The organism is Pedobacter sp. Bi27, assembly GCF_918698255.1.
GTDB lineage: Bacteria > Bacteroidota > Bacteroidia > Sphingobacteriales > Sphingobacteriaceae > Pedobacter.
The window spans coordinates 749,728-1,211,100 of the sequence record NZ_CAKKMW010000001.1 but is presented as its reverse complement, the minus strand read 5'-3'; the positions used below and the strand labels follow the sequence as shown (position 1 = coordinate 1,211,100).

414 protein-coding genes and 8 tRNA genes (1 of these 422 only partly in view) are annotated in these 461,373 nt (G+C 38.2%); 215 read left to right on the top strand and 207 right to left on the bottom strand.

Annotated elements, in window-relative coordinates; genetic code table 11:
- Positions 1-416: 416 nt before the first annotated feature.
- The gene (locus LQ227_RS04870) at positions 417-1,754 is read right to left on the bottom strand and encodes a sigma-54 dependent transcriptional regulator (RefSeq protein ID WP_230145636.1); all 1,338 of its coding nucleotides are present in this window, start codon (positions 1,752-1,754) and stop codon (positions 417-419) included.
- Between the two features lie 371 nt (positions 1,755-2,125).
- Here LQ227_RS04870 and LQ227_RS04865 point away from each other — a divergent pair, with 371 nt between their 5' ends.
- The 7 genes from LQ227_RS04865 to LQ227_RS04835 all read left to right on the top strand — a co-directional run bounded on the left by LQ227_RS04865 (position 2,126) and on the right by LQ227_RS04835 (position 12,735).
- Positions 2,126-4,594, top strand: a complete 2,469-nt coding sequence (locus LQ227_RS04865; RefSeq protein WP_230148484.1) for a PIG-L family deacetylase — start codon at positions 2,126-2,128, stop codon at positions 4,592-4,594.
- A gap of 100 nt (positions 4,595-4,694) precedes the next feature.
- Entirely contained in the window at positions 4,695-6,389 is a 1,695-nt protein-coding gene (locus tag LQ227_RS04860; RefSeq protein WP_230148482.1) for a sodium:solute symporter, read from the top strand.
- Between the two features lie 91 nt (positions 6,390-6,480).
- Entirely contained in the window at positions 6,481-7,104 is a 624-nt protein-coding gene (locus LQ227_RS04855) for a bifunctional 2-polyprenyl-6-hydroxyphenol methylase/3-demethylubiquinol 3-O-methyltransferase UbiG (protein ID WP_230148480.1), read from the top strand.
- Positions 7,105-7,248: 144 nt separating this feature from the next.
- Positions 7,249-7,767 carry a DUF2911 domain-containing protein gene (locus LQ227_RS04850; RefSeq protein ID WP_230145629.1) on the top strand — a complete coding sequence of 173 codons (519 nt, stop codon included), beginning with the start codon at positions 7,249-7,251 and terminating at the stop codon, positions 7,765-7,767.
- 1,739 nt (positions 7,768-9,506) lie between these two features.
- Positions 9,507-11,591 carry a glycoside hydrolase domain-containing protein gene (locus LQ227_RS04845; protein ID WP_230148478.1) on the top strand — a complete coding sequence of 695 codons (2,085 nt, stop codon included), beginning with the start codon at positions 9,507-9,509 and terminating at the stop codon, positions 11,589-11,591.
- A 71-nt stretch (positions 11,592-11,662) separates the two neighbouring features.
- On the top strand, positions 11,663-11,854 hold the full coding sequence (locus tag LQ227_RS04840; RefSeq protein ID WP_116249330.1) for a hypothetical protein: 192 nt from the start codon (positions 11,663-11,665) through the stop codon (positions 11,852-11,854).
- A gap of 422 nt (positions 11,855-12,276) precedes the next feature.
- Positions 12,277-12,735: an NUDIX domain-containing protein gene (locus LQ227_RS04835; protein ID WP_230148477.1), complete on the top strand. Its 459-nt coding sequence runs from the start codon at positions 12,277-12,279 to the stop codon at positions 12,733-12,735.
- On the opposite strand, the gene LQ227_RS04830 is transcribed toward LQ227_RS04835, so the two are convergent.
- Positions 12,724-13,827, bottom strand: a complete 1,104-nt coding sequence (locus LQ227_RS04830; protein ID WP_230148476.1) for a DNA alkylation repair protein — start codon at positions 13,825-13,827, stop codon at positions 12,724-12,726. The genes LQ227_RS04835 and LQ227_RS04830 overlap by 12 nt on opposite strands.
- A gap of 172 nt (positions 13,828-13,999) precedes the next feature.
- Between LQ227_RS04830 and LQ227_RS04825 the strand changes: the two genes are divergently transcribed.
- Positions 14,000-14,854: an NAD(P)-dependent oxidoreductase gene (locus tag LQ227_RS04825; protein ID WP_230148475.1), complete on the top strand. Its 855-nt coding sequence runs from the start codon at positions 14,000-14,002 to the stop codon at positions 14,852-14,854.
- A 308-nt stretch (positions 14,855-15,162) separates the two neighbouring features.
- Here the strand turns inward: LQ227_RS04825 and LQ227_RS04820 are convergent, their stop codons facing one another.
- From LQ227_RS04820 to LQ227_RS04810, 3 genes are all read right to left on the bottom strand, one after another.
- Entirely contained in the window at positions 15,163-15,789 is a 627-nt protein-coding gene (locus LQ227_RS04820; RefSeq protein ID WP_230148474.1) for a hypothetical protein, read from the bottom strand.
- 457 nt (positions 15,790-16,246) lie between these two features.
- Positions 16,247-17,311 carry a response regulator gene (locus LQ227_RS04815; protein ID WP_230145608.1) on the bottom strand — a complete coding sequence of 355 codons (1,065 nt, stop codon included), beginning with the start codon at positions 17,309-17,311 and terminating at the stop codon, positions 16,247-16,249.
- A 447-nt stretch (positions 17,312-17,758) separates the two neighbouring features.
- Positions 17,759-18,436 (bottom strand): hypothetical protein, encoded by a 678-nt coding sequence (locus tag LQ227_RS04810; protein WP_230145607.1) that lies wholly within the window; start codon positions 18,434-18,436, stop codon positions 17,759-17,761.
- Positions 18,437-18,779: 343 nt separating this feature from the next.
- Here LQ227_RS04810 and LQ227_RS04805 point away from each other — a divergent pair, with 343 nt between their 5' ends.
- Genes LQ227_RS04805 through LQ227_RS04795 form a run of 3 tightly spaced genes read left to right on the top strand, consistent with a single transcriptional unit; the run spans position 18,780 to position 23,612 of the window.
- On the top strand, positions 18,780-19,169 hold the full coding sequence (locus LQ227_RS04805) for a BlaI/MecI/CopY family transcriptional regulator (RefSeq protein ID WP_029275844.1): 390 nt from the start codon (positions 18,780-18,782) through the stop codon (positions 19,167-19,169).
- A gap of 29 nt (positions 19,170-19,198) precedes the next feature.
- Entirely contained in the window at positions 19,199-21,142 is a 1,944-nt protein-coding gene (locus LQ227_RS04800; protein WP_230148473.1) for a M56 family metallopeptidase, read from the top strand.
- 22 nt (positions 21,143-21,164) lie between these two features.
- Positions 21,165-23,612 carry a TonB-dependent receptor gene (locus LQ227_RS04795; protein WP_230145600.1) on the top strand — a complete coding sequence of 816 codons (2,448 nt, stop codon included), beginning with the start codon at positions 21,165-21,167 and terminating at the stop codon, positions 23,610-23,612.
- 431 nt (positions 23,613-24,043) lie between these two features.
- Here the strand turns inward: LQ227_RS04795 and LQ227_RS04790 are convergent, their stop codons facing one another.
- The 3 genes from LQ227_RS04790 to LQ227_RS04780 form a co-directional block, all read right to left on the bottom strand.
- On the bottom strand, positions 24,044-25,333 hold the full coding sequence (locus LQ227_RS04790; RefSeq protein ID WP_230148471.1) for a gluconate:H+ symporter: 1,290 nt from the start codon (positions 25,331-25,333) through the stop codon (positions 24,044-24,046).
- 138 nt (positions 25,334-25,471) lie between these two features.
- On the bottom strand, positions 25,472-25,654 hold the full coding sequence (locus LQ227_RS04785; RefSeq protein WP_029275851.1) for a hypothetical protein: 183 nt from the start codon (positions 25,652-25,654) through the stop codon (positions 25,472-25,474).
- An 86-nt stretch (positions 25,655-25,740) separates the two neighbouring features.
- Positions 25,741-26,604, bottom strand: a complete 864-nt coding sequence (locus LQ227_RS04780; protein ID WP_230148469.1) for an AraC family transcriptional regulator — start codon at positions 26,602-26,604, stop codon at positions 25,741-25,743.
- 204 nt (positions 26,605-26,808) lie between these two features.
- Between LQ227_RS04780 and hxlB the strand changes: the two genes are divergently transcribed.
- Positions 26,809-27,438 (top strand): 6-phospho-3-hexuloisomerase, encoded by a 630-nt coding sequence (gene hxlB, locus LQ227_RS04775; RefSeq protein ID WP_230145596.1) that lies wholly within the window; start codon positions 26,809-26,811, stop codon positions 27,436-27,438.
- A gap of 31 nt (positions 27,439-27,469) precedes the next feature.
- Positions 27,470-28,102, top strand: coding sequence for a 3-hexulose-6-phosphate synthase (gene hxlA, locus LQ227_RS04770; protein ID WP_230145595.1), 633 nt, complete (start codon positions 27,470-27,472; stop codon positions 28,100-28,102).
- A gap of 103 nt (positions 28,103-28,205) precedes the next feature.
- Here hxlA and LQ227_RS04765 read toward each other — a convergent pair whose 3' ends face one another.
- From LQ227_RS04765 to LQ227_RS04755, 3 genes are all read right to left on the bottom strand, one after another.
- Positions 28,206-28,742: a lipocalin family protein gene (locus LQ227_RS04765; RefSeq protein ID WP_230145594.1), complete on the bottom strand. Its 537-nt coding sequence runs from the start codon at positions 28,740-28,742 to the stop codon at positions 28,206-28,208.
- Positions 28,743-28,879: 137 nt separating this feature from the next.
- Complete coding sequence (locus tag LQ227_RS04760) at positions 28,880-31,414, bottom strand: ABC transporter permease (protein ID WP_230148466.1); 2,535 nt, start codon at positions 31,412-31,414, stop codon at positions 28,880-28,882.
- Positions 31,407-32,096, bottom strand: coding sequence for an ABC transporter ATP-binding protein (locus tag LQ227_RS04755; protein WP_230145592.1), 690 nt, complete (start codon positions 32,094-32,096; stop codon positions 31,407-31,409). Before LQ227_RS04755 ends, LQ227_RS04760 begins: the two co-directional genes overlap by 8 nt.
- A 104-nt stretch (positions 32,097-32,200) precedes the next feature.
- Between LQ227_RS04755 and LQ227_RS04750 the strand changes: the two genes are divergently transcribed.
- Entirely contained in the window at positions 32,201-32,884 is a 684-nt protein-coding gene (locus tag LQ227_RS04750) for an arylesterase (protein WP_230145591.1), read from the top strand.
- A 243-nt stretch (positions 32,885-33,127) separates the two neighbouring features.
- On the opposite strand, the gene LQ227_RS04745 is transcribed toward LQ227_RS04750, so the two are convergent.
- From LQ227_RS04745 to LQ227_RS04720, 6 genes are all read right to left on the bottom strand, one after another.
- Entirely contained in the window at positions 33,128-34,921 is a 1,794-nt protein-coding gene (locus tag LQ227_RS04745; protein ID WP_230148464.1) for a cytochrome-c peroxidase, read from the bottom strand.
- A 75-nt stretch (positions 34,922-34,996) separates the two neighbouring features.
- Positions 34,997-36,481, bottom strand: coding sequence for a hypothetical protein (locus LQ227_RS04740; protein ID WP_230148463.1), 1,485 nt, complete (start codon positions 36,479-36,481; stop codon positions 34,997-34,999).
- A 208-nt stretch (positions 36,482-36,689) separates the two neighbouring features.
- A complete protein-coding gene (locus LQ227_RS04735) occupies positions 36,690-37,577 on the bottom strand; it encodes a hypothetical protein (protein ID WP_230145588.1) in 888 nt (295 codons plus the stop codon).
- The gene (locus LQ227_RS04730) at positions 37,577-38,566 is read right to left on the bottom strand and encodes a hypothetical protein (RefSeq protein WP_230145587.1); all 990 of its coding nucleotides are present in this window, start codon (positions 38,564-38,566) and stop codon (positions 37,577-37,579) included. Before LQ227_RS04730 ends, LQ227_RS04735 begins: the two co-directional genes overlap by 1 nt.
- A gap of 40 nt (positions 38,567-38,606) precedes the next feature.
- Positions 38,607-39,134, bottom strand: coding sequence for a hypothetical protein (locus LQ227_RS04725; protein WP_230145586.1), 528 nt, complete (start codon positions 39,132-39,134; stop codon positions 38,607-38,609).
- 10 nt (positions 39,135-39,144) lie between these two features.
- Positions 39,145-39,474 (bottom strand): DUF4870 domain-containing protein, encoded by a 330-nt coding sequence (locus tag LQ227_RS04720; protein WP_230145585.1) that lies wholly within the window; start codon positions 39,472-39,474, stop codon positions 39,145-39,147.
- A 229-nt stretch (positions 39,475-39,703) separates the two neighbouring features.
- On the opposite strand from LQ227_RS04720, the gene LQ227_RS04715 reads away from it, so the two are divergent.
- Positions 39,704-41,548, top strand: a complete 1,845-nt coding sequence (locus LQ227_RS04715) for a hypothetical protein (protein ID WP_230148462.1) — start codon at positions 39,704-39,706, stop codon at positions 41,546-41,548.
- 40 nt (positions 41,549-41,588) lie between these two features.
- Here the strand turns inward: LQ227_RS04715 and LQ227_RS04710 are convergent, their stop codons facing one another.
- The 3 genes from LQ227_RS04710 to LQ227_RS04700 all read right to left on the bottom strand — a co-directional run bounded on the left by LQ227_RS04710 (position 41,589) and on the right by LQ227_RS04700 (position 43,373).
- The gene (locus LQ227_RS04710) at positions 41,589-42,116 is read right to left on the bottom strand and encodes a hypothetical protein (RefSeq protein WP_230148461.1); all 528 of its coding nucleotides are present in this window, start codon (positions 42,114-42,116) and stop codon (positions 41,589-41,591) included.
- Positions 42,117-42,139: 23 nt separating this feature from the next.
- Positions 42,140-42,796, bottom strand: a complete 657-nt coding sequence (locus LQ227_RS04705) for a suppressor of fused domain protein (protein WP_230148460.1) — start codon at positions 42,794-42,796, stop codon at positions 42,140-42,142.
- Positions 42,797-43,040: 244 nt separating this feature from the next.
- Positions 43,041-43,373, bottom strand: coding sequence for a DUF4870 domain-containing protein (locus LQ227_RS04700; protein ID WP_230148458.1), 333 nt, complete (start codon positions 43,371-43,373; stop codon positions 43,041-43,043).
- Between the two features lie 200 nt (positions 43,374-43,573).
- Between LQ227_RS04700 and LQ227_RS04695 the strand changes: the two genes are divergently transcribed.
- The gene (locus LQ227_RS04695; protein WP_230148456.1) at positions 43,574-45,436 is read left to right on the top strand and encodes a LuxR C-terminal-related transcriptional regulator; all 1,863 of its coding nucleotides are present in this window, start codon (positions 43,574-43,576) and stop codon (positions 45,434-45,436) included.
- A gap of 134 nt (positions 45,437-45,570) precedes the next feature.
- On the top strand, positions 45,571-46,698 hold the full coding sequence (locus LQ227_RS04690) for a hypothetical protein (protein ID WP_230145579.1): 1,128 nt from the start codon (positions 45,571-45,573) through the stop codon (positions 46,696-46,698).
- Between the two features lie 620 nt (positions 46,699-47,318).
- On the opposite strand, the gene LQ227_RS04685 is transcribed toward LQ227_RS04690, so the two are convergent.
- Positions 47,319-49,214 (bottom strand): mechanosensitive ion channel family protein, encoded by a 1,896-nt coding sequence (locus tag LQ227_RS04685; protein WP_230148454.1) that lies wholly within the window; start codon positions 49,212-49,214, stop codon positions 47,319-47,321.
- A gap of 603 nt (positions 49,215-49,817) precedes the next feature.
- Here LQ227_RS04685 and LQ227_RS04680 point away from each other — a divergent pair.
- From LQ227_RS04680 to LQ227_RS04670, 3 genes are all read left to right on the top strand, one after another.
- Positions 49,818-50,069 carry a CPCC family cysteine-rich protein gene (locus tag LQ227_RS04680; protein WP_230148452.1) on the top strand — a complete coding sequence of 84 codons (252 nt, stop codon included), beginning with the start codon at positions 49,818-49,820 and terminating at the stop codon, positions 50,067-50,069.
- Between the two features lie 550 nt (positions 50,070-50,619).
- Complete coding sequence (locus LQ227_RS04675; RefSeq protein WP_230145576.1) at positions 50,620-51,279, top strand: hypothetical protein; 660 nt, start codon at positions 50,620-50,622, stop codon at positions 51,277-51,279.
- Positions 51,280-51,899: 620 nt separating this feature from the next.
- Complete coding sequence (locus LQ227_RS04670) at positions 51,900-53,081, top strand: hypothetical protein (RefSeq protein ID WP_230145575.1); 1,182 nt, start codon at positions 51,900-51,902, stop codon at positions 53,079-53,081.
- A gap of 50 nt (positions 53,082-53,131) precedes the next feature.
- Here LQ227_RS04670 and LQ227_RS04665 read toward each other — a convergent pair.
- The 4 genes from LQ227_RS04665 to LQ227_RS04650 form a co-directional block, all read right to left on the bottom strand.
- Positions 53,132-53,218 (bottom strand) — tRNA-Ser (locus LQ227_RS04665).
- 172 nt (positions 53,219-53,390) lie between these two features.
- Positions 53,391-53,837 (bottom strand): DoxX family protein, encoded by a 447-nt coding sequence (locus LQ227_RS04660; RefSeq protein ID WP_230145574.1) that lies wholly within the window; start codon positions 53,835-53,837, stop codon positions 53,391-53,393.
- Between the two features lie 69 nt (positions 53,838-53,906).
- The gene (locus tag LQ227_RS04655) at positions 53,907-54,731 is read right to left on the bottom strand and encodes a response regulator (RefSeq protein ID WP_230145573.1); all 825 of its coding nucleotides are present in this window, start codon (positions 54,729-54,731) and stop codon (positions 53,907-53,909) included.
- The gene (locus tag LQ227_RS04650; protein ID WP_230148450.1) at positions 54,716-57,886 is read right to left on the bottom strand and encodes a two-component regulator propeller domain-containing protein; all 3,171 of its coding nucleotides are present in this window, start codon (positions 57,884-57,886) and stop codon (positions 54,716-54,718) included. The genes LQ227_RS04655 and LQ227_RS04650 overlap by 16 nt, the downstream gene beginning before the upstream one ends.
- Positions 57,887-59,191: 1,305 nt before the next feature.
- On the opposite strand from LQ227_RS04650, the gene LQ227_RS04645 reads away from it, so the two are divergent.
- The 8 genes from LQ227_RS04645 to LQ227_RS04610 all read left to right on the top strand — a co-directional run bounded on the left by LQ227_RS04645 (position 59,192) and on the right by LQ227_RS04610 (position 71,952).
- On the top strand, positions 59,192-62,395 hold the full coding sequence (locus LQ227_RS04645; RefSeq protein ID WP_230145571.1) for a TonB-dependent receptor: 3,204 nt from the start codon (positions 59,192-59,194) through the stop codon (positions 62,393-62,395).
- 19 nt (positions 62,396-62,414) lie between these two features.
- Positions 62,415-64,319 carry a RagB/SusD family nutrient uptake outer membrane protein gene (locus LQ227_RS04640; RefSeq protein ID WP_230145570.1) on the top strand — a complete coding sequence of 635 codons (1,905 nt, stop codon included), beginning with the start codon at positions 62,415-62,417 and terminating at the stop codon, positions 64,317-64,319.
- Between the two features lie 12 nt (positions 64,320-64,331).
- Positions 64,332-65,033, top strand: a complete 702-nt coding sequence (locus LQ227_RS04635; protein ID WP_230148448.1) for a DUF3823 domain-containing protein — start codon at positions 64,332-64,334, stop codon at positions 65,031-65,033.
- 214 nt (positions 65,034-65,247) lie between these two features.
- Entirely contained in the window at positions 65,248-66,231 is a 984-nt protein-coding gene (locus LQ227_RS04630; RefSeq protein WP_230148446.1) for a glycoside hydrolase family 43 protein, read from the top strand.
- A gap of 121 nt (positions 66,232-66,352) precedes the next feature.
- Complete coding sequence (locus tag LQ227_RS04625; RefSeq protein ID WP_230148444.1) at positions 66,353-67,393, top strand: family 43 glycosylhydrolase; 1,041 nt, start codon at positions 66,353-66,355, stop codon at positions 67,391-67,393.
- A gap of 15 nt (positions 67,394-67,408) precedes the next feature.
- On the top strand, positions 67,409-68,488 hold the full coding sequence (locus LQ227_RS04620) for a cellulase family glycosylhydrolase (RefSeq protein WP_230145566.1): 1,080 nt from the start codon (positions 67,409-67,411) through the stop codon (positions 68,486-68,488).
- 359 nt (positions 68,489-68,847) lie between these two features.
- Positions 68,848-70,701, top strand: coding sequence for a glycoside hydrolase family 2 protein (locus LQ227_RS04615; RefSeq protein ID WP_230145565.1), 1,854 nt, complete (start codon positions 68,848-68,850; stop codon positions 70,699-70,701).
- Positions 70,702-71,406: 705 nt separating this feature from the next.
- A complete protein-coding gene (locus LQ227_RS04610) occupies positions 71,407-71,952 on the top strand; it encodes a GNAT family N-acetyltransferase (protein ID WP_230148442.1) in 546 nt (181 codons plus the stop codon).
- A gap of 73 nt (positions 71,953-72,025) precedes the next feature.
- Here LQ227_RS04610 and LQ227_RS04605 read toward each other — a convergent pair whose 3' ends face one another.
- Together LQ227_RS04605 and LQ227_RS04600 are read right to left on the bottom strand one after the other, a co-directional pair.
- Positions 72,026-72,847 carry an MOSC domain-containing protein gene (locus LQ227_RS04605; protein WP_230148440.1) on the bottom strand — a complete coding sequence of 274 codons (822 nt, stop codon included), beginning with the start codon at positions 72,845-72,847 and terminating at the stop codon, positions 72,026-72,028.
- Positions 72,848-72,858: 11 nt separating this feature from the next.
- The gene (locus tag LQ227_RS04600; protein ID WP_230148437.1) at positions 72,859-75,219 is read right to left on the bottom strand and encodes a mechanosensitive ion channel family protein; all 2,361 of its coding nucleotides are present in this window, start codon (positions 75,217-75,219) and stop codon (positions 72,859-72,861) included.
- A 255-nt stretch (positions 75,220-75,474) separates the two neighbouring features.
- On the opposite strand from LQ227_RS04600, the gene LQ227_RS04595 reads away from it, so the two are divergent.
- Both LQ227_RS04595 and LQ227_RS04590 read left to right on the top strand, forming a co-directional pair.
- Complete coding sequence (locus LQ227_RS04595; protein ID WP_230148435.1) at positions 75,475-76,053, top strand: hypothetical protein; 579 nt, start codon at positions 75,475-75,477, stop codon at positions 76,051-76,053.
- 30 nt (positions 76,054-76,083) lie between these two features.
- Positions 76,084-76,863 carry a hypothetical protein gene (locus tag LQ227_RS04590; RefSeq protein WP_230148433.1) on the top strand — a complete coding sequence of 260 codons (780 nt, stop codon included), beginning with the start codon at positions 76,084-76,086 and terminating at the stop codon, positions 76,861-76,863.
- A gap of 47 nt (positions 76,864-76,910) precedes the next feature.
- Here the strand turns inward: LQ227_RS04590 and LQ227_RS04585 are convergent, their stop codons facing one another.
- Positions 76,911-77,363, bottom strand: a complete 453-nt coding sequence (locus LQ227_RS04585; RefSeq protein WP_230145559.1) for a hypothetical protein — start codon at positions 77,361-77,363, stop codon at positions 76,911-76,913.
- Positions 77,364-77,535: 172 nt separating this feature from the next.
- On the opposite strand from LQ227_RS04585, the gene LQ227_RS04580 reads away from it, so the two are divergent.
- The gene (locus LQ227_RS04580) at positions 77,536-78,204 is read left to right on the top strand and encodes a hypothetical protein (protein WP_230145558.1); all 669 of its coding nucleotides are present in this window, start codon (positions 77,536-77,538) and stop codon (positions 78,202-78,204) included.
- 324 nt (positions 78,205-78,528) lie between these two features.
- On the opposite strand, the gene LQ227_RS04575 is transcribed toward LQ227_RS04580, so the two are convergent.
- Positions 78,529-79,038 carry a PRC-barrel domain-containing protein gene (locus LQ227_RS04575; RefSeq protein WP_230148431.1) on the bottom strand — a complete coding sequence of 170 codons (510 nt, stop codon included), beginning with the start codon at positions 79,036-79,038 and terminating at the stop codon, positions 78,529-78,531.
- A 286-nt stretch (positions 79,039-79,324) separates the two neighbouring features.
- Between LQ227_RS04575 and LQ227_RS04570 the strand changes: the two genes are divergently transcribed.
- Complete coding sequence (locus LQ227_RS04570) at positions 79,325-79,615, top strand: hypothetical protein (RefSeq protein WP_230145556.1); 291 nt, start codon at positions 79,325-79,327, stop codon at positions 79,613-79,615.
- 249 nt (positions 79,616-79,864) lie between these two features.
- Here the strand turns inward: LQ227_RS04570 and LQ227_RS04565 are convergent, their stop codons facing one another.
- Both LQ227_RS04565 and LQ227_RS04560 read right to left on the bottom strand, forming a co-directional pair.
- Entirely contained in the window at positions 79,865-80,464 is a 600-nt protein-coding gene (locus LQ227_RS04565) for a GIN domain-containing protein (protein WP_230145554.1), read from the bottom strand.
- A 474-nt stretch (positions 80,465-80,938) separates the two neighbouring features.
- The gene (locus LQ227_RS04560) at positions 80,939-81,670 is read right to left on the bottom strand and encodes a Crp/Fnr family transcriptional regulator (RefSeq protein ID WP_230145553.1); all 732 of its coding nucleotides are present in this window, start codon (positions 81,668-81,670) and stop codon (positions 80,939-80,941) included.
- Between the two features lie 157 nt (positions 81,671-81,827).
- Between LQ227_RS04560 and LQ227_RS04555 the strand changes: the two genes are divergently transcribed.
- Genes LQ227_RS04555 through LQ227_RS04545 form a run of 3 tightly spaced genes read left to right on the top strand, consistent with a single transcriptional unit; the run spans position 81,828 to position 84,413 of the window.
- Positions 81,828-83,699: a chloride channel protein gene (locus LQ227_RS04555; protein ID WP_230148430.1), complete on the top strand. Its 1,872-nt coding sequence runs from the start codon at positions 81,828-81,830 to the stop codon at positions 83,697-83,699.
- A gap of 24 nt (positions 83,700-83,723) precedes the next feature.
- Entirely contained in the window at positions 83,724-83,957 is a 234-nt protein-coding gene (locus LQ227_RS04550) for a hypothetical protein (RefSeq protein ID WP_230145551.1), read from the top strand.
- Between the two features lie 30 nt (positions 83,958-83,987).
- Positions 83,988-84,413 carry a hypothetical protein gene (locus tag LQ227_RS04545; RefSeq protein ID WP_230148429.1) on the top strand — a complete coding sequence of 142 codons (426 nt, stop codon included), beginning with the start codon at positions 83,988-83,990 and terminating at the stop codon, positions 84,411-84,413.
- Here LQ227_RS04545 and LQ227_RS04540 read toward each other — a convergent pair.
- Positions 84,410-85,159 (bottom strand): hypothetical protein, encoded by a 750-nt coding sequence (locus tag LQ227_RS04540; protein WP_230145549.1) that lies wholly within the window; start codon positions 85,157-85,159, stop codon positions 84,410-84,412. The genes LQ227_RS04545 and LQ227_RS04540 overlap by 4 nt on opposite strands.
- Positions 85,160-85,653: 494 nt before the next feature.
- On the opposite strand from LQ227_RS04540, the gene LQ227_RS04535 reads away from it, so the two are divergent.
- Positions 85,654-86,532 (top strand): class I SAM-dependent methyltransferase, encoded by an 879-nt coding sequence (locus LQ227_RS04535; protein ID WP_230148428.1) that lies wholly within the window; start codon positions 85,654-85,656, stop codon positions 86,530-86,532.
- Between the two features lie 332 nt (positions 86,533-86,864).
- Complete coding sequence (locus tag LQ227_RS04530; RefSeq protein ID WP_230145547.1) at positions 86,865-88,136, top strand: sugar MFS transporter; 1,272 nt, start codon at positions 86,865-86,867, stop codon at positions 88,134-88,136.
- Positions 88,137-88,278: 142 nt separating this feature from the next.
- Here LQ227_RS04530 and pepE read toward each other — a convergent pair whose 3' ends face one another.
- From pepE to LQ227_RS04330, 41 genes are all read right to left on the bottom strand, one after another.
- Entirely contained in the window at positions 88,279-88,974 is a 696-nt protein-coding gene (pepE, locus tag LQ227_RS04525; RefSeq protein WP_230148427.1) for a dipeptidase PepE, read from the bottom strand.
- 114 nt (positions 88,975-89,088) lie between these two features.
- Positions 89,089-89,484: a hypothetical protein gene (locus tag LQ227_RS04520; RefSeq protein WP_230145545.1), complete on the bottom strand. Its 396-nt coding sequence runs from the start codon at positions 89,482-89,484 to the stop codon at positions 89,089-89,091.
- 197 nt (positions 89,485-89,681) lie between these two features.
- Entirely contained in the window at positions 89,682-90,263 is a 582-nt protein-coding gene (locus LQ227_RS04515; protein WP_230145544.1) for a WcaF family extracellular polysaccharide biosynthesis acetyltransferase, read from the bottom strand.
- A complete protein-coding gene (gene xrtY / locus LQ227_RS04510) occupies positions 90,247-90,843 on the bottom strand; it encodes an exosortase Y (RefSeq protein WP_230148426.1) in 597 nt (198 codons plus the stop codon). Before xrtY ends, LQ227_RS04515 begins: the two co-directional genes overlap by 17 nt.
- Before the next feature lie 20 nt (positions 90,844-90,863).
- The gene (locus LQ227_RS04505; protein ID WP_230148424.1) at positions 90,864-91,718 is read right to left on the bottom strand and encodes a glycosyltransferase family 2 protein; all 855 of its coding nucleotides are present in this window, start codon (positions 91,716-91,718) and stop codon (positions 90,864-90,866) included.
- The gene (locus tag LQ227_RS04500; RefSeq protein WP_230148422.1) at positions 91,702-92,958 is read right to left on the bottom strand and encodes an XrtY-associated glycosyltransferase XYAG1; all 1,257 of its coding nucleotides are present in this window, start codon (positions 92,956-92,958) and stop codon (positions 91,702-91,704) included. The genes LQ227_RS04505 and LQ227_RS04500 overlap by 17 nt, the downstream gene beginning before the upstream one ends.
- A gap of 13 nt (positions 92,959-92,971) precedes the next feature.
- Positions 92,972-94,381: an exosortase Y-associated Wzy-like protein gene (locus LQ227_RS04495; protein WP_230148421.1), complete on the bottom strand. Its 1,410-nt coding sequence runs from the start codon at positions 94,379-94,381 to the stop codon at positions 92,972-92,974.
- Entirely contained in the window at positions 94,371-95,525 is a 1,155-nt protein-coding gene (locus LQ227_RS04490; RefSeq protein ID WP_230148420.1) for a glycosyltransferase family 4 protein, read from the bottom strand. The genes LQ227_RS04495 and LQ227_RS04490 overlap by 11 nt, the downstream gene beginning before the upstream one ends.
- A complete protein-coding gene (locus tag LQ227_RS04485) occupies positions 95,518-96,336 on the bottom strand; it encodes an FkbM family methyltransferase (protein ID WP_230148419.1) in 819 nt (272 codons plus the stop codon). The genes LQ227_RS04490 and LQ227_RS04485 overlap by 8 nt, the downstream gene beginning before the upstream one ends.
- Positions 96,337-97,614, bottom strand: coding sequence for a glycosyltransferase (locus tag LQ227_RS04480; protein ID WP_230148418.1), 1,278 nt, complete (start codon positions 97,612-97,614; stop codon positions 96,337-96,339). It abuts the gene before it with no gap.
- Positions 97,611-98,837 (bottom strand): hypothetical protein, encoded by a 1,227-nt coding sequence (locus tag LQ227_RS04475; RefSeq protein ID WP_230148417.1) that lies wholly within the window; start codon positions 98,835-98,837, stop codon positions 97,611-97,613. Before LQ227_RS04475 ends, LQ227_RS04480 begins: the two co-directional genes overlap by 4 nt.
- 4 nt (positions 98,838-98,841) lie before the next feature.
- A complete protein-coding gene (locus tag LQ227_RS04470) occupies positions 98,842-99,780 on the bottom strand; it encodes a glycosyltransferase (protein WP_230148416.1) in 939 nt (312 codons plus the stop codon).
- Positions 99,777-100,793: a glycosyltransferase family 4 protein gene (locus LQ227_RS04465; RefSeq protein WP_230148414.1), complete on the bottom strand. Its 1,017-nt coding sequence runs from the start codon at positions 100,791-100,793 to the stop codon at positions 99,777-99,779. Before LQ227_RS04465 ends, LQ227_RS04470 begins: the two co-directional genes overlap by 4 nt.
- A gap of 4 nt (positions 100,794-100,797) precedes the next feature.
- The gene (locus LQ227_RS04460; protein ID WP_230148412.1) at positions 100,798-101,655 is read right to left on the bottom strand and encodes an FkbM family methyltransferase; all 858 of its coding nucleotides are present in this window, start codon (positions 101,653-101,655) and stop codon (positions 100,798-100,800) included.
- Positions 101,656-101,660: 5 nt separating this feature from the next.
- A complete protein-coding gene (locus LQ227_RS04455; RefSeq protein ID WP_230148410.1) occupies positions 101,661-102,542 on the bottom strand; it encodes a glycosyltransferase family 1 protein in 882 nt (293 codons plus the stop codon).
- Between the two features lie 31 nt (positions 102,543-102,573).
- Positions 102,574-103,620, bottom strand: a complete 1,047-nt coding sequence (locus LQ227_RS04450) for an acyltransferase (RefSeq protein WP_230148408.1) — start codon at positions 103,618-103,620, stop codon at positions 102,574-102,576.
- Positions 103,621-103,648: 28 nt separating this feature from the next.
- Positions 103,649-104,095 (bottom strand): acyltransferase, encoded by a 447-nt coding sequence (locus LQ227_RS04445; RefSeq protein WP_230148406.1) that lies wholly within the window; start codon positions 104,093-104,095, stop codon positions 103,649-103,651.
- Positions 104,092-105,249, bottom strand: coding sequence for a glycosyltransferase (locus LQ227_RS04440; protein ID WP_230148404.1), 1,158 nt, complete (start codon positions 105,247-105,249; stop codon positions 104,092-104,094). The genes LQ227_RS04445 and LQ227_RS04440 overlap by 4 nt, the downstream gene beginning before the upstream one ends.
- Before the next feature lie 8 nt (positions 105,250-105,257).
- Positions 105,258-106,226 carry a glycosyltransferase family A protein gene (locus LQ227_RS04435; RefSeq protein ID WP_230148402.1) on the bottom strand — a complete coding sequence of 323 codons (969 nt, stop codon included), beginning with the start codon at positions 106,224-106,226 and terminating at the stop codon, positions 105,258-105,260.
- Positions 106,216-107,271: a glycosyltransferase family 10 domain-containing protein gene (locus tag LQ227_RS04430; protein WP_230148399.1), complete on the bottom strand. Its 1,056-nt coding sequence runs from the start codon at positions 107,269-107,271 to the stop codon at positions 106,216-106,218. The genes LQ227_RS04435 and LQ227_RS04430 overlap by 11 nt, the downstream gene beginning before the upstream one ends.
- On the bottom strand, positions 107,255-108,007 hold the full coding sequence (locus LQ227_RS04425; RefSeq protein WP_230148397.1) for a glycosyltransferase family 2 protein: 753 nt from the start codon (positions 108,005-108,007) through the stop codon (positions 107,255-107,257). The genes LQ227_RS04430 and LQ227_RS04425 overlap by 17 nt, the downstream gene beginning before the upstream one ends.
- Complete coding sequence (locus LQ227_RS04420) at positions 107,994-108,671, bottom strand: class I SAM-dependent methyltransferase (protein WP_230148395.1); 678 nt, start codon at positions 108,669-108,671, stop codon at positions 107,994-107,996. Before LQ227_RS04420 ends, LQ227_RS04425 begins: the two co-directional genes overlap by 14 nt.
- Complete coding sequence (locus LQ227_RS04415) at positions 108,671-109,552, bottom strand: glycosyltransferase (protein WP_230148393.1); 882 nt, start codon at positions 109,550-109,552, stop codon at positions 108,671-108,673. The genes LQ227_RS04420 and LQ227_RS04415 overlap by 1 nt, the downstream gene beginning before the upstream one ends.
- The gene (locus LQ227_RS04410; protein ID WP_230148391.1) at positions 109,545-110,534 is read right to left on the bottom strand and encodes a glycosyltransferase; all 990 of its coding nucleotides are present in this window, start codon (positions 110,532-110,534) and stop codon (positions 109,545-109,547) included. Before LQ227_RS04410 ends, LQ227_RS04415 begins: the two co-directional genes overlap by 8 nt.
- Positions 110,535-110,563: 29 nt before the next feature.
- On the bottom strand, positions 110,564-111,472 hold the full coding sequence (locus LQ227_RS04405) for a hypothetical protein (RefSeq protein WP_230148389.1): 909 nt from the start codon (positions 111,470-111,472) through the stop codon (positions 110,564-110,566).
- Positions 111,472-112,491, bottom strand: a complete 1,020-nt coding sequence (locus tag LQ227_RS04400; RefSeq protein WP_230148387.1) for an acyltransferase — start codon at positions 112,489-112,491, stop codon at positions 111,472-111,474. Before LQ227_RS04400 ends, LQ227_RS04405 begins: the two co-directional genes overlap by 1 nt.
- Before the next feature lie 4 nt (positions 112,492-112,495).
- Complete coding sequence (locus tag LQ227_RS04395) at positions 112,496-113,374, bottom strand: alpha-1,2-fucosyltransferase (protein WP_230148385.1); 879 nt, start codon at positions 113,372-113,374, stop codon at positions 112,496-112,498.
- A 31-nt stretch (positions 113,375-113,405) separates the two neighbouring features.
- Positions 113,406-113,570 carry a hypothetical protein gene (locus LQ227_RS04390; protein WP_230148383.1) on the bottom strand — a complete coding sequence of 55 codons (165 nt, stop codon included), beginning with the start codon at positions 113,568-113,570 and terminating at the stop codon, positions 113,406-113,408.
- Positions 113,571-113,608: 38 nt separating this feature from the next.
- On the bottom strand, positions 113,609-114,706 hold the full coding sequence (locus tag LQ227_RS04385) for a DegT/DnrJ/EryC1/StrS aminotransferase family protein (RefSeq protein WP_230148381.1): 1,098 nt from the start codon (positions 114,704-114,706) through the stop codon (positions 113,609-113,611).
- A complete protein-coding gene (locus tag LQ227_RS04380; RefSeq protein WP_230148380.1) occupies positions 114,703-115,068 on the bottom strand; it encodes an FdtA/QdtA family cupin domain-containing protein in 366 nt (121 codons plus the stop codon). Before LQ227_RS04380 ends, LQ227_RS04385 begins: the two co-directional genes overlap by 4 nt.
- Positions 115,052-116,095, bottom strand: a complete 1,044-nt coding sequence (locus tag LQ227_RS04375) for a hypothetical protein (RefSeq protein WP_230148378.1) — start codon at positions 116,093-116,095, stop codon at positions 115,052-115,054. Before LQ227_RS04375 ends, LQ227_RS04380 begins: the two co-directional genes overlap by 17 nt.
- Positions 116,092-116,919, bottom strand: coding sequence for a methyltransferase domain-containing protein (locus LQ227_RS04370; RefSeq protein ID WP_230148376.1), 828 nt, complete (start codon positions 116,917-116,919; stop codon positions 116,092-116,094). The genes LQ227_RS04375 and LQ227_RS04370 overlap by 4 nt, the downstream gene beginning before the upstream one ends.
- A complete protein-coding gene (locus tag LQ227_RS04365) occupies positions 116,907-118,667 on the bottom strand; it encodes a methyltransferase, TIGR04325 family (protein WP_230148374.1) in 1,761 nt (586 codons plus the stop codon). The genes LQ227_RS04370 and LQ227_RS04365 overlap by 13 nt, the downstream gene beginning before the upstream one ends.
- A gap of 8 nt (positions 118,668-118,675) precedes the next feature.
- Entirely contained in the window at positions 118,676-119,920 is a 1,245-nt protein-coding gene (locus LQ227_RS04360) for an ABC transporter ATP-binding protein (protein ID WP_230148373.1), read from the bottom strand.
- Between the two features lie 39 nt (positions 119,921-119,959).
- Positions 119,960-120,178 (bottom strand): four helix bundle protein, encoded by a 219-nt coding sequence (locus tag LQ227_RS25615; protein WP_371824737.1) that lies wholly within the window; start codon positions 120,176-120,178, stop codon positions 119,960-119,962.
- A gap of 11 nt (positions 120,179-120,189) precedes the next feature.
- Positions 120,190-121,044 (bottom strand): ABC transporter permease, encoded by an 855-nt coding sequence (locus LQ227_RS04355; RefSeq protein ID WP_230148371.1) that lies wholly within the window; start codon positions 121,042-121,044, stop codon positions 120,190-120,192.
- A 23-nt stretch (positions 121,045-121,067) separates the two neighbouring features.
- Positions 121,068-122,213, bottom strand: a complete 1,146-nt coding sequence (locus LQ227_RS04350; protein WP_230148369.1) for a glycosyltransferase family 4 protein — start codon at positions 122,211-122,213, stop codon at positions 121,068-121,070.
- Positions 122,203-123,990: an asparagine synthase (glutamine-hydrolyzing) gene (asnB, locus tag LQ227_RS04345; protein ID WP_230148367.1), complete on the bottom strand. Its 1,788-nt coding sequence runs from the start codon at positions 123,988-123,990 to the stop codon at positions 122,203-122,205. The genes LQ227_RS04350 and asnB overlap by 11 nt, the downstream gene beginning before the upstream one ends.
- A gap of 162 nt (positions 123,991-124,152) precedes the next feature.
- Complete coding sequence (locus LQ227_RS04340) at positions 124,153-124,656, bottom strand: UpxY family transcription antiterminator (protein WP_230148365.1); 504 nt, start codon at positions 124,654-124,656, stop codon at positions 124,153-124,155.
- A gap of 120 nt (positions 124,657-124,776) precedes the next feature.
- Positions 124,777-127,182 (bottom strand): tyrosine-protein kinase family protein, encoded by a 2,406-nt coding sequence (locus LQ227_RS04335; RefSeq protein WP_230148364.1) that lies wholly within the window; start codon positions 127,180-127,182, stop codon positions 124,777-124,779.
- Positions 127,182-127,997 carry a polysaccharide biosynthesis/export family protein gene (locus tag LQ227_RS04330; protein WP_230148363.1) on the bottom strand — a complete coding sequence of 272 codons (816 nt, stop codon included), beginning with the start codon at positions 127,995-127,997 and terminating at the stop codon, positions 127,182-127,184. The genes LQ227_RS04335 and LQ227_RS04330 overlap by 1 nt, the downstream gene beginning before the upstream one ends.
- 369 nt (positions 127,998-128,366) lie before the next feature.
- Between LQ227_RS04330 and LQ227_RS04325 the strand changes: the two genes are divergently transcribed.
- From LQ227_RS04325 to LQ227_RS04275, 11 genes are all read left to right on the top strand, one after another.
- On the top strand, positions 128,367-128,744 hold the full coding sequence (locus LQ227_RS04325) for a hypothetical protein (RefSeq protein ID WP_230148362.1): 378 nt from the start codon (positions 128,367-128,369) through the stop codon (positions 128,742-128,744).
- A 169-nt stretch (positions 128,745-128,913) separates the two neighbouring features.
- On the top strand, positions 128,914-129,306 hold the full coding sequence (locus LQ227_RS04320; protein ID WP_230148361.1) for a hypothetical protein: 393 nt from the start codon (positions 128,914-128,916) through the stop codon (positions 129,304-129,306).
- Positions 129,307-129,741: 435 nt separating this feature from the next.
- Complete coding sequence (locus LQ227_RS04315) at positions 129,742-130,197, top strand: hypothetical protein (protein ID WP_230148360.1); 456 nt, start codon at positions 129,742-129,744, stop codon at positions 130,195-130,197.
- A 67-nt stretch (positions 130,198-130,264) separates the two neighbouring features.
- Entirely contained in the window at positions 130,265-130,687 is a 423-nt protein-coding gene (locus tag LQ227_RS04310; RefSeq protein WP_230148359.1) for a hypothetical protein, read from the top strand.
- A 148-nt stretch (positions 130,688-130,835) separates the two neighbouring features.
- Positions 130,836-131,210, top strand: coding sequence for a hypothetical protein (locus LQ227_RS04305; protein ID WP_230148358.1), 375 nt, complete (start codon positions 130,836-130,838; stop codon positions 131,208-131,210).
- A gap of 122 nt (positions 131,211-131,332) precedes the next feature.
- Entirely contained in the window at positions 131,333-132,073 is a 741-nt protein-coding gene (locus tag LQ227_RS04300) for a glycosyltransferase family 2 protein (RefSeq protein ID WP_230148355.1), read from the top strand.
- A 178-nt stretch (positions 132,074-132,251) separates the two neighbouring features.
- A complete protein-coding gene (locus tag LQ227_RS04295; RefSeq protein ID WP_230148353.1) occupies positions 132,252-133,331 on the top strand; it encodes an MraY family glycosyltransferase in 1,080 nt (359 codons plus the stop codon).
- An 828-nt stretch (positions 133,332-134,159) separates the two neighbouring features.
- On the top strand, positions 134,160-135,155 hold the full coding sequence (gap, locus tag LQ227_RS04290; protein ID WP_230145505.1) for a type I glyceraldehyde-3-phosphate dehydrogenase: 996 nt from the start codon (positions 134,160-134,162) through the stop codon (positions 135,153-135,155).
- A 524-nt stretch (positions 135,156-135,679) separates the two neighbouring features.
- Positions 135,680-136,117: a GNAT family N-acetyltransferase gene (locus tag LQ227_RS04285; protein WP_230148351.1), complete on the top strand. Its 438-nt coding sequence runs from the start codon at positions 135,680-135,682 to the stop codon at positions 136,115-136,117.
- Between the two features lie 6 nt (positions 136,118-136,123).
- On the top strand, positions 136,124-137,317 hold the full coding sequence (pgk, locus tag LQ227_RS04280) for a phosphoglycerate kinase (protein ID WP_029279640.1): 1,194 nt from the start codon (positions 136,124-136,126) through the stop codon (positions 137,315-137,317).
- A 286-nt stretch (positions 137,318-137,603) separates the two neighbouring features.
- A complete protein-coding gene (locus LQ227_RS04275; RefSeq protein WP_230148349.1) occupies positions 137,604-138,578 on the top strand; it encodes a DUF1080 domain-containing protein in 975 nt (324 codons plus the stop codon).
- Positions 138,579-138,812: 234 nt separating this feature from the next.
- On the opposite strand, the gene LQ227_RS04270 is transcribed toward LQ227_RS04275, so the two are convergent.
- Entirely contained in the window at positions 138,813-140,384 is a 1,572-nt protein-coding gene (locus LQ227_RS04270) for a PepSY domain-containing protein (RefSeq protein ID WP_230148347.1), read from the bottom strand.
- 88 nt (positions 140,385-140,472) lie between these two features.
- On the opposite strand from LQ227_RS04270, the gene LQ227_RS04265 reads away from it, so the two are divergent.
- Positions 140,473-141,270 (top strand): hypothetical protein, encoded by a 798-nt coding sequence (locus LQ227_RS04265; protein WP_230148345.1) that lies wholly within the window; start codon positions 140,473-140,475, stop codon positions 141,268-141,270.
- A 116-nt stretch (positions 141,271-141,386) separates the two neighbouring features.
- Here LQ227_RS04265 and LQ227_RS04260 read toward each other — a convergent pair whose 3' ends face one another.
- Positions 141,387-143,426: a beta-N-acetylhexosaminidase gene (locus tag LQ227_RS04260; protein ID WP_230148343.1), complete on the bottom strand. Its 2,040-nt coding sequence runs from the start codon at positions 143,424-143,426 to the stop codon at positions 141,387-141,389.
- Between the two features lie 453 nt (positions 143,427-143,879).
- Between LQ227_RS04260 and mraZ the strand changes: the two genes are divergently transcribed.
- From mraZ to LQ227_RS04175, 17 genes are all read left to right on the top strand, one after another.
- On the top strand, positions 143,880-144,347 hold the full coding sequence (gene mraZ, locus LQ227_RS04255) for a division/cell wall cluster transcriptional repressor MraZ (RefSeq protein ID WP_230145498.1): 468 nt from the start codon (positions 143,880-143,882) through the stop codon (positions 144,345-144,347).
- Entirely contained in the window at positions 144,337-145,242 is a 906-nt protein-coding gene (gene rsmH, locus LQ227_RS04250; RefSeq protein WP_230148341.1) for a 16S rRNA (cytosine(1402)-N(4))-methyltransferase RsmH, read from the top strand. The genes mraZ and rsmH overlap by 11 nt, the downstream gene beginning before the upstream one ends.
- Positions 145,239-145,661, top strand: a complete 423-nt coding sequence (locus LQ227_RS04245) for an FtsL-like putative cell division protein (RefSeq protein ID WP_108199761.1) — start codon at positions 145,239-145,241, stop codon at positions 145,659-145,661. Before rsmH ends, LQ227_RS04245 begins: the two co-directional genes overlap by 4 nt.
- On the top strand, positions 145,651-147,753 hold the full coding sequence (locus LQ227_RS04240) for a penicillin-binding protein (RefSeq protein ID WP_230145496.1): 2,103 nt from the start codon (positions 145,651-145,653) through the stop codon (positions 147,751-147,753). The genes LQ227_RS04245 and LQ227_RS04240 overlap by 11 nt, the downstream gene beginning before the upstream one ends.
- 82 nt (positions 147,754-147,835) lie before the next feature.
- Positions 147,836-149,293 (top strand): UDP-N-acetylmuramoyl-L-alanyl-D-glutamate--2,6-diaminopimelate ligase, encoded by a 1,458-nt coding sequence (locus LQ227_RS04235; protein ID WP_230148339.1) that lies wholly within the window; start codon positions 147,836-147,838, stop codon positions 149,291-149,293.
- On the top strand, positions 149,293-150,540 hold the full coding sequence (gene mraY, locus LQ227_RS04230) for a phospho-N-acetylmuramoyl-pentapeptide-transferase (protein WP_215131994.1): 1,248 nt from the start codon (positions 149,293-149,295) through the stop codon (positions 150,538-150,540). The genes LQ227_RS04235 and mraY overlap by 1 nt, the downstream gene beginning before the upstream one ends.
- Positions 150,541-150,810: 270 nt before the next feature.
- Positions 150,811-152,199 (top strand): UDP-N-acetylmuramoyl-L-alanine--D-glutamate ligase, encoded by a 1,389-nt coding sequence (murD, locus tag LQ227_RS04225; protein WP_230145494.1) that lies wholly within the window; start codon positions 150,811-150,813, stop codon positions 152,197-152,199.
- Positions 152,200-152,214: 15 nt separating this feature from the next.
- Positions 152,215-153,408: an FtsW/RodA/SpoVE family cell cycle protein gene (locus tag LQ227_RS04220; protein ID WP_230145493.1), complete on the top strand. Its 1,194-nt coding sequence runs from the start codon at positions 152,215-152,217 to the stop codon at positions 153,406-153,408.
- 514 nt (positions 153,409-153,922) lie between these two features.
- Positions 153,923-155,035 (top strand): undecaprenyldiphospho-muramoylpentapeptide beta-N-acetylglucosaminyltransferase, encoded by a 1,113-nt coding sequence (gene murG, locus LQ227_RS04215; protein WP_230145492.1) that lies wholly within the window; start codon positions 153,923-153,925, stop codon positions 155,033-155,035.
- 165 nt (positions 155,036-155,200) lie between these two features.
- Positions 155,201-156,556 carry a UDP-N-acetylmuramate--L-alanine ligase gene (gene murC / locus LQ227_RS04210; RefSeq protein WP_230145491.1) on the top strand — a complete coding sequence of 452 codons (1,356 nt, stop codon included), beginning with the start codon at positions 155,201-155,203 and terminating at the stop codon, positions 156,554-156,556.
- Positions 156,549-157,784, top strand: coding sequence for a cell division protein FtsQ (locus LQ227_RS04205; protein WP_230148337.1), 1,236 nt, complete (start codon positions 156,549-156,551; stop codon positions 157,782-157,784). Before murC ends, LQ227_RS04205 begins: the two co-directional genes overlap by 8 nt.
- 5 nt (positions 157,785-157,789) lie before the next feature.
- Positions 157,790-159,148: a cell division protein FtsA gene (gene ftsA / locus LQ227_RS04200; RefSeq protein WP_055915204.1), complete on the top strand. Its 1,359-nt coding sequence runs from the start codon at positions 157,790-157,792 to the stop codon at positions 159,146-159,148.
- Positions 159,149-159,278: 130 nt separating this feature from the next.
- Positions 159,279-160,904, top strand: coding sequence for a cell division protein FtsZ (ftsZ, locus tag LQ227_RS04195; protein WP_230145743.1), 1,626 nt, complete (start codon positions 159,279-159,281; stop codon positions 160,902-160,904).
- A gap of 167 nt (positions 160,905-161,071) precedes the next feature.
- The gene (locus tag LQ227_RS04190) at positions 161,072-162,313 is read left to right on the top strand and encodes an aminotransferase class I/II-fold pyridoxal phosphate-dependent enzyme (RefSeq protein WP_230145489.1); all 1,242 of its coding nucleotides are present in this window, start codon (positions 161,072-161,074) and stop codon (positions 162,311-162,313) included.
- 262 nt (positions 162,314-162,575) lie between these two features.
- Entirely contained in the window at positions 162,576-162,752 is a 177-nt protein-coding gene (locus LQ227_RS04185; RefSeq protein WP_029278061.1) for a hypothetical protein, read from the top strand.
- 312 nt (positions 162,753-163,064) lie between these two features.
- Positions 163,065-164,039, top strand: a complete 975-nt coding sequence (locus LQ227_RS04180; protein WP_230145488.1) for a helix-turn-helix domain-containing protein — start codon at positions 163,065-163,067, stop codon at positions 164,037-164,039.
- Between the two features lie 181 nt (positions 164,040-164,220).
- A complete protein-coding gene (locus tag LQ227_RS04175) occupies positions 164,221-164,703 on the top strand; it encodes a GNAT family N-acetyltransferase (protein ID WP_230145487.1) in 483 nt (160 codons plus the stop codon).
- Between the two features lie 159 nt (positions 164,704-164,862).
- Here the strand turns inward: LQ227_RS04175 and LQ227_RS04170 are convergent, their stop codons facing one another.
- From LQ227_RS04170 to LQ227_RS04145, 6 genes are all read right to left on the bottom strand, one after another.
- The gene (locus LQ227_RS04170) at positions 164,863-165,183 is read right to left on the bottom strand and encodes a hypothetical protein (RefSeq protein ID WP_230145486.1); all 321 of its coding nucleotides are present in this window, start codon (positions 165,181-165,183) and stop codon (positions 164,863-164,865) included.
- 221 nt (positions 165,184-165,404) lie between these two features.
- Positions 165,405-166,292, bottom strand: coding sequence for a 4-hydroxy-tetrahydrodipicolinate synthase (gene dapA / locus LQ227_RS04165; protein WP_230148335.1), 888 nt, complete (start codon positions 166,290-166,292; stop codon positions 165,405-165,407).
- A 407-nt stretch (positions 166,293-166,699) separates the two neighbouring features.
- Entirely contained in the window at positions 166,700-167,080 is a 381-nt protein-coding gene (locus LQ227_RS04160) for a GxxExxY protein (protein WP_230145484.1), read from the bottom strand.
- A gap of 86 nt (positions 167,081-167,166) precedes the next feature.
- Positions 167,167-169,182, bottom strand: coding sequence for an NAD-dependent DNA ligase LigA (ligA, locus tag LQ227_RS04155; RefSeq protein ID WP_230145483.1), 2,016 nt, complete (start codon positions 169,180-169,182; stop codon positions 167,167-167,169).
- A gap of 30 nt (positions 169,183-169,212) precedes the next feature.
- Positions 169,213-170,712 carry a hypothetical protein gene (locus LQ227_RS04150; RefSeq protein ID WP_230145482.1) on the bottom strand — a complete coding sequence of 500 codons (1,500 nt, stop codon included), beginning with the start codon at positions 170,710-170,712 and terminating at the stop codon, positions 169,213-169,215.
- A gap of 36 nt (positions 170,713-170,748) precedes the next feature.
- Positions 170,749-171,423 (bottom strand): ACP phosphodiesterase, encoded by a 675-nt coding sequence (locus LQ227_RS04145; RefSeq protein WP_230148333.1) that lies wholly within the window; start codon positions 171,421-171,423, stop codon positions 170,749-170,751.
- 171 nt (positions 171,424-171,594) lie between these two features.
- Between LQ227_RS04145 and tyrS the strand changes: the two genes are divergently transcribed.
- Complete coding sequence (tyrS, locus tag LQ227_RS04140) at positions 171,595-172,881, top strand: tyrosine--tRNA ligase (protein ID WP_230148331.1); 1,287 nt, start codon at positions 171,595-171,597, stop codon at positions 172,879-172,881.
- Positions 172,882-173,023: 142 nt separating this feature from the next.
- Here the strand turns inward: tyrS and LQ227_RS04135 are convergent, their stop codons facing one another.
- A complete protein-coding gene (locus LQ227_RS04135) occupies positions 173,024-173,530 on the bottom strand; it encodes a DUF6678 family protein (protein WP_230145479.1) in 507 nt (168 codons plus the stop codon).
- A 540-nt stretch (positions 173,531-174,070) separates the two neighbouring features.
- Complete coding sequence (locus LQ227_RS04130) at positions 174,071-175,273, bottom strand: GTP-binding protein (protein ID WP_230145478.1); 1,203 nt, start codon at positions 175,271-175,273, stop codon at positions 174,071-174,073.
- 86 nt (positions 175,274-175,359) lie between these two features.
- Here LQ227_RS04130 and LQ227_RS04125 point away from each other — a divergent pair, with 86 nt between their 5' ends.
- Genes LQ227_RS04125 through LQ227_RS04090 form a run of 8 tightly spaced genes read left to right on the top strand, consistent with a single transcriptional unit; the run spans position 175,360 to position 179,567 of the window.
- Positions 175,360-175,755: a MerC domain-containing protein gene (locus tag LQ227_RS04125; protein ID WP_230145477.1), complete on the top strand. Its 396-nt coding sequence runs from the start codon at positions 175,360-175,362 to the stop codon at positions 175,753-175,755.
- Positions 175,756-175,777: 22 nt separating this feature from the next.
- Positions 175,778-175,942 (top strand): hypothetical protein, encoded by a 165-nt coding sequence (locus tag LQ227_RS04120; protein ID WP_215132031.1) that lies wholly within the window; start codon positions 175,778-175,780, stop codon positions 175,940-175,942.
- Positions 175,935-176,561 carry an ABC transporter ATP-binding protein gene (locus tag LQ227_RS04115; RefSeq protein WP_230145476.1) on the top strand — a complete coding sequence of 209 codons (627 nt, stop codon included), beginning with the start codon at positions 175,935-175,937 and terminating at the stop codon, positions 176,559-176,561. Before LQ227_RS04120 ends, LQ227_RS04115 begins: the two co-directional genes overlap by 8 nt.
- Positions 176,561-177,772 (top strand): FtsX-like permease family protein, encoded by a 1,212-nt coding sequence (locus LQ227_RS04110; protein ID WP_230148329.1) that lies wholly within the window; start codon positions 176,561-176,563, stop codon positions 177,770-177,772. Before LQ227_RS04115 ends, LQ227_RS04110 begins: the two co-directional genes overlap by 1 nt.
- Positions 177,773-177,791: 19 nt before the next feature.
- Complete coding sequence (locus tag LQ227_RS04105) at positions 177,792-178,229, top strand: hypothetical protein (RefSeq protein ID WP_230145474.1); 438 nt, start codon at positions 177,792-177,794, stop codon at positions 178,227-178,229.
- The gene (locus tag LQ227_RS04100; RefSeq protein WP_230145473.1) at positions 178,226-178,663 is read left to right on the top strand and encodes a DUF3299 domain-containing protein; all 438 of its coding nucleotides are present in this window, start codon (positions 178,226-178,228) and stop codon (positions 178,661-178,663) included. Before LQ227_RS04105 ends, LQ227_RS04100 begins: the two co-directional genes overlap by 4 nt.
- The gene (locus LQ227_RS04095; protein WP_230145472.1) at positions 178,660-179,109 is read left to right on the top strand and encodes a hypothetical protein; all 450 of its coding nucleotides are present in this window, start codon (positions 178,660-178,662) and stop codon (positions 179,107-179,109) included. Before LQ227_RS04100 ends, LQ227_RS04095 begins: the two co-directional genes overlap by 4 nt.
- A gap of 20 nt (positions 179,110-179,129) precedes the next feature.
- A complete protein-coding gene (locus LQ227_RS04090; protein WP_230145471.1) occupies positions 179,130-179,567 on the top strand; it encodes a Fur family transcriptional regulator in 438 nt (145 codons plus the stop codon).
- 3 nt (positions 179,568-179,570) lie between these two features.
- Here LQ227_RS04090 and LQ227_RS04085 read toward each other — a convergent pair whose 3' ends face one another.
- Genes LQ227_RS04085 through LQ227_RS04075 form a run of 3 tightly spaced genes read right to left on the bottom strand, consistent with a single transcriptional unit; the run spans position 179,571 to position 183,369 of the window.
- Positions 179,571-180,554, bottom strand: a complete 984-nt coding sequence (locus LQ227_RS04085; protein ID WP_230145470.1) for an acyl transferase — start codon at positions 180,552-180,554, stop codon at positions 179,571-179,573.
- Positions 180,555-180,573: 19 nt separating this feature from the next.
- Entirely contained in the window at positions 180,574-180,933 is a 360-nt protein-coding gene (locus tag LQ227_RS04080) for a hypothetical protein (protein ID WP_230146602.1), read from the bottom strand.
- Between the two features lie 6 nt (positions 180,934-180,939).
- Entirely contained in the window at positions 180,940-183,369 is a 2,430-nt protein-coding gene (locus LQ227_RS04075; RefSeq protein WP_230148327.1) for a penicillin acylase family protein, read from the bottom strand.
- 196 nt (positions 183,370-183,565) lie between these two features.
- On the opposite strand from LQ227_RS04075, the gene LQ227_RS04070 reads away from it, so the two are divergent.
- The 9 genes from LQ227_RS04070 (at position 183,566) to LQ227_RS04030 (ending at position 199,208) form a co-directional block, all read left to right on the top strand.
- Positions 183,566-186,475 carry a TonB-dependent receptor gene (locus LQ227_RS04070; RefSeq protein WP_230148326.1) on the top strand — a complete coding sequence of 970 codons (2,910 nt, stop codon included), beginning with the start codon at positions 183,566-183,568 and terminating at the stop codon, positions 186,473-186,475.
- A 286-nt stretch (positions 186,476-186,761) separates the two neighbouring features.
- Positions 186,762-189,224, top strand: a complete 2,463-nt coding sequence (locus LQ227_RS04065) for a glycoside hydrolase family 31 protein (protein WP_230145466.1) — start codon at positions 186,762-186,764, stop codon at positions 189,222-189,224.
- A 59-nt stretch (positions 189,225-189,283) separates the two neighbouring features.
- On the top strand, positions 189,284-191,248 hold the full coding sequence (gene glgB / locus LQ227_RS04060) for a 1,4-alpha-glucan branching protein GlgB (protein ID WP_230148324.1): 1,965 nt from the start codon (positions 189,284-189,286) through the stop codon (positions 191,246-191,248).
- Between the two features lie 179 nt (positions 191,249-191,427).
- Positions 191,428-192,864: an ATP-binding protein gene (locus LQ227_RS04055; protein WP_230145464.1), complete on the top strand. Its 1,437-nt coding sequence runs from the start codon at positions 191,428-191,430 to the stop codon at positions 192,862-192,864.
- 485 nt (positions 192,865-193,349) lie between these two features.
- Positions 193,350-195,527, top strand: coding sequence for an Ig-like domain-containing protein (locus tag LQ227_RS04050; protein WP_230148322.1), 2,178 nt, complete (start codon positions 193,350-193,352; stop codon positions 195,525-195,527).
- Between the two features lie 38 nt (positions 195,528-195,565).
- A complete protein-coding gene (locus tag LQ227_RS04045) occupies positions 195,566-196,285 on the top strand; it encodes a hypothetical protein (RefSeq protein ID WP_230148320.1) in 720 nt (239 codons plus the stop codon).
- Between the two features lie 10 nt (positions 196,286-196,295).
- Entirely contained in the window at positions 196,296-197,234 is a 939-nt protein-coding gene (locus tag LQ227_RS04040; protein ID WP_230148318.1) for a gliding motility-associated C-terminal domain-containing protein, read from the top strand.
- A 22-nt stretch (positions 197,235-197,256) separates the two neighbouring features.
- Positions 197,257-198,228, top strand: coding sequence for a type IX secretion system membrane protein PorP/SprF (locus tag LQ227_RS04035; protein WP_230148316.1), 972 nt, complete (start codon positions 197,257-197,259; stop codon positions 198,226-198,228).
- Positions 198,229-198,599: 371 nt separating this feature from the next.
- Complete coding sequence (locus tag LQ227_RS04030; protein ID WP_230145459.1) at positions 198,600-199,208, top strand: Crp/Fnr family transcriptional regulator; 609 nt, start codon at positions 198,600-198,602, stop codon at positions 199,206-199,208.
- Between the two features lie 530 nt (positions 199,209-199,738).
- On the opposite strand, the gene LQ227_RS04025 is transcribed toward LQ227_RS04030, so the two are convergent.
- Positions 199,739-200,290, bottom strand: coding sequence for a 5'(3')-deoxyribonucleotidase (locus LQ227_RS04025; RefSeq protein ID WP_230148315.1), 552 nt, complete (start codon positions 200,288-200,290; stop codon positions 199,739-199,741).
- A gap of 96 nt (positions 200,291-200,386) precedes the next feature.
- Here LQ227_RS04025 and LQ227_RS04020 point away from each other — a divergent pair, with 96 nt between their 5' ends.
- Positions 200,387-201,136, top strand: coding sequence for a DeoR/GlpR family DNA-binding transcription regulator (locus tag LQ227_RS04020; protein WP_230148313.1), 750 nt, complete (start codon positions 200,387-200,389; stop codon positions 201,134-201,136).
- A 635-nt stretch (positions 201,137-201,771) separates the two neighbouring features.
- Positions 201,772-202,518 (top strand): metallophosphoesterase, encoded by a 747-nt coding sequence (locus LQ227_RS04015; RefSeq protein ID WP_230148311.1) that lies wholly within the window; start codon positions 201,772-201,774, stop codon positions 202,516-202,518.
- Positions 202,519-203,209: 691 nt separating this feature from the next.
- Here the strand turns inward: LQ227_RS04015 and gap (LQ227_RS04010) are convergent.
- From gap (LQ227_RS04010) to pfkA, 3 genes are read right to left on the bottom strand one after another with little or no spacing between them, the layout of a single operon-like run.
- The gene (gene gap / locus LQ227_RS04010; RefSeq protein WP_029280245.1) at positions 203,210-204,208 is read right to left on the bottom strand and encodes a type I glyceraldehyde-3-phosphate dehydrogenase; all 999 of its coding nucleotides are present in this window, start codon (positions 204,206-204,208) and stop codon (positions 203,210-203,212) included.
- Positions 204,209-204,215: 7 nt separating this feature from the next.
- Positions 204,216-205,058, bottom strand: a complete 843-nt coding sequence (locus tag LQ227_RS04005; protein ID WP_230145453.1) for a hypothetical protein — start codon at positions 205,056-205,058, stop codon at positions 204,216-204,218.
- A 1-nt stretch (position 205,059) separates the two neighbouring features.
- Complete coding sequence (gene pfkA, locus LQ227_RS04000) at positions 205,060-206,046, bottom strand: 6-phosphofructokinase (protein WP_108200905.1); 987 nt, start codon at positions 206,044-206,046, stop codon at positions 205,060-205,062.
- A 111-nt stretch (positions 206,047-206,157) separates the two neighbouring features.
- Between pfkA and LQ227_RS03995 the strand changes: the two genes are divergently transcribed.
- Complete coding sequence (locus LQ227_RS03995) at positions 206,158-206,847, top strand: NUDIX domain-containing protein (RefSeq protein WP_051692040.1); 690 nt, start codon at positions 206,158-206,160, stop codon at positions 206,845-206,847.
- 156 nt (positions 206,848-207,003) lie between these two features.
- Here the strand turns inward: LQ227_RS03995 and LQ227_RS03990 are convergent, their stop codons facing one another.
- Positions 207,004-207,864 carry an N-acetylglucosamine kinase gene (locus LQ227_RS03990; protein ID WP_029280252.1) on the bottom strand — a complete coding sequence of 287 codons (861 nt, stop codon included), beginning with the start codon at positions 207,862-207,864 and terminating at the stop codon, positions 207,004-207,006.
- A 219-nt stretch (positions 207,865-208,083) separates the two neighbouring features.
- Here LQ227_RS03990 and LQ227_RS03985 point away from each other — a divergent pair, with 219 nt between their 5' ends.
- The 6 genes from LQ227_RS03985 (at position 208,084) to LQ227_RS03960 (ending at position 215,725) form a co-directional block, all read left to right on the top strand.
- Positions 208,084-209,106 (top strand): low specificity L-threonine aldolase, encoded by a 1,023-nt coding sequence (locus LQ227_RS03985; RefSeq protein ID WP_230148309.1) that lies wholly within the window; start codon positions 208,084-208,086, stop codon positions 209,104-209,106.
- 47 nt (positions 209,107-209,153) lie between these two features.
- Entirely contained in the window at positions 209,154-209,936 is a 783-nt protein-coding gene (locus tag LQ227_RS03980; RefSeq protein ID WP_230148307.1) for a hypothetical protein, read from the top strand.
- A gap of 6 nt (positions 209,937-209,942) precedes the next feature.
- Positions 209,943-211,454 (top strand): acetyl-CoA carboxylase biotin carboxylase subunit, encoded by a 1,512-nt coding sequence (gene accC / locus LQ227_RS03975; RefSeq protein ID WP_230148305.1) that lies wholly within the window; start codon positions 209,943-209,945, stop codon positions 211,452-211,454.
- 232 nt (positions 211,455-211,686) lie between these two features.
- Entirely contained in the window at positions 211,687-212,271 is a 585-nt protein-coding gene (locus LQ227_RS03970; protein ID WP_029277465.1) for a riboflavin synthase, read from the top strand.
- Between the two features lie 167 nt (positions 212,272-212,438).
- The gene (locus tag LQ227_RS03965; protein ID WP_230148303.1) at positions 212,439-215,087 is read left to right on the top strand and encodes a glycoside hydrolase family 78 protein; all 2,649 of its coding nucleotides are present in this window, start codon (positions 212,439-212,441) and stop codon (positions 215,085-215,087) included.
- Positions 215,088-215,263: 176 nt separating this feature from the next.
- Positions 215,264-215,725 carry a DUF4268 domain-containing protein gene (locus tag LQ227_RS03960; protein ID WP_230145447.1) on the top strand — a complete coding sequence of 154 codons (462 nt, stop codon included), beginning with the start codon at positions 215,264-215,266 and terminating at the stop codon, positions 215,723-215,725.
- Here LQ227_RS03960 and LQ227_RS03955 read toward each other — a convergent pair.
- A complete protein-coding gene (locus LQ227_RS03955) occupies positions 215,722-216,876 on the bottom strand; it encodes a hypothetical protein (RefSeq protein WP_230145446.1) in 1,155 nt (384 codons plus the stop codon). The two genes, LQ227_RS03960 and LQ227_RS03955, sit on opposite strands and share 4 nt — an antisense overlap.
- A gap of 132 nt (positions 216,877-217,008) precedes the next feature.
- On the opposite strand from LQ227_RS03955, the gene LQ227_RS03950 reads away from it, so the two are divergent.
- Together LQ227_RS03950 and LQ227_RS03945 are read left to right on the top strand one after the other, a co-directional pair.
- Positions 217,009-217,305, top strand: coding sequence for a hypothetical protein (locus tag LQ227_RS03950; protein WP_029277458.1), 297 nt, complete (start codon positions 217,009-217,011; stop codon positions 217,303-217,305).
- Between the two features lie 12 nt (positions 217,306-217,317).
- Entirely contained in the window at positions 217,318-217,908 is a 591-nt protein-coding gene (locus tag LQ227_RS03945) for a porin family protein (protein WP_230145445.1), read from the top strand.
- A 160-nt stretch (positions 217,909-218,068) separates the two neighbouring features.
- Here the strand turns inward: LQ227_RS03945 and LQ227_RS03940 are convergent, their stop codons facing one another.
- From LQ227_RS03940 to LQ227_RS03910, 7 genes are all read right to left on the bottom strand, one after another.
- Entirely contained in the window at positions 218,069-218,992 is a 924-nt protein-coding gene (locus LQ227_RS03940) for a YihY/virulence factor BrkB family protein (RefSeq protein WP_230145444.1), read from the bottom strand.
- 75 nt (positions 218,993-219,067) lie between these two features.
- Positions 219,068-219,466: an META domain-containing protein gene (locus tag LQ227_RS03935; protein WP_230145443.1), complete on the bottom strand. Its 399-nt coding sequence runs from the start codon at positions 219,464-219,466 to the stop codon at positions 219,068-219,070.
- Positions 219,467-219,543: 77 nt separating this feature from the next.
- Complete coding sequence (locus LQ227_RS03930) at positions 219,544-220,068, bottom strand: GNAT family N-acetyltransferase (protein WP_230145442.1); 525 nt, start codon at positions 220,066-220,068, stop codon at positions 219,544-219,546.
- 39 nt (positions 220,069-220,107) lie between these two features.
- Positions 220,108-220,608, bottom strand: a complete 501-nt coding sequence (locus LQ227_RS03925) for a DinB family protein (protein ID WP_230148301.1) — start codon at positions 220,606-220,608, stop codon at positions 220,108-220,110.
- A 52-nt stretch (positions 220,609-220,660) separates the two neighbouring features.
- Entirely contained in the window at positions 220,661-221,011 is a 351-nt protein-coding gene (locus tag LQ227_RS03920; protein ID WP_230148299.1) for a DHCW motif cupin fold protein, read from the bottom strand.
- A 53-nt stretch (positions 221,012-221,064) separates the two neighbouring features.
- The gene (locus LQ227_RS03915) at positions 221,065-221,607 is read right to left on the bottom strand and encodes a DUF4199 domain-containing protein (RefSeq protein ID WP_230148297.1); all 543 of its coding nucleotides are present in this window, start codon (positions 221,605-221,607) and stop codon (positions 221,065-221,067) included.
- A 201-nt stretch (positions 221,608-221,808) separates the two neighbouring features.
- Positions 221,809-222,282: a response regulator transcription factor gene (locus LQ227_RS03910; protein ID WP_230148295.1), complete on the bottom strand. Its 474-nt coding sequence runs from the start codon at positions 222,280-222,282 to the stop codon at positions 221,809-221,811.
- Between the two features lie 260 nt (positions 222,283-222,542).
- Between LQ227_RS03910 and LQ227_RS03905 the strand changes: the two genes are divergently transcribed.
- On the top strand, positions 222,543-223,331 hold the full coding sequence (locus tag LQ227_RS03905; RefSeq protein ID WP_230148293.1) for a hypothetical protein: 789 nt from the start codon (positions 222,543-222,545) through the stop codon (positions 223,329-223,331).
- Between the two features lie 289 nt (positions 223,332-223,620).
- On the opposite strand, the gene LQ227_RS03900 is transcribed toward LQ227_RS03905, so the two are convergent.
- From LQ227_RS03900 to LQ227_RS03875, 6 genes are all read right to left on the bottom strand, one after another.
- Positions 223,621-224,229: an alpha-ketoglutarate-dependent dioxygenase AlkB gene (locus LQ227_RS03900; RefSeq protein WP_230148290.1), complete on the bottom strand. Its 609-nt coding sequence runs from the start codon at positions 224,227-224,229 to the stop codon at positions 223,621-223,623.
- Positions 224,205-224,453, bottom strand: a complete 249-nt coding sequence (locus tag LQ227_RS03895) for an Ada metal-binding domain-containing protein (protein ID WP_230145435.1) — start codon at positions 224,451-224,453, stop codon at positions 224,205-224,207. Before LQ227_RS03895 ends, LQ227_RS03900 begins: the two co-directional genes overlap by 25 nt.
- 6 nt (positions 224,454-224,459) lie before the next feature.
- Entirely contained in the window at positions 224,460-225,299 is an 840-nt protein-coding gene (locus tag LQ227_RS03890; RefSeq protein WP_230145434.1) for a methylated-DNA--[protein]-cysteine S-methyltransferase, read from the bottom strand.
- 80 nt (positions 225,300-225,379) lie between these two features.
- On the bottom strand, positions 225,380-225,928 hold the full coding sequence (locus LQ227_RS03885; protein WP_230148289.1) for a MepB family protein: 549 nt from the start codon (positions 225,926-225,928) through the stop codon (positions 225,380-225,382).
- Positions 225,929-226,008: 80 nt separating this feature from the next.
- Positions 226,009-226,347, bottom strand: a complete 339-nt coding sequence (locus tag LQ227_RS03880) for a n-acetylglutamate synthase (RefSeq protein ID WP_230145432.1) — start codon at positions 226,345-226,347, stop codon at positions 226,009-226,011.
- 234 nt (positions 226,348-226,581) lie between these two features.
- Positions 226,582-226,947: a hypothetical protein gene (locus LQ227_RS03875; protein ID WP_230145431.1), complete on the bottom strand. Its 366-nt coding sequence runs from the start codon at positions 226,945-226,947 to the stop codon at positions 226,582-226,584.
- Between the two features lie 240 nt (positions 226,948-227,187).
- Here LQ227_RS03875 and LQ227_RS03870 point away from each other — a divergent pair, with 240 nt between their 5' ends.
- Positions 227,188-227,535: a single-stranded DNA-binding protein gene (locus LQ227_RS03870; protein WP_230145430.1), complete on the top strand. Its 348-nt coding sequence runs from the start codon at positions 227,188-227,190 to the stop codon at positions 227,533-227,535.
- 55 nt (positions 227,536-227,590) lie between these two features.
- Here LQ227_RS03870 and LQ227_RS03865 read toward each other — a convergent pair whose 3' ends face one another.
- The 7 genes from LQ227_RS03865 to LQ227_RS03835 all read right to left on the bottom strand — a co-directional run bounded on the left by LQ227_RS03865 (position 227,591) and on the right by LQ227_RS03835 (position 237,342).
- Positions 227,591-229,669, bottom strand: coding sequence for a TonB-dependent receptor (locus LQ227_RS03865; protein ID WP_230148286.1), 2,079 nt, complete (start codon positions 229,667-229,669; stop codon positions 227,591-227,593).
- A 54-nt stretch (positions 229,670-229,723) separates the two neighbouring features.
- Entirely contained in the window at positions 229,724-231,043 is a 1,320-nt protein-coding gene (locus LQ227_RS03860) for a sorbosone dehydrogenase family protein (protein ID WP_230145428.1), read from the bottom strand.
- A 526-nt stretch (positions 231,044-231,569) separates the two neighbouring features.
- Positions 231,570-232,130, bottom strand: coding sequence for a hypothetical protein (locus tag LQ227_RS03855; protein ID WP_230148284.1), 561 nt, complete (start codon positions 232,128-232,130; stop codon positions 231,570-231,572).
- 67 nt (positions 232,131-232,197) lie between these two features.
- Complete coding sequence (locus LQ227_RS03850) at positions 232,198-233,793, bottom strand: hypothetical protein (RefSeq protein ID WP_230148282.1); 1,596 nt, start codon at positions 233,791-233,793, stop codon at positions 232,198-232,200.
- A 251-nt stretch (positions 233,794-234,044) separates the two neighbouring features.
- Positions 234,045-234,611, bottom strand: coding sequence for a hypothetical protein (locus LQ227_RS03845; protein WP_230148280.1), 567 nt, complete (start codon positions 234,609-234,611; stop codon positions 234,045-234,047).
- A 172-nt stretch (positions 234,612-234,783) separates the two neighbouring features.
- On the bottom strand, positions 234,784-236,130 hold the full coding sequence (locus LQ227_RS03840) for an ankyrin repeat domain-containing protein (protein ID WP_230148278.1): 1,347 nt from the start codon (positions 236,128-236,130) through the stop codon (positions 234,784-234,786).
- Positions 236,131-236,139: 9 nt separating this feature from the next.
- Positions 236,140-237,342 carry an ankyrin repeat domain-containing protein gene (locus LQ227_RS03835; RefSeq protein WP_230148276.1) on the bottom strand — a complete coding sequence of 401 codons (1,203 nt, stop codon included), beginning with the start codon at positions 237,340-237,342 and terminating at the stop codon, positions 236,140-236,142.
- Positions 237,343-237,893: 551 nt separating this feature from the next.
- Here LQ227_RS03835 and LQ227_RS03830 point away from each other — a divergent pair.
- Positions 237,894-240,113 carry an NADP-dependent isocitrate dehydrogenase gene (locus LQ227_RS03830; protein WP_230145422.1) on the top strand — a complete coding sequence of 740 codons (2,220 nt, stop codon included), beginning with the start codon at positions 237,894-237,896 and terminating at the stop codon, positions 240,111-240,113.
- A gap of 244 nt (positions 240,114-240,357) precedes the next feature.
- On the opposite strand, the gene LQ227_RS03825 is transcribed toward LQ227_RS03830, so the two are convergent.
- Positions 240,358-240,906, bottom strand: a complete 549-nt coding sequence (locus tag LQ227_RS03825; protein WP_230145421.1) for a hypothetical protein — start codon at positions 240,904-240,906, stop codon at positions 240,358-240,360.
- A gap of 266 nt (positions 240,907-241,172) precedes the next feature.
- On the opposite strand from LQ227_RS03825, the gene LQ227_RS03820 reads away from it, so the two are divergent.
- On the top strand, positions 241,173-241,580 hold the full coding sequence (locus tag LQ227_RS03820; RefSeq protein ID WP_230145420.1) for a hypothetical protein: 408 nt from the start codon (positions 241,173-241,175) through the stop codon (positions 241,578-241,580).
- A gap of 148 nt (positions 241,581-241,728) precedes the next feature.
- On the opposite strand, the gene LQ227_RS03815 is transcribed toward LQ227_RS03820, so the two are convergent.
- The 3 genes from LQ227_RS03815 to LQ227_RS03805 all read right to left on the bottom strand — a co-directional run bounded on the left by LQ227_RS03815 (position 241,729) and on the right by LQ227_RS03805 (position 245,284).
- Entirely contained in the window at positions 241,729-243,552 is a 1,824-nt protein-coding gene (locus tag LQ227_RS03815; RefSeq protein ID WP_230148274.1) for a DNA polymerase III subunit gamma/tau, read from the bottom strand.
- Positions 243,553-243,655: 103 nt separating this feature from the next.
- Complete coding sequence (locus LQ227_RS03810; protein WP_230148272.1) at positions 243,656-244,414, bottom strand: DUF1570 domain-containing protein; 759 nt, start codon at positions 244,412-244,414, stop codon at positions 243,656-243,658.
- 6 nt (positions 244,415-244,420) lie between these two features.
- Positions 244,421-245,284 (bottom strand): AraC family transcriptional regulator, encoded by an 864-nt coding sequence (locus LQ227_RS03805; RefSeq protein ID WP_230145417.1) that lies wholly within the window; start codon positions 245,282-245,284, stop codon positions 244,421-244,423.
- Between the two features lie 182 nt (positions 245,285-245,466).
- On the opposite strand from LQ227_RS03805, the gene LQ227_RS03800 reads away from it, so the two are divergent.
- From LQ227_RS03800 to rplI, 4 genes are all read left to right on the top strand, one after another.
- A complete protein-coding gene (locus LQ227_RS03800) occupies positions 245,467-246,060 on the top strand; it encodes a hypothetical protein (protein ID WP_230145416.1) in 594 nt (197 codons plus the stop codon).
- Between the two features lie 291 nt (positions 246,061-246,351).
- On the top strand, positions 246,352-246,708 hold the full coding sequence (gene rpsF, locus LQ227_RS03795) for a 30S ribosomal protein S6 (protein ID WP_029277408.1): 357 nt from the start codon (positions 246,352-246,354) through the stop codon (positions 246,706-246,708).
- Positions 246,708-246,971 carry a 30S ribosomal protein S18 gene (gene rpsR / locus LQ227_RS03790; protein WP_010599582.1) on the top strand — a complete coding sequence of 88 codons (264 nt, stop codon included), beginning with the start codon at positions 246,708-246,710 and terminating at the stop codon, positions 246,969-246,971. The genes rpsF and rpsR overlap by 1 nt, the downstream gene beginning before the upstream one ends.
- 12 nt (positions 246,972-246,983) lie before the next feature.
- On the top strand, positions 246,984-247,427 hold the full coding sequence (gene rplI / locus LQ227_RS03785) for a 50S ribosomal protein L9 (protein WP_029277406.1): 444 nt from the start codon (positions 246,984-246,986) through the stop codon (positions 247,425-247,427).
- A gap of 120 nt (positions 247,428-247,547) precedes the next feature.
- Here rplI and LQ227_RS03780 read toward each other — a convergent pair whose 3' ends face one another.
- Entirely contained in the window at positions 247,548-248,246 is a 699-nt protein-coding gene (locus LQ227_RS03780; RefSeq protein WP_230148270.1) for an SDR family oxidoreductase, read from the bottom strand.
- A gap of 30 nt (positions 248,247-248,276) precedes the next feature.
- A complete protein-coding gene (locus LQ227_RS03775; protein ID WP_230148268.1) occupies positions 248,277-249,086 on the bottom strand; it encodes a DUF1080 domain-containing protein in 810 nt (269 codons plus the stop codon).
- A gap of 190 nt (positions 249,087-249,276) precedes the next feature.
- Here LQ227_RS03775 and mtgA point away from each other — a divergent pair, with 190 nt between their 5' ends.
- On the top strand, positions 249,277-250,005 hold the full coding sequence (gene mtgA, locus LQ227_RS03770) for a monofunctional biosynthetic peptidoglycan transglycosylase (RefSeq protein WP_230145413.1): 729 nt from the start codon (positions 249,277-249,279) through the stop codon (positions 250,003-250,005).
- 74 nt (positions 250,006-250,079) lie between these two features.
- Here mtgA and LQ227_RS03765 read toward each other — a convergent pair whose 3' ends face one another.
- The 3 genes from LQ227_RS03765 to LQ227_RS03755 all read right to left on the bottom strand — a co-directional run bounded on the left by LQ227_RS03765 (position 250,080) and on the right by LQ227_RS03755 (position 253,363).
- A complete protein-coding gene (locus tag LQ227_RS03765; RefSeq protein WP_230148266.1) occupies positions 250,080-252,491 on the bottom strand; it encodes an AsmA family protein in 2,412 nt (803 codons plus the stop codon).
- Between the two features lie 96 nt (positions 252,492-252,587).
- Entirely contained in the window at positions 252,588-252,878 is a 291-nt protein-coding gene (locus LQ227_RS03760; protein ID WP_230145411.1) for a YciI family protein, read from the bottom strand.
- A gap of 5 nt (positions 252,879-252,883) precedes the next feature.
- Positions 252,884-253,363: an ABC transporter ATPase gene (locus LQ227_RS03755; RefSeq protein WP_230145410.1), complete on the bottom strand. Its 480-nt coding sequence runs from the start codon at positions 253,361-253,363 to the stop codon at positions 252,884-252,886.
- 50 nt (positions 253,364-253,413) lie between these two features.
- Here LQ227_RS03755 and LQ227_RS03750 point away from each other — a divergent pair, with 50 nt between their 5' ends.
- The 3 genes from LQ227_RS03750 to LQ227_RS03740 all read left to right on the top strand — a co-directional run bounded on the left by LQ227_RS03750 (position 253,414) and on the right by LQ227_RS03740 (position 257,865).
- Positions 253,414-253,899, top strand: coding sequence for a hypothetical protein (locus LQ227_RS03750; RefSeq protein ID WP_230145409.1), 486 nt, complete (start codon positions 253,414-253,416; stop codon positions 253,897-253,899).
- Positions 253,900-254,881: 982 nt separating this feature from the next.
- A complete protein-coding gene (locus LQ227_RS03745) occupies positions 254,882-256,519 on the top strand; it encodes a TldD/PmbA family protein (protein ID WP_230145408.1) in 1,638 nt (545 codons plus the stop codon).
- An 8-nt stretch (positions 256,520-256,527) separates the two neighbouring features.
- Positions 256,528-257,865 (top strand): TldD/PmbA family protein, encoded by a 1,338-nt coding sequence (locus tag LQ227_RS03740; RefSeq protein ID WP_230145407.1) that lies wholly within the window; start codon positions 256,528-256,530, stop codon positions 257,863-257,865.
- Positions 257,866-257,943: 78 nt separating this feature from the next.
- Here the strand turns inward: LQ227_RS03740 and LQ227_RS03735 are convergent, their stop codons facing one another.
- Together LQ227_RS03735 and LQ227_RS03730 are read right to left on the bottom strand one after the other, a co-directional pair.
- The gene (locus LQ227_RS03735; protein WP_029277013.1) at positions 257,944-258,732 is read right to left on the bottom strand and encodes a (Fe-S)-binding protein; all 789 of its coding nucleotides are present in this window, start codon (positions 258,730-258,732) and stop codon (positions 257,944-257,946) included.
- Positions 258,733-258,812: 80 nt separating this feature from the next.
- Positions 258,813-260,108 carry a (Fe-S)-binding protein gene (locus LQ227_RS03730; RefSeq protein ID WP_230145406.1) on the bottom strand — a complete coding sequence of 432 codons (1,296 nt, stop codon included), beginning with the start codon at positions 260,106-260,108 and terminating at the stop codon, positions 258,813-258,815.
- Positions 260,109-260,336: 228 nt separating this feature from the next.
- Here LQ227_RS03730 and LQ227_RS03725 point away from each other — a divergent pair.
- Positions 260,337-260,409 (top strand) — tRNA-Phe (locus LQ227_RS03725).
- A 215-nt stretch (positions 260,410-260,624) separates the two neighbouring features.
- Positions 260,625-260,697: transfer RNA gene (locus tag LQ227_RS03720), tRNA-Phe, on the top strand.
- 58 nt (positions 260,698-260,755) lie between these two features.
- Here LQ227_RS03720 and LQ227_RS03715 read toward each other — a convergent pair.
- Positions 260,756-261,205 (bottom strand): SRPBCC domain-containing protein, encoded by a 450-nt coding sequence (locus LQ227_RS03715; protein ID WP_230145405.1) that lies wholly within the window; start codon positions 261,203-261,205, stop codon positions 260,756-260,758.
- A gap of 325 nt (positions 261,206-261,530) precedes the next feature.
- On the opposite strand from LQ227_RS03715, the gene LQ227_RS03710 reads away from it, so the two are divergent.
- On the top strand, positions 261,531-263,126 hold the full coding sequence (locus tag LQ227_RS03710) for a S41 family peptidase (protein ID WP_230148264.1): 1,596 nt from the start codon (positions 261,531-261,533) through the stop codon (positions 263,124-263,126).
- 69 nt (positions 263,127-263,195) lie between these two features.
- On the opposite strand, the gene LQ227_RS03705 is transcribed toward LQ227_RS03710, so the two are convergent.
- Both LQ227_RS03705 and LQ227_RS03700 read right to left on the bottom strand, forming a co-directional pair.
- On the bottom strand, positions 263,196-263,798 hold the full coding sequence (locus LQ227_RS03705) for a hypothetical protein (RefSeq protein ID WP_230145403.1): 603 nt from the start codon (positions 263,796-263,798) through the stop codon (positions 263,196-263,198).
- 64 nt (positions 263,799-263,862) lie between these two features.
- Complete coding sequence (locus LQ227_RS03700; RefSeq protein ID WP_230145402.1) at positions 263,863-264,147, bottom strand: hypothetical protein; 285 nt, start codon at positions 264,145-264,147, stop codon at positions 263,863-263,865.
- Between the two features lie 91 nt (positions 264,148-264,238).
- Between LQ227_RS03700 and LQ227_RS03695 the strand changes: the two genes are divergently transcribed.
- Entirely contained in the window at positions 264,239-264,739 is a 501-nt protein-coding gene (locus LQ227_RS03695) for a GNAT family N-acetyltransferase (protein WP_230145401.1), read from the top strand.
- A 92-nt stretch (positions 264,740-264,831) separates the two neighbouring features.
- On the opposite strand, the gene LQ227_RS03690 is transcribed toward LQ227_RS03695, so the two are convergent.
- On the bottom strand, positions 264,832-267,246 hold the full coding sequence (locus tag LQ227_RS03690; protein WP_230148262.1) for an outer membrane beta-barrel family protein: 2,415 nt from the start codon (positions 267,244-267,246) through the stop codon (positions 264,832-264,834).
- A gap of 207 nt (positions 267,247-267,453) precedes the next feature.
- Here LQ227_RS03690 and LQ227_RS03685 point away from each other — a divergent pair, with 207 nt between their 5' ends.
- The 10 genes from LQ227_RS03685 (at position 267,454) to LQ227_RS03640 (ending at position 282,160) form a co-directional block, all read left to right on the top strand.
- The gene (locus tag LQ227_RS03685; protein WP_230145399.1) at positions 267,454-268,461 is read left to right on the top strand and encodes a sensor histidine kinase; all 1,008 of its coding nucleotides are present in this window, start codon (positions 267,454-267,456) and stop codon (positions 268,459-268,461) included.
- Between the two features lie 77 nt (positions 268,462-268,538).
- Positions 268,539-269,273, top strand: coding sequence for a LytTR family DNA-binding domain-containing protein (locus tag LQ227_RS03680; RefSeq protein ID WP_230148260.1), 735 nt, complete (start codon positions 268,539-268,541; stop codon positions 269,271-269,273).
- A gap of 381 nt (positions 269,274-269,654) precedes the next feature.
- Entirely contained in the window at positions 269,655-270,122 is a 468-nt protein-coding gene (locus tag LQ227_RS03675) for a nucleoside triphosphate pyrophosphohydrolase family protein (protein ID WP_230148258.1), read from the top strand.
- An 18-nt stretch (positions 270,123-270,140) separates the two neighbouring features.
- Positions 270,141-270,998: an alpha/beta fold hydrolase gene (locus tag LQ227_RS03670; RefSeq protein WP_230145397.1), complete on the top strand. Its 858-nt coding sequence runs from the start codon at positions 270,141-270,143 to the stop codon at positions 270,996-270,998.
- 331 nt (positions 270,999-271,329) lie between these two features.
- Positions 271,330-272,424 (top strand): L-rhamnose/proton symporter RhaT, encoded by a 1,095-nt coding sequence (gene rhaT, locus LQ227_RS03665; protein ID WP_131030897.1) that lies wholly within the window; start codon positions 271,330-271,332, stop codon positions 272,422-272,424.
- 28 nt (positions 272,425-272,452) lie between these two features.
- Positions 272,453-274,573, top strand: a complete 2,121-nt coding sequence (locus tag LQ227_RS03660) for a bifunctional aldolase/short-chain dehydrogenase (protein WP_230145396.1) — start codon at positions 272,453-272,455, stop codon at positions 274,571-274,573.
- 230 nt (positions 274,574-274,803) lie between these two features.
- Positions 274,804-276,084 (top strand): sugar isomerase, encoded by a 1,281-nt coding sequence (locus tag LQ227_RS03655; RefSeq protein ID WP_230145395.1) that lies wholly within the window; start codon positions 274,804-274,806, stop codon positions 276,082-276,084.
- A 15-nt stretch (positions 276,085-276,099) separates the two neighbouring features.
- Positions 276,100-277,485 carry an FGGY-family carbohydrate kinase gene (locus tag LQ227_RS03650; RefSeq protein ID WP_230145394.1) on the top strand — a complete coding sequence of 462 codons (1,386 nt, stop codon included), beginning with the start codon at positions 276,100-276,102 and terminating at the stop codon, positions 277,483-277,485.
- Between the two features lie 42 nt (positions 277,486-277,527).
- On the top strand, positions 277,528-278,559 hold the full coding sequence (locus LQ227_RS03645; RefSeq protein ID WP_029277046.1) for a GntR family transcriptional regulator: 1,032 nt from the start codon (positions 277,528-277,530) through the stop codon (positions 278,557-278,559).
- Between the two features lie 214 nt (positions 278,560-278,773).
- The gene (locus LQ227_RS03640; protein ID WP_230145393.1) at positions 278,774-282,160 is read left to right on the top strand and encodes a DEAD/DEAH box helicase; all 3,387 of its coding nucleotides are present in this window, start codon (positions 278,774-278,776) and stop codon (positions 282,158-282,160) included.
- Positions 282,161-282,365: 205 nt separating this feature from the next.
- Here LQ227_RS03640 and LQ227_RS03635 read toward each other — a convergent pair whose 3' ends face one another.
- From LQ227_RS03635 to LQ227_RS03620, 4 genes are all read right to left on the bottom strand, one after another.
- Positions 282,366-283,238, bottom strand: a complete 873-nt coding sequence (locus LQ227_RS03635; RefSeq protein WP_230148256.1) for an SDR family oxidoreductase — start codon at positions 283,236-283,238, stop codon at positions 282,366-282,368.
- Positions 283,235-284,167 carry an NAD-dependent epimerase/dehydratase family protein gene (locus LQ227_RS03630; RefSeq protein ID WP_230148254.1) on the bottom strand — a complete coding sequence of 311 codons (933 nt, stop codon included), beginning with the start codon at positions 284,165-284,167 and terminating at the stop codon, positions 283,235-283,237. The genes LQ227_RS03635 and LQ227_RS03630 overlap by 4 nt, the downstream gene beginning before the upstream one ends.
- A 74-nt stretch (positions 284,168-284,241) precedes the next feature.
- Positions 284,242-284,847, bottom strand: a complete 606-nt coding sequence (locus LQ227_RS03625) for a Crp/Fnr family transcriptional regulator (protein ID WP_230148252.1) — start codon at positions 284,845-284,847, stop codon at positions 284,242-284,244.
- 48 nt (positions 284,848-284,895) lie between these two features.
- Positions 284,896-285,477 carry a thymidine kinase gene (locus LQ227_RS03620; protein ID WP_051691820.1) on the bottom strand — a complete coding sequence of 194 codons (582 nt, stop codon included), beginning with the start codon at positions 285,475-285,477 and terminating at the stop codon, positions 284,896-284,898.
- 123 nt (positions 285,478-285,600) lie between these two features.
- Here LQ227_RS03620 and LQ227_RS03615 point away from each other — a divergent pair, with 123 nt between their 5' ends.
- On the top strand, positions 285,601-286,791 hold the full coding sequence (locus LQ227_RS03615; protein WP_230145389.1) for a hypothetical protein: 1,191 nt from the start codon (positions 285,601-285,603) through the stop codon (positions 286,789-286,791).
- Positions 286,792-287,042: 251 nt separating this feature from the next.
- Here the strand turns inward: LQ227_RS03615 and LQ227_RS03610 are convergent, their stop codons facing one another.
- From LQ227_RS03610 to LQ227_RS03575, 8 genes are all read right to left on the bottom strand, one after another.
- Positions 287,043-287,186, bottom strand: a complete 144-nt coding sequence (locus LQ227_RS03610) for a hypothetical protein (RefSeq protein WP_230145388.1) — start codon at positions 287,184-287,186, stop codon at positions 287,043-287,045.
- Between the two features lie 654 nt (positions 287,187-287,840).
- Positions 287,841-289,103, bottom strand: a complete 1,263-nt coding sequence (gene rodA, locus LQ227_RS03605) for a rod shape-determining protein RodA (protein ID WP_230145387.1) — start codon at positions 289,101-289,103, stop codon at positions 287,841-287,843.
- Position 289,104: 1 nt separating this feature from the next.
- Complete coding sequence (mrdA, locus tag LQ227_RS03600) at positions 289,105-291,114, bottom strand: penicillin-binding protein 2 (RefSeq protein WP_230148249.1); 2,010 nt, start codon at positions 291,112-291,114, stop codon at positions 289,105-289,107.
- Positions 291,114-291,629: a hypothetical protein gene (locus LQ227_RS03595; RefSeq protein WP_029277298.1), complete on the bottom strand. Its 516-nt coding sequence runs from the start codon at positions 291,627-291,629 to the stop codon at positions 291,114-291,116. Before LQ227_RS03595 ends, mrdA begins: the two co-directional genes overlap by 1 nt.
- Positions 291,622-292,461: a rod shape-determining protein MreC gene (mreC, locus tag LQ227_RS03590; RefSeq protein ID WP_230148247.1), complete on the bottom strand. Its 840-nt coding sequence runs from the start codon at positions 292,459-292,461 to the stop codon at positions 291,622-291,624. Before mreC ends, LQ227_RS03595 begins: the two co-directional genes overlap by 8 nt.
- Positions 292,462-292,556: 95 nt before the next feature.
- Positions 292,557-293,579: a rod shape-determining protein gene (locus LQ227_RS03585; protein WP_010601761.1), complete on the bottom strand. Its 1,023-nt coding sequence runs from the start codon at positions 293,577-293,579 to the stop codon at positions 292,557-292,559.
- A gap of 231 nt (positions 293,580-293,810) precedes the next feature.
- The gene (gene purH / locus LQ227_RS03580) at positions 293,811-295,337 is read right to left on the bottom strand and encodes a bifunctional phosphoribosylaminoimidazolecarboxamide formyltransferase/IMP cyclohydrolase (RefSeq protein ID WP_230145384.1); all 1,527 of its coding nucleotides are present in this window, start codon (positions 295,335-295,337) and stop codon (positions 293,811-293,813) included.
- Positions 295,338-295,530: 193 nt separating this feature from the next.
- Positions 295,531-295,902, bottom strand: coding sequence for a helix-turn-helix domain-containing protein (locus LQ227_RS03575; RefSeq protein WP_230145383.1), 372 nt, complete (start codon positions 295,900-295,902; stop codon positions 295,531-295,533).
- Between the two features lie 82 nt (positions 295,903-295,984).
- Here LQ227_RS03575 and LQ227_RS03570 point away from each other — a divergent pair, with 82 nt between their 5' ends.
- Positions 295,985-297,388: an MFS transporter gene (locus LQ227_RS03570; protein WP_230148245.1), complete on the top strand. Its 1,404-nt coding sequence runs from the start codon at positions 295,985-295,987 to the stop codon at positions 297,386-297,388.
- Between the two features lie 33 nt (positions 297,389-297,421).
- Here LQ227_RS03570 and purN read toward each other — a convergent pair whose 3' ends face one another.
- Entirely contained in the window at positions 297,422-298,000 is a 579-nt protein-coding gene (gene purN, locus LQ227_RS03565) for a phosphoribosylglycinamide formyltransferase (RefSeq protein ID WP_057932500.1), read from the bottom strand.
- 242 nt (positions 298,001-298,242) lie between these two features.
- Between purN and rpsT the strand changes: the two genes are divergently transcribed.
- The 15 genes from rpsT to LQ227_RS03490 all read left to right on the top strand — a co-directional run bounded on the left by rpsT (position 298,243) and on the right by LQ227_RS03490 (position 314,691).
- Positions 298,243-298,497 carry a 30S ribosomal protein S20 gene (gene rpsT, locus LQ227_RS03560; protein ID WP_029277289.1) on the top strand — a complete coding sequence of 85 codons (255 nt, stop codon included), beginning with the start codon at positions 298,243-298,245 and terminating at the stop codon, positions 298,495-298,497.
- Positions 298,498-298,567: 70 nt separating this feature from the next.
- Positions 298,568-299,266: a DNA repair protein RadC gene (radC, locus tag LQ227_RS03555; protein ID WP_029277287.1), complete on the top strand. Its 699-nt coding sequence runs from the start codon at positions 298,568-298,570 to the stop codon at positions 299,264-299,266.
- 107 nt (positions 299,267-299,373) lie between these two features.
- Positions 299,374-300,210, top strand: a complete 837-nt coding sequence (locus tag LQ227_RS03550) for an endonuclease/exonuclease/phosphatase family protein (protein WP_230148242.1) — start codon at positions 299,374-299,376, stop codon at positions 300,208-300,210.
- A gap of 3 nt (positions 300,211-300,213) precedes the next feature.
- A complete protein-coding gene (locus LQ227_RS03545) occupies positions 300,214-300,972 on the top strand; it encodes a prolipoprotein diacylglyceryl transferase (protein ID WP_230145380.1) in 759 nt (252 codons plus the stop codon).
- Positions 300,973-300,977: 5 nt separating this feature from the next.
- Complete coding sequence (locus LQ227_RS03540; RefSeq protein WP_230145379.1) at positions 300,978-302,372, top strand: radical SAM protein; 1,395 nt, start codon at positions 300,978-300,980, stop codon at positions 302,370-302,372.
- Position 302,373: 1 nt separating this feature from the next.
- Entirely contained in the window at positions 302,374-302,568 is a 195-nt protein-coding gene (locus tag LQ227_RS03535; RefSeq protein WP_215129284.1) for a hypothetical protein, read from the top strand.
- A gap of 9 nt (positions 302,569-302,577) precedes the next feature.
- Positions 302,578-302,772, top strand: coding sequence for a hypothetical protein (locus LQ227_RS03530; protein WP_230145378.1), 195 nt, complete (start codon positions 302,578-302,580; stop codon positions 302,770-302,772).
- A gap of 134 nt (positions 302,773-302,906) precedes the next feature.
- A complete protein-coding gene (gene pheT, locus LQ227_RS03525; protein ID WP_230148241.1) occupies positions 302,907-305,306 on the top strand; it encodes a phenylalanine--tRNA ligase subunit beta in 2,400 nt (799 codons plus the stop codon).
- Between the two features lie 31 nt (positions 305,307-305,337).
- Positions 305,338-305,628, top strand: a complete 291-nt coding sequence (locus LQ227_RS03520) for a hypothetical protein (protein WP_230145376.1) — start codon at positions 305,338-305,340, stop codon at positions 305,626-305,628.
- Positions 305,629-305,661: 33 nt separating this feature from the next.
- A complete protein-coding gene (locus tag LQ227_RS03515) occupies positions 305,662-305,952 on the top strand; it encodes a cell division protein ZapA (protein ID WP_029277272.1) in 291 nt (96 codons plus the stop codon).
- A 294-nt stretch (positions 305,953-306,246) separates the two neighbouring features.
- Positions 306,247-307,818, top strand: a complete 1,572-nt coding sequence (gene rny / locus LQ227_RS03510; protein ID WP_029277270.1) for a ribonuclease Y — start codon at positions 306,247-306,249, stop codon at positions 307,816-307,818.
- Positions 307,819-308,023: 205 nt separating this feature from the next.
- Positions 308,024-308,539, top strand: a complete 516-nt coding sequence (locus LQ227_RS03505; protein ID WP_230148240.1) for a DUF962 domain-containing protein — start codon at positions 308,024-308,026, stop codon at positions 308,537-308,539.
- 111 nt (positions 308,540-308,650) lie between these two features.
- Positions 308,651-311,443 carry a TonB-dependent receptor gene (locus tag LQ227_RS03500; RefSeq protein WP_230148239.1) on the top strand — a complete coding sequence of 931 codons (2,793 nt, stop codon included), beginning with the start codon at positions 308,651-308,653 and terminating at the stop codon, positions 311,441-311,443.
- A 78-nt stretch (positions 311,444-311,521) separates the two neighbouring features.
- Positions 311,522-312,886, top strand: coding sequence for a hypothetical protein (locus LQ227_RS03495; RefSeq protein ID WP_230145373.1), 1,365 nt, complete (start codon positions 311,522-311,524; stop codon positions 312,884-312,886).
- A gap of 173 nt (positions 312,887-313,059) precedes the next feature.
- Entirely contained in the window at positions 313,060-314,691 is a 1,632-nt protein-coding gene (locus LQ227_RS03490) for a hypothetical protein (RefSeq protein WP_230143473.1), read from the top strand.
- Positions 314,692-315,298: 607 nt separating this feature from the next.
- On the opposite strand, the gene LQ227_RS03485 is transcribed toward LQ227_RS03490, so the two are convergent.
- Positions 315,299-315,604 (bottom strand): hypothetical protein, encoded by a 306-nt coding sequence (locus tag LQ227_RS03485; protein ID WP_230143475.1) that lies wholly within the window; start codon positions 315,602-315,604, stop codon positions 315,299-315,301.
- A gap of 148 nt (positions 315,605-315,752) precedes the next feature.
- On the opposite strand from LQ227_RS03485, the gene LQ227_RS03480 reads away from it, so the two are divergent.
- Positions 315,753-315,905, top strand: a complete 153-nt coding sequence (locus LQ227_RS03480) for a hypothetical protein (protein ID WP_230143477.1) — start codon at positions 315,753-315,755, stop codon at positions 315,903-315,905.
- Here the strand turns inward: LQ227_RS03480 and LQ227_RS03475 are convergent.
- The 4 genes from LQ227_RS03475 to LQ227_RS03460 form a co-directional block, all read right to left on the bottom strand.
- On the bottom strand, positions 315,902-316,177 hold the full coding sequence (locus LQ227_RS03475) for a hypothetical protein (RefSeq protein ID WP_230143479.1): 276 nt from the start codon (positions 316,175-316,177) through the stop codon (positions 315,902-315,904). The genes LQ227_RS03480 and LQ227_RS03475 overlap by 4 nt on opposite strands.
- Positions 316,178-316,293: 116 nt before the next feature.
- Entirely contained in the window at positions 316,294-317,472 is a 1,179-nt protein-coding gene (locus tag LQ227_RS03470) for a hypothetical protein (RefSeq protein WP_371823030.1), read from the bottom strand.
- A gap of 154 nt (positions 317,473-317,626) precedes the next feature.
- Positions 317,627-318,433, bottom strand: coding sequence for a lysophospholipid acyltransferase family protein (locus tag LQ227_RS03465; RefSeq protein ID WP_230143483.1), 807 nt, complete (start codon positions 318,431-318,433; stop codon positions 317,627-317,629).
- Positions 318,434-318,772: 339 nt separating this feature from the next.
- A complete protein-coding gene (locus tag LQ227_RS03460; RefSeq protein ID WP_029277253.1) occupies positions 318,773-320,524 on the bottom strand; it encodes a lysophospholipid acyltransferase family protein in 1,752 nt (583 codons plus the stop codon).
- 95 nt (positions 320,525-320,619) lie between these two features.
- Between LQ227_RS03460 and LQ227_RS03455 the strand changes: the two genes are divergently transcribed.
- The 3 genes from LQ227_RS03455 to LQ227_RS03445 all read left to right on the top strand — a co-directional run bounded on the left by LQ227_RS03455 (position 320,620) and on the right by LQ227_RS03445 (position 323,585).
- Positions 320,620-321,519, top strand: coding sequence for a ComEA family DNA-binding protein (locus tag LQ227_RS03455; protein ID WP_230148238.1), 900 nt, complete (start codon positions 320,620-320,622; stop codon positions 321,517-321,519).
- 529 nt (positions 321,520-322,048) lie between these two features.
- Entirely contained in the window at positions 322,049-323,200 is a 1,152-nt protein-coding gene (locus LQ227_RS03450) for an acyl-CoA dehydrogenase family protein (RefSeq protein ID WP_230148237.1), read from the top strand.
- A gap of 208 nt (positions 323,201-323,408) precedes the next feature.
- The gene (locus LQ227_RS03445; protein ID WP_175270383.1) at positions 323,409-323,585 is read left to right on the top strand and encodes a DUF6496 domain-containing protein; all 177 of its coding nucleotides are present in this window, start codon (positions 323,409-323,411) and stop codon (positions 323,583-323,585) included.
- Between the two features lie 85 nt (positions 323,586-323,670).
- Here LQ227_RS03445 and LQ227_RS03440 read toward each other — a convergent pair whose 3' ends face one another.
- The gene (locus LQ227_RS03440; RefSeq protein ID WP_230148236.1) at positions 323,671-324,057 is read right to left on the bottom strand and encodes a hypothetical protein; all 387 of its coding nucleotides are present in this window, start codon (positions 324,055-324,057) and stop codon (positions 323,671-323,673) included.
- 169 nt (positions 324,058-324,226) lie between these two features.
- Between LQ227_RS03440 and rpsU the strand changes: the two genes are divergently transcribed.
- The 21 genes from rpsU to LQ227_RS03335 all read left to right on the top strand — a co-directional run bounded on the left by rpsU (position 324,227) and on the right by LQ227_RS03335 (position 345,101).
- Positions 324,227-324,421, top strand: a complete 195-nt coding sequence (gene rpsU, locus LQ227_RS03435; RefSeq protein WP_086549247.1) for a 30S ribosomal protein S21 — start codon at positions 324,227-324,229, stop codon at positions 324,419-324,421.
- A gap of 163 nt (positions 324,422-324,584) precedes the next feature.
- Positions 324,585-325,469 carry a tyrosine-type recombinase/integrase gene (locus LQ227_RS03430; RefSeq protein ID WP_230148234.1) on the top strand — a complete coding sequence of 295 codons (885 nt, stop codon included), beginning with the start codon at positions 324,585-324,587 and terminating at the stop codon, positions 325,467-325,469.
- Positions 325,470-325,483: 14 nt separating this feature from the next.
- Positions 325,484-325,831, top strand: a complete 348-nt coding sequence (hpf, locus tag LQ227_RS03425) for a ribosome hibernation-promoting factor, HPF/YfiA family (protein ID WP_025143266.1) — start codon at positions 325,484-325,486, stop codon at positions 325,829-325,831.
- 546 nt (positions 325,832-326,377) lie between these two features.
- A tRNA-Thr gene (locus tag LQ227_RS03420) sits at positions 326,378-326,450 on the top strand.
- 39 nt (positions 326,451-326,489) lie between these two features.
- A tRNA-Tyr gene (locus LQ227_RS03415) sits at positions 326,490-326,572 on the top strand.
- Between the two features lie 81 nt (positions 326,573-326,653).
- Positions 326,654-326,729: transfer RNA gene (locus LQ227_RS03410), tRNA-Gly, on the top strand.
- A 79-nt stretch (positions 326,730-326,808) separates the two neighbouring features.
- A tRNA-Thr gene (locus LQ227_RS03405) sits at positions 326,809-326,880 on the top strand.
- 125 nt (positions 326,881-327,005) lie between these two features.
- Positions 327,006-328,193, top strand: coding sequence for an elongation factor Tu (gene tuf / locus LQ227_RS03400; RefSeq protein WP_057932476.1), 1,188 nt, complete (start codon positions 327,006-327,008; stop codon positions 328,191-328,193).
- Between the two features lie 85 nt (positions 328,194-328,278).
- Positions 328,279-328,349 (top strand) — tRNA-Trp (locus LQ227_RS03395).
- 109 nt (positions 328,350-328,458) lie between these two features.
- Entirely contained in the window at positions 328,459-328,656 is a 198-nt protein-coding gene (secE, locus tag LQ227_RS03390; protein ID WP_029279332.1) for a preprotein translocase subunit SecE, read from the top strand.
- Between the two features lie 9 nt (positions 328,657-328,665).
- Entirely contained in the window at positions 328,666-329,205 is a 540-nt protein-coding gene (gene nusG / locus LQ227_RS03385) for a transcription termination/antitermination protein NusG (protein ID WP_025143263.1), read from the top strand.
- Between the two features lie 382 nt (positions 329,206-329,587).
- Positions 329,588-330,031 (top strand): 50S ribosomal protein L11, encoded by a 444-nt coding sequence (rplK, locus tag LQ227_RS03380; RefSeq protein WP_010601094.1) that lies wholly within the window; start codon positions 329,588-329,590, stop codon positions 330,029-330,031.
- A gap of 20 nt (positions 330,032-330,051) precedes the next feature.
- Entirely contained in the window at positions 330,052-330,750 is a 699-nt protein-coding gene (rplA, locus tag LQ227_RS03375; RefSeq protein ID WP_029279316.1) for a 50S ribosomal protein L1, read from the top strand.
- A 2-nt stretch (positions 330,751-330,752) separates the two neighbouring features.
- On the top strand, positions 330,753-331,274 hold the full coding sequence (gene rplJ, locus LQ227_RS03370) for a 50S ribosomal protein L10 (RefSeq protein WP_057932472.1): 522 nt from the start codon (positions 330,753-330,755) through the stop codon (positions 331,272-331,274).
- Between the two features lie 64 nt (positions 331,275-331,338).
- Positions 331,339-331,716 (top strand): 50S ribosomal protein L7/L12, encoded by a 378-nt coding sequence (gene rplL / locus LQ227_RS03365; protein ID WP_029279312.1) that lies wholly within the window; start codon positions 331,339-331,341, stop codon positions 331,714-331,716.
- A gap of 157 nt (positions 331,717-331,873) precedes the next feature.
- Entirely contained in the window at positions 331,874-335,677 is a 3,804-nt protein-coding gene (gene rpoB, locus LQ227_RS03360) for a DNA-directed RNA polymerase subunit beta (RefSeq protein ID WP_029279311.1), read from the top strand.
- An 87-nt stretch (positions 335,678-335,764) separates the two neighbouring features.
- Positions 335,765-340,051 carry a DNA-directed RNA polymerase subunit beta' gene (rpoC, locus tag LQ227_RS03355; protein ID WP_057932470.1) on the top strand — a complete coding sequence of 1,429 codons (4,287 nt, stop codon included), beginning with the start codon at positions 335,765-335,767 and terminating at the stop codon, positions 340,049-340,051.
- Between the two features lie 158 nt (positions 340,052-340,209).
- Positions 340,210-341,943 carry a DUF4091 domain-containing protein gene (locus tag LQ227_RS03350; protein ID WP_230148232.1) on the top strand — a complete coding sequence of 578 codons (1,734 nt, stop codon included), beginning with the start codon at positions 340,210-340,212 and terminating at the stop codon, positions 341,941-341,943.
- A 236-nt stretch (positions 341,944-342,179) separates the two neighbouring features.
- Positions 342,180-342,491, top strand: coding sequence for a DUF3467 domain-containing protein (locus tag LQ227_RS03345; RefSeq protein ID WP_029279713.1), 312 nt, complete (start codon positions 342,180-342,182; stop codon positions 342,489-342,491).
- 76 nt (positions 342,492-342,567) lie between these two features.
- Positions 342,568-343,791, top strand: a complete 1,224-nt coding sequence (locus LQ227_RS03340) for an OmpP1/FadL family transporter (RefSeq protein WP_230148230.1) — start codon at positions 342,568-342,570, stop codon at positions 343,789-343,791.
- Positions 343,792-343,802: 11 nt separating this feature from the next.
- Complete coding sequence (locus tag LQ227_RS03335; protein ID WP_230148228.1) at positions 343,803-345,101, top strand: G-D-S-L family lipolytic protein; 1,299 nt, start codon at positions 343,803-343,805, stop codon at positions 345,099-345,101.
- A gap of 40 nt (positions 345,102-345,141) precedes the next feature.
- Here LQ227_RS03335 and miaA read toward each other — a convergent pair whose 3' ends face one another.
- The 4 genes from miaA to LQ227_RS03315 form a co-directional block, all read right to left on the bottom strand.
- Complete coding sequence (gene miaA / locus LQ227_RS03330; RefSeq protein ID WP_230148226.1) at positions 345,142-346,083, bottom strand: tRNA (adenosine(37)-N6)-dimethylallyltransferase MiaA; 942 nt, start codon at positions 346,081-346,083, stop codon at positions 345,142-345,144.
- 109 nt (positions 346,084-346,192) lie between these two features.
- Positions 346,193-346,840 carry a hypothetical protein gene (locus LQ227_RS03325; protein ID WP_029279704.1) on the bottom strand — a complete coding sequence of 216 codons (648 nt, stop codon included), beginning with the start codon at positions 346,838-346,840 and terminating at the stop codon, positions 346,193-346,195.
- A gap of 99 nt (positions 346,841-346,939) precedes the next feature.
- Entirely contained in the window at positions 346,940-348,346 is a 1,407-nt protein-coding gene (locus tag LQ227_RS03320) for a CCA tRNA nucleotidyltransferase (RefSeq protein WP_230148224.1), read from the bottom strand.
- A 102-nt stretch (positions 348,347-348,448) separates the two neighbouring features.
- Entirely contained in the window at positions 348,449-349,015 is a 567-nt protein-coding gene (locus LQ227_RS03315; RefSeq protein ID WP_230148222.1) for an L-threonylcarbamoyladenylate synthase, read from the bottom strand.
- Positions 349,016-349,317: 302 nt separating this feature from the next.
- Between LQ227_RS03315 and LQ227_RS03310 the strand changes: the two genes are divergently transcribed.
- Positions 349,318-349,875, top strand: a complete 558-nt coding sequence (locus tag LQ227_RS03310; RefSeq protein WP_215129341.1) for a DUF4136 domain-containing protein — start codon at positions 349,318-349,320, stop codon at positions 349,873-349,875.
- Positions 349,876-350,173: 298 nt separating this feature from the next.
- On the opposite strand, the gene LQ227_RS03305 is transcribed toward LQ227_RS03310, so the two are convergent.
- A complete protein-coding gene (locus tag LQ227_RS03305; RefSeq protein WP_230148220.1) occupies positions 350,174-351,373 on the bottom strand; it encodes a glycosyltransferase family 1 protein in 1,200 nt (399 codons plus the stop codon).
- A 15-nt stretch (positions 351,374-351,388) separates the two neighbouring features.
- On the bottom strand, positions 351,389-352,207 hold the full coding sequence (locus LQ227_RS03300) for a 2,3,4,5-tetrahydropyridine-2,6-dicarboxylate N-succinyltransferase (protein ID WP_184469604.1): 819 nt from the start codon (positions 352,205-352,207) through the stop codon (positions 351,389-351,391).
- Between the two features lie 248 nt (positions 352,208-352,455).
- Here LQ227_RS03300 and LQ227_RS03295 point away from each other — a divergent pair, with 248 nt between their 5' ends.
- Complete coding sequence (locus LQ227_RS03295) at positions 352,456-352,857, top strand: RNA-binding S4 domain-containing protein (RefSeq protein ID WP_230143512.1); 402 nt, start codon at positions 352,456-352,458, stop codon at positions 352,855-352,857.
- Here LQ227_RS03295 and LQ227_RS03290 read toward each other — a convergent pair whose 3' ends face one another.
- Positions 352,858-353,628 (bottom strand): EcsC family protein, encoded by a 771-nt coding sequence (locus LQ227_RS03290; protein WP_230148218.1) that lies wholly within the window; start codon positions 353,626-353,628, stop codon positions 352,858-352,860. It lies immediately after the preceding gene.
- 108 nt (positions 353,629-353,736) lie between these two features.
- On the opposite strand from LQ227_RS03290, the gene LQ227_RS03285 reads away from it, so the two are divergent.
- Positions 353,737-355,662 carry a redoxin domain-containing protein gene (locus LQ227_RS03285; RefSeq protein WP_230148216.1) on the top strand — a complete coding sequence of 642 codons (1,926 nt, stop codon included), beginning with the start codon at positions 353,737-353,739 and terminating at the stop codon, positions 355,660-355,662.
- Positions 355,663-355,711: 49 nt separating this feature from the next.
- Here LQ227_RS03285 and LQ227_RS03280 read toward each other — a convergent pair whose 3' ends face one another.
- Both LQ227_RS03280 and LQ227_RS03275 read right to left on the bottom strand, forming a co-directional pair.
- Positions 355,712-356,188, bottom strand: coding sequence for a nucleoside deaminase (locus LQ227_RS03280; protein WP_230143516.1), 477 nt, complete (start codon positions 356,186-356,188; stop codon positions 355,712-355,714).
- An 81-nt stretch (positions 356,189-356,269) separates the two neighbouring features.
- Positions 356,270-356,869 carry an OmpH family outer membrane protein gene (locus tag LQ227_RS03275; RefSeq protein ID WP_029279685.1) on the bottom strand — a complete coding sequence of 200 codons (600 nt, stop codon included), beginning with the start codon at positions 356,867-356,869 and terminating at the stop codon, positions 356,270-356,272.
- 711 nt (positions 356,870-357,580) lie between these two features.
- Here LQ227_RS03275 and gyrB point away from each other — a divergent pair.
- Positions 357,581-359,539, top strand: a complete 1,959-nt coding sequence (gene gyrB, locus LQ227_RS03270; protein ID WP_230143518.1) for a DNA topoisomerase (ATP-hydrolyzing) subunit B — start codon at positions 357,581-357,583, stop codon at positions 359,537-359,539.
- Positions 359,540-359,856: 317 nt separating this feature from the next.
- Here gyrB and LQ227_RS03265 read toward each other — a convergent pair whose 3' ends face one another.
- From LQ227_RS03265 to mdh, 9 genes are all read right to left on the bottom strand, one after another.
- Entirely contained in the window at positions 359,857-360,783 is a 927-nt protein-coding gene (locus LQ227_RS03265) for a bestrophin family protein (protein ID WP_057932456.1), read from the bottom strand.
- A gap of 24 nt (positions 360,784-360,807) precedes the next feature.
- On the bottom strand, positions 360,808-361,305 hold the full coding sequence (locus LQ227_RS03260) for a hypothetical protein (RefSeq protein ID WP_230143520.1): 498 nt from the start codon (positions 361,303-361,305) through the stop codon (positions 360,808-360,810).
- 255 nt (positions 361,306-361,560) lie between these two features.
- Entirely contained in the window at positions 361,561-362,913 is a 1,353-nt protein-coding gene (locus LQ227_RS03255) for a HAMP domain-containing sensor histidine kinase (protein ID WP_230143522.1), read from the bottom strand.
- Entirely contained in the window at positions 362,914-363,591 is a 678-nt protein-coding gene (locus LQ227_RS03250; RefSeq protein WP_230143523.1) for a response regulator transcription factor, read from the bottom strand.
- Positions 363,592-363,935: 344 nt separating this feature from the next.
- Positions 363,936-364,472: an SRPBCC family protein gene (locus tag LQ227_RS03245; RefSeq protein ID WP_230148214.1), complete on the bottom strand. Its 537-nt coding sequence runs from the start codon at positions 364,470-364,472 to the stop codon at positions 363,936-363,938.
- Positions 364,473-364,535: 63 nt separating this feature from the next.
- A complete protein-coding gene (locus LQ227_RS03240) occupies positions 364,536-364,931 on the bottom strand; it encodes a group III truncated hemoglobin (protein ID WP_230148213.1) in 396 nt (131 codons plus the stop codon).
- Positions 364,912-365,355 (bottom strand): hypothetical protein, encoded by a 444-nt coding sequence (locus LQ227_RS03235; protein WP_230143528.1) that lies wholly within the window; start codon positions 365,353-365,355, stop codon positions 364,912-364,914. The genes LQ227_RS03240 and LQ227_RS03235 overlap by 20 nt, the downstream gene beginning before the upstream one ends.
- A 63-nt stretch (positions 365,356-365,418) precedes the next feature.
- Positions 365,419-365,844, bottom strand: a complete 426-nt coding sequence (locus LQ227_RS03230; RefSeq protein WP_230143529.1) for an aspartyl protease family protein — start codon at positions 365,842-365,844, stop codon at positions 365,419-365,421.
- A 331-nt stretch (positions 365,845-366,175) separates the two neighbouring features.
- On the bottom strand, positions 366,176-367,114 hold the full coding sequence (mdh, locus tag LQ227_RS03225; protein ID WP_057932519.1) for a malate dehydrogenase: 939 nt from the start codon (positions 367,112-367,114) through the stop codon (positions 366,176-366,178).
- Between the two features lie 262 nt (positions 367,115-367,376).
- Here mdh and LQ227_RS03220 point away from each other — a divergent pair, with 262 nt between their 5' ends.
- The 8 genes from LQ227_RS03220 (at position 367,377) to LQ227_RS03185 (ending at position 379,165) form a co-directional block, all read left to right on the top strand.
- Positions 367,377-367,718: a hypothetical protein gene (locus LQ227_RS03220; protein ID WP_230146599.1), complete on the top strand. Its 342-nt coding sequence runs from the start codon at positions 367,377-367,379 to the stop codon at positions 367,716-367,718.
- Positions 367,719-368,400: 682 nt separating this feature from the next.
- Positions 368,401-372,834: a DNA polymerase III subunit alpha gene (gene dnaE, locus LQ227_RS03215; RefSeq protein WP_230143531.1), complete on the top strand. Its 4,434-nt coding sequence runs from the start codon at positions 368,401-368,403 to the stop codon at positions 372,832-372,834.
- A 175-nt stretch (positions 372,835-373,009) separates the two neighbouring features.
- Positions 373,010-373,330: a thioredoxin gene (gene trxA, locus LQ227_RS03210; protein ID WP_029275428.1), complete on the top strand. Its 321-nt coding sequence runs from the start codon at positions 373,010-373,012 to the stop codon at positions 373,328-373,330.
- A gap of 127 nt (positions 373,331-373,457) precedes the next feature.
- The gene (locus LQ227_RS03205; protein ID WP_230143532.1) at positions 373,458-374,675 is read left to right on the top strand and encodes a PQQ-dependent sugar dehydrogenase; all 1,218 of its coding nucleotides are present in this window, start codon (positions 373,458-373,460) and stop codon (positions 374,673-374,675) included.
- A gap of 458 nt (positions 374,676-375,133) precedes the next feature.
- The gene (locus LQ227_RS03200; RefSeq protein ID WP_230143533.1) at positions 375,134-376,051 is read left to right on the top strand and encodes a DUF58 domain-containing protein; all 918 of its coding nucleotides are present in this window, start codon (positions 375,134-375,136) and stop codon (positions 376,049-376,051) included.
- A 66-nt stretch (positions 376,052-376,117) separates the two neighbouring features.
- Entirely contained in the window at positions 376,118-376,579 is a 462-nt protein-coding gene (locus tag LQ227_RS03195; protein ID WP_230143534.1) for a redoxin domain-containing protein, read from the top strand.
- A gap of 3 nt (positions 376,580-376,582) precedes the next feature.
- A complete protein-coding gene (locus LQ227_RS03190) occupies positions 376,583-377,101 on the top strand; it encodes a thioredoxin domain-containing protein (RefSeq protein ID WP_230143536.1) in 519 nt (172 codons plus the stop codon).
- Between the two features lie 327 nt (positions 377,102-377,428).
- Entirely contained in the window at positions 377,429-379,165 is a 1,737-nt protein-coding gene (locus LQ227_RS03185) for a thiamine pyrophosphate-dependent enzyme (RefSeq protein ID WP_230143538.1), read from the top strand.
- Between the two features lie 117 nt (positions 379,166-379,282).
- Here the strand turns inward: LQ227_RS03185 and LQ227_RS03180 are convergent, their stop codons facing one another.
- From LQ227_RS03180 to LQ227_RS03170, 3 genes are all read right to left on the bottom strand, one after another.
- Positions 379,283-379,753 carry a hypothetical protein gene (locus LQ227_RS03180; protein ID WP_230143540.1) on the bottom strand — a complete coding sequence of 157 codons (471 nt, stop codon included), beginning with the start codon at positions 379,751-379,753 and terminating at the stop codon, positions 379,283-379,285.
- A 131-nt stretch (positions 379,754-379,884) separates the two neighbouring features.
- Positions 379,885-381,015: a 4-hydroxyphenylpyruvate dioxygenase gene (gene hppD / locus LQ227_RS03175; protein WP_230143542.1), complete on the bottom strand. Its 1,131-nt coding sequence runs from the start codon at positions 381,013-381,015 to the stop codon at positions 379,885-379,887.
- Positions 381,016-381,123: 108 nt separating this feature from the next.
- Positions 381,124-382,290, bottom strand: a complete 1,167-nt coding sequence (locus tag LQ227_RS03170; protein ID WP_230143544.1) for a homogentisate 1,2-dioxygenase — start codon at positions 382,288-382,290, stop codon at positions 381,124-381,126.
- 281 nt (positions 382,291-382,571) lie between these two features.
- Here LQ227_RS03170 and LQ227_RS03165 point away from each other — a divergent pair, with 281 nt between their 5' ends.
- The 4 genes from LQ227_RS03165 to LQ227_RS03150 all read left to right on the top strand — a co-directional run bounded on the left by LQ227_RS03165 (position 382,572) and on the right by LQ227_RS03150 (position 385,868).
- Positions 382,572-383,027 carry a hypothetical protein gene (locus LQ227_RS03165; protein ID WP_215125817.1) on the top strand — a complete coding sequence of 152 codons (456 nt, stop codon included), beginning with the start codon at positions 382,572-382,574 and terminating at the stop codon, positions 383,025-383,027.
- A gap of 67 nt (positions 383,028-383,094) precedes the next feature.
- Positions 383,095-384,090, top strand: a complete 996-nt coding sequence (locus LQ227_RS03160) for a fumarylacetoacetate hydrolase family protein (RefSeq protein ID WP_230148212.1) — start codon at positions 383,095-383,097, stop codon at positions 384,088-384,090.
- A 260-nt stretch (positions 384,091-384,350) separates the two neighbouring features.
- Entirely contained in the window at positions 384,351-385,238 is an 888-nt protein-coding gene (locus tag LQ227_RS03155) for a flavin reductase family protein (protein WP_230148211.1), read from the top strand.
- Positions 385,239-385,262: 24 nt separating this feature from the next.
- Positions 385,263-385,868, top strand: a complete 606-nt coding sequence (locus LQ227_RS03150; protein ID WP_230148210.1) for a YdeI family protein — start codon at positions 385,263-385,265, stop codon at positions 385,866-385,868.
- Position 385,869: 1 nt separating this feature from the next.
- Here LQ227_RS03150 and LQ227_RS03145 read toward each other — a convergent pair whose 3' ends face one another.
- The 6 genes from LQ227_RS03145 to LQ227_RS03120 all read right to left on the bottom strand — a co-directional run bounded on the left by LQ227_RS03145 (position 385,870) and on the right by LQ227_RS03120 (position 391,492).
- Complete coding sequence (locus LQ227_RS03145; protein ID WP_230143553.1) at positions 385,870-386,415, bottom strand: C40 family peptidase; 546 nt, start codon at positions 386,413-386,415, stop codon at positions 385,870-385,872.
- A 116-nt stretch (positions 386,416-386,531) separates the two neighbouring features.
- Positions 386,532-386,906, bottom strand: a complete 375-nt coding sequence (locus tag LQ227_RS03140) for a DUF4870 domain-containing protein (protein WP_230143555.1) — start codon at positions 386,904-386,906, stop codon at positions 386,532-386,534.
- Between the two features lie 51 nt (positions 386,907-386,957).
- A complete protein-coding gene (locus LQ227_RS03135; RefSeq protein WP_215125811.1) occupies positions 386,958-387,659 on the bottom strand; it encodes an SDR family oxidoreductase in 702 nt (233 codons plus the stop codon).
- 358 nt (positions 387,660-388,017) lie between these two features.
- Entirely contained in the window at positions 388,018-389,799 is a 1,782-nt protein-coding gene (locus LQ227_RS03130) for an aromatic amino acid hydroxylase (RefSeq protein WP_230148208.1), read from the bottom strand.
- A 348-nt stretch (positions 389,800-390,147) separates the two neighbouring features.
- Positions 390,148-390,657 carry a GtrA family protein gene (locus LQ227_RS03125; RefSeq protein WP_230143558.1) on the bottom strand — a complete coding sequence of 170 codons (510 nt, stop codon included), beginning with the start codon at positions 390,655-390,657 and terminating at the stop codon, positions 390,148-390,150.
- A 148-nt stretch (positions 390,658-390,805) separates the two neighbouring features.
- Positions 390,806-391,492, bottom strand: coding sequence for a CAP domain-containing protein (locus LQ227_RS03120; RefSeq protein ID WP_230143560.1), 687 nt, complete (start codon positions 391,490-391,492; stop codon positions 390,806-390,808).
- A 135-nt stretch (positions 391,493-391,627) separates the two neighbouring features.
- Between LQ227_RS03120 and LQ227_RS03115 the strand changes: the two genes are divergently transcribed.
- Positions 391,628-392,830, top strand: coding sequence for an SH3 domain-containing C40 family peptidase (locus tag LQ227_RS03115; protein WP_230148206.1), 1,203 nt, complete (start codon positions 391,628-391,630; stop codon positions 392,828-392,830).
- A gap of 287 nt (positions 392,831-393,117) precedes the next feature.
- Here the strand turns inward: LQ227_RS03115 and LQ227_RS03110 are convergent, their stop codons facing one another.
- From LQ227_RS03110 to LQ227_RS03080, 7 genes are all read right to left on the bottom strand, one after another.
- Positions 393,118-393,882, bottom strand: a complete 765-nt coding sequence (locus LQ227_RS03110) for an SDR family oxidoreductase (RefSeq protein ID WP_230148203.1) — start codon at positions 393,880-393,882, stop codon at positions 393,118-393,120.
- Between the two features lie 86 nt (positions 393,883-393,968).
- On the bottom strand, positions 393,969-394,376 hold the full coding sequence (locus tag LQ227_RS03105; RefSeq protein WP_230143568.1) for an AraC family transcriptional regulator: 408 nt from the start codon (positions 394,374-394,376) through the stop codon (positions 393,969-393,971).
- Between the two features lie 141 nt (positions 394,377-394,517).
- The gene (locus LQ227_RS03100) at positions 394,518-395,396 is read right to left on the bottom strand and encodes a DUF6252 family protein (protein WP_230148201.1); all 879 of its coding nucleotides are present in this window, start codon (positions 395,394-395,396) and stop codon (positions 394,518-394,520) included.
- A gap of 30 nt (positions 395,397-395,426) precedes the next feature.
- Positions 395,427-396,107, bottom strand: a complete 681-nt coding sequence (locus tag LQ227_RS03095; RefSeq protein ID WP_230143572.1) for a 2'-5' RNA ligase family protein — start codon at positions 396,105-396,107, stop codon at positions 395,427-395,429.
- A gap of 92 nt (positions 396,108-396,199) precedes the next feature.
- Positions 396,200-397,843, bottom strand: coding sequence for a glycine--tRNA ligase (locus tag LQ227_RS03090; protein WP_230148199.1), 1,644 nt, complete (start codon positions 397,841-397,843; stop codon positions 396,200-396,202).
- A gap of 419 nt (positions 397,844-398,262) precedes the next feature.
- Positions 398,263-398,466: a hypothetical protein gene (locus LQ227_RS03085; protein WP_230146597.1), complete on the bottom strand. Its 204-nt coding sequence runs from the start codon at positions 398,464-398,466 to the stop codon at positions 398,263-398,265.
- Positions 398,463-399,884, bottom strand: a complete 1,422-nt coding sequence (locus LQ227_RS03080) for a S8 family serine peptidase (RefSeq protein ID WP_230143578.1) — start codon at positions 399,882-399,884, stop codon at positions 398,463-398,465. The genes LQ227_RS03085 and LQ227_RS03080 overlap by 4 nt, the downstream gene beginning before the upstream one ends.
- Before the next feature lie 351 nt (positions 399,885-400,235).
- Between LQ227_RS03080 and LQ227_RS03075 the strand changes: the two genes are divergently transcribed.
- From LQ227_RS03075 to LQ227_RS03005, 15 genes are all read left to right on the top strand, one after another.
- Entirely contained in the window at positions 400,236-400,790 is a 555-nt protein-coding gene (locus LQ227_RS03075; RefSeq protein WP_230143579.1) for a hypothetical protein, read from the top strand.
- Positions 400,791-400,802: 12 nt separating this feature from the next.
- Positions 400,803-401,450, top strand: coding sequence for a hypothetical protein (locus LQ227_RS03070; RefSeq protein WP_230148197.1), 648 nt, complete (start codon positions 400,803-400,805; stop codon positions 401,448-401,450).
- Positions 401,429-402,214, top strand: coding sequence for a sensor histidine kinase (locus LQ227_RS03065; RefSeq protein ID WP_230148196.1), 786 nt, complete (start codon positions 401,429-401,431; stop codon positions 402,212-402,214). The genes LQ227_RS03070 and LQ227_RS03065 overlap by 22 nt, the downstream gene beginning before the upstream one ends.
- Complete coding sequence (locus LQ227_RS03060; RefSeq protein WP_230143585.1) at positions 402,211-402,843, top strand: response regulator transcription factor; 633 nt, start codon at positions 402,211-402,213, stop codon at positions 402,841-402,843. Before LQ227_RS03065 ends, LQ227_RS03060 begins: the two co-directional genes overlap by 4 nt.
- A 92-nt stretch (positions 402,844-402,935) precedes the next feature.
- Positions 402,936-403,856: a glycerophosphodiester phosphodiesterase family protein gene (locus LQ227_RS03055; RefSeq protein ID WP_230143587.1), complete on the top strand. Its 921-nt coding sequence runs from the start codon at positions 402,936-402,938 to the stop codon at positions 403,854-403,856.
- Between the two features lie 86 nt (positions 403,857-403,942).
- Entirely contained in the window at positions 403,943-404,650 is a 708-nt protein-coding gene (locus LQ227_RS03050) for an ATP-binding cassette domain-containing protein (RefSeq protein WP_230148195.1), read from the top strand.
- A gap of 60 nt (positions 404,651-404,710) precedes the next feature.
- The gene (locus tag LQ227_RS03045) at positions 404,711-405,196 is read left to right on the top strand and encodes a hypothetical protein (RefSeq protein ID WP_230143590.1); all 486 of its coding nucleotides are present in this window, start codon (positions 404,711-404,713) and stop codon (positions 405,194-405,196) included.
- Positions 405,197-405,430: 234 nt separating this feature from the next.
- Positions 405,431-405,952, top strand: coding sequence for a hypothetical protein (locus LQ227_RS03040; protein ID WP_230143591.1), 522 nt, complete (start codon positions 405,431-405,433; stop codon positions 405,950-405,952).
- Between the two features lie 193 nt (positions 405,953-406,145).
- Positions 406,146-406,802, top strand: coding sequence for a porin family protein (locus LQ227_RS03035; protein WP_230143592.1), 657 nt, complete (start codon positions 406,146-406,148; stop codon positions 406,800-406,802).
- A gap of 517 nt (positions 406,803-407,319) precedes the next feature.
- Positions 407,320-408,045, top strand: coding sequence for a gliding motility-associated ABC transporter permease subunit GldF (gene gldF / locus LQ227_RS03030; protein ID WP_230148194.1), 726 nt, complete (start codon positions 407,320-407,322; stop codon positions 408,043-408,045).
- A complete protein-coding gene (gldG, locus tag LQ227_RS03025) occupies positions 408,045-409,730 on the top strand; it encodes a gliding motility-associated ABC transporter substrate-binding protein GldG (protein WP_230143594.1) in 1,686 nt (561 codons plus the stop codon). Before gldF ends, gldG begins: the two co-directional genes overlap by 1 nt.
- Before the next feature lie 33 nt (positions 409,731-409,763).
- Positions 409,764-410,888, top strand: a complete 1,125-nt coding sequence (gene dnaN / locus LQ227_RS03020) for a DNA polymerase III subunit beta (protein WP_086545224.1) — start codon at positions 409,764-409,766, stop codon at positions 410,886-410,888.
- 86 nt (positions 410,889-410,974) lie between these two features.
- The gene (locus LQ227_RS03015) at positions 410,975-411,652 is read left to right on the top strand and encodes a DUF4397 domain-containing protein (RefSeq protein WP_230143595.1); all 678 of its coding nucleotides are present in this window, start codon (positions 410,975-410,977) and stop codon (positions 411,650-411,652) included.
- A 59-nt stretch (positions 411,653-411,711) separates the two neighbouring features.
- Positions 411,712-412,413 (top strand): DUF4397 domain-containing protein, encoded by a 702-nt coding sequence (locus LQ227_RS03010; protein ID WP_230143596.1) that lies wholly within the window; start codon positions 411,712-411,714, stop codon positions 412,411-412,413.
- 64 nt (positions 412,414-412,477) lie between these two features.
- Entirely contained in the window at positions 412,478-413,164 is a 687-nt protein-coding gene (locus LQ227_RS03005) for a DedA family protein (protein ID WP_057932398.1), read from the top strand.
- On the opposite strand, the gene LQ227_RS03000 is transcribed toward LQ227_RS03005, so the two are convergent.
- The 6 genes from LQ227_RS03000 to LQ227_RS02975 form a co-directional block, all read right to left on the bottom strand.
- Positions 413,165-414,121, bottom strand: coding sequence for a zinc dependent phospholipase C family protein (locus tag LQ227_RS03000; RefSeq protein ID WP_230143598.1), 957 nt, complete (start codon positions 414,119-414,121; stop codon positions 413,165-413,167).
- A gap of 53 nt (positions 414,122-414,174) precedes the next feature.
- Complete coding sequence (locus LQ227_RS02995; protein ID WP_230143600.1) at positions 414,175-414,600, bottom strand: VOC family protein; 426 nt, start codon at positions 414,598-414,600, stop codon at positions 414,175-414,177.
- A 115-nt stretch (positions 414,601-414,715) separates the two neighbouring features.
- Complete coding sequence (locus LQ227_RS02990; protein ID WP_230143601.1) at positions 414,716-415,168, bottom strand: DUF1569 domain-containing protein; 453 nt, start codon at positions 415,166-415,168, stop codon at positions 414,716-414,718.
- Positions 415,169-415,170: 2 nt separating this feature from the next.
- Entirely contained in the window at positions 415,171-416,292 is a 1,122-nt protein-coding gene (locus LQ227_RS02985) for a suppressor of fused domain protein (RefSeq protein ID WP_230143602.1), read from the bottom strand.
- A 15-nt stretch (positions 416,293-416,307) separates the two neighbouring features.
- Positions 416,308-417,540 carry a DUF3999 family protein gene (locus LQ227_RS02980; RefSeq protein ID WP_230148193.1) on the bottom strand — a complete coding sequence of 411 codons (1,233 nt, stop codon included), beginning with the start codon at positions 417,538-417,540 and terminating at the stop codon, positions 416,308-416,310.
- The gene (locus LQ227_RS02975) at positions 417,518-419,896 is read right to left on the bottom strand and encodes a DUF2339 domain-containing protein (RefSeq protein WP_230143604.1); all 2,379 of its coding nucleotides are present in this window, start codon (positions 419,894-419,896) and stop codon (positions 417,518-417,520) included. Before LQ227_RS02975 ends, LQ227_RS02980 begins: the two co-directional genes overlap by 23 nt.
- A gap of 305 nt (positions 419,897-420,201) precedes the next feature.
- On the opposite strand from LQ227_RS02975, the gene LQ227_RS02970 reads away from it, so the two are divergent.
- Positions 420,202-420,645 carry a DUF4395 domain-containing protein gene (locus LQ227_RS02970; protein WP_230143605.1) on the top strand — a complete coding sequence of 148 codons (444 nt, stop codon included), beginning with the start codon at positions 420,202-420,204 and terminating at the stop codon, positions 420,643-420,645.
- 1 nt (position 420,646) lies between these two features.
- Here LQ227_RS02970 and LQ227_RS02965 read toward each other — a convergent pair whose 3' ends face one another.
- The 4 genes from LQ227_RS02965 to LQ227_RS02950 all read right to left on the bottom strand — a co-directional run bounded on the left by LQ227_RS02965 (position 420,647) and on the right by LQ227_RS02950 (position 426,489).
- The gene (locus tag LQ227_RS02965) at positions 420,647-421,678 is read right to left on the bottom strand and encodes an Atu2307/SP_0267 family LLM class monooxygenase (protein ID WP_230143606.1); all 1,032 of its coding nucleotides are present in this window, start codon (positions 421,676-421,678) and stop codon (positions 420,647-420,649) included.
- Between the two features lie 87 nt (positions 421,679-421,765).
- Entirely contained in the window at positions 421,766-421,930 is a 165-nt protein-coding gene (locus LQ227_RS02960) for a hypothetical protein (protein WP_230148192.1), read from the bottom strand.
- 707 nt (positions 421,931-422,637) lie between these two features.
- Positions 422,638-424,494 (bottom strand): molecular chaperone DnaK, encoded by a 1,857-nt coding sequence (gene dnaK / locus LQ227_RS02955; protein ID WP_230148191.1) that lies wholly within the window; start codon positions 424,492-424,494, stop codon positions 422,638-422,640.
- Positions 424,495-425,253: 759 nt separating this feature from the next.
- On the bottom strand, positions 425,254-426,489 hold the full coding sequence (locus tag LQ227_RS02950; protein WP_230148190.1) for a glycosyltransferase: 1,236 nt from the start codon (positions 426,487-426,489) through the stop codon (positions 425,254-425,256).
- A 153-nt stretch (positions 426,490-426,642) separates the two neighbouring features.
- On the opposite strand from LQ227_RS02950, the gene LQ227_RS02945 reads away from it, so the two are divergent.
- Positions 426,643-427,224, top strand: a complete 582-nt coding sequence (locus LQ227_RS02945) for a tRNA-(ms[2]io[6]A)-hydroxylase (protein WP_230143611.1) — start codon at positions 426,643-426,645, stop codon at positions 427,222-427,224.
- 65 nt (positions 427,225-427,289) lie between these two features.
- On the opposite strand, the gene LQ227_RS02940 is transcribed toward LQ227_RS02945, so the two are convergent.
- From LQ227_RS02940 to LQ227_RS02930, 3 genes are all read right to left on the bottom strand, one after another.
- Positions 427,290-428,423, bottom strand: a complete 1,134-nt coding sequence (locus LQ227_RS02940) for a DUF3810 domain-containing protein (protein WP_230143613.1) — start codon at positions 428,421-428,423, stop codon at positions 427,290-427,292.
- A 4-nt stretch (positions 428,424-428,427) separates the two neighbouring features.
- Positions 428,428-428,808 (bottom strand): hypothetical protein, encoded by a 381-nt coding sequence (locus LQ227_RS02935; protein ID WP_230143614.1) that lies wholly within the window; start codon positions 428,806-428,808, stop codon positions 428,428-428,430.
- An 80-nt stretch (positions 428,809-428,888) separates the two neighbouring features.
- Entirely contained in the window at positions 428,889-430,223 is a 1,335-nt protein-coding gene (locus tag LQ227_RS02930) for a dihydroorotase (protein WP_230148189.1), read from the bottom strand.
- Between the two features lie 293 nt (positions 430,224-430,516).
- On the opposite strand from LQ227_RS02930, the gene LQ227_RS02925 reads away from it, so the two are divergent.
- The 4 genes from LQ227_RS02925 (at position 430,517) to LQ227_RS02910 (ending at position 433,255) form a co-directional block, all read left to right on the top strand.
- Positions 430,517-431,863: a DEAD/DEAH box helicase gene (locus LQ227_RS02925; RefSeq protein WP_230143617.1), complete on the top strand. Its 1,347-nt coding sequence runs from the start codon at positions 430,517-430,519 to the stop codon at positions 431,861-431,863.
- A 98-nt stretch (positions 431,864-431,961) separates the two neighbouring features.
- Positions 431,962-432,234: a hypothetical protein gene (locus LQ227_RS02920; protein WP_230148188.1), complete on the top strand. Its 273-nt coding sequence runs from the start codon at positions 431,962-431,964 to the stop codon at positions 432,232-432,234.
- Positions 432,235-432,334: 100 nt separating this feature from the next.
- Complete coding sequence (gene gldC, locus LQ227_RS02915; RefSeq protein WP_057932380.1) at positions 432,335-432,670, top strand: gliding motility protein GldC; 336 nt, start codon at positions 432,335-432,337, stop codon at positions 432,668-432,670.
- A gap of 186 nt (positions 432,671-432,856) precedes the next feature.
- Entirely contained in the window at positions 432,857-433,255 is a 399-nt protein-coding gene (locus tag LQ227_RS02910) for a hypothetical protein (RefSeq protein ID WP_230148187.1), read from the top strand.
- A gap of 224 nt (positions 433,256-433,479) precedes the next feature.
- Here LQ227_RS02910 and LQ227_RS02900 read toward each other — a convergent pair whose 3' ends face one another.
- The 8 genes from LQ227_RS02900 to LQ227_RS02865 form a co-directional block, all read right to left on the bottom strand.
- On the bottom strand, positions 433,480-434,544 hold the full coding sequence (locus LQ227_RS02900; RefSeq protein ID WP_230148186.1) for a hypothetical protein: 1,065 nt from the start codon (positions 434,542-434,544) through the stop codon (positions 433,480-433,482).
- On the bottom strand, positions 434,531-436,123 hold the full coding sequence (locus LQ227_RS02895; protein WP_230148185.1) for an NAD(P)/FAD-dependent oxidoreductase: 1,593 nt from the start codon (positions 436,121-436,123) through the stop codon (positions 434,531-434,533). The genes LQ227_RS02900 and LQ227_RS02895 overlap by 14 nt, the downstream gene beginning before the upstream one ends.
- A 40-nt stretch (positions 436,124-436,163) precedes the next feature.
- Entirely contained in the window at positions 436,164-437,675 is a 1,512-nt protein-coding gene (locus tag LQ227_RS02890; protein ID WP_230143627.1) for a polyamine aminopropyltransferase, read from the bottom strand.
- Between the two features lies 1 nt (position 437,676).
- Positions 437,677-437,901: a DUF350 domain-containing protein gene (locus LQ227_RS02885; RefSeq protein WP_230143628.1), complete on the bottom strand. Its 225-nt coding sequence runs from the start codon at positions 437,899-437,901 to the stop codon at positions 437,677-437,679.
- Between the two features lie 181 nt (positions 437,902-438,082).
- Positions 438,083-439,396, bottom strand: a complete 1,314-nt coding sequence (locus LQ227_RS02880) for a DUF4178 domain-containing protein (protein WP_230148184.1) — start codon at positions 439,394-439,396, stop codon at positions 438,083-438,085.
- Positions 439,396-439,770, bottom strand: coding sequence for an S-adenosylmethionine decarboxylase family protein (locus LQ227_RS02875; protein WP_230146595.1), 375 nt, complete (start codon positions 439,768-439,770; stop codon positions 439,396-439,398). Before LQ227_RS02875 ends, LQ227_RS02880 begins: the two co-directional genes overlap by 1 nt.
- A 45-nt stretch (positions 439,771-439,815) precedes the next feature.
- The gene (locus tag LQ227_RS02870) at positions 439,816-440,214 is read right to left on the bottom strand and encodes a hypothetical protein (RefSeq protein WP_230143631.1); all 399 of its coding nucleotides are present in this window, start codon (positions 440,212-440,214) and stop codon (positions 439,816-439,818) included.
- A gap of 21 nt (positions 440,215-440,235) precedes the next feature.
- Positions 440,236-440,715: a methylated-DNA--[protein]-cysteine S-methyltransferase gene (locus LQ227_RS02865; RefSeq protein ID WP_230143632.1), complete on the bottom strand. Its 480-nt coding sequence runs from the start codon at positions 440,713-440,715 to the stop codon at positions 440,236-440,238.
- 242 nt (positions 440,716-440,957) lie between these two features.
- Here LQ227_RS02865 and LQ227_RS02860 point away from each other — a divergent pair, with 242 nt between their 5' ends.
- The 4 genes from LQ227_RS02860 (at position 440,958) to LQ227_RS02845 (ending at position 444,660) form a co-directional block, all read left to right on the top strand.
- Entirely contained in the window at positions 440,958-441,623 is a 666-nt protein-coding gene (locus tag LQ227_RS02860; RefSeq protein WP_215125769.1) for a heme exporter protein CcmB, read from the top strand.
- Between the two features lie 81 nt (positions 441,624-441,704).
- Positions 441,705-442,367, top strand: coding sequence for a cytochrome c biogenesis protein CcsA (gene ccsA / locus LQ227_RS02855; RefSeq protein WP_230143634.1), 663 nt, complete (start codon positions 441,705-441,707; stop codon positions 442,365-442,367).
- Position 442,368: 1 nt separating this feature from the next.
- Positions 442,369-442,587 carry a CcmD family protein gene (locus LQ227_RS02850; RefSeq protein ID WP_215125768.1) on the top strand — a complete coding sequence of 73 codons (219 nt, stop codon included), beginning with the start codon at positions 442,369-442,371 and terminating at the stop codon, positions 442,585-442,587.
- A gap of 651 nt (positions 442,588-443,238) precedes the next feature.
- Positions 443,239-444,660, top strand: coding sequence for a Glu/Leu/Phe/Val dehydrogenase (locus tag LQ227_RS02845; protein ID WP_057932370.1), 1,422 nt, complete (start codon positions 443,239-443,241; stop codon positions 444,658-444,660).
- A gap of 628 nt (positions 444,661-445,288) precedes the next feature.
- Here LQ227_RS02845 and LQ227_RS02840 read toward each other — a convergent pair.
- From LQ227_RS02840 to LQ227_RS02830, 3 genes are read right to left on the bottom strand one after another with little or no spacing between them, the layout of a single operon-like run.
- Positions 445,289-446,689 (bottom strand): hypothetical protein, encoded by a 1,401-nt coding sequence (locus tag LQ227_RS02840; RefSeq protein ID WP_230148183.1) that lies wholly within the window; start codon positions 446,687-446,689, stop codon positions 445,289-445,291.
- 46 nt (positions 446,690-446,735) lie between these two features.
- On the bottom strand, positions 446,736-448,763 hold the full coding sequence (locus LQ227_RS02835) for a hypothetical protein (RefSeq protein ID WP_230148182.1): 2,028 nt from the start codon (positions 448,761-448,763) through the stop codon (positions 446,736-446,738).
- A 55-nt stretch (positions 448,764-448,818) separates the two neighbouring features.
- Positions 448,819-449,499 (bottom strand): hypothetical protein, encoded by a 681-nt coding sequence (locus LQ227_RS02830; protein ID WP_230148181.1) that lies wholly within the window; start codon positions 449,497-449,499, stop codon positions 448,819-448,821.
- Between the two features lie 255 nt (positions 449,500-449,754).
- Here LQ227_RS02830 and LQ227_RS02825 point away from each other — a divergent pair, with 255 nt between their 5' ends.
- From LQ227_RS02825 to LQ227_RS02785, 9 genes are all read left to right on the top strand, one after another.
- Positions 449,755-450,189: a cytochrome c maturation protein CcmE gene (locus tag LQ227_RS02825; RefSeq protein ID WP_230143640.1), complete on the top strand. Its 435-nt coding sequence runs from the start codon at positions 449,755-449,757 to the stop codon at positions 450,187-450,189.
- Between the two features lie 5 nt (positions 450,190-450,194).
- Positions 450,195-452,660, top strand: a complete 2,466-nt coding sequence (locus LQ227_RS02820; protein ID WP_230143643.1) for a heme lyase CcmF/NrfE family subunit — start codon at positions 450,195-450,197, stop codon at positions 452,658-452,660.
- Positions 452,661-452,664: 4 nt separating this feature from the next.
- Positions 452,665-453,429 carry a Rossmann-like and DUF2520 domain-containing protein gene (locus LQ227_RS02815; RefSeq protein ID WP_230148180.1) on the top strand — a complete coding sequence of 255 codons (765 nt, stop codon included), beginning with the start codon at positions 452,665-452,667 and terminating at the stop codon, positions 453,427-453,429.
- A gap of 40 nt (positions 453,430-453,469) precedes the next feature.
- Positions 453,470-453,802, top strand: a complete 333-nt coding sequence (locus LQ227_RS02810; protein ID WP_029275355.1) for a 2Fe-2S iron-sulfur cluster-binding protein — start codon at positions 453,470-453,472, stop codon at positions 453,800-453,802.
- Positions 453,803-453,900: 98 nt separating this feature from the next.
- Complete coding sequence (gene iscX, locus LQ227_RS02805; RefSeq protein ID WP_057932363.1) at positions 453,901-454,143, top strand: Fe-S cluster assembly protein IscX; 243 nt, start codon at positions 453,901-453,903, stop codon at positions 454,141-454,143.
- A 71-nt stretch (positions 454,144-454,214) separates the two neighbouring features.
- Positions 454,215-454,742 carry an HAD family hydrolase gene (locus tag LQ227_RS02800; RefSeq protein WP_230148179.1) on the top strand — a complete coding sequence of 176 codons (528 nt, stop codon included), beginning with the start codon at positions 454,215-454,217 and terminating at the stop codon, positions 454,740-454,742.
- Positions 454,743-455,008: 266 nt separating this feature from the next.
- Positions 455,009-455,398 (top strand): Spy/CpxP family protein refolding chaperone, encoded by a 390-nt coding sequence (locus LQ227_RS02795; protein WP_086545265.1) that lies wholly within the window; start codon positions 455,009-455,011, stop codon positions 455,396-455,398.
- 69 nt (positions 455,399-455,467) lie between these two features.
- The gene (locus LQ227_RS02790) at positions 455,468-456,034 is read left to right on the top strand and encodes a nucleoside triphosphate pyrophosphatase (RefSeq protein WP_230148178.1); all 567 of its coding nucleotides are present in this window, start codon (positions 455,468-455,470) and stop codon (positions 456,032-456,034) included.
- Positions 456,035-456,086: 52 nt separating this feature from the next.
- Positions 456,087-456,764: a hypothetical protein gene (locus tag LQ227_RS02785; protein ID WP_230148177.1), complete on the top strand. Its 678-nt coding sequence runs from the start codon at positions 456,087-456,089 to the stop codon at positions 456,762-456,764.
- Positions 456,765-456,818: 54 nt separating this feature from the next.
- On the opposite strand, the gene LQ227_RS02780 is transcribed toward LQ227_RS02785, so the two are convergent.
- Both LQ227_RS02780 and LQ227_RS02775 read right to left on the bottom strand, forming a co-directional pair.
- A complete protein-coding gene (locus LQ227_RS02780; protein ID WP_230143650.1) occupies positions 456,819-457,733 on the bottom strand; it encodes an exopolyphosphatase in 915 nt (304 codons plus the stop codon).
- Between the two features lie 258 nt (positions 457,734-457,991).
- Positions 457,992-458,708 (bottom strand): DUF72 domain-containing protein, encoded by a 717-nt coding sequence (locus tag LQ227_RS02775; RefSeq protein WP_230143651.1) that lies wholly within the window; start codon positions 458,706-458,708, stop codon positions 457,992-457,994.
- 499 nt (positions 458,709-459,207) lie between these two features.
- Here LQ227_RS02775 and LQ227_RS02770 point away from each other — a divergent pair, with 499 nt between their 5' ends.
- Complete coding sequence (locus LQ227_RS02770) at positions 459,208-460,158, top strand: DUF3829 domain-containing protein (RefSeq protein WP_230148175.1); 951 nt, start codon at positions 459,208-459,210, stop codon at positions 460,156-460,158.
- Positions 460,159-460,213: 55 nt separating this feature from the next.
- On the opposite strand, the gene dnaJ is transcribed toward LQ227_RS02770, so the two are convergent.
- Positions 460,214-461,373: the 3' portion of a molecular chaperone DnaJ gene (dnaJ, locus tag LQ227_RS02765; protein WP_029278682.1), read on the bottom strand. The gene runs 1 nt beyond the window's last position; only the last 1,160 of its 1,161 coding nucleotides appear in the window; the start codon is cut by the window's right edge — 2 of its three bases fall inside, at positions 461,372-461,373; it ends in the stop codon at positions 460,214-460,216.

The following is a 461,373-nucleotide window of genomic DNA, read 5'->3' as shown; positions in this document are numbered from 1 at the left end:
TGCTTGCTCTCGTTTCCAAACAAGTGAATAAACAGTAATGTGATTTTATCGTTTGACACGATAAGCCATCAACGCTTGTTGGCCTAATCTTATGGGTAGGCTGGTAGCCTTTCAACTAAAAAATCGGTTTTTCTGCCAGATAACAATGTCTGAGAGCACGAGAAAACTTTACAACTTTTACTTTTAACCTTCCGGCCCTCCTATGCTTGCGCTCGTTTCCAAACGAGTGCATAAATAGTAATACGATTTAATCGTTTGAGACGATAAGTAATTCAACGCTTGTTGGCCTAATCTTATGGGTAGGTTGGCAGCCTTTCAACTAAAAAATCGGTTTTTCTGCCAGATAACAATGTCTGAGAGCACGAGAAAACTTTACAACTTTTACTTTTAACCTTCCGGCCCTCTACCTTCAGCCTTTAAATTTCCTTAATTTGGTATTCTTCTATTTTACGGTAAAGTGTGGTTAAACCGATCCCCAGTAATCGCGAGGTTTCTGTTTTATTCCCTTTGGTATGGATAAGTACTTTTTGAATGTGCTGCTTTTCTATCTGTTGTAGATTATAATCGTTTTCCATCGGTGCAAATTCAAAAAATTCGGGAGGTAAGGCGGTAGCGCTTAAGGTATCTCCATCCGAGAGGATTACCAAACGTTCGATCACATTTTTAAGTTCCCGGATATTCCCTTTCCAGCTATGACCGCTCAATAGGGATAAAATTTTATCATCCATTTTTGGTGCTGATCGGTTTACCTTATCTGCAAATTCTTTTAAGTAGTGTTTTGCCAATGCAGGGATGTCGGCTTTCCGATCGCGTAACGGCGGTAAGGTAATGGTGAAAACCGAAAGCCGATAATAAAGATCGGAGCGGAATTTTCCAGAAGTTGCATCGGCTTTTAAATTTTTATTTGTGGCGGCTAATATCCGAACATTTACCTGTTGCGTTTGGGTATCGCCTACTTTTATAAAAGTCTGGCTTTCGAGTACACGCAATAGCTTTGCCTGTAAATCGAGGTTCATCTCGCCGATTTCATCCAGTAATAATGTACCGCCGTTAGCTTCTTCCAACAGGCCTTTCTTATCTTTATTGGCGCCTGTAAAAGCCCCGGCTTTGTACCCAAAAAGTTCGCTTTCCAGTAAATCAGGGCTAAAGCCACTGCAATTTAAGGCCACAAAGGGTTTTGCTGCCCTAGGGCTTTCGTAATGGATAGATTGAGCAAAAACTTCCTTCCCTGTTCCGGTTTCGCCCAATAATAAAACAGTAGTATCAGTTGCACTTACTTTCCTGGCCAGATCAATCGCTTCCTTTAAAGCTTTTGATTGACCGATTATGGTTTCGAAGCTGTGTTTTTTAGCAATTTTGTTTTCCAGATCGGAGACCCTTCGCTGCAGATTTGATTTATCCATCGCCTTGTACAAAAGCGGAATAATTTTGTCGTTATCATCGCCTTTTACCAGATAATCAAATGCCCCGTTTTTGATCGCCAAAACGCCATCGGCAATGGTACCGTAGGCGGTAAGGTTTATAATTTCGACATAAGATTTTATGGCTTTTATATCTTTAACGAGCGCTACTCCATTAACATCAGGTAGTTTAACATCGCTGATTACAATGCTGATATCGTTATTTTTAAGCAATTTAAGGCCTTCTTTTCCAGTATTGGCCTGTAAGGTCTTAAATCCTTCTAATTCTATAATCCTGGAAAGTAAACTGCAGATTTTCTTTTCATCATCGATGATGAGCACCATGCCATTCATAGGTAAAATTTATGCTGCAATATTAAGGATAAAAATATCGAAAGATGATGAGGTGGATAAAATAAACGACTCATGCTGCCGACTCTTCTTCCTCGGTCTGTGTCTTCACAGAACGAAAAGATAAACATTGCAAAAGAAAGCGGGTGGTCTGTGAGGACACAGACCACGGGTTGAGATTAAATGATTTTCGTAAAAACTGAGTAAGGTCTTCGACTACGCTCAGACTGACAAATGCATGGTTATCTTTGGTCTTTAAGCTTTGGTCTCCCTACTCTCGACTCCCTACTCCAAACTAAATTGTACCTTTTTCGTTTCCGAAGCATTAAAGTAAAAGCTTTTTAAGCATATTTGGTTTTTGCAAAACAAATTCTATGTTTAAGAGACTAACCGCAATATTCATATTTTGCTTTCCAGCAGTTTTTTGTGCTGCCCAACAAGTACGCCCAGCCAAATCTTCTGAAATTTATAGAGAGATAAAAACGTTAAAACACCTTCCGAAAGTTTTATATCTGGCTGCTCACCCCGATGATGAGAATACTGGTTTGTTATCTTGGTTAATCAACGATCAAAATGTCGAAACGGCTTATTTGTCGCTTACCAGGGGAGACGGTGGGCAAAACCTTTTGGGCACCGAACAAGGTGCAGCCTTAGGCCTGATCAGAACACACGAACTTTTGGAAGCCCGTAGATTGGACGGTGCACAACAATTTTTCACCAGGGCAATCGACTTCGGCTTCTCTAAAAATACCAACGATACTTTTAAACAGTGGGATGCCGATAGCATTACCGCCGATGTGGTTTGGGTGATCAGAAAATTTAGACCGGATGTAATTATCTGCCGATTCCCGCCTACTGCAGCTGCGGGTCACGGTCAGCATGCCGCTTCTGCTGTTGTTGCGGAGAAGGCTTTTAAGGCTGCTGCTGATAAAAATATGTTTCCAAACCAACTTAAATATGTATCTGTTTGGCAACCAAAAAGACTATTGTGGAACACATTTAGGTTTGGTTCGGTAAATACCACAGCCGAAAATCAGTTAAAGGCAACTGTTGGGCAATACGACGCACAACTGGGAATGGGTTATGGTGAGCTGGCAGGATTAAGCCGAAGTTTACACAAAAGCCAGGGAGCAGGAACACAGTCGGTAGCTGGTGTACGTTCCGATTATTTTACAAACGTTTTAGGCGATCCTGCTAAAAGAACTTTGTTTGATGGCTTAAGCCTTAACTGGTCAGACAAAGGTATAGGCGATATTGATGAGCTGATTGACATTATACTATTATCTTTCAATTATAACCAACCCGATAAGAGCCTGCACGGACTGTTGATGCTGAGAAAGAAAATTGCTGAATTGCAGGATGCAGCCTTGAGAAAAGATAAGCTTGCGGCTATCGATAACATCATTTTAAGCAGTATAGGTTTTATGGGCGAGGTGGTAACCAATCAACCCGAAGCAATTGCTGGCAATAGTTATAATTTTCGTTTAAACTTAATTTCAAGATCGGCCACCCCTGTTATTGTTGAAGGTGTGAACTGGTTAAATCAGACAGATAATTTAAATAGAGCGCTCGCTAACGACTCGCTGATTACCATTGAACGTAAAATCCAGATTCCGGCAGGCGCGGCACTTACTGAACCTTATTGGTTAGCTAAGCCTGCAAAAGATGCGGCAACATTCAGCGTAGCGAATGATACTTTAATCGGGCTTCCGGAAATACAATCGCCAATTAATGTTTTATTGTCGTTAAAAATAGCATCTGAAAAATTTGAAGTCAGATTGCCTTTATCTTATAAAAAATTAGATCCTGTTAAAGGTGATGTTGTAGAAGCCCTGAGGATCATCCCCGCACTTGATTTAAGTTTTAGCGAGCCAGTTTATTTCGCTAAAGAAAAAGAAGCTTTAAATGTTAGCCTTCGTTTGAAGGCCAATAAAAATATCAATTATGGTAAGGTAAGTTTCAAGATCGGCAACCAGGTGGTGAAAACCTTTCAAGGGATTAACCTGGCAGAGCATACCATCAATACGATGAATTTCCTTCTCCCGGTTGAAGATTTGGCCAAAATTAAAACCAGCCAGAATAAATTAGAAGCTGTTTTCTCATCAGAAGCGAATGAATATTCAAAAGGACAGGTATTAATTCAGTATCCTCATTTGCCAACACTACAGTATTTTGTTCCGGCCACAACCTGGTTGATTAAAGGAGACGTAAAGGTACTGGCGAAAAAAGTTGGGTATATTGAGGGAGCTGGAGATCTGATCCCCGAATTTTTAAGACAGGCAGGTTTGCAAGTTGATGTATTAACAGAAGCTGATATTCTTAACCCAACAAAACTGGCCAGTTACGATGCCGTGGTAACAGGAGTAAGGGTAATCAATACCGAAAAAAGAATTAAAAACTGGCAAACTGCTTTGCGCGGTTACGTAGAAAACGGTGGAACCATTGTGATGCAGTACAATACCACACAAGATATGGCGCTACAGGATTTTGGTGTTTATCCGTTTAGCATTAGTGGTAAAAGGGTGACCGAAGAAAATGCAGAAGTTAAATTTTTAAAACCTGAACATAAGCTGTTAAATTACCCCAATAAAATTACTGCTGACGATTTTAAAGGATGGGTGCAGGAGCGCGGTGCTTATTTCCCTGATAAATGGGATACTAAGTACGAACCGCTTTTCGAGATGCACGATACCGATGAAGAACCGCTTCAAGGATCGACGCTGTATGCAAAATATGGCAAAGGGAATTTTATTTATACACCTTTAGCTTTTTTCAGGCAATTGCCTGCCGGAAATGTAGGTGCAGCCAGATTGTTCTTTAACTTTTTATCGGCTGGAAAGTGATGAAAAATCAATTCAAAAACTGGAATACCTGGTATATTTTACTCGCTTTGGCGCTGGTATTTCAGATTGTATTTTATTACCTGTTTACTAAATTCTGGGCATGAGTAATATCGATTGGACGGTACTGACATTTACTTTGCTTGCTGTGGTAACCTATGGTGTTTTTATTGGTCGTGGGCAAAAAAGCAATGCTTCCTATTTAAAGGCCGATAATAAAATGCCCTGGTATATTGTATTATTAGGGATTATGGCTACGCAGGCCAGTGCCATTACTTTTTTATCAGCACCAGGGCAGGCTTATACCGATGGCATGCGCTTCGTGCAGTATTATTTTGGCCTGCCGTTGGCAATGATTGTGATTTGCATTACTTTCATCCCGATTTTTCAAAGGTTGAATGTATACACCGCCTACGAATATTTGGAAAACCGTTTTGATAAAAAAACAAGGGTTTTAACTTCGTTGCTGTTTCTGTTTTCGCGGGGATTATCGACAGGGATCAGCATTTATGCACCAAGTATTATCCTCTCGAGCGTTTTAAACTGGAATATTTATTTAACCAACGTACTTACCGGAGGGATTTTGTTGATTTATACCTATGTTGGTGGTGCAAAAGCAATTGCACACACACAGAAACTGCAGTTTTTGATCATTTTAGGAACAATGGCCTTTGCCGGATATCTTTTGGTGCAGCACATGCCTAATGGAATCGGATTTAAAGACGCCCTTTACCTTGCCGGGAAATCGGGTAAATTAAATGTAATTACCACCGAATTCGATTGGAAGGATAAATACAATATCTGGAGTGGTTTAATCGGAGGTTTTTTCCTTGCGCTTTCTTACTTTGGGACAGATCAGAGCCAGGTAGGAAGATACATTACCGCGAAAGACAATACCAATGCAAAAATGGGATTACTCTTGAATGGACTGGTTAAAATCCCGATGCAGTTCGCTATCCTGTTAATCGGTGCATTATTGTTTGCTTTCTTCTCGTTAAAGCCGGCACCGATTTATTTTAATGAGCGTTCTTATCAGTATTTAAAAGAAACACAGCCACAGCAGGCGGCTGCTTTCGAGAAAGAACATAATGCTTTAGCACAGAAATTTAACCAGCAATCAAAAAATATCCTGATAGAAAAGGAAAAGCAATTACCATCTTTAAATTCTTCAATAGCGGATTTTAAATCAACCCAAAAGCAGGTGAAAGAACTGCACGGCAGGGTAGAAGAGGCAATTAACAAGTCGAATTACAATGCGGAGAAAACCGATACCAATTATATCTTTTTGTACTTTGTAAAGAATACCCTTCCAGTTGGAATGATCGGCCTGCTTTTCGCCGTCATTTTTTTGGCCAGTTGGGGATCTATTTCTGCAGCGCTGAATTCACTTGCTGCCTGTTCGTTAAAAGATGTACACCTCATTTTTGGTAAAAAAGAAGTAGACGACGAGACTGAACTGAAATATAGCCGTTTACATACTTTGGCCTGGGGTGTTTTTTCAATAGCTGTTGCCATGTTTGCTACACAGATGGGCTCGCTAATCGAAGCCGTTAATGTACTGGGCTCGCTCTTTTATGGGCCAATTCTTGGTATTTTTTTAGTGGCATTTTATTTCAAAAAGATAAACGGACCAATCGTATTTATTGCAGCCATCTTATCCGAAATTGCCGTTGTAGCAGTATATGAGTTCGATATTGTTTCATTCCTTTGGCTCAATGTAATCGGTGCAGCAGCAGTAATTATGTTTTCGGTAATTGGCCTCTTGTTTTCTAATCCAAAAACGGTAGTCGACAAATAAACCTAATTTTTACGTGCAGCAGATATTTGCTGCCCGAGCGCAAGGCTAAATTTTAATACCTTTATTTTCGACAAAATAGATAACGCTAAATATGAACGAAGCTTGGCTTGACAGGTGGAATGACCGATACAGTGCCGATGAGTTTGCTTATGGCGAACAACCGAATAACTATTTAAGAGAACAGTTGATGCAGCTCGATACCGGAACAATACTTTTTCCGGCAGAAGGAGAAGGCCGAAATGCCGTTTTTGCAGCTAAACTCGGTTGGAAGGTTTCGGCCTTTGATATCAGTATTGAAGGAAAGAATAAAGCACTTCAACTCGCAGAAAACAATAACGTTAGCATTGATTACCAGGTGGGCGAACTCCAAGAGCTGGACTATAAAGCTGAACAGTTTGATGCCATTGCCTTAATTTATGCACACTTTCCATCGGCGATTAAATCAACTTACCATAAAATACTGAGTAATTATTTACGCAATGGCGGTTTGCTTATTTTCGAAGCTTTTAGCAAGAAACACCTTGATTATCTTGCCAAAAACGAAAAAGTTGGTGGACCTAAAGAAATTGATATGTTATTCTCAATTGAGGAAATAAGAACTGATTTCGAAAATTATGAGGTTCTGGCGCTTGAAGAAAAAGAAATTGAACTGAATGAGGGTTTGTTTCATAACGGCCTGGGCTCAGTAATCAGATTTGTTGGAAGAAAGAAATAAAGCGTTTTGGTCTGTAACTGAGAATGAATTCAAAAACAGTGAAGTTTCGCTCAATTTTTTTCGACACCGGCATTATAGTTTTTATCAACCTAAAGCCATAAATTCGTAAAATCAAAAACAACAAAAACAGATAAATATAATACTATGAAAACGATGATTAAATCAATCGCATTGCTATTTACAGCAATTACTATTTCTGTAAGTGCAATGGCACAAGATGCTCAGCCTAAGCCAAGTCCTGCGGCTACAGCAACGGGAAAAGTTAAAGGTGCAACCATTACCATCACCTACAGCAGCCCTGCTGTAAAAGGACGTAAAATCTGGGGCGGTTTAGAAGCCTTTGATAAAGTATGGCGTGCAGGTGCAAACGAGGCTACTACTTTCGAAACCGATAAAGATATCGTAGTTGAAGGTAAACCTTTAGCAGCAGGAAAATACAGTTTCTTTTTAATCCCTAAAGAAAGCGGAACCTGGACAGCTATTTTTAACAAGGAACCAAAACAATGGGGTGCTTACAAATACGAAGAAGCTAAAGATGCTTTACGTGTTGATGTTAAAACAAAAGCATTAAAAGCTACACAAGAGCGTTTAGTTTATAAAATTACCAAAAGCGGATTCGCTTTAGAATGGGATAAAATTTCTGTTCCGGTTAATATTAAATAATTAGGTAAAATTACTTTAGAGCCGTCCATGTTTTATATTAGGACGGCTTTTTTTTGTATTATTTTTCGAGAATGACTGTGCAAAATCCCTTGAGTCTAAGCCATGCAACCCCAACAAATGAAATACTGCTGTAGCCATCTAACCCCGGTTGAAGCCTTACCCCAATGTCATTAAGTTATGGGATAAATCTCGAAAAAATGTCACCCTGGGCGTAGTCGAAGGGTATTTATTTGCGATTATCCTATCGGTTGGTGTCTCACCGACCGAAATAAAAGATATATCTTATTGGAAAATGAGAGGCTTGTGGTTCTTGGCGGTTTGCAGTCCCGCCATTCGCTATAGTCCCGATGAAGAATCGGGAACTGCCGCTGCTGTCGGGTTTAAAACCAAGGGTTTGTGCACCCTGCAGCCTAACAAATGAAATGCTACCTCCCTCAATAAGCCCGGTTGAAGTATTATCCCAGTGTTATTAAGTTATGAGATAAATCTCGAAAAAATGTCACCCTGAGGGATAATTTATTGTATAAAAATCAATATGAATGACGCATATCTTTTTTTTGCCCAGAGGCTCATCCTTGCCTCGGCTCGCCGCCGCCGATGGGGCTCTTTCTTTTTGCTGTCAAAAAGAAACAAAAAACACCGGCTGAAAATTTTTCTTTCAAAGCTAGTGGGTAGGCTGGGTCGGTGGAGCCCGAAAAATTGGTAAGCCGGATTTAAGTAGAACGGGGATACCGTACTATGGCCTAGCTGGATGGAAATGCGAAATTTGTTAAAATGTTGATTAATAATTATTTGCAAAATAACGTCGATGGTAGCGTAGTCGAAGGGCATTTATTTGCGATTATCCTATCGGTTGGTGTCTCACCGACTGAAATAAAAGATATTCTTATTAGGAAATGAGCGGCTTGTGGTTCTTGGCAGTTTGCAGTCCCGCCATTCGCTATAGTCCCGATGAAGAATCTGGAGCTGCCGCTGCTGTCGGGTTTAAAACCAAGGGTTTGTGCACCCTGCAGCCTAACAAATGAAATGCTGCTGTAGCCACTTAGCCCCGGTTGAAGCGTTATTACCCTGCAGCAACGAGGTACGAGGCAGCGAAGCGTAAAAGCGAAAAACGGGAAGGAACTTTTTATCCTGCACAGGCCTTGCGCTCTAAAAATAAAAAAATCATATTTTGTTAAAGCTTTTTCTAATGTTAGTTGGGATTTGCAATCCTGTCTTAATAGCTTAGGATTTATCCTATCGGTTGGTGTCTCACCGACTGAAATAAAAGATATTCTTATTAGGAAATGAGAGGCTTGTGGTTCTTGGAGGTTTTCAGCCCCGCCATTCGCTATAGTCCCGATGAAGAATCGGGAGCTGCCGCTGCTGTCGGGTTTAAGGACAAGGGTTTGTGCACCCTGCAATCCAACAAATGAAATGCTACCTCCCCCAATAGCCCCGGTCAATGTCATTAAGTGAAGCTGTTCGGCCCAAGCAAATATTTAACCAAAGATGGAAAGGATACACACAGATATAAAAATCCGTGTTTATGCTGTCGTGATGTCCCGGATCAGCATCCATAAATAATTATAAAGACCCTGACCACGAAGTAGCTATTAGACCTTTAAAACAATAAGAACTGCTAATAAAATAAATTCAGGGTGACGATTAGAGAAGGCCCTTTTGTAAAGAACCTAAAACATAATACCTACTTCATGTTAAAATACTATTTTAGGGCGATTTAAAAACAAACACAAATAATGAAGCTTTCCATTAAACTACTGGCAATATTGCCGCTTCTTTCATTAAACGTTTTAGCTCAACAAAAAACGCAGCTTTTTTCTGTTAAAACAGCAAAGCCTGTCGACCAGGTGAACGTTTTTTTAGGATCTTCAGCAGATCATGGGCAGATGTCGCCAGCTGCATCGGCCCCTTTTAGCATGTTGAGTATTGGCCCTCAAACTTATCCTAAAACACATACCGGTTACGAATACCTCGCCAAGAAATTTGAAGGCTTTACCCACAACCGTTTCGAAGGAGTAGGCTGTCAGGGTTCAGGTGGTAATATTTTCATCAAACCATTTTTAGGCAGTGATCCGGCGAAGTCAGAACTGATCAAGATTGCTGAAAAAGCAAGTCCGGGTTACTATGAAGTAGGTTTCGAAAATAAAATTAAAGCCAGTTTTACCGTATTGGGCAAAGCCGGAAAGCATGCCTACCAATTTCCGAAAGGGACCAAAGGTTTTTATCTCGATTTGGGTTATGCTTTTAATGGTGCTTTTGTAGCCGAATCGCACGAGGTAAACGGTAATGCCCTAAGCGGATGGATTACCTCGAAAACAACCTGTGGCGCAGGTAAATACAAATTGTTCTATTACATGGAAATCGGCGATAACGTATCGTGGAAAGTAATAGACGATCATAAAATGATTGCCATGCTTAAAGGAGAATTAACCTCAGTGGGAATCAACATTGCACTTTCGTCGGTAAGTGTCGAAGCCGCAAAAGCTTCTATCAATAAAAATCCTTTCAATACTATAAAAGAACAAAGCAAAGCCGATTGGAATACAAATCTTTCTAAAATTGCCGTAAATGGCGATCTGGAAAGTGCAAAACTATTTTATTCGCTTTTATACCGCACCATGCAATCGCCTTATGTAATTTCTGAAACTGATGGAACATATCGCAATACAAAAGGGGAAATTCAGAAAGATAAAGAAATCCGCTACAATGGCTGGGCCATTTGGGACAATTACCGTACGCAGTTACCTTTGCTTTCGCTAATTGAACAAGATAGGTATGCTGGAATGGTTAATTCTATCGCTGATCTCTATAACTCGGGCAAAAAAGATTATGCCGGGCTAAATGAGCCATCAAATACTGTGCGTTCTGAACATGCCATTGTGGTTTTGCTTGATGCCTACCGCAAGGGTTATCCGGTAGATTTTAACAAGATTGCCGATTCGTTAGTGAAAGAGGTAGATGGCCTGGATTATAAATCTCCGGATAAAGCACTGGAATCGAGTTACGATAACTGGGCATTGGCAGAAATCTTTAAGATTTTAAAGAATAAAGAAAAATCTGATTTTTATCTCAATAAAGCACTTGAATACAAGAAATATTGGAATAAAGATTTTAAAGATATGACCAAAAATGATGTCGACCGCATGCAGGCCCGTGGTTTATACCAAGGTACCATTTGGCAATATCGATGGTTTGTGCCTTATGATTTTAAAGGATTGATTGAACTGGACGGGGGAGAGGAATCTTATCTGGCAAAACTCGACGAATTTTTTGCGCGTGATTTATACAACCATGCCAATGAACCAGATTTGCAGGTACCATTGATGTATAATGTTACCAAGTCTGGTTATAAATCGCAATATTGGATGCATCAATTGGCAGCTGATACGGTAATCCAGAATTATTTTAACGATAACAGCCGCGGAATCGGTAGTTATATCGGTAAAATTTACAGAAACCAGCCACATGCCTATCTGCGTACAATGGACGATGATGCCGGTGCAATGAGTGCCTGGTATGTGTTTGCGGCAAGTGGTTTTTCTCCTGCCTGTGTAGGCTGGCCGATTTATTATTTAAATGTGCCTTTATTTCCATCGCTAAGCTATAACCTGCCAAAAGGAAAAACATTTACCATCGAAACGGAAAATTTCAGCTTTAAAAACAAATATATCAAGGCCGTTTTTCTTAACGGAAAACCTTTCAAAAAGAACTTTATCACGCAAGAAGATATCAATGCTGGGGGAGTACTGAAAATCGTTGCTTCGGCCGTGCCGGTTAAAATTTCGGATACCGAAAACTGGATTTCGAGTCTTGGACAATAATTTTAAAAATTTACAAAAAACTGCAAACTTATTTCAGATAATCCTGTTGTTCTAGTATAAATTTCAAGATCATGGCACCTTTAAAATTAAGCGAAGAACAGCATGCTACATTAAGCAATAGAAACACATTAGAACAAATTAACGAACAACCTTTAGAACTTCATCCAGAAGCGTATAAAGTAAAAGGCCCATCTCCGGATAAGATGAAGACGGTATCCTCTTCATTAAGGAATTACGCTCATGGTTTGTACGGGTTGTTGTAAAACGCCTCCAATTAAATCTCATCATACCAGATTATATAAAAGCGGTTAAGTGTAAAAGCTTAACTGCTTTTTTCATTAAAAAGATTTTCTTGAGTGTTGTTGTCCCCCTTTGAAGGGGGCAGGGAGATGAGAAATAAAAAGAGTTTAAAAGATCACTTTGTTTCTCTCCATGTTATATGCCTCAGTTCGATTAAAAACATTTTTTAAAGCTTTCCTGTAAAGCTAAACTGACGAGCTATAACCTGCATTTGTTTTCAGAGGCTATTGAAGATGCTGAAACAAGTTCAGCATGACGTAACGCGGGATCAGACATGGTGAATTCTAATAAACTATCGTCATCCTGAACTTGTTTCAGGATCTTTGCCGAAAGATGTTAAGACAAACTCAATTCCTTTTCAATTCCAAATCCCTACCTTGCCCTTATGAAACAGAGTGCCGGAATATTGCTCTTCAGAAGAAAAGATCAGCAGGTAGAATTTTTTCTGGTTCATCCGGGCGGGCCGTTCTTTGCCAAAAAAGATTTAGGCTTTTGGACAGTGCCGAAAGGGGAATTAGATGAAGGTGAAGAGCCGTTAAAGGCTGCTATCCGCGAATTTAAAGAGGAAACAGGTAAAAGTTTAACTGGCGATTTCATTGAATTAAGTCCTGTTGTACAAAAGGGAGGTAAAAAAGTATTGTGCTGGGCTGTGGAAGGAGATCTTGATCCTTCTACAATTGTTAGCAATACTTTCGAAATTGAATGGCCGCCGCGATCGGGCAAAAAGAAAAATTTCGCTGAAATAGACAAAGCCGAATGGTTTGCCTACAATAATGCCGTAAAACACATCAACGAAAAGCAGGTCGCTTTGCTTGATGAATTAAAATCCAAACTAAGCCGTTAATTCAAAGTGTGAAATTTCCTTCTCGGCACCGTTAATGATCATCGAAACCTGGTGACCGCCCAGATGAAATTTACGTGTCGTAATCAGTACGAATTTTTGCTTGCGGATAATGTTTACTGCTGCACCTGCAGGATAAGTCCGCTCCGAAATTTTATACACTTTTTTTGTGTTCTGGCCGTTTTGCTTTTTATAGCAAATGGCATATTCCAATCTAACCTTTTGTTCAGTCCGATTTTCGTTCAGAATAGAAAATGAAAACTCCAGACTTTCGCCAATTTTGATCTTGGGCGTCGAGATTTTGAAATCTTTTAATAAAATCCCTGCATCATCTAAGCCATAATGTTTAAGGATATCTGCATGGCCTTGTTTAAGTAATGTACGGCTGCCATGTTTAATAATGGCATCTGTTTCGGCACCCAAACCCGACCAATTTTTAGCAATATTTAAAACAATATGGGGATGATCTTTTGCAATATCGTTCAAACTATTGGCAACGCTCCGCCTTACGTATTCTGATGGATCTGTTTTAAGGTTTTCCAGTATGGGTAAAATGGATGTCGGGTCTTTTTTCAGAAAGGGAATACCCATGGCCCAGGGTAGGCGTGGTCTGCTGCCTTCACTGGCGAGCCTTCTTACTTTATGGTTTTCGTGCAGCGACCATTTTTTCATTTTTAAAATCATCTCGTTTCCGTATTTTAAAATGAAAGGACGAACGGCAAATTCGCAGCTTACAAACTGCGTAACAAATTCGAGTGCCTCAACCGAAGCTTCGAAATCATCTATACCATAGGTTTCGATATAGTCAGGTAAAAACATATAAGCCAAGCTATCTTCTCCAATACCCTGAAGCCTTAATTGTGCGATAGTTTTTTTAATCAACGCTATCGTTTGAGGATAATCTTCGGGTAAAAAATCATGTAATACCTTCGAGGTATGTTTCATCCGCTCTTTTAATTCTTTTGATTTGAAGTCAGCAGTAAAAACCTTTTTAATAAATTTTCCTTTGTCGAAACCTGGAACAGTAACCGTTAATGCATGGGCTAATCTATCGTAAAAGGCTGGAGAATATAAATCTTTAAGCGGGCTGGCCATATGGTATGGTAATTACAAAGTGGGAGATTATTTTAATGCGGTGCTAATTTACTAAAAATATTAGTATATTAAGGCGACTCATTCAAATAATTACTTCATCGTATCATTTTTACATGGGGTTTAAGGATTTCAGCTTTTTCTTTGGCACATTTGCTATTATAAAAATAACAAAATGAATACAACAAAAATAGGTTGGATCGGGTTAGGGAATATGGGGATCCCGATGGCAGGGCAATTGATAAAAGCAGGTTATACAGTTACTGTCTATAACAGGAGCAAGGATAAAGAAGCTTCGTTGAAAGAGATTGGCGCATCAATAGCCGAAACACCTAAAGCGCTGATTGCAGCTACTGATGTGGTAATCGTTATGGTTTCTGATGATGCCGCTATAGAACAGATTTTTAAGGGAGAAGAAGGCCTTTTTAGTATAGAAACATCGGGTAAGACCATCATCAATATGAGCACGGTTTCTCCTTCTATTTCAAAAGAAATGGCCACGCAGTGCAAAGCAAAAGGAAATTTTTATTTAGATGCGCCAGTTTCAGGGAGTGTGAAGCAGGCAGAAACCGGTCAGTTGGTTATCATGGTTGGCGGTGAAGAAGCTGCTTTTAATCAGGTAAAACCGATTCTGGAAAAAATGGGCAAACTTGCCAAACTTGTTGGCGAAAATGGTGCGGGTAATAGCGCAAAGCTGGCCATCAATTCGCTTTTGGCCTTATATGCACAGGGCCTGGCCGAAACCGTTTTGTTTGCGAATGAACAAGGGATTAAAACAGAAGACTTATTAGAATTGATCAATAATGCAGCCATTGGTAATATTTTTACCAAAATTAAAGGTGATGCCATTATTGCTGATCATTACAAAGCTGCTTTTGCACTTAAACATATTGTAAAAGATCTGAACCTGGCTAAAGCCGAAGGAATTTCATCACCATTGGCTAAAACAGCGCTAAATACTTTCGAAGATGCGGCTGCAAAATATGGAGAAGAGGATATTATTGCAGTAATTAAACAGCTTAAGGGATAAAAGCATCCCTTTTAATACTAAAGTTGATAACCATAGGAGATTTTGGCTTTTCCTATGGTTATTTATTTATGGGATATTACAAAGTTTCATGTATACCATATGAAACGAGGCAAGTCATTATTTTTAGACCGCCAAAAGTGCTGCATAAAATAATTGCCAGTACAATTAAACCATAAGGAGATATTATTTTTGATGATTAATTTTTGTTAGACCCGCTGTTGAATAGATGCAGTTTATATCCTGCATTATTCAACAGCATTTTTTTTTGCGATTGCCTAACAGAGAATTGCTCTTTTTAATATGTGCTCTTAGAAATTAGTAAGTATATCCTTGTTATACACACTATTTATTTGCAAGTTTTGCTTAGGTGTTAAGCTTAAATCAATATCAAGATAGGAGAGAAGCAGGTCAGTAGGGATCTGGTCAAATAGTCCAGGATAAATACGTTTAAATAGCGATATTCTGTTTTCAGTATTCTGCAGTCTAAATAAGATGTTTCTATTGTTTACATCAGATATGGCAGTTTGGAGAAGATAAGTATTAAATAATGAGTCAAGAACAGGGTACCATTCGCAGCCATCCTCCAGCTCGGTTTGGTCTATCAAAAAAACGATAGTATCCTTTATGGCAAAAAGATTAAAGTTGCCATCTGCTTGTTTAAAACCATTCGGGATATATACGCTACCTTTCGTGCCCAACCATATATTGGCCTGCCCGGCCTCTTCATTCACTAAATAGCCATTAACCAGGCCATCTGCTACAATTATAATGCTATTGTTAGCAACTGAACTGTTTGGCTTAAAAAGCGTTTTTCCTTTGTGAATCCTGAAAAAGGCTGTATGTCTGTACATAAAGCGAATAGCTGCTCTATCTTTCTTCCGATCTAACAACGGAAGAAATACCTTTAAAAAATATTTGATGTAGCCTACTTCCATGTTGATTTAATTAAGTTTCGTGATTAACATATTGATTTGTTTTTTTTGGTAAATCGCATCTACAAACCGGTCATGCTCAAAGGCTCAGATCCCCACCCGAATTAAAAGGGCATAATTTCTTGTCAGTTATCAATCATCGGCTCTTTCTCTTTCATAGGTTTCAACGGCACTGCAAGGTGCTATGGGGTACGACCAGCCGAAACTCATTCCTCTACCCGAAGCATCAACTTTGGAGCATCTTCGCCCATAGATAAATCGATTTAGTATTTTTGCGCGGCTATCGTTTTTTGGTATTGTGCTAATCTTACTTAAGATCGGCTACAACTAAATTCTGCATTAAAAATTAATTTTCCTCTGATTTTGATCAAGACTTATCTTGATCTTACTCATCGCTAAAACTAGGTAGCAATGTGAGCTAAGCGATAAGTTTTTAAGTGGATATTTCAGTAAGCATATGCTAATTTTTCATCGTTTTCAAAGCGTTCATATCCAGTATAATAATATTATTACCGTCTTTTTCAATTAGCCCCTCTCTTGTGAAATCTCCAAGCACCCTACTCAGTGTTTCGGTTGCAATGCCTATGAAGCATGCCAGATCATATCTGGGGAGTATAAATCTATGATTCTCTGCAGACTCATGGTTTAGTTTAGTCAGTTCAATAATTGCTTTTGCTATCCTCTTCCTTACAGAGTAATAGGCGATGTTCAGTAGCTTTTCATCACGGTTGTTCAAGCCATGAGCAAGCGCTTTAGCAAAAAAGTTGAACATGTCTGGATAGTCTGTAATTAAATTCTGGAGATCGGTATAAGGGATGGTCAGTATTTCAACACTATCGATGGCTTCTGCAATTTCCTTATTTTCAGTGCCCAATAGCGCACTCTGAAGTCCGAAATATTCATGCGGGCCATAAATGCCAGTGATAAATATGTTGCCGGCGGAATCAGCTACATAGGTTTTTATCTTTCCTGATAAAATGTAATGTAATCCGAGCGATCGTCTCTCTCCCTTATGATAAAGAACCTGGTTTTTTTTTAAAGATCTGGGTAAACAACCTTCGAACCTTGATCTTAACCAGGATAACTCATCGCCGCTTTTGTGGATATTCTTTAATTGAGTATGCCTTTTTAAAAATAATTCATGTTGAAGCCTTTTTTTTCTGAGCTTTACCTCTACATGATTAAGCAGCTCGCCATCATCAAAAGGGGCCATCAGGTAGCCATCAGCGCCCAATTCCATCACTCTGCGGGCAAGGTCATAATCCTGATTGTTCAATATCATAATAAAACTGATGCTTGCAGTTTCCATAAATTTATTAACAACACGCAATACCCCGATTCCGTCCATTTCAGCTACATTTACCTCCGAAATAATTACATCTACCGGACTTTTTCTGAGAATGTCGATTGCTTGCTTACCGCTATTTGTTGATTTTACATTGTATTTTCCGATTGTTAGTATTTCGGTGATTTTTATCCTTAGATCGAAATCCTCAAGTATAATCAAGATTTTAGATCCCTCCATTTAAATTTTATGTTTAATCCTGAAGGCTATAGTTTCCTTTAGATTGGCAAAACAGGTGTTAAACCTGATTTCCGGACCTTGTTGTTACGTTATTAAAGCTTTTCGATAGACTAAATTAAGGTCTGCGAGAAAAGAAGATAGACAATTGGAAATAATAGGGGGAGCAAAAAACTTAAGTCGCTGGGTGGAAAAATTATCTTGACGGAAGTGAAGATAATACTGTAGGCTTTATTAAAAAAATGATGCAGTTTTTTAATAAGCATTTTTAGAGAAGGCATTTATTAGGTTTTTATAGGGATTAATAGACAAATATCCAATAAAAATCGTTATTCTGACGGATAAACAGGTTGATAATTATCAATTATATTTTTGATTGTAGTCAAGATGTTAAAAACAACCAATTAAAAAGTCTGCTTAGTACTAAAAATTAACCTAAATAACCGTTTTTTAGTTTGTTTTAGGGAGGATAATACTTCTTTGCTGAGTACGTGAGTAATAAAACTCAAAAGATGTTGTATTGCCAATGAAAATAATACTGTTATCAACCGATGATGTGTTTAAGTTTTTAAGGATGTTTGTGTTTTTTTTGTTGTTTAAACAATTCTGCGCTTCCAGATCGATCCTTGCAAGTACAACAAAGGTTGTGATCAGGCAGCAGGTGATGAACAAATGAAATGATAGATAGCCGAACTGAAACATCCTAACATGGAAAAGAATAATCCATAACAACAATAAAAGAAAAAGGACGATGCCAAGCAGCACCAATAAAAGCTTAGTATCCTGAAAGCTGATGAGGAATGGTAAAAACGTAAATGGCAATATGCCGATCAGGAAGGCAAAATTTCTGGTAAATAGCTGGTTGGTTGTATCGTAAATCCAGTAGTGAATGATAAAACCTATGGTAATGATAAATGGTATAAAGATTAAAAAAGCGCATTTTTCCCAATATGAAAACCCTCTTTGTGATAATAAAAGGTCTGCAAGGCCATCAAGGTTTAGGATTTCGACATTAAACTTGGTAAAAAAATAATATTCACCAAAAATGGCCAGCAGCACGAGGTAAACTACTGTTAATATCAAATATTTGATAAACAGTATATGAAGGGTATTTCCTTTATCTGCCATCTTAATTATTATAAGCGATAAAATGTAACCATAAAACAAAAATGCGCGACATAGGATAGATTTTGATCCCCAAATTTGCTTAAGCGTTACCTTATGTGCATTGATAAGAATTAATGCGATTAATGATTGTTGTCAAAGTACCTTCTGTTCTGGCTTGTTTCAACTTTTTAGGTCTGGTTGGATTAATAAAAAATTGCCTGATTCTAAAGATGCAATACCTACTTGTTGAGACTTTAAATAATAAATAGTTTTTAATTCATTAGAAATCAGTACTTTAATTGTTTTATTGAAAAATAATTAATCTAATATTTGTATCGTACGAAAAACATCGTACCTTTAGAATATGAAAAGTAATCAAACTGAAAATAATCTGCCTGAACCTACTAAAGCTGAATTAGAAATTCTTCAGGTATTATGGGAATTCGGGCCTTCTACAGTTCGGTTTGTAAACGATAAATTGAACGAACAACGGGAGGTGAATTATACCTCAACTTTAAAGCAGATGCAGATCTTAACCGAAAAAGGAATATTAAAACGTGATGAAAGCCAAATGAAGCACATTTATATTCCTGTTGAGGCTGAAGAGAAAACCAAAGTACAGTTGTTAGACCGTTTTGTTAATACCTTATATAAAGGATCTGCCTCACAGTTAATGATGCAGCTTCTGGGTAACGAAAAAACCTCTAAACAGGAAATAGAAGAGATAAAGCGGCTATTGGATAGCATGGAATAATTAATAATAACAGATTCTAAAGAACCACAATGATGGAATTTAAGTTAATTAACCTTTTGCCCGAAAACTGGCTTCATGCCCTTGGCGCTACTTTATTCCACTCGCTATGGCTTGGTGTAATATTGGCCTTGCTTGCTGGTTTGGTTATGTTTACTACCCGAAAAGCTAGCGCGGCAATGCGCTATAACCTCCTCACCATATGTTTGGCCTTGTTTGTTGTGGCCATATTCTTCAGCTTTTACAAAGAACTGCGAAAGCCTATAGGTTCTACAGCTGAGCAGGTTGTAATTAATCTCCCAAGCGGGGCTACCGATCAACCTGTAATTGCAAACGTTCAGCAAGATATGTATTCGGGACTGAACAAAATGCTTTCTTTATGGAATGCATATGCTTATCAGATTGTATTGATCTGGTTTTTAATTATATGTGGGAAGAGTGTTCAGTTAGTGGTGGGTTTAAATGGTGTATATCATTTGCGTAAACATAAAACCTATGCTGCAGGTAAACAGTGGGATGAAAAGTTAGCTATACTGGCCCAAAAATTAGGTCTAAGTCAATCGGTTAAAATCATGCAATCGGGTATTGCGCAGGCGCCAATGGTTGTGGGGCATTTTAAACCCTTAATTCTGATTCCACTAGGTTTGCTTAACGGCCTGTCAAATGCAGAAGTTGAGGCTATTCTTTCTCACGAACTGGCGCACATTAAGCGCAAAGATTACCTGGTAAACCTATTGCAAAGTTTTATCGAAATCGTTTTCTTCTTTAACCCAGCGGTACTTTGGGTATCACAATTAATAAAAACAGAACGCGAGCATTGCTGTGATGATTTGGCCATTGCCTGTGTAAGCGATCGCAAAAACTACGTTCAGGCCCTCATATTCTGTCAAGAGTTTAAGCAGCGTGCACCTGCTTATGCCATGGCGATAACGGGTAAGAAAGGTAGCCTGCTGCATAGAGCAAGCAGGATGTTATTCAACACCAATTCAACTTTAAACAAAATGGAAAAGACAATATTAACCATCGCCTTGGTATCTGTTGTGGTTTGTAGCGCTGCGTTCAAGAGCGTGGGCAATGCAAAAACAGTTACCAGAAATAAAATATCCACTTCAATACAAGTTTTACAGGATACCGCTAAAAAAGCTAAACCTGTTGAAGGGAAATCTGCCGATCAATTGGAAAAGGAAATCAATTCGAAAATGGATCGTCAATTGAAACAGTTAAACGAAAAACGCAAAAACAGCGAAACGGATGAAGATGTAAATGCAAGAATTGCCGATCAGCAAGCCAGAAAAGACGATGCTGGAAAGGCAATAGTGGATGAGCGAATGCGGAAAGAAGATGCCAAAGCAAGAATAGCCGATGAAAAACGCCGTATTGCAGACGAGAAACTGGCAAAAGAAGATGCTAAATTAGCCAAGGAAGACGCCAAATGGGCAAAAGAAGATGCCAAGTGGACAAAAGAGGTTGATAAATGGGCAAAGGAAGACGCTAAATGGACCCAGGATGATAAAGAGGGTAGAGGAAACCGTGTACCAAGAGCGCCACGTCCGCCGCGCCCACCTAGGGCACCAAGAACGCCCCGTGCTGCGTATGCTGTACCGCCGGCACCACCGTTGCCTCCAGTTCCGTCAGCTCCAACCAACCCACCAGCTCCACCTACGCCTCCAACGCCTCCTATGTATAACCCAAAAACTAGTACCAGAACAGGCGTACAGCGTACGGTTACCTCGAAAACCGTAACCGACGGAGATGGTCACGATTATACCAACGAAATCAATCAGCAATTGATGAAAGACGGCATCATTACCAGCACCAATAAATTGTCGTACAAACTTAATAAAGACGATTTAATTGTAAATGGCGTAAAACAAAATGCTGATGTGCAGAAAAAATACAAGCAAAGATTTTTGAAAAATGAAAATCATTCGCTGATGTATAATTTCCTGATCGAAAACAATAAAACTAAGTTCTAAAAGCGCTAATCCAATTCACATCATGAAATTTAAGCTCATGGCTTTTTTAGCCGTATGGATGAATATTGCCCTTACCTTTGCTCAAGCCCAAACTCCTCAATCCAGAATTTATGGTCGCGTATTGGATGCCGATGGAAAAAATATAGAATTTGCCACAGCTGCACTACTTAAAGATTCGGTGTTGGTTAAAACAACCTTCACCGAAAAAGATGGACTGTTTAGTTTTGATAAATTCGGTTATGGAAAATACCTCATCAAGGTATCGGTTGTAGGTTCGCCTATTTATCAAACCGATACCTTGGTTTTAACTGCCGATCACGCTGTGATCAATTTGGCCGACATCAAGATCAAGGCTGGAGCAACCAATTTAAAAGAGGTAAATATTTCGGGGCAAAAGGCTTTTGTAGAACGAAAGATAGACCGTACGGTGGTTAATGTTGATGCTTTGATCTCCAATGCAGGCACAACCGCACTGGATGTGCTGAGTAAATCGCCTGGGGTAAATGTAGATCAGAATGGGGTAATCTCGCTCAAAGGCAAGAGTGGAGTGGCTATTTTCATTGATGATAAACCAACCTATTTATCGGGCGCCGATCTCGATAATTACCTGCGTTCGCTTCCTTCTTCTTCGCTTGACCAGATTGAGCTGATGACCAATCCACCTGCTAAATATGACGCTGCGGGAAATGGAGGGGTAATCAATATCAAAACCAAGAAAACAAAAATCGCTGGGTTTAATGGAGGGATTAACCTGAGTTTAAATCAAGGCGAATTAAGTCGTTCGAACAACAGTTTCAACTTTAATTACCGCAAGGATAAAATCAATGTTTTCGGAAACCTGAGTTATAATTTAAATAACAGTTTTACCGATCTTGATCTGAACCGGAAATATAAAAATGACGATGGTAGTGCCAAATCCTACTTTAATCAGAATTCTTATTTCCGCAGGCACGGCAATACTTTTAATTTAAAAACAGGGCTAGATTATTACGCATCAGACCGCACAACCTGGGGCGTGGTACTTACCGGAATGAACAGGATTTCGAAACAGGTAAACAACAATACCAGTAATCTGTCTAATGCTTCGATGCAGTTAGATTCGGTCATCAGGGCTGAAAATATCGACCAGATCAAATACCAGAATGCCGGTGTAAATTTAAATTACAGGCACAAATTTAAGCAGGTAGGACGAGAATTGACTTTTGATGCCGATTATCTGCTTTACCGGAATCAAACCGATCAAACCTATTACAATTTCAGTTACCTGCCCAGTGGAGCCTTAAAATACCAGGATATTTTAACAGGTAACCTGCCTTCAAATATTGATATCTATACCGCAAAAGCAGATTATTCACATCCACTGGAAAATAAGTGGAAGCTTGATGCGGGTGTTAAAACCGCTTATACCAAAACCGATAACATTGCCGATTACTTTAATACGGCAAACGGGAAAACCAATGCCGATTATGAAAAGAGCAATCACTTTTTATATGAAGAAAACATCAATGCGGTTTACCTAAATATGAGCAGGGAAGGAAAGCGGTTTTCGCTTCAGGCTGGCTTGAGGTATGAAAACACGGTTTCTAACGGGCATCAGTTGGGCAATCTAATTAAACCTGATTCGAGTTTTAAAAGAACCTATAACAGTTTATTTCCAACGCTTTATTTCTCCTATAAACTCGATACTGCCGGTAACAATCAACTGGGACTTAATTATGGAAGAAGGATCGATCGGCCATATTATCAGGATCTTAATCCATTCTTTTCTCCTTTGGATAAGTTTACCTATTATGTTGGCAATCCTTTTTTAAAGCCTTCATTTACCCAAAGTATCGAACTTTCTCATACTTATAAAAGTAAGATTACCACAACATTTGGTTACAGCTGGGTGAGAGATGAGGTGAACGAAACCATCGAAATTTTAAATGGCACCTATTACAGCAGACCAGCAAATGTGGGCAAAACAAGAGTGGCCAATGTTTCGGTAAATGCAGAGATCGATATCACCAAATGGGTTAAGCTGAATGCTTATGTTGAGTATGCAAAAATAGTTTCAAAAACAGATTTCTACACAGGTTTTTTGGTTACCAATGGAAGTTATTTAAGGGCAAATCCGAATTTGCAGTTCAAAATCAGTCCAACCTGGAATGCAGAGGTAAATATGCGTTACCAGAGTAAACTATCTAATGTACAGTTTTTATTGGCCGAAGTACATGAGTTCGGTGCAGCGGTGCAGAAAAAACTTTCAGCAAAAAGTACGTTGAAATTAACTGCTAACGACATTTTCAGAACCCGGATTTATAATGGTATAATCAATAATCTGGCGAACACAGAAGCAAACTGGGTTAACCGTCAGGATTCGAGATCGGTTGTGGTGAGTTATAGTTACCGTTTTGGTAAAGCATTTTCTTCGCCGGCTAAACACGAGTCTTCTGGTGCCGATGCAGAAAAGAACAGGGTAAAGAATTAATGTTTTTAGATAATTTCGTCATTGCGAGGAACGAAGCAATCTTACAACGATGGGTGAAGGAACCATTCAAGTAGGTGCTACATTTTTTGAAAAGCAGTGCCTGTGGTGCTTCGGTTCCGATAGTCCCGCCCTTTGCTTAATCCCGTGAAGGACGGAATAACGCTGTCGGTCGGGTTTATTTTACCTTGGATAGTAGCACTGTTTAAGATCACTAAACCCGATCGGAGCGGGATGCCAATTCCTTCCAATTGGCAGAAGCGGGAGCGGGACTGTTTTACCCTAAAAGCTCCTGTAATTGCTTTCCAAAAAATAATTCAGGTGATAGGTCGTCATCCCGACTGGAGCAAGGCGGAATGGGGGATAAGCGCTTGACAAGCGTTGCCAACTTACTAGCGACATGGCTATTAAAAGTTGACAACGCTATCTTCCCCTTACACAAACTGATTAAGTACCAACACCCCAATAAGCCCTAAAACAGAAACCAGGCTTTCCATCATGGTCCAGGTGCTAAAGGTTTCTTTAAGGCTAAGGTTAAAGTATTCTTTAAACATCCAGAAACCTGTATCATTTACGTGAGAAAACATCAAACTCCCTGCACCGACTGATAATACCATTAACTCTGGTGGTACGCCAGGCCCTATTAAAGGCAATACCATACCCGAAGCGGTTAGTGCGGCCACGGTTGCTGAACCCAGGGTTACCCTAAGCGATGCGGTGATTAGCCATGCAAGTAATAATGGCGATAAATTTAGGCCACCAGTAAGTTGTTTTACGGTTTCGCCAACCCCACTATCAATCAAAATCTGTTTAAAGGCGCCGCCTGCTGCAATAATGAGGATAATCATGGCAATACTCTTAACACCTTCCGCACACGATTCCATTGCTTTTGTAATGGTGGTTTTTTGAACCGCTAAAGCAATAATAACCGAAATTAATAAAGCAGCGGTAGGATCGGCTAAAAATATAAACAGCGGTTTACCGATATAATCTATTTTTAAGCTGCTTCCGATGGTTCCGGCGATGATTAAGAATACCGGCAGCAATGCCGTAATGAAACTCCTTGATGCAGAAGGGAGATTTTCTTCTTCGTTTATGCTGAAGTTTTGAACAGTTACCGATTGATCGCGTTTGAGAATCAACCGTGGGAAATAGATTCCGGCAATAACGGCAATAGGTAGGCTTAAAGTTAAACCGTAAATTAATGTTTTACCAATATCGGCGTGGAAAATACCAGCTAAAGCAACTGGGCCAGGGTGGGGCGGTAAAAAACCATGTGTTACTGAAAGGGCTGTGGCCATCGGGATGCCGATGTATAATTTTGATAGTCCTGTTGTGGCAGAAATGGCAAAAACCAAAGGGATTAACACCACAAAACCAGCATTGTAAAACAAAGGAATTCCCACCAATAAACCGGTTAACAACACGGCCCATTGAATGTTCTTTTTGCCGAAAGCCCCGATCAATATGAAAACGATCTTTTTTGCCGATCCGCTATCTTCAATTAATTTGCCCATCATCGCACCGAGTGCCAAAACCATTACCATGCTGCCCAGCGTGCTGCCTATACCATTGCCAATGGAGCTCATTACCTTTGGGGCAGGCATGCCCAATAAAAGACCTGTAATAATTGCCACAGCAATTAGGGCAATCATTGGGTTGATCTTTTTCAAGATCAGCACGAAAAGCAACAGGATGCCGAAGAGTAGGATAAGTAATGACATTTGGTTAGGGCTTAGGTAATGTGATTAAATATAGCTTTTACCACAGATGAACACTGATTTAATATTAGCTGTGTCTATCCTTTTTATCTCCCGAAAATCGGGAAAGGTCGTGGTAAATTTTTATTTTTTTTGCGCTTTTTACTTTTTAACAGTAATGGTTCTTCCGGTAACGAGATGAAACGCGTAAACCCGGTACAGGCCATCGTCGCTAATTTCTATATTTTCTACAAGGCCGGTTTTGCTAAAAGTATCGGTTACCATATCGCCAATTTTTACATCTTGAAGAATATCGTTGGGCGTATCGTTATTTAATCTGATCATAATGTAAATGTATTATAAATTGCTAAAAACTGTATAAAAGAAAAACTTTAACGGGCCGCCAAGTTAAAATCAAAACAAAAAATCCGTTAAACCAGAGTATTAAATTTTGATTCGATGTGGTTTCTGGCCTCTTTTTGAAACGCTTCGGGCGTTTGGCCTGTCTGTTTTTTAAAGAAACGACTAAAATAAGGTCGGTCTGAAAAACCCAGTTCGTATGCAATTTCTTTAATGGTATGGGCACCATGGATAATTTTCCTTTTTGCCTCCAGGATGATGCGATCGTGGATGATCTGCATTCCTGTTTTATTTAGTTTTTCTTTTAAAATCTGATTTAATCTTTTAGAACTAATGCCGATTTTACCAGCATAGAAATCGGTGTTCCTAACCTGCTGATAATTGCTTTCGAGTAACATCAAAAATTCGTAGACTCTTTTTTGCTGTACATCATGGCTGGTAAATTCATGTTCTTTTACCTGGATCAGTTTTAATAGAAATACTTTTAGCAGTGCCCTGGTAATGATAAAAGTATTTCCTGCCTTCTGGTATTCATCCTCAATTAATTTGTAGATATTACCGAGCTCAGAAGCGGTTTCCTGATTTAGCCTTAAACAGGAAAATTCGCCCTGAACATTAAAGATCTTAAACAGATCGAGGAGGAATTCTTTTTCTTCCCCTTCAAGAACAGATCTTTTAAAGGAGATTAATACACCGTTTTTACCGGCTTTGTTAAGCTGATGCACGCGGTAGGGAGGGATGAGGTAAATCCAGTCTCCTTTACTGTCGAATACTGATTCTTGTAAGGCGTGTAAAGGTTCTTCATTTTTTAACCAAACGATTTCGAAGAACTCTTTTCTGCCAGGGTCATTAAGATAACTGGGTGGGCAATTGCTCAGATCGCGGATATAGATAATCGATTTTTCCAGATGTGTTACTTCGGAGGATAAACTCATAATGTTAAAGTTAAATACTTAATTTTTTAGCGATTGGATTAACTGATAATTATGGTGGACTATTCGGAAACCATGCCTTTAATATGGCTAATGGATGACTTTTGTAGTAATATATTTCCTGATTGTCCCATATAAGTAGCTAAATGTATAACCATACTGCGAAGTGACGCCCATACCTTTGGGCCAATAAACAGCGTGTATAAAATGGACTTAAAAGCCCCAATAGCAATTACCGACAGCCAGTTAGCAATAGATAGCCTTGATAATCAGCAGCTGGCCTGGGATCTGCAAATGAACCTGGATAAGATTATCGAGGAGAATGCCCGATTGGCCAGACAGATGGGATTAGACCAGTTAATCCCTTTTGTATATCACATTCAGCGGGCAAAACGGATTTTTATTACTGCCGCAGGCCGTTCCGGTTTCGCCATGCAATCGGCAGCAATGCGTTTAATGCATCTTGGTCTTACTGTTTACTATGTTGGAGATACCACAAGTCCGGCCATCGAAGCGGGCGATTTATTAATTGCTGCCTCGGGTTCAGGAACAACCGGATCGATTGTAAGGGCGGCAGAAAAATCGAAAGCGGTAGGTGCTGAAGTGGTAGCCATTACAACAAACGCCGGATCGTTACTGGCAAAACTGGCCAGCCACGTGGTATGGGTGCCAGCGGCAGAAAAAGAAGACCACAGCGCAAAAGTATCTACTCAATATGCAGGAAGCCTGTTCGAGCAGTTTTTGCTTTTGCTCAATGATGCCGTTTTTCAATCACTTTGGAAACTGAGCGGACAAGCTGCAGAAACGTTGTGGAAGAGACACGCCAACCTTGAATAACAATTAATTTAATTATAGATAAAATAGAAACATGGCAAAATTACAAGTAGCAATAGATTTATTAACAACTGAAGAAGCCTTAGCTTTGGCAGCAAAAGTAGCTCCATATGTAGATATTATTGAATTGGGCACTCCGCTGATCAAGAATATGGGCGCTACAGTAATTACCGCAATGAAAGCTGCACATCCTGATAAACTGGTTTTTGCAGATTTAAAAACGGCAGATGCGGGTGAACTGGAAGCTGATATTGCTTTTAAAGCAGGAGCTGATTTGGTTACCGTAATGGGGGCTGCAGGAAATGCAACGATTATCGGTGCGGTTAAAGCGGCAAAAGCACATGGAAAAGGCGTAGTGGTTGACACTATTGGTTATCCTGACCGTGTTAAAAGAGCCCAAGAGGTTACTGCATTAGGTGTTGAATTCGTAGAATTACATGCAGGTTTAGATGAGCAGTGGACGGCTGGTTACTCTATTCAGGTGCTTATCGATGAAGCCGCAAGCGCTGGAGTTCCAGTTTCTATTGCTGGTGGGGTAAATATTGATAACGTTACTGCAGTTATACAGGCAGGTGCTATAGTTGCCGTTGCAGGTGCTGCAATTTATGGCGCTGAAGATCCTGCTGCTGCTGCAAAGGCACTTCGCGAAGCAATTGATGCTGCATAACTATTCAGTTATAGTCTGTTACCATAGGTACTTGGTTTATGGTAACAGATTATATTTACTTCTTTAGGTTATGGCTAAGCCAATAGCATGAATAAAATGCCTATTAATCCTGCTTGGTCCAAACCAAAGTGGCGGTATCATAACCTAAGCTTTCTGCCTTTCTCAAATATTGCTGTTTAATGTTTTCCGGAATGCTTTTGTTTCTGGATAAAATCCAGAGGTATTTTAGGTTGTTGCCGGCTACCAAAGCATATTGATAATCTGAGTCGACCTCGATTACATTATAGCCTGCATAAAAAGGGCCAAAGAACGAAACTTTTAATCTTCCTTCGTTGCTTTCATTTACAAATTTTGCTTTACCAATGCTCTGTTTCCATTCCTTTTTAACATAATTATAACCGCGGTTATCTACCTTGATACTGCCGTCATCCTTAAGTGAATAGGTAGCCGTTACATTATTAAGATCTTTTTCGAACTTAAAATCCATTCGTGCAATCTCATACCACTTGCCCAGGTATTTGTCTTTTTTAAATGGCTTAACAGCAGTGGCTCCCTTTGGAATAGACACACAGGAAATTAGGTTTATCGCTATAACACCAACGCCTAAAGCCAGGAATAATATCGGATATCTTTTATTCATCTTTAAATTCTTTTGAAAAGGAACAAAGCTATTATCATATAGTTTGTTTAGGGGAATCAAATTTAAAAGCTCATTTTCCTAAAACCTGCAAGACGTTATTTTAGTTGGTCTATTTATTGGGTTAGCCTTAACATAATCTAACTTTCTGTCCTTAAAATCTTTAACGGTGGTTGGTTCAGGATACTCCTGGTGCTTAATACCCCTGTAATTACGACTAGTAACACAATTGAGCCAAACAACAATAAGGTTGGCACAAATGGAGGCACAAAGGCTGCATCGAAAGTGAATTTAGCTAATGCCCAGCTTCCGCCTATGGCTAAAATCAATCCGGCACCTGCGGCAAAAGCACCTAAAAAGAAATATTCAATCGCATTTATTGCTAAAATCTGCTTTCTACTGGCACCCATTGTCCGCAACAAAATACTTTCTTTTATCCGCTGGTTTTTACTGGTTAATACCGACGATATTAAAACAATCCAACCGGTAACCATGCTAAAGCCGGCCATAAACTGAATCACAAAACCGATTTTGCTTAACAGCTCATCTAAGAGTTTCAATACCAGATCTAAATCGATGACTGAAACATTTGGAAATTTTTGCACCACTTCACCCTGAAAGCGTGCTGAAACTTCGCCCGATGGTATCCTGGTCATCAATACATGAAACTGTGGTGCTTCTTCTAATACCCCTGCCGGAAAAACAACCCTGAAATTGGTCTGCATCCTGCTCCAGTTTACTTCCCTCAAACTTCCAACAACCGTTGGAATCATCATGCCCTGCACATTAAAAAGAATTTTGTCATTCAGCTCAACATGAATCTGCTGGGCATAACGCTGGTCTAATGAAATATAAACCGTTTCATTGGGTTTTATTTTTCCGGTCCATTTGCCCGCTGTAATTTTCTCTGCTGCGGTTAAAGTATCCTGATAGGTAGCCCTGATTTCGTTGCGATAAGCCCTTCTGTTATTGGTATCTGCACTGGCTTTCTTTCCATTAATTTCTTCAATGCGCATGGTAATTACAGGCACCTGGTTCATTAGCGGTAATTTAAAAGCTTTGGTTAAACTGTCCAATCCTTCTTTTTGCGTATTCTGGATATCGAACATCACCATATTGGGCTGATTGGCGCCTGATGAAAGTGTAACGCGGCTCATTAAGATCCCCTGAACAAAAAATAGGGTGCAGATAAATGCGGTTGATAAACCAATAGAAACGGTAAGCATCAGGGTTTGGTTATTCGGCCGGTAAAGGTTGGCAAAGCCCTGCCGCCATAAATAACTGGATGAATTGGGAAAGAGTTTTCTTACCAGGAACATCAATAGTTTAGACAGTATAATCAACAGTACAAAAGCGATGGCAATACTTGCGGTAAAAGCCAGCGTTTGTATCCATGTTTTCATCTGCAAGTTCGTAAAAGCCGTAATAAAAATCGCCATAAGCAGATACACCAACCAGGTTAGCGGATCTCTCTTTCCAGTTGCTTTTTCGAAAGATACCCGGATGGCATTTAATGGCGAAATCCTTCTAACAGACAGAAGCGAGGGAAGGGCAAAGAGGATCGAGATGATCAGCCCCAGTAACAGCCCCTGACCAACAGCGGGCCACGAAACCTGCATGGTGATCTCAACAGGTAAAAAATCTTTTAGTACCAGTGGAAGCAAAAATTGTATACCTGTGCCTAAGGCTGCCCCTAAAACAGAAGCAATTAAGCCAATGAAAAATACCTGGATAAGGTAGATTAAAAAGGCATGACGTGATTTTAAGCCTAAACACCTTAACGTTGCAATCGCACTTAACTTTTCCTGAATGTACACATGGATAGCGCTGCCTACACCAACACAACCCAGCAGCAAAGCGATAAAACCAGATAAAGCCAGAAAACGGTTTACATCCTTAAACGATCTTCCGGTCTGTTCTTTTCTCGATTCAACCGTATCTGCATCGAAACCTTCTTTTTCTAATTTGCTGTCCTGTTTTTTTACCCATTCATCTATTTTGGATGGATCGTTATACCTGAAATAAAATTTATTGTTGATCCGGCTTCCTGTTTTAATCAGATTGGTTTTATCGAGGATTTGTAGTGGAATATAAACGGTAGGTGCTATACTTGCACCAATACCGGTTTGGCCCGGAGCTTTGGTTAAAGTGCCCAGTATATTGAAATATAGATCGCCTATTTTTACCGAATCGCCAACTTTTGCATTAAACTGCAGCATTAGGGTTTGATCTACCAATGCGTTTCTTCCCGATTGAAACTGTTTTGCTGCGGCTAACGGAATGGTTTCTATGGTACCATAGTAGGGATAATTCCCTTCAAGGGCTTTCATCTGTACCAAACGGCTGCCTCCCCCTTTCTGGAAATAGATCATCGAAGCAAAGGTTTTCTCCTGCGATCGTTCATCGCCAAGTGTATCGAGCATTTTTTGCATCGCTTTGCTTACGCCCTTCCGGCTATCTAAAACCAGATCGGCTCCTGTAAGCTCCTTTGCCTGTGCATCGATATCTTTTTGAAGGTTATCTTTAAATGAATAAACTGCAACAAGGGCGGCGATGCCCAAAACAATGGATGAGATAAAGAGCAATAAACGTGCACGGTTTTTCCTGCTATCGCGCCAGGCCATTTTAAACAGCCACGAAAACTTAATAGATTGTTTTGGGAGGCTATTAGGCATAAGTAGGGTTTTCGTCTGAAATGATTACGCCGCCTTTAATTTTAATGCTCCTTGCCGTTCTGGCAGCCAGTTCAAGATCATGTGTTACGATAATCAATGTGGTTCCCGCATCTTTATTTAAATCAAAAAGCAATTTGATCACTTTTTCGCTGGTTTCTGCATCAAGATTTCCGGTAGGTTCATCTGCAAAAAGAATAGCCGGTTGGTTCGAAAATGCCCTTGCCAGCGAAACGCGCTGTTGCTCGCCACCTGATAATTGTACTGGATAGTGATGCGAACGGTCGGCAAGGCCAACTTTATCCAGCAGTTCTAGTGCATGTGCACGGATATTTTTTGCTCCTCTCAATTCTAAAGGTACCATTACATTTTCGAGTGCTGTTAAAGTGGGCAACAGTTGAAAGTTCTGAAAAATGAAACCCACATATTGATTTCTGATCGCCGCCCTTTCATCTTCATTCAGTTGCTCTAAAGCAATGCCATTCAGTTCAACCGTTCCGCTGCTGGCCCTGTCCAATCCGGCACATAAACCAAGTAAGGTTGTTTTTCCGCTTCCCGAAGGACCCGTTATGGCCACAGTTGAGCCAGCTGCTATCGAAAAATTAATGTTATCCAAAACGGTGAGTTCCCGTCCGGCACTTTGGTAAATTTTGCTTACATTTCGGATGTTCAATATGCTTTCCAATAGCTGAATTTTTAGGGTTTGCGTATAGATTGTGGCCAAACATAACCAGGCACTGCCTGTTAAGATAATGGTTTAAACAATAATTAGATATAGATTAATTAGATATGTTACGAAAACGATTAATGGGGCTATTTGTTTTGAGCCTTGTACTGTTGAGCTGCGGAAACCGCGAAAATAAAAGCAATACCGATAAAACTTTAGATTCGACTGACCAAAAAACTGCTTCTGTGGCTACTGAGCAGAAGAATATTCTCTTTTTTGGGACCAGCTTGACGGCAGGTTATGGACTCGACCCAACAGAAGCTTACCCGGCATTGATCCAAAATCGGATCGATTCTTTACAAATGCCTTACAAAGTAATTAATGGTGGTTTAAGTGGCGAGACTTCTGCTGGTGGAAAAGGACGGATTGATTGGCTACTTAAGCAACGAGTGGATATTTTCGTGCTCGAACTTGGTGCCAATGATGGTTTGCGTGGGTTGCCTGTATCGCAAACAATTAAAAACCTTCAGGCGATTATTGATCGGGTAAAAGCTAAATACCCTGATGCTAAAATGGTATTGGCTGGTATGCAGGTTCCACCAAATATGGGTGCCAAATATGCTGCAGACTTTAAAAACATGTTTCCTGATCTGGCAAAGAAAAACCAAATGGCACTGATCCCCTTTTTATTGGATAAGGTAGGTGGTGTTCCGGCATTAAACCAAGCCGATGGTATACATCCAACTGCCGAAGGAGATAAGATTCTTGCCGAAAACGTATGGGTAGTATTGAAGGATTTGTTGTAGTTTATGTGATTTTAACCACAGAGGTCGCGAAGGAAAAGACACCGAGAGACGCAGAGTTGTTATGCGAGGAAGTCGATCGTCATTCCCGCGCAGGCGGGAATCTTATTCCAATGTGGTTTGGATAGATCATCGTCCTCGTTTGTAACGAGGATGGGATGGGAAAGGCGATTTTATCGCCACTAAACTCTTGTTGTGCATTACAAATGCACATCTCGCTAATCCTCGTTGCAAACGAGGACTATTTTATTGAACATCTTCCAGTGTGCCTAAAAATGCAATAATCTGTTTGATCTCCAGTTTGCTTAAGTTCAGCTTATCGGCAGATAAAGTCTGGTTTTCAACATTGATTCCCATACCTGCACCACCACCTCGATTATAAAAATCCATCACCTGTTCTAAAGTTTTATAAACACCATTGTGCATATATGGACCTGTTTTAGTGATGTTTCTTACAGTTGAAGTTTTAAATGCATGTTTATATTGTGGGTAAGCATAAAGAGCATACCGGCCTAAATCAGCATCTATTTTAGGTTTTAAGGTATCTGTAGTAGCGGGCACACCTAAAACTTCTGCTTCACTTTTAATAAAGAGAGGTGCTTGGGTACCATTAAATAAGGGTGCAAAATGACAACTTCCACACTTTGCTTTTCCCATAAAAAGATTAAAACCTTCTTTTTCTTCTTGATTTAACTGTTTTTTATCGCCTTGCATGTAGCGGTCAAATCGGGAGTTAAACGGAGATAACGAACGGATATAAGATGCCAATGCGTGCTGGATTTTCCATGGATCGGCTTTCGCAGTTTTATCCAGATAAGCTTTTTGAAATAAGGTTAGATAATTTTTTGATGAATTGATTCTCGTCGCGGCTTGTGTTAATGAACCATTCATTTCCTGTTTATGATGAACCACATCAAGCGCCTGATCTTCCAGGGTTCCAGCTTTTAAATCATAAAAGAATCCACGCTGTAACCCCGCATAAGCTAAAGTTGGTGTATTTCTCAGTAACGATTGTCCTTTTGAAATCCCTGCTGCTTTGCTTAGACCATCCGTAAAGGCGAGTGATTGCTGATGGCAGCTGGCACAGCTCCGGTTATTTCCATTAGAAAGTACCGCATCATTGAACAATATTTTTCCAAGTGCAATTTTATCGTCGTTGATAAATAAGGTGCTGTTGCCTACAAATTTGTTTACATTAAAAGCGTTTATCTGGAACATACTTGTTGCATCGTCGCGAAGCGCGCCGCCGCTGGCGGCAGTTGGTATTTTTTTTTCTAAACGGAGTAAATTGATGTGTTTGCTGATCGGATCAAGATATTCAGTTATAAAAGTTAAACGATCGAAATGATCAAAATCGGTATTTTTATCCAGGTAGCTTATTGCTGAAGGTATCAATTTACCTGATGCGTCGTTTTCATACTTTGCCAGTACGTTTGCTATTCCCTGTAGTGCCGAAGCCGTTTCGGGTATCGATTGTAAGGCGTTTGGGGTATCAAAACCAGTAATGCCCAAACTGGTAATCCTGAAAATTTCTAAACGGATGGCATCAAATAATTGCGCATCGGTAATCTGGTACTGTTCATTAAAGCGACTAACACGTTGCAGGTTGAGTTGCATTTTTTTTACCTCATTTCCTAATTCCTTTCGGTTTTCTGTTGTTGGGGCTTCATAGATAATTTCTTCCATTACCTGAAAACCTGTTGGATTTTCAATGAGATTTTCGCCCAGTTCAATCTCATCAATCGGCGCACCATTAAGCAGTACAGAAGTTGAAGGGAAAAAATATTCGATATAATACTCCAGCTGTTTGTATTTTATTCTCGCCTGTAGAAAAGATTGTTTAATTGCTTTTTCATCCCTGTTTTGAACGGCTATCGATAATTTTTGGTCAACAATGTTTTGAAGTTCAATAAGCTGTCTATCAAAATCTGCTTTTACCAGTGCTGCATTTGATCTGTTTTCTGTTTTGCAGAAAATAGACAATAGGGTAGTAAGGGTAATCAGTATAAGGAAAAAAACAATTTTTTTAAGGCTAGACATGCTTGGGTAGGCGTTGAAATAAAATAGAAAAATCCCTTCCAGCATTTGCCGAAAGGGATAAAGAAATAAAATAGGTTATTTAGAAACGCCGCGAACGATTACTACTTGTCCGCCTTCGTTATTATTTACCAATCTTGTTGTACCACCATCGGCATTTTTGTATTTATCGCTTGTCCAGGTGTGTGGGTGTAAGTTCAGCACAAATGTATCAGGGATACCAGTCAGTGCAGAGATATCGTACATTGCGCCATATTCCCAGCTACTTAATTGTACACTGTTTGATGGGTTGTATTTAGCGTTAAAGGTTGCATCTGTTCTGCGGTGGTTCATTTGTAACATCGGTTTTAACGATTTTGAAGCCATTGCAAATTGCCAGACGGTTCCATCATGGTCATTGTTTTTGTAGAACGAATCTCCATCTTCCTGGATGTACACATAGTTTTCGGTTACACAAAGGTTATCTGGATTAACAATACTTTTTCCAGGGTTGTCATTTCCGTCAACAACAACTTCTAGCTTACCTTTTAATGGACTGCTTGCGTCCAATACCAGTTTATATACACGGCCCCACATGGTTTTTCCACTTACTGGTGTAAGTTTATCACCCTGGCTAACGCCAGTTGCCGTAAAATATACTTCGCGTCCGTTTGCTGCGCTGCCTTTTCTGTAATCGATATCTTCTACGCGGGCTAACATTAGCGCTTTTTTATCGATTGTTTGTTGCTGTAATTGTGCACCTGTACTGCTTTTTACGTTGTCAAGCTCTACAAATTCCACATCATAGCTTTGTCCTTTGTCCATGTTGGTTTCTATCGGGTCGTTATTGCTGCGTTTCATCACGTATAACTTTCCGTTTTCCAGGTCGCCTTGAGTGTTGGATACGTACATGGCCAATTGCCCATCGGTTTCATCCTCACCAATCATGATAACGGTTTTACCAGCATATGATGCTTTGGGAAGTGGCACTGCGTTTTCTGCGCTCCATCTGCCTAATGCACTAACAGTTCTTTGTTTGTTCTTTTTATCTGCTGCCGCAAGAGGGTCGATAGCATGAATCATCGATTCTGCACCGCTTTCTCCGGCAGTTAAGAAAACTGGTTTAGAAAAGCCATGTTCTTCAGGTGTTACCATTGTAGCAGAACATAAACGGGTCATACCGCCATCAGAATCTACAATATATTCTCCTTTTACAGGTTTGAAATTTTTATCTAAATATACTCTCGATACCGATTGAAGAATTTCATGGTTATTGATCATGATAAAACCTTCTCCGGCTGGATTTTTAATAATTCCGGCGCCATCAGGTTGTGCACCAAATATAAAATTTGGTGATTCTGCCAGTACATCATCTGAGCTGATCAACGTGGTAATATTCAGGGTTTCGAAACCGGGCATGGTTTTTACCAATGAAGGGTTTACCGAATAATCTTTAAGCGTAACTGTGGTTTCTGGGTTTTCTGCCTCATTATTCTTTTTACAGGCACTGATCACAACTGCCGAAGTAACGAATGCGGCAACAGCAAGGGCTAATGCCTTTTGCTTTAGTAATGTTTTGTTCATAAGTTTTGTTTTCCGTTTGAGGCAAAATTACATCGGCTATGTTTCCGGAAATTAAAGTATATGTTAAGCTAAGCTGCATCGCGCTATTTAGAATTGTTCTTTTGATCAACAAATACAACGACCTAATAAAAATTAAAGGGAGGTGATAATCATAGATCGGATCAGGGTGACGACTTTATATAAGATGATAAATGAACAACTACATTTTTCATTCTTGCCTGAAGCTCTTTAGTGTTCCATCACCGTTAAACTGAAGATCGTAGCGTTCACGGCTGCCATTTATTGTAGAAGGGAACCAACGCATACCATTATCCCAAATTGAAATGTAGGCTGTGGTGGTGGGTTTTGCACCATCAACCTGGGCGGCTTTATCGTTATAAATCTGCATGACTTTTTGTGCAGCTGCAAAATTTATTTTACTTAAAGGAAAGGTCCTGCGCTCGATATTCCTGGCCTGTACGGGTTTTGGTTCAGACCAATAACCATCTTTGTATTGGTATGCATCTACATATTTGGGGTTTTCGGGATGCTGTAAGGCCAGTTTAATGGAGCCATCTTCATAAAAGTGCACAGATTCATATACCACAATTTCTCTATCACGGTATTGTGGCAACTGCCTTAGTTTCTCTTCTGCCTGTGCTAATTGTGAAGCACTTAACATTCCTTTCCTGGCTTTTGTTACTGGTTTTTCTGTATTGCTGTTTTTCGCCTCTGGCTGAGGCAGGTTCATATCCTTTAAAAATTCATTTACCCTTTTTTGGATTTCCTTGCTACCTGCTGGTGTTTGCTTTTGTTTTAATAGTTCCAGGTCATGAAAAAGTTCTTTTGCCTTGTCCTGAAGTTCTGGTGTTTTAACCGTATCACCATTTATCACTACAAATTTCTCCTGATGATGCTGTGTAGAAGTTGTCGTTGTTGTTTTAGTGGTTCCGGTATATTCGCCTTCTGATCCGATACGGTTTTCTTTATTGTATTTTTTAGCCAAAGAATCGTTTGGATGAAAGGTTTCGTCTACACTTTTTGTGATTTGTTTGCAGCTCAAACACAGGAAGCAAGACAATATGATCAGCCAGGAAATATGGGTTAAGTTTTTCATCAGAATTCTCCTTTAATTTCGTTCAGGTCTTTTTCAAGGGCAATTTTCTGTGGATTTTCTTTGAGGTAAAAAATAGATACATGTTCCTGTTTGGTTATATCCAGATCGAGCAGATCAACAATCATTTTTAAGTTTGCCCTATGTTTTTGGTTATGTTGATCGGTAAATTCCACCTCAAAATTAATCATTGGCTGTTCGTTTATAAAGGTTCCCGTTTGGCTGGCCTTAATCAACCTGGCGGTTGTCCGGATGCCTTTAAATTTGATCAGGAACAATTCATTTGGCCTACCCAAAAATTTGCTTTGGATAATAGCGCCTAAAAACCGGTAAAAAAGAAGTCCTGCAGGGCAAACCAACAGTGGATGGCCTAAGCTCATAAAACGCCAGCCCATACCTTCGCTTTCTGAATAATAAGAATAAACAAAATAGCCAGCAACGATACAGGTAAAAGCGAGCCAACCCAAGTTAACCAGCACTACTATGGTTTTGTTTATGCTCACTTCCGTACTGGCGATAATGAGATAAGGAACTTTGTTTGCTTCTTTATCCAACAGTATGCCCACGGTTTTACCAGTCTCATAGCGGCGTTCGTAAGGTTTTGAATCATTTATTATGGTTTTTTGCCTGATTTCACTACCTGCCAGATTTTTAAACTGGAGTGTGAGTTCATAGGTATCATAAGCCGCATTTGGTTCTGACATTTTTATAGCCTCTATAATTTTGGCTTCACGTGGCTCACCGGTGTTTTTGAGTTTTTCTATATTGTGCTTTATCGAAAAGGTACGGATTACCCATTTGCGGTAATAGCCTGTTAAAAGAATAATCCACAATAACGCAGCAACTGCTACTAAACTTAACGATAGCCATGGGTCGCGTTCCATCAGGTTCGGCATGTTGTCGCTTTTAATGTTGTAATATAACAACATCGGGAACGGGATGGCAAAAAACAACATGTAAAGTATCCAGAATATCGAAAGTCCTTGTTTCATAGTAATCTGGTTAAGGTATTGAATGACTGAATAATAACGATTATAGAGGTGTCTTTTCTACTGCAATGTTATTGTCCTTAGCATATACATCTGCAAGTTTCCATAGCTTATTGTACTTCTCAATAAATGAGTCATAGGGTTTGGTATCGAGTTCAGTTAAGGCCTTGTTAATGTTTTCCTCGGGCTCATGTTGATCTATCATTTTGGCTATTTTGAGATGCGCTTCCTTGTAGCTTGCTAAAACATAGTTGTATAGTAATATTGAAGCATCCAACATAGGTTTTGTTTCGGGAGTTGGCTGCAGTTTCTTTACTTTCTCCAGATTCTTTTCGGCCCTGGCAATCGAATTTTTTAGGTATTCTTCGCAATTGGTAATTTTCCCCGGACCAGATGCATTTTTAAGATATTCTTGATAGCCATCAAAATAGTAAGTGCCAAAACGCGATATATCGTTGGCATTTAAGGCGGCCTGGTCAAAATATTCTTCAGGGGCATTTACTGTAAGGTTGCATGCGGTGATGGTCGAGACCATCACCATTAGCATGACATTTTTGATGTTGAGGCGCATAAACTTCTTCTTAGTATTTACCAACAAATGAAGACTTGTCTTCGAACATTTTACCTATAAGTGGAACAGGTTTTAATGCACCGTTGGCCGCATTGATAATGCCCATAATCCACAAGACGATAAATACATAGCCAATTAAGCCTAAAAATGATAAACTGGGTACCATACTGGCAATGATGGTAAGAGCCACGCTAAAAATAATATTTACAATAGCCAATCCAAGCGACTGCCTTAAGTGGTATTTAAGTAAAGCATCAGCTTTGTCTTTTCCGCTGAAATAAGCTACAAGCCATCCGATAATGGTAATGTAGGAAATGATTGAAAGGGTTTTGTTGTTCATGATGTCTGATTTTAGATTGAAAAATTATTTAGGTCAAAGTTGAGATTAAAGATTGCCGTTTGAAAGACTTCTCCGCCTACAGAACATCTACTGTGTTTTTTAAAAACGTCTACAATACATCTACAGATGTTATTAAGTTATTGTTAATGAGTATTTTATATTTTTTTGTTGTTTTTAGCTTTTGTCTACAATTTTGCCCAAGCTCCAATCTTTATACTAATTTTACGATATGAAGCATCTGGTTTTTAAAAACATATTACTCTTGATTGGGATCGTTATAGGTTGTTATGCTGCTAAGGCGCAAAGCTTATTGGATAGTACAGCGCTCGATAATTTAAGTGAGAAGGATAAACCAGCCCTGCTTACACAACTGGCAGAAAGATATAGGACTAATGCAAACTATGCAGCCGCAATTGCAAAGGCGCAACAAAGTGTAAGTTTGGCCATAAAACTCAAAAACTTCACCGAAGCCACAAAAGCGTATACCATGCTGGCTAACGTTTATGCAAATATGAAGCAGTTTGCTTTGCTGAAAAAAACAAGCGATACCACTTTAGCTATCGGGCAAAAGGCACAACAGCCTATTGCCTTAGCTTATGCTTATTACGCGCAGGCTTTATTCTACAATGCTATCGATAATAACGAATTGGTAACTAAGTATTGCCAGATGGGGCTTAAAATGTTGGAGAAAAAATACGATCCTTACCTTACTGCCAAAATATATTACCAGCTATATGCACTGAATACCAGGTGGGACGATGTAAAAAATGTAAATAGATATGCTCAAAAGGCCATTGAAAGTGCGCTTAAAACTACCGACTATAACCTATTGAGTAACTGTTATATTGCGCTGTCGGTAGCTGCTGATTACAATTTTGCAGCAACAAAAAGAGAATTACAGCGGGATAGTATTATTTACTACTTAAATAAAGTACAAGATCTTTATAAACAGTACCCTCAATATATTGCCAGAAAAACATACGCTATGGCTTGTATCAATAGTGCAGATTATTATTTGAAATACTTTCCTGATACGGATCAGGCTGCGAAAGCAAATGCCATTCGGTATGCAAGCATGGCCAACGAGGTAATGAAAGGAGTGCTGAATGGGGAAGAGGTTAGGGCAAGCAGTTTGGGTATTTTGAGCGAATACGCCAAAAGAGATAAAAATATGGCCATGACTGAAGGGTATTTACAGGAAGCCTATAGTATGATGAAAGACCAGCAGGCGCCTTATTATTACACGCTGATCAATATTGTAACGGCATTGTCCAGCTTTTATGAGCAAAATGGCCATTACGAAAAGGCACTTGAGTTTCAGAAGAAAGCAACAGCATACAATAGTAAACTTTTTGATCAGAAGCAGGCTTTAAATGCTCAAAAACTAGAAGTACAGTACGAAGCTGAAAAAAAAAACAATGAGGTGAAGCTGTTAAAACAGAGCGAAAAATATGCGCAGCAGCAGAAGTATCTATACATTGGTATTGCAATCGCTTCTTTGCTTGGCCTGATATTTATGTTCCGTTCCTATCATTTCAGGCTTAGGTATTCACTGCAGCGTGAAAAACAGCTGCATCTGGAAAAGCAGGATGCCGAACTGCAGATGAGGCTGGAAAAGGAAGAGCAGGCAAGGTTAAAGGTAGAGCAACTGTTATTGGAAAGCCAGCAACAGCAGTTGCAGAAAGAAGTGATGGCCAATCAATTACAATTGGAGCATAAAAAAGAAATGCTTTTTCAGATCAAAGAAAAGCTCAGCGCCAACGATCAATTGAATATTAATAAAATCTGGAACGAGGAACTGCTTTTGGACAATGACTTTGAGCAAGCTAAATTTCAGATCCAACAGGTGCATCCAGAGTTTTTCGCTCTGTTAAATCAACGGGCACAACAAAAACTCACCTCGCTAGACTTAAAACTCTGTGCTTACCTTCATTTAAAAATGGATACCAAAAAAATTGCCCAGCTGATGCATATCGAAGCCAAAAGTGTGCGCATGAGCCGCTACCGCGTTAAACAAAAACTGGGGCTTGACAAAGAAGAGGATTTGAATTTATTTTTGCAGAAAATGGCTTAAAGCTTTAGTTTTCTAAGTGTTTATTAAGGCGAAAAACAGGTTAGTGCAAACGGTTAAGCAAGTTGAACTGTTTCCGTACTTCGGCCAATACCTGTTCTTTTTTATTGATTATTTTGCGCATTTTCAGCTTGTCTCTTGATAATTGCCCTTGTTGACGTATTGCAGCATCTCGTATTTTTTCAGTATTTGTTTTATTTTGACTGATCTGTTGCTGGGCAATAATTAAGCGGTCAAAAACTTCGAATTCTTTAACAGCTTTATAATATTTGCCTGTTGCCAATTTTAGTTCGTTGCCATATTTAATATCTCCTGTTTCCAGTGTATTTATTTCACTGATGATTTTATCAAATGCCTGTTCCTCTTTGGTTATTGCCTGCTGGGCGCATTTAAAATCACCAGCAATAAGGCACTTCAGTTTCTGTTCATTAGGGCCGTTTTTGCCGAGCATTATATTGAAGGCAACCCGTTCTTTTTGCTCCAGGACTGTTTTTAAATGGACTGCTTTTTCAGACTGGCAAGAGGAAACAATCAAAATCAGCACAAGGAAAAGGATGTTTCTTGGTATCATAACATTTACGCAGGATTTATAAATTATTTTCTGGTCAGGTCTGTGATTAACAGCAGATTATCCTTTTTCAGTTTTTCTATCAGTTCTTGTACAGCACCTATTGTAGGGCTTTTTTTCAAATCTTCTACTTCTGCATTGGTAATGCCAACCAACTGTAAAAAGCTTACTTCGCCATGAGGGGTTTCTATTTTTCCCAGTTCGGGATCTAAGGCAAAAACAAAGCCTGTTATTGCTGTTTCTGTATTTAATCTTATTGGCCCATTTGCTGGGATAAAATGATTTTCTTCAAACCATTTACCGCTCGAAAATACGTACCGGGCCAGATTGTTCATTACGTTTATGGCCCAGATAGGATCACGCTCATCATCTTTAAAAGGCGCCAGTCTAAATGTAAACTCAAAGCCCCATTTGCTAAATTCTCCGCCAGCTTTCTCCTCGTTATAATACAGTTCACTCATGCCATAACTGATCATGTGCCGATGGAAAGTTTGGCGGCTGCTATCATAAATACTGGCGCCATCTATTGGGTCTGTGCCGCCAGCTGCATAATGGATTCCGCACAACGGTGGGTAATGGCGCGCTTCCGTATTGCCATATATCTTCTCCAATTGATCATCTATCGCCTGCCATCCAGGTGTATCTTCTGTGGTAAATTGCTGTTTGTAGATTTCCGGGTTCATTATCGTTTTTGTTGAATGTGATGTGTTAAACCAGCTCAAAGATTTTGCCATTATTCCCATAACAATTGTTAAGGGATTATCATAACACGTTTTCTGCTGTTGGCCGCTGCTTCTATTGGGAAAATATTGTAGTGCCGTCAATAGTCAGCGTTTTTACGTAAAGACTCATCTGCAGAGCGTTGCTGCCGTTGGTCATGTAAACGCTTTCAGACGAAGCTGCAAGCTGTCCGTCTGTAAATTAATGTTAAGAAGCGAAATTGAATTTTCCTTCAAATATTTTTCCGATGAGTGGAACAGGTTTTTCCAGCTCGTTGTTGGCCGCTATGATGCCTAGCAATAACAATACAAACGGAATGAATAAAATGAGGTAAAAAATAGCACCTAAAGATGGAATAACCGCTAAAATAATACTGCTCAAAATGCTTAAAAGAACAGATGTGATGATCAGCCCGAGCGATTGCCCAAGATGATAATTAACCAGTTTACTTTTTTCTGTTGATTTTTTAAACTCCAGGTAAGAAATGATCCAACCGATTATTGTTATGTAGGCCACAATAGCCATTGTTTTTTGTTTCATCTGATTAAATTTTTGGTGAATTGAATAACTCAAAGTTATGGGCGTTAAAACCGTTAGCCAAGAAAAGGCATACTACACAGCGGCTACCTATTTTTTAAATAGTGTCTACAACGAGACTACAAAAGCCGTTTAAACCGCTATATCGCAATTATTTGTTATACTTCTGCTTTTATAAAAGTGTTTCTTTTCTATTTTTGAATATGCAGCTACCACTGAAAACTTTGTTAAGCCTCTTTATCTGTCTTTTCTTTTTTTTTAAAAGTGCAGAAGCCCAAAAAATCTATATCGATTCTTTAAACCATTTACTTGCACAAGAGGGTATAACCAAAGAGCTGCGTGTAAATGTATTGTGCAAGCTGGCGAAAGCCAATTTTGAAAAAAAACTCCCACTATCTTTCAAATTGGCCGATCAGGCCCTTCAGGTTAGTGCGGGGCTAAAGGATGGGGAAAGTAAAGCGATGACCTATGCCACGCTGGTGTATTTATATGTTTGGAAAAAAGACATGAAAAACGCTTATCAAAGCCTTGATAGTGCCATGTACTATGCAAAGAAAACGAAAGACAGGGTTACCTTAGGTTTTGTATGGTTTAGAAATGGCTGGTTAGATCTTGTTAATGATGAGAATGATAAATCTATTACCAAAATGTTTAAAGCACTCGATTTTTTTAAGGGCGAAAATGCTTACGAATATGAGAGTGCCATATATCATTACCTGGCCAGCTTTTATGGTTATGGGAACAACCCATCTAAACAACAAAAATATGCCGATCTATGCTATCTAACGGCAGTAAAAAGCCAGCAAGTGGATCTGTTGAATAATGCTTATTTTACCATAGGACAAGCCTTTTTTGATCGCTTTAAGCTAGATACTACAAAACGTAATCTACTGGATTCGACTTTAAAGGTTTACAAAAAATCGCTTTGGCTCTCTAAAAAACAAGAAGGACGTTTGCTCGTATACAGCAATACCGCCGCAGTAGCACTAAATACAGCCAATACTTATTTTCAATACTTTCCTGCAAGCTATCGCGATAGCGCCGAAAAATATGTTGATGAGGCGATTGAAATTGCCACAAAAACGAATTTATTGGAGGTTTTATTAAATTGTTATGGGCTAAAAAGTGAATATTACGTGCGGGATGGTAATTATGACCAGGCTGAAAAAATATTATTAACCGGTTTGAGCAAAATAGAAAATGGAGTAGTTAAAATGCCGCTCACAAAGTCCAGGATATTTCAGGGACTGTCAAATATCGCTGAGAAAAAGGGCGATAAGGCGGCAGCGCTAAATTATTTAAAAGAATATATCGCGAATTATAAAAAAGCTTTCGATGAACAGAAAATAAATAACACCGTCAGGATTGAGGCACAATATCAGTCTGAAAAAAAAGAACAGGAAATCGCCTATCTTCATCAACAAAGCGCTTACACGAAAAAATTAAATGTTTTCTACATCATTTCGGGACTTGCCGGGATACTAGCCTTACTTTTCCTATTGATCTCCTACAACTACAAACTTAAAGCCTCCGTCAGGAAACAGGAATTAATTGATCAGCAAAAGGATGCGGCAGAACTAAAAGCACAATTAAAAGAAGCCGAAGCTTTACAGTTAAAAGCCGAGCAAGCTTTACTGAAAGAACGGCAGGAGCGGTTGGAAAAAGAGGTATTAGCCGGTAATTTGCAGATTGAAGAAAAAAATGAGCTACTGGAACTCATATCAGACAAGGTAAACAGCGAGAGCCATCTTTCGCTTGATGAACAGATTAAACGGATTGTCAATCAACAGAAAAAGATGGATAAAGAGTTTGAAGAATATAAAATAGACTTTTTTGATACCAATCCTGCTTTTTTTGAACGCCTGCAAGAGAAAGCAAATCCTACACTTACCCGGCTCGATTTAAAATACTGTTCATATATGTTAATGGGGCTAACGAACAAAGAAGTCTCCATTCGTTTAGGTATTGAGCCTAAAAGTGTGCGCATGAGCCGCTACCGGATTAAACAGAAACTAGGGTTGAGCAAAGAAGATGATTTGAATTTATTTTTGCAAAATATAGGTTGAAATCTTAGATAGTTTTTAGTTTTTCATTTTATAAGCTAAGAAATCTTTAAGAATTTTTATAAATTGTGAAACACATGTAACAAGTTTTTCTTAAACAGAAATAACCAAATTATTTAACCTATAAAACTATTTTAATGAAAAAAATATTAACGTTCTTCATCTTAATTTTTACTTTTTCTGAATTCTTGTTTGCTCAAAATACCGCTTGGCCGGAAATGGGTAGTGCTAGTCCTGTTGGTATTGGAACAACTTCGCCTGTTGCAAATGCGAAATTAGATATTCAAGGTAATGGCTTAAACATAGGTAATAATGCAAGCCTAAATGCGACATTGCACATTGGGTCCTCTTATGGTGGTTTCGATCGGCTAACACAAATTCATCCATCACTAGCCAGTAAACCGGCGTTAAATTTAATGGCATCAACGGATGCAAGCAATAACCATCTATGGTGGGCCTGGGGGGTACTGGAAAACACTGGTACGTGGGTGCTACAACCAAATACCGGATTTGGGGGATCGGTTGGAATGTTTTTAACAAGGGCAGGGAATCTAGGTGTTGGTACCGCATTGCCCTCTGCTAAATTAAGTATATCCAGCAATTCGGGCAGTTCTTTAACTGGCTTAGCTTCAGTTGCTGATTTCTCATCAAGCTATGTTATGGATAGGGCCCGTATTTCCATTGGTAATACATCCATCGGATCATCCACAAGCGCTGCTATGGTTTTCTACGGATATAATGACAATAATACTGCGCTTGAAAATAAATGGGAAATTGGAACTGATTTATCTGCTAACCATGGCCGTGATCTGTATTTTTATAATACTAATATTAATAACGCTCAGATGTTTATGCATGGAAATGGAAATATTGGTATAGGAACCAATACACCTGATGCAAAATTAGCAGTAAATGGAGTTATACATTCAAAAGAAGTTAAAGTTGACATGACTGGATGGCCAGATTATGTTTTTATTCCATCATACAAATTAGAGTCATTGCAAAAGCTTAAGTCTTATTTGATTAAAAATCAGCACTTACCAGAGATGCCGACAGAAGCTGAAGTGGCCAGGAATGGTGTTAATTTAGGGGAAATAAATAAGCTTCTAGTAAAGAAGGTTGAAGAATTGACTCTATATTTAATCGAAAAAGATGAAGAAGTAAGGTCTCAAGCAGATAAGATAAAACTTCAGCAGGATCAGATAAATGATCTGTCAGCAAAAACAGATAAAATTTTGGAAAAGTTAAAGATTAACAATAAGTAAAATTTAAATAGCACTTCAGTTATCAAAAACCAATTCATTGAGTCTAGAAGATAAACATTTTATATTGTTTATCTTCTAGACTATTGTAACTAATTTTTAGCCAGTGTTGGGCTTGGCCGGTAATAAAACTCTTCTTCTTCAAAGTATCATCCTCTCTCTTTTCTGTGTGTTTAGCGGGTATTTATTATTTTTTTTCAAAAGCCATTCATGCCTAAATAAAATTTAAGACCCTGCTAAATAAACATCGGTAAGGAGTAATTATTCTAAGTTTTTTAATCGTGGTGTTGAGGAGGATATTCTAATTTCTTTACGCTCTTGGGGAGAAGAGAACTTGTAAAAAAGCAGCCAATAAGTGATGGCCATAATCAACATACCTAAGAGCGCACTGATTATATCATTCCTTTTCATACTGGTTTCGCTACAAAAAAAATGCCGATACGCCGATATTGATCCTAATTTCTTCTTTTTTTTTATCGATTTCTTAATTTTTTAATAACAATTTACAAGTCTGATTTTCGGAAATAACGGGCTTTGGGCACGGTGTAAACAAAAGAAGCCAAAATAATATCGCTTTTTTGTTGCGATAATATATTTCGCTAATACTCGGAGGCAATAAAGTTTTATTTCTTTGGTAGTGCGCTGGAGTTATTGTTGTTTTGATTGATGTTTTCTGTCCTAAATAATGGTGCCTGATAATTTTTAGGTAAGTAATCTGCTGGGATGGTGGTGGCATTTCCATCTCTGAGCGCTTTATAATGTGGCGACATAATTTCTACTCCGGCCTGGTTAAACTGATCCTGTATGTTTGCATGCAAAGCAGAATAGATTACGGCCTGCCGGTTTGGCGATTTTGTAAAGGCATTTAATCTATAACTTACATAATAATCGTCAAGGCTGGTTTGAAGCACATATGGCTTCGGTTCAGCATCAACAAGCTCAGTAGCAAGTGCAGCATTAATGAGCAGTTCATGCACTTGCCTCCAGGGCACATCATAACCAATAGTTACTGTGGTATGAATAATGAGCCCCTTTTCAAGCGCTTCAATACTAAAATTTACCGTATGGTTATTCATCACGGTGGAGTTCGGGATAGAAACCACCTCGTTCTGGATAGTGCGTACCCTGGTAACCAGCAAAGTTTTTTCAATAATATCTCCTGTAACTTCTCCAATCTTTACCCGGTCGCCTATCCTAAAAGCCCGCATATAGGTGAGTACCAGACCAGCAACAACATTTCCGAGCGCACCTGCTGATCCGAAAGTGAAAAGAACACCCATGAAAACCGAAACCCCTTTAAAAACACCCGAATCAGATCCCGGGAGATAAGGAAAAATGACAATAAGCATAAAAGCCAGAATTAACACACGGATAATCTGATAGGTAGGATTGGCCCAATCTTTATAAAAACCGGGTATAGTGAGTTTACCCCGTTCGATCTCCGTTTTGATAAACCTAACAAAGCGGATCACATACCTGAATACCACCAGAAGAACCAAAATAGTCATCAAGTCTGGAATATAGTTCCATACTGCAATACCAATTCTTTTAAGTGGACTGAGGATATAATTCAACAGGTTAACAGAGAGATCACGCGTAAAGGGGAAAATTCCAAACAGCACAGGAAAAGCCAGATAAATTACTGCCAGAATAACCCCATAACGAATGATTTTTAAGAGTATCGTAATTATAGCCAGTTGACGGTTCACATCTAATAACTCATAGTTTTTGATTTTTATACCATCTTTAAAACGTCCTTCTGCGGAGAAAAATTTGGTTGATATTTTTCTGAAGAGCCTGTTAATAAGGTAGATTAAGCCAATTACCACTGCAACAACCAATATTGTCAATAAAATTTCCCTCAATAGCACTTGCCAACTGGTATCGTGAACATACTTATCGAGGGCGGCCACTACCCGTTTTTTGATTTCTGCGGTATAAAGCGTCCGGTCGCTTCTGGCCCATAATGCATCCTGATCGGTTATAGAAAGCAATAAGGTGTTACCATAAAGCAGGTCGGTAGTTTGTTCGGCAGGGATAAGCTTAAGTGAATCGGATGAAAAATTCGCACCATCACCCACTCTTTCTAGCCTGTCAGCCACAGCTTTTGCCCTGTCGGTGGCACTAAAACTGCCCAGTTTGGCATAAATAAAATAAATTGTGTCGCCATTAAATACAACCGGTACGCCTTTTATAATCTTGCGTAAAGAATCTATCTGACTTATCTGGCGGAAACGATGGATGGAATCCCTTTTTTTGAGCGATTTTAATTCAGCCATTAAACTTTCCCGTTGCAATTTGTCTGTTGTTCCCAGTGCGCTTACACGTTGCTCTAGTTCTGCTCGCTTAAGTGAATCAGAAAGCCGCTCCGCAGAGAGTTGATTTACTTTATTGAATTCGTTTTCTAGCTTTCCATTCTTTAGGCTGTCTGATTTTAAGGTTGTGCTGTCCTGTCCAAAGGTGTAAATAGATACAGCAGCATTTAGCAGAAAAATAGATAATGTAAAAAATTTCGTCATGTTATCTTAGGCTAGGTTAGCGAAAATAGCCAAAAATAATGAAGAAATTCAGGCATTTGTTATGGCTTTTTAACCGCATAAGGTTCCTGTTTTAATATGTTAATCTTGGCCAATTGTGTTGGTATAATGTCCCATCCAGCAAGAATATGGGAGTGAATTTAAAGCAGCCATCCTCCACTATCAAACACAGGTAATAGTTAAATTTGAGCTAGTTTATTATGAGCTGTAAATTAGATAAAGAGAACAAAATGAGCAGAAAATATAAGTTCTAACAAAGAGGGGCTATTTTTGGCAGCTTTGCAACTGTGTTTTGGATTGATGTTTTGTTAGGTTACAATATTTTAACATTTTGATAGAGCGTTTAGATTATTGTAGAAAGAATAAAGATATGGAAGTTTATACATTAATATTTAGCGCAAAAAATAATAATCGAGGCGATATGCTACGCGATTTTAAAGTACACATGGAATTTGCCATTTCCTCGCTTGCGCGCCTATGGACATGTGGTGAATAAATAGATTTGTTGCTACCTTTAAGTCCAGGCAAGTAGCCAACTGGTTTGCTGTTAATTGCCGACGACAAGTTGATACATGGAAATAAATAATGGATATAGAAAATAAAATTAAATACGTTTGTTGTGGTTTTTTTACGATCGAAAAGGATGCGATTTCAACGATCTGCCCAGTTTGTTTTTGGCATAAAGATTTTTATCAGGAGGAGCATATTGATGATGATGGAGGACCGAATTCAATCTCTTTGCGAGGGGCAAAAGTGAATTTTAAGTCTTTTGGGGTTATAGAGAGGGAATTTTTAGATTTTGTAAGACCACCTAAAGAAGATGAGATTGAAGGATAAAGTAGCTTTAGTATAGAATACAAGCGGGTATTAATCAATGTGCTGGTGCGAGTTTTTAACTTGTACCAATATAGAAAAGCCATAGTTCTAAAATTTAGAAAGTCGTAATCTTAAACTTTCATAATTTTCGAAGCATAATAATCATAGATTATCTAAATTGCTGTCAAGCCTATTGAGCTGTGGTCAAACGAAGTAATTGATCAAAAAGTCGATTATATTCACAATAATCCAGTTGAGGCAGGCTTTGTAACAGAAGATTACCATTGGAAGTATAGTAGTGCAATAGATTTCTGGAGAAAAGGGTTTGTTAGAAATTGATATGATTTAAGCTAATTTGGATACGAGCTACAAGCTCGCACCTGCTCGGTGAATTTTTTAGAAATTAATGCATTGATTTACCGAAAGCCCAAATCAGGCTTTGCTAAGGCCGTGGGCGCTAAGACTTGTGTTGGATGGAGGAAAAGATTCAATTTTGTGAATTTCAAACACATGGATTTTGTCCAAATTTTAAGGACTTCTCCTTGCTAAATCAATTTGCTATATTTAGCCTATGATGCGCTCTACTACAATTTTCCTTTTATTATTTTCCTTTCACCTTTCGGCAAATGCTCAAAAGAAAATGGTTGTTAAGGAGGATACAGTTTTGGCCTACACTTATCAGGAAGCCTCTATAACAGTCTCTTCTCTAGATAAATTGCCGCCTAATATACAAAAGCAGGTTGAAACGATAATGAAGGACTCTTTTTGGGAATTCAAAGATTCTCTCCATTTTATCAATGCCCAGATTGTTGATGTACTAAAATACCTCGAGGATGGCGATTCCCATAAAAGGCACTGGGTTGTTCCCAAATACGAACTTAACTTTTACTTAAAGGATACCCCTATTGGAATCCAACGGTACAACATCACACTTCACCTGGATGATTATGGACAAATTCTGCAACTCAATTGGCCAAGAGAAGGAGCGGGGAGCAGAAAAATGTTCCTAGCACGCAAAGCTATACAAGAATTCGCATTCAAGGAGGCAAAAAAACGCAGATACAACCTTCACAAGTTTGAAGTACGTTTTGAATATAACGAACAATTTCGCCGGCTTTGCTGGGAATTTTCTTTCTTAGACCACATGGAGATAGGTGCCGCTTATTACAATTTCGTAACAGTGCCCTGGGATGAGTTACTTATAATCGATAGCACTGAAAAAGACAACTAATATGGTTTGTCAACGAATTTAAATAAGATTAGGGCTATTCATATTCCCCTGCTAGTCCGAGCAAATTGCAATTTAGATAAAATGTGCTGGTGCGAGTTTTTAACTCGTACCAATATAGAAAAGCCATAATTCTAAAATTTAGAAAGTCGCAATGACTGCTTTGGATGTTTAAACGAGCAGGAGAAAAAAATAGCAATGTAACAAATGGCCAGTTTTGGCAAGAGCATAACAAGCCTATTGAGCTGTGGTTAAACGAAGTAATTGATCAAAAAGTCGAAGTATAGTAGTGCATTAGATTTTTCTGGAGAAAAAGGTTTGTTAGAAATTGATATGATAAGTTAATTTGGATACGAGCTACAAGCTTGCACCAGCTCGGGCTTTAATGTTGAACTGTTCCAAAATGGTTTTGTACAGCTCAAAGGAAGTATAATGATACTGATGCATTACACCAGTCACAATGTTACGAATCTGTTGTCTGGTCGGTTTCTCTCCGTAAATAGCCCCTGTTTAAAAGGTTGTTATCCAGTAGTATTTAGTTTTTAGGGCTGTACTTGTTTGGAATATGGAGATTGCAGATAAACTATTTTTGTAATTTAGTTCAAAACCTTAAACATAACCAAATGAAATCTGACGGTAAAGTAGGAGATAAATACCCTGATCTTGATTTATTCTTTCTTGAAAGCTTGGGCTTATACCATGCAAAACAGCGGAACGATCAGGAATGTCTCATTGACGACCAGGGTGAGATTGTATATACAACCCGGCAGAATACCAGTCGGGAACACTATTGGACCAATTTTTCTTATAGACATCTGGATAAGCTGGATGATGAGTTTAACAAGAAAATAAGCTACTGGATCCAGTTTGGTTTAACTCATTCTATGTCGGTTTCTGTATTTGGTTTTAAAAATAAGCAGGTATTTCCGCTGCTCGAGCAGGAACAAATTATATGGGCAGAACCGCTAAGTCCTTCAAAGATATTGATTCAGACAGCTGTGGGTAATACGGATCCACATTTCAGGTACCAGATCGGTATTTATGATATTGAAAAAAATGAGCTGAAAAATATCCTCAAAACCCGTTTTGGAAATGGACCAGACGAAAATTCGGTATTGCTGGTTCATAAAATATATGGCACAGAATACCTGTTTTCAGTGCAGACTGATAGGCGTAAAGACAGTGAAGAGGACTTCGATCATGATATCAATCTCCTTTATAACTGTCAGGGCGAAAGACTAACGGATTTTGAAACAACCATAGGTCAAAATGGCGAGAAAACATGGTTTGAGCCGGGTAAACGCAGTTTGGGAATTACCTATAGAATGATGGAAAGTCCTGTCCGTATTTCTTCCAGCTTTTATCACAATCGCTTTCAGGTGTACAATTCTTTAATTGATGCCAAGGGTAATCATTATGGTGATTTTTATTATATATATGGACAAAGCCCTGGTTCTCTAGGTAAAACGTCCACACGATTACCTAAATATATAGATAAAAAATTATTGTGTCTTTCAGTTCCTTTTGAAAATAACCAGTCTCCCTGTCTGGCAATCTTAGATGAAAACCACAATATATTGCAGACCCCTTATGAATGTCCGTGGTTATTTACTTTTATATCCAGGGCTTTAGTGAAGGATAAGAAAATATTTGGTGAAACCTGTATTACTGTGCTTGATTCCGAAAGTTATGTGAGGCTGATTGACTTGAATGGGCAGGAAATATCAGAAACGCGTCCCATAAAATTTGAGGGCCTGATGGTTAATTATCTTAAGCTATTTATGAAACAAATAGACATCAGCTGAAGACCAAACAAAAAGCCTGAAATCTTATGATTTCAGGCTCTAATTTTCAGCGGAGAGTGGGGGATTCGAACCCGCGGACCCTTTAACAAGTCAACAGTTTTCAAGACTGCCGCAATCGACCACTCTGCCAACTCTCCGCTGCAAAAGTACGAACTTGCCGCAAATCTGCAAATGATTTCCATTCAAATATTTGCATAAATATTTTAAGCGTTGCTAATCATTTAGTTAGCTCGCATAAAAACTTTCAAAAAAACAAATAATAGGCCAGTAAAGGCCATTTTAGCTACAATTTTGGGCTTTAGGTTTAAACTAAAGCGCCTCTTTATGGTAAATTTTTTCCCGGTCTACCGATAAAACACCATTTCCCTCAATTGCAAAACAAACGAGTCCGATTAAAACGGAGACCGAAAACCAAAATTCTGAATAGGGTTTAAAAATTCCACCAGAAATATTTACAAAGAATACCGCCCCGATCAGTATTGGTAAATTAACCAGGCAGAATACACGGGTATGTGTGCCCAGGGTGATGGCTAAGCCCCCAATTAGGTGTAACATAATAATCAGGTGCGCCAGTAAGCTAATGCTCACAGCCGTGCCTAAGAAAGCGCCCCTCATTAAATTACTAAAGGCTGGCATATTGATGTAAAAATCAATTCCCTTCCAAATTAAAATAAGGCCTAATAAGATTCTAAAATAGTCTAACCATTTTGGGTGATGGTGATCGCCCCAGATCTGGATTTTCTTAAGCATGTTCATAACTTCTATATTTTGGTTATGACAATTTACGGAAAAATTAAGAAAATAACAATGCTTAACTATTTGATTTTAAGGCTTTTTTTTATCAATAGTTTTACTGTTTACATAATCAGTTGGCGACATGCCGAACTGTTTGGCAAAGTTTCTGCCAAAGTGCGATTGAGAGCTATAACCAACCATTTCTGAGATTTCGTAAATTTTCAGTACCCCTTCATTTAAAAGCTCGGCCGCTTTTTTTAGCCTTGCCAAATTAATCAGTTCATTGGGGCTAAGGTTAGAAATGGATTTAATTTTCCGGTATAAGGTTGGCCGGCTCATATTCATCTTTTCTGCCAGATGTTCGACGTCCAGATCCTGATTGCTGATATTCTTGTTAATGGTATCCTGTAATTTTTCTAAAAACAGTTCGTCTGCCTTTGAATAAGCAATACTTTTAAGGTGGAGCAGGGGAGAGCTCGCGAAATATGCTTTGATTTTGTTCCTGTTTTTAATCAGGCTCGAAATCTGTACCTGTAAAAACTCAGGAGAAAAGGGCTTTTCCACATAGGCATCGGCACCCAGTTCTAAACCTTCAATTTTAGATTGCAATGAATTTTTTGCGGTAAGCAGGATAACGGGGATATGGCTGAATTCTAAGGTAGATTTTACTTTCGCACAAAATTCGAAACCGTCCATTTCGGGCATCATTACATCGCTAATGATGAGCTGAACAATTTCACGCTGTAATATTTCTAATGCTTCTATCCCGTTTCTGGCCTGTAATACATGGTATTTTTCTTCCAGATCATCTGAAATGAAATCAAGGATATCTTCATTATCATCAACCAGCAACACTACAGATCTTTCCATATCTTCAGTATCTTTTATGGCCAGCTTGCCTACAATTTCTTCCATTTTCCGTTCAGGTTAAATTCTATAAGTTGATGGATAGGCAATTCCAATACAAATATATTAAAATCATGGTCATTAAAATCTAAATAAAGCTCCCCGCTATGCAGTTGAGCAAGCGATTTTGAAATCGATAAACCTATTCCGGTTCCTGCCTTAATTTCTGTTTCTTTGCCCCTAAAAAAAGGTTCAAATATCTTGTCCTTAATTTCAATTGGGATGCGATGTCCATCGTTTTTTACCACCACAGCAAACTTATCGCTTTCCTGCAATGATAAATTGATCTGTACCATGGTTTTTCCGTACTTAATGGCATTGTCTACCAAATTGCTGATCATTTTGTAAAAGGCCTCTACGTCGATATAGGCAAGGAGCTTTTTCTCAGGTAAATGAAGGTTGTACTTCATCTCATGCTGTTCTGCAGCAGGTTGAAACTGAAGAAATACGTCTTTCAGGATTTCTGAAATATCGGCTTTTACGAAATTTAATGAAAATTCGCTGGTTTCGGTTTTTCTGAAATCCAGTAACTGATTGGTCAATTTGAGCAACCTATCAGTGTTTCGCTCCATAATCCGTAAATTCTTTTCTATAGTGGGTACGGCATCAGCCTGTTTAATCAGTTTCTCCATCGGTCCGATAATCAGCGTAAGGGGTGTTCTGATTTCGTGGGCAACATTGGTAAAGAATTCGATTTTCGCCTGATACACTTCTTTTTGTTTTTCATGCTCAAAAACTTCCATCCGCCTGCTGTTTTTTAATGCGATTTTTCGGTGGTAGCTTCGCACCAGCAAGAAGATGATTCCACCTGCCGCGATCAGGTAAAACAGATACGCCACAGGGCTAAGGTAAAAAGGAGGACTGATTTTAATCAGTAACTTCGCGTTTTTGGTGCTCCAGCTACTACTTCCTTCAACCAATGCTTTCACTTCAAAAATATAATTCCCAGGGGCAAGTTTGGTAAAATAAACTTTCCTGTTGGTTTTTAAATATTCCCAGTTTTTATAAAGCCCGGTCATTTTATAGGCATACTCTGTCATTTCGGGAGAGAGATAACTTAATGCCGCAAAATCGATACTAAAAGAAGATTGGTTGTAGTTAAGTTCAATGGTATCGGCATAAACGATCGATTGATCAGAAACAGAATCTGCCCCATTTAAACCGATTTCTGAACTATTGATCTGAAAGCCGGTTAAAAATACAGGGGTTTCGTATGATGTTGCTTTTAAGTTGGCCGGATTGAAGCTGACCAGCCCTTTTACACTCCCAAAATAGGTTCGGCCATCCTCATCCTGATAGGCAGAACTGTAGTTGAACTGATCGGTAAGCAATCCATTGGCTTTAGTATAGGTTTTGTTTAAACCCATAGAGGGGTCAAAATGGATAAGTCCCCTGGTACTGCTAATCCAGAACTTATTTGCGGCATCTTCTTCAATGCGGAAAAGGTAATTACTGGGAAAACCATTTTTTATACCGTAACGCTTAAACTGATGTGTTTTCTGATCAAACCTGCAAAGTCCGCCACCGTCTGTGGTTACCCAAATCTGTTGTTTACTATCTTCAAAAACACTATTTACGGTGTTATGACTTAAACTTTTCGCATCCGTCGGATTATTTCGGTAGTTCACATAGCCTGGTTTGGATAAGTTAAACTGAAATAAACCATCATTAAAACTGCCTGCCCAGATATTACCCTTGCTGTCTTCGATAACCGAATAGTAAAAAATAAAGGGGAGGCCGGCAACAGGTTCAAAATCATCACGTTTTCGGTTATAGCGATAAATCCCGTTAATGGTTCCAACTAAAATTTCACCAGACCGTGTTTTACAGAAAGTAACAATAAAATTGGTGCGTAAGGCATTTCCAACGCCTGCCTGGTAATGTTTAATTACCTTTTCTGTTTTCAGGTCTAAAACATCCAGCCCGTGTTCGAAAGTGCCAATCCAGAGTTTGTCGCCATCAACCAATAAACCATGGATATTGGAATAGGCAATGCTTCCGGGTTTTCCATCAGGTAAGAAGTGTTTAAATATTCCTGTTTTTACCTCAAGTTTGTTCAGCCCGGCATCTTCCGTACCAATCCAGAAATTTCCGTTGCCATCCCTTGTAATTTCCCTAACGTCGCTTCCACTGATCGAGTTTGTGCCTTTTTGAGGAAAGTATTTGGTAAAGAGTGAAGTATGGCTCGAATAGTAATTTACACCGCCAAAATAGGTGCCTGTCCAAACGCCTCCTTCGCGGTCAAGACAGATGGTGTAAACGGCATTATCGCTTAAAGAATAATCGTTATTGTACTGTTTTTTAATGTGGATAATCGCTCCGTTTTCGTCATTGTAAATGTAAATGCCCGATTCGGTGGCAATCCAAAACTCATGAGGGCCTGTTTTTTTGATATCCCGTACAAAAATTGGCGTTTTATCATCGTTTAACCGTAATATATTTTTCGATGCTAAAGTAACCGGATTAAAGAGTTTAACACCCTGATTGGTGGTGCCAACCAGTAAATTTCCATTTTCGGTTTCGGCAATTCTGGATACCCAGCCGTATTCGGTTTTTGCATTTTTACCGTTGATGTTAAAACGCTGAAAATTATTCGTCTTGGGGTTATATTTTTCGAGGGTTCCCTTTCCGGTACTGATCCATACGCTGCCATCTTTTAAAACCGTTACCAGTGAGGCATCGAAAGGTGCATTATGGGTAAAAGCCCGTACTTTCTTACTGCGTTTTTGATACAGGTATATTTTGAATGAAGATAAGATCCATAAATTTCCACGCTGATCGCTCGCCAGATCTATAATCCGCATCCCTTTCGTTTCTTTGATGATGCTGAAGCTTTCTTTTGCCGGATCGTATTGATACACGCCGCTGTTGGTACCTACCCAAAGTGTTTGCTGCCGGTCGTGGTGAAGGGCATAGATTAAATCGTTGCCTAAACTGCCAGCCTGCTCTGGCTCGTGCCGATAGGTTTTAAAAGAATAACCATCAAACCGGTTTAAGCCATCTTTCGTGCCGAACCACATAAAACCGTTTCCATCCTGCACACTGCAAAAGGCTGTATTGTTAGAAAGTCCGTTTTCTACCTGATAATGCCTGAAATAATAAGGTTGCCCCCACACGAGGTGCACCGAAAACAAAAGACATAAGAGGATGAAGAGTTTTTTCAAGATATCTTGGTCAGCTGCATCAAATATATTAAAGAAATGCTTTGCTTTCAGGCTAAATTGAATTTGAGCAGATAAGTAGAAAGATTGAGACAGATCGGTCTTGTGCAACGGAGCAAGTTATATTATTTGTGCTTCACCATCCTAAATGTGCCAGCCTCCCATTTCCAAAAAAGAACAGTCGGCTAAGCAACATATCGGTAACGCGATAAAACTATCAATTGCGAATTTCAAATTAATCTGGGCGTTACCTAAGCTGCGCAAAGGTCGGGCTTTTCAGGGCTGCGCTGCGCTTCGGTACCGATGAAGGATCGGTACTGAACCCTTACAATCCCTAACGCAAAAACCCAGCGTACAAAATCTGCAAAGTCTGACTTCTATAGCACTACAGGCCCGTGTTAAATAAACCTGATAAAACGTAAAGCCCGGATCCCGATTTTTTCTATCGGGAGAGGACTTGGAGTGATAGCAGGACTTCCCTAACCGAAATGTGCCAGCCCCATCGTTTCCAAAAAACAATCACCTAAGTCACCTGAGCAATCTATCAGTAGCGCGACAGGCTTGTGTTAAATAAAGATTTTTCTAGATTTGAAAACTGTAAACTGCCAATTTCAAATTAATCTGGGCGTTACCTAAGCTGCGCAAAGGTCGGGCTTTTCAGGGCTGCGCTTCGCTCCGGTACCGATGAAGGATCGGTACTGAACCCTTACAATCCCTAACGCGAAGCTACTGCATTAAGACTTTGCGCGTAATTGCTTGCGCTCGTTTCCTAACGAGTGCTTAAATAGATAAACGATTTTATCGTTTGAAACGACAAACTATTCAACGCTCGTTAGAAACGAGCGTTAGCACAAATGGTGGCCACAGGGAAGAGTCATCATCCGATAGTTATCGGATGCAAGGTTGCTTCCTCGAAAAGTCGTCATCTCGACTGGAGCGCAGTCCCGAACTTTTGGGAGAGAGATCTATCTAGGCAGATTTAGCTTCGCTGAGCCTTCGGGTTCTCGACTGCGTTGCACTTCGCTCGAAATGACGAAAGCTTGAGGGAACAATCTCCTTGAACTTCTATGTCATCTATAGTGATTTTTATAAAATAAATTATTCCTCAGGATGACCCATTGAGCGGCATTTTCCGTATTTCTGAGCCTCCGTGGCTAAATACACTCCTTCAATACAAATCGAGACAAAATGAAGAAAGATTGATACAAATGCGTATCCCTCTGAAAAGCTAAAAACCGAATCTTTGGATAAGAATTAAATAGAACTAAATCCATTTACTTCTATAACTAACCAAATCCCTAACCTAATATGAAAAGAAGTTTATTCTCTTATGGTGGCTTTGTCTGCCTGGATTGGTATCCGCTTCAAAAAATGTTTTTGAAACGCAAAGTCCTCTCCGCTATTTTTACTTCCATCACCTTAATCTTACTTTCCCTTCAGCTCGTTGCCCAGGAGCAAACAGCTGTCACCGGAACAGTAACCGACGAAAAGGGCGAAACGGTTGTTGGTGCCAGCATTAAAGTTAAGGGTACAAACACAGGAGTAACTACCGATGGCAATGGAAAATTCAAAATTCAGGTAAGCGATAAAAATGCAACCCTGATCTTTATTTATGTGGGCTATGCCAATCAGGAAGTTGCATTAGCTGGCCGTACGCAAATTAATGTTAGCCTTAAGCCATCTAATAACGATCTGTCAGAGGTTGTTGTGGTAGGTTACAACACACAGAAAAAGGAAGCCATTACGGGTGCCATTTCATCAATCAGCAGCAAAGATCTCGAAAAAGTTCACGGCGGTTCTACCGTAAGTACAGGCTTGGCCGGAAAGCTGCCAGGTGTATCTTTCAGGATGCCTGACGGCAGACCTGGTGCGAGCGCCAATATCCAGATCCGTAACATGGGTAACCCGCTGTATGTTATCGATGGTATTCAACAGGATGCTGGCCAGTTTAATAATATTTCGCCTAATGATATCGAAAGTATCAGTGTGCTTAAAGATGCATCGGCCGCTATTTATGGTAGCAGGGCATCAAACGGTGTAATATTGGTTACCACTAAAAGAGGAAAAAACAGTACCCGCAATACTTTTAGTGTTGATGCTTACACGGGTTGGCAGAACTGGGTGCGTTTCCCGGAAACAACCAATGCTTACCAATGGAAAGTGGGACAGGCTACTGCAGAAATGAACCAAAACGGCGCAACCAGCATTACCCAGGCCGAACTCGATAAATGGAAAGCAGGAACAGAATATGGCTATCAAAGCCAAAACTGGAAGGATATTATTATTGCACCTAACGCACCCCAAACTTCAGTAAACCTAAGTGCTTCGGGTGGAAGTGACAGGGTAAACTATTACTTTTCTGCTACCCGTTTGGATCAGAAAGGTGTATATGGAACAGCAAGGGAATTCGAATTTAACCGGACCAATATCCAGAGTAATATCGAGGCTAAAATAACCGACCGCTTTAAGGTGGGTATGCTCATCAATGGCCGTATCGAAAGCCGTGATCAGCCAGGTGTACCGGGGGGAGATGATTATTGGGCTGCCCGTTTTGCCTTATTGAGGAACAGACCTACTGAACAGGCTTACGCCAATGGCAATCCGAATTACCCAAATGATATCGGACACAATACCGAGCAGTTCGCTGTACAGAGTAAAGCGCTAAGTGGTTATTGGAAATCAGACTGGAGGGTTTTACAGACAAATTTATCAGCCTCTTACGAAACGCCTATAAAAGGCTTGGAAATTAAAGGTTTATATTCTTATTACATTGCCGATAACGTAATCAACGGGCACGAGTATACCTATAATGTATATACCTACCATCCTGAAACAGGCATTTACGAACAAAAAGTAGGCAGTTCAAACCCTTATAGAGAGCGCAGAAACGAAAAAGTATATACCAATACCTATCAGCTTCAGGCTAATTATAACCGCACTTTTGGTAAACATACCGTAGGTGGGGTATTGGTAGCTGAGCGCTTAGACCGTTTTAGAACCTATACCTTTCAGCACGCTGTACCACAGACTAATATTTTACCTGTGTTGCAGTTTGCCGATATGGATGGGCAGGATTTTTCAGACACACAGAATGAAGAGGCCCGCGTTGGTTATGTGGCCAGGGTAAATTACAACTACGATAACAAATATTATTTAGAGTTATCCGGTCGTAGAGACGCTTCTTGGAAATTTGCACCAGATAGGCGCGTGGGTTATTTCCCTTCGGCATCAATTGGATGGAGAATTACGCAAGAGAAATTTATGAAATCGCTTTTGGGCGAAAGCAATATCCTGAACGATCTGAAACTCCGTGCCTCTTACGGGCAGCTTGGGGATGATAATGTGGATATCGATCCCTTTGCTTATATCCCAGGTTATAACTACAATCAGGGCAGTGTGATATTGGATGGAAAAAACATCACTACTTCGAGGGATAAAGGCCCTATTATCAATAACCTAAGCTGGTTTAAAAGCAAAATAACCGATATCGGTATTGATTTTTTAATGTTCGGTAGTAAACTTTCCGGAACTGCAGATTATTTTTATAGAAAACGCACTGGTTTAAAAGCCATTAAAAACGACGTAATTGTTCCCATTGAACTGGGATACCCGCTAAATGCTGAAAACCTGGAGAGCGATGCACAGTTTGGAGGAGAATTCTCTTTAAACTATAGGGATAAAATCGGTGAGTTTAACTACAATGTTGGTGGAAACATTTCCATTAGCAGAAAAAAACTTTTAGAAAGATATAAACCACGTTTTGGTAACTCGTGGGAGAATTATAGAAGTAATGGTACCAATAGATATGCTGATATTTTTTGGGGTTACGAAGTAATCGGTCAGTTTCAGAGTATCGATGAGATCAATAATTACAAAGTGAATATTGATGAAAAAGGAAATCGTTCTTTACTCCCTGGCGATTTAATTTACAAGGATCAGAATGGCGATGGGATTATTGACGGTTTAGACGAAAGACCGATAGGTTATACCACATCAGGGCAACCGAATGTGGGCTTTGGTTTCACCATCGGTGGCTCTTATAAAAACTTCGATTTTACCGCCGATTTTTCTGGAGGTGCCATGTACTCCTGGAACCAGAATTGGGAGCAGCGCTGGGCATTCCAGAACGGAGGCGCTTTACTGCAGAATTTTGCTGATGACAGTTGGCACCGTACTAATCTTTACGACCTGAACAGTCCATGGGTGGCCGGTAAATATCCTGCAATCCGTTTTAACGACCGCGACCATAGTAACAACACCAAAAACTCTACTTTCTGGTTGCACAATGTGAGGTACCTAAGGGCACGTACACTGGAAATTGGTTATACCTTGCCAAAAAGATGGGCAGAAAAAATCAAGATCCAGAATGCAAGGGTATATGTAAACGGATACAACCTATTTTCTATCGATAACCTGAAAGAATATGGGGTAGATCCTGAAATTGCAGACGATAATGGATTGCAATACCCACAGAACAAGTTCTTTAATATAGGTCTTAAATTATCGCTATAACATGAAAAAGACTAATCAAATGAAAAAATATATATACGCATTTGCTGCCATTGCATGTTTAAGTTTTGCGCAGTCGTGTAAAAAAGATTCCGAATTTTTGGATAAGCAACCTACCAGTACATTGCCAATTGATGCGGTGTGGAAAGACCCTAACCTGGTGCTTACTGTGGTTGGCGATCTGTACGATCGTTTCCCTGATTTTCAGCGTATCGAATCATGGTGGTTATTTGCCGATTTTGATGAGGGTTTTGCTTCAGCAGGCGGCGATTATGGTCGCCACCAGAACCTGGAATATGGATACGACGCATGGAGATACTGGGATATGGGCGTTTACAAGCTGATAAACGACCTGAATCTGTTTATTAAACGTGGGCAGGAAGCTACAGCGCTAAAAGCCGAAGACCGAGACCGTTTTTTAGCTGAAGCGCGTTTTATCAGGGCCGGTGTTTATTTCGAGATGGTAAAAAGAATGGGCGGTGTTCCGCTGATTACTATTCCCCTTGCTTATGATTATAGCGGTGATCCAAGTTACCTGCAATATCCAAGGGCAAAGGAATCTGAAATTTATGATTTTGTGATTGCTGAACTGGAAGCCGTTAAAACCATACTTCCAGATAATGCAACCATACAAAGCAGGGCTACAAAAGCTGCGGCCCTCGCCATGGAATCGAGAGCTGCACTTTATGCAGGTTCAATTGCCAGATATAGCAATGCCCAATTAACCCTTCCAGGTGGAGAGGTTGGCATTCCTGCAGCAATGGCCAATGGTTATTTTACCAAAGCCTTAAATGCCGCAAAAGAAATTATCGATGGTGGTAAATATTCGCTTTACAAAAAGAACCCAAATCTGTCTGAAAATTTTGCGGCCCTTTTTACCGATAAAGGCAGCAATCCAGAGGTAATATTTGCTAAAGATTTTAAATTGAAAACCAATAAAGTTCATGGTTTTACAATCGATAACCAACCGCGCTCTTCTGCCGAAGAAGCACAGGGAGGAAGGTTAAACCCTTCGTTAAATCTGGTGCAATCTTTCGAAAAGCTAGATAATACCTATGCCTCTTTGGCTGCTGTTGATGGTAGCGGGAACCCGGTTTATTACACCAATATCACCGATATTTTTGCTGGCCGCGATGCACGTTTGGCCGGTACTGTAATTCTTCCTGGAACACAGTTTAAAGGTAAAACAGTGGATATATGGGCGGGCTATCAATTGGCCAATGGTACAATTGTAACGGGCGACAATTTTGCGCAGAGTAAAAGCAATGTACTTCCCGGTAACCCAGGTTCGGTGCAGGTAGTGGGTGGTGATGGTCCTGTTGATGGTCTGGAATTCAGCGCACAATCGGGATTTTACGTGCGTAAATATCTAGATCCTGCTACAGGCTCAGGCCAGATTGGCACCCGAAGTGAGGTATGGTGGGTCCGTTACCGTTATGCCGAAGTATTGTTAAATGCTGCCGAGGCTGCTTTTGAATTGGGCGATGCAGCTACTGCAGCCAATTATATTAAACCGGTAAGAGACCGTGCAGGATTAACCACAGCACTAAGTCCGGCCGATATTACTTTCGACCGGATCGTACACGAACGTAAAGTAGAATTCGCTTTTGAAGGACATCAGCTTTGGGATATGAAACGTTGGAGACTGGCCGATAAAGTATGGAACGGCAACAATATGTCGGTTGCTGATTTTACCAATGCCAGCAATATCGGTAGCGCAACACGCACCAGTACACAGGTGTTTGGTTTGTGGCCATATAAATACTATAATCCGGGCAATGCAAATCATTTAAAGTATGTTTTTAAGGTGGTTAAACCCAGCCGTGTAACGGCAGCACACCGTTTCCGTATCGGCAATTATTATTCTTCAATCGGGCAGGACGTACTAAATGGCAACCCAAAAATTATCAGAAACCCTAATCAATAATCAGATACAGACATGAAAAATAGATTTTATTTCATCATAGGGGCAGTTATAGCCGTATTGTTCTCTTCTTGTAAAAAAGATAATTACGAGGCGCCCGAGGCCGATTTTACAGGAAGGATCGTATATAAGGGCGAAGCAATCAATGTGCAGTACCGCCAGGTAAATTTCGAACTTTGGCAATCGGGCTTTGGCAACTACTCCGCATTAAACGTATATGTTAATCAGGATGGTAATTTTTCGGCTAAGTTATTTGATGGCAACTATAAACTGGTTTTCTCTCCGAACCAGGGTCCGTTTTTGTGGAAAAAGAATGCAGCCGGTAAACAAGATACCATAGCGGTAAATATTAGCGGTAACAAAGTGATGGACATTGAAGTAATGCCTTACTACATGATCCGCGGTGCTAGTTTAACCGCTGCATCTGGAAAAGTGAACGGATTCTGCAAACTGGAAAAAGTCATCACTGATGCCAATGCAAAGGATATAGAAAGTGTATCACTGTATATCAATAAAACACAGTTTGTAGATGGAGGTAATAATATCGGGGTACAAGAACTTAAAGGCGCAGCCATAGCTGACCTGAATAACTTAAGTATGAGTGTAAACATCCCTGCAATTGTACCTACGCAAAATTATGTTTTTGCGAGGATAGGGGTTAAAATTGCAGGAGTAGACGACCTGATTTTTACACCTGTAACCAAAGTAAGTTTTTAACCAAGGAAGGTGTTTTAGAAGTTAGATTTATAATTAAATGGATTTTTGAAGTTTCGTCATTCCCGCGCAGGCGGAATCTTAATGCACATGTAACTAATCATTAGGCATTAAGATTCCCAATCAGGTTGTTCCAAAGGAACTCCTTTGGAGGGAATGACGATCAATCGAAGCATTATTAATAATCACTATCTTACCCTTAACAAATCATCGTTATATGAAATATCTTTTCGCCTTTTTTTTATGCTTCTTTGTATTTTCTATAGGTAAAAACGTGTTTGCTAAGCAACTAAACGATACCCTTTACCTGGCCGATCCGACCATTTTCTTAGATAAAGGTGTATACTATTTATATGGCACAAGTAGCGATGAAGGTTTCCTGGTTTATTCTTCCAGCGACCTTAAAAGCTGGACCAAACCGACCGGAAAAAATAAAGGATTTGCATTAAAAAAGGGCGATGCCTTTGGGAGCAAGGGTTTTTGGGCACCTCAGGTATTTAAAAGAGGTAAAACCTATTTTATGGCCTATACTGCTGATGAGCAGATTGCCATTGCGCATAGTAATAGCCCAGGAGGGCCTTTTGTCCAGGAAGAATTAAAAGCAATTTCAGGCACAGGCAAGCAGATCGACCCTTTTGTATTTACCGATAAAGATGGAAAAAACTACCTCTACCATGTAAAGCTCGATCATGGCAACAGGATTTTTGTAACAGAACTGAAGGCTGATTTTTCTGATGTAATCCCTGAAACAACAAAATTTTGTTTATCAGGAACAGCAGCCTGGGAAAATACAGCGAAAACCGATTGGCCGGTAACTGAAGGGCCAACGGTAATCAAAAAGGAAAATCTTTACTATCTTTTTTATTCGGCTAATGATTTCAGAAATCCTGATTATGCCGTGGGTTATGCTACCTCAAACTCAGCTACCGGTCCATGGATAAAGTATCAAGGCAACCCGATTATCAGTAAAAAGGTATTGAAAATAAATGGCACCGGGCATGGCGATTTTTTTATGGATAAAAGCGGGGCATTACAATATGTTTTTCATACCCATCATTCAAATTATAAAGTATCACCAAGAGCTACGGCTATAATCAAAGCTGCCTTTATAAAAGAGAAAAATGGAAGTTTTTGCATGCAGATCGACCCCGAAAGTTTTCGGTTTTTAATGCAAAGTGCGGCAAAACATTTTAAGGATTAATTGATTGCATTTGTAGAAAAATTGAGATAAAAATAGACCGATTTAAGAAAAGAAATCACTTTTTTTAAGAATTAAGGAATGCCGCAGATCAAAAAAATATAAAAGACCTAAGAGTTTAAAAATGAATGCTTTGAAAATAAGATATCTGTTTGTCGCATTGTGCCTGTTAACCGTAGCAGGTTTACATGCACAAACATTTACCAATCCTTTATTGCCATCGGGTGCCGATCCTTATAGCTTTTATAAAGATGGTTTTTATTACTATACACATACTACGGGAAACCGTGTAGACCTTTGGAAAACCAAAACCCTGGATGGTTTAAAAGATGCGGAGCGGAAAACCATTTGGCGTGCACCTGCAGGAACCATGTACAGTAAAGAAATCTGGGCGCCCGAGGTGATGTTTTTAAGGGGCAAATGGTATGCTTATTTTGCAGCCGATGATGGGAGAAACGAAAACCACCGCATGTACGTTTTGGAAAATGCTTCGGCCGATCCGATGAAAGGCGAATGGGTATTTAAGGGCAAAATTACCGATCCGGCTGATAAATGGGCCATTGATGGAGATGTGATCGATTTTAAAGGCCAGTTGTATATGATCTGGTCTGGATGGGAGGGAGATGAAAACGGCAAACAGGAAATTTTCATTGCCAAACTTAAAAACCCCTTTACAGTAGAAGGTAAGCGGGTGAAGATTTCTACACCTAAATTTAGCTGGGAAAGAATCGGAGACCTTGGCGGAGGAGCACATGTGGATGTAAACGAAGGGCCTCAGTTTTTGCCGCACGGCGATAAAATATTTGTCATTTATTCGGCTAGCGGCTGTTGGACAGATTTTTATGCTTTGGGGATGCTTTCCGCCTCGGCTAAAAGCAATCTGCTCGACCCTGCCTCCTGGACAAAATTCGATCAGCCTGTTTTTCAGCAATCGCCAAAAGATGGCGTTTATGCGCCGGGCCATAACTCATTTTTTAAATCGCCAGATGGAAAAGAAGATTGGATCCTATATCACGCCAATGATAAACCGGGCCAGGGCTGCGGAGGTTTCCGCTCGCCCCGTGCCCAAAAGTTTAGCTGGAATGCCGATGGGGCACCAAATTTTGGAACTCCGGTGAAAGCTGGATTGAGTATAACATCACCATCAAACCACAATAAAAACTAAATCAGATATACCGATATGAACTTAAAAAACTACGCGCTACTTGCTGTCTTGAGCTTTAACATTAGCTTGGGTTTTGCACAAAAAACAAAAAAAAGTGCTGAGCCTGCAAAGGTTTGGTCGATAGAAAAAGCCAATGCCTGGTACAAAGAACATAAATGGTTAACAGGTGCCAACTACATTCCTTCCAATGCAATTAACCAGTTGGAAATGTGGCAGGCCGATACTTTTTCACCCGATCTGATCGATAAAGAACTGGGTTGGGCCGAAGGAATCGGTTTTAACACACTGCGTGTATTCCTGTTCAGTAAAGCCTGGAGCCAGGATCCTGAAGGTTTTAAAAAGAGAATGGACCAATTTCTAACCATTACCCAAAAACATGGTATTAAACCGATGTTTGTTTTTTTCGACGATTGCTGGAATAAAACTTCGGCCATTGGTAAACAGCCCGAGCCTAAAACGGGTGTTCACAATTCGGGCTGGTTGCAAGATCCCGGCGATCCGGCTTTTAAAGAAGAAGCCAATTTCCCTGAACTCGAAAAATATGTAAAGGATGTACTTACCCATTTTGCACACGATAAAAGAATTTTACTTTGGGATTTATACAATGAACCAGGAAATAGCGGAAAGTTAGAAGCCACCATACCTTTGTTAACCAAAACCATTAGCTGGGCAAGGTCAGTTAATCCCGATCAGCCGATTTCTATCGGATTGTGGAGCTGGGGTTTCGAGAAGCTTAACGAAATGCAGTTGGCCAACTCAGATATTGTAACCTACCATAACTATGAGGCACCAGACTGGCACCAAAGAACCATCGATCTGTTAAAAGCCAGCGGCCGGCCATTAATCTGTACCGAATATATGGCCAGATCGCGCAACAGCCGTTTCGCTAACATTTTGCCGATGCTAAAAAACGAAAATGTAGGTGCCATTAACTGGGGTTTTGCTGCAGGCAAAACCAACACCAAATATGCCTGGGATACCCCGCTTGCCGATGGATCTGATCCGATAGAGTGGTTTCACGAAATCTTTCAGCCCGATGGTACCCCGTACCGCCTGGATGAAGTTAACCTGATTAAAAAACTTAACAGCAAATAAATTATTGTCAGTAGGGAGATCCGAAAAAGAGCTTAATAAAAATTATTGTCAGTCTGTCCAAAGGACTCCTACGGAGGCGAAGACGAAGACTCTTAGTTGAAACAGAAATATTTGTCTTTCTACAGGCTATCATTGACAGGTTTCAGTAAAGGGGCGTCATTCCCGCGTAGGCGGGAATCTTAAGGCTTATTGCATTAAGATTCCCAATCGGGTTGGGAATGACGACTCCTCACAGCCTATCAATTCAAAAAAAATGTAATTCATATTGACTTTTACGAAACAAATAATCCATCAGGAAACTATTTCTTGCTTAAATTAACAATTTGCAAAATCCAACTTTAACACACAAATTTAAAACAATGAAAAAAAAAGTATCCATCCTTTTCTCGCTGCTGGGGCTCTCACTTTCCCTTTCTGCGCAGCAGCAGGACAAATCGTGGTCGATGGTAAAAGGGAAAATCTCTTCACCATGGGCCCAAGAAGTTAATTCTAAAAATGTGTTGCCAGAATATCCACGGCCGCAGTTTGAGCGTACTGGCAACTGGAAAAACCTCAATGGACTTTGGGATTATGCCATTTCCGCAAAATCACAACAGCCGGCAATTAACCAGGGTAAAATCCTTGTGCCTTTCGCCATAGAATCTTCACTTTCGGGTGTTGGCAAAACAGTAGGTAAAGATAGCTTGCTGTGGTACAAAACCAGCTTTACTGTACCGGCAAACATGAAAGGCAAAGAAATTTTGCTTCATTTCGGCGCGGTTGACTGGAGAAGCACGGTGAGTATCAACGGTAAAGAGGTGGGTAAACATGAAGGCGGTTTCGATCCTTTCAGTTTTAATATTACGCCTTTTTTAAACAAGAGTGGAAACCAGACTTTAACCGTAGAAGTTTGGGATCCGACGGATGAAGGCCCTCAGCCAAGAGGAAAACAGGTTAAAAAACCAGAAGGCATCTGGTATACTCCTGTAACCGGCATCTGGCAAACGGTGTGGATCGAGGCGGTAAACAAAGTGCGTATCGATCACATTAAAATAACGCCTGATATCGATCAGCAAGCGGTAGCAGTTACGCCATTTTTAACGGGTGCCGGTGCCGGAGATCAGGTTAAGGTTTCGGCTTGGGACGGCGCAACCAAAGTGGCTGAGCAGACCGCAGATGGCACTGGCGCAATCAGTTTAAAAATTGCGAACCCTAAACTTTGGAATACTAAAAACCCATTTTTATACGACCTGAAAGTTGAGCTGATCTCTAAAAACAAAAAGGTAGATGAGGTGAAAAGTTATTTTGCCATGCGCAAAACCTCAATGGGCAAAGATCAGAACGGTATTCAGCGTATGCTGTTAAACAATGAATTTGTTTTCCAGTACGGCCCCTTAGATCAGGGCTGGTGGCCTGATGGGCTTTATACCGCCCCAACAGATGCCGCTTTAAAGTTCGATGTAGATAAAACCAAAGAAATGGGTTTTAATATGATCAGAAAGCACATTAAAGTAGAGCCTGCACGTTGGTATTACTACTGCGATAAAGCAGGTATGCTGGTTTGGCAGGATATGCCAAGTGGCGACCTGGGCAACGGCTGGGAAAACCGCCCTGGTGTTTTAGACCATGGATCGGATAAAAACAGAAGTGCCGAATCCGAAGGATATTACAAGAAAGAATGGAATGCCATTATTGATGCACTTTATAATGTGCCTTCTATTGTAGTATGGACACCTTTCAATGAGGCTTGGGGGCAGTTTAAAACAGTAGAAATTGCCAAATGGACAAAAGAGAAAGATCCTTCAAGATTAGTGAATACGGCCAGTGGAGGTAATTTTTATCCGGTTGGCGATATTATCGACCTGCACAATTACCCACATCCGGCTATGCCTAGTCCTGATTATTTTGGAAAAGACTATGCCCTTGTGCTGGGCGAGTTTGGTGGGCTTGGTCTGCCTATTGATGGCCACGTGTGGCAACAGAAAAATAACTGGGGCTATCAGAGTTTTAAAAACAAAACCGATCTGTTTAATAAATACGCCCAGTTTACGAAACGTTTAGCAGAATTAATCCCACTAGGGCTTTCTGCCGGAGTATATACCCAAACTACCGATGTTGAAGTAGAAACCAATGGCTTGATGACCTATGACAGAAAAGATATCAAGTTTTCTGAAGCACAGATGAAAGCTTTGCACGATAAGCTTTATCAGATAAATGTGCCGGTGAAGCAATAGCTTATCATTTAACGCTTTTTGTTTTATCAGCATAATAAGGCGCTGCAATTGTGTCTGTAGATTATTAAATCATTGAGGCTGTATCCTATTTGTAATTTGTTCGATTTATCACGTTGGGCTTGTTGAAACGTCTTGTAAGACATTTTAACAAGCCCTTCGACCCAGCCGCCATTTACAGGTTCCAAAAGAATGGTCGTCATCTCGACTGTAGCGCAGCGAAATGGAGAGATCTTTGTACCAGGTTATTGAAATCAGATTTAAAAGATCTCTCCTCCAAAGGAGTTCCTTTGGAACACTACGATCGAGATGACGATACCTTCATTAGTGATTTTTAAGCAAACTCATATAAATGAGGATTAAGCAGCCCGCAAACCGAAAGGTACTTTGTGTAAGGAAATATGCTAATATTTCTTTACCCCTTTATTACCTGTTGTTTACCCTTTCTCTATACCAAGTTAACCCCAAGTTAACCCTATGGTTACCTTTTCTTTACCTTTTGGTTACCTAAAAGGTAAAGCCAGGCTCTCCTTTGGGGCTTTTTGTGGTGAGTCGATGTCGATGTTCCCCGCCAGCAAGTACCTTTAAGTGGTAATGAGTTATATTCGCCTTGCGCCGATTGAGAAACTTTAATTCATATGGAAAAAATCGTTATCTTTCGCTAGATAATGATCTTTGATTGCAGCAATTCTTCCTTAAGTTAACCAGATGAAACAACCCGATTTTTCCACTTTCCCTGTACTCGAAACCGACAGATTGGTCCTTCGCAGACTTTCGCTGGAAGATGCTCCTGTAATTTATCAATTGCGTTCGGATGTTGAAGTGGCTGCCTTAACGGGTAAGGCGCCCTTTCTTCATATTAACGAAGCCGTTGCGTACATCAATAAAATTGATAACCTGATCAATAATGATGAATCTATATACTGGGTTGCTTCTTATAAGGGTGATACCGCTATGATAGGTGCAGCCTGCCTCTGGAATTTTGATATTCAGAATGAGACCGTGGAACTAGGATATGAGTTGCTTCCGGATTTTCAAGGTAAAGGTATCATGGTAGAGATTATTACCTGCATACTCAGGTATGCATTTGAGGTAATGGGCATTAAAACGCTTGTTGCTTGCCCATCCAGTGATAACCCGCCTTCTGTAAAACTACTTGAAAAAATGGGGTTTGAAATTGTGCAAAGCGATTATCAAAATACACATGTCGGTGTTCCAGGCATGCTCACTTATATTCTTACTTCAAGAGTATAGATTTTGGCTACGGCCATAAAATTGAACATAAATAAATGTAGGCTAAACACAAATAAGAGTTTTAAGGGAAATGTTAACCCTTTTCCTTCCAGTCTTTAACCATCAGCTCATCACCCACACTGATGATTCCTGTTTGTTGATGAAGCAGGTTCTGCCCGAACATGATCTTTTTACCTACCGTACGGTAGCTGGCCAATGTTCTTAATGGTTCCTGCCCTTTTTCACCAGTTTGCTGATCGATGGTAATGAGTACGCATCTGGCACATGGTTTTACTGCCGAAAACAGTACGTCACCAATGTGAAAGGTTTTAAAACTATCTTCAATATGTGGCTCCCCGCCCGTAAAAACAAAATTTGGGCGGAAACGGTCCATTCGGATTGGATCGGCGAGCTTTTCATTTAGCCCATCGAGCGACGATTGGCCGATAAGCAGGCAGGGATAACCATCGGCAAAACTAACCACTTCATCATTCATAGCATAATCCCGATCAACCAATCTTTTCTCGGTTAAAGGCATTTTTACCAATCTAACCTTAAATTTTAGGAAATTGGAGAACCAATCACTTACTGTTTTGTTTACTTCAAGCGCGGTGGCGGTATCGTTCCATATTACAACGGATAACTGTTCGCCGGTATCTTCATCCAAAGAAAATGATATGCTTTGCTCAGGTAATGTTTTATGGGAAACGGTTAATTTACCATCCCCAATATTCACCTGAAGCATTGCCAGTTCAAAATGTTTCCGTTGGGTAATAAACATACCTTCAGCATCAACAAGCATCCATCTTCTGTCATATTGCAGGCCTTTTTCTTCAAGATGTGCTTTTTCAAGCCGGATACCGCCCAAAGATTTGATAGGATAAATATTGATTTCAGAAAGGATAAATTTGCTCATATTATCTGCAATTATAAAATTTCGATGTTCTTCTGTTCAAATGCCTCAAATATCTGTGCATTGATCATACTTCTGGTTAAGTCGGCTTTAGAAATATCCTTGCACCAGAAATAAATATTGATGGTACTGTTCAGCTTACTCACCGGGCTGATCATAATAATAGGTTCTTTGCTGATAAAAACATTGCTGTTCTCTACAATAATTTCCCTGATCAGGTTTACCACTTCAGTAGAATTAAAGGGTTTTGCAATCAATAAAGAAATATCAACCCGCATCTGGTTGTTACTCAGTGTCCAGTTGATGATGTTATTCGATAAAATAGAACCGTTAGGGATAATAATTTCGGCGCCTTCGTCGCTAAGTAAGGTACTGGAGCGTACGCCGATTTCCTTTACTCTTCCTTTTTTATTGCTCAGCTCCACAATGTCGCCAATTCGAATGGTTTTATCAAAAATAAGGATAATCCCCGATACAAAATTGCTTACAATATTCTGTAAGCCCAACCCAATTCCAACACCCAATGCACCAAGAATAACTGTGATTTTATCAATTGGCAGTCCGGAGGCTGCAACAGCGATTAAAAAACCACCAATTAATAATACCAAACGGGTTACGAGTAATTTCGAACGCTCTCCTTTGTTATCATCAAAACTGTCATCGCCTGTATCGCCAAAGAAATAGGCAATATATTTCTGCAAAAAGTTGGCAACCCAGATAATGCCCAAAAACAATACGATGCCGCCAAAGGTAAAAGAGAAATTGCCTATGGTTCTTTTTTGGGTGAGGATTTCCATTACCGATTCGTATAGTCCATTAAAAATATTCAGGTTGGTGGTAAATATTATAAACCAGATAATGGTAGCACCAATGCCGGTTAGCCTTTTAAGTCCGGTAATTACAGGCTGCCAATCAAAATACTCAGGAAATCCTTTACGGATCCTGCTGCTTTTCATCTGTAACAAAAAGGCCTCTACCAATACTTTGGCCAGGATGGTCAGCGATATGGCATTTAAAAGCGAGCTTACCCCGGTAGAATAAAAAATCTGCGTGAGGGTAAAGCGGCCAAATAGATTACAAAAGGTGGCAATGATGGCAAAGCCAACGTAAATAAAACCTGTGGTGAGGATCATTCTGTATCTTTTGGTTTTCTCATCGAGCATTTTCCATACCATAACCCCATAGGCAACAGCGCTGGTGGTTAAGAACAGCAGCAGCCAACGCTGGTATCTTGGTGGCATACCCAAAAGGCGTAAGAAAACAGGAGCAAGAAGAAGTACCACAAATATGCACCAATAGTAAAATAACTTTGAGTCTAGCTTTTTACGGAAAAATACAGTAAGCAAAATGGCCAGTATAATCTCTACAGCTTCTATGTAAAGTGCAGGCGCCCTCAGATCGAATATAGGAGCCAATGCAAACAGCATGATAAAAGTAATTAAATAAGGCTGCGGACTGACCAGTGAAAAACCATCAAGGGTTTCTAAACGGCCCCGCTGTTTTACGCTTCTAAAATTGAAAAATACCCAAAAGAAGAATATGGTACAGGTAAAAAGTAATAACAATCTACTGTTTCTGGTGTACACAAAATAATAGCCCGATATTTCTTGTTCTCCTTTAATAAACCTTCGGAAGCCCATGCTTTTATTGGCCCGTCTGTTTACCGTTTCCCACAAGTAACGGCGCTCTTTACCAAAAGCTTTAATGCTTACGGCATCGAGCTGACTATCGGTAAGGTACATCAACTCTTTAATATTGATGAGGTTGGAAGAGGTTCTGGCCTGCAGGTTGTTGATGGATAAAGTAGTCGTTTTTAGTAGACTATCCATCACTATACGTTTCTTCTTTAATTCTGCAAACTGCTCTTTAAACATAACCTGTATGGCAGGTACCGTAAATACTTTAATCAGTACGGTATCTTTACGCAGGTTAAGAATTTCTGTTTTTAAAGCCCGCAACTCCTTTTCATATTCATCAAGGTCTGACAAACAATCTTTATTATTGCTCTGTAGTTCTTCCAGCAGGGTTTGATCCATCTGCAGGTTTTGCAGGTTAGGGGATCTGTCGCTTTGCGTTAACCTGCTTTTAAGCAATGCCAGTGCAGCTTCATCCTGTGTTAAATGTGCTTCTATAGGCTTAAGTTTCTTAAATGAGCCAACGGTAACCGGAACTTTGTTTACGGTTTCAAATACTTTTTCCAGGTGCGCAAGATAATCGCCTTTGGTCAATGTAGCAGAATCCGAAAGAATAGATACATCCTGCCCCTTATCTACAGGCTTATCTTTCTGCGCAAACACATGGCCAGAAAAAAATAGGATAAGGAATAAAGATATTAAGTTCCGGATGGCTGGGTTAAAAGAATTTTGTGTTATCATTGAGCTTAAGCAGTATTGAATATTATCCTTTATGGGAATATAGGTTTCAAAAATAGGGATTAGGATTGATTTTACAGCCGGTGGTTTTGGCTATTTCATTTACAATAAACCTTAAAAAATGCGAGCGCATTAATGCCAGAGAGAATTTAATGAAATTTTATACTGTTGTTCAATAAAAATTAAATAATTTCAATTCAGCATTTGCTATTTACAAGCTTAAAAGCATTTAAATGACCTATCGTGAATAAATTTTTAATGAGATACATTTTTGCTTTGTTTTTATCAGGCTTTTCCATTTCGGTAACTGCACAAGCCACACGGCGGATTGTGAAAGATTTTGATTTCGACTTGAAAAAAGATACCATTTCCGTCAATAGCGATATGCGCACGCTGGAATGCAGTTTGTCTACGCAGCAGTATAAGAAAATAGTGAGCAAGACCATCACACGTCTTAATTTTGGCAATATGCTGGTGGCTACAAAAAAAGGTTTCGAGTTTTGGAACGATTACGGGCGATCGGGCTTTATAAGCGTGTTTGAATACAATAAAACAGCTAAAAAGATGCGGCTGGTAAAAATGAAAAGAACAGACTACGAGTTAAATGGCACATATTCGGGTGAAAACGGAGGTAACTCGAGTGTAGATCTGTTGACGAACAAATACAGTGCACATTTTAATGTGGTGCGCAACAATAAGATTGTTAAATTGCCCCTCATCACAGGCACAATGGTGTTCCCGAAAACGTATCTGCAAACCTTTGGCGATGATATTAATTTTAGCTACGAGGCGAAGTGTGTAGCCATTTACAACAGTTACCAGCTAAAAGATAAATAAAAACTGCAGGAGATTAACCATAAACAATCGATGAAGAAACAGCATAAAATTATCCTCGGGGTTTTAGCGTGCATGATGTTGGTAGCCATTGCGTTGATGTATAAACTGCATTGGTTTGGCGCAGGTATGAAACCTCAGCATGAAGCAACCCGCAACCCCGATCGTGTTGCTGAGGCTATATCCGATATACACCAAGTAACCCTTAACCCTAAAAAAGAAAGCCCGAAGGAAGCGGTGCAGATCGAATTTCCACTATACGGAAACACTATTGAAGATTTTGTGCCCGGATTGTATAAAATTGCAATGGATACCAAAGGCCTTTTAAATAATGACGAACTGGAAGATGTAGTTTTAGTGCTCCAGAATAAGACAGACAGTACAGATTTGCGCCCGACCTTAATTTTGTTGAAACAGCCGGAAGGTGGGTACCGTTTATACGCCAGCTCCCTGCTGGCCATTGGCGCTGCCTATATTAATGGCGATTACCAGCAATATGACAGCGAAGACATCAGCATAGATCAAAAAAGAAATTTAATTATATCAACTTACGGTAGCGGTCCGGTAGGTAACCGCGAAACCAGGTACCGCTTTATAGATAACGAACTTGTTTTTACTTATATGGAAACGTTTAATGCGGGTGCAGGACAGCAAACCAGGGCAACCTATGATGTTTTAAACCGAAAGGTAACTGTTGAAGATATTAATACCATGAAAGAGGATATGCCTGCTACAGTTAGCCATGGTACTTTGCCACAACATCCACTTTATTTTTTTAAAGAATTGGATCCGACAACGGTTTTCTCTGAATAAGCAACCAAATATTGCTCATCGTTTAACCAGACTGGAGATGATCAGATTTATTCCTTTGTGAGGTAGATATTCATCACGCCTCTTGCAGAAATTTGGTTAGTTCCATAAATAAGCGATTGTTTATCCGTTACCTCAGCACTAATCCGAATATACTGATCAGTCTGTGCTACAATGTTCCAGATGGTCTGTGCGGCAAAATTAGGATTGCTGAAAGTGAGGATACGGTTATCTGCATTTCGTCTCAAAATATAGTCTGAAAACTTTACCGATGTATGAACATCAGTAGAGAATTTTACCTGTTTATCATCGAATGTCCAGTACGATTTTACGGCATCTGCCACGATATGGCTAACTTTGATTCCAGAAGAGTTGTAAAGCTCGAGGTCATACCCACCTGTCGACCATTTGCCATTCAGGGTTTCATTCGTGGTATGATCGGTGTCTTTTTTGCAACCCGATATATTGATTATGATACATAACAGAAATAAAATGCGTTTCATGCCTGGCCTTTAGATGATTGAAGTTAAATAAACCAAAAGGAATTCGCAAATCGAATATACTTAGCCCGGCTATTTGTAGTTTGAGCTGAATTGGCACATTAAGTTATTTACCTCAGCTTGTAGCAAGTAAGGCTATATTTACGTTTATGCTTTAAATTAACACTAAGCATTGATGAAAAAAATCCTACCTATTTTGCTCGTATTATTTTGCATCGCCGGATGTAAAAAGGAGAAACAGGGAAATTATTCTGAAACCATAACAAAGGGCGAAAAATGGGGAATAAAGATCGGCAGTTCACATGCTGAAGTGTACAGCCAACTGCAAAAGGCAGGACCAAGCCTCGACTTTCAGCATGTGGCAATTTTCGGACACAAGCCTTACAGTTCGCCAGAAGGCCTGGGCCAACTTCTTCCTTATTATTATGCGCTCACTATTTATAACAATACCGGAACTTTAGACCGTGTAGTGCTGCTTTTTAGCGGAGATAAAGTGCAGCAGATTGCCACAGGCGGTGGCCTCAGCACACCAGTAAGCAAATGGCCAGAAAATGTAGCTGATGATACCGCAATAAAAGTTGATGACCCTGTTTCAGGTTTAACAGCAAAGCTGATCAAAATCCATCAGATACCAGCCTATGCAGCTTATGGATTTGTACTTTCCGATAAACCATTGAACAAACCGTACGATCCGGATATGAATAATCACGATGACTGGCAGTTTGGTTTTTCAGAATTTGTAAATGCAAGCATCAGCGGATCTTCAACAGTAACTCTTCATTTCAAGGCAGGTAAGCTGGAAAGTATAAGCCACGATTATCGCGAAGGCCAAATATTTAATTGATTCGAAAGTATCGTCATCTCGATCCCGAAGATTCGGGAAGAGATCTTTAAATTTGATTTCAATAACATGGTTCAAAGATCTCTCCTCCAAAGGAGTTCCTTTGGAACACTCCGCAGTGCTTCGGTCGAGATGACGATCATTCCATTGGAGTCTGTCAATGGTAGCTTGTTGAAAGGGCTTAAGGTGTTTCGATAAGCTCTCCTTCGGAGTCCTTTGGACAACATAACATCATGAGGTGAAATCGCCTTTATGATACAACTCGTTTTTTTGAATATAAACTATACCAGCGATGCATGTGCATCATTTATAAATTTAACATATCCATTAAATTAAAGGGTCGGAATCCTGATTGCGGGGATTGTGTTCCGGAAAACTATTCTTATCGAAATGATGGTGACGATAAAAGTTTGCACGATCAATCTCTACAATTTCATCTTCCATCCGTAACGCCGCCGGACTTCCAATTACGCTGCGGATCTGGTTCTCCAATTCAGGGGTAACCTCACCAATAATATATCTCGGCATTGCCCTGAACTGATCCTGGTGGATATCGGGTAAAATAACTTCTTTTTTATCTTCGCCTAAATTTGCGAGCCCGATGGGTATCAGCACAGCCTTTTCCTCCAAATCTTCGCCCATATCGACAAGCTCTACAATAACGTAGCGTATTGCATTTTGCTCGGGATCAAATAGGAGGTCGCGCACCTTTCCAACCGAATCGCCAGCTTCATTTCTTACCGGCCAACCTTTAATGTTTGCCTCGCCGTCTGTTAATTGATAACTACTTTTTGAGAGCTCTTCTAAATTGCTGTATACAATAGTTCCTGAATCCATAATTGCTTTTTTTAAAGGGACCATTAATAACGAGGCCCATTTTTACAACAAGTTTTTTAGAAGATGGTTTTTATGCTATGACGCTTGGGTACAAAAATTGGGCGGCTAAAATAAATACCATAAAGGGGGATAATTAATGGTAAATATTTGTGATCTAGTGTTTTGCGTTAGCATTAAAAGATTTGGAGAGTTACAAAAATATTAATCGAAATATTTTTTTTATCAGGCGGCGTCATGCTGTTTTAACGATTATTTTGTATAATCGTTAAAACAGCATCAGAAGTTAATGAAGAATATAGCTGAATTTAAAATGTCATTAAAAGAAGATAGGCCTGATCGTAACATGTCAGTTCAATTGTGCGCACTCTGGTATGATGCAAAAGGAGACTGGCATACGGCCCATAACCAGGTAGACCATTTAGGGGATGTTGCCTCTGCCCGTATCCACGCCTACCTTCACCGCAAAGAAGGTGATATTTGGAATGCCGATTATTGGTATGCAAAAGCCGGAGAGAAAAGGTCGCAATTAACATTAGACCAGGAGTGGGAAGAATTGGTACAGCGTTTTTTATCATGACGGGTATAAATCCCTATCATTTAGTTCCAGTAATAATTAATGGTATGCTGGAAGATTTGCCGCCAATCATATTTACCAAATCGCCCAGGTTTTGCAGCACATTCCATCGGTAAAGCCAGCCATTGTTTTCGTCGTAAGCTACAATGCCTGGTGTCAAAAAAATGGGTTACGGCTTAAGCTTAAGTGGTGTATAAACAAAAAAGAGCGATGAATAGATTTCATCGCTCTTCGAATGTTAAATTTTACTTATTATTTTGCTAATGAAGCAGTTTGTTCTGTACCGGTTACTGGTGAGCTCATTTGTGTTTTCAATGCTGCAAATCTATCTAGATTCAATTTTGGTGTGCTTCCCATTACTAAGATATGTTCTGCTGTAGCACCGCTTAATTTTAAATCTGCACGGCCTTCAATTACGGTATATAAACTTTCAGTATCTGAATCGATTTCTGCAACTGCATTTCCTTTTAAGAATAACTGAAGATATTTGGTATCCAATTTGCCCGCTGTTTTTACTACGGCATTTTCAGAAGCTTGTACTCTATAAATATTTTTTACATAAATTGTAATCTTAGCCGTATTTCTATCTGCTGAACTGATTTTTAATGCATGTCCGTCTTGGATCACTTTTACTTTACCAGTGTTATCATCATTGTAGCTCACACTTTCTTTTTCTCCTTGTATCAACGTAATTTCTACATTTCCGCTTACAATAACCTGGCTGATGTTTTTAGGTGCCGACATTTTGATTGGCTGTTTTTCGCCTGCCATTACACTTGTTGAGAAAATAGCAGAGGTTAAAACGATAGCTGCTAATACTGATTTTGTTAGGGTTTTGATTGAGGTTTTCATAATGCTGTTATTTATATTTCAAATTAATATTTTGTGATTGTTTTGTAGATAAGACGCCACCATGGCCGAAACGTTGCAGCAGAAAACCCTCAATTATACCAACACAGCTTAATTCTCGACGAACGGGTTTAAAAATCGGGCGAAAAAGAGTTCGTTTTAGGAATGAAAATGAGTCGCCGTCTCCGCTACACATTACTGCGGCTGGAGATGACGACGATTTCAGAATTTCTCAATGATAGAAGTTAGTATTTAGCCAAAAATAAAGTAGCTAGATGATGGGGTTTGGCGGTTCGTCATTCCCTCCAAGGGAGTTCCTTTGGAACGACTTGATTGGGAACCACGGAGTGTTCATGAATGCCTTTGAATAAAAGGAAAACTTATGAATAATCGTAATGCAAGCGCTTTAAGATTCCCGCCTGCGCGGGAAAGACGACTACTCTACTGGAGTCTGTCAATGGAAGACTGTTTTGAGAGTCAATTTTTTTTGTTGTCATCCAACACGATTTCCCGTAGGTATGAAGCGTCTAATATTTCGATTCTTTTTCCCTGGGCACTGATCTTTCCCGCATTTATGAACTCTGTGAAGATTTTAAAAAGCGTTTCGTAGGTGGTTCCTGAATAAGAAGCAATATCCTGACGGGATATATCGAGGTTTATTGCACCATTGTTATCAACGCCGAATTGAGATTGTAAGGAAAGAAGCGCATTAGAAACCCTGCCTTTTACCGACATATGCGCCAGATTGCGCATCCGTTCATGGGATTCCTGAAGCTCGGAAGCGAAAAAGTCCATTAGTTGATAAGTAAGGTCGGGATTTACCTTTAAGCTAGATCTAAAGAATTCCAGGTCGATAAAGCATACGGTTGCCTGTTCAAGTGCAGTTGCAGAAACGGGGTAGATGGGATTTTTTCCCAGACCAAGATGGCCGATAACATCTCCTGGCCTTGCAAATCTTATAATGAGTTCCTTTTCATTGTCCCACTTTTTATGAACTTTGATTGTTCCTGAAAAGACGAAAAATATACCGCCAACAGGTTCGGTTTCAGTGAACAACTGTTCGCCCTTTTTTAACTGAAAATTTTTCTTCTTCTGAGAAACAGCAGGTAGCCAATCTACCATTACACGGCTGCACAGATAGCAGCTTTTTACATCACACACATTGTTGCATTCTTTCATCGGATAGTCTTGCTTGGCGCAAAAATACAACTAATATTTAATTACCATGTTTTGTAGTTAAATATTGTTTATAATATATTAATTGTTTATTAATTTGCTTTTTTTAATTATATTGTATTGTTTAAAATATATATTATGTTTTATTTATTGTTTTTTATTTCTACTTTTGCTGCATTCTAAAAGGAAAATGAGGAGCACAAAAAATGTAATACCAATAGCGCCGGCGCTGGGTGTTTTCGGTAAATTTAAATTAGGAAGGAACAAAGAAAAAAGTTCGAAGAAGCGTCTTTTATTTATTTCTACGTTGTCGGTAGGAGTTGCTATAGGGATTTCCCTCATAGCAAAGGTTCTCGTGTCTCTGATCAATCTGGTAACAAACATTTCTTTCTATCAGCAGTTCGAATTTGGTTTCCGTAGCCCTGCAGATAATCATCTAGGTTTAGTGGTAATTGTTATTCCTATAATCGGCGGTGTTATCGTTGGACTGATGGCGCTTTATGGTTCCAAAGCGATCAGGGGGCATGGGATTCCGGAGGCAATGGAGCAGGTGTTAACCAATCAGAGCAGGATCAAACCTTCAATAGCAATTTTAAAACCCGTTTCTTCAGCGATTGCAATAGGTACCGGCGGTCCTTTTGGGGCAGAAGGACCCATTATTGCAACAGGCGGTGCACTGGGCTCAACCCTTGGGCAGCTATTCACCGTAAGCTCCAATGAACGCAAAATCATCCTTGCTGCAGGGGCAACAGCGGGGATGTCTGCGATATTCGGTACACCTTTGGCAGCGGTTTTTTTGGCCATTGAGCTTTTACTGTTTGAGTTTTCTCCCAAATCGATTATTCCAGTAGCACTGGCCTGTATTACTGGTGCTGCGGGGCATCATCTTCTTTTTGAGCAGGGGCCGGTTTTTCCGATGCCAACACTTTCGGCTCCCTCAAATGCAGCCCTTGGCATATATAGTCTCATCGGTATACTTGTCGGTTTTGCATCACTCGCGCTAACCAAGATTGTGTATTTTATTGAGGATGCTTTTGAGAAACTTCCAGTTCACTGGATGTGGTGGCCGGCAATGGGCGGACTAGCGGTTGGTATTGTCGGTTATTTCGCACCCCGCACCCTCGGAGTAGGATACGATAATATTATTTCGCTTTTAAGCGGACAACTTTCCATTTCGGTAATCCTTTCCTTATGCATCTTTAAATTTATATCCTGGGCCATTGCCCTGGGCAGTGGAACCTCGGGAGGAACATTGGCACCATTGATGACCATTGGCGGAGCCAGCGGTGCTACATTGGGATATCTATTGCATTCCTTTTTTCCGGGGCTGGATATCAGTATACCAATGTCGGCACTGGTAGGAATGTCTGCTATGTTTGCAGGAGCTTCGAGGGCCTATCTTACCAGTATCCTTTTTGCGCTCGAATCTACTCATCAGATTTATGGACTGCTTCCCCTTCTGGGTGCCTGCTCAGGAGCATATCTCATTTCTGTATTTTTTATGAAAAACACCATCATGACAGAAAAAATTGCGCGCAGGGGGGTACATACACCCGATAGTTACGAACCTGACCTATTGTTAAAACTACGGGTTTCAGAGGTAATGGACCGTGATCAGGTCTTTATCAGTCCTTACAATACCATTGCTGAGGTAAGAGAATATTTTGTGAAAAATCCTCCAGGGGAAAACCAGTATGCGGTTAAAGAGCCTAAGGGGGATTGCCTGGGAACGGTTTCTATGCTGGATCTTTTCTTGCCTTCACTAGATACGGCAAAAGAAATCACGGCAATTACCAAGCCGGTAAATGGCCGGGTTAGAACTAACGACTACTTAAAAAAGGTAGTGGAACTGATGTCTCAAAACGGGAACGATTTTCTGATGGTGTTTAGCAGTAAGGCTGAAAACGCTTTTGCAGGCCTGCTCAGCTATAAGGACGTGGTTAAGGCTTATCACGTAAATCACGAAAAGGAAAGTACGGTCGGCAGGAATCTCTCGCTGGACAGGCAAGCGAAAAAAATCATTGTTAGGGGCAAAAGGATAATGGCTGACAGAAGGCTTTAAACATATTTATTAAAAATCAATGTTATGAAAAATGCAAGTTATTGTATGATGATTGCTGGTATAATCGTGCTGGTTGTCGCTTTCTCTACCACCGGACATCTCAATTCGGTAAATCCCGTGGATTCTCACCCCTGGACCATTAATATCAATGGGATCCGTTCATTTGCCTGGCCAGAATTCTGTGGCGGGCTTCTGATTGCCCTGGGCGGAATTTTCAATATTGCCACATGGCACCAAAAGAAATACCGCATGGACTGATATTTCCGTATGGTATCATTAATATAAAACATGAAAGCGGTGAAAATCGATCAAAAGAAAATAAGTATCACGCATGGTATTAATCTTACATCCGGTCAACATGTGAACAAACCTCACAATGTAATGGAGGCAAGGCAAGTTGATGAGGCGATAGCGCGTTTAAAAGCTAAAGGATATACGCTTACGTTTAATCCCGAAGATTCCAGTGCCGCCTCATGGGGTGTATCCGGTCCCTGGCCATCAGATATCGAATTTGAAATAGATGAGGTAATTACCTGTGAAGGTCCTGATAAAACACGGCTTAAGGTTTTGGCAATAACCACAAAGCCTTTCGGTTTAAAAGGAATAAGGATATCATCTGCTGAAGAACAGAAATACTGGACGGTGGAAGAGGTAGTGGCGGGTTTCAAAAAAATAGTTAAGTCCATTTTGTTTTCCCTGTTTAAACGGCATTAGAATTTAATCGATAGTTTTTCAGAAACCAGCACATTGTTTTTGTAGTACTCGAAGAACCAGGTTCCATTCTTTTTTAAAACTACGCCGTTCCCGTTTCCATTGCTGGAAATGTAACAGTCCTCTACAGAGGTTTTGAGTAAGGTCATTACAATTTTAGGTGTTGCATCTATCAGTTGGAAGCCATTGCTTATAGGCTGGGCGTACAATAGCCCCTCTTGTTGTTCTGTTTTCGCGACGATTGGTTGACTAACCGGTACAGGCATTGTTTTAGCCGCTACGTTTGCCGGGGCAGGTGTTGGATTGGTAGCCGCGGTTGGACTGCCTGCTACATACTTAAAATCGTTAAAAGACGTAAATGCGTCTTTCAATGCCAAATTGTAAGAAGTCTCGTATTCTTTCTCTCTGCTTTTACCTGCCTTGCTTTTTATCACTATAGCACCCTTACAATCTTTAAGTAAAAGGGTAAGATTGGTAACGAACATACTATTGTTTTCCTGCACTTCTACTACCAGAGCCTTGCATCTATCTGTTGCAATTTCTTCTGGTATTTCGGAATTATCAAAATACACCGTAAAACCTTTCTCCTCAAAAAAAGCTTTTGTTAGCGTATTTAAACCATATTGATTAATCTGTTTGAGAAAACTAAATTTCTCGGGCACAATGATGTATTTGTAATTGGCGGTATTAGACTGTGCCTGTACAGAGAAAGAGATTGCTAAAAAGAGAATAAAAAGATATCTTTTCATAACGGTTAATGGAGCCTGGATAAGATTCCGCCTCAATTTATAGAATGAAACGGAGAAAATCAAATTCATAGGCAATAAACCGTAAGCTTATTGGGTTATGTAGATCGTGGAAAAGTATATATTTTAATAAATGCCTCCTAGATCAGGTGCTGGCTGATGCAAAGAGCCGGCACCTGATCTTATCGCTCAATTGGAGAACGTAACGGTCAGTTTTATAGAATGACCCTGAAGGACCTAAAAAGAAATGCATTCGAAGCTAGATCACAGATCCTAAAAGTGTGATTTGGTGTACTTCAGTAACAGATTGCAAAAGAAAGGGAAGAGCAATGCTTGTAGGGCTTACTAGGTCAATTAACTGATTGAGTTTAATGCCGTTAAATGCGTATATTTAAATTGATAAACTCTTCTGCTTCAAATTATCATTAACCATGTTTTCCGTTTTTCGGGCAAGGCCAGATCAAGGCACCATTATTCACTTCTAGAATTAAAATTGTATGGATCCAGATATTCCTCAATTTGACCCGGTCGAGTATAAAAAAATGACCCGTCGGCAATGGCAGGCAACAGCGGAAGCCTGGTACCGCTGGAGTCCCACCTTGAATAAGTGGTTGGGCAACACGACTGAAAAGATGCTAGCGCTGGCAGGCATTACCAACGGACAACATATACTTGATATTGCTGCCGGGGCAGGAGAACAATCCATCATGGCAGCTAACAAGGTAGGTGTTAGCGGGTATGTTTTAGCTACTGATATTTCTTCCAATATTCTAGCGTTTGCTAAGCAGATGGCTCAGCAGGCCGGAATAAATAACATAGAGACAAAAGTAATGGATGGTGAAAACCTCACGCTTGAAGATGGAACATTTGATGCTGTGATTTCCAGGGTCGGACTTATTTATTTTCCGGATCAGCAAAAAGCGCTGAAAGAAATGTTGCGGGTGTTAAAGCCTGGCGGGAGAATGGCAGCTATTGTTTACTCTACTCCCGAAAGAAATAAATTCTTTTCGATTCCTGTATCCATAATCCGCAACCGTGCCAAGCTACCACCGCCGTTGCCTGGCCAGCCCGGCCCTTTTAGTTTAGGCACAGAAGGTGTTATTGAAAAAGCATTTTCACAAGCTGGGTTCAAAAACATAAAATCAGAACTTGTTGAGGCTCCTTTGCTGTTTGAGTCTGCAAAAGAGTGTTTGCGGTTCGAAAAAGAATCGTTTGGTGCCTTGCATCAGATGATGAGTGGTTTGTCAGAACAAGAGAAAGAAGCTGTTTGGGAAGAAATTGAAATTGCACTTCAGGAATTTCAAACAGAAGATGGTTTTTTGGGTCCTTGTGAAATGCTCGTAGCTGTTGGAGAAAAACGCGTCCATATGGGATAAATAATAATTGCTGACTTTTCAGCAAGTGCAAAAATTGTAAACATTTTTCAGTACCGGGCAAAATGACAAGTAAGTCCGTAGTGAAACGGTGTGCTATCAACTGATGTCATCGGCCTCTCCAGCTATTATTTCTAAGCAATCGATTGTTTTTTTAGAAAAAATATTTAATTTACCGTATTAAATAACTAATGTACAGTGAAAAACTAATTGCGACTAATACTTTTGTGCAGGTACTGACCAGGATCTTACAAGTAAAAAGCAAAGGGCTGGTAGCAAGTGCATCGGAACAACCGCAGATAACCAAATTTTAAACCAAATATAAACGTAAACATATGCTTAACATTCAAAATACCAAACTATTCTGGGCAAGCTGCCTGGCGTTATTGGTTACCTCTCTTTCCTTCGGCATCCGTGCCGGTATCATGAACCAGCTCGGCATCGATTTTCAATTGACAACCGGTCAGTTGGGAACCATTACTGCTGCTGCCTTCTGGGGATTTCCGCTGGCAATTGTAGTCGGAGGATTTGTGGTCGATATGATCGGCATGAAACGTTTGCTGGTGATGGCTTTTATCTTTCACCTGGCCGGAATTGTACTGACCATTTTTGCTCAGGGCTACTGGAGCCTGTTTTTATCAACGCTATTGATCGGCATTGCCAATGGCACGGTGGAGGCCGCGTGTAATCCCCTTGTAGCCGCTTTATATCCGGAAAATAAAACTACCCGCTTAAATCATTTTCACCTATGGTTTCCTGGAGGTATTGTGATCGGCACCTTGCTGGTTACCTTGTTTGTTCAACTCGGACTGGGCTGGAAGGTACAGGTGGCCATGATGATTATTCCGACTTTAATTTACGGATACCTGTTTTCAAAGCTGGATTTTCCGGTTACCGAAAGGGTATCATCCGGTTACTCCAGCTCAGATATGTATAAAGCAGTACTTTCTCCATTGTTTATCTTTATGTTTATCTGTATGTTCGGTACGGCCATTACTGAGTTATTTACCGGGCAATGGATAGGTTTATTACTGAAAAATGTAACCGATAATGCCATTTTATTGCTCACGCTGACTACCGGAATTATGGTAATTGGCCGGGGTTTTGCCGAACCTGTGGTTCACCGTCTTGCCCCTCAGGGCGTATTGCTCTTATCAGCAATATTTGCCGCATTGGGACTTTACATGCTGGGTACATTTACCGGGAATTCTATTTTTTTCGCAGCAATTATCTTTGGTATAGGCGTTTGTTATTTCTGGCCGACTATGATCGGTTTTGTCGCTGAGAATGTTCCTAAATCCGGAGCATTAGGTCTAAACCTGATGGGAGGTGCAGGAATGTTTGCTGTTTCTATTTATACGATGTTTATGGGTGGTTTTTATGATAACCTGATCGTTAAACATTTACCTGCTGGTGCCTCGTTAGGTGATTATTTAAAAGCTCCGGAAAATTCGGCACCAGCGCAGGCGCTTGCCAATGCCAAAAACCTGGCGGGTCCTGAAATTCTGCAGGCTACACTGATTATCCCTATCATATTGATTGTGGCTTTCGGCGGATTGGTTATATACTTGCGTTCACGAAAAAAGAGCAGGTCTGTAGCTTTGTAACTAAAAGTTGATGACTTTATAGATTATCCGGCCTGATGCATTAGAAGAACAATATCTGCAAGTTTATGATGTTAAATCCATCATAACTTGTAGATATTTAGGGCTTACCTTTTGATCACTGCATTGCGTTTCAATAAATTAATTATAACAAAGAACTGCCTGGAGGGAGCTCGTGTGGGGCTTTGCCTACCTCAAATATCCTGGTATATTCACTTCCCTGTGTAGTGATTTCATCGCCTAGTATCCTAATCCAATTGCCTTCGCGCAGCCCTACTACCTTTATGTTATTCTGCGTTAGAAATTCCATGATCCTGGCTTCCCTTGTTTCTCCATTATGTTTTAACTCCGGATTTGGGTCGAGGTAATGTGGATTAAGGTTGAAAGGAACCAGTTGCATGCAATCAAAAGAGGGCGGATACACAATAGGCATATCATTAGTGGTTTTCATATTCATGCCGGCGATATTGCTTCCGGCGCTACAGCCCAAATAAGCTTTACCCAATTTGATGTTTTCACTTAGATGTTTCATCAGTCCCAGCTCATGAAGTGTTTTTACCAGCAGAAAAGTATTGCCTCCACCGGTAAAAAAACCTTTGGCAGTATGGATCGCCTCAATGGGGTTATTAAATTCGTGCAGGCCTTTAACGCTGATATTTAGCTGTGCGAAAAAATCGCGGGCTTTGGCCGTATATTCTTCATGCGAAATGCCTCCCGGCCTTGCAAAAGGGATAAATATAATTTCATCTATCCCGGCAAAGAGCGTAATGAGCTCATCTTTTAAGTATTCCAGATAATTACCGCCAAACAGCGTCGAAGTAGAGGCCAGGATAACATTCATTTTATTTTGCTTTCGGCAATTATACCGTTTTTCATTGAAATAATTGTTGTGTAGAGCCAGTAGCAAGATCGCCCATTTTCTAGTTAATCCTTTTTTATGCTTTTCAGATAAAAACTAAGGCTGGGCGTTAGACACCCTGGTTGCAGAAAGATATTTTCTTCGCTCGCCTATCCACTCTTTTAACTTTGGGATAATAAACAGGATTGCAAAAGCCAATATGGAAATAATGGCCTGTAAATAGAGGTTTATCTTGGTCACCGAATGAATATCTGCATCACCCATTACTACGTACAGGCGGTAAAAGCTTCTTATAATGATAAGTATCAATAAGTATTTGCTCCATCCGAACCTGCGCCTGATCAGGATAAAAAGCAGGTAGCGCGTGATGAGTATTGATATAAAAATAACCAACTCCTGCGTACTCTCATAATTGTAAAAAAACAGATTTACAATCCCGATTAAAAAAGTAATTAAAATAAGGTTAGAAGATAAGGAGTACTTATTCTTCATTAATTTAAAATTTACCAACTTAAATAGGTTTAAGACGACACACAATACAAATGTCCTGATATTTTTTTAAATAAGATAATTTTGATTGTTAAAGAAACCTTAACTATTGATATTTGTCAATAAATAGTTGAATAGCTATTCAAAAAAAGCGGATTGCCAAACAGCAATCCGCTTTATATTTTAGTCTGAATTTTGTATTATTCTTTTATTAAACGGTCTTTAACCTTTACCGCTGGGTTGCCTTGGTAAATGCTGTAAGGCATTAAGTTTTTGTTCGCCACACTTCCCATTGTTAAAACCGCATGACTATGTAGCGTTACACCAGGGCCAACTGTAGCTGCAGCACCAATCCAGGCTCCATCTTCCAGCACTATGGGGCCAGTCATTAAGTCAAAATTTGTGCGGCTATAATTGTGATTTCCGGTAATGAGAACAGCCTGTTGCGAAATACAGCAGTTTTTTCCAATTTTTACCTGATCCAAATTGTCTATATAACAATCAGCAAGCCAGCTATAATCGCCAATTTCCAGTTTCCATGGATATTTTACGTGAATGCCCGGTTTTATGCGTACTTCTATGCCAATCCTGCTACCAAATAACCGTAACAAAGCAACCAGTACCGAACTAACTGGCATTAAACGGCTCTTAAAAAAGATGACATCGGTAAAGTACCACAAAATCTGCTTGAAGATGGGAGCACCAACCTTAAAATCGCCAGTATCAAAATTCTTGTGTAACTGTGTTTTTAGGAAAATTTCCTCTTTATCTGTTGTTGGCAATGGTTTGATTTTTAACTAATTTATTGCTTCTTTTGATCCAAAAATATAACATTGCAAAAATGCAGATGTACACAATGATATTAAAAATTTCGTGGTGATAGGTAAAATTGTTCCGTTGAGATTTAAAGAATCCCAATAAGATACCCAAACCTGCAATACGCAATACATTCAGAAGGTAGATGGCAATAAAACCGATCACCAGCATTTTAAAAGTCGATTTCCATGGCGCAGGGAATGCCAGTACAAAAGCGGCCAAAAAACTCATTACACCAAGGCCGAGGCATGAATAATTCACACGCAGATAAGGCCCGGCTACTACCATAACGTCCATTTCATTATGAATGGCATAAAAGCCAAAAGCCTTAATAATCCATACCGCAGGTACAATTAATGCTGTTTTTAAACCTTGAATATAGTCAAAGTGATCAGCAATATAGGCATTATAAAATCTGGAACCAGGTGTCATCACACTATTCATAAACAGATTACCCTGGCTAAACAGGATGTATAATATAAGTAGGGCAACCACAAATTTGATGGCCTTTTTATTCGCTTCTTTTTTTGCTTCTTCTGGGGTCATATGTTATCGGCATTATAAATTTAACTTCTGTTTTTTTGCATTACTTTAATTTTTTTATCTACCAGTTTTCTAAACCAGAAACCTTGAAGATAATGGAATTTAATTCCCGTAGGCCCTTCAAATATACCGAGTTTAAAAAACATCCGATAGCCAAAGTAAAGATAGGGGCGAAAGCCTAACGGGAGTTTCCACCATAATTGCTTTAACCATGCACGTTTTTCATCGGGGTTACCCAATAAATCAGGCTTCAGGCTTTGTAATCTAAGCTTTTGCATTCTTTCTATCTCTTCCTGTGCAACCAGATCACTATAGCGTTCATGTTTGGCTTTCCAAAAAGCAATATCATTCTCTTTTAGGTTTTCTTCCAATATCCAGCCTTTCTTCCATATTAAGGTTTTTCCGGGCACTATAAACCGATGGTCCATATTCTCATTCAGATCAGAGAAACCTACACCCGTTCTAAACATCTTTAAAAGATAAAAAGGATAGTAGGTGCCAAATCTGATCCAGTTTCCTTGAAAAAAGTTTTTACGGTTGAAATAAATGCCATTAATACCCTTGTAGTCTTCGTCTTTAAAGTCAGTCAGCATTTGCTGTAACTCAGGCGTAACAATTTGATCAGCATCAAGGCCAATTGTCCAGGGTGTTTCTACCTTAAAGTGTTTTAAGGCAAAATCCCATTGTTTCGGATGGTTTATAAAAGGATTTTGTTTCACGTCAGCACCATAGCGTTTGGCAATTTTCAAGGTTTCGTCGGTACTTCCGCTATCCAAAATAAATGTGCTGGCATTAAGCTTCTTAATAGATTCTAACAACCTGGGTAAATGAATTTCTTCATTAAAGGTTAATATGATAAAACTAAAATTTTGATTCATTTAAGTTATTATGGGCAGCTAGAATTTCTTTGTAAAATTCAACATATTGTTTAGCCAAAATGTCATCATTAAAATCAGTATTGATTTGCGATGGAGCAGTAGCCCTGATTTTTTTTCTTTTTTCAATATCCTGATAAGCTGCAACGATGCCAGCCTTTATCTGTTCAACTTTCAACCCGGTAATCCACCCCAGGTTCTTATCAGCCACATAATCAGCAAGACCAACAAACTTACTGATCAATACAGGTGTACCTATGCTTAAGCTTTCAACCACTATGTTAGCGAAATTTTCATTGTAAGAAGTAAGCACAGCTACATCATGCTCGGCCATTAGGTTAAACTTCTCTTCATTATTTACCTGTCCAAGCCAATTCATTCGCTGGCTAAATTTTAGCTTTTCAGCTTTGTCTTTTAAACTTTGTACATATTCTTCCTTCCCTGTACCGCCGATGGTTAACTGCCAGCGGATATCGACAAGTGCCAAAGCTTCAAAAAGCAATTCAAGTCCTTTCTTTTCTTCAATGCGGGAAAGAAATATCATCTTAAAAACAGGTAATTTCTCATCTTTAACGACTGATGTACGATACTCACTAGCTACCACTCCAGCGCCTAAACTAACCAGATTGGAAATTACCCTGATGCTTTTGGGCTGTACAATTGCTAATATATCGCTTTTTTCTTGTTCGCTGGTTGCGTGAATATGGCAGTATTTTAATAGCTGTTTACCCATTAATTTGTGAATGAATCTCTTTGATAATGAATTCCGGTTACCAAATGAATAAGAGGTAAGCATTCCCCGTGGAGACAAAACAACAGGTATTTTATACCATTTGGCTACTAAACAGCTTAATACCGAAACTAAATTCCACCAGGCATGGATATGGATAACTAGTTTGTTTTCCTTGTCACCTGTCTTGTCATCCTGAATGCAATGAAGGATCTCTTTGCGTAAATTCAACAACAAACCAAGCGAAAAATGACTATGATCTTTTGTCAATCGCTTAAAATAAGTGACCGGCACGGCATCAACTAAAACAGGTACACCAGTTATAACATCTAACTCATTTTTGCCATTTGCTGTAGTAGTCAATACCTCCAGTTTATGTACAGTGGCATTATTAGCGTCAACCGCCAACCGCTTATCAACTGACAGGACTTCGCACAACTTTCCTACACTTTGTATAGGCCCACCATAAATATAGGCAGGTTTGTAAGATGCAGTAATGTGAATGATTTTCAAAGGTTAGATAATGTTAATCAAATGTTGGTTTTAGTACTTTTAAGGTTCTGAGCAAATAAAACAGAACCCACATAATTACGTATCCCCAAAAGATATTGTTGAACATAAACTCAAAGTTATTTCCCCGCCATAAGCCCTGAAAAATACTGTTGAACATAATTACGCAACCAAGCTCGTAACCGCCAAATATCTGTTCAGACTTATCAGAAAGATGTTGCACTAATATTCCATAGAGCAGCATGAAAAGAAATACGCCAACAATACCCCAACTCAAATAAGCATCAACTACTGGCCGTGTTTTGGCAGAAACTGTTGACATTTTATTGGCAACACCTGCATCATAAACCCGCTGCATAGAAACAATTTCCATATTGGGTTTGCCAGACCAAAAAATCCTTGGAACAAGGCCTTCAAAAGAATCTTCAACAATTTCCCAACCGTAATAAGGATGATGACTGGGGACGAAATCTGCAAACTGGGTAAACATTTCTATCTCACTTAGTCTTCTGGTGAGAAACCCCCAGTTTGTATCTTCAATTTCTTCTTCATTATCTGAGTTAAAGGTTTCGAAAGCTTGGTTTTGTGCCTCTTCAGCACTTACCTCTCCTCCCCAGCTTTGTCTGACCGTGTTGTTATAGGTAGGCAAGAAATATAGTAATACGTAAGTAACGGGGATGGCCAGGTAGAGTATCAACTTTTTAAAATAAGGAAAAAATACGCAGGCCAATATGATAACATTGGTAATAATGGGTTCCTTAAAGCCAGAAAGTGATGCATGGATAAAGTTAATGGTAAATATTGTGGCTCCAATGGCTAAATAATTAAAGTTTTTTTTAATAAATCCTTTAACAAATAATACTGCTGCACAGGATATTCCTATAAGCGTTAGTGGAAGGGCAATCTGGTTAAGTCCCGGAAAAAATTGGCAAATAGAGCCTAATCCGAAGACTATAATACTGAGCCAGATCAAAAAATCATCATCGAAAGTTTGGGTACTTTTAAGTTTAATTTTAGGTTTCTGAACAATTAGCATTCCTGTAACCAAAGCTGCATGGGCGAGTAAACTCATCCGCTGGCAGCTGGCAATAAGTATGGTTTGTTCGTTTTCTTTAAACTGGGCACCGTAATTGATTTCTGTAAGGTAGCGATAGCCCAAATGATCCATAAAATAAAATATGGAGGTGGTACACATAAAGCCTGCAAAAATGAGCTGGGTAAGAAAAATTGGCCTCATAATTTGTTTATGGATGGGTAAATCGCGATTAATAATAGCGGCCGGAGATAATATAGTGGTATAAAAGATAAATAATGAGCCAAACCAAGCCACAAAATACGATATAATCGGACTATTGATTAATAAATACGATACCAGAACCGGGAAGTATAAGGTTAAGATGAGTTTGGTAGGATTGTTATTTTGCATGGTTATTATAAAAAGTATCTACCATTACTTTCACCTGGTTTTCGAACGACCAAGCCTGAATAATTTGTTGTGATACTATCCCCATTTGAGTCAGTTTTTCTTTACTATTTGTAAGTTCGGTTAGCTTACGTATAAGATCATCCACATTACCTGATTCAAATATTTGGCCATTAATTGATGGTTTTACTAAATCTGTGGCACAACCAACCCGGGTAGAAATCAAGATGGCTTTTGCGGCAGCCATAGCCTCATTTACAGCTAAGCCCCAGGTTTCACTGATGGATGGTAAACAAAATAGATTGCAGGCTTGATAAATTGCAGGCATTTGGGTTTGATTTTGGAAGTTGATAAAGTGAACATTTTTTAAATCTTTAGATTCGGATTTTAGGTTTTCTTCTAAAATCCCATTTCCAACAAACAACAAATGTATATTAACTTTTTTTATTGATTTAAATGCATCAAGCAATAATAGCGGGTTTTTTACTGGTTCAAGTTTGCCGGCAAAAAGGATTAAAATTTCATCATTTTTAATGCCCAGTTCAATTCTTAATTTTTCTGCTTCCTCATTTTGGATTGCAGCAAACCTTTTATTATCTATGGCATGTGGTGCTACAATTAATTGTGATTGCTCTAAACCATACTTTTCAAAATATGCTTTGCTGGCAGTACCTACACAAAAGGCCACATCAATATTGCGATAGGCCCATTTAAGAAAAGCACTTCTAAAAAAGGCCTTTAATTTTTGTTGATTGTTTAATAGTGTAGAATCGCCCCTGAAATAAACCGGGATTTTTCCTTTAAAAAAACGCATAGCTTTTAAATGGCTATGCCAGGCCCAACCATAAATTAAAATGGCATCGGGGTTATAATCTTTTATTTCTTTATTTAAAGTTGGATTAACAATTCCTTTAAAGTGATGCGTGCCCTTATTGCTTGCTGTATTTTTCAGAAATGAATATTCATACCCCTTTAACAGTGGTAAATCCCATTCAATCTCCTGGCCAAAGCCTTTGTCGAATTTATTAAGCGAATCTTCGCCCCAGGTATAAAAAACCTTAAGTTGTAGTTGCCTGGCTAAAAGCTGAAACACAGGCGCATAATATTGAATAGGATGAGTAGTAATGATGGCCAGTTTTTTACCCATTTGGAAGTGCTAGAATATTGCCCGATACCAGCTTTTGGAAATCGCTGATGGTTTGAAGGCCATCTTTATAAATGTACTGAAAATGATAACCCAATGAAGCTAATAAAGTGAAAATATAATCTTCTGACCGGCCGGTTTTTTGATGATAATGTTTGTCGTATTCGAATATAATTTTTGGTTTATTGTTTTTGATGGTTTGTAATAGGCCATCAATTACAAAACTCTCATATCCTTCTACATCAATTTTAATAAAATCAACACGGTCATTGTTGATAATTTCGTCGCCTACAAAACAATTAACCGATATATCTCCATTTTTATCAAATAAATTATAAGCTCCAGGATTTGGGCTGCTTACATCAGCAGCGATTAAAATCAGCTCGTTTTTATTGCTCAATGCAATATTTTTAGCCGTAATGTGCTTAAAATTATTTATGCTAATGTTGAAATTTAAAGCACTGTAATTATGTGGTACAGGTTCAAAAGCGATTACATTTCCACTGGCGCCGGTTAATTCTGCAAAATAAAGCGTATGAAAACCGATGTTTGCACCAATATCCAAAATACGGTCTCCCTTTTTAATAACTGATTTAAAGATTTTTTTAATAGCAGCTTCGTAATTACCAGTATAAATAACTTTAGCGCCTATCCAAGTTGAAGGATCACAGCAAATCTTGAAATCGCCTTCAATAGGATTTACAATAATGGGCCGTTTATCAAGCTTATTTTGGGTAAATAAATAATTGAACAGTCGGTCCTGACCTTTAAAAAGTGGCCTGTGTAATATAAACTTATAAACTTTCTGCATCATTTAAACCACCTTGTTAAATAATTCTACCTGTCTTTTGGTCATGTAATATGCTGTATAATGTTCAAATTGTTGCCAGTTGGTTGTGGGCGGAATTTGTTTATAAATGCTTTGAAGGTAAGCTAGAATTGTTTCAAAGGCCTTGTCTGTTGGTTCATCAATATTAATTAAATGGCCTGCAGCACAATCTTTTATAATTTTAGCCGCATTACTATCTTGATGTAAAACAGCAAGTAATGGCTTTTTTGCCAATATATAAGGATATAATTTTGAGGCATTATATGCTGCCTGGTTTGATCCTATTATAATTAAACCATCTGCATTTTGTAGATTTTTAATGCTTTGATAGAAACCTATTCTATCAGTGTATTCAGTAAAGTAAGTATCAATGCCTGCTACTTTGGCCACCGGAACAATTGTTGGCACCCCCGTACCTTTTGGTGCATAGCTAGTGCCTATAAAATGCATCTGTATATTGCAAAACAGCTGCGGTTGTGCCGCTAACCCCTTTTTAAAAGCTTCTGTTAAAGTGTTTAGTGCAGGTTTCATATCATTTCCACCTCTTCCTATGTAAACTAAATTAATACGGTTATTTTTTGTATCGAAAACTAAATTGAGTGCTTTGTCGTTTTTTTTAGCAATTTCAAAATCAATATCAAATGCGCCGAAAGTAATAACGGCACTGGGTTTTTCTTTTAGCTGTGGGTACCGCTCTTTAAGTGTATTAATATAACTTGCTGATACACTGATTAATCCGTCGGCTTTTTTCATTGCAATGGGCTCTAAGTATTTATTTAGCCGGTATGAGAACCAGTATTTTTTAGGTTGCTCTATTTTGGGCAAATTCTTGTAATAATCGGTATGCCATGGGTCTTGCATGTCGATTATATAAGGTACACCGAACTTTTTTTTCCAGTAAGGGCCTAAAATGCATAGGGGAAATTCGGTAGTTGAAAAATAGATCAGATCAAACTTATTTTTTTGTAATAATTTATTCACCTCATTTTTATAAAACCACATCGCGCGCAAGGCTACGCTACCTAAACCAAACTTGCTGGTCCATTTTTTATCAAGTGCTTTTATTTTATGAATTTTAACTTCCGCAGGGAGAGATTGTAATAATAACGGATCTTGAACTACATCAAGATAGTCTTCTTTAACAACAACAACTTCTGGTTCCCAATCAAATTTTTTAAAATATGATAAGCTCATTCTAATGCGCTGCATATCGGCTGTATTGGCAGGCGGGAAGTATGGAGATATAATGAGGAGGCGTTTCAATTTAGTTTAAATAGCTGTTGAACGGTAGTTAAAAATTTTTGCCCTTCAATCTCCCAATTTAGCGCTTCATCAGCATATTTTCGTGCTTGTTTTCGATGCCCGGTTAATAGCGTTTTATTTTCGGCGTAGGTTTTTAAAACATCCGCTAAAGATTCAGGATTGTCTTTCTCATAAACTAAACCCATATCTGGGAATGCTTTTAAAAACTTCGTTTGTGCAGTTGTATCTGATGCAATAATAGCTAAGTTAGATTGGATGTAGGTGAATATTTTATTGGTTAAACAAATATCACGGTTTTTAGGCTGGTTGGTTTCTGTTGCCAAACCGATATCAAACTGACCTGAAAATTTATAAATATCATCAGGAGCAATTGGAGGATAAAAAATGATCTTATCAGGGGCGAAATTGTTTTTACTGGCAAGCGCTTTAAATAAGGATATCATTTTTTCGTCGTGCGCACCCAATAAATGGAGTTCAATGTCGATATCCTTTAACAAACCAAGTGCAGCAATTACGGTCTCGAGTCCTCTGTTCTGTCCAATTGTTTGTGAAAACCAAAATAATTTGATTTTATCAGTTAAGCCGTTTCTTTGTTCTAAATTTTGTTTCGGAAAAACGTTTAGAATGGTAGTTGGATTTAACCTTTGGTATATTTGATGATAAGCTTCGCTGATTAAAGGACTGGCTGTAGTAAAATAATCCAGTTTTGGCAGGTATTTATCTTCTATAAATGTTTTTAACTGCACATCATGGTTCTTTTCATTGTTGCTTACCTCGTTGCGATGAAAATCTTCGGCATCAAAACCGCATTTAGCCTTGTTTTTTTTTGCGGCAAGATAAGCAGCAGGAAGAGCGGCCAGGTTGTGTGCAATATATAATTCGGCAGGGATGGTCATCGCTTTTCTTGCCAGTTTATAGGTACACCGTCCAATTGCGCGTTCGGCAATGCCATTTTTAAAACCTATTGCGGTGGCAAGAAAAACAGCAATTTTTTGGATGAACCGTGTTTTCCAATAGTCGTATTTTTGGGTTTTCAGGCTGCCGCCCACTCTTATACTTTTCCATTTCTTGGTTGGAAGCAATAGGCTATCGTATTCAGTTCCCCAATCGTTCCAAAATTGATAAACCACGGTTACTTCAAAACCGGCATCTGTAAGCGTATCAGCCTCTTTTACCAACCTGGGATTTAGCGTGGGTTGACCTGAACTAATTAAGACAATCATTTAACTAAAACTTCTCCTTAATTGTTGGATAAACTTTGTAAATAAAATCTTTATGAAAATCATATCCGGTACTATGTACGTAATGCTCGCTGGTAATTGCATTTCCCTGATTCCGTTCCTTTTTGGCAAGATCATAAGCAATAGGCAATTGTTTATAACCACCTTCATTAGTGGCGTACATTGCAAATAAGGTTTGTTCAATATGCCATGATTGCAATGATTCGGTCTCGGCTGTAAGAATTTCTTCTATGAAATTAAAAAAAGGTAATTTTTCAAATTGATGGAGAAATAAGCCACAGTTAAACATCTTTAACATGGGGTTTTTAATGTACTTGTTAAGCGTTTCTGAAGAAAAGGTGTATGCATCAACAATATCTTTGTTAAAACAGCCTTTAGCATCTTTTTTCTCTATGATGTCTAAAATTTCTTCAGGTTTTTTAAAAAATAGGACATCAGAATCGAATTGAAGTAAAAAAGGCGATTGGTTATCAATAACAGCATCGAATAACCTTAATGCAAACACATATTTTTTTCTTAGTTCGGCTGATTTTACAAGATTGTTCTTCAAAAGGAATTGATCAATTTTATCATTTTGCTCTATTTTTTTGAATATTTTGATGCCTTTAAATTTCTGTTGTAAATATTCAATTTCATTGGCGGTTAAAGTACCATCCTCATGATAATGTAGATTAAAATTGCTTTCCCAGGCGCTGAAGCTATAAATGGCTGCAACTGATTCTAAAAAATGCCGATGCCCTGATAACATGCAAACTGTAAGTTCGGTAGGTTTTGTTTGTAAGTCAATAGGGTTTAACCGCTGAAGCAAACTTTTAAGTTTCTTTTGGTAATATGTTTTTAAAACTTTTTCCGAAATTCTATGGTAATATTGAGGATTGTCAAACCTTAATTCGTAAACAATCTTTTTATATATCTTTTTGATCATATCAGTGACAAGTATCTTTCGGCTATTATTTGGGTATTAAATCTTTCTTCTGCGTAAATTCTACAGGATTTTCGGTTTATCGACTCAACTTTTTCTATTGCGCTTATCATTTCCTCCTTGTTATTAACCACAAAGCCATTTATGCCATCGGCTACAATTTCAGGAACGGAGCCTCTGTTAAAGGCAATTACCGGGGTTCCACAGGCCATGGCTTCAACCATAACCATCCCAAAAGGCTCATCCCACTCAATTGGAAAAAGAAGCGCCTTTGACTTTCCCAGGTAGTGGTTTTTTTCATTATCGTTTAAAGGACCGAGGTAAATAATCTGTTTACCATCAAATTTTGGTTCAATAAACTCTTTGTAGTATAAATAGTTATCAGGAGTGGTTGGAATATTCCCGCCTATATATAACTGGTTACCTGTAGAGCGGCAAATATTAATGGCCGTATGTAAGCCTTTAACTTTATCCATTCTTCCTAAAAACATAAGCGGAGCATCCGCTTTTATCTTTTCTTGTAAGTTGTACTTTTTAAAGTCGATCGCATTATAAACGGTTTTCCAGTAACCTGTTGTATTTCCTGTTGACACACAATAATTACTACAAGCGGTAAAAGTTAAATTTTGATGCGGTAGCCGGGTTATTGCACTGATACCTTTTTTGGAAACAGGTCGGCCATAAGTCATTATTTTTTTTACCTTTTTGCTGATTATTGGAATGAGATAGGCTAACCGACCGAAATTATGAATCGCATCAAAATCATTTCGTTTCTGGTAGAGAAAAATCCAGGCTTGAAGAAGTTCTTTGAGTCTTTGCCATTTAGAACGGTTCAGGTCATTTTTTCCGAAGCTATGCGTAGTTCCAGATATATTGGAGTTTGGTCCGGCAAGCAGGCTTACCGTGTGTCCTTTTTTTGCATATTCTTCTGCAAACATATGTACCAAACGTTCATGTCCGCCATAAAGTGGGGGAGGTACAGGTATTCCAGGATCCATGATCAGTAATATCCTCATATCACTATTCTTTTTGTCCCGGTTTACAAAACCAATGCTCTTCATGATCGATGGCAATTATCTCATAGCTATAAGCTAATGAAAATAAAAAATCTTTGATCATTTTAACCGAATGATTAAAAACGGGAAGAATATCTGGATGGACGCTCAAAAGTAAGTTGGGCTGATGTTTCAATATAAATTCTTTGGCCCCGGTAAGTACATAAAATTCTGCGCCTTCTACATCACACTTAATCAGTACGGTTTGTGTAATTTCTTCCTCCTTAAAAAGAGTATCTATGCTATTGGTTGGGATTTCTTTATCGTGAGTGTGATCTAAATTGATGTATTTTGTTGTTCCGGGTTTACCGCTAAGTTTTGCCGAAGCAAGTAAAGTATTTGTATCTTCAATAGCCGTTTGGACATTAAATCCTGTAGTCGATTCTGCTGAAACGAAACCATATATTAAACTTAACCTGTTTCCTTTGGCAAATTGAGCCATGTTTTTGGTTGATTGTAAACTTTGCAGATCAGAATCAAATGCGATAACGGTTGCCTGTTCTGAAGCAAAAAGGCAAATGGCAGAAAAATATCCCGTAGAGCAACCTAAATCCAGGATGAGTGCTTTTGGATTTGATTTAACCCAATTGATGAGAAAGGCGGTATGCTCGGGTTCATAATCTTGCCATTGGGTAGCGGTGTAAGCAGGCGGTAAATTGATTGTTATTTGCCTGTTGATTTCGAACTTAACACCATTTGTATGATGAAGTAAATTTAAAAATTGATGATAAGGCTTTCTAAGAAAATCCCAAAACCAATTGTATTTCTCCAAAAGTGGAGCATGCCTAATTTTAAATGCAATTTTTCTTAGGGTTTTACTCATTCAAGCTAAATATTGGATAAATTATAATGATAAACTTCGTGAATAATATCAAGCATTCTGCTGGTACTTTTTTCAAGACTTAAATTTTCAATCACGTAATTTCGTGGATGATATTCGTTATTCAATGCCTTAGCATAAAATGATTCAAAGTTATTTTCGAATTCGCTCAGGTTTTGAAATTTGTCGCCACACAAACTATCGAAATATGGTACTGATGAGGCTTCTACAACCTCTTTTTCACCCCATTCGAATCGGCTGGGGTCGAGCCATTTTCCCATATCCCAGGCAAAAATTGGAACATTCATACACATGGCCTCTTGATAAGCTATGCCTTGGCTCTCGTGTTCGCACAGAAAGATCATTCCAACGCTTTCAGCAAGCAGTTCTTTATAATCCTTAAGCTGATAACTGCCATAGGTAATCACCTGATGGTTTATTTGATGTGCGGCTAGATATGCCAAAATTGGATGAAGCAGATTTTCTGTATTCTGCTCCCTATCCCACAGAAACTTAACATAAATGAGCAAATGGCTTTTAGTAACGTTTGGTTTTGGTTTCCAAAAATCGGTATCGATGCCAACAGGCCAAATTTTGCAGTTGTTATTGCCAAAATAACGGTTATAGATTTTCGAAGTCCAGGTGGAGTGCTGTAAATAAGCGGCAACCGGATAATCGTTAAAAAGGGTAGGCCATTGAGCAGGATGTGTCATTAAGCCAATACCTGCAATTATTTTATTCGATTGCTGATAACCTTTAAGCACTTCTTTGCCAGAGCCCAAAACTACAATGTAATCAGTAGGTTTAATTTTGTGAAAAGGTAAATTCTTTTTATACCCAATATTTAATTTTTCAAAACCTTTACACAAGTTGAGAAAGACCAATTCCAAGCTTCCCGTTTTCTGAGGTAGAATATAGTTTCTAAGCTTTTTTAAAAAACGGTCTCCAAAGAAAAAACGATCTTTTAAAGGTTCTTTTTTGAAATAAACCAAAATTCGATTTTTTATCACGATGGTAAGGGATTTTTTTTGAGCACCTGATGAAATATCTTTCTATAAACTGATAATATAATTTTGCAACAAGTATAGATAGTGAGATTTGAATAATAAAGCAGGCAAATGGCGAAATGCCAAGTGCCATTAATGGATTAATTGTTAAACCTGCAACAAGGATATGCGTAAGATAAAGCGAGTAAGAAATTTGACCCAAAAAGAACCCGATTTTTTGCTTAAAAGGTTTAAAAAGTAAAACCAACGCTACTGTTGGGATTGAAATTAAGGTATATCGTATTGCGACCAAAAACGACCATTCAATACACAATACAAATAAAATTGTAATGCCTAGTGTAAAATTAACCAAGCGTTTATACACCATAAACATGATGGTACCAACAATAAAAAAAGTTAAACTTTCAATTATAAAACTTCTACCATAACCAAATTCGATATATATAACAAAATGGAATAATATTACCAATATAATTAAGGTAACTAATGGTGGGATTTGTTTAAACAAAGGAAATACTAGCCCTAGTAGGATATAAAACTGCATTTCTATGCCCAGGGTCCAGAAAAGTGTGTCATACCAATAAGCACCTTTTACAAAAGGAACAAGATAAAGCAGGTTGAATATAAAGTTTTGAATACTGAAGTTTTCGAACTGTAAAATAAAGATGCTTAGTATAAGCACAATAAAATATGGAGGATCTATACGTAGGTTTCTCTTAAACAAAAAGGTAAAAAAGTCCTTTAACCGGTAATTATTCTTGTACAGTGAATAGGGAAGTATGAAGCCCGATACCATAAAGAAAACATAAACCCCCAATTGGCCTCCATTTATTAATTTATCAATAACAGGAAATTGGGTGTAGCCACTAAACATTTGTAAATGAACAACACATACCCCAATTGAAGCAATACCTCTCAACAACTCAATATTCGCTATTCTCTCTTTGCTTTTAACTAACATTATTACTAGGTATCTTTAATTTTACTGCTCAGTATATGTGATGATTTTTTAACCAATAAGTACAAAATCCAAGCTGCAAAAAGGCTAAAGTCCAAAATATTAGGGAGGCAGCTTCGTAACCCAATATGTAATTTAAATAACCCAAATGAGATAGTATAGTTGCCCAATTTGATATGGGTTGCATTGCAGCAATCGTTAACAATATAGAAATGATGATGGTAACAAAATAAGCAGGGTCGATCCGGATGATCCTCTTTGAAATAAATTTAAAAAAGTTTGTAATTTGATATTTCCGTTTATGCATACTATATGGCAGGGTAAAGCCGCTGATTACGAAAAAAATTTCTACGCCCAAATAGCCCCATTTTCCCGTGTTTGCTGTTTGTGCTGATAAACCAGAACTTCCTGAAAGATGGAAATAGGTAACCGAAATGGCTGCAATCCCTCTGAGTATATCGACGTTCTTTAATCTCAAGGGATTATTGTGTTATTTTGACGCTGTATAATTTTGGCTATCGCATTTGGGATGGAATGCTCGTTAAGTGCTACCTGTTGAGCATTTTTTCTGAGTTGAAAACGCGTATTCACATCTTCTTTTAACCAATTTGCTTTTTCTATTAATTCGCTGGTGTTTTTATAAACCAAAATGTCTTTTCCAATATCGTAAAGCTCTTCCAATCCAGCGGTAAATTCTGTTAAGTAACATGCGCCAAGCATTGGTGCCTCAATGTCTCTTAATCTCGAATAAGTATTTGGGTGCCGTAAGGGGAAATTAAAACTAGGGTAGCGGTTTATCCCTAGCGTAATCATACTATCTTGCGTTATGCGGACATAATTTTCAAAATTTATTTTGCCATTAAGGTGGCTTTTGAGGTTATTGCCGCTGGAAGGTTTAAAATTTCTTTGCTGCAATTTTCGTATATACGCGTTTAAACCATACCTGGTTAAGAAACGGTATTGGAAGCGTAGCTTTTGAGCTACCGGATAATAAAGCGGTTGATTCACTGGCTTTTCTTCATCAGACAACCAGCCTGCGCCATATACTTCAAATGGAAAGTTAGTTTGTGCTAATTCCTCTAAGAGTAATAACCGTTGTACATCATATGAGCCAATAAACGAAAGTTGTCCCGTTTCGGTAGTCGTAATGTTTCTGTGGCTAGGTGCTACCCACATGGGCATTGGTAAATAAATATAATCGAAACCAGCTTTCTTATACATGGCAATAGCGGCATATTCTGGTACCCAATTAAGATCGAATATGCCAAAAATTGAGGGGACCGCACTAAACTCCCTTACATGGTCGCAAAAGAAATTTACGCAATAAACCCCTAGTTTTTTAATCTCCAAAATGGCTTGCTCATCTATTTGCTGTGGGTATAAATAACTTAAGAAAATAGCTGGTTTAGTGAGTTTTATTTTATGAAGTGTTTTTTCCCAGCTGGTCGATTTCCACTTGCTCAATTCTTCTTCAGATTGCGGCACAAGCCCCTTGGCCCAATCTACATCCTCACATTCAACCCACTCGTGCGCTCCCTCGGTCAGACCATTTTTTAGATAATATTCCCAAAAACTATAGGCTGGTATAGGATGCTGATGTTTTGATTGCAAAAAAGAAAGGAAAATCTTCACGGTTGCTTTTATCTGAAAAACTTTTGCAAATTCAATGCGGTTTTCCACCCCATATACCTGGCAATTTTTTGAATAACCGGACCACCTATGCTGGGTACATATTTATTGTTTTTTATTGTAGGTAAGGCCTGTAAAGCTGTTTTATAGATATCGGGATATTTTTGATAGCTATTTACTACAATATCTAAAATTATTTTATAAGTGGCCAATTTTGCGGCATTGGATGAATTTACGCTTAATAAATGATCTGTTTTTAGTGTGGCTGACAACAATAAGCTACGCAGTTTTTCTTCAGAATCTAGTCTTGATAGGGAAGGAAGATGTTGTTTGCGGTAATAAACAAAAACATCAGGACAATAAATAATCCCTTTGCAGTTCAATATTATTCTTGCAAAAAACTCTCCATCATCATCAGTGGTCAATGTTGTGTTCCATCCACCTGCAATGGCAATAATTGATTTAGGAATTAACCAGGCATGGGTAGCAACCATCGAACCGAATGCTGAATAGCCCCCCCAAAGTTTAATTAAAAATTCATCTTTTTCAGTAGTGCTCTCGTAAAAACTGTCTTCGTAAGCGCTTGGCTGAAGGTTGGCAATATTGTCTGAATCATAAAAATGTATGGTGCTGCAATTGGCAATATAGCCTGGTTTTTCTAGTAGTACCTGGAGCTGATCTTTCAATTTATGTTCACCAAGAAGGTCATCTGCATCTAAGAACTGGATAAAATCTCCTTTAGAAATCGAGAGTCCTAAATTTCTAGCTGAAGCCGCTCCTTTCCGGTTTTGCGAAATGCTATGTATGCGTTCATTTTCAAATGTCTTTGCCACTTTTAATGAATCATCAGATGAGCCATCATCAACAATAATAATCTCAAGGTTTTGATGAGATTGAGCCAATACCGATTCAATACATGCTGATAGGTAGGATGCACCATTATACACAGGGATAATTACCGAAACTAAATCAGATTTCATCAGTTTGATGACTATTAAAAATTTGAATCCATCTATCCCGGTTCAATGTCTTGGTTGGTATGATATTATTATGGAACCAAGGTTGTTTTAAATATTCAATATAAAGTTCCTGGTTATTATCAATTTCAATGATCCGATCAATCAGATCTGAAAAATCTAGGTTGTTATATTGTAATTTCATTTTCAGTTCTCTTCCAATTGCTTTCACCTTTCTGGTTAGTCGATGAATGGGACTTTTAAAAAATTGCGGTCTGATATCAACAAAACTTTGCTGCGAAGAACGCTCAAGCATCGAAACCAATTTCCCTTTATGGGGTTCAATAAAGTCGCCAACATTGATAAAACTTTTCGGATTGAATACTTGGTTAATGTTTTCATCACCGCAATAAACAGGTAAACTGTTTAAAAGCATAGCATCATAAAGCTTCTCGGTTTGGTACCCTGGATAAGCGTAATTTTCAAAAGCGATTGTAAATTTATATTCGGACAGAAATTGACGTTTTCTTTCCCAAATATTCCCTTTGTACAGCGTATCAATAGAAGCCATATTGTTCATTGATTTGCCAGGAGCATCTATCTTTTTATATTTAGAAAGTTGTTTGTAAAACTGCTCGCGATAGGCTACCGGATTGGAATACAAAAAATTGCAAAATTTATTTTTCTGTTGAAGGATTAAATCTATATCGTTATCTGTTAACGATTTTAATAAAGATTCGGGCGCCAAACCATGCCATTGAATCCGCTTGTATTTGGGGTTTTTTACTTCATTTTCATCCGGAACACCAAAAGCCCACTCACAATGGCTAAAATCTGGTGTAATATTTTCACAAAAATAGCCTACCCTGGTATAATTCCCTTTTTGGGGAATATCATTTCCATATGGACCGAAAATGACAAATTCTGGCTCATCAGACTGTTGAAAATCAAAAAGATCACCAAGTTGCTCAATGTCAAAAACCTCTTTTTTGAAAGTTTCAAAATGCAGACCATTTTGTAGCCTAACCTTGATTGTTTTTTTTAAACCTGGCTCAGCCAAACTTTGCATAAAGAATTTTTAACTTGTATTTAAGCCGTTCAAACAGATAAACCATCAAATTATGATGTTGCCATTTATATTTGTACAGAGCGAAACTGATATATTTGAGGTAGGTTTTTTTATAATCACTTTCGTTGGCCAGGGTCTCGCTTGTTAAATGGGTTACACGGGCATCCCTGATAAGTGCATTCTTGATTTTATGCTTTTGAAGGGTGAGCCTAAAGTCGTCATCGCAAAACCAAAATTTGAATCGTTCGTCGAATAAACCAGTCGATTTAAAAACTTCTCTTTTTACAAGAAAGCACCATCCGGTGAAAAATGTTCCATTTTCGTAGCCATAATTTATAGATTTTTTTTCTACTTCAGTTTTTTCAAAGTGAAACTTTGGACAGAATAATCCAAAACTTTTTATCGTTGGGTCTACACTGATACTTTCTAAAATAGCTGTGGCCCAACCTTTATGGAAAATAAGATCATTGTTGCAAAAACAGATCAATTCGTTTTGCGTTGATGCGATGCCTATATTTAAATATTTATGGAAACCAAACTCTTGGTCTGGGTAGATTGTTTTGCTCTCTGGATATTGAAATGGCGCCAGTAATTTATTGGATTCGATGACAATGATATTGAATTTGACAAGGTCTGGATTTTCACTTGCCAGCAAAGACGCTATGGCCTGAAGCGTTGTATTTTTCAATGCTTCATTTTTGGCATAGCTTAAAATAATAATATCAATATTTGTCATTTACCTTTCTGGCTACCGTGGCATATTGCTGATACTTTGTGTCTTCAAATTTATTGTACGTGACTAGATTTAGTATGCCGACGAGAAATTTGAACTTTGGTGATAATGATTCATTAATACCTACATGCTGTATTACTTCGAAGCCTAAAGATTGGTACATTTTTTTAATACTTTTTTTGGTGAAAAACCTAAGATGGGTTTTATCCATGATCCCTGAATTTTCATACTGAAATTCACCAAGATAGAAAAGGCGGTATAAATAAGGTGCATGCCTTATATTTGGTATTGAACTTACAATTACGCCGTTTTCCTTTAAAAAAGCCTTACAATTGATTAATGTAGCCTGCGGTTCGGCTAAATGCTCCAGCACATCATTAAATACAATGCAATCGAAGTGGTTATGCGGTAATTTACTTTCAGCAGTAAATAAGCTATTATCAAACTGATCTAGTTTTTCAATTGCTGATTGAATAAACCTTCCGTCAGGCTCAATACCGAAATAGGTACAAGGGATGTTTTTTTTAACATAAGCCCCAAAAGAGCCATCTCCACAGCCAACTTCTAAGATGTTTGCAGCATCTTTTGGTATAAACTGCAGCATTTCTTCTCTTGCATGTTGAAAATAGCTATCGTCCTTAGCTTGATAATCAGTTTTACTGTACATTAATAAAAAGTTGCATCTGTCGTAATTTCCTTTTGGTTAATTACCTGATAAAAATTGTTGTAAAGGGCTTGTAAATCCAGATCAGCGGTTTGATCCTTTAACCAGGCATTTTTGCTTTCTTTTTTTAGCAACTTACCTGCAAATATCTTTGTTTTACTCCATAAACTAATATCATTGCTATCGCCTTCATACTGGTATAAAAATGCACCGATCTTTCCTTCATTTTTTAGTGTATCTTTTGAAGTAAGCGATGTGATGTTGGATGGCGTTCCTACACCCATTGCCATATAACCAGTATAATAAGCAATATTACAATTTAAATAACTTATCCGCAGTGCGAACTCCCAATCAAGCATTACAAATTGAGTATTGTACAAACCGGTGTAGGCTAATGCTGATTTTCTGATCATGAGGTAAACATCGCTGAAACTGAAAGATTTTGTAGATCCATTTTTCCATGCAGAAAATTGCTCAAATCTCGAACTTGGTTCAATTAATTCAGGGTTTGATAAATTAACTGAAAGTGCGTTTGAAATACAAAAGTCGATTTCGGGATGGGCAAGCAATTGATTTTTACATTTTCTAATGGCTTCAAAACAAAAAACATCATCATCGATAATTTTTTTGAGTAAAATTCCCTTTGCCATCATCATTGCTTTATTCCAGCCATGTGCTTGGTTTTTATCAGCTTCGATTAAGAGCTGATGGATCTTTCCTTCCTTTAATAGCGCTTTAAGGTATTCTCCGGTACCGTCAGAACTGTGGGCATCAACAACTACAATTTCTTCATCTGGCAAACAATTTTGTATCAAATGCGCCAATGTAATTTTTAGATAAGGCAGTCTGTTTTTAGTAGAAATGAGATAAGAGAGATTAATCATTTTGTTTAATAGACAGGATGGTTTTATAAATCCGGTTAGTTTTGAAATTATTTCTTAAAAAATCGATGCCAAGAATGTACCATCCCCTTAGCCTGATCGCTTCTGTATTTCCTTCATCATTTCCAACAATCTTATTAAAATAAACGATATTGTATTTTATCCATCTGCCAAAGTTTAAAAAGCTTTGTTGTAGCCAATAAAATTTTCCAATTTTTTGGCCGTTCATTACAAGCTCGTAAATATGGAGGGGAATATATGCCTCGGTAAAACCATCATGTAATTTTTTGAGATATGCCCAACGGAGTCTTGAGTGGGTTAAAAAATGCTTAAATGTTAATTCATCAGTATATAATATTTTATAGCCCAACAACCTAACCCTTAAACAGATTTCAGCATCTCCTCCTGAGGATAAGCTAACTCCTTTTCTATCGTTTAAAATAAGTGGTACAACGTTAAATTGATCGCTTATGATCACACTTTTTCTAAGTGCCATGCCTGCTCCATAAACACTATTTAAATATTGCGTTTGAGGTGCTTGTTTGCCCACTGCATAGCCATGGTAAAATTGATCAAACCAGTAAGGTTTCTCTTGCTCAAAAACCGCTGTTCCGGTACCGCCTAATATGGCTAATTCTGGATCCGATTCAAAATAAGTATAAGCAGTTTCACTGTATGTTTTATCCAACCAATTGTCATCATCACAAAAGATCAGGTAATCATATTTGGCATTTTCAATACCTTTTTTTCTGGCATGGGTGAGTCCGGGATTTGGCTCATGCAAAAAAAATGCTTCAAATGGTTGGTTTAACCTATCCCAAATTTCTTGGGCACAGGTTAAGGTCTTATCAGTCGAATTATTATCCACTACGATCAGCTCTATCCCCGGAACATTTGTCGTTATCTGGCCAGCAAGATATGCTAAGGTTTGCTGTAGCCTATTAACACTGTTATAACAACAGACAATGATTGATAGCCCTTTCATTTAATTAACCGGGTGTTCCATTGCAAATGTTAGCTTTTTGCAAGTTTTGATAACTTTTGCTTTATATAACGCATGATGCTGAATGGCATATTTATACCTAGTGCTACAACTAAACTTCCCAATTGAACAGGAATATTCCATTTGTGTAATTTGAGTAGTGTATTTTGAGCAATATATAATGGCGAATACATGTTTTCTCCTCCAAAATGAAAGAGTACGGGTTTGATGGGATGTTCTTTTGTTTTCAACGCAGCCGCAGAATTGTAATTAAAAGTCATAATACCCTTAAGTACATTAAATTTTTTAGGCGGTTTTTCAGTAGAGAAACCGGCTACAAATTGGCCATCATCATCAATAGGCAGCTGCTGGTTGGAAATCATTCCGATTGAAACCATGTCTTCTTCATTTTTCCAATTGTTATGGATTCTACCAAACCCATATTCATCATAACGTTCAGAAATCTTTCTGGCTTTATTAAAGATTTTAGTAGTTAGTTCTGTTTTTTTAAGAAAATACAGACCGCCGTTAAACAGAATAGAATGGTCGATCCCAAACTCTTTTCTGGCAAAATCTGCCTGATCTCCCCAATAATCCTCAATGGGGTGGAGTTTTCCGAGAACGGTTACATCCATTTCTTTACAAGCATCAAAAATTGGGGTCAGATCTCCAAAACAAAGCATGTCCGAATCTATGTATAACGTTTCGTCGGTTTGTAAAAAAGTATCAAGGTAAAGTTTGGTTTCGATAAACAGTTTGGCAATGTGTTCTTCTACCTTAATAAAATGAATGCCTTTATATTTTTTTTGTGGGATAATATTTGTTGCAATAAAAATGGGCAGCTCAGGGTTATGCAGTTGAATAGAGGCTGCGCAACTTAGCGCAAAATTCAAATATTTTTTAGTATTTGTACCAACTAGTATTACGGATCGGCTTGCCATTATCTAAATTTACTTTTCCAGTTAAGAAAAGGTTTTTCTATTAGGTAATAAGATACTGTTGCTACACCCAACAACAACGTAAATCTTAATAGATAATTAAACATAAACGGAATTTTATCGATAACATAAAAAGGAATAAACATATGATATAGGTAGAGACCATAGCTAATCGTTCCAATAAAGAGGATAAATCTCAGTTTTAAAATCTTATTTAACCAAGAATTCGTTTTTGAAATCTTGATTATTAATAATGATGCGAGTAGTGTAAAATTTATTCTCTCAATAATATCTTTTATCACCTGATTTGATATCAAACTGATCAAAAGCACTAACACAATGGAAAAACAAATTAATAAATTAAGATACAGATTTAGTTTTTTTACCTGCGTAGATGTAACCCGGTTTTCATAGTAAGCTAGTAAAGCCCCTGTTCCTAACCCATCCAAACATCCAAATGGTAAATATTTATACATTTCACTGTAACTAGCGGTGGCACATCGAAAAAGGATACCAGTCAAAATTGCAACCAAAATCACAACTTTTATGTTTTTATTCGGAATAAAGAATATGAGCAAAGGCCAAAAAATATAAAATTGCTCCTCTACTGATAACGACCATAAATGCGCCAATTTAGTTTGCCATCCATTTAGTACAAAAGCAAAATAAAAGTTAGATAAATAAGTGAAATGCCATGGAAATGAACCTGCTATTGATATGCGATCAAAAATTAATAAAGTGAATAGCAATAGATAATATATAGGAAAGATTCTCAAAAACCTTCTTGCATAAAAGTTTTTGAAATAACTTTTGGTAGTTACTAAGCCTAAATTAATTTTCTTTTTTTCGTTTAATAGTATTCTTGTAATTAAAAAACCACTCAAAACAAAAAAAATAGTTACTCCGGCATCACCAGTATTAATCCCAAAAGTTAAAAAACCAAACCAGTGCGATAAAATTACTAAGCCGATAGAAAGAGCTCTAATGCCATTAAGTTCATCAATAAACTTTATTCCCATCATAACTTTAATGTGTATCCATTAAGATCCAGTTTGATGGATAAATTTCTGGAGGTACTGTTTTTTGAATGTGGAAACCTAAAAAGTATTTCGGACAATAAACCATTTTGTTTGGGTTTGTGTTTAACCAAGCCGCCCACCAACTAAATGTACTGTTCGAAATAACACATATATCGGCATTTAACATATGTTGAAAATCGGTAATTTCATTAGCCTGCGAGATATATTTGTTTTTTACATAACTAAATTCTTCTGCTACGAATTTTGGATCATCACTAATAAAAACAAACAGTAAGTTGTCTTTTTCAAGTTTGGAAATGATGTTATGATAATAATCTCTGGGAAGTGAAAGATCGGGTTTTCCTAAATTTAATTGCTCAAGTTGTGTATAATCCGTTCTCCTGATATGAAATGTCGCTATTTTCTTGCCGCTGAAAATAGATTTATAAGTTCGTTCATATTTTTTTTGTACCGTTGTTCTAATAGTAAACAGTTTTCTGATCTCTTGTTGATATTCCTGAAAGTAAATTTCTGATTGAAAGTAACCAATATATTGAATATCGTTTTCTAAATTTTCTAATACTTTATACGGATAAACATCGAATCCAAAACGTACTTCTTGCTGTAAAGAAACAGGTTTTAGCGCTTTTGAAAAAAATCGTTTAAGGTGAATACTGAAAATGCTATTAAAACCGGTTATGCTAAAGATATAACGGCTTAGTAAGTTGATTAAAGAGGGCTCAAGTGTGAAATAGGCGGGAATTAAGAATTTTTCCTGACGAAGATCAATGAAATATTCAGTTTTCAGCTTTTTTGCCGTGCTATAAGCGAAAGCGTATTGAAAAAGTTGATTTCCGAGTCTCCCCTGTAATAAAACGCCTATCAAATTTTTGAACTTTTATATGTCGATAGTATCGTTAACGCCATTGCTGATGTTGCCTTAAGAAACCATCCTTTTTAACGAAAACAACATCGCATTGTGCAAGAGCTCCATCATATGGCCTGCGTGAGAACCCTGCGAAATCGTAAATGACATAATTGTTTTTACTCATAAAATCAATCACTTCGTCGAAAATTGGCATACCTTCAAATTTGAAACGCTTTAATTATCCGTTTCACGCTAAGAGATGCTAAAAGCATTTATTTGATCAGAAATTTGAATTACATTTTCTTTTGTTAGCGAATTCGAGATCGGTAAACTTAAGGTAGTTTGATGTATCAACTCTGAAATAGGAAACGATAAACCTTTGAAAAGTTTTTGATATCCTTTTTGATGGTGCGGTGCTACAGGATAATGAATTTCCGTTTTAATTCCATTTTTAAATAAAAATAACTTCAGCTCATCTCTCTGTTTAAGGCGTAGGTTAAAAATGTGGTGGACATCATAAAAACCTTCCTGCCTTACCGGCAATGTTAATTGTTTATTACTTATGGAACTGAAGTAGGCATTGGCCAGTTCTTTTTTATGTTGGTTTGATTGGTCTAAATCTTTCAGCTTAATTCTTAAAAAAGCTGCTTGTAATTCATCTAATCTGCTATTCACACCAAAATAATCATTATAATATTTTTGGTGGGAGCCGTAATTCCTGAGTGCTTTTAATTCTAAAGCCAATTCCTCATCATCAGTAACAATTGCTCCAGCATCTCCCAATGCACCAAGATTTTTGGTTGGATAGAAGCTAAAAGCACCAAATTTGCCCCAGGTACCCACCTTTTTTTGGTTAATATGCGTTCCATGTGCCTGTGCACAATTTTCAATTACAGGGATTTGATAGTGGTTGGCAATTTCCATTATCTTTTCCATTTCACAAGGTTTTCCATACAAATGCACTACCATTAGTGCTCTGGTGTTTTTGGTAATATATTGTGGAAGTAAATCGGGGTTAATGTTGTAAGTTTCTAATCTGGGTTCTACCAATACAGGTTTTAAACCAGCGTTAATAATGCTTAAAATCGTAGCAATATAGGTATTGGAAGGAACAATAACCTCTGCGTTTTTTGGAAGATTTAATGCTATTAACGACAGGTAAAGTGCATCCAAACCTGATGCAAGCCCGATACAGTATTTGCTGCCGCAATAGGACGCAAATTCATCCTCGAAAAGGCTTACCTGCTCGCCCAGTACATACCATCCTTTGTTTAAGAAATTATTAAAAACGGCAGCAAACTTCTCCTGATAAGGCTTATTTACCAATGCCAGATTTTCGTATTCAATCATAAATAAGGTTCGTAAATATAATCAGCTGCGTCGAAATACTCAGAAGCGAGCACCATCAATATTGCATCTTCGCTAAACTGATCCATTTTATGCCAATCTTCTTCTTTAATAATTAAGCATTTATCAGGCGTATCTAATGTAAAGTATTCACTTATATTTCCGTTGTTGTTAAAAATCCGGCAACTTCCCTGGATGCAAATCGCAGCCTGTATAGTTTTATGATGTCGATGTCCGCCCCTTATTGATTTATCAACACTATAAATATAAAAGATCCGCCTGATATCAAAAGGTATATTTTTTTCAATTACGGTGAGGTTTCCCCGCTCATCAGTAAATGTTTTTAAATCAACTAAATAGGCCATTTTTCTTTTTTAAAAGGTATCTGTAGACCCGTTTGATATAAGTTAGGTTAAAAAAAATCACCGTTTGAAGGATATATATTGCACCCAATTCTCTTTGCCACATAGTAGAAAGCAGGGAGCTGGGTTGAGTAGGGGAATTGTACCGGATAACTTGATTGTCGCTCACGGTTTTAATAAGTTTGCTGTTCTTTTTCAGGTTTAAAATATAGGTTCGATAAAGCTTTCTAACCTCCCTGTTAACTTTTGCCGGCCCGTATAAATTAATACCGTGCGCAATAAAATGATCATATATCCTTAAATGATGAAAATGATAATAAATTAGGGGCTGGCCATTTACCAATAACTTTCCCTGTTTTAAGTTTAAAGGGGTTTCGTTTATATTCCAGGGTGCTCTTCCAGCGGTTTTTAAATCAACATCGCAAACGTTTTTAAAATCTATCTTCCATCTGTCCAAATATTTCTGGTCAGCAAAATAACCGGTAACAGGATCAAGAACATCTTTACACCATGTTAAACATTTTTTCATCCAATCCTGGAGCAAGATTTTGGCATCAGCTGTGTTTGGAAAAGACTGGAAACTCACATTATATCGACCATAGTTTTCTAAAAATAAAAGGTTGGAAGAAAAATCGTGCGGTGTGATGAGTATGTCGTCTTTTTGAAAGTGGGTTAAGATTACCGATGGATCGGAAAAAAAGTAAACATCAGCATCTAGTGTTGTTATTCTTGCGCAATCTGGAAAGGTTTCTAATATATAAAATGGTAAAACAGGGCTTAAAGTAAAATAGTATTCAACCTTGTTCCTGTTATTTTTAGCGATTAATAAATCGGGATATTTTTTTTCTATTTCTGGCAATGAAATAACAACAAGCTGAGGGTTATTTTGGTTATAAAAATAGTTTGCGGTTTCTTCATCTAATGCTAAAATGAAAAGCTGATAGTTCTGCTTTAAAACCCGGGTTAACGAATCAATTAAACATAAACCCCTACTTAAATAATTGATATCAAAAAGAGTGGCAAAGTTCATGGTTTTTTGATAGCTTCAATAAATAAAGAATCAGGTTTTCGAACTTCACCGTCTTTCCCATCCAGTTCAAAACCTACCCAATTGGGAATATTGCTGGTAAAGGCGTTGGTTACGGTTACATTTGAGAATCCCAAAGTTTTGAGCAAATGACCTAAAGAATAGCGGTCGTACATCCATTGGTGTATTTCGCCTCCTAATCTGAAACGGCCAATTTGTAGCGCTGTTTGATCCTGGGCTTTCATTTTGAATGGATTTAATCTTCGTACCACTGCTTTTCCCAAATCGATCAGCGACCTTCTTTTTTTTGGTGATGGTGTAGTTACACTGTTAACAACGTAATTTCTTAAAGCTTTCCCTTCTTCGCCAATGCGTTGGAAAACAAATGCTTCATTTATGATCTTATCCTGAAAGAGATAATTGGCCATGTTGCCGCCGCCGTAATTTCTAACGGTCTGATCGTACATTTCCAATAACATCCATTCGTAGTTGGCTCTGGTTTGTTCGTTTTGCTCATCTTGTAGCCCGCTATCCAAAAATTTAAGATAATTTCTTGCAATTTGCTCCAGATCGGGAACCGCAATTCTGATGATGCCATTTGGCGCTAAAACCCGGTAACATTCGGCTAGAAATTTAAAACCATCAGGCCTGGTGAAGTGTTCAAGGACGTGAGAATGGTAAACAACCTCAAATGATTCATCTGGCATTGGAATTCCTTTTAGTAAATTATGCTGAATCACATGTTTGTCCGTACTGATAAAGTCCAGATTGGTCCATATTTCATCCGTCGAAAAATGATTTCCGCATCCTAGATTTAGATATGCCATTTTTTAAATATAAATCCTTCCCAAATTAATTTTTTATTTTCAAGCATTGATGGTGGCATAAAACCGTTGTCGAAAGCACCTAAAAAATCGTACGTTTTTTCGAAGTGCGCCAATAATTTTTCTTTATTAAAGAACCAGCAGGGATAACTTGCTTCATGGATTTCTGCTGGTACCTGTTGAAGGCAGATCATATCTTCGTGATCTATAACGATAGCTGTCCGATCGAAAATAATGAAAGGTATTTGATAAGAGATAAATTTATCAAGCCATTCGTAAGGGTTTTCCAGGTATTGTAAAACGCTACTTAATATTAAAACATTGGGTTTTTGTTCTTTTAAACAGTCTTCAATATTTGAATAAAATTTTAAATCTTCGTTTTCAAAAAATTGTTTTCCCGTTTCTACAAAATGAGGTTGTTCCACAATGCACCAGGTTATCTTTTTTACATCTTGGAGAAATTTTTTGTTCTGATAATAGGTTGATCCTAAAGAGCCTCCAAAATCAATGATGCAAAGCTCATTGTTATTGGCAAGTGCAGCTTTTTGTAAACCTGCCAAAAGCCCCCAACTGTATTGAATTTCGTCAAAAATAACTGAATCCCGTTCGTATACTGCTTCGCCATCTCGGACCTTTAAGAGCGCATTTTTGCATTCTTCTAAAATATTTTGTGCATCATACCCTGTTGATGCTTTTTTTGCTTCTTCCCAGCTTGGGTAGGGTGTAAACCATGCAAATTCGGTAGTTTTTTTAAGTTTCCTAATCATTTTAACCAAAGGCTTAGGAACAACTTGCTTGAGTATTTTTCGGGCAGATTTTTTAAAGTCGTTTTGGTAATGCCTATAAAGCTTAACAAAGTATGCGCTATTTATTTTTACTGGTAATTTATTGCCATAAAAATCACCTTTACCACTATAACCCAACCTCATTGCTTTTAAAACCTGAGGATCTATTTTTACCTCCTGTTTTATCAAGTCTATTTTATTTTGCAATAGTGGAGGTAATACATTAAAGGTAGAATGGGTTGCATCATTTAAATAGAGGTGTTGGGAGATAGATTCGTTTGGATACAGCGTTAACCAGTCATTCAACACACAAGTTGCCGTCCATTGAACATCCCAGGCAGAAACCGCATTGTTTATTTGTGCAATCAATAACCCCTCCATATCAAAAGCACCATTACTATTGAATTTTTTTATCAGTTTTTTGCTTTTGAGTTCATCCAATAATTTCTGTCCATTATATTCATAGGCGCTCCATCTATAACCCCAGGTAGCCCAACCTAAACAATCGGGATATGGTAAAAAGAATGATCTTGGATATTTAGCGCCATTGGCAAAAAAATTACATGCCCCGATTGATGAAACTTTTGGATGATTTTCATATAGATTTAAAGCATCATTCATGAAATCTAAAAAGAATGGCGAGATGATTAAGTCGTCTTCTAAAACGATAATTTTACCGTGTTTATTGATTACTTCGGTTACGCCTTTAATAATTGAGGGTGCGCAACCCAGATTCGTTTCAGCTTCTACAACATGGGTTTCTTTACACCAATTTTTACTTTTTACAAATTCTCTTACAGCGTTAATCTTCTTAATCTCGGTTGAATCAGCGTTTTTCTTGGCGCCGTCGCAATAAATATATAAAATTGAGTGTTTAGCAAGCTGGTTTGCCATCAAAGAATCGAGCAAACGTTCGGTATTTAATACCCGGTTATAAACAAATAATATGATTGGGGCCAGCGACATAAAGTTAATTATTTTAAAAACGATGGTGCAACAATAGATCCATGCTGGGGATAGAACGGAATTGTTCTATTGATCATTGGCGCCTCAAATATTTCAAATCCCAATTCGTTAGATACCCAATCAAATACCTCGTGTTCACCAGCGCCTAGCCAAGCCTCCAGGCCATACTGATCGGGAATTAAGTTGCTTAGTTGCATCTGGCATTGGTATGTTTTGGGTTGATCGCCATAAAAAATAAATTGCTCTAAAGAGGGGTATGCATGTAAAATGATGGCTCCAAGACTATTTTTAATGCTGAAGTTTACGAACGCTGGTGGAAAATCTATTTGGCTATCAATGGTAAATTTAATGTGTAAGGTTAGGTTTGGTTGTTCGCCTTCCAGTTCAATTTCTATTCTTGAAAAAGAAGGATTATAAGGTTTTTCCTTCCTAACCCATAAACTGCTTAAATATTGGACCTGATTTTTCTGATAATATTCTACAGCTTTATTTATAACAGAAACATTGGCCATTATCCCTTTTTCGAGTACAATTCCTTTAGTACATAATTCAAGGATAGCATGCATATTATGGCTTACAAACAATACCGTTCTTCCTTCTCCCTTGCTCACTTCTCCCATTTTGCCTAAACATTTCTTTTGAAATTCTGCATCACCAACAGCAAGTACTTCATCTACGATTAGTATTTCACTTTCTAAATGTGCGGCAACGGCAAAGGCTAAGCGAACGTACATGCCAGAGCTGTATCTTTTTACTGGTGTATCTAAATAACGTTCTATACCTGCAAAATCTACAATCTCTTCCAGCTTACGTTGAATTTCTTTTTTACGCATGCCTAAAATAGCACCATTTAGAAAAATATTTTCACGGCCACTAAGTTCTGGATGGAAACCTGTTCCAACTTCAAGCAAACTTGCTATTCTTCCTTTGCCTGATATTTTACCGGTAGTAGGAGCGGTTACTTTACTCAATATTTTGAGCAACGTGCTTTTTCCAGCACCATTTCTACCAATAATGCCTACAGCATCTCCTTGCTCAATTTCGAAATTAATATCTTTTAAGCTCCATACTACATCGCTTTCACTTTTGGTATTTTGGTCATTACTTTCCCCGATCCGCAAAAAAGGATCTTCTTTACCTCGGATGCGCGCATACCAGCGCTCCAGATCACGGCTGATTGTACCGGTGCCAATCTGACCCAATTGATAGGCTTTGCTTAGATTTTCTACTTTTATAGCAATATTTTTTGACAATTGTTTAGTGGTTAGGGGTTATAGGAAAAAGGTTAGGGCTTAGGAGTTAGTGTTATTAATCTGTGAATTTCTGAGCCCAGTCAACTTAATCGTTATGTTTTCAATTTTCGATCGGTAAGTTAAATATTCTTCGTCGGTTATATAATCAAGGTCCACTGCGGCGATTATGTGATTTAGTGTTTCCAGTGCCATGTTGGTATAATGTGCTTTATCTTTTGAAGTAATTTTTCCAGATCCTTCGGCTAGGCATTCCCCAATACTACTAACAGTTATACTGTATCAACAAAATTCCGTTCTACCTTATTAAAAATAAATGTGCCTATCAGCAATAGCATTGCGGTAACTACGGCAGCATAACCTAAACTAAACCAACTAAAACTTCCCTCTCCTAAAAAGCCATACCTGAAGGTTTCGATAATTGGGGTCATTGGGTTGTATTTAATAATCCAAGCATATTCGGGATATTTTTTAATCGCTTCGGATAAGGGATAAATTACCGTGGTGGCATACATCAGCAACTGTACACCAAAGCTGATCAGGAAAGCCAAATCTCTGTATTTGGTAGTCATGGCAGAGATAATCATTCCCGTACCCAAGCCCAATAAAGCCATTAACAGTACAATAACGGGGAATAAGCCAATTGCCCAACTGATACTAAAATTAGCACCCGAAAAATAATAATAGGCCATTAAAATTAGAAATAAGAGCATTTGCACGCCAAAACGAACCAGATTGCTCACCACTATACTTAATGGCATAATTAACCGTGGAAAATACACTTTGCCAAAAATGCCTGCATTATCTCTAAAAACAGAGGATGTTTTGGTTAAACAATCTGCAAAATAATTCCATGCTGTGATGCCAGCCATGTAAAATAGGGGTTTCGGCAAACCGTCAGTTGATATGCCTGCCAGGTTTCCGAAAATAAAGGTAAAGATGATGGTTGTAAATAGGGGTTGGATAAAGAACCAAAGCGGGCCTAAAATAGTTTGCTTGTAGAATGAAACAAAATCTCGTCTTACCAGTAAAACCAACAAATCTCTGTATGCCCAAACCTCGTGCAACTTTAAATCAAACAGCGATGCTTTTGCCTCTATCGTCCACTGTTGTTCTTCTTTAATCATAAATATTGGGTCTTTTGGCCAGGTTATTCACTTGTATGTTTTTTTTGCTGTTCAGCTAAAAGTAAATGTTTTATCGATTGTAGGTATTTGTTATAACTAAATGCTTGCATACATTTTTCTTGAAGGTTTTTTTTCTCTTCATCAGTTTGGGTATGCCTTAATAAATGGCAGATACTGCTTAGCATTTCTTGTTGATCATCAGGATCAACCAATACGCCTAGTGCGCCACCCCGCAGGGCATCTACACTGCCATCTTTATTTCCGGCAATTACCCTCAAACCACTGGCAAGCGCTTCGATAAATACAATTCCAAATCCTTCTTTTTTGCTTGGTAATATAAAAATATCAGATAGCAGGAAGTGCTCGGTGAGTTCGGCTTCATCAATAAAACCTACCATTTTAATGTGATTTTGCAGTTTGTTTTTAGCGATTAATTCATCAAGTCTTCTTTTTTCTACTGTATCCCACTTGCCACCTAGCAGGTAAATCAGATTTGGATAAGTTTCTAATAATTTCGGCAATAGCTCAATAGTGTGGTCATATCCTTTATATTTCTCAGAAGAAGATAATCTCGACAGCGAGAATAAAACCAGATTTTCGCTATTTAAGTTGTACCTATTTAACAAAACCTGTGGTTTTTCAAATTGGGTAGAAAGATGGTAAAAAGGATCAAGGCAATTGTTTAATACTTCAATCCTATCTGCAGGGATTTGATGCATCTCCATAATTTTATCTGCAGTAAATTTGCTTACACAAATAATCTTATCCAATTGATTTAACATTTTGAGCTTGGAATCTGATAGTTTTTTCCAAACTTCAATGCCGTGGGCCAATAAATAGATTTTTTTATTGGGATGTATTCTCTTAATGAAGAATACGATGTTGATTAGATGAATATGGCTTAATAAAATTACATCTGCTTTTAAGCCACATAAAAAAGATTGCACAACAAAATGTTCCTTTCTTCCGGCAAAGCCTCTAAATTGAGACTTACTTAGGTATCTGGAATCGCGATCGGTATTTTTATCATACATGGAGTAAACCGTTGATTGAACCAGTTCATCTTCACTTAAATCGTAAAGCACCCTGCATAAAGTACGGCAAACCTTTTCGATCCCGCCGGTTAAACTAAAGGTTTTCAGGGTTAAAAATAATACTTTAACTGGCATGATAAATTCTGTATAGCGCCAATGCCGAACTCCAGTGTAACCTATTTTCTCCAAAATCCTGAATAAGGGATTTTGCCCGTTTATTGCTGTAGCGCTTAGGATCTGCAATGGTAGGGTTGTGCCTCATCCATTCTTGAAATGGAAAGGTAAAACCCATTTTTGAACGCTTCCATGTTTCTACCGGTAAATCTTCTTTATATGCTTCAACCAGGAGTTTCTTTTTCTGTTCATAGCTGAATTTGATTTCGGTGGAAATGGAAAGTACCAGATTTACAAAATTGCGGTCTAGAAACGGCACCCTTACCTCAACACCATGGCTCATGCTCATAAAATCAGTATCTTTTAGCAATTGGTTTTGCATATACATGTTAAATTCGAACCAGCTAGCCCGCGTTTCGTTGCTGGTCTTTTTAATTCCCGGATGAAGGGGGATATCTTCCAGGCAATTGAGAACGGTTTTCATATCGATATCCAATAAATTGGCAATTACATCAGGAGAATAAACGCCCCTTAAACAAAGATATTCGCCAATGGGAGAATTTAAACTGAGGTAATATAATCGTTTAAACTTAGTGTTATTAGAAAAGCGCATACTACGTAAAACACTTTTACTCAGCCAATTTAAGTTCTGTATTTTATGGATGCGATCAAAAGATGGGTACCCGCCAAAAAGTTCATCGGCGCCTAAGCCCGACAGAACAGCCTTTATTCCATGTTCTTTTGCTGTTTTACATACAAACCAGGTGTTAATCCCATCATTTGTAGGTTGATCCATGTTGGCTAAAACTGTATCAAAATTCTGCACAAAATCCCGGTAGGTAATAAGGCGTTCAATTTTTTTTACATCTATTTTTTGAAGCAGACTGTTCCGCTGCTTTTTTTCAGAAAAATCTATTTCATTAAAATTGGCAGAAATGCAGGATAACTTTTTACCATTGTGTTGATTGGCCAAAATGGTGATAATACTCGAATCTAAGCCGCCACTAAAAAGTACGCCAATCTCAACATCAGAAATCATTTGCTGTTTAATAGAATTGGCCAGCTGTTCGCGGATCAGTTCTATGGCATAATTCTCGTTAGTGATATAAGGAAAGCTGTCAAACTCATGGTATGATTGGGTAGAATACTCAGCGTTTCTGATGTTATATTTGAGAAAACAGCCTTTACCTAAGCTACAAACATCTTTTAATGTGGTGTAAGGCTCGGGAATATGGCCGAATGCAAGATAGTAAATCCGCCAATTTTCATTTTCCTGATAAATATCGGCGTGTTTAAAAGCCTTTACTTCTGATGAAAAAATTAAGGCTCCATTGGCAAGGTGGTAATACAAGGGTTTGATCCCGTTTTGATCCCTTACCAAATATATACACTGATGCCGCTTATCGAAAATACAAAAGGCAAAAATTCCGTCCAGTTTTTCGAAAGCTTTTTCTCCCCAATGCTGGTAGGCATAGAGTATTACCTCCGTATCGGTTTGTGTTTTAAAAATGTAGCCTAAATTAATTAACTCGGTTCTAATTTGCAGGTAGTTATAAATCTCGCCATTGTATGTGATAACGATATCTTCTTTGTGGCTTAACATTGGCTGGTGACCACTAGAACTGAGATCCAGGATAGCTAACCTACGGTTACCCAGGCATACGGATGATTTTTTATCAGCATAAATACCATGATCATCAGGCCCACCGTGTTGCATACTATCGCACATGGCTTTTACCTGTTGAGTAACTTTTTCGAATGAATTTCTACTATTTATAATGCCCGCTATGCGACACATAATCTTGTTTTATCAACCAATTAGAAGCTATTTTAATGCGTATTGGATACAGCTTCGCCCCCTCAGTCACATTTTATTTTCAAAATGAACTGATTATTTTTTATATATCTTGCTGAGTCCTATCTCAGATCTCACTTCTCAAATCTCATACCTCAAGTCACCCTAGAGTGGCTCTACAAATGCTATCGATGTATTAATATTAATCGAATAGCCCATGTTTTGTAAACGTAAAATAATACGCTGTTTGTTCTGTAACGATACCAATTCGGCAATTATGCCTTTAAAAGGTCCGGCTTTAATCAATACGCTTTCACCTGGTTTAATGTCATAATCAATGAGCTCCAGATCGGCGTCTGTAGCGAGCAAGAGCTTAAGGTCATGGATTTGTTGATCAGGAATAGAAGCGACTTGGCTGGAGAAATAAATAAATCTGGCAACCCCATTGGTCATCAAAACTTCTGCATATTCTCTCGCCGAAATATACACAAATAGATAAGATTTAATCAAGGGCTCTTCGACGATTTTTTTACGGTCGCTCCAATGCTTAACTGCCTTTTTAAGAGGTAAATAAGTTTGGATTCCTTTCCTGTTCAATTCTTCATTCGCCTTTTTTTCTGCTCTCGAACGTGTATAAACCGGATACCACCTGTAATTTTGATCTATCATTTAGTTAATAGTATAAGCTGGGCAACTGCTTTCCATTCAATAATTATAACAACTAGCTGCTTTCAATAATTAATCAATTAACACCTGTTTATTTCTGCTCTATTCATTGCAGTTTCCCATCTATTTTTTCTTCCAAAATTCCCACCAACTCCTTTCATTATCATAATAACCGCTTTTTCCATAACCGGTATAGTTAGAGTAGTAATAAGTTCCGGTATTACCATGGGCATAATTGGTGGTGTAAATATTTGCATGCAGTTTCTCATCCCCAAAAGAGTTTAATATGATGGCAATATTGTTAAGGCCGTATTCTTTTGATAAACGATCAGGAATGGTTGCTGCCCTGAACTTAGAAACGCCCGAGCGAATAATAAAAAGATTGATATCGGCCTTTCTGATGAGTGGTATCGAATCCGATACCAACCCTACTGGCGCAGTATCAACGATGATATATTCATATTTTTCCCTAAGTTTTTCGATGAGCGTTTCCATTGCTTTATTGTGTAGAAGCTCTGAAGGGTTTGGCGGAACCGGACCCGAAGTGATATAATCAATTCCGTGTTTCTCATCTGAAAAGATAATATCGGTTAAACCAGCCTGTTTTGATAAATAATTACTCAAACCAAGGCGGTTATCAGAACCAAAGGCATAATGCAATTTGGATTTTCGTAAATCTGCCGCAATAAGAATTACTTTTTTATCAATAATTGATAATGTTCCGGCCAGATTTAAGCTTACAAATGATTTGCCTTCGCCAGAAACTTCAGAAGTAACACAGATTACTTTGTTCGGCTGGTCACTGGCCATAAAGCTCAGGTTGGTACGAACAGATCTAACCGATTCTGCAAATATGGATTTTGGCTTTTCTATTGATAAAACACTTTCGCCAAGCTCAACTTTTTTAGGATATTTTAGAATTACACCAATTATAGGGGTTGTGGTTAATCCTTCGATGGTTTCAATGTCGTAAAGGTAAGGGTTTAATATCCTTACAAGTAAAATTAATCCAAGGCCCGAAAACAAGCCGATAAATAAATACGAAGAGTATATCTTTTTTGGAATGGGGGAGATTGGATAAAATGAAGGCTGCGCTTCACTAATAATTGTAGCGCCTGAAATTACTGCTGCCGAGCTGATCTGTGCCGACAATTTCCGTTCAAACAGCATTGAAAACATGCGTTGATTAATATCGAAGTTACTTTGCAGTTTGGCAAAATCATTTTGTTTGGCCGGGATGGTGCCGAGTGCCTGGTTAGCCTGGCTAATTTGCCCGTTAATATAACTGATGGTTTTTTGATTTCGCTCATGCAATAAGCGGATATTGGTTACAATGGCTTGTTTTACCTCGTTAATCTGCCGGTTAATATCCTTTATAGGTTGGGCATCAGCGTTGAAATTCTGTAACTTGTTCTCCCTGTTTATGATCAGGCCGTTAAGCTGGGTAATTAAACCAGTTAATAATGTGCTATTCGTTCCTTCGAGATTTAGATTAAGCTGAATCCGCTCTTTATTGTTTTTTACCTGTGTTTCTAACTGTTGAATGCCGAGTTCCTGTAGTTGCAATTCTGCAATCTGATTTTGTAAATTAATAAGCTTCGAATTTCCAAGCTGACGGTCGCTGGTCGGATCGATTAATTTATTATCGCTTTGAAAACTCGAAAGCTTGTTGCCCGATTTACTTACCTGTGCATCTAAAAATGCAATTTGGCTATCCAGATAATCGATGGTTTGTTTGGCGGATCTTTTCTTTAGCTGAGCATCATTTTTTACATATTGTTTAATGATTTCATTAAGTATATCAGCCGAAAAAACAGGGTTGCTATCCGTATGGGTTACACCCATAATATTGGTGTTTTTTTCCTGTTCAAATACATTCAGTCCACCAACAGCGCGGCCATATAAATCTCTGGCGCCATTAAATTTAAAACTATAGTTACCTGCCTGCGGAATCTCAGTTTTAATTGTAAAAACCATATTTCCTAAATTTATGGCCTGGCCATAGCTATATTTTTTTACGGTTTTGTTATTGTCGTCGCTACTTGATAGTTCGAATGTGCGGTTATCAACAGGCTTAACTGAGTAGGTTGCCCTACTGAAATTAACAGAATCCTGCGTTAAAATATCAATTAAAAAAGGTTTTTTCGGATAAAGTTCTGTCACTCTTACCCTTCCCTCTAGATAGTAACTGATTTTATAATCAAGATTTTTTATTGCATTTAAAATTACATCTTCCGAACGCATGATAATGCCTTCGGTTTGAATCTGGTTTTGGTTAAAAGGACGGTAGTTTACAGGCGAAGTTGGCAAAGCCGACATTTGCTGTTGCTGGTCGCTATCTAGTTTTAATGATGCTGAAGTAATATAAATAGGCGTAATACTTCTAACATAGAGCCAGGCCATAACGAAACTGATCAATACAGTTCCTGCAACCCAATACCACCTGCTTAAAAAAATTAAGGCTATTTTCCAGTAGTTAATGGTTTGGCTGGCTAATTTTCTGCTTTCGGTTGATGTTGTATTGTCCATTAACGGGTAAGGGTAAAGATTAATACAGCTAAATTAACGACAACAAGCAATGGCTGAACGATGTTGTTTACGCTTGTTAGTTTTTCGGTCAGTGCCGAGCTCTTGGTTTGCTGCAGTACAATAATGTCATTATTCTGAAGAATCAGCTTTTTACTGGCCAAGCTGTTAATATCGTTTAAGTTAACATAGATAATTTCTGGATGGCTCCGGTCGCCACGGATAATTTTAAGGGTTTTAGGATCTGCAGTTTTATTAATGCCGCCTGCCTCGCCAATAATGTCAATCAGTGTGGTATTTTCCCGCTCAAGCAAAAAATTGCCCTGCCTACTAAATTCGCCGAGTAAAGTAACTTTTAAATTTACTACACTCAACTCAATAATTGGATCGCGCAACAATTGCTTTGCATATAAATCTTGTATTTTAATGGCAGCATCCCTTCTGCTCAGTCCCACTACCTCAACTTTTCCGATGGCCGGTAAATTTACTTTACCATCCAGGTCTACCAGATAAGACAAGGTACCATTAATACTGCCAGCTACCACATTCTGGTTACCGCTTGGATTGCCTGAAGAAGTTGAAGCACCAAACTCTTTGTTTTGTACATTTCGAATGGCCAATTGATCATTAACCCTTATTTTGTAGTAAGCATCACTAATACCCTGATCGTTTACTACATATACCTGTTTAATGGTATCGGTAACCACATCACTCGGGGCGTTAAACAGACTATGCTCTTTTCTGGCAGCACAGCCTATAAAAATTGAGCAAATGAATAAAATACAGACAGATTTTAATATTGCTTTTGTTGGGATCATAATTGGATGGGAAATAGATTTGTGCAATGGCTTGCACGCAATATATGGTTAAAGATGCTTAAAATATGGTTAAAGATGCTAAAAAAAAATAAACTGAAAAGTAAGATTTACTTATTGTCTCTTAAGGAGGTGATGAATAGTGCATAATTTCATGTTTGTTATATTTTTAATATTATGAGTTAATACCTCATTAACAACGGTTTTTAACGCCATTTGTTTAAAATCAGCCAACGATAAAAAAGGGAGTTAGTTTTTAGGCATTATTTCTGTATTGATAAATATCAACAAGATTATTTGTAATTGTAGTTTTACTACTACGATTTTAACTAGGTTTGTGATGGTTTTAAAAGTCTGTCTCTATCCTTAGTTATGAAAAAAATACTGGTGCTTTTTGCATCTATTTTATGCCTTGTTTTTTCCATAAAAGCAAGCGCTCAAACTGGTTGCATAAAATATTATGGGCCAGGTTTTGATGCAGTTTATTACCCTACCAATTTAGGCACTACAGGTGTTTTTGGCCCTAATTATGGTGGAACCCCAGTGAGCTTACCTTTTGGGTGCTGGCCCACCGAGCCATCAAGTACTTTAACAAGAGAATGTACTATAGGCACTGTTTATGGAGGTTTATTAATACAGAACCACATTCAATGTCCTATTGATACCTATTTGCCGTTTTTTGTTTTACTCGCAAGCTGTTTAGGAGCAGGTTTGGTAAGAAACAGAATGGTTGTTGGTTTCCTTCACTAGCATTATATCCTTTCCATACTTGTTTGCCGTTAAATTTAAATAATCTAACGGATGCAAAATGCACATCATATACTCATATTTAGTATTTAAAAAATATTTTTTGTATCATTTTACATACAATCAAGTATTTTTTTAGTGCTTTTTCCGATCTTTGCGCAAATTGGTAAGGATGGTTAGGATTTTGTTTTCAATTTTTATTGCGCTCTCGATTTCTATTTGTGCTTCTGCTCAAACAGGTTGCCTCGTATTAAATTTCGACGCTTACAATAAGGTTTTCAATAATCATCAAACTGCCACGCAGTTTTATACAGGCGATGGAAATAATTTTGTTTGGTGGGAAGGCGTATGTGGTCCTCATACCTACTTAGCCACATCTGGTCCTTCATTAGGTACTTGTACATTAGTTGGTTCGACAAAAACTGGACAGATTTATGCCATTTCTAGTACTTTTACAGCTCCCTGCGGTGTACCACTTGACGACTACATTATTTTCTTGCTACTTTCTTCAGGAGTTTTAGGGGCTTTGGTACTAAGAAATAAATTTTCATTCACAAATATTTGATAGCGCGCTGTTTTAAATTCCATTTTAAGTAAAGCAGCTACTCATTTCTCAAAGTAAACTGCATCCCTATTTATTTCCTATGGTCAGCATCATTCTGATTGAAGCTGGATTCTTATGAATTCTCGTCTAAACGATAGATTTTGTGAGTATAAGCTTGCTTCTCTATTTATTTTATTATTGATAAAAATCAATACTTTTTTCTGGTTTAAAAAGCATATTTATAGGTGTTTAGCCTAATAGAGCCCATTTTTCTGTTTTTAAACTAAATTTCTACAGGCACCCTTTGTCATAGCAATCTGATTTTACATCTTATTCATTTTGTTCGAGTTGCAGCTAATGGTATTTTTGTAGTTGTAATTATACGAATTTTGTTGCTTTTTGTTTGATTTTAAGGCGTTCATCTGGTAGCAAAATAATTTTTTAAGCCGCATCCAATTGAATAAAATTATTTTTTTTGCCCAGCTTTTTACGCTATCCCTCATATCAATAAAAAGCTCCGCTTCCGATCCTGGCTCTTCATACGGCTGCTTGGTGCCGAATGAAGCTGTATATACTAAATGGTTAAAAACAGATTATGCGCCAGGAAACCCTTCTTGGGGGCCCTGGGAATATTATGATACGACGGGTATGAATTATACTGTTGATTATAATCAAGGCGCCAATCCCCCATGTGGATATATAAATCCTAATACTCAATTTTCGCAAAACGGTACATGTTTTGTACAGAAAGGTGCCGGATTATATGTTCAGGGTCTTTTTGGAGAAATTCACGATTTAACCAGCTGTAATGTACCTCTTGACAACTCTATTTATCTATTATTTGGGGCTTCACTAGCCGTATGTTTTATCCGCTCAAAATCATTAGGGTATCAAAAAACTATGGATAAATAATTAATTTAAGTATTCAAAACCAAGCTGGTCTAATAATCGTATCTGTCTCCATCAAACCAAACATTTTGTGATGAAGATATTCGCGATTACCTTAGTTGCTATATTAGGTATACTACATTCTGCCCGTGCCCAAGTTGGTTGCCGTACTGGCGATTATATATATATAACTGCAAATGGTACTTATTTCGATGGTGGATCAGCGGTTATTAAATTTAATGCAACAGATAGAATTATTAAAAGAAATTTTGCAGCAGATCCAAATTGCGGAATAAATCGAAATACAGCAGATTCTTATCCGGTAATTCCTGGAACACCGCTGAATCCAGACTCTAAATGCGTTTCCGACATCAATCTGAATGATGAGGGCAAATTGGTTATTTACAATAATGCTGACAAAATAAACTGTTCTATCGACGGCAATGTGATTTTTTTAGTTGGTTCAGCTAGCTTTATTGGGATCAACTTCCTGCGTAAAAGAAGAATGGCTTAAGGCATACCAATCAATTCACTTAGAAAAGAAAATCATAAAGACAACAATATTGTTTTTTGTCGTTGGCGACATACAGTATTGAACAAAAGGAACAACGAATTCATAATGTAAGGTGGCTAATTTTATGTCGGATCAGTATCGGCATGAAATGAAGTACTATATTGTTGCTTTTTCACTTTTTTTAATGTTTTATAGCATAAAAGCTAATGCTGTTGATGGATGTCTTTTACCTAACAATAGAGTTTATACCTTTCAGGGACTTTTAGGTTTTTACAGTTCTGCAACATCAACTCCTTTAGCAAGCGATTTTTGCAGCTGGACACCGACGACCGGCCCTAGCTGTAGTGTTTGCAATGGACCTCTTGATTTTTTAGGTACCTGCTTAATAGGAACTTATACCAATGGTATATATAGTAATAATTTTCAAATGGTACTATGCAATCTCGACGACTACTCTTGGACCCTTGGCGCCGCCGCAGGCATCTTTGGCGTATTCGTCATCAGAAGAAGAAATAAACAATAATAATCGGTTTCCATCAAATTTAATATTGTCGTTTGGATGTATCTACCAGGATTGAATGGTGATTGATTATATTTACCGCAGGTTTCTTTCATTCGTTAAAATGAGATGACCGCCGTAGATTAATGAAGATATCCCTTATCACCGTCGTTTACAATGGAGAAACATTCTTGCAAGAGTGTTTTAATTCTGTAATGGCGCAAACTTATCCAGATGTAGAGTACCTGGTGATTGATGGGGGATCGACAGACAGAACGTTAAATATTATTCAGGAGAACCAATCTCATATTGATTATTTTGTTTCAGAAAAAGATAAAGGTTTATACGATGCCATTAATAAAGGGATCCAGAGGGCAACAGGAGAGGTGATCGGAATCTTAAATGCCGATGATTTATTTGTACACCCTGATGTATTGGCATCAGTAGCTAGAACCTTTATCGATCAGCCAAAAATAGATGGACTTTATGGCGACCTCAATTATATCCATCCAAAAACACATAAAATTATCAGGACGTGGAAATCAGGGCAAAATACCTTTCAGGATCTTAAAAAAGGCTGGATGCCTGCGCACCCTACACTGTATTTGAAAAGATCTTTGTTTGAGAAAAACGGCGATTATGCCTTAGATCTGGGTACCGCTGCCGATTACGAATTAATACTACGTTACTTTTATACCCATAAAATAGAAGCGGTTTACCTGCCTGTGTTAATGGTGAATATGCGTATGGGAGGGGTAAGTAACCAATCTGTGATGAGCAGGGTCTCTGCCTTTGTTAATGATTATAAAGCCTTAAAGAGGAATAAGATGCCCTTGCCTTTTTGGGTATTGTTGCAGAAAAAGGTAAGCAAACTCAGTCAATTTTAGTGTTAATAAACAGCACTTTAGCACTATTTGTAACTTGGAGGTTTAAGGTTTGGAATTTTTTGTTGTCTGTTTAGTATGACGTAAATCGATTATTTTGATATATGTCATGTTAAACATTTTACATCACAATTTTGTTTACCTTAGTATAGTTATATTTGCTCGCAAGTCCCTATAAGTTTTGCTAAAAGATATTCTGAATACCAGCCCTGACTATTTCTGTATAGCCATATTTATTTTGGCTTTTTCAATCGTAATTATTAGTATTCCAAGTATAATCTATACTTCGTTAAAATATGGCCTTTTTGATAAGAACGACCTGTACCGTAAAAATCATAAACGCAACATTTCACGTTTAGGTGGCTTGGCCATTATAGGTAGTTTTACCGTATGTATTTTGCTTTTTTCGGCCATTATAAATTTTAAAGAGGCTAATTTTTTAATCGCATCGTGCATTATCCTTGCGGCTCTTGGCTTAAAAGATGATGTTTATGGCACCAATACCAGTACAAAATTTATTTTGCAGATCGTAGTCGCTTTTATCCTGGTTTTTTTCGGTGCTTTTCGTTTAACAAGTTTGTACGGTGTGTTGGGTATAGGAGATATGCTGCCTTTGTGGGGAAGCCTTTTTTCGATTGCATTAATTATTTTCCTGAATAATGCATTCAATTTAATAGATGGCATTGACGGACTGGCAGGTGGAATCGGCATTTTAACGAGCATGGCTTTCGGTATTTTGTTTTCCTTGATGGGACAAGTGCCCTATGCATTTATAGCCTTTGCCCTTGCGGGTGCCATTGCAGGCTTTTTAAAATACAATTGGTTTCCTGCTAAAATATTTATGGGCGATACAGGCGCACTGATCATCGGGCTTATTTCTGCTGCCCTGGCCATTAAGTTTATAGAGCTCAATAAGTTTACAGGTGAAAATAAACCTGCTTTTTATTCTGCGCCAGCAATAGCAGTAGCCATACTGATCGTACCCATTTTCGATTCATTAAGGGTTTTTACCATCCGTATTTTAAAGGGAGGTTCTCCGTTTAAGGGAGATCGTAACCACATCCACCACCGTTTAGAGCAGTTAGGGTTTAAGCCCAGCTGGATCGTAATTTCTACTGCTGGGTTTAATCTGGCTACAATAGCGGCCACCATTTTCCTTCAGCAACTTGGAAATTTTGTATTGATTTTCCTCATTATTGGTCTCTGCATTGCGTTTAATACCTTGCTTACCTTAGGCCTGCTTAAAAAGAAAGGCAGGTAAAATTAATTTAGCATATTTTCATGCAATTCAGAAAATTAAACCCATTTTTCGTAAAGCTAATGTAGTGTCTATCGGTTAGGGCAGTCCTTCTTTCCGCTCCTATCTTTTTGTGAAAGTTAGCTGAATGTTGTAGGTTGTTGAAACAAAAAGGATAGCCGCTACAATAAGGTTTATTTAACCAAGGCCTGTAGCACAAAACCAGGGGCAGCTTTGTATCGGTTTCCTGCAGATCAGGAGTACCCAGCCCCGGTCGCAGCGGCATCTCCAGAGCGCAGCACAGGGATATAGCGAACAACGGAAACAAACATTAATAGCTGTACAGGCTTTGCGCTCCTAAAAAAGAACCTTATCATTTTAAAAAAGCAGCTGACTTTGCACTCTTGAAATAAATTTTAATTTTTAGTAAAGCAGGTGTAGTGCCTATCGGTTTGGGCAGTCCTTCTTTCCGCTCCTATCTTTTTGTGAAAGTTAGCAGAATGTTGTTGGTTGCTGCTACAAAAAGGATAGCCGCTACAATAAGGTTTATTTAACCAGAGCCTGTAGCACAAAACCAGGGGCAGCTTTGTATCGGTTTCCCTGCAGATTAGAAGTACCTAGCCCCGGTCGCAGCGGCATCCCCGGAGCGTAGCGCAGGGATATAGCGAAGAACGGGAACAAGCCTTAATAGCTGTACAGGCTTTGCGCTCCTAAAAAAGAACTTCATTTTTTTTAAAGCAGATGAGAAAAATAGCCGCTGCAACAAGGTTTCATCATCCCTTTTCCATCTTGTATATTCAGGTCTTTGCTTTGATAAATAAATACTAATTTTGCGCTCTAATTTTTATAATAATGAGGCTGGCAATAAATGGTTTTGGTAGAATAGGAAGAACATTTTTACGCTTAGCATTGGCTGAGGGATTTGAAGTAGTGGCGATTAACGACCTGGCAGATGCCAAAACGATGGCTCACCTATTTAAGTACGATACTGTTCACGGTGTTTTCGCTGGGCGTGTTTCTGCAAAACCTGATGCACTGGTAATCAATCAGCTTTCTATTCCGGTTTTCGCTATCAAGGATGCCGATGAATTGCCTTGGTCGGCACTTAGGGTAGATCTGGTTATCGATTGTACTGGTAAAAATCTAACCAAATCATTGGCAGAAAAACACATTACATCAGGCGCAAAACAGGTGCTGATCTCAGCCCCAGCCGCTGATGATATTCCGATGGTCGTATTAGGTGTAAACGACTATCAGATTGATTTAAGTAGTCCTGTATTATCAAATGCCAGTTGTACAACGAATAATATTGCCCCGATGATTAAGATTTTGAACGATAACTGGGGTGTTGAAGAGGGGTATATTACGACCATCCACTCGATGACAGGTGATCAGAATCTGCATGATGCGAACCATAAAGATCTTCGCAGGGCAAGGGCCGCTTCATCTTCCATTATTCCAACCACAACAGGGGCAGCAAAGGCCATTACCCATATTTTTCCGGAACTGGATGGCCGTTTAGGTGGGGCAGGAATCAGGGTTCCTGTTTTAAACGGATCGTTAACCGATTTTACCTGCCTGCTAAAGAAGAAGACAAGCATAGAAGAAATTAATGCAGCTTTTAAGCACGCTGCACAAAATGAACTGAAAGGTCTTATTGAGTATACTGAAGATCCAATTGTATCAGTCGATATTATCGACAATCCACATTCCTGTATTTTCGATTCGCTATTAACCTCTATCGTTGGCGATCTGGTTAAAGTGGTGGGCTGGTATGATAACGAATTTGGTTACAGCAGCCGTTTGATCGATGTGGTGAAAAAAATTGATCAGCTTGGTAAAGGCTAAAACCTGGGGGTGGTTTATTGCTTTATTAATCAATAGCTCATAGTTAATTGCCAGGTGTAATAGGTTAATTCATTCCCAAAAAACAGTTCAAAACACAGAATTATTAATCGGTTAATCGACTCCTATCTCAATGTCATTAAGTTAAGCGTTTTTAACCACAGATGTACTCAGATAAACACGGATTTTTATATCTGTGTGCATCCTTTCTATCTGTGGTTAAATTATTTTTGCTCGTGCCGAATGGCTACTTAACGACATTGAGGATGCCGCTAGGCCTGCGGCTAAACACCTTGGAGCTGCAAGAAAACACAAAACGCCTAAATAATTTCTTTGTTTCAAGTGTAAGATACAGCAGCCATTATTTTCAACTTATTTTAAATACTACTAGGGAAGTATCTACAATGTTAAAAATTCTAGCCGATATTATTATCGGGTTTCAATTGCTTTATTAACTTTGCAAACGTTTGCAGTGCATCCAATAGCAATATCTTCACACTTGATGTAAGCTAGCTGATATTAAAAATATGGTCAAATTTATTCTTCCAGAAGAAGTACTGCCTTTAAGAAGCCTGGTTTTGCGCAATGGCAAACCATTCGAAGCATGCGTTTTTGAAGGCGATCTTGCCTACGATACCTTTCATCTTGGTTTTTTAAAAGATGGAGAAATAAAATCAATTGCCACCTTTATGCGGAACGATTTTTTTCTGGAAGAAGGAGAGGGCTATCAGCTTAGGGGCATGGCCACTCATCCTGATGCAGTTGGAAATGGTTATGCTGCTGCACTGGTTACTTTTGCCATTGAATACCTGAAAGAATATAAAACCGATTACTTATGGTGTAATGCCCGTTCAACGGCAGCAGCTTTTTACAAGAAAATCGGCTTCACTACCGAATCGCCGGAGTTCGATATCCCTGGCATCGGTTTCCATTACGAAATGAAATTAAACTTAAATCAAAAATAATTAAACATGAATACAATTGACCAGTTTGACTTTAAAGATAAAAAAGCATTAATCAGGGTAGATTTTAATGTGCCTTTAGATGATGAATTTAAAATTACAGACGATAAAAGAATCAGGGCGGCTTTGCCAACCATTTCTAAAATCTTAAAAGATGGTGGTGCGGTTATTTTAATGTCTCACTTAGGCCGCCCGAAAGATGGCCCTACCGATAAATATTCTTTAAAACACATCTTATCTGATCTATCTGCTCTTGTTGGTGTTGAAGTTAAGTTTGCTGATGATTGTATTGGCGAAAGCGCAGTAAAACAGGCAGCTGATTTAAAACCAGGTGAAGTTTTATTGTTAGAAAATCTTCGTTTTTATAAAGAAGAAGAAAAAGGTGATGTTGCCTTTGCAGAAAAATTATCAAAATTAGGCGATGTTTATGTAAACGATGCCTTTGGTACTGCTCACCGTGCACATGCTTCAACTTCAATTATTGCCCAGTTTTTCCCAGATGCAAAATACTTTGGTTATTTAATGGCCTCAGAAGTAGAAAATGCAGAGAAAATATTGAACCACGCAGAAAGGCCATTTACTGCAATTATGGGTGGTGCTAAAGTGTCTGATAAAATTCTTTTGATTGAGAAATTGCTGGATAAGGTAGATAACCTGATTATTGGCGGTGGTATGGCTTACACTTTTGCTAAAGCACAGGGCGGAGAAATTGGCACCTCATTATTAGAAGCTGATAAACAAGCACTTTCTTTAGAGTTGATCGAAAAAGCAAAAGCTAAAGGCGTAAACCTGATTTTACCTGTAGATACGGTAATTGCTGATAAATTTGCAAATGATGCCGATAAAAAAGATGTAGATTCTGGTCAGATTCCTGCAGATTGGATGGGACTGGATATCGGCCCGAAATCAGTAGCCTTGTTCCAGGATGTGATTAAAAATTCTAAAACCTTGTTGTGGAACGGACCGATGGGCGTTTTCGAAATGGAAAGTTTCCAGGTAGGAACTAAAGCTGTTGCAGAAGCAGTTGTGGCGGCTACTAAAGATAACGGTGCATTTTCATTGATCGGTGGTGGCGATTCAGCTGCAGCGATTGCAAAATTCGGCATGGAAGATGAAGTAAGTTATGTTTCTACCGGTGGTGGTGCCTTACTTGAATATATGGAAGGCAAAGAATTGCCAGGGGTTAAAGCCATTAATGGATAAATATCAATCTTATATATAAACGGGGCCCTTGCAGATCAAATTTGCAAGGGCCTTTGTTTTAGATGATTTCAACCCACAGCTATATGTTTGCCTAGCACGCTTGTTTTTTAAAGATTTATGGTTATAATGATACAGCAATATCTTGTAACGATACTGTGCAGGAGACAGGTGCTACTTGCGCTTAAAACAAATAAATCATACCTTACTGGCAATTTACCTTGGCCTATAACTTAGTGGTGGCCCTGGGTTAGAAAACATCAGGTACATAATAAATCAAATTACATCTATGAGAAAAAAAATCTTTTTGTTTAGTATAAGCTGTCTGCTCCTCGCAGGCCTGTCTCAAAAAACATTTGCTTCGTCAGTAACTATACCTAGTAATATTAAACTTGCTGTTGAGCCTGCAGCATTGATTGGTCGATGGGACATTACCGTTGATGTAAACGGAAAACCAGCACCTGCCTGGCTGGAAGTAAAACTATCTGGCGTGAAAACATTGGTTGGTTATTTTGTATCTACTGCAGGTAGTGCGCGTCCGGTATCGGAAGTGAAGTTTGATAATGGAAAATTCAGGTTCGAAATCCCGCCACAATGGGAAAGCGGTTCTTCGAATTTAGTTATCGACGGCACCGTGGGCGACGCAGGGATTCAGGGAACAATGACCAATTGCGATGGTAAACAATATAACTGGAAAGGTGTTAAGGCACCTTATCTTAAAAGAACGGCAGCACCAGCTTGGGGCAAACCCATCAATTTGTTCAATGGCAAGGATCTGTCTGGCTGGAAAACCAATGGACCTAACCAATGGATAGTTAAAAACGGTATTTTAACCAGTCCGAAAGCGGGTTCAAATCTGATCTCTGAACAGAAGTATAATGATTTTAAACTTCATGTAGAATTCAAATACGCCAAAGGCGGAAACAGTGGGGTATACTTAAGGGGCCGTTACGAGGTGCAGATTGAGGACAGCAAAAAGGATGCACATCCTAACAGTGTGCTATTCGGTGGTGTTTATGGATTTTTAACAGCCAATGAAATGGTTACACTCGGGGCCGGTGAATGGCAGAGCTACGATATTACCCTTGTTGGCCGTTTGGTAACAGTGGTAGCCAATGGCAAAACCATCATCAGTAACCAGGAAATTCCGGGTATTACCGGAGGTGCGTTGGATAGCAATGAGGGAGAACCCGGGCCTATTTATCTTCAGGGAGATCATGAACCGATCGAATACCGGAAAATCGTTATTACACCGGCGAAATAATTATCTTTTATAGGAGAGGCTGTACCGAGGTGTTGTTTGCAGTGATTATGCTTCGTATTGAAAAAGAAATAACAGTAATATCCGGGTCTGTATCATGGTGATTTTAATCTATGGTGCAGGCCCTTTTTATTTTATCAGTGGTGTCAGATGTTACCATCTGACACGATAAGAATTAACAAATTTTGAGTTATCAATCGGATGGTAACATCAAACCTTAGGCAGGGTGCCAGTAACTTAGAAGACTTCCAGACCAGTATTGAGCAGAACAATATAAACTGTCAGATAACACACCAAAAATGCTGTCGATAAGGCAAAATAGCGGGTTACCTTATGACTGCCTTTCCGGAAGGGAAGTAGAAAAAGAATATTGAATATTTCTGACAACAATGCGCATATAAAATTTAAACAAACCATTACGCAGCTAAAAGCCACTACAAAAATGGCTGGCTGGATAACAATTCCTGAAGGAAGGCCATAGAGTGCACCCATCATAAAACTGATCGGAAGAATAATCGAAGCATATTTTAATCCCGATTTAAACTGTAAGAGAAAGTACTTGCCCAGTTTCGGAAGCGGTGTTGTTGTTTTCGCTGGTTTTAATTCTTTTTCAACAGTAGGGTTTTCCAATGCCTCATGTAAAGCTGCTTCATTTGTTTTCCGTTTTTTGCCTTTCTTTTGTTTCTTATAACGTGGCCACCAGATAATAAAACCAGTAATAAATAAGGCAAGTGGCATTAATCCGGCAATGATGGCGATAATCTGTGTTGGCCTGCCGCCAAAGCTTCCATAGTGGATTGGTGTTAACCAGCTAAGATAAGCATTGCCAACATTAGGGAAATCCTTCCGGCTGTTCAATAGCACTTTTCCCGTATATTGATCAACAATAAGCATTTCTCTTTTTCCAACGCTAGGTAGGTTTCCGCTCACTACATCCAAACGATAAGTTCCCGTTTTGTCAGCCGGAAAAGCAATCCCACCAATATAACCATTAGGCATTTTTTCTTTAGCTGCGGCAACAATCTGTTTAAGGGGAAGAGGTACAGCTTGTGCATGCCATGCAGATTTTGCACCCAATAACGCAGCTACCCCCTGAGGAGATTTCCCGCTAAGCACAAATAACAGTGGAATAACAAGCGTAGAAAAAGTAATCGAAAAACCGGTAAGGCTGAGTATGGCCACGATGGGAGAGGAGTAAAAGCCGAGTGAATTGTGCCAATCGTAATTTTGCCGCTTAAACGAGCCGCTAAATCTTACAGTAAGCGCTGATTTTAGCTGTTTCCATTTCTTAGGGATCCATAAACGCAGGCCAGAAATGGTTAAAATCAAAAGGCAGAGGGAAGCCAGTCCGCAGATATAACGCCCGGCAACTGGAATCAGTAATGTTCGGTGAAGTTCGGTAACTACATGGATAAAAGAACTGGTGTGTATTCTTTTACCCGTTGTTTTTCCAGTATATGGATTAATAAAAGTTTCTCCGCCACTTTTTAAATTCAGAACGCTGTAAGCTTCATTGGGGTTTTTGAAGTTGTCGAGCATCAGGTAATCTATTTTTAGATCCGGATAGTTTTTTCTGATCAAGGGCACAATATCCTCAATGGGCATTTTTTGTTTCTTTGCAATTACATCGAACAGGTTAGGGTTCAGCGCACGGTCAATCTCATCTTGAAAAACCAAAATACTACCGGTAACACCTACAAAAGCTACAATTGCTCCTGCAATAATACCAACATAAAGATGCCATTTGCCAAACCACCGTTTCTGGTGTTTTGCCCAGTTTAGATTTTTAGGATTCTGTTCTGATTTCATTTTTGAGCGTTGCATTCCCTCATGCAGTATTGATTGGTTTATGCCTACAAAGAAATCGTTTTAATTGCTTTTATCCAAATTATTTTTAATGAGTCTAAATAATGATTTAAATAAAATTTTATCTCCATCGGACGGAGATGCTATTTACAAACTTCAGGTAACGGTTAATTATGGTTATGACGGGCTTATTCCCAATATGCAACTTCAGGACAAAATAGCCGAACACTTTGCTGAAATCTGTAAAATTAACGGCCTTGCTTATTATGACTTTGATGGACAGGAGTTTTTGTTCAATAATGGCCACGGTTATTATTCGGCTAAACGTTTTTTTGGTAAAATGTTCGAAAAAGCAGCGCAGTTGGGTGTTCCTTATATCCGTTTCACGGGTGCTACCTTATCCGAAGGTTCATGGCACTATCAAAGCATTTGGAATGTTGGTGGTGGAAAAAATCTGTATGATGCCGAAATCCGCGAATGGGGCAGCACGACCAGTCAGGGAAAAGACCTTCGCGACGTATGTTACGCCAATTATTTTCCGGTGGGTATGGGCGTGAACTTCCCCATAAATGCCAAATCAAAGGTTGAAGAATATGAACATATACAGGCGATTTCTGTAGGTGTTGGTACAACATATAGTTTGAAAGTAAGCCAAAAAGATGTTGAAAGCTGTCCGCAGAAAAATCCCATTTTCAAAGTAATAAGAACCTGGGAAAATGCAAGAGCTGCCAATGCCTTTCCCCGAAGTGTAAAAATGCAGCTGGCAGATCCTGCAAATAGCTGGCAACTGGAACAGGTTGATAATAATAAATGGAAACTATATCCAATTGTCAGCGGAGAACGAAAAACGGCTATCAGCTTAAACAGAGATATTGCAGGGGGATATTAAATTAAATGTTTCTGATTTTGATCTTGAAAAGACTGAGTAATATAAAAACTAACTCAGCCAAATAATTGAAAGCACTTTTCGGTCAATTGAACGAAAAGTGCTTCTAACCTCAAATATTATTTTGGTTCAACTACATTCAACCGATCAAAAGGGTTTAAGTTATAAGTGAAGTTTCCTTTGCTGTCGATCCCGTTAATTCCTTTTACACTTGCCCTTAGTATGTATTTTGCTTTCGGATTATAGTTGTTCAATTGTAAATGGTACAAAAAACTTTTCGTTTTATGCGTTCCCCTAAATTTATCGGCTGTTCCGATATGCTCATCCAGAGCCACGATTTTTCCGTTCTCTAACAGCTCTACTTTTTTAATCTGCATAAAATTGGCCCCGCTTGTATAGTAAAAGCCCGCAATGATCCGTCCATTGGCATAGGTTTTTTTGCTTACATCCCATTCAATGTTCTGGTAATCATTGCTTAATTGTACAGGTTCCCATTTGCCTGTAATGTATCCCCCCGGTTTATAATAGTCAATTTTTAACGCATTAAGGCGATTCCTGTTAATGACAAGGCGATCTTTGAAATTGTTCAGATTACGTTCTCCCTTCGGGATCCAACCCGTCTCTGCAAGTGCCAAAAGCCTCGGGAAATTCTGGACGTTCATGTCTTTTAGTTCTTGAGTAATGGCCGTCCACTGATTGGCCTGTATACCTAATATAAACTTTCCTTCTTCAGCACTTAGTCCGGTTTCCGGTTCATAATTGTATATTTTTTCCAGCGAATTGATGTTGCCATAAGCCAGGTCGCTCATCGTGCCATCATTCCTGTCGGCTTGGGTAATGTCGAAATAAAACGGGTCAGTAGGAGTAGCCACTACGTAAAAGCCATTTTTTGCAGCATCGGCAATGGCCTCATCACCCAACCACGACATAATCGCGGTTTCTTTGGTCAGGTTTTTTGCATCGCTCAAAATATCGTTCCACCCGATCGGTTTTTTCCCCTTTTCTTTGATAATAGCAGATATTCTGCCTACAAAATAACTCTGTAGTTCGTTGGTGTTCTTCAGCGATTTTTCTTTCATAAACTGTTGTACATGCGGTTCTTTCTCCCATAAAACATGGCGCACTTCATCACCGCCAAAGTGGATGTATGTTGCAGGGAATATCTGCGCCAGCTCGGTAAATACACCATCCAAAAATTCGTAGACCTTTTCATTGGTGGGATCTAAAGTGTTTGGGGTAAATTGGTTGCCCCAATGTGACCAGGAATCTAAAAATGGAAATATATAATCGGGTTTACGGTTTTGGTTTACGCCAAGTTCAGGGTAGGCAAGTATTGTTGGCCATGAATGTCCGGGAACATCAATTTCGGGAATAACGGTGATATTGCGCGCTGTGGCATATTTAACCAGTTCACGGATCTGATCCTGGGTGTAAAAACCACTTCTTTCAGCAGGTTGTTTTGTGCTTGGATCAAAAACCGTTGTTTTTGTAGAAGTAAGTTTGGGATATTTCTTGATTTCGATCCTCCAACCCTGATCATCTGTTAAATGAAGGTGTAGCACATTTAACTTATAGAGTGCCATCACATCCATATATTTCTTCATTACATCTACGTCGTAAAAAGTGCGGCTAACATCCTGCATGTACCCACGCCAGCTGTAGCGTGGTTTGTCGGTAATTTCACCACAGGGAATGCTCCAGTTTATTTTGTTGTTGCGTGTTTTACTTTCAATATCTGCAGGTAACAGCTGCCTTAAAGTTTGTGTGGCATTAAAAATACCTGCTCCTGTTTTTGCATAAACACTGATCGATTGTGGGCTGATCTTTATTTTGTAACCCTCATCGCCAAGACTGTTGAGTGTGTCTGATAAAATAAAAAGGATTCCCTGCTTTTCTTGTTTTAAAGGAACCGTTTTAAATTTTATACCTGTGCTGTTTTTTAATAATTCAGTAAACATGCCTATCGGTGCCAGTGCATCTTTGCTGTAATAAAATGTAGTGTTTGATTTTAATTCAAATTTGCCATCGGCCCTGCTTATTGACAATGGTTTAGGGATAATATTGTTAAGCGCAAGGTTGCTTTTAAATACTACCTCTGCAGTGCAGGTTGAACTGACGATGGCTAATACCAAAGAAATTTTTGAGGATCTGGTTATCATTTATAAGTTTATGTGTTGGTTGCATTTCCAAATTAGAGATAAACAACCGATAAAGAAAATTTAAATAGCGCTCAAACGTTTGCGTAATTTTTATTTCTATCGCGCTCTTTTTGAGCTGATACTGTTGAATTATTCTTTGAATGTGAGTAGCGGCTTATGAATAAAATCTATGCCTTTTAGCTCCCATTATTAGTTATTAAGACACTCATTTTTAGCGTTATTTAAATTTTATGGGAAAAATTGGGCAAACGTGACACTTTTTAATATTATGTTTTTAATCTGCTTATTATCAGTTGTTAATGGTTTTTTGCTTGCGCTGATAGTCTTATTCTAACTATATTGTGAGGCCATTATTGTAACAAAAGAGATGTGGAAAACTTTTTTGTGGTAAAAAGTGGTAAAAAGTGGTAGAACTATTTACTTTTACACTAGATATAAAGTGTAGATACCACTATGACCCAACTTTTAGGAGAATTCGATTGTAAACTTGACGCAAAGGGCCGCCTTATGGTACCTGCTGCGCTTAAGAAACAATTGCCTGAATCTGAGAAAGAAGGGTTGATCATTAATCGCGGTTTTGAGAAAAACCTGGTGATCTATCCTAAAAATGTATGGGATGCTGTTGTGGCCGATCTTGCCAAGCTTAATATTTACGATCAGGAAAACAGGGCCTTTGTGCGGGCTTTTACGCGTGGAGCAACCGAGCTTTCGCTTGATGCTGCCGGCCGTGTGCTTTTGCCGAAATCTTTGGTAGAATATGCGGGTATCGGTAGTGATCTTGTTCTGGCCTGCCAGTTGGATCGTATCGAGGTGTGGGATAAAAAAGCATACGAAGATATTTTTGATGATGTTCCGGCCAATTTTGCAAGCCTTGCTCAAAAAGTAATGGGCGATAAGAAAGGAGGGGCAGATGGCGAATAATTACCATATTCCTGTAATGTTGCAGCCTTGTATTGATGGCTTGAATATTAAACCTGATGGTGTTTATGTTGATGTAACCTTTGGTGGCGGTGGTCATTCGATAGAGATTTTGAAACATCTTGGACCGAAAGGAAGATTGATCGCATTCGATCAGGATCCTGATGCCCAGGCGAATGTTCCTGCTGACGATCGCTTTATTTTTATCGACCAGAACTTTGGTTTTTTAAAAAACAATCTCCGCTTAAAAGGTTTTAAGCAGGTTGATGGTATTCTGGCTGATCTTGGGGTTTCCTCGCATCAGTTCGATGTGCCGCAACGTGGCTTTTCTATCCGTCATAATGCCGATCTGGATATGCGTATGGATCAGCATCGTGATTTAACGGCTGCCGAAATATTGAACACCTATACAGAGGATAAGCTGCATAAAATCTTTGGGATTTATGGAGAAGTGAAGAATGCTAAATCGCTGGCGCGTGCCATCGTGACTTCGCGTTTAGAGCAGCCATTTAGCGATATCGATAGTTTGAAGTCGGCAATTGCTGGTTATATCCCGAAAGGAAAAGAGAATAAATATCTGGCGCAGGTGTTTCAGGCGTTGCGCATAGAGGTGAATGCTGAAATTCAGGTGCTTGAAGATTTTTTGCTGCAGGCTGCTGATGTATTGAAGCCTGGCGGTCATTTAGTGGTCATGTCTTATCATTCTTTAGAAGATAGGCCGGTTAAAAACTTTATGGCGAAAGGTAAATTTCAGGGTGAGGTAGAAAAGGATTTTTTTGGAAATCAGCAAAAGCCATTTAATGTCATTACACGCAAAGCGATAATAGCCACTGATGAGGAGATTGCTCAAAACAATAGGGCCCGCAGTGCGAAACTAAGAATTGCAGAAAAGATATGAACAGGTTTAGGGAAGAGATAGAAGAGGAAGAAGTTGGGCCTGAACCAGAGTTAAAAGCTGCGCCCAAAAGGCCAAAAACTGCTGAAGAAAAAATGGATAGCAATTCATTTATCAGCAAGCTTTTTAATGATGGATTAGTAAGTAAAGAGGCGGCAACTGATGCTTTGCCTTATTTGTGTTTTCTGGCGCTTTTGGGAATGATTTACATTGCTAACAGTCATTTTGCAGTAAACAATGTTCGCCGGATTGATAAATTAAATAAAGAAGTAAAAGAATTAAGATGGGAGTATAAATCCCTTAAGGCCGACCTGATGTTCAAAAGTAAACTGACAGAGGTTGCCAAAAAGGTAGATACCCTTGGGATAAAAGAACTGATTGAACCACCAAAAAAAATAATTGTTAAAAGCGATGAATATTAGAGCAAACATCTTGCTTCGTGTATATCTGGCATTTGGCTTAATTGTGCTTTTTGCTTTCGCGGTGTTTTTACGCCTCGGTCAGGTGCAGTTTGTGCAAGGGAAAAAATGGAAAGCTATGGCAGATAGCCTTTCTACACGATATGTAAATGTAGAGGCTACCCGTGGGAATATTTATTCTAACGATGGCAGTTTACTGGCTACTTCGATACCGGAATACGAACTGCGTATGGATATGTTCGCCGGCGGAATTGCTGATAAAGATGTATTTGATGAAAAAGTAGATTCGCTGGGTTATAAATTAGCCCAGCTCTTTCAGGATAAAACAGCTAAGGAATATGCTCGATACCTGCGTAAAGGCCGCCAGGACAGCTCGCGCTATTTACTGATTCACCGAAAAGTAAGTTATGCCGATCTTAAAACCATCAGGACTTTTCCCTTATATAACATCGGTAAGTTTAGTGGCGGTTTAATTGCTGTTCAGCAGAACAAACGTATCCTTCCTTTTCAGGCTTTGGCTGCCCGTACCATTGGGTATAAAAACGAAAATGTTAAAAACGGTGTGGGTTTAGAGGGCGCCTATAAAGAATATATCAATGGTGAAACCGGAAAAAGATTAATGCAGCGAATTGCCGGTGGGGTTTATATCCCGGTAAATGAGGAGGCTGAAGTGGCGCCAAAAGACGGGGCTGATATTATTTCGACTATCGATATCAATATGCAGGATCTGGCGCAGAGTGCTTTAGAAAAACAGTTGATCAAATCGCAGGCTGATCATGGTGCAGTGATTGTGATGGAAGTGGCCACGGGCGAAATCCGGGCGGTAGCGAATTTCTCTAAAGTAGAGGAGGGGGTGTATAAAGAGAAATTTAACTATGCCATTGCAGGTAACCAGGATCCGGGATCCACCTTTAAATTAGCCTCGTACATGGCTTTGCTGGAGGATGAATTGGTTGATACCAATACCATGGTTGGAACGGGTACCTATAAAATCCCTGGCCATACAATTAAAGATTCTCACGGAAGTATAGGTGTGGTAACTGTTAAAAAAGCATTTGAACAATCATCAAATGCAGCGATTGCATATCTGATCAACAGTAAATATGGTGCTAACCCTAAAAAGTTTACTGATCATTTATATGATTGGCGTTTAAATGAAAAGATGGGTTTGCAGATTCCTGGGGAAGCCATGCCAGCGGTAAAGAATCCAAAAACCAATAAAAGTTGGAACAAAAATATGACCTTGCCGCAAATGGCTTATGGTTATGAGATGCAGTTAACGCCACTTAAAATGTTGTCGTTGTATAATGCGGTGGCTAACAATGGAAAAATGGTAGCGCCAATTTTTGTAAAAGAGATCAGAAGGCTGGGTAATCCAATTGAACAGTTTAAAGCAAGAGTAATTAATGATAAAATCTGTTCTGATGTTACCTTAAGCAAGATCAAAAAAATGCTTGAAGGGGTGGTGACAGAGGGTAGCGGAAAGCAGATTGTTTATAATCCGTTATATCCGATCGCAGGTAAAACAGGTACCGCACAGGTGGCTGATGCAAACAAAGGTTATAAGGCAAATAAGCAATATCAGGCTTCTTTTGTGGGTTATTTTCCTGCTAATAAGCCAAAATATTCGATGATCGTGGTAATTAACGATCCAAAGGGTGCTTATTACGGAGCATTGGTTTCAGGACCTGTATTCAGGGAAATTGCCGACCGTATTTATGCCAGCGATATGCAGATGTATAACGATGTGCCGACCCGTTTGGTAGGTAATACAGGTAATCCGCCAACAAAAGCAGGACAGAGTAAAGCAACTCAGAAAGTGTATAAAGCATTTGGTTTTAAACCACTTTTTGCTTCAAAATCTGAGTATTACAATATTATAGATACCAGTGCGGGAACAGTTTTTCAGGAAAATAACGAGCGTAAAGGTGTGATGCCAAATGTGACGGGGATGGGACTGAAAGATGCATTATACCTTTTAGGGAATGCGGGCTTGAAAACAAAGGTCTCGGGTTCTGGAAAAGTGGTCAGTCAATCCATCATCGCCGGAACAAAAGTGGGTAAAGGGTTGGGTGTACAGATAGAGCTGAATTAAGGTGTAAGGTAAAAGGTATAAGGTTTAAGGTCTTGCTACCCAATACTAGTTACTTGCTACTAATAGAATAAAAATAAAAAAAATGCAATTACAGGATTTACTTTATGGCGTAACGATTAAAGAATTGGTTGGTAAAACCGATAGGGAAATCAATGCGCTGAATTTCGATTCGCGTAAAGTAAGTAAAGATGATATCTTTTTTGCTGTAGTAGGCACTATGGCTGATGGACACCAGTTTATTGAGCAGACCATTGAGCAGGGGGCAGGCGTAATTATCTGCGAGAATTTACCAGAAATCCAGGATTTTACGGTTACCTACATCAAAGTAGATAATACTGCTGTGGCTTTGGGAATTGTTGCCGGGAATTATTTTGGAAATCCATCAGCAGATCTGAAACTGATCGGCATAACAGGAACCAACGGAAAAACCACCATTGCTACTATTCTTTTTAAATTATTTAAAGATTTAGGTTACAAAACTGGGCTTTTATCAACGGTAGAGAATTATATCAATGATACGGTAGTGGCGGCAACGCATACCACACCAAATCCAATCGCATTAAATCAGCTTTTAAGAGAAATGGCCGATGCAGGTTGCGATTACTGTTTTATGGAAGTAAGCTCACATGCGGTTTCTCAGCACCGGATTGAAGGCTTGACTTTCTCAGGTGGTGTATTTTCTAATTTAACACACGATCATTTAGATTTTCATAAAACTTTTGATGCTTACCTGAAAGCAAAAAAAGCATTTTTTGATGTTTTGCCTAAATCGGCATTTGCATTGACCAACATCGACGATAAAAACGGAGTGGTGATGCTGCAGAATACAAAAGCGCATAAAAAGACCTATGCACTTAAACAACTGGCCGATTTCAAAGCAAAAATTATTGAGAACCAGTTCAGTGGTCTGCATTTAGATATCGATAACGAAGACGTTTACTTTAAGCTTGTAGGGTCTTTCAATGCATACAATTTATTGGCCGTGTATGGAACAGCCATTTTGTTGGAGCAGGATAAGCTAAAGGTGCTGACTTTGTTGAGCCGTTTATCAGGCGCTGAAGGAAGATTTGATTACATCACCTCTGCAGATAAAATTATAGGTATTATAGATTACGCGCATACGCCAGATGCTGTTCAGAATGTGTTGAGTACCATTGCGAATATCCGCAAAGGAACCGAACAGGTAATCACGGTGATTGGATGCGGGGGAGATCGTGATAAAACCAAACGCCCTATTATGGCTCAGGTAGCATGCGATTGGAGCGATAAGGTGATCCTAACCTCCGACAATCCCAGAACGGAAGATCCACAGACGATTATCAGCGAAATGGAAGCAGGTGTGTCGCCGACCAATAAGCGTAAAACCCTATCCATTTTAGATAGAAAAGAAGCAATTAAAACAGCCTGCCATTTAGCGCAGCCAGGAGACATTATTCTTGTTGCGGGTAAAGGGCATGAAAAATACCAGGAAATTAATGGCGTAAGGAACCATTTTGATGATAAAGAAATTTTACTTGAACAATTAAAACCAATCAGCTAATGTTATATTTATTATTCGAATACCTGCATAAGCATTATGATATACCTGGGTTAAGGTTGTTTCAGTACATCACTTTCCGTGCATCTATCTCTATTATTTTATCATTGGTAATTACCACCGTTTACGGACGTAGGTTAATTGATTACCTGCATAAAAAACAGGTTGGAGAAACGGTAAGGAATTTAGGTTTAGAAGGACAGATGCAAAAACAAGGGACACCAACAATGGGTGGTATTATTATTTTGCTGGGCATTCTTATTCCGACCCTTTTATTTGCAAATATCTCCAATATCTATGTGATTTTAATGATAATCACCACCATCTGGATGGGTGCTGTAGGCTTTTTAGATGATTATATCAAAGTTTTCAAAAAGAATAAAGAAGGTTTAGCAGGTCGTTTTAAAGTAGTTGGTCAGGTTGGTTTAGGCTTAATTGTAGGTTGTACCATGTACTTCCATCCAAATATTGTAGTAAGGGAGACTGTACAGGACGATGTAAAAAGTACTTCTACGGTTCCGATGGTACTGCGCCAAAAAGGAGAAACCTTTTATTATACACAAGATGTAAAATCGACTAAAACCAATATGCCTTTTTATAAGAACAATGAGTTCGATTATGCAAAGGTATTGAAGTTTTTGGGTGCCGATTACCAGAAATATGCGTTTTTCATCTTCCTGATTGTAACGGTATTTATCATTACGGCGGTGTCGAATGGGGCAAACATTACCGATGGGATTGATGGTTTAGCTACTGGAACTTCGGCAGTAATCGGGATCACGCTCGGTATTTTGGCTTATGTATCGGGTAATACCATTATGGCCGATTACCTCAATATTATGTATATCCCAAACTCTGCAGAGCTGATGATTTTTGCAGGTGCATTTGTGGGTTCCTGCGTAGGTTTCCTGTGGTACAACTCTTACCCGGCGCAGATTTTTATGGGCGATACCGGAAGTTTGGCCATAGGGGGGATCATTGCCTCATTTGCCATCATGATTCGTAAGGAACTGCTGATTCCGATTTTATGTGGAATATTCCTGGTAGAACTGGTGTCGGTAATTATGCAGGTATCTTATTTTAAATATACCAAGAAGAAATTTGGCGAAGGCCGCAGGATTTTCCTGATGTCGCCTTTACACCACCATTACCAGAAAAAAGGATATCATGAAGCCAAAATTGTAACCCGCTTCTGGATTATCGGAATCATGCTTGCAATTATGACCATTGTAACATTGAAGTTAAGGTAGTTCAAGCTGGAAGGTTTAAAGGTTGAGGGTGTAAGGTTTCAACTTTAAAAGAAGAATAACTAAGGTGCTCTCAGGTGTCTTAGGTGGTAAATAGAGGTAGAGGGTTAGAAGGTTTAGGGCTGAGGGTTTAGCGGCTTAAATGCGAAAGACTTAAGCTGAAATTACAGTACGAATAAAATTAGAGTACCCTTAGTGGTAAATAAAAATAAATAAAAAGTTAAAGTGTAATGGTATTCCCGTCTTGATACTTGATACTAAAAGAAATAAATAATGAGCACGAATAACATCACATCAAGCAATACTAAGTCAGCGATGACCGGGCAGGGCCGTGTGGTTATTCTTGGTGCCGGCGAAAGTGGAGTTGGCGCTGCAAAATTGGCCCAGGCAAAAGGTTTCGATGTTTTTGTTTCCGATTACGGGGTAATTACCGATAAATATAAAGCAGCTTTAGAAAAACTTTCCATTCCGTTCGAATCTGAAAAACATACCGAAGAACTGATCTTAAATGCAACTGAGGTAATTAAAAGTCCGGGTATTCCGCCTACAGCCCCAATTATTAAAAAATTGGTCGCAAAAGGGATTCCTGTGGTTTCGGAAATTGAATTTGCCAAAAGATATACCCATGCAAAAACCATCTGCATTACAGGTTCAAACGGTAAGTCGACTACGAGTTTATTAACCTATCACATCCTAAAAAATGCGGGTTTAAATGTTGGGCTGGCTGGTAATATCGGACAAAGTTTTGCAGCACAGGTGGCTACAGAAGATTACGAATATTATGTACTGGAGATATCAAGCTTCATGCTTGATGATATGTTCGCGTTTAAAGCAGATATCGCTGTTTTGCTTAACATCACGCCTGATCATTTAGACCGTTACGATTATAAACTGGAGAATTATGCTGCATCTAAAATGCGGATTGTTCAAAACCAGACAGCAGAAGATGTTTTCATTTATTGTGCAGATGACGAAGAGAGCCTAAAAGCCATCGCGCTGATTAAGCCTGTGGCGAAAGCCTTTCCCTTTTCAATTACTAAAAAAGTAGAACTGGGTGCTTATTTAGAAGAAACTACTATACATATCCTTACAGAACCAAATAACCAACTAACCATGTCTATTTCAGATTTAGCCTTACAGGGCAAGCACAACATTTACAATTCTATGGCCTCAGGCATTGTGTCTAAAGTTTTAGAATTAAGAAATGAAACCATCCGCGAAAGCATGGGCAATTTCAAAAATATTGAGCACAGGTTAGAGCATGTGGCCAAAATTTCGGGGATCGATTTTATCAACGACAGTAAAGCCACCAATGTGAACTCTACCTGGTATGCTTTGGAGAGTATGACCAGTGATGTAGTGCTCATTATGGGCGGTGTTGATAAAGGAAACGATTACAACATGCTTAAAGATCTGGTTAAAAGTAAGGTTAAGGCTATTGTTTGTTTGGGTAAGGACAACAAACGTATCCACGATGCTTTCGAGGATGATGTAGAAGTAATTGTGAATACTTTTTCGGCTGACGAAGCAGCGCAGATTGCTTTCCATTTGGCTAAACGTGGTGATGCCGTGTTGTTATCGCCAGCTTGTGCAAGTTTCGATCTGTTCAAAAATTACGAAGACCGCGGTAACCAGTTTAAAGCGGCAGTTAGAGAATTATAATAGGAGGTACAATATATGTTCCAAGCACTACTTAATAAAACAAAAGGCGATAGATGGATCTGGCTGATCATCATCCTGCTTTCGCTTATATCCGTAATGGCGGTGTATAGTGCAACAGGTACCTTGGCATATAAAAAAGGAGAGGCTGTAGAAAAGCTTTTGCTCACCAAACACTTAATTTTTGTGTTGATGGGTATCGGGATGATCTATATCGCCCACCTGCTCGATTACCGTTATTATGCCGGTATTTCGAAGGTGTTGATGATCGTTACCATTCCTTTGCTGTTATATACATTGATATTTGGAACCAGTTTAAACGATGCTTCCAGGTGGGTTAAAATACCGGTAATCGGACTAACCTTTCAAACTTCCGATTTGGCTAAACTCGCATTGATTACCTTTTTGGCTAGGATGTTGACCAAAAAGCAAGAGAATATTAAAAATGTTAAAGAGTCGTTTATACCAATTATGGGTTCGGTTTGTGTGGTGTTTGTTTTAATCGCACTGGCCAATCTATCTACAGCATTAATGCTGTTTGGTGTAAGTATTTTGCTGTTAATTATCGGTAGGATCAGTATTAAACAGATCGCGATTGTTTGTGCAGGTGGCTTTGTGCTCCTGCTGTTTGTTTTCTTTTTGGGTCCAAGAAGAAAAACATACATGTCGCGTATTAATACGTTTATACATCCTGAAATGCAGCACTCAGATAAAACTTTCCAGGCAGATCAGGCAAAAATTGCTTTGGCTACTGGTGGTGTTTTTGGTAAAGGACCAGGTAATAGTACACAACGCAATTTCCTACCACACCCGTATTCCGATTTTATTTTCGCCATTATTATTGAAGAATGGGGAACTGTGGGAGGAATTGTAATTATGATACTATACCTGGTGCTTTTATACCGATGTATCAAGATCGTAACCCGGGCGCCCAAGGCCTTCGGCGCGCTCCTGGCGGCCGGACTAAGTTTCAGCCTGACTATACAGGCCTTTGCAAACATGGCAGTAGCGGTAGGGTTGGGGCCGGTAACAGGGGTTCCGCTTCCATTGGTAAGTATGGGGGGTACATCAATGATCTTTACCAGTGTGGCCTTCGGGATTATACTCAGCGTAAGCCGTGATGTAGAAGAAAATGCGAATGTGTTAACAAAAGAAGAAAAAGAGAAAGTAAAAAATAAAATAATAATTGGTGAAATACCAGCAATAGCTTAAGATGAATCGTCATTGCGAGGAAGCAGGACGAAGAATCTATAAAAAATAATAAAGTAAAAATTAACCACAGAGGACACGGAGGTTGGCACAAAGATTACAAAGAAATTGTTTATTCAATTCCCAACCCTAATTGTGAAATCCGGTAGAAAAACCTTGGTGCTCTCAGCGCCTTTGTGGTAAACAACAAGAATAAAACGCAGTGCCCTCTGTGAAAACTTTGTGCACTCGGTGGTAAAAAACAAAATGCTTAGCGTGCTTTGCGAGAAACTCAGCGCTCTTTGTGGTAAACAACAAGAATAAAACGCAGTGCCCTCTGTGAAAACTTTGTGCACTCGGTGGTAAAAAGACAAAATGTTTAGTGTGCTTTGCGAGAAACTCAGCGCTCTTTGTGGTTAAAATAATAAAAACGCAGTGCCCTCTGTGAAAACTTTGTGCACTCGGTGGTAAAAAGACAAAATGCTTAGTGTGCTTAGCGAAAAACTCAGCACTCTTTGCGGTTAAAATAATAATTAAAATGAATAATTCCCCAAAAATTATCATATCAGGTGGTGGCACCGGCGGGCATATTTTTCCCGCCGTGGCCATAGCCAATGCGCTAAAACGCATGGTGCCAACCTGTGAGATTTTGTTTGTGGGGGCAGTAGGCCGCATGGAAATGGAAAAAATTCCTGCAGCCGGATATAAAATTATAGGGTTAAATATTAGTGGGATGCAACGCGGCTCGATTATTAAAAATCTCGCGCTCCCGTTTAAAGTAATCGGTAGTGTGCGCAAAGCCATGCAAATTATCAATGATTTTAAGCCCGATGCCGTAGTTGGTGTTGGCGGTTATGCCTCGGGCCCACTATTGTATGCAGCCTCTTTGAAAGGAATTCCTTACCTCATCCAGGAACAGAATTCTTATGCCGGAATAACCAATAAATGGTTAGGTAAAAAGGCTTCAAAAATCTGTGTTGCCTTTGATGATATGGATCAGTTTTTTCCAAGTGACAGGATATTGAAAACAGGAAACCCTGTCCGCCAGGAAGTGGTTGATATTAAAGGGAAACATTTTCAGGGTGCCGAACTGTTAAAGCTCGATCCATTGAAAAAGACCATTATGGTTACCGGTGGAAGTTTAGGCGCGGGTACGCTGAATAAAGCGATTGAAAAACATTTACCCGATATCCTTGCTCAAGATGTGCAGGTGATCTGGCAAACAGGTAAATATTATTACAAAGGGATTATTGAAAGATTGGGTTTAGCATATCATCCCAATGTTCGTATCCTTGAGTTTTTAAATAAAATGGACCTCGCTTATGCAGCAGCAGATGTAATAGTGAGCCGAGCAGGAGCTGGAACAATAGCAGAACTTTGTTTGATTAAAAAACCGGTGATACTGGTGCCTTCGCCAAACGTTGCAGAAGACCATCAAACCAAAAATGCGATGGCCCTGGTTAAAAATGGAGCAGCAATATTAATTAACGACCGCTCTGCAGAAGACACTTTGGTTAAAGAAGCACTGGCGTTATTAAATAACAAAGAACAGTGTGAAAAACTTTCAGAAAATATAGGTGAAATGGCATTGCCGGCAGCAGACGAAATTATAGCGAACGAAGTACTGAAACTAATAAAGCGGAAAGACTAAAGCAGAAAGACCAAAGTCTGAAGCAAAAGTAGGTAGAGAATAAAAATAAATAACATAACTGGAGTATTGAAAGGCAGCTTTAAGCTTTGGTCTTTCAACTTTCAGCTTAAAACAGTAGAAAGGCAGCTTTAAGCTTTAGTCTTTCCACTTTTAGCTTAAAATAAAATGGAACTAAGTAAAATAAATAGGGTTTTCTTTGTAGGTATCGGTGGTATCGGCATGAGTGCGCTTGCCCGTTATTTTGCTAAACGCGGACAAGTAGTTTGTGGTTATGATAAAACCAGGACTAAGCTGACCGAAACCTTAGAGCAGGAGGGCATTCTCATTACGTATCTTGATGAAGCCTCTTCGCTGCCCTGTGCGTTTTTGGATGATCATGATGATACCCTTGTGGTTTATACTCCAGCGATTCCAAAAGATGCTAAAATCTTAAACCATTTTATAAATAAAGGTTTTGCACTTAAAAAACGTTCTGAGGTTTTAGGGATCATCAGTAAGGGCATGTTCTGTATCGCAGTTGCGGGTACACATGGCAAAACCACAACGTCATCTATAGTTGCGCATATTTTAAAAGATACCGGCTACGATTGTACCGCTTTTTTAGGTGGGATAACCAGTAACTATAACAGTAATGTGCTTTTCGGTAAGAACAATGTTGTAGTGGTAGAGGCCGATGAATACGACCGTTCTTTCCTAACCTTGCACCCGGATATAGCCGTGGTTACCTCAATGGATGCCGATCACCTGGATATTTACGGAGATAAAAGTCACCTCGAAGAATCTTTCCGTTTGTTTGCTGGTCAACTTAAAGCAGAAGGTGTGCTTTATGCGCACGAAGGATTGCCACTTGAAAACAGTATCAGTTATGCAGCAAGTTCAACGGCAACTGCAAAGGCAGAGAATTTAAGGGTAGAAGGATCGAAATTTGTTTTCGATTATACCGATGGCACTCAAAGTATCAAAGACATTAGTTTAATGCTTCCCGGTAAGCACAATGTCGAAAATACAACGGTTGCCATTGCCATTGCGCTGCAATTGGGGATCGATGCAGAAAAAGTAAAACAGGCGGTCGCCAATTTTAAGGGTGTTAAACGCCGCTTTGAGTATATTGTGAATAATGGCAATCAGATTTATATTGATGATTATGCACATCATCCTGAAGAACTGAGGGCTTGTTTTGATGCGGTAAGACAGCTGTATCCAGATAAAAAGTTAACGGTAATTTTTCAGCCACACCTCTTTACACGGACAAGGGATTTTGCCGACGAATTCGCAAAAGTTTTAAGCACGGCTGACGAACTGATGCTGTTGGAGATTTATCCCGCAAGAGAATTGCCGCTTGAAGGGATAAATGCACAGTTTTTATTGGATAAAATCACTTTAGCGGATAAAAAAATATGTGGAAAAGATTTTGTGGTTCAGCATGTTAAGGACACAAAACCTGAATTAATTTTAACAGTAGGTGCGGGAGATATCGACACGATTATCGAACCCCTTAAAAATACTTTAAACAATGCTTAAACGGATAAACTGGAGCGCAATTTTTACTGGCTTTGCCTGGCTGATCAGCTTGGCAGGGGTGGTGGTGCTTTTGAGTTTTATCAATGTGAAGAAACAGACAGTTAAATGTACCGATGTTAAGATCCTGATTCCCGGAGCTGATAACTTTATTGAGCGCGAAGAAATCGATGCCATTTTAAAAGAAGATCAAGGTGTTCTTTTAGGTCGTAATCTCGAGAATATCAATATTCATAAGATCGAGAAAAAACTGCAGTCTAACCCTTACATCGGTTTTGCTAAAGTATATGTAGATATGGATGGGGTATTGCACATTGAAGTAAAACAGCGCCAGCCTATTCTGCGCATATTGAACGAGAACGGGCAGGATTTTTACATTGATAATGATGGACTGAAAATGCCTATTTCATCAAACTTTACTGCCAACGTGCTTGTGGCAACAGGGCATATTACAGAGGTTTTTGGCAGCAGAGTTGATACCCTGCACACGCAATTGGCAAGAGATTTATATAAAACTGCACAGTACATTAAGAAAGATACCCTTTGGGATGCTCAGATTGAACAGATTGTGGTTGATCAGAAAAACGACATCGAACTGATCCCAAGAGTAGGTAATCAGCGTATTGTTTTGGGTAATGCCGATTCGCTTGAAAAGAAAATGAAAAACCTGTTGCTGTTCTATAAAAAGGCAATGCCGCAGGTAGGTTGGGATACTTATAAAACCATCAATATTAAATATACCAACCAGATTGTTTGCGAAAAAAGAGATTCGACAGAATTAGGGAAAAAAGCAAAAACAATTTCTGCAGCCGATAGTTTGAGGATACAACGAAACGTAACCGATTCACTGATCAACAGCACAATTGTAGCGGCTATGGATGACCGGCCGGAGGCAGATGAAGCTGAGAAGCCTGTGTCTAAACGGGAAGAGCCCAAAAAAACAGAACCGAAAAAAGTAGAGGCCAAGAAGGTTGAGCCAAAAAAAGTTGAACCTAAAAAAGTAGAGCCGAAAAAAACAACTCAAGTTAAAACAGAAGTAAAAAAGCCGACGGTTACGTCAGCTACAAAACCGAAGGAAACAAAGCCAGCGGATAAAAAAGAAAAACCGAAGCAAACGGTAACAACACAGCCAAAGCCGGCAAAATCTGAGGCCCAACTGAAGAAAGAGAAAGAAGCAAGAGAGAAAGAAATCAGGGCCCTGGAAAAACAGTATAAAACTCAGCAAAATTAACGAATATGGACAAGGCAAAATTTACCAGTCAGTCGCCCATCGTAGTAGGATTGGATATCGGTACTACAAAAATTTGTGTTATCGTTGGTCGTAGAACACAACACGGTAAGATAGAAATCTTAGGAATAGGCAAGGCAGAATCGGCGGGTGTGACACGTGGAGTGGTTTCTAACATTCAAAAAACCGTGCAGGGTATTGCTCAAGCAGTTGAAGTAGCAAGCGGGCAATCCAATGTAGAGATACAGGTGGTAAATGTGGGTATTGCTGGTCAGCACATTAAGAGCTTACAGCACAGAGGAATTTTAACAAGAAGAGAATTAAACAACGAAATCGGTAAAAAAGATATCGATAAGCTGATTGATGATATGTTTAAACTGGTAATGCCGCCGGGTGAGGAAATCATCCATGTATTACCACAAGAATTTACCATCGATAACGAGCCGGGAATCAAAGATCCGATCGGTATGGCAGGGGTTCGCCTTGAAGCTAACTTTCATATCATTTCTGGTCAGGTTACGGCTGTGAAAAATATCATCAAATGTGTAAACAATGCAGGTCTGCAAACTCAGGATTTAATTCTTGAGCCATTGGCTTCTTCTGAATCGGTGTTGAGCGAGGAAGAAAAAGAAGCTGGTATTGCATTGGTTGATATTGGTGGTGGTACTACAGATATTGCCATTTTCCACGAAGGTATTATCCGTCACACGGCAGTTATCCCTTTTGGTGGCAATAGTGTTACCGAAGATATCAGAGAGGGCTGCTCTGTAATGCGCAACCAGGCTGAATTATTAAAAACACGTTTTGGTTCTGCATTGGCTGAAGAGAATAAAGAAAACGAAATTATTTGTGTTCCGGGTTTACGTGGCCGCGAACCAAAAGAAATTTCGGTTAAAAACCTGGCTTATGTCATTCAGGCACGTATGGAAGAGATTATTGAGCACGTATATTACGAGATCAAATCTTCCGGATATGAGAAAAAACTGATCGGTGGTATTGTAATTACCGGTGGTGGTGCTTTATTAAAACACTTATCTCAGGCGGTTGAATATGTAACCGGTTTAGATTGTCGTATTGGTTACCCGAACGAGCATTTATCTAAATATGAAGATATGCCTAAAACCATTTATGATGACCTGAAAAGCCCGATGTATGCAACCAGTGTAGGTTTGCTGATCAAAGGAATCCAAAAAGCAGAAGAGTTAATTGAAGAAATGAAACAACCTGGTGTTTTTGTAGAAAAGCCAAAAACAGCGAAAGAAAAAGAGAAACGCGGACCAGGTTTGTTTGATAAATTACTGGCAAAAACAAGAACTTTCATTCAGGACGACATGAATGTAAGCGATGAAGATTACTTGAAAAGTTAATTATTTTTCCACAAAAGATGAGTTTTCCACATTATTAACAGTTGTGGAAAACGTCTGTTGAAAAAGTGTTAATATTACATTGAGTAATGAACAGAATTTAAAAATTTTTAAACAACTGATTCATAAAGATATGCAGTTCGAAATGTTAAAAGATAAGTCTTCAATCATCAAGGTAATTGGTGTTGGGGGCGGTGGCGGCAACGCAGTGAACCATATGTACCTGTCTGGTATTACTGGTGTGGATTTTATTATTTGTAACACAGATGCCCAGGCTTTGGAATCTAGTCCTATACCTAACAAGGTACAATTAGGTGCTAGCTTAACCGAAGGAATGGGGGCTGGTTCTATCCCTGAGGTTGGTAAAAACTCAGCTATAGAGAATATAGATGATATTAAGGCAATGTTAGGTAGTACAACCAAAATGCTTTTTATTACAGCAGGAATGGGTGGTGGTACCGGAACAGGAGCTTCTCCAATCATTGCGAAAGCAGCTAAGGAACTTGATATTTTAACTGTTGCCATCATTACTACACCATTTTCTTTCGAAGGAAAAAGACGTAGACTGCAGGCTGATGAGGGAATGGAAGAGTTGAAAAAATACGTAGATTCTTACTTAGTCATTTCTAACGATCGCCTGCGTGAAATCTTCGGAAACTTAACCTTAGGCTCTGCCTTTGGCCAGGCCGATGATATTTTAACAACGGCAGCAAAAGGTATCGCAGAGATTATTACGGTGCCAGGTTATATCAACGTGGATTTTAAGGATGTGCGTACTGTAATGAAAGATAGTGGCGTAGCCATTATGGGTAGTTTTGCCGCTGAGGGCGAAGACCGTGCTTTACAGGCCGTTGAAGGTGCTTTAGCCTCGCCGTTATTAAAAGATAATGAAATCGAAGGTGCCCGTTATATTCTATTGAATATTAGTTCTGGTCTGCGTGAAGTAACCATGGATGAGGTATCAATCATTACGGATTACATTCAGGAAAAAGCTGGCTTATCGGCTGATTTGATTTGGGGTAACTGTACCGACGAATCTTTAAGTGATAAACTTTCAGTAACCATTATTGCTACAGGTTTCCAAACATCAGAAGAACGCGTAAACGAAGAAAAAAATAAAAAGAAAATATCACTTTTAACACCTGAAGAAGCGCCGCTAGTTCGTCCCGTTGAACCAGTAAACTCTTTCATTCAGCCTAAAACAACGCCATCTTACGAGCCTGTTTTAAAAACAAAGGAAGAAGTTTCGCAGGCAGATCTTTTTGGTGGTATGTTCAATAAATCTGAACCTCAAAAAGTTCAGGAGCCAGAAAATAATGTGGTTCGCCATACTTTGATGGAAGAAGAACCTCAGGTAGAAGAAGCACAGGAAACTGGCTTTGAGTTTGAGGTAAAATTAGCTGAAACTAATTTTGTGTTCGAAACGCCGGCTGCCCAAATACCGCCAATGCCTGAACCGGAAATCGAAATGCCGGTTGTAGGTTTAGACGATGACAAAAGTGATGAATCGATGGAAGAGCAATTGAAAAAATCTAAAGAACGTATTTTACGTTTAAAAGATTTAAGCATGAAATTGCGTACAACCAACGGTTTACAGGAGCTGGAAAACGAACCTGCTTATAAACGCAAGCAAATGCAGTTGCAACAAGTTCAGCATTCTTCTGAATCGCAGGTGAGTAGGTTTACTTTAAGCAACGATCAGGATGGTGGTACTGAGATCAGACCTAACAATTCTTTCTTGCACGATAACGTTGATTAAAACAAACCAAATATAATTTTAAAGCCCCGAAGTAAAATCGGGGCTTTTTTGGCATAAAATTGGAGTGTTAAAAAATCTTAATTAACACCTAAAAGATCATTAGGTTGATTTTAAGACGAATAAAGCTTAAATTCGCAAAATTTTATTTTAAAAAAACAGATAATACATTGGATATATTTGATAAGATAGCAAAGCACATGGGCCCACTTGGGCAGCACCAGAAATGGTCTCATGGGTATTTCTCATTTCCAAAATTAGAGGGAGAAATTGCACCTCACATGCAGTTTCGTGGAAAAGAGCATTTGGTTTGGAGTTTAAACAACTACTTAGGCTTAGCCAATCACCCGGAAGTTAGAAAGGCAGATGAAGAAGCTGCGGCAAAATTTGGTATGGCTTACCCTATGGGTGCCCGTATGATGAGCGGTAACTCAAGCTATCATGAACAGCTGGAGCAAGAACTTGCAGCGTTTGTGGGCAAACCAGATGCATTTTTATTAAACTACGGTTATCAGGGTATGGTATCGATTATCGATACTTTGGTTGACAGGAATGATGTAGTGGTGTATGATGCAGAATCGCATGCCTGTATTGTAGATGGATTACGTTTGCACATGGGTAAACGATTTGTTTACAAACATAATGATATTGAAAGTGCCCGTAAGCAGTTAGAGCGTGCTACCAAACTGGTTGAAGAAACTGGTGGTGGTATTCTTTTAATTACCGAAGGTGTTTTTGGAATGAGCGGTGCTCAGGGTAAATTGAAGGAAATTGTTGATCTTAAAAAAGATTTCAACTTCCGTATCCTGGTTGATGATGCGCATGGTTTCGGTACAATGGGTAAAACCGGTGCAGGTACACACGAAGCACAAGACTGTATCGATGGAATTGATGTTTATTTTGGAACCTTCGCCAAATCTATGGCGGGTATTGGTGCTTTTGTTGCTTCAACAGAGCAAATTACCAATTTCTTAAGGTATAATATGCGTTCTCAGACTTTTGCCAAGGCGTTACCAATGCCAATGGTAATCGGTTTGTTAAAACGCTTAGAGTTGCTAAAAAGCAAACCTGAGTTAAAAGATAAACTTTGGGAAATTGCAATGACCCTGCAAAAAGGATTACGCGAACGCGGATTCGATTTAGGTGTTACCGATTCGGTAGTTACACCGGTTTTCTTAAAAGGTGAACTTTCTGATGCTACTGCAATTACTTATGATTTACGCGAGAACTATAGCATCTTTTGCTCAATCGTTGTTTATCCGGTAATTCCAAAAGGTATGATCGAACTCCGTTTAATTCCTACGGCTGTTCATACACTGGAAGATGTACAACGTACTTTAGATGCTTTTAGTGAAGTAGCTGAAAAATTAGAAAACGGATATTATAAAGAGAACCTTTTCGCTACCGTTTAAGATCAATGAAAATTTTACAAAGCCCTTTAAATACGTTTAAAGGGCTTTTTTGTTGGAATTTTTTCTGTAAAAATCTGTATTTCAGTTACTTGATCTAATTCTTTTGTGGGAAATATGTTTATAAAAGCATAGAATGTGGAAAAAAACGGTGTAGAGGGCTGTTTTTTATTGTTCTAAAAATTTTTTTATTTCACCAAACCCTTTAAATTAGAGTAAGATAATTAAAAACTAAAACCTTAAAGAACCATAGGAGTAATTAAAAATGAAAAAATTCGAAGAAGTAAAAAGTTTAGTGGCAGCTTTAGAAGCTGATGCAGACAAATTTTATAACAAAGGTAACAGCGCAGCTGGAACCCGTATACGTAAAGGTATGCAGGATTTGAAAAATTTAGCTCAGGCCATCCGTTTAGAGGTTCAGGAAACTAAAAACAAAGCTTAAGCGATCAAAAATATTATAATGAAAAGCCTCAGAAATCTTCTGGGGCTTTTTTTATGAATAGGTTTTGCCTTTATCTCTTATTAATATTTTCTTCTACTGTAAAATATATAAGACAAATTATCTTTCGTTGCTTAAGTTTCGTTAGCTTTCTTTTTATTTGCTGGATAGTCTATTTGGGTTACAAACATTAAGCTGAAACTTCGATTTTACTATTTATTTGAAGCTTGGTGTAAGGTAAATAAATAGCATCCTGAGCATACCAATTATGGTATGAAGTGTTAACATTATTAACAGTATAAGGTACCAAAACATTTGCAATACAATAAAGCGGAAAGTGACGAAGTGGGTTATGTACTGAATGTACTCAGTAGCATACATGCTGTAGATGCTAAATTGAAAGAAGAATTTGAGAAACATCTTTTAACAGTCAGGATTAAAAAAGATCAGATATTGTTCAATGAAAACGAAGTATGCGAATACATCTATTTCATTGTTAAAGGGGCCTTAATGGGCTGTACTACGCATAATAAACAAAAAATTACCACCTATATTTCGGTTGAAAATGATTTTGTTAGTTCTATATCAGGGCTTCATGGATCTGGCTATTCACAAGAGTATGTTGTGGCCGTTGAAGATACCCATTTGCTGGCCATGCATAATAATGAACTCAATCGTCTTTTTTCGCATCATTTCGAACTGAATTATATTTTCAGGGTTGTTTTAGAAAAATATTATAAAGATGCACAGCAAAGAGCGCACATTATACGGGTAGGAAACGCCAAAGAAAGATATCTGTATTTTGCCAAAACGAATCCAGGCTATTTAGACCGCTTGCCATTAGAGCTGGTAGCTTCTTTGTTAAATGTTAAGGCATCTACACTTTTATCCATCAGGAAAAATTTTTCAGGGAAAGCCAAAAATAAGGAATTGGAAGAGTGGGGACAAAAATTAGAATCGCATATTAATAAACATCAATCATTCAGGCATAAAGATGTCAGGCTTCAATCTCTTGCTAAAGAGATTGGTTTAAGCAGTCATAAACTTTCCATTGTCTTAAATAGCTATTTCAATAAGAGCTTTATTGATTATATCAATCAATATCGTGTAAATTGGATTAAAGGAAGTATCCGCAACCCTGATATCATGCAGAACTTTACGCTAGAGGCACTCGCCTACAGCGCAGGTTTTTCTTCACGGAGCGCTTTTTATAGCTCCTTTAAAAAACTGGTAGGAATGAGTCCTGTTGAATATTCGAGAACCCTCGATCAAGAAAAAACTTTAGTTTAACGTTTCTGTTACAGAAAGTCGCTCTTAAGGTACTTTTTATTGTGTAGTTGTGTCGATTTATAATACAGGACAAACTTGCTTCTGTATTATGTGCTATAAGGTGCATGTTTGGCTAATTTCGTGCAACAAACATAAACGATTAGGTTTCATAGGCTTATATTGGCCAAAATTGATTAATACTATGATAAGAATAATGCGTGCCGCAGACTGGGATGAGGTTAGTGCCATTTATCAGGAAGGAATCGATACTGGTACTGCAAGTTTTAGGACCCCTGATATTTCTTGGGAAAACTGGGATTCGTCACACCTTAAGGCTTGTAGGTTTGTGGCCTGTAAAGGTAAAGAAATTATAGGTTGGAGCGCGCTTTTGCCAGTATCGGCGAATTATGATGTTGGTAGGGTAGGTGAGACAGAAGTGTATGTTAAACATGGTTATAAAGGCCAGGGAATAGGTTCTTTACTGTTAGACGCGCTTGTTAAAGAGAGTGAAAATAAGGGCGTTTGGATGCTTCAGGCTGGGATATTTTTGCAAAATTCGGCCATATTGAAAATCTATGAAAAAGCAGGGTTCAGGGTAGTGGGCTATCGCGAAAAAATAGGAAAGGCAAAAGGTGTTTGGCAGGATAACCTGCTGATGGAAAGAAGAAATAAATTGATTGCATGATAAACAAAGGTCTTTGAAAATAATTTCAAAGACCTTTTGTTGTTTTTAGTATCTGAATGACTTATGTCGTAAAAGTAGGTTCGAAGCCAACAAAGGCCCTACAGCTCAGCATGGTTAATGCTAAAACAATTAAAATTATATTTTTCATGTTTATCTCCCTTATTTCTGATTAGCTTTTGATTCTTCTATTTTCACGGTTGTGTTATTGAAGTAATGCGTTTTTTGCTCAAATTTGTATAGTTTTTTTTGTGCAAAATAATAGAAATCAGAAAACGTCGATCTTTCTCCCGAACCTTTATAAACTTCGTAGATTGTTGAATCATTAGCCAGGTAAACTAAAGTGGCCCGGCGATGAGAATCTTTAAAATCATTTTCGTTCAATCCAACATGGATATTGGATGATTCACTGCTCGGCTTAGCGCGTAGGGCGCAGCCGCTGACCATTACGGCCAACATGGCAATACATAATACATTTTTCATTGTGTGTGTTTATTTGTGTGTATCGAAGCCAACTCAATAATGATGCCTTTAATATTCCTAAAACTTTTGGAGCGTTATAGTTTTTGAACTTTGTTTTAAGGTATTGATTGTCAGCTGATTTATTTACGTAATTTTTTATTTACACACAAATAAACAGATTGTCTTTATTTACTTTTCAGCAAAATCAAACAATCTGTTCTAAAATATTAATTGGGAAGTGTTTAAGCCACCTCGCTTAGTTTTTCTATCTCTGCAATAATCGATTTTTCTAACGCCACAGAAGCTTTAACCAATGGCAACCTTACTGTATCGCCACAAACACCTAAATGTTTTAATGCCGCTTTTATTCCTGCCGGATTTCCCTCAGCAAAAGCCAAACGGGTAAATTCTATTAAGCTTAAATGAGCAGGCAAGGCCGCTTTATAATCGCCAGCTAAACAAAGTTTCACCATATCAGAAAATTGCTTAGGTAAAGCATTCCCGATTACCGAAATAATCCCTGCAGCACCTAAAGCGATCATTGGCAAGGTAACCGGGTCATCACCAGAAATTAAAAGAAAATCTGCAGGTTTATCTCTCATAATCTGGTTAAACTGATCAAAACTTCCTGAAGCTTCTTTGGTCGCGATGATGTTTTTAAAATCATACGCCAGTCTGCAGGTAGTTTCCGGGCTCATGTTGCTTCCGGTACGGCCAGGTACGTTGTATAAAATCAGATCTAAAGGAGAAATTTCTGCTAAGTATTTATAGTGCTGATAAATTCCTTCCTGCGTAGGTTTGTTGTAATAAGGACTAACCGATAAAATGGCGCTGTATCCGTTAGTATCGAAAGATTTAATATCTTCAGCAACGGCCAAAGTGTTATTGCCACCTATGCCGGCAACTAAAGGTAATCTATTGTTATTAATTTCAGCAGTATAGGCCCACACCTTCTTCTTCTCGTCCTTGGTCATTGTAGCGGTTTCGCCGGTTGTACCTAAAGAAACGAGGTAATCTATCCCTCCGTCTACCAAATGATTAATCAGGTTTTTTAAGCCGTTATAATCAACTGATCCATCTGTGTTGAAAGGTGTAACCAATGCTACACCAGTACCCTGAAATTTGTTCATTATATAATTTACTTTTTTGTTTTTACCACGGAGCCGCAAAGGACACTAAGGTTTTTATTTTTTAGGTTATAAATAGCCATCTATAACTCTTTTATTCCATCTTTTATTTTTGCCTCAATAATGAGTAAGTTTTTTGTTTTTACCACGGAGCCACAAAGGGCATCAAGGCTTTTATTTTAGGTTATAAATTGCATTTATAACTCTTTTATTCTATCTTTTATTTTTGCCTCAATGATGAGTGAATTTTTTGTTTTTACCACGAAGCCACAAAGGGCACCAAGGTTTTTATTTAGGTTATAAATTGCATTTATAACTCTTTTATTCTATCTTTTATTTTTGCCTCAATGATGAGTGAGTTTTTTGTTTTTACCACGAAGCCACAAAGGGCACCAAGGTTTTTATTTAGGTTATAAATAGCCATTTATAACTCTTTTTATTCCATCTTTTATTTTTGCCTCATTAAAATTAATAAGTAATCCTAACTTACAATTGGAAAGTTTTAAATAGGTTATTGTTTGTGCGAGATGGACTTCTTTAAGGATGCTCACAGCTTTCACTTCAATAATAACTTTTCTTTCAACCAAAATATCTATTCTGTAATTACAATTCAACTTCACGTCCTTGTAATAAACAGGAAGATATATTTGATTGGAAACCTGCAATCCAGCATTAACCAATTCATAAACTAGACAAGCTTCATACGCCGACTCTAACAATCCTGGCCCTAGTTCAACATGAACCTGATACACAGCATTAACAATTAATTTAGCAATTTCATTTTCAGTCATCCCTTAATTTTTAAAATAATTTATTTTGAAGCAATAGGGATGCTTTTAATCAATTAACTTTGTGTTCTTTGTGTCTTTGTGGTCAACTAACCGTTTATCATTTCTAAAAGCTCAGCATCGCTGATGATCGGAACGTTTAGTTTATTCGCTTTTTCTAATTTCGATGGACCCATATTGTCGCCTGCTACCAGGTAATTCAATTTGCCCGAAATACCGCTCAGCATCTTGCCTCCATTAGCCTCAATCATATCTTTTAGTTCATCGCGACTAAATTTTTCAAAAACGCCCGAAATTACGAATGTTTTTCCAATAAGTCTATCACTATCAAGCGTAATTACTTTTTCTTCAATTTCAAACTGTAATCCGGCTAATTTTAATAATTCTACCTGCTGTAAATGCTCAGATTTTCCAAAATACTCAACAATGCTCTCTGCAATTCGCTGGCCGATCTCATCAATGGCAATTAATTCCTCTACAGTAGCTTTAGAAAGGTTGTCGATATTCTTTACGCCAGCGGCAGTTTTCTTTGCAACTGTTTCACCAACATATCGGATACCCAAGCCAAAAAGCACTTTCTCGAAAGGCATTTCTTTCGATTTTTCAATTCCTGCAAGCATATTCTCGATCGATCGTTCTCCGAAACGGTCTAAGGTTTTCAGTTGATCTGATTTTTGGTACAGGGTATATAAATCGCTGATGTGCCTTACAAGGCCATGCTTATAAAAGGTTTCAATAGTTTCATCACCGAGCCCATCAATATTCATGGCTTTGCGTGAAATGAAATGCTGAATTTTTCCAACAATCTGCGGAGGGCAACCCTCATCGTTAAGGCAATAATGAACTGCTTCTCCTTCTCTTCTGATTAATTCTGTTCCACATTCGGGGCAGTTGTGTAAATATTGAACCTTTGTAGCTCCAGGCAATCGCTTATCTAAATTTACCTTGATAATTTTTGGAATAATCTCACCACCTTTTTCTACATAAACGGTATCGCCTTCATGTAAATCTAAACGATCTATTTCGTTCGCATTGTGCAATGTAGCGCGTTTTACCGTGGTGCCGGCCAATAAAACAGGTTTTAAATTGGCAACTGGCGTAACTGCGCCTGTTCTCCCTACCTGATAGGTTACTTTTTCTAATACAGTTTCAACCTCTGCCGCTTTGTATTTGTATGAAATGGCCCAACGTGGAGATTTAGAGGTGAAACCCAATTCTTGCTGTTGTGCATAACTGTTCACCTTAATTACAATACCATCGATATCATAACTCAGTTTAAAACGCTCGTTTTCCCAATGGTGGATAAATTCCAGAACTGCATCGATGTTAGAAACTAATCGGTTATGTTCACAAACATGGAAACCCCAGTCTTTTACGGCATTTAAACTTTCCCAATGGGTTTTAAATTCGTTTTTATCGGTATATAAGAAATAAATAAAACCATCTAAGGGTCGTTTGGCCACTTCTTTGCTGTCCTGCATTTTTATAGTGCCCGAAGCAAAATTTCTAGGGTTTGCATAAGGGATCTCACCAAGTTCTTCACGGGCAGCATTTAAGCGTAAAAAGGCCGCTTTGTGCATAAAAATTTCCCCACGGATTTCGAAATGTTCGGGCGCAACCGCCGATTTGATCTGGTGTGGGATGGTATGAATGGTTTTTACGTTATTGGTTACATCATCACCTTTGGTGCCGTCGCCGCGGGTAACTGCACGTAAAAGTTTGCCGTTTTCGTAAGTAAGACTGATAGACAGGCCATCAAATTTTAACTCACATACATATTGGAAATTATCGCCAATCGCCTTACGGATCCGTTCATCAAAATCGCGGAGATCTTGTTCATTATAGGTATTCCCCAACGATAACATGGGGTATTTGTGGTTTACCGTAATAAAATTTTTGGTAATATCTCCGCCAACACGCTGCGTAGGTGAATTTGGATCTGCAAAATCAGGATTTGCTTTTTCGAGCTCGGCAAGGTGTTTTAATTTTTTATCAAACTCATAATCGCCAATGGTAGGCATAGCCAACACATAATAGTTATAATTGTGCTGGTTTAGTTCGGCCACCAGGGCATCCATTTCTTCTTTTATTGCAGTTAGTGACATAAGACAAATATAGAAAAAGGAGCAGAGTGATTAATATTTTAGTTGTAAAAGCTGTAAATCTACTTTCTTGCTAAAAATGCCCATACGCTCAACGAATGGAATAACAAAGCTATTATTTAACCAACTGATCGATTCTGTATTGGCATAATAAGAATTTTTGATGTCATCTTTCGGAATCATATTGATTTTGTTTATTGTGCCCGATCCGAGATCCATTTCAGCATACATGGTAGCAACTGAACCTCCATCTGATTGGTTGGCCAGGATGCGAAGCGTATTTTCTGCCTGATTAAATGATACCTCTGAACCTTCTCCCATACTGCTGCTTGCATAAGCGCGAGGTAGAAATTGGTGGTAAAGCGGTTTCATCTGGGCATCATATCCATTCATCAGGACTGATCCTTCGGATGTAAATGAGCCATGGCTGCCGGAGACACTGCGTTTTGGAGAAATAGCAACAAGGAGTGTATTGTTGTATTCTGAAATGTGCCTGATGTTCACGTATTTGGCATCGGAGAAATCCAGGTCATCGAATTTCTTATTGGCTGGTACAAAAGATTTTTGCAGTTCTTTAACATGAGCCTTGTCAAACACTTCTTTGGTGAAAGTGAACGTTCCGTTATTAAAATCAATTCTTGCAATCAAGGTAGAACGCTCTTTGTTTATATTTTTATAGAATATACCAATATAATTGATCAATGGTTTTTTACTGCTTGCAAAAGTTATTGACGATACCTCATCCTGATTAAAAGCATCAACAGGAATGCTTACGGTTTTAAGTGGGCTGGGGTTGCTGCTTAAATAAATGGCCACATTACATTTTCCCTTCGGAGCATCTACCGTACTGATGATAAAACTGCCATCATCTCCACAGGATGCCTTCCAACTGTCGCCATCTGGCATTTCGGGCTCCATTTTCTGGATCTGCTCCAACTTGTCATTAAAATCGATTACAGTATAGCTTTGCGATTCATTAAAATCCTTATCCATTTTAAGAGCAGTTAAAAAACCGACCACTGGTAAGCCAACATGTACTTTACGTTTTACCCCTGTTAACCTGCTAGCCATTTTGAAATAGGAGCCGTCATTAGAGAAAAAGAATTCCGGTGCCTCAATAAAATCTTTACTGCCGTCATAAATTATCTTTTGTGAAAGTATTTTGCCTGTTTTTTCTTCCAACAGATAAGCGATAAATTGATTGGTAAAACTTTTAAAGTAGCTACGGTCTGTGGAGGCAACAACCATAATGTTGTTTTTGAATTTTCCGATCGCCATTGGGAAACCAGAAAGTTCGGTGAGCCACTTTTGGCTTAGCTTATCATCAATTGTAACCACGGCGAAATCGGCCTTCGGGACATCAACAATCATAGCGATGGCGTTACCGGATAAATCTACTTTTGTACCGTACCTGCTATCATAAGAGGCTCGGATATTCCAGGTGGGTTTTTTGATAACATTAATCTGCTGTTGAGCGAAAGTGTTGAACTGCAAAACGATGATTAATAGGGAGAGAATTAGTTTAATTTTCATTTAGTTATTTGGCTTTGCCCAAATATATCAAAATAATCAAACCAGTTTTCCCTCAATCTCCTCAAAAATATCCATGTAATCTTTTTCTAGAACGGTTTTAAAAATCCCGAGTTCAAAAGTCAGCTGCTGCAACTGCTTTTCATTTAACGTTTCTGGCCACAAACGCATACAGATCCTGTTAAGGGCATAACTGATATTTTCGAGTTTTTGGTAACTCAACAGGTATTTACTGCTGATGAACTTCTCCAGAAAGTTGAAAAATACTTCTGGATCTTTCAGGTTGCAGTGCTCCAGAAAATCGCTTAATGATTCTTTTTTTACCGCTTCGAGTTTATCATAAAAATGATTCACATGAACCAGATTATGCGTTACCAATAAATGATCCAATAAAAGTTCTAAGCCAATATGCGCGAGGAATGACGGGCGGACGGCAGTATTTTCTACAATGGGCTTAATGAGCTGTTTAAGTTCGGTGGTTTTCTCAAGGAAAAAATTAGAGGAATGAAAAAGCAGGTCGACCGCTAAATGTCTTTTCCAGCCAAAAAGCAGGTTTTCTTCATCAGGATTTCCTTTAAACAGGAATTCATTCTTCTGTGGATATAAATTTGCCTCTTTTGCAGCATTTTTAATCAGATCTGGCAAAACCGTTCCCATTACCACATTGGCATCATTATTTGTCCGGTCGAAATAATAATGGGATAAAAAGTTCATTTTGCAAGGTAATGTTTTCTTGTATGGTTGTAAAGAGCCAATGGTAAAATATTGGTAAGGTTATGGGGTTGCAAAGCGTAATTGCGATAACTCATTTACAAAACCAACTAATTTGCTTTAAACTAAGCTAAAATTTTATCTTTGCACGCACATTATTAAAGTGTTTGTACAATGACGAATTTTGTTGAAGAGTTAAGATGGCGTGGCATGCTGCATGATATTATGCCGAATACTGAGGAAAAGTTAAACGAGGGTATGACTTCTGGTTATATCGGTTTCGACCCTACTGCAGATTCGTTGCACGTTGGACACTTAACGCAGATCATGACACTGATTCATTTTCAAAATGCTGGTCACAAGCCGTTTGCTTTAGTTGGTGGTGCTACAGGTATGGTAGGCGATCCTTCAGGGAAATCTGATGAACGTAATCTTCAGACACCTGAAATGATTGAGCATAACCTGAAAGGGATGAAAAAGCAATTATCTAAATTCTTAAAATTTGAAGAAGGTGGAAATGGCGCTGTAATGGTTAACAATGCCGATTGGTTTAAGGATATGAATCTTTTTACCTTTATAAGAGATGTAGGTAAACACATTACCGTGAACTACATGATGGCAAAGGATAGCGTTAAAAGACGTTTGGAAGGTGATTCTGGCCTATCTTTTACTGAGTTCTGTTACCAGTTGATCCAGGGTTACGATTTTTATCATTTATGGAAAAATGAAAACTGTTTGGTACAGATGGGCGGATCAGATCAATGGGGCAATATTGTTACCGGTACGGAGCTGATCAGAAGAAAAGATGCAGGAACAGCTTATGCCATTACCACTCAATTGATTAAAAAGGCAGATGGAACCAAGTTCGGTAAAACAGAAAGTGGTGCAGTTTGGCTGGATCCGGAGAAAACTTCTCCTTATAAATTCTACCAATTTTGGTTAAATGCATCAGATGATGATGTGAAAAAATGGATCCGCATTTTTACCTTGAAAAGTAAAGAAGAAATAGAAGCTTTAGAAAAAGAACATGACGTGGCACCAAATCGTCGTATCCTTCAAAAAGCTTTAGCTGAAGATATCACTATAAAAACCCATTCGGTAGAAGCGTTAGAAACTGCTATTAAAACTTCAGAATTTTTGTTCGTAAACGGATCACTTGAATTTCTGAAAAGTTTATCGGAAAAACAAGTTTTGGAAATGTTCGAAGGTATTCAGCAGTTTAATATCTCAAAATCAGAATTAAGCACTGGGATTGATGCAGCTACTTTGTTGGCAGAAAAAACAGATGTTTTTCCATCTAAAGGTGAAGCTAAGAAATTGATACAAGGTGGAGGTGTTTCCGTAAATAAAGAAAAAGTAGCTGACCCTATGCAGGTTTTCAATACCGCGCATCTGATCAACGACAAATTTATTGTGGTACAGAAAGGAAAGAAAAACTACTTCCTTTTAATCGCTGAATAAAATTTTCAGGCCCAATGAAACTGACAGTAAAAGATCTATTCATTGGGCTCGAATTTAAAATTGAACGGGAGGTTGATCTTCCGCATCAGCCTCCGTTAATCCATATCGCTCATGAGTCACGAAAATCGGATTATGAAGGTATTTATCTGTATCCGAATATTGTGAAAATTCCCTCATCTTCTTCATAAGGTATATTCAACGCTGTTAAAAGGAGTTTAAATTCTTCGGTTTCGTCAAATATTTTAGGGCCAACTAAAGTTCCGCTGTGCTCCGCATAACATGGTCGTACTTTTATGTACTCAATGGTAAAAAACAAATGCATGCCCTCATTGTAAAACGGGTCCCAATTTCCTAACCAATGTGGAGCCTTACTTATTTTAACTTCTTCATAAGTCTTGTCATCAATAATGAGTTTGTCTATATATGGAGGTGGGAAAGGCAATTGTTTTATTGCATTTTGAAGTTTCAACCATTTTGTATCGTTCATTACTGACGACAGCCCTTTTTTTGTAACAATTTTTCTTATTTTCTCTTTTTCCGCTAAAATATCCGGATCGTTTGAGGTATAGTATTTATACTTTTCTCTTTCGGAAATTTCAGGGTTTCCGAAGAAATCACTGTAAAAATCCTTTCTCTCACTAATGTCCATTTTAGCCCTGGTTTTAAAATTCTATCAATTATGATAAAGTATATATAATATTCATTAAAGAAATTTAATACCAAAAATAACATTTAAGAAGTTATTAAAGATTATCCCTCGCCCATTGGGGCAAGTTATAAAGAATATGTGTTTAAAAAACTGCAGCATACCGCGCTTAAATAATGCGATCTGCTTTTAGCAGAACATTTCATCCTGAAACGAAAAAAGCCACTTCCGTGGCTTAAATGAGATGCTAACTTATAGATGCTAATTAAATACGTAAAACTTATTAAAACACTTATAACATTTGTACCTCTTAACTGAAATCCATGGCATAAGCGTTTTAAAGAGAAAACCCCTGGGTACCCTGTAGGTTTCGAAATTTTTACACTTCGGACAAGATAAGCGGGTTTTAACTAAAGTTAATTCTTCTGTAGGCTCCATAATAAGCGTAAGTTTGGTTGGGCAAATCAAATTTACGCAAAATAAAACCTAAGAATATCATCGAAAAACTACCATTTTGTTCATTTCATCGACTATTATTTCATTTTAAGGTAAAATATGTTCAAAAGGGTTCTTAAAGGTGTTTTTTGTTTTATAATTTTTTACTTCTGTATCAGTTAACAGACAATATTCGAGTGATTTTTTTAATTCATCGTTGTTCATTTCCTGTCCAATAAAAACAAGTTCATTTTTACGGTCTCCAAAATCATTATCCCAATCTGCATCAATTTCAGTTCTGTTTTCCAGGTAGTCCACGTATTGTTCACGTTCATGCTGCTGCATGCTTGCCCACCAAACCCCTGCCGGGTCGATGCGTAAGGAACCGCCTGCCTGCGAAAAATTAATGGCTTGCTCTGGCATGGCAGCAAGATAGAATATGCCTTTTGATCGGATAATATTCTGCGGAAATTCCTTATTGATGTAATGCCATAATCTTTCAGGGTGAAAAGGTCTTTTAGAACGGAATACGGTAGAACTTATTCCATATTCTTCGGTTTCGGGCTGATGGATTTCTTCAAGCTCTTTTTTCCATCCTGCTCCTTCAGATGCAGATTCAAAATCGAACAGTTTTGTGTTTAAAATTAAAGCCGGATCTATTTCTCCAAAAAGCGTCTGATAAATCTTGGCGCTTGGGTTCAGTTTAGCAATCAGCGCCCTGAGGACCTTAATATCGGTATCACTTACCAGATCGGTCTTGTTCAATAAAATTACATTCGCAAATTCGATCTGGTCGGTAAGTAGGTTTACGATAGTGCGTTTATCAGCCGCATTATCAACCATGTTGCGGTCAGCAAGTTTATCTGCCGAACCAAAATCCCTGTAAAAATTATAAGCATCTACAACAGTTACCATTGTATCTAACCGGCTATATCTACTCAGGTTAATACCCGAAGCCTCATCAATAAAAGAAAATGTTTGTGCAACAGGAATGGGTTCAGATATTCCCGTGCTTTCGATCAAAAGATAATCAAATCGGTTTTCTTTTGCCAGTTTTTCCACCTCGGTCATCAGGTCTTCCCGCAGGGTACAGCAGATGCAGCCGTTGCTCATCTCTACCAGTTTTTCATCGGTTTTAGATAAGGTATGCTGATCTTTAACCATAGCGGCATCGATATTTACCTCGCTCATATCGTTCACAATAACGGCCACTTTTAAATCTTGCTTATTCCTTAATATAGCATTGAGCAGTGTCGTTTTACCACTGCCCAAGAAACCGCTCAATACGGTTACTGGTAATTTCTTTATCATGTTAATGCAATTATGTTGCAAATATAGCTTTGATTATTTTAAATGCAACCATATTGCTTTTATATTTGCAGACTAAATTTATTTTAATGAAACTACGGAGCTATAAAATCAACCTCGACCGGATCGGCATTTCCGCCTCAACACTTTGTGCCATACATTGCGCAGCATTACCATTCCTGATCACTGTTTTGCCGATGTGGGGTATGGGGTTTCTGGCCTATGAAGCGGTTGAAATTACGATGATTGCAGTTTCATTGATTATTGGTATCTGGAGCTTAAGTGCTGCCTACCGAAAGCAACATCACCGTATTATGCCAATCCTGGTGCTTATTTCAGGCTTTGTCTGCATTGCATTTGGGCATTTTTCGGGAATTGAGCTGCTGGAGCCGATTTTGATTCCGCTTGGTGGATTTACCATTGCGACTGCCCATTACATCAATTTAAGAATGCTCAAGTCTTGTCCCATCGATCACCAGCTTTAAAAGTTTATCCTTATTAACTAATATGTCAAAGAATTATAAAATCCTGTTTATCCCGGCGTTGTTGTTCATCACCATGTTAAACCCTGCCTGCAAACATGGTACAAATGATGGAATAGAACTGTACAGGCGTTATGCCATCAAAAATCTGGTAGTTAAAAAAGTGCAAAAGGTGTTACATCATGATTAAGATCAGTTCACTGGCACATGTTTATGAGAAGGGGAGAAGAATAAAATTTCCCGACTGGGAAATCGCAGATATGGAGCAATGGCTTTTACTCGGTGCATCTGGTAGTGGGAAAAGCACACTGCTCAATATTATTTCTGGTCTTTTGGAGCCAAGCCAGGGTGAAGTTTTAATTAACGGAACCGATTTATATACGCTGCCTGCAAGAGGGAGGGATAGGTTTAGGGGAAGACATATCGGAATCATTTTTCAAAGGCCGCATCTTATTCGTTCACTTGATGTGCTCGATAATTTAGCGCTTGCTGCGGTAATGGCTGAGCTACCTGTAGATCATGAACGGAATCTTTCGCTTTTGCACGATCTGGATATTGCCGAACTGGCTGAAAATTATCCTGACCAATTAAGTCAGGGGCAGTTGCAAAGGGTTTCAGTGGCGCGTGCATTGGTAAACAAACCTGATCTGTTGATTGCTGATGAGCCTACATCTAGCTTAGATGATGAAAATGCCAATCAGGTAATTCAGCTGCTGACTACCCAAGCTAAAGATAATGGAGCTGCACTGATCATTGCCACGCACGACCGAAGGGTTCGGGACCACATTACTAAAACCTATCTACTCTAATGAATATCTTTAAAATCAGTAGCAAAAACCTCGTCAGGAATAAGCTAACAACAATTTTGAATATTATTTTAGTTGCCTTTGGTGTGAGCATCCTGTCTATTCTCTTTTTGGCGTCTACACAGATTAGCAGCAAACTGGAAAAAAATGCCAAGGATATCGATCTGGTTGTGGGGGCCAAAGGAAGCCCCTTACAGCTGATATTAAGCAGCGTTTACCATATCGATTACCCAACGGGAAATATTCCTGCTAAAGATGCCTACAAATTAATGCAGAACCCTATGGTTAAAAGGGCTGTTCCATTGGCATTGGGCGATAATTATAACGGCTACCGGATTGTTGGCACTGATAGCACTTTCTCCAATCTTTACGGTTTATCTATCCAAAAGGGAAGCTTTTGGCATAAAGACTTAGAAGCAACCCTTGGTAACACTGTTGCATTAACATCGGGGCTCAAGATTGGCGATTTTTTTTTCGGCGCACATGGTTTAACCGGGAATGGAGATGTTCATAAACAACATGCTTACCAGGTAAAAGGGATTTTAAAACCACAGGGAAACATAACCGATAATCTGATCCTCACTAATATTGGCAGTGTGTATAAAATGCATGAAGAGAAGCATGTTGAGGGCCATAGTAACGTTTCTGAAGGAGCCAAAGAGATTAACGATAAACAGATTACAGCCTTGCTGATTCAGTATAAATCGCCAATGTCGGTGATTCTTTTCCCACGGATGGTTAACCAAAGTACAAACATGCAGGCGGCCTCTCCGGCGATGGAAAGTGCAAGGTTGTTTTCACTGATTGGTGTTGGGATTGATACGTTACAATGGTTCGCCATATTTATTATGGGGATTGCTGCCCTGAGTATTTTTATCAGCCTTTATAACGCAATGAAAGAGCGGAAATACGACCTGGCCATTATGCGTTGTCTTGGTGCATCAAAATCGAAACTCTTTTTCCTGGTCATGTTTGAAGGGGTTTTGGTTACATTTATAGGCGCCTGTTTGGGTTTATTGATCGGGCATATTGCCCTTGAGGTAATCGGGGCCTATCAGGAATCTTCTCAGGCAAAATTAACGGGGTTTACTACAATTCCACAGGAAGTATATTTAATCTGGATCGGGCTGTTTATCGGCGCTTTAGCCTCGCTTATCCCCGCTATGCAGATTTACAAGGTTGATATTGCCGAAACTTTAACCAAAAACAGATAACCTGGTTGAGGTTAATACAATGAAGAAATTAGTTTTATTGGTTGTTTCATGTTTAGTTATTCACGTAGTAGCGGCGCAGGTTAAGGTACATACCGACATGCGCACGCCTACCTGGAACCTGATCGGTTTAAAGTATGATGCCGAAATTGCTCCAAAGAAATGGGGAAGCGTTTTTCCACTGGCATTAAAGGCATTACACAATAAGGTTATCGAGCTGCCTGGTTACATCATTCCCACAAAGGTAGGGTCGAAATTTAGCGAATTTATGTTCTCTATTGTACCCATTGCCTCCTGTCCGTACTGTGGCTCTGGCGATATTCCATCAATGGTGCAGGTGAAAATGTTAACGGCTATTCCCATCACCGAAAAACCGATCAAACTGAAAGGAATATTCATTATTAACGATTCGGGTGATGATAGGAGCGAGTTTTTTCTTTTAAATGCAAAACAGTTATGATGAAGAAATATATAACGGTTTTATTGATGTTGATCTCTTTTAAGGCTGTTGCGCAGGTAAATGTACATACCGATATGCGCACGCCCACCTGGAACCTAATTGGCTTAAAATACGATAAACAGGTAAAACCATTGGTTTGGCAGGCTGTTTTTCCGCCGGCATTAAAAGCAATCGATAATAAGATAATCGAAATCCCTGGGTATATCATCCCAACTAAAGTTGGCAATAGTTTTACCGAGTTTATGTTTTCTATTGTGCCCGTTGCCTCCTGCCCGTATTGTGGCACGGGCGATATCCCTTCGATGATAGAAGTGAAGACTTTAAAACCGATTACCTGGACCGATGAGACCATTACCCTGAAAGGCAAATTTATAATCAACGATTCTGGTGATAGCCGGTCTACCTTTTTTCTTTTAGATGCTATAAAACGATGAGATATTTGTACTTTATTTTCTTTCTGTTTTCGGTTTGCTCAGTTGCTGCACAAACGCAAAAGCACAACCCAAAAGATCAATTGCGATCTTTAAACTGGGATGTAATCGGCTCGGTGAAATTTGAACTCACCGAAAAGAACGAACTTTTGCCCCTGTTTACAGAATCGATCAGACGTTTTGAGAACAGGGAGTTTGATTTAACAGGTTACCTGATCCCTATAAAAAGCGGACAGAAACAACAGAAATTTCTTTTGGCAACCCTGCCCATCAACCAATGTTATTTTTGTGGGCAAAATGGTATTCCGGTAATGATCATGGTTGAGATGGAAAGCGCGGTGCCTTATGGCGAAAAACCCATCCATGTACGGGGGATTTTAAAATTGGAACAAAAGGATGCGAGCTATGCACCGCCAATAAGCATCAAAAATGCCAAACTGATTAATTAATTGCTTATTTTTGTATTGCTATGGAAAACAAAACAGCACGTTTCGAAAAACTTTTGGTTAAAAACGGACTAAAAAGAACTGCCCAGCGTTTACAGGTGCTGGAGATTTTGAGTGGAAGAGATTCTGCAACATCTCAGCCTTACTTGGAGCAGGTGATGGGCAAGAATGCTGACCGAGTTACTTTATACCGTGTTTTGCAGGCTTTCGAAGAAAAAGGAATTATACATAAGGTTTTAGATCAGCAGGGCACAGCCAATTATGCCATCTGTTCTGATGGCTGCAGTGCACACGAACACCATGATGAACATGTGCATTTTAACTGCGATAACTGTCATAAAATTTACTGTTTGGATACCGTTAAAATTCCGGCATTAAAAGTTCCTGCCGGATTTAAAGTAGAGCACCTTAATCTGATTGCTACCGGTTTATGCGCAAGCTGTTCGGATAAGATAAATTAACGTTTACTGCACCAAAAGATTACAACCCCTGATATCGGCATTGTCAAACCGGCCCAATACTTCAAAACTTTGATCAGGATTTATTCTGCCCAGATCCTGCGTGGCAATAAATGAACAAGAATTGAGATTGGCCAGATCGATTACATTGATGCCACCAGTCCTGCCATTTTCAATTAAACTTAAAGGATCGTTGGTGTCGCGGATCAAAACCTTCATCCAGCTGGGGCAGTTAAAGATGCCTTCACCCAAAGAATAAGCCTGAGAAAGTAGTTCGGTCATTCCATATTCGCTATGGATAGCTTTTACACCAAATCCTTCGGTTAACTGTTCATGTAATTCCTCTCGCACCATTTCTTTACGTTTCCCTTTCATTCCTCCCGTTTCCATTACAATCAGTTCGGGGAAATCGATTTCAAACTGTTCTATAAAATCGAGCAGGGCATAAGTAACACCAATTAAAACTGTTTTCTGTTTTTTTGATTTAAGATCCAGGAGGGTTTTCAGCAATTCATCATGGTTGTATAAAAAGTAACCACTTTGTGGATGCCTGCTTTTTTCGATCAGATCGTTGACCATATAAATCAGCGATGAACCAGCTCGCTGTTGGTAGGATGGGAGCAGGGCCAAAAAGCAATATTCGGTGATGTTCCCATAAAATTGCGCAAAAGCCTGTAGATAGCTCTGCTCATACAATTTAGCATTGGTTACATGATGGCTGCTCTGTACCATACCCGTTGTGCCTGAACTGCTGAAAGTAATTTGGACAGGATCGGTACTGTTGAGAATGGAATGGCTTTTAAAAAAACTGATGGGTAAAAAAGGGATCTGTTCAATTTCGCTCACCTCATCAGCATCAACACCTAAATGAAAGATATATTCGCGGTAAACATTGCAGTTTTGGGCCTGTAACTTAAAAATGCTTAAGGCAAGAGCGTTAAACGCATCGGTACTTTTTACAGAAAATATATCGTTAGCTGTTAAATTCACAGGGCAAAAGTACGAAGCATTATGCTATTTTCTCGTCAGTTTTTTTCGCCAGCATTGCCATGCGGAACTGATAACCACAATAACCGCTAATACCAGCAACCAGGCCACTTAAAATTCCTGTAACCAACAACAGTGCCCACCAGATTTTTATGCCCGTCATTACGGCCACACGGCCAGCAAGGACGTTATCATTAGGCAAGCTTTTAAATAAAGCATATCCGATCCAAAGTAAGAAAATAGCGAGGAAAGATTGCCAAAAGGCTATTTTTCCTGTTTTGCCAATAATGCCACAGGTGGCAAAGGAAATTACAATAATGATCCACCAAGGGGCAATCATTTGTAAAAGGAAACAGATTATTAATATAACAATGAAAACCATTTTAGCCTATTTAGAAATTTTTAAACGAGAAATAACCGTACCCGATTTATCATCAGGACTTTGCATATAAAACAGATCGTATAGTTTACCGTTTGCCCAGGTATCGATCATATTGTCATAAAATTTGCTTCCGGGATTGCCTGATTGGCCGCCTGGATAAACCCCATGTCCTTTTGGTGTTTTACCCAGTTCGATCACCATCCGCCATGAAGGTCCGTTGGCTTCGCTCAAAGCATTAATGGCAGTTTTCGCGCCACCAATCTGTAAAACCTTTGAGCCGAATCCTGGTATTTTGGCTAGGTGTGGCACATTGGTCTGTTTTACATTTGCCCAATCCCAATCTTTGTTTATTGGTCCAAAGCGTCTTTCCAAACTATCGCAGCTATATTTAAAAGCTTCGATAACCAGGTCGGATAATGTTTCTTTTTTGCTGGTATTGATATTATCATACCATGTTGCATTGGGTTCTTTCAGGATCATTTCCACCGTACGGTCTCTAGAAGGGTAACGCATCGGGATTCCTTTGACCTCGAATTCGTCTGCCCAGATATCATGTGATAAGCGTTTGGTCCATATCTCAAATACGCTGGCTGCAATTTCATGGGCATCATAACGTTTGTTCCACTTGTTCAGGTAAGCCAATGCTTCTTTTTGTGTTGCGTTTAATTGCTCATTATTCAATAAGGGCAATAAAGCAGGAACCAGGTTCTGCGCCATAATACTGTAATTGTCGGTCTGCATCAAACGGATGCTATCCAATGTAGCCTTGTTCATGGCCGATAAGCGGTCGTTGATCCTTTTGCCACGCTCGTAAGGCGCAAATTCCCAGTTAATGTAATATGGGTAAGTAGTATCGGTAGAAGATTGGTTGGCCGAGCTTACAAAACCGCGCGGCGGATTCTTAACTGTTGGATTTTGTGCATTTGGGATCCAGCCATGCCAATCGTAAGCGGGGTCGGTACCATCGAGAATAAATTTGCCCTGATCCTTCCATTTTAGGGGGAATTTGCCATTTGGCGTAATGGCAATATCGTTATCCATACTGGCGAAAACAAAGTTCTGTGCAGGTGCGGTATAATAAGTTAAAGCCCTACGGTAGTCGTTATAATTTTTCCCACGGTTCAGGTAATAAAAAGTCATGAGCTCGTTCGACTCATCATGTGCAATCCATCTTAAAGCATCACCAACAGGCACATTATCTGCCCTGCCGTATTTTGGTTTCTGGAAATATACCACTGGCCCGTGATGCGTGTAGTAAACGGTATCTATTTCATCTTTTCCACCACGGATTTTAATGGTTTCCAATCTCTTTGTTGTGGCTTTCCATTTATTGTTGTACCAATATTCGTTGTGGCTGGAATCTTTAAACTTGATCTGATAAAAATCCAGTACATCGGCTGCAACATTGGTTACGCCCCAAGCTATTTTCTGGTTAAAACCTATAATTACGCCCGGAGCACCAGGTAATGAAACGCCATAAGTATTTACGCCAGGTGCATGTAGCTGGATTTGATACCAGATTGAAGGAAGTGTTAAATCCAAATGTGGATCGTTTGCCAAAATCGGGAATCCTGATGCTGTTTTAGCGCCAGATAAAGCCCAGTTATTACTGCCGATGCCTTCAATTTTTTCGGTTGTTTTTACTTCGCCGGTTTGCGCCTGGGTGAAGCTTTCTGGTGTTTTAGGTGTTGGTAAGGGAGAGAAATCCCATTTGGTGCCAACAGGGATGATTGGGTCTTCGCGGAACGGATAATCCGGGAAAAGATTTTTGGTCACCTCGGGGCCGAATTTTTTCAAGATGTTGGTCATGTAAAATTCGTCGGAACCCATGGCTAATACCGCCGACATCTGTTTTAGAAGCAGCGCACATTTTACAGGCGTCCAATTTTCAGGCTTAAAATCGAGTATCTTGTATTCTAAGGGATAATTGGCTTTAGAAAGTGTTTTGATGTAGGCATTTATCCCTTCGGTATAAGCTAAGATCATTTCTTTTGCCTTAGGATCGGCCATCATACCTTTTAACGAGTTTTCTGCGCCATAAACCATGCCCATCCGGCGCTGATAGCGGTCTACCTCTATCGCTTTATCGCCAACTACTTCGCTAATTCTACCCGCAGCAAAACGGGTCTGAAAATCCATTTGCCAAAGGCGGTGCATGGCGGTTACATAACCTTGTGCCAGATACAGATCGTGGTCATTCTGTGCAAAAATATGTGGAATCATGCGGTCGTCAAAAACGATTTCGATTTTATCTATTGCCCCTTTAATCTTCGCTTTATGGTTAAACATAAAATGATTGTTCTCTGCATTTTGCCAGAAACCCATAAAAGGATTTAGGAATTTTAACAGTGGAGGTGTACTACCTAATTTGGTATTAAATAAAAAAGCTAATGCTATCGGAATAATGATGCAGAATACGGCTTTAATTTTATTCATAATGGTTAGCTAACAAGTCTTTCGCTAAGATAGGGCAAAATGACGGTTTATGTTTAATGCAAAATACAACAAACTGTATATCAATCAAAATTATAATTCGAATTGAAATTATTATGCTAACATAATTTGTTTAATTCAAAAAAAGAATTTAAGTTTATATAACTAATAATACAAACAACCAAATTAACAATCGTTTATGAGCAGAATTTTTACACAGATCTTTTATGTGTTATTATTTGTGTACGCAGGCAACGTTGCGGCACAAGCACAGAGTATTACGGTTAGCGGTACCGTAAAAGACAAGCAATCGAAAGAAGGCCTAGCTGGGGTGAGTTTAACCATCAAAGGCCATTCTGGTGGCACAGCATCCACAAGCAACGGTAGTTTTACGTTTACAACAACAGCTAAAGTTCCCTTTACGCTGGTAGCGTCTTACGTGGGCTATGGTACAGTAGAACAGCAGATTACCGGGAATGCTACGGGAATTAACCTGGAACTGGAAACGGCAGTGGTTTTAGGAGGGGATGTGGTTGTTTCGGCATCGCGTACTCCTGAACGTATTTTAGAATCACCGGTTTCTATCGAGCGGATGAGTGCAGCCTCTATAAGGGAAATTGCGGCACCATCATTTTACGATGCTTTGAACAATATGAAAGGTGTAGAAAGCAGTATGCAGAGTTTAACTTTCAAGTCGATTAATACACGTGGTTTCAATTCAAATGGTAATACCCGTTTTAACCAATATATTGATGGAATGGATAACCAGGCCCCTGGACTGAACTTCTCAGTGGGTAATATTGTGGGTATAACCGAGCTCGATGTAGATAATGTTGAACTCCTGCCCGGTGCTTCATCTGCTCTTTATGGTGCAGGTGGTATTAATGGAACACTATTGATGACCTCAAAAGATCCTTTTAAATATCCAGGTGCAAGCTTTCAGTATAAAACAGGGGTAAACCATGTAAATGATGACAATAGCAGTGTGCAACCCTTCAATCAGTTGGATGTGCGCATGGCAAAATCATGGAACAATAAGTTTGGCGTAAAAGCGGCATTTTCGTTCTTGCAGGCCAAAGACTGGTACGGGAATAACTATTCAAACTTCGATAGGGTAGCGAGAACTGCAAAATCTGGCGATAGAAACAGCGACCCAAATTACGACGGAATCAACGTTTACGGTGATGAGGTAAGCCAAAATATGCGTAATGTGGCGCTAAGTGTTCAAAATGCAACCATTGCCGGAATTAATACAGGGTCTGGTGGTTTAATACCAAACATTAAAACATTAATGGACGGGACTTTTGGTACCGCCATTCCAAATGCAGCCCAGCAAGCGGGGTTTTTGGCGGGATTACCATCTGCATTGCGTGGTCCGGTACAGAATTATTTTCCTTTTTATGTTGGTTTGAAAGCAGGTTTAATCCCTAATCAAAATATTTCAAGAACTGGTTATAATGAAGAAAACCTGGTTGATTATAGTACCAAGTCGTTAAAAGCATCTGGTGCGTTATATTACAACATCAGCAATACAGTACAAATAGTTGGACAGGCCAATTGGGGAACAGGAACTTCGGTATATACCGGTTCTGACCGTTATTCGCTCCGCAATTTTAATATCGGGCAATATAAATTAGAATTAAAAGGTGAAGATTTCTTTCTGAAAGCCTATACTACGCAGGAACGTTCGGGTGATTCTTATATTTCTTCTATTTTGGGTAGTTATATTAATGAATTATCAAAACCATCAACAAGCTGGTTCCCACAATATATTGGTAATTATGTAGGTGCAAGAGCGGCAGGGCAAACTGATGTACAAGCACAGGCTTTTGCCAGAAGTGTTGCCGATCAGGGACGTTTCGCACCTGGTTCTCCGCAGTTTATTCAGGCTAAGGATCAGATTATGAACACCACCATCAGTGCCTCAGATCCTAGTAAAGGTATTTATGGTGCAAAATTCGATGATAAATCTAACCTTTACCATTATGAGGGAATGTACAACTTTACCAATCTTTTTGATAAAGTGGTGGAGTTTCAGGCTGGTGCATCATACCGTTTATATGACTTAAATTCGGCTGGAACAATTTTTAATGACTTGACAAATTCTATCGATATTAAAGAATACGGTGCATTTGCGCAGATAGGCAAAAAACTTTTTAACGATAAGGTTAAATTTACTTTTGCAGGTCGTTATGATAAAAGTCAGAATTTTGAAGGCCGGTTTACGCCAAGGGTAACTGGGGTGTTCACAGTTGCAAAAAACAACAACATCAGGGTTTCTTATCAAACAGGTTACCGTAACCCAACCACACAAAATCAATACATCGACCTTTCGGTAGGTGGAGGTTCTCAAAGATTGATTGGCGGCTTGCCAGAAATCATGTTTTCTAAGTACCATCTTGATAGTAATAAGCCTTATACCGACGTAAGTTACCGTGCGTTCTTAGCCTCGGCAGCTGCAACAGGAACACCTAACCCGGCATTGTTGCAACAATATACTTTTGATGCAAGGGGTGTCCGTCCGGAGAGTGTTCAATCTTATGAGTTAGGTTATAAAGGATTGCTCCTTCCTAATTTATTGGTTGATGCTTATGGTTATTACAACATTTATAAAGATTTTATTACTGCTGTAGATGTTTATCAGAATGTAGGTGGAAGTTTTGTGAAATTCGGTGTTCCGGTTAATGCAGAAGGTAAAGTAACTTCTTATGGCGCGGCTTTAGGTTTAGATTATTTAGTGGGTAAATATACCATCAGCGGCAACGTTTCCTATAATGAAATCGGCGATTTACCAGTTAATTACATTAACGATTTCAATACCCCGAAAATCCGTTACAACTTGGGTTTTGGCAATAAAGAAATTATTAAAAACTTTGGTTTTAATTTGGCATACCGTTGGCAAGATCAATTCTACTGGAATTCTTCTTTTGCCTCAGGTCAGGTACCTGCATACAGCTCTTTGGATGCGCAGGTGAGTTTAAGGATCCCTTCAGTACAATCAATCATAAAACTTGGCGGTTCTAACGTGCTGAACAAATATTATTTTACTTCTTACGGAAATCCATCAGCTGGCGCTATCTATTACGTAGCCATTAGTTTTAATCCATAACCAGTTAATTGAGTTTTAAGGGCCTTCTATGCTTAAAGTATAGAAGGCTTTTTTGTGCACTGATTATCAATTTCTCCTTTATGGCTTTGCCATGCAATAGCTTGATTTAATGTCAATGTAGCCCAAAAATAAAATGAAAATAAATAGCTTAGTGTAAAAAACACACTATTAAAACAATCTTTTCATAAAAAAGCTACATCCCTTTTGTAAAATATTTGTATTATAGTACTTTCTTAAGCACATCCCGGTTTAAGAGCCATGAATTTAAAATTTTGAATAAATAAGGATGGAAGCGCAAAACGACAAACCTAACGAGACAAGTGATCTGGTCGAAAAAGAGCAAGAAATACAGCATTTAAACAATCCAGTTGATATATCGGTAAAGCCAATTGTTAAACAATATCTCGGTGCAGTTAAAAAAGTAAAAAAGGAGGGCAACCGTTTTTATTTTTCTGATGGCGATGCAAGAGTAGAAGTCCGGGTGGTAAGCGACGATATTATCCGCGTTCGCCTGGCTCCTCATGGCGTTTTCTTAGAGGATTTTTCTTATGCCGTACCCGAAGTAGATCAAAAAGTGTCTGTTTTTAAAATGCAGGAACATGATGATCATTTTACGATTTCTACCCATGCAGTAACCTGTAAAATAGAAAAAGCAAACTTCCATATTTCTTTTTCTGATAATATTACCAATGTAGTAATGGTTGATGAAGCCAATTCTATGCACTGGGAAGAAAATGTAGATTTTGGTGGTTATTATATCTACGCAACGAAAAAATGCCACCCTGAAGAAAATTTCTTCGGTTTGGGTGATAAATCTGGTAATTTTAACCTGCGGGGGCGCCGTTTCGAAAACTGGAATACCGATGCTTACTCCTTCGGTTGGAACCAGGATCCACTTTATCGTACTATACCTTTTTATATCGGTTTGCACAATCAGGCCGCCTATGGTATCTTTTTCGATAATACCTTTAAATCGTATTTCGATTTCGGATCGGAGGATGTAAATAAAACCAGTTTCTGGGCCGATGGCGGAGAACTGCAATACTATTATATCCATGGCCCGCATATTATGGATGTGGTAAAACGTTATGCAACTTTAACGGGAACACACCCAATGCCACCAAAATGGACTTTGGGTTATCAGCAGTGCCGCTGGAGTTATTATCCTGAAACAAAGGTTAAAGAAATAGCCAAACAGTTCAGGGAACGTAAAATCCCTTGCGATGCCATTTATCTGGACATCGATTACATGGATGGCTACCGTTGTTTTACCTGGAACAAAAAATACTTTCCAGATCCGCGGAGAATGATCAAAGAGCTATCTGATGATGGTTTTAAAACGGTGGTGATGATCGATCCTGGAATTAAGGTAGATGACGATTACTGGGTGTTTAAAGAAGGTAAAGAAAAGAGATTTTTCTGTCGCCGCAGCGACGATTATTATATGGAAGGGCATGTTTGGCCAGGGCGCTGTCAGTTTCCCGATTTTACCAATCCAAAAGTACGGAGCTGGTGGGGTAATTTATATAAAGAGCTGGTAGATATGGGCGTTGCAGGTTTCTGGAACGATATGAACGAACCAGCTGTGTTTGGTTCAGGAACTTTCCCCAACGATGTCCGCCATAATTATGATGGTTACCGCGGCTCACACCGTAAGGCACACAATGTTTACGGCATGCAGATGGTGCGTTCTACCTACGAGGGCTTAAAAAAACTGATGCGCAATAAACGTCCGTTTACGATTACAAGGGCTGGTTATGCGGGCATGCAGCGTTATGCAAGTGTTTGGACCGGCGATAATATCGCAACCTGGGAGCATTTAAAGATCGGAAATATACAGTGCCAGCGTTTATCGGTTTCTGGTGTGCCTTTCTGTGGAACAGATATCGGCGGATTTAGCGGTGAGCCAGATGGAGAGTTGTTTACCCGCTGGATCCAACTAGGTACCTTTTCTCCTTTTATGCGGGCACACTCTGCCGGAGATACTGCAGAACGGGAACCTTGGAGCTTTGGGCAGTTTTTCGAAGATATCAACCGTAAGTTTATCGAATTAAGATATCGTTTAATGCCTTATTTATATTCGGTTTTCTGGGAGCATCATCGTTATGGCTTTCCTATTTTAAGGCCTTTAGTGATGCTTGAGCAAGAAAATATCAGTAACAGTTTCCGTCAGGATGAATTTTGCTATGGTGATAAACTATTGATATGCCCGGTTTTAGAACAGGGTGCAATATCTAGAAAAGTTTATCTCCCAAAAGGCACCTGGTATAATTTCTGGACCAACGAAATCCTGGATGGCGGTAACGAATATACGGTTGATGCAAAGATCGATAGTATGCCAATGTTTGTAAGGGCAGGTACAGTTTTGCCAGAATATCCGGTAATGCAATATGTTGATGAAAAATCTATTACCGAAGTGGTATTAAATATTTATCATAGCGATTACGAGGTTAATTCATACATGTACGAAGATCATGGCGATACTTTTGCTTACGAGCAGGATATTTATCTGGAAAAGAAATTCACTGTAAAAGGCGATACTCAGGCCATTAAAGTGAACCAGCGTAATGAAGGATTGTATACGCCTAATTATGAATTTTATGTTTGCAATGTGATCGGCGTAAAATTCCAGGTGAAAAAGATCATTATCGACAATAAAGAGGTGAAAGACTTTTATACCGATGATCAGAATATCCTGCATTTTAAATGCAATAAGAACTTCTTAGAAATACAGATCTTGAGTCTGTAAACATTGAGCCCCAAATGCTGTTTAGTATTTGGGGCTTCATTTATCTAGCCAAAATACCTATGCCATCAGTAAAAAAAGTTTCAGTAAAAAAAGTATCCGAACCAAAAACTGATAAACAGAAATCTGTTTGGATCCACAGTTTATTTACCGATTATGATATCGATCTTTTTCTTGTAGGAAAGCATTTTAGGCTTTATGAGAAAATGGGCTCACACTTAATTACTGTTGATGGAACCGCCGGAACTTATTTTTCGGTTTGGGCACCCAATGCCATCCGTGTAAGTGTAGTGGGTAATTTTAACGATTGGGACAACGCTTCACATCCGCTGAGCATACGGTGGGATAAATCGGGTATCTGGGAAGGTTTTATCCCTGGAATTTCAAAGGGAGAAGTTTATAAATATTTTGTTAAAGGTTTTGACGAATCTGAGCATTTAAAAGGCGATCCCTATGCCAGAAGATGGGAACATCCGCCACAAACAGCTTGTATCGTTTGGGACACCGATTATACCTGGAAAGATAAAGCCTGGCTTAAAAAAAGAGCAAAAATAAATGCTTTGGATCAACCCATTTCGGTATATGAGATACATCTAGGCTCTTGGGAGCGCGATCCGGATAATCCAGAACGTGTTTTGAACTGCAGGGAAGTTGCTGGCAGGCTAGTGCCTTATGTAAAGGAAATGGGTTTTACCCACGTAGAACTGATGCCTGTAATGGAGTTTCCGTATTTCCCTAGCTGGGGTTATCAGATTACAGGTTATTTTGGTGCAAGTTCGCGTTATGGTTCTCCACAGGATTTAATGTATCTGATTAACGAGCTCCATAAAGCAGATATTGCAGTGATATTGGATTGGGTTCCTTCTCATTTCCCAGGTGATAGGCATGGTTTATATGAGTTTGATGGAACACATCTGTACGAACACGCCGATATGCGAAAAGGTTTTCATCCAGACTGGAAATCATATATTTTCAATTATGATCGAAACGAAGTACGCTCTTTTTTAATTAGTAATGCCTTGTTTTGGATTGACCAATATCATGCAGATGGCCTAAGGGTAGATGCCGTAGCATCGATGTTATATTTCAATTTCTCCAGAGAAGATGGAGATGCCGCAACAAACGAATATGGTGGAAGTGAAAACTTTGGGGCCATTCAGTTTTTGCAGGACCTGAATGTTGCCGTTTATGGAAATTTTGAGGGTGTACAGACCATTGCCGAAGAAAGCAGTACTTACCCTGGTGTAACCCATCCGGTACATGCCGGCGGATTAGGTTTTGGCATGAAATGGATGATGGGCTGGATGAACGATACCTTAAAGTATTTCAAAGTAGAAACCCTCGGCCGGAAACACCACCACCATCAGTTGAGCTTTAGCATGACTTATGCCTTTACCGAAAATTTTATGTTGCCTTTCTCTCATGATGAAGTCGTACACGGTAAATCACCAATGTTGTATAAAATGCCTGGAGATGACTGGCAGAAATTTGCAAATTTAAGGGCACTTTATGGTTATATGTTCACCCATCCCGGAGCAAAACTGCTGTTTATGGGGAATGAGTTTGGCGAAACCAACGAATGGAATTTTACGCAATCGCTAGATTGGCATTTGCTTCAATATGCGCCGCACAAGGGCATGCAGGAAACTGTTAAGGCTTTAAACTTTCTGTATCGCAAAGAACCAGCATTGTATCATTTCAGTTTTAGTTATGAAGGCTTTCAATGGCTCGATGCCGATAATGCAAACGAATCTGTCTTCACATTTATGCGCAAAGGACCAAAAGCAAAAGATACTTTGGTTGTCGCGATAAACTTAACGCCAGTGGTGCGTGAAAATTATAGAATCGGTGTCCCTTTTAAAACCAAATGGACAGAAATTTTTAATACTGATGATATTGTTTATTATGGAGGCGGTATTAATAATCGCGGGGGTATTGTTCCTGACCTAGCGGGTTATAACGGGCAGGAATACTCGGTCGTTGTTGATCTGCCGCCTTTGGCTGTAGTGATTTTTAAGACCAAGTAAAATATTATTGGTTCCTATATCACGCCAAAATTATAGGTAAACACATAGTTTTGGCGTGATATAAGTTTTTATATTGCGCCAAAACCTTATATAAAAGCATAGTTTTGGCGTAATATGTTTTTTTATATTACGCCAAAACTCAATTTTTGGTTACATTTGTTGCTGTAAATTAAATGTTTATGGAACAGGTTGTAGGAAGAACTGAAGAAAAATTGCTGCTAAACAAGATCGAGAAATCTGGTGAAAGTGAACTGATTGCTGTATATGGGCGTAGAAGGGTAGGAAAGACTTATTTAATCAGAAACGCTTTTACTAAGGAAATTGCATTTGAATTTTCTGGCATTCATCACGCAACGTTAAATCAGCAGTTAGAAAACTTTAGTTTGGCACTTACAAAAGTAACAGGTGGTTTTCCCTTAGCCAAACCAGAAAGTTGGATAGCTGCCTTTGAAATGCTGGTCCAATACCTCGCCCCCTTGGTAAAAAAGGAAAGAACAATCATTTTTATTGACGAATTCCCCTGGATTAATACGCCCCGCTCAGGATTTTTGCCTGCATTTGAAAATTTTTGGAACAGCTGGGCTTCAAGACAAAAAAAACTTATCGTTGTTATCTGTGGGTCTGCAGCTTCCTGGATGATCAATAAGGTGATTAATAACCGAGGCGGATTGCATAACCGTGTAACGAGGAGAATAAGACTTCTTCCTTTTACTGTTGGCGAAACCGCAGCATACCTTAAATACAGAAAAATAAAGCTCGATAAGTACCAGCTTTTTCAGGTGTACATGGCTATGGGGGGTATACCACAGTATCTCAAAGAAATAGAGCCTGGCGAGAGTGTGGCCCAGATTATAGACAGGCTGTTTTTTACCAAGGATGGGCTGCTTCTTGAAGAATTTAAGAACCTGTATTACTCGTTGTTCGATAAAGCAGAAAATCATATTGATATTGTTCAGGCATTGGCAAAAAAAGGTAAAGGATTAACACGTACCGAAATTATTAATGTCTGTAAGCTAAGCAGCGGCGGTTACGCTACACAGCTACTTGCAGAACTTGCAGAATCTGGTTTTATTACGCCTTATATTCCCTTTGGAAAAAATAGCAAAGACGCTTTGTACAAACTAACAGATGAGTACTCGATATTTTATCTCAAATTTATTAACGGCAATAAAGCAACGGGCGCTGGAACCTGGCTGAAATTTTATTCGGGTACATCATGGAAAAGCTGGAGCGGATATGCTTTTGAAAGTATCTGCATGAAACATACTGCTCAGATTAAAAAAGCAATAGGGATAGATAATGTTTATACCGAAATATCTGTTTGGCGTTATTTGCCAAAAAATAGAGCAGAACAAGGTGTTCAGATTGATCTGCTTATTGATCGAAATGATTCTTGTATCAATATATGTGAAGTTAAATTCTCTATTATGTCTTTTGAAATTACTAAATCTTATGAAAAGGAATTAGTCAGCAAACTAAAGGTATTTCAATATCAAACCAGAACAAGAAAAGCATTGTTTTTGACTATGATTACAACTTATGGAGTCGCAAATAGTGAACGTTACCCAGGTTTGGTACAAAAAGAGATTACAATGGATGTGCTATTTGATGATTAGCCAAACTGACCAGTCAATTTAAAATAAGAAAAGCCTCCCATTGCTGGAAGGCTTTCTTAAACTCTGGAGTGGAAGCTTCCAGAGAGGGTGCAAAGATACAATAACTCTTTTCTCTTGCAAGTATTATTTGCTAAAAAAAATATCGCAATCTCTTTGCCGTCAATTATTCTTACCGATTGATATTTCAGGTTCTTTTTACCAGCAAAAAAAATCTATTATTCTAAGTTGTTGGAATATTTTCACATAGACTATCCGCCCGGATGTCTGTAATTTTTGAATTCTTTAGTTTTGTTGATAAATATCAATAAAATAGGCTTTTATAGTGCTGTGAGAGGGGTAATGAATGAAGTGAACGGATAATTTGCCTAGGAGCCGCCGTACTTTTGTATCAACGAGCAAACAAACAAACTATTTATTTTTCTCTTTACTTTAAGCAATTGAAAGGACGCTCTTGTCTATCTTTCTTGGTGCTTGTGCTTTTTCTTATGCCCACGTATTTGCGTGCGCAGGTTGTAGCACAGTGTGAAAATACAAAGCGTACTTACGCAGATTTTCAGGGATCAGTCCAATACGGATTTAAGGTATTGGGTGGGTCTTTAATTATGGGTACCATTTCAGATGCAGGAAATGCTGTTAATGGACAGGTTAAAGATGCATCAACATTAGGTGTTGGACTTGGCTTAGCAGGATTGGCATCTTCGACCCAATTCTTACAGTTTAGTGCTGCTGGTGGTTCGCCCAGATCAATTCCTGCCAATACTCCAGTTATAATTAAAATTTCGCTCCCTACCGAAGTATTAAGCGTTCTAAGCGGTGTAGAGATAGGAACATTCACAGGTTTGCATACCGTTGCTGCTGATTGGCCATTATTGGGATTGCTTGGTCCGGGTCATGATGCGGGATATGCGGCAACTACTCTCCCGATTTATAACTCAACCAATATAGCGGGTGTAATTAGCGGTTCGGGAGAGATTGAGGTTACACTCACACCCAATCAGATATATAACGGGATTTATGTAAAGGTATCGGGCAATTTACTCTCGGTAGCGTTGTCTACAAAGCTTTTCCACGCCTATATTATGGAAACGACTACTGATAAGATTGATTGTGATGAAGTAATTGATGTTTTATCGGGAGTACAGCCTACTGTTATTGGAGGGGTGTTAAATGCAACCGGAAAGGTAACTGATCCTTTCAATTCGATAGATAGCGATAATGATAGCTATGCGCTGATGGATGTTGGGGTCTCTGTATTAAACAAAATATACCTTACGGCAATATTTAATAAACCTTCTCAGCCGAAAGATTCTGTGAGCATTATAATAGGTAAGCCAGGGGGTGGATTACTTAATCTGAATTTACTTACCGGCTTTATCATTCAGCCTTATTTAAATGGGGTCAAAGCGGGCGATGCTTTCGATAATACAGGAACTTTTCTAAACCTTAGGCTTTTTCCGGGTTCAACAGATAAATATGTACTTACCTTTCCGATTACTGAGGTTTACGATCGTTTAGAGATCACTACCGGTGGATTGGCCGGTGTGCTGGGTTCGCTTCAGATTTATGACATTAAAAGGAAATTGGCTAAGCCACGCACATTGATCGATCCTATCGCTGAGGATGCCAGGGCCATCTGCCAGGGAGAAAGCACCACCTTTTCAGTTAACAATCCACAGGCCTGTACGGAATATAAATGGTATGATGCAGAAACAGGAGGTAATTTGTTACATACCGGAGAAAATTATACTCCTCTATCCTCGCTTCTTGCCGGAGATTATAGTTACTATGTACAAGGTAGCAGAACCTACTGCGTAACAGGGGTTTCTGAAAGACTCCGCGTAAAACTGAAGGTTAATCCATTACCCCCGCTCGATGTTCCGGGTACCACAATCTGCAGTGGAGCTACGGCTACGTTAGCGGTCAGCAATTCCAATATCGCCCAATATACTTACAATTGGTATGCCGCTTCCAATGGAGTTACGCCGTTTAATACTGGTGCAACCTATACAACGCCCGCCCTTACTGCAAACACTACCTACTACGTAGAAGCTATTAATACATTAACAGGCTGTAAGAATGTTGGGGGCCGTAAAGCAGTATTGGTAGATGTTAAACCTATTGCTGTTGTAAATCCGGTTATTGGTCTAAATACCATGTGTGCAGGAACTACCACAACTTTAACCAATGATAATCCTTCTGGCATTTGGAGCAGTAGCAATGCAGCTATTGCAACAATAGATGCCACGGGCAAGGTCACAGCAATTGCAGCTGGAAGCACTGTCATCAGTTACACCGTTGCTGATGATGCAACGTATTGTGGAAAAAAAGTGGATTTTAATTTAACTGTAAATCCACAGCCAAATTTGACTTTAGGGCCAAATCCTGGTATTTGCGAAGGACTTACCACAACTAAAATTGTTTACGCTAATCCGGTTTTCGACCCCATTAGTTATAGCATCTCCTGGGCTGGAAATTTACTTCCTGCCGTTTCAGATCAAGCCTTGCCCGCAAATGAAATTACGATCAATGTTCCATCAAATACACCGGTAGCAGTATATCAAGGGGTATTGACCATTAAAAATGCAAACGGCTGCGAACGGGCTATCCCTTTTAGTTTTAGGGTAAAGCTTGTGCCACATAAACCAATAGTATCCATTAATTAAAAAGAAATAAGTTATTTCCTCCAAACAAATTAACCATTATGATGAAAAAATCTACAAAACGCAATCTAAGAATCTTTATATTCTTAATGTTTTTATTGCCGCTGGGTGCCTTTGCACAGACGCCAAATGTATACCTGTGCGGAACAGGTACAGTAAAATTGAATCCAACTTTCACCGGTTATACACCTGTTAATGGCGATAAAATTATATGGACCGTTGACGGAACTGCAGAAGCTGCTGTAGTATATAATGGTTCAAATGCTTTTTATCAGATAGCAGCAGGATTAGCTGTCGGAAACCATACTTATTCTGTTCAGGTTCAGCCGGCAGATGCGAATCTCTGCCCTAGTGATGCCTCTGATAATACCGTTGTAGAAAAATTACCTACGCCTATTATCGCTGTTGCAGCTCCAGGAAGTGTTTATTGTACCGATCAAACAGCTGCCACGATAATTACGGCGAGTAAGGATGCTTCAATAACATTGCCAACCGGGGTAACCATGACTTATGTCTGGTCGGCAACGCTAGGAGGTACTGCTGTAGCTGATATTACAACTTTGGGTGCAGCATCCGGTTCGGGAGATACTTTTACACTTAAGGCTGGCGTGGCTCCGGGCGCGTATGTTTTCACGGCTATTGGAAGTTATGCTACAGGTGGTGTTCAGATCGTGCCTGCAACAACTTGTACTGCAACTGCCGGCAAAGCAATCACTGTTACTGTTAAACCAGGTAAAGCAACTATCGCTGTAGCGCCATAAGGTTTAACCAATGATGTTTAACAGATTAAGGATAATTGTGCTCGGTGTGCTGCTGCTTTCTGCAGCAGCATGCTTTGCGCAATCTGGCAATCCGAATACGCTTAACCTTAAACCAGGCGTTACTGTTAAACTGAGGGCCAATGGTACAGGTGCTACCTCTTATCAATGGTTCAGGAATGGAAATGCTATATCAGGTGCTACCGAGCAAGACTATGTGGTTAACACCGCAGGGAAATATACTGTTATTACTTTTAGCTTAGGTGGCTGTAGCTCCGATCTGTCAGAAGAAATGGAAGTGGTGATGGAGACAGCCATATCAGCGGATGTTTCCATAGTTAAAAGATCTGAAAGCAGGCAGGTAATTAATACGGAGGTATTTAAATACAACTTATTGGTGCGCAACAACGGGATCGGTGAGGCTACCAACATACAGGTAAAGGATGACCTTCCAGAAAATCTAACCTTTGTAAGCGTCGATCCTACAATTGTTGGTACTGCCAGTTATAACGATCAAACCAAGACAGTTTCATGGGCGATCCCGTCACTTGCCAACGGCAGTTTTGTTGAGCTGATCATTAATGTAAGGGCAATGAAACCTGGTAATGTTGTTAATAGTGCCAGGGTTACCATCAACGAAATAGATTCTGATCCATCTAACAATATATCAGTTGATACCAAAGAAATTACTGGGCTTAAAATACCTAATGTGTTTACGCCAAACGGCGATGGAAAAAATGAAACCTTTTTTATTGAACGCTTAGACCGCTATAGCGGAAACCAGCTTACCATTATTAACCGCTGGGGAAGCACAGTTTATGAGAAAGACGGTTATTTAAACGATTGGACCGCGAATGGTTTGGTAGATGGAACGTATTTCTATGTGCTTAAAGTAAAAACCGCAAGTGCTCAATGGCAGGAATTTAAAGGTTATGTTACAGTTATCAGGTAAATGGAACTAAAATGTGGAGGATATGAAAAAGATAATTTTAACGGTATTGTTTAATTTAATCGGCCTGTGCCTGTTCGCGCAACAGAATGCCCAGTTTGGACAATATATGTTCAATGGTTTATACATCAATCCTGCTTACGCAGGCTACAAAGAAGAGCTGTATATGCAGGCCTTTGTGCGGGCGCAATGGACAGGTATTCAGGGCGCTCCCCAAACGCTTTCCATATCGGTAGATGAAGCGGTTAAGGAAGAAAGTCTAGGTTTGGGTTTATTGGTGTCGAAAGATAAAATTGGCGCACAGAACTCGTTAAACCTATCAGGGAATTTTGCCTACCGCATTAAGCTAGACCGCACCGAAACCAATGTACTTGCTTTTGGCGTTGGAGTGGGCGTAATGCAGATGGGGCTTAACGGAAGTTTATTAGATCCAAATGAAACCGGCGACAACAAGATTCCGACAGGATATGAAAGCCGAATTGTACCCGATATTAGGGCTGGTGTACATTATTCGAACGAAAAATTCTTTATCGGTTTCTCTGCCAATAACCTGCTTAGCCAATACCTTCCTGTTTTTAGGGATAATAATCTTTTAAGTATTACTTCTAAGCCGCATTTTTATTTAACGGCGGGAATGGTATTTCCAGTGAACAATGATTTTATGTTCAAACCTACTTTTTTGATCAAAGATGATTTGAACGGGCCAACCTCATTGGATCTTAATGCTTTTTTAATGATCAGAGAAAAACTTTGGTTAGGTGCTGCATATAGAACCTCCGTAAAAATTTATCCTAAGCCAGCATTACAAAGCGATTTAAGGGCAAGGAGTGCTATCGGGTTGATTACTGAGTTTTTTGTCCGCGAAAACCTCCGGATCGGCTATGGTTACGATTATAGTTTAAATAAATTCGGTAGCTATGATTATGGCTCACACGAAATATCTATTGGGTATTATCTGCAAACTGCAAAAAGCAGAAGGCCGAAATGTTACTTCTAATAATCGGGTACCTTCCACCCGGACCTTCTTTATTTCTTTTCTTTTTTACTGGGTGTCTATTATTCTGCATATGGTCTGCGCGCATTTGCTTTTTTCATAAAAAATGAACGGAATGAATGTTGTAAAAACGTTTCGCCTTATTTGTTAAATCTTTTTAAGATTGTTAGCCGCTGCTATGCATATTTTATTTGTTGTTTAATAAGACTAAACTCAGATTTTTACCCGGATAAATCAGTTTGTGCTTAAGAATATTAAAAAATCCTCATTATAAAGGTGTTTAAGCATTATAATTATCTTAATAATCTACTTTATTTTTATTTTCCGTTAAAAAACGCTATAATTAAGGGTCTTAAGTCTATCCCTATTTGTGTATGCTCGAATCCCGAAAGGTATTTTTAGTAAACGCTGTATTAAATTATTTCAGCAGTTTATGCCCTATAACCTCTGGATTTATCCAGGAAATAGAAAAAAATGTAGATACTCTTCTGATCAAGAAAAATAAATACATTTTATCTCCCATTGATAATAATGATTATGTTTTTTTCGTGGTATCAGGCTTGGTAAGAGGTTTTATTAAAGATGGTAATAAAGAGATTACCACTTGGATCAGTTTAGGGAACGAATTTATTGGAGCGATTCAACATCCCGATGAAAACGTTCAGCCCTCAATTGAATATTTGCAGGCATTGGAAGATTCAGAATTGGTTGCTATTCCAAACTTATTGATTGATAAGCTTTACGCCAGTTATCAGGAAACAAATGTTATTGGTAGAAAGATTTTAGCGCTCCAGTATCATGCCGCCTCAGAGCGGGCCATAATAGCCAGAATCCCTTCGGCAGAAAGGCGTTATGAAAAATTCTTGGAACTAAACGCTGTTGATATATCTAGAGTGCCATTAAGGTGCATAGCAAGTTATTTAGGTATGCGTTTGGAGACACTTAGTCGCATACGCAGTAAATTGGTAAGGGAGCTGGTGTAATTAAATAAAACTGTTTTCCGGTTGATCATAACTGGTTAGGTCGATCTGTGTGAAGAATACTCATTTTAAACGCTATGTTTACATAACATTATACACTTTTTACATATTGATGTACAACCTTAAATTGCCTATACTAAACATCATATTTGTGTTTAAATTTGGGTAAGTAAAAATTAAATCAACGGGACGATTTAGATTACATTCGTAAGCCTCTCTTTTAAGGGAGGCTTATTTTTTTAGCCTACAGTGCTTATATGCCAGTTAGAGGGGGTGACGGCAGTGGAGCCAGTTCTCGTGGTTCATCCCGCGGAAGTTCTTGTGGTAGTTGTGGAGGTGACTAATAATTTTTGTTGCTTAAAATTAAAATCTTCATCAAATCTTAATCTTTCTGCTGTAATATTGTAGGCATAAGGGGTGAGAGCCTTATATCAACTTCTAGTTGAGAGCGTTAATTTAGATAGAGGATGTAGCCAGTGGCTACATCCTTTTTTTATTCCTGGCATGTGGATGTGAAGAGGCTAAATGTTTGACTAGACGATTTCAAGATTTGTCTCTTCGAGTTCCTTCAATAAAGCTGATACCTCGCTCCAGTGATTTATCCTTTGGTGATGATTTTTTTCTACATTGTGAAATGCAGTAAACATTAAGGCTTTTCCTTTGCAGAAATCAAGGTTTTTACAATGGTCGTCAATTAAATAATCGGTATCTATTATACGCTTATCGCCACAAAAGATGATATTTTTCCAGCTGATAAAAGGGAAGTGCTCTGCAAGCCACTCGCGTTTTTCGAAGAGCGATAAGGGGAATTCCATGGCGGCTGAAACGATATAGATCTCGTAGTCTTCCATTAGTTTTTTTATGGCTTCAATAGCGCCTTCCATTACCGGCAGGTTTCTGAAAAAGCCTGTTCTATTGCAGATCTTCATTACCATGGCCCTATCCGGAAAAAGTTCTTCTTCCGATTTGCCTTTTATATCATTGCGTGTAAGTGAAATGCCTGTTTCTGCCTGGTATGTCTGAAGTATATGGTCTTCTATGTCGGCAAGAACGCCATCCATATCAATGCCTATTGTTTTTCTCATGATTTGCTATATTTTGCAACAAAAATATTTAATATTGCAATATATTGCAAATTATAATCCTGATAAATTTATATATTTGCAATATATTGCATTAGTATGGTAAAAGAAGAGCGTCTACAGATCATTATAAATACCCTGGAAAAAGACACCAAGGTACGGTTGAACGAATTGAGCACATTATTAAATGTATCAGAAGATACAGTACGCCGTGATATTAAGGAGCTCGACATGCAAGGGCTGCTTAGGGCGGTTAGGGGTGGCGCAATTTCTCATTCGCCCATTCCGCAACATTACCGGGATAGGGAAAAGTACAACCAGCAGCACAAACAGGTTATTGCAAACAAAGCCTTAGCGTTTTTGAAAGATGGTCAGGTGGCATTTTTCGATGGTGGTACCTCGGTAGTAGCGCTGGCTGCCGCATTGCCTAAAGATTTAAAAATAACCATTATTACCAATAGCTTTCCTGTTGCCAATATTTTGGAAGACCACCCCAATGCGGAAGTGATATTTGCCGGCGGAAGATTGCATAAAACGGCATTTACCACCATGGGACAAGAAACTATCGATACCTTTAGAAAGGTTAGGGCTGATGTTTGTATGCTTGGTATCTGTAGTTTGCACAATAGCATGGGTATTACCTCCATTATATATGAAGATGCCCAGCTGAACAACGTCATGATTAACCAGGCGCAAAAAACCATTGCGCTATCCGCACTCGAGAAAATAAATACTGTAGAGCCTTACTATGTTTGCCCGGTTACCGATGTAGATGTAATCATTACCGAAACCGATCCCAGTAATACGATCCTAGAGCCTTATAGGCATTTGGGAATTGAGGTGATTTAAATCTCTTATATTCATCAATATCAAATAAATCACTTAATTTGTGTCATCTAAATTTAACCCTCACTAATGATAGACTCTGTTTTGCCGCGCTATATTTTGCAAGAACAAATGTTTATTTATGCTTGCTGGAGTATCGTAATTTTCTTCTTTAGGAAAACTGAATTTATCAGCATACTTGATATTTCCATTATTTGGCTGATCAGAATTGTTGGTATTGTATTTTTTTTTGCAATTCCCGGTAATTTTCTGTGCTGATTGGTTAAGTGGAGATCATGTTCAGTATGCATTTATAAACCGCTTTACTGGGCCATATTGGTTTCCGGCAGTATTTCCGTTATTTGTGTATTTATTTTCTACGCAAAGCCTTTGGTTCATCTATTTCCAGAAGGCAAGATATTGGCGTTTAATTTTTGGGTTGTTGATATTAGCCTCAACATTTACTAATGATATAATACTGTGGATTAGCGGCTTTCAAAGAGATTCTTTTGCTTCTTCTTGGAGAATAGCTTATCAATTGTCTTTTCTGCATATTGAGTCTTTTGTCGTATTTGCTTTTATAACTGGATTTGGCTATTTGATGCTTAGAGAAAAGAATAATTAAATTGTTATACCCAACGGGATGATAAATATTTTTTATGAAAATACAGATCATAAGTGATTTACATCAGGAATTTGGTGTTTCTGAATTATCTTTCGGAAATGCTGATCTGGTTATTCTGGCAGGCGACATCAATTTAGGTACAAAAGGTATAGAATGGATTAAAGAAAATATTCCAGACAAACCTGTAATTTATGTTTTAGGCAACCACGAATATTATAAAGGAACCTATCCCAACACACTCAATAAAATAATCGAAGCATCGAGAGGTTCGAATGTGGACGTGCTGGAGAATGATACCATTGAACTCGAAGGCATAAGGTTTTATGGGGCGACTTTATGGACAGATTTTTCGCTATTCGGAAATCCCGTAGAATATGGTATAATTTGTCAGAGCAAAATGAATGATTACCGGATGATTAGAAGGGATCCGTCGTACTCAAAATTAAGGACAATAGACACTTATAAAATCCATCAGATTTCCAAAAAATGGTTGCAGAAAAGCCTTGAAGAATCAAAGGCATATAAAAACGTTGTGATTACCCATCATGCGCCAAGTATAAGATCTGTACCAAAGGAGTATAGAAAGGATCCGGTTGCTTCGGCCTATGCATCAGATCTTGAAGATGTCATCAACAAATATAAACCTGCTTATTGGATTCATGGTCATATTCATACTCCGGTAAGGTACAATGTTGACGAAACTGAGATTATTTGTAATCCCTATGGATATATTAGTGAAAAATATAACGGTTATCAAAAAGAACTGATAATTGAAATTTAAAAGACTTTCCGGTATTGGTATGCTGCTTGACCAAATATCGGAATATAAATAAGGTTTTTGCGCTCAAAGAATTTTTAATGCTTTGTATTACAAATACCCCTCAAATAAGAAAAGAGACAATCTATCCAGACTTGTCTCTTTTTTCTAACCAAATATAAACCTGTTATGAGCCAGGCTTTGTCTTTAATCTTCTATCTAAACCGGGGTTTTTCAAGAAAATGATTTATCTTTTTTAATGGTGATAAACATCGTTCCGTTTATTACTCTACAAATATAGTAAAAAAATTGATAGTGTAAAAAATACACTAAGAAAAATTTAAGTATTTTTTTTGTCATTTTTTATTTACCGACCTTTTTGTAAGAGATTTTGGTGTTTAAAACGACTGTGTTGTAAATATAGCAGAAAAATATGTTAACTAATTGTTAAATATTGTCAATTTATGGTACGATTTAGTCAAACGTTTGTTTAATTGCTGGTTAAAAGTGGATTTTTCGAAATTTATTGGTGATTTTTTAGTTTTTACGAGTAGTTAAGTGAATTTTTGATGTATAAATTGAATAAAAACAATTTTAGATGTGGTTTTAAAATTGGATTTTATAGGTGAAAATTGTGTTTAAAACAAAAAGGCAACATTAAATGAATAATGTTGCCTTTTATATAGCCTTGAAAAGTGCTTTAAGCGCTTTTTTGTTACAAACTTGCGTAATATTCTACAAATTTAGCTAGTGCAGAAGAATATCCCCATTCGTTATCGTACCAAGATACCACTTTAACGAAATTATCATTTAATGAGATACCTGCTTTTGCATCAAAAATAGATGCATGGTCGTCACCAATAAAGTCAGAAGAAACAACTTCGTCTTCAGTATAAGCCAACACACCTTTTAATTCACCTTCAGAAGCTGCTTTCATAGCTGCTTTAATTTGCTCATAAGTAGCTGGTTTTTCTAAACGTGCAGTTAAATCTACAACAGAAACGTCAGCAACAGGAACGCGGAAAGACATACCGGTTAATTTACCTTTTAATTCAGGTAAAACCATACCTACTGCTTTAGCAGCACCAGTAGAAGAAGGGATAATGTTAGAGAAACCACCGCGGCCACCTCTCCAATCTTTGGCCGAAGGACCATCAACTGTTTTTTGAGTTGCAGTTACAGCATGGATTGTGCTCATTAAACCTTCAACAATGCCGAAGTTATCGTTTAAAACTTTAGCAATTGGCGCTAAACAGTTTGTGGTACAAGATGCATTAGAAACAATAGTTTGATCTGCAGTTAATTTATGGTGGTTAACGCCCATTACATAAGTAGGGATATCGCCATCTTTGGCAGGAGCAGAGAAAACTACTTTTTTAGCACCTGCAGCGATGTGTTTCTCAGCATCGGCACGGGTTAAGAATAAACCTGTAGATTCAATTACTACTTCAACACCTACAGCATCCCATTTTAAATCAGCTGGATTTCTTTCTGCAGTTACGCGGATTGTTTTGCCATTAACCACTAAATTACCATCAACAACTTCAATAGTCCCATCAAATTTGCCATGTGTAGTATCATATTTTAACATGTATGCCATATAATCTGGCTCGATCAAATCGTTAATCGCTACAATATCCAATCCTCTTTTTAATGCGGCTCTGAAAACCAGTCGGCCAATACGGCCAAAGCCGTTTATTCCAATTTTGCTCATTGTTCTGTTAATTAATGTAATGTTTTAATAAATTTTGTATTGGTTCTTTAATAATGCTTTTAATTTTTATGTCGTATCTGCCCGCTACCAACCTTAACCGGTCTTCGAGCTCGGCACCTACCTTACCTACAATATGTATCTCCCGGTCGTTGTATTTTTCTGCCATCGGCAAAACATAAGTTTCGATATATTTTTCAAATCCTCCATCAATCAGCTTACGGATATATTCGTGTTTGCTGTTTTGGGTAAAGAAATCGAAAAATGAGGTTAAAAATATATTTGCCTGTGGCTTATTGTAAATGCGTTCTAATATTTGAGGGCGGTCTAGATTGTAGGTTAATGTGAATTTAGTTTCAATGTCTTTTGGCATTTTAAGGCTCAAAAATTCCCTTAGGAGTATTTTTCCAAAGTAATTTGAAGAACCTTCGTCGCCTAAGATATAACCCAAACCAAAGTTATTGTTTATTGGCTTTTTTCCATCAAAGTAAGCGCAATGTGCACCACTGCCCAGCATGCCAACAATCCCTGGCTGATCATAGCAGGCGGCTTTGGCGGCACCGAATAAATCATTCTCCACAACAATTTTGCTGTATTTGAAAAATGATGCAAGGGTTTTTGCCAATTCCTCTTTTCTATCGGCTGATGATGCGCCGGCTGCAAAAAAATAAATTTTCTTTATGTTTTCTGCATTGTTAACCAAAGCAACTTTTTTGTTTAAAATCTGTAAGATCGTTTTGGGATCAACAAAGCAAGGGTTTAAGCCAGTAGTATTGCAATGTGCCACTACCTGTCCATTTTGTGTTATTTTCCAAAATGCTGTTTTCGATCCGCTATAAACAACTGCTATCATATTATATTGAAAGTACCTCTGTCATTTCCATTAAATCGGGCTCGAGTTTAAAAGAATGAGCGGTTAAAGCCTCTCTTATGCTGGTTAATTTTATTTCGTTTCCCTTTAAGCCTACCATTTGCTCCGTTTCGCCTGCAATTAACGCATTTACCGCGGCAAAACCTAAACGACTGCCCAAAATTCTGTCGAAACTGCTTGGGCTGCCACCACGTTGAAGGTGGCCAAGTATGGTTACTTTGGTATCGTAATGATCAAAAGTTTCTTTTACCTTTTTAGCAATATCGTAAGCGCCACCCTGTTTATGACCTTCAGCCACGATAACAATACTCGATGATTTTTTTGTAGCTGCGCCTAAGGCCAGTTTATTAATCAATTCGTTAACGCTGGTTTCCCTTTCAGGCAACAAAACAGCTTCGGCACCACTTGCAATCGAACTTCTTAATGCGATACACCCCGAATCGCGGCCCATTACTTCTATAAAGAACAAACGGTCATGCGCATCGGCAGTATCCCTGATTTTATCAATCGCTTCAATTACTGTATTAATAGCAGTATCGTAACCCAGGGTAAAATCAGATCCAACTAAGTCGTTATCAATTGTACCTGGTATACCGATTACCTTAACTCCAAAAGTTTCAGAAAAACGTTTCGCTCCGGTGAATGTTCCGTCGCCACCGATTACCACTAATCCGTCAATGCCGTTTTTCTTTAAGTTATTGTAGGCAATCTGTTGACCTTCGTCTGTTTTGAACTCTAAACAGCGTGCAGTTTTTAATATGGTACCGCCCAAGTGTAAAATATTACTTACAGAACGGGCGTCCATTGGTTTTATGTTGTCGGTAATTAAACCCTGGTAACCTTGCATTACACCAAACATGTTAATGCCATGGTAAATTCCGGTACGTACAACAGCTCTGATTGCAGCATTCATTCCTGGGGCATCGCCTCCAGAAGTTAATACAGCTATATTTTTTATATTTGGCTCCATCTTTATAACACGAATATAGTGTGTATTTTTTACACTAAGTAATTTATTTTATTTTTTTTACTTAATATTGAAAGTCATACCTTTATCTGCTTAAAATAACTAAATTTTACTTTGGAACAAATTTTACCTCATTTAGATTCTGTATTCTCGATAGATTGCGTTTTGTTTGGATTTGATGGTAAGGAATTAAAAATCCTACTGATCGAAAGGAATGAAGAACCGTTTAAAGATTGGTGGGCACTGCCCGGTAACATTGTTGGTCCTGATGAGAGTTTAGATCAATCAGCCTCCCGCATTTTGTACGAACTTACCGGTTTGCGCGGTATTTATATGGAGCAGTATTATGCTTTTGGCGATCCGCACAGGCACCCGCAAGGAAGGGTAATTACTTTGGCTTATTATGCTTTGATCCGTTTGGGCGGAGATAAAGAGCTACGCCCGATCAGTACTTATGCCAAACGGGCCAATTGGTTGCCCATTACCGATCTGCCTAAACTGGCTTTCGATCACCAGAAAATTTACGATAAAGGATTAGAAAAAATAAAACGCCGGATTAAACACCAGCCAATTGCTTTCGAACTCTTGCCAGAGAAATTTACCTTAACACAGTTGCAGCATGTTTATGAACTGGTTTTGGGTAAAAAACTCGATAAAAGGAACTTTAGAAAAAAGATTGTGAGTTTTGGTGTACTAAAAGAGCTTGACGAAAAACAGAAAGGTGTTTCTTATCGCGCGGCTACTTTGTACCGTTTTGATAAGCGTAAGTATGCGAAGCTTTTTGGTAAGGAGATTTCGTTCTAGCGGAACGCGTTAGGCGAGGAGCGGAGAGTTGAAAGAAAATAGAAAATAATTAAACCTGGTATATAAATAAAATCCCCGATCTGAAATTCAGATCGGGGATTTTTGTATAGTTGTAGTTTGACTCTGGACTAAGGACTCCAGACTTAGGACTGTGGACTAAGCCTTCGGCGCTAACTCGAGGTGATAATGTACCAGATCATCTATAGGTGAGCGGATAATCTTGCCCACGCCCATTTCGTAACGGTCGGCTACTATACTTAAAATATCACGGAAACTATAACCTACAGAACCCACACAGTTTAATTTGTGATCTTTGTAGTTAGGATAGTGGATTACCAAAGCTTCGAAAAATGCAGTAAAAGCATAGTCAATGGTAGCAAAGGCATAATCTTCGTAGTTATCTTTAAAATCGTATAAGAATTTACTAAAGCTTGCACAGAAACGGTTTGGCAGTGGCTTATTATAAATATTATCGAAAATATCTTCGTTGGTTAAAGCGTAGTTGTCATAAAAAGCTTCACGTAGCCCTTTCGGCATGTAACCTTTCATGTAATCGCTTAAAATGCGTTTACCGATGTACGAACCGCTACCTTCATCACCCAGGAAATACCCCAATGAATCGATGTTCATGGTAATTTCAGATCCATCATAAAGACATGAATTTGTACCCGTGCCTAAAATAGCAGCAAATCCTGGCTCGTTTCCAAGGAGTGCTCTAGATGAAGCAAGTAAATCATGGCCCACAAAAATGGTTGCATTGGTGAAGATCTGTTGCATGGCATCGGCCACAATCTTAACATTTGCAGGTGTAGAACAGCCGGCACCGTAGTAATAAACTGCTGTTAATTTCTCTCTTTCCAAGTGGTCTGGAAGAGACTCATTCAAAGACTTTACAATGTACTCTCCTTTTGAAAAATATGGATTGTAACCTTCGGTGTTAAAGTAAATTTTTCTGCCGGCCTCGTTAATCAAACACCAATTTGTTTTGGTAGATCCGCCGTCTGCAATTACTATCATTTTATTTATTTTTGGTTTTAGCACGATAAAAGTATAAAAAGTCTTATATTTTGTATCCTTTTTTTTAATAATTTTTTAACAATTTGTTGTTGTCGAAAATTAAGTGTGTAAAAAATACACTATATAGGGCGTTTAATCGCCGAAAAACCTTAAAATTATACCAGAAAGGGCATTGGTCTTTTTTTTAACCTCAACAATATTTTACAACCAGATAGCGAAATGAACAACAGATTTTTAGATTTCAGGAGTGATACGGTAACCAAACCTTCTGCCGGAATGTTAGATGCCATGATGAATGCAAAAGTGGGCGACGACGTTTTTGGTGAGGACGAAACGGTCCATGCGCTGGAGACAAAACTGGCTTCGACCTTTAATATGGAAGCCGGATTATTTTGCCCGTCAGGAACGATGACCAACCAGATTGCGATCAAGTGTTTTACCCAGCCCATGGATGAGGTGATCTGCGATCAGACCGCACATGTTTACCGCTACGAAATTGGAGGCATTGCCTATCACTCGGGCGCATCGGTAAGGTTGTTGCATGGCGAACGCGGAATTCTGACTCCAGAACTGATTGAACCCGAAATCAATGAAGATAATATCCACTATCCCAACTCAAGTTTGGTTGTTTTAGAAAATACAGTAAATAAAGGCGGCGGGAGCTGTTATACCTTATCGCAGATTGCTCCGATCCATCACCTCTGTAATATAAAAGGATTAAAACTGCATTTAGACGGTGCGCGTATTTTTAATGCACTTGTGGCTACAGGCGATGAGGCGGGCGAGTACGGGAAATATTTTGATGGGATTTCGGTCTGCCTATCTAAAGGACTTGGTGCACCAGTTGGTTCTGTACTATTGGGCAGCAAGCAAATGATTCACAAAGCCCGGAAAATTAGAAAAGCTTTCGGTGGAGGCATGCGCCAGGCAGGTTTTTTGGCTGCTGCTGGGATTTATGCGCTCGATCATCACGTAACACGCTTAAAAGACGATCATGCCCATGCGCAGGCTTTGGCAAATGCACTGGCCATGGCTAAATATGTAAAATCGGTAATGCCCGTTGAGACCAATATTGTTATTTTTGAAGTAGAAAAGGGGGCAGCAGAGAAAATTGTACACCAATTGAAAGAAAAAGGACTGCATTGCAATACCACCAGTGCAAGTACGATAAGGTTGGTTACCCATTTAGACCTTACTCCTGTAATGATTGATCAAGCTATTGAAATAATTTTGCACCTTTAAGGGGAAACTCATATTTTACCTCTATAATAAAATATCAAAAACAATATATGAAAACAATAAAGTTTTTAGGGATATTTTTGTTGGTTGCATTTTCAGCGAAGATTAACGCTCAAGAAGTTATTCAAACAAATTTTTTAGATCAAAGTGCAAAATATGATTTTTCGAAAATATGGGTCAGGGATAGCATTTCCGACCTATATGTAGAGAATGAAAATGAAAATAAAAAAATTAAAACTCCAGAACCTATCGGCTTTATTGGAGATAATTACCAGAGATTTTATATTCATTGGATTTCTGTTGTAAAGGATATGGAAAATCCAAATGAATATTTTGCTTATGGAAAAACCAGGGTAAAAAATAATTTATGTGCCTTTCAGGGAAAAATTAAGATTACCAGTGCACAGTTCGGAAAAGAAAGCGATAATCCAAAATTTAAAGGGGGCAGTATTGTTGTTGATATTGTGTTTTTTGAAGATCAGAATTTAATTTCTTCAGGCACGATAAAGGGGAAAATGAAAACAGATTTTGTTCTAGATATAAAAGGAAATATGTTTTATGATTCTGTAAATTTTGTTGCAGATGGTTTTTCAAATAATACATTTGAAGGAATCTGGACAAGTTATAAAACTAAAGTTACTAAAAAATGTAACTGGGGGGATTTTAGAATCCCAAGCTGTGGCGATCTTGATATAGGTGCAGGTGAATTTAGTGTAAATGATAAATATCTTAAGAGTGGTTGGGAAACTTATAGATTAGCTTATGGTGGTAGCAATAATTCTGACTCGTACAAAATAGCCAATAGAAAAGAATCTGAAAAGTGGTGGAAATAAAATAATATGTCTAACAACTCCAAACCCCTAATCCCAATCTCCAAACTACTTATCGCGAACCGTGGCGAAATCGCTTTGCGCATTATGCGCTCTGCGAAGGAAATGGGCATTAAAACAGTAGCTGTTTTTTCAGAAGCAGACCGTAATGCACTGCATGTACGTTATGCCGATGAAGCTGTTTGCATCGGGCCGGCTCCATCTAATCAAAGTTACCTGGTGGGTGAGAAGATTATCGAAGCCTGTAAATTAACTGGTGCAGAGGCCATTCACCCAGGTTATGGTTTTTTGTCTGAAAATGCAGGTTTTGCGCAAAAAGTTGCCGATGCCGGACTTATCCTGGTTGGTCCTTCACCGCAGGCCATGGAAACTATGGGTAACAAATTATCGGCAAAGGCAGCCGCTTTAAAATATAAGATCCCGATGGTGCCGGGAACGGAAGAAGCCATACAGGATGTAAGTGAGGCAAAACAACGCGCTATCGAAGTTGGTTTTCCGATTTTGATCAAAGCTGCTGCAGGCGGCGGGGGCAAGGGTATGCGTATTGTAGAGCGGGCTGAAGATTTTGAAGAACAGATGCAGCTTGCGGTAAGTGAGGCTACCTCGGCATTTGGCGATGGAGCCGTTTTTATTGAACGTTATGTTACCTCGCCAAGACACATCGAAATACAGGTTTTGGGCGATACCCATGGCAATATTGTTCATCTTTTTGAGCGTGAATGCTCTGTACAGCGCCGTCACCAGAAAGTAGTAGAAGAAGCGCCTTCATCGGTTTTAACCGAAGAAATCAGGTGGCAAATGGGTAAATGTGCAGTAGATGTAGCCCGTTCGGTAAATTATACAGGCGCAGGTACCGTTGAGTTTATTTTGGATGAGAACCTTGATTTCTTTTTCCTGGAAATGAATACCCGATTGCAGGTAGAACATCCGGTAACCGAATTAATTACAGGTATAGATCTGGTAAAAGAACAGCTAAAAATAGCCTCAGGCGAAACACTTAGTTTTAAACAAGAGGACTTAAAAATCAGCGGGCATGCTATAGAACTTCGCGTTTATGCTGAAGACCCAACAAATAATTTCCTGCCTGATATTGGCACTTTGCAGACTTACAGCACGCCTAAAGGCAATGGGGTAAGGGTTGATGATGGCTTTGAGCAGGGAATGGAAATCCCGATTTATTATGATCCGATGATTGCCAAACTGATCACTTATGGGAAAGATAGGGAAGAAGCGATTGAACGGATGGTGAGAGCAATTGAAGAATATGATATTACAGGGATAGAAACTACTTTGGGTTTTGGTAAATTTGTGATGCAGCACGAGGCTTTTAAAACAGGTAATTTCGATACGCATTTTGTAGGGAAATACTTTAAGCCAGAAAGCTTAAAGGTACAGGATGAAACAGAAGCCTTAATTGCTGCGGTAATTGCTGCAAAACTGTTTGATAAAAAGGAAGTGAAGTTGGGTGGTGCGGCAGTTAAAAATAGCTCTGATTGGAGAAAAAATAGATTGAAATATTAATAGTTTGCGTGATAATCATCGCGATAGGTCGTCATTTCGAGCGGAGTGTAGCGAAGCCGAGAACCACATAGTGCTCAGCGAAGCTAAATCTATTTAGATAGATCTCTCCATTTCACTGCGTTTCAGTCGAGATGACGCTCGTTTTACTAAAAACTGTCAATGGGAGCGAATGGAACGCAATAAGATGACGCCTCTTATGCAGGAATGATGCCCCAACATAAACAAATAAAAAATGTTCACAGGAATTATAGAAACACTTGGCGAAGTTACTGCCATTAAAAACGACCATACCAATATCCACTTTACCATAGCTTCTGCAATTAGCCATGAGCTGAAAATCGACCAAAGTGTAGCCCATAATGGGGTGTGCCTTACGGTGGTGGCCTTAAATGATGGAACACATACCGTTACCGCTATAGATGAAACGCTAAACAAAACCAATCTCGATGGTTTAAAAGTAGGCAGTAAAGTTAACCTCGAGCGCTGCATGCAGATGAATGCCCGTTTAGATGGTCATATTGTGCAGGGCCATGTAGACCAGACTGCTGTTTGCGTGAAACGTGAAGCGCTGGACGGTAGCTGGGAGTACCGCTTTAAATATGATGCTTCAGCCGGAAATGTAACCGTAGAAAAAGGTTCTGCCTGTGTAAATGGTATCAGCTTAACTGTTGTAAATTCTGAGCCAGACGAGTTTTCGGTATTTATCATTCCCTATACCTTCGAACATACTAATTTACAGGAAGTTGAAGTTGGCGATACGGTAAATTTAGAATTCGATATCATCGGCAAATATGTTGCCCGGTTGATGAATCGATAAACCATATTTTTGTTGCTCGCTTGTTGTTTTTTTGTTTGATAAGTGATGCTTTATTAAATTATTGTCGTTGTGCTAACGCTTAATTTTTCATAACAGTACAGGATGGTTGGTTAAATAATATTTCTGATTATCGTACAGTTAAGATTAAAAAATTAACGCTAACCAATATGAACAGGAATTCCCGTACCTCAGGCGCAATAACTGCCCTTGCCTTATTGCTTTTATTTACAACGAATGTTTTAGCACAGAAAATTTCGGTAAAAGATTTAACCGTTGAGCATTTAGTAAATCCTTTTAGTATTGATAATCCAAAACCAAGATTTAGCTGGAAAATCATTTCGGATCTAAAAAATACTAAACAGCGCAATTACGAAATCAGACTGGGTACAACAGCAAATATTGATAAAGTTTTATGGAAGACTGCGGCAAATAATGATCAATCGGTATTGATTGCCTATGATGGCCCCGGATTATCCTCAAAAACCAGATATTACTGGCAGGTTAGGGTAAAAGATAACCACGGAAATGCATCTGCATGGTCGCCGGTTCAGTTTTTTCAAACAGGTTTAAAACCTGAAGACTGGAGTGCAAAGTGGATTTCGGTAGCAGGAAAAGATACTTCGCTGGCCAGTCCACTTTTCAGAAAAGAATTTAACCTGAAAAAAGAAGTAAAATCTGCCATGGCTTACATTACTGCCAAGGGTTTGTATGAGGCCAATATTAACGGCGGGCGAGTTAGCGATACTTATTTTGCACCAGGGTGGACAAGTTATAAAGACCATATTCAATATCAGGTTTACGATGTTAAACAATCGCTAAAGAAAGGGGCCAATGTAATTGGCGTTTCACTGGGCGATGGCTGGTACAAAGGGCGCATTGGCTTTAGTAATCAAAAACAATTTTATGGCGATACCAGGGCTTTATTGCTGCAACTGGAAGTGGAATATACTGATGGAACCACAGAGACTATTATAAGCGATAACAGTTGGAGAGCAGGTTATGGGCCAATACTGGCCTCCAATATTTATGACGGAGAAACCTACGATGCCCGTTTAGAGCGCCAAGGCTGGAATAATATTGGTTTTAAAGAAAACACTTCCTGGAAACCTGTGCAGGAACTCGCCTATGGTCCGGAAAGACTGGTTGGAATGAGCGGACCGCAGGTGACCAAACATGAAACGTTTAAGGCCTTAAAAATATTTAAGACCCCAAAAGGTGAAACCGTGGTTGATTTTGGACAGAACTTAGTGGGCTGGGTAATGTTAAAAGCAAAAGGTGCAGCAGGTACCAAAATTACCATTAGCCATGCTGAGGTATTAACCAAAGAAGGAAATTTTTATACCACAAATCTCCGGTCGGCCAAGCAACAGAACAATTATATTTTAAAAGGCGGAACCGAACAGGTATTTGAACCTCATTTTTCTTTTCAGGGATTTAGGTATGTCAAAATAGATGGATACCCCGGCGAACTGAAACTGGAAAACCTTACCGCTGTAGCTGTTTATTCAGATATGAAAACCAGCGGAAAATTCACCACTTCAAATCCTTTGCTAAACCAATTGCAGCATAACATTTCATGGGGACAGAAAGGGAATTTTGTTGATGTGCCTACAGATTGTCCGCAAAGGGACGAACGTTTGGGCTGGACAGGCGATGCACAGGCATTTGCCACAACGGCTGCATATAACATGGATGTATCGGGCTTTTTTACCAAATGGCTAAAAGATGTTTCTGCAGATCAGCTTCCTAATGGCAGTGTTCCTTTTGTAGTGCCAAATGTGCTGAACCAAAATGACGCAGGTTCTGCAGGTTGGGCCGATGTCGCCACTATCATCCCCTGGGATATGTATGTATCTTATGGAGACAAAGGCATACTGGAAACGCAGTATGGCAGTATGAAAAAATGGGTTGATTATATTTCATCCGTAGCAAAGAACAATCTTTGGAACACTGGTTTCCACTTTGGCGATTGGTTGTTTTACCGTCCTAATGATGATAATGATGGCCGTGCTGCGGTGACAGACAAATACATGATTGCCCAAACATTTTATGCGCATTCCACGCAGTTGCTTATAAATGCAGCAAAGGTATTGGGCAAAACAGAGGATGTAACTAAATATACTGCACTATTGGAGCAGATTAAAACGGCTTATATCAAAGAAAATATGACACCAAATGGAAAGCTGATCTCTAACACCCAAACGGCATATGTTTTGGCCTTACAGTTTGATATGTTGCCTGAAAACTTACGTGCACAGGCTGCACAAAGATTGGTAGATAATGTAAAAGATTACGGAAACCATTTGACGACAGGTTTTTTGGGCACGCCATACCTTTGCCACGTATTAAGCCGCTTTGGACACGAAGATGTAGCTTACGATCTGTTACTTCAAGAAAGTTACCCTTCGTGGTTATATCCGGTTAAAATGGGGGCAACCACCATCTGGGAGCGTTGGGACGGTATTAAACAAGATGGATCTTTCCAAACGGCTGATATGAATTCTTTTAACCATTATGCCTACGGAGCTATTGGCGATTGGATGTATAAAAATATTGCCGGCATTAATCCGGTATCAGCACAACCAGGTTACAAAGCTATTTTAATTACGCCGAGGCCTGGCGGGAAATTAACCAGCGCGTCAGCAGAGCTGGAGACGGTGTACGGCACTGTTAAATCAGCGTGGACGATGGCAGATGGTGTTTTTAAACTCGATGTAACTGTTCCTGCCAATGCAACCGCAACGGTAGTATTGCCGAAAATCGATAAAAAAGAAGAAATAGGCTCTGGTAGCTATCATTTTGAATATAAATATTAATCGCTTATAATTGCAGCTTCGTTAAAAGAGATTATATCACTATTTTAAATTTTCGAAGGGTCGTCATTCCCAACTTGATTGGGAATCTTAATGCAATTAGCTTTAAGATTCCCGCCTGCGCGGGAATGACGGTTTAGTCGAATATGATAAAGTCTCTATTAGATGCAGTAAAATAAATGTACAGTAAAGAAGAAGCAGCCCGCCTGCGCCAACAGTTTTGGATCAGTTTCGGGCAATATATGAAACCCGTCCCTTCAGCAAGCGGTTCTACCGTAAACTGGACAAATTACAAAACGGGTGTGAAGAATATCTTCTTTAAAATGGATGTTGATGGTAAAAAAGCCTTTATCAGCATTCAGCTGTCGCATCCCGATACCGATATCAGGCATCTCATTTTCGAACAGTTTGAAGAGTTTAAGCTCTTGTTTACCAATACCCTAAACGAAGAATGGGATTGGACTAAAGATGCAACCGATGATTTCGGTAAAACGGTATCACAGATTTCGATCAGCATTACTGGAGTGAGTATCTTTAATCAACAGCACTGGCCTACGTTAATCTCCTTTTTTAAACCGAGAATAATTGCCTTAGATGAATTTTGGGATAATGTAAAACCTGTTTTCGAGGATCTGGTTTAATCAGTAAGGTTTAGCTGTGCAATTCTATCCCTTGAAAATTTAATTTCTTCTTTATCATCGGTTAAGCTGGGCTTGCTTTTTAAATAAAGGTTATAATATTTAAGCGCATTTTTTTCCTGCTTTAAACGGGTATCGTAAAATACGGCCAAACGATAATATAAGGTGGCTGTTGCTTTGAATTGCAAACCTTTTTTATAGGCTGCGCTTGCCAAAGCCAATTGATTATTTTCTTCATAAACCAGTCCCAATAAGGAATAATAACTGGAAGTATTGGGCGAAATGGCCTCATCGATGGTTTTTCTCGTATATATAGCCGCCTGCGGATAATTTTTTAAAGCGCGGTAACTGAGTGATGTATAGTATAGTGTAGCCTCATTTTGCATCGCTGCTACTTCCAATTGTTTAAAAAGATCAATTGCCTTTTGGTACTTCTTTGTATAGTAATAAGCTTTTGCAACATCTTTTATCACCCCCGCATCAGCACCATCTTTCAACAGTTTCTCTCCCGATGCAATCACTTCGCTGTACTTTTTAAGCTGGTTGGCAATAGGAAGTTTAGCCCTTTGCAGCACCAGGTTATCACTATCGCCCTTAATGGCAATATTAAGTACATCATAAGCTTTTTCATATTGTTGATAAGCAGCATGCACCTCAGCCAGATCGGTAGCAACATCGCCCTCTATCGGATTGATCAGATTAGCCTTCATGAGGTAAATGAGTTTAAGTGAATCATCCTTTGGAGAACAATACAAATTAGCCAGCAGTTTATACACATTAAAATTATTGCTATCTATTTTTGCAATTTCACCATAGTAGAGCTTGGCTTTTTCAGTATTCCCCCTTTTGGTATTGATACTGCCGAGACTGAAAAGAATAGGCAGGTTTTGTGGCTGCAGCGTATAAGCTTTGGTGTAAAATTTTTCTGCGTCAACATTGTTACCAGCCATTAAAAAACAATAACCAATCTGGCTGAGGGTTTTGAAATCGTTCACTTCTTCTCCATAAATGCCTTTGAGGTATTGAGCAGCATCGGCATAACGCTGGGTCTGATAGAAATCGAAAAGTTTCTCCTTATCTACAACGCTGGCATTTTGTGCGTAACCGGCTAAACCTAAACCAAATAAGACCAATAGAATAAGGAGATTTTTCATAACGGATAATTTTAAACTAATTTATTAGTTGTTTTCGGTATTTCCAAATCTGTTTTGTTAAAAGATTGGCGAAATAAAACAAAACCAGCGCTAAGGGGTTTATAAGGAATAGTTAACTAAAAATAAGAACCTATGAACACTTTAAAGAAGTTTGAATTAATGGAAAAGATTGTGCGTGAATTAGAAGACTTACAAAACTCTCAGCAGGCACTTATTCAGAAAATTGGTAAAATTGAAGTGGATAATATCGAATTAGGCGATAATCGCCTGGAAAAAGATTTACCAGATATTCATCAAAATTTAGCTGATAACTTAGATACTATCTCAGGAATTTTAGATTACTTTGCAGGTAAAACACAAAACTTTGGTGATAAAAACAATGTTGATGCTTTAAAAGAACAGGAAGCCATTAACAACGCCACCAGCTAAATTTAATCGCATATGAAATTTTTATCTTTAACCGTTGCCTTTTTGCTTGTTGGCTTATTTGCCAGCGCACAGGTATTGCCATCTTTCCAGCTGGGCATTAAAGCTGGAGCAAATTTTTCGAAATTTGATAGTGAAAACACTTTTAACAGTAACAACCGCGCAGGTTTTTACGGTGGCCTTTGGGCCAGGGTAGGTGCCGCAGGCGTTTACTTCCAGCCAGAGCTTTATGTGTCGGGCAAAAAAGCAGATTTGGTAAGTGAGTCAACGGGAGAAGTAAATAAAGTGCGTTTTACAAGTTTAGATGTGCCATTATTGGTAGGTACTAAGTTTGGTGCTGCCGGTATTGGCCTCCGTTTAAACACCGGACCAATGTTTTCGTTAATATTGGATGAAAATCAGAGTTTTGGTCAGGCTGCAGGAAGCGTTTTCAGAGCCGACTTTAAAAATCAGGCTTTGTCATGGCAGTTTGGAGCGGGTTTAGACCTTAAAAAATTAAGCTTCGATGCACGTTACGAACTTGGCTTATCAAAAATCAATAAAGCAGGTTATCCTGGTACGAAGTTAAACCTATTTACAGTTGGCTTAGGTTATCGGATTTTGTAATATAAATTATAATATCCTATTAGCCAGTTAGAATAGAACGATCGTCATCTCGACTGAAGCGTAGCGAAATGGAGAGATCTATAAAGATTTCTCGACTTGTGTTGCACTCCGCTCGAAATGACGATTTTTTTGTGCTATGGTGTTCCTATCTGACAGTAATTTAATCCTCTTTTTCCGGTTCAACCTCTGTTAACTCATAAGCAAACGATCCGTTTTTTGGTACAATGGGTGTGGCCCGACCGACACTTAACGCTTTAATAAAAGATGCGCCAAAATAAAATATCAACGAAGAGTAGAATACGAAAAGCATAATTACGATAATCGAACCTGCTGATCCATAGATGTTGCTGATGTTACTCAATGGCAACAAAATCCTTAAAATATATTTTCCTGCTGTAAACAGGCATCCGGTTAACAGGCCTCCAGAAATTGCTGCCCGCCATGTAGGACGACCATTGGTTAAATACCTGAAAAGTATGGTAAACCAGGTGGTTACGATGATCACAAAAACCAATTGGTTGATTATGGAAGTCAAAATCAATTCCAAAGAAGGGGAGCCATTTTTTAGATAGGCACCAATATAAGCCTGCACACTATCGGCCAGCAAGCCTATAAAAAATAATATGCCGGCAAATAAGATAATCGTAACGGATATAGCCCTTGATTTAAGGGTATTAACAATCCCTTTTTTATCTTTTTGGCCTATATTCCAGATCTGCTCTAAAGAGTTTTTAATCACATTGAATAGGGTGGTCGCCACAAAAAGGAAAAATACAAAACTGAACAAAGTAACATACCAAGCCTGATTAATACCCCGGATATTTCTTAATGTAGTTCTGATCTGTAAAATACTCTCATTGTCGAGAATATTGGCCAGGCGTTCGAACAGATGTGTAGCCAATAAGCGCCTATCGGTAAACATACCAAATAGCCTGATGAGAATAATTAATATTGGGGGTAAGGCGAAATTGGTGAAAAAAGCAGTAGCACCGGCCAGGCGTAAGGGATCGTTCTGCTGAAATAAATTAAATGCTTTTCTTATGGTTGAGAAAAAAAACTTCAGATCTTCTGTTATCGATGGCATCACTCCTGCGTTAAACTCAAAAGGCCGAAAATAGTAAAAATACTTTATTCAGCCTTTTTTATGCATGTAAAGATTCTAGTTTGTTTTGGTGAAAACCAGTAAGGTTTTATCGCCATCCAACAGATGTAGCTTATTATCAGTTATTTTAGCACCATTAACCTGATTAAGGGCATGTAAGTAAGCGCGTTCAGCTGCATCAGTTTCCTGACAGAACATTTTTGTGCCAAAAACATTTTTAACGGTTATTTTATTATCAGCAATTTCTCCCTGGCCGCCATAATTGTTACAAAACGATTTTCCGCTGATTTTAAGGCTGTCGGCAAAGTTTAGCGTTGCTTTTGCTGTTGTAGGTAAAGTTAAACCTGGCAGCGCTGTTAACTCCCACTTGGTATTGGTAAAGCTCGCTGGATCTAATTTTTCTTTACAAGAACTCAATAATAAGAGCAGCATTCCACAGAAGATTAGTTGTTTCATAATGTAAGGTTTAAATCATTTTCCTTTTTAGCATCAAAAACTAAACCATAAAAAGACAAAATTGCTTTTTGAAACCGCTAAATTGGTTTTTCAATCTTCATCCAGTGGTGTTTTATGCCACGGTAATCGAAAATAGAGATTCGTTTTAGGCCCACTTTTTCCAGAACATGGATAGATCCCAGGTTATCGATATTTGCTATGCCAATAATTTCATGCAGATTTAGTTCATTAAAACCATAGTCTCGTGCCGCCACTGCAGTTTCTGTAGCGTAGCCCTTTCCCCAGAACCGTTTACCGAACCGATATCCTAGATCGTAATAATTGATGTGGTTATTGGTAGATTCTTTAATTAGTTTTAAGCCCGACCAACCTACAAAATTACCTGTTGCTTTTTCGATAACAGCCCATCTGCCAATACCGTTTTCGATATATTGTTTTCTAATGAATTGGATATCTGCTTCACTTTGTTCGATTGATTTTACAGGATTATTACCCAGGTAAAGGTGCACTTCAGGATCACCATCCATTTCAAACATGCCCTCAGCATCTGTAAGTAGCAATTCGCGTAAAATTAAACGTTCGGTTTCGGCAAAAATCTTCATTTATAATCTTTTGTTCAAAATTATGATAATTTCTGAACCTTATCTAAAGCTGTCTTCGTAAACGGGCCCGTACATACTTGGTACCTTATTCCCTGTTGATCGCAGGTATACAATCATTTCGCCACGGTGGTGATAAATATGGTTCATTAAAAAGCCCCGTATTACCTGGATCCTTGGCATGGGCTGGAGAACCGTTTTACCTCCAGCGGTCATTTTCCAGTCTTCGAACATGCTTTCGTTGGTGGCCGATTCGATACTTTCTTTAGCCCTGTTAAAGGCCCGTTCAAATTTGCCTATAATGTTTTCGATATCGCTGATATCTACCTCATCATGTTTATAGGTATCCATGTTAAATTCATTACCATGAAAAGTTCCTGGATACCAATCATAGATTTCAGCAATGTGCGATGCCAATTGGGCCGTAGTCCAGGAGTGTGCTGAGGGTATAAAATCCAAAGCACTGTTTGGTATTGCATTTAAAAGTTTGCGGGTGTTTTCTGCTTCATGAAGAAATTCACCCAAAAGTGATTTAACCAGCATCAGTTTATTTTTTATAATAACTACGAAATGGGGTGGTACTTAATAAATCACCTTAAGTGTCTTTTGGTTTTAAAAAACTGCCATCAATGATTAAAAGTTTCACGCTTTCCGGTGATACTGACCGGTGTGAACTTAAATCGTCAGAAACCACATACGTCATCCCCGTGCTAAGCGCGAATGTTGCTCCATCCTCCATTTCACTTACAAAGCTACCTGCCAAACAATGTACAATATGGCCTTTCTGGCACCAATGATCGGCAAGATAGCCCGCAGAGTAGGTTACAATCCTGATCCTTAAGCCATCCAGGTTTAAGGTTTGCCATGTTGCTGTGCCTGTTTCGCCAGGATATTCTACTTTTTCTATCTGGCTCCAATCTATATTGGTAAAGGGTATCGTATACATAGCTGTTTTTTATGGCTTAAAATTAATAAAAGGAGATCAGATCAACAGGTATGTTAAGCAGTTTTTACACTTAATGGAGCGCCCGGTTTTCTTTTCAGAATGAGTGCTGCTACCAATGAGATTAATATTCCCACAGGCAGTATTTCCATATAGGTAAATAGAACTACCATGACTGGGTTTTTGTACATTTCCTGACTGGAAGCCAGTTCTTTTGTCTTAGCTGCCAGTTCAGCTGCCGATGCACCATCTGCTTTGGCTTCTCTAAGTGCCTGGGCAACATATTTATCCATAAAATCGGGCATGAATACGTAATAATCAATCAACCAGACTATAACATATATGGTAGAAGCTACCAAACTGATCAATGCCCCGATTTTAAATGCTTTACCGAAAGTGATTAACCCTTCGTTGTATTTATCGCGGTAGTTTTTTATGCCGACAAAAATAAAGGAGAAAGCCAATACCATTGAGGCATAACCAATAAGCATGCTGTGCTCAAGGTTCGGGTCGCTATAACATCTCGCCATAGAGAGCACCATTAAGGTTGATACTATTAAGCCGGCGATTAATCCAAATACAATTACGTTCTTTTTCATCAGTATATAGTTTTTTTTAAATTGTGATGAAGCTCTCATGAGCAATATTCATCTCTGTCTGTGAGCGTTGCTCATGATGGTTTCATCTGTTTATAATTTAAGAGGTTTACACCACAAAATTGCTTCGATTATTTTTTTTAACCCTCATACTTTAGGGTGATTTTTCAGATCGGTTGCTTTTTATACTAATGTATTAGTCAATTAAGGGATAATACTGCGTCTTTTGGCTGTTTCTATGGCCTGTGTTCTGCGTTTAACTTCCAGTTTCTCGAAAAGCCTGGCGTTGTGTGTTTTTATGGTGTTTAAAGAAACAAATAACTTTAACGCAATTTCCTGGTTGCTTAAACCTGCAGACATGAGCTGCAAAACCTCCAGCTCTCTTTTGCTGATGTTGAGTTTTGTCAACTCTTTTTCGTTGAGGATAAATGTTTCAGGCCTTTCCGTAAAAACTTCTTTTTCGATCAGTATGGTTTTGGGCCTGGTTAATTTAAGCGCAAGCCAAATGCCTAAAGCTGTAAAAATAACAGCTATCGAACCAGCATAAATTTCGAAGGCATGGTTGATGATCATGAAACGAAGTTCAAGCCACTTTAGCAAAAACAGTAGTGCAGCCAGGAAAACCCCATATAAGATTACGCTTTTATTTTTAGCGAGAAAATTCGGTGTGTTTGCCATTGGTTGTCTGTTAATCAAAAATAACGAATTTAGTCTGAAGTAGCCAAATTCTGCCATCTAACTACAGAAGGTAAGGCGTTTGAATCTGAAGGAGAAGCAGAGGGCAGGGGCTGTTGCGTTTATAATTAATAGATTGTTGAATACCAGCACAAAACACAATCTGTTGCACTTTTTAAGCAGATGCGGTAATTTTCTGGTGACTTTGATAAAATAAGCGCAATAAAGATTATAAATTAGCAAAAAAATAAATAACAATACCTATGAAAATTACGCTTTATGCACTCTTACTTTCCGTTGTTTTATTTGGCTGCGGTAAATCTGAAAAAGCCTACAAGGCAAGACCTTTTGCTGCCAGTGACGATTTTAATGTTTTCCCAAAATCGAAGAAAAATGTATTTACTATCGTAAAAACAGATTCTGGTGCTGTGGCAGCAGCCGATCGCTTTGCCATTCAATATAAAGATACCACTATTATTGTTGATGATGCCCCGAATGCCGCTGCGCAGAAATTTGTCGTTGCATCATTCATCAACACACAAAAAACAGCTGTATTAGTACAGGTTGCCAATGAAACAGGTAAAATGGCTCCTTTTTATATCATTTCTGTTAATGATGGAAAAACCGAAGTGGTTAGCTTGAATAAACCATCAAAAGGTGCTGAAGATAAAAAATATACAAACGGTTTAGAAGAATTAACACGTAGTAATATTTTGGTGAATAACGACTTTTTTATCACAACTATAAATTCAAGGGTTTATCCTATTAAGAGACAAAATCCTGATGAACGTATCCAGGGGAAATTTTTTATGTACTCTAGCGATAAAACCACACTAGCTTTTTTAACCGCCAATTCTTTGTACCAGGTAAATACGGCAACGGGCGAAACTTTTAACCTGCCATTGCCAGCAGCATTAATAAATGAACCTGAAACCCTTGTTGGAAATATTCAAAGAGATTATACCTGGGTAGCGAATGCAAATGGAACATCTTTCTTAAAGAAAAATGCTGATGATGACCGCATTGTAGATATAAAGGAATTTAAAAACTAAGATTTTTTGAAGGTTAATTGGCTGGGATTATATCATGCTTTAACTCAATTAGAATTGTTGTCAGTCTGAGCCTGTCGAAGACCTTTTATTGGTAGGAAACAAAAATGGCCCTTCGATAGGTTGCCATTTACTGACTCCAAAAGAACGGTCGTCATCTCGACTGTAGCGCAGCGAAATGGAGAGATCTTTGTACCAAGTTATTGATCGAACTTAAAAGATTTCTCCACTACGGTCGAAATGACGATACTTCGAGACCAATCACCCGGCTTAAAATCCTTTGTCATTTAAACTAAACCACCATCGTTCTAAAGGTGAGGTTTATCCTCGGCTTACTTACTTTTTTGGTTGGTGGAAGGCGGTGCAGCCAATTGGTTTGTGTTTCATCTTTCATCACCAATAAACTTCCATTTTCTAAAAATAAGGTTACCGTTTCTTTTGTTTTTTTATGTTTGAAAAGAAATCTTCGTTCTGCACCGAAACTTAATGATGCAATGGCAGAATCTTTAGCTAAGGCCTTCTCGTCGTCGCTATGATAAGCCATGCCTTCATCACCATTGTGGTATAAATTAAGTAAACAAGAGTTAAATGCGGTACCTGTTTGCTCCTCTGATATTTTTTTTAGCTCCAGTAATTCCTTTGTCCATGGTAAGGCCATTTTCGATTTATTGGAGTAGGTATAAGAATAGGCTTCATCTCCATACCAGGCTACTTTTCTTTTGGTGATGATGTGTTTACCCATAATAAAAGCTTCATCATTCTTCCATTCAATAGTATTCATCAGTATATCAAAATAATGATCGGCTTTCGGTATCGGGAATAATTTGCCATAATAATTTACTGTTCCGCCGTATGGGAGCAGATTTTGGTTAACATCTATTGTGGTGTTGAATAAATCCATTGTTTATATGCTGTTTTTAAGCAATGTCCGCAAGGGCGGTAACCATGTTGAAGCGCTTCATCTACAGAACGGAAAAATACACGGTTTTCTTTCTTCATCCGCTTTCCCGATCTGCATTTAAGTAATCCGTAAATCTTCAACCTGGAATTTCCGCCGAGGCAAATATCTTTGTTTTTGAAATTTTTTTTGAGTTCTTCCGTCGAAATATCTGCATGTTTGATCATACAGGGTTAAGCATTAGTTTTTGCGGCCTCCCAGCCAATCATGGCTGTTTTTCTATTCACTCCCCAATGGTAACCGCCCAAAGCACCGCTTGTTTGTATTACCCGATGACAAGGAATGAGAAAGGCTACCGGATTATCTCCAATCGCAGTACCTACCGCTCTGGATGCATTAGGATTTTGTAATTGTTTGGCAATGTTACCATAAGTGGCCAATTTACCCATAGGAATTTTTAACAAAGCTTCCCAAACTTTTAACTGGAAATCAGTGCCTTTTAAATGCAGTTTAATCTGGTGCAATTTGCTCCAATCGTGACTGAAAATAAATAATGCATTTTGTTGCTCTTTATCCAATATTTGTTGATATTGAGCTGCAGGGAACTGGCGTTGCAAATTCGCCAAAGCAATGTTTTCGTCGTCATAAAAAGCGATATGGCAGATTCCTTTTGAGGTGCTGGCTACAATGATATTACCGAACGGACTTTCTGCAAAACTATAATTGATGTGGAGGTTTTCGCCGCCGTTTTTATATTCTCCAGGTGTCATCCCTTCAATGTTTACAAAAAGATCGTGCAGTCTGCTGGTTCCCGATAAGCCGGTTTCTAATGCGGTATCGAATAAACTTTGGTTTTCTTTCAGCATTTCTTTAGCATAACCAATGCTGATGTATTGCAAAAAACGCTTAGGGGTAGTACCCGCCCATTCGCTAAATAATCTTTGGAAATGAAAAGGGCTTAAATTTACTTTCTCTGCAATTTCTTCTAAACCAGGCTGTGTTTTAAAATTTGCCTTGATATAGCTTATGGCTTCGGCTATCCGGTTGAAATTGATTTCTTCTTGTGCTTTCATGGTCTTGAATAATTTATATCCAAAAGTAGTTTGGAAAGAAACGGTAAACTACCCGAAACTTGCTAAGTTTAACCGGGATTTTAAAATCCTGTTTGTTTAATTCCATTGCCGATTAATTTCTTCGCCCTTGCAAGATCGATATTTTCATTAACATCAATCTGAAGAAAATAAGGCACTTGCCACTGCTGGGTTTTCTCTGCCTGTTTATTTGTTACTGTATCCCAGGGCGGATAAACCCTAATTCCTCTTTTACCTTCTATTCCATTTTTGGTAATAATTTTATGTTGTACCAATATGGCTTTTGGAAAAATGAACTGGCCACATAGGTCGGTATTATTAGCAGATATTATTAATAGGTCAAATTCATCCTGATCATTAAAAGGAGTAGTAATGCCTGCTTCATTCCGCTTCCATATGGTTACAAATTGACCAATCTTGGTTGGGGTAATTTTAGAAAGGCGGTGCTTGATTTTTAGACCGTTTAATTCAAAAGTACAGGCTGCATATTCCCGACTTTCCTCTTCTATTTGCAGGTTATTTATTTGATAATCAAGCGGGCTGTAGACTAAATTGAATGCGGTTCGTAATATAAACGGTATTCGATTAATTGGACTTTCTTTTGGAGGCATATTAGCTAATAAAACTGGAGATGAAAGAAATTGGATTTGTGTTTAATTTACTGCAACGGTTTAGCTTTAACCAATAAGCCTTATTGCTCTTCGATAATTGATTGTCCTTTTGATTTATCTCCTGATGTCCACTGCCAGGTTTCATGGAGTCTGATTTTGCCATTTGCTAATCGTTCTGGCTTTGAATAGCAGATCCCGGTCATGAGTTCACCTTGATTATTTACCTGGTGATAGCGCATTTCAATATTGCTGTTTTCATCAACTAAGCCAATCAAATGACCAAAAATAATTTTTCCACCTGTATATTCTGCAGTAAGGATATTTCCTGTTTGTTTATATCTAAAAATGGTTTCGTTTGACGTTTCACCATTTTCCGTATTGCTTGTGGGTTTAAAAAGCTTGTTGTTATAGTTTATCATAAGTTGATAAAACTAACTATCTCCTCCTGAATAAAAAAATCATACGATTAGCCTGCTTAAATTTTAGGGGTTTAAATCCAGTGATAAGTTAATTGTATAATGGTTATTAATTTCCCGCAGATCACACAGGTTGACGCTAAGTAAATTACAGATCAGCGCTTTCTGCGAAATTTGCGGGAGATTATATGCGTCTTTTATGCTGGAAATAACATTAGCAAACCACAGCATTTTGAACTAGGCCAACCAAAGCTTTTCTTCCCTTTTTACCAGCAGGTAGCTGTCATCACCTAAAATTAAATAACCATATTCATAGCAGAAAATGTATGTGTTGCTGTTCTGGGTTTCATAACTATAAGTATGGTATTCAAAATTAAAGCCTGCCGAAATTAGCTTTTTACCGGTAACCTTGGTTTTACCATTTGGATTAAGCGCAGCAAGGATAGCACGATTCTTTCTGAGTATGCTATTTATCCTTTTAATCACTAGATTATCCTCAATCTTTAAACGATTGTTGTAATTGTTGCGACAAGAATCATCGCAGTATTTTTTATCGGCCCTTCCTCTAATCAGGGTTCCGCAGTCTAAACATAAACGTTCCATAATAATTTCTTTTTTTATTATGGGATGATGACCTAATTTATAAAATAAAATGGTGGAATAAAAAAAATATAAAACAGCCTCTTGAAGCTTTAAATGCATTTTTTCCGTGTATAAACGTTTATAAACGACTATAAATGTTTCCAATCCGACTAATTTTTGATGCAGTTCACAATTTTGTCCTGTCGGTTATCGAGGTGATGACTGTTCGTTAAACATTTAGAAACTTAAAATTTAAAGATCATGGAAAGTGCAATTAACAAAGTAGTATTGAGCGGATTTGCAGGAGCAGATGCAGAGATTAAAACTTTTGGAAGTCAAAAATTAGCAAAGGTTAACCTGGCCATAAACGAAACCTATAGAAATTCAGGGGGTGAAGAGGTAAAAAGAGTGCAATGGTTTAATTTAACTTTCTGGAATGCAAAAGCCGAGCTTGCCGAAACTCAGGTTAAAAAGGGTACAGGCTTAACTGTAGAAGGCAGGTTACAAACAAATATTTATGATGGTACAGATGGTAAAAAACGCTATGCAATAGAAATAGTAGTTAGTGATGTGATCATCAGGGAAAGAGAAAAGCAAGAAGCCTTTTAGCTTATAGCATACTCGCATCATATAGATGTTCAATTTATATGATGCGATTTAAAGATCACAATGTAATAGAAAGACCAGTATAAAAATTAATTCCTGGGGCTGGGTTAAAATACCTCCCATTTGCGGCGTTTAAATCATTGCCCAGGCTGTAATTAACATCAAGTAGGTTGTTTACACCCGCAAATAAATCAAGGCGGGTTCTGCTTAGCCTTAGGTTTTTTATTCCGGCTTTTACTTCAAGCAGATGATACCTTTTAGAAAAGGTTGTATTGGCATCATTTAGCGGAATGGCTGAGGTGTAGTTGTGTTGCGCAAAGAAGTAAAGTTCTTTCTTAAAGTTAAATTCGAGACTATTAACCCATATATTTTTTGGAACACCGGTAAGTTGGTTACCCGCATAATTGCTAGTGCCGCTTACAAAATCTTCAAATTTAAATCGGCTCCAGGTATAATTGCTTCTTAGTTGTAATCCTGTTAACCATGAAGTATTGTTTTTGATGATCCATAAGGCTGTTTCGAGCTCAATTCCTTCTTGTTTTGTTCCGCCTGCATTTATGAAATATTCAGCGTCGTTTTGATTTAGCCTTCTTACAATAGCATTTTTTAATTCATAATGGAATATATTTCCGTTAGCGTAAAAACGGTTATTCCCTGTTTTATACCTCAAACCCAGTTCATAATTCCAGCCAGACTCTGCTTGCAGATCATTATTGATATTATTATCAGACGATCTCACTTCTGCGATCGTAGGCGTTGAATAACCTTTACTTACAGAAGCCCTGACAGAGATGTCATTTGCGATTAAGTAAGATAAGGCGGCCTTTGGCATAAATTGGGTATTAAACTTGCGCTCTTTTGTTGCAATTGTTACAGGGAAGTAGCTTTCATAGTTGTAGCTAAAAAAGTTTAAACTGGATGCAAGTTCGATCAGAAATTTATTGTTGATGTCGAAGTTTAATCTGAAGTAAGCAAAATCCTGACCGGCTTTTAAGCGGTCTGAAGCTTGCATTGAGGTAGCTTCCCCACTATTGTTATTAAAGTTTTTGATCTGACTTTTGGTAGCAGAACTTTCTAATCCTATTTGAGCATTAAATTTAATGTCTTCTTTCGCCTGAGCGTATTCTAAAAATGTTCTTAGTCCAAGCGTACTTTCGTAGCGCTGTTCGTAATTAGTTATAAACGGGTTCTTGAAGTCGGTATACGAGGTAAACAAAGCCATAACATGCTTTAGGTATTTATTGATCTGGTACGAATTGGATATTCCCCCGAAAATGGTTTTATTGTAAATGGCAGCTTGCTGTGAAATGGCGCCAGGTAGTGTTGGTGTTGCCGGACGGGCCAGTTTAGGGTTTTGATCTAATTGTGCAGCCGTTAATCCACCTGGTGTTTCGTAGTTTAAATCGCTGTAAAAAACAAAAGCTTTTAAACTGCCAGCGTTGCTATAATTCCATTGCTGCAGCGTTTGAAAATATTTTCTACCCATTGCACTGTTTTGTCGATACCCGTCGCTTCTCTGATACCCTTCGCTAAAGCTGAAACTATACTTTTTATATTGCTGTTTGATTGATGCCGTTTGATGCAAAAGACCATAAGAACCTCCAATTGCCGAAATATTAATTTCATTGTGGTTTATGCTAGGAGGATTAATCAAAATAGCACCACCTGTGTTTGCACCAAAAATACTGGCTTCAGGTCCCTTATAAATCTCCATCATACCTACCGCAGAAACATCTAAGGCATTTAGGTAGGTATTTCCACCTGCATCAGTTAAGGGGAAATCATCAATGTAAATTTTAATATTTCGAATGCCGAAAGGAGATCGGAGTAAACTGCCACGAAGCGATAAACGATAGCTACCCGGCGAACGTTCTTCCATCCTTACGCCAGGAACAGTATTTAAAGTGCTCACTAAAGAACTGCTCTGTTGATTTCCGATTAAATTGCTATCAATCAAAGTTACGGCTGATACCGACCTTAATAATGAATGCGAATTGTAATAGCCTTTAACGGTAACTTCTTCGAGTTTTTTGGTCGAATCGGGCTTTATCGTTTGCGCTAAACCGGTAAAGGAAAATAAAGTCAAGAGTAAAGTAAGGTTCGGTTTCAATAGATCGATAATTGATGGTTTAACCACAGATTGGCAGATAAATTTAGTGCATATTCTGCTAACCTGTGGCTATCTTGTAAATTATTTAGCAGCAACCCTCCAAATTATGCCACTAACATCATCGGCAACCAGTAATGCTCCATCGGGTGTTAAAGTAACACCAACAGGCCTGCCATAAACCTCGGCCTTATCAGCATCAGCCACAAAACCAGTTAAAAAATCCTCTGGTTTGCCTGCTGGCTTTCCATCTTTAAAGGGCACAAATGCAACTTTATATCCGGAAATAGCAGAGCGGTTCCACGACCCATGCTGGCCTATAAATGCACCTCCCTGATATTTTTGAGGGAATTTTGTGCCTTTGTAAAAAGCTAAGCCTAAAGAGGCGGTATGTGCACCTACGGCAACATCAGGCACAATTGCTTTTTTAACCAGCTCCGGATTTTTACCTTTTAAACGGGGATCTTCATTCTGACCAAAATAAGAATACGGCCATCCATAAAAGCCACCGGGTTTAACGCTGGTAATAAAATCGGGAACAAGATCATCCCCCAATCCATCGCGTTCATTTACAGCCGTCCAAAGCACGTTTGTAGTTGGCGCCCAATCTACTCCAACGGGGTTACGCAAACCACTAGCATAAATTTTCTCATCTGTTCCATCTGGATTGATTTCCAGTATATTAGCTCTTCTTACTTCGTTTTTCATTCCGTTTTCACCAACATTACTGCCCGATCCCACGGTGATATAAATTTTGCTTTTATCCGCATTGGCAATTAAATTTCTCGTCCAATGATTGTTATATCCACCAGCCGGGAGACTCAGGATTTTTTTGCCAGTAGCGTTTATTTTCGTGTCGCCGGTTTTATAAGGAAATTGCCACAAGCCATCGGTATTGGCTACATAAAATGAATTGCCAATAATCAGCATTCCATAAGGCTGATTGAGCCCGTTCAAAAAAGTGGTAACAGTTTCAGGCTTGCCATCTTTATTTTCATCGCGGTATATTAAAATCGTGTTGGCACTTTTACCAGGCACTTCAGATTTAGCTTTGCCGGTTACTGTATTGGCAACCGCTTCTGCAGTGCTTCTTTCCGAATTAGAAAGCGCTACCAGTACATCCCCGTTTGGCGCAATATAAGTATTGCGCGGGCTTTTAATGTTTGAAGCAAATCTGGTTACCACAAAACCCTCCGGGGCAATGGGCGTTTTACCTTCAGGCCAATCGATAACCTTGCTGAATTTACTTTTGGCTGCATTGGTATCGGGTGCAGGTAAATCTACGGTTCCGCTTTTGGAGGTAAGTGTTGTATCTTCCCCTTGCTTTTGCGAACCTGAATCAGACTGACATCCGAAAAGAATAAGGGATGAAAGTATTGCTGTGCAGAAAATCTTATTTTTCATGTTAACCCGTTTTGATAAAGGAAATTAGTTCAGAAAAATATAACATCAAAACTGACAGATGGTTTGCCCTGTGCACAAAAGATCATGATAAAACAATAAAAGGAAAGTACCCTGGAGTACCTTCCTGGAGAGCGCATATTATTTTCCCTGGTTCAATGCTATGTTAACAGGAAAGTACTTTTATTATATAATCTTTTAAAATTGAGATATTGATTGAGCAACAAAAATCTGATCACCGAAAAGATGATCCGTTTTTAGAATTATGGGAGTGGAGCAAAGGAATTCGAGCATAAATTTCCAGTTGTTAATTTGAAAACAATTAATTAAAACTAAATTACAGTATTACACCTAATTTTTTAGTTAAATTTTGTTAAATCGTTTCTAACTCGAAGCAAGATTGTTTTGGCCTGTATTTAGTATTGATTTAGCTACATAAAGTCTCAGCTTCAATTTTACACGCGTCAGCCAACATCTAATGCAAGGCGCTTGTAAGCAATTTGGCTTCATTTATTTGCTATGGTTGATTTCATCGTCCAATTGTTCTGTGTCTCCAAACTGCAATTACGTTGGTATTTGCATGATGTTCGTCTGGGTTATTTTCTAAAAGTCTTTTCTTTATTTCATACGCTTTTTTAAAGTCGTAAATAAGCCCTTTGTCGTTTAGGTCTGCTGGCAGAAACGTTTCGTCAAAACCACCACAATTTGTTAAAGCACTAATGTTAAAGTCTTGGTCTAACAAATCATAGCCAACAAATTCATAATTGTCAATTTTTATGTCTTTACAGTCTATGTCTGGCTCTAGGACAACGGTCAATAAATTGAATTTGTCTTTGTATTTTATTCTTTTAAAAACGAATTCAGATGTCGTGAAAAAATTTGTTTGATATTGCTCAATAGTCTGAATATAATTCCAATCGTCTGCATTTTCATAGTCCGGTTCAACCAATATTTCATTTAGCATTCCATCAAGAGAAACAAGTTCTGTTAAATGCGTCAATTTAGACCATTCAATATACTTGACCCAAGACATTCCGTCCTCGTTATATGTCTTGTCGTATGTTCCCCGAGCTGTATATAAAAATGTCATTTGTTTTTTCTGGTGTGTCGTATTTTAAGCTGACCTTTGTTAGATGCAGTTTCTATGCATTAAATCGTTAAACTATTTTAATATTTTCGATATCTATTTTAAAAAGTCTATTAAACTCCTGTTTAATTCTCGGAATTGCATCTTCATTTCGTTCATTAAGTAACCACTTATAGTCAAATTTGAAATTTCCTTCTTCACTAATCCATTTAAGAATGAGCTCGTAAAACATTGTATGTTGATAAAACTTGTTAAATGTTGCTAGAAGATTTTTTTCTTCAATTCCATCGAATATTACTGGTTTTACCTCTCCATCTTCAGCATCAATAAACAATGCTCTATGTTTATCAAAAAGATGTTTGATAGAAGCATCTTTGGCTCGAGACATATGATGCCCTATCCAGCAAAAAACCTCGGGTTGTTCAAATTTATCTAATTGAAATCTTAAATATTTGGCAAAAAACAAACGGAATGGCATGTTTATTTCCTCGTATATATGCTTCTCTTCTTCTTTTAATAAACTTTTAACACTTTCTTCATTTGCCCATGTTTTGAACATTTCTAATGTTTGATACGAACATTTGCAACCTAATCTTTTGTTAAGTAGTTTACTTAAGTCGATATAGCTTTGTTTATCAAGGTGCTTACATCTTTCCAAATAATAGCCTTTCTGTCCAGAAATTATTTCACATATCTTAATAAATCTTAGTCCTGGGTTATTTTTATTGATAAAATTTTCATAATCATAAATGTCTAGAGGAAATCCATTATTAGGATTTATTGATATATCACATACTAGAAGAAATAAGCCTATCAACGCATCATCAACGAAAAATGGTCTGTCTTCTTTGATAATCTGCAAATATAAATCAAAGGCTTCAAGGTAAATTCCGTGAAGCATCCCTTGATCTATGAAGTCTTTAAAAATGATTTTATTCTCAGCAAATGCATTTTTGAGATATAATATTTGATTAAAGATAGCTTGACCTTCAAAAATTGCTTTTATTCCAAGCGGGGATACACGGTAGTTAGAATCTGGATAAAATCCTTCTATTTTTTTACTCTCTAGTTCTTGGAATTTTCCTATCCAATCATTAAATTTTGGAATAAAGTTAAAATCTTTATCTAAGGTTTCTGAAATTGTGAACATTGAATTTGACCACATTATCATAAAGCAATGGCCTATCGATAAGAAAAGTCGCTTATCCTTAACTATATCTTTAATATTCTTATTGTCTAAGCAGAAAAGCTTCGCATAATCTAAATCATAGAAATTATTTACTATAATATTTAGTTCTTCAATATCACAAAATCCCTTTTCATTAAAATAATTTTCTTCAAATTTCACTAAAGATTTATACGCTAAGTCTTTCGAAATCAAAGTTTTTAGATGTTCAAAAGAACTTGCTGCAAATGAAGGATACGATGTGTTAAGTATAAAGCCAAAATGTGAGCCTATGTGCTGCCACCAGTGAATTGTTTCATGTAAAAAAGTAGAAAATGCTTGAAGTTTTTCTGGGGTTATTTCATCCTGATCCAGATGATGTCTAACATCTTTATGTAACCTTATAACAAATTGTAATGTGCTGTAACTACCCCTAATAGAAGAATTAAAGTTCAAGTTTTCATATTCGCTTGTTGTAATTAATTCGTTATTAAATTCCATAGGATTAATTTTATATCTGATTATTTTTAAATATAAGATGATATCTTACAAATTTTTTTAGCATATGTAATAACCGTTCTTAAAAGCCCTGCAATAAAAAAGGGATAGAACTTTATTTTAGTTACAGCATCCTTTTCTTTCTGAGTTTGCAATGTCTTAAATTGTCGTTAACTAGTCAGGATAGAAATTTTCTTGTAAGCAATGTTCATTGTTATTTTTGGGCGGTATTGGGGAATTTTACTTATCGTAAATTATTTAACCAGATTTTCCTGTAATTTTTTCTCGATGTCTTTTGCGTTTAATATCAGCGCAGAGAATTGCGGGTCTGATTTTACCAGTAAAAATTTCCCGTTTGGAAGGATAATTGCCGAGGTGCCACAAGAAGTAGCCTCTTCAAATAATAATTTTCTAAGAAAACCCGAATCGGTTTCTATTTCTAGTCCTTTCGATTTAATCGGACTGAAACTTTTTCCATCCTCACGATATTGGTAAATGGCAACTTTTGGCCTGGCCTCGGCTTTTTCAAGAATGTTTTTTTGAAAGGCCCATCTTACATTGTTCAGGAATTCTGCGTTCTGATAGCTAAGGTCTTTCCAACAATCGTCTTTATTGAAATCATATTTGATGATAATGGTGTCTTTTATGGCAAGCCTTTGGTTTTCTTTTAAGAAAAGATGCAGGGAATCTACTTGCGACTCGGTTAATGTTCCTGCTTGATAGCGTTTGGTTTCATCCAGATATAGTTTTGGCGAACAGGCATATGTAAAGATGGAAAGAAAGAGAAATAATTGAAGTTTAACTTTAGGATTACTTTTCATTTGTGTGAGCGTTAATGTCGAATATTCCGATCAAATTTAGATTTTCTGACCAGGAAAGTTCTTAAAAATAAATTTATAACTAAAATTTTATTAGACAATGTTTTTGAATAGAAATTTCGTCATTGCGAGGAGGTTTTCAGCCGACGAAGCAATGACGAACATGGCAGCTAACTTAACCTTTTAAAATCTTAGCTTTTTCCGCATTAAATTCTTCCTGCAATAAAATTCCGGCATCGAGTAACTCTTTTAAATCTAATAATGCCTGTTTTTTCGCTGCCATATCGTTTTTTGGAACTTCAGCAGTATTTTCTGATGATATTGTACTTGTTCCTTGCACATTTGGATTAGCTGGAAGGCCATATTTCAACAAGAGTTCCGTAATTTCATTAAAACCCTTAATATTCGAATAATCTATGGCTTTCTGTTCTTTTACATTTACAATGGTAGGGTCGGCTGATTTTTCCAGTAAAAATTTTACGGCATCTTTTTTACCATTCGCAGCCGCGTAATGTAAAGCCGTGTTCCCGCTTTCATCCTGAATATTAATGTTTGCACCTTTTTCTATTAATAGCTTTAACATACTTACATGGCCGCTTTTGGCTGCTACATGTAGCATGCTCTCGCCTCCGTAGTTGTAATTGTTATCGAAAGAGAAGCTGGCCGAAATGGAAATGTTATTGGCGGTTTCTACCCATTCTAAGTACGAATACATCGAATCGTCATTACCCGAAAGCGGTTTTGCATAGTTTACATCTATACCGTTGGTTAAAAATAAATCAACGATTTCTTTCTGATTATTGGCGCAGGCATACCAGATGGGAGAGATGCCATCTTTTGATGAAACGAATACATCTGCGCCCTTTTCTACCAATGTTTTGGTCAACATCCTGCTGCCATCATAACAGGCAATTAGTAAGGCCGATTCTCCGGTATGATTGATATGGTTGATATTTCCACCTTTTTCGAGAATAAGCTCAACCATTGGTGTGTTTTTAGATTTAACCGCAAAAATTAAAGGTGAATCGCCATGTTTATTGGTGGTATTGATATCCGCGCCAAATTCCAATAATTTTTGAACAATTTCTTTGTTCCGCCAACTTGCAGCAATAAGCAAAGGCGTTTCTGCCTCGTTATTTTCGCCATCAACTTCAAGACCTTGATTGAGGAGTTTTTCTAACACTTCAATCTGCCCGCTTTGTGCAGTTAGGTGTAATAAGCTGTTGCCTTTAAAATCCTTAATGTCAATTCTTGCACCTTTATCTAAAAGAAACAGTGCAGTTTGTTTCTGTTTTTGTAAACAGGCAAAGTAAAACGGTGTTTCTCCAGCATGATCTTCGTAATCTAAAGCTGCCCCACGATCTATCAAAATCTGTACAAGGTCTAAATATCCACGGTGAGCGGCATAATGAAGGGCTGTTCTGCCTTTTTCATCTGTATAATCTACCTCTACCTCTTGGTTGGCCAATAAAAGTTCGGCTATTTTGCGCTTGCCGCTTTCGCAGGCAATAATAAATGACATCGACATATGTTAAGATTGTTTCATGAGCAGTTCTACAGTTTTTATTTTCAGGTTATCATCAGATGCAAGCATCAGCGCGGTCTGGTCCTGATCGTTGGTGATAGCAATATCTGCACCGTTTTCGAGCAGGAGCTTTACTTTTCTATAGGTTTCTTTCGCTTTTTCTGCTTCGTAATTTACATTGTAGGCACAAACTTTATGCAGCAGGGTATTCCCTTTATTATCGGCCCTGCTTACATCTACCTGTCCGGTTTCTAAAACAGCCTGTAAAATATCAGCCTGTTTTTCGGCAATTACATCCAGAGGTGTTTTATCAGCACCATACCAGGTACTGGCCTGATATAAATCAGCGCCATCCTCAATCAGTTTTTTAAGGAAGTTGATGCCACTTTCACTGTTCGACATCATTCGCACATATTCAAATAATAATGTTTCGCCGTTTTTATTAACCTGATCGAAAGCTGGCGTAGCAAAATTACGCATTGTATCGTATATGTTTTCGCTCTGCGAATGTGCCACAGCATAAAAGAAGGCTGAATTTCCATCGCGGTCGGTATAATTGGGATCGGCGCCATTTTCGAGCAGGTGGGCAATTAAATTTTTCTTGTTAAATTTTATTGCGGTAATTAATGGAGTTTCCTGCACCACATTGCCTTCATTAATGTCGACACCTTCGTTAAGGAGAATATCGATATATCCTTTAAGCAAATCGGTAGTCTGTTCATCGTTTAGGTTATACCTTCGAAAACTGCTTTTCACTACCTGATGGATGTAGTTTTCTTCTGCATTGTTTTTAAAATTTGCACTGCAACCTGCGTCGATACAGGCTTTGATCAGGGGTAAACTTGCTCCGTTTTCGAAGAGATAACCTAATAATGTTTTGGTATTTACTTCGTCATTCAGATTATCAAAATGAGTAATAAATTCATTGAAAAATGCAATATCTTCATCGTCATTACCAAGGTTGCGGACAATAGCCTGAAAAATGCTTTTGTCAAAACTGTCGAATTCATAAATGTCGGTTTCGATGGTTTTGTCCTTTAGCATCATATTTAGGATTTCGTACTGTTTCTCTCTCACCAGATGATCAAAAATAGATGATTTATGATGTTCCTGAATGTTTTTAGAAAGTTTTTCGCCGTTATGCATCATGCTTTTAGCCTCGTCGAATTTGCGGGCATTTAACTGTTGATCTAAGGTAGGTTCGGTCATTTTCAATTAAAATTTTAAAATAGATAGGTATTTGGTTTTGACGCTACAAAAGTTTAGCCAAAGAAATGGTTCACAAAATATTGGGGTGTTGCACTAAAGACAGATAAAACTATATCTTATTATGATATGGTCGTTTTATTTTTTTGGAAAGCAATTACAGTATTCCATCGGTTAATTTCTTCCTGCTCTACCTTCCCGATGAAAAATCGGGACCGTTCGATCAGGTTTAGTTTGGTCGTTTTTCTGCTACTATGCCGGTTTTCCGTACTACAGGCCTAAGTTTCTAGCCCTGATCGGAACACACATCCCGTTTTATCGGGATAAAGCGGTGAGCAGGACTAAATTAAAAATTGCAAATCGCCCTGCGCTCCAATAACAAATCCCGTCATTAATATTTTACTCGCTATCTGCAATTAATGGTACTATAAATAACATTGCGATGTTCCTTAATTCATTCGATTATTTTATCTTTAGGCGATTTTAAAAAGATCGGTTTACAAACCTGGAAACCGATTGAATAGTTAACCTTAATAAGCAAAATCAATATAAACATGTCAAATACATCAAAAATTATCTACACCAAAACCGACGAGGCGCCAATGTTGGCAACCTACTCACTTTTACCTATCGTACAAGCTTTTACTGCGTCAGCGGGTATTGATGTAGAAACCAGAGATATTTCTTTAGCAGGAAGAATTTTGGCAAACTTTCCTGAGTATTTAAAAGACGATCAAAAAATTGGTGATGCTTTAGCAGAGCTTGGTGCCTTGGCTACCACTCCGGAAGCTAACATTATCAAATTACCGAATATTTCTGCTTCTATCCCTCAATTGGTAGGTGCAATTACCGAGCTACAGGCGCAGGGTTTTGCAATTCCAAATTATCCTGATAATGCACAGAGCGACGAAGAAAAAGCAATTAAAGCTAAATATGCAAAAGTTTTAGGTTCTGCAGTAAATCCGGTTTTACGTGAGGGTAACTCCGATCGTAGAGCGCCTAAAGCGGTTAAAAATTACGCCAAACAAAACCCGCACTCAATGGGTAAATGGTCTGCAGATTCGAAAACCAAAGTAGCCAGCATGACTGAAGGCGATTTTTACGGCTCAGAAAAATCTACAACCGTTGCTGAAGCAGGTCAATTTAAAATAGAATTTGTTGCTGCTGATGGTGCTGTAACCGAATTAAAAGCTTTGTCACCATTAAAAGCAGGAGAGGTGATTGATAGTTCTGCATTGAGCTTATCGGCATTGAAAACTTTTGTGGCTAAAGAAATTGCTGAAGCTAAGGCTCAAGGCGTTTTATTATCTGCACACTTAAAAGCAACAATGATGAAGGTTTCTGATCCGATTATTTTTGGTGCCATTGTTGAAGTTTACTTTGCAGATGTGTTTACTAAATATGCTGACCTTTTCAAAGAACTGAACATTGATACCAGAAATGGTTTAGGCGATGTTTACGCTAAAATTGCAGGCAACGCAAAACAAGCTGAAGTTGAAGCTGCTTTGGCACAGGCCATAGAAAACGGTCCGGCCCTGGCCATGGTTAATTCTGATAAAGGAATTACCAACCTTCATGTTCCATCGGATGTGATTGTTGATGCTTCGATGCCGGCCATGATCCGTACTTCGGGACAGATGTGGAACAAAGAAGGTAAAGCACAAGATACCATCGCTTTAATTCCAGACCGTTGTTATGCTGGTGTTTACACTGCAACCATTGATGACTGTAAAGCAAACGGTGCTTTCGATGTGACTACCATCGGTTCGGTACCCAATGTTGGTTTAATGGCACAAAAAGCTGAAGAATATGGTTCGCATGATAAAACGTTCCAGGCTACTGGTGCAGGAACAATCCGCGTAACTGATGCTGATGGTAAAGTATTTTTCGATCAGAAAGTAGAAAAAGGCGATATCTTCCGCATGTGCCAAACTAAAGATGCCCCGATTCAGGATTGGGTAAAATTAGCGGTTAACAGGGCACGTTTATCAGAAACCCCTGCCGTTTTCTGGTTAGACGAAAATAGAGCACACGATAGAGAAATCATTGCTAAAGTAAATACTTATTTAAAAGACCACGACACTACAGGTTTAGATATCCGCATTTTGGCGCCAATCGAGGCCACTAAATTTACCCTAGAGCGCATCCGCAAAGGTTTAGATACCATTTCGGTTACCGGTAACGTATTGCGTGATTATTTAACAGATTTATTCCCGATTTTAGAATTAGGAACCTCTGCTAAAATGTTATCGATCGTGCCTTTAATGAACGGTGGTGGTTTGTTCGAAACTGGTGCTGGTGGTTCTGCTCCAAAACATATTGAGCAGTTTATTGAAGAAGGTTATTTACGTTGGGATTCGCTTGGGGAGTTTTTAGCACTTCAGGCCTCTTTAGAGCATTTATCTCAAACACAAAATAATGCAAAAGCGCAGGTATTGGCCGATGCTTTGGATGAGGCAAACGCGAAATTTTTGGCAACGGATAAATCTCCAGGCAGAAAACTGGGTACTATCGATAACCGTGGTTCTCACTTCTATTTGGCTTTATATTGGGCTGAAGCTTTAGCGGCTCAAACTAAGGATGCTGATTTGCAGGCCAGATTTGCACCGTTGGCTAAAACTTTGTTAGCAAACGAAGCGAAAATCAACGAAGAGTTGATCGGTTCGCAAGGTAAACCTCAAAACATTGGCGGTTACTATAACCCTGATGACGAACTGGCAAGCAAAGCAATGCGTCCGAGTGAAACATTAAATACTTCTTTGGCTTCTTTGTAAACTAAGGAAAATAATAATAGGAGCGTCCTGGTGTAAATATCGGGACGCTTTTTTTGTAATGTTTTTTCTCAGCTTTAATGATCGTTTTGTTAGAAAATGACAAGGCTTTTGTATTTGAAAAGCAAATGCAGAAGCTTTTAGGTTATAGCAGTCCCGCTCCCGCTTCTGCTCCCGATGAAGGATCGGAAGCATCCCGCTTTGATCGGGTTTAGGTGGCTTAGTGAGTGATGCTACTCATTGTATACTATTGTTGTTTGTAACGATAAACTTTAACCCGTTTTTTGCTAGATAGCATGCTCTGAACGGGTAAAAAATAAAGAGTAAAAAATAAAATCGAAGCTCCTACGGTAAGGAAAAAGATAAGAAATGAAGCATCATTTGCATCTTCAATTCGATCGTAAATTACTGTTCCATCAGCATTGATCTGGTAAACACTAACTTCTTTTGATAAAACATGCTTTCTCAATAAAAGACTTAGGTTTTTGGAAGTTTTTAAAAGCTCATTGACATCGTCCATTGCGTTTTTGCTATCGTGAACTATATCTAGCCGTTGGGTAATTTTGAATAACTGCTTATTGTTTTTTAGGTTAAACCTCAATACCGCTATTTTACCGGTCTCATCCATTAAAGAAAGGCCTCTTTCAGGTTCTATTATTTCAACATCAACTTTTGAATAACCTAGGGTTCCCCTTATTTCTTTAAGTAGACTTTTTGAAAACAAAATATCGACAAGGGAATAAATAGAGAAAATTAAAGTAACTAAACCTAATATTAAGGGCCTGAGGTTTTTCAATGTCGTTGTGTATTGATTTTTAGATTTATAGCTTCAAATTTAGTTGAATAATTTACCTTTCAAAATGGGATTATACTACGCTCTGCCCGCGTGAGGGATAGCAACGAAAAGCCCACAGCCCGGTTCTTCACCGGCGAGGACTTGAAGTGTATAGCCCGACCCTTGCGCAGCTTGGGGCACGCCCAATAATTGAAAGATTCTCTTGCCAGAAACAAACCTTATCGGGATCATTTTGTTATATTCATATAAATTAGAACACCCATATCATGGCAAATAACGAGAATAAAGGATCGCAGGATAAAATACACAGTACCACAGAAAATAGCGAAATCAATAAAGAGAATCTCGCTTATGATGAAAATAAGCAGAGTTACGAGCTAGATGTAAGAGGTACAGATAAAGATTACGACCACCCAATGGGATACGAAACGGTTGCTGCAGGTGCCAAAGATGATGACTCGACCTACGATGAAGCTAATCCTTATATTGGTGATGAATATGCCCGCAATGAAGAAATTGCCGAGGATAACCTGGAAGAATTAGGCATGCACGTGGATAACGGGGAGAGTGTAAAGCTGAATCCTGAAGATGAAATCCTTGCCCGTACACCCGAAGATAACCGCGATGATTTAGATGAAGAAGGTTATCCGATTAACGATACGCCCCAAAAATAGTCAATAAATTACTGTCATAAAGATAGTTAGTTGACGAAACAATCATAATAGGAAAAGCAGGGTTATACATTTACGATGATGTGTAATCCTGCTTTTTGTTTAGTGATTTTTAATCGAATAAGTATTGTTCAGTTATCCGACATGAAATTTAAGGATTAACATCTAAATTAAATCTCCTGCGCAATTCGTCAAGCTTTGGATTTTTGTTTACCAGGTAATCATACTTTTCGCGGTTGCCATAAAGCCTGTTTTCTATTTTACGTTCAACAAGTTTGTAGGTAACCTCTACACCGAAATTGCTAAGCTCATTTCTCAAAAAGTTCAACAGCTCAACAGATTCTTGTTGTACAAGGTGTTCCTGCGTTTTACTTTCTACCGAAATTTCGATCAGCTCGGGATTTAAAAGCGTAGGTGCGAAATTATTTAAGATGGTAAAAAGATTGATTTTATCGGCCGCCTTCATTTTTTGAGTAAAAGCATTCCATACTTCCAATAAGCGGTCGTAACTAAAAGGTTCTCTGGCTTCGCCTGTAACTTTCTTTGGACCCTTATCGTCATCTTCCTGTGCAACCCGGTTCAGATCGTTTAACGATGGAATGAGTGTGCTTATCGCATTGGGCTTTGGAATATTGATACTGATGGAAGTTGCAGATGGTGGCGGACCAACCCTGGGTGTTTCCTTAGGTTTTTCTTCTTCAGGAATGTTCGGTAAAACAGCTGTTTTAACAATAGGCGATACAGCTTGGGCCGTATTTTCGCTTTCTGTTTTTGGCTTTGGCGTTTCTGCCTGCCCGGCTACGACATTAGTTTTTTTTTTATCCTGATCTACGTCAGTTGCTGTGTTATTAGGGCTTAAAGGCTGTTGTGCTAAATTGACGACCGACCGGATATGGCACATTTTAATCAGTGCCAGCTCTACCTGTAAACGCTGGTTTTTAGAATTCTTGTAATTTAGATCGCAGGTATTGGCCAGGTTTAATGCCGTTAGCAAGAATGATAATTCTGTTTGCCTGCACTGATCGAGATATTTTTGCTTGATGTTTTCGCTAACTTCTAAAAGTTTAATGGTTGATGCATCTTTACCTACCAATAAATTACGGAAGTGCGAAGCCAGGCCATTTATAAAGTTATTGCCATCGAAACCATTATTTAAAATTTCGTCGAACAGGAGTAGGGTCTGGCTAACTTCTGCTGCGGTTAAATAAGAGGTAAGTTTGAAAAAATAATCGTAATCTAAAATATTTAGGTTATCGATTACAGCTTTATAAGTAATGTTCTTGTTTGCATAACTGGCAATCTGATCGAACATGGAAAGTGCATCACGCAGTCCACCGTCTGCCTTTTGGGCAATAATATGCAAACCATCGCTTTCAAAAGCAATATTTTCGCGTTGGGCAATGGTTGATAAGTGGTTGGCAATATCTTCTACCTGGATCCGGTTGAAATCAAAAATCTGGCAACGTGATAAAATAGTCGGCAGAATTTTATGTTTCTCAGTGGTGGCCAAGATGAAAATAGCATAAGAAGGTGGTTCTTCCAATGTTTTCAAAAAGGCATTAAATGCACTCTGCGATAACATATGAACCTCATCAATGATATAGATCTTATATTTTCCTGCTTGTGGTGGTATTCTAACCTGCTCAATTAAGCTACGGATATCATCAACAGAGTTGTTTGAAGCCGCATCTAATTCGTGAACATTAAAAGAATGCCCATTCTGGAAAGAAAGACAGTTGTCGCATTGGCCACAGGCTTCCATTTCTGCTGTAGGGTTGGTACAGTTAATGGTTTTTGCAAGGATACGTGCACAGGTTGTTTTACCCACACCACGAGGCCCGCAGAATAAAAATGCCTGGGCAAGTTGATTGTTTTTAATGGCGTTTTTTAACGTACCGGTAATATGCTGCTGACCAACAACGGTTTCGAAGGTGGCTGGGCGGTATTTACGGGCAGAAACGATAAAATTTTCCATCGGCACGAAAATAGGAATTTTTTATCAGTTGGAATGTGGTAAGGTTGGAATGTTGAAAAGTTGTAATATGATCAGGCTGGAGGCTTAAGCTTAAAAGAACAATTTATTTATGATAGTTGTAAAATAGCTTATATGTTTCTTCAAACCGGTCAAACCTGCCAAAAGTAAGTTCAATTGCTTTTTCGGTATCGTAACCCTGCGTATTTAGTTTAATTATTTTTTTAAGCAGGTCTGTTCTTTTGGATTTTATAAAAAAGTAGATCACACTGTAGGCCGTGTTGTAATTGTCGTCTACATCATGCCCGTAAAATGAACCACTGTATATTTTAAAGAAATTTTTTAGCCTTTCACTGTCTTTCGAATCTATTCCTGCTTTTATACGCTTAATTCTACCGCTTTGTGGATAGGAGTATAAATTCCCCTCACTGTCAAAATCCAATGTTTCGAAAAACTCTGCAAGGCCTTCGTTTAACCATTTGGGCGATTTTTTAAAATTAAACTGGAAAATACTATGGCTGGCCTCATGGAGTGCTACCGAAATGAAATCGCTGCTCTTATATACAAAGGCTTCGTTAATTGCGGCAATATAAAATCCAGCACTATTTATTGGTGCACTATATGTTTTTTGCGCTAACCGATAATCTTTACTTTTTCCATAAAGGTTTATTTTAACAGGTGCAGTAATGTTCTCTCTGGTTTCAAAAATTTCGTTACAGAACATGCGTTCGTAAGCAATCAGTTTTTCTATCTTCTTTTGCTCGGTTTCGCTTATTTTGCAGTTTAGCAAGTTAATGTCAACATATTGAGCATGCAGGGATAAGCTGATGACGTTTAAGAGTATCAATAGTAGGGATTTGTTCATGCTCATTTATTTAATCAGCGACTTAAGCTCATGCCTGTATTCTGATGCACTTTTGCCTGTAAACTCCTTGAACAACTTATTAAAATGGCTAAAGTTGTTAAAACCGCTTTCGTAAGAAATATTGGCAATACTGATGGGCTTTTCGGCCAGAAGCTTTGAAGCATGTACCACCCTGTATTCATTTACAAAATGGGTAAAGGTTTTTTTTGTGATCTTTTTAAAATATCGACAAAAGGATGGAACTGTCATACTCGACATTTCAGCGATGTGCTGCAAACTGATCTGATCCTGAAAATGATCTTTTACATAGTTAAAGATCATATTAATGCGGTCGTTATCCTGCACCTGCATTTCCATCGAAAACCCGTCGGCATTTAGAATTTTGTAATCTTTGGCGTGTTCAAGTTCTTTTAAAACGCTGAGCAGGGTTAAAAGCCTGTCGAATGGGGGCTGATCGTCCATCATTTCGATCCGGTCGCCTACCATACGCTTGGTTTCGCTGCCGAATGCAATTCCGGCCTTTGCTTTATCAAAAAGCTCATGGATTCCTTTTATCTCCTGCAGACCCAAAAAAGTGGCGCCTAAAAAATCAGGCTTCATCTGGATTACCGTTTCGTTTTTATTCCCCGTATTGGTGTCCGTAAATCCGCAATGGGGGAGGTTGCTGCCAATCAGGATCAGATCACCATCGGTATAATAAGAAACGTGGCTGCCGATCTGCCTTTTTCCTGCACCACCATTTACAAATACCATTTCAACTTCGGGATGGTAATGCCAGAGGTGCGCCATGTTGTTGGCGTTCTCCACGTATTTTGAATAATAAAATGAACTTCCGAAAGAAGGCTCAACAACCTCGAAACTTGGCTTCATTATTTTTTAATTTATTGTACTAAAATACATAAAAAATATGCTTTATTATAACTTATGACAAAATACCCCAGTAATCGGGGTAATATAGCATAGATATTGGAAAATATGCAATCGTCTATATCTCAGTTGCCTCCATACCTTAGTGGTGTCATATAATTATTAACTCTTTAAAAATATTGGTTATGAAAAAGTTCTTAAAAATCGGTTTAATAGCAGCGTTGTTTTTTACTGCTACGGGTGTTCACGCTAACGATGATAATTTTACATTAAAAGTAAAAGGCGAAAAAGAAAAGTTTATCCGTTTTTCTGTAGATAAGGCAGAAGACGTTAATCTGTCGCTGATCGGTGCAGATGAGGAAGTTTTATTTGAAGAAAATATTCATGCTTCAGCTTTATCAAGCAAGGTTTATGATTTAAACGCACTTCCTGATGGAAACTATGTGCTTAAAGTAGAGTCTGAATTAAAACTGGCTAAATATACCGTAACCATCAAAGATGGTGAGGCGCTTGTGTCTGAGCCAAAAGTATCTAACATATTTAAACCGGTTTATACTAAAAATGATCAGGTAATTACCCTTGATCTGGATAACCTGGACAAAAATCCAGTTGAAGTTAAAGTATACAACGAATACAATGACGAGGTTTACAACGAAGTATTTAAAGATAAAGCGCAGTTAACAAAAAAATTCAATATCAGCAAAACAGATTCTAAAGAATTAACCTTTGTGGTGACGTATAAAGAAGAGAGTTTTGTTAAAACGATACAAACTTATTAAACATTACAGCTAATTGATATGGGGAGATTGTCGGATAGATAGTCTCCCTTTTTTTGTTTGTGAGATTAGGTGTGAGATATAGGAGATGAGATTTGAGGCGCCAGAATTGTGAGGAGGTAATGTTTCGCGGTCATTTTTCGGTGTTTCATTTTATCATATAACTTTTTCTTTCTTAATTGCTTGTGATTCTTCTTTTTTCTAATTAATCATTTGATTTTAAGAAATATATTGTTACTTTTGCATCCCCGTAATATACCTCGGGATTAAAAATTAAAAACATAATTTATAACAATGAATCAGTACGAAACTGTTATCGTTCTAACCCCTTTGTTATCAGAAGAAGTTGCTAAAGAGGCATTAGCCAAATATAAAGCAATCCTTGTTGATAACGGAGCCGAAATTGTCCAAGAGGATAATTGGGGTTTGAGAAAATTAGCGTATCCAATTGAGAAAAAATCAAACGGATTCTTCAACTTAACTGAATACAAATCTTCAGGTGATTTGATCGCAAAATTAGAGCTTGAATTAAAACGCGATGAGCGTGTGTTACGTTTCTTAACAATCCGTTTAGACAAACACGCTGTTGCTTACAATGAGAAAAAGCGTAGTGGTGCTTTTAACAAAAAAACTAAGGAGGTTGCAGCGTAATGGCAAGAGAACAAATACAATACGTAACTGCCCCTAAAGTAGAGGATAACCGTAAAAAATATTGCCGTTTCAAGAAAAACGGAATTAAATACATCGATTACAAGGATGCAAATTTCTTGTTGAAATTTATTAACGATCAAGGTAAATTATTACCACGCCGTTTAACTGGTACTTCGTTAAAATTCCAACGTAAAGTGGCTCAGGCAGTTAAGCGTGCCCGTCACATCGGTTTGTTACCTTTCGTTGCTGATCAATTAAAATAGGAGGCTAGAGATATGGAAATTATTTTAAAACAAGATATTAAAGGCCTTGGTGAGAAAGATGATGTAGTTACAGTAAAGCCAGGTTATGGCCGTAACTATTTAATCCCTCAAGGATTTGGAGCATTGGCTACTTCTTCTGCTAAAAAAGTTTTAGCTGAAAACTTGAAGCAAGCTGCTTTTAAACAAGATAAAATTAAGAAAGATGCTGAAGGTGTTGCTGAGCGTTTAACTGATGTTAAACTTTCAATCGGTGCTAAAGCAGGCGAAAGCGGAAAAATCTTCGGAGCGGTTAATACCATCCAGATTGCTGAAGCATTAAAAGCACAAGGCTTTGATGTAGACCGTCGTCGTATTACTTTCGAAACTGAACCTAAATTTGTTGGCGAATATGTTGCTAACTTAAACTTACACAAAGAAGTTAAAGTTCAGGTTCCTTTTGAAGTAGTTGCTGAATAAGCATTCTTTAAAGAATCAAAAAAAAGGTCTCGATGAAAATCGGGACCTTTTTTTATGGAAAATGGATAATTTAAGAAAGGATATGGTAAACGGTATCCCTTTTTAAATTATCCATTATTTTTATCCCTTCGGCGTAGTTGGCCTAATTTCTACCTTACTCGGCAAAGTTCTTGCCGGCATGGCCAATAAATCAACAATCAGTTTACCCATATCCTCTGGTTGGATTTTCCAGGCATCATTTTCAGCATTGGGCTGGTGATCGTTAAAATGGCTCGCTACCGATCCTGGCATAATGGTACTCACCTTTACGCCATATTTTCTTAAATCGAGCATAACTGATTGCGTAAAACCTGTTAAGCCAAATTTACTGGCATTGTAAGCTGAGCCACCTGCAAAAAAGTTTGTACCTGCTAAGCTAGAAATCGTAAAAATATGTCCCTTGTTCTTTTTGATCTCTTCAACAGTGGCTTTAATGCTATAAAAAACGCCTGTTAAATTGGTATCAATGGTTTCTTTCCATAAATCGACATCTAGTTCGTCAATAGGTGCAAAATGCCCTACGCCAGCGTTGGCAATGAGTATATCCAATTGCCCCCATTTTTCGAGTATCAGGTTTACCGCACCTTGCTGAGATTTAAAATCTGTAACATCTGCTTCAATGGCCAATACATCACCATGAGCCACCAGATGTGACGCGGCCTGGTTTGCGCTGGCAATTGTTCTGCTGGTAATGGCTACTTTATAACCTTCTTTTAAAAGGGCTTCGGCAATACCGAAACCAATTCCTTTACTTCCTCCTGTAATTAATGCAACTTTCATGTTCTTGTAACGTATAGTATCGAAAAATGTTTAATTAGATTTTTTGTTATTATGGCGTGGAAGCTCCATGATCTGGATATCTTTAAAATCCACTGGCTGCCCTTCACTTTGTAGCGCAATAAAACCTTGTGTAAGTGCTTTTCCATCAATTTTAATTTTCGGGTCGAAACGATTAGCTACGCCTCCGCCAATTTGTGGCTTGTTATACTGCAATACCGTATCACCATTAATAATATGCTTTACAATCGAATCGCCCATAACAATAAGCTCGGCAGATACCCACTGGTCGCCATCGTAAGTTTTTGATTTCGAATCCAGACAATGCCCCGGGAACTTACTGCCATTGTAAAAAATCTCCGTACCTGGTGAACACATATTTCCTGTAGGGCGGGGACGGCCATCGCTCAAACCGCCTAAAAACTGCATCTCGATCGAAATTGGCCAATCTTGTTCTTTAGGCATGGTTTTCGGATCTTGAGAATGGAACATCACCCCGCTATTACGCAAAGTATAACTTGGTGCCCCTTTTTGCAGCTCGCCAACAAAGCGGTATTTTAATTTTAGATGATAGTAAGAGAAGGGTGTTTTGTAATAAAGATGGCCAAACTGATCATTAAAATCGCCGTATTGATCATATCGGACTTGTATTGTCCCGTCTTCAACCCTAAAGGTATTTCCGTAGTTTACATTGTAATCATGATGGTGGATTTTAACGTTCCAATCTTTAATGTCTTTCCCGTTAAAAAGTGTTATCCACTTTGCAGACTTGTTATTGATATTCTTGGTTGTACTGCAGCTCCATAGTGTAACAGCAAGAAAGAGATAGCCTAGTTTTTTCATTTGGTTAATTTTGTTTGCACTCTGTTTAAAAATGTGAAATCACAAAATACATAAACAAACTGATTTTAATGTACAATAAGGGTTTACCACGAGAATTTTGCATTTTGGCGTTGTTTTTCGATGATAAAAAAACGCATTATACCGGCCCTCTACATTTCCCATCTTCCGTCCCTTTAATTACCTTTGCGCCATGGCGAAAACGCGGACAAACAGAACCAAAAGCAAATCAAAACACCCCCTTCTAAAGAAGATCACCAATATTGCTACGAAAGTATTTTTATATTTTCTGCTGGTTTCTGTGTTTTGGGTAATCGCGCTGCGTTTTATCAATCCGCCTATTACACTTTTAATGGTGCTACGGAACATTGAACGCAAAGCCGATGGTAAGTCTTTTAAAACAGAGAAAAAGTGGGTGAAATTCGAGGACATGTCTGATAATATGAAAAGGGCTGCGGTATCTGCCGAAGATCAGCTCTTTTTAAAACATATCGGTTTTGATATGAAAGCCATCGAAAAAGCTTTTGCGAGCAATGCCAAAGGGAAAAAGGTAAAGGGTGGAAGTACCATTTCGCAACAAACAGCTAAAAATGTTTTTTTATGGCCCGGTCGATCGTGGATAAGAAAAGGTTTTGAAGCTTATTTTACTTTACTCATCGAACTGTTTTGGAGCAAAGAAAGAATATTGGAAGTTTACCTGAACGTAATCGAAATGGGTGATGGGATTTATGGCGCCGAGGCCGCCGCCCAGGAGTATTATGGTAAATCCTGTACAAAACTGACCAGGAAACAAGCCGCTTTAATTGCTTCCTGTTTTCCAAACCCCAGAAGGTGGACACCTAAAAATGCAACCCCGTACATCAGGCACCGTCAATATCTGATTTTAAGAAATATGAATAGATTAGGGCCGCTTGATTTTTAGTCGACAGTCCAAAGTCCTGAGTCTTCAGTCAATTTATCGACTAGGGACTTTGGACTCCAGACTTGGGACTAAAACTAGTCGTGATCCTTATTCCACCTGATTTTTATTCCACCTTTTTCGTCGTCAACAGCTTTTAGGTGTAATACAATACCGCGCATACGGGCTTCTCTTTTTTCCGATCTGGTTAGGTTTTCATCACCCTTTGGATTTCTCAGCGGAATGTCCATCTCTACATTTGTACCACTCCCTAAAGCGTAAATGCCTTTTACATTAAAATTTAACGCGCTGGAATTTATCTGCATCGGACTGATTTCTACTTTATCACCACGCACGTTAAGTGTTCCATCAAGATTTTTGATTTCTACGTTTGATAAGTTCCTGTTGGCAAAGGCAAATTTCCCTACCTTAACCATCGGATCGAAATTAACCAATGCGGCATTGTTCAGGTTGAATACCACTTTTCCATTTATCGATCTTGGAAGAATTTTTCCCGTGTGCGATATCCTTCCGGAAATGTTGGCCAACGCTGATAAATAACCCTTTAAATTCTTGTTGGTAATGGTATTCTGTCCGAAGTTATCAAATGAATAAAAGAAATCTTTAACACTTACATGGCTGATCTTTGAGTTGATTTTAAAGCTATTTGAGGCGGCTTCCTGCATAATATTTCCATTCAGTGACAACTGACCACCCGCATGGGCCACGCTTATTTTGTTGAAGAATATCCCTCCGCCACGCAAAGAAATGTCGGCATCTAGATTTTTGGCCAGAAAATTATCATAAATAGCTTTATCAACGGTTAAACGGATATTCATTTTCGAAAGCTCCAGCACATTACTCAACTCTTTGGAAACCACTTGTTTGTTTCCGCTCGATTTTTTCTTCGCTGTTCTTGGTCCTAAGAAAGGTAAAAACTCTTTTAGGTAGAGTTGAGGGCTCGACATTTTTAAGTTCACCAATATTTTTTCGGGAGCAGTATAATACAGGTTGGCAAAGTTGGCAATGCTACAACTTACATTAAGCTCGCTTTTGCCCAACTGGAAATGCCCGTTCTGTATCGATAAGTCGTTCTGGTTGAAGTTGATGTTCAAGGCACTTTTTACCAGGTGAAGCCTACGGGGGATGTAAAGGATATCGGCATCGGCAATCTGTATTTTACCTGAAACAACAGGTTTTGTAAATCTGAAATTATCAATATCTGCCTTACAGTATAACCTCAGGTTGGCTGTTCCATCTTTAAATTCAAAATCGTTCGTGCCTAATGAATTGTTTAAATTGGATAGTGGAAATTGCGAGGTTACCAATCCGATGGCAATTGGACGCGATAAATTATTCACTGTGAAAGTGTCGATCTTAAGCGGTGCATTAAAATATTTTGCTGTAAGCCTGTGGAATTTGATGGATGAATTTTCATCACCAATAATACCACCAACGGTATCCCGATTGGTAAAGGAGCCATCAAAATTACAGGCCGTTAATTTGCCTGCCGGAATAGAAACCACATTATCCCGAACGGTTATGCCTACTTTGATCAAGGGATCTCCGTATTTCCCTGTTCCGTCATCAACAATATTTCCCCGGATATCGATCGGTTTTTCTATGCCGAATTTTAAGAGTTTTGAGGAGATATTAGGCGATAAGAGTAAGGCAACATCTCTGAATAAAATATCATCAACAGCTATGCTAATAGCAAAAGCAGATTTATCCAATTCTATTTTAGCACCGATTTTAAAAGGGTGCCCGCCAATGTTCAAGATTTCGGGACTCAGTATTACCGCATCCAATTCGCGGCTGTAATGTGCATTTAATGTTCCATCAAGCGTCTTGTCTTTCAAAAAGCTACCTTTGCGGGTATTAAAGGCGAAACTGTTCACTTTCGTCATTAACTTGATTTTACCTGTCCACCCGCTATCAGGATATTGCATTCTGCCCTGGATCTGATCGATATCGAAATTGAATAACTTGAACCTCTTTTTGTTATCTAATATCAGGCTAACCTTATTAAAATCTATTTTTTTTACTTCTAATGCGGAAGATTTTGGCGACGATTTTTTATCTGTTTTAGATTTGCTTTTGAAAATACTGGTGTTGCTATAACCAGTAGAATCGGTGTATATATAAATAGCCGCATTGTTGATGGCAATCTGTTTAATGTTGATATTACCTACTATGAGCGAAAGTACGTTTAGTGATACATCTATATCCTGCGCTTTTAAAAGATCGTGTTTATGTTGGTTCCATAAACTATCTCTCAGTAGAACGCCGTTTAAGGATACCGAAACCCCAGGAAAGCTTTTCAGGAGTGTTGGCTCCATGCTTGTAGCGGTAATTTTTCCGTTTAAATTTTTATTGAGCTGTGATAGGATAGAAGCGAGTACTTCTTTTTTATTTCTACTGATGTAAAATGCGCCCGCCAACCAGGTGAGAATAATCAGAACAACAACAACCGATATGATTTTTAAAGAGATTTTGAGCCAGCGCTTCATAGACATTATTTGATTTAACCAATATAATGTTTTTTGCTAGCTAATTGTTTGAGCAGTAGTGAAAATAATGTAGGATATCACTACGGGTTTTAAGAATTATTTTCCTAAAAGCGATTCGAGATCAGGATGGTATTGTGAAGTTAAGAATTGGGTAATGGTGAAATCGGCTAGCCTGTGTTTGTAGAAAGGATCCTCCATTAGGATCTTTTTTAATTCATCTTCATCTTTTGCCAGGGCTAAAATAATTCCACCGGTTCGGGGTACTTTTCTGCCCGAAGCAACAAAAATGTTTTTTTTATAGTATTTCTTTAAATATTGGACATGGGCGTCCATATGTTCATCCAACTTGGTTAGTGGAACAATATATTTAAGATCTACAATGAACATATAGCTTACAATAAATGGGCAAAAACAGTAGAATGCCAGCTGTTTTGGAATGGCACTTCCCATTTGCTTTCCAACTCTGCCAGATTTTGTACCATGTTGTTAAAAACAATCGTTTCTGGCGTTACCTGTTTGATATTTACCAAAGTTTCAAAATCTTCTTTGCTGTTTACTATAACTTCTCCATTTACTTTATAGGCAATGTTGAAGCGGTTAAAAAGGTCTACATGATATTCCTGTTCAATTTCTTTTATTAAGCGAACAGAGCTATCAATGGAGCAACCGGTAACGCCCGCCTGGCTTTCGTCGACTGTTAGGATAATAAAAAAGCCATAGCGGATTTCTGCTTTTGCAAGCAATTCATTTCCATGTGCTTTCCACTGGTTAGTAAAAGCTGCTAATTTGTTTAAGATCTCACTTTCTTCAACAGAAGTAAATTTGCGATCGCTTTGGTATACCCAAACTCTTGATTGTGGAGAAAAACTCATATACAAATTTATGATTTTAATTAAATTGGTGTGTTTAAAACGCTAACCTGATGAAAAAGTTTACACTCTGCTTGAAAATATCCCTTCTTTCGGCTTTTTGTATGTTTTTATGTGCTTTTTCCGACCCCGAAACCGTAGCACAATCGATCAATTTTCTTCAAAAAACATTTATCGATCATTACGATGGCAGTCAGGAAAGCGACCAGGTAAAGCGTTATGAGCTAAATGTTACCAACAATGGCTTTTGCCGTTATAAGCGTTACTTTAATAACGGTAAAACAGAGTATTTCGCATTTAAGCTGTCGAAATTTAAAGATATGGACTATTATGGTACAACTACTTCGGGCAAATTGTATATCCATACCAAAGGTGACGATGTAATTGTACAGACTTATAAAGATAGGGGAGGCGATGTAGACTCGATGGCTACGCAAGTAGTTATTCCGTTAAAAAATATGGAAGCTGAAGATTTAAACCTGATCCGTGATCATTTGAATAAAATAAATGCAGAGGTTTCAATTTCTCAGAAGCCATAACTTGTCTCTGACGATGAGCATTTCAAGCGAGTTGATTATCTTTTTATAGTCTTATTAATTCTGTTTGTTAACACCATTAGGGTACTAATTTAAATGTTAAGCTTATTGTTTGTTTTGGAGCGCAATGCCATTCGCTTTTTTTTATGTTAGTCCTGCTCTTCGCTTTATCCCGATGAAATATCGGGGATGCCGCTTCGATCAAGGCTATGAACTTAGGTTTGTGGCACGGAAAACCGACATAGTAGCAGAAAATGGCTAAACTAAACCTGATCGAACGAATGCCATTTTTCATGGCAGAAGGTAGAGCAGGAAGAAATTGACCTATGGAATAATGCTATTGCTTTCCTAAAAATAAGAAGCCATCAAATTAGTAATGTTAATCATGATGCAGCTTGCGCCAGTAGTATATAATATGAAGTAAAATATGGGCGATTTTTTTGGAGCGCAATGCCATTCGCTTTTTTTTATGTTAGTCCTGCTCTTCGCTTTATCCCGATGAAATATTGGGGATGCCGCTTCGATCAGGGCTATGGACTTAGGGCTGTGGCACGGAAAACCGACATAGCAGCAGAAAATGGCTAAACTAAACCTGATCGAACGAATGCCATTTTTCATGGCAGAAGGTAGAGCAGGAAGAAATTGGCCTATGGAATACTGCTATTGCTTTCCTAAAATAAGAAGCCATCAAGTCAGTAATGTTAAACATGATGCAGCTTGCGCCAGTAGTATATAATATGAAATAAAATATGGGCGATTTTTTTGGAGCGCAATGCCATTCGCTTTTTTTTATGTTAGTCCTGCTCTTCGCTTTATCCCGATGAAATATCGGGGATGCCGCTTCGATCAGGGCTATGGACTTAGGGCTGTGGCACGGAAACCGACGTAGGAGCAGAAAAATAACAACCTCACCAGCACAAGGATCAAGAAATTTTTTAATATAAGTTAAAACACTTATATTCAGTCAACTTAAAACAATCTCATCTTGAAACGTAGAAACTTTATTTATTTAACTGGCGTAGGGGCTGCCGCGGCAATGCTTCCTGCTATCCCGGTTTTTGGGAAAGAGATTTCCCCCGAGCAAGCCTTAACGTATATTGATCCGGCGGCTAAAAAAATCCTGTCTGATGTAGCCCTAAATGCGGCACGCTCAAAAGGCGCAACTTATACTGATGTACGTGTAGGCAGGTACCTTAACCAATACGTAGTTACACGCGAGGATAAAGTAGAGAATATTGTAAATACCGAATCGTATGGGATTGGTATCAGGGTAATTTCGAATGGCAGTTGGGGATTTGCGGCAACCGACAAAATGGACAAAGATAGTATTGCCAAGGCAGCCGAACTGGCGGTAACTATTGCCAAAGAAAATGCCCGTTTGTTAAGAGAGCCCGTAAAGCTGGCGCCACAAAAAGGATATGGTGAGGTAAGCTGGAAAGCACCGATTGAGAAAAATACCTTTGAGGTACCCGTAAAAGAAAAGGTAGATTTATTGCTGGCGGTGAACGATGCGGCTATGAAAGGTGGTGCAGATTACATTAATTCCATCTTATTTGCAGTAAATGAACAAAAATATTTTGCATCTACCGATGGTTCTTATATCGACCAGGATATCCACCGTATCTGGCCTACTTTTTTTATCACTAAAATAGATAAGGCAACAGGTAAGTTCGAAACGAGAAATGCATTGAGTGCACCTACTGGCAAGGGATACGAATACCTGGATGCAAGGCCACAGGATAAAATACAAACAGCTTCGGGCACGCTTTATAAAGGCAGGTACGATATGCTTGAAGATGCTACACAGGGAGCCAGGCAGTTGGGTGAAAAAATGAAGGCAAAATCAGTAGAGCCAGGTAAGTATGATCTGGTATTGGATCCTTCACATTTATGGTTAACCATACACGAATCGTGCGGTCACCCAACCGAGCTTGATCGGGTATTGGGCTACGAAGCCAATTATGCAGGAACCAGCTTCCTGACACTTGACAAATGGGAATCTAAAAAATTTAATTATGGCAGCAAGGAAGTTAATATTACTGCCGATAAAACCGAAGTCGGATCTTTAGGCGCTGTCGGTTATGATGATGAAGGTGTAAAATGCGGAAAATGGGATGTGATTAAAGACGGTATATTGGTAAATTACCAAGCCATCAGAGATCAGGCGCATATATTAGGCTTAAATGCTTCGCAAGGCTGTTGTTATGCCGATAACTGGAGCAGTGTGCAGTTTCAGCGTATGGCCAACATTTCACTGCAGCCGGGCAAAGCCAAACTGAGTATAGCCGATCAGATCAAAAATGTGGAAAAAGGCATTTACATTGTGGGCGATGGGTCTTTCTCTATCGATCAGCAACGTTATAACTTTCAGTTCGGCGGTCAGCTTTATTACGAAATTAAAGATGGCAAAATCGCAGGTATGCTTAAAGATGTAGCCTATCAGGCCAATACCCAGGAATTCTGGAATTCGTGCGTGGCTATCTGCGATGAAAGTGATTACCGTTTGGGAGGCTCTTTTTTCGATGGTAAAGGTCAGCCTGGTCAGGTGAGTGCCGTGTCCCACGGATCGGCAACCACACGTTTTAATAAAGTTAATGTTATCAACACCGCTAGAAAAATCTGATAGAAATTATGCCAATCTTAACAAAAGCAGAAGCAAAGGCACTTTTAACTAAAGTACTTTCTTACTCTAAAGCAGAACAATGTGAAGTAAACCTAAATTGCTCAGATAGCGGTAATATAAGGTACGCCCGAAATTCAGTATCAACCAGTGGGGGAATAAGTGCGAACAGCCTGGTAGTCAGTTCGGCCTTCGGAAAAAAACTGGGTACGGCTACTATAAATGAATTTGATGATGCCTCATTGGAAAAAGTAGTGCGCAGGGCAGAAGAACTTGCACAGCTGGCACCCGAAAATCCTGAATTTATGCCTTTTCTCGGTCCGCAGGAATATGGTGCCGATTCGCCTACCTTTTCTCCGGCTACAGCAGCCGTTACCCCGAAAGACAGAGCCGATGCAGTACAGGCCAGTTTAAAACAGGCTATAGACAGTAAGTTGAATGCTGCAGGGTTTTTATCCAACAGTATAGGCTGTTCGGCAATGATGAACAGTAAAGGTTTGTTTGCCTACAATACTTCAACCGATGTAGCTTTTAACATTACCGTAAGAACTGATGATGGTAAAGGATCTGGTTATGCCACAAGGGGATATAATGATTTTAGCAAGCTCAACGCAAAAGCCGATACGGCTATAGCAGCCAAAAAGGCCATGTCGTCGGTAACGGCAAAAGCCATTGAGCCAGGTAAGTATACCGTTATTTTAGAACCAACTGCGGTAGCGGTGATGCTGGAAAACTTATTCTTCTCGATGGATGCCAGACAGGCCGATGAAGGACGGAGCTTTATGAGCAAAACCGGAGGTAAGACGAAATTGGGAGAGCAGCTGGTGGATGAAAGGGTGAATATTTATTCAGACCCATGGAATCCTGAACTGCCAACGGCAACATGGTCTGGGGATGGAAGGCCGCAGCAGAAAGTAAATTGGATAGAAAAAGGAGTAGTTAAAAATTTATACAGCTCGAGGTACTGGGCGCAAAAAACCGGGATTAAAGCGATCCCCTTCCCCGGTGGCGCCATTATGAAGGGCGGAACGAAAACGCTGGAAGAGCTGATTAAAGGAACAGAAAAAGGTATATTGGTGACACGTTTGTGGTACATCCGCACGGTAGATCCACAAACCTTATTACTAACCGGGCTAACCAGGGATGGTACTTTTTATATCGAAAATGGAGAGATCAAGTTTCCTGTCAAAAATTTCCGTTTCAATGAGAGTCCGATTATTATGTTGAACAACCTGGATGAAATCGGAATAGCCGAAAGAACAGTTAGTGCCGAGTCGGAAGCCAACTATCTTTTACCTCCATTAAGAATAAGAGATTTTACTTTTACCTCTTTATCTGATGCGGTATAGCAAATCAAGAATTAACAATATGGTAAAGCCTGAGCATCATCGATGTTCAGGCTTTATTTGTTTATTTAAAAGCTGAGGTTACAGGCCGTTTGCCCTTGCTGTAATCTCAGCAATATCCAATACCTTAACTTCCTGTTCTTTATCTTTTAGTTTAATACCGTCGCTTAGCATGGTCATACAGAATGGGCAACCTGCTGCAATAACCTGTGGATTGGTTTGTAAAGCCTCATCAATGCGTTCTACATTGATATCTTTATTTCCCTTTTCTGGTTCTTTAAACATCTGTGCACCTCCGGCACCACAGCATAAGCCGTTGCTTTTGCAGCGTTTCATTTCTACCAACTGCGCATCAAGTACCTCCAGGGCTTTTCTAGGCGCTTCGTAAATTCCATTTCCACGGCCCAGATAACATGGATCGTGATAGGTGATTTTTTTACCTTTGAAACTTTCGCCACCTTCCGCTTTTAGTTTGCCTTCGTTAATCAGATCCTGTATCAATTGCGTATGGTGGATCACCTCGTAAGTGCCGCCTAAACCCGGATATTCATTTTTAATGGTATTGAAGCAATGTGGGCAGCCTGTTACAATTTTTTTGATGTTGTAAGCATTCAATACCTCAATATTGGTCATGGCCTGCATCTGGAAAAGAAACTCGTTACCAGCCCTTTTAGCAGGATCTCCGGTGCAACTTTCTTCAGTTCCTAAAACGGCGTATTTTATGCCTACATGATGTAAGATCTTGCAAATGTCGCGGGTAATTTTCTGCGCTCTTTCATCGTAACTTCCAGCACAGCCAACCCAAAATAATATTTCCGGTTCTTCACCTGCGGCCATCAACTCGGCCATTGTAGGGACTTTAAATTCCATTTGTCTAGTATCTAATATCAAGTATCAGGACCTGATGTAATTATTATTTTAATTCAATGCCGACAGAAAACTGTCAATTGCTAGCTTTCTTGTGCCCAGTTAAAACGATCGGCAGGAGAGTATTTCCAGGGCGCCTGGTTGTTTTCAATATTTCCCATCATGGCGTTAATGCTGCCTGGTGCCTGCGACTCTTCCATTACTGCAAAACGGCGAAGCTCCATAATAATCTGTAATGGATCAATGTTTACCGGACAGGCCTCTACGCAGGCGTTACAACTGGTGCAGGCCCAAATTTCTTCTCTGCTAATGTAGTCATCCAATAAAGATTTTCCATCCTGATGTTCAGCACCATGTTTGTCAATATTTTGGCCCACTTCGGTAATGCGATCGCGGGTATCCATCATAATTTTCCGCGGCGATAAAAGTTTACCTGTAATATTTGCCGGGCATACCGAAGTACACCTTCCGCACTCGGTACAGGTATAAGCATTCATGAGGTTTACCCAACTTAAATCAGTTACGTCTTTGGCGCCAAATTTGCCGGGTTCGGTTTCTGCCGGGACAAAAGAAGGATCGAGCATGGCTTTCACCTCATTGGTAACCGAGGCCATATTGGTAAACTCACCTTTGGGCTCCAAATTAGAAAAGTAGGTATTTGGAAAGGCGAAAAGAATATGAAAGTGTTTCGAATAAGGCAGGTAATTTAGGAAAGCCAGAATGCCTATAATGTGGAACCACCAGCAGCTTCGCTCTACGATAACCAAGGCACTTTCTGATGAAGGCAGGATATTAATTAAATACTGACTCACTGGAAATGCACCGGCATTAACATAATGACTGGCGCCCAAAAGCTGTAATTTTGCATCGGCTGCATTCATTAACAAGAAAGCACTCATTAACAAAATCTCGGTGATGAGGATGTAATTGGCATCAGATTTTGGCCAGCTTTTCATCTCCACGCCGCTAAAGCGTTTAAGTTTTAAGATATTTCTGCGGATCAGAAAAATAGCGCACGAAACCCAAACGGTAAAGGCCAGGATTTCGAAAGATCCGATCAGAAAGTTATATAAACCACCTAGGCCATTAAAAATCCGGTGTGTGCCGAATAAACCATCGATCATGATCTCCAATACTTCAATGTTAATGATCACAAAACCGATGTAAACAAAAAAGTGAAGAAAGGCAGGGATAGGGCGGACAACCATTTTAGACTGACCAAAAGCCACACGAAGCATGGTCATTAATCTTTTTTGTGGCTGATCTTGTCGATCTGCCGGTTTTCCTAAACGGATATTGCGAATTATTTTACGCAGGTTAACTGTAAACAGCGCAATTGCTGCAAGTGTAAGTACTAGAAAAAGGATCTGTGCTACCATGCAATATTAGATTGTTACGCTAAATTAGGATATTAATCTAAATAAATTGCTATGCATGCATAAAAAAAATAATAAAATTGTTTGTTTGTACTCATTCTAAGCAAGGATTAAGGTCTGTTTTAAGAATCGTTAAAAATTAATTAATTGATAATCAGCGCAGGAATGAAATAAACGAAAAAAAATTTTGCTTTTGAAAAAAGAACACTAGATTTGCAATCCCAAACGGATGGTGCCATAGCTCAGTCGGTAGAGCAAAGGACTGAAAATCCTTGTGTCCCTGGTTCGAATCCAGGTGGCACCACTTCCAAAAGCCTTTCAGAAATGAGAGGCTTTTTTGGTTTTATGTCCTTTCAAAAAGGAATACCTAAGCCAAAATAAAAATATTTTTCCGCCCATCTTACTGCTTATCAAAAAGATGGCCTTAATAAGGTTACATTTGAAGAAAAAAAATGAATAAAATCTAAAATCCTTTTTTGGATTTGAAAAAAAGAATGCTACATTTGCAATCCCAAAGGGGGTGCCATAGCTCAGTCGGTAGAGCAAAGGACTGAAAATCCTTGTGTCCCTGGTTCGAATCCAGGTGGCACCACTTAAAAATAAAAGCCTTACAGAAATGTAAGGCTTTTTTGGTTTTTGAGTATGCTTATTCATGTCTCCACATGATATTCACTCCGTTTTTCAGCTATTTCTTTAACCTTATCCAGCGCTTTTGGCCAGGTTTTTTCGAAATAATCTTTCCATTCATTGCTAATGTTCATATCGATGAGCAATTCTGTCTTGCCATCTCTTTCGTTGAGGGTATAATTCTCGAGTGTCTCGCCCCAATCCCCGCTGAGATCTTCCTTGCCATCTTTTATTTCGCCCAGGTGTTTGATAGACATGTACCGGTTAGGGATATTATCTTCAATCACAGCCACCATTCCATCTCCGTTATCACCCAGAAACAGGGCCTTGCTTCCTTTTTTCCAATCGGTTTCTACACGCGATCCTTCTGCAAAAACAGCTGTCCACTTGGGGTAGGTTTCTACGCCAAACAGCGCATCCCAAACTTTTTCTGCTGTGGCGTTAATTGTGGTTTTAAATTCGATCTTTTCCATGGTTCTTGGTTTTTAAATCAGATAATTTAGTATAACAAATTTGCGCAAGATTTGATTGACTTAAGCGGTGCAAAGGCGACAATTTATGGGGGCATAAGGACTACCAATGCGACGCCGGTTTAGTATATCTTGTTAAAATTTGCTAAATATCTCAGTGAAAAGTAATTTAATCGGTAGATTTACGTAATTCATTGATACATATGCACAGGAGCACAATATTTTGAATTAAATTTAGTTTGTTGGTTGACAAAAGTTTCTTCCCGAACAAATAACCTTTGCCCGGTACGTATATACGTTTATAAAAGATAATGTTACAATAATTTCCATGAGAAATAAGAGATTCCTTTACCTGATTGCACTAGCTTTTTTAAGCGTTGGGGCCATTACCGGCTGCAAAAAGAGCAGTCCTGCGCCTGATGAGCCAGTAACCCCGCCAGTTGTTACTACACCTACCGGAACGCGGGATGAATTGACTAAAGATTCTATCTTTTTATACGGTAAAGAACTTTATTATTGGAATACTTCGCTACCAACTTATGAAGTGTTTAATCCGCGTGGATTTAGTTCGAATGAAGCAGAGTTATATGCTATGACACAATATTCCTTAGATCCTGCAACAGGAAAGCCATACGAATATGTGAGTAATTCTGGCGAGCCCAAATATTCGTTTTTCGATTACACAGCAGCTACGACGGGTAAAACCGGGGCACTTAAAGCTGATGTAAATGGCTCGGCCAATGATTACGGTTTTTCTGTTCAATATAATAACACTACAGATTTAAGGGTAAAATATGTTTATCCCAACTCACCGGCAGCATTACAGGGTTTAACTCGTGGCTGTAGGATAACCAGTGTAAACGGAAGAACAGATCTGACCTATCCCGGTGCAATTAATTTTTTAAATAGTGCCATTTTTGGCACAAATGCAACGGTGACCCTGGCTTTCAATGATATTAGTGGCAACCAAAAAACAGCTGTTGTATCTAGCAGTTTATATACAGTTAATCCAATATTGTTTACCAATGTTTATACGGTTGGTACAAAAAAAGTTGGTTACATTGTATTTAATAGTTTTACCAATAATGCTTCTGCAGCCATAAATACGGTTTTTTCTAATTTTGCTACCCAGGGTGTAACTGAACTCGTGGTTGATTTACGCTATAACGGTGGTGGTTATGTTTCAACAGCTACCGAGATTATTAATTTAGTGGCACCAGCGGGAGAAACAGGCAATACGATGTTTACTTCTTATTACAATAACTATCTACAGTCGATCACATCAGCTCAGCGCAAAGCCTCTGTTTTGGCACACCAACCACTGTTAGATGATGACGGTAAATTACAAACCTTTACCACGGGTGTAAATGGAAAGTACGCTACTTATGCCGATTTAAATTATTCGCCTACAGCTGCCGATAATATAGAGAAATTTGCAAAATCAGGTAGTTTAACATTAAACAGGGTTTATTTTATCGTAACTGGATCAACAGCCTCGGCAAGTGAGTTAACCATTAACAGTTTAAAACCGGTAATGGATGTAAAACTGATTGGTAGAACAACTTATGGTAAGCCTGTAGGTTTCTTTCCGATCAGAATAGATAAGGTGGATATGTATATTCCAGAATTTGAAACCAAAAATAAACTTGGCGTCGGAGGCTATTATTCTGGCCTTACAGTTGATAAGGAATCAGCCGAAGATTTAACCAAAGCATGGGGTGATGAAACAGAGACTTTGTTGGCCTATGCATTGCTGTATGCTAAAAATGGTAATTTTGTAACTACAGCGGCAAAAACAGCTAGCTTAAGTACAACAACAGTAATGCCATCAAAACTATCGGTAGCGGAACTAAGAGCATTAGATGAAAAGTTAGATCCAAAAGGATTTAAGGGAATGGTTATGACGCCTGATAAGAAATTTTAATAAAAGCTTTTTAATAAAAAAGCCCGCTTAACCTATTTAGCTAAGCGGGCATTTTATTTGTGGTGGTATTTACAATAATATTTTACTGCTGATGTCTTTATTAATGGTAATGTAACCAGGATATTTAACAGGTGTATTGCCCAGCATAAAGGTTGGTTTTATTTTAATGGTTAATAAACCTAATTTTTCATCTTTTGAAGCTGATCCTTTCTGAGCAGCTTTGATAATATCGTTAAAGACATTGCCATTAGACACTAACCCATAAATGTTGCTTACCAGTTGTACCGGAACGGTAACTGTTTGCCCTTGCGCAATGCTCACATTTTGATTAACAATGCCTTCTGCCAAATCGGTGTTATTAACCAATATCTTATATTCGAACTGGTTTATGGCCGCTAAATTGCTTGATGGGTTGGTTATTTCTAAATTCAGATTGGCTTTTAAAGGAATGTCTTTTCTTAACAACCCCAATGCAACCCCAGGCAAACTGGTTAAGCTAAAACTTTGCTGGTCCATTAACTTTTTAACATCTGTACCTGCAATGGATACCTGTTGTACACCTGTAATTTTATAGGTGCAGTCTTCCAGGGCTTTTATCTGCTGTGCCTGCCTGTTTATTCCACAGCCAAAAATGCTTATGGTAAACAGGAAAAGCAATAGTTTTTCTTTCATGTTATTCATAACGCCAAAATACTAAAACTATTTCAGCTGCAATATGGGTTTAACCAAAATTAACTTAAGCGCTTGGCGTAACGGTTTCAATATCATCCCGTTTATCATCATTATCAGTTTTGTTTTCTTTAGCAGGTTTCTCTGTTGCGGCTGTTTCTTCCTTATGATCACCAGATTTTGCTTTTTCCTCATCCTTAACTTCTTCGGGCTTTTGTGCGGGCTCACCTGATTTATCCGTTTCTTTTTCTGTTGAAGGGATTACGGTTTCTATTTCGAGCTGTACATCATCTGTCGGTTTTGGGTGATCGTTGCCCTTTGCTGCTTCTTTTTTATTTTCTTCGTTTTCCATTGGTATAATCTGTTTAATACTTAATAAATCGAATTCGATTGCATTTTGTTTTGGTATTTTAATAAAGCATTTGGCCCATTTTTTAACTTTGTTGAAAAAAACACAGGATATGGCCATTACCATCAGAAAAATTACGGCACAAGATAATGCAGCTACTGCTTCAATGATCAGGACGATTTTAAGAGAATTTAAAATCGACAAGCCGGGCACGGTTTACACCGATCCTACAACCGATGAACTCTCTACAGTTTTCGAACACCCTCAATCGGCTTACTGGCTAGCCGAAGAGGATGGGGTTATTGTTGGCGGTTGTGGTATTTATCCAACCGAAGGTTTACCTGATGGCTGTGTTGAGCTGGTTAAATTGTACACCTCGGCATTTTCGCGAGGAAAAGGGATTGGCAAAATGCTTATGGAGAAAAGTATAGAATCGGCGCAGCACTTTGGTTATAATGAGATTTACCTGGAATCGTTTCCTGATCTTAAAAGGGCAATCCAGATGTACGAAAAGGCAGGATTTAAAAAACTCGCTGCTCCATTAGGTAATTCTGGCCATTTTGCCTGTAATGTTTGGATGCTACTGGTTTTATAACTTCGTTAATCGTTGAAACTGATTAATCGGTTAACTGTTGAAATTGAGAAATCCCCAGCTAACCGATTTAAATAATTTACCTTGATCAAGCCTTAATTTTTGCCGACTCTGTTTTCCTCATCGCTTGTTCCGGTTTGTCTGCTGCGGGCAGTTTTGATTTTCATGTTTCCGAATTTATAGGTAAAACTTAAGTTTATCCTACGGCTTTCCCATTCGTTCTGCCAATAGGTCTTAATATTATTGTACTCCAGATTGGCTCTGAACTTACTGGTATTGAAGATATCGTTTACTTTTAAGGCCAGTGTTGCATTTTTGTTCCAGAATGACTTTTTAGCGCCAACATTGAGCTGATAATTCCCTAAACTGCGGAATAAACCAGAAATAGAAGGAGAATCGTAATAACCATACAAGCTTAAGCTGTAGTTTTTAGGCAAAGTGATGGTATTATCCGACATAACAGACCAGTTCCACGAGAAGGCATTATAGCCATTTCCCTGTACTGCCGATGTGGTACGGTTATAACCAACAGAAACTTCTGTACTGTTGTTCCACCATTTGGTTACATCAAAAGGACTTCCGGTGGCCATATAAAAATTTGTTGTACGGTTCAGGTTTTCTGGCCTGGAGATGCTTTCTTTTGTATTATTGTCCTGATAAATCACTTCCCACATCGCGCCATTACTTACCGAATAACTCAAGGTCAGTACCCTGAAATTTTTAATCGAGTAATTAAATTCAAAACTATTGGCGTAAGATGGCTGTAATAATGGGTTTCCCTGTATGGCAGTATAGGGATCGGTATAAAAGGTAAAGGGATTTAAACTGCTGTATGATGGCCTGTTAATACTTTTGCGGTAGGCAGCCGTTACGAGGTTGTTCGAATCCAGTTTTAAGGAGATAAATAGCGTTGGAAAAAGTTTCCAATATTTCCTGTCAATCAGTGTATTGGTGCCTGATGAACTGCCATTGCCCAAAGTTTGTTCTGCACGTAAACCTGCTTTGATCTGTAAGTTTTTGAAGCTCTGATCCAAAGAAAGATAACCTGCATTGATGTTTTCATTGTATAAAAAGGCGTTGGTTCGGCGCGGATCGTTAATCCAGCCAGCGGTTTTTAGCGAATCGAAACGTACATCGCTCTGCGATTTTACCCAGCTGCTTTTCCAGCCAGTTTCCATTTTTAATGTTTTTGAAAAATTTAAGCTATAATCGGCCTTAATGGAATAGATAGAAACATTGCCCATTCCTTTGTTTCGTAAATCGATCGGGTTGCCGATCAGCTGATCACTGGCATCGAGGTAATTATTGGTAAAGGTTTCGTTCTTGCTGTTGTCGTATTTAACATAATCGGCATCAAAACCCAGTTCACCACCCAATGTATCTGTTTTGAAACGGTAGTTTAAGTTAATTGCATGGTTTTTTTCGGTGTTACTTTGCGGATTGAACATGGATGTTCCGCCCATTTTTATACCCGCTGCATTATAATTTACCGAATTGCTGTTTACCTTGGTTTCTGCAGGTGAAGTAAAGCCTTTTACCATTAAGCCTAAAGTATGGTTATCGTTAATGAAATAATCGGCACCGGTAGAGTAATTTAGGCTGTTGGTTATTGGGTGCCAGAAATTAAGCTGGTTATATTGTTCGTCGCCAATGGCTCTGTTTAAAGTTAACCTGTTGTATGAGTTATAGTGTCCGGCGTTTAAGCGGACATAAGTGCTCACTTTACCGATATTGTAATTCAGGTTGGTGCCAGCATAAACTTTTTCATAACGGCCGTAACCACCGCCAAGATTCAGGTTCCCATTAAAGCCCTGCATTTTATTTCTTTTGAGTTTAATGTTGATGATCCCTGCTGTGCCAGCAGCATCGAAAGAGGATGGAGGGTTAGAAATCAGTTCGATTTTACTTAATACCGATCCGGGTAGCGATTTTAGGTAAGTGGTTAATTCCACGCCCGTCATATAGCTCATCTTACCATCGATCATCACGTTGATGCCTTTTTTACCTTTAAGCACAATGTTATCGTCCTTATCCAGTTTTACTCCCGGCGATCTGCTGATTACTTCCAGTGCATTATCGCCTGCGGTATTCATCTGTTCTACATTTACAATCACCCTGTCTGCTTTTTGATCAATTACAGGCATTTTCGATACGATGTTTACATCTTTCAGGTTTTGAGTGTGGTCTTCCAGCGTAATTGACGGAACTTTAACAGCCATATCTTTTACTTCAAATGGTACAGATTGGTTTTTACTGTAACCCATCATTAGGGCTTTAATAAAATACCTGCCAGATTTAACATTGCTGAATTCGTATAAACCTTGTTGGTTGGTGATTTGTAAGGCAACCGAAGCCGAATCGGGTAATTGGATTAATGCTACTGAAGTATAATCGAGTGCTTTATTGCTTTTGTCGGTAACGGTTCCCGATACCTTAATGTTTTGAGCAAAAGTGGTTTGGAGACTAAAAATAAGCAGCGCAAAAAGAGCAGATTTAAATAAGAGGTTCATATCGTGTTTGTTTTATATTGACGATTCAAAGATGAAGAGGTTGCATCAGCCTAAAAATTAAATAATCCCAACCCTTTAAAATATTATCCCAATGCTTTTTTTGGCAACAAAAGGTGTTGATCCTTGAAATGCACAGGTTGGGATAATTATGTACAGGTTTGGAATAAGAAAATAGGCAGTTAAAAAAGCTTTGCATAGTTTTAGGCCATGAAAACAATAAAAACCGTTTCTATTCATATTCTTTGCTGGATACTCGTATTAGGCTATTTTTATGGTGGTTATTTAATTGATGGCACAACTTTTAGCAAGGCCGCTTTGAATATCTCTATGAATTTTATACAAGTGATAGAGTTCTACATCTGTTACTTATGGGTATATCCAAGATTTTTGAAAAAGAATAAAGTACTTCAGTTAATTGGTGGTATTTTGTTTACCATAGGGGTATTTATTGCACTTAGGTATTTAATAGAAGAGGTGCTTTATTTAAAATGGCTTGGTTTTCATAACTATGATGATGGCACAACAGCCTGGGCCTACATTACAGATAATATTTATTGGAGCATTGGTTTTATTGTGACACCTGCTGCCGTTTATGGTATCGAACAGAGTTTTAAGTCGGAACAGGTTAACAGGAAACTTAAGGAAGAAGTGGTGAAGGCTGAACTTTCATTTTTGAAATCGCAGATCAATCCACACTTTCTGTACAATACCTTAAATTATGTTTATTCTTTGGCCATTCCTGTTTCCGATCAACTGGCCAATGCTATTTTGCGGTTATCAGATTTAATGCGCTATACTTTAAATGATAGTCCTGATGGAAAAGTAAGTTTAGATAAGGAAGTAGAATACCTGGAGAGTTATGTGGCGTTATTTAAGATGCGTTTTGAGCCCAAATTTTATGTCGACTTTACAACCGAGGGCATTGCGAATCAAAAAATAGCTTCGCTGATCCTGATTCCTTTTGTTGAAAATGCCCTTAAACACGGCGTGGTAAATGATGAAGCACAGCCTGTGCGCATTAAACTTAAGGTGCAGAACAAACGCTTAAGTTTCGAGGTAAGCAATAAGATCAGCCATGCACAGAAAGATCATTCAAGTGGTGTGGGCATGGTAAATATCCACCGCAGGTTGGATCTGATTTATCCTGAAAAACATGAATTGTTGATTTCGAACAATGGCAATACCTATAAAAGTACTTTGATCTTAAATCTGTAAAGGATAATTTGTATCATTGAAAACTATTCGATGTTAATTCACGCTAATCGCCAACCCCTAACCGCTAAACCTTAACCATGATCCGTTGCATTGCCGTTGATGATGAATCTTACGCCTCAGATATTATTGCTGCCTTTATTAATAAAACCCCTTTTTTAGCATTGGTGGGGACAACTACAAATGCTTTTGAAGCACTTAACCTGGTTCAGGAAGGTAAAGTTGATCTTGTTTTTTTAGACATACAGATGCCAGAATTAACCGGGATCCAGTTTTTGAAAATCTGTGGAGGTAAATGCAAGGTAATTCTAACCACAGCCTATCCAGAATATGCTTTAGAAGGCTTTGATCTTGATGTGGTAGATTATTTGCTTAAACCGATCTCATACGAGCGTTTTTATAAAGCAGCTACTAAAGCGCAACAGATTTTAATGCCTGTGGCACCCGTTCAGCAAGAAATGGTTGTGCAGCAGGTAACGCAGGGGAACGATTTTATTTTCATTAAAGGTGATACCAAGAACAAGTTTATCAAGGTAAATTATGAAGATATCCTATACATTGAAGGATTGAAAAACTATGTTTCAGTTTATACCGCCACCCAAAGGATTGTGACCTACCAGGCACTGCGTGAGCTGGAAACTGAGCTGCCCCGACCGCCTTTTTACCGCATCCATAAATCGTACATTATCTCTATCGAGAAAATTAAGATGATAGATGGGAATACCGTTTATATTAGCGACCAAGCGATTCCCATCGGCGAAACCTATAAAGAAGAGTTTTTTAAAGTGGTTAGGGAAGGGAAGAAGAATGGGTAGTTTGGTTAATTGTATAAACTGGTTAATTGTTGAAGGTTTAATTTCTAAATTGTTTACTTGTTGGGATTGATCTCCAGTTAACTTCTATCTTAATGTTCTTAATCCCTTAATGGTAAAAAGCTTTTGGGTTTTATTTTTCTTTGATCATTAAGAAGTTGAGGGCATTAAGGCGGGTTTGTTGAATGTTTGATTGTTAAATTGTTGGGATTCATCTTTGGTTAACCAATTAGCTAGTTTTAAGAATTCTGTAATAAAGAAATTAAACAATCAGTTAACCGATTAACCAGTTTCAACAATTAATCAGCTGTGTTCATAAATTCTCCCCATTATTTCTTCCGATTTTTTTAAGTTTGCTGTATAAAGATTAAATCAAACATCACCATGCAAGAAACGAATTCGCTAAACCAGGTTGCAGAATTTCATACTACCTTTAAACATCCAATTTTAGAAAGTCCTGTTATTCCTTCAAAACAGAGGGCTAATCTGCGTATTTCGCTTTTAGCCGAAGAGTTGAAAGAACTCCAGGAAGCAGTAGAAAATGATGATCTGGTAGAAGTTGCTGATGCCCTTTGCGATCTGCAGTATGTTTTGGCCGGTGCTATCCATGAGTTCGGCTTAGGTGGAAAATTTAAGACTTTATTTGATGAAGTTCACCGCTCTAATATGAGCAAAGCCTGCAAAACGGTAGAAGAGGCTGAAGAAACCATTCAGTTTTACTTAAATAAAGACCAGACCGAATCTTATTACAAAGAAATAGACGGACTGTTTCTGGTATTCAGGAAATCGGACGACAAAACTTTAAAATCAATCAACTATTCGCCAGCTGATTTAAAATCACATTTGGTTTAACCCATAAATAAGCTCGAATTGAAAAGGCTAAAACAAATTGTAAACGAGCTAAAATTAACACAGGCAGCGCCTGATGCAGCTTTAATGCGTGAGTTTATTTTCTACTCACCCAAAATGCCTTTGCGCCTGCATCAGGAACAGCTTATTGCTACTTCGAAACAGTTTAGCCTTAAAGTTTTTGATGCCTATTTTACCAATGCCGATATAAGCATTAACTGCTTTAGCTGGGGAAATGGAAAACGTAAAGTGTTACTTACGCATGGCTGGGCTTCGAAGGCTTTAGATTTTTATGAGCTGATTATTGAACTCCTGAAAATAGACGACCTGGAAATCATTGCTTTTGATGCACCTGGCAACGGAAGCTCAATCTCTGAATTTTCCAACCTGATGTTATATGCCGGTTCAGTAAAATCTATTGCCTTAAACTATGCACAACCAGATGTCCTCATTGGGCATTCGCTTGGCGGCATGGCTAATGTAATTGCTTTGCAAGAGCTGGGTGTTACGCCCGATCTGCTCATTAGCATCGCACCATTAATCAGGCTGAAAGAAAACTTCGAACAAAGTCTCGATTCGGCGAACATCGGCATCAAGGATCAGGATATCTTTTTCAGTAACTTTGCCAAAGAATTCCCCGTTCCTGTAAGCCACTTTAACCTGACCGAACTGTATCAACTAAGTCCGGATTTAAATCATTTTCTGGCATTCGATCCAGCCGATCATATTTCGCCATACCCATTCCTTAAAGAATTTCTGGATAAATATCCGGCGATAAGTTCAAAATCTTTTGAAGATGTAGGACACTATAAAATCCTCAAGTCGGTTGAGGTAATTGAAGATATTTTTCAGGGGATTTCTGCGCTTCCAGCGACATAAATCGTCATTGCGAGCTGAAGCGTAGGGATATTGGGAAAGGGTGAAGCAATCTTTCCAAACGAAAAGAAATACCAATAAAGAATTAAATAGTTATCCGATCTGATGGCGGGGAGAATCTGCGATCATTTCTTCAATCTGCGAGAAAACTATAACATCATTATTGCCCGCAGATTTCGCTGATCAGCGCAGAACTATATCCTTGCCCCAACTTCCCCACCCTGTCTTCTGTCTTCCGACTAAATAATCCCATATTATCCCTATCCATAACAGTGCATAACAGTTAAAATTACTGTATATTCTATTTTAGAGCAACCAAATATATTAATAGAGCATGCAAGCAATTTTAGGTGTAATTTTTCATTTCTTCGGTGGTTTCGCCTCCGGAAGTTTTTATATTCCGTACAAAAAAGTTAAAGGCTGGGCCTGGGAAAGTTACTGGATCGTTGGAGGAATCTTCTCTTGGTTAATCGTTCCGCCACTTGCTGCTTTTTTAACCATCCCGAATTTTACGGCAATTATAACCAGTACCAACGGTAGCATTTTATGGTTAACCTATTTTTTTGGTGTGCTTTGGGGTATTGGAGGTTTAACCTATGGCTTAGGCGTTCGTTATCTGGGCGTATCGTTAGGGAGTAGTATCATTTTAGGACTTTGTATGGTTTTGGGTTCAATCCTGCCATCCATTTACTTCGATTTTTTCCCACAGGCAGGTAAAGATACTTTTACCATGTTTTTACACACTGATTGGGGGCGTATGGTATTGCTGGGGCTTTTAGTCTGTGTTATTGGTATTGTAATCTGCGGTAAAGCAGGTATGATGAAAGAAAAGGAAATGAAATCTGGTATTACCGATCCGCATGGGATGGAGGTAAAAACAGAATATAAATTCGGACTTGGCTTGTTTGTGGGGATTGTTTCTGGTGTTTTAAGTGCCTGTTTCAATTTTGGTATTGAAGCCGGAAAGCCAATGGCTGATGCAGCGAATGCCATCTGGAAAGCGGCAAATCCTGCTGAAACAGGTAATTTCTTATTCCAGAACAACGTTACTTATGTAATTGTGCTTTGGGGAGGCCTAACCACTAATTTTATCTGGTGTATGGTATTAAATGCAAGGAATAAAACATTTGGCGATTATACTAATGCAAAAACGCCACTGTTAAAAAACTATATTTTTTCTGCCCTGGCAGGTACTACATGGTTCTTACAATTCTTTTTCTACGGAATGGGCGAAAGCAAAATGGGCAATGGCGCCAGTTCGTGGATTCTGCACATGGCCTTTATCATTCTCATCGCCAACGTATGGGGGCTGGTATTAAAAGAGTGGAAAGGTGTGTCGAGAAAAACGTTGATTACTGTTTTGGCGGGTATTTTAACCATCATCATTTCGGTACTCATTGTTGGTTATGGTAATTCAATAAAAGGTTAATAAATAAAAATTTAAATAGAATATAAGAATGTCAATCGATACGAAAAGTTATAAGCACGTAAGCTATTTGTGGGATGAAGAGGAAGCCGCAAAACTTGCTGGTGATGAAGTTGCCCTCTTAATTTATCGCTCAAATTTATTGGGTGCAGATTTACGCTTAACCAATTATGGAGGTGGAAATACCTCGTGTAAAGTATTGGAAAAAGATCCGCTTACCGGCCTAGAAACCGAAGTAATGTGGGTAAAAGGTTCAGGTGGCGATTTAGGTACCTTAAAGAAAAGTGGTCTTGCAGCATTATATGTTGATCGTTTGCGTAGTCTGAAAAATATTTACCGTGGTGTAGAACACGAAGATGAAATGGTTGAACTTTTTAACCACTGTATTTTCGATTTAAGCTCTAAAGCGCCATCAATCGATACCCCTTTGCATGGTTTTCTGCCGTTTGCGCATATCGATCACTTGCATCCAGATGCGGCCATCGCCATCGCAGCGGCTAAAGACGGTAAAAAAATTACCGAAGAATTATTTGGCGGAACGATAGGCTGGGTTGAATGGAAAAAACCTGGTTTCGAACTGGGCCTGCAATTAAAACAATGTTTAGATGAAAATCCAGGCATCCGTGGCATTATGTTGGGCTCACACGGTTTGTTTACCTGGGGTGATACGGCTTATGAAAGTTACCTGAATACCTTAGAAGTTATCGAAATCTGTTCTGATTACCTTAACCAGAACTATGGTAAAAAAGGGCCTGTTTTTGGAGGACAAAAGATTGAAAGTGCCGCAGCAGATCAGCGGAAACAACAAGCGGCTGCTTTAGCACCTGTTTTGCGTGGCTTATGTTCTTCTAAACAGCATATGATCGGTCATTTTACCGACGACAGCCGTGTTTTAGAATTCATCAATTCTAACGATCTTGATCGCCTTGCACCAATGGGCACAAGCTGTCCTGATCACTTTTTACGCACCAAAATCAGTCCGCTGGTTTTAACTTTAGCAAGCGATGCCGATTTGTCGGATGTTAAAGCACTAAAAGAAACATTGGAGCCAGCTTTCGAGGCATATAGGGCAATGTACACGGCTTATTACGAAGCCTGTAAACATCCAAACAGTCCTGCCATTCGCGATACTAATCCGGTTGTTATTTTATATCCTGGAATCGGAATGTTTACCTTCTCTAAAGATAAACAAACAGCAAGGGTTGCTGCAGAATTCTATATCAATGCCATTAACGTAATGAAAGGTGCTGAGGCCGTTTCAGAATATACTTCATTACCGCACCAGGAAGCATTTAATATCGAATATTGGTTGTTGGAAGAAGCGAAGTTACAGCGTATGCCTAAGCCAAAACCTTTAACAGGTAAAATTGCTTTGATTACTGGTAGTGCAGGTGGTATAGGTAAAGCGATTGCTAAAAAGTTTGTTGCAGAAGGTGGCGTGGTGATTTTAAATGATATGAATGCCGAGCGTTTGGAAGAAGCAGGTAAGGAATTTGCAAGCCTGTATGGTAAAGATTCTTACAGTACCGCAATTTTAAATGTTACCAGCGAAGCAGATATTAAACAAGCTTTCGATTCGGCTGCTTTGGCTTTTGGTGGAGTCGATATTATTGTAAACAATGCAGGATTATCGATTTCTAAAACCATTGCTGATCATACCGAGAAGGATTGGGACTTATTATATGATGTTTTGGTAAAAGGTCAGTTTTTTATCACTCAGGCTGCAACAAATACGATGCAAAAGCAGAATATTGGTGGTGATATCATTAATATTGTAAGTAAGAACGCTTTGGTAAGCGGACCGAATAATGCCGGTTATGGTAGTGCAAAAGCTGCCCAGTTACATTTGAGCAGGTTAAATGCTGCAGAATTGGGAGCCGATAATATCCGTGTAAATGTGGTTAACCCTGATGCTGTAATCAGCGATAGTAATATCTGGGCAGGGGGTTGGGCAGAAGGCCGTGCAAAAGCTTACGGAATTACCGTTGCAGAACTACCGGCTTATTACGCGAAACGTACTTTGTTAAATCAGATTATATTACCAGATGATATTGCCAATGCTTGTTTCGCCTTTGTGGGTGGCTTGCTGCACAAATCAACCGGTAATGTTTTAAATGTTGATGGCGGAGTAGCCATGGCATTTGTGAGATAGCTAAATCCACGGTTTGTGTCTCCACAGATCAAAAGAAGATAAGATAAGTGGTCCGTGGAGACACGGACCACGGCAAAAAAAATCAGTTTTAGTAAGTTGTTTAATCGGTCTGTGCCTGGCACAGACCGAAATGACTTTAATTTTTTTATAATCGCCCCCGTTTGGAACGAGGATGAACGAGAACGGCGATTATATCGCCCCAACATTAACCTAATAAACCAAATATTCTCATGAATATCGAGCAGAACCAAATAGAAAAACATAACGACTCCCTTTTAACCTCGCATCAGCGCAAACTTTCATTTCTAAAAGAAGATTGGGCGCATGTTGATGTAGAAAGCGTAATCCAGAAACTGGTTGATTTTCAGATTGCCATTCCAAGCTGGGCTTTAGGTACAGGTGGAACACGTTTTGGCCGTTTTGCCATTACTGGCGGTGAACCACGTACCATTGAAGAAAAAATTGAAGACGTTGGTCTGCTTCATGCCCTTAATGGCGCAAGCGGAGCAATTTCGCTTCACATTCCATGGGATATCCCTCAAAATGCTGAAGCGTTAAAAACTTTGGCAGCTAGCTATGGTTTAAAATTCGATGCCATGAACTCGAATACCTTTCAAGATCAGAAAGGTTCTGCACATAGCTATAAATTTGGTTCGTTGCAGAATGTAAATAAAGACATCCGCAAACAGGCGATTGAGCATAATATAGAAGTAATTAAACATGGTATTGCGCTAGGATCTGATGCATTAACCGTTTGGTTAGCCGATGGTTCTTGTTTCCCCGGTCAGCTTAATTTCCGTAAAGCTTTCGAAAATACATTAGAAAGTCTGCAAGAAATCTATTCAGCACTGCCTGAAGATTGGAAAATGTTTGTGGAGTACAAAGCCTTCGAACCTAATTTTTATTCAACTACGGTTGGCGATTGGGGACAATCACTGTTATATGCGAGCAAACTGGGTAAAAAAGCTTATACTTTAGTTGATTTAGGTCACCATTTGCCTAATGCAAACATAGAGCAGATTGTTGCTTTATTGTTAATGGAAGGAAAACTGGGTGGTTTCCACTTTAATGATTCTAAATACGGCGATGATGATTTAACTGCCGGAAGCATTAAACCTTACCAGTTGTTCTTAATTTTTAACGAGCTGGTAGAAGGCATGGATGCAAAGGGCATGAACCATGCAAAAGATTTAGGTTGGATGATAGATGCTTCACACAATGTGAAAGACCCGCTAGAAGATTTATTACAATCAGTGGAAGCGATTATGATTGCTTATGCACAAGCCTTATTGGTTGATAGAAAAGCATTAAACGAAGCGCAGAACAACAACGATGTAGCAAAAGCACAGGAAATTTTACAGCATACTTTTCGGAGCGATTTAAGGGCTTTGGTAGCCGAAGCCAGGTTAAGGGCTGGAGCAGCTTTATCACCAATCGCTTTATATCGCGGTTTAGAAGTTAGAACTAAGTTAGTTAATCACCGCGGAAATACTGTTGCCACAGGTTTGTAAATAGAGAAATAGAAAATGCCTAAACCTGTTATTGCCATATTTGATGTTGGAAAAACGAACAAAAAACTGTTTCTGATTGATGAAAACTACAGTATTGTTTACGAACGGTCTGCACGTTTTGTAGAAACAGTTGATGAAGATGGCGAACCATGCGAAAATCTCGAAAGCCTGCGTTCATCAGTTTACGATTCCCTGCATCAGGTTTTGCAGTTAAAAGAGTTCGATGTTAGGGCTATAAACTTTTCTACTTATGGTGCCAGTTTTGTTTATCTTGATGAAAATGGCGATCCCCTAACACCACTTTATAACTATTTAAAAGAATACCCAGAGGAGCTTAAAACAGCTTTTTATACAAAATACGGAGGTGAGGAGAAGATTTCGTTAGAAACGGCCTCACCAATTTTGGGCAGCTTAAATTCAGGGATGCAATTGTATCGCCTGAAAAATGAAAAGCCTGAAATATTTAAAAAAGTAAAGTGGGCTTTACACCTGCCCCAATATTTAAGTTATTTAATTACGGGTAAAGCCGTGGCCGATATTACCAGTATAGGCTGTCATACCCAGCTTTGGGATTTCAATAAAAGTGAATACCATACTTGGGTTACTGCCGAGAAAATCGATGAGAAATTTGGTTCATTTACCCCTGCAGATTCCAGCCTGAAAACTAGTTTTGAAGGGAATGACATAAAAGTTGGAGTTGGCCTGCATGATAGTTCTGCAGCACTGATTCCTTACCTGGCCAATTTTAACACACCATTTGTACTCATCTCAACCGGAACATGGTGTATCAGTTTAAACCCTTTTAACCAGGAACCTTTAACTGCGGAAGAACTTAAACAGGATTGTCTGTGTTACATGCACTTTAAAGGCAAAGCGGTAAAGGCTTCGCGTATTTTTGCTGGTTATGAGCATGAAGTACAGCTTAAGCGTATAGCAGAACATTTCGATCGTGCCGCCTATCTGTTTAAACATTTGAAGTTTAATCCTTCAATGATTTTGAAACTGGCCAATAAAATTCCTGAAAACCAACAGGAGCAACAGGGCTTTTCAGCAAATTCTGCTTTCCCGGAGCGTGATCTGAACCTCTTTCAAACGGCAGAAGAAGCCTATCACCAATTAATTTTTGATCTGATCAAACAGCAGATTTACTCGTTAAAGCTGATTTTAAATGCAGGTGTGAAAAGGATTTTTGTAGATGGTGGTTTCGGTAAAAATGCAATTTATATGCATCTTTTGGCTACTTCTATTCCAGATATTGAGGTTTATGCATCTTCAGTTTCGCAGGCTACGGCGATAGGAACGGCCTTAGCAATAAATGATGCCTGGAACGAAAACCCTGCACCAACGGATATGATCCAGTTAAAATACTATTCTGCCATACAACGTACACTAGATTTTTAGGAATTTCCTTATATTAGAATTTCCTATATCAATATAACCATTTTGAAACCAGAAGATTTAATCCCCTACATTAACGTCGATGAGTACTCGTCGACGCCAAAATACAAGCAGTTAACCAATGCTATTTTGGCCGCAATTGAAAGTGGTAAACTTCTGAAAAATAGTTTATTGCCGTCTATTAATGAACTGAGCTTCAGTTTGGAAATGTCGAGAGATACTGCCGAAAAAGGTTACCGCAACCTCCGGAAACTTGGGGTTGTAGATTCTGTGCCGGGAAAGGGCTATTTTATTATCAATACCGATTTCTCGCGTAAACTAAAGGTCTGTCTGCTTTTTAATAAACTCAGTACGCACAAAAAGATCATTTACGATTCGTTTACAAAAACATTGGGTGAGCGTGCTGCGATAGATTTTTATATCTACAACAACGATTTCGCACTGTTTAAAAAAATGATCGTTACCAAACGCGATGATTATTCGCACTTTGTAATCATTCCTCATTTTTTAGAAGGAGGCGAAAATGCACACGAAATTATCAATACCATTCCAAAAGAAAAACTAGTTATCCTTGATAAATTGTTGCCAGGAGTAACTGGCGATTATGCTGCGGCTTATGAAAACTTTGCACAGGATATTTATGCGGCTTTAGAACAGGCGTTAGACCGGCTTTCCCATTACCGAACCTTAAAAATTATCTTCCCAAAGAACAGCTATTTTCCGCACGAGATTCTAACCGGTTTTTATAGGTTCTGCCAGCAATATGCTTTCGATCATAAAGTAATTCATAACATTAAAGACGAAGAAATTAATCCTGGGGAGGTGTACATTAACCTGATGGAAGACGATCTGGTGATGCTCATTGAGCGTTTAATTGCCCAAAAACTTAAAATCGGGAAAGATGTTGGTGTAATTTCTTATAACGAAACACCTTTAAAAAAGATTATTTTGGATGGGATTACCACCATTTCAACTGATTTTAGCGAACTGGGCGCTCAAGCTGCCGAATTTATTCTCAACGGAAAAACTGAAAAGATAGCAGTGCCTTTTTACTTGAACCTGCGTAAGTCGCTTTAAAATAGGAGACCCGTCATTTCGATCGCAGCCGAAAAATCTATTATTACAGCTCATAGATCTCTCCATTTCGCTGTGCTCCAGTCGAGATGACGACACTACAATGGAACTCATCGATATTAACGTTTTCTTAATTAATTGTGCATAAAAACCTAAAAAGAGGTTTTAGCTAAAACTTATTAATGATTACTTTTATCACTTAGCTATTTTAGTTTAAATGAGTGAACAGGTAACCGCGCATCTAGTATCAGAACAAAATCCTTACGATTATATTTTGACGGATTTTAACCTGAAAAATCTGAGCCAGATTGTTATCCTCAAACATTTAAGCGGATTGATCCATACTGATGTTAAAGGCTTTTACCAGCTTTTCCCTGAACAGATTGAAATCGATTTTGCAGCCTTTAGCGATGAGGCCTCTGGATTACCCTTCCCAATTGTTCAGGTGCAGCAGCACTCAAACTCCGTAAAACTTTCTTGTCGTTGTGCTACACCAAAACATAAATTGTGTGAGCATCAGGCAAGGGTTTTATACAATATTCTTCAGCGTCAGGATCTGCTTATTTTCTTCGATGCTAACCTTCGGAAGCAAAAACTTTTAAAAATTGCAATTGACTATGGTTTAGAAAAAGAAGAAAACCTCGATCTTCTTTTTAACGTGAAATATGAAAATGGTCAGCTAGATATCCGTCCAAAAATGGATGCCCTTCAGCCATTCAATAAAGAAGCACAACAAAATTTGCAGGAACTTTTACTTCCGGCAAATAAATCCAAAATAAAAGTACAAGCTAAAAAAGATCAGGGTAAAATGATCCTGGTTTTTGGGCAACACCGCTATTACAATAATTTAACTGTAGAATTATTTGAAGCCGAAACCACTAAAAGTGGCAAGGTTAAAAATCCTATAAAAGGAATCAATCCAGCTGATTTGCTTTTTAAAACAGATGATAACGATCAGGTAAAGTTTTATAGTGGCATTACCACTTTTCAACAGAATTACAATAGCGATCAAAGTGAGGCGGAGATCGAAGCCTTAAAAGCAATCGTTAAAAACCCTGAACAGATCCCTTTTTACCTGCAGGATAGTAAGCAGTCTGTCGCTATTCAAGCGTCGACCATTACAGCAGTTGATGTTCATTTATTAGAAGTAGACCTGCGTCTTTCTGTAAACCAACGCGATGATTATTATGAAATTACAGGCCGGTTGATCATCGAAGGCAAATCTTACGAGTTGGATAACCTGGTATTGGTACACCAATATTTTGTTAAACTTAACAATCAACTTTATTTAATTGGCAGACTCGATTTTCTACGCGTAATTGGGTTTTTTAAAAAGCAGAGCAACAGATTAATCCTGCATAAAACAAAATATCCTGAGTTCCAAAAGGTTATTTTGGTGCCTTTAGAGGGCAGTATCCATGTAGATTATTCTTATTTAAAACCTGCTACCAAAAGCCAGATCGAAGAAAAAGGTTTTGATCTTGAAAACGAGCAATTGATCTACCTCTCAGAATCTGAAGATTATATTCTCCTCACGCCGGTAATGCGCTATGGGAATTTAGAAATACCTGTATTGTCTAAAAAACAGATCCAGGCGCAGGATAAATTGGGCAACCTGTTCACCTTGCACCGTGATGAAAAGGCAGAACTGCAGTTTATTGGAAACGTGCTGAAACAGCATCCTTATTTCTACGATCAGGAAACCAACGATTCTTTTTACCTGCACCGCAAACGGTTCCTGGAAGAGGCCTGGTTTCTAGAAGCTTTTGAAGTATGGCGGAACAAAGGCATTCATATTTTAGGCTTCAACCAACTTAAAAACAATAAACTGAGCGCATTTCAGGCTAAAATTAATATTGAGGTTTTAAGTGGAACAGATTGGTTCGAAACCAAGGTAAAAGTAAAGTTTGGCAAACAACAGGTTGCGCTGAAGCATCTGCATAAATCGATCAGGAACAAAAGTAAGTTTGTAACGCTTGATGATGGAACACAAGGCATCCTGCCACATGAATGGATCGAAAAATTTGCTGCTTATTTTAATGCAGGTGAAGTAACCGAAGATGCCATCCTTACGCCAAAAATTAAGTTTGCTTCTATAAACGAACTTTATGAAGATGCTTTGTTAGATGGTGATGTAAAGAACGAATTGAAACTTTACAAACAGAAATTTGAAGGGACTGATTCGATTCAGGAAGTGGAAGTACCAAAAGGTTTAACAGCAACGTTACGCCATTACCAGAAAGACGGCCTAAACTGGCTCAATTTTTTGGATGATTTTAACTTTGGTTCTTGTTTGGCCGATGATATGGGATTGGGTAAAACCATCCAGGTTTTGGCTTTCATTTTATCACAGCGAGAAAAAGTAAAACACAATACAAATCTGGTGGTGGTTCCGGCGTCGTTAATATTTAACTGGAAGGCCGAGGTAGAGAAATTTGCACCATCTATAAAAGTAAAAACCATTTATGCTGGCGAACGCACCAAAACGACTGATACTTTCGATGACTATGAAATCATCTTAACCTCTTATGGAACGCTGCTTTCTGATATCCGTTTCTTAAAGGATTATCGCTTTAACTATATCTTTTTAGATGAATCGCAGCTGATCAAAAACCCAGATTCGCAACGTTATAAAGCGGTTCGGATGCTGCAATCGAGGAATAAAGTAACGATGACGGGAACGCCGATAGAGAACAATACCTTTGATTTGTATGGGCAGCTGTCATTCGCTTGCCCCGGTTTGTTTGGCAGTAAACAGCAGTTTGCCGATTTATATTCTACCCCTATCGATCAGTTTAAGGATAGCAGAAGGGCAGATGAACTTCAGCAAAAAATAAGACCGTTTATTCTGCGCAGAACAAAAGAACAGGTGGCAAAAGAACTTCCCGATAAAACGGAAATTGTACTGTACTGCGAAATGGGAGCTGAGCAGCGCGAAGTATACGAAGCGAACAAAAAGGAAATTCAGGATTTTATTCTGGGTAAACAGGAAGATGAACTGCCTAAAAGTTCGATGCATGTGCTGAAGAGTATTACCACCCTAAGGCAGATCTGCAATTCGGCCGCATTATTGGCTGATGGGAAATCTTATTTACAGGCCTCATCAAAAATTGATATATTGATGGAGCAGATCGAGAGCAAGGCCGGAAAGCATAAAATCCTGGTTTTTTCTCAATTTGTAACCATGCTCGATCTGATTAAAAAGCAATTGGAAAACCGTGGTATTAAATACGAATACCTTACTGGGCAAACCCGTAAAAGAGCCGAAGTAGTTAGCTCATTTCAACAAAACGCCGATATTCCTGTCTTCCTCATCAGTTTAAAGGCTGGGGGTACCGGATTGAACCTTACCGAAGCCGATTATGTTTACCTGGTAGACCCTTGGTGGAACCCTGCTGTAGAAAACCAGGCCATAGATCGTGCATACCGGATCGGCCAGCATAAAAATGTAATGGCTGTGCGTTTAATCTGCCCTGATACCATTGAAGAGAAAATTATGAAACTTCAGGCCACAAAAAAAGATCTGGTTAAGGATCTGATCCAGACGGATGGAAGTTTATTTAAGAATTTAACCAAGAAAGAGTTATTGGGGTTGTTGAGTTAAATTAATCCATGTTGTAAACAAAGAGATCAACGCGGATTTCAAAAATCGGTCGTCATTCCCACGCAGGTGGGAATCTTAAAGCTTATTGCATTAGGATTATTCATAAGCTTTTCTCTCTTCAAGGGCATTCATGAGCACTACGTGGTTCCCAATCAAGTTGGGAATGACGCTGCGACTTATAAATGCACCTCCGTTAAGGTGAACATTAAATCCCAACCTCAAACACATAACTCAAAAACTCAGGTACATTAACACTTTCCACGATTTTCCAATCTTTCTTTTCTGCAATAAAATCAGGTGTGGCAAGTCCTGTGGTTTTGGCTGCATTGGCATAGAAATCCATTTTTGCAGGATGGTTTGGCGAGCAGGCATTGTACGTTTTGCCGAATGCCTGTTTTTCTAAAAGTTTTACCGCAATCCCTACGGCATCTGTTTGGTGAATCAGGTTTACAGGCGCCAAACCATTTGGAACATTACTTTTTCCGGCAAAGAATCTCCCAGGGTTACGGTCGGGGCCAATTAAGCCTGCAAAGCGGATCACTGTGCAGTTTTTGGGGAATAGTTCTTTAAATCGGATTTCTGCAGCTAAAACGACTCTTCCTGAATCCGTATCAGGATGTGTCTCGCTGGTTTCATTTACTGTTTTGTTTTCATCAGCATAAACACTCGTCGAACTGATCAATACCACATGCTTCGATTTATCTTTCGCAGCAGCCAAAATTGAATCTATCTTTTGGGGATAATCAAGAAGTTCAGTCGAATTGCGCTTTGGAGGAATACAGATAAACAAGGTATCAGCCTCAAAAAAAGCTGGATCAGCTACAACCGCTTCCGCCGTAAAGTTGACTAAAAATGGCTGTATATTTTCGGCCTGAAGTATTGCTAGTTTCTCCTGACTTGTGGTAGAACCCTTAACGGTATAATTTAACCCGGTCAGTTTTTTGGCTAAAGCCAGCCCGAACCAACCGCAACCTAAAATAGATATGGTTTTAATGTTGTTTTTACCTGTTGTATTATCTTGAATCATTTGCGCTAAAGATAAATAGTTGGCTTTATAATTTGCCCTGATTCTTGTCAATTCTGCTTTTTATACATTGTTTTTGATAATTTTAAAATGCCATCATAATAAGCAGTAGGCTTAAAGTTAAATGCCTTTTCAAATTTGGTAGAATCGAAATGATAATCATGATCATACTGGTAGTACATTTCTACAGTACCCGCAACTACCTTTTTAAATAGACCTACTAAACGTAGCATCAGTTTATTAATGGTCGAATATTGAGGTTTGGTTTCATAAATTTTTGCAGCCATTTCTACAAAAGCTTTCCCTTTTAAGGGAGCCGCGGTTGGCAGGTGCCATATCTGGTTGCCAGAATCGGGAGTTTGTCCTAACAGAAATAAAGCTTTTCCAGCATCTTCAATGTAAGTAAAACTGTGTAGTGTATTTGGGTCTCCTATCCATTGAGCGCTATTTTTTTTGGCAAACTTATCGAGTACCATCATATCAAAAAAGCTGTTCATCGAATCTGCTCCATAAAAATCTGCAGCACGGGCAATGGTTACATTTATTTTACCCGCTTTCGATTCGCTCATTAATTGTTCGGCTACCTTTGTCCTTACTTCTCCTTTTAAGCTACAGGGATGGTAAGGCGTATCTTCTGTCATTGGGCCATTTACCAGGCCATACATATAAACATTATCAAAAAATATTAGCCTTGCACCAGTACGTTTGGTTAAGTTAATTACATTCTGAATAATTACCGGCCATTGTTCTTGCCATACTTTGGCATCGTAAACCAAACCGGCGCATAGGTATATTACTTTCGAACCTTCTGCTGCTGCGAAAAGTTCAGATTCGTTTAATAAATCGGCCTTAACCCAGCTTGTATTCGGGTTGCTTGTAGAAATTGGTTTTCTGCTAACCAATCTAATGGTTTCATTGGTATTGGTTAATTCTCTGGTTAATGCGTTTGCTGTTGGTCCGCCGGCGCCTATTATAGTGTGCATATCTTCGTTTTTGATTAGTTCAAAGTTATGCGGCATTGAACCCTAAAAACGTTAACAAAAGATAAGGTTTAAATTTAATCCTTTAAAATGAGTGTGCGTTTACGGATACGCGAGAGTGAAACAGGGGTAATACCTAAAAAATTGGCGATATAGTGTTGGGGAACACGCTGAAAAATATCTTTTGCAGTTTTTTCAAGTGCAGTATAACGCTCTTCGGGGCTTTGCGTAACAAAAGCATTAAGACGGTCTTCAAAACAGCAGATGTAATATTCAGCAACCAAACGGCCAAACCGTTCCATTTTCAGCCCCAGCACAGGGTGGTTTAACATTTTCTGAAGATCGGCGTAAGCAATAAGAACAAGTCGGGTTTCCTCCAAGGCCTGAATAAAGTTTGTACTCGGTACTCTTTTTACAAAACTTTTATAGGCACTTACCAGCTCATTTTCAAAACAAAAATAACCGGTAATTTCTTGTCCGTCTTTAACATGATAATGCCTTACGGCACCCTGAATAATAAAGGCAATATAATCACATACTTTTCCTTCAACTACAAAATGTTCCTTTTTCTTTAGGGTAGAAAAACTCAGGTACTGAATTAAGATTTCCCATTCTTTTTCTTCGAAAGTTACGAATTTTGCTAAACCGGTTCTAAAAGCATTGATTTTAAATTGTTTATCCATATCAATGTTTAAGTGCAACTTAAAGGTACACATTAATCAAGAATGGTGTTATCCCTTGCCGAGATTATAGCAAGCCCTGCATCGTGGCTCATAACTTTCCTTTTCACCTAATAAAACGGTAGCTTCATCAGCAACTGTACGGTAACTGTATAGGGCAGGGTTTCCACAACAAACACAAACGGCATTTACTTTGGTAACATGTTCGGCAATGGCCATTAAAGCAGGCATCGGACCAAAGGGTTTGCCTGTAAAATCCATATCCAGGCCCGCAACAATAACCCGTATACCTTTAAGGGCAAGTTTATTGCAAACATCAGGAAGTTCATCATCAAAAAACTGAGCTTCATCTATCCCAACCACCTGTGTATTGGTGCCGAGCAGTAAAATGGCAGAAGCGCTATCAACCGGGGTAGAGTTTATCGAGTTTAAATCGTGCGAAACCACAGCAGTTTCATGGTAGCGGGTATCGGTACGGGGTTTAAAAATTTCGACGTTCAACTTAGCAATCTGGGCTCTTTTTAACCTGCGGATCAGTTCTTCCGTTTTACCAGAAAACATAGAGCCACATACCACCTCTATACTTCCGGAAAATTCGCCCCTTCTTCTAAAATTTTGTTCGCTAAATAACATGCCTCTTTTTTTATTCCCCTATGTCCGTTCTATAATTTTTAAACCGAACAAATATGAGAATTATGTGTTATTTTTGAACACATAGTTACCAACATAAATCGACTAAAAATTCGTTTTAATTTTATGATGAACCAACAGGATATTTTCAGAAAGATCGGCAGCATTTTAACAGAATTAAATGAGCAATATCAGTTTTTAGCTCAAAACCCTCAGCAATTAAACGATTTGGAGCTGGAGCTTTTTCTGGCCAATGCCCATTTCCTTTCTGATCATGTGAATATCGTCAAAAAATTAAATACCATAGTGGAAGATAAGCCTGCCGAGCCTGGAAATCATGCTTTATTGGCCGAACAAAATACCATTATCCTGCCCGAAGTTGAAAAAAGTTATGTAGAAGACGATGAGTGTTTCGATCCTCAGGAACTGGAAGAAGTGGCTACTGCCCAGGAAGAAGAAGAACGTGTGGATGTGAAGCCCAAACAGGAAATGCTGGATGATGAAATTATTGAACAAGAAAAAGCCTCATCACTTTTGAATAAAGATTTCTTTAAGCCAGACCAGGATGACCATACTTTTGAATTTGTATTGGATACACACGATGAAAACGACCAGTTCGATTATGAAGCGAAATCTGTTGAAGAAATTTTCGATCGTCCTTTGAGCAAAGAAGAAGCAGAAATTTTAGCACGTAAAAAAATAATTCACGAAAAGGAAGAAACTTTATCTGTTCAGGAAGAGCCTGTACCAACTGAAGATGATGAAATTGGCCCTGAACCTTTTTTAATTCCACAGGAAGAAGAGGAAGAGCCTTTAGTAATTGCCGAAGAAGAACCTCTTGCGGCTGTTAAAGAAGTGGAACCGGTTGCTGTGCAGAGTGAGCCTATTGAGGCACTGAAAGATGTGAAACTGGATGATTCCATTATTTCGCCGCCTGTTGAACAGGAGCGCCCCTTGTTTAGGCCTGAAGCAGTTCCGGTAAAACCATCTCCACAGCCTGAAGCGGCTAAACCTGCACCAAGTTTAAATGATCTGCTTGCCAAAACAAATGGTAAAAGTGATGAGCCTGTTAAAGCACCTATCGCCGATTTAAAGCAGGCGATTAGTTTAAACGAAAAGTTACTTTTTATCAAAGATCTTTTTAATGGGTATAATCTGGCCTATTCGGAAGTAATTGATATCATCAATAAGATGAGCAGTTTCGAAGCGGCAGATAGCTACCTTCAGAATAATTATGCGGCGAAAAATAACTGGGCCAATAAACAGGCTACTGTTGATCAGTTTTACGAGTTGTTGAACCGAAGGTTTAGCAAGTAGAAGCGATAAGCGTAAGGCGTTTGGGGGATGGCGAATGGTGTTACCTCGCGCGTCGTCATACAGATCCGATAGCTATTGGATTTGTATCAGTATATCATGTGTCATCATCGTTTGTCACAAAATGATTCCTTTGGAATAACAAGGATTTATGAAATTTGCATTTGCAATGCCATATATAGATTTCTTAGAGCTTGAAATAATTATCATTGATGTTGTTTTGCAAATCATTATTAATCAGTATTTTAGTTATTTTAGAATTTCCATCCAGCTGGGCCATAGTACGGAATCCCCGTTCTACTTAAATCCGGCCTAACAAATTTTTCGGGCTGCACTATCCTGCCCACACAACTGTCCTCAAAAGAAAAATTTTCTGCCGGCATTTTTTGTTTTTTCATGGGCTTTTATGTTTTCAACGGCAATCAAGCTAGCTACGCTGGTCTTTTTGATGCCAAAAAGAAAGAGCCCTTCGGCGGCGGCGAGCCGAGGCAAGCCCCTGGTGTATGGAAAAAGAAAACAATTATACGTCACTCATATCGATTTATAAAATAGATTAACCCTCAGGATGACGCATCTCTCTTGATATATCAACTCTAGCTTAAGAACCGTGATCATAGAAAACCCATTCTAATTTGTAAATCATTAGGAAATGATTGTTCAGCATTTCATTGGTGCTGTAGTCCCACCCCCACTTCAATCTTTTTGTAAATTTACTTTTAATGGAAAACATGATTTTTCCAAAAAGGATTTCCGTTAAGTTGGGTTTATTAACACAAAACTTAGCACAGAACTGCCCACCTAAACCCGATAAAAGCGAGCACGAAGCCCGATTTAAGCATTGCTGGTTATTGTTTTTTGGTATGCTTGCTTGTTTCACAGGTTTTATCGGGAGAAGTAAAGCGGTTAGCGGGAATACACATTGATTTTAGCAGAACTTTTGCTTTCCAATAAATAGATTTTCGGCCTTAACGTATCCTGGAGATTTCTTTTGCTTTGGAATGACGAATTCATTTTAGTATATCGACTCCAGACTAAGGACTTCCGACTTAGGACTAAATAAATCCCATCCGGTTAGAGTCCAGCTTTAAAAAGATGAACAGTAAGATCGTAAAACTCCATAAAGATGAACCACCATAACTAATTAAGGGTAGGGGAATCCCAATTACGGGAATAATACCAATCGTCATCCCGATATTAATAAAAACGTGAAAAAAGAGGATACAGGCTACGCTATAGCCATACACCCTGGAGAATGTGGATCGTTGCCTTTCTGCTAAATTAACCAATCGGAGTAGCAGGAACATATACAGACCTATCACAACAGAACAGCCTATAAATCCCCATTCCTCACCAATGGTAGAGAAGATGAAATCGGTACTCTGCTCTGGTACATAACCATATTTGGTTTGTGTGCCCTGTAAAAATCCACGGCCGGTTGCCTGCCCTGAGCCGATGGCAATCTGCGATTGAATTACATTATAACCCGCACCTTTATTATCGGTTTTAAGCCCTAACATTAATTCGATACGGCTACGTTGGTGGGGCGCTAAAACTTTTTCGTAGGCAATTTTTATTAAAAAGAGATAGCCAATAGCGAAAACGGTTACCAAAACAGTAGAGAAGATTATTTTTTGTTTTCTTCTGTTGTTATAAATGAAAAGGCCAGCAATTGTGGTAATAATGATGATTAAGATATAGGTAGGTACCAGGAAATCGGCAATAAAGAGCACAATCATTCCCAAAAATATCAATAGAAAATAACCTGATAAACCTTCACGGTACAATGGAAACATAAATGCAAGAAACACCAATGCCGAACCCGTATCGGGCTGAAGCATAATTAACAATAGCGGTGCGCCCACAATTAATCCAGCAATCATGATTGATTTAACATCGCGGAATTTAGGGTTAAATGCACCTACATATCTCGCTAGGAGCAAGGCTGTGCCAAACTTGGCAAATTCGGCAGGTTGAAGTTTGAAAGAGCCTATTGCAATCCATGCCTGGTTCCCGGCCACTTTGTTGCCGATTACCAATACGGCCATTAACAACAACAGTGTGCCGCCATAAATAAAAGGCGAGAAGACATTGAAAAGCCTTCCATCAAACAATAAGATAGATAAGCCTAAAATTAAACCAGTGATGATATAAATTAGCTGTTTGCCGTAAAGTGTACTAAAACCAAACACAGCTGTTTGTTCTGGTGGAACAGAAGCATAAATATTAATGAAACCAATAGCGCATAAGGCAATATAGATTAAAACAGTAATCCAATCTACATTAAAGAAAAAACGGTTTCCCTGTTGCTGTTGCATTTTATTTCTGGATTACAGGTTTATCGGTTAAGGCTGTTTTTAATTCTTTAGGCTTTGTAGTAACCGTTTGTTTTATCGTTGCCGATTTAATTCTCAAACTATCTTTTATTCTTTTGGCTGAATCTGCTTTTTTAAGCAATAGACTGTCTGCTTTCGTTAATTTGATCTTTTTTGTTTTGTCGACTAGTAAAGGAAGTAGGTTTTGATTCTTCATCCACTCTACCTGAGCAGCTCTTCCACTGCTAACACTACCTTTCAAATATTTTTCGATCATGTAGCTGGCAATCGGCGCTGCATAAGTACTGCCATAACCCGCATTTTCTACAATTACAGCGATGGCAATTTTTGGATTATCGCGTGGCGCAAAACCTATAAATACGGAGTGGTTTTTTCCGTGCGGGTTTTGTACCGTTCCTGTTTTTCCACAAAGTAGCACATCCGGGATGCGGGATAGTATGGCCGTTCCCCAACTGGTGTTTACGGCATCCTGCATACCATCAATTACCGGTTCGAAATGTTTGGCGTCTACACCTACATAATTTTTAACTACATATTCTTTTTTAACCAGATTTTTATCGCCTATACCTTTAATTAAGTGTGGTTTAATATAATAACCACGGTTAGCAATTATAGCCATGGCATTTGCCATTTGCAATGGGGTAGCGGTAATCTCACCCTGGCCAATAGCTTGCGAAATCACATTGGTATAACCCCATCTTTTGCCATAAATTTTATCATAGTGGTCTGCGGTATAAAAATAGCCTTTTCTTTCATAGGGCATATCAATGTCGAGCTTTGATCCGAAACCAAATTTGGCTACTTTATCGCGCCATTCCTGATAGGTTTGTCTTTGGTTTTTCATTCCGTTTTTGGTAATCAACTTTTGAAAAACATAACAAAAATAAGTATTGCAGGAACGGGCAATACCTCTTCTCAGCGAAATTGAACCATCAAAGTGTTCGCATTTAATTTTTCTATTTCCAGCCTGATAATAGTGCGGACAAAAGAATGTGGTATTGGGATCTATTACGCCTTCTTGTAATCCGATTAGCGCATCAACTGGTTTAAACGACGATCCTGGAGGATAGTAACCCATTATTGGTCTTACTAAAGATGGTCGATATGGATTACCCACAATAAATTCCATGTAATTGTTCCCCTGGTTTCTGCCAACCAATAGATTTGGATCATAGCCCGGACTGCTTACCAATGAAAGAATTTCTCCGGTAGCAGGCTCAATCGCTACAATTGCCCCAACCTTGTTCGTCATCAATTCTTCACCGAGTTTTTGAATCCTCATATCGATGCCTGAGATCAATCTTTCGCCCGAAACCGCGTTTACATCGTATTTGCCATCGGCATAACTTCCCTGTGGAGTATTGTGTGCATCGTATACCGTATTAATTACACCCTTTTCACCCCTTAAAGTTTCTTCATAAGAAAACTCTAAACCACTTTTACCCTTATAATCGCCAGGTTTGTAAAAGCCTTCAGATTTTTCGATATCGGTGGGGCTTACTTCTTTTACGTAGCCAAATAACTGTCCGCCAACACTATCTGGATAATGTCTGATGGTTCTGTCTTGTGTTCTAAAACCCGGAAAACGATAGAGGGTTTCCTGTAGTCGAGCATAACTTTGAACAGAAATCTGTTTGAGGAAAGGGGTAGCCTGATAACTCGATTTTCCCCTTGCTTTTTTAAGGTTTTTGCGAACATCCTCAAAAGTAATGTCTAAAGCCTGTGCAAGTGCCAAGGTATCAAAAGGTTTTACTTCATTTGGCGTAACCATTAAGTCGTACACCGGTTCATTTTGTACAATTACCTTCATGTTCCGGTCTAGGATGGCACCACGGGCAGGATATTTATAAATTTTGCGTAAAACATTACTTTCTGCAGAAACGAAAGCCGCATCGCTAATAATCTGGATATAAAATAACTTTCCCAATAAAATCAGGGCGATTACAATAAATAATCCTTGAACGATATATTTTCGGTTAAATAATTGATCCATTAGCGTGGTGTTCTTCTATAGAATATAAACTCTACCAATAAAATAATAAGCAGTGTAAAGATACAACTTAAGCCGCATCTCATTAAGGTATAACCAATTTCGGTTAGCCTAAATGTTTCTAAAAAGAACAGCACCAGGTGGTGTGCAACAACGCAAAGAAAAGCATAAAGTGAAAACCATTGGAAACCCATATAACTTAACGATGGTTCTGGGTCGTCAATTGCGTCGCGGTTTAAACTTATCGATATAAAGGAAATCCTTACAAAAGCCAATACCACGCAGGCCGTAGCATGTACGCCCATGGTATCGTAAAAAGCATCGAGTGTTAAGCCTGTTCCAAAAGCCAATAAGTACAACAAAATATTGGGGATTCCGAATGGAAGCAGGAGCAAAAACAGCACATAGATAAACGGTGTGGAAAGATCATAAAAGCCCATGTTTTTGAGCAGGAAGATCTGCACAAAAAGGAGTAAAAACCACCTGATCACATTTACAATTATGATTCTACTATTCATTCGGTTTAACTAAGCTTTCCAAAGCCTTTTGCTCTTCGGCTTTTTTATCTTTAACCACATATACATACTGCAATGTGCTAAAATCTGTAAATAAATTTAATTCTCCTGATAAGAAATTATCATTGGTGGCTACATTAGGCTTGATAATTTTTCCAACCAAAATTCCGGCAGGAAATGACCCGTAACCAGAAGTAACAACACTATCGCCAACGTACATTTTAATATGGTTGGGCACCTCTTTAACAAATGCCTTTTTAATATCGAAATTTCCATCGCCCCAAACTAATGACCCAAGCGCATTGTTCTTTTTCAAGGTTACACTAATTTTAGTGTCTTTATGCAATAGCGATTGTATGGTTGCCAAATGTGCAGAAACGTCACGGATAAAACCAACCACTCCGCGTTGAGGTGCGATAACGGCCATGCCACTTTTAATGCCATCAACAGTACCTTTATTAATGGTCATTACATTGTTGCGCAAAGTGATCGAATTTTTAACCACCTTGGCTGCTAAATAAGTGTATTGCTGATTGGTAACCGTATCTACCACTTTAACATCTTTGGCCGTATCTACCGTAGTTAATGCCAATAATTGGCTTTTAAGCTTGGCATTCTCGGCTGCAAGGCTATCGTTAACCATACCCAGATTTAAATACCGTTTAAAAACATTTAACCTTTCGTATGCCGTACCTACTACTTCATTGCTTGAGTTTAAAGTTACGCTACGCTGATAGGAGTTGTTTTTCACCGTTAGATAGATCCCCACGATAAAAAAAATGATAAATAAGAAAAATGCGTTGTATCTGCTGATGAAAATCCAAAGGTTACGCATTTGAGTTTGGAGTTAAAAGATTGGAGTTGGGAGTTAAAAGTTTGGCGTATGAGTGGAAAACTCCAAGCTCACAACCCCAAACCCCAAGCTAAATGTTATTGCATTAAGAATTTATATCCGCCAATGTTTTTAAGGGCGATGCCAGTTCCACGAACTACTGCACGAAGCGGATCTTCTGCAACGTGAACAGGTAATTTGGTTTTAGCAGCTACACGCTTATCTAAACCTCTTAACAATGCACCACCACCGGTTAAATAAATACCAGTTTGGTAAATATCTGCCGAAAGTTCTGGAGGCGTAATCTCTAAAGCTTTTAAAATTGCTTCTTCAATTTTAGAGATCGATTTATCTAAACAGTGCGCAATTTCGGTATAAGATACCGTAATCTGTTTAGGTACACCGGTCATTAAATCGCGACCTTGAACTGCGAAATCAGCAGGAGCATCCTGTAATTCAGGCAAAGCTGCGCCAACTTCAATTTTAATTTTTTCAGCAGTACGATCACCAATCATAATGTTGTGCTGACGGCGGATGTAGTTTACAATATCAGAGTCGAAGTTATCTCCCGCAACGCGGATAGATTGATCGCACACGATACCTGATAAAGCGATAACCGCAATTTCTGTCGTACCGCCACCTATATCGATAATCATGTTACCCATTGGCTCTTCTACATCAATTCCGATACCTACAGCTGCTGCCATTGGCTCATGAATTAAGTATACTTCTTTTGCACCGGCAATTTCAGCTGAATCGCGCACTGCACGTTTTTCTACTTCAGTAATACCAGATGGAATACAGATTACCATACGTAAAGATGGGAACATCCATCCTTTACCGCCATTAAGCATACGGATCATGCCTTTAATCATCGCTTCAGCAGCGTTGAAATCGGCAATAACACCATCTTTTAATGGACGAACGGTTTTAATATTATCGTGGGTTTTACCCTCCATTTGCATTGCCTGACGACCTATAGCAATGACTTTGTTTGTAGTACGATCGAAAGCAACGATAGATGGCTCATCTACAACTACTTTGTCGTTATGTATAATCAGGGTATTCGCAGTGCCTAAATCGATGGCAACTTCTTGCGTAAACCAATTAAATAATCCCATGTATAAGGTATGTTTTCTTTATTTTATCAAATCTATACTATTCCTAATGTAAAAATAGCTTTTTTATTGTTTTAAGTTTTATTTTCTTTAGTTATTAAATTGTTTTTAAGGCAATTAAAATGTTAAGAAAATAAAGAGCTAAAAGACCAAAGCTAAAAGACTAAAGTTTTATGCCATTAGGCTTTATAAGAATCTTCACTTTAAGCTTTAGTCTTTCGGCTTTAAGCTTGATTAGTGTTTAAAGTGTCTTACCCCAGTGGTTACCATTGCAATGCCTTTTTCATTTGCTTTAGCAACAGAATCAGCATCTTTAATCGATCCACCTGGTTGCAGAACAGCTGTAATTCCGGCTTCGGCAGCAATTTCAACACAATCAGGGAAAGGGAAGAAAGCATCAGAAGCCATAGCAGCACCTTTAACACTGAATCCGAAAGCCGCTGCTTTTTCAATCGCTTGTCTTAAAGCGTCAACACGTGAAGTTTGGCCAACGCCGCTTGCAATTAAAACATCATCCTTAACCAAAACAATGGTGTTCGATTTAGTATGTTTTACAATTTTGTTAGCGAAGAATAAATCTTTTAACTCTTGTGCCGTTGGTGCTTTATCGGTTACGGTTGTCATTTGTTCAGGACCTTCGATAATTAAATCTTTATCCTGCTCAATTACACCGTTTAATAAGGTTTTAAATTGTTTTTTGCTCAACTCAACCTCGTTACGTTGTAAAATAACGCGGTTTTTCTTTTTGCTGAATAACTCAATTGCTTCTGCTTGGTAAGAAGGTGCAATTAATACTTCGAAAAACAGGTTGTTGATTTCTTGAGCCGTTTCTAAATCTACCGCAACATTGGTAATCAATACACCACCAAAGGCAGAAACCGGATCACAGGCCAATGCATCAATCCAGGCTTGTTTAACAGTAGGGCGGGAAGCAATACCACAAGCGTTTGTATGTTTTAAGATTGCAAAAGTTGGATCTTCAAATTCGTCGATCAACGCAACAGCTGCATCTACATCTACCAAATTGTTATAAGAAAGTTCTTTACCGTTCAATTTGGTAAACATCGCATCTAAATCGCCATAGAATACACCACCTTGATGAGGGTTTTCGCCATAACGCAAAGTTTTAGCTTCTGTTACGCTTTGTTTGAAAACATCAAGAGGCTCTTCTGTATTGAAGTAATTGAAAATTGCAGTATCGTAGTGCGAAGAAGTGTGGAACGCTGTTTTAGCGAACGATTTACGTTGTGCTAAAGTAGTTTCACCATTTTGGGCTTCTAATTGGGCTTGTAAAGTAGGGTAGTCGTTTTTCGATGCGATAATCACCACATCGTTGAAGTTTTTCGCAGCTGCACGGATTAAGGAAATACCACCAATATCAATTTTCTCGATAATTTCTTCTGGTGTTCCGCCTGCTTTTACGGTTTCTTCAAAAGGGTATAAGTCAACAATAACCAAATCAATTTCAGGGATTTCATATTCAGCAATCTGCTCCTGATCTCCCGCTAACGCTCTACGGTTTAAAATTCCACCAAATACTTTCGGATGTAAAGTTTTAACACGTCCGCCTAAAATAGATGGATAACCTGTTAAATCTTCAACCGCCGTAACCGGAAGATTTAAATCTTTGATGAATTGTTCTGTTCCACCGGTAGAAAATAACTGTACCCCTTGCGCGGCCAACAATTTTACCAATGGCTCCAAACCATCTTTATAATATACTGAGATTAAAGCGTTTTTGATTTTAATGGATTGACTCATTCTACTGAAAATTTTGAGCCGCAAAGGTAGTAAAACAGAGGCATTTATTTAGGTGCAGAATCCAATAAAAATGAAATTAATTATATATTTTTCTTTGTGGGGTATTTTTTCTTTTCCAGCTGCATTTTTGAGCTTTATTTATAGGGATAATACAGGTGCTAAATGGGAGTGCCGGGTTACTTTATATGTGTTGCTATTTGTTTGCCTGGAAGGTGTTCCACCAATCTTCTAAAACGTCTATTACAGGAAGGAGGGTTTTGCCTACACTGGTTAGTTTATACTCTACGCGTGGCGGAGATTCTGCAAAAGCTTCGCGGAGGATAAGGCCATCCCGTTCCATTTCTTTAAGCTGTGTAGTTAGCGTGCCCTGGCTTAAGAAATTCATCTCTCGCTTAAGCTCGCCGAACCGCTTAGGGCATTGTGCTGCAATGGCTTTAATGAGCATAATTTTCCATTTGCCCCCAATTACCTTAAATACACCTGTCAATGGGGAGTCATTTAAAAATAAATCCTGATTCTCTCCATTTGTAACTGCTTTATACTCATTATTGGTACTGTTTTGCATACTTGGTACGGTTTATAAGACTACTTGATTGCCCGTAAAGCGTTTTCTTACTTTAAATTTTAAATATAAGAAAAGCAAGGGTATGAAAAAAAATCAAAGGTGGTTCCTGTTGTTAATTGTGTGTTCGGCTATATTTTTATCTGTACTGGATCTGTTCATTGTAAATGTAGCGCTTCCCGCCATCAAAACCGGGATTAAAGGCACCGATGCTGATATACAGTTTGTAATCGTGATGTATATTGTAGGGTATGCTTCCTTCCTTATTACTGGTGGGCGGGCAGGTGAATATTTCGGAAAGAAAAAGGTCTTTTTAACCGGGATGTTGGTTTTTACGATTGCTTCTTTTGTTTGTGGGTTTTCACAATCGGCAATCCAGCTAAACATTGCCAGGTTTATTCAGGGAATAAGTGCTGCTTTTATGGTTCCGCAAGGAATGGCTTTTATCCCTGATTTATTTCCCGATCCTAAGGAAAGAATAAAGGTTCTGGGGGTGTATGGTAGTATTGCCGGCATTGCTTCTGTTGCTGGCCAGTTTTTAGGGGGCTTAATTCCTGACCTGGAAATTATTTCACAAAGCTGGCGTTTAATTTTTTTAATAAACGTGCCCATAGGGATAACTGCTGTTGTCTTGGGCTTTAAATACCTTAAAGAGTTGCAGGTGAAAATCGTTGAGAAATTTGACTTTGCAGGAGGCTTGTTGCTGATGTTAACTTTAACAGCATTTATTTATCCGCTTATCCGCGGGAGGGAATTAAACTGGCCAATGTGGAGCATTTTAATGCTGGCACTATCAGTAGTTTTGCTGCTTGCCTTTATTTATCACCAATGGTTAAGCAAAAGCTTGGGGAAAAATCCTTTGCTCAATATAAAGGTGTTTAAGAATTTTGACTTCAGGATGGGGCTTTTAATTTCCCTGTTTTATTATCTTGTTCAGGATTCCTACTTTTTGATCAATACCGTTTATTTGCAAAACGGGATGGGCATTAGTTCCGTTCATACCGGAATCTACTTTGTTTGCCAGGGAATGGGTTATGTGCTCGCATCTATGTTTTTTGCAAGCCGGGTAACCCGTTATGGTAAATATGTATCACTGTGTGGATCGGTTATTATGATTGTGGCACTCGTTTTTCATGTAATTATTTTTAATTCACCTGATGCCCCTAAATGGCAAATTGCCATTATATTATTTGTTTATGGGATTGGCTGTGGTACAATCCTGCCCTCCTTAATGACTATATCTTTAAAAAGTATTCCCGAAAATATGTTAGGTGCCTCATCGGGCATTTATTTAACATTGCAGCAGATCTCGGTGGCTATAGGAGTTGCGGTTGTTGGAGGTGTTTTCTTTCAGCGGCTGGATAATCCACCGGTATTAACATTGTTTCCGGTTGCTTACCGATGGGCAACATTATTAAATATAGGCTTCCTCATTATTGTAAGTGTTTTATTGGTTTTGACACCAAAAGCAAGCAAACAATCTGTTTAATTAATGTAAGATAAGAATCTCTTATTATAAAGGCTATTTTTTTATCTTTTTAACAATGGTTTCTACAATACGTGGGTAATGCTGGTGTTCGAGCTGCTGACCTTTAAATTTTACCATTTCCAGATTGTCGTTTTTGTCTATTCTGTACCTGGCCTGATAAATATACTCTCCTTCGTCATAGTTTTCATTAACATAATGAATGGTTATTCCGCCTTCAGTTTCGCCGGCGGCCATAACGGCATTGTGTACATGGTCTCCGTACATGCCTTTACCGCCAAATTTTGGAAGGATTGCCGGATGGATGTTTACAATTCTGCCGGGGTAAGCATGAATCAGGTTTTTAGGGATCAGCCAGAGGAAACCCGCAAGCACAACAAAATCGATTTCAAGATTTTTGAGCAGGTCTATTATTTCGTCGGTTTTATAGAACTCGTTTTTGTCGAAAATATGAGTGGGAATTTCGAAATTATCAGCCCGCTGTAATACATAGGCATCGGCATTGTTGGTTAACACCAAAGATATTTCTATTTCATTACTCCGTTTAAAATGCTCCATCAGTTTTTGGGCATTGGAGCCAGAACCTGATGCAAAGATGGCTATTCGTTTTTTCACTCAAAAATCGTTTTGCCCAAAAATAGTATTTTTAAGCCTGTTTTCTTAATCGAAAGGAAATTTTATTGAATTAAGTTAAAGTATTTATAATGAATAATTTTAACGTATTTTTGCAGTTCGGAAATGGGGTTCAATTTTAATGAAAAAAAAGTTGAAAGTGTTTTGTAATTTAAAAACATTAATCCTATATTTGCAACCCGAATTATAGGAAACGAATAAGAAAAATAAAAGGCTAAATAGAAATGGCAAATCATAAATCTTCATTAAAAAGAATTAGAGCAAACGCAACAAAACGTTTACGTAACAGATATCAGGCAAAAACTACACGTACCTTTATTAAAAGATTACGTGCTGCAGAAGATAAAAAATCTGCATCTGATTTATTGCCTAAAGTAATCTCTATGTTAGATCGTTTAGCTAAAAAGAATATTATCCACAAAAACAAAGCGGCTAATAACAAATCAAAATTAACGAAATTCGTTAACGGTTTAAAATAAGCCAATTTTTTTACGATATTAGTAAGGCATCCTAACCAAAAGTTAGGATGCCTTTTTTTGTCTAAAAAAAATGGAAAACTACGAACAGAAACTAGGTATAAAGTTATGGGCCGAAGAAGATCGCCCGCGTGAAAAACTTTTATTACATGGCCGAAGACATTTAACAGATGCCGAACTGATTGCTATTTTAATTGGCTCAGGAAGTAAAAATGAAACCGCTGTAGATTTAAGTAAAAGGATTTTATCGTTTTACGATAACAATTTAACAAAACTGGGGAAAGCTTCTATTCTGGAACTTTCCAGGTTTAGAGGTATTGGAGAAGCCAAAGCATTAACTATAATTGCCGCTCTGGAGCTTGGTTTGCGGCGGAAGGAAACTGCTGAGGAGGCCATTACCCATGTTACTACTTCTAACGATGTTTATAAATATTTACATCAAACTTTCGCTAATCTCAATCACGAAGAGTTCTGGATATTACTCCTAAACAGGTCTAACCGGGTAATAGGTAAATTTTTGATCAGTAAAGGGGGACAGGCAGGTACGGTAGCCGATCCGAAAATTATTTTTAAAACAGCTTTAGAAAACAATGCCGCAAATATTGTATTGGCACATAACCATCCTTCAGGAAGTTTAAAGCCAAGTGAGAGCGATGATAAATTAACCAGGAATATGGTTGCTTCAGGAAATTTGCTTAGTCTGTATGTGGTCGATCACCTGATTTTTGCCAATAACCGTTACTATAGTTATCGGGATGAAGATTTAATTTAAAAGATATTTGGTTGTTAAAATACAATTAACGTTAAATTAGTATAATAGCGGCTTAAAATTAAATATTACTGGTTAGCCAGCATTAATTAAATTGTGTAATTATATTTATGAATACTTTAAAAATCATCCCTGTTTTTCTTTTGTTAACCGTTATGGCATTTGCGCAAAAAACGGCAGTCCCAATTAATATTATTACTTACAATATCCGTTTAAATGTAGCATCTGATGGTGTTAATGCCTGGCCTAACCGGAAAGATAATGTTAAAGCCCTGGTGAAATTTCATGATGCTGATATTCTTTGTGTACAGGAAGCCTTACCTGAACAGTTTGATGCGCTTTTGGAGAATTCCAATTTCGATGTAGTGGGTGTTGGCCGTGAAGATGGTAAAAGAAAGGGAGAATTTTCTGCCGTTTATTTTGATAAAAACAGGTTCACTAAAAAGGATGGCGGAACTTTCTGGTTGTCAGAAACACCAGATGTTCCATCAAAAGGTTGGGATGCTGCACTTAACCGGATATGCAGCTGGGTTAAATTGTACGATAAGCAGAATAAAAAAGAGTTTATCGTTTTTAACACACATTACGATCATATCGGTGTTCGGGCGAGGATCGAATCTGCTAAATTGCTTAAACGTAAAATACAGCAGATTGCACCAACGCTACCGGTTGTTTTTACCGGCGACTTAAACGTAATACCAGAAACAGAAGCAATCGCTACAATCAAATCATTTCTTATCGACGCGAAAGATGTTTCTGTAGAGCCTCCATATGGCCCCACAGGGACTTTTAATGCTTTTGATTTTAACAGTGACCTGAAAAACAGGATCGACTACATTTTTGTAAACAAAGGATTTAAGGTGCAGAAATTCGCTGTATTAACTGATAGTAAGGATAAAAGGTATTATTCTGACCATTTACCTGTTTTTTGCAGACTTTGGTTTTAATAAATGCTGTTAAAATCGCTGTTTCCCTTTCAATTCGAATTTTTTGGTAACCTATACCATTATCACTATATTTTCGAAACACTGGCATTTATAATTGGTGTGAGGTTGTATTATTTCTATAAAAAAGGAATTAAAGACCCGATATCTGACGAAAACAGACTGTGGATTATGCTGGGCGCTATGCTTGGAGCATTAATTGGCTCGCGTGTAATTGCTGTGCTCGAAACGCCCGAAGTACTTCGCCACCTTAGTTTTTCAGTTCTTTATCAAAGTAAAACCATTGTTGGCGGTTTGCTTGGCGGTTTGTTCGGTGTTGAATTGATGAAAAAGATAATAGGTGTGAATATCGCCTCTGGAGATGTCTACGTTATCCCGATTTTGGTTGCCCTTATTATTGGCCGTATCGGTTGCTTTTCCATGGGCATCGACGAGCCAACCTACGGCATCCCTACCCATTTTTTTACAGGTATGGATTTGGGCGATGGCATATTGCGGCATCCCATCATGCTCTACGAAATGGTTTACCTCGTACTTTTGATTTTTTTGTTCAATGGCTTGAAAAATAAGACATTGATTAATGGAGACCGTTTTAAATTGTTTATGATGTTATATTTCCTGTTCCGTTTTTGGGTAGAATTTATAAAACCTTACCATTCATTATTTTTAAATTTAAGCAGCATTCATTGGTCTGCATTGTTTATTTTTATTTATTATTATAGATTCATCATCAGAATTTCGAAACAGATTTTACATAAACAGTAAACATTATGGCCAATACCAGAGATTATATATACTACGATTATACCAAAAGTCTTTGTCCCGAATGTTTACAGCTTTGTGATGCGAAAATTGTTTTTCAGGATGCTAAGGTATTTATGCTGAAAAATTGCAGAACGCATGGCGATAGCAAAGTAATGATTGCCGATGATGTAGAATATTACAAACAGATCAGGAATTACAATAAACAATCGGAAATGCCGCTTAAGTTTAATACTAAAGTGCACTACGGTTGCCCTTACGATTGCGGTTTGTGTACCGATCATGAACAACATTCGTGTTTAACCGTAATAGAGGTTACCGATCGTTGCAACCTGGCCTGTCCAACATGTTATGCCATGTCGTCGCCAAATTATGGCAGGCACCGTACGCTGGAAGAAATAGAACGGATGATGGATGTTGTTGTGGCAAACGAAGGTGAACCCGATGTGGTTCAGCTTTCAGGTGGAGAACCAACCGTACATCCCGATTTTTTTAAGATTTTAGACCTTGCCAAAACAAAACCCATTAAACATTTAATGGTGAATACGAATGGTATCAGGATTGCAAAAGATATTGGCTTTGTAGAAAAATTAGCCAGCTATATGCCCGACTTTGAAATTTACCTGCAGTTTGATAGTTTCAGCGCCGAAGTATTAACCAAGCTAAGGGGAGAAGACCTTACTGAAGTAAGAAGAAAAGCCATCGATCACCTCAACCAGTTTAATGTATCTACTACTTTGGTGGTTACTTTGCAAAATGGCCTTAACGATCATGAAATTGGCGATATTTTAGATTATGCGCTTAAACAGAAATGTGTTCGCGGTGTTACTTTCCAGCCTACTCAGGTTGCCGGAAGAAATGATGATTATAACGATCAACAGGGAAGAATCACCCTAACTGAGGTGCGCAGAAAAATTTATGAGCAATACCCTGTTTTTACCCCTCAGGATTTAATCCCTGTGCCATGCAACCCCGATGCCCTGTGTATGGCCTATGCATTAAAAATCGGCGATGAGGTGATCCCGATGACACATCTGATCAATCCGGAAGATTTACTCAACAATTCAAAAAACACCATCGTTTTCGAACACGATGAAAAATTGAAAGAACACATGCTGAATTTGTTTAGTACGGGTGTTTCGGTAGATTGTGCCGAAGATACCTTTGGCGAATTGATGTGTTGCCTGCCAAGGGTAAAATCGGATAGTTTAAGTTATGATAATTTATTTCGGATTATCATTATGAATTTTATGGACCCGCTGGATTTTGATGTACGCGCTGTTAAAAAATCCTGTGTACATATTGTGAGTGATAAATATAAAATGGTACCCTTCGAAACCATGAATATTTTTTACCGCGACAACAAAATAGATCTGATCAGGGAAAAATTAAATATGAACTAACATGGAAGGTTTATTCGGATTATTTATTGTTTATTGTCTTACTGCAGTTGTACTCTTTGTTGTGGGGATTATTCAGATTATTATCAAATCATCAAGGAACGAGCCTGTAAAATCTGGGTTAAAATTGCTTATCATTTCGGTAATTATGATGGTGATAGGTTTTGGTGCCTGTGCGGTGTTGCTCTTTAACAGTTAAATATCGGCTATGGGACTTTTTATTGTATATTGGGTAGTTGTCGCATTGTTGTTTGTAATTGGTATCATTCAGATCATTGTAAAAGCTGCAAATAACCAACCCGTTAAACCCGGCCTTAAACTGGTTATTGCATCTGTTATAATGTTGGTAATAGGAGCAGGAGCATGCGCAGTAATTCTATCTAATTTAAATATTAGCCATTAGTCATTTTTATTGTGTCAAGATTGCGGGTTTAACTTTCTCCTTTGACCTTTAAATAATATCTTTGCGTTTTATAGAAATAGAGTATCAGTCGAGATTTGTCTTGATACCTGATACTCACTACCTGATACTCCAAAATGAAAATATCATATAACTGGTTAAAACAATTCGTACAGATCGATAAAACACCTCAAGAGCTTTCGTTAATTCTTACCAATGTTGGCTTAGAAGTAGAAGGTGTAGAAAAAGTGCAGCCTGTTGTGGGCGGTTTAGAGGGCTTGGTTATCGGCGAAGTATTAACCTGTGTTCAGCATCCCAATGCCGATCGTTTACGCATTACTACGGTAAACGTGGGTGGTAAAGAAAACCTTCAGATTGTTTGCGGTGCCCCAAATGTAGGCGCCGGCCAAAAAGTGGTGGTAGCTACTGTAGGCACAACCGTATATCCTTTAGAGGGTGAGCCTTTTAAAATCAAAGAATCAAAAATCAGGGGAGAACTTTCTCAGGGAATGATCTGTGCCGAAGATGAAATCGGTTTAGGTAAATCGCATGATGGGATTATGATCCTTGCCGATGATATCGAAATTGGAATCCGTGCAAAAGATCATTTCAAAATGGATGATGATTTTGTTTTCGAAATCGGATTAACACCAAACCGTGCTGATGCGGCTTCGCATTTAGGTGTGGCAAGAGATTTGGCTGCTTACTTCAGAAGCGAATATGAAATGCCTGATCTTTTAGCTTTTAAAACAGATAATGAAAATCTGGTAATTCCGGTAGAAGTAGAAGATTTAGCCGCTTGTCCGCGTTATAGCAGCCTAACCCTTTCTGGCGTTACCGTAAAAGAATCGCCAGAGTGGTTAAAAGATAAATTAAAGGTAATTGGATTACGTCCCATCAATAATGTGGTTGATATTACCAATTATGTGCTTCATGGTTTAGGACAGCCTTTACATGCTTTCGATGCCGACAAAATTACCGGCGGAAAAGTAATCGTGAAAAAAGTAGCTGAAGGAACGCCTTTTGTAACCCTTGATGATGTTGAACGTAAACTCAGTGCAGATGATTTAATGATCTGCAATACCGAAACACCAATGTGTATTGCCGGTGTTTTCGGTGGAAAATCTTCGGGAGTTGATGCCAACACCAAAAATATTTTCTTGGAAAGTGCTTATTTTAATTCGGTTTCTGTACGTAAAACTTCAAAAAGACATGGCTTAAAAACCGATGCCTCTTTCCGTTACGAGCGTGGTACCGATCCGGAGATTACGGTTACAGCTTTAAAATATGCAGCATTATTAATTAAAGAACTTGCTGGCGGGGAAATCTCCTCATCAGTTTCTGATATTTATCTAAGTCATATCAAGCCGTTCGAGTTTGAAGTAAGTTATACCAATATCAATAAATTAATTGGTTCAAACATTCCATCAGCCGAAATTAAACACATTATTACCGCTTTGGGTATTGCGGCAACCAATACCTCTGAAGATACTTTGGCTTTAAGAGTGCCATCGTTTAAAGTTGATGTAACCCGCGAATGTGATATTACAGAAGAGGTATTGCGTATTTACGGTTATAACAATATCGAAATCCCTTCAAAGGTAAATGCATCGCTTTCTTACAGCATTAAGCCTGAAAAAGAAAATACACACAACGTAATTGCAGATATGCTTACCTCAAACGGTTATGCAGAAATTATGTGCAACTCGTTAACTAAGTCGGCTTATTCGAAAAATCTAGACGAAGCTGTATTTATTTTAAATCCATTAAGCAGCGATTTAAATGTAATGCGCCAACATTTATTGATGCCTGCATTAGAAAGTGTAGCTTACAACCAGAACCGTAAAAATGCTGATGTTAAGTTTTATGAATTCGGTAAAACCTATCATTTAATTAATGAGCAGTATGTAGAGCGCTCAAGGTTATTATTGTTGATCTCGGGTGCCAAACAGAGCGAGCAATGGAACCACAATGCTAAATCGGCTACCTTTTATAACTTAAAATCGGCAGTTGATGCCATTATAAGCCGTTTGGGCATTGCAAGCTATCAAACCGATACCCTAAACGACGAAAATTTTGCTTACGGGATTAAATACTTCCGTGGAGATAAGACCCTGGTGAGTTTTGGCGCCGTTTCAAAAGCCGACCGTAAAGTAGCCGATGTAAGTGCGGAGGTTTTTTATGCTGATTTTGATTGGGCGGCCTTGTTGGATATTGTAAGGAAAAATAAAATCGTTAACAAAGAGGTTTCTAAGTACCCGCAAGTGCGTAGAGATTTATCTTTATTGATCGATCAGGCGGTAACTTTCAATACTTTAAAAGGCATTGCTTTCAAAACTGATAAAAAGCTGATCAAAGAGGTTGGTGTGTTCGATGTGTATGTAGGTGATAAATTACCTGAAGGCAAAAAATCATATGCCTTGAACTTCATTTTGCAGGATGAGGAACAAACCTTAACCGATAAGCAGATTGAAAACACCATGCAGAAATTAATCGCGAATTTAACGGCACAAGCTGGTGCAGAAATTAGGAAATAAAATATAAATTCGTATTTTTAGAAATAAATTCATGACTTCTGTTGCAGATCAATTAGATAAGGTATTACAAAAAACGGCTCAGGTATTAGAGCTATGTAATGCGCTACAGGAAGAAAATGATTTATTAAAGCTTGAAAATCAATCGTTAAAAGTAGCACTCGATACTGCGAAAAGCAAAAATGTAGAACTTGATGAAAAATTAAGGGTTACAAAATTGGCTAAAAGTATAGAGGGAACAAGCGAAAAATCGCTTGACATTAAACAAAAAATTAACGATTTTGTGCGGGAGATTGATAAAAGTATTGCGTTATTAAAAAAATAATGATGCAGAGAAATCAGAAACTAAGCTAAACAAATGGGAGAAATCTCGATTAAAATAACCATTTCCGACCGTATTTATCCACTAAAGGTGAATATGGAAGAGGAAGAAATTGTGAGACGGGCAGCAAAAATGATCAATGAGCGCATAAAAGATTATCAGGATAATTATGCGGTTAGAGATAAGCAGGATCTTCTTTCTATGGCAGTGTTACACTATGCAACAGCCGTATTAAGAACAGAAAATAAAGTACAAAATCAGGATACTGCTGTTGCCGATAAAGTTGAAGAATTGGATGTTTTACTCAGTAATTTCTTTTCAAAATAAGGTTCGTTCTTTCGGCGATTCGTCACGCTGAACTTGTTTCAGCGCCTATTTAATAAGATCCTGAAATAAATTTAGGATGACGACGCTAATATTAGCATAAAAACATAGCCGCGGCTAGTTTTTGAGTTTCAAATTTTATAAAACTTAACACTTCAATATCTATAGGGTTAAGAGGGCGTATTTCATCTGCTATGGCACCTGAAAATGGCTTAAACCCTAATTATGCTTAGTTGAGGTTTAAAATGTATGAGACTTTAAAAATTAGTTGCGGTTTTTTTTTACTTAAAAAACAAAATGGAAATAGTTGAAATATTAGGATACGTATTTGCCGTAATAGCGGGTATTGCTATCGGAGTGGTAGTAGGAAGATTCCTACTGCGTAACTTGCTTAAACAGCAGGAAGTTGCCGCACAGAACAAAGTGAAAAAGATTTTAAAAGATGCAGAAAACAATGCAGAGATCTTAAAAAAGAATAAACTTTTAGAAGCAAAAGAAAAGTTTTTGCAAATGAAAGCGGAGCATGAGCAAGAAGTAAATGCCAAAAACAATAACATTAACCAACGCGAAAATACCATGAAGCAGAAAGAGCAATCGGTAAACCAGCGTATGGAAAATTTCAATAAAAAAGAACAAGAACTCGATAAGCAAAAAAGTGTTTTAGAAAAGCAAACCGAAATTGCGATTAAAAAGCAAGAAGAAGTTGAAGTGCTTAAAAACCAACACCTAAAACAATTGGAAACCATTGCTGGTCTATCTGCCGAAGAAGCTAAAGAGCAATTGGTAGAAAATTTGAAACAAGAAGCCCGTACACAGGCAATGATGCAGGTGAAGGATATTGTTGATGAGGCAAAGTTAACGGCGAGCAAAGAAGCTAAAAAAGTAGTCATCCAAACCATTCAGCGTACTGCTACCGAAGCTGCAATTGAAAATTCGGTTTCTATTTTTCATATCGAAAGCGATGAGATTAAAGGTCGTGTTATTGGTAGAGAGGGTAGAAACATCCGTGCTTTAGAAGCTGCTACCGGTATTGAGATTATTGTTGATGATACACCAGAAGCAATTATTTTATCAGGTTTCGATCCGGTAAGAAGAGAAATTGCCCGTTTGGCTTTACACCGTTTGGTAACAGATGGCCGTATCCACCCGGCTCGTATTGAGGAAATTGTAGCGAAAACCAAAAAACAGATCGAAGACGAAATTGTAGAGATTGGTGAGCGTACAGTAATCGATTTAGGTATCCATGGTTTACACCCTGAGTTAATCCGTATGGTTGGCCGCATGCGTTACCGTTCATCTTACGGACAAAACTTGTTACATCACTCTCGTGAGGTAGCTAATTTCTGTGCGACGATGGCTGCCGAATTAGGCTTAAATGCTAAAATGGCTAAACGTGCAGGTTTATTACACGATATAGGTAAAGTGCCTGATGATAACCCTGAATTGCCACACGCAATTTTAGGTATGCAATTGGCCGAGAAATATAAAGAGCACCCTGAAATCTGTAATGCTATTGGTGCTCACCACGATGAAATTGAGATGACTTCAATGATCTCTCCAATCGTACAGGCTTGTGATGCAATCTCTGGTGCGCGTCCGGGTGCACGTCGTGAGGTGGTAGAAAGTTATATCAAACGCCTTAAAGATTTAGAAGAACTGGCTCTATCTTATCCTGGCGTAGAAAAAACGTTTGCAATTCAGGCTGGTAGAGAATTACGTGTGATTGTAGAAAGTGAACGTATTACCGATGCACAGGCAGAACTTTTAGCTGCAGATATTTCAACCCGTATTCAAACCGAAATGACTTATCCAGGGCAGATAAAGGTTACTGTAATCAGAGAAACCCGTTCTGTAGCATTTGCTAAATAGATTAAATCGTCATCCTGAACTTGTTTCAGGATCTTAATAACAGAAAAGGTGCTGAACTGAATTCAGCATGACGATTACGCTAGCCTCGGTTCGTGTCCTCACGAAACGATAGGAGGAAAAGTTTTGTGAAGGCACAAATCTGGGCAATAAATTAAACAAAATATTAAGCGATGGATATTCCATCGCTTTTTTTTATTTTTACATAATGAGCAAGCAAACCATAACAATCGAACCAAAGCGGCCAGTAGATGTGCTTTTTGATAAGTATGCCGAAAGTCACCAAAATCCAACAAACAAACTGGTGCACTGGATCTGTGTTCCGTTAATTGTATTCAGCTTACTGGGGTTGATCTGGCAGATTCCTTTTCCGCATATCGGTTTTTTAGGTAGCTATAACGGTTTCTTTAACTGGGCGTCTTTTCTATTGGCCTTTAGCTTGTATTACTACTTCACACTTTCACCAGTATTGTTTTTTTTGATGATCTGGGTAGTGGGTTTAATGAGTTACATCATCGTTAAAATTGAGCAAGCGGTAGGCTTAGGGAGTGGAAGGGCCTATGCCATTTACGCAGCAATATTTGTAGCCGCCTGGATCGGTCAGTTTATTGGGCATAAAATTGAGGGAAAGAAACCCTCATTTCTGGATGATGTTAAGTTCTTGTTAATAGGTCCGATCTGGTTATTGCACTTCATTTGCAAGAAAGTGGGTATTCGTTACTGATTCTAAAAGTACTTAACGTTTAGTTAACCTTAAGGTAAAGTAATATTAATTAATACCTAACCTGCAGTTAACACTGTGGTAATACTTTTGCCCTTATCAAATAAAGGCAAATTGGACTTACTAAACTCTTTTAAAAGAGCGGCACTCACGGTGTTCGCTTTAACGATCAGCATACTTGCGTATGCACAAACAGGAAAAATTTCTGGAACAGTTACCGATAAAAAAACCGGCGAAACCTTAATTGGAGTAACGGTTAAAATAGCTGGGACCACCAAAGGTGTTTCTACCGATATAGAAGGAAGGTACGCTATTGGTGGATTAACTGCAGGAAAATATACCTTGAATTTATCTTATGTAGGTTACATATCTAAGAATGTAAGTGACATTCAGGTTTCAGGTAATCAGTCAACTATTGTAAACTTAATTTTAGAAGAAGCTGGTGGGGCTAATTTAGGTGATGTAACAATCACAGCCTCAGTTAAACAAGAATCTGTGAATTCTTTGTATGCTTCACAAAAAAATAGCACTCGTATCTCAAGTGGTATAACTGCTGATCAAATTAGAAAATCTCCCGATAAAAATACTTCTGAAGTTTTAAAAAGGGTAAGTGGCGCTAGTATTCAAGACGGAAAGTTTCTAGTTATTAGAGGTTTATCTGATCGTTATAATGTTGCGTTAATCAATAATTCTTTGTTACCCAGTACGGAGCCTGATAAACGAGCATTCTCTTTTGATATCATACCTTCTAATATGATTGATAAGATCGTGATTAACAAAACCGCAACCCCCGATTTACCAGGAGATTTTGCTGGCGGTGTTACGCAAGTGGTCACGAAAGACATACCTGACAGTAAATTCATCAACTTTGCTGTTTCAACAGGATATAATACCCAATCGACTTTTAAAGATTTTTATTCGAACGAAAGGAACAGTACTGACTTTTTAGGGTTTGATGATGGAACCAGGAGTTTGCCGACAAATTTTCCTAGTACCAGAGGTGTGTATAATGGAGGGTCGACAAACCTTAGGATAGCCAATTCGAAATTGTTTCCTAATCTTTATGCTGAAAGAAAATATACCGCTTTACCTATGCAGAACTACCAGTTTACATGGGGGAATGTTGCCAAATTTAAAAATGAAGGCACCTTTGGAAGTATAATTTCACTAAACTATAGGAGAGAGCAAAACCAAAGAATTGCAGAACGTGAAGCTTTTGATGGTATCAACTTTATAAATAAATATCAAGATTTAAATTATAGATACAATGTAGCTTTGGGTGGACTTGCTAACTTTTCATATAAAATTAGAAGGAATAAAATTTCATTAAAAAACTTATTTAATCAATCATTCGAAGATAGTTACATAAACAGAAAAGGGTTTATAAATCAAAATACTGATATCAGATATACCTCTTCAGAGGTAAATCAAAAATCACTATTAAGTTCTCAATTAGAGGGCGAGCATCAGTTGGGTGAGAAAAACATTAAGCTAGAATGGAATTTAAACTATGCTTTAATTAAAAGAGAACAGCCAGATTTACGGACAATTATGTATGGTAGTATTCAAAATTCGAACTCACCATTTAGTTTAATTGATGATAATACCAAAAGATTTTTCTCTGACTTAAACGAAAATAATTATGGTGGTAGTGCATCATTAAGCATGCCTGTTAATCTTTTCAGCAAAAAAGGCACATTCAAATTTGGCGGGTTAAAACAAGTAAGGGATAGAGATTTTAATGCTAGAATTTTCCTGTATACTCCAGCTAGCTCTAGTGAATTCGATGCAAATAAATTAATTCTTCCAAAAGAAAGCATATTCAGTACAAATAATATCTCCAGAGATGGATTTGTGCTGGATGAGATCACTAACAATCAAGATAGTTATACAGGGAAAACAGATTTAAATGCAGGTTACTTGATGTTAGATCAAGCACTTGCTGAAAAAGTGCGTTTAATTTTAGGAGCAAGAGTTGAAGGTTATAAACAAACCATTGATGCCCTGAATAGTACAGGACAAAAAAGATCTTATGAGAAAGACTTTTTTGATGTACTTCCCTCATTAAATTTGGCATATAGTTTAAATGAAAAGTCTAATTTCAGGCTTTCTGGGTCAAGAACTATAACCAGACCAGAATTAAGAGAATTGGCGCCTTTCGTATTCGTCAATCAGGAAGAAGGTGTTCAAATTGGTGGAAACCCTGATCTAGTAAGAAGTCAAAATACCAATGCAGATATTCGGTATGAATATTATCCTTCTCCAGGTGAGGCATTTACTTTCTCCGTTTTTTATAAAAATTTCCAGAATCCGATTGAACAAGTCACAGATGGTTCCTCCACAGCTGATAATTTAAAATTTAGTTATCAAAATGCAGATAAAGCTTATACATATGGGTTTGAGTTAGATGTTCGCAAGAAGCTGAATTTCTTGTCAGGCGCCAGTTGGTTAGAAAACTTTATCGCTTTTGCAAACTTTACCTATTTAAAATCAGAAGTACAATCGAGTATCCCGGGTTTCCAAACCAGACAACTACAAGGTCTGTCTCCATTTTTGATCAATGCAGGTTTACAGTACAACTCACTGGAAACCGGTTTATCAATAAGCACACTATATAATAGAATAGGAGATAGAATAGGAAAAGTAGGTAATGAATCCGTTCCTAATATTTATGAAAAAGGTCGTGATGTATTTGATTTTCAGATCTCTAAAAAAGTGTTAAAAAATAAAGGTGAAATTAAATTGAATGTTTCTGATATTCTCAATCAATCAAATATATCATATTTAAACTTCGGGCCAAATAACAAAACATACAATAGAGCTGATGATGCTGTCTACTACAGTTATAAGAGTGGTACAAATTTCACACTAGGCTTTAGTTATAACATAGATTTTAAAAATAAATAATTAATTAACAATAACTTAATCTGTGCTTTGCTTTGTGTTAAAAGTATCCAGGTTAATTTGCTTAAACAAAATTTGAACATGAAAAATTTTAAAGTATTATTGGCATCGTTATCAATTTTAGCTGTAACAATGTCCGCTTGTAAGAAAAACGATGGCGACCCGATAGTAGAGGAGCCGGCTGCGCCAGAAACAATACCTAGTAACGTAACTGCAAATAAAACACTTACTTCAGATAGAGTGTGGATACTGAAAGGTGAGACCCATGTGCAAAGCGGTGCGGTTCTTACTGTTGAAGCTGGAACCGTTATTAAAAGTGATGTGACTTCAAAAGGAGCTTTAGTGATAGATAAAGGAGCCAGAATTGAAGCGGTAGGTACAGTAGATAAACCTATTGTATTTACTTCTGGTAGAGCAGCAGGTGATAGAAATCCAGGTGACTGGGCAGGTATTACAATTATCGGTAATGCGCCTACTAACAGAACTTCAGTATCTAATGTTGAGGGTGGTGTATCGGGTACTTTTGGTTTAGGTACAGTAGTAAACGATAACTCGGGTACAATAAAATATGTACGTATTGAATATGCTGGTATTGCCTTTAGCGCTAACAGTGAGGTAAATGCACTTAGTTTATATGCGGTAGGAAACGGAACAACCCTAGATCATATTCAGGTATCATACGCAAAAGATGATGCTTTTGAATTCTTTGGTGGAACTGTTAACGGAAAGTATTTAATAGCTTATGGTACATCTGATGATGATTTCGACTTTGATTTCGGTTACTCTGGAAAAATCCAGTTTGCTGTAAGTTATAAATTGGCTAATTATTTTGATGCTGCCGATCAAAGTAATGGCATCGAATGTGATAATGAGGCAACTATTCCAACAACTGGTCCATCAACCCCAAGAACCAAACCGGTATTATCTAACTTCACGTTTGTTGGTACCAATGGTAGCGATAACGCCGCCTCTACAAATAACTTTGCTGCACGTTTCAGAAGAGCTGCTCAGTTTGCATTAAACAACTCAATTTTATTAGGATATAAAGCTGCTGGTTTCTCGATTGAGTCTTCACAAACTGCTACTGATTATGTTTCTGGAGCTGCTACATTTAAAAATAATTTAGTGCATGCGGTAGCTAATCCATATCAATCTTTTGATGCAAGTGCACAAGGCGTAATTACATCCGCTGCAATCAAAACAAAGGCAGAAACAGAGGGTAACGTAACTCTAGCAGCTGTTACAGATGCAGGTTTAAAAGCCCCATTAACCGCTACTGCTCCAGACTTAATTCCTAATGCTGGTTCTGCTGCTTTAGCTGGAACATGGGTAAGCCCAGATGGATCTTCATTCTTCACGGCTGTGACTTACAGAGGTGCTTTCAGTGCAACTGATAACTGGACAACTGGCTGGACAAACTTTAACCCAGGTGCTAAAGTTTACTAGGATATAGTTAAAATATAAAAAAAGGCCTGTGTCACATGACACAGGCCTTTTTTTATATTGCAATTTATATGTATTACATTGATGTATTTAAAATTATCAAAAAAAGAATTATTTAACATACAACTTAATGATTAGTTAATATATGTTTAATATTTATCATATATTTTTAATTAATGAAAAAAATTAAAATTAAGGCGCTCAAGATTGCAATAGTTGCAATAATCTTGCCAGCAGTATTAGTATGCTGTAAGAAAGAAAATAACTCTCCATTAGAGCCTACTACTTTAAAAATACCAAATAAAATGGCAGCTATTCCAACTCATGTTTTTGATTGGGAAACTGCTGATTACATGCCTACACCGGCGGGTTCTCCTCCTATCTTGGTGCCTTGGGCATCTGGAAGTAATCAATTATTCCCTAACGAAATTGCTTTTGATTATAAAAAGGCTGATGGTTGGAATCTAATCTATAATACGTTTAGCCCTACGCAATTAACATCTCCCAATTTTTTTGCACTTTACAATAAATATAGAGGAATAATACGTTTTTATCTGTATTTACCTCCTGGAAGCCCATACGCATCTTCATACTTTAGTGATGGATTAGGTATATCTGGCGGATATCCGTCTTCAATAATGAATTTTTCTAAAGAGATTATTGATCCTGAAAATGTAATAAAATCTGTAACAAAAATTCAAAATTATCAAATACTCTCGACAGGTGCATGGTATGCTTGTCAGTATGAGTTAGCTTATGATCGCTATATTGCAAATGCCAATCATGAGAATCTCAACTTTGTTTGGAATGTATCTTCAACTAATTTGTCGCAAGTTATGTTAAATGGAACATCAAATGGAACTTTAACAGGTACTGTCGGTACTGCAGGATCTGGTGGCTTTAATCTTGGGAGTTTATTGGGAAATTTAGGCAATACAGCAATTCATGTGGCTGGTTTCCAAGGGGTAAAAGCACTAAATCTGCCTAAATCAAAAGTCTTTGGGACAGATGTAACGAAGTCTATAGAAGATGGCATTAAAGGAGGCTTAAGTGGTGCGGTTAAAGGTTTTTTTAGTGCCATATTGGGAGGCACAGCAACCAGCCCTCAGGTTGTTGATTTAAAATTACAAGTAGAAACTAATTTAACGGGGTCTATAACTAACAATACCGGTATTCTAAGCACTACTTTGGCCATGCCAGGATCAGCTAATGCTAATTCCGTAGGATATATTCCTAGTTATAACAAAATTTTAGGTGCTTTTGATTTTTCAGTAGCTCCAATTTTGTTTGTAGCGAATCAAAAGGTGCCAATTAACGAGTTTCCTGGTACGGAAATAAAGTACATAGATGATTATAGCGTAGCTTATCATCATGGCCTCCTTAATGAGTTTAGGCCAATAACCAATCCAGAGGTTACCAATGATGGAACAACAGTTAAAGTTACCAGAATTGACGTACTTGTTCCTTACAAACAAAAATATGCAAATTATGGTCGTCCTTCTGAAAAAACAACAATAGGGTCATTTGTGGATAGGACTGGTCCAGATTACCCAATGCCAGAAAGTTACGGGAAAGAAATCATTGGAGAAGAGCTTTATGCTTATGGTAGTAGCTCGAATGTTGGGACAGCAAAGAATATTTTATTTAAGGTTCAGCATCGTCAGGATTATAGTATCGGAACAGCTTACTATAATGTTACCAATCTTGATGGTATACGCATTCGTTATACAATATTGATTACTCCTGCTAATGGTTCTCAGCCTATCACGATTATAAAGACGGTTAAGCCAACAATAGAATTAGTTTAAAATTGATTACCCACTCATTATACCAAGTCATCCCCAAGGTAACTTTTGCCATAGCTAATATTCGCGAATCCTTTACCTTTTAGGTAATAAATTAGGTAACGCCAGGGTAAAGAAAAGGTAACCGTGGGGTAACCCTAGGGTTAACTTGGTGTACAGAAAGGGTAAACAAGTGGTAAACAAAGGGTAAAGAATAGGTAGAGAAAGGTAAACAAGGGGGTGGAGGAAGGTAAACAACATTTTTCCTATCCTATATAAACAAGTTTACAATCAGAAAGAACATTCCTGTTAATTGTTTATATAATTTTGATTTTACGGAATATTGTTACAGGATGGTAAGCAGTTTTGGTAACTCTCCACAATAAGAATGGTCATGTGGCACCTCTGGTCCTTTAGAATGCAGGTTGGTTGGTTGGTTGGTTGGTTTAGAATGAGTGGGAGAGTGGGCACGGCAAATGGTTACTTTTAATTAAGTACCAGCTGATCAAAAATGTAGATCTATAAAAAAAAGCAGGGTAATTTCCATTAGAAAATTGCCCTGCTTTTTTTTAAACTGGTATCCGCTATAGAAAAGCTTTTTATGACCGTATTCGATTAACTAAACTTCAATTTACTCGATAACTGGCTCTTTTTTTACTGCTTTCTTTTCTACAGCAGGTTTAGCAGCTTTTGCCTTTGGAGTTGCAGGAGTAACTTGCTCTTCTTTGATATATGGCGTTATAGAATCATCTTGAATATTGAAAGTGACTTTTTTAGTTAATTGCTTTGCAAATTTTTCGATTACTTTATCGGCTTTTTTGGCTTTGCCATACTGGATAACAAGTTCGTTAAATGCAAGGGCTAATTTCGACTCTAATTCTTTGCGTAGTTTTTTGCTTGTCGAATGACTTTTCGACTTGGATTTGTTCTTTTTCATCTAAAACTTATGGGTTTTCCCAAAGATAGAGAATCAGAAAGTTAAATTAATATTATGATTATGTTAACACGTAGCTAGCTGCTTAACATATAAAATATTTCTTATAACTTAGGTTAAATCACATAGGTTGAAATTTAATCGAACGAATATGAATTATCCAGTATTAATCGGTGTTGCGGTTCTGGTCATCATTTTAATTGCCTACCTGGTCAAAAGGAACCAAAAAGACAAAAAGGAATTTGAAGAAGAGGTAATCCAGTCTGAACTTCCGCCTGAGAAAGATGATAAAGAAAACATTTAGAAAGTATGTCCTGGTGCAATTTCTCCGCCCAGATCTAGGGTACTCTGGAAACCTTCCAGGTATTGAAGTAAATGCCGTTCAGCATTTGCGTAAGAAGTAAATGTTGATGCCGGTTCATAAGCATCAGAATCAGTTTTGCTTTTGTAAAATGAACTGATTTTGAAAACGAAAACTTTGCCATCGTTAATCGGCGACATAATTCTAGCCTTTATAGCGTGACCGTTCACCTCAACAAAAAATTCCTTTAAAACGGTATAGATAATAGCAGACATGGACAAGGTTTTAAATTTAACTCAATATGAGAAATCTAAATTACCTTAAATAGCTAATGAATCAACCTGTTATTGATAAAATAACGATTTTTTAACATTAATTTAATACGAAGGGCTTATTTCTTAGGCTCATATGCATACACCACTTCGTATTTACTGTTCTTGAAATTTGAAGAAAGTTGTCCGATTTTTAGATTCTGAGCCTGGGGTGTAGGCTCGCAGTACGAATACTTTTTGCCTTTATAAGTAATCGCTTCGCCAACTGGTTTGTCAAACTGAACAGCAATAGTTAAATGTTTAGGATATAGTAAGGCGATCATCGGCAGGTTATATATTTCCTTTACCAAATAGAAAAATAGGGCGGCCCGGTCATCGCAATCGCTGTAGGTACTTAATAAGGTTTGTTCAGGCGAGAAACGTTTTTCCTTGCCAAAATTTTCACCGTCATCTTCATATAAAAAACCATAACGGGTAAATCTCATCAGGTAATCGACACCTTTTTTCTGATCCATGCCTTTTAGGTTTTCTTTCAGAGTCGGGATAAGAGAGCTATACGTTTCCCGGCTTAAAGGAATATTAAAATAACTCTCAAAATCGACTACCGGATAGTTTTTGAAAATGGTTTGTATATCTTCATTAACTTTTAGCTTAAAATGATGGATTTTTTGACGGTAGCTAAATTCGATATCTTTTTCCTGATAACTTTCTGGTTTAAAATCGGGCATTCGGGTAACCTTATAAGAGAAAGGATTTTTAGCCTCTGGAATTAAAATTTTAACAGGCTTATAAGCATCGGCCTGTTTAAACAGTTTGCCATAATCGTGGTAATTAAGGCACATAAACTTTTTGTCGTCAATCATGAAAAACGGAATATCGCTGATATCCTCTTCATTTCTTACATAAAAGATAACCTGATCATTGCCAACAGCTAGCCGTGCATCGTAACCACATTTACTCAGTAAAAACCATTTGTATAAAGTGTAGGCGAAATAATTATCTGCCTTCGGACTAATCTGTTCGGCTGTTTTTCGGATCAGCTGGTAATAAATCCAGTCGTTTAAATTATATTTTTTCTGGTATTTTTCTAAAGACGAAATAAGAGCTGCGTACTGGCCAGAAGAGATGCGGCTGTAAAAGTTTGAAACAGCTGATGTAGTTGCTGTTTTTGGTATTGGAAAAACGACTGAAGAATCTACACTAAAGTTGAAAGTTCCATCATAAAAATCAAAAGAATAATTCTGTCCCTTCGAGATGACGGTATTCATCACGAGGCAAACGAACAAAATGGTCTTCAAAATATATGTATAACTCCCTCTTTTCAAACCGCTCCATATTTGGTTACATTAAATTTACTTATTATTAACACAAAAGCAACAATTTCTTTATGTCAACAATAAGGTTGGTGCTTAACGGGAAATTAACATTGTATTTTCATGAATCCGGGTCGGGTTATTTTTTTAGGGCATAGAGTCCCTTTCTTAAATATTTTAAGAGTGAGGTATTACAATTTTTACAGGCTATTTCTTCCAAATGGATGGGTTTGCCTATACTGATTTTTAACTGGTGACCATTTTTATTAAATAACTCTGAAATCAGCTTTGCTGTTTGTAACGAAGGGTGTATAAATTTCAGCAAGCTAAAAAAGATGCCATTATTGCCATGAAAATACACTGGTAGGATGGGTACATTGGCTTTAGAGATGATTTTTCCAACCACGGGATGCCATTCACGGTCGGTAATCTGATTTTTTCTGAATTTATAAGAAGAAACTTCGCCTGCTGGAAAAATGGCAACAGGACTGCCATCTTTTAAAACTTTTAAAGTGGTTTTTAATCCGCTAATACTTGATGAATCCTGAACTTTTTCGAACGGATTTACCGCGATAATACATTTCTCAAGATTTGGGATTTTCTTTAACAGAAAATTTCCCATAAACATCGTATCGGGTCGGCGATCGGCAAGTGTACTTAATAATGCCAATGATTCTATAGCACCATAGGGGTGGTTTGCAATCGCAATAAATGCGCCTTCTTTTGGAATGTTGGCTAAATCTTCATCATTGATCTGAATCGTAACGCCCAGGACATCCAGAATATGATTGGCAAATTTTTCTCCTTCTAAGGTATTCGCATCTCTAATAATTCCATTGAAGTCGTTAATCTTCAAGAACCTCATTAAAAAGGAAGCAAGGCCGGGGATTGGAATGTTACAAATGCCGGTTGCCTTTGAAAAATTCTCTTTAGAAATGACTGTCATAATTATAGTTCAAAATTGATTCCATTAGGGAACCAACTTGATAAATGATTTTTTATTTGAGCTAAATATAAGGGCGGGAAACATTCGGTTCTTACGAAGAAGAATGTTTATCATAGCTCATACAGAGTACCTAAAGATAATGGAATAATATGAACAACAGCGTATTAATCAATTAAGAAATTGTAAGGAAGAAAATTCTATAAATAATATTTCATTAACACCAATTTAACAGGGCAAACCTACTTTTGTGGCATAAATATTTGGTTAGTATTTATAAAGTTTAGGTTAGTTGATAATAAAAAACCCAGATGGATGTCTGGGTTTTTTTATGGAATTCATTTATAGATTCTTGCCTAGCTTTTCGAGCATTTCTGGTGGAATATTATGTGTATCAACCACTAAGAAGCCGTCTAAACAATCAGAAAATTTAGGGTCGATATTGAATGAGATAATCTTCGCATTCAGGTTCATATACTGCCTCAACAATACCGGAATCTTAATATGCGAGTTTTCTATATCGCCGATAATGCTATCCAGATCTTTAAAAGACTCGCTGCTATCAACCAAGGTATCTGTAGAAATTGGTAAAAGATCGGCTTTAAACTTGTTTCTTGGCTTCACATACTTTGCCATCTCATAATCGAAATGGTTTTTGGTAATGTAATCTACAATTAAGGCCTTACTAAATTTAGAGAAATTGTTGCTGATACTTACGGGCCCAAACATGTAGCGGTACTGTGGGTTATCAATCAGGTATTTTAAAATTCCTTTCCAAAGCAAAAATAATGGAAGTGGTTTGCCCTGGTATTCTTTTCTGATCCACGATCTGCCCAGTTCGATTCCCTGTCTCAACATTGGGTAGAACTGATCTTTCATTTTAAACAGTTCTGATAGGTAGAAACCACGGCGGCCCATGCTTTCTAAAATCTCATCACCTTTACCAATCCGGTAAGCACCTACAATGTTTTCTAAATCCTTATCCCAAATAAATAAGTGGTTATAGTAGATGTCGTAATTGTCAAGATCGATTTTTTTGTTGGTTCCTTCACCAACCTCTCGGAAAGTAATTTCGCGCAAACGGCCAATTTCTCTTAAAATATTGGGAATTTTTAAAGTCGGAACAATGTATACTTCGTAATTTTTCTCCGTCCAAACTTTAAAATCTTCTAAAAGTACCACCTCATTTTTAATTAAAAGCCTCGAAGTTTCTTCAATTACCTCAACAGGTTTCTTTTTAATTTTGAATAAGTTTAGTGGATTAAAGAGTTTTTTCTCTGTATCTAAGCCAATACCAAGTGCATATGTACGGGCCCTTAAAAAGTCCATCAGTTTATTGCTGCTGTTCATGTGTGAAATTTCAGATACGGCTATTGGTTTGCCAATCCGTACCTTAATGGTGCGCCCATGTTTATTTAAAAACTCCGAAGGTAACTTTGCAGTACGCAGGGTAGGGTGGATGAAGCTTAAAATATTAAAGAAAACACCGTTATTACCGTGAAAATAAATAGGTACAACGGGTACTTTTGCTTTAGCAATCAGCTTTCCAACAACAGGATGCCACATCCTGTCCGTTACCTGTTGGGCATCCAACTTAAAGGTAGAAACCTCTCCTGCAGGGAAAATCCCGATCGGAACCCCGTTTCTAAGCAGATCAAAAGTAGTTTTTAATCCACTGATGCTCGATGTATGTTGAACGTTTTCGAAAGGGTTAACAGCAACAAAAAATTCATCAAGGTTTGGTATTTTTTTCAAAATGAAGTTCACCATCACCTTGGCATCTGGCCTAACCGTACATAAAAGTTTAACCAAAGCTAAACCTTCTACACCACCATAAGGATGGTTTGCAATGGCAATAAATGGTCCTGTTTTCGGAATACTATTTAAATCATCATCATCAAATTCTATAGATACGCCAATGGTTTCTAATATCTTGTCTACAAATTCTAAGCCTTTAAAGTGTTGATTTTGAGCGAATACGTCGTTGATGTCATTCAGTTTCATGATCTCCATCATCAAACCTGCTAAACCCGGTACACCTAGCTTATCTATCTTTGTTGCTTTTGCAAACTCAGACGTAGTTATGATCTTCATATAAAATTCTTAGATTGTTGATAGGCAAAACCTGTTCTGTTTTGCAATTCCAAAAATAAGATTTATATTTATAATACACATGTCATATCGCATCAATGAGAATTTGGCTCAATAAAAATTTTGGTGTTAGTAAAAGTGAATTTAATGGATTGCTATTTCTAGTCTTCATTATTATTGTAATTAAGGCAACACCTGTTATATATGGCTATTATCGGCCCGTTTCAAATGATGGTTCAAATCTTTTAGCACAAATTCAGAAGATAACCATAACAGATCAGGCATATGCCAATACCATTCGTGATCGGATTGAAAATTCGAATCCCGAAAAAACGGTTAAACTTTTCAAATTCAATCCCAACACTTTAGATGCACAGGGTTGGCAAACTTTAGGTTTATCAGCAAAACAGGCACAATCGGTTATGAATTATACCGCTAAGGGCGGTAAGTTTTACAAAGCCGAAGATCTTCAGAAAATGTATACCATTTCGCCTGAAATGTATAAAAAGATATCGCCCTATGTTAACATACCCGATCAGCCCATTAATACCTCAAGAAAATATGCACCTTTCGATAAAAAGGAATACGCTAAAAAAACTTTAGTAATTGTCGATATTAATAAGGCCGATTCTGCACAATTGGATGAGATAAAAGGTATTGGCGGCACTTTTGCGCTTAGAATTATTAAATACCGTGAACGTTTAGGTGGTTTTTACAAGAAAGAGCAGCTTCTCGAAGTTTATGGTTTAGATTCTAATAAGTATGCCGAAATTAAAGACCAGATTGAAATCAGTAATGCCCCATTAAAAACAATAAATATAAATACAGCAACATTTAACGATTTAAAGCGCAATCCATACCTTTCTTACAAGCAGATTAATGCCATTATTCAATACCGCAAGCAGCATGGCAATTATGCTAATCCATCCGATTTAAAAAAGATCATCATTTTAAACCAAGAGGTTATCGATAAGATTATGCCTTATATTTCTTTTTAGCACCTTGAATTTAAAGGTTGTTTTAAATGTTATTTGAAAAGCAACCCCCAAATCATAGTGCTGGCCGTGCCACCTAAACCTGATCGGAACGAACACGTAGTGCAACGGAGTAAAGTGGAGAGCAGGACTGAATAACGCCAAATGCTTCTGTACCTGATTTCCAAAAAAATAACCAAGTTAAAAATTATGTATTTCCTATTCCAGCTTAGTTATAGGAATTAATTGCTCGCAAGGTTTAAAAAGAATCCATTTTCAACAAATGTTTTGCGAAAAACTGAATGTATACATCTATTACCATTCCTTCAATTTTACCTATATTCATCAAAAACGCCACATAATTAGTTTATTCGGCTATAGTTGTAAGAAAAATAGAAAAAAACTTTCTCCGTTAATTTCAAGGTTTAAAATTAACCGATAAACTAATTGAACCGAATACCATTTCATTCTGTAATTGCACAAATATTTAATGGTAACTAACTATCAAATAATTGTTTATAATTGCCTCAACTAACTATAAAATATAAATTTAATGAGCGTAAGCTTCGATTTTTCAGAAACAGAAACTCAGCAGAGTGTAAAGGCCATGGTCCGCGATTTTGCAGAGAAAAACATTCGTCCACACATAATGGAATGGGATGAGGCACAGCATTTTCCTGTCGAATTGTTTAAACAGCTCGGCGAATTAGGTTTAATGGGCGTTTTGGTTCCCGAAGAATATGGAGGCTCTGGATTGGGCTATCAGGAATATGTTGATGTAATTGTAGAAGTGGCCCGGGTTTGTGGTTCAATCGGCTTATCATTGGCTGCACACAACTCTTTATGTACCGGGCATATTTTGGCCTTTGCCAATGCAGAACAGAAGCAGAGGTGGCTACCAAAATTGGCTACAGCCGAATGGATCGGCGCCTGGGGTTTAACCGAAGCAAATACAGGTTCGGACGCACTGAGAATGATGACCACCGCTGTTGAAGATGGCGACGACTATATCATAAACGGTGCAAAAAACTGGATTACCCATGGCAAAAGCGGCGATATTGCGGTTGTTATGGTAAGAACCGGGGAGCAGGGGAGTTCGAAAGGGATTTCGGCTATTGTAGTAGAGCGAGGTACACCAGGTTTTACAGCAGGCAAAAAAGAAAATAAATTAGGCATGCGTGCATCAGAAACCACAGAAATGATTTTTGACAACTGCCGTGTGTCAAAGGCTAATTTATTGGGTAATGTTGGCGAAGGTTTTAAACAGGCGATGAAAGTTTTAGATGGTGGAAGGATTTCTATTGCGGCATTGGCTTTAGGTATTGCAAAAGGTGCTTTTGATGCTGCGGTAGCATATTCAAAACAACGCCAGCAGTTTGGTCAGCCAATCTCCAGCTTTCAGGCCATTAGTTTTAAACTGGCTGATATGGCTACCGAAATTGAAGCAGCCGAATTATTGATCCGCCAGGCCGCAGATTTAAAGAACAGGCATTTGCCTATGACAAAAGAATCGGCCATGGCAAAATACTTTGCCTCAGAGGTTTCGGTAAGGGTAGCAACAGAAGCTGTTCAGATATTTGGTGGTTATGGTTATACCAAAGATTTTCCGGTAGAAAAATTTTATCGCGATAGTAAATTATGTACAATAGGCGAAGGAACGTCTGAAATACAGAAAATTGTAATCGCAAGAGAGGTGTTAGCTTAAAGCTAAAAGACTAAGGCTGGAAACTTAGTTAACGAAAAACAACAAACCAAATATATTATGAGCGTCCGGACGGTTTAACCACCTCCGGATTTTTTTTGTTTTAAAATTTTAAAACCAACTTTCAATTGCCGTTGTTTTTACTAAAGACTAATAATCAATGGGCAATTACCAATGAACTATTGACCATTGAACTAATGGACTGAAAAATATGGCAAAGTATTCAGAAAAAGCTGGTGAGAAAGTAGAAAAAACCATGCACGAAATGAAAGAGGGTAAGCTTAAAAGCGGATCAGGTAAAAAAGTGACTTCTAAAAAGCAGGCAGTTGCTATCGGATTATCGGAAGCCAGGAAAGCAGGAGCGAAGGTACCGAAGAAAAAGGATTAAAGACTAAAGCCGAAAGACCAAAGCGAATAGATATATTCTGAACTACTTGCAAAGCGCTTTAAGCTTTAGTCTTTGGACTTTCGACTTATTGCGGTATATCTTTAGTAGTTAAAATGCTATCTACTACATAAACGCTAAATCCGCGCCAAGGCAGGGTATTTTTATATTCTTTATAGTGGAGTTCGTAAAACTTGCCACTATTGGCCATCATTTTATCGGCAATTTCTTTATTTGCAATAGAAAATTCGAATTCATTGTTTTGTAGAGTGCCGGCTTGTTTGGATCGAATCCCACTTTGAATCAATTTACCCTCGTAAGTTTTAAAGATATAGCCTTTCTTTACTACATAATTTAATTCGCCGGCTTTAACGCCTTCGCCAAAAACAAAGAAATACCGATAATAGCAGATTGCTACGAGTAAAATAACGACTATAACCGCGATAATTGAGCCTACTTTTTTGCCTGTTGTCATATCATATAATGTATATATAAATGTAGGTAAACAACAGTTTAGTTTAACTAATGATTTAGATAATTTTTTCTTTTTATAAAAGCTTTCTCATTTTCAATATTTTGCTTACATTTGCAGCCCCGATAGCACGGGAAATTTTAAAAACCACGAGAGGAGGTATTTCAGCGTTATGATCATTATCAACATTAAAGACGGCGAATCATTAGATAAAGCCCTTAAACGTTTCAAGAAAAAGTTTGAAAAAACTGGTGTATTGAGAGAACTGCGTAGTCGCCAAGCATACGAGAAAAAATCCGTTGCTCGCCGTACTGAAATTAAACATGCTGTTTACATTCAGAATATGAATCAAGATACAACTGCATAGTTGTTTAAGATATAAATACGTTAAAGTCCTTCTGATGTAAAATCGGGAGGACTTTTTTGTTTTAAAAAGAAATCAAAAACTTTACAATAAACAATTAATTAATGATTTCTTTATATCAAAACTATTTGTAACTTCATATCAATGCCCCTCAAAAAGATATTGAATGTTGCTAAAAAGTTTTATAACCTATTTAACTCACGAGAAGCGCTATTCCCAGCACACCATTACCTCTTATCAAACAGATTTAGATCAGTTTGAAGCGTATGTCAATATTACATTCGAACTAAACTTTTTAGAAGTTAAGCATATTCACCTACGGAGCTATATGGTAGATCTGATGGAGAAGAAAGTATCAGAACAGACCATCAATAGAAAAATTTCGACATTGAGGAGTTTTTATAAATTTTTGCAGCGAAGCGGAAAGATTGATCAAAATCCTACCGTTTTAATTAAAGCACCAAAAATACCCAAAAGACTACCCGTATTTGTTGATTCGCAAAAGATGGATCAGTTATTGGATTCGGAGCATTATTTTAATGAAAGCTTCTCTTCTGTTCGCGATCATCTGGTAATCGAACTGCTTTTTGGTACCGGCATACGTTTAACAGAACTACTCCAGTTAAAAGATACTGATATTGATATTTATTCGGGAACAATAAAGGTATTGGGTAAAAGAAATAAAGAACGGATCATTCCTGTAAATAAACAGCTTATCAATCAGGTAAATACCTATGTTGAGCTAAAAAAGTTGCAAAACTTTAATAACAATTTGCCTATCTTAATCGTTACCAATACAGGTGCAGCGGCATATCCAAAATTAATATACCGTATTGTTACCTCATACCTAAACCACGTATCAACCAATGAGAAGAAAAGTCCCCACGTGCTTCGGCACAGTTATGCAACAAGCCTGCTAAATGCAGGAGCAGATCTAAATGCAATTAAAGAACTTTTGGGTCACGCCAGCTTAGCTGCAACCCAGGTTTACACCCACAATTCGATCGAAAGATTAAAAACAATTTATAAACAAGCCCATCCAAAGGCATAAAAAAAGGAGGAAAAATGAAAATCGGAGTTCAATCAATCCACTTCAGTGCAGACAGTAAGTTGTTAGATTTTATACAAAAAAAAGCAAATAAGCTAGATCAGTTTTTCGACCAGATCATTAGCGGAGAAGTGTATTTAAAGTTAGAAAACGTAGAGGATGAGGCCAATAAAATTAGTGAGATAAAACTCATTGTGCCGGGAGGGACCCTCTTCGCTAAAGAACAATGTAAATCATTTGAAGAAGCCACAGATCTGGCAATTGAATCGTTGAGAAAGCAGATCACTAAACATAAGGATAAAACACGCGCAAAATTAAGTGAGCATAAAGCAATTTTAAGCGAAAGCGAAGCCGCTGATTACTAAAATTAGCATTATTTTAAGAAAAGGCAACATGATTAATCATTATGTTGCCTTTTTTATGGACTACCGTGAGGAATTTGCTGCTGTTTTTTAATTGTTTTGACTAATTAATAAATGGTATCGATTGGATTTTTTTTAAAACTAATAAGGATATAAACGATTTGGTGACGTTAAAGGGTATAAGACGTGGTAGCTGGAAAGCGCCAGGACGTGGGGGCAAGTGCAATTAAACTTAAAAACCGATTCATATTCGTTAGAACACCGAAAAAGTTAAAAAAAATAATACGATTTTAAGCGAAAGCAAAGCGACTGATTATGAAGTACCTATTATTTTAAATCGTCTTAATTGAGCAGGAGGGCTAAAAATTTCACTATTTTTTTTCAAATTTATTTTGAAGTGAAATATAAGTGTGTATATTTGCATTCCCTTTCGGAAACGGTGTTAGGCCAAGAAGAAAAGGCTTGTTCTTTAAAAAGATAAAAGTTTTAAAAAAACACGTTAATAGTATGAAAAATGAAGATTTTTCGTATCATTGCACAAAATTTAAAGCCTCCTTAGCTCAGCTGGTAGAGCAACTGACTTGTAATCAGTAGGTCATTGGTTCGATTCCGATAGGAGGCTCTTTTTATTTTAAAGTGTTAGCATTTTAAAGTAGAAAATGGGGAGATTCCAGAGCGGCCAAATGGGACAGACTGTAACTCTGTTATCGCAAGATTTCGAAGGTTCGAATCCTTCTCTCCCCACACTTTAAATGAACGACCAAATGTTTTAATGAGAGATTATTTCTATCATTCTTTCATTCAATCAATCACTAGTTTTTAAAAGCGGAAGTAGCTCAGTTGGTAGAGCGATAGCCTTCCAAGCTATAGGTCGCGAGTTCGAACCTCGTCTTCCGCTCCAATAAAAATTAGAAAGTGGGCAGTTATTGGTAACAGTTTTTATTTGGTTAAAACTAAAGGCTGGAACTGGAAACTAAAAAGCCGACTTAGCTCAGCGGTAGAGCACTTCCTTGGTAAGGAAGAGGTCATGGGTTCAATTCCCATAGTTGGCTCAGGATAATAAAGCTTTGTTAAATCTGTTTAATATGCAGGGTAGACAAGGTTTTTTGTGTTGCATTGCATCAAAACAATAAATAAAATTAATAAAAAGTTAACCTACTAATTAGTTATAAATAAAATGGCAAAAGAAAAATTTGACCGTAGTAAACCGCACTTAAACATCGGTACAATCGGTCACGTCGATCACGGTAAAACAACTTTAACAGCAGCTATTACAAAAGTTTTAGCTGATGCAGGTTTATCTGAGGCACGTTCATTCGATTCAATTGACTCAGCTCCTGAGGAAAAAGAAAGAGGTATTACAATTAATACTGCGCACGTTGAGTATTCAACTGCAAACCGTCACTACGCACACGTAGATTGTCCAGGTCACGCGGATTATGTTAAAAACATGGTTACAGGTGCGGCTCAAATGGATGGTGCTATTATCGTTGTTGCTGCTACTGATGGTCCAATGCCACAAACTCGTGAGCACATCTTATTGGCTCGTCAGGTTGGTGTACCTTCATTGGTTGTATTCATGAACAAAGTGGATATGGTTGATGATCCTGAATTATTAGAATTAGTAGAAATGGAAGTTCGTGAATTATTATCGTTCTACGATTTCCCTGGTGATGATATTCCTGTTATTCAAGGTTCTGCTTTAGGTGGTTTGAACGGAGATGCTAAATGGGTAGCAAAAATTATGGAATTAATGGATGCTGTTGATAGCTACATTCCAATTCCTCCACGTTTAACTGATCTTCCATTCTTAATGCCTGTTGAAGATGTATTCTCGATCACTGGTCGTGGTACTGTAGCAACTGGTCGTATCGAGCGTGGTGTAATCAACTCTGGAGATCCAGTTGAAATCTTAGGTATGGGTGCTGAGAACTTAAAATCTACAGTAACTGGTGTTGAGATGTTCCGTAAGATCTTAGATTATGGTGAAGCTGGTGATAACGTAGGTTTATTGTTACGTGGTATTGAGAAAACTGATATCCGTCGTGGTATGGTAATCTGTAAACCAGGTTCAGTAACTCCTCACACTGATTTCAAAGCTGAGATCTATGTATTATCAAAAGCAGAAGGTGGTCGTCACACTCCATTCTTCAACAAATACCGTCCTCAATTCTATTTCCGTACCACAGACGTTACTGGTGAGATTTCACTAGCTGAAGGTACTGAGATGGTAATGCCAGGTGATAACGTTACAATCACTGTAAAGTTGATCAACGCTATCGCAATGGAAAAAGGTCTACGTTTCGCTATCCGTGAAGGTGGTAGAACAGTAGGTGCTGGTCAGGTAACTGAAATTTTAAAATAAATCTTAAATCCTGATTTATCGGGAATAAAGAAAAAATAAGAAAAGCAAAGTGTTTGAGCACGCTTAAGCACTTTGCTTTCTAATTACGGGAATAGTTCAACGGTAGAATAGAGGTCTCCAAAACCTTTGATCAGGGTTCGAATCCTTGTTCCCGTGCTCAAAACAATGGTTGAGTAATTGAATGAGTGAATGATTGAATTTGAAAGTCAGCTTTCGAATATTATCATTCACTCATTTAGTCATTCTGTCATTCAATAAATTAAATATGGCTAAAGTAGTTGAGTTTATAAAAGAATCGTACGATGAAATGACCCAGAAGGTTACATGGCCTACTTGGGGTGAACTGCAAAGTTCTGCAATTCTTGTATTAGTGGCTTCTTTAATTATTGCATTGGTTATTTTTGCAATGGATAAAGGATCGACATTTGTGTTAGATACTTTTTATAAATCACTTTCTAATTAATATTTACTAATGAGCGATCTAAAGTGGTACGTTGTAAGGGCTGTTAGCGGTAAGGAAAAGAAAGTAAAACAGTACATTGATGCTGAGATCAGCCGTTTAGGTTTCTCTCATTTGGTTCCTCAGGTTTTAATACCAATGGAAAAATATTACCAAATGAAAGATGGTAAAAAAATTGCCAAAGAGCGTAACTTTTATCCTGGTTATGTTTTAATCGAAGCTACATTAGATGGAGAATTAGAGCATATCATTAAAGGAATTAATAGTGTTATTGGTTTCCTGGGTGATAAAGCTGGTAATCCAATCCCAATGCGCCAGGCAGAAGTTAACCGTATTTTAGGTGTGGTTGATGAAATGAGTGAGCAAGGAGAAACGATGAATGTACCTTACTATGTTGGCGAAGGCATTAAAGTAATGGACGGACCTTTCAATGGTTTCTCAGGTATTATCGAAGAGGTAAACGAAGAGAAGAAAAAACTGAAAGTTATGGTTAAGATTTTTGGACGTAAAACGCCACTTGAGCTTAACTACATGCAAGTAGAAAAAGAGTAAGAAATTATTTTTAGAATATAAAAAGACCGCAGAATTTATTTCATGCGGTTTTTTCTTTTTAAATGATTTTTTAAATCGCTTAATAATTAATGTAAGTTTTGTGGTTTATTCCGTCAATGCGAACAAAAAGGGCCCCTGTAGTGGAGTGAAGCAATCTGTTGATGGCTTATAATCGAAGAAACTGTTTTTCTTAATCGCTGATTTATTGAACATATTTTATACACCTTATTTATTATTAAATATATTTCTCTCCATCTATTGTGCATCTGCAAGATTATCCATATCTTTGCAGTCCTTTTAGTTTTATAGGAACATAAAGGAATTTAAATGTTACATGCTTCCAATATTTAACATTGAGTTTTAAATAAACAAAAAACACAAAATGGCAAAAGAAGTCAGTGCAATGATCAAATTACAGATCAAAGGCGGAGCGGCAAATCCATCGCCACCGGTAGGACCTGCATTAGGTGCTAAAGGGGTGAATATTATGGAGTTTTGCAAACAGTACAACGCTCGTACCCAAGATAAAGCAGGTAAAGTATTGCCAGTTGTAATTACTGTTTATGCTGATAAGTCATTCGATTTCATCATCAAAACCCCTCCTGTAGCTATCCAGTTAAAAGATGCTACTAAATTACAGAGTGGTTCTGCTGAGCCTAACCGTAAAAAAGTTGGATCGGTGACCTGGGACCAGATTAAAGTTATTGCTGAAGATAAAATGCCTGATTTAAATGCATTTACAATCGAATCTGCAATGAGTATGGTTGCTGGTACAGCACGCAGTATGGGAATCACCGTTTCTGGTGACGCACCCTGGAACAATTAATTAAAAAACAGTTTACAACAGTGGCGAAATTAACTAAAAATCAAAAAAAGGCACACGCTAAAATAGAAGCTGGTAAAGCTTATACTTTACAGGCTGCTGCTGCTTTGGTAAAAGAAATCACTACCACTAAATTTGACGCATCAGTTGATATTGATGTATCTTTAGGTGTAGATCCGCGTAAAGCGAATCAAATGGTACGTGGTATTGCTACTTTACCACACGGTACAGGTAAAACTGTACGTGTTTTAGCTCTAGTAACTCCTGATAAGGAAGAAGAAGCGAAAGCAGCTGGCGCAGACTTCGTAGGTTTAGACGAATATGTGGCTAAAATTGAAGGTGGTTGGACCGATGTAGACATTATTATCACAACACCAGCTTGTATGGCAAAAGTAGGTAAATTAGGCCGCGTTTTAGGTCCAAGGAACTTAATGCCAAATCCAAAATCTGGTACAGTAACTAACGAAGTTGGTAAAGCTGTAACAGAGGTTAAAGCAGGTAAGATTGATTTTAAAGTAGACAAAAGCGGTATTATACACGCTTCAATAGGGAAAGTATCATTCCCAGCAGATAAAATTTATGAGAATGCACTTGAAATCATTCAGGTAATTTCAAAATTAAAACCATCTGCTGCTAAAGGAACTTATTTTAAAAGCATTCACGTGTCTTCTACAATGAGTCCTGGAATTGCAATTGAAACAAAATCAGTAGCGGGGATTTAATCATGAACAGAGAAGAAAAAAACGAAGTAGTTTTAGAACTACAAGGACAAATGCAAGAGTATGGCAATTTCTATATTGCTGATACATCTAGCCTTTCTGTTGAGCAGATTAACAACATCCGCCGCAAATGTTTCGAAGGTGATATCATCATGAAAGTTGCTAAAAACTCTTTAATCCGCAAAGCGATTGAAGGTTTAGATGGCGATGCTTCTGAGATATACGAAGCCCTTAAAGGTTCATCATCATTATTATTCTCAAAAACAGCAAACGCTCCGGCGAAGTTGATTAAAACTTTGAGAAGAACATCTGATAAACCAGTGCTTAAAGCAGCATATATAGATTCATCAGTATACGTTGGCGATGACCAATTGAATAACTTGGTAAGCTTAAAATCGAGAGAAGAGCTTATTGGCGATATCATTGGATTATTACAATCACCAGCTAAGAATGTTATATCTGCGCTTAAATCAAGCGGAGGCAAAATTGCAGGAATTGTTAAAACTCTACAAGAAAGAGAAGGTTAACGAACACCTTAAGTTCGCAATTAAACAAAATTATTTTTACGTAAATTTTTAAAATCTTAATAAAATGGCAGATTTAAAATCGTTTGCTGAGCAATTAGTAAACTTAACAGTTAAAGAAGTTAACGAATTAGCTCAAATCTTAAAAGACGAGTATGGTATCGAGCCTGCAGCTGCTGCTGTAGTTGCTGGTCCTGCTGCTGGTGGTGATGCACCTGCTGCTGCTGCAGAAAAAACATCATTTGATGTTATCTTAAAAGAAGCTGGTGGCGCTAAATTAGCAGTTGTAAAACTTGTTAAAGACTTAACTGGCCTTGGTTTGAAAGAAGCAAAAGACTTAGTTGACGGAGCACCAAAAGAATTAAAAGCTGGTGTTACTAAAGACGAAGCAGAAGCTCTTAAAAAACAATTAGAAGAAGCTGGAGCAGTAGTTGAGATTAAGTAATCACTTAACTTAGCTAAGCTAAAAATGTATTAGACACCGACTGAAAATGTCGGTGTCTTTACCTGTTTATAAACATCTCATTTTGTTTGGTTAATGAGAATGGTTGAAACTGAAACCAAACAAATAGTTTATTCTTAAACTAAAATCTTTTAGTCCATTGGCAAAGACAGTCGAACAAAGAGTAAATTTTGCAACTAGTAAGCACATTATAGACTATCCGGATTTTCTGGATGTGCAATTGCAATCATTCAGAGAATTTTTCCAGATAGATACCACATCAGACGATCGCTCTAGCGAAGGTTTGTTTAAAGTGTTTGCTGAAAACTTTCCAATAACAGATTCAAGAAATATCTTCGTATTGGAGTTTCTTGATTATTTTGTTGATCCGCCACGTTACGATATACATGAGTGTATTGAGCGTGGATTAACCTACAATGTTCCATTAAAAGCAAAGCTGAAGCTTTCTTGTAATGATGTAGAACATGAAGATTTTGAAACCATTATCCAGGATGTGTACTTAGGTACAATCCCGTATATGACACCAAAAGGTACGTTTGTTATCAACGGTGCAGAACGTGTTATCGTTTCGCAATTACACCGTTCTCCAGGAGTGTTCTTCGGTCAAAGCCGTCACACAAATGGAACCAAATTGTATTCTGCACGTGTAATTCCTTTCAAAGGTTCATGGATCGAGTTCGCTACAGACGTTAATAACGTAATGTATGCTTATATCGATCGTAAGAAAAAATTCCCGGTTACCACTTTATTACGTGCTATCGGTTACGATTCTGATAAAGACATCTTGGAACTTTTTGATCTTGCTGACGAAGTAAAAGTTAGTAAATCTGGTTTGAAGAAATATATCGGTCGTAAACTGGCAGCAAGGGTATTGAAAAAATGGGTTGAAGATTTTGTAGATGAAGATACAGGTGAGGTAGTTTCTATCGACCGTAATGAAGTGATTCTTGAAAGAGAAACCGTTTTAGAAGACGAACACATTGATATGGTTATCGAAGCAGGCGTAAAAAGCATCATCTTGTCTAAAGAAGATGGCGCAAGTCAGGCTGATTATACCATTATATATAATACATTACAGAAAGATACATCAAACTCAGAAAAAGAAGCTGTAGAAAACATCTATCGTGCTTTGCGTAACGCAGAACCACCTGATGAGGAAACAGCCCGTGGTATCATTGATCGTTTATTCTTTTCAGATAAACGTTACGATTTAGGAGATGTTGGTCGTTACCGCATCAACCGTAAATTAAAAATGAATACCCCTGATGAGGTTAAAGTATTAACAAAAGCAGATATTATTGCAATTGTGAAATACCTGATCAAATTGATCAACTCAAAAGAAGAGGTAGATGATATCGATCACTTGTCTAACCGTCGTGTACGTACGGTAGGTGAGCAATTGTACGCACAATTTGGTGTTGGTTTAGCCCGTATGGCCAGAACAATCCGTGAGCGTATGAATATTCGCGATAACGAGGTGTTTACACCAACTGATTTGATTAACGCCCGTACGTTATCATCGGTTATCAACTCGTTCTTTGGTACTAACCAGTTATCTCAGTTCATGGATCAAACGAATCCATTGGCAGAGATCACACACAAACGCCGTTTATCGGCTTTAGGCCCAGGTGGTTTATCACGTGAGCGTGCCGGTTTCGAGGTACGTGACGTTCACTATACGCACTATGGTCGTTTATGTACTATTGAAACACCAGAGGGACCAAACATTGGTTTGATTTCATCACTTTGTGTGCATGCAAAAATCAATAATTTAGGTTTCATTGAAACACCATACAAACGTGTTGAAGATGGTAAAGTAGTTGTAGATTCAGACGTTATTTATTTATCTGCAGAAGATGAAGATGGTAAAACCATCGCTCAGGCCAATGCAGAGTATGATGATAAAGGTAATTTTACCACACCACGTGTTAAAGCGCGTTATGAGGGTGACTTCCCGATTATTGAGCCTGAGAAATTAGACTTAATGGACGTTGCGCCTAACCAGATTACTTCAATCGCTGCTTCGTTGATCCCGTTCTTAGAACATGATGATGCGAACAGGGCGTTGATGGGATCGAACATGCAACGCCAGGCCGTACCATTGTTACGTCCTGAAGCACCAATTGTAGGTACAGGTTTAGAAGGTCGCGTTGCACGTGACTCAAGAACTTTGATCAATGCAGAAGGTGACGGTGTTGTAGAGTATGTTGATGCTAACGAAATCACCATTAAATATGAGCGTAACGAAGATGATCGTTTAGTTTCATTTGAAGGTGATAGCAAAACTTACCGTTTAATTAAATTCAAAAAAACCAACCAGAATACTTGTATCAACTTAAAACCAATCGTTAAGAAAGGTCAGAAAGTTACTAAAGGACAAGTACTTTGCGAAGGTTATGCAACTGAGAATGGTGAATTGGCATTGGGTAGAAACTTGAAAGTGGCATTCATGCCTTGGCAAGGTTTCAACTTTGAGGATGCGATTGTAATCAACGAGCGTATTGTTCGTGATGACGTTTTCACTTCATTGCATATTGAAGAGTTTGAATTAGAAGTACGTGATACTAAACGTGGAGAAGAGGAATTAACACCAGATATCCCGAACGTTTCCGAAGAGGCTACTAAAGACCTTGATGAAAACGGTATTATCCGTATTGGTGCTGATGTAAAAGAAGGTGATATTTTAATTGGTAAGATTACGCCAAAAGGAGAATCAGATCCTTCACCGGAAGAGAAATTACTACGTGCAATTTTTGGTGATAAAGCAGGTGATGTTAAAGATGCGTCTTTAAAAACTCCTCCTTCGATCCAAGGTGTGGTAATTGATACCAAATTATTCAGCCGTGCTAAGAAAACTACAAAAGCTGAGGAAAAATCGGCAATTGAGAAATTAGACAAAGGATATAACAATATCACTGAGAAATTAAAAGCAGAATTAGTTGACAAATTATTCACCATCGTAAATGGAAAAACATCTCAAGGTGTATTTAACATTTACAAAGAATTATTAGTTGCTAAAGGCGCTAAATTTACTCAGAAAATTTTAGCTGAGCTTGATTATAATCACATTAGCCCTAACAAATGGACTACTGATGATGATAAAAACGAGATGATTAAAATGTTGCTTCACAATTACGGTATCCGTGTTAACGAAGAACTTGGTGCTTACAAACGCGATAAATTCGCGATCAGTGTAGGTGATGAGCTTCCTTCAGGAATCGTACAGATGGCAAAAGTTTATGTAGCTAAAAAACGTAAATTAAAAGTAGGTGATAAAATGGCGGGTCGCCACGGTAACAAAGGTATTGTTGCGCGTATTGTACGTGATGAAGATATGCCTTTCTTAGCTGATGGTACTCCGGTTGATATCGTGTTGAACCCACTGGGTGTACCTTCACGTATGAACCTTGGTCAGATCTACGAAACCGTATTGGCATGGGCCGGTAAAGAATTGGGTGTTAAATTTGCAACTCCGATTTTTGATGGTGCTACGCACGATGAGGTGGAAGAATGGATCGCTAAAGCAGGAGTTCCTGCTTCAGGAAAAACCTACTTATACAATGGTTTAACAGGTGAGCGTTTCGATCAGACTACAACTGTAGGTATTATCTACATGTTGAAATTAGGTCACATGGTTGATGATAAGATGCACGCCCGTTCAATCGGACCATACTCATTAATTACACAACAACCATTGGGTGGTAAAGCCCAATTCGGTGGTCAGCGTTTTGGTGAGATGGAGGTTTGGGCATTAGAGGCATTCGGTGCAGCTAATATTCTTCAGGAGATCTTAACCGTTAAATCGGATGATGTAATCGGAAGAGCGAAAACTTACGAAGCCATTGTTAAAGGTGAGAACCTACCAACACCAGGTGTACCAGAATCGTTCAACGTATTGGTACATGAGTTACGCGGATTAGGTTTAGATATTACGTTAGACTAAGTATTAAGTATAAAGTATCGAGTATCAAGAAGGTTAATTCAATCTCGATACTTGATATTAAGTACTTGCTACTAAAAACAAAAAGATATGTCTTACAAAAAGGATAATAAATTAAAAAGCAATTTCACATCAATCACGATTAGCTTATCGTCTCCAGAAATTATTTTGGAACGTTCAAGCGGTGAGGTGTTGAAACCAGAAACCATTAACTACCGTACTTACAAACCTGAGCGTGATGGTTTGTTCTGTGAGCGTATTTTTGGTCCGGTAAAAGATTACGAATGTCATTGCGGTAAATACAAACGTATCCGTTATAAAGGTATTGTTTGCGATCGTTGTGGTGTTGAAGTAACGGAGAAAAAAGTACGCCGTGAACGTATGGGACACATTGCTTTAGTGGTTCCTGTTGCGCACATCTGGTACTTCCGCTCTTTACCAAACAAAATCGGTTATTTATTAGGTTTACCTACTAAAAAATTAGATTTAATTATCTATTACGAGCGTTACGTAGTTATTCAATCAGGCTTAATGGCTGAAGAAGGTATCAACTATATGGACTTCTTAACGGAAGAAGAATATTTAGATATCTTAGATAAATTACCTAAAGAAAACCAATACTTAGACGATAAAGATCCTAATAAATTCATCGCCAAAATGGGTGCTGAAGCATTAGAAGATTTATTAAAACGTATTGATTTAGATACTTTATCTTATGATTTACGTCACCAGGCAGCTAACGAAACTTCTCAGCAACGTAAAAATGAGGCTTTAAAACGTCTTCAGGTTGTTGAAGCTTTCCGTGGAGCTAATACACGTATCGAGAATCGCCCTGAGTGGATGATTGTTAAAATCGTTCCGGTTATTCCACCAGAATTACGTCCGTTAGTGCCATTAGAAGGTGGCCGTTTCGCTACTTCCGATTTAAATGATTTATACCGTCGTGTAATTATCCGTAACAACCGTTTAAAACGTTTGATCGAGATTAAAGCACCAGAGGTAATTTTACGTAACGAGAAACGTATGTTGCAGGAAGCTGTAGATTCGTTATTCGATAACTCACGTAAAGTTAACGCGGTAAAAACTGAAGGTAACCGTGCTTTGAAATCACTTTCAGATATCTTGAAAGGTAAACAAGGTCGTTTCCGTCAGAATTTATTAGGTAAACGTGTGGATTATTCAGCTCGTTCGGTAATTGTTGTAGGGCCTAGCCTTAAATTACACGAGTGCGGTATTCCGAAAGATATGGCTGCTGAGCTTTACAAACCATTCATTATTCGTAAGATGATTGAGCGTGGTGTAGTAAAAACAGTTAAATCTGCTAAGAAAATCGTTGATAGAAAAGATCCATTAGTTTGGGATATTTTAGAAAATGTATTAAAAGGTCACCCGGTGTTATTAAACCGTGCACCTACGCTACACAGACTAGGTATTCAGGCTTTCCAGCCAAAATTAATTGAAGGAAAAGCAATCCAGTTACACCCGCTAGTTTGTACTGCGTTCAACGCCGATTTTGATGGTGACCAGATGGCTGTCCACCTACCTTTAGGTAATGCAGCAATTTTGGAAGCCCAAGTATTAATGTTGGCCGCACACAACATCTTAAACCCTGCAAACGGTACGCCAATTACAGTACCATCACAGGATATGGTTTTGGGTCTTTATTATATTACTAAAGGCCGTAGAACAGATGAAACCAGAGTTGTAAAAGGACAGGATTCGAATTTCTATTCTCCGGAAGAAGTTATCATTGCTTATAACGAGAAAGAATTAGACTTGCATGCATTTATCAAAGTAAGGGTAAATGTTAAACAAGCCGACGGTTCTATCGTTAATAAATTAACTGAAACCACTGTAGGTAGGGTATTGTTCAACCAAATGGTTCCTGAAGAAGTTGGTTATATCAATGAATTATTAACCAAAAAATCTTTAAGAGATATTATTGGTGAAGTAGTGAAAATGACTGGTATGGCCCGTGCTTCACAATTCTTAGATGATATCAAAGAGTTGGGATTCCGTATGGCATTCCAGGGAGGTTTATCGTTCAACTTACAAGACGTAAACATTCCGGTAGAAAAACATACTTTATTAGAACAGGCAGCAGCTGAAGTTGAAGAGGTAAGAAACAACTATAACATGGGTTTCATTACCAACAACGAACGTTACAACCAGATTATCGATATCTGGACCCGTATCAACAACAGGTTAACTACATTCGTTATGACTCAGTTATCGTCAGATAACCAAGGTTTTAACTCGGTTTACATGATGCTTGATTCAGGTGCACGTGGATCTAAAGAGCAGATTCGTCAGCTTTGCGGAATGCGTGGTTTGATGGCAAAACCTCAAAAATCAGGTTCAGGTGGCGATATCATCGAAAACCCGATCTTATCAAACTTTAAAGAAGGTTTATCGGTATTAGAGTACTTTATCTCTACTCACGGTGCACGTAAAGGTTTGGCAGATACGGCGTTAAAAACGGCGGATGCGGGTTACTTAACCCGTCGTTTACATGATGTGGCGCAGGATATGATTGTTAACGATAACGATTGTGGTACTTTAAGAGGTATGTATACTACCGCTTTAAAAGATCAGGAAGATATCGTTGAGCCTTTGTACGACAGGATTTTAGGCCGTACTTCACTACATGATGTGTACAATCCATTGGATAACACTTTATTAGTGGGTGCTGGAGAAGATATTAACGAAGATGTAGCTAAATTGATCGAAGAATCTCCACTAGAAGGTATCGAGATCCGTTCAGTATTAACTTGCGAATCTAAACGTGGTGTTTGTGCATTATGTTATGGCCGTAACTTAGCATCTGGTAAACGCGTTCAAAGAGGTGAGGCAGTTGGTGTAATTGCAGCACAGTCTATCGGTGAGCCGGGTACACAGTTAACACTTCGTACTTTCCACGTGGGTGGTACTGCATCAAACATTGCTGCAGAATCTAACATCGTAGCTAAGTTTGATGGTGTAATCGAATTCGAAAATATCCGTACTGTAGATACACAAACAGAAGAAGGAACAGTTCAGGTGGTATTAGGTCGTTCAGGTGAGTTCAAAATTGTTGAGCCAGGAACCGGACGTATCATTGTAACCAACAACATTCCTTACGGTGCATTCTTATTCGTAAAAGAAGGTGATAAACTTTCTAAAGGTGATAAAATCTGTTCGTGGGATCCGTACAACGCGGTTATTCTATCAGAATTTGCCGGTAAAGCACAATTTGATGCCATTATTGAAGGTGTAACCTTCCGTGAAGAATCAGATGAGCAAACTGGTCACCGTGAAAAAGTAATTATCGATACACGTGATAAAACTAAAAACCCTTCAGTTCAGATCGTTGATAAGAAAGGTGAATTCATTAAAGGTTATAACATTCCGGTAGGTGCCCACGTTTCAGTTGATGAAGGTGAAACTATCCAAACTGGTCAGATTATCGCTAAGATTCCTCGTGCAACTGGTAAAACCCGAGATATTACAGGTGGTTTACCTCGTGTAACGGAATTATTTGAAGCGCGTAACCCATCTAACCCAGCTGTAGTAACTGAGATTGATGGTGTGGTAACTTTAGGTGGCGTTAAACGTGGTAACCGTGAAATCACAATCGAATCGAAAGATGGTGAAGTTAAAAAATACCTGGTTCCATTGTCGAAACACATCCTTGTTCAGGATAACGACTTTGTAAAAGCAGGTATGCCTTTGTCAGATGGTTCAATTTCTCCTGCCGATATCTTATCAATTAAAGGCCCTGCAGCGGTTCAAGAATACCTGGTAAATGGTATTCAAGAGGTTTACCGTTTACAAGGTGTGAAAATTAACGATAAGCACTTCGAGGTAATTGTTCACCAGATGATGCAGAAAGTTCACATTGAGGATCCAGGTGATACTATTTTCTTAGAAAACAATGCTGTTGACCGTTGGGATTTTGCTGACGAGAATGATGCGATGTACGACAAGAAAGTGGTTGAAGATGCAGGTGATTCTACAGATTTCAAACCAGGTCAGATTGTTTCATTACGTAGATTAAGAGACGAAAATTCTCAATTGAAACGTAAAGATTTAAAACAGATCACGGTTAGGGATGCAAGACCAGCAACTGCAAGTTCTATCTTACAAGGTATTACACGTGCATCATTAGGTACTAAATCGTTCATTTCTGCGGCTTCGTTCCAGGAAACTACGAAAGTATTAAATGAGGCAGCTATTGCAGGTAAACGCGATAATATGTTAGGCTTGAAAGAAAACGTGATCGTTGGTCACTTAATCCCTTCAGGTACTGGTGTACGTGGTTACGAAAGAATCATCGTTGGTTCGCAAGAAGAATACGATAAATTATTAGCTTCGAAACAAGAAGAAGTAGAAGCTTAGATTTTAATAGTAATTTTAAGCCCTCTGAATTTTTATTCAGAGGGCTTTTTTGTTTATGAAAGAATCTATCCATTTTGTTACAGTCCGTCAAACGTTTGCGTAGCGGCACCTTCTTAATCACTTAATCTTATTTTGTTAGGTTTGATTAACTTAGGTTTATGAAGTTTTTATCTGTGATATTAATCATGGGCTTGGGTTTAACAAGCGCAGCTCAGGATGTTAGTCTGGCCTTACAAAAAGCAAAATTGCCAGATAGCGAAGCTATAAATAAGGAGTGGAATAATGCCTCTGAAGGTTTAAATGTTAGTTTTGCTAATAGTAACCTCAGGTTTGCAAAAGAGGTACCTCCAGCCATTTCAATTCAAAATACATGGAATACTGCTGCCTGGAAAGGAGAAAAAGTACATACCCAGCTGTTGCTTTGGACAAAAGCTAAGCATACCAACATCAGTATTCAGGTTTCTGATCTCAAAGATCAACAAGGTAATAGCATAAAAAAAGAAAACATTACTTCAGGTATAATTAGATATGTAATTACCGACGAGTTTAGAGATGGCTGTGGCTACCGTAAAGCTGCAGATTTTGATTCATCGTATGTAGCAGACCTGATCGATACCAAACTTAATACGATCGGCATTAATGCTAAAAATACACAACCAGTTTGGTTAAGTATAAAAGTTCCTGTGAATGTAAAAGCCGGAAGTTACGCTGGAACAGTCAAAATTAAAGGGGAGAAGGAATACAATTTGCGCATTAAAATCAAGGTACTCGATAAAACTTTGCCACCTCCAAGTGAGTGGAAATATGATTTAGATTTATGGCAGCATCCCGCTGCTATTGCCCGGGCACATAATGTAAAATTATGGAGCGACGAACATTTTGTATTAATGAAACCATATTATACAATGTTGGCCAATGCCGGACAGAAAACCATTACAGCAAGTATTGTAAACGAACCCTGGGGGCATCAAACCTACGATGATTATCCAAGTTTAATCAAATGGATAAAGAAAAAAGATGGCAGTTGGCTTTACGATTATAGCCTATTTGATAGATACATTGCTTTTGTAATGACCACTGGCATAAATCAACGTATTAATTGCTATAGTATGGTGCCGTGGAAAATTGCTTTTACCTATTGGGATGAAAGTACACAGAAAGAAGCTGTTTTTACAGAAGCCATCGGTACTCCTGGTTACGATGCTTTTTGGAAGAACATGCTGACCGATTTCACCAAACATTTAAAAGCTAAGAACTGGTTCGAGAAGACTTATATCGCTATGGATGAGCGCCCGATGAAAGCTATGCAGGCTGTAATTAAACTATTAAAAAGTGTTGATCCGAAATGGAAACTCGCTTTAGCTGGTGAATACCATCAAGAAATCGAAAAAGATATCGATAATTATTGTATTGCTTCAAAATGGGAATTTCCGGCTGATGTGTTGCAAAAACGTAACGAGCAAGGTAAAACCAGTACCTGGTATACTTGCTGTACCGAACCTTACCCAAATGCATTCAGTTTCTCTTCGCCTGCAGAACAGGTATGGATGGGTTGGTATACCGCCAATAAAAACATGGATGGTTATTTGCGTTGGGCTTATAACAGCTGGACCAAAAATCCTTTAACCGATACGCGTTTTACAGCATGGCCCGCTGGCGATACTTATCAGGTTTATCCTGGACCATTAACATCGGTCAGGTTTGAAAAATTGATTGAAGGTGGACAGGATTTCGAGAAAATTAAACAGCTGCAGGCACTTTATGCCAAAAACAAGAATACAGCAGCACTAGAGGAATTGAATAAAGCTTTAGAAAATTTCAACTTAAAATCTTTATCAACGGTTACTGCTGATGAAATTTTAAAACGCGTAAAACCGCTGCTAAACAAATAATAGATGAAGCCAAATGCTTTTTTGTAGGGTTGATGATCTGCTTGGTGTATTGTGAATTCCGGCAAAATATATACCAGTAAAAGCAATGGTTATTGCAGGTAATAAAAAAGCATTGGCTATTTCGGAGTTAGATTTTTTAGAAAAATAAATTTAAAGCGCCATAAAATTTAATTTTATTTCAAACATTATGTTTTAAATTCCGCTTAAGCAGTGGAATTTTTTATTTTTGAGCCATTATGGAAGAACAACAAAACGAGAATCAATTAAATATAGAGTTATCAGAAGAAATTGCTGAGGGAATTTTTTCTAACCTAGCCATCATTACCCACTCTAATACCGAATTTGTATTAGATTTTATCCGTGTAATGCCGGGAATTCCGAAGGCAAAAGTTAAATCAAGAATTATCTTAACTCCAGAACACGCAAAACGTTTATTATCAGCGTTGGAAGATAATATTCAGAAATTCGAAGCTGTAAACGGGCGTATTAAAACTCAAGAAGAACCACCTTTTCCTATGGGCTTCGGCGGGCCAACCGCTCAAGCGTAAGACTATTCAAAATCTTACAAACAAATATTTGTTTGCTATGTTAGCATAGTATATATTTGTGTATAACCATTTATAGATGAAAAAATTTTTATTGAGCGCATTACTTTCTGCCCCACTTTGGGTTTTGGGGCAGGGTTTCCAGGTTAATTTACAAGGACAGAAACAAATTGGTATGGCAGGTGCAGGTTCTGCATTGGCTTTAGACGAGGCTTCCGTATTTTATAATCCCGGTGCAGTAACTTTCTTAGAGAAAAACTCAGTTTCAGCAGGTGTAAACCCATTATTATTTAAATCCGCTTTTAAACAAACGGGTTCGAATGTTACAGAGGATGTGAAGAACAAAATTGCCCCTCCTTTCGAGTTTTATGCGGTGTGGGGGCCGAAATCAAATAAGTGGAAGTTAGGTTTAGGTGTGTATACGCCTTTTGGCGGTTTAGTAGATTGGGGCGATAATTGGTCTGGTAAGTATGCTTTAACCTCATTAAATTTAAAAGCAATCTATTTTCAACCAACATTAAGTATAAAAATTACCGATCGTATTGGTATAGGTGCAGGTTTTGTTTATAACCACGGAGATGTAAATCTTCAAAGAGCTATTCCTGTAAATTTCCCCGACGGTCGTTCGGCAAAAGCAACCTTAGATGGTACCGGAACAGGTTATGGATGGAATGCGGGTTTATATATCAAAACATTAAGCAATATCTCTTTTGCACTCGTACATAAATCGAAGGTAATTACGAAACTTGACGGTGGTTCAGCAGAATTTGAGGTCCCAAAGTCATTAGAAGGATCTTTTCCAGCAGGAAATACCTTTAACGCCGAATTACCCTTACCAGCTACCACAAGTTTAGGTATAGGTATTCCATTGTCAAAAAGTACAGTTTTAGCTTTTGATGCAAGTTGGGTACAATGGCATATTTATCAGGATTTGTCTTTTGATTATGCTACCAATACACCTGCGCTCGTTGATACAAAATCAGCGCGCAATTATCGTGATGGTTCTTCGTTTAAATTAGGTATTAACCACCAGGCCTCAGAGAAATTAGCACTAAGAGCAGGTGTTGGTTATGCCTTTTCTCCAGTACAGGATGGATACGTAACACCTGAAGCTCCTGATGCTGACCGATACATTTTAAGTGCAGGTTTAGGTTATACGCCAACCCGCCATTTTGAAGTTAACGCATCGTTCTTTTTTGAAGATGTTAAATCGCGTAAACAAAAGAATATTGAAACGGGCCTGGATGGTACCTTTAAAACTTTGGTTTATGCACCAGGTATTTCATTAACTTATAAATGGTAGGAGAAATTTAAATGAAAAGATATATATTAAATAGTTTCGTTGCTGCTATCATCCTTTTTGCAGCAGCATGTAAACCCGAAATAGAAACGCCTGCAGGTACAACTGCCGGACAAGCTAATTTTAGTAAATACATTGCTGTGGGTAACTCCTTAACTTCAGGATATGCTGATGGAGGTTTATATCTGGAAGGACAAAAAGTTGCTTATCCAAACTTAATTGCTGCAAAAATGGCCACAGTAGGTGGAGGAGCATTTACCTCTCCGTTTTTTAGCGAAGAACATTCAAATGGCTCAGGTTATATTTCTTTAACAGCACTGGTTAATGGTACCCCAACTTTAACTCCTGTTGTTGATAAACTGGCTATAAGAGATGCAGCGAAGCATTTAGACAAATACAATGGCGAAATCCAAAATTTGGGTATACCTGGAATGCGTGTTGATCTGGCTTTCGATCCAACGCTTACTTTCAGTGCTGCAAATCCTTATTTCGAGCGTTTGTTGCCAGATGCTCAGGTAGGTAAAACCAATTATTTTCAGTTTATTCAGGGAAGAAATCATACTTTTTTCTCGCTTTGGCTTGGAAATAATGATGTATTGGGTTACGCTTTAAATGGTGCAGTTACCGTATCTACCGATCCTACAACGGCTTTAACAGATAAGGTTACTTTTTCTTCTTTATATGCTAATTTTTTAAATGTTTTAACTGCAGCTGGCCAAAAGGGTATAGTTGGTACTATTCCTGATGTAACTGCAATCCCTTATTTTAATACAGTTACCGTAGCAGCTTTATTAAATGCTGCCAAAGCAATTAATCCTGCAGCGGCAGCTATTTATATTCAAACAGGAACAGGTGCGGTAAGGCCTGCAACTGCTGAAGATTTAATCCGTTTACCGTTTCAATCAGAAGGCATATTTGGAAAACCAAATGGTTCTGGCATTCCTTATGGTTTGCACCCATTGAATCCGATTGAAAATAAATGGGTATTAGATAAGGATGAAGTAATTAAATTAAAAGATTATGTAAATAGCTACAATAGCAGCATTAAATCTTTAGCCACAAGCAAAGGTTTAGCCATTGCAGACACTTATGCTTATTTTAATCAGGTTAAAACAGGTATTAATGTTCAGGGAGTTGGTATCAATGCTTCATTTATTACCGGTGGCGCATTCTCTTTAGATGGTGTTCACTTAACGCCGCGTGGAAATGCAGTAATTGCCAATGTATTTATAGATGCCATTAATGCTAAATACGGTTCTACTGTACCAAACATTGATATTACGCAATACAGAGGCGTGAAATTCCCAAATTAATTCAAAAAGATTTTTATATTTTTAAAAGGTTCTAACGCTGTTAGGACCTTTTTTCATTTAGCCTATCATGGATAAAATTGATTACCCTTTCTTTTTCAATAGGTTCAAACCAATTGATCTCTTCATCTCTTCTAAACCAGGTGAGTTGGCGTTTGGCAAAGCGACGCGTATTTTGTTTGATTGCCGAAACGGCATCTTCAAGAGATAATTTTCCATCTAGGTAGTCGAAAAGCTCACTGTAGCCTACCGTGTTTAAAGCATTATATTTTTTAAAGGGTATTAGCGATTTTACCTCTTCTACTAAACCATCAGCAATCATTTTATCAACTCTTCGGTTAATTCGGTCGTAAAGGATAGCACGGTCGGTATTGAGACCTATTTTGATAATGTTAAATGGTCTTTCCTTTTTTGTAGCGGAAAGCATTGACGAAAGTTTTTGTCCGGTTGATAAAAATACTTCCAAACCCCTGATCATTCTTTGTGGATTTTGTTGATCTACCTTTGCAAAATATTCAGGATCTAATGTTGCCAGCTGTTTTTGGATACTTGATAATCCTTCTTCTTCAAACTGTTTATTGAGCCTTTCACGTATGGCTAAATCAATATCTGGCATTTCATCCAAGCCATTAATTAAGGCATTAACATATAAACCCGAACCTCCAACCATAATGGCCAGATTGTGTTTTTTAAAAATTTGATCGAGGATATTTAGCCCTTCTATCTCAAAATCGCCGGTACTGAACAGTTGTGAAACCGAATGTGAATCAATAAAGTGATGTTTTGCCGCTGCTAACTCGTCTGCATCAGGTTTTGCGGTTCCTATGGCCATTTCCTTAAAAAACTGGCGGGAATCGGCAGAAATGATTTCTGTATTAAAATGTTGTGCCAATTGTATCGCCAAAGCCGTCTTTCCTATTGCGGTGGGTCCAACAATAGAAATTAAGGTTTTTGATTTTTTAATAGTTTGATCTGCGGTAAGCATAACATTTTAAAAGAAAAAGTCAGATGTATGCATCTGACTTTGTATGGATAATAATTCGTTCAATTAGTGCTGATCCCGAAGGTTCTGGGCAACATGATGATATGGTGAATTAATAGTCGTCTTTGTGGCTATCATCTTCGAAGTTATCACTATCAGAAAATTCGTCGCCGAATTCGTCTTCTTCGCTTTCTTCATCTTCCTCCCGCTCTTCGGTATTGATCCCCATTTCGCCCATGGCTTCCAATTCGTCGGTGTCTTCTGGTACAAAGTTCATTTCATTTAAGAAATCAAATTCGCTTGCCGCCGCTGCTGCACCTCTTGGATCAACGGCCTGTGGGCTGTTTTGCTCCATTATTTTTGGTGCCTCACCACTGCTTTTAGCTAAAAATGGGTATTCGATATTTGGATCGGCATCTAAAATTATTTTTACCAGCTCTACATGAAAATCATAAGGGCGATCGAAATTGTAGATATAGTAAAACTTTTGATGCGGATCTTCAATAAAACCACTTAATTTAGAATTCTCCATTAAAACTACACGGTCTTTTTTACGCTCACTTGGTAAATAAGCAATTTCATCACCTTTTAACCAATTATCGGTGCTTACGTAAAAAGAGGAAGATTTTTCGGCATTATAACCCGTAGATCTGTGAATAGCCTTGTGCAGGTCTTCAAATGTTTGGTTTGATTTAATGTCGATCTCTCTTACAACATCATCAAAATCTTCGAAAGTAATTCTAAATTTATAAATAGCCATTATAGTGTTTTGGAACCGTAAAAATAAAGTTAATTTATAATTACCACAAATATCAGGTGGCATAAAAGACAGCCTAATTGTAGTGTTTTAGCAATTAAATTATTTATTAACAGGATTTAATCCCATTTGTTTTGCCTGATTTAGCATAAAATTAAATGCTTCGTGATAGTCGTTTGTAATCTCGCCCTCTAATATGGCTTCACGGATGGCATTTTTGATTAAGCCAACCTCTTTTCCTGCATCAAGACCGAAAGTTTCCATGATATCGTTTCCTGAAATAGGAGGCTGCCAGTTTCTAATTTTATCGCGTTCTTCTACATCCTTTAGCTTTTGTTTAACCAGCTCAAAGTTGTTTCGGTATTTTGTTTTTTTGTATTCGTTTTTAGTCGTTACATCGGCATTGCAAAGCAGCATTAAACTTTCAATTTCTTCGCCGGCATCAAAAAGTAACCGCCTTACCGCAGAATCTGTAACGGTTTCCTGCGCCAGAACAATCGGACGTAAATGAAGCTGTACCAATTTTTGCACATACTTCATCTTTTCGTTTAAAGGCAGTTTTAACTGTGCAAATATTTTCGGAACCATTCTGGCGCCTCTATCTTCATGTCCGTGGAATGTCCAGCCGTGGCCTTCTTCAAAACGTTTAGTGGCAGGTTTGGCAATATCGTGTAAAATCGCCGCCCAACGCAACCATAAATCGTCAGTGTCTGCGCAAATGTTATCTAATACTTCAAGTGTATGGTAAAAATTGTCTTTATGACCTTTTCCTTTAATAATCTCTACCCCATAAAGCTGTGCCATTTGAGGGAAAATGAGCTGCAATAAGCCTGTATCAAAAAGATGTTTGAAGCCTATAGAAGGTTTTTTTGAGAGGATGATTTTATTCATCTCATCTGTTATCCGCTCTTTTGATACAATGGTAATACGCTGTTTTTGCGTTTTAATGGCATTTAGGGCAACCGGATCGATGTTGAAATTAAGCTGCGAAGCAAAGCGGATCGCCCTCATCATGCGCAAAGGATCGTCAGAAAAAGTAATTTCCGGGTCGAGTGGGGTACGGATGAGCTTGTTTTCTAAATCTTTAATCCCGTCAAACGGATCTAATAATTCACCAAAATGATCGGCATTTAAATTGATTGCTAAAGCATTGATGGTAAAATCTCTGCGCAGCTGGTCATCTTCTAAGGTACCATCTTCAACAATGGGTTTACGTGAATCAGAACGGTAAGATTCTTTTCTGGCGCCTACAAATTCGACTTCTAAATCCTGATATTTAATATTTGCTGTGCCAAAATTTTTAAAAACAGCAACTTTGGTGTTCAGTTTTCTACCAACGGCTTCAGCATATTCTATTCCACTGCCCACAACAACAACATCAATATCTTTTGAAGTGCGTTCTAAAAATAAATCGCGAACAAAGCCTCCGATTACATATGCTTCGGTATTGTTCTTATCGGCAATGGTGGATAAGGTTTTAAATATTGGGTTTTGTAGGTGTTGCTGCATCAAGTTAGTTATTTTGTCACGCCGAGATAGAAAGCATCTGCGAGCTATGAAACAGATCCTTCGTGCCTCAGGATGACAATAAGAATTACAAAAGTAATAAAATTACTTGCGAATAAACTCAAACTGTCCACCCGGAGAAAGTTTCATAATGGTTGATGGTTTTCTGTTGGTCCGGTTTTCCTGCTCAAAGTCTACCACATAATCAACAGCATCAATAATTTCGGGGGCTATATCGTCAAAGAATTTTGGTGAAGGCTGTCCGCTTAAATTTGCCGAGGTAGAAACTATAGGTTTCCTAAAGCGTTGGATTAAAGGTGTGCAAAAATCGTGTTTAACGATTCTGATCCCCACACTTCCGTCAGCATTGATTACATTTTGGGCTAAATTTTTTGCTCCAGAGAAAATAATGGTTAAAGGATTTTCAGCATATTCAATTAAATCGTAAGCCACATCAGGTATTTCGGCAACATAACTTTGCAGTTTGCTGTCTACATCCAATAACACAATGAGGCTCTTTTCGGCAGGACGGTTTTTTATCTTCAATAATTTATCTACCGCATCGGCATTGCTTGCATCGCAGCCCAAGCCCCAAATGGTGTCTGTTGGATATAAAATAACACCACCTGATTTTAATACTTCAAAAGCTTTGTTAATCTCGTCTCTTAGCATTTTACAAAGTTAATTTATTAAGAGGAAGTTAAATAATCTTTATATGTATTTCCTGTGGTGTCAAATATTTCTATCTGACACCTGGCTGTAAAACAGATCTTATAGAATACCCGCCCGTATACTGATTCAACGATTTAATCCAATTGTAAAATATTTAGTCTGAGTGATATAAGGCAAAACATAAATTAATAGAAATCGTTTTACAGATAACAATCTGATTGTAAAAAATATAAATGATTTTCCTTTTTTGATTGTCAAAATCGTTATATTTAATCAGGTTATTTACACAACAGCGCACAAAAATGAGAACAGCACAAAAATTATTAATGCTTTTTACAGTAGTATTGGCATTAGCAGGATGTACAACACTCCGCACCGCATCAGATTATGATAAAAATGTTGATTTAAGCGGTTACAAAACTTACAATTTTTACGATAAAGGCATAGCAAGGGTTAAGCTTAACAATCTGGATAAACGCAGATTAATAGCCGCGGTTGAATCTGAAATGAATGCCAAAGGATTTACCAAATCAGACCGACCTGATTTATTGGTGAATTTGGTGGTAGTTGCCCGGGAAAAAACCGATGTTTATGGCCCAGGTTACTACGGTGGCTGGGGATGGGGCTGGCGTGGCGGCTGGGGAAACCCTTTCTGGGGCGGCGGCGGAACCTATGTAAACCAATATATTGAGGGTACAATCATTATCGATTTCTTGGACCCTGCTAAAAAGATTTTATTCTGGCACGGACAGGGATCTGGTTTTAACTTAGATAGCTTTAACAAAAGAGAAGAACGTTTATATACAGGCGTAAAAGAAATATTGGCGCAATATCCACCAACGGTTACTGCTGCTAAATAAAGCTGGGCCGTTAGGTTAAAAGACCTAAATAGCAATTCGTTAATTGCTGAGTAAAATCAGAGGGCTGTTGAATTTTTAAATAAATTCCGGCCCTTTTTTTATGTTTTGTAGCTGGGGTTACTTAAGATCGTCTAAAAGCACTATTTTTTTACTAGAAAACAAGTTTTTTATTTGAAAAGCAGGGACTGTGGTACTATTAGTGTTAGTCCTGCCAATGCTGCAAGTCCTCATCCGATAAGGATCGGATTGCGGGCTTTCCGCGAAAGTCAGGTTTAAATTGGAGGCTTAGCAGTTTCTATTAAAGAGACAAATAACAATCCATTAATTGTTGCGTAACAATAGGGGCGTTGAATTTTTGAACAAATTCCAGTCCTTTCTCCTTCATCTCTTTTTGGAGCTGCGGTCTTTCAAGAATTTGATTAATGGCTTTTGCAAGTCCGTTAGCATCATCAGGTGAAATGTATAAGCTACCTGGTCCGCCAGCTTCTTCCATGCATGACCCAGTTGCTGCAACTACGGGAACCCCAGAATAGAGGGCTTCGATAATCGGAATGCCGAAACCTTCGTAAAAGGAAGGATAAACAAAAACATTTGCCATTTGATAAATACCGGGCAGATCGGCAAAAGGGATATTTTTTAAGAATAGAATTCTGTTTTTAAGGCCGAGCTTTTCTATTTCTTTCTCAACGGTTTTAAAATAAGCCGTTTGTTTACCTATTACCACCAGTTTATACGCCTCATTAACCTCTTTTAAAGCCTGAACAGCTAATTTAAGGTTTTTACGCTCTTCAATGGTACCAACGTTTAGGATGTATTTTTCAGGCAGTTTATAAGTTGCCCTAATGCGGCTTAAGGTTTCTTTAGCAAAAGGTGTTTTGAAACTGTCATCACAGCTTTGGTAAATTACCTCAATTTTTTCAGAACTGATCCCGTATAAATCAATAATGTCTTCTTTTGTTTTTTCGCTGATGGCGATAATTTTATTGGCCCGTTTACATGCAGATTTGCTTTTCCACTCGTATAATTTCCGGTCTATAAATTTATAATACTGAGGGAAGCGAAGAAAAATTAAATCATGAATGGTAACGATCGATTTAATCCGGGTATGTTGTATGGCTAATGGAATTTCATGACTGAGCCCATGATAAATCTGGCAACCATCTTGATTTAAATCTTTAAGGATATTTAAACTTCGCCATAAAAAAGTCCCGTTTTTTGGAAGCTTCAGTTCGATGTTTTCATTTTCGAGAAAAGCATCAATCTGTTTAGCAGACTTTACTTTTGGAGCGTACACCAAATACTGATGCTGAGGAAACTGATGTGCCAAATGCTCAATTAAAGACCGGCTGTAATTACCTAATCCTGTTAAGTTATTGGCAGCGCGCTTGCCATCGTATCCAATTTTAAGTGAAAAGCTTAAAGCCGAAAGACTAAAGCTTGATTGCTCAAGTTCAGTACTTTCGGCTTTTTGAGTTTGAGTTTCGCTTTCAGCTTTCACCTTTGTGCTTTCAGCTTAAACCGCTACATTATTTTCTCTCAACGCATCGTTAAGTGAAGTTTTCTTATCTGTACTTTCTTTACGTTTACCAATAATTAAAGCACAGGGTACCTGGAATTCGCCTGCAGGGAATTTTTTAGTATAGCTTCCTGGTATTACTACCGAACGTGCAGGAACAATTCCTTTATATTCTACTGGTGTAGGGCCGGTAACATCAATAATTTTAGTTGATGCAGTTAATACCACATTAGCACCTAAAACAGCTTCTCTTTCTACTTTAACACCTTCTACCACAATTGCCCTTGAGCCTAGAAATGCATCATCTTCGATAATAACCGGAGCAGCTTGTACAGGCTCTAAAACACCACCAATACCCACACCACCACTTAAGTGAACGCGTTTACCAATTTGTGCACAAGAACCAACAGTTGCCCAGGTATCAACCATAGTACCTTCATCAACGTAAGCGCCAATGTTTACGTACGATGGCATCATGATTACACCCTTTGCTAAAAACGCACCATAACGTGCACTTGCCATAGGCACAACACGTACACCAGTTGTTTTATAATCGGTTTTTAAATCCATTTTATCGTGGTAAACGAAAGGACCACTTTTAATTTCTTTCATCTCGCGAATCGGAAAATATAAAATTACGGCTTTCTTTACCCATTCATTAATGCCCCAAGAGTTTAAAACTGGCTCAGCAACACGGATTTCACCCTTATCAAGGCCCATAATAACGGCTTCAATGGCTTCGCAATAGTTACTGTATTTTAAAAGGGTTCTATCCTCCCAAGCGGCTTCAATTAATTTCTTTAAATCTGAATACATGATGTTTTTAAATTTTACGCAAAATAAATCAATTTTTGCTTATTAAATGGTTAATTGTTTAAATTGTTTTGTAGATAGGTTAACTGGTTAATCGTTCGAATTGGTTAACTGAGCCTACGGGGTGCTTAATTGTTAAATTCCTATGAATTAGGTTAACTGCGGTTAGGCGCATTCTGCAGCTAACCGATTAACCAGTTTCTACAATTAATCAACATAGGAATTAACCTAATTATGTATTTTTGAATTTTATGACAGAGACAGAAAAACTTAGGATAGATAAATATTTATGGGCGATCAGGTTGTTTAAAACACGGAGCCTGGCCACCGATGCCTGTAAAGCAGGAAGGGTGAAACTCAAAGGGCAGAATATTAAACCTTCTGCTATTGTGAAAGTGGGTGAAGTTTATCAGGTATCGAAAGGGATTGAAAAGAAAATTATCGAAGTGGTAGAACTTTCGTATAACAGAACAGATTCGCCAACAGCCTTAACAAAGTATAAAGATCTAACGCCCGTTGAAGAAACGCATGCTTTTAAATCGATGTTCCATGCGCCAAATCTAAAACGGGATAGAGGTACTGGCCGTCCGACTAAAAAAGATCGGCGGGAAACGGACGATTTGATCGGCGGGATGTTCGGAGAGGAGGATTAGTTAGTTGCCAGTTTCTAGTTTACGGTTTTCAGTTTGCGTACTGATCACCGCATACTGCAAACTAAAATACCGCATCCTATAACTTATCATAGCCGTTCTGCCCAGTTTCTCGATCAGTTTATAATTGGCCACTGCACCGACTGCTGCACCCACAAATGGAAGCATCTGTGCAAGTTTGGCTAAATCAATATAATCGCGGTATTGCTGTTGGAAGGTAAGCCAGTCAAATTCATCAATATTGGTAGGTAATTGATGGGCTTTATCATCCCAATCCTGCATTTTCATAAATACATTCTGGCTTTCTTCTTTGCTTGAAAAGGCCAGCTGGAAGATGTGTAAAATATATAAACGTTCGCGGTAATCTTTAACATCGTATCCGTAAACTGCGGCAATATCAAAAAGCATCTTCATCTTTATGCCCAGCAATAAGGGGAAATCTGCCAGGCTCATTAAAAAACCTCCTGCACCTGTAATTCCGCCTTCTGCAGCACCTGTTTTTTTATAGTTTTCTATTTTTTGCTTAATTAATGCCTCGCGGTGCATCAAGGTTAAATCGGTAATTGGCTTTGATGTGGTAAATGTTGAACCAAAAAGCACAGCCTTAACCATCTGTTTAATGGCGGATGTGATCGCGTTATGAACCTTATCAGGGATATAACTATTAATTTTTTTCTGAACTTTATCGGTTACCTTATTCAAAAGAGAAGGTTTCTGCAAGGTTTTAAACCTCCAGAAATCTAATTCACCCTTTATTTTTTGTTCGTAGGTCATGCTTAATTACTACAATAATTATTCCTTAAAATTTAATATAAAATAACTTTGAAGAATAAAGAATAAACTATATATTTAGTTACCTGATAGAAACTTAATCCTTTCATTATGAAAACCTTAAAATTATTATGCTTACTCATATTTGCTGCTGGGGTAGCAAATGCACAAGGCGTGAAATTTTCTGCTAATACGCCTGCAGCAGGAAGTACAGTTAAATTTACTTACGACCCCAAGGGGACCAATCTCGAAAATTTGGCTGATGTAAAATGTACCAGTTATACTTTTTTTTCAAAATCGAATCCCAAAAGCACTAAAATTGAACTCACTAAAGACGGAACAGTTTATAAGGGAGAAATTTCTACTCCGGATAGCGTTACCATAGTTGGACTTGCTTTTTCGGTAGGTGATAAAAAAGATGAAGCGCCTGCCGGTTATGTTTTAGAATTCACTAAAGCAGGGAAAGTGCCAGCTGAAGCTTATCTTAACGAAGCTTTTTTGTACGGATTGGCAGGAAATTACTATTTGGGTCTTACTATCGATCCTGAAAAGGCCGTTTCCCTGTATAAACAAGCTTTTGCTTTAAAACCCGAGCTGAAAAAGAAAAATCTAAATCAATATCTATCGCTCGAGTACAAAGCAGATAAAGACAAAGGAACAAAACTAATCAACGAAAATATTTCTGCATTAACGAAACTAAAAGAACCAAAAGAAGAAGATTTAGGTACAGCTTTAAGCCTTTATTCACTATTAAAGAAAAAAACTCAGGCAGATTCTGTTAAAGCCATCATAATTAAAAAATACCCTACAGGGAATTACGCCTGGAATGATGGTATGAATTCACTTTATGGTACAAAAGATTTTGCCACACAAATACAAAAGGCCGAAGAAATGATTACCGCCTTTAAACTTGACCCAGGTAAAACAGTAGATGCAGGTAGATTGAACTCAATTTATAGTATGTTGGCTAACAGCGCTATAAAAGCTAAAGATCTGGATAAATTTCAGGATTACGCCAAGAAGGTCACCGATAAAATGAGCAGGGCGAGTTTGTATAACAATAGTTTTGCCTGGCCGTCTGCTGAGAAAAAAGAGAATATCGAGCTTGCTGCTCAGCTTTCAAAACAATCGCTAGAACTGATAGAAGCATCAAGAAATGATGAGATGCCAAAATATTACAACACTAAAGAAGAATACCTCAAATATTTAGACGGCGCTTATGGCATGTATGCTGATACTTATGGACTGTTGCTATATCATCAGGGAAAATTTAAAGAGGCTTTAGCTATGCAAGAGAAGGCCATTCCTTTATATGCAACAGTTCCACCCGATGTATCTTCACGTTATGTAACTTATTTAATTAAGGATGGCCAAGATGATAAAGCTTATACTGAGGCTGAGAAATTAATTAAAGAGGGTAAAGGCAATGATTCGCTAAAAAACGAATTTAAAATGCTTTATACTAAACTAAAGAAAGATGGAACTTATGAAAATTACCTGGCCAATTTAGAAAAAGCAGCATTAGAAAAAGAGCGCGCAGAATGGGTGAAAAAAATGATTAATATTCCAGCTCCTGCGTTTTCATTAACCAACCTTAAAGGCGAAACCGTAAGTCTAGCCAGTTTGAAAGGAAAGATCGTAATTTTAGATTATTGGGCAACCTGGTGCGGACCTTGCGTGTCTTCTTTCCCAGGCATGCAAAAAGCCTTAAACAAATACGCCAGTAATCCAAATGTGGTATTCCTGTTTGTAAATACTTGGCAAACAGAAGAGAATAGAGAAAAATTGGTAACTGATTTTATTACTGCAAAAAAATACAATTTTAATGTGCTGTATGATACCAAAAACGTAAAAGACCCTTCCAAATTTGATGTGGTAAGCGCCTATAAAGTTGATGGAATCCCAACCAAATTTGTGATTGATGGGGATGGTAATATCAGGTTTAAAGCAGTAGGTTTTTCTGGCTCTGATGATGGTGTGGTGAAAGAAATAGACTCGATGATCGGCTTGCTGGCAGGAAAAGAATCGAGCAAATAAACAATGATTTCCAAACAGAAAAGGTGCTGATTATCGGCACCTTTTTTTTTTAGTATGCTATCCTCATTGGTGAGGTTTCCCATAGCTTAAAAGCTGCCAGTGCTTCATCGCGCATCAGCTGGATAACCGGCAGGCTTCTGTTTTCCATCGGCTTGTCTAGCTCTTCGTAGATAAATTTATCACTAAAACCAATGTGTTCGGCATCAGCCTTGGTATTTGCATAATAAATCGTATCAATTCTTGCCCAATAAATGGCGCCTAAACACATCGGACAAGGTTCACAACTGGTATAAATTACACAGCCACTTAAATCGAAAGTATTTAATTCGGTACAGGCCAGCCTGATTGCCGAAACCTCTGCATGCGCAGTTGGATCGTTGGTAGAGGTTACCTTATTTGCCGATTTAGCAATCAACTTCCCATCTTTTACCACTACAGCTCCAAAAGGCCCACCAATGCTTTCGCTTACATTTTGTACAGATAACTCAATTGCCATCCGCATATATTCCTGATGTTGATTGTCCATATTAATTTGATCTTTTATAAAAACAGCACAAAAAAAATGCCCCGATTTATACGGGGCATTTATATTTTAATGGCTATTCGCTTATTTTTTGCTGTATTCTGCGTTTAAGCCTTTAATTACTTCTGAAGTAACATCTAAACTTTCGTCGGCAAATAAAATAGCGCTGTTACCTTTTGAGTAAGTTAAAACCATTTTATAACCTTTTTCTTTAGCGTAACCTTTTAAGTAATCGGCTACTTTATCATAAAGTTTTTCATTCTCAGCAGCTTGCTCGTTCTGTAAAGCACCACCAGCATTTTGTTGGTAAGTTTGTAGTTCTTGTTGTTTACGTGCTAAACGCTCTTCAGTGCTTTTACGTTGATCGGCCGATAAAGTTTGTGCCGATTGTTGGTATTGTGCAACTTCTCTTTGAAAAGCCTGACCTTTAGCTTGCATGTCTGCCTGAGCATTTTTGGTCTTACCTTCAAATTTCACTTTTAGGTCTTTGAAGTATTCATATTTTGTAAGTAACGAGTCGGAGTTTACATACACAATTTTCTCAGTTTGAGAAACCGCTGCAGTAGTACCCTCTGTTTTTTTAGTTTCAGTAGTTTTAGTGTCTTTGTTCTGGCATGCAGAGAAAGCAGTTATCAAAGTTGCTGTTGCAAGTAAACCAAAGGTTTTAAAGGTTCTTCTTTCCATTCTTGTTTAATAAATTTTAGCAAACTTATATAAATTAGTTTTTATATCCAATTTAAAGAAAGCTCTATCGCAACACAAGAGAGATTTTGAGTTTGGCGTAGTGCGTAAAGCGTTTAATTTACTCAAAGCTAAGCGCCTACCACTAGCCGCGCAATATGATATTGGTGATTTGAAAAGCAAGGTCAGTATTTCAAACCGTTGTTCGTCCCGCTGTCCGCTTTATTTCATGCCCGCTGCCATCGGGTTTAGGTGGCACGGCTGGTAGTGGCTATTAGGGGTTGCAAGGGTGGCAATAGCAAATTTCATAACACCAAACGTTTCTACCCATAAGGCATTCCTCTGGAACGGGTGGTCGGATTAGAATCTTAATCCTTAGCGTCCCTTAGGGGCGTTTCGTGGGTAGCCAATTGAATAATTGGCGTTTTCGTTCCGTTGGAACGTTTGGTGGGCTGGTGCGATAATCCTATAATATTTGCAGGTTGTGGCCACCTAAACCCGATTGAAATGGAAAGCTCCCGCTTCTTCTGCGGGACTTATAATGGAAAGCGGGAAGAGGCATGGATTGGAATGCTGGTTTTGCTTTCCAAAACCTGATTTAAACCTGTTTTAATCGCTTTAACTGTAATCTCTTAACAGCTCAAAATTTATCCACATATTAGTTTAAATGCCAAAATTTCCGTATTTTTGATACTTATTGTTTTTAATTAAAATATGAGCGAAGAACAGGATTTAAAGTCAAATTATTCGGCAGATAATATACAGGTTTTAGAAGGTTTAGAAGCGGTGCGTAAGCGCCCTTCAATGTATATAGGTGATACTGGTGTAAAAGGTTTACACCATTTGGTTTACGAGGTTGTAGATAACTCAATTGATGAGGCTTTAGCCGGTCATGCTGATACAATCGACGTTAGAATTTTAGAGGGTAACTCCATCAGGGTTGAAGATAATGGTCGTGGTATTCCAACCGGGATCAATACAAAAGAAAATAAATCGGCGCTTGAAATCGTAATGACGGTTTTACACGCGGGTGGTAAATTTGATAAAGATACCTATAAAGTATCTGGAGGTTTGCACGGTGTGGGGGTAAGTTGCGTTAACGCTTTATCTACACATTTAAAAGCCGAAGTTCACCGCGAAGGTAAAATATGGATGCAGGAATATAACATCGGTAAACCTTTATACGATGTTAAAGAAGTTGGTGAAACCGATAAACGCGGTACCATCGTAACTTTTAGTCCGGATGCTACCATTTTCACACAAACTACTGAATATAAATACGATACTTTAGCTGGTCGTTTACGTGAGCTGGCTTTCCTGAATAAAGGAATTAAATTAACGTTAACCGATGAGCGTGAAAAATTGGACGATGGTACTTTTTTATCAGAAGTTTTTGAATCAGAAGGTGGCTTAAAAGAGTTTGTTACATTTTTGGATGGAACACGTGCATCTTTTTTACCAGAACCGATTTATATTGATGGTATTAAAAATGGCGTTCCGGTTGAGCTGGCTTTTCAGTACAACGATAGTTACTCAGAAAATGTGCACTCGTATGTAAACAACATCAACACACACGAAGGAGGTACACACATTGCAGGTTTCCGTAGAGGTTTAACACGTACGCTGAAAAGTTACGCCGATAAATCTGGCTTATTGAAAAACCTGAAAATGGAAATCACTGGTGATGACTTTAGAGAAGGTTTAACAGCTGTGGTTTCGGTTAAGGTACAAGAACCTCAATTTGAAGGCCAAACCAAAACCAAACTGGGTAATACCGAGGTAATGGGTGCGGTTGATATTGCTGTTGGCGAAGCTTTAGGTGCTTATTTGGAAGAAAATCCGAAAGAGGCAAAAATGATCGTTAACAAAGTGATCTTAGCCGCTACGGCCCGTGCTGCAGCACGTAAGGCGCGTGAGATGGTTCAACGTAAGAGTGTAATGGGTGGTTCTGGTTTGCCAGGGAAATTGGCCGATTGCTCAGACAGTGATCCTGAAAAATGTGAAATTTATCTGGTAGAGGGTGACTCGGCGGGTGGTACCGCTAAGCAAGGTCGTGATCGGAACATTCAGGCTATTTTACCGCTAAAAGGTAAAATCTTGAACGTAGAAAAAGCGATGGAGCACAAAATCTATGAGAATGATGAGATCAAAAACATGTTTACCGCTATTGGGGTGAGTATTGGTACACCTGAAGATGATAAAGCATTAAACTTAACAAAATTACGTTACCACAAAATCGTAATTATGACGGATGCGGATATTGATGGTTCTCACATTACCACTTTGATTTTAACATTCTTCTATCGTTATATGAGGGCATTAATCGAAGCCGGTTATGTTTACATTGCATCTCCACCGCTTTACCAGGTTAAAAAAGGTAAAGATTTCGAATATTGCTGGAATGATGTACAACGCGATGCGGCTGTACAACGCATTAAAGGGAATGGTAAAGAAGATAGCGTACACATTCAACGTTACAAAGGTTTGGGTGAGATGAATGCAGAACAACTTTGGGATACTACTTTAAACCCAGCTACACGTACTTTATTACAGGCTACTATTGAAAGTGCTGCAGAATGCGATCATACTTTCTCTATGTTAATGGGCGATGAGGTTGCTCCACGTAGAGAGTTTATTGAGCGTAATGCAAAATATGCGAAAATTGATGCTTAATTGAGTTGAAAGCTTAAAGAAAAAGCTGATAGCGAAATAAATGAACCCTCTTCAAGATTAAACTTGAAGAGGGTTTTTTGTTGGATCGTGGTCTAAGATGTTACCATCTTACACCATTTTGAATTTTTCTGGTTTGGATGAATTTAATTGTAATAAGTCAGATGGTAACAGCTGACTTCACAATAAAACAAAGCCATCCCGTTTATGAGTGGCTTTGTATCACTATAAACCTTTCAAAATGATTGTGCTATCCAGTACAAATACATTTTGATTAACTAACCATCTCAATGGATGAGATTATTTTATGGCAATGATTATTACAGGATGTAATATGACCCTACAGGTGCCAATTCGGTTTGAGGTTTGTCCTCGTATATTTTATTATCATCCAACATCTGACAAAGATCGCGTTCAATGGTTCTGCAGATCGTTGTGGTTGGGGTGTCTGTAGGTTTATTTTCAAAAGGATCCTGAAGATGCACCGCCATTTTTTCTACCAATAGGAAGAAAGCAGCTATGGCAACCACTAATGGAACTTCCATGTAACCAAAGTATTCAATTAAGCCAAAAGGCAGTAACACGATGAATAAATGGATAGACATGTTAATGTATTTGCTATAAGTAACCGGAAAAACCGTGTTTTTTATTCTTTCCGATCCGCCCATGTGGTTACATAAAGCTGTAATGGTTTTATCGATTTCTATTTGCTGATATTTATTGATCCAGCCTTCTTGCAATGCCTTTTTTAAATCCATAGCATGTAACTCCAATATCGTTGTAGTTACATTTTTGCGTTTTTTAATAAAAGCGATTTCCTCTGCACACAGGTATTCTTCCAAACCTTTGCGTGGGTTAAAACCTCTTAGCGATTGACTTAAGGCATAACACCAGGCAATCTGCCTTTTTATAAAACGTTCTTTAAATGCCTCAACCTCATCTAAGCCGTAAGGATTTTCTACAAAAGATAATATCTGGCGCGACAGGGTTCTGGAATCGTTAACAATAGCACCCCAAAGAATTCTGGCTTCCCACCATCTATCGTAAGCCTGGTTAGACCGGAACGCCAATAAAAGTGAAATGATTGTTCCCAGTAGCGCTGGTACAGCTACAGGAATGGAAATGCGTGTAACATGAAAGTTTTCATACAACACCACAATGCCTATGGAGTAGCCAATAACAAACAGGAGTTCTTTTTTGATCTTCCCGAATATATAAGTGAGCGGAATATTATTTCGTAACAGCATAATATAAAGTTTAAAATGTGATAATTAAGCGTTTGCTTCCTGCAACTGTGTTTCGTGTATTTTTGTGTCAATTAAATTTTCACTGGCATGAACAGTTAATGTATTTAATTGAATTACTTCGCAACCTGCACGTGCTGTTAATATTTTAGGGTCTACGCTATATTTATTGATCGGTGTAAAATCGTATTCTTTTAAGTAAGCAATGCGCTCTACATCAAAAGCTTCGATAAAATTTTTGAAAGCGGCTACTGTACTTCCGTAAAAATATTCGATTCCAATGGCATTGATCTGACTAGGGTATTTGGCCTTGGCCTGATTTATCTGCTGATAAAATTCGTCGCTAACATTTTCGTAATCGCGGCTGCGGCGACTCAACATTAACATATCGGTTATAGAATCCGATAATTTAAAGGCATGTACAAAAATGATGTTTAAGGTTTCATTTTTTTGATGTTGAACAAGTGCATCAATAATTTTAATGCTTTCTAATTTAAAGTCGGTTGGTACTAATACTGTTTTCATCGCTATATCTTGTTTAAATGAATTGAAAAATTATTTATACAAGTTTAGCGTGATGTTATTATAGCGAAATAAGAGTAAGATTAAAATGAGATTAGAATTTGAAGTAAAGTTCAATAGTTCATTGGTCAATGGTTTATTTGTTCAATAGCCTATAGCGAGAGCTTTAGTTAGAGAATTGTTCCTGTGTCCAGAAAATTAAAGGATAATCAATTTTCTGTAGTTAGGAACCTAATGAACTAATGACAAATGAACCAATCAACCTTTAACAGGCAATAAAACCTTAATCTCAGTTCCAACTCCTTCCTGCGATTTAATAGCAATACTACCCCGGTGTAAACGGATGATATTCAATGAAAGCGGTAAGCCAACGCCATATCCCTTAAAATCATTGGTGTTAGATGCACGGTAAAAAGGTTCAAATATATGCTGTATATCTGTTTGCGGTATTCCAATTCCTCTATCTGTTACAGCAATTGAGAGCATATTGGCATTGCTTTCGATACTAATGCTTACCAGATTCTCATTTGAGTATTTACAGGCATTGTTTACAATATTGCTGATGGCAAGCTTAATCAGATTTTTGTTTACCCGTAGGGTTAGTAAGTCATCATCATCAGGAAGTTTGGTAAAGTCGATTTCTATTTTACTGTTGGGATGTACCTGGTTAACTGATTCTTTAATTTCCCATAACAGTTCGTCCATCCGTACCTCTTCCCAGGGTTGGTTTTTTCCATTAAATCCAGATTGTGCCAGCCCCAGTAAACTGGTTAAGATATGCTCTAATCTTTCTGCCTCGTCTTTAATTTTAGATAAGGCTTTGTGCTGTTTAGGGTTATCCTCAACGGTTTTCATCGCCAGTTCAACCTCGCCGCTAATAATGGTTAATGGTGTTCTTAATTCGTGCGAAGCATTGCTGATAAAGTTATTTTGTGTTTCGAAGGCAGTTTCTAAACGGTTAAGCATATTGTTGAAGGTTTGGGCCAACTGCGACATTTCATCGTTGCCTTCTTTTACATCCAGTCTTAAATGCAAATTTTCTGCTTTTATCTTTTTTACGCTCTTGATTATATTTCTTAAGGGCATTAACATGTAATTAGAAAATTTCCAGCCAACAACAAAAGATAAAACAACAGAAAGAAAAAAGCCAATAATCAGGATTCTTTGCAGGTCTTTTAGTTCCCGAAAGCCAAAGGGATCATTTGCAGAAACAATTACTATATATCCTTTGTGTGGATTTTTAAAGAATTTTCCAGCGTAAAAGTGATTCTCAACACGATAGCGTGCCACATATCCGGCATTTATGCGGTTATAAAAACTAGCTGGTAGCTCTCGGTCCAATTTATTGGTTGGTTTTCCAGCTTCAATGATATACTCTTTTTCTGAAGGCAGTCGCTCAAGGTATTGGTTGCGCATTTTAGCGTAAACCTTATTATTTTCGTCTTCGTATAATTTAATCTGGGCAGCAATATTAACCCTGGCCTCTAAACGTTTATAAAAATCTTCAAAGGCGAAGTCGTTAGAAAAATACCAAACAAAACCACTTAATAAGGAAATAATAATTGCCGATAAAATGGCGAAAAGTAAGGTGATTTTCTTGGCTATCTCCATTTATTTTTCCTTTAATATATAACCTAGGCCTACTGCGGTATGAATAAGCTTTTGGTCTGCATTTTTATCTATTTTTTTCCGAAGATAATTAACATAAACATCAACCACATTGGTGCCAAGGTTAAAGTCGATATCCCAAACGTTTTCTAAAATGTCTATCCGCGATAAAATTTTGGCCTTGTTTTTAGCCATATATTCAAGTAAGCGATATTCGGTTGCGGTGAGTACAATTTCTTGCTGATTACGCTTTACCGTTTTTGCGCTTAAATTAATCTGGAGGTCTGCTATAGAGATAATCTGATCTTGCGAAACCACACCATGATATCGCCTCAACAGCATTCTGATCCTGGCAAAAAGTTCAGCAAATTTAAATGGCTTTATTAAATAATCATCTGCACCATTATCCAGTCCGTTTACTACATTTTCTGTAGTACCCAAAGCCGTAAGCATAATAATAGGTGTATTTGGTTTTTGTTCTTTAATGATTTTACAGAGTTCCAAACCATTTATTCCAGGTAGCATAATGTCGAGAATAATCAGGTCGAACTGATTTTCTATGGCCATCTGTTTTCCGATTAAACCATCAGGCGCTATACTCACGGTAAATCCCTCATCGGTTAAACCCCTCAAAATTACAGATACAACACTCGGTTCATCTTCTACAAGTAATAAATTCATTTTGCTGGCAAGTAATCTAAAAAATGGGGAATTACAAAATATTAATCGCTGGTTAGTTGATTTTTAATGCTTTTTTAACGCAGAGCCGACACAATTGTTTGAATTATCGGAAATTGATTCATAAAAAAGCCTCTCAAATGAGAGGCCAGTTATGTTTTAACCACAGCGGGAACGGAGGAATGTCACAGCGTCCGCAAAGGTTTTTCTTGCGCTTTAGGCTTCCATCTTTAAAAGATTTGCTTCACAGGGCTGTCGGGTTCTTCGCTGCGCCCAGAATGATAATACTCCGTGCTTTCTTTGTATTCATGGCAATCTTTCGACTTCGCTCAGGATGATACAGCGTTTTAACTTCCTTTCTCCGATTTTTCCTTCAAATATTTTAGCCCATCTTCAAAATCTTTCCCGATCATTTTATCCATACTCACAAACACACACATCCATTTACTGATCAGGTTATTTTCACCACTCATTGTCCAGGTTACTTTATTGCTGCTTCCCTCTGGCTGAATGTCGAATTTTGTATCCGCTAAACTTTCGAAAGGCTCAATAAATTTTAATTCGATATCTACCTGTTTGTTAGGTGCTACACTTTTTATCTTCATATAGCCGCTTCCTGTTTCCTTACCTTTCCATTCATACAAATGACCAGGCTCGCCCGCGATGCCAGCGTATGTGGTTTTTGCTGAAGGTTCCATTTTTGCCCATGGATTCCATTTGTAGAATTCTTTAAAGTCGGCCACATTCTTGTAAATTACGCTGTCTGGAGCATTAATTACAGTAGACCTGCTAACTGTATAACTTTTAGGCAAAAAGAAGCCACCCACAATAATAATTATTGCCAATACGACAATAATGCCAAGTAAGATTTTGAGGAATTTCATAATTTAATTTAGTTTGGTTACCTAAATTTATAAAGAAACCAGCTTAAATCAAAGTAAAATTCACTAAACAATTTTGATCTTCGATTGTGGCGAATTTATTTTAAAATGCATTAAATCGGCAATAGATTGTGCTTTTTGTTTAATCAGATCTGCATTTTCTCCTACAAAAAGATCGTCGACAGTTTGGAAAAAGAGATTTTTCCAGGTTTCAAATGCTTCGGTTTGCAGGGGTGTTTGTTCATTTAAGGCAAAATGGGTAAGCATGGGGTTGCCTTTGTAAATTGCTTTTCCGAAAAGGATACTTTCCCAGAAATCGTACATTTTTGGCAAATGGTGAGACCAGTCTACTTTTGCAACATCGGTAAATATTGGACCTATCTGTTTGTTAAGCGCAACATTTTTATAAAACGTATCCACTAAAAGGATAATATCTTCTCTATTATGAATATCTTTTTTCATGGTGAAGTGATTTTAAACTTACAAAACCCAGAACAATTAACGATAGGAATTTGATGATGTCGGCAATGATGTACACAATATGATGATAACTTTTAGCTGGTATGTTGCCTGCCAAAACCAGTTTTGCCCTTTCATCGAGTATTGGCAATAGCCAAAAAGTATCTAGCATTAAAAGAATAGTAACTGAGAAAAGTAAAATACTGTGAAAGTTTTTTAAAGGTGTGGGTAGGGAGCAGGCTAAAATAATAATCAGCAATACGATCTCTATTTTATTGAGCGCCTGAAAAACCAATTGCCCGATACCTAGGCCGAGAGGGATTGTAATCCCCGGAGCCTGGAATTTTAATGGAGCTTCTAAAAAACTAATTCCACCGATTAAACCTGCCCAGAAAATGACACAAAAGATTGTGATTAGCTTTTTCATCGGGTTCAAATATCATTTAAAATAGTTTAATAAAAATGATTAAAGTCATAAAGTAAAATTACATTATCTATAAAGCCTAAGGATCATCTTTTTGTAATCAATAACGGCTTTATATTCCATTAATATATCTCCGCCAATAATACTCATAATAGGCGGGTGACCAAACTGTTGGTAGGTATCACTCACCGATTGCAGATCGAAAGCCACGGTTTCGTAGTTTTTGATCTTTAACGATCCGATTTTTAGCTCAGGGATTGTCGCCTGGATAGTTGTAGTGGTGGTAAAAAGGGTGGCTGCATTAATTTCTTCTGATACCTGAAGCGTTTCAGAGAGGTGTTGCTCAATCAACGATTTATCGAACACACTTCGCGAGGCACCGGTATCTAAAACAGCAAAATGTTTTTCCTTAAAAACAACAACCTCTACCAAAAGGTGGAAACCGTCATCTTGTAAATTTATCAGTTTTAGCGGGATTGAAATTGATTTCATTGTTTATTTATGTCTACTGCCCTTCGATTACGCTACCATTGACAGCCCTCCAATAGAATAGTCGTCATTGCGAGGCACGAAGCAATCTTAAAGCGCTCGCTACCAGCGATAGTTGTAAGATTGCTTAGTCGGCTGAAAAGGCCTCCTCGCAAGGACGATTCCTCGCCGGCACCTAGCACGCTGTCATTATTTTTGATTTTTTATAATAAATTATCCCTCAGGGTGACAACTTATTTAAGTGTAAAAATGCCACGGAGGCACGGAATTAAAGGGTAATAAATCTATTCCGTACTTCTGTGTTTCCGTGGCAAAATTAATGATGTAATCCGTATTAAACCAATTTCATTTCTGCCAGTACATTATTCATGTTCCTTACGGCATCGGCGCTTTTATTAAATGCCGCCTGCTCATCTTCGGTTAATTTAAAATCGATGATTTTTTCCCAACCATTACGGCCGATAATTACGGGAACACCTAAACATATATCTTCCTGCCCGTATTCTCCTTCAAGAGAAACGCAGCAGGTAAACAGCTTTTTCTCATCACGTAAAATCGCTTCAACCAATGCAGCACCTGCGGCACCTGGAGCATACCAGGCAGAAGTGCCGATTAAGCCTGTTAAAGTAGCACCACCAACCATGGTATCGGCTGCAACTTTATCAAGTGTAGCTTTATCCAATAAATTACTAACCGGTAAACTTTGGTATGTAGCTAGGCGGGTTAAAGGAATCATGGTTGTATCGCCGTGGCCGCCAATCACAAAGCCCTGTAAATCGTTAGGGTTGCAATTTAAAGCTTGCGATAAATAAAATTTGAAACGGGAGCTATCTAACGTTCCGCCCATGCCGATAATACGGTTTTTAGGTAGGCCTAACGATTTTAAGGCTAAATAAGTCATCGTATCCATTGGGTTACTGATCACGATGAAGATAGCTTCAGGAGAGTATTTTAAAATATTTTCGGCAACACCTTTAACAATACCAGCATTAATGCCAATCAGTTCTTCACGTGTCATCCCTGGTTTGCGGGGCAAGCCTGAGGTAATTACCACCACATCAGAACCAGCAGTTTTACTGTAATCGCCAGTTACGCCGGTAATTTTAGTGTCGAAACCCAAAAGGGTTGCGGTTTGCATCATGTCGATCGCTTTGCCTTCGGCAAAGCCCTCTTTAATATCTAACAGGACAAGTTCGTTCGCTAATTCTTTGCGGGCAATATTATCTGCACAAGTGGCACCAACTGCGCCTGCGCCAACAACCGTTACTTTCATATATTTTATTTTAATGGTTTGCGTATCGTTAAATATTAATCGAAGGTAGAAATAAATATAAGGTTAAAAAATCCTTTTCAAAACTTTATCCTTTTCAACTTTATGAACTTTAAAAGGCTTAAGTATTTCACTTTGATCATAAAATCGAATGATTAATGTTAAGCACTTTTAACATGGGTATTATCTAATCTATTTATGGAAATAAAAAAGGTGTTGCATCTTAAAGAAAAATACAATGGTGAGAATCCTTTTTTTAATATTCATGTTTATCAATATCGTTAGTTGTAATCTGGAAAAGAAAAAGATGGTAGATAACGATAAGACACTTATTATGCTCGTATATGGTTTGCCCGATTTTGAAAAACAACATGCTGAAACGGTTATTGCGAAACAATATGGTTTTAGATTTAAAACAGTTGCTGGATGTACGGTTTCGGAGGCGCTTAGAGATAGCGTAGAAATTAAGAACCGAATCACCGAAGATGTTTTAGCGCAGCGATATGGGAAAGAATGGAAATTCAGGTTTTATAGCAATGTGGATAGTCTTTATAAGAAACAACTCCGTTTTAGTTCTAAAACAAAGAAATTCGATTTAATCTGGTGAGTCAGGATCATTTTTAGGTTTCCTTTTCTGTTATTCTGAAAGCAGTAAAGAATCTTATCGTGAATTAAAAAATCTCAGATTCATAGTAAAGTTTAGGGTTATTTTTTAAAAAAAAAATCATTGTTTTTTTGGAAATGTAAGTTCGGTTTTTCATAGGCGGGTTCAGTTCCCGCTCTTTGCTAATTTCCGATGAAACCTGTGAAACAAGCAAGCACACTATAAAAAACGAAACAGACAATGCTTAAATCAGAATACCGCTTCCGATCGGGTTTAGGTGGAGCCAATTGTGCTACTATCCTGGGCTGAAAAACCTATGGCAAACAGAATTTTAAAAGCTTGTTGCATTAGCTCCCTGACTGTGACTTCTTAAGTTTCAGCAGTGTTTTTTGTAATCTAGACCTGATTGGCGGGAAAAGCTCCCGATTTTTCATCGGGACTTGTACCAAAAAGCAGGACTGTATTAACCCAAGTACTACTGTTATTGCTCTTCAAATGATTAAAATTTTGCTAAAAAGATTGCTTCGCCCTCTTCCTAGGGCTTTGTTTCAGTTCGCAATGATGGAATATATTTTCTTGTTTTCCACCACATTTTGTTGATAAAATCTGACAAAACCACCTGTCAAATTCCTTATTTTTGAAGAACCGTTATTATTCTAAAACGGTTAATTCTTTGCCGCACAATATGTACTTAATTTTTGATACTGAAACCACTGGTTTGCCACGTAATTATAATGCACCCATTACCGATACGGATAATTGGCCGCGTTGTATACAGATTGCATGGCAATTGCATGATGAGATGGGGAGATTGGTTGAACATCAGGATTATCTGGTTAAACCAGAGGGATTTAATATTCCATATGATGCAGAAAGAATTCATGGTATTTCTACCGAACTAGCTGCCGAACAAGGTATCGGTTTCGAAGAAATGCTGGACAAGTTTAATGAAGTTTTAAATAAAGCCAAGTTTATTGTAGGCCAGAATGTTGGTTTCGACGTAAACATTATGGGCTGTGAGTTTCACCGTTTTGGTGTGGCTAACCGTTTGGCCGAGATGCCTGTGTTAGATACCTGTACCGAAGTTACCGCCCAGCTTTTACAATTGCCGGGGGGTAGGGGCGGAAGGTTTAAACTGCCAACCTTAACCGAGTTACATTCTTATTTGTTTGGCGTTCCTTTTAACGAAGCCCACAACGCAACTGCCGATGTGGAAGCAACTACACGTTGTTTCTTAGAATTGGTAAAAAGAGAAGTTTTTAAAAAAGAAGAACTACAGGTTGATGTAGAATATTTTCCTCGTTTTAGAGAGGTAAACCCAGCTACGATTGAAGGTGTTGGTTTAAAACACATCAATTTAAAAGCTGCTTCTGATGAAATCCGAAAACGTTTACAAAAAGCTGAGGGCGGAGGGATTTCGAAACAGGAACTTGCAGGAAACAAACAGGAACTTGCTGCAGCAACCTTTGTACATTTACACAACCATACTCAATTTTCGGTATTACAAAGTACCATCAGTATTCCCGATCTGGTAAAAGCTGCGGCAGCACAAAAAATGCCTGCGGTAGCCATGACCGATCATGCGAACATGATGGGAGCTTTCCACTTTGTAAACCATGTTTTAAATCATAATAAAGCTGCTGAAGCAAAAAATGCTGCTGCAATTGAGGCAGGCGAGCGCCCTACGGAAGTGGTAATGACACCGATTGTTGGGGTAGAATTTTTTGTTTGTAATAATCACTTAGACCGGACCGCAAAAGATAACGGTTACCAGATGGTGCTGTTGGCGAAGAACAAAAAAGGCTATCACAATCTAGCTAAAATGTCTTCTATCGCTTATACCAAAGGGTTTTATTACGTGCCTCGTATCGATAGGGCGGTAATTGAACAGTATAAAGATGATATTATTGTTTTATCGGGCAACCTATCCGGAGAGATCTCTAACAAAATTTTAAACATGGGCGAAACCCAGGCTGAAGAAGCGCTGATCTGGTGGAAGAACATGTTTGGTGATGATTTCTATGTGGAGGTAATGCGCCACAACCAGGAAGATGAAGACCGTGTAAACGAATCGTTGATTGCTTTGGCGCGCAAACACGAAGTTAAATTAGTGGCTACCAATAATACCTATTACATTAACAAGAAGGATGCAAATGCACACGATATCTTGTTGTGTGTAAAAGATGGCGAAAAACAGGCCACACCAATAGGCCGTGGTCGCGGTTACCGTTATGGTTTGCCCAATCAAGAATATTATTTCAAATCTGGTGATGAAATGAAATCGCTTTTTGCCGATTTGCCGGAGGCGATTGTAAATATTAAAGAAATTGTAGATAAGATTGAAATCTATAAACTTGCCCGCGAAGTACTCTTACCTAAATTCGATATTCCAGAAGAATTTTTAGTGGCGGAAGATGAGGCCGATGGAGGGAAACGTGGGGAAAATAAATTTTTGCGCCACCTTACTTACGAAGGAGCCAAGAAGCGTTATGGCGTGTTAACCCCTGAGGTTATCGAACGTTTAGATTTCGAATTACAGACCATTGAAAAAACCGGTTATCCTGGTTATTTCCTAATTGTACAGGATTTTATTGCCGAAGCCCGTCGCAGGGATGTTTCGGTAGGGCCTGGCCGTGGTTCTGCAGCCGGATCGGTGGTGGCTTATTGTTTGTGGATCACGAATATCGATCCCATTAAGTACGATCTCCTTTTTGAGCGTTTCTTAAATCCCGATCGTGTATCCATGCCCGATATTGATATCGATTTTGACGATGAGGGCCGTGGCCGTGTAATGGAATATGTAATTGGCAAATACGGTTCCAGTCAGGTTGCACAGATTATCACTTATGGAACCATGGCCGCCAAATCTTCTATCCGCGATACAGCGAGGGTATTGGATTTGCCACTTTTTGAAGCAGATAAGATTGCCAAGCTGATCCCGAATATGAAGCTCGCAAAAATCTTCACGCTGGATGAGAAAACATTGAAAGAAGCTTTGCGCCCAGATGAATATGAGCGTGTAGTAGAATTGAAAAACCTTGGCGCATTAAAAGATTTGAGTGCCGAAACCATTCAACAGGCACAGATTTTAGAAGGCTCTTTACGGAACACCGGTATTCATGCCTGCGGGGTAATTATTACACCAAGCGATATTACCAATTTCGTTCCCGTTTCTACTGCAAAAGATTCTGATTTATATGTTACTCAATTTGATAACTCGGTTGTAGAAAGTGCGGGTTTATTAAAGATGGACTTTTTGGGTTTAAAAACCCTTACCCTGATAAAAGATACCGTAAAACTGGTTAAAAAACGGTTTGGTATTGATCTCGATCCGGATAATTTCCCAATTGATGATGTATTAACCTATGAGCTTTTCCAGCGTGGTGAAACCATCGGGATTTTCCAGTACGAGAGTCCTGGCATGCAGAAATACATGAAGGAGCTGAAACCAACGGTTTTCGACGATTTAATTGCGATGAACGCACTATATCGCCCAGGCCCAATGGAGTATATTCCAAGTTTTGTTCGCCGTAAAAATGGCGAAGAAGAAATTAAATACGATTTAGATGCCTGCGAAGAGTATTTGAAAGAAACCTATGGAATTACCGTTTACCAGGAGCAGGTAATGCTTTTATCGCAAAAACTGGCCGGATTTACCAAAGGTGAGGCCGACGTGCTGCGTAAGGCGATGGGTAAGAAACAGAAAGACGTTCTTGATAAAATGAAACCAAAGTTTGTGAAACAAGCGGCTGAAAAAGGCCATGATGCCACAACTTTAGAAAAAATATGGAAAGATTGGGAAGCATTTGCATCCTATGCTTTCAACAAATCTCACTCTACCTGTTATGCATGGATTGCCTATCAAACCGCATACTTAAAAGCACATTACCCTGCCGAATATATGGCTGCGGTACTGTCTAACAACATGAGTGATATTAAACAGGTAGCTTTCTTTATGGAAGAATGCCGCCAGATGAGTGTTACAGTATTAGGCCCCGATGTGAACGAATCCGATCTCAAATTCTCGGTAAATGCCAAAGGTGAAGTCCGCTTCGGTATGTCGGCCGTGAAAGGTGTGGGGGAAAAGGCCGTAGAAAGTATTATTGAAGAAAGATTGGCAAATGGACCTTATGGTAATGTGTACGATTTTGCCAAGCGTTCCAACACCCGTATTGTAAATAAAAAAGCTTATGAGAGTTTTGTGTATAGCGGTGCTTTCGATGCATTTGGAGGTCACAGGGCGCAGTATTTTTATATCGGTCCGAACGATAAAATGAATGGCATCGAAAAGATTATCAAATATGCCAACGATTTTCAGAACAATGAAAGTACTTCACAAGCCTCCTTATTCGGTGGCTCTAAAGCCGATCTTATTTTAGAACCAAGTTTGCCAGTTTCGCCAGAATGGGCATTAATGGACAGGTTAAAGTATGAGAAAGATGCCATTGGGATTTTCCTTTCTGGCCACCCTTTAGATAATTATAAACTCGAACTCGATAAATTCTGTACCCATGGCGTTAAACAGTTGAGTATCATCAATAAGGTGCGTATGGGCGATAACAACGAAGAGGTTTTGGCCGAATTCGAAAAGCTGAAAAACCGTGAGCTTTGCGTAGGCGGACTTGTGGTAACCGCATCACAGCGGATTACCAAAACGGGTAAGCCATTTGGTACTTTTGTTTTTGAAGATTATGACGATGCAAGTGAAATGGCCTTGTTCGGAGAAGATTTTTTAAAGTTTAAATCGTTTTTAACTGAAGGATATTTCTTGCAGATTAGAGGCAGGGTTGGTGAACGTTTCGGTAAAGCTGGAGATTGGGAGTTTAAAATCACCGCAATTAACTTAATGTCTGAACTGAGGGATAAATTAGCTAAAAGTTTAACTATTCAGGTGCCGATTGAGCGGGTTAACGACCAACTGATGCGCGAGATTGAAGCCATATTAGCAGACAATAAGGCAAACTCTGAGCAACAAAACTGCCAACTTAACTTCGCTATTTTTGACCGGGAAAAGGAGATTATGCTGGATATGCCATCCAAAAATCTTAAAATAAATCCAAACAATAAGTTTTTAGAACAATTACTCGGGCTTAATGTTGTAAACTATAAATTGAATTAGCATAGCGCATAGCGTTTAGTGCATAGCGGCTCTAATTTTCGCTTTGATGCTATACCCTAAGCTCCCGGCTCTTCGCCCACCGCTCTGCGCTTTTACCAAAATAATGTCAAATTGACACTACAGATGGGTTGGCATTACAATTGAATACATATATTTGAACATAAAAAAAATAATTATGGCATTAGAAATCACAGATGCAAACTTCGAGGAGCTTGTATTAAAATCAGATAAACCCGTATTAGTAGATTTTTGGGCAGAATGGTGTGGCCCTTGTCGCATGGTTGGTCCAGTAGTAGAAGAAATCGCTAAAGAATATGATGGAAAAGCGGTAGTTGGAAAAGTAAACGTTGATAACAACCCTCAAATTTCAATGCAGTTTGGTATCCGCAACATCCCTGCTTTATTATACTTTAAAGATGGTCAGGTTGTTGACAAACAAGTTGGTGCTGTTCCAAAATCAGTATTAGCAGAAAAATTAAACAAGCAATTAGCCTAGTTTAAGCTTAAAGCATAAAAACCAAAGCCTAAAGGCTTGTAACATATTTAAAACCCAAGTTCATTTGATGGATTTGGGTTTTTTATTGCAAACTTATTTTTGTTTCTTTAATAAAAAACTAACAATCATGTCTATTAACCTATTTAACAATAAAACTTTAGGTATTTTATTGGCAGGTTTAGCCCTAAACTGTGCAAATATTGCATCTGTATCGGCGCAGAATCCTGTTGAAACCAACGAACCATCAGCAGATTATAAGCCAGCATTTGCCGGGCAGACCCGAATTGGAGGAGTAAAAACCAAAACGCCTCTGGATATTACGATTATTAATGAAAAGTTAGAAAATCCTTGGGCCATTTCAGTTCTTCCAAACGGTGGTTTTTTAATTACACAAAAACAGGGTACAATGGTGATCCTTACTCCCGATGGGAAATTAAGCAAAAAAATAACCGGTTTACCCAAGGTAGATCCATCTGGCCAGGGCGGTTTATTAGATGTAACTTTAGATCCAAACTTTGCTAAAAACAGAATGATTTATTGGGCTTATTCAGAGCCACAAGATAAAGGTGTGTTACTGGCTATTGCCAAAGGTAAATTAGCAGCTAATGAAACTACAATAGAGAACCAAACTATTATTTACCGCGCTACACCAGCTTACGGCGGTAAGCTTCAGTACGGTTCGAGAATTGTCTTCGATAAGAATGGTAATTTATTTGTAAGCACTGGCGAACGTTCTGGCAACGATATCAGAATTCAGGCGCAGTATTTAAATTCTTCTTTGGGTAAAATCTTACACCTTACCACCAATGGCAAAGCTGTGGCGAATGGACCATTTGCTGGCAAAGCAGATGCAAAACCAGAAATTTATGCCTATGGATTGCGGAATCCAGATGGTTTAGCCATTAATCCTTTAACCGGTGATTTATGGGAAGCCGAATTTGGCCCTAAAGGTGGTGATGAGGTGAATATTATTAAACCAGGCAAAAATTATGGCTGGCCGATTATTACCTACGGAACAGAATATAGTGGTAAAAAAGTAGGCGATGGTATTCAGCAGAAAGATGGCATGGAGCAACCCATTTATTATTGGAACCCAAGTATTTCGCCGGGCTGTATTGCGTTTTATAACAGCAATAGTATTGCCGAATGGAAAGGAAACTTGTTTGTAGGTGGTTTGGGTGGTTCGCATATTATCAGATTGGTAATAAAAGATAATAAAATCGTTGGTGAAGAGCGTTTGCTGGAAGGTAAAGGCGAACGTTTCCGCGATATGGCAGAAGGAAAAGACGGAGCGCTTTATTCTGTAACCGATAATGGCCATTTATTTAGAATAGCTAAGAAGTAAGTTAAGTAATTATAAAATATAAATCCCGGATTCATTTATTGAGCTCGGGATTTTTGGTTTAAATCATTTTATTTGTTTTTGGAAATGAGGGCTCAGTTTTTCATTGGGGGTTTCGGCCCCGCTTTCCGTTTGTAGTGCCGGCGTGAAGCCGGCAGCTACCACTGCAATCGGGTTTATTTACCAAAGGATAGTAGCATAGTCGGGCGATCAAATTGCTCATGTTTGCCAGGGCTTTAAAGCGGTGGGTTTTGCGTTAGGGATTGTAAGGGTTCAGTACCGATCCTTCATCGGTACCGGAGCGTAGCGCAGCCCTGGAAAGCCCGCCCCTTTCCCGATTCATCGGGATTAGGGGAACACCCTTATCAGTTAGCAGCTTGCAATTATCAGTTTACAGTTAGCTAATTGACTATTTTAAATCCATAAAGAATTTTTTATAAATCTTTTATTAGCTTTACCATATGCAGGCTGTAAACTACGAAAACGAAACAAGCTATGGTAATTTAGAATTGCTTGCACAGCAAGTGGTAGAAGGTTTTATCACCGGGCTGCATAAAAGCCCATTTCATGGCTTTTCGGTCGAGTTTGCAGAGCACCGCCAGTATAATAATGGCGATAATGTTAAAAATATCGACTGGAAATTATATGCCAAAACCGATAAACTTTACAGCAAACGTTTCGAGGAAGAAACCAATTTGCGCTGCCAGTTTGTGATTGATGTGTCCTCATCAATGTACTTTCCTGAACCTAAAAATAACAAACTGATTTTCTCGATACAGGCTGCTGCATCTTTGATGTACCTGTTGAAGAAACAGCGTGATGCTTTTGGATTAAGCTTATTTACAGATGAAATACTATTGAATTCTCCAGCAAAGTCGACTACCGTACATCAGAAATATCTGTTTACACAATTAGAAGAACTGTTACATAAACCCAAGTTAAATGCACAAACTAATTTAAGCGAAGCTTTGCACCAGGTGGCCGAATTAATTCATAAACGCTCGCTGGTAATTGTTTTTAGCGATCTTTTTAATACACAAACCAGCACAGATAAAACGGACGGGTTTTTTGATGCTTTGCAGCATTTAAAATTCAACAAACATGAAGTGGTGGTTTTTAACGTGGTAGATAAATCAAAAGAAGTTGATTTCAATTTTGAAAACCGCCCATACCAGTTTATCGATATGGAAACCGGCGAAACGATTAAAGTACATACCAATCAGGTAAAGGAAAATTATACAGCAGCAGTTTCCTCGTATCGACAGCAGATTGCGCTAAAATGCGCCCAATATAAAATCGACTTAATTGATGCCGATATGAACGATGGGTTTTACCCAGTCCTTCAGTCTTACTTAATTAAAAGGCAAAAATTAGGCTAAAATTTGTTGCAAACAACGCAGATTCAGCGTTGTTTATTAAATGATTTAAATTTTAAACTCCTTAATATGTTAGAAAAAGGCGCTACAGCACCAGATTTCGAATTGAATGCTACTCCCGATCAGAAAATAAAACTTAAAGATTTTAAAGGTAAAAATGTTGTCCTGGCTTTTTATCCTGCCGATTGGAGCCCGGTATGCAGCGACCAAATGGCGCTTTATAATGAAATGCTAAAATATTTTAACAAGTATGATGCACAGATTTTTGGTGTTTCTGTTGATAGTGTTTGGTGCCACCTCGCTTTTGAAGAAAATAGAAAACTGCATTTTCCACTTTTGGCCGATTTTGAACCAAAAGGCGCAGTGTCAAAAGCTTATGGTGTATACGATGAAGAACTTGGCGAAAGCAAAAGGGCACTTTTTGTTATAGATAAAGAAGGAAAAATTGCCTGGAGTTATTTGTCGCCGATAGCTGTTAACCCTGGCGCTGACGGAATTTTAGACGCATTGGAGGAATTAAACAAGAAATAAGCTATGAGTACTTTAAAACCTGAGGTAAACAATCAAGACCACATCCAAGGTGATGATTCGGCGAGTGTAACCATTGTCGAATTTGGCGATTATCAATGCCCATATTGCGGTAATGCCTACCCGATTATGAAGGAAATTGAAGAAACATTCGGGCATCAGATCAAATTTATCTTTCGTCATTTCCCTTTGGCAAATGCCCATGAGTTTGCTTTTCCGGCTGCCATTGCTGCAGAAGCAGCAGGTTTACAAGGTAAGTTTTGGGAAATGCACGATGCGCTGTACGAAAATCAATACCGTTTAAGTGGTGAGCTTTTCGACGAACTGGCCGAAACGATTGGTCTGGACCTGGAGCAGTTTCAGCAAGACAGCACTTCGGAAGAAATCAAAAGCAAAATAGAAGATGATTTTGATAGCGGCGTACGAAGTGGGGTAAATGGAACACCTTCGTTTTATGTAAACGGAACCAAGTTTGATGGAGGTGCAACAGACCTTTATCAGATGCTTAAAGAAAGTGCCGAGTAGTTTGCATAAAAAAAACCTCATGTATTTTGCAATACATGAGGTATCAGATAAGGGTAACCGGAAAACTAAAAAACTAATTATGAGTTTTTAGAATTTAACAAAATTGAAATCGCTTCGTGTTTTGTTATATCAAAGGTGCACTTCAATTATGAAGTTTTAGTGAAGAAACTTCATCCATTCCATATTGCCATGCTTCTGTTACAACCGCTCTGATGAAAGTCTTCAGTAAGTCAGATTGGCTTATTTTCTATCTGTTATTCAAAACAATATAAGTGCTTCATCTATTTATAAGTAACAATAAACAATCCTGATTAAAAAAATACCTTCATGAGTAAAAATGTGGCAGAACAACTAGTTGAAATGCTGGTTGAAGTTGGTGTAAAAAGAGTTTATGCCGTTACTGGAGACAGTTTAAATTATTTTAACGATGCAGTAAGGCGAAACGGCAAAATCAAATGGATCCACGTTCGCAATGAAGAAGTTGGAGCCTTTGCTGCAGCAGCAGAAGCTGAACTTGATGGAATAGCCTGTTGCGCCGGAAGTTGTGGGCCTGGGCATGTGCATTTGATTAATGGGCTTTATGATGCGCACCGTTCTCATGTTCCCGTAATTGCCATTGCTTCAACTATCCCAACAGGCGAATTCGGAATGGATTTTTTTCAGGAAACCAATACCATTAAGTTATTCGATGATTGCAGTTATTACAACCAGGTAGCCACTACTGCGGCACAAGTTCCAAGAATGTTTCAAACGGCCATTCAACATGCCATTCATAAAAAAGGAGTTGCAGTTTTTGGCTTGCCTGGCGATGTAGCCCAAATGGATGCCATAGAAAGTGTTACTTCCATGCAGTTTTTTAATAATAAGCCGGTCATCCGCCCTTCCGATCTGGAACTACAGGGTTTGGCTTCGCTACTGAACAGTCAAAAGAAAATTATGCTCTACTGTGGAATAGGGGCAGCCGAAGCACATGATGAAGTGATAGCACTTGCGGCTAAATTAAAAGCACCAGTTGGATTTTCATTCCGTGGTAAAATGGGCATCCAATATGATAATCCTTACGAAGTTGGCATGACAGGTCTTTTAGGTCAGCCATCAGGTTACCATGCCATGCACGAAGCTGATGTGGTGCTGTTGTTGGGAACGGATTTTCCATATGTAAATTTTATGCCCGAAAAAAACAAAATTATTCAGATTGACGAGAGACCGGAACGGCTGGGAAGGAGAGCAAAACTAACGATGGGTTTATGCGGAAATATAACTGATTCAGTTAAAGCATTATTGCCACTTTTAGAAGAGAAGAAAGATGAAAATTTTCTAAAAACCCAACTCGAGTTCTATCAAAAGGTTAAAGAAAGACAACAGGTTTATGTAAACGATCAGGGCGAAGAAAATAAGATCCAACCCGAATTTGTAGCTGAAACCATAAACCGTTTGGCAGCTGATGATGCCATTTTTACAGTAGATACGGGAATGTGCTGCGTTTGGGGGGCACGATTTATTGATGGAACGGGCAAACGTAAAATGCTTGGATCTTTTAACCATGGCTCAATGGCAAACGCTATGCCAATGGCCATAGGAGCTGCTTTGGCACATCCCGAAAAACAGGTGATTTCCCTTTGTGGCGATGGTGGTTTATCAATGCTCTTAGGCGATCTGGCAACCATTAAACAATATAATCTACCAGTTAAGCTAATTGTTTTTAACAACAGGGCCTTAGGGATGGTTAAGCTAGAAATGGAAGTTGATGGCTTACCGGATAACGAAACAGATATGATTAACCCTGATTTTGCATTGGTAGCTCAGGCAATGGGTTTTAAAGGAATAACGGTTTCTAAACCGGAAGAAGTGGAAACAGCAATCAGTCATGCATTTAATGAAACTGGCCCTGTTCTATTGAATATCATGACCAACCCCAACGCTTTAGCAATGCCTCCAAAAATAGAATGGACGCAAATAAAAGGTATGACTGAATCGATGGCCAAGTTAATGCTGGGTGGAAAAATGAGCGAGGTTATGGATACAATAAAATCGAATTATAAACATTTGGGGGAAGTGTTGTAGTTTAGAAAAGTTTCGTCATTCCCAACTTGATTGTGAATCTTAATGCATGTTGATGTTTCATAAGCGTTAAGATTCCCACCTGCGCGGGAATGACGAGCTATTTTAAATATTACTTAACTATTTTTTCTTATAAAGTCCCTGCAACTGTGTTAATGCTGCTATCAATTTCTCCTCATCACCAGCTAAACAATAATATTTAATTCCATTTTTATCGTTATCAGGTTCTCCATCGCGTTTAGTAAAAACCGGATAAACTGATTTAATTTTTGGGTCTTTTTGTTCAGGGCTAACCTTGAACCCGTTCCAAGTCTGTATTTGAGACGTGGTGCTGGTTTCTTCTTTGGCACGATCTGAACTGGCAAATGTTTTTCCCATTGTAAAAACCCCGAAATTCATTTCCTCATCAATTGAAAATGAATTTGCTGTAATGGTAAACACTGTTTCCGTACCATTATGCAAAGTAATGTTGGTTCCGCCGATGGCTTTTGCCAGTAATTGATTGATGTTTTTAACAATTTCGGCCTTTGTTTGTGCGAAGCCACTGAATGATGCAGCCAGTAATAAAACCAGCGTTAATTTTGTTCTCATAATAATTAAGGTTTAAATATTTGTGTGTAACTAAATTTAATCATTTTTTTCGCTAAACACATACCTAAAAATGAGTAAATAAAAAAGGGCAACCAGATAACTGATTGCCCTAAGTTTAGTTAGTGATAATATTATAAGTTGCCTCTTAATTCCTGCTCACGCTCTAACGATTCGAATAATGCTTTAAAGTTACCCGCTCCAAAACTCTGTGCACCTTTACGCTGAATAATCTCAAAGAAAAGGGTAGGGCGGTCTTCAACCGGTTTAGTGAAAATCTGCAACAAATATCCTTCTTCATCACAATCAACCAAAATGCCCAGGCTTTCCAATAAAGATATTTCTTCATCAATTTTACCTACACGTTGCGGCATCATATCGTAATAGGCCTCTGGTGGTGCACTTAAAAATTCAACGCCACGTGCTTTCAGTTCTTTAACTGTTTTAACAATATCTTTAGTGGCCACAGCAATGTGCTGAACGCCTTCGCCCTCATAATATTCCAGGTATTCTTCAATCTGCGATTTCTTTTTCCCCTCAGCAGGTTCGTTAATCGGGAATTTCGAATAGCCATTTCCATTGCTCATTACCTTACTCATCAAAGCCGAGTATTCAGTATTGATCTGCTTATCATCAAAAGATAAGATATTTACGAAGCCCATTACATCTTCGTACCATTGTACGGCTTCATTCATGCGGTTCCAACCTACATTACCCACACAATGATCGATATATAAAAGACCAGCATCGGCAGGTTGGTAATCGCTTTCCCACACACGGTAACCCGGCATAAAGGTTCCATTATAATTTTTACGTTCAATAAACATATGTACAGTTTCGCCATAAGTATAAATACCGCTCATCCGAACTTCACCATTTTCATCAGTTAAAGTTTGAGGAGCCAAATAGGGTTTCGCACCACGTTTTGTGGTTTCTTCAAAGGCGCTATAGGCATCGTCTACCCAAAGGGCTAATACTTTTACCCCATCGCCATGTTTTTTTACATGCTCTGCTATTGGATGATCTGATTTTAATGCTGTTGTTAAGATCAATCTGATTTTACCCTGTTGCAATACATATGATGAACGATCGCGTACACCAGTTTCAGGTCCGGCATAAGCCAGGCTTTGAAATCCAAATGCAGTTTTGTAGTAATGAGCCGCTTGTTTAGCATTGCCTACATAAAATTCGATATAATCTGTTCCGTTAATAGGCAGAAAATCTGGTGCTTTTGATATTTTTTCTGCAAATGTTTGTGTTTCCATTGTTGTTATTTTTAAATAGCTAACCGCTTAATTGTTAAAATCGGTTAACTGTGCATGTTACTTTAAGAGTTTAAATCCTATAATCCTGAAATCTTAATCATCCTGGCTTTACTCTACGTTAATCTGCCAACTTTTATGATAATTTTCGTCCTCGATATCCAGGGCATCCTGTGTAAGCATTAAAGGTTTAAAAGGATCGATCATTACAGCAAGCTCATCTGTTTTTTCTTTTCCGATCGATTTTTCTACGGTACCGGGGTGTGGCCCATGTGGAATACCTCCAGGGTGTAAGGTAATCTGCCCTTTAACCACACTTTTGCGGCTCATAAAATCACCATCCACATAATAAAGTACTTCGTCGCTATCTACATTGCTATGGTTGTAAGGCGCAGGGATAGAATCAGGATGATAATCGTATTTACGGGGAACAAAAGAGCAAACCACAAAATTGTGTCCTTCGAAAGTTTGGTGAACCGGAGGTGGTTGGTGCAAACGGCCTGTTATCGGCTCAAAATCATGAATAGAAAAAGCATATGGGTAATGATAACCGTCCCAGCCTACATAATCAAAAGGATGTGTACCGTAGGTATATGGATAAATTAACCCTTGTTTTTTAATCAGTACTTTAAAATCGCCGTATTCATCAAAGGTTTGCAGGTTTTCGGGTAATCTTAAATCACGCTCACAGTAAGGTGCGTGTTCCATTAGCTGTCCAAACTGATTTAAATATCTTTTTGGCGGTCTTAACGGACTAAAACTTTCCACAATGAACAGCCTGTTTTGTTCATTATCAAACTCCATCTGATAAATGGTTCCTCTCGGGATGATCAGATAATCGCCATAAGCAAACTTAATTTCTCCGAATCCTGTTTTCAGCTTTCCAGAACCTTCATGTATGAAGATCATCTCGTCTGCCTGGCTGTTTTTGTAGAAGTAATCGGTCATCGATTTTCTCGGCGCTGCCAAAACAATGTGTAGATCGCTATTTACCAGAACGGCTTTTCTGCTTTTTAGAAAATCATCTTCTGGTTTAATATTGAAACCGATTAAACTCGTGTGTTTCAGGTGTTTTTCGCGCGCAATTTTTGGCTCAACACTGTATGCTTCGCCCAAATGTTTAACAATAGTTGGCGGGTGGCAATGATAAACCAATGAATATAAACTCGAAAAACCTTCGGTTGATACCAATTCTTCGGCATAAAGATTTCCATCAGGTTTACGAAAAACCGTGTGACGTTTAGCTGGAATCTGCCCCAATTTATGATAAATAGGCATAATAAAATGTTGTTATGGTTAGAAAAGAAAAAATCCTAATGAATTAACAATCGAAACGGTAATGCGTTTCAATTAAAAAAGAAGGTGGAGTAAATATTACAGAGAATATTGAGCCATGATCAGCTTGGATAGCATCTTATAGCGACGGACCGCAATAGCGTCGTTTACTAGATTAATATGTAATGCTTTTAAGATCATGGTTTTAATGGCACCAAGGTAAGTATTTTATTTAAAAGTTGAAATTTTAATTACCTTTAATTACTTACTATATGATCATCCCGATGAAATTTATTTTTACATGCTTATTTTTTTTAGCCTTGAGCTATGCCACTTTTGCGCAACAGAATGCCAAGTACACTATTAGGGTTATAGACCGAAGCGGAAAAGCCACTAGGGGTTCCTTTTACGCGGCAGCCGATGATGGTTTAACAATTATCAGAAACCGGAAGGATACTATAAAATTAAGTGCCGACAGTATCAGCGCATTATATATTCACCGTAAAGGGATAGCTGCACCGTTGGCCATTGCCGGAGGCTTAACATTTTTTGTATTGGCCGCAAAAAGCGATAAATTGGTCGAGTCGGTAGTGCTTATTGCTGCGGGTGTACCTGTTGGCGTATCGGGTGGAATGTTAATTGGTGGTTTACTCTCCAACAAAAAACATTATAAAGCACTTCAGGCAAAAGATTTTCCTTTAATTAAATCAAACCTTCAGAAATATACGGTGTTAAAATAATAACGCTTAAGTTTTATTTTGAATGGCCTAATTTCTTAGCTTTACCGCGTATTTAACCAAATCATATATGAAACTAGTATCTTATAAAACCGAAGACAGGGAGCATCTTGGTATATTTATCAACGGACATATTTATAACTTAAATAGTTGCGATAAATTGCTTCCAGATAATATGAGTACGTTTTTGCAAGGTGGTGAAGTGTTAATGGAAAGAGCAAAAAGGATAGACGATCAAATAAAAGATGGTAGTTTAGCCGCTAAGGAAGAAATTTTTTACGAGATTTTAGCCCCTGTTCCGCATCCTACCAGTTGTCGCGATGGATACGCTTTCAGACAGCATGTTGCTGCAGCACGTAGAAACAGAAAGGTTGATATGATCCCTCAATTCGATGAGTATCCAATCTTTTATTTCACCAATCACAACGCTATTCAGGGTACTGGCGAAATTGAATGTATGCCAGATCATTTTGATAAACTGGATTTCGAATTAGAGATTGCGATAGTTATTGGTAAAAAAGGTAGAAATATTAAAGCTGCTGAGGCTGATGAATACATTGCCGGTTACATGGTAATGAACGATATGAGTGCACGTACTTTGCAGATGGAAGAGATGTTGTTGAATTTGGGACCTGCGAAAGGAAAAGATTTTTCTACCGTGATTGGCCCATGGTTGGTAACGCCTGATGAATTATTGCAATATAAAGTTGCGCCTAAAGAAGGACATGTTGGTAATGCTTACGACCTTAAAATGACCTGCCGGGTAAATGGAATCGAAGTTTCGAAAGGAAATGCTGCCGATATGGACTGGACTTTTGCTGAAATTATAGAACGTTGTGCTTATGGTGTAGATATTCTTCCAGGCGATGTAATTGGTTCAGGAACAGTAGGTACGGGTTGTTTCTTGGAATTAAACGGGACTGGTTTGCTTAACGATCCAAATTATAAAGTACAGTGGTTACAGCCAGGTGATATTGTGGAAATGGAAATAACAGGGCTTGGTGCTTTAACCAATACGATTACTAAAGCAGATACCGATTTTTCGATTTTGGCATTGAAGAAATAAAAAGGTTCTTTAAAGTTTTTGTTTAATCATCCACGCTTGAATAATGTGTTTCTAATTCTGAATTCATTTCATGGTTTTTTTTCTATTAGATGTTATCAACGATAAAATCTAATAAAGAAAGTCGTCATCTCGACTGAAGCGCAGCGTAATGGAGAGATCTATGATAGATTTCCCGACTACGTTTCACTCCGCTCGAAATGACGACCCTTTTTAAGTTTTAATCTCCATTTAATCCTTTCAAATAGTAAACTTAACTACCTGTGCTAACTTTAAATACCTCCGATTTAACTCCCGTAGAGCTGCAAAATTATTTGCAATATGCTATCGCTCCGCGACCGATCTGCTTTGCCTCAACTATTGATGCAGAAGGGAATATTAATTTAAGCCCCTTCAGTTTCTTTAATATGTTTAGTACAAATCCGCCGATCTGTATTTTTTCCCCCTCGAGGAGGGTGCGTGATAATACCACCAAACATAGCTTAGAAAATGTATTGCAGGTTAAAGAATGTGTCATCAATATTGTAAACTACGATATGGTGCAGCAAATGAGTTTGGCTAGTACCGAATACGCTAAGGGCGTAAACGAGTTCGAGAAAGCGGGATTTACCATGTTGAAATCTGATCTGGTCAGGCCACCAAGAGTAGCAGAAGCTCCGGTACAGTTTGAATGTGCTGTAAATGAGGTGATTTCATTAGGTAATCATCATGGTGCAGGAAACCTCGTGCTGGCTGAAATAAAAGTGATTCATATTAACGAAGCTATTTTAGATGAAAATGGTAGGATTGATCAACATAAAATCGATCTTGTAGCGCGTTTAGGTGGCGATTGGTACTGTAGGGTAACGAACGACAATTTATTTAAAGTAGCTAAACCCCTCACTAAATTGGGCATAGGTGTAGACCGTTTACCACATTCGGTCCGTTTTTCTAAAGTATTAACAGGAAATGACCTGGGCATGCTGGGAAACGTTGAACATTTGCCAAGCGACGAAGAAATTGACCTTGTCAGTACTCATGCAGAAGTAAAAGAAGTGCTCGATGCTACTATAGGAGATATAACCAACCGCGAAAGAGAGCTGCACGAACTGGCAAAAAAGTTTCTTCACAACGGAGCGGTAGAACTTGCTTTAAAGGTAGTTTTACTTTAAATTTATTAAGGTAATTTTTAAGCTATGCATACAATTGTTCAGGTAGATCAGTACATTATTAATTCGGCAGAATTCGCGATTCCGATTTTAGATCATTTAAGAAATCTGGTTCATAAAGCCGATGCTCGGATTGAAGAGAAAATGAAGTGGAGCATGCCATTCTTTGATTTTAAAGGTACGGTTTGTCATATGGCATCTTTTAAACACCATTGTGCATTTGGTTTTTGGAAGGGATCGTTAATGCAAGATGAGTACGGCATTTTTAAAGAACGTTCTGAAGCGATGGGTTTGTTAGGGAAAATAACATCTTTGGAAGATTTACCTTCAGATGAGATCCTGATTGCCTACATACAAGAGGCAATTAAACTAAATGAGGATGATGTAAAATTGCCTTCAAAACCAAAATCGACAGTACAAAAGGAACTGATTATTCCCGAATATTTGATTGAAGCATTAAAAGATGATCCTAAGGCCTTAGCTGTATTTCAGAATTTTAGTTTATCCAATAAAAAGGAGTATGTGATGTGGCTTGAGGAAGCAAAAACAGAGGCAACTAAACAAAAACGATTGGATACCACACTGGAATGGCTCGCAGAAGGTAAAACAAGAATGTGGAAATATAAAAAGTAAGTTATATAATACTTACAATTTTCATGAAACGGGCCTTATAATGGCCATCAAAATCTGTAATGGTTACCTGATGTACTTTACCCGAAGAGGCATGGATAAACTTGATCCCGTTTTCATCAATTGAATAAACAATCCCAACATGACCGATTCTTCTTATTCTTGAATTACTGCCTGTAAAAATCAATACATCGCCTACTTTTGCGTTTTCCAAGCTTGTTTCTTTACCCGCATAGCTAAACTCGCGTGAAGAACGTGGAACCTTAAAACCAAAATTACTGAAAACATAACTTACAAAGCCAGAGCAATCGAAACCAACCTTAGGGTTACTTGTAGCATAACGATAGGGGATACCTAACATGCTTTTGGCAAAGTCGATTAAACTTTCAGATTGTTTAGCTGACGAATTGTTTGATGATTTATCCTCTTTAGGGAGGCTGGCAACGAGCTTTTTAACTAACTCCTGGTACTGTGCTGGTATGATGGTTTGGGCTTTTCCTGCCGTGGCAGACAAAATGAAAAACGCAATCGGGACTATTATTTTCTTCATATGTAGGAACCAAAGATATAAAAAATATCCAAAGTCGATTAAAATGTTGAAAATGAGTGCAAATAAAAAAGTCCAAACAACTTGTCTGGACTTCTGATTAAAATATTTGTTTTCGATTAAATACTTGGGAACATGGTTTGTGCTCTTTCACCAATTAATGGAATAGGTTTTTTTTCTCCCTGTATTGCAGCAATTAATCCGATAATCCACAATACGAATAATCCAATCTGAACAATCCGGAGTATATAAACAGCATCTAAAAAGCCGGTTGCAAAAATTACAGGGATTAAAAATAAGCTTAAAGCCCAGCTCAAAACGGTCGATGCCAGATGGAAAAGAAGCGTTTGTTTCAAATGATATCTACTCAATTCTGTTTGATTATCTTTATACATGGCGAAATAGGCAATTAACCATCCAATAAACCAAAAGTAGCTTACTATTGCGGCATTTTTTCCATTGTCGGTTGTTTTAAAAGGTGAGTTTGTTTCCATAGGTTTTTTAGTTTTTCGATTTAGCACGTAAATTACTAAATAATATGGATATTATGGTGTGGTAACCGCAACAGGTAAAATCTTTCCATTAAAGAATTTGTGTCCGGTTTTAGCAAAGTCTGTAACATATTTCCCCATTTCGAAGGCCATAACCGGGCTTTGGTAACCAGGGAAAGCAGCCTCAAGCATTTCCGTTTGTGCCGATCCTAGCGCAAGACAATTGATCTTGATTCCTGTTTCAGCCAATTCGAACGCCAAACATTCAGTTAAGGTGTGCAGCGCTGCTTTACTCGCTGAGTAAGCCGAGAGCCCTGGGAATTTAACACTCCCTTGAAAACCACCCATACTACCGATGTTTACAATGTGGCTTCCACTTTGCATTAAAGGCAAAATATGCTGAATCATCCTGAAGTGTGAGATTACATTGCTCTGTAACATTTCACCCAGATCAATTTCTGTGGTTTCTAAAAAAGGTTTATTAATTAAGGCCCCTGCATTGTTAATTAAGATGTCAACAGACCCTAATCGTTCCTTTAAAAATGGAACCAATGCGGCATAATCATCATTTACAATGTCGAATTCTACTGGTAAAAGTGTACAGTCGGGATTAATGCCTTTAGCAATTTCTAAGAGTTTACGCAGTTTATCTGCCGATCGGGCAATGGCTACAATTTTGTTCTCTTTCTGTAAGCTAAACTCTAAAGCCGTTTCGAAACCGATTCCACTACTTGCACCTGTAATTATAATGTTCATTAAAAAAAGTTAAAAATTGTTGTAAAGTTAAAAGATTGAATGTTCCGAACCTGATGAAATCAAAGTTAGGAAAAAAAGAGTAAGTCAACTAGAACCATGTTTGCAAGGATTAGAGCATAGCGATTACATCACTTGATTTACGCATTATGTTGCAAATGTGGTTGTCAGTCGTCCTCGTTATAATAAGGATGATTGGAATTAATAATTAATTTAAGGTATTTGAACGATAAATTCGTCATGCTGACCTGAAGCGAAGCGGAAAGCTACGAAGTAAATTTATTTCAGCATCTATTTTGCATTAAGACCCTGATCCCGATACATCGGGACAGGGTGACGACTGACTTATTAAAGAGATAAATCAATCCTCCACAATCAACTGGCTTACCGGGTTTTTAATTACATGTAAGCCATCGCTGATCAATTTCGTATGATCAAGCTCCCTGCCAGCTTTTATTTCCAGATAAACCTGGATTTCCTTTTCCAACAGATGATAAATCTTTTTGTGGTAGATAATCTCCAGGATTTCCAATGCACAAAGCCAATCCTGCCTATGGTTCGATTTTAGTTGCGTGAAAATTTCGGCAAGCTTATCCAAACCTTCGCCACTTTCCCTAATCTCTCTAACCGCTTGGTATAAACCGTGCAGTTTTAAAGTCTTATCATCATAAGTAATCTGATGCGTTTTCTCGTTACTAATTAATGTAATCTCTTCGTAAGCATCTTTATCGGCAGCTCCATTAAAAACAGAAACAATGGTTTCGCCTATAGCCATATCATAAATGCCCCATTCGGGTTTAAACAAGATATTCCTATTGCGCTCTGTAACTGTACAGTCTTTAAAGGCAATTAAAAGGAGCTTGTTGCTTTCGGTAATAATGTCCTTAACTACACCAATTACTTTAATGCCGCTTTCAAATAAAAGTTCAGTTTTTTCACCTGTAATTATCCCTACAGCCTGTAATTCAGCTGTGGTATAATCTTCCAGTGCTTTTGCAGCATCTTTTAACCGACCAACCGGAGATGAAAAACCATCAGCGTGGTAATCTTTCCCATGGCCGCTCAATTGTTTTCCCTTAAATGCCAATGCAGAAGGACCGGCTGTTTTAATAAAGGTTACCTCATCTTTTGTACCCACACCAATATCGGTAAATACACCGCTTACCTGTAAACCCGAACTATAAGCCGCTGTGGCTACATTTTTACAGGCAATTGCTTTCATAATACTTTCTGTGCCACCTCTTCTAAAGGCCATGGTATTGGCAAAGGTTTCCAAAACATCAATAAGATTTTGGAATGTTTCGGTTACAAAAAGCTGCGGCTGTGGCTTGGTAATATCGTAAGCGTAATTAATCGTATCGATATTATACCAAAGTTTCTCCACATCATTTTGCATACAGGTTGCACTTTCACCAATAGAAGAAAGCAAACCAGCGCCATAAATTTTTGGGTTTTCTAAAGTACCAATCAGTCCATACTCAACCGTCCACCAGTGCAAGCGACCGAGTAAAGCCATTTCAGAAGGTTCGCCCATGTTTTCGCTGATGTACCGCAGCTCTTTTTCTGCCTTGGCAATCTGAAACTCATCTGCATCTATGGCTTCCTTCAAAATCGATAGTTTCCTAATGGCCTCGTAAAGTTCAAAATCTTTAGCCGAAAACATGGCTTTTGCACCAATTGAGCCAAAATAACTTAAATAATTATTGTAATCCGTATCGGCAATAATAGGTGCGTGGCCAGCGCTTTCGTGTATAATATCTGGGGCCGGTGTATATTCAATGTGATTAATTTGGCGGATATCGGCTGCAATTACCAGTACACGGTAGGCCTGATATTCCATAAAAGCAGCTGGCGGAATAAAGCCATCAACAGTTACAGCGCCCCAGCCAATCTTGCCCAGATTGTCGTTCATCGTTTGCAGGTCGGGAATGTGTTCGATACTTAAACCCGCTCGTTGTAAGCCTTTTATGTAAGGGTAGTAAGCAACATTTTTAAGATAACTATAATTCTGACGCATTACGTAACGCCACACCGCTTGATCGATCGGTGTGTATTTTTCGTAATTCTGGGCAACAATAAATTGCTTTAAATGATTGGGCAATTTTGCTACCTGCGCATTATTAAAATCATTAAAATGGCTCATGGTTAATCTGAAAATAAGTTGGTCGGCAGCTAAGTTAGGATGTTGTTTTTATCTTATCAAGAAAGTGCTTGGATAAATTAACAGGCGAAAGTAATAAAGGTTTCGAGTGGTTAAAATGGTGGATTAATCATTAGGAAAGGTAAGTCACCATTTCATCGGTGAGGTGCTGTCGGGCTGTGCGCTATATCTTTTGCTGCCATTCGACTCCGCTCAGGCTGACAGCAAAAGGATACCGCTTCCATCCCGTTTAGGTACTTAGGCCTGTACTGATGAACTTAGTTTTTTTGTCATCTGCCATAATTAATTCTGTGCCTTCCGTGTTTCCGTGGCAAAAACACTTAAATTGAATTAAGGATTTTTCTTCCCTTTACCCCCGATTTTTTTAACGCTAAACGTAAAGTAGTGCTGATAGAGGTAACTGAAAAGTGCCATTAAAACCGATACCAGTATTCTCGAGAGCATCGCTAAAGTTGGATAATCTCTTAAAAGTTCCAACAAAAACTTCAATAAAACATAATTGGCCAGTATGTTAATGAATTGAAGGTTTAAAAACCTAAAAAGCTGAACCCTCCCCTTTAATTCGCTATGCGTAAATATTACATACTTATTAAGCAAAAAACTGGTTGGAATAGCAACGGCATAATCGACCAATAGCGATGCGGTTTCTCTCTGAAGTACTATTACCCCAAAATCTACTTCTTCGGTTTTGAAGATGAAAAAGTAAGCAAAATAATAACTTAAGATCCCTAAAAGCAAAGTGCCGCCACCAGTGGCCAGATACCTAAAATTGTGTAAGGAAATAAATTTTTTAAAAGGAGGGTGAAAAAAATCTATTACGGCTAAAATTGCTGTACGCATTGACGATAAAATATTAAAAGTTTCTAGGCCGAAATATTAACAATCGGTTTTTCTCATATAAGTTTAAGGCGCAAAGGTAATTTTTTATATAGAATTTTGCAGAAACAAAAAATATGGAGAATTAATTGCTGTGGAGAAATCATACATTTTACTCATTATTAGCATAAGCAGGTTGTGCAACAAAATCAATAACTGCACACCAGGTATAAGAGGGATGGGGCTGTATGCTTACGCCAACGGTATTGAGCCTGTATTTTTGATCGAGTAAATTAAAACGATGGCCGAGGGAAGGTACACCGCAATCTAACAACAAGTGGCAAACAATATCTAAACTGTTAGAGTAGCCAAAATCGATATTTTCGCTCATGGCCTTGTTGGGGAAGTATCGGGATAATCGTTTAGAAAATTTATCTCCGTTACTGCTTTCATGTGTATCTAGATTATTCCTGTTTAAATCCTGCGCGTGGCTCCTGCTTAATGACGTTAATTTATCATCAGGGTAAAATAGCTGCAGGTTTTTTACACCGCGCAAATGTTTAAGCAAAGAAGTGTAGTAAGAATTATTTCTGGTAATCCTGAGTTCATTGTAATTTCTGTACTTCCGCACTTTAGCATTGTAATTATTGATGTAGTCTTCTAAAAATGTATAATAAAACTTTTCGCCATCTAGGCGGATCAGGTTCATATACATCACAATATTTTTTTCTTCGTTAGTTAAATAAGAAGCATTTGCTGCGGTATTGGCTTTGCGGAATTCGGCATCAGTCCATTTTTGAGCATTAACCTGGCTGGAAAAAAATAAGAGCAAAAGAGCAGGTAGAAGTATTTTAAACATAGGATGATTTTCATGGATAACGTCTTTTAATTTTTTTTATTTCTCGTTTTTTAAAATAATATCGCGTAAGCAATTAGTTACAGCCTTTACCTGACAAGGCAATGTGAATATGCGTATTTTTAGTTTTAGAAAACGATGATGAAAGGAATATTAATATTAGGCTGTTTATTGAATTTTGCGGTTTCCTTAAAGGCGCAGGTTGATACGACAGCATTTAGAACAGTTTCGAATCAGATAAAGCAAGAATTTGCCCCAGATAAACGGTCTGTTTATTTTAATATTCAGTTTAAAGGAGATACTGTTTTTGCAGAAAGTACCTCGGCGCAAGTGCTCGAGGCACTAAATAACCAAAGTAAAGATTTTAAGGGTTTCGTTCAAATAAATACACTCCTTCCTTCAAACAATTTAGCTGGGATGGAATACGGATTAGCCAATCTTTCAGTCTGTAACAATAGAGCAGCCCCTCAAAATGCAGCAGAAATGATGACGCAGATGATTTTGGGCACACCTGTACAAGTATTAAAGAAACAAGGCGGTTATTATTTGGTACGCACACCTGATGGTTACCTGTCATGGACTGATGCTACCGCTGTAAGTCTAATGGATAAGAGGGCTTTTGAGGAATGGAAAAAATCAAAACGGATTATTTTTACTTCCGACTTTGGTCATGCTTTTAGCAAAGCAGATATGAACTCCTCACGTGTTTCCGATTTAGTAAATGGCAATATTTTAGTATTAACTGGCGAAGAAAAAGCTTATTATCAAGTTGTTTTTCCCGATAAACGGACGGGCTACATTAAAAAAGCTGATGCCAAATTGTTTTCGGATTGGCTGAAAAAAACCAATCCAAATGCGGAAGCTATTTTGACAACTGCAAAAACATTAATTGGCGTGCCCTATCTTTGGGGTGGCACCTCTATCAAAGGGGTAGATTGTAGTGGTTTTACGAAAACAAGCTATTTCCTGAATGGAATCATTATTCCGAGAGATGCCTCGCAACAAGCTTTGGTTGGAGAAGATATACCTGTTTTGGAAGGAGATTCGATTAGCCTCACTAAGTGTCTTAAAAATTTAAAAGCTGGCGATTTATTGTTTTTTGCCGCGGCAAAATTGAAAGGGACATCTGGAGGAAGAATAACACATACTGCTATTTATATTGGCGATGGAGAGTTTATTCAATCGGCTGGGATGGTTAGGATTAATAGTTTAAAACCTGATGCAGTTAACTTTGATGAGCGTGAAAGTAAAACCCTGGTTAGTGCTAAACGTTTTCTAAACCAGATCGGCACCGCCGAAATTACGAGAGTTGATCGGCATGACTGGTATGGAGCTTTTTAATGTTATGTTGAGGGTTAATCTATTTTTAAATATCAATGATACGGGATTTTAAGGAAATGATAGGTCTTGAAGGCTCGTCATTTCGACCGTAGTGGAGAACCCGAAGGCTCTGCGAAGCAAAATTTTTAAATTTTATTTCAATAATTTGGTTCAAAGATCTCTCCATTCCGTTGCACTCCAGTCGAGATGACGACCTTTCTATAGGAATCTATCAAAGGCACGAAGCTTCCTAAGTTTTTAATTTTCCTTAGTGTTCTTTGTGCCTTGGTGGTTAACTAATTTGAGCCTTACAAAAACATACCACCTGACGCTTCAATGCGCTGCGCATTAATCCATCTCGCATCTTCCGTACATAAAAAGGCCACCACGCCACCAATATCATCTGGCAAGCCTACACGGCCTAAGGCAGTATTCGAGGCAATTCCTGCATTTATCTGCTCGTTATCGCGCACTACACCACCTCCAAAATCAGTTTCAATGGCGCCTGGAGCAACAACGTTAACTCTGATTCCTCTTACACCTAGTTCTTTGGCCTCATACCTTGTTAGGGTTTCCACAGCACCTTTCATCGATGCATAAGCTGCGTAGCCAGGGGTAGCAAAACGTGCCAAACCAGTAGAAAGATTAATAATCCCACTGCCATCATTTAATAACGTTAAAGCCTTTTGGGTTAAAAAGAAAGTCCCTTTAAAATGGATGTTTACCAAAGTATCAAATTGTTCTTCGGTAGTTTCGGCAAAAGATGAATGAATGCCGATTCCTGCATTATTGATTAGAAAATCGAATTTTTCAGCATTAAAAACAGATTTCAGTACAGCTTTAACTGATACGAAAAAAGCATCGAAAGTTTTGGTGTCGGCTACATTTAACTGTATTGCGGCAGCTTGTACCCCTAGCTGTTTTATTTCATTAACAGTAGCTTCTGCTTCTTCTTTTTTAGATTGATAGGTAACAATTACACCAAGTCCTTTTGCCGCAATTTTTAAAGCAGCATTTTTTCCTAATCCGCGGCTACCACCGGTTATCAGGGCGATTTTATTTTGTGTTTCCATTTTCTTTTAATTTATTAAACAAAGTTAGATGGAAACCCGCTGTAAAAATGGTGACAGCTTAAGTAAAAATGGTGACTGTTTAAGTTTTATATGGTGACAATTTCCTTATTTGTGGCCAAAGACTGGAAATAAGCTTCTCTGTACTGTTTGGGTGTTTGGCCAGAGAAGTGTTTAAAAAACTTGGTAAAGTTAGATGGATCGTAAGTTAGTGTTCTTGCAATTTCGGCAATAGGCATACTTATATTCTGTAACATTGATTTTGAAATTTCCATTAAACGCTCTTCAAAGAAATAACAGGGGGAGTGGCCTGTAGCCGATTTAATGGTGTTGCTTAAGTGTGTAGGGTGAACATGAATAAGCTCGGCAAAATCCCTTACTTCAAACATCTCAGTTACCCTGCCTGATACCACATCATCTAAATGTTTATCCAGCTCTTTCAAAAAATCGGCCGCGATTTCATGTTGACGGGCAAAAAACTTCTGTGGGATTTTCATATCAAAGCGATTGCTGTTTAAACAAATATAATATCCGGAAAAATGAATATGAAATCTGAAAGTTATTTGTGACCAAAGGATTATTAAATGCAAAAGCCGCTGATTTTTAAACCAACGGCTTGTATTTTAAAAAGTTAATTCTTATTTTTTGCTAAAGGGTAGGTCAAAAACACCATCTGTTACCGTTACTGATGTATTAATCGTCGTATTTTCATTGGGTGCTTTAAATGAAAATGTTCCTTTTAATTTACCACCAGCTTCACTTGTAATCACCAAAGTGCCACTTGTAGCCGTAAATGAGCCTGTAGGTGTTTGGTCTTTCATGTAAGATCCAATTCCATCGGTTACCAGATCGTATGTGCCTGCGCCTTTATAATCTATTACAGAAAGAATAATTCGTTTATCTCCATTTATAGTTACAATGGTAAGTAAATTCCCAATAATTGGAGTGTTGATTGATATCGCTTCACCGGTAAAACCAATTGTTGTGCCATCTACTTTTGCACTTAAATTATTAGTGCTGTTATTGGTTTCGGGCAGTTTAACCGGAACCAGACTGATCATAAATTGTCCCTCGCTGATGGTTTTACTTGTTGAAGTAGATTGATTTTCTCCTTTAAAGGCAAAAGTACCCTTAATGTATTTGTCTGCTAAATAACTGGTTATCTTTATTGTTCCTGATGTATTGCCTATGTAAGCATCTTGTAATCCGGCTGTACTCAAAAGGTAAATCGCCATATTGTTATCCGATAAATTATAGGTGCCAACACCTTTAAAATCGCCGATCAGCAAACTAAAGCCGGTATTAATTCCTTTGTTGCCTGAGATTTGGACACTTATTTCTCCACCTACATCATAAACCTGGGCAGTAGCTAACGTACATTGCACTAAAGCACCATCAACTTTAGCACTCATGGTAGATAAATCCCATTCCTGATGGTAATCGATTTCTTTTTTACAAGATGACGTAATTAAAAGGCATACCAGTGCCAATAGCGATAATTTGAAAGGTACTTTCACGAGCGTTAATTGTTTGGGTTAATTAATATGCTAAGATAAAGAAAACTGATGCAATTTTTTTACAAATCTTTCCCGCTGGTACCAATCGTTATAAACCAATTCTACTTGCTTCACCTCAAAAGTGCCAAAATCAAAATCCCTATACTTTTCGATAAGACTAAGCAATGCATTTATATGGATTAACCCCGATCTGAAACGGATTACGGTGGCGTGGGCGGTTTGGATGGCATAACGTTTATCGATACTCTGTTGCAGATCTGAATTTTTAAAGCCAGCCCGCAAATCATCTCTGATTTCGTTTAAGGTATCGGTTAAAAAGCCTTGAATTAAAATGCAGGATGGCGATGCCGTAAGTCCTTTAAACTGAATCTTGAAACGCTTATGTCTGGTTAAAACCTCTTGGATGAGCTGAATGTAATCCTGAATATTGATATCCTTTAAATCAAAGCCCTCATAACAGGAAATGATAGACATCAGGGTAATGTGTATGTCAGCATTCTGATAATAATACTGATCAGGTTCAATTGCTTTTGCTTCAGTTAAAAACTGCTGTATTTTACCTTTCGTTTCAGTGTCTGGTCTGATTACCAAGGTAATTCCAAAACGCTGATCATTATCTGAATCGATTAAGTGATCTGTTTCATAATTTCCGGCAGCTATCTTTGTGATTGATTCGGTATAAAGTTGATGGTAATGCTCGGCTAAATTCATTTTTTGTACACAAAAAAGTCGCAGGGTTAAAACCTGCGACTGAATATTATAAATCTACCTTAGACACCTGAGGGCATCTAAGGTGGTTAAAATTATGCCAACAAAGTTTTCCAGCTCACTGCTGATCCTATTATGTTCCCTAAATCGGCTATGGCTACACGTTCCTGCTCCATGCTATCGCGATGGCGGATGGTAACCGTGTTGTCTTCTAAACTCTGGTGATCGACAGTGATACAGAAAGGTGTACCAACAGCATCCTGGCGGCGATAACGTTTACCGATAGCATCTTTCTCTTCATAAATACAGTTAAAATCAAATTTCAAGGTATCCATAATCTCACGGGCCTTTTCAGGTAAACCATCTTTTTTGGTTAATGGGAAAACAGCCACTTTGTATGGCGCTAAAGCTGGATGTAAACGCAATAACGTACGGCTATCCTGCTTATCATCGGTGCTTAAATCCTGCTCTTCAAAAGCATTAATCATGGTTAACAAGAACATACGGTCTAAACCGATGGAAGTTTCGATTACGTACGGAACGTAGTTGCCATAAGGCTTACCTTCTTCATTTAAATCGTTATCGAAATATTGCATTTTCTTGCCAGAAAACTCCTGGTGCTGCGTTAAATCGAAATCGGTACGGCTATGGATCCCCTCAACTTCTTTAAATCCGAATGGAAATTCGAATTCAATATCAGTAGCCGCATTGGCATAGTGTGCTAATTTTACGTGGTCATGATAACGGTATTTTTCAGGCGAAGTACCTAAAGCTTTGTGCCATTTTAAACGTGCTTCTTTCCAGTATTCGAACCATTTTTTGTCTTCACCCGGGCGAACAAAAAATTGCATTTCCATTTGCTCAAATTCGCGCATACGCATAATAAACTGGCGGGCAATTACTTCATTTCTGAAAGCCTTACCAATCTGCGCAATACCGAAAGGAATTTTCATCCTTCCGGATTTTTGAACATTTAAAAAGTTTACGAAAATGCCCTGTGCTGTTTCCGGACGAAGATAAACCTCATCGCTTCCTTCAGCCATTGCACCAAATTGTGTGCTAAACATCAGGTTAAACTGGCGCACATCAGTCCAGTTAGAAGTTTTAGAAATCGGGCAGATTACTTTGTAATCAACAATTAAGTCTTTTAGCTGTGCTAAATTTTCAGATTTAAGCGCAAGGTTCATTTCTACTTCAAGCGTTAAACCCTTTTTAACAAATCTCCAGCTTGCTTCCTCAACAAAAGGATATTTACTGTGATCTAAAATCGTTTCCTCATCTTTAAACGTTGGTACCCAGCTCGCCTGACCTTCATCACTTAAACCCAATATTTCTTGTTGAAATGCCTCAAATTTTGCTTTGTTTTCTGCACTGAAATTGGCCAGTTCCGAATATAGCTCATCAATTTTATTCTCTAATAACTGATCGGCACGGTAACGTTTTTTTGAATCCTTGTTGTCGATCATGGGGTCGTTAAAACCATCAACGTGTCCGCTGGCTTTCCAAACCTTAGGATGCATAAAAATTGCAGAATCAATCCCTACAATGTTTTCATGCATTTGTACCATGGCTTTCCACCAGTAGGTTTTAATGTTGTTTTTTAACTCGGCACCCAATTGGCCATAATCGTAAACGGCACTTAAGCCATCATATATTTCGCTGCTCTGGAATACAAAACCGTATTCTTTAGCGTGTGATATTACATTTTTAAATCGTTCGTCGTTATTCTTTTGAGCCATAATGCAGCAAAGATAATAAAAAGGCGGAGGGTTTAAAGGTATAAGGCTGAAGGTTTTTGATCAATGGCAAAGGAACTGCAGATTTTAGAATTTCTGCACATAACTTAGGTGTTATAAGGTGTCTTAGCTGGTCGGAAACAGACGAAAGGTGTCTTACCTGTCAGCTTATCCGTCCTTAAATTCTTATATGGTTCAAAATAATTTGGAAAGCAATAGTTCTGCTGGTTGGTTTCGGAGCTCCTGCTTTCCGCTTTAATCGTTACACTCGTGCTCGCTTCATCCGATAGCTATCAGATCAGGTTTAGGTGGCTGGAAATGTGAAACTATTAATGTTTAGATATAGGATGCAAAAAAAAATCGGTGCAACTAAATGTCACACCGATTTTTAAAATTAAGAGAGTGATTAGGTTTTTGTTGGCTTAAATGCTGATATCCCTTTCCTCTTCAACACTTAATACGCCATCAATTTTTTTGATATCTGCAATTTTATGATTGCCCGGAACAATTACGATTACGCCAATTGAATCTAAAGCCTCGATATCGTTAACACCGATCTTCTTGAGTTCTTTAACTACTAAATCCATTGTGTTATCCTTTACAGATATTAACCATTTTGTTTTCATCTTATAATTTTTTCAATTGGGCCAATTGGATCGATAGGGAATTTCGGATTAACTAAAATTGGGAATTTATCAATCGGGAATCTATCAATTGGGTATTTTATAAATCTTGTTTTTGTAGGCGCCTGTACCAATCCTGCACCTACATCTCTGCCAGGTAAAGGTAACGTTTTCGCAGTTGAGGTTAATTTTCTCCACAAATTAATTCCCCTCAGGCCCGATGCCTGTGCCCATAGTGCGGCAATACCTGCAACATGTGGGGTAGCCATACTGGTTCCGTTCCAGCTTGCATACTTGGTAGGCAGTTTTGTAGAAGAATACACGTTAACGCCTGGAGCAGCAATGTCTACAGCGCCATAAGTTGGGTAAAGGCCTCCGTTAGAAAAAGCAGCTACGTTCATATTTACATCTACAGCACCCACAGCCATTATTGATGGGCAATTTGCAGGGTGCATTACCTGTCTAACAGTGCCTGGTCTTGCCGAATCGTTTCCTGCAGCAGCAATAATTAGCGTACCTTGTGCTAAAGCACGGGCAGCAGCGGTTTCAAAAACAGCAGAATAGCCTGCTCCGGTTACAAAGCCTCTTAACGACATGCTTACCACATCACAACGGTTGGCAATTGCCCAGTTAATGCCGGCAAGAATGCCCCCATCTCCACCAGAACCACCATTGCTTAAAACTTTTCCGATATAAATACTGGCTGCATAAGCAATACCGTATCTTTCTGTTGCCGATGGCGAACTAGAAGGACCACAGGCAGTACCCGTACAGTGTGTGCCGTGGCCATGTCCATCCTGTGTACTTTCTCCGCTAATAAAACTTTGATGAACAACAGGACGGCCAGCAAAATCAGGGTGGTTAAAGTCGAAACCAGTATCCAATATGGCTACTTTAATGCCTGCACCGTTGTAAGGGTTGTACCTTAAAAAGCTAGTTGGCACAACATTGGTTGCTTTTAATCCCCAGGTAGCACCAACAGATTCTACTTCCGATTCTTGCTCTTCATAATTGTAATCTTCTGTTTCGCTTCCAACCAATACATTGGTCATTTGGTTTACCGCATCTCTGTAGCCCTCAACATAGTTTTGGGTACTTTCATCCAGCATTCCAATAGCATAAACTACTCTTTCCTTTTCTACAATCATTTCACTTTCGCCTAAACTGCTGATTGAATTTTCAATTTTTGGTTTTTCGTTTACGATAGCGATTCCCAGCTTATCTAGTATAATACCATCAGTTTTAGCGAGGTCTTTATCTGTGAAAAACTCGTTTTCAAATTCTAAAGAGCTTTTTAGGTTCAGCCCGCTAATAGAATTGATCTGGTTAATAGAATCGGAGGTGTTGGATCCTTCTGGTAGTAATACAAGGTATCTTCCTGTGTACTCTACTTTTTCTTCTTTTTTCAAGGTTTTTGACATGGTTTAAGTTTTTTAAGTTTTGCCTACTCTGTTTAGGATTTTCGGCTTATTCCCATTGGTGTTTTTTGTTGTTAAACACTAATCCAAAGTTGAAACAGTTGGCGCAGAAAAACCTTAGGTAAAACACTAGAAATCAATGGTGAAAGCAACAAAATAAAAAGTGGTAAAAACAACAATAAAATATGGGGAAAACCCCATCTGTTATCTATAAAAGTTTTATCACATTTGGGAATAAAAGTTAACTTTAATTAAAACTAAAAAATTATGGAAATGCAACATCTACCTAGCTATGCTATCGTATTTTTATGTGGGGTACTAGTATGTTATCTGTTACTAAAACTAATCGATCTTATGAAAACAAATGAAAGGCGGGGACGTCCAAATACGATGGATCCGGCAATAATCCAACAAATGGTAGATAATTACCGCAACAACCATTTAGCAGCAATTAATAAAGTATTGGGAATAAACGATGCCCATTCTGTTTCTTTCGGTTTAAAAACCCTAAAAAAATTCATCGCTGATATCGAATTTTTTAGTAAAAAAGTAGATCCGCGCATTGCTGATGGTGCATTGGGTATCCGTTTCTACTATGCTGCCTATCCAAAAGACAACGAATGGAATGGTTTTGAGGATGAGAAATCGATAGGGAAAAATTATGCCCAAAAACATACACTTGTGATGATCCCTACTTTAAAGAAGAAGAGCAGCGATGGAAGCTACCAGGATTACGACTTTAACCCTTTAGACCGTACTACTTTTCCGCTAAAAGAAAGAGAAAAAGAGCAACCCATTACCTTAATGGCCATGAGTTCGGATAGTAGTGACAGTCAATCGCGTGAGGTAATGGCTCAAAACCATGGACAAACCATTCCACCAGCCGATTCAGCAATAGAAACTTATTAATATCTTAATGAAATGAACGACTTCCAGAAATTTCTGAGCGACATTTTTCTCTGGATTGAAGGAGTGGCTGCATTGATTGCGTTTTGCTACTTTAAACGGTTAAAGGGGCAACATTGGAGGTATTTTATCTATTATCTGATCATTATTTTTATCTGTGAAGTAATTGGGAAATGGGGGGGAGAATATATCAGCTTTTCAAAAACTAAATATTATAACTATATCGTTATCCCTTTCCAGTTTATCTTTTTTTACTGGCTTTATGCAGTAAAATCATTTAAGGATAAAAGACTATTTGTGATACTCTCTTTGTTGTACATAATTTCATTTATACTCAGCAGATTATTCTTTAAGGAAAGTAAAGTATATTTTTCCTTTAGCTATACTTTTGGATGTTTACTCTTAATGTTTTTGGTTATCAAAGAATATTATAATCAGGTAAACTCAATCAACATTCTCAACTTTCATGAAAATAGAATGTTTTATATTAATTTAGGCGTAACCTTATTCTATATCGGTACATTACCTTTTCTTACGTTTTATTCCTTATTGCGGGCTTATATCCAGATTTGGAATATTTATTTCGATTATTTTCTGGTATCAGGGATTGTAATGTATGTATTATTCTCAATTTCATTTATATGGGGAAAACAGAGCTCTTAATTACCATCATCCTTTTTAACCTGTTTTTCGTGCTCTTTGTAGTCGCCATTGTGGTCTATATTAAAAAATATAAAGAACGGAAAAGGGAATATCTGAATGAAATCAAAATTACCAACGAAATACATCAGAAGGAACTTTTAACTACCCAGTTAGAAATACAACAGGCCACCATGCAGCAGATTGGCCGTGAACTACACGATAATATCGGGCAGAAGTTAACATTGGTGAGCCTTTATACCCAACAGCTGGTGCACGAAAACAAAGTGCCTCAGGCAAGTAAAAGAATTGAGCAGATTTATCAGATCATTAATTCATCGTTGCAAGACTTGAGGAGTTTGTCGAAAAACTTAACGAACGATAATATAAGTGAAAATGAAATTGTAACTTTAATACAGGAAGAAGTGAACAACCTCAATGCTTTGAAAAAATGTAAGGTAATCTTTCAATACAATTGCGAAAGTATAGATCTGGAGTTTGTAAAAAAGAATGTATTATTAAGGATAACACAAGAATTTCTTCAAAATAGCTTAAAGCATGCACATTGCAGCAATATCAAAATTCAGTTAAATTCTTCTCCTGAAGTTTTTTTAACATTAAAAATACAGGATGATGGAGTAGGATTTGATTATACTAAAATCACTTCTGATGGTATAGGATTAAAAAACATGAAAAAAAGAGCCGAAATTATCGGTGGACAATTTAATTTAGAAAGCAAACCCGGTTTAGGCACTACACTTACTATTATTTTAAATGGCCCGGCATGAAAAAAACTATAGTTATTGTTGATGATCATATCCTGATAGCAAAGGCACTTCAGGGCATTATAGATAATTTTGCAGCCTTTGAAGTGATGTATGTTTGTGAGAACGGAAAAGAGCTGATTAAAAACTTCGAAAACAGCAGTAAAATTCCCGATATTTTGCTTTTGGATATTAGTATGCCCATTATGGATGGTTTTGAAACCGTAACCTGGGTAACTGCGCACCATCCAGAGGTAAAAGTAATGGCCCTGAGTATGCAGGGTGAAGAGAAAAGTGTGATTAAAATGGTTAGCAACGGTGCTAAAGGCTACCTGCTAAAAAATGCGCATCCGGTAGAGCTCGAAAACGCGCTCACAAAATTGAATATCAACGGATTTTTTTACCCTGACTGGGCATCAAAAATCATTTTCTCCAGCCTCAATAAAACCAAAGATGTTGAGATCAAAATTTCAGATCGGGAGAAAGAGTTTTTAAAATACACTGTTACCGAACTTAATTATAAGGAAATAGCTGATAAAATGTTCTGTAGTCCACGTACTGTTGAAAGCTATCGCGATCAGTTATGCGAAAAACTCGAACTTAAAACCAGGGTAGGATTGGCTGTTTTTGCCATCAAAAATGGCTTTGCGTAAAGGTTAATTATTTAAAAGTATGAATGGTAAACTGATATGATAGCGCGATTATCAGATTTCAACAATTAACCAATTAACCTTACTTTTGAAGCATGAAATTCCATCATTTGCTATTTTTGGTTGTGGTTGCAGTTTTTACCTCATGCAAACCAGAAGAAAAAAGCCATCAATATATTAAGTTTAATACACCCACGGAGTTATATCAATTCTTAAAATGGTCGCCCGAAAACCGTTTTCCATTAATCAGTGCTCATCGTGGTGGCCCAATGCCTGGTTTTCCTGAAAACTGTATCGAAACTTTCGATAATGCTACCACCTATAATCCAGTAATAATCGAATTCGACATTGCTTACAGTAAAGATTCGGTTATGGTGATTATGCACGATGATCGGCTCGATCGCACTTCGACAGGAAAAGGACCGATTGGCAATTATACTTATCAAGAACTGAAGGCTTTTAATCTTAAAGACGATGAGGGAAAAGAAACAAAATTTAAAATCCCGACTTTAGATAGTGTATTGAGCTGGAGCAAAGGAAAAGTTCTATTAACCATCGATTTGAAAAAGGGTGTTTCTTATGCCAAAGTGATCGAAAAGGTAAGACAGTATAAAGTAGAAAGTAATTCAATAATCATTACCTATACGGCCAACCAGGCTAAGGAGGTACATCAATTGGCACCCGAACTCATGATTTCAGCTTCCATTCAAAAGAAAGCAGAATTGAAACGTTTAAATAGCTTGGGTATACCTAATAACCGTATTGTAGCTTTTGTTGGTGTTTCTGCCCCGGATAAAGAATTGTACCAATACCTGCACAACAAAGGCATTACCACTATTTTAGGCACCATGGGGAATATTGATAAAAGCGCCATTGCCAGTCCGGTAAAAAATGTTTATTATCATTTGGTTAATAATGGTGCAGATATTTTATCTAGCGACAATTTACCACAGGCATCAGAAGAACTGGATAAGTTTAGGTATAATAAAAAAATAAGTTCAGTGCATATAAATTAACCACAGATGGAAAGGATGAACACAGATCGGTTTAACAATTATGAAATCTGTGTTTATTTGTGCAAATCTGTGGTAAAAAACATAATATGAGTATTTCAGTTAAAAATCTTTCTAAACATTACGATAAGCAAAGGGCGGTTGATTCGATTAGCTTTGAAGCCAGGCCAGGTCGTATTTTGGGTTTTCTTGGGCCTAATGGAGCTGGTAAATCTACAACCATGCGTATGCTTACCGGTTATTTAGAACCTACATTTGGTGAGGCTGAAATTTTTGGTAAAAGCATTCTTTCTGATGCCCTTGAAGCTAAAAAACATATTGGCTACCTGCCTGAAAATACACCGCTTTATACTGATATGTACGTAAAGGAATTTTTAAATTTTGTTGGTCAAACGTATAAACTTACCAATTTACCTGCGCGGATAGATGAAGTCATCAAAATCGTAGGCTTAACACCAGAGCAGCATAAAAAAATTGGTGCGTTATCCAAAGGGTATCGTCAAAGGGTAGGTTTGGCCCAGGCGATAATCCATAATCCAGCGGTTTTAATTTTAGATGAACCCACTTCCGGTTTAGACCCAAACCAATTGGTTGATATCAGGCAGCTGATCAAAACATTAGGTGCAGCTAAAACGGTTGTCATTTCCACCCACATTATGCAAGAGGTTGAAGCCATATGCGATGACATCATCATCATTAGCAAAGGTAAAATCGTAGCGAAAGATTCGCTCGAAGGCCTAAAAAAAATACATAAACAACAATCATTAGAAGCTATTTTCAGAAAACTTACTGCTTAATTCATGCTTTACCAAAAAATAAAAAACGCCTTAATAGTCCTTCTATTTTTAACACCTGTTATGTTGAAAGCCCAAAATAGCGCTAATATAGGTATGGGTGCCGAAATAGGTTTGCCATCGGGTAACTTCGTTAATTTATCCGGAATAGGTTTAGGCGCATCAATAAAAGCCGATTTCCCAATAGCTGCTGATTTTGCCATATCCTTAAACGGAGGTTTTATGAATTTTTTTGGTAAGCGAAACCAGCTTTTTAAGGTTCAGGATTTGACTTATATCCCTGTTAAAGCTGGCCTGAAATATCAGCTGGGAGAAAGTTTTTACGCCGAAGGGCAGTTAGGGGCAGCATTGCCATTAAATAATGGACAAAAAACGGTATTTGTTTGGTCGCCTGGTATAGGAAATCAATTTAAGCTATCTGGTGAAAATAAACTCGATTTAGGGATCAGATATGAAGCATGGACAGGTAAAAATGAATTGTCTGATTTAAATAAGACCAATACCAAAGGTTTTGTTGGAATCAGATTTGCGTATGTTTTTGGACTATAGTCAATAACTGTAAGATTATTCTTTCCTTTTCTTCAATTTGTTCATCAAAGGCTACAATATATAAGCGCAAGTTAAGGTTTACAACTTTTTGGAATAAAAATTTGTTACGTGTAACTATATGTTTATCAGCATTTTAAATGTTTATTTTTGCTTTTTTTATTTTGTTTGTAACGTTTTTGGCATCATGCTTGTCTATAAAAGCAAAATAATTAACGAACAATAAATAAAAATCACATGAAAAAAGTATTACTTTCTTTATTAATGGTTGCAGGCCTAGGCTTTGCAGCTTCAGCTCAAACAGAAGGAGCGGTTAACAAAATTAGTGTTGGACCAGATTTCTTATTGCCTGTTGGTGATAATACAAATGGACTAAGCTTGGGCTATGGAGGTTCAGTAATGGGTGAATTTAACGTTGCCAAATCATTGAACTTAACTGCATCAGCAGGTTATATTTCAGTAGCTCCAGAAAAGGCTTGGAAAGATCTTGGTGCTACTAATTCAGGAGTTATTCCTTTGAAAGCAGGTGCTAAATATTATTTTGGTGGTAACTTTTACGGAGCTGGCGAATTAGGTGCTGCAATTTTTACCGAAAATAATGGGGGTACCGCATTTTCTTACGCTCCAACTTTAGGTGCTTCATTTTCAGTATCTGATAAATCAAGTATTGACTTAGGAGTACGCTATGAAGGATGGTCGAAAAACAGCACTACCTTATCATTTGTAGGTATCCGCGCTGCCTTTGCTTTCGGTTTATAGTATTAAACCATAATTTATTTAGAAGCCCCCAAGAAATTGGGGGCTTTGTTGTTTATCACCTATTTAAAGTTGCATCGGTTACAAAATAATTTTAACTATCAAGTTAGTTTGTTTATCATTGTATGTTTTTACCAAATAGGCGAAGGCACGTAAACTAAAAAATAATTTTCAAAAACAACTCTCAAAAAATCAGATGAAAAAACTAGTATTATCTTTATTAACAGTTGCAAGTTTAGGCTTTGCAGCTTCAGCTCAATCAAACAAACCTGTAATTTTTGGCGTGAAAGCCGGGGTGGCCTTTCCAAACATGACCATCTCCTCAGGAAATGCATCGGTAAGTTTTGATGCAAAAACATCTTATTATGTTGGCGGTACGGCCGAATTTGTACTGTCTGATGTAATTTCAATTCAACCTGGTTTAACTTTTATAAACAAAGGAACAAAACTGACAAACGGCGACATTAACTTTGAGGATAATGACATTGCAACTACTGAAGATGCAACATTAAACTTTAAATATTTGGAGTTACCAGTAAACCTATTGGCGAATTTTAAAGTAGGAAACGCTGGTAAAGTATTTCTAGGTGCCGGACCGTACTTTGCTTACACATTAAGCGCAAATGGTAAATATGGGTCGATAAAAGAAGATATTAAATTTGGTGAAGCAGAATCAGAATTTAAACGGACGGATTTTGGTTTAAACTTTTTAGCCGGTTACCAATTAAACAATGGCTTTAATATTCATGCAGGCTACGGATTGGGACTAAGCAGTATAGCAGATACAGATCTCTCTGACGAAATTACCTTTAAAAATAAAGTTTTCTCAGTAGGGGTAGGTTTTTCTTTCTAAACCAGCCGAGAAATAAAGAAGAGGTTGTATCACAAAGACAATTTCTCCTCAGATTTTGTCATGTTATCCAAAGGACTCTTACGGAGAGCCTGTCGAAACACATAAAAGTTGTTCAACTAAGTCTTCGACAGGCTACCATTGGCAGAATCCCTAGAAAGGTCGTCATTGCGAGGAACGAAGATAACCGAACGAAGCGAGCTCATGAATGCCTTTAAAAACAACTGCATAAATGAATAATCTTAATGCGCACGCTAGTAGCGATCGTTGTAAGATTGCTTCGTCGGCTGAAAAAGCCTTCTCGCAATGACGATTCCTCACAGCTTATTTACCGCACAAAAAAAAATCTCTGTAATCTGTATCGGTTTTATAAAATAAATTATCCTTTAGGATGACAATCCGAAATTTATGATACGGCCTCTTTTTAAATTTAAGTATCACTGATTGGTAATACATTCATTTAATCAATTCCTTTTAAATTTGCAGGAATAAATGGTTAACTTCGGCGTTTTAATAGCACATGTACGCAGTTTTTAAACGCGAGTTATTCAGTTTCTTAAGTTCGATGGTTGCTTATATTACCATTGGCATTTTTCTATTGGTTTCTGGCCTGTTACTCTGGTTTTTTCCTGATACCTCGGTGCTTGATTATGGTTATGCCGAACTTGATGTTTTTTTCAGTTTAGTGCCTTATCTTTTCATGTTTCTTATTCCAGCCATTACCATGCGTTCTTTTGCTGAAGAGCGGAGAGAGGGAACCTATGAGCTTTTAATTACCCGGCCCATCCAAATCTGGCAGATTGTTGTGGCAAAGTACTTAGCAAGTTTGGTTCTGGTATTATTTGCCCTAATCCCGACATTAATTTATTACTATAGCATTTCAAAGCTGGGTTTTCCTGAAGGAAATATTGATTCGGGATCAGTTATTGGCTCTTATATCGGTTTATTTTTATTGGGTGCTGCCTTTACATCCATTGGCATTTTTTCATCTGCATTGACTAAAAATCAGGTGATTGCCTTTGTGATCAGTGCTGCTTTATGTGCATTCGCTTTTTTAGGTTTTGATTACAGCAGTCAGCTTGCTGCATTTCAAAGTATGGAACATATCATTAGCAATTTAGGGATTAATCAACATTATACTTCGATAAGCCGTGGTGTTTTAGATACCAGAGATCTAATTTACTTTATTTCTTTTTCAGTGCTGTTTTTATTGTTCACCAAAATAATAATAGGAGGGAAACGATAATGAAGCTGAAGAATAAATGGCTTAATGCTATCATCGTTATAGCCACGTTAATTATTTTAAATATCGTAGGTAAGTACGCTTTTCATCGTTTTGATTTTACTGCCGATAAGCGTTTTACTTTAAGTGATAAAACGAAATCTTTATTGGAGCAAAATAAAAAACCGGTAATCATTACGGTATTTTTAGCGGGAGAGTTACCACCTGCGTTTAAACGCTTGCAGACTGCGGTGTCAGATATTTTATCTGATTATCAAGCCTATGCTAAAACCGAGGTCAAGGTGGTTTTTGTTGATCCGATAGCGGGACTTAATCAGGCTGATCAAGATACAGTAATCAATAATTTGTACGAGAGCGGTATAGAAGCAACCAGTTTAAGTGTTAAAACTGAAAGTGGATTAACGCAGAAGCTCGTATTTCCGATGGCGATGATGGAAAGCGAAGGAAAGGAATTTCCCATTAAACTCTTTCAAAATTTAGATACCCGCGGAAATTACGAAGACAATATAAACCGCTCAATTGAAAACTTGGAGTATCTTTTTACTTCGAGTTTAAAGAAAGTACTTTCGGGTGATAACCCTCGGATTGGCTTCTCGGAATCAAATGGCGAACTGTCTGATTTACAATTGGCTGATGCCATTCACACCCTATCTAGCAGTTATCTGGTTGGCCGTATTGATTTAAATAGCATTGATAAAACAGGGCTTGATAAATTGAAAATGTTGATTATTGCCAAACCCAAAAAACCTTTTACAGAAACTGAGAAATACAAAATTAACTATTTCGTAATGAACGGCGGGAGGGTACTTTGGAGCATTGATCAGGTAAATGCCGAATTGGATAGCTTGCGGGGAAAAAGTGGTCAGATGGCTGTTAACAGTAATTTGAACCTTGATGATATGCTTTTTATGTACGGTGCAAGGATTAATTATAATATTATTGCCGATCCGGCAAACAGTGCCGAAATTCCGGTTTCTACGGGTGTTGTAGGCGGGCAGAACCAGATGCAACTGGTGCCTTGGATCTATTACCCGATTTTATTGCCCGATACTGCTGAAAGTGTTGTGAAAAAGCTGGATGGTGTAAAATCTGAATTTCCAAGTACAGTAGATACTATTGGTGTTAAAGGTGTAAAAAAATCGTATATTTTAGCTACATCTCCCTATAATAAAGTGTATAATGTGCCGAAATTGTTTAGCTTGCAAATGGTGAGCGAACAGTTAGACCCACGGTCTTTCCAAAGTAAACCACAGCATGTTGGTTTAATGTTGGAAGGTAATTTTCCATCGGTTTTTGCCGGGCGCCCTTTACCAGCTACCATTACGCAACCTTACACCCTGGAAAGTATAAGTAAACCGGCTAAAATGATTGTGATAGGAGATGGCGATATTTTTAAAAACCAGGTATCGGAGCAAAATGGAACCCCTTTTCCACTAGGTTTCGACCGTTATTCGCAGCGTACTTTTGGTAATAAGGCCTTATTGCTCAATATTGTTGATTATTTTACGGATAACAACAACTTAATTGCGCTACGGAATAAAGAAGTAAAAATCAGATTGTTGGATAAAGCCAAAATTAAGCTCGAAAAAACGAAATGGCAATTTATAAATGTAGTGGCACCCTTGCTATTGTTAATATTCTTTGCGATTTTTCAACATTATCACCGCAAATACAAGTACGCTAAATAATTTTTATATTTTTGAAGAAGACTAAATAATATCATGAGATTTATTGTATCCACATCAACTCTATTAAAACACTTACAAACCGTAAATGGTGCATCAAGCAGCAGTACGGTTTTGCCTATATTAGAAAATTTTCTCTTCGAAATTAAAGATGGAAACTTAACTATCTCTGCTACCGATCTGCAAACCAGCATGACAACTGCTTTGGCTGTAGAATCAAAGGAAGAAGGTAAAGTAGCTGTTCCATCTAAAATTTTATTAGATACGCTTAAAACATTGCCAGATCAGCCTATCGCATTTAATATCGATGATAGTACTTTTGCGATCGAGATCAGTGCCGGAGATGGTAAGTATAAATTAAGTGGTGAAAATGGTGATGATTTTCCGAAGATTCCAGTAGTAGAAAACGCGTCTTCTGTAAACTTACCTGCGTCTGTTTTAACTGAAGCCATTACAAAAACTATTTTTGCGGTAAGTAACGATGAGTTGCGCCCGGCTATGACAGGTGTATTCTGTCAGTTATCCCCTCAGCACATTACCTTTGTAGCTACCGATGCACATAAATTGGTGAGATACCGTCGTATGGATAGCAAAGCAGATAAAGCAACATCATTTATTCTCCCTAAAAAAGCTTTAACACTTTTGAAGGCTGCTTTACCTTCAACTGATATTAATGTATCAGTAGATTATAATGCAACAAGCGCTTTCTTTAAGTTCGAAAATATCAATTTAGTGTGTCGTTTAATAGACGAGCGCTATCCAGATTATGAGGCGGTAATTCCAACCAATAACCCTAACAAACTAATTATCGACAGAAGTTTGTTTTTAAATACACTTCGTAGGGTTGTAATTTTTGCGAATAAAACGACACATCAGGTAAGACTGAAAATTAGCGGAAGCGAATTGAATATCTCTTCAGAAGATTTAGATTTTGCTAATGAAGCACACGAGCGTTTAAGCTGCCAGTATGATGGTGAAGACCTCGAAATAGGCTTTAATGCACGCTTTTTAATCGAAATGTTGAGTAATTTAAGTGGTGATGAAGTTACTTTAGAGCTTTCGACACCAAATAGAGCAGGGCTTTTAATTCCACAAACCAATGATGAAAATGAGGATGTTTTAATGTTGGTGATGCCTGTGATGCTAAATAATAGTTATTAAAAAAAAAACTAATTTGTTAGTTTTATTAACAAAGTGGCTTGGTTTTTGACCGAGCCATTTTTGTTTATAACCAACTAACACAACCAATGAAAATCTATAACAACCTCTCGAAATCACTGCTTTTGCTCGCTGTCTTATGTAGTATAGGCCTATTATCCTGTAAAAAGGACAATCCAGATGAAGTAGTGAAAGGCCAGGCCAAGGTAAAAATGGTCAATGCATCACTGGCCGATGTGCATCAAGATGTTTATTTAGATAATGAAAAATTAACCACTGTTTCTTTAGCCTTTGGCGAAACCAGCGATTACGTAAAAATACCTTCTGGTAATAGAAATGTTTCTTATGCCGGCACAAATAATACCACTACAGATACCTCTTTAAACTTTACACCATCTATTACTTACACTACTTTTTTGGTTACCAATAAAAAAGGAGAGATGGAAATAGTGAGTTATGAAGATAATTTAAGTAATACAGAATCAGATAAAGCTAAAATCAAACTAATTAATCTGACGCCAAATTTTGCCACTGGCATAAATGTTATGGTACAAGGCGGTACCCAATTCGTAAATGGATTGGCTTTTAAAGAAGCGTCAAGCTATTTTACAGTAGATACTGGATTCAATTTAAGATATAATGTAGTAGGCTCTGGTAATGTTAAAACCATCCAAAGTACAGCTTTAGAAGGAGGAAAGATATATACCATTTGGTTTAGTGGTACAACGGCAGCAACCTTAGAAGCACATATCATTACCGATAATTAATTTCAAAGTTTAATATGCTTTCTGCTATCTTTACGTTTTATTAGCATCAGCGATTAATTATGAAAAACAAAGTATTGTTTCCTAAAATATTTCTTCTTCTTATACTTGCCGTTTTAATCAGCTCATGCATCAAAAACGATAATTTAATTGAAGGTGATGCTAAAGTTCGATTCTTTCAGGCTGCTTCGACTGATACTACGCAAAGTTTCTATTTAAATGGAATACAAATAGGAACACCTGTTGCTTACAATACAAACACAAGTTATGTGGTTGTTGCAGGTGATGCTGCTTATAATATAACCACACGAAATATAAATACTGGTGTTGATGTGGCTTCATTAGGAGAACAAACATTTAAAATTGGACAAAATTATTCTGTTTTTTATTATAAAGAAAAAACTGGTGATCCTGCAAAATTGAAAGTTTATACCGATGATGTAAAACCAGATCTTGATTCAGCTAAACTAACTTTTTTAAACCTTGGTTACACACTAGGCTCTAGTGTTATAATTACTGATAGCACAGATACAGCCAAACCTGTAGAATCTACAATTGCATATGGAGCGATTAAAACTTTAAAGGTTAAAGTTAATAAAAACATGAAATTTGCCTTTAAATTAACTAGTCCTACTGCGACAAACCCACCGCCTGTGGTACAACGATTAGATTCTCTTAATATTAATAATGGTAGGGTTTACCTTATATTATTTGATGGCGATAAAAAGGGAGAACTTAAAAATCGAATCATCTCAGCCAACTAATTTTATTGCAATATACTAGCATTTAATCCCTTTGATATTCATACTTTTGCCCAAAATTAGATAAATGGAACTACTACAGCAGCTTATAGATTTTATTCTTCATATCGACGTACATTTAGCTGAAATTGTTAACGAATACCGTACCTGGACTTACCTCATCTTATTCCTGATTATTTTTGCCGAAACTGGTTTTGTGGTAACACCGTTCCTTCCTGGCGATTCGTTGCTTTTTGCAATGGGCGCTTTAATTGCAGGTGAACATGAAACTGGTTTAAATATCTGGATCATGCTCATTATTTTAATTGTAGCAGCAATTTTAGGAAATACAGTTAACTATAAACTCGGGAGTGTTTTAGGCGCAGGTGTATTTAAAGAAAAAAATAAGATTTTGAAGCTTAAATATTATCATCAATCTCACGAATTTTTTGAGAAACATGGTGGTAAGGCTATTATGTTGAGTAGGTTTTTGCCAATTTTCAGAACCATTGCACCATTTGTAGCTGGAATAGCCAAAATGCCTTTCGGTCGTTTTACCTATTATAACATTATTGGTGGAGTAGCCTGGATATTTGCATTGTTGTTAGGCGGTTATCTATTAGGACAGATTCCGGTAATTAAAAACAACTTCGAACTGGTTATCATTTTTATTGCTGTGGTAACATTTGTTCCCGCCATCTGGGCAGCTGTTAGGAGCCGTTTTCAACCTAAAAAGATTGAGGCAATTATTGAAGGAGAGGATACAAAGGCATAATTATAGTTCCCTACCAATTAGGGAACCATTTTGATATTTTCTTTCTACCGCCTCACTTTCTATTTTCTCATCAGGTAATAACGCTATTTTAATCAGGTTTTTAAGCACTGGCTGACCCGCATCAACCCAGGCAGAATACCAGAATGATCCCGTTTTTAATATGGCAGCACGCATTTGCTTTTCTACCATGTTATTCATTTTAGTATGGTAAGCTTTTGAATAGGCCATAGCGTATTGTTTCAGTACAGTATTATTCCTTTCAGAAAAGCTATACTTTTTGTCGGAAGGAAATGATGCATTCAGTTCAGCTTCGAAAGTTAATACGGTATCAACCAAACTGTGCGTGTGTTTAAGTATTTTCCAGATTTCTTGTAGTGGGTTTTCAATATAATCTGCCTTGCCAACAACAAAATTGTACTGAGTTGAAAACAATTCGGGTAAACGGCTTTCCCAAAAGGCATGTATACCTACCTGATTGGTGAGTTGACCATTGTGGTTGGCAGTAGTATGTAAAGGAACGTGAGCATCACCAATGTAATGGCCCAGGTCTGCAGAATATTTTAGGATTTTTACCGAATCACGCATTTTAAAGGCTTTAACTAAACCATAATAACTACGCTGTATTTGCCAGGGGATAATACCATCAGTGTTTAGCTTTTTTTTGCCGTACTTAGCTAAGGCATCATCCCATTTTTCGGGAATACTATCAATATTTTTCTCATAGTTCTCCACATCGAGGTAGTGCCGTGGTGCTTCGAGCGTGTCAGCATACCTCCGTTTGTCTGGGTCAACGGCATGTTCGGTAATGTATTTGATATTCCTTTTATAGAAACCGATCATATCAGAGGGCAAAGTGAAAACAGCAAGGTTGTTTATCCTTTGATGTGCAAAGAAGCCCCAAGAGGTACAAAGAAATATAGGGATGATTAACGCGGTTAAAATCGTTAATCTTTTCATATAACCCAAGATATGCAAATTTCTTTGTAACTCAAAGGGCGTAGAAGTAAAAATTATGCCTCTTCCATTTTTTTCATATCAAGCTTTTTCATTTTCATAACGGCGTCCATTACTCTTTTTGCTCTGTCGGGCGTTGCCATTAACTCACCGATGTTTGATGGAACAATTTGCCATGAAAGTCCGAATTTATCCTTCAGCCATCCGCAAACGCTCTCTGTGCCCCCGTCATTTACGAAAGTATTCCAGTAATAGTCTATCTCTTCCTGACTGTCGCAGTTTACCATAAGAGAAATAGCTTCATCGAATTTAAATTGCGGACCGCCATTAAGTCCCATAAATTTATTTCCGTTTAATTCGAAAGTAACAACCATAGGGGTTACTTGTGTAATTTTGGAATCTTTAAAAACTGTACAATAGTATTTTGCTGCTGCTTCGGCTTGTCCGTCAAACCAAAGGCATGTTACAAGTGGTTTTGCCATTTTATATAATTTTTTTGTGTTACCACAAGTTAGGCAAGATTTTTAGCCTGCGTAAGGTTTAAAAGTGACGATTTAAGGGGGCGATCTGGACAATAATCTGCTCTTATGCTACTAGCTAAGCTCCAAATTGTGTTAAATGGTGGTCCAGGTGTTTATAAAACATATTGTTCCACTCCGTTTTTGCTAAGGGCCCAAATGAATGTGATTCTTTCCCATCGAAATGATTTTCACCGAGTTGTTGGGTTTGATTAATGTAATCGATTAAACGCATCTTCTCTTTTTCAAAATCTTTTTCATCCTTAATAATAAATTGAGGGGCAGTCTGATTATTTTTAGGATAAGGTTTTTCGCTTACTACTTTGCTTTTGACTAGTTTTTTCAGGATAAACCTCATTATTGGCCCCGGTTTTGGATGAATGTCATCGTAAACCATTTCGTAAGTTACATTGCAATGTGCCAGCATTTGTGCAACATTCATTTTACCCCAAAGTTGAGTGGTCGTAGGAGTAAGTCTGTTAATTCTTTCAATAATTTCGCTGGTTACTGCGGGTTGGAAAATGTTCTTCATGGTTAATTCAAGATGATTTCTGGACGATAGATATTAAAAACTTCAGATCCTATATTATTTAATTTTTCTATAAGTTGTTCACTGCCGTTTTCAATAACATGATTTCTTTCATTTTCAGTTATGGGTATCATCCACAAAACATTAACTGAACTACCTCTATAATCATCGAGTTCTAATTTAGGTAGAACATTTAAGTCCTTAACTAAAATTACAGAAGTGATTTTGGTATTCTTAAATTCTTTAAATGTTATAGTATGGCCATTGCCCATCCATGTAATTCTTTTCCAGGGGATGTCTGCCTGTCCGCTTATCCAATTTCCTATTTTGTCTAACTCCGATTGCTTTAAGCCTGATTTTAATATCAGGCCCAATTCTATTCTGTTTATTTGATTAGGATTTTCGCTATACATTTCAACCACTGGCATTGGAAGCAAAGAAAGGCCAGCCGTAACAAATACATCATTAAAATCTCCAGTTTTTAAAAATAGTCCTTTTGGTGGCCATTCATTTCCATCAATAGCATAATATTTATTGCTATTTCCTAAAATTTCTTCATAGCTTTTTAATAATTCTGGTTGTTTTATTTGAAATGGGTTTGTTTCGTTATCCCATAAAGCCCAATATTCTTGGGCACTTTTAACCCTATCTATTAAAATATTTGATTCAGTAAGTTCCCAACAGAATTCGCCGTGATCTTTACAATCTCTAGCGTAGCCGAAAAAGTCGCCATTGCCTGACCACGAAGGTATAATTGCAATAATTTCTTCTTTCGCTAATAAAGCTGCCGCGTCCCCCTCTTCGAGCCACACGATTTCCAAATCTTCACTTTTCAACGGAGGTTGCCCCGCTGGAAATCTACAAAATGAACTGGTAAGCATGGGTGATATCCCTTTTTTGATAAGATCCGTTTCAAGGTTTGTAGGTGCTGCAGCTAAGTTTCTGATCCAACAGCTTTTAATGCCAAAATTTGTGTCTTTATCGCCCCAGAGATAAAAGTAAGCAACTCTTTCATCTTGCTCTACGATTGCTGTAATCGGGCAGCATGGACTGCGAAATTCAGCAAGCACTTCTGGTTCTTGCCTTTTTTCTTCTCTCGAAGGAAATAACTTTTTTAAAAAACTCATCTTTAATTATAAATCTTAATTTCTTAACATTTTAAATGAAAACCAGCCTAGTAGTGCAATAATCACCGCCATTAATACCCAAAGCCATGCTTTGTTTTCAAATAATGGTTTTTCTGTTTTAATGGAATAGGCAGGATTTCGCTGTTCTGTTCCAATGTTTACGCTGGTTAAATTATTTGGGATTTTACTTTCAAATTTTTCAATTTCATAAAGCGGACCTGTAGCTTTTTCATTGCCATAATATAAGGCATATTCATCTTTTGGTTCGTCAAATCGGGCTATAATTTCATAGATGTTTCCTTTTAACTGTAATGTGTTTAGACGTAACGGCTTATTGTCGTTATTTTGGATAGTAATTTTCAATCTGGATGTAATGGTATTTGCAAAATTGAATGCAGGTTCTTCCAGAGAACTTATCGTACCTTCATAAAGATTCGCATAATTGTACTGAATGCCTTTGTCGGTTTTAAAACCATCTGTTGCATATTCAATTTTGATGGAACGGTAAAAATCAAAATCACTTTGTGCATTCAACCTTAAATTGGATAGCGGAACGGGATTGGCCAAGGTTACATTGATAATTGTTTCCTTTTTGGATACATCGTTTTTAAGATCGAAAGATTGATACTTAACCTCTTGATAAGTTCCCTTTACGGTATCTGTTTTCGAAATTTTTGCTTCCAATAATTCGGGCTGAACGGGGCTTTTTACCGCAATCCTAAAATATTGATATTTAGAATCAGGGAAATTCAATTTGGTAAAATGGTAATCTGTATCGTTGTTCTTGATTGAAAGAATTCGATAGTCTGTTAAGAGAGAAAACCACTCTTTATTATCGTTACTGCCTTCGAGGTTAACCTTCCAATCGAAGTTTTCTTGTTTAAAAGCCAAATTAATCTGGTTGATTAAATTTATTCCTGGTGACTGAAAAGTATAATAATAACCATTTGGGTTTGTACTTTGGTTAATCTGTTTAAATGCAATGTCATTTGTAGTTACCTTATCGGCACGCTGTTTTAACAGATAAGGAACTTCAAGGGTATCTTTTCCATTGATGCCAAAAATCCTTAAGTCTTCGAAACCTGCATTTGCTTTTTTATATAAATCATTTGGCAGTGCCATTTTATGCCAAACGGAATTAACACCCGTTATGCTCCGCTTAAATTTATAAGTATTGGTTTGTGCATTTGCAATAGTGACACAAAGCAAAAGCAAGGTAAATAGGTTAATTTTCAACTTTAGCATCATCAATAATTAAATGTTTGTATTTATTGTAAAGGAAAGAAATGATGAGCAATAATACACCCAACGACACAAAAACTATGGTTTTGGAAATTGTGCTTAAAGAATAGATATCGTAAAAGAAAAGTTTGATCAATGTTATCCCAAATAAAACCATTGCCCCAATGCGCAAGTGTTTTTTGTTTTTGGCCAGCCCCATGCTAATTAAGAATAATGAGAATGTGCCCCAAAGGATGCTCAATCCCAGTTTATAACTTCCTTCTGAATGTGATAGTTCTAAAATATTGATCAATTCGCTACTGATGATCCATAAGAGGGAAAGATAAAGCAAGTAATCGAACATGGTCTTCAAATCTTTTTTCAATAGACCCGAACGTTGCAACTGGTAGCATTGTACAATCAGCAAAGCAAAAAAAGCAATTGCTATATACCTGATGCCGATATTAAATGAACCAATAATGAAATATTTACTTTCAGGAAGCAAATAGCTATCTCTAAGTTCACTTAATTTATAGAGTCCGAAAGTTAGAAATACTATGATAACCCAGATGTTAATAATAAGGTTAGTGATGGCGAGTTTGCTATTTTTTAGCTTTTTAATGTTCAAATAACTTAATGCTGAAGCAAAAAATAGGGTGTAAATATAAATCCACGCTGTTTTTAAGGTGTTGTAATTGTAGTTGTATTCACTAATTGAATCGTAAAATCTGGTTTTTGGAGTGGTGTTGATCTTGCTCAGTTCGAAGAGGTTATTAAAGTATTTAGAAATCTCGATCCTAAGGGTAATGTAGATTACAAAAACTAAAATAGCGGGAATGGAATAACTAAGTATCTGTCTCATCCAGATCCATTGTACAGGCTCTTCACTTTCTTTTTTGCTGATGCTGAACATCCAGAAGAAGCAGGCAATAAATATGCATGCGGTTAAAAAGCCCACGTTAAGGATTGGTATGATTACGATTGCATTTCCGTTATAGAGGTCATAATAAGTTATCCAATCTTCCAGCAGACTAAAAAAAGCCAGAAATATTAATGGGAAGGAAAGTTTTTCGTAAATAACAATCTTTTTTATCCGTGCTAAGTAGAATAGTACAGCGGCCTCTACAACCCAGAAAATGGTTACCCAACCGCCATCTAGCTGAACAGGAACAGCCATGGTAATAAAGGTGATCACCATTGCTAGAATGAGGTAAAAGAGATTTTTATCTGCAAGATTTTTCTTGTAAATAATTAAGCTCACCACAAAGTGTATCACGGCATTTGCCAACGTAAACAAGCCTAATAATTCAGTGCTGTTCTTATTGTCTGATAATATTAGATAACCTATTCCGTAGTATACAAATGAATTCAAAAGTAAGATGACTACATCGCTAAAGCCAAAAACTTCTTTCTTGCTTACTTTGTAGGCTAGGTTGGTAATGTAAAAAATGAGAAAAAACAGGGTAGAAAATAATAGTGCGAGGCTAAAGTAATTGTTTGTGTTACTTAAAGCTAAGCGCCAGGCAGAAAAGATGATCCATGTTAAACCAAAGGATGCATAGAATAAAGGCTTCCAGTATTTTTTGAAACTGAGCACCAGGATGCCAATATTGATAATGGCCATGTAGGTAAACAAAACGCCGACTTTGCCCGAACCATCACTCAGTAAAAAAGGCACGGCATAAGCGCCAACCAAGCCGATATGGGCGATAACCTGTTTGTTATACTTAATTGCTGCAACAACGGTAAATGAGGTGAATACAAACATTAAGGCAAAGGCTAATGCCTGTGGAATTAAGGAGTAAAAATTGTAAGCTGCATAAGTGATAAAATACATAATCGCAATCGCACCACTAACCAAAACGGCTGAAAAATTTTCGTATTTGGCTTTAAGTTTTATAGCAAAAGCCATTAAACCGGCTCCAACGGCATAACCCAATACAATCCTAGTAAGTGGGCTAATCATATCATGATCAATGGCATATTTAGCGCCAATAGCCACACCAATGATTAAGATCAGGATTCCAATCTTGCTAATCAGGTTTTCTCCAATAAATTTCTCGAAATCAGATTTAACCATGTTTTCACGTTTAAATCTCTCGGCGAAGTTAGGTTGCGTTTGGTTTGCCAGAGCAGGAATTGGCGCAGGAGTAGGTTGAGGTACAGCCGAATGTTGTACGGCAAAGCTTGGAGCTGTATTTCTTGTTGGTGCTGTAATGATTGGGTCAGGATTTATTGTTGGAGGCGTTGATACTGAACCTGGTGATTGCAGCGCACGAACCTCGTTTCTTAAAGCTTCAATTTCGGCTTCAAAGCCTTGCTGCCTGAGCAATAGGTTTTCCAGCTTGATTAAGAGCAGGTTTAATTTTTCTGAATTATCCATTCGATATCTGGTAGTGCGTAATTTACTTTACTAAATATAGGAATGTATTTTAGAACGGGTGAAAAATTAGAGTGATGAATTGAGGCAACGCTTTTACCACCTCTTTTAGAATGTAGTTAGGCGTCTTTTACCACTGATGTGCACAGATAAACACAGATTTTTGTATTTGAGTTATCTCTGTGTATTCTTTTTATCTGTGATTGACAATACACCTCTGAGCTTAATCCTAATTAAATGACATTATAGTGGGTAGCTTTTTGATTGGCTGATTAAATTAATCGCTAATTTAGGACAAAATTAGTCCTATGGAATTATCTTGCCCAATATCAGCAGAAAGAATAAATGAAAATGTAGTTAGGGTTATTGCCTTTATGGTTGCTGCTATTGCAATTGCTTGTATCGTGTTTTCAAATTACTGGGCAATCGTTTTCCTGCTGTTTGATTTTGCTGTAAGGGCATTTACATCGGGTAAATTTAGTTTGCTAAAATTTATGGCCGTTAAAGTATCTAATGCATTTTCACTTTCGCCGAAAATGAAAGATCTGGCCCCAAAAAAGTTCGCGGCAACCTTAGGCTTTGGATTCTGCCTTTTGATTACCGCGGTATTTCTATTTGATTTTTATAATGCAGCGCTGATTTTTACCTCAATTATGATCGTTTTTGCCCTTTTGGAGAGTTTATTCGCCGTTTGTGTAGGCTGTTATATTTATTCTTTTTTGCAGATTTTCGCTAAAAAGAATGGGGCTTAATTTATTTCTTTAAAGCCTCGCGTACTTTTGGCGCAATTTTGCTCCCGAATAATTCAATTGATTTCATTAAGGCTGCGTGAGATGGACCCCCTACATCCATGTGTGCTGAGAAACGTGTTAAGCCAAAAGTTTCTTCGATGGCTAAAATCTTCTCTACCGATTCGTTTACATCGCCAATAATTAAAGCACCGCTATTGCTTCGGCCAGCATCGAACTGATTGCGTTGATAAGGTGCCCAACCACGTGATTTGCCGATCCTGTTCATTTGAGCAGAATAAAGCGGGTAGTAGTAATCTGCAACTTCACCACTGTTTTCGCCAAATAAAGCGTGCATATGCACACCTACTTCAAATTTACTCTTGTCATGCCCGTAAGCTTCGTAAACCCTTTTATAATAGTCGAAAAGCGGCTTAAACTGTATCGGCTGACCACCAATGATAGCAAACATTACAGGTAAACCTAATCTACCAGCACGTTCTACTGATTCTGGTGTTCCACCAACGGCTACCCATATTTTTAAATTGTCGTTTACGGCTCTTGGTAATATTTCCTGGTTATTCAGTTCTGGTCTGAATTTACCTTTCCAGCTGATTTTGGGCTCCTTGTTTATTTTAAGGAGCAATTCTAACTTCTCTTCATAAAGTTCGTCGTAATCTTGTAGGTTATAACCAAACAGCGGAAACGACTCGATAAAACTTCCACGACCAGCCATTAATTCGGCCCTGCCATTCGAAATTAAATCTATTGTGGAAAAATTTTGATACAATTTAACCGGATCGGATGAACTTAAAACCGAAACCGCGCTGCTTAATTTAATGTTTTTGGTAACCGTAGCTGCCGCAGCTAATATAATTTCAGGACTCGATACGGCATAATCAGGGCGATGATGTTCGCCGATTCCATAGAAATCTAAACCAACCTCGTCCATTAGTTTTATTTCTGCTATAATTTCCTGAAGTCTTTGCTGAGCGGGTTGAATTTCTCCTTTTGCATTAATCTGCAAATCGCCAAACATACCGATACCTAATTCCATAATGTTAAAATAATTTTAACAAAGTTAATAGATACGCGGAAGGTAGTTTTTGATGTATGGTAAGAAAAGAAGTAAAGTGCTTAAAGTTTATTCTGTCAGTTTGCCTAAATTTTTGAAAATTGTTTCGAGTTCATGGTTGAGATAATCGAAATTGGTTGTTTCAATCTTGAAGTTTTTCCCATTCTGTAAAGTAATATTCATGAATTTATACCTATTACGGCTAAAAGGTTCGTCAGGAATGGTTTTTATCATTTTGATTTCATTCCACTTAAAAGTTCCCAATTTAAAAATGTGATCTCATTTTCATCTGCTACAATGGCATATTCCTCTTGTTTAGCTATTAGATTTTTGAAGAAGAATATCAGAAACACTACCAGTATCGTCATTGTAATTAATGTTGATTGAAGATAACTCAGGTCAAAGATAAAAGTGAGGTTAATTAAAAATAATGGGAAGAAACCAAAAACATAGAGTAGCGGACCTAAATTGCTATTGTCTTTAACTTTTATAGATGTAATGATGTTTTGAAACAGACGTGTGTTTTTACAACTTTTTAGAAATTAGTTCATTATAAACGCTATTTATTACTTTGCTCATCCTTTTGAGATTTAAATTTTTCATAGGTTAACATCAGGGTACATGCACTTATCCTTAACCGAAGATAATTATTTGCCTTTGGTAATGCGCCCTACAACCTGAGTTTTTTATACTGGCCTAAGTTAAGCTAAACCCGATTATAGCGGGCATCCCGATTTTTTCATCGGGATAAAGCGGTAAGCGGGGCTTTCAGAACCGATAAACATTGGCATTGCTTTCCAAATAAAAATTCTGAATGAAGATCGTAAGCAGATTTGAACATATAGGGAACATAAGGTCATATCTGCTTATACTTAGAAAGATCCTGAAATAAATTCAGGATGACGTATCGAGTTTGAATACTGCCAATTGCCAACTGAAAACTACTCTATCTTCTTACCTTTCATAGCAGTAGAAATCGCTGCGTCCATTACCCGTTCGGCAAAAGGGCGGGTAAATTCATTCAGCTCGTCTGCTTTCTTCAAAATGGTATCTTTTTCTTGAGTAGCTAAAGCCGTTTTAAGTGCTTCGATATGTACTTTAGTATCTGAAATTTCTCCTTCGGTTAAATGCTCGGCATGTTTTTCGATAAAACGTTCAGCGGTATAAAGCAATTGTTCGCCTTCGCTTCTTGCTTCAATAAGCATACGTTGCTCCACATCACTTTTAGCATGTTCTATGCTATCAAGCAGCATTTTTTCTACTGTATCGTCGCTTAAACCATAACTTGGGGTAATTTCGATCTCTTGTTTAACACCGGAACGTAACTCTATCGCCTGGACAGTTAAAATTCCATCGGCATTCAGTAAAAAATTGATGTCTACTTTCGGCAAACCCGCAGGCATTGCAGGAATTCCCTTTAAGTCGAACTCAGCCAATTTTCTGTTTTCTTTCACTAAATCGCGCTCACCCTGATAAACAGAGATTTTCATATTCACCTGTCCATCTATTGAAGTGGTGTATTGGCGACCAGCTTTTGTAGGTACTTTACTGTTACGGGCAATAATTACATCCATTAAACCACCCATGGTTTCGATGCCCAAAGAAAGTGGCGTAACATCTAACAACAAGATATCAGAACGGTTTCCTGCCAAAACATCGGCCTGAATGGCTGCGCCAAGTGCTACTACCTCATCAGGATTGATATTATCCTGTGGTTTTTTACCAAAGAAATTTTCTACAGCCTGTTTTACAAAAGGTGTACGGGTAGAACCACCCACTAAAATTACCTCATCTATATCGCTGGCTGATAGATCTGCATCCTTTAATGCATTTTTACAAGCAGTGATGGTTTCTTCAACCTTCGCTGAAATTAACTGCTCAAAAGTTTGTTTATCAAGCGTGCACCAGATTTCACCAACTTGCTCGTTATATAAGTTCTGGGTAGATAGTTCTTTTTTAGCAGCCTCAGCCTGTAGACGTAAGGTTTGCATCAAAATATTGTCCTGAGCAACTACGGCTACGTCAAGGTTGTTTTTCTCCAACCAATAGTTTAAAATGGCCCTATCGAAATCATCACCACCCAAATAAGTATTGCCATTTGTGGCCAATACCTCAAAAATTCCATTTTGAATCTGCAGAATAGAAACATCAAATGTTCCACCGCCTAAGTCGTAAACCGCTATTGTTTTTTGTTGAGAAGGATCTAAACCAATTCCGTAAGCCAAACTTGCTGCGGTAGGTTCATTTACAATACGCATTACATCTAAGCCGGCTAGTTTTCCGGCATCTCGCGTGGCCTGACGCTGACTATCGTTAAAATATGCCGGAACAGTGATTACAGCCCTGTTAACGGGAGTTTTTAGCGCATGTTCTGCCCTTGCCTTAAGCTCCTTCAAAATTTCGCCCGATAATTCGATCGGTGTGTAAAAACGGTCGCCAGCGTAGATTTTTACCAAAGCATCGCTATCATCATCGATAATTTTGTAAGAGAAAATATCCTTATGTTCGGCTACATCTTTGTAAGAGCGGCCAAGTAGTCTTTTAACTGAAAAAATGGTGTTTGAAGGATCAGTGGTTAGGTATTCTTTAGCCTCGTTACCTACAACGGCTTCATTCTGGCCATTAAAATATACCACCGATGGTACCAATATTCCTTTACCTGCATCGTTAATTACCTGCGGATTTTTATCTGGATTGATAAACGCCACCAAGCTATTGGTTGTGCCTAAATCTATTCCAACTATAATTTCTTCCTTTTGAAACGAACCTGTAGCAAGGTTAATTGATATTTTTGCCATGGCTGCAAATTTACAATAATGTTGTAAGGTTTTAAGATGGAAATGTTTTAATGTTGTAAAGATTAAAGTTCATTTTCTAATTCTTTATTGTTTTGAATTATAATGAGGAAATGAAGGGTTCTGCAATTCTTCGGTTGCAGCAGTCCTGCTGTCCCTCCTGCCGATTGAAGGATCGGCATCCGTACCATCAGGTTTATTTAACAAAGATCGTATTGTTTGAGTGCGAAAATGTTTCGATCTGTGGGGACACAGATCAGGGGATTAGGAAAATACCAAAAAATGTACTCACCCTGAGGGATAATTTATTCCATAAAAATCAATATGAGTGACGTACAATTGTTTTCTTTTTCAATACCCCAAGGGCTTACCTCGGCTCGCCGCCGCCGAAGGGCTCTTTCTTTTTGGCATCAAAAAGAAACAAAAAATGCCGGCTGAAAATTTTTCTTTTTAAGGCAGTTGTGCGGCTAGGACAGTGCGGCCCGAAAAAATTGTTAGGCCGGGTTTAAGTAGAACGGAGATACTCTGCTATGGCCTAGCTGGATGGAAATGTAAAAGCGATTAAAATTCTGATCAATAGTGGTTTGTAAACCAACGTCAATGGTAGCTTGTCGAAGGGCAATTGTTTTTGTTTCGGCAAATAAAGGTCTTCGACAGGTTCAGACTGACAACTATTAAATATTTGAGCCTAGAATCTATTCCCGACTTTCTGACTAAAAATACTCAACTCCCCACTAAAGACTTCTGACTGAGGGCTAGAGACTACTTTCTATTCTTCTCTTCAATCCATAACGACATATATTTGGTGCTTTGTGCTGTGTGGTGATTTAATAGCTGTCCGAAAAAGTTATTTTGCCGGTGTGCCCTTAAATCTGAAGCTAGCCTTTCAACTTCTTGTTTGAATTGATCTGTAAAATATTTAGCGGAATACCTTTGGTTAATGATCTGTACGCCATTCTGTTGTGCAATTTGCCAGGAGTTTTTATCCTGATATAACTTTACGGCTTCATCAATAAATAACTCTAAATTATCTTCAATGCTACCGTTCCAATCTAAATTGCCTTTCATGGCTTCTGCCCCGACCGATGTGGTTACCGATGGGGTACCTACTTGCATGGCGTCAATAAATTTACCTTTTACACCTGCACCGAACTGAATAGGGGCGAGCAATATTCTATGTTTAGCAATGGTTTCCTTAGCATCTAAAGCTCTTCCTTTAATTAAGAACTTTTCGCCTTTGTTGTCTAGTTGCAGCACTTTTTGCGAGGGATAAGATCCAAATATATTCAAATTCGCACCTGGAAGTCTTTTTCTGAGTACTGGCCAGATCTTGGTTTTTAAAACCTGAACGGTATTCCAATTGGGCTCATGAAGGAAATTGCCAATGAAAACGAAATCTGCCCGATTTTCAAAGGGAATCCATTTTTCGATAACCTGCTGATCGATTTCTTCTTCGAGAAATGGTAAATAATAAATCAGTGAAGGATCAATTTTGAATTGATTTTTCAGTATATCCATCTCCACTTCCGAAATCATTATAGATAAATCGCAGCGTAAAATTGAAGCAATTTCTCTTTTGGCCGTATCTGAAAATAAATCTAAAACTTGTTTTTTTTTGTCGCTTTGCTGTCGGGCACTTCTCAGACAATGTAAATCTTCGGTATCTAAAATCCTAAGTGCATTAGGGCATTCCTGCTGAACCCGCCAGCCATATTGCTCTTCTACCATAAAGCGGTCGAACAGCACGATTTCTGGGTTTAATTCCTTCAGAAATACGTTGAAACTTTCGTCGTTTAGTTTGATTTGTTGCTCAACAACACTAGTCTTACTAAAATCATAACTGAAATCGCTTTTTGATGCTGCGGATGCAAAAGTGATCTGATAACCTTTAGACAGAAATAAATCAACCAATTGGATCATCCTTGTACCCGCTGCCGATGAAGTGGGTTCGGGCCAAACAAATCCAATAATTAATAATTTCTTAGCAGTTGTATTCATTTACCTGCAAAATAAGTTCTTTTTTTTTGCTCCCACATATAAATGTGATTTTCACGGAGTGAAATATAAAATCTGCATCATCTTTTAAATGTGTGGGGAATATTAAACGTATCTTAAATATTCTTAATTTTGCAGCTCAATTACAAGCACTACATGTTAGGATTAAAATTATTGACAGACCCACGTTGGGCAAATATTGCGGAATCAAATTTAGAAGAAATTTTATCTGACCATGCCTGGTGTGAACAAAAGGCGGCAACCAATGCCATTACTTTAATTACTCAAAATTCCGAGCATCAGGATCTTGTAGATGAATTAACAGCGATTGCCATCGAAGAAATGCAGCATTTCCAGATGGTAATTGAAATTATAAAAAAACGGGGTTATACTTTAAGCCGAGAGCGAAAAGATGATTATGTTGGTCGTTTGGTAAAATTTAGCAAAAAAGACGGAAGCCGGAATATGGCTTTTATTGATCGGTTATTGTTTGCGGCAATGATTGAAGCCAGGAGTTGCGAACGTTTCAGGGTACTTTCGTTAAATATAAAAGATCAGGAACTGGCCAAGTTTTACCACGAACTGATGGTGTCAGAAGCCGGACATTATACTACATTTTTAAATTTTGCACGTAAATACAGTACCGATGTTGATGTAGATAAACGCTGGAAAGAATGGTTAGATTTTGAAGGGGAATTGATTCAGAGTTTTGGAAACAGAGAAGCCATTCACGGGTAGTTCAGTTTGCAGTTCGCCGTCTTCTATAAACAACTGTGAGTTGATAATTGTAACTGAAGATATGACTAATTACGTTGGGGATGTTTAGTAATCCAACTTTCTGATGAACTGCGGGATAAGGTTTTTTCTAAATCTTTTTTATGATAGTTGTATAACCAGAGCACAATATCCTGATAGCTATCAATTCCCTTTTTCTGGTTGTTTAGTTTCAATAATCGATCAAAAGCTACACTCATATATTTCGACATATCAGAATTATTCTTTAACCAAAATTGGTTTTCCGTCTTAAAATCAGCCAATACTGTTGGTGCAATACGATCAAAAATCATTTGGTAATCGTTAGGCGATTTCATCCTGATTTCCCATAAAATACTACGGAACATACAATAATAACCAGCGTATTGGAAATTGATATCGTCACTTTTGATGGCTGTAATATAACCTAATAAATTGGCTTCATCTTCTTTGGCAATACCCGTTTGATGTGCAATTTCATGGCAAATGGTAAAAGGCAAAATGAAAGGAGGTAAGTTCATATTTATATTGGCTTCCCCACTTAATGGGTTGTAATAACCTTCAATGCCACTTTTTGCCACATAATTGGCAAATAAACATGCTTTTACGCTTGGTATGGTATAGTTAAAAACAGTATTTTGCTCAGCTTGGAATTGATAGCTTCGTGTTGCTGTTTTAGACAAAGCTGCAACCGAATATTGCTTTGGTCTGCTGTTCATACTATCTATCTTAAGCTTTAAATAAGTAATCTTAATGAGATAGTATTTACCTAAAGTTACCAGTTGGGCAGTATTATATTTTTCATCAGCTATACCCAATTTTTTTGCAATTGCTGGTCGCGAGTAATTTAAGGCCCAACTTAGTTTGAAAACAAGATAGAGTGCCAAAATAAGGTTGATGCATTTTATCCCTACCTGTTTTAAATTGATTTCTTTTGCACGATACTTTTTGAAGATTTTAAAAAAATACCACAATAAACAAGCAACTAATAGGATGTAGAGTACATCGCCGATTGCAAAAGGGAACAGGGCGCTTAAAAATCTTAATAGTTTAGAAATTATAGGATAAAGATTATTGGAGTAAATTTTTTCGGTTAAACTCTCGCTTAATCCAAGCAGAAAAACTAAAAAGGCTGCTGTTGCAATGATAAACGTTTTGGAGTGCCCTAACTTTTTAGATGACATTAAATCACTTGTAGATTATAAAAAACAATAATATTGCAAGCAACAAGACTAGTAGTGTTTTTCTAAACCATCGCTGCTGTTCTGCTTTTCTAAGGTATCCATCTTTTTTTAATTCCCAAGAAAAAATAATTTCGATAAAAGTTATAGGCTCAAAAATAAAATCAAAAACTGAGTACGATTCTTTTGCTCTTTTTAATTCTTCTAATCTGGCTTTTTGTTTTGATGAGTGTTTAGCCTGTTTGATTTCTAATTCATTAACTTTTCTTAAAGCGAGCTCAGATTGGGCCTCTAATAAAGCGATCTCATTCCATTCATCTGGGGCACCTACAATTAAAAGGAGTTCTTTTGTTGTTCTTGCTTTGATGGGAGGATTGAAAGTAGTCATAACAAGTAATACAGCTTTCAGCGAAAATACAAAGATGAATTCATTATTTCTTTCGTCGCAAATAAGTTAAGCTAAACAATCTACCTTGCAAAGGTTAGGCGTTTTCCAATCTGATCGGTCGTAAATTTGCCATTTTGATAAGCCAAATTGCCTGATACAAAAGTGTGGGTAATGCTTGCCTGGAAGGTATCTCCATCGAATGGACTCCAACCACATTTATAGAAATTATTAAGTTTGGTTACTGTCCAGGAATCTTTCAGGTCTACCAGCACTAAATCTGCCCAGTAGCCTTCGCGGATGAAACCACGTTTTTCGATATCAAAACAGATAGCCAGGTTGTGTGCCGTTTTTTCGGCAATTTTCTCTAAAGATATTTTGCCTTGCAAATGCATTTCTAACAGGGCTGGTAATGCATGTTGAACTAGAGGTCCACCAGATGGAGCTTGACTGTAAGGTTGCTGCTTTTCTGCTAATGTATGTGGCGCGTGATCTGTTGCAATTACGTCAATATAGTCTTCAAGGACGCCTTTAAGCACGCCTTTTTGATCGTCTTCGGTTTTTACCGCAGGGTTCCATTTAATGAAATTTCCTTTTAAAGCGTAATCTTTATCGTTAAACCAAAGGTGGTGCACACAAGCTTCAGCCGTAATTTTTTTATCCTTTAGCGCGGTAATATTATCAAATAGTGCTATTTCTTTTGCAGTAGAAATATGTAAGATATGCAAGCGGGTTTGATAAGTTTTAGCAAGTTCGACCGCCAATGATGATGATTTATAACAGGCCTCTGCGCTGCGGATTAAAGGATGCATCTCTATCGTTAAATCTTCGCCGTATTTGGTTTTAAATTCGGCCAGATTATGGCGGATGGTTGCTTCATCTTCACAGTGGGTAGCTACCAATATCGGTGCCTTACTAAAAATGTTTTCTAAGGTTTTTTCATTATCCACCAGCATGTTCCCAGTTGATGAACCCATAAAGACCTTAATTCCGCAAACATTTTTAGGATCGGTTTTTAAAACCTCTTCAATATTGTCGTTACTCGCCCCCATATAAAATGAATAATTCGCTAACGAAGTTTGGGCAGCAATTTCATATTTATCAGCTAATAAATCCTGTGTTAAGGTATTGGGTACAGTATTGGGCATTTCCATGAAAGAAGTAATACCTCCGGCTACAGCGGCCATGCTTTCGGTAAAAATATCGGCTTTATGGGTTAAACCTGGTTCGCGGAAATGTACCTGATCGTCAATCATCCCTGGTAAAAGGTATTGCCCTTCTGCATTAATTTCTTGCGCATCAGGTGCAGATAGATTTTGGCCGATTTTGGCTATCAATCCATCTTTTATCAATACATCGGCAACAATTTTTTGTCCTTCATTTACAATTGTGGCAGCTTTTATCAGGTAAGTATTCATGGTTTCAAAGGTAGTAATTTAGTGTTAAGTAGTTAGTATCAAGTATCAAGATTTGATACTGTGGATAGGGGAAATTGAGTTTTATGCTACTGTTTTTGGTTAAATAAACCTGATAGTAGTGGGCATCCCGATTTTCATCGGGATAAAACGGATGGCAGGGCTGCCGGAACCGAAGAATTACTGAAATTGCTTTACACCTATCTTATAAAAAGAAGTCTTACATTTTAGAATGATTCGAAACCTTCTGCCTTACACCTTCTAACCGTCAACCTTAATCACTATCTTTGTGCGCTATGGCAAAATCGTTCGAAGAATTTAAGTTAAACAGGCAAATTTTAAATGCAGTTGCCGATGCAGGTTATACCGTTGCCACGCCGATACAGGAAAAAGCAATTGCACCAGTATTATCCGGACAGGATATTTTCGGTATTGCCGAAACTGGTACAGGAAAAACCGCTGCTTTTGTTTTGCCAATTTTAATGCAATTGAAATATGCTCAGGGCGATAATCCAAGGGCTTTAATTCTATCTCCAACACGCGAACTGGCCATGCAGATTGCCGAGCAGGTAAAGTTGTTTTCTACTTATACGGATTTACGTTCATTGGTAATTTTTGGCGGAATCGGTCCAAAGACACAGAAAGAGCAAATTGCAAAAGGGGTTGATATCCTGATTGCTACACCCGGAAGGTTCCTGGATTTATATTTAGCTGGTGATATTAATACACAGAGCCTAAAATTTTTGGTACTGGATGAAGCCGATAAAATGATGGATATGGGCTTTATTGGCTCAATACACCGGATTTTGGAAATCGTTCCGCGTAAACGCCAAAATTTATTGTTTTCGGCAACCATGAGCGATTTAGTGCAGAAAATTGCAGGGGATTTCTTGAATAATCCACTTGTGATTGAGGCATCTGCGCAAGCAACTCCTGCAGCAAACGTAACGCAGACTTTGTATTACGTTCCGAATTTCAAAACGAAAATTAACCTATTGCAGCATTTGTTGAAGAATGATGAGGCTTTTAACCGCCTGATCATTTTCTGTAAAACAAAAACCGTTGCCGATAATATTTACAGTTTTATTGAGCGCAGATATGGTGCTGAGAATGTTCGTGTAATCCACGCCAATAAAGGACAGAACACCAGAATTAACTCCATAAATAGTTTCAAAGAAGGTAATGTCAGGGTGCTAGTGGCTACAGATGTGGCAAGTAGGGGTATTGATGTAAGTGATGTAAGTCATGTGATCAATTTCGATGTGCCCATCATTATAGAAGATTACGTACACCGTATTGGCCGTACCGGTAGGGCTTTTGCCAAAGGTGATGCGATTACCTTTGCAACGGATGCCGAAAAATATTATATCCGCAAGATCGAAAAATTGATCCGCCAATATATTCCAGTGGCTGAAATTCCGGAAGGTGTTTTCATAGATGAAACGCCTTACGAGGAGCGTCAGCATATTGCGAAGGAGATCGATATGCAGAAACGTAAGGAAGACCCTGATTTTAAAGGGGCTTTCCATGAGAAAAAGCATGCTGCTGCGATAGAGAAAAAGGTACGAGAAAAAGCTAAAGCAAAGGCTGGTAAGCAGGTAAAGACTTTTAAAAAAGGTAAAAAATTCGATAAGAAAAAGTAATGAACCCGACACAATCGAAATAATTATTAATTTTCTAAATAATTATTTCAATTGTCAAAGGCTCCATCTGACAATTGAAAACGAATAAATAAACACAGATGAACTTTAGGATTACGCCTTTAAATATCGTTAGCGCCATTGGTTTGGGATTAGTCGCTGTAAATTTAGTTTCTGGGAAAAGCACAGCGCCACGCCATGTGGATATGAGCGGCTTTTATCTCCTGATTTTAGGTTGCCTTATTCTTGTAACCTTTATTACAGATATGATTTTCCGGTTCACATTAAAAGATATTAAAAGGATCTGGGTGGTAGAATTGATCTTTATCTTCATTGCCGCAATCTTGATGTTAATATTACAAAAAGTAGTGTAAGGCTACGATGAAGTAAAACTAATATTAAGCATCTTTGCATCCGGAAAAATTAGTCGATAAATTTATGTAGTCTCTTTATCGGTGTAATCAATATTAGAAAATGAAAAAAGCAGAAATAAAAATAACCGTTGAGTTAGATGAAGGCAATAACCCAGATAACATACTTTGGGAGAGCACAGATGCTGGAAACGCTGATAAAGTGCCTGCAAAGGCGATGTTTTTATCGGTTTGGGACCACAATTATAAAAATACTTTAAAGATAGATCTTTGGACAAAGGATATGCCTGTTGATGAGATGAAACGTTTCTTCTACGAAACTTTGCAAACCATGGGCGATAGCTTTTTAAAAGCCACAAACGAAACGTTGATTGTTGAAGATTTACGTGATTACTGTGCCCACTTTGCAGATAAGATGGGGATTATTGAGGGGCAATAGTTCATTAGTCATTAGTCATTAGTCATTAGTCATTAGTCATTAGTCATTAGTCATTAGTCATTAGTCATTAGTCATTAGTCATTAGTCATTAAAAAATGCCAGACAAGTTAGCTATTAAACTATTAATCATCAACTTGTGTCATAAACTATTAACCAATTTATACAGTTAACCGATTAACCAAAAATATGTTAGTATTAAATAAATTCAGGGCTTGGTTGGGCATTTTGTTATGTGTTATTGCAGGTTTCTGCCCAATATTAAAAGTGCCAATTAAAGGCAATTGGAATTTGTATCAATCAGATGCGCGTTTGTTTTTGATCACTTACGCCATTATCGCCATTTCGGTATTGTTTCTGTTTATCAGAAAAGTTGGTGCCTTTAGGTTCATGAGTTTCGTAATGGCTATCTGGTATGTTTTAGCAGTAGTTGCAGTTTATTTTACGGCAAATAATTATACCAAATATGGCTTCGCCAATAAACTTATCGGTAAAGTTGTTCATTTCCAGTGGGGCTGGATTGTACTTTTAGTAGGTGTTATATTTATGCTTTTCAGTATTAAACGTGGCGAAAAAATTACAGCTTAAGCTTTTTCGTGCAATTGCGAGGTTAATTTAGCCTCTTTACATCCTTTAGCTTTACATTAGGCTACAATTTCATCATGAGTTTTCTCCAGCATAGTCTGATTACAGCTCATGATGAACAAATTTATAACCGGGATTACCTACCACAGTACAAGAATAATCGTCTGCCAATTCGGTAATCCAGTAGTCAACCTTTATTCCACGAAACTGATAAACGGACAGATGCTTTAGAATTTGTTTTTTGCTCTCCAGATAAAGCCATCAAGTACATAATGCGTAGCCTGTGGCAAGGCTAAAAGTGGAACTAGCAGCGATAATAGTTCGCTATTGGTAACCTGTGGCAAGCTTGAAAAAGGTTTGAAAACCGATTGATGTTCTTTCCATACCAAACCATCCCAGAGGCCTTCTTCCAGATAGGCAAATAATACCAAAATCAATAAGAAATAAAATATCCCGAATTTTCCAAAACACAGATCCATGATTTTATTCTTAACGGTTTTATCTCCGATTTTTTTCTTCTCAAAAAACCAGATAAGCGCCATATATGGAATACCATGCGAAATTACATTTAAGGTAGTAAAGGCCATATCGCCATTAAAATAAACGATGCCGAAATACCAGGATAAAAACGTTCCTATTACGATTAAGTTGCGCGGAATGTTAATCCATTTTTTGCTAATGATCAATAAAATTTCCTTAGCCATATAAATGGTTATGATTAAGATATACACCATGCCGGAGTATCTCAATAGCATATCATTCTTAAAAGTGAAAAAATCTCCTTCTACAAACCAATTGAAATTTCGGCCGCTGCTTAAATGCCAAAAAAGCAAAGGATATAAAGTTGCGGCATAAATGGCAATTTTATCAATGGTAGTTAACAGTTTAGTTGAATTTTCGTTACGGGAATACAGACGCATAAAGCCATATTGCTGTCTGATAAAATGGTAAACGGCCCAATAAGCCAATATTCTCCAAAACCATAAACCGTCGAACCGGTAAAGCATAACACCTGTAATATAACAGGCCAATGGAATAGAGATGAGCAATGTATACTGCCTTTTGAAATTACCTGGACTAAAATAGGTTCGGTATAGCGTGCTGTAAACATGCGCAACATCTATAAAAACAATTAAAAATACCCAATAAGCCAATGGAATACCTGATGAGTTTTGAAACTGATCTGGGAAAAGCAAAACCAGCGATAAAGAAAAAAATGCAGGCGATATAATGAAAATAACATCACTCCATGCAGTATTAAGCCAGGGCTGGATTTGTTTATGAGACAACATTTAGAACCTGTTTTGCTGCGTTAATACCCTGGTGAAAAGCCTCCTCAAAAATAGAAACCCCACTCAGGTCACTATGGGCAAAAAAAATCTTATTATTGATAGGAGCTTTCGCTTTTTTCAAATTTTCACTCCAAACAAAATTTGTGGTAGGTGCGATCATTCCGTGCCCCCAAACCCAGAAATCGATATTTTCAATAGCATCTGTAATTCCCGGATGTATCATCTCCAATTCAGGAACAACAATATCAAGCCATTGTTCGTAGCTCCTGGCATATGCTGCCAGCCGTGCAATTGCGGGTTCAAAATCGCACAGCGGCAGGTAATAAGTAATTACTTTTTTATCCTCCGAGAGCTTTAAATGTTGCTGCGCCGAATTTACATAACCAACAGAGGGCGTATTATAGGCCACATTGTCCCAACAAAGATTTATCCCCTTCGATTCTGGTAGTTCGTTGATGGTAATATTAGCGATCAGCCATGGCGAATAGTTAAAAGCTCTATAATCAATATTCCGGTTAAAGTTCTTGAGTAAGCGGTTGTTTACAAATTGTGGTGTGCATAAAACGATCTTTTCGGCTATTATTTCCTCAGTGGTGTTGGTATGCGTATTGAATATGGAAGCCGTTATATCGCCATTTGCCATCAATTTTAAACCATAACATAGGGTTGATGTTTTGATATGATCTTTTAGCTGCTTAGCAAGCTCCTTCATGATCCAGCCGTTGCCTTCGGGCCAGGTTAGTATGGCATTCTGTTCGGCATTTGCTGCTTTTCCTCTGCGCGAAGCGAAATAGTGTAAACCCGCCCAGGCTGATATTTTATCTATCTTTTGCCCATAATCATCTTTGCAGGCATAGTTTAAATACCACAATAGATATTTAGAATCGTATCCCTTTTCTTTGAGGTATGAATGGAAAGAAATCTTATCCAGTTTTCTGTAGCTAGGATCGCTTGATGAAGAGTTTAGCGGAATATTGAACAGAAATTTTCCGTCGTTTCCTTTGGTGTTTTTTAACTGATCTACCTCTTGTAAAAAGCGCTTAATCTGTTCTTTATCGGTTGTTGGTACGCCAAAATCGGGTACCAGACCTTCCTGCCATCCACCATTGATCAATAATCTTTCCTCGGGATCAAAAGTGAGGAAATAATCGTTGTAATAGGGGAGTTCTTTTTCGAAATGGGTAATTACATTAATTTCCTGCAAAAAATCGATAAGTAGGTTATCATCATTGTTTGCAATGGTAATATAATGTGCACCTAATGGATATGCGGATACCTTATTGGTGCCGAAATAAGAATTTCCACCAGTATGATTTTCCAATTCCAGAATTTCAAAATCCGTCTCACCATTCTTTTTTAACCATCTGCCAGCCGATAAACCTGAAATTCCGCTGCCGATAATCAGTGTTTTGATTTTTCTGGTGTTACTTGGGGCCGGTAATTTTATTTTATCGCGCAAAATATGACCAGCTTTTGCATTTGGACCCTGTAAAGTCCCTTTGATGTTGTATTTGGTTGATCTGATTTTTTTATAACAGCTGTTCAGAAAAATGCCACCTGTTATTAATCCAATTCTCAAGAGAAAAGAACGCCGTTTTAAATATGCCGATAAATCATCTTTATAAAACGTTTGCCCACTCATCTTCGAAATATTTCACCAAAATCTGGTTGTTTAACTTATTTACATCAGTTTCTACCTTGGCCATATCTTTTGGGAAAAAGAGCATGAGATCTAAACTTTCTTTCGAAACGAATCTTAAGCCAGGTAAATATTGCTGAGGTTTTTTGTAAATATTGTCCGGATCGGTTGCCATAATGTAACCCCACTCGCCAAAAGAAGGTACATAATTGTGATATGGAATGGTTTTTAAACCCACGCTTTCGAGGGTTTTGTTAACCGTCCAAAAAGATTTTGGTGCAACATAAGGTGAAGTCGATTGGACAACCATTAAACCTTTTGGAGCAAGTATGCCCTTAACCAGGTTGTAAAAAGCATTAGTATACAGTTTACCAACGGCATAATTTGAGGGGTCCGGAAAATCGATAACTATGAAATCGAATTTTTTATGCTGCACTTTGATCCAGCTAAAAGCATCGGCATTAATTACTTTTACCTTTGGCGATAAGAGTGCGTTTTTGTTTAAAGCTAAAAGGATCTTGTTCGATTGAAAAAGACTTGTCATTCCTTTATCTAAATCTACCAGTGTTACCGAATCTACATTCGGATATTTTAGAATCTCCCTAACAGCAAGCCCATCTCCACCGCCCATTACGAGCACATGTTTAGCAAAAGGCAATGCCTGCAAGCCAGGATGTACCAGTGCTTCATGGTATCGATACTCATCATCAGAGCTAAACTGTAGGTTTCCGTTTAAAAAAAGCCGTAAAACCTTATTCTTTTTAGTCAGTATGATTCGTTGATAAGGTGTGCTTTTTGAATAAATAATGGTATCGCTATAGGTCTGACTTTCGGAGAAACTGGTGATTTTATCTGCGTAAACGAAACCTGCGAGCAATAAAATAATGCTTACCATAGAGGCACTCTGCAGATATTTGGAAGCCCTGATTTCTTTTTTGAAACTTAAACACACAATTAAAGCCACAGCAACGTTCAGCATCCCAAACATATACGCTGTTTTTACCAGTCCTAAATGGGGGATAAGCAAGAGCGGAAAAATTAGTGAGGCCAGTAGCGCTCCGATGTAGTCGAATGTAAAAACCTTCGAAACCAGATCTTTAAATTCATAGCGGTCTTTAAGGATGCGCATCAGCAATGGAATTTCTAAACCCACAAGAATACCTGTTAGGCTTACAAAACCATATAATACAATCCTGAATGAAGCAATACTTTCAAAAACAAGGAACAAAACGGTTGAACTAAAACCCCCAACTAAGCCGACTAAAATTTCGATCTGAATAAACCACGAGAGGATATTCTTTTCGAAATACTTAGATATCCAGGAGCCTATACCCATAGAAAAAAGGTAAACGCCAATTATTGTAGAGAACTGGGTAACTGAATCGCCAAGTAAATAGCTGGCAAGTGTACCCGCAATCAGCTCGTAAATGAGACCGCAGGTGGCAACAACAAAAACAGAAATTAATAAAAGTGCCGGGAGCTTTTTGTTCATGCTAACTATGAATGGCTGAACTAATAATAATTGCCATTGCAATAATAAAAGCCGCAAAAACGATTGCTAATGCCAGGTTTTGCTTTTCCAGTATTTCTTTCCAAAGGTTTTCGGGGGTCATTTTTTCAATAATCCAAAAAGCTATAAAGAGAACCATTATGCCCAATACGGAATAAACCAATGATGCAATAATGTACTTGATGTTAATTAATTCATTTAAACTCATAATGTTTTTATTTATGGTAAAATCTATTTACATGACCGGAATGACTTTTATTGCCATTAAATTCTGTGTTTTTTTCTACTTTATCTGGGAAGTAAGCGCGCCCTTTTAAACCACTGTAGCCATAAAAACCTATAAGGGCCAGCAGTATAATAAGGTAATATTTTATCGGTTTCAGATTCATTTATTCTCCATTTACAAAAGGTGAAAAATCGCTGTTATTCCATCTTCTTTTTTCATAATCGCGCATTAAAAGCCAGCAGATGGCCGGAAAAATGCAGAGTAATAATATAGTGGTTATCGTATTGCCCCACATGGTTACATTACTCACCGCTTTTATGTAAAGGTTATTCCTAAATACATCTCCTGATGATGGATACACATTTAAATGGTATTTTCCTTTAGGTATTTCTGATAGTACAACCGATTCTTTTGTAGAACCTTCCGACCAGCTTTCGCCATCTTCATTACCATGATAATATTCGATCCCCTTACTTACTTCCCAGGTTTTGTTATCGCTTTCGTTAACCAGTACAATTGTGGTTTCCAGCCAGTTATTATCAACTGCCGAGGCAATTTCAAATTCAATATTTGATGATTCATCATCAAGCGTAAAAGACGGCGTAATAAATGACCTGAAAGAATCAGGACCACCTTTAGTATCATAAACGATTAAAAAATCATCGTTTATTAGTTCCTTTTCAGGTTTTATTGCATTGAACAGTAAATGGAAAAGCAGCACTAAGATAATGGCTGCGCCTGTTATCTTTAATGAGGCTGTCCACCTATCGAAAGCCTTTGACGGTTGGTTTGCACCAATCCCAATCTGCTTAGGTAAGTCGTTTTTATCAATATTGAATGCATCGGCAATTACTTCAGCATCGAGGTATTCACCAATATAATAATTGGTTTGGTTGTTTGCTTTACTAACCTCCTTTACAACCATAAAAGGTGGTGCGATGTATTCGGTAGCTTTAATCCTTTCGTTAACTACATCCCAATCTACTTCACCAAGCATGGCTGTAACTATTGGTGTATACCTGTTAAAAAGTTTGTATTCAACATCTTTATAACCAATGCTTAATCCGTAAGATATAGGCGCTTTATAATCAGGAAGAAAATCTTCGCCTGCGATAAAATTCCAATGCCCATCGAATTCGGATAAGGTAACATAACCTTTATCGGGGCTGGTTAAGATATATTCGCGCCAGGCATAGCTGGTATTGGCTTCTTTTTTTTCGAGATAGGCAATTACCTTGAATTCAGTACCATGAATATTTGCCGTTGAGCCCAGTTTTAGTACAAGAACTTTTTCTGGTTGATCTAATTTCTTACTCAACCTGCATTCGGTGATGCTAATAATGTGCAAATAGGAATAACATGAAGGGCAAACGGTGTATTTGCTCTTTGCTGCCTCGTATAGTACAATATTGTGCTTACATATTGAGCAGGCAATGGTTTCTGACAGTTTGAAAAATGATTTTGCAGGAACTTCCATTAGCGAACCACTTCAGTTTTCTGTATTTCTATACCTTCAAAAAAATGGAGTACAGCTTCATAAATATCTTTAACCTTTTGGGTATTGTCTTTTTGATAGTTTGATAAAAAAATATCAAAAGTTGCCAGTTTAAATTCAGGCCATGTATGGATAGACAGGTGAGATTCTGTCAAACAGATTATGGCCGTAAAACCCCCATTAGGAAAATCGTGATAAACTTCGCCAACCTTTTCCAGCCCATTTGTCTCAATTAAGCAGTTAAAAAGTGCTTTACAATCGTGAAAGGAGGAAAGTTGTTCAGTTTTTTCAGACGAGAACTCTGATAAAATATGTAAGCCAGGATTGTAGTTCATTGAGCGTTTGGTATCTTCCAAAAATATAAATTATTTTAAATGTAGGAAGATTTTTAGGAGCAGAATTTAAAATTGAGTATCTGCGATAAAATAATCGTTGATATCATCTTCCAGGGGAATATAGATTCTTTCCCATTCATTACCTTCTATAACCTCCCATGTGTGCCCTTCTCCGGCCGTATCATTGGCAATGAGTATAATGCCCGGCTCGATAATAAAAGTTTCGCCATTGCTTACTGTAAACCGAAGTTTACCCTTAAGCGTAACTACGTATTGACGCCTTGGCGCAGGATGAGGGATCTTCTCTAAAGTTGATACATCGGTTTGGGCGAAAAAATAACTGGCATTAATATGCTGACGGATAGGGATTTTACCCGTTTCAAAAGCACATTTGTTATCTTCAATATTAATTAAACGGACGGCTTTTATATAATTTTTAGTTGTTTCGGCTTGCTCTGTATTCATCTGCAAAATAAAAGTATGGTTTTAAAATTTTAATTCAGTTTGTCCTTTTTGGGCAACTTCACGTTCGTGTTGTAGCAGCCATTGTTTACGCCATAAACCACCTGCATAGCCTACAAGTTTACCATTACTGCCAATTACCCTATGACATGGTACTACAACGGCAATATTGTTTTTTCCATTTGCTGCAGCAATAGCGCGTATAGCTAATGGATTGTGTGCAGAAAATTTGGCATATGAAGTGGTTTCGCCAAAAGGTATAGTCAGTAAATTCTGCCAGACCTCCTGTTGAAATTCAGTCCCTTTTTGCTTCAACGGGAAATCGAAAGTCTTTAAATCGCCTTTAAAATAATCATTTAACTGCTTGGCTACCTTTGCCGTAAGTGCGTTTTCTGATAATCCTGTAATATCCTTTTCAGCAAAAGTAATTACATGTACAAATTCGTCATCAGCTAAGATGGTTATTGTGCCAACAGGCGATGCTATAACTGATGCGTAGTTCATATCATAATTACTTTAACCACAGATTCTCACGGATGAACACAGATTGTTGTGGACATTTTTTTGTGTTCCGCGCTTAATTTAGATTTTTAGAACATTTGTGCTGTTACGAAAAAATGCCATCTGTGTTTATCCTCTTCATCTGTGGTTCAAAACTTTTTTCTGCCACCTAAACTTTAAACAAAATTACAACAATACAACAATTTAAGCGTGCAATATTTATCAATAAAAGTATCTTTGTGGTTATGCAATTGGCCAAAGAGGTTAAATATTTAATTCACAAGGAAGTATTGTTAGAGTGGCGCTCCAAATATACCATTAACGGTGTGTTGCTCTATGTGGTTTCTACCATTTTTACTTGTTACCTCTCTTTTGTTAGCTTGGGCGATAAATTAACATGGAATGCCTTGTTTTGGATCATCATGCTTTTTGCTTCAATTAATGGCGTATCGAAAAGTTTTTTGCAAGAAACTAAAGGCCAACAGTTGTATAGTTATATTTTGGCAAGTCCAGCTGCGGTTTTAATCTCTAAAACGGTTTACAATACACTCCTCATGTTGGTGCTTACTACAATTGCTTTAGGTTTTTATACATTGGTTTTCGATTCTTTTACCCCGCCCGATTTAGTGATGTATTACATCGCTGTGGTACTAGGGAGTTTAAGTTTTTCTACTGTATTTACAATGGTTTCGGCAATCGCAAGCAAAGCGGGGAATGGAGGAATGTTGATGGCTATTTTAAGCTTCCCAATCATTATTCCGGTGTTGATCTTGTTAATTAAACTGGCCAAAAATGCCGTTGACGGCTTGCCGTGGGAGAATAGTTACGATGAAATAGCGATGCTACTGGTGGTGAATGTACTGATGGTGGCAACGTCTTTATTGTTATTTCCTTACCTTTGGAGGGATTAAAAAATGATTGAATGAGAGAATGATTGAATAGAGAATAACATTCACTAATTCAATCATTCAAAACTCAATAATTATATAGGTATGAATAAAACTTGGTGGAAAATTTTAGGTTCGGTTTTGGTAATTTATACTGCAATAGCAGGTTTATTACTTGGGGTGCCGCATCTAGCTATTTTGAACGAAACAATCCGTAATCTGTATTTCCATGTTCCGATGTGGTTTGCCATGATTGTGCTCTTTTCGATCTCTGTTTTTTACAGTGTAAAGTCATTAAGCAGCAAAAGCGAAATCGATGATATTAAAGCTGTAGAAAGTGTAAACGCTGGGATAGTTTTTGGCGTTTTAGGTTTGGTAACAGGTGCTATCTGGGCTAAATATACCTGGGGGCAGTTTTGGAGTTTCGATCCTAAACAGAATTTTGCTGCCATTTCAATTTTGCTCTATTTTGCCTACCTCATTCTGCGCAATGCGATAGACGAAGAACAGAAAAGAGCCAAGATTTCGGCCATTTACAATATTTTCGCCTTTCCAATGATGGTGGTATTACTTTTTGTGTTACCCCGTTTAAAAGATTCATTACACCCAGGCAATGGCGGTAACCCAGGTTTTAACAGTTACGATTTAGATAGCCGCATGCGCATGGTATTTTATCCTGCATGTTTGGGCTGGATATTAATCGGTTACTGGGTTTATACCATCCGTTTCAGAATACGTAATATAGAAAATAAACAACAACATAACTAAAATGAAGAAGATATTTTTCTCCCTGATATTAATGATGGCCGCTATGCAATTATTTGCGCAGGATAATGGCGTAGAAATGGCTGATAGCCTTCGCAGCAATGGAAAGATATATGTTGTGGTAATATGTATCGTAATTATTCTTGTAGGTTTGTTGGCCTACCTGTTCTCCATCGATAAAAGATTAAAGAAAATCGAAAAAGAAAACCAAACTGATAAATAATAGCGTAAATACGATTCTCGTTAAAACCATATTTGGCTTTAATGGTTGGTAAATGGCTGTATCTTAAGACTAAATTCATTATTTTTTTGTATTTATCTAGTTGTAAAAGAGGTTTTTACTGATTTTAAAGACCCTAATTAAAAATACAGCGCAGTAGCAACATAAAATACCTACATAACAGTATTGTTTCTTGATTATTTATTGATCAAGTTTGGTTAGTTATAAATTAAATCAACGGGACGATTTAGATTAACTTAAGAAGGTGATCAACACAATTGGTCACTTTTTTTATGTCCTGTTTTTATAGGCATTTGCAATATTCGTAATATTGATCTGTTTTTTAGCTTCTATTTGTTCAGTGTCGCAACAAAAGACTGTTTTGAATATTTTTTTTATAATTTTTTTTAGATCGAAATAGCCTGTAGAAAACCTATAAAAATAGTCGTTGTTATGATGTAAGTTGTCTAAGATATCTGCATTTAAACGTGTTTGGGTATAGTTTTTCGACAGTTTTCTCCAACGGGCATGAAAGCTGTTTTTAGGCTAAAGCAGAATGGTGTTTGCTTTACACTAAGTCTTTTTGCATTTGGATATGTGCAGTTTTTTTAGGCAATTTTGCATCGAAAACTTATTCAATATAAAAAATAAATAATGGCTAATCTAGCAGACGAGAACAAGTTCTTTGCAGATGTTTGTAAGAACTTTGACAGTGCGGCTCAATTCACCAATCATCCAGAAGGTTTATTGAACCAGATTAAAACATGTAATAGTGTGTATCGTTTCCAATTCCCAATCCGCCGCGGAAACGGTTTTGAAGTAATCGATGCTTGGCGTGTAGAACACTCTCACCACATGAGCCCTACCAAGGGTGGTATCCGTTACAGTGAAATGGTAAACGAAGATGAGGTTATGGCGCTTGCGGCCTTAATGACTTACAAGTGCGCTATTGTTAACGTTCCATTTGGTGGCGCAAAAGGGGGTATTAAAATTAACACTAAACAATACAGTGTTGCTGAGTTAGAAACCATCACCCGCCGTTATACTACAGAATTAATTAAGAAAAATTTTATTGGCCCTGGTATCGATGTTCCTGCTCCTGATTATGGATCTGGCGAACGCGAAATGAGCTGGATAGCCGATACCTATATGACTATGAATCCTGGTCAGTTAGACGCTTTAGGCTGTGTAACTGGTAAACCAATTGCTTTACATGGAATCCGTGGCCGTAAAGAAGCTACAGGACGTGGTGTTGCTTATGCCGTACGTGAATGTGTAGAGGTGGCAGAAGATATGGCTAAAATAGGCTTTAAAGCTGGTTTAGGCGATAAAAGAGTAATCGTTCAAGGTTTAGGTAATGTGGGCTACCACTCGGCTAAATTCTTGGCAGAATTTGGTGCTACTATTGTAGGTTTATGCGAATTTGAAGGTGCTATTTACAATCCTAATGGATTAAATGTGGATGAGGTTTTTGCACACCGTAAAAATACTGGTTCAATTTTAGGTTTCCCTGGTGCTAAAGACTTTAAAAATTCGATGGAAGGTTTAGAGCAAGATTGCGATATCATTGTTCCTGCAGCTTTAGAAAACCAGTTCACCGAGCTTAATATCCGTAATATCAAGGCAAAAATTATTGCCGAAGGTGCCAATGGTCCGACAACGCCAGAAGCTGAAACAATTTTTACCGAAATGGGTGGTATCATCATTCCTGATATGTATTGCAATGCGGGCGGTGTTACGGTTTCTTATTTCGAGTGGTTGAAAAACCTTTCTCACGTGGCTTTCGGTCGTATGGAGAACCGGTATGCAGCTAACTCAAATGCCAATCTGATCAATACTTTAGAAAACCTAACCGGTAAAACGATCCTTCCTGAGCATCGTTTAATGATTGTTAAAGGAGCATCTGAAATGGAATTGGTAAACTCTGGTTTAGAAGACACCATGATCCATTCTTACCACGAAATCCGCGAAACATTAATGAACAAACCGGCAACTCAAACATTGAGAACAGCTGCTTTTGTAAATTCAATCGATAAAATTGCGGTTTCTTATATGAATTTAGGCGTTTGGCCATAATCAACTAATCGTCATTGCTACATCCGATCCTTTATCGGGATGTAGCAATCTTATTATGAAGCCTTGCAGGATTTAAAACTGCAGGGCTTTTTTTGCACCCAGGCCGTCATTGCGAGGTACGAAGCAATCTTACTACGATAGCAAGTCCGAATCCATGCTTGGTGATGTATCAGGCAAAAGGGTCACCATTTTTAACGAAAATTGTTTTGGAAATGAGAGGTTTGTGTTTCATGGGGATGGTTTAGCCCCTGCTGTACCTCCTGCCAATTGAAGGAATTGGCATCCGTCCCATCAGGTTTAGATACAAGGGTCTGTGCACCCTGCAACCCTAAAAATGAAACACTATCTTGCCTGCTTAGCCCCGGTTGCAGCGTTACCCTGCAGCAACGAGGTACGAGGCAGCGAAGCGTAAAAGCGTAAAACGGGAAGAAACTTTTTGTTTTGTACAGGCGGTGCGCTCCAAATAATGAATATAGTTTTTAGTTTTAGTAATGAAGCGTTATATTTCATTGGACTGGCTTGGCCCTGCTGTACCTCCTGCCGATGAAGGACCGGCATCCGTCCCATCAGGTTTAGGTACAATGGACAGTTAATCTGCGTAAATCACCTTGAATCTGCGGAAAATACTCTACTTGGTTACCGGAATATCAACAGAAAAATTAAAATTAATTGACCTGTTGAAACCATTTTTAAACACTTTTAAAAGTTGGATGAGGGCGTTGGCATCCTTGTTTAAAAATAAAAGTTCCGATTCAAGTTTGATTTTGTCTTTTCCTGTGCTTTTTGCTTTGATCTCTAATTGACTAAAAGTACCCAGTTTATCTGCAATTAAGGGTATTGGTGTTTGTTTAATCAGCTTTTTAAAATCTACTTTAAAATAAAAGAAATCGTCAGATGATATCCTTTTTAAATCGGGTTTAGCGCTTTGCACTGTGCTTAATTGAATACTACCACTATTGCCTTTAAAGTAAACCTGGTACAATGGAATCATCGAACTGCTGATCTTCCCGGTAGGTTGATCCAATGCACCTAGTGATTTAAGATAATCACTTACTTCTTGGTCATTGGCAGCCAGATTCATGGAAATAGAAGGAATCTTCCGGTCCTGAAGTACTTTTTTTTCAACCCTTTCAAAATCATCATTATATTCATAACCTACAACAGTATCTACCTGTGTAATGGTGTTTGTCCATTCAAAATCCACATAATCTTTGTAAAACCTGAAAAAGCTATCTTTTGAAAGGAGAGAAGGGCTCACGGTCTGATTTTTTTTAATTAAATCGGATTTAAATTTTCCGTTTAGCCACATACTTACTGTGCTTTCTGGGTTTAGAACCCGGTGCTGTGGTTTAGCCGCAGGCACGATCATTTGGTTTATGAACTCATTGCTGAAACTAATTTTTCCATCAGTAAAATTAATTTTGCTGAAGTTCCCGGTATTTTGAAACGAAATATGATCAGAAAGGTTTACAAGTTGTTTAAATCGGCTCTCGCCAACTTTAATCATATTTTTACGGTTCAGTATTTCTACCAGCGTAGTTTTTACCTGTTCTTTTTGTGGCGTATAGGCAAAAGCGACAGTTATTTTGTTAAATAGAATAAAGAAAGTCGAATCTTTGGATTGAAAGAAATTACTATCTTTTTTAATCAGCGGCAAAGAAGATTTTTTTTGAATAAAATGGTTAAATACAAGCGTATCTGCTATTTCGAAGCTCGAAAAAAAAGTAGTTTTTGCTTTTCCTTTTAAACTATATAGGTAGATGTTTGCCGGGATTTTCAATCCGGTGTTTAAATCGTCTACCTTTTCCTTAATCCCTTTTTTATCTGATCCCGAATACTGATTTGGGTGTTTTATATAACTAACCGCAATGGTTTTGTAAAGTTCATCTACATTTATTTTAAGTAAAGCATTGGTAGAAATAGGGATGGATACATTATTGGCCCGGATCTGTCTGTATTTGAAAAAGCCGAAATAACAAATAAGCAGCAATAAAACTATTGCTGCTGTTATTTTTAAAAATTTCTTCATAGCGTATGGTTAACTGTAAGTTGCCAACTGATAATCGCCAACGAAACTACTTCGCTGCATTTTCAATTAAAGAAAACAGATATTTCAATGCATTTTCATGTCCGTTCGGAATTTCAGCACTAATGTCTGCCGAAACCAATCTGCCCTTAATCGGGTTCGATTTCATGTATACATTGCCCATTTTCTCTAAAGTGCTGTTAAATTTCTTAGCGGTTTCTTCACCACCAATTTCCGAATCTGGTACTTTGCCGACCAGGTTTTTGGCATTAAACAGAAAGCTGAAATTGTTTTTGCTCAATAGTTGTTTATGCAGTTTACTTAATTTATTGCTGTTGTATTGATTGTTGCTAATGCCCTGCATTTCTGTTAACGAGTTGCCGAAAAATACAATACCATCTTTAATCATAAAGTAGATATCAATCGGGCTTTTCTTTTCCAATATTTTATAAATGTTGTTCTCAACAGATACATAATTTTTGTTTACGCCATATTTAATCAGTTTGTTAATCAATCGGTGATCTTCAGAAGAAAACATGAAAAGGAAATCTGGCAACGTTTCTTTCTTGGTTTTAACAATTTCTTTTTGTTTGTAATCATCATCATATTCGTAAGTGGTGTAAGTAACGTCTTTGGTGTTTAATCCATTAATTACGAATAACGCATCGCCTTTAATTACCTTGCTTACAGCTTCTTCATCTAGCAAAAGACTGAAGAGCTCAGTACCTAGATCAATTTCTTCATCCATTTTTCCCCCCAATAAAGAACCATAGGTTTGTTTCATTAATTTAGGGAATTCTTCCAGATAAGCTTTGGTATCAATCGAATAGCTCATAAAACCGAGCGCTTTTTCGCTGTTTACATATTTCAAAAAGTTTTTGTTTAACTTTCTGTTCATAATTTTTTTATACGCATCTGCCTGTTCCTGAGCTAATTCTAAGCCTGTAGAGATGCGGAAACTCTTGTCGTCCATAAAAAGTTTCGCATTTAAACTGCCATAACCTTTCATTAACCCTGCTTTACCGTAAGCACCAAATTCAGGAGAAATCGAATTGTAAACATCTTGAAGGCTCGATACCCAAAGTTCTGCAATAGCTTTATTATCTAAACTCGCAGTGTATGATTTATTGTTTTCGATAGACTCATAACTGCCAGTGAAAATCTGATCTGCCTGGGCGATCATCCAGGTAAAAGCCAATCTCTTTTTCTTTGCATCTTGCTCCAAACGCTCTTGCTGGTAGGTGTCATATTGCTCATCAACAATACCATGAACAGGAGTCATGGCGCTGGCAGTATCGACTGCGAATTCTCTTGCTTCTTCAAAATCTGAATCTATTCTAGCAACTTTTTTAGATTTTTTGGCCGTTTTCTTTTTACCGGTTTTTTTCGTTCCGACAGTTTTTTTAGTATTCTTTTTAGCCGTCGATTTTTTCCGAACTTTTACTTTTTCAACAACCGGGGCATCAACTGCTTCTACCATAGGCTCATCTGTTGTTGCATAAGCAGAGTCTACAGCCACAGCCGCGCTATCCGCAACTATTGCATCGTCACTTTGGAACCTTATATCTTTAATCCCATAACGTGCAGATTTAACAGAATCAGCAAAGAAAGATCCTTTTATGCTTCCGGTTACAAAATACAGCATGTTGTTGTTCCATTTAATAATGCTCGTGCTATCAGGCAAAACCATCGTACGGATATCGCCCTGTTGTGTAAACTTTTTCTCTTTGCTGTCAATCAGATTTTCGAATTTTTTGGCATCTTTTATCGGAATAAGAAAACAGTTATAAGTAATACTATCGCTTAACTGATTAAAGTAATACATGTTTTTCTCTAGGTTGATGCCGAAATCTTCTATGCTGGTAAAACTTTTATCAAGTGATTTTGAAGTTTCGGTCAATAATTTCTTGCCCACAAAAGATTCGTTAAAATCTTTTACAAACATCAATTTAAATACGTTATCGCCCTTAATGGTGGCAACTGTGAAGGCATTTGCAGGTATTTTCTTAACTAGATCCTGAGCCTTGGCCAGATTAAACGATAAGAAAAGAGCGATTGCAATTAGAATTTTTTTCATTAGATATAAATTGTTTTCAGTGGAGATGAAACTATCGTGAATTACTCAGCTTCATTTATTTAGATAATTGTATAGAATTAGATACGTTAATTTTTCCGTTAATTAAATCCATGATGCTACTTTTTAACATTACAGCTTTTTTAGATTTCGATACATTTGATGCCGGGTTGGTGCTACTTGTTACAAGAGATTCGAAACGATAGATGCTGGTGTAAGTTGCGCCGTTAAAAACTGCCTTGTCTTTTGCTTTTAATTTATTGAATTCTGTTTTAGCGGTACCTATTGCCTGATATTTTCGGCTAAAGGTTTTGGTGGCCTTGTTATAATTATACGAGGAGGTGTTAGTGGCCTTAATTTTTTGCTGTGCAAGAATGTTTTTGGTGATGTTATTGATATTTGAAACATCTTTAAAAGAAAAACTAATGGTTGCAATGTAATTGTTAAAATCGCTCGTGCTTTTTACATTCGAAATTCCTTCCGATTTTCTTAAATAGGCCACTGCTTCATTTAATTCCTGTTGAATTTTTTGTTTGCTGGGAACTTTATAGCCTTGTACGCTATCCAAAAGCATTACAGAAGCCACTTTGGTTTTGCTCTGGCTTAAGTTTATGGTGAGTACCACATCGCCGGTCCCATCGTTTTTCATAGCAATTTCTTCAATTACTTCAAAACAAGAGCTTAAAAAAGGTATTAAAACTATAAATACCAAAAGCTTATAAAACTGCTTTAATTTCATGTTAATCCGGTTTATGTTTTACTGTGGGATGTAAAAAAGGAATGATTATCTGACAGGTCAAACTTAACAATTTCAGCCCAAATTTTTAAACGATTTAAGATATTCCTTAAGATCGGTTATAAATAGGGCTTCAGAAAAAATATTTCTCCTTCAAAAATCAGGTAATTGTCAATATAAAGACAAGAAAAATGTAAAAGAATGCTGGCTAAGCCGATTTTTCTATCTTTGTTGCCAGCTTTTACAACAAGTATAACCATGAAGAAAAGTGCAATCATTGGATTGATTACCATCGCAATTTCCGTAGGGATTTTATTTAGCTTAAACGCAAATACCGACACCTACTCTAATTTTAAACAGGCAAGCCTTTCTGAGAAAGAAGAGCATGTTATGGGTTATTGGGTAAAATCGATGGGTACTTATTACGACGCCGTAAAAGATGCTAACCATTTTTCATTCCACATGAAAGATGAAAAGGGAGAAGTGAGAGAGGTAATTTACGCAGGTACCAAACCGCAGGATTTCGAAAAATCTGAAAAATTAGTGCTTATCGGTAAAATGGATAAAGACAAATTCTACGCATCGAAAATTTTAATGAAATGCCCATCTAAATATAACGATAACCTTGTTGAAATTAATAAAGACGGTAAGGTTGATACGGTAGGTAAGTACGGCGAAAAAAAATATAACTAATTTTAATGGATATTCAATTTGTAGGCGAAAACCTGCTACCGGGTAAAATCGGGCAGTTTTTTATTGTGCTGGCGTTTAGTGCATCATTACTTTCAACAATCGCATACTTTTATGCCAGTCGCGATAAAAATTTAGAAGATAAATCTTGGCGTAACTTAGGCCGGATTGGATTCTTGGTTAATTTTGGCTGTATAATTGGTATTGGAGCAATTTTGTTCTACCTGGTACTGGGCCACTACAATGAATACAGTTATATTTATTGGCACTCTTCAAAACAACTTCCAATTCATTATATTATCTCTGCTTTTTGGGAAGGGCAGGAAGGAAGTTTCTTGCTCTGGGCCTTCTGGCAATCGTTTCTAGGTACTTTATTAATCTGGAAAGCTAAAACCTGGGAGCGCCCTGTAATGACGGTTGTGGCCTTCTCTCAAGTGTTTTTGACTTCAATGCTTTTAGGTGTAGAGATTTTGGGTGAGCGCATCGGAAGTTCTCCGTTTATTCTATTAAGAGATTCTCTTGATCTGAAATCAATGGCTCCTGTAGTTTTCGCAAACCCTGAAAACTTCGCTAATTATTTAAAATTTATTACCGATGGCAGAGGATTAAATCCATTGTTGCAAAACTATTGGATGGTGATCCATCCACCAACCTTATTTTTAGGTTTTGCCAGTATGATTGTACCTTTTGCGTATGGAATTGCGGCTTTGTGGCAGAAAAGATATAAAGAATGGATTAAACCAGCTATGCCCTGGGCACTTTTTGCGGTGATGGTTTTGGGTACAGGTATTATTATGGGTTCTTTTTGGGCGTACGAAGCACTAAACTTTGGCGGTTTCTGGGCTTGGGATCCTGTAGAAAATGCCTCTTTAATTCCATGGCTAACCCTAATTGGTGCCGTACACGTAATGATTGCTTATAAAAATACAGGTCATGCTTATTTTACTGCAATTGCTTTAGTATTCTTAAGTTTCTTATTGGTGCTTTATGCATCATTTTTAACCCGAAGCGGAATTTTAGGTGATACATCAGTTCACTCATTTACTGATATGGGGATGTTTGGACACTTGATTTTATACAATGTAGTTTTCGCTGTTTTAGCAATTGTGCTCATTGTAGTAAGATGGAAAGAATTACCAATTACCACCAAGGATGAAGAAACTTATTCTCGCGAATTTTGGATGTTTATTGGCGCTTTAGTGGTAACCATTGCTTGTATCCAGGTCATATTCTCTACATCAGTTCCTGTATTTAACAAAGCCTTTGGGACAAACTTTTCGCCTCCTATCGATGCTGTAAAATATTACAACCAATGGCAAGCACCTTTCGCGGTATTAATTACTTTGATTTCGGGTTTCTCTCAATATTTAAAATACAAAAGAACCGATCCACGCAAATTTTATAGCAGTCTGGTATCGGCAATTATTTTCTCCATTGTGTTAACAGCGGGTTTGGTATATGTGGCTAATATTTACACCAACACGATGTACATCCTCATCACCTTCAGTTGTTTATTTGCCGTACTTTCTAACGCTGCGGTATTATATCAGGCTTTCGGTGGCAAGGCAAAATTGGCCGGATCTGCAATTGCACACATTGGTTTTGCTTTCCTGATCTTAGGCGCATTAATTTCTGCAGCTACAAACAAACCTTTATCCATCAACGCGAATAATTTTATTCCGGTAAAAGATTTCGAGAAAACAGAAAAACCAGGTGAAAACATCATGTTATACAAAAACGAACCTAAGAAAATGGGTAAGTACACTGTAACCTATGTAGCCGATACCACGGTAGCACCCAATACCATTTATACCCTTAATTTTAAAGTTTTAGATAAAGAAGGTAAGGTTAAAGAAGATTTTAACTTGCATCCACATGTGCAGGATAACGAAAAAATGGGTTTAATAGCTTCTCCTGATACCAAGCATTATTTAACCTACGATGTTTACACCCACATTACCAGCGCCGCTATTAAAAAAGAATCGCACGATGATCACGAAGGTCATTCTGATGATGAAAATTATAAAGCACCGCGTATTGTTAAGGTTTCAGTAGGCGATACCATTCACACCTCAAGCGGCATTGTTACCGTTAAGGATTTAAATAGAAAACCTACTGCAAAGGATTTGGTTTTGGGCCAGGGCGATTACGCTGTTGGTTTACCATTAGAGGTTAATGCTGCCGGTAAAGTTTACAATACAGAACCTATTTTCTTGATCAAAGGAAATAACACTTTCGATTTCGCCCGCAAGGTGGATGAACTGGATTTGAAATTCCGTTTTGCCAGGGTATTACCGGATGAGAAAAAAGTGGAGCTTCAGATTTTTGAAAAACCTCAGCAGGCTAAAGACTGGGTAGTTTTTAAAGCAATAGAATTTCCTTTCATCAATTTATATTGGGCAGGTACTATTGTAATGGTTGTTGGTTTCTTACTTTCAATTTTCAGAAGAAGAAAAGAGGCCAAAACCGCATAAAATCATGAAGATCGTTTTATTAGGTTCGGGAAACGTTGCCACACACTTAGCAAAAGCATTAAAAGCCAATGGCGAAGATGTGGTACAGGTGTACAGTCCAAATCTTAATCATGCGAAGTTATTGGCTGATTTGATAGCAGCTGAGGCCGTAAGTGATTTAAATGAGGTTAAACAAAATGCTGATTTATATATTATCTCGGTAAAGGATGATGCCATAGAAACCGTATCCAGATCATTAAAAAAGGTAAGCGGTTTGGTGGTGCATACCTCTGGAACTACCGATATTAATATTTTATCGTCGCAGGTAAAAAAAGCAGGTGTTTTTTATCCTTTGCAAACTTTTTCGAAAGGTAAAGCGGTTTCATTTGAAAATATCCCGCTTTGTATAGAAGCGAACGATGAAAATCAATTGGCGATTTTAAACAATCTGGCAACTAAGATTAGCCGTCAGGTGTACGAATTAGATGGCGAGAAAAGAAAAGTATTACATCTTGCAGCAGTATTTGCCTGCAATTTTCCGAATCACCTATACGCTTTGGCAAATAAAATTTTAAGTCAGAACGGTTTGGATTTCGAAATCATCAGGCCGTTAATTGCCGAAACCGCCGATAAGGTAATGAGCAATATACCTGAAAATGTGCAGACTGGGCCAGCAGTTAGGGCCGACGAAAGCACTTTAAATAAGCATTTGAGCACGTTAACCGATATGCCCGAATTGCAGAACATTTATCAAACATTGAGCGATAGCATAAAATTAACGCTGAAATAGCATAATTACGGCTTTTGCTTCTTACTTTTGCAAAATAATTATGAGCATTTTTAAACTAAAAATAAATTTTGAAGAAGCAGATCACGAATCTATTGAATTACCAATAGCAGCCGGCGAATCTGTTTTAGATGTTTGTCTGGATAACGGAATCGAATTACAGCACAACTGTGGTGGTGTTTGTGGTTGCAGTACCTGCCATGTATACGTAACAAAAGGTATGGATAATATCGAAGAGATTTCTGATAAAGAAGAAGACTTTATCGATAGAGCTGTTCGTCCGAAAATTACTTCCCGCTTAGGTTGCCAATGTGTGGTAATTAACGGCGATATCGAAGTTACCATTCCGGATCAGTCTGACTTTATGGGACACTAGTTAGTCTGGAGTCCAAAGCCTTCGGTCGGGAGTCGATTAGCCGATTTAAGCAGTTAACCGATTAAGCAATTCAAACAATTAACCAACAACAAAACAACATGAATAACGATAAATTTGCTTTACCTTTTTACTGGAACGATTACGAAGATATTGCAATGTCTTTATATGAGAAATTTGGTGATGATTTTACAGAAGCCAAAATCTACCGTATCCGCTTTACCGAACTTTTAGAATGGGTTTTAGCGTTGCCAAACTTTAAAGGCACCCGCGAAGAAAGCAGCGAAGGCCATTTAGAGCAAATTCAATCTGCCTGGGTTTACGAGTGGAGAGATAATCAGTAATTAGTCTTGAGTTCGGAATCCTTAGTCGAGAGTCTGCACCGAGCGCTTAACCCTAAACGCCAAACGCGCGAATGTTTTTAGAGAAACTAAAAGAGATCACCACTTTCATTTTTGATGTAGATGGTGTGCTTACCGATGGATCAGTTCAGGTTACTGATAATGGTCAGTCGTTGCGCACTTTTAACATTAAAGATGGCTATGCCATGCAGTTGGCGGTTAAAAAAGGATATAACATCTGTATTATATCCGGTGGAGATGGTATTGCCATGGGAAAGCGTTTTTTCAATCTGGGTGTAACCGATGTTTTCCTCGGTACAGGAGATAAGGTGGCCATTTTTAATCAATACCTCCAAGATAAAAACATTGCTGCAGAAGAAGTGCTTTACATGGGCGACGATATTCCTGATTTAAAAGTAATGAAACTCGTAGGGCTTCCAACTTGCCCGGCCGATGCCGTAGCAGAAATAAAAGCGATATCTACATTCATTTCTCCTTATAATGGAGGCAAAACCGCTGTCCGCGATATTATCGAAAAAGTAATGAAAGTTCAGGGCAGATGGCACGATGAAAATCCAAATGCTGCCGATTCGGGTATGTAAATTGGTTCAATAGTTCATTAGTCATTCGTTCATTGGTAGAAAGTCTCTAAGCGGATTGTCTTTCTGAACAAATCGACAGCTACCAAGAGCCGTCTTCCTGAACTTGTTTCAGGATCTTTCTAGTTATAAAAGATTTTTCCCTCCCTACGTTTAGAATGACAAAATAATAGGATAACGAATTTTTGCAACAGCTAAGTTACATACGGCGCGTTAAACTTTTATTTTTTTTTGCACTCCAACATGCTCAATTTTCAACCAAAAACAACATGAAAAAATTAATGATGATTTGCGGATTAATGCTAGGTATAGCTGGTTTCGCTAACGCGCAGCAAGGTGGTGGACAAGGCAGAATGATGATGAAGCCTGAAGAACGCGTAAAACAGTTAGACGAAAAATTAAAGTTATCTGATGATCAAAAAACAAAGTTAACCACTGTTTTTACTGAGCAGGCAGAAACCATGAAAAAAATGCGTGAAGAAATGCAAGGTGGTGGCGATAGAGATGCAATGAGAGAGAAAATGCAAAAAATGCGTGCTGATAATGATGCAAAAGTAACTGCAGTATTAACAGACGATCAGAAAAAAACTTACGAAGCATGGCAAAAAGAGCAACGTGCTGAAATGGAAAAACGTAGACAAGGTGGTGGAAATAACTAATCTTGGTAAAATATCAAATAAGAAAAGCGGCTTTATGTCGCTTTTCTTATTTTAGCAGAAAAATAAAATATGCCTGCCAATTTCCCTCCCATTATTTTAGCATCTAAATCGCCACGTAGACAAGAGCTTTTAACGCTCATGGGCTTAAATTTTAAAGTGGAACTAAAAGATGTAGATGAAAGCTACCCATCGGATTTAAGTCCCGCAGAAATTGCCGTTTACATTTCAGAACAGAAGGCTAGGGCTTTTACTGCTAATGGTGAAATAGTGATTACAGCTGATACCATTGTAGCCTTAAACGGAGAAATTTTAGGTAAACCTGAAGATAGGGCGCATGCTCGAGAAATGTTAAAAAAGCTATCTGGAAGCAGGCATGAAGTTTTTACAGGTGTAACACTTGTGAAAGGCGATAAAATTCATTCGTTTTACGATAGGACAGAAGTTTACTGTAAATCTGTTACAGCTGAGGAAATTGATTTCTACATTGATAATTATAAGCCATTTGATAAGGCTGGGAGTTACGGCGTGCAAGATTGGTGGGGTATTGTAGTGGTAGAGCGCATAGAAGGCTCCTATACTAACGTGATGGGCTTGCCAACAGAAAAGCTATATAATGAACTGTTGAAGTTTATTTAAAACCTCTTGTGGAATTCTCCTGAAAGTTTCATCATCTCTAAAAACAACCACGATGAAAACGAGAATTAACGAAGTTACCATAGCCGAGCCATGTTTGCAGAACTGGGATGAAATGGATAAAGGAGAGGGCTTTAATTTCTGTAAAGCCTGTAGCAAAAACGTAATTGATTTCTCAGGTTATACCAATACCGAAATTATCAGCGTATTGGCCGGCGCCAGTTCTTCTGTATGTGGCCGTCTAAGCAAAACCCAATTAAATCAGCTTAACTACCACTTGTCAATTGTGCCAACAACAAATAGGAATTGGATGAGATATTTGGGCGTACTAGCTATAGGGGTGAGTGTTTTTGTAGTGGACGCCAGAGCGACAGGCTTTAAAGTGCCAATTGAAATTGCAAAAAGCATAAACAACAGAATCAACGATACGAAACCTATAGTGCCAAAAAAAATATATGGCTATGTTATTGGCGCAGATCATAAACCCGCGGTTGGAATAAGATTAGTCATTGCTGATACTAAATTTTTCTCCATCACTGATAAAAATGGGCGTTACGAAATTACCTTAGACGACAGGTTTGACGTTAACAATAACAAGTTAATGGTTGAAAGCATGAGATATGGAGCAGTTTTAACCCTCGATTTTTCTAAGGAAAAACAAAATAACCTTAAACTCAAAAAAGCTGAACCCATGATTATGGGGAAGATAATGATTGCACCAAAGAAGAAATAACCTAAATTAATATAAGCTAAACGCTCAATGATCCATACCAGTATGGATCATTTTTTATATTAGGCTGGCCAAAACACCCATCTTTAAATCATAGGTAGAAAGCGTTAAGCGGTTTATTTTACATCGCCCTAAAACATAGTTTGTAATTAAAGCAGCAATCACAATCATATCTACCCGTAAAGGGATCATACCGGGCATTTCGGCACGTTCTTTATGCGTGGCATTAAGTAATTTGATCGAAGTTGCAATGTAGTCGTCGAAATTGAATGCAAAAGTTTTGGCTGCGTTAATATCTGCTTTTAACTTGCTTTTTCTAATAATGAGCTCGGCAAATGTTTCGAAGGCTCCAGCAGATCCGATTAAAATTTCAGGGCGGTATTTTTCACAGATTTCGAAAAGATCGGCCAGTTGATTTTGAATGTGAAATAAAATGGCATTTTTCTCCTCATTGGCTATAGGATCTGATTTGAAGAATTGTTGCATTAAACGTGCCGCCCCAATGTTATAACTTTTTTTCCAGATCAGCTTTTCGGGATCACACAGGATAAATTCTACACTGCCACCCCCGATATCCATAATCAAAGATATCTCTGTAATTGCTCCACTCAGTTTTACACCTTGGTAAATTAATTCAGCCTCTTCATCGCCGCTAATCGTTTCGATGCTTATTCCGGTTCTTTCTTTTACAGCATCAACAAAATCTTTCCCGTTTTCTGCGCTTCTAACCGCCGAAGTAGCGGTAGCCCTTACCTCCATAACCTGATATTCAGCAATTGTATGGCCAAACGTTTCAAGGCAGTTCACGCCTCTTTCAAAGGCTGCCGGAATGATAATATTGTCGTTAATTCTTCCTTCACCCAATTTAACAGGCACATTGGTTTTGTATAAAATTTCAGGCTGGTTTCCTGCTGTTTCAGCAATAAGCAAGTGGAAGGTATTCGTACCCAGATCGATAACTGCAATGCGCATAGTTTATGTTTTTGTGTTTTGGAAAGCTTTGCAGTGGTTCTTTGGTAACTGTAGATCTGCTATCCATAAATTTCGTTATTGTGAGTGCTAAATTAAGCGTAGTAGTGCGAAATACCATTGCTATCAGGTTTATTTTGTTTTCTCGTGGTGTCGGATGTTACCATCCGACACGGCAAAAATCATTCAGCAGTATTCATTCGCCATATAATCGACCCAGTCAGATGGTAACATCTGACTGCACTGAACGCTTCTCAAAGCCTATTTCACAAAATCCTGCAATTGTTTTGCATTATGCAATGCTCCAACTCCCCAGGTATTGTTAAAATAAACAAAAACGTCGTTAACATCATCTTTAAGCTGATTTTTGAAGCCCGTAATTGCATTTATTTCATATTCTGATTTATACAATATGGGCTTCCCATGAAAACGGTAATACACAGTCTCTGTATTCTGAATTGCATCATCAGGTAGAGCAGAAGGATAGCTTTGACCGCTAAATATAATGTTGTTTTCAGCGAGGTTTTTATAAATTTCTTCATCAAACCAACTGATGTGACGAAACTCTACCACATTTTTAAAATCAGGTCTTAAATTTTCGATCAATAGGTTTAACCGTTCCACACTATAATCAAATTTTGGTGGAAACTGAAACAGTACACATCCCAATTTCTCTTTTAACCCAATTTGAATGGCCTCGTAAAAATCGTTTATGAGTTGCTTGCATTCATTGAACTGTTTATAATGTGTAATCAGCCGGGGCGCCTTAATCGTAAATAAAAAATCAGCCGGACTTTCATTATACCACTTATCGAACGATTTTTGAGTTGGCATTTTATAAAAGGTAGAATTGATCTCTATTGTGTTAAAATGCTCGCAATAATATTTGAACCAATCTTTTTGTGCCAAACCTTTTGGATAGAAAATCTCTTTCCATTCGCGATAATAGAAGCCTGAGCAACCAATTTTCCATTTCATATATAGAAAACAGACTATAAATGGAAAGGTTTATTATCCGTTATAGATTACACTGAAAATAATTAATGAGATACCGATATAACCCGATAGTTTTAAATAAATGTTACTTTTCCTGCTTAGAAAACCCAATGTCAACATCATTAACAAGTAAAAAATTGAAAGTGTTAAAAAGCTAGTAAAAGGAGAATGGTGGTCTTTTTTATTCTGCAAATTTTCTGTTGGAGCGGCGAAAAATATAGTTATCAGGATTGGAGAAATCCAACCGATACAATAACATGTAAATATCGTCCAGGCGATAGGATTCTTTTTAAAAGCGTTATTAATTTCCTCCATATTTATTATTAATACCTTGTTATTGAAATTGTAACCCCTAAAGAGGTCAATATTTAAGCAAATAACCAAGTTGTTGAGCGCCATTAAACAAACATTTATCCGATACACCTTTTTGGTTTAAAAATTGCTGTGATGGAAGATCAGATTTATGAAAAGAATAAAAACTATGAAAACACTCTTAAAATTAACTGCCCTTGCACTTGTATTGTCGGTTACAGCATGCAAAAATGATGGTAAAAAAGACAGTAATGCTAAAACAAGCTACGCTGAATCCGATGAAAAAGACGTAAATGAGATTATTGAGTACAACAATGTAGTGGTAAGCTTTACGGATAAAAACAATGATTATATTAAGCGTATAGAAGGTAACATTATTAAAATCGAAAAAGGTTTGGGAAACCCAAATGACAATTTCGCTTTTATTGGTTTAATCACCCCATTTTCTATGAGCACAATCAATAGTGGTAAAATGAAGCCAGACACTCCCCCAAGTGCTTTAAGCAGTGATGATCAAAAATTTTTTAAGGAAAACGTAGTATCCATGACAGGCGTACTTGATAAAATTAAAGAAACATATAAATCTTTAGATGAGTATATCCAGGCAGAAGATTGGAAGGATGACAAAGGGGTTAAAGGAAAAGCTTTAGTAGATTCTATTTATAGCATGGGCAAAAAATATTATGCTTATGATGAGCAGGTTTTGGCTAAATTAAATATAATTGGCGATGATGCAGAACGTGTAATTTTAAAAACCCACCCACTAAAAGAATATATTTTTGCCTTGAAAGATGACAGGAGTAAAGTAGCCGAATTTACTAAATTATTGGCCGGTAATAAAAATTATAAAATGATAGAGGCAAAAGCTAAATCTGCTTATCAGGCACTAGAAGACCAGCATCATAAACATGTAGCTATGGCTGCGCCGGATGCAGGTAAATTTCCTGGCAAGGACAGTTATTTTAAAAATTTTAACGATCAGTTAAATGATTATTTAATTGCAGCAAGGAAGATGATGCGCGATGCATCTGCTTCTGGTAAATTAACAGAATATAATATCGAGGAATTAGCTAGAAATCAGGATAATATGAGATCGGCCTATAACAATTTTGTTGACTAATGAAACAAAAAAACCGATGCTTGCGACATCGGTTTTTCAATTTATATTTAATTAATTACTCGAAGTATTCTTTCATTCTTTCGAAGAAACTCTTATCATTTTTACCCGGTTGAGGCTTAAAGTTTGGCGATTCACGTAATTTCTCTAAAGCATTGCGTTCGTCGCTACTTAAAGCTTTTGGTGTCCAGATATTGATGTGGATAATCTCATCACCTCTATGGTAAGAATTCACTTCTGGTAAACCTTTACCTTTTAAGCGTAATAATTTTCCGCTTTGTGTACCCGGATCGATTTTGATTTTTGCTTTACCATCAATGGTTGGTACTTCAATGCTCATCCCTAAAGCAGCATCAACGAAGCTTAAATGTAAATCGTAAACGATATTGTTGCCTTCGCGTTTTAAGGTTTCGTGTGGCGTTTCTTCAATTAAGATAATTAAATCGCCTGGGATACCGCCATTAGGTGCAGCATTTCCTTTTCCACTCATGCTTAACTGCATACCTTCACTTACACCAGCAGGAATATTGATGGTAATGGTTTCTTCGCCACGTACAACACCGTCTCCATGACAAACTGTACATTTTGAGGTAATTTGCTGACCGCTACCATTACAAGTAGGGCAGGTAGATGCTGTTTGCATCTGGCCTAAAATTGTATTGGTTACTCTACGCACCTGGCCGCTACCACCGCAGGTACCACAGGTACTTACCGATGATTTATCTTTCGCACCAGAGCCATCGCAGGTTTTACAAACAATTAGTTTATTAACCTTGATTTTCTTTTCTGCACCATGTGCAATTTCCTCTAGTGTTAATTTAACTTTTATACGTAGGTTAGAGCCTTTGGCTACACGACGGCCACCACGTTGCTGACCGCCACCACCTCCAAAAAAGCTTTCGAAAGGATTGTGACCGCCAAATACATCGCCGAAATTACTAAAAATATCGTCCATGTTCATGCCGCCACCGCCGTAACCACCGCCACTTGCGCCCCCAACACCCGCATGACCGTATTGATCATAACGTTGTTTTTTATCGGGACTGCTTAAAACTTCGTAAGCTTCGGCAGCTTCCTTAAATTTATCTTCAGCAGCTTTATCTCCTGGATTTTTATCTGGATGATATTTAATCGCCATCTTACGATAAGCTTTCTTTATCTCATCAGCGGCTGCGCCCCTAGTTACGCCTAATACGTCGTAATAATCTCTTTTACTCA

Coding starts and splice junctions, on each gene's coding strand:
- LQ227_RS04275 (WP_230148349.1), top strand. CDS start 137,604: ATGAGAAAAAAAATCTTTTTGTTTAGTATAAGCTGTCTGCTCCTCGCA.
- LQ227_RS04320 (WP_230148361.1), top strand. CDS start 128,914: ATGGTTAGGATTTTGTTTTCAATTTTTATTGCGCTCTCGATTTCTATT.
- LQ227_RS03485 (WP_230143475.1), bottom strand. CDS start 315,604: ATGAAAAAGAACAAATCCAAGTCGAAAAGTCATTCGACAAGCAAAAAA.
- xrtY (WP_230148426.1), bottom strand. CDS start 90,843: ATGACCCCAGAAGAAGCAAAAAAAGAAGCGAATAAAAAGGCCATCAAA.
- LQ227_RS04585 (WP_230145559.1), bottom strand. CDS start 77,363: ATGAAACGCATTTTATTTCTGTTATGTATCATAATCAATATATCGGGT.
- gap (WP_029280245.1), bottom strand. CDS start 204,208: ATGAGCAAAATTGGAATAAACGGCTTTGGCCGTATTGGCCGACTGGTT.
- LQ227_RS03915 (WP_230148297.1), bottom strand. CDS start 221,607: ATGAAAAAGAACGTAATTGTATTTGGATTAATCGCCGGCTTAATAGTA.
- mraY (WP_215131994.1), top strand. CDS start 149,293: ATGTTATATTTATTATTCGAATACCTGCATAAGCATTATGATATACCT.
- LQ227_RS04485 (WP_230148419.1), bottom strand. CDS start 96,336: ATGATGCAGAAAGTTTATAAGTTTATATTACACAGGCCACTTTTTAAA.
- LQ227_RS02790 (WP_230148178.1), top strand. CDS start 455,468: ATGCCTGCCAATTTCCCTCCCATTATTTTAGCATCTAAATCGCCACGT.
- LQ227_RS02965 (WP_230143606.1), bottom strand. CDS start 421,678: ATGGAATTAGGTATCGGTATGTTTGGCGATTTGCAGATTAATGCAAAA.
- LQ227_RS04865 (WP_230148484.1), top strand. CDS start 2,126: ATGTTTAAGAGACTAACCGCAATATTCATATTTTGCTTTCCAGCAGTT.
- LQ227_RS04450 (WP_230148408.1), bottom strand. CDS start 103,620: ATGTTAGTTAAAAGCAAAGAGAGAATAGCGAATATTGAGTTGTTGAGA.
- LQ227_RS03260 (WP_230143520.1), bottom strand. CDS start 361,305: ATGAAAACAGTATTAGTACCAACCGACTTTAAATTAGAAAGCATTAAA.
- LQ227_RS02850 (WP_215125768.1), top strand. CDS start 442,369: ATGAAGAAGATATTTTTCTCCCTGATATTAATGATGGCCGCTATGCAA.
- LQ227_RS03235 (WP_230143528.1), bottom strand. CDS start 365,355: ATGAAAAAGCTAATCACAATCTTTTGTGTCATTTTCTGGGCAGGTTTA.
- LQ227_RS03095 (WP_230143572.1), bottom strand. CDS start 396,107: ATGAATTTAGCCGAGCATTACCATCAACTTTATACCGAATCAATCACA.
- LQ227_RS03875 (WP_230145431.1), bottom strand. CDS start 226,947: ATGGAACGTTTATGTTTAGACTGCGGAACCCTGATTAGAGGAAGGGCC.
- LQ227_RS04035 (WP_230148316.1), top strand. CDS start 197,257: ATGAAAAAGATAATTTTAACGGTATTGTTTAATTTAATCGGCCTGTGC.
- pfkA (WP_108200905.1), bottom strand. CDS start 206,046: ATGGAGCCAAATATAAAAAATATAGCTGTATTAACTTCTGGAGGCGAT.
- purH (WP_230145384.1), bottom strand. CDS start 295,337: ATGAGTCAATCCATTAAAATCAAAAACGCTTTAATCTCAGTATATTAT.
- LQ227_RS03010 (WP_230143596.1), top strand. CDS start 411,712: ATGAAAAACAAAGTATTGTTTCCTAAAATATTTCTTCTTCTTATACTT.
- LQ227_RS02840 (WP_230148183.1), bottom strand. CDS start 446,689: ATGAAGAAATTTTTAAAAATAACAGCAGCAATAGTTTTATTGCTGCTT.
- LQ227_RS03130 (WP_230148208.1), bottom strand. CDS start 389,799: ATGAGCCATTTTAATGATTTTAATAATGCGCAGGTAGCAAAATTGCCC.
- LQ227_RS03730 (WP_230145406.1), bottom strand. CDS start 260,108: ATGGTAGCACAGATCCTTTTTCTAGTACTTACACTTGCAGCAATTGCG.
- LQ227_RS03985 (WP_230148309.1), top strand. CDS start 208,084: ATGAACAACAGATTTTTAGATTTCAGGAGTGATACGGTAACCAAACCT.
- LQ227_RS03320 (WP_230148224.1), bottom strand. CDS start 348,346: ATGCAGCAACACCTACAAAACCCAATATTTAAAACCTTATCCACCATT.
- LQ227_RS02775 (WP_230143651.1), bottom strand. CDS start 458,708: ATGAAATGGAAAATTGGTTGCTCAGGCTTCTATTATCGCGAATGGAAA.
- glgB (WP_230148324.1), top strand. CDS start 189,284: ATGCCATCAGTAAAAAAAGTTTCAGTAAAAAAAGTATCCGAACCAAAA.
- LQ227_RS03705 (WP_230145403.1), bottom strand. CDS start 263,798: ATGAAAGAAAAACTATTGCTTTTCCTGTTTACCATAAGCATTTTTGGC.
- LQ227_RS03005 (WP_057932398.1), top strand. CDS start 412,478: ATGGAACTACTACAGCAGCTTATAGATTTTATTCTTCATATCGACGTA.
- gldC (WP_057932380.1), top strand. CDS start 432,335: ATGAAAAAAGCAGAAATAAAAATAACCGTTGAGTTAGATGAAGGCAAT.
- LQ227_RS04130 (WP_230145478.1), bottom strand. CDS start 175,273: ATGATAAAGAAATTACCAGTAACCGTATTGAGCGGTTTCTTGGGCAGT.
- LQ227_RS04715 (WP_230148462.1), top strand. CDS start 39,704: ATGAAGCATCTGGTTTTTAAAAACATATTACTCTTGATTGGGATCGTT.
- LQ227_RS03035 (WP_230143592.1), top strand. CDS start 406,146: ATGAAAAAACTAGTATTATCTTTATTAACAGTTGCAAGTTTAGGCTTT.
- LQ227_RS04270 (WP_230148347.1), bottom strand. CDS start 140,384: ATGAAATCAGAACAGAATCCTAAAAATCTAAACTGGGCAAAACACCAG.
- LQ227_RS03120 (WP_230143560.1), bottom strand. CDS start 391,492: ATGTTTAAAATACTTCTACCTGCTCTTTTGCTCTTATTTTTTTCCAGC.
- LQ227_RS04530 (WP_230145547.1), top strand. CDS start 86,865: ATGCTTAACATTCAAAATACCAAACTATTCTGGGCAAGCTGCCTGGCG.
- LQ227_RS03000 (WP_230143598.1), bottom strand. CDS start 414,121: ATGAAAAGATTAACGATTTTAACCGCGTTAATCATCCCTATATTTCTT.
- LQ227_RS03775 (WP_230148268.1), bottom strand. CDS start 249,086: ATGAAAAAACTAGGCTATCTCTTTCTTGCTGTTACACTATGGAGCTGC.
- LQ227_RS04075 (WP_230148327.1), bottom strand. CDS start 183,369: ATGAATAAAATTAAAGCCGTATTCTGCATCATTATTCCGATAGCATTA.
- LQ227_RS03135 (WP_215125811.1), bottom strand. CDS start 387,659: ATGAACATTATAATTACAGGTGCAAGTAGTGGAATCGGTTTCGAAACG.
- LQ227_RS04555 (WP_230148430.1), top strand. CDS start 81,828: ATGAGGAGCACAAAAAATGTAATACCAATAGCGCCGGCGCTGGGTGTT.
- rsmH (WP_230148341.1), top strand. CDS start 144,337: ATGGCGAATAATTACCATATTCCTGTAATGTTGCAGCCTTGTATTGAT.
- LQ227_RS04655 (WP_230145573.1), bottom strand. CDS start 54,731: ATGGAAGAAATTGTAGGCAAGCTGGCCATAAAAGATACTGAAGATATG.
- LQ227_RS03550 (WP_230148242.1), top strand. CDS start 299,374: ATGAATACTTTAAAAATCATCCCTGTTTTTCTTTTGTTAACCGTTATG.
- LQ227_RS04625 (WP_230148444.1), top strand. CDS start 66,353: ATGAATGCTTTGAAAATAAGATATCTGTTTGTCGCATTGTGCCTGTTA.
- LQ227_RS03285 (WP_230148216.1), top strand. CDS start 353,737: ATGAAAACCTTAAAATTATTATGCTTACTCATATTTGCTGCTGGGGTA.
- LQ227_RS03080 (WP_230143578.1), bottom strand. CDS start 399,884: ATGTCAAAAACCTTGAAAAAAGAAGAAAAAGTAGAGTACACAGGAAGA.
- hpf (WP_025143266.1), top strand. CDS start 325,484: ATGAAAATCGGAGTTCAATCAATCCACTTCAGTGCAGACAGTAAGTTG.
- LQ227_RS03755 (WP_230145410.1), bottom strand. CDS start 253,363: ATGAGTTTTTCTCCACAATCAAGAGTTTGGGTATACCAAAGCGATCGC.
- LQ227_RS02900 (WP_230148186.1), bottom strand. CDS start 434,544: ATGTTGTCTCATAAACAAATCCAGCCCTGGCTTAATACTGCATGGAGT.
- LQ227_RS03630 (WP_230148254.1), bottom strand. CDS start 284,167: ATGCACACTATAATAGGCGCCGGCGGACCAACAGCAAACGCATTAACC.
- LQ227_RS04710 (WP_230148461.1), bottom strand. CDS start 42,116: ATGATACCAAGAAACATCCTTTTCCTTGTGCTGATTTTGATTGTTTCC.
- LQ227_RS03300 (WP_184469604.1), bottom strand. CDS start 352,207: ATGTATTCAGATTTAAAGAAATTAATTGAAGCCGCTTGGGAGGATAGA.
- rny (WP_029277270.1), top strand. CDS start 306,247: ATGGAAATAGTTGAAATATTAGGATACGTATTTGCCGTAATAGCGGGT.
- LQ227_RS03690 (WP_230148262.1), bottom strand. CDS start 267,246: ATGAACCTCTTATTTAAATCTGCTCTTTTTGCGCTGCTTATTTTTAGT.
- dnaK (WP_230148191.1), bottom strand. CDS start 424,494: ATGGCAAAAATATCAATTAACCTTGCTACAGGTTCGTTTCAAAAGGAA.
- hxlA (WP_230145595.1), top strand. CDS start 27,470: ATGGCAAAATTACAAGTAGCAATAGATTTATTAACAACTGAAGAAGCC.
- LQ227_RS04100 (WP_230145473.1), top strand. CDS start 178,226: ATGATGAAGAAATATATAACGGTTTTATTGATGTTGATCTCTTTTAAG.
- LQ227_RS02810 (WP_029275355.1), top strand. CDS start 453,470: ATGAGCATTTTTAAACTAAAAATAAATTTTGAAGAAGCAGATCACGAA.
- LQ227_RS03980 (WP_230148307.1), top strand. CDS start 209,154: ATGAAAACAATAAAGTTTTTAGGGATATTTTTGTTGGTTGCATTTTCA.
- LQ227_RS04640 (WP_230145570.1), top strand. CDS start 62,415: ATGAAAAAATATATATACGCATTTGCTGCCATTGCATGTTTAAGTTTT.
- LQ227_RS04240 (WP_230145496.1), top strand. CDS start 145,651: ATGAATATTAGAGCAAACATCTTGCTTCGTGTATATCTGGCATTTGGC.
- LQ227_RS04600 (WP_230148437.1), bottom strand. CDS start 75,219: ATGATAACACAAAATTCTTTTAACCCAGCCATCCGGAACTTAATATCT.
- LQ227_RS04635 (WP_230148448.1), top strand. CDS start 64,332: ATGAAAAATAGATTTTATTTCATCATAGGGGCAGTTATAGCCGTATTG.
- rpsU (WP_086549247.1), top strand. CDS start 324,227: ATGATCATTATCAACATTAAAGACGGCGAATCATTAGATAAAGCCCTT.
- LQ227_RS04300 (WP_230148355.1), top strand. CDS start 131,333: ATGAAGATATCCCTTATCACCGTCGTTTACAATGGAGAAACATTCTTG.
- LQ227_RS04610 (WP_230148442.1), top strand. CDS start 71,407: ATGAAACAACCCGATTTTTCCACTTTCCCTGTACTCGAAACCGACAGA.
- murC (WP_230145491.1), top strand. CDS start 155,201: ATGGAACTAAGTAAAATAAATAGGGTTTTCTTTGTAGGTATCGGTGGT.
- LQ227_RS03350 (WP_230148232.1), top strand. CDS start 340,210: ATGAAGTTTTTATCTGTGATATTAATCATGGGCTTGGGTTTAACAAGC.
- gldG (WP_230143594.1), top strand. CDS start 408,045: ATGAAGCTGAAGAATAAATGGCTTAATGCTATCATCGTTATAGCCACG.
- LQ227_RS03860 (WP_230145428.1), bottom strand. CDS start 231,043: ATGAAAAATAAGATTTTCTGCACAGCAATACTTTCATCCCTTATTCTT.
- LQ227_RS04110 (WP_230148329.1), top strand. CDS start 176,561: ATGAATATCTTTAAAATCAGTAGCAAAAACCTCGTCAGGAATAAGCTA.
- LQ227_RS04725 (WP_230145586.1), bottom strand. CDS start 39,134: ATGCGCCTCAACATCAAAAATGTCATGCTAATGGTGATGGTCTCGACC.
- LQ227_RS03250 (WP_230143523.1), bottom strand. CDS start 363,591: ATGAATTTATTACTTGTAGAAGATGAACCGAGTGTTGTATCTGTAATT.
- rpsR (WP_010599582.1), top strand. CDS start 246,708: ATGGCAAGAGAACAAATACAATACGTAACTGCCCCTAAAGTAGAGGAT.
- ftsA (WP_055915204.1), top strand. CDS start 157,790: ATGGACAAGGCAAAATTTACCAGTCAGTCGCCCATCGTAGTAGGATTG.
- LQ227_RS03890 (WP_230145434.1), bottom strand. CDS start 225,299: ATGAAAGCACAAGAAGAAATCAATTTCAACCGGATAGCCGAAGCCATA.
- mreC (WP_230148247.1), bottom strand. CDS start 292,461: ATGCGTAACCTTTGGATTTTCATCAGCAGATACAACGCATTTTTCTTA.
- LQ227_RS03835 (WP_230148276.1), bottom strand. CDS start 237,342: ATGACCGAACCTACCTTAGATCAACAGTTAAATGCCCGCAAATTCGAC.
- LQ227_RS03185 (WP_230143538.1), top strand. CDS start 377,429: ATGAGTAAAAATGTGGCAGAACAACTAGTTGAAATGCTGGTTGAAGTT.
- LQ227_RS02935 (WP_230143614.1), bottom strand. CDS start 428,808: ATGACTACTTTCAATCCTCCCATCAAAGCAAGAACAACAAAAGAACTC.
- LQ227_RS03815 (WP_230148274.1), bottom strand. CDS start 243,552: ATGGAAAATTTTATCGTTTCTGCCCGTAAATACCGCCCAGCCACCTTC.
- LQ227_RS02990 (WP_230143601.1), bottom strand. CDS start 415,168: ATGAAGAACATTTTCCAACCCGCAGTAACCAGCGAAATTATTGAAAGA.
- LQ227_RS03805 (WP_230145417.1), bottom strand. CDS start 245,284: ATGAAGCCAAGTTTCGAGGTTGTTGAGCCTTCTTTCGGAAGTTCATTT.
- LQ227_RS03780 (WP_230148270.1), bottom strand. CDS start 248,246: ATGAAAGTTGCATTAATTACAGGAGGAAGTAAAGGAATTGGTTTCGGT.
- LQ227_RS04815 (WP_230145608.1), bottom strand. CDS start 17,311: ATGGAGGGATCTAAAATCTTGATTATACTTGAGGATTTCGATCTAAGG.
- LQ227_RS03655 (WP_230145395.1), top strand. CDS start 274,804: ATGAATATCGAGCAGAACCAAATAGAAAAACATAACGACTCCCTTTTA.
- LQ227_RS04790 (WP_230148471.1), bottom strand. CDS start 25,333: ATGTCATTACTTATCCTACTCTTCGGCATCCTGTTGCTTTTCGTGCTG.
- murG (WP_230145492.1), top strand. CDS start 153,923: ATGAATAATTCCCCAAAAATTATCATATCAGGTGGTGGCACCGGCGGG.
- LQ227_RS03765 (WP_230148266.1), bottom strand. CDS start 252,491: ATGAAGCGCTGGCTCAAAATCTCTTTAAAAATCATATCGGTTGTTGTT.
- LQ227_RS04065 (WP_230145466.1), top strand. CDS start 186,762: ATGGAAGCGCAAAACGACAAACCTAACGAGACAAGTGATCTGGTCGAA.
- LQ227_RS03610 (WP_230145388.1), bottom strand. CDS start 287,186: ATGAAAAAACAAAAAATGCCGGCAGAAAATTTTTCTTTTGAGGACAGT.
- LQ227_RS03840 (WP_230148278.1), bottom strand. CDS start 236,130: ATGTCATTTATTATTGCCTGCGAAAGCGGCAAGCGCAAAATAGCCGAA.
- LQ227_RS03855 (WP_230148284.1), bottom strand. CDS start 232,130: ATGACATTTTTATATACAGCTCGGGGAACATACGACAAGACATATAAC.
- LQ227_RS03880 (WP_230145432.1), bottom strand. CDS start 226,347: ATGATAAACTATAACAACAAGCTTTTTAAACCCACAAGCAATACGGAA.
- LQ227_RS03060 (WP_230143585.1), top strand. CDS start 402,211: ATGAAAAAAACTATAGTTATTGTTGATGATCATATCCTGATAGCAAAG.
- LQ227_RS03540 (WP_230145379.1), top strand. CDS start 300,978: ATGGCCAATACCAGAGATTATATATACTACGATTATACCAAAAGTCTT.
- LQ227_RS04595 (WP_230148435.1), top strand. CDS start 75,475: ATGAGATACATTTTTGCTTTGTTTTTATCAGGCTTTTCCATTTCGGTA.
- LQ227_RS03245 (WP_230148214.1), bottom strand. CDS start 364,472: ATGAAATTCCTCAAAATCTTACTTGGCATTATTGTCGTATTGGCAATA.
- LQ227_RS04460 (WP_230148412.1), bottom strand. CDS start 101,655: ATGAGTAAAACCCTAAGAAAAATTGCATTTAAAATTAGGCATGCTCCA.
- LQ227_RS03965 (WP_230148303.1), top strand. CDS start 212,439: ATGAACAGGAATTCCCGTACCTCAGGCGCAATAACTGCCCTTGCCTTA.
- LQ227_RS03145 (WP_230143553.1), bottom strand. CDS start 386,415: ATGAAGAAAATAATAGTCCCGATTGCGTTTTTCATTTTGTCTGCCACG.
- LQ227_RS03455 (WP_230148238.1), top strand. CDS start 320,620: ATGAGAATTTGGCTCAATAAAAATTTTGGTGTTAGTAAAAGTGAATTT.
- rhaT (WP_131030897.1), top strand. CDS start 271,330: ATGCAAGCAATTTTAGGTGTAATTTTTCATTTCTTCGGTGGTTTCGCC.
- LQ227_RS03900 (WP_230148290.1), bottom strand. CDS start 224,229: ATGGATTTATTCAACACCACAATAGATGTTAACCAAAATCTGCTCCCA.
- LQ227_RS03520 (WP_230145376.1), top strand. CDS start 305,338: ATGACTTCTGTTGCAGATCAATTAGATAAGGTATTACAAAAAACGGCT.
- LQ227_RS03750 (WP_230145409.1), top strand. CDS start 253,414: ATGAAAAAGTTTACACTCTGCTTGAAAATATCCCTTCTTTCGGCTTTT.
- LQ227_RS04245 (WP_108199761.1), top strand. CDS start 145,239: ATGAACAGGTTTAGGGAAGAGATAGAAGAGGAAGAAGTTGGGCCTGAA.
- LQ227_RS04840 (WP_116249330.1), top strand. CDS start 11,663: ATGGCACCTTTAAAATTAAGCGAAGAACAGCATGCTACATTAAGCAAT.
- LQ227_RS03280 (WP_230143516.1), bottom strand. CDS start 356,188: ATGGACAATCAACATCAGGAATATATGCGGATGGCAATTGAGTTATCT.
- LQ227_RS04070 (WP_230148326.1), top strand. CDS start 183,566: ATGAGCAGAATTTTTACACAGATCTTTTATGTGTTATTATTTGTGTAC.
- rpsT (WP_029277289.1), top strand. CDS start 298,243: ATGGCAAATCATAAATCTTCATTAAAAAGAATTAGAGCAAACGCAACA.
- LQ227_RS04495 (WP_230148421.1), bottom strand. CDS start 94,381: ATGCAAAATAACAATCCTACCAAACTCATCTTAACCTTATACTTCCCG.
- LQ227_RS03990 (WP_029280252.1), bottom strand. CDS start 207,864: ATGATAGTAATTGCAGACGGCGGATCTACCAAAACAAATTGGTGTTTG.
- LQ227_RS04490 (WP_230148420.1), bottom strand. CDS start 95,525: ATGGGTAAAAAACTGGCCATCATTACTACTCATCCTATTCAATATTAT.
- LQ227_RS04430 (WP_230148399.1), bottom strand. CDS start 107,271: ATGCAAAGTTTGGCTGAGCCAGGTTTAAAAAAAACAATCAAGGTTAGG.
- LQ227_RS02860 (WP_215125769.1), top strand. CDS start 440,958: ATGCAATTGGCCAAAGAGGTTAAATATTTAATTCACAAGGAAGTATTG.
- LQ227_RS02890 (WP_230143627.1), bottom strand. CDS start 437,675: ATGAACAAAAAGCTCCCGGCACTTTTATTAATTTCTGTTTTTGTTGTT.
- LQ227_RS04810 (WP_230145607.1), bottom strand. CDS start 18,436: ATGGCAGATAAAGGAAATACCCTTCATATACTGTTTATCAAATATTTG.
- LQ227_RS04740 (WP_230148463.1), bottom strand. CDS start 36,481: ATGAACAAAACATTACTAAAGCAAAAGGCATTAGCCCTTGCTGTTGCC.
- LQ227_RS04685 (WP_230148454.1), bottom strand. CDS start 49,214: ATGACGAAATTTTTTACATTATCTATTTTTCTGCTAAATGCTGCTGTA.
- LQ227_RS03615 (WP_230145389.1), top strand. CDS start 285,601: ATGATGAACCAACAGGATATTTTCAGAAAGATCGGCAGCATTTTAACA.
- mraZ (WP_230145498.1), top strand. CDS start 143,880: ATGACCCAACTTTTAGGAGAATTCGATTGTAAACTTGACGCAAAGGGC.
- LQ227_RS03530 (WP_230145378.1), top strand. CDS start 302,578: ATGGGACTTTTTATTGTATATTGGGTAGTTGTCGCATTGTTGTTTGTA.
- LQ227_RS02825 (WP_230143640.1), top strand. CDS start 449,755: ATGAAGAAAAGTGCAATCATTGGATTGATTACCATCGCAATTTCCGTA.
- LQ227_RS03735 (WP_029277013.1), bottom strand. CDS start 258,732: ATGGAATTTAAAGTCCCTACAATGGCCGAGTTGATGGCCGCAGGTGAA.
- dapA (WP_230148335.1), bottom strand. CDS start 166,292: ATGAACAAATTTCAGGGTACTGGTGTAGCATTGGTTACACCTTTCAAC.
- LQ227_RS04115 (WP_230145476.1), top strand. CDS start 175,935: ATGATTAAGATCAGTTCACTGGCACATGTTTATGAGAAGGGGAGAAGA.
- LQ227_RS03940 (WP_230145444.1), bottom strand. CDS start 218,992: ATGCCATCGATAACAGAAGATCTGAAGTTTTTTTTCTCAACCATAAGA.
- LQ227_RS03830 (WP_230145422.1), top strand. CDS start 237,894: ATGTCAAATACATCAAAAATTATCTACACCAAAACCGACGAGGCGCCA.
- LQ227_RS02910 (WP_230148187.1), top strand. CDS start 432,857: ATGTTAGTATTAAATAAATTCAGGGCTTGGTTGGGCATTTTGTTATGT.
- LQ227_RS04615 (WP_230145565.1), top strand. CDS start 68,848: ATGAAAAAAAAAGTATCCATCCTTTTCTCGCTGCTGGGGCTCTCACTT.
- LQ227_RS04205 (WP_230148337.1), top strand. CDS start 156,549: ATGCTTAAACGGATAAACTGGAGCGCAATTTTTACTGGCTTTGCCTGG.
- LQ227_RS04335 (WP_230148364.1), bottom strand. CDS start 127,182: ATGGACAATACAACATCAACCGAAAGCAGAAAATTAGCCAGCCAAACC.
- LQ227_RS04700 (WP_230148458.1), bottom strand. CDS start 43,373: ATGAAACAAAAAACAATGGCTATTGTGGCCTACATAACAATAATCGGT.
- LQ227_RS03685 (WP_230145399.1), top strand. CDS start 267,454: ATGAAAACAATAAAAACCGTTTCTATTCATATTCTTTGCTGGATACTC.
- LQ227_RS02800 (WP_230148179.1), top strand. CDS start 454,215: ATGTTTTTAGAGAAACTAAAAGAGATCACCACTTTCATTTTTGATGTA.
- LQ227_RS03075 (WP_230143579.1), top strand. CDS start 400,236: ATGAAAACAAATGAAAGGCGGGGACGTCCAAATACGATGGATCCGGCA.
- rplJ (WP_057932472.1), top strand. CDS start 330,753: ATGAACAGAGAAGAAAAAAACGAAGTAGTTTTAGAACTACAAGGACAA.
- LQ227_RS04475 (WP_230148417.1), bottom strand. CDS start 98,837: ATGATTGTCTTAATTAGTTCAGGTCAACCCACGCTAAATCCCAGGTTG.
- LQ227_RS04340 (WP_230148365.1), bottom strand. CDS start 124,656: ATGATAGATCAAAATTACAGGTGGTATCCGGTTTATACACGTTCGAGA.
- LQ227_RS03680 (WP_230148260.1), top strand. CDS start 268,539: ATGATCCGTTGCATTGCCGTTGATGATGAATCTTACGCCTCAGATATT.
- LQ227_RS04465 (WP_230148414.1), bottom strand. CDS start 100,793: ATGAGGATATTACTGATCATGGATCCTGGAATACCTGTACCTCCCCCA.
- LQ227_RS03845 (WP_230148280.1), bottom strand. CDS start 234,611: ATGAAAAGTAATCCTAAAGTTAAACTTCAATTATTTCTCTTTCTTTCC.
- LQ227_RS02950 (WP_230148190.1), bottom strand. CDS start 426,489: ATGAATACAACTGCTAAGAAATTATTAATTATTGGATTTGTTTGGCCC.
- rodA (WP_230145387.1), bottom strand. CDS start 289,103: ATGCAACAGCAACAGGGAAACCGTTTTTTCTTTAATGTAGATTGGATT.
- LQ227_RS03065 (WP_230148196.1), top strand. CDS start 401,429: ATGGGGAAAACAGAGCTCTTAATTACCATCATCCTTTTTAACCTGTTT.
- LQ227_RS04005 (WP_230145453.1), bottom strand. CDS start 205,058: ATGATAGCAGTTGTTTATAGCGGATCGAAAACAGCATTTTGGAAAATA.
- LQ227_RS04400 (WP_230148387.1), bottom strand. CDS start 112,491: ATGATGGGAATAAAGTTTATTGATGAACTTAATGGCATTAGAGCTCTT.
- LQ227_RS04105 (WP_230145474.1), top strand. CDS start 177,792: ATGAAGAAATTAGTTTTATTGGTTGTTTCATGTTTAGTTATTCACGTA.
- LQ227_RS04260 (WP_230148343.1), bottom strand. CDS start 143,426: ATGATAACCAGATCCTCAAAAATTTCTTTGGTATTAGCCATCGTCAGT.
- LQ227_RS03935 (WP_230145443.1), bottom strand. CDS start 219,466: ATGAAACAACTAATCTTCTGTGGAATGCTGCTCTTATTATTGAGTTCT.
- LQ227_RS04305 (WP_230148358.1), top strand. CDS start 130,836: ATGAAGTACTATATTGTTGCTTTTTCACTTTTTTTAATGTTTTATAGC.
- LQ227_RS04055 (WP_230145464.1), top strand. CDS start 191,428: ATGGAACAGGTTGTAGGAAGAACTGAAGAAAAATTGCTGCTAAACAAG.
- LQ227_RS03885 (WP_230148289.1), bottom strand. CDS start 225,928: ATGCCTCCAAAAGAAAGTCCAATTAATCGAATACCGTTTATATTACGA.
- LQ227_RS04330 (WP_230148363.1), bottom strand. CDS start 127,997: ATGATCCCAACAAAAGCAATATTAAAATCTGTCTGTATTTTATTCATT.
- LQ227_RS02960 (WP_230148192.1), bottom strand. CDS start 421,930: ATGATAAAAACCATTCCTGACGAACCTTTTAGCCGTAATAGGTATAAA.
- LQ227_RS04365 (WP_230148374.1), bottom strand. CDS start 118,667: ATGTCGCTGGCCCCAATCATATTATTTGTTTATAACCGGGTATTAAAT.
- LQ227_RS03105 (WP_230143568.1), bottom strand. CDS start 394,376: ATGAAAATCCCACAGAAGTTTTTTGCCCGTCAACATGAAATCGCGGCC.
- LQ227_RS03620 (WP_051691820.1), bottom strand. CDS start 285,477: ATGTTATTTAGCGAACAAAATTTTAGAAGAAGGGGCGAATTTTCCGGA.
- LQ227_RS03910 (WP_230148295.1), bottom strand. CDS start 222,282: ATGGCAAACACACCGAATTTTCTCGCTAAAAATAAAAGCGTAATCTTA.
- LQ227_RS04690 (WP_230145579.1), top strand. CDS start 45,571: ATGAAAAAAATATTAACGTTCTTCATCTTAATTTTTACTTTTTCTGAA.
- LQ227_RS03340 (WP_230148230.1), top strand. CDS start 342,568: ATGAAAAAATTTTTATTGAGCGCATTACTTTCTGCCCCACTTTGGGTT.
- LQ227_RS02980 (WP_230148193.1), bottom strand. CDS start 417,540: ATGATGCTAAAGTTGAAAATTAACCTATTTACCTTGCTTTTGCTTTGT.
- LQ227_RS04545 (WP_230148429.1), top strand. CDS start 83,988: ATGAAAGCGGTGAAAATCGATCAAAAGAAAATAAGTATCACGCATGGT.
- LQ227_RS04745 (WP_230148464.1), bottom strand. CDS start 34,921: ATGTCTAGCCTTAAAAAAATTGTTTTTTTCCTTATACTGATTACCCTT.
- LQ227_RS03850 (WP_230148282.1), bottom strand. CDS start 233,793: ATGGAATTTAATAACGAATTAATTACAACAAGCGAATATGAAAACTTG.
- tuf (WP_057932476.1), top strand. CDS start 327,006: ATGGCAAAAGAAAAATTTGACCGTAGTAAACCGCACTTAAACATCGGT.
- LQ227_RS04220 (WP_230145493.1), top strand. CDS start 152,215: ATGTTCCAAGCACTACTTAATAAAACAAAAGGCGATAGATGGATCTGG.
- LQ227_RS04680 (WP_230148452.1), top strand. CDS start 49,818: ATGGATATAGAAAATAAAATTAAATACGTTTGTTGTGGTTTTTTTACG.
- LQ227_RS03960 (WP_230145447.1), top strand. CDS start 215,264: ATGTACAGTAAAGAAGAAGCAGCCCGCCTGCGCCAACAGTTTTGGATC.
- LQ227_RS03195 (WP_230143534.1), top strand. CDS start 376,118: ATGTTAGAAAAAGGCGCTACAGCACCAGATTTCGAATTGAATGCTACT.
- LQ227_RS04405 (WP_230148389.1), bottom strand. CDS start 111,472: ATGGCAAGCCGATCCGTAATACTAGTTGGTACAAATACTAAAAAATAT.
- LQ227_RS02820 (WP_230143643.1), top strand. CDS start 450,195: ATGGATATTCAATTTGTAGGCGAAAACCTGCTACCGGGTAAAATCGGG.
- LQ227_RS03090 (WP_230148199.1), bottom strand. CDS start 397,843: ATGGCTCAAAAGAATAACGACGAACGATTTAAAAATGTAATATCACAC.
- LQ227_RS03345 (WP_029279713.1), top strand. CDS start 342,180: ATGGAAGAACAACAAAACGAGAATCAATTAAATATAGAGTTATCAGAA.
- LQ227_RS04570 (WP_230145556.1), top strand. CDS start 79,325: ATGAAGAATATAGCTGAATTTAAAATGTCATTAAAAGAAGATAGGCCT.
- LQ227_RS04175 (WP_230145487.1), top strand. CDS start 164,221: ATGATAAGAATAATGCGTGCCGCAGACTGGGATGAGGTTAGTGCCATT.
- LQ227_RS04050 (WP_230148322.1), top strand. CDS start 193,350: ATGCCCACGTATTTGCGTGCGCAGGTTGTAGCACAGTGTGAAAATACA.
- LQ227_RS03050 (WP_230148195.1), top strand. CDS start 403,943: ATGAGTATTTCAGTTAAAAATCTTTCTAAACATTACGATAAGCAAAGG.
- mrdA (WP_230148249.1), bottom strand. CDS start 291,114: ATGGATCAATTATTTAACCGAAAATATATCGTTCAAGGATTATTTATT.
- LQ227_RS03315 (WP_230148222.1), bottom strand. CDS start 349,015: ATGCTAAGAGACGAGATTAACAAAGCTTTTGAAGTATTAAAATCAGGT.
- radC (WP_029277287.1), top strand. CDS start 298,568: ATGGAAAACTACGAACAGAAACTAGGTATAAAGTTATGGGCCGAAGAA.
- LQ227_RS03045 (WP_230143590.1), top strand. CDS start 404,711: ATGTTGAAAGCCCAAAATAGCGCTAATATAGGTATGGGTGCCGAAATA.
- LQ227_RS04760 (WP_230148466.1), bottom strand. CDS start 31,414: ATGCCTAATAGCCTCCCAAAACAATCTATTAAGTTTTCGTGGCTGTTT.
- LQ227_RS03905 (WP_230148293.1), top strand. CDS start 222,543: ATGAAAATTACGCTTTATGCACTCTTACTTTCCGTTGTTTTATTTGGC.
- LQ227_RS04265 (WP_230148345.1), top strand. CDS start 140,473: ATGAGTCTAAATAATGATTTAAATAAAATTTTATCTCCATCGGACGGA.
- LQ227_RS03575 (WP_230145383.1), bottom strand. CDS start 295,902: ATGCAAAACAGTACCAATAATGAGTATAAAGCAGTTACAAATGGAGAG.
- LQ227_RS04375 (WP_230148378.1), bottom strand. CDS start 116,095: ATGAACTTTGCCACTCTTTTTGATATCAATTATTTAAGTAGGGGTTTA.
- LQ227_RS02815 (WP_230148180.1), top strand. CDS start 452,665: ATGAAGATCGTTTTATTAGGTTCGGGAAACGTTGCCACACACTTAGCA.
- LQ227_RS03970 (WP_029277465.1), top strand. CDS start 211,687: ATGTTCACAGGAATTATAGAAACACTTGGCGAAGTTACTGCCATTAAA.
- LQ227_RS04470 (WP_230148416.1), bottom strand. CDS start 99,780: ATGATCAAAAAGATATATAAAAAGATTGTTTACGAATTAAGGTTTGAC.
- LQ227_RS04695 (WP_230148456.1), top strand. CDS start 43,574: ATGCAGCTACCACTGAAAACTTTGTTAAGCCTCTTTATCTGTCTTTTC.
- LQ227_RS04805 (WP_029275844.1), top strand. CDS start 18,780: ATGAAAAGTAATCAAACTGAAAATAATCTGCCTGAACCTACTAAAGCT.
- LQ227_RS03150 (WP_230148210.1), top strand. CDS start 385,263: ATGCATACAATTGTTCAGGTAGATCAGTACATTATTAATTCGGCAGAA.
- LQ227_RS03220 (WP_230146599.1), top strand. CDS start 367,377: ATGTTTATCAATATCGTTAGTTGTAATCTGGAAAAGAAAAAGATGGTA.
- LQ227_RS03160 (WP_230148212.1), top strand. CDS start 383,095: ATGAAACTAGTATCTTATAAAACCGAAGACAGGGAGCATCTTGGTATA.
- LQ227_RS02845 (WP_057932370.1), top strand. CDS start 443,239: ATGGCTAATCTAGCAGACGAGAACAAGTTCTTTGCAGATGTTTGTAAG.
- LQ227_RS04645 (WP_230145571.1), top strand. CDS start 59,192: ATGAAAAGAAGTTTATTCTCTTATGGTGGCTTTGTCTGCCTGGATTGG.
- LQ227_RS03570 (WP_230148245.1), top strand. CDS start 295,985: ATGAAAAAAAATCAAAGGTGGTTCCTGTTGTTAATTGTGTGTTCGGCT.
- LQ227_RS03925 (WP_230148301.1), bottom strand. CDS start 220,608: ATGCTGGTTAAATCACTTTTGGGTGAATTTCTTCATGAAGCAGAAAAC.
- LQ227_RS04325 (WP_230148362.1), top strand. CDS start 128,367: ATGAAAAAAATACTGGTGCTTTTTGCATCTATTTTATGCCTTGTTTTT.
- LQ227_RS04675 (WP_230145576.1), top strand. CDS start 50,620: ATGATGCGCTCTACTACAATTTTCCTTTTATTATTTTCCTTTCACCTT.
- LQ227_RS03505 (WP_230148240.1), top strand. CDS start 308,024: ATGAGCAAGCAAACCATAACAATCGAACCAAAGCGGCCAGTAGATGTG.
- accC (WP_230148305.1), top strand. CDS start 209,943: ATGTCTAACAACTCCAAACCCCTAATCCCAATCTCCAAACTACTTATC.
- LQ227_RS02780 (WP_230143650.1), bottom strand. CDS start 457,733: ATGCGCATTGCAGTTATCGATCTGGGTACGAATACCTTCCACTTGCTT.
- LQ227_RS04580 (WP_230145558.1), top strand. CDS start 77,536: ATGAAAAAAATCCTACCTATTTTGCTCGTATTATTTTGCATCGCCGGA.
- LQ227_RS03240 (WP_230148213.1), bottom strand. CDS start 364,931: ATGAAAAAAGATATTCATAATAGAGAAGATATTATCCTTTTAGTGGAT.
- secE (WP_029279332.1), top strand. CDS start 328,459: ATGGCTAAAGTAGTTGAGTTTATAAAAGAATCGTACGATGAAATGACC.
- LQ227_RS04825 (WP_230148475.1), top strand. CDS start 14,000: ATGAATACAACAAAAATAGGTTGGATCGGGTTAGGGAATATGGGGATC.
- ftsZ (WP_230145743.1), top strand. CDS start 159,279: ATGCAGTTCGAAATGTTAAAAGATAAGTCTTCAATCATCAAGGTAATT.
- LQ227_RS03205 (WP_230143532.1), top strand. CDS start 373,458: ATGTCTATTAACCTATTTAACAATAAAACTTTAGGTATTTTATTGGCA.
- LQ227_RS03495 (WP_230145373.1), top strand. CDS start 311,522: ATGAAAAATTTTAAAGTATTATTGGCATCGTTATCAATTTTAGCTGTA.
- LQ227_RS04800 (WP_230148473.1), top strand. CDS start 19,199: ATGATGGAATTTAAGTTAATTAACCTTTTGCCCGAAAACTGGCTTCAT.
- LQ227_RS04535 (WP_230148428.1), top strand. CDS start 85,654: ATGGATCCAGATATTCCTCAATTTGACCCGGTCGAGTATAAAAAAATG.
- LQ227_RS03200 (WP_230143533.1), top strand. CDS start 375,134: ATGCAGGCTGTAAACTACGAAAACGAAACAAGCTATGGTAATTTAGAA.
- LQ227_RS04730 (WP_230145587.1), bottom strand. CDS start 38,566: ATGAAACAAGGACTTTCGATATTCTGGATACTTTACATGTTGTTTTTT.
- LQ227_RS03800 (WP_230145416.1), top strand. CDS start 245,467: ATGAAAAAGTTCTTAAAAATCGGTTTAATAGCAGCGTTGTTTTTTACT.
- LQ227_RS02885 (WP_230143628.1), bottom strand. CDS start 437,901: ATGAGTTTAAATGAATTAATTAACATCAAGTACATTATTGCATCATTG.
- LQ227_RS04090 (WP_230145471.1), top strand. CDS start 179,130: ATGGAAAACAAAACAGCACGTTTCGAAAAACTTTTGGTTAAAAACGGA.
- murD (WP_230145494.1), top strand. CDS start 150,811: ATGAGCACGAATAACATCACATCAAGCAATACTAAGTCAGCGATGACC.
- gldF (WP_230148194.1), top strand. CDS start 407,320: ATGTACGCAGTTTTTAAACGCGAGTTATTCAGTTTCTTAAGTTCGATG.
- LQ227_RS04780 (WP_230148469.1), bottom strand. CDS start 26,604: ATGAGTTTATCCTCCGAAGTAACACATCTGGAAAAATCGATTATCTAT.
- LQ227_RS03930 (WP_230145442.1), bottom strand. CDS start 220,068: ATGAAGATTTTTGCCGAAACCGAACGTTTAATTTTACGCGAATTGCTA.
- LQ227_RS03070 (WP_230148197.1), top strand. CDS start 400,803: ATGAACGACTTCCAGAAATTTCTGAGCGACATTTTTCTCTGGATTGAA.
- LQ227_RS03265 (WP_057932456.1), bottom strand. CDS start 360,783: ATGCTGTTACGAAATAATATTCCGCTCACTTATATATTCGGGAAGATC.
- LQ227_RS02880 (WP_230148184.1), bottom strand. CDS start 439,396: ATGGAAGTTCCTGCAAAATCATTTTTCAAACTGTCAGAAACCATTGCC.
- LQ227_RS04720 (WP_230145585.1), bottom strand. CDS start 39,474: ATGAACAACAAAACCCTTTCAATCATTTCCTACATTACCATTATCGGA.
- LQ227_RS04380 (WP_230148380.1), bottom strand. CDS start 115,068: ATGGCCTATTTAGTTGATTTAAAAACATTTACTGATGAGCGGGGAAAC.
- LQ227_RS03640 (WP_230145393.1), top strand. CDS start 278,774: ATGAGTGAACAGGTAACCGCGCATCTAGTATCAGAACAAAATCCTTAC.
- nusG (WP_025143263.1), top strand. CDS start 328,666: ATGAGCGATCTAAAGTGGTACGTTGTAAGGGCTGTTAGCGGTAAGGAA.
- LQ227_RS03625 (WP_230148252.1), bottom strand. CDS start 284,847: ATGGATAAACAATTTAAAATCAATGCTTTTAGAACCGGTTTAGCAAAA.
- LQ227_RS04830 (WP_230148476.1), bottom strand. CDS start 13,827: ATGGCCAGCCCGCTTAAAGATTTATATTCTCCAGCCTTTTACGATAGA.
- LQ227_RS03535 (WP_215129284.1), top strand. CDS start 302,374: ATGGAAGGTTTATTCGGATTATTTATTGTTTATTGTCTTACTGCAGTT.
- LQ227_RS04435 (WP_230148402.1), bottom strand. CDS start 106,226: ATGAAATCTGATTTAGTTTCGGTAATTATCCCTGTGTATAATGGTGCA.
- iscX (WP_057932363.1), top strand. CDS start 453,901: ATGAATAACGATAAATTTGCTTTACCTTTTTACTGGAACGATTACGAA.
- LQ227_RS04705 (WP_230148460.1), bottom strand. CDS start 42,796: ATGAACCCGGAAATCTACAAACAGCAATTTACCACAGAAGATACACCT.
- LQ227_RS02995 (WP_230143600.1), bottom strand. CDS start 414,600: ATGGCAAAACCACTTGTAACATGCCTTTGGTTTGACGGACAAGCCGAA.
- mtgA (WP_230145413.1), top strand. CDS start 249,277: ATGGCGAAAACGCGGACAAACAGAACCAAAAGCAAATCAAAACACCCC.
- LQ227_RS04520 (WP_230145545.1), bottom strand. CDS start 89,484: ATGAAGAATAAGTACTCCTTATCTTCTAACCTTATTTTAATTACTTTT.
- LQ227_RS03740 (WP_230145407.1), top strand. CDS start 256,528: ATGCCAATCTTAACAAAAGCAGAAGCAAAGGCACTTTTAACTAAAGTA.
- LQ227_RS03230 (WP_230143529.1), bottom strand. CDS start 365,844: ATGAAATCAATTTCAATCCCGCTAAAACTGATAAATTTACAAGATGAC.
- LQ227_RS04370 (WP_230148376.1), bottom strand. CDS start 116,919: ATGGCATATCTAAATCTAGGATGCGGAAATCATTTTTCGACGGATGAA.
- LQ227_RS03710 (WP_230148264.1), top strand. CDS start 261,531: ATGAGAAATAAGAGATTCCTTTACCTGATTGCACTAGCTTTTTTAAGC.
- LQ227_RS04095 (WP_230145472.1), top strand. CDS start 178,660: ATGAGATATTTGTACTTTATTTTCTTTCTGTTTTCGGTTTGCTCAGTT.
- LQ227_RS02940 (WP_230143613.1), bottom strand. CDS start 428,423: ATGTCATCTAAAAAGTTAGGGCACTCCAAAACGTTTATCATTGCAACA.
- LQ227_RS04285 (WP_230148351.1), top strand. CDS start 135,680: ATGGTCAAATTTATTCTTCCAGAAGAAGTACTGCCTTTAAGAAGCCTG.
- LQ227_RS03290 (WP_230148218.1), bottom strand. CDS start 353,628: ATGACCTACGAACAAAAAATAAAGGGTGAATTAGATTTCTGGAGGTTT.
- hxlB (WP_230145596.1), top strand. CDS start 26,809: ATGGACTTAAAAGCCCCAATAGCAATTACCGACAGCCAGTTAGCAATA.
- LQ227_RS03545 (WP_230145380.1), top strand. CDS start 300,214: ATGCTGTTAAAATCGCTGTTTCCCTTTCAATTCGAATTTTTTGGTAAC.
- LQ227_RS02830 (WP_230148181.1), bottom strand. CDS start 449,499: ATGAAATTAAAGCAGTTTTATAAGCTTTTGGTATTTATAGTTTTAATA.
- LQ227_RS04735 (WP_230145588.1), bottom strand. CDS start 37,577: ATGAAAAACTTAACCCATATTTCCTGGCTGATCATATTGTCTTGCTTC.
- asnB (WP_230148367.1), bottom strand. CDS start 123,990: ATGTGTCGCATAGCGGGCATTATAAATAGTAGAAATTCATTCGAAAAA.
- LQ227_RS04795 (WP_230145600.1), top strand. CDS start 21,165: ATGAAATTTAAGCTCATGGCTTTTTTAGCCGTATGGATGAATATTGCC.
- gap (WP_230145505.1), top strand. CDS start 134,160: ATGAGGCTGGCAATAAATGGTTTTGGTAGAATAGGAAGAACATTTTTA.
- LQ227_RS04015 (WP_230148311.1), top strand. CDS start 201,772: ATGAAAATACAGATCATAAGTGATTTACATCAGGAATTTGGTGTTTCT.
- LQ227_RS04080 (WP_230146602.1), bottom strand. CDS start 180,933: ATGGTTTTCATTGTTATATTAATAATCTGTTTCCTTTTACAAATGATT.
- LQ227_RS03125 (WP_230143558.1), bottom strand. CDS start 390,657: ATGCGTACAGCAATTTTAGCCGTAATAGATTTTTTTCACCCTCCTTTT.
- tyrS (WP_230148331.1), top strand. CDS start 171,595: ATGACGAATTTTGTTGAAGAGTTAAGATGGCGTGGCATGCTGCATGAT.
- ligA (WP_230145483.1), bottom strand. CDS start 169,182: ATGTCACTAACTGCAATAAAAGAAGAAATGGATGCCCTGGTGGCCGAA.
- LQ227_RS03450 (WP_230148237.1), top strand. CDS start 322,049: ATGAGCGTAAGCTTCGATTTTTCAGAAACAGAAACTCAGCAGAGTGTA.
- LQ227_RS04620 (WP_230145566.1), top strand. CDS start 67,409: ATGAACTTAAAAAACTACGCGCTACTTGCTGTCTTGAGCTTTAACATT.
- LQ227_RS03465 (WP_230143483.1), bottom strand. CDS start 318,433: ATGACAGTCATTTCTAAAGAGAATTTTTCAAAGGCAACCGGCATTTGT.
- LQ227_RS03945 (WP_230145445.1), top strand. CDS start 217,318: ATGAAATTTTTATCTTTAACCGTTGCCTTTTTGCTTGTTGGCTTATTT.
- LQ227_RS02835 (WP_230148182.1), bottom strand. CDS start 448,763: ATGAAAAAAATTCTAATTGCAATCGCTCTTTTCTTATCGTTTAATCTG.
- LQ227_RS03480 (WP_230143477.1), top strand. CDS start 315,753: ATGAATTATCCAGTATTAATCGGTGTTGCGGTTCTGGTCATCATTTTA.
- LQ227_RS03110 (WP_230148203.1), bottom strand. CDS start 393,882: ATGGAAACACAAAATAAAATCGCCCTGATAACCGGTGGTAGCCGCGGA.
- mdh (WP_057932519.1), bottom strand. CDS start 367,114: ATGAAAGTAACGGTTGTTGGCGCAGGCGCAGTTGGTGCCACTTGTGCA.
- LQ227_RS04550 (WP_230145551.1), top strand. CDS start 83,724: ATGAAAAATGCAAGTTATTGTATGATGATTGCTGGTATAATCGTGCTG.
- rplI (WP_029277406.1), top strand. CDS start 246,984: ATGGAAATTATTTTAAAACAAGATATTAAAGGCCTTGGTGAGAAAGAT.
- LQ227_RS04420 (WP_230148395.1), bottom strand. CDS start 108,671: ATGTACAGTAAAACTGATTATCAAGCTAAGGACGATAGCTATTTTCAA.
- dnaN (WP_086545224.1), top strand. CDS start 409,764: ATGAGATTTATTGTATCCACATCAACTCTATTAAAACACTTACAAACC.
- LQ227_RS04590 (WP_230148433.1), top strand. CDS start 76,084: ATGAAGAAACAGCATAAAATTATCCTCGGGGTTTTAGCGTGCATGATG.
- LQ227_RS04605 (WP_230148440.1), bottom strand. CDS start 72,847: ATGAGCAAATTTATCCTTTCTGAAATCAATATTTATCCTATCAAATCT.
- LQ227_RS03190 (WP_230143536.1), top strand. CDS start 376,583: ATGAGTACTTTAAAACCTGAGGTAAACAATCAAGACCACATCCAAGGT.
- LQ227_RS04765 (WP_230145594.1), bottom strand. CDS start 28,742: ATGAATAAAAGATATCCGATATTATTCCTGGCTTTAGGCGTTGGTGTT.
- LQ227_RS03430 (WP_230148234.1), top strand. CDS start 324,585: ATGTTGCTAAAAAGTTTTATAACCTATTTAACTCACGAGAAGCGCTAT.
- LQ227_RS03595 (WP_029277298.1), bottom strand. CDS start 291,629: ATGAATAGTAGAATCATAATTGTAAATGTGATCAGGTGGTTTTTACTC.
- LQ227_RS04410 (WP_230148391.1), bottom strand. CDS start 110,534: ATGAAAGGGCTATCAATCATTGTCTGTTGTTATAACAGTGTTAATAGG.
- LQ227_RS03335 (WP_230148228.1), top strand. CDS start 343,803: ATGAAAAGATATATATTAAATAGTTTCGTTGCTGCTATCATCCTTTTT.
- LQ227_RS03675 (WP_230148258.1), top strand. CDS start 269,655: ATGCAAGAAACGAATTCGCTAAACCAGGTTGCAGAATTTCATACTACC.
- LQ227_RS04170 (WP_230145486.1), bottom strand. CDS start 165,183: ATGAAAAATGTATTATGTATTGCCATGTTGGCCGTAATGGTCAGCGGC.
- LQ227_RS04575 (WP_230148431.1), bottom strand. CDS start 79,038: ATGGATTCAGGAACTATTGTATACAGCAATTTAGAAGAGCTCTCAAAA.
- LQ227_RS03055 (WP_230143587.1), top strand. CDS start 402,936: ATGAAATTCCATCATTTGCTATTTTTGGTTGTGGTTGCAGTTTTTACC.
- LQ227_RS04855 (WP_230148480.1), top strand. CDS start 6,481: ATGAACGAAGCTTGGCTTGACAGGTGGAATGACCGATACAGTGCCGAT.
- LQ227_RS03810 (WP_230148272.1), bottom strand. CDS start 244,414: ATGAACAAATCCCTACTATTGATACTCTTAAACGTCATCAGCTTATCC.
- LQ227_RS03650 (WP_230145394.1), top strand. CDS start 276,100: ATGCCTAAACCTGTTATTGCCATATTTGATGTTGGAAAAACGAACAAA.
- pheT (WP_230148241.1), top strand. CDS start 302,907: ATGAAAATATCATATAACTGGTTAAAACAATTCGTACAGATCGATAAA.
- LQ227_RS04160 (WP_230145484.1), bottom strand. CDS start 167,080: ATGACTGAAAATGAAATTGCTAAATTAATTGTTAATGCTGTGTATCAG.
- LQ227_RS03920 (WP_230148299.1), bottom strand. CDS start 221,011: ATGTATACGATACCCTTTACCAATATAGATTGGAGCCAGATAGAAAAA.
- LQ227_RS03515 (WP_029277272.1), top strand. CDS start 305,662: ATGGGAGAAATCTCGATTAAAATAACCATTTCCGACCGTATTTATCCA.
- LQ227_RS02930 (WP_230148189.1), bottom strand. CDS start 430,223: ATGAATACTTACCTGATAAAAGCTGCCACAATTGTAAATGAAGGACAA.
- dnaE (WP_230143531.1), top strand. CDS start 368,401: ATGTACTTAATTTTTGATACTGAAACCACTGGTTTGCCACGTAATTAT.
- LQ227_RS04850 (WP_230145629.1), top strand. CDS start 7,249: ATGAAAACGATGATTAAATCAATCGCATTGCTATTTACAGCAATTACT.
- LQ227_RS03325 (WP_029279704.1), bottom strand. CDS start 346,840: ATGGCTATTTATAAATTTAGAATTACTTTCGAAGATTTTGATGATGTT.
- LQ227_RS04030 (WP_230145459.1), top strand. CDS start 198,600: ATGCTCGAATCCCGAAAGGTATTTTTAGTAAACGCTGTATTAAATTAT.
- LQ227_RS02865 (WP_230143632.1), bottom strand. CDS start 440,715: ATGAACTACGCATCAGTTATAGCATCGCCTGTTGGCACAATAACCATC.
- LQ227_RS03660 (WP_230145396.1), top strand. CDS start 272,453: ATGTCAATCGATACGAAAAGTTATAAGCACGTAAGCTATTTGTGGGAT.
- LQ227_RS04025 (WP_230148315.1), bottom strand. CDS start 200,290: ATGAGAAAAACAATAGGCATTGATATGGATGGCGTTCTTGCCGACATA.
- LQ227_RS04040 (WP_230148318.1), top strand. CDS start 196,296: ATGATGTTTAACAGATTAAGGATAATTGTGCTCGGTGTGCTGCTGCTT.
- LQ227_RS04020 (WP_230148313.1), top strand. CDS start 200,387: ATGGTAAAAGAAGAGCGTCTACAGATCATTATAAATACCCTGGAAAAA.
- LQ227_RS02985 (WP_230143602.1), bottom strand. CDS start 416,292: ATGAGTTTTTTAAAAAAGTTATTTCCTTCGAGAGAAGAAAAAAGGCAA.
- LQ227_RS04425 (WP_230148397.1), bottom strand. CDS start 108,007: ATGACAAATATTGATATTATTATTTTAAGCTATGCCAAAAATGAAGCA.
- LQ227_RS04785 (WP_029275851.1), bottom strand. CDS start 25,654: ATGATCAGATTAAATAACGATACGCCCAACGATATTCTTCAAGATGTA.
- LQ227_RS03760 (WP_230145411.1), bottom strand. CDS start 252,878: ATGTTCATTGTAGATCTTAAATATATTGTTCCACTAACCAAGTTGGAT.
- pgk (WP_029279640.1), top strand. CDS start 136,124: ATGAATACAATTGACCAGTTTGACTTTAAAGATAAAAAAGCATTAATC.
- LQ227_RS04835 (WP_230148477.1), top strand. CDS start 12,277: ATGAAACAGAGTGCCGGAATATTGCTCTTCAGAAGAAAAGATCAGCAG.
- LQ227_RS04385 (WP_230148381.1), bottom strand. CDS start 114,706: ATGATTGAATACGAAAATCTGGCATTGGTAAATAAGCCTTATCAGGAG.
- gyrB (WP_230143518.1), top strand. CDS start 357,581: ATGAGCGAAGAACAGGATTTAAAGTCAAATTATTCGGCAGATAATATA.
- LQ227_RS03040 (WP_230143591.1), top strand. CDS start 405,431: ATGAAAAAAGTATTACTTTCTTTATTAATGGTTGCAGGCCTAGGCTTT.
- LQ227_RS04750 (WP_230145591.1), top strand. CDS start 32,201: ATGTTACGAAAACGATTAATGGGGCTATTTGTTTTGAGCCTTGTACTG.
- LQ227_RS03165 (WP_215125817.1), top strand. CDS start 382,572: ATGAAATTTATTTTTACATGCTTATTTTTTTTAGCCTTGAGCTATGCC.
- LQ227_RS04860 (WP_230148482.1), top strand. CDS start 4,695: ATGAGTAATATCGATTGGACGGTACTGACATTTACTTTGCTTGCTGTG.
- LQ227_RS03140 (WP_230143555.1), bottom strand. CDS start 386,906: ATGGAAACAAACTCACCTTTTAAAACAACCGACAATGGAAAAAATGCC.
- LQ227_RS04350 (WP_230148369.1), bottom strand. CDS start 122,213: ATGCCAGTTAAAGTATTATTTTTAACCCTGAAAACCTTTAGTTTAACC.
- LQ227_RS04870 (WP_230145636.1), bottom strand. CDS start 1,754: ATGAATGGCATGGTGCTCATCATCGATGATGAAAAGAAAATCTGCAGT.
- rpsF (WP_029277408.1), top strand. CDS start 246,352: ATGAATCAGTACGAAACTGTTATCGTTCTAACCCCTTTGTTATCAGAA.
- LQ227_RS04235 (WP_230148339.1), top strand. CDS start 147,836: ATGCAATTACAGGATTTACTTTATGGCGTAACGATTAAAGAATTGGTT.
- LQ227_RS04125 (WP_230145477.1), top strand. CDS start 175,360: ATGAAACTACGGAGCTATAAAATCAACCTCGACCGGATCGGCATTTCC.
- LQ227_RS03170 (WP_230143544.1), bottom strand. CDS start 382,290: ATGCCTATTTATCATAAATTGGGGCAGATTCCAGCTAAACGTCACACG.
- LQ227_RS03085 (WP_230146597.1), bottom strand. CDS start 398,466: ATGAAAACAAAATGGTTAATATCTGTAAAGGATAACACAATGGATTTA.
- LQ227_RS03820 (WP_230145420.1), top strand. CDS start 241,173: ATGGCAAATAACGAGAATAAAGGATCGCAGGATAAAATACACAGTACC.
- LQ227_RS03015 (WP_230143595.1), top strand. CDS start 410,975: ATGAAAATCTATAACAACCTCTCGAAATCACTGCTTTTGCTCGCTGTC.
- LQ227_RS03955 (WP_230145446.1), bottom strand. CDS start 216,876: ATGAAAAATCTCCTTATTCTATTGGTCTTATTTGGTTTAGGTTTAGCC.
- LQ227_RS04120 (WP_215132031.1), top strand. CDS start 175,778: ATGTCAAAGAATTATAAAATCCTGTTTATCCCGGCGTTGTTGTTCATC.
- LQ227_RS04045 (WP_230148320.1), top strand. CDS start 195,566: ATGATGAAAAAATCTACAAAACGCAATCTAAGAATCTTTATATTCTTA.
- LQ227_RS04355 (WP_230148371.1), bottom strand. CDS start 121,044: ATGATTAAAGAAGAACAACAGTGGACGATAGAGGCAAAAGCATCGCTG.
- LQ227_RS02770 (WP_230148175.1), top strand. CDS start 459,208: ATGAAAACACTCTTAAAATTAACTGCCCTTGCACTTGTATTGTCGGTT.
- LQ227_RS03870 (WP_230145430.1), top strand. CDS start 227,188: ATGGAAAGTGCAATTAACAAAGTAGTATTGAGCGGATTTGCAGGAGCA.
- LQ227_RS03310 (WP_215129341.1), top strand. CDS start 349,318: ATGAGAACAGCACAAAAATTATTAATGCTTTTTACAGTAGTATTGGCA.
- LQ227_RS02870 (WP_230143631.1), bottom strand. CDS start 440,214: ATGAATACAGAGCAAGCCGAAACAACTAAAAATTATATAAAAGCCGTC.
- LQ227_RS04390 (WP_230148383.1), bottom strand. CDS start 113,570: ATGCCAATTTTCGACGAAGTGATTGATTTTATGAGTAAAAACAATTAT.
- LQ227_RS04145 (WP_230148333.1), bottom strand. CDS start 171,423: ATGAACTTTTTATCCCATTATTATTTCGACCGGACAAATAATGATGCC.
- LQ227_RS03715 (WP_230145405.1), bottom strand. CDS start 261,205: ATGGAAAAGATCGAATTTAAAACCACAATTAACGCCACAGCAGAAAAA.
- LQ227_RS03180 (WP_230143540.1), bottom strand. CDS start 379,753: ATGAGAACAAAATTAACGCTGGTTTTATTACTGGCTGCATCATTCAGT.
- LQ227_RS04540 (WP_230145549.1), bottom strand. CDS start 85,159: ATGAAAAGATATCTTTTTATTCTCTTTTTAGCAATCTCTTTCTCTGTA.
- LQ227_RS04565 (WP_230145554.1), bottom strand. CDS start 80,464: ATGAAAACCTCAATCAAAACCCTAACAAAATCAGTATTAGCAGCTATC.
- LQ227_RS04630 (WP_230148446.1), top strand. CDS start 65,248: ATGAAATATCTTTTCGCCTTTTTTTTATGCTTCTTTGTATTTTCTATA.
- LQ227_RS03490 (WP_230143473.1), top strand. CDS start 313,060: ATGAAAAAAATTAAAATTAAGGCGCTCAAGATTGCAATAGTTGCAATA.
- rplL (WP_029279312.1), top strand. CDS start 331,339: ATGGCAGATTTAAAATCGTTTGCTGAGCAATTAGTAAACTTAACAGTT.
- LQ227_RS03275 (WP_029279685.1), bottom strand. CDS start 356,869: ATGGAAAGAAGAACCTTTAAAACCTTTGGTTTACTTGCAACAGCAACT.
- LQ227_RS03895 (WP_230145435.1), bottom strand. CDS start 224,453: ATGATCAAACATGCAGATATTTCGACGGAAGAACTCAAAAAAAATTTC.
- LQ227_RS03295 (WP_230143512.1), top strand. CDS start 352,456: ATGACAGAGACAGAAAAACTTAGGATAGATAAATATTTATGGGCGATC.
- LQ227_RS02785 (WP_230148177.1), top strand. CDS start 456,087: ATGAAAACGAGAATTAACGAAGTTACCATAGCCGAGCCATGTTTGCAG.
- rplK (WP_010601094.1), top strand. CDS start 329,588: ATGGCAAAAGAAGTCAGTGCAATGATCAAATTACAGATCAAAGGCGGA.
- LQ227_RS02925 (WP_230143617.1), top strand. CDS start 430,517: ATGGCAAAATCGTTCGAAGAATTTAAGTTAAACAGGCAAATTTTAAAT.
- LQ227_RS04505 (WP_230148424.1), bottom strand. CDS start 91,718: ATGAATCAAAATTTTAGTTTTATCATATTAACCTTTAATGAAGAAATT.
- LQ227_RS02795 (WP_086545265.1), top strand. CDS start 455,009: ATGAAAAAATTAATGATGATTTGCGGATTAATGCTAGGTATAGCTGGT.
- LQ227_RS02945 (WP_230143611.1), top strand. CDS start 426,643: ATGTTAGGATTAAAATTATTGACAGACCCACGTTGGGCAAATATTGCG.
- LQ227_RS03585 (WP_010601761.1), bottom strand. CDS start 293,579: ATGGGATTATTTAATTGGTTTACGCAAGAAGTTGCCATCGATTTAGGC.
- LQ227_RS04820 (WP_230148474.1), bottom strand. CDS start 15,789: ATGGAAGTAGGCTACATCAAATATTTTTTAAAGGTATTTCTTCCGTTG.
- LQ227_RS04185 (WP_029278061.1), top strand. CDS start 162,576: ATGAAAAAATTCGAAGAAGTAAAAAGTTTAGTGGCAGCTTTAGAAGCT.
- hppD (WP_230143542.1), bottom strand. CDS start 381,015: ATGGAAACACAAACATTTGCAGAAAAAATATCAAAAGCACCAGATTTT.
- miaA (WP_230148226.1), bottom strand. CDS start 346,083: ATGCTTACCGCAGATCAAACTATTAAAAAATCAAAAACCTTAATTTCT.
- LQ227_RS03255 (WP_230143522.1), bottom strand. CDS start 362,913: ATGGAGATAGCCAAGAAAATCACCTTACTTTTCGCCATTTTATCGGCA.
- LQ227_RS04670 (WP_230145575.1), top strand. CDS start 51,900: ATGAAATCTGACGGTAAAGTAGGAGATAAATACCCTGATCTTGATTTA.
- LQ227_RS03700 (WP_230145402.1), bottom strand. CDS start 264,147: ATGGAAAACGAAGAAAATAAAAAAGAAGCAGCAAAGGGCAACGATCAC.
- LQ227_RS03115 (WP_230148206.1), top strand. CDS start 391,628: ATGATGAAAGGAATATTAATATTAGGCTGTTTATTGAATTTTGCGGTT.
- LQ227_RS03475 (WP_230143479.1), bottom strand. CDS start 316,177: ATGTCTGCTATTATCTATACCGTTTTAAAGGAATTTTTTGTTGAGGTG.
- LQ227_RS02975 (WP_230143604.1), bottom strand. CDS start 419,896: ATGGATAATTCAGAAAAATTAAACCTGCTCTTAATCAAGCTGGAAAAC.
- LQ227_RS03460 (WP_029277253.1), bottom strand. CDS start 320,524: ATGAAGATCATAACTACGTCTGAGTTTGCAAAAGCAACAAAGATAGAT.
- LQ227_RS02920 (WP_230148188.1), top strand. CDS start 431,962: ATGAACTTTAGGATTACGCCTTTAAATATCGTTAGCGCCATTGGTTTG.
- LQ227_RS03440 (WP_230148236.1), bottom strand. CDS start 324,057: ATGACAACAGGCAAAAAAGTAGGCTCAATTATCGCGGTTATAGTCGTT.
- LQ227_RS03950 (WP_029277458.1), top strand. CDS start 217,009: ATGAACACTTTAAAGAAGTTTGAATTAATGGAAAAGATTGTGCGTGAA.
- LQ227_RS04660 (WP_230145574.1), bottom strand. CDS start 53,837: ATGAACATGCTTAAGAAAATCCAGATCTGGGGCGATCACCATCACCCA.
- LQ227_RS04415 (WP_230148393.1), bottom strand. CDS start 109,552: ATGATTAATCTCTCTTATCTCATTTCTACTAAAAACAGACTGCCTTAT.
- LQ227_RS04150 (WP_230145482.1), bottom strand. CDS start 170,712: ATGAAAATTAAACTAATTCTCTCCCTATTAATCATCGTTTTGCAGTTC.
- ccsA (WP_230143634.1), top strand. CDS start 441,705: ATGAATAAAACTTGGTGGAAAATTTTAGGTTCGGTTTTGGTAATTTAT.
- LQ227_RS02970 (WP_230143605.1), top strand. CDS start 420,202: ATGGAATTATCTTGCCCAATATCAGCAGAAAGAATAAATGAAAATGTA.
- rpoC (WP_057932470.1), top strand. CDS start 335,765: ATGTCTTACAAAAAGGATAATAAATTAAAAAGCAATTTCACATCAATC.
- LQ227_RS04135 (WP_230145479.1), bottom strand. CDS start 173,530: ATGGACATTAGTGAGAGAAAGGATTTTTACAGTGATTTCTTCGGAAAC.
- trxA (WP_029275428.1), top strand. CDS start 373,010: ATGGCATTAGAAATCACAGATGCAAACTTCGAGGAGCTTGTATTAAAA.
- pepE (WP_230148427.1), bottom strand. CDS start 88,974: ATGAATGTTATCCTGGCCTCTACTTCGACGCTGTTTGGCGGTAATTAT.
- LQ227_RS03445 (WP_175270383.1), top strand. CDS start 323,409: ATGGCAAAGTATTCAGAAAAAGCTGGTGAGAAAGTAGAAAAAACCATG.
- LQ227_RS04845 (WP_230148478.1), top strand. CDS start 9,507: ATGAAGCTTTCCATTAAACTACTGGCAATATTGCCGCTTCTTTCATTA.